425 protein-coding genes, 5 tRNA genes, 2 other RNA genes, 1 pseudogene, 1 CRISPR repeat array and 3 riboswitches (1 of these 437 cut by a window edge) are annotated in these 461,373 nt (G+C 55.3%); of the genes and pseudogenes, 102 read left to right on the forward strand and 331 right to left on the reverse strand.

Features of this window, described 5'->3' with window-relative positions; genetic code table 11:
• The 3 genes from CLOEV_RS08870 to CLOEV_RS08880 form a co-directional block, all read right to left on the reverse strand.
• Positions 1 to 321: the 5' portion of a (2Fe-2S)-binding protein gene (locus CLOEV_RS08870; RefSeq protein ID WP_008712209.1), read on the reverse strand. Its footprint begins 153 nt before the window's first position; the window shows 321 of its 474 coding nt (coding positions 1–321); its start codon is at positions 319 to 321; its stop codon lies off the left edge, out of view.
• A gap of 73 nt (positions 322 to 394) precedes the next feature.
• The gene (locus tag CLOEV_RS16040) at positions 395 to 1,501 is read right to left on the reverse strand and encodes an aromatic amino acid ammonia-lyase (RefSeq protein WP_051485005.1); all 1,107 of its coding nucleotides are present in this window, start codon (positions 1,499 to 1,501) and stop codon (positions 395 to 397) included.
• A 15-nt stretch (positions 1,502 to 1,516) separates the two neighbouring features.
• Positions 1,517 to 2,803: an aromatic amino acid lyase gene (locus CLOEV_RS08880; protein WP_034443253.1), complete on the reverse strand. Its 1,287-nt coding sequence runs from the start codon at positions 2,801 to 2,803 to the stop codon at positions 1,517 to 1,519.
• A gap of 278 nt (positions 2,804 to 3,081) precedes the next feature.
• On the opposite strand from CLOEV_RS08880, the gene CLOEV_RS08885 reads away from it, so the two are divergent.
• Positions 3,082 to 6,051: an ATP-binding protein gene (locus CLOEV_RS08885; RefSeq protein WP_034443255.1), complete on the forward strand. Its 2,970-nt coding sequence runs from the start codon at positions 3,082 to 3,084 to the stop codon at positions 6,049 to 6,051.
• A gap of 431 nt (positions 6,052 to 6,482) precedes the next feature.
• On the opposite strand, the gene CLOEV_RS08890 is transcribed toward CLOEV_RS08885, so the two are convergent.
• Complete coding sequence (locus CLOEV_RS08890; RefSeq protein ID WP_034443256.1) at positions 6,483 to 7,121, reverse strand: Ig-like domain-containing protein; 639 nt, start codon at positions 7,119 to 7,121, stop codon at positions 6,483 to 6,485.
• Between the two features lie 344 nt (positions 7,122 to 7,465).
• Positions 7,466 to 8,263 carry a DsbA family protein gene (locus CLOEV_RS08895; RefSeq protein ID WP_034443257.1) on the reverse strand — a complete coding sequence of 266 codons (798 nt, stop codon included), beginning with the start codon at positions 8,261 to 8,263 and terminating at the stop codon, positions 7,466 to 7,468.
• Between the two features lie 293 nt (positions 8,264 to 8,556).
• Here CLOEV_RS08895 and CLOEV_RS16045 point away from each other — a divergent pair, with 293 nt between their 5' ends.
• Positions 8,557 to 9,168 carry a LexA family transcriptional regulator gene (locus CLOEV_RS16045; protein WP_169732215.1) on the forward strand — a complete coding sequence of 204 codons (612 nt, stop codon included), beginning with the start codon at positions 8,557 to 8,559 and terminating at the stop codon, positions 9,166 to 9,168.
• Between the two features lie 823 nt (positions 9,169 to 9,991).
• Here the strand turns inward: CLOEV_RS16045 and guaB are convergent.
• From guaB to CLOEV_RS08960, 12 genes are all read right to left on the reverse strand, one after another.
• On the reverse strand, positions 9,992 to 11,473 hold the full coding sequence (guaB, locus tag CLOEV_RS08905; RefSeq protein WP_008712215.1) for an IMP dehydrogenase: 1,482 nt from the start codon (positions 11,471 to 11,473) through the stop codon (positions 9,992 to 9,994).
• Positions 11,470 to 12,681: a 2-C-methyl-D-erythritol 2,4-cyclodiphosphate synthase gene (gene ispF, locus CLOEV_RS08910; RefSeq protein ID WP_051485007.1), complete on the reverse strand. Its 1,212-nt coding sequence runs from the start codon at positions 12,679 to 12,681 to the stop codon at positions 11,470 to 11,472. The genes guaB and ispF overlap by 4 nt, the downstream gene beginning before the upstream one ends.
• A gap of 3 nt (positions 12,682 to 12,684) precedes the next feature.
• Positions 12,685 to 13,836 (reverse strand): PIN/TRAM domain-containing protein, encoded by a 1,152-nt coding sequence (locus tag CLOEV_RS08915; protein WP_008712220.1) that lies wholly within the window; start codon positions 13,834 to 13,836, stop codon positions 12,685 to 12,687.
• A gap of 89 nt (positions 13,837 to 13,925) precedes the next feature.
• Positions 13,926 to 14,525 (reverse strand): recombination mediator RecR, encoded by a 600-nt coding sequence (gene recR, locus CLOEV_RS08920; RefSeq protein ID WP_008712222.1) that lies wholly within the window; start codon positions 14,523 to 14,525, stop codon positions 13,926 to 13,928.
• A gap of 10 nt (positions 14,526 to 14,535) precedes the next feature.
• Positions 14,536 to 14,847: a YbaB/EbfC family nucleoid-associated protein gene (locus CLOEV_RS08925; protein ID WP_034443259.1), complete on the reverse strand. Its 312-nt coding sequence runs from the start codon at positions 14,845 to 14,847 to the stop codon at positions 14,536 to 14,538.
• 65 nt (positions 14,848 to 14,912) lie between these two features.
• On the reverse strand, positions 14,913 to 16,664 hold the full coding sequence (locus CLOEV_RS08930) for a WecB/TagA/CpsF family glycosyltransferase (RefSeq protein ID WP_034443261.1): 1,752 nt from the start codon (positions 16,662 to 16,664) through the stop codon (positions 14,913 to 14,915).
• A gap of 120 nt (positions 16,665 to 16,784) precedes the next feature.
• Positions 16,785 to 18,065, reverse strand: a complete 1,281-nt coding sequence (gene serS, locus CLOEV_RS08935) for a serine--tRNA ligase (RefSeq protein ID WP_034443263.1) — start codon at positions 18,063 to 18,065, stop codon at positions 16,785 to 16,787.
• On the reverse strand, positions 18,065 to 18,550 hold the full coding sequence (gene ribH, locus CLOEV_RS08940) for a 6,7-dimethyl-8-ribityllumazine synthase (RefSeq protein WP_008712229.1): 486 nt from the start codon (positions 18,548 to 18,550) through the stop codon (positions 18,065 to 18,067). Before ribH ends, serS begins: the two co-directional genes overlap by 1 nt.
• Before the next feature lie 84 nt (positions 18,551 to 18,634).
• A complete protein-coding gene (locus CLOEV_RS08945; protein WP_034443265.1) occupies positions 18,635 to 19,879 on the reverse strand; it encodes a bifunctional 3,4-dihydroxy-2-butanone-4-phosphate synthase/GTP cyclohydrolase II in 1,245 nt (414 codons plus the stop codon).
• 19 nt (positions 19,880 to 19,898) lie between these two features.
• Positions 19,899 to 20,564 carry a riboflavin synthase gene (locus CLOEV_RS08950; protein WP_034443267.1) on the reverse strand — a complete coding sequence of 222 codons (666 nt, stop codon included), beginning with the start codon at positions 20,562 to 20,564 and terminating at the stop codon, positions 19,899 to 19,901.
• On the reverse strand, positions 20,546 to 21,640 hold the full coding sequence (gene ribD / locus CLOEV_RS08955) for a bifunctional diaminohydroxyphosphoribosylaminopyrimidine deaminase/5-amino-6-(5-phosphoribosylamino)uracil reductase RibD (protein ID WP_051485008.1): 1,095 nt from the start codon (positions 21,638 to 21,640) through the stop codon (positions 20,546 to 20,548). The genes CLOEV_RS08950 and ribD overlap by 19 nt, the downstream gene beginning before the upstream one ends.
• Positions 21,615 to 23,132 (reverse strand): excinuclease ABC subunit UvrC, encoded by a 1,518-nt coding sequence (locus CLOEV_RS08960; RefSeq protein WP_008712236.1) that lies wholly within the window; start codon positions 23,130 to 23,132, stop codon positions 21,615 to 21,617. The genes ribD and CLOEV_RS08960 overlap by 26 nt, the downstream gene beginning before the upstream one ends.
• A 90-nt stretch (positions 23,133 to 23,222) precedes the next feature.
• On the opposite strand from CLOEV_RS08960, the gene cysS reads away from it, so the two are divergent.
• Positions 23,223 to 24,629, forward strand: a complete 1,407-nt coding sequence (gene cysS, locus CLOEV_RS08965) for a cysteine--tRNA ligase (RefSeq protein WP_034443269.1) — start codon at positions 23,223 to 23,225, stop codon at positions 24,627 to 24,629.
• Positions 24,630 to 25,011: 382 nt separating this feature from the next.
• Here the strand turns inward: cysS and CLOEV_RS16050 are convergent, their stop codons facing one another.
• The 5 genes from CLOEV_RS16050 to CLOEV_RS08990 form a co-directional block, all read right to left on the reverse strand.
• On the reverse strand, positions 25,012 to 30,828 hold the full coding sequence (locus CLOEV_RS16050) for an EAL domain-containing protein (protein ID WP_051485009.1): 5,817 nt from the start codon (positions 30,826 to 30,828) through the stop codon (positions 25,012 to 25,014).
• A 245-nt stretch (positions 30,829 to 31,073) separates the two neighbouring features.
• Positions 31,074 to 32,018: a M14 family metallopeptidase gene (locus CLOEV_RS08975; protein ID WP_034443270.1), complete on the reverse strand. Its 945-nt coding sequence runs from the start codon at positions 32,016 to 32,018 to the stop codon at positions 31,074 to 31,076.
• 31 nt (positions 32,019 to 32,049) lie between these two features.
• On the reverse strand, positions 32,050 to 33,429 hold the full coding sequence (locus CLOEV_RS08980) for a sodium:solute symporter family protein (RefSeq protein WP_034443272.1): 1,380 nt from the start codon (positions 33,427 to 33,429) through the stop codon (positions 32,050 to 32,052).
• Between the two features lie 27 nt (positions 33,430 to 33,456).
• Positions 33,457 to 33,957 (reverse strand): hypothetical protein, encoded by a 501-nt coding sequence (locus CLOEV_RS08985; protein WP_156938391.1) that lies wholly within the window; start codon positions 33,955 to 33,957, stop codon positions 33,457 to 33,459.
• A 59-nt stretch (positions 33,958 to 34,016) separates the two neighbouring features.
• The gene (locus CLOEV_RS08990) at positions 34,017 to 34,565 is read right to left on the reverse strand and encodes a helix-turn-helix domain-containing protein (protein ID WP_169732216.1); all 549 of its coding nucleotides are present in this window, start codon (positions 34,563 to 34,565) and stop codon (positions 34,017 to 34,019) included.
• A 412-nt stretch (positions 34,566 to 34,977) separates the two neighbouring features.
• Between CLOEV_RS08990 and CLOEV_RS08995 the strand changes: the two genes are divergently transcribed.
• The 15 genes from CLOEV_RS08995 (at position 34,978) to CLOEV_RS16435 (ending at position 53,104) form a co-directional block, all read left to right on the forward strand.
• Positions 34,978 to 35,568: a recombinase family protein gene (locus tag CLOEV_RS08995; RefSeq protein ID WP_034443278.1), complete on the forward strand. Its 591-nt coding sequence runs from the start codon at positions 34,978 to 34,980 to the stop codon at positions 35,566 to 35,568.
• A gap of 303 nt (positions 35,569 to 35,871) precedes the next feature.
• Positions 35,872 to 38,430 carry a Helicase associated domain protein gene (locus tag CLOEV_RS09000; protein ID WP_034443280.1) on the forward strand — a complete coding sequence of 853 codons (2,559 nt, stop codon included), beginning with the start codon at positions 35,872 to 35,874 and terminating at the stop codon, positions 38,428 to 38,430.
• 61 nt (positions 38,431 to 38,491) lie between these two features.
• On the forward strand, positions 38,492 to 39,688 hold the full coding sequence (locus CLOEV_RS09005) for a DegT/DnrJ/EryC1/StrS family aminotransferase (protein WP_034443282.1): 1,197 nt from the start codon (positions 38,492 to 38,494) through the stop codon (positions 39,686 to 39,688).
• On the forward strand, positions 39,685 to 40,383 hold the full coding sequence (locus CLOEV_RS09010) for a sugar transferase (RefSeq protein ID WP_245591121.1): 699 nt from the start codon (positions 39,685 to 39,687) through the stop codon (positions 40,381 to 40,383). The genes CLOEV_RS09005 and CLOEV_RS09010 overlap by 4 nt, the downstream gene beginning before the upstream one ends.
• A gap of 11 nt (positions 40,384 to 40,394) precedes the next feature.
• Positions 40,395 to 41,375: a glycosyltransferase family 2 protein gene (locus CLOEV_RS09015; protein WP_034443283.1), complete on the forward strand. Its 981-nt coding sequence runs from the start codon at positions 40,395 to 40,397 to the stop codon at positions 41,373 to 41,375.
• Positions 41,376 to 41,390: 15 nt separating this feature from the next.
• Positions 41,391 to 42,713 (forward strand): nucleotide sugar dehydrogenase, encoded by a 1,323-nt coding sequence (locus CLOEV_RS09020; protein WP_034443286.1) that lies wholly within the window; start codon positions 41,391 to 41,393, stop codon positions 42,711 to 42,713.
• Positions 42,714 to 42,785: 72 nt separating this feature from the next.
• Positions 42,786 to 43,808, forward strand: a complete 1,023-nt coding sequence (locus CLOEV_RS09025; RefSeq protein ID WP_034445664.1) for a GHMP family kinase ATP-binding protein — start codon at positions 42,786 to 42,788, stop codon at positions 43,806 to 43,808.
• Between the two features lie 3 nt (positions 43,809 to 43,811).
• Positions 43,812 to 45,059 (forward strand): D-glycero-beta-D-manno-heptose 1,7-bisphosphate 7-phosphatase, encoded by a 1,248-nt coding sequence (gmhB, locus tag CLOEV_RS09030; protein ID WP_034443288.1) that lies wholly within the window; start codon positions 43,812 to 43,814, stop codon positions 45,057 to 45,059.
• Position 45,060: 1 nt separating this feature from the next.
• Entirely contained in the window at positions 45,061 to 45,705 is a 645-nt protein-coding gene (locus CLOEV_RS09035) for a D-sedoheptulose-7-phosphate isomerase (protein ID WP_034443290.1), read from the forward strand.
• A gap of 26 nt (positions 45,706 to 45,731) precedes the next feature.
• Complete coding sequence (locus CLOEV_RS09040; RefSeq protein WP_034443292.1) at positions 45,732 to 46,700, forward strand: GDP-mannose 4,6-dehydratase; 969 nt, start codon at positions 45,732 to 45,734, stop codon at positions 46,698 to 46,700.
• On the forward strand, positions 46,697 to 47,842 hold the full coding sequence (locus CLOEV_RS09045) for a glycosyltransferase family 4 protein (RefSeq protein WP_034443294.1): 1,146 nt from the start codon (positions 46,697 to 46,699) through the stop codon (positions 47,840 to 47,842). The genes CLOEV_RS09040 and CLOEV_RS09045 overlap by 4 nt, the downstream gene beginning before the upstream one ends.
• Before the next feature lie 3 nt (positions 47,843 to 47,845).
• On the forward strand, positions 47,846 to 48,985 hold the full coding sequence (locus CLOEV_RS09050; RefSeq protein WP_034443296.1) for a glycosyltransferase family protein: 1,140 nt from the start codon (positions 47,846 to 47,848) through the stop codon (positions 48,983 to 48,985).
• Complete coding sequence (locus tag CLOEV_RS09055; protein ID WP_034443298.1) at positions 48,978 to 50,489, forward strand: hypothetical protein; 1,512 nt, start codon at positions 48,978 to 48,980, stop codon at positions 50,487 to 50,489. The genes CLOEV_RS09050 and CLOEV_RS09055 overlap by 8 nt, the downstream gene beginning before the upstream one ends.
• A 3-nt stretch (positions 50,490 to 50,492) precedes the next feature.
• Positions 50,493 to 51,551 (forward strand): hypothetical protein, encoded by a 1,059-nt coding sequence (locus CLOEV_RS09060; protein WP_034443300.1) that lies wholly within the window; start codon positions 50,493 to 50,495, stop codon positions 51,549 to 51,551.
• Between the two features lie 5 nt (positions 51,552 to 51,556).
• The gene (locus CLOEV_RS16435) at positions 51,557 to 53,104 is read left to right on the forward strand and encodes a polysaccharide biosynthesis C-terminal domain-containing protein (protein ID WP_169732217.1); all 1,548 of its coding nucleotides are present in this window, start codon (positions 51,557 to 51,559) and stop codon (positions 53,102 to 53,104) included.
• A gap of 735 nt (positions 53,105 to 53,839) precedes the next feature.
• Here CLOEV_RS16435 and CLOEV_RS17540 read toward each other — a convergent pair.
• From CLOEV_RS17540 to CLOEV_RS09080, 4 genes are all read right to left on the reverse strand, one after another.
• A complete protein-coding gene (locus CLOEV_RS17540) occupies positions 53,840 to 54,313 on the reverse strand; it encodes a fructose-bisphosphatase class II (RefSeq protein ID WP_034443303.1) in 474 nt (157 codons plus the stop codon).
• A 14-nt stretch (positions 54,314 to 54,327) separates the two neighbouring features.
• Positions 54,328 to 55,047, reverse strand: a complete 720-nt coding sequence (gene fic, locus CLOEV_RS09075; protein ID WP_051485011.1) for a protein adenylyltransferase Fic — start codon at positions 55,045 to 55,047, stop codon at positions 54,328 to 54,330.
• Positions 55,048 to 55,249: 202 nt separating this feature from the next.
• Positions 55,250 to 55,573 carry a fructose-bisphosphatase class II gene (locus CLOEV_RS17545; protein ID WP_425393604.1) on the reverse strand — a complete coding sequence of 108 codons (324 nt, stop codon included), beginning with the start codon at positions 55,571 to 55,573 and terminating at the stop codon, positions 55,250 to 55,252.
• 56 nt (positions 55,574 to 55,629) lie between these two features.
• Entirely contained in the window at positions 55,630 to 56,757 is a 1,128-nt protein-coding gene (locus CLOEV_RS09080) for an ISAs1 family transposase (RefSeq protein ID WP_034442124.1), read from the reverse strand.
• Between the two features lie 210 nt (positions 56,758 to 56,967).
• Between CLOEV_RS09080 and CLOEV_RS16445 the strand changes: the two genes are divergently transcribed.
• The gene (locus CLOEV_RS16445; RefSeq protein WP_218915518.1) at positions 56,968 to 57,225 is read left to right on the forward strand and encodes a helix-turn-helix domain-containing protein; all 258 of its coding nucleotides are present in this window, start codon (positions 56,968 to 56,970) and stop codon (positions 57,223 to 57,225) included.
• A 12-nt stretch (positions 57,226 to 57,237) separates the two neighbouring features.
• Positions 57,238 to 57,597: a HipA N-terminal domain-containing protein gene (locus tag CLOEV_RS09090; RefSeq protein WP_034443309.1), complete on the forward strand. Its 360-nt coding sequence runs from the start codon at positions 57,238 to 57,240 to the stop codon at positions 57,595 to 57,597.
• A 297-nt stretch (positions 57,598 to 57,894) separates the two neighbouring features.
• Here CLOEV_RS09090 and CLOEV_RS09095 read toward each other — a convergent pair whose 3' ends face one another.
• The 11 genes from CLOEV_RS09095 to tmk all read right to left on the reverse strand — a co-directional run bounded on the left by CLOEV_RS09095 (position 57,895) and on the right by tmk (position 67,122).
• Positions 57,895 to 58,128, reverse strand: coding sequence for a hypothetical protein (locus tag CLOEV_RS09095; RefSeq protein WP_008712289.1), 234 nt, complete (start codon positions 58,126 to 58,128; stop codon positions 57,895 to 57,897).
• Positions 58,112 to 58,618 (reverse strand): DUF3990 domain-containing protein, encoded by a 507-nt coding sequence (locus tag CLOEV_RS09100; protein ID WP_034443311.1) that lies wholly within the window; start codon positions 58,616 to 58,618, stop codon positions 58,112 to 58,114. The genes CLOEV_RS09095 and CLOEV_RS09100 overlap by 17 nt, the downstream gene beginning before the upstream one ends.
• Positions 58,615 to 58,833 (reverse strand): DUF3791 domain-containing protein, encoded by a 219-nt coding sequence (locus CLOEV_RS09105; protein WP_034445668.1) that lies wholly within the window; start codon positions 58,831 to 58,833, stop codon positions 58,615 to 58,617. Before CLOEV_RS09105 ends, CLOEV_RS09100 begins: the two co-directional genes overlap by 4 nt.
• Positions 58,834 to 59,237: 404 nt before the next feature.
• Positions 59,238 to 60,146 (reverse strand): DUF4143 domain-containing protein, encoded by a 909-nt coding sequence (locus CLOEV_RS09110; RefSeq protein WP_034443312.1) that lies wholly within the window; start codon positions 60,144 to 60,146, stop codon positions 59,238 to 59,240.
• A gap of 444 nt (positions 60,147 to 60,590) precedes the next feature.
• Positions 60,591 to 61,601: a class II fructose-bisphosphatase gene (gene glpX / locus CLOEV_RS09115; protein WP_034443314.1), complete on the reverse strand. Its 1,011-nt coding sequence runs from the start codon at positions 61,599 to 61,601 to the stop codon at positions 60,591 to 60,593.
• Between the two features lie 20 nt (positions 61,602 to 61,621).
• Positions 61,622 to 62,938, reverse strand: coding sequence for an adenylosuccinate lyase (purB, locus tag CLOEV_RS09120; RefSeq protein ID WP_008712299.1), 1,317 nt, complete (start codon positions 62,936 to 62,938; stop codon positions 61,622 to 61,624).
• Positions 62,939 to 63,027: 89 nt separating this feature from the next.
• Positions 63,028 to 63,597: a DUF4416 family protein gene (locus CLOEV_RS09125; RefSeq protein WP_051485012.1), complete on the reverse strand. Its 570-nt coding sequence runs from the start codon at positions 63,595 to 63,597 to the stop codon at positions 63,028 to 63,030.
• Complete coding sequence (gene ftsY, locus CLOEV_RS09130; protein WP_008712301.1) at positions 63,578 to 64,507, reverse strand: signal recognition particle-docking protein FtsY; 930 nt, start codon at positions 64,505 to 64,507, stop codon at positions 63,578 to 63,580. Before ftsY ends, CLOEV_RS09125 begins: the two co-directional genes overlap by 20 nt.
• A 2-nt stretch (positions 64,508 to 64,509) precedes the next feature.
• Positions 64,510 to 65,802 carry a PSP1 domain-containing protein gene (locus tag CLOEV_RS09135; protein ID WP_034443317.1) on the reverse strand — a complete coding sequence of 431 codons (1,293 nt, stop codon included), beginning with the start codon at positions 65,800 to 65,802 and terminating at the stop codon, positions 64,510 to 64,512.
• Positions 65,774 to 66,517: a hypothetical protein gene (locus CLOEV_RS16060; protein ID WP_051485013.1), complete on the reverse strand. Its 744-nt coding sequence runs from the start codon at positions 66,515 to 66,517 to the stop codon at positions 65,774 to 65,776. The genes CLOEV_RS09135 and CLOEV_RS16060 overlap by 29 nt, the downstream gene beginning before the upstream one ends.
• Entirely contained in the window at positions 66,514 to 67,122 is a 609-nt protein-coding gene (tmk, locus tag CLOEV_RS09145; protein ID WP_034443319.1) for a dTMP kinase, read from the reverse strand. The genes CLOEV_RS16060 and tmk overlap by 4 nt, the downstream gene beginning before the upstream one ends.
• Positions 67,123 to 67,218: 96 nt before the next feature.
• Here tmk and CLOEV_RS09150 point away from each other — a divergent pair, with 96 nt between their 5' ends.
• From CLOEV_RS09150 to CLOEV_RS09160, 4 genes are read left to right on the forward strand one after another with little or no spacing between them, the layout of a single operon-like run.
• On the forward strand, positions 67,219 to 68,103 hold the full coding sequence (locus CLOEV_RS09150; RefSeq protein ID WP_034443321.1) for an MBL fold metallo-hydrolase: 885 nt from the start codon (positions 67,219 to 67,221) through the stop codon (positions 68,101 to 68,103).
• Positions 68,104 to 68,149: 46 nt separating this feature from the next.
• Positions 68,150 to 68,284, forward strand: coding sequence for a hypothetical protein (locus CLOEV_RS17405; RefSeq protein WP_270553928.1), 135 nt, complete (start codon positions 68,150 to 68,152; stop codon positions 68,282 to 68,284).
• 42 nt (positions 68,285 to 68,326) lie between these two features.
• On the forward strand, positions 68,327 to 69,052 hold the full coding sequence (locus CLOEV_RS09155) for a BRO-N domain-containing protein (RefSeq protein WP_245591122.1): 726 nt from the start codon (positions 68,327 to 68,329) through the stop codon (positions 69,050 to 69,052).
• A 32-nt stretch (positions 69,053 to 69,084) separates the two neighbouring features.
• The gene (locus tag CLOEV_RS09160; RefSeq protein ID WP_034441843.1) at positions 69,085 to 70,326 is read left to right on the forward strand and encodes an IS256 family transposase; all 1,242 of its coding nucleotides are present in this window, start codon (positions 69,085 to 69,087) and stop codon (positions 70,324 to 70,326) included.
• 313 nt (positions 70,327 to 70,639) lie between these two features.
• On the opposite strand, the gene rpoN is transcribed toward CLOEV_RS09160, so the two are convergent.
• The 5 genes from rpoN to CLOEV_RS09185 form a co-directional block, all read right to left on the reverse strand.
• Positions 70,640 to 71,983: an RNA polymerase factor sigma-54 gene (gene rpoN / locus CLOEV_RS09165; protein WP_034443323.1), complete on the reverse strand. Its 1,344-nt coding sequence runs from the start codon at positions 71,981 to 71,983 to the stop codon at positions 70,640 to 70,642.
• 197 nt (positions 71,984 to 72,180) lie between these two features.
• Positions 72,181 to 73,626, reverse strand: coding sequence for a sodium/proline symporter (locus tag CLOEV_RS09170; protein ID WP_034443325.1), 1,446 nt, complete (start codon positions 73,624 to 73,626; stop codon positions 72,181 to 72,183).
• 219 nt (positions 73,627 to 73,845) lie between these two features.
• The gene (locus tag CLOEV_RS09175) at positions 73,846 to 74,607 is read right to left on the reverse strand and encodes an acetoacetate decarboxylase family protein (protein ID WP_034443327.1); all 762 of its coding nucleotides are present in this window, start codon (positions 74,605 to 74,607) and stop codon (positions 73,846 to 73,848) included.
• A gap of 163 nt (positions 74,608 to 74,770) precedes the next feature.
• Entirely contained in the window at positions 74,771 to 76,234 is a 1,464-nt protein-coding gene (locus CLOEV_RS09180; protein WP_034443329.1) for a sigma-54 interaction domain-containing protein, read from the reverse strand.
• Between the two features lie 186 nt (positions 76,235 to 76,420).
• Positions 76,421 to 76,517, reverse strand: a tRNA-Sec gene (locus CLOEV_RS09185).
• A gap of 127 nt (positions 76,518 to 76,644) precedes the next feature.
• On the opposite strand from CLOEV_RS09185, the gene CLOEV_RS09190 reads away from it, so the two are divergent.
• Positions 76,645 to 78,159, forward strand: a complete 1,515-nt coding sequence (locus CLOEV_RS09190; RefSeq protein WP_034443331.1) for an L-serine ammonia-lyase, iron-sulfur-dependent, subunit alpha — start codon at positions 76,645 to 76,647, stop codon at positions 78,157 to 78,159.
• A gap of 48 nt (positions 78,160 to 78,207) precedes the next feature.
• Here the strand turns inward: CLOEV_RS09190 and CLOEV_RS09195 are convergent, their stop codons facing one another.
• The 34 genes from CLOEV_RS09195 to CLOEV_RS09360 form a co-directional block, all read right to left on the reverse strand.
• Positions 78,208 to 79,512 (reverse strand): thymidine phosphorylase, encoded by a 1,305-nt coding sequence (locus tag CLOEV_RS09195; protein WP_034443333.1) that lies wholly within the window; start codon positions 79,510 to 79,512, stop codon positions 78,208 to 78,210.
• Positions 79,512 to 80,336: a purine-nucleoside phosphorylase gene (locus CLOEV_RS09200; protein WP_008712316.1), complete on the reverse strand. Its 825-nt coding sequence runs from the start codon at positions 80,334 to 80,336 to the stop codon at positions 79,512 to 79,514. Before CLOEV_RS09200 ends, CLOEV_RS09195 begins: the two co-directional genes overlap by 1 nt.
• Before the next feature lie 75 nt (positions 80,337 to 80,411).
• Positions 80,412 to 81,314 (reverse strand): tyrosine-type recombinase/integrase, encoded by a 903-nt coding sequence (locus tag CLOEV_RS09205; protein WP_008712317.1) that lies wholly within the window; start codon positions 81,312 to 81,314, stop codon positions 80,412 to 80,414.
• Positions 81,311 to 81,862 (reverse strand): NUDIX hydrolase, encoded by a 552-nt coding sequence (locus tag CLOEV_RS09210; RefSeq protein WP_008712319.1) that lies wholly within the window; start codon positions 81,860 to 81,862, stop codon positions 81,311 to 81,313. The genes CLOEV_RS09205 and CLOEV_RS09210 overlap by 4 nt, the downstream gene beginning before the upstream one ends.
• Before the next feature lie 12 nt (positions 81,863 to 81,874).
• Positions 81,875 to 82,810 (reverse strand): methionyl-tRNA formyltransferase, encoded by a 936-nt coding sequence (fmt, locus tag CLOEV_RS09215; RefSeq protein WP_051485014.1) that lies wholly within the window; start codon positions 82,808 to 82,810, stop codon positions 81,875 to 81,877.
• Positions 82,810 to 83,301, reverse strand: a complete 492-nt coding sequence (gene def / locus CLOEV_RS09220; RefSeq protein WP_008712322.1) for a peptide deformylase — start codon at positions 83,299 to 83,301, stop codon at positions 82,810 to 82,812. Before def ends, fmt begins: the two co-directional genes overlap by 1 nt.
• Positions 83,302 to 83,405: 104 nt before the next feature.
• Positions 83,406 to 84,986, reverse strand: coding sequence for a S1 RNA-binding domain-containing protein (locus CLOEV_RS09225; RefSeq protein WP_008712324.1), 1,581 nt, complete (start codon positions 84,984 to 84,986; stop codon positions 83,406 to 83,408).
• A 17-nt stretch (positions 84,987 to 85,003) separates the two neighbouring features.
• Positions 85,004 to 85,837 (reverse strand): 4-hydroxy-3-methylbut-2-enyl diphosphate reductase, encoded by an 834-nt coding sequence (gene ispH / locus CLOEV_RS09230; RefSeq protein ID WP_034443335.1) that lies wholly within the window; start codon positions 85,835 to 85,837, stop codon positions 85,004 to 85,006.
• Complete coding sequence (miaA, locus tag CLOEV_RS09235) at positions 85,834 to 86,781, reverse strand: tRNA (adenosine(37)-N6)-dimethylallyltransferase MiaA (RefSeq protein ID WP_034443337.1); 948 nt, start codon at positions 86,779 to 86,781, stop codon at positions 85,834 to 85,836. Before miaA ends, ispH begins: the two co-directional genes overlap by 4 nt.
• The gene (gene mutL / locus CLOEV_RS09240) at positions 86,781 to 88,523 is read right to left on the reverse strand and encodes a DNA mismatch repair endonuclease MutL (protein ID WP_034443340.1); all 1,743 of its coding nucleotides are present in this window, start codon (positions 88,521 to 88,523) and stop codon (positions 86,781 to 86,783) included. The genes miaA and mutL overlap by 1 nt, the downstream gene beginning before the upstream one ends.
• Positions 88,520 to 91,099, reverse strand: coding sequence for a DNA mismatch repair protein MutS (mutS, locus tag CLOEV_RS09245; RefSeq protein WP_051485015.1), 2,580 nt, complete (start codon positions 91,097 to 91,099; stop codon positions 88,520 to 88,522). Before mutS ends, mutL begins: the two co-directional genes overlap by 4 nt.
• 96 nt (positions 91,100 to 91,195) lie before the next feature.
• Positions 91,196 to 91,606 (reverse strand): Holliday junction resolvase RuvX, encoded by a 411-nt coding sequence (gene ruvX, locus CLOEV_RS09250; protein ID WP_008712330.1) that lies wholly within the window; start codon positions 91,604 to 91,606, stop codon positions 91,196 to 91,198.
• Positions 91,606 to 94,257, reverse strand: a complete 2,652-nt coding sequence (gene alaS / locus CLOEV_RS09255) for an alanine--tRNA ligase (RefSeq protein WP_008712331.1) — start codon at positions 94,255 to 94,257, stop codon at positions 91,606 to 91,608. Before alaS ends, ruvX begins: the two co-directional genes overlap by 1 nt.
• 78 nt (positions 94,258 to 94,335) lie before the next feature.
• Complete coding sequence (locus CLOEV_RS09260) at positions 94,336 to 95,622, reverse strand: amidohydrolase (protein ID WP_034443342.1); 1,287 nt, start codon at positions 95,620 to 95,622, stop codon at positions 94,336 to 94,338.
• Between the two features lies 1 nt (position 95,623).
• Positions 95,624 to 96,871, reverse strand: coding sequence for an adenosylhomocysteinase (locus CLOEV_RS09265; RefSeq protein WP_034443344.1), 1,248 nt, complete (start codon positions 96,869 to 96,871; stop codon positions 95,624 to 95,626).
• On the reverse strand, positions 96,861 to 97,892 hold the full coding sequence (mtnA, locus tag CLOEV_RS09270; protein ID WP_034443346.1) for an S-methyl-5-thioribose-1-phosphate isomerase: 1,032 nt from the start codon (positions 97,890 to 97,892) through the stop codon (positions 96,861 to 96,863). Before mtnA ends, CLOEV_RS09265 begins: the two co-directional genes overlap by 11 nt.
• 1 nt (position 97,893) lies before the next feature.
• Positions 97,894 to 99,129, reverse strand: a complete 1,236-nt coding sequence (gene xseA / locus CLOEV_RS09275; protein ID WP_034443348.1) for an exodeoxyribonuclease VII large subunit — start codon at positions 99,127 to 99,129, stop codon at positions 97,894 to 97,896.
• On the reverse strand, positions 99,116 to 99,649 hold the full coding sequence (gene nusB, locus CLOEV_RS09280) for a transcription antitermination factor NusB (protein WP_034443350.1): 534 nt from the start codon (positions 99,647 to 99,649) through the stop codon (positions 99,116 to 99,118). Before nusB ends, xseA begins: the two co-directional genes overlap by 14 nt.
• Positions 99,650 to 99,659: 10 nt before the next feature.
• Positions 99,660 to 100,133, reverse strand: coding sequence for a hypothetical protein (locus tag CLOEV_RS09285; RefSeq protein ID WP_008712350.1), 474 nt, complete (start codon positions 100,131 to 100,133; stop codon positions 99,660 to 99,662).
• A 73-nt stretch (positions 100,134 to 100,206) separates the two neighbouring features.
• Positions 100,207 to 100,674 carry an Asp23/Gls24 family envelope stress response protein gene (locus CLOEV_RS09290; RefSeq protein WP_008712351.1) on the reverse strand — a complete coding sequence of 156 codons (468 nt, stop codon included), beginning with the start codon at positions 100,672 to 100,674 and terminating at the stop codon, positions 100,207 to 100,209.
• Between the two features lie 105 nt (positions 100,675 to 100,779).
• A complete protein-coding gene (locus CLOEV_RS09295) occupies positions 100,780 to 101,217 on the reverse strand; it encodes a CD1247 N-terminal domain-containing protein (protein ID WP_008712352.1) in 438 nt (145 codons plus the stop codon).
• Positions 101,218 to 101,268: 51 nt separating this feature from the next.
• On the reverse strand, positions 101,269 to 101,841 hold the full coding sequence (efp, locus tag CLOEV_RS09300) for an elongation factor P (RefSeq protein ID WP_008712353.1): 573 nt from the start codon (positions 101,839 to 101,841) through the stop codon (positions 101,269 to 101,271).
• Between the two features lie 177 nt (positions 101,842 to 102,018).
• A complete protein-coding gene (locus CLOEV_RS09305) occupies positions 102,019 to 102,954 on the reverse strand; it encodes a prepilin-type N-terminal cleavage/methylation domain-containing protein (RefSeq protein WP_156938392.1) in 936 nt (311 codons plus the stop codon).
• Complete coding sequence (locus tag CLOEV_RS09310) at positions 102,914 to 103,180, reverse strand: hypothetical protein (protein ID WP_034443353.1); 267 nt, start codon at positions 103,178 to 103,180, stop codon at positions 102,914 to 102,916. Before CLOEV_RS09310 ends, CLOEV_RS09305 begins: the two co-directional genes overlap by 41 nt.
• Positions 103,181 to 103,225: 45 nt before the next feature.
• On the reverse strand, positions 103,226 to 104,299 hold the full coding sequence (locus CLOEV_RS09315) for a type IV pilus twitching motility protein PilT (RefSeq protein WP_008712356.1): 1,074 nt from the start codon (positions 104,297 to 104,299) through the stop codon (positions 103,226 to 103,228).
• Between the two features lie 14 nt (positions 104,300 to 104,313).
• Positions 104,314 to 106,032, reverse strand: a complete 1,719-nt coding sequence (locus tag CLOEV_RS09320) for a GspE/PulE family protein (protein ID WP_008712361.1) — start codon at positions 106,030 to 106,032, stop codon at positions 104,314 to 104,316.
• Between the two features lie 12 nt (positions 106,033 to 106,044).
• Complete coding sequence (locus CLOEV_RS09325) at positions 106,045 to 107,895, reverse strand: type II secretion system protein GspD (protein WP_051485016.1); 1,851 nt, start codon at positions 107,893 to 107,895, stop codon at positions 106,045 to 106,047.
• Positions 107,862 to 108,437 (reverse strand): hypothetical protein, encoded by a 576-nt coding sequence (locus tag CLOEV_RS09330; protein ID WP_034443355.1) that lies wholly within the window; start codon positions 108,435 to 108,437, stop codon positions 107,862 to 107,864. Before CLOEV_RS09330 ends, CLOEV_RS09325 begins: the two co-directional genes overlap by 34 nt.
• Positions 108,434 to 108,964: a hypothetical protein gene (locus CLOEV_RS09335; RefSeq protein WP_008712365.1), complete on the reverse strand. Its 531-nt coding sequence runs from the start codon at positions 108,962 to 108,964 to the stop codon at positions 108,434 to 108,436. The genes CLOEV_RS09330 and CLOEV_RS09335 overlap by 4 nt, the downstream gene beginning before the upstream one ends.
• Positions 108,961 to 109,590 (reverse strand): PilN domain-containing protein, encoded by a 630-nt coding sequence (locus CLOEV_RS09340; protein ID WP_008712366.1) that lies wholly within the window; start codon positions 109,588 to 109,590, stop codon positions 108,961 to 108,963. The genes CLOEV_RS09335 and CLOEV_RS09340 overlap by 4 nt, the downstream gene beginning before the upstream one ends.
• 4 nt (positions 109,591 to 109,594) lie before the next feature.
• Positions 109,595 to 110,545: a type IV pilus biogenesis protein PilM gene (pilM, locus tag CLOEV_RS09345; RefSeq protein ID WP_034443358.1), complete on the reverse strand. Its 951-nt coding sequence runs from the start codon at positions 110,543 to 110,545 to the stop codon at positions 109,595 to 109,597.
• A 487-nt stretch (positions 110,546 to 111,032) separates the two neighbouring features.
• Positions 111,033 to 111,512: a hypothetical protein gene (locus CLOEV_RS09350; RefSeq protein ID WP_008712368.1), complete on the reverse strand. Its 480-nt coding sequence runs from the start codon at positions 111,510 to 111,512 to the stop codon at positions 111,033 to 111,035.
• Between the two features lie 27 nt (positions 111,513 to 111,539).
• Positions 111,540 to 112,124, reverse strand: coding sequence for a hypothetical protein (locus tag CLOEV_RS09355; RefSeq protein ID WP_008712370.1), 585 nt, complete (start codon positions 112,122 to 112,124; stop codon positions 111,540 to 111,542).
• A gap of 538 nt (positions 112,125 to 112,662) precedes the next feature.
• Positions 112,663 to 114,168: a transposase gene (locus CLOEV_RS09360; protein WP_156938393.1), complete on the reverse strand. Its 1,506-nt coding sequence runs from the start codon at positions 114,166 to 114,168 to the stop codon at positions 112,663 to 112,665.
• Positions 114,169 to 114,364: 196 nt separating this feature from the next.
• On the opposite strand from CLOEV_RS09360, the gene CLOEV_RS09365 reads away from it, so the two are divergent.
• Positions 114,365 to 115,915: an IS1634 family transposase gene (locus CLOEV_RS09365; RefSeq protein WP_218915519.1), complete on the forward strand. Its 1,551-nt coding sequence runs from the start codon at positions 114,365 to 114,367 to the stop codon at positions 115,913 to 115,915.
• 1,061 nt (positions 115,916 to 116,976) lie between these two features.
• A CRISPR array of direct repeats spans positions 116,977 to 126,241; the repeat unit is 32 nt; unit sequence ATTTTAATCCACACGAGCGTGAAGCTCGTGAC.
• Between the two features lie 167 nt (positions 126,242 to 126,408).
• On the opposite strand, the gene cas2 is transcribed toward CLOEV_RS09365, so the two are convergent.
• From cas2 to CLOEV_RS09580, 42 genes are all read right to left on the reverse strand, one after another.
• Positions 126,409 to 126,699, reverse strand: coding sequence for a CRISPR-associated endonuclease Cas2 (gene cas2, locus CLOEV_RS09375; protein WP_008712382.1), 291 nt, complete (start codon positions 126,697 to 126,699; stop codon positions 126,409 to 126,411).
• Positions 126,700 to 126,718: 19 nt separating this feature from the next.
• Positions 126,719 to 127,750 carry a type I-C CRISPR-associated endonuclease Cas1c gene (gene cas1c / locus CLOEV_RS09380; RefSeq protein ID WP_008712384.1) on the reverse strand — a complete coding sequence of 344 codons (1,032 nt, stop codon included), beginning with the start codon at positions 127,748 to 127,750 and terminating at the stop codon, positions 126,719 to 126,721.
• A complete protein-coding gene (cas4, locus tag CLOEV_RS09385) occupies positions 127,747 to 128,421 on the reverse strand; it encodes a CRISPR-associated protein Cas4 (RefSeq protein WP_034443363.1) in 675 nt (224 codons plus the stop codon). The genes cas1c and cas4 overlap by 4 nt, the downstream gene beginning before the upstream one ends.
• Before the next feature lie 16 nt (positions 128,422 to 128,437).
• Positions 128,438 to 130,732 (reverse strand): CRISPR-associated endonuclease Cas3'', encoded by a 2,295-nt coding sequence (locus CLOEV_RS09390; RefSeq protein WP_034443364.1) that lies wholly within the window; start codon positions 130,730 to 130,732, stop codon positions 128,438 to 128,440.
• Positions 130,708 to 131,556, reverse strand: coding sequence for a type I CRISPR-associated protein Cas7 (locus tag CLOEV_RS09395; RefSeq protein WP_008712395.1), 849 nt, complete (start codon positions 131,554 to 131,556; stop codon positions 130,708 to 130,710). Before CLOEV_RS09395 ends, CLOEV_RS09390 begins: the two co-directional genes overlap by 25 nt.
• On the reverse strand, positions 131,549 to 133,753 hold the full coding sequence (locus tag CLOEV_RS09400) for a hypothetical protein (protein WP_034443366.1): 2,205 nt from the start codon (positions 133,751 to 133,753) through the stop codon (positions 131,549 to 131,551). The genes CLOEV_RS09395 and CLOEV_RS09400 overlap by 8 nt, the downstream gene beginning before the upstream one ends.
• Positions 133,743 to 134,417, reverse strand: a complete 675-nt coding sequence (gene cas5 / locus CLOEV_RS09405) for a CRISPR-associated protein Cas5 (RefSeq protein ID WP_084482289.1) — start codon at positions 134,415 to 134,417, stop codon at positions 133,743 to 133,745. Before cas5 ends, CLOEV_RS09400 begins: the two co-directional genes overlap by 11 nt.
• Before the next feature lie 399 nt (positions 134,418 to 134,816).
• Entirely contained in the window at positions 134,817 to 135,860 is a 1,044-nt protein-coding gene (locus tag CLOEV_RS09410; protein WP_245591123.1) for an L-threonylcarbamoyladenylate synthase, read from the reverse strand.
• Entirely contained in the window at positions 135,853 to 136,977 is a 1,125-nt protein-coding gene (gene tgt, locus CLOEV_RS09415; protein ID WP_034443368.1) for a tRNA guanosine(34) transglycosylase Tgt, read from the reverse strand. Before tgt ends, CLOEV_RS09410 begins: the two co-directional genes overlap by 8 nt.
• 1 nt (position 136,978) lies before the next feature.
• On the reverse strand, positions 136,979 to 137,788 hold the full coding sequence (locus CLOEV_RS09420; protein ID WP_084482291.1) for a TatD family hydrolase: 810 nt from the start codon (positions 137,786 to 137,788) through the stop codon (positions 136,979 to 136,981).
• 252 nt (positions 137,789 to 138,040) lie between these two features.
• Entirely contained in the window at positions 138,041 to 139,999 is a 1,959-nt protein-coding gene (metG, locus tag CLOEV_RS09425; protein ID WP_034443373.1) for a methionine--tRNA ligase, read from the reverse strand.
• Positions 140,000 to 140,002: 3 nt separating this feature from the next.
• Positions 140,003 to 140,830, reverse strand: a complete 828-nt coding sequence (gene rsmI / locus CLOEV_RS09430; protein WP_008712411.1) for a 16S rRNA (cytidine(1402)-2'-O)-methyltransferase — start codon at positions 140,828 to 140,830, stop codon at positions 140,003 to 140,005.
• Complete coding sequence (locus CLOEV_RS09435; RefSeq protein WP_034443375.1) at positions 140,830 to 141,552, reverse strand: tRNA1(Val) (adenine(37)-N6)-methyltransferase; 723 nt, start codon at positions 141,550 to 141,552, stop codon at positions 140,830 to 140,832. Before CLOEV_RS09435 ends, rsmI begins: the two co-directional genes overlap by 1 nt.
• Positions 141,552 to 144,971, reverse strand: coding sequence for a chromosome segregation protein SMC (gene smc, locus CLOEV_RS09440; protein WP_034443377.1), 3,420 nt, complete (start codon positions 144,969 to 144,971; stop codon positions 141,552 to 141,554). The genes CLOEV_RS09435 and smc overlap by 1 nt, the downstream gene beginning before the upstream one ends.
• Positions 144,946 to 146,448, reverse strand: a complete 1,503-nt coding sequence (locus CLOEV_RS09445; RefSeq protein ID WP_034443379.1) for an Rne/Rng family ribonuclease — start codon at positions 146,446 to 146,448, stop codon at positions 144,946 to 144,948. The genes smc and CLOEV_RS09445 overlap by 26 nt, the downstream gene beginning before the upstream one ends.
• A gap of 15 nt (positions 146,449 to 146,463) precedes the next feature.
• Entirely contained in the window at positions 146,464 to 147,069 is a 606-nt protein-coding gene (locus tag CLOEV_RS09450) for a TIGR03936 family radical SAM-associated protein (RefSeq protein WP_034443381.1), read from the reverse strand.
• Positions 147,056 to 148,843 (reverse strand): TIGR03960 family B12-binding radical SAM protein, encoded by a 1,788-nt coding sequence (locus CLOEV_RS09455; protein ID WP_034443383.1) that lies wholly within the window; start codon positions 148,841 to 148,843, stop codon positions 147,056 to 147,058. The genes CLOEV_RS09450 and CLOEV_RS09455 overlap by 14 nt, the downstream gene beginning before the upstream one ends.
• A 68-nt stretch (positions 148,844 to 148,911) precedes the next feature.
• Positions 148,912 to 150,033, reverse strand: a complete 1,122-nt coding sequence (rodA, locus tag CLOEV_RS09460; protein ID WP_034443385.1) for a rod shape-determining protein RodA — start codon at positions 150,031 to 150,033, stop codon at positions 148,912 to 148,914.
• A 30-nt stretch (positions 150,034 to 150,063) separates the two neighbouring features.
• The gene (minE, locus tag CLOEV_RS09465) at positions 150,064 to 150,366 is read right to left on the reverse strand and encodes a cell division topological specificity factor MinE (protein ID WP_008712422.1); all 303 of its coding nucleotides are present in this window, start codon (positions 150,364 to 150,366) and stop codon (positions 150,064 to 150,066) included.
• A gap of 9 nt (positions 150,367 to 150,375) precedes the next feature.
• On the reverse strand, positions 150,376 to 151,176 hold the full coding sequence (gene minD / locus CLOEV_RS09470; RefSeq protein ID WP_008712423.1) for a septum site-determining protein MinD: 801 nt from the start codon (positions 151,174 to 151,176) through the stop codon (positions 150,376 to 150,378).
• Positions 151,177 to 151,195: 19 nt separating this feature from the next.
• Positions 151,196 to 151,879, reverse strand: a complete 684-nt coding sequence (locus CLOEV_RS09475; protein ID WP_034443387.1) for a septum site-determining protein MinC — start codon at positions 151,877 to 151,879, stop codon at positions 151,196 to 151,198.
• Positions 151,880 to 151,942: 63 nt separating this feature from the next.
• Complete coding sequence (gene mrdA / locus CLOEV_RS09480; protein ID WP_008712425.1) at positions 151,943 to 153,739, reverse strand: penicillin-binding protein 2; 1,797 nt, start codon at positions 153,737 to 153,739, stop codon at positions 151,943 to 151,945.
• Positions 153,732 to 154,199 carry a hypothetical protein gene (locus tag CLOEV_RS09485; RefSeq protein ID WP_008712426.1) on the reverse strand — a complete coding sequence of 156 codons (468 nt, stop codon included), beginning with the start codon at positions 154,197 to 154,199 and terminating at the stop codon, positions 153,732 to 153,734. Before CLOEV_RS09485 ends, mrdA begins: the two co-directional genes overlap by 8 nt.
• Positions 154,196 to 154,981, reverse strand: a complete 786-nt coding sequence (locus CLOEV_RS09490; protein ID WP_008712427.1) for a rod shape-determining protein MreC — start codon at positions 154,979 to 154,981, stop codon at positions 154,196 to 154,198. Before CLOEV_RS09490 ends, CLOEV_RS09485 begins: the two co-directional genes overlap by 4 nt.
• 15 nt (positions 154,982 to 154,996) lie before the next feature.
• Positions 154,997 to 156,052 (reverse strand): rod shape-determining protein, encoded by a 1,056-nt coding sequence (mreB, locus tag CLOEV_RS09495; RefSeq protein WP_008712428.1) that lies wholly within the window; start codon positions 156,050 to 156,052, stop codon positions 154,997 to 154,999.
• 41 nt (positions 156,053 to 156,093) lie between these two features.
• Complete coding sequence (locus CLOEV_RS09500) at positions 156,094 to 156,792, reverse strand: JAB domain-containing protein (RefSeq protein ID WP_008712430.1); 699 nt, start codon at positions 156,790 to 156,792, stop codon at positions 156,094 to 156,096.
• An 8-nt stretch (positions 156,793 to 156,800) separates the two neighbouring features.
• On the reverse strand, positions 156,801 to 157,430 hold the full coding sequence (locus tag CLOEV_RS09505) for an MBL fold metallo-hydrolase (RefSeq protein WP_008712432.1): 630 nt from the start codon (positions 157,428 to 157,430) through the stop codon (positions 156,801 to 156,803).
• Positions 157,431 to 157,435: 5 nt separating this feature from the next.
• Positions 157,436 to 157,879, reverse strand: a complete 444-nt coding sequence (dtd, locus tag CLOEV_RS09510; RefSeq protein WP_034443389.1) for a D-aminoacyl-tRNA deacylase — start codon at positions 157,877 to 157,879, stop codon at positions 157,436 to 157,438.
• Between the two features lie 6 nt (positions 157,880 to 157,885).
• On the reverse strand, positions 157,886 to 160,240 hold the full coding sequence (locus CLOEV_RS09515; protein ID WP_008712451.1) for a RelA/SpoT family protein: 2,355 nt from the start codon (positions 160,238 to 160,240) through the stop codon (positions 157,886 to 157,888).
• A 23-nt stretch (positions 160,241 to 160,263) separates the two neighbouring features.
• Complete coding sequence (locus tag CLOEV_RS09520; RefSeq protein WP_083829719.1) at positions 160,264 to 161,817, reverse strand: single-stranded-DNA-specific exonuclease RecJ; 1,554 nt, start codon at positions 161,815 to 161,817, stop codon at positions 160,264 to 160,266.
• 114 nt (positions 161,818 to 161,931) lie between these two features.
• A complete protein-coding gene (locus CLOEV_RS09525; RefSeq protein WP_008712455.1) occupies positions 161,932 to 162,288 on the reverse strand; it encodes a LapA family protein in 357 nt (118 codons plus the stop codon).
• Positions 162,289 to 162,426: 138 nt separating this feature from the next.
• The gene (gene secF, locus CLOEV_RS09530) at positions 162,427 to 163,308 is read right to left on the reverse strand and encodes a protein translocase subunit SecF (protein WP_008712457.1); all 882 of its coding nucleotides are present in this window, start codon (positions 163,306 to 163,308) and stop codon (positions 162,427 to 162,429) included.
• Positions 163,309 to 163,326: 18 nt separating this feature from the next.
• Entirely contained in the window at positions 163,327 to 164,709 is a 1,383-nt protein-coding gene (secD, locus tag CLOEV_RS09535) for a protein translocase subunit SecD (protein ID WP_008712459.1), read from the reverse strand.
• 88 nt (positions 164,710 to 164,797) lie between these two features.
• Positions 164,798 to 165,256 (reverse strand): preprotein translocase subunit YajC, encoded by a 459-nt coding sequence (gene yajC / locus CLOEV_RS16450; RefSeq protein WP_083829721.1) that lies wholly within the window; start codon positions 165,254 to 165,256, stop codon positions 164,798 to 164,800.
• A gap of 133 nt (positions 165,257 to 165,389) precedes the next feature.
• Positions 165,390 to 166,022, reverse strand: a complete 633-nt coding sequence (locus CLOEV_RS09545; protein ID WP_008712461.1) for a redox-sensing transcriptional repressor Rex — start codon at positions 166,020 to 166,022, stop codon at positions 165,390 to 165,392.
• Positions 166,023 to 166,038: 16 nt separating this feature from the next.
• Entirely contained in the window at positions 166,039 to 167,316 is a 1,278-nt protein-coding gene (gene eno / locus CLOEV_RS09550) for a phosphopyruvate hydratase (RefSeq protein ID WP_034443391.1), read from the reverse strand.
• A gap of 42 nt (positions 167,317 to 167,358) precedes the next feature.
• Positions 167,359 to 167,631 carry a S4 domain-containing protein gene (locus tag CLOEV_RS09555; protein WP_008712463.1) on the reverse strand — a complete coding sequence of 91 codons (273 nt, stop codon included), beginning with the start codon at positions 167,629 to 167,631 and terminating at the stop codon, positions 167,359 to 167,361.
• Positions 167,632 to 167,751: 120 nt separating this feature from the next.
• Positions 167,752 to 169,113 (reverse strand): RNA polymerase sigma factor RpoD, encoded by a 1,362-nt coding sequence (gene rpoD, locus CLOEV_RS09560; RefSeq protein ID WP_008712464.1) that lies wholly within the window; start codon positions 169,111 to 169,113, stop codon positions 167,752 to 167,754.
• Complete coding sequence (dnaG, locus tag CLOEV_RS09565) at positions 169,110 to 170,852, reverse strand: DNA primase (protein ID WP_034443393.1); 1,743 nt, start codon at positions 170,850 to 170,852, stop codon at positions 169,110 to 169,112. The genes rpoD and dnaG overlap by 4 nt, the downstream gene beginning before the upstream one ends.
• A 134-nt stretch (positions 170,853 to 170,986) precedes the next feature.
• Complete coding sequence (locus CLOEV_RS09570; protein WP_008712466.1) at positions 170,987 to 172,945, reverse strand: sodium-translocating pyrophosphatase; 1,959 nt, start codon at positions 172,943 to 172,945, stop codon at positions 170,987 to 170,989.
• Positions 172,946 to 173,078: 133 nt separating this feature from the next.
• The gene (locus CLOEV_RS09575; protein ID WP_034443395.1) at positions 173,079 to 173,720 is read right to left on the reverse strand and encodes a molybdopterin-guanine dinucleotide biosynthesis protein MobB; all 642 of its coding nucleotides are present in this window, start codon (positions 173,718 to 173,720) and stop codon (positions 173,079 to 173,081) included.
• Positions 173,713 to 174,837, reverse strand: a complete 1,125-nt coding sequence (locus CLOEV_RS09580; protein ID WP_034443397.1) for an AI-2E family transporter — start codon at positions 174,835 to 174,837, stop codon at positions 173,713 to 173,715. Before CLOEV_RS09580 ends, CLOEV_RS09575 begins: the two co-directional genes overlap by 8 nt.
• 255 nt (positions 174,838 to 175,092) lie before the next feature.
• Between CLOEV_RS09580 and CLOEV_RS17550 the strand changes: the two are divergent.
• The 3 genes and pseudogenes from CLOEV_RS17550 to CLOEV_RS09590 all read left to right on the forward strand — a co-directional run.
• Positions 175,093 to 175,221, forward strand: a pseudogene (locus CLOEV_RS17550) (helix-turn-helix domain-containing protein); the annotation flags it as partial.
• 231 nt (positions 175,222 to 175,452) lie between these two features.
• Positions 175,453 to 176,403: an IS30 family transposase gene (locus CLOEV_RS09585; protein WP_245591124.1), complete on the forward strand. Its 951-nt coding sequence runs from the start codon at positions 175,453 to 175,455 to the stop codon at positions 176,401 to 176,403.
• A gap of 366 nt (positions 176,404 to 176,769) precedes the next feature.
• Positions 176,770 to 176,967: a YwbE family protein gene (locus tag CLOEV_RS09590; protein ID WP_034443403.1), complete on the forward strand. Its 198-nt coding sequence runs from the start codon at positions 176,770 to 176,772 to the stop codon at positions 176,965 to 176,967.
• A gap of 451 nt (positions 176,968 to 177,418) precedes the next feature.
• Here CLOEV_RS09590 and CLOEV_RS09595 read toward each other — a convergent pair whose 3' ends face one another.
• The 5 genes from CLOEV_RS09595 to guaA form a co-directional block, all read right to left on the reverse strand.
• Complete coding sequence (locus CLOEV_RS09595) at positions 177,419 to 178,789, reverse strand: CsgG/HfaB family protein (RefSeq protein ID WP_034443405.1); 1,371 nt, start codon at positions 178,787 to 178,789, stop codon at positions 177,419 to 177,421.
• Between the two features lie 28 nt (positions 178,790 to 178,817).
• On the reverse strand, positions 178,818 to 179,726 hold the full coding sequence (locus tag CLOEV_RS09600) for a CsgG/HfaB family protein (RefSeq protein WP_034443407.1): 909 nt from the start codon (positions 179,724 to 179,726) through the stop codon (positions 178,818 to 178,820).
• 14 nt (positions 179,727 to 179,740) lie between these two features.
• Positions 179,741 to 180,538, reverse strand: a complete 798-nt coding sequence (locus CLOEV_RS09605; RefSeq protein WP_034443409.1) for a hypothetical protein — start codon at positions 180,536 to 180,538, stop codon at positions 179,741 to 179,743.
• Between the two features lie 293 nt (positions 180,539 to 180,831).
• The gene (mutM, locus tag CLOEV_RS09610) at positions 180,832 to 181,653 is read right to left on the reverse strand and encodes a bifunctional DNA-formamidopyrimidine glycosylase/DNA-(apurinic or apyrimidinic site) lyase (RefSeq protein WP_034443411.1); all 822 of its coding nucleotides are present in this window, start codon (positions 181,651 to 181,653) and stop codon (positions 180,832 to 180,834) included.
• A gap of 177 nt (positions 181,654 to 181,830) precedes the next feature.
• Positions 181,831 to 183,369 carry a glutamine-hydrolyzing GMP synthase gene (gene guaA, locus CLOEV_RS09615; protein WP_034443413.1) on the reverse strand — a complete coding sequence of 513 codons (1,539 nt, stop codon included), beginning with the start codon at positions 183,367 to 183,369 and terminating at the stop codon, positions 181,831 to 181,833.
• Positions 183,370 to 183,622: 253 nt separating this feature from the next.
• Here guaA and CLOEV_RS09620 point away from each other — a divergent pair, with 253 nt between their 5' ends.
• A complete protein-coding gene (locus tag CLOEV_RS09620) occupies positions 183,623 to 183,844 on the forward strand; it encodes an Ada metal-binding domain-containing protein (protein ID WP_008712479.1) in 222 nt (73 codons plus the stop codon).
• 41 nt (positions 183,845 to 183,885) lie between these two features.
• On the opposite strand, the gene ssrA is transcribed toward CLOEV_RS09620, so the two are convergent.
• Together ssrA and smpB are read right to left on the reverse strand one after the other, a co-directional pair.
• Positions 183,886 to 184,239, reverse strand: a transfer-messenger RNA (tmRNA) gene (gene ssrA, locus CLOEV_RS16455).
• A gap of 27 nt (positions 184,240 to 184,266) precedes the next feature.
• Positions 184,267 to 184,761, reverse strand: coding sequence for an SsrA-binding protein SmpB (smpB, locus tag CLOEV_RS09625; protein ID WP_034443416.1), 495 nt, complete (start codon positions 184,759 to 184,761; stop codon positions 184,267 to 184,269).
• Between the two features lie 127 nt (positions 184,762 to 184,888).
• Here smpB and CLOEV_RS09630 point away from each other — a divergent pair, with 127 nt between their 5' ends.
• Complete coding sequence (locus CLOEV_RS09630) at positions 184,889 to 185,731, forward strand: nucleotidyltransferase domain-containing protein (protein WP_034443418.1); 843 nt, start codon at positions 184,889 to 184,891, stop codon at positions 185,729 to 185,731.
• A gap of 49 nt (positions 185,732 to 185,780) precedes the next feature.
• On the opposite strand, the gene pflA is transcribed toward CLOEV_RS09630, so the two are convergent.
• A complete protein-coding gene (gene pflA / locus CLOEV_RS09635; RefSeq protein WP_034443419.1) occupies positions 185,781 to 186,488 on the reverse strand; it encodes a pyruvate formate-lyase-activating protein in 708 nt (235 codons plus the stop codon).
• Between the two features lies 1 nt (position 186,489).
• Positions 186,490 to 188,721, reverse strand: a complete 2,232-nt coding sequence (gene pflB, locus CLOEV_RS09640) for a formate C-acetyltransferase (RefSeq protein ID WP_034445701.1) — start codon at positions 188,719 to 188,721, stop codon at positions 186,490 to 186,492.
• A gap of 84 nt (positions 188,722 to 188,805) precedes the next feature.
• Positions 188,806 to 188,888, reverse strand: a riboswitch (ZMP/ZTP riboswitch).
• Positions 188,889 to 189,109: 221 nt separating this feature from the next.
• Between pflB and CLOEV_RS16460 the strand changes: the two genes are divergently transcribed.
• Together CLOEV_RS16460 and CLOEV_RS09645 are read left to right on the forward strand one after the other, a co-directional pair.
• Complete coding sequence (locus tag CLOEV_RS16460) at positions 189,110 to 189,235, forward strand: hypothetical protein (protein ID WP_008712487.1); 126 nt, start codon at positions 189,110 to 189,112, stop codon at positions 189,233 to 189,235.
• Between the two features lie 27 nt (positions 189,236 to 189,262).
• The gene (locus CLOEV_RS09645) at positions 189,263 to 190,453 is read left to right on the forward strand and encodes an FAD-dependent oxidoreductase (RefSeq protein WP_256181522.1); all 1,191 of its coding nucleotides are present in this window, start codon (positions 189,263 to 189,265) and stop codon (positions 190,451 to 190,453) included.
• A gap of 63 nt (positions 190,454 to 190,516) precedes the next feature.
• Here the strand turns inward: CLOEV_RS09645 and CLOEV_RS09650 are convergent, their stop codons facing one another.
• The 6 genes from CLOEV_RS09650 to CLOEV_RS16835 all read right to left on the reverse strand — a co-directional run bounded on the left by CLOEV_RS09650 (position 190,517) and on the right by CLOEV_RS16835 (position 196,041).
• Complete coding sequence (locus tag CLOEV_RS09650; RefSeq protein WP_008712489.1) at positions 190,517 to 191,425, reverse strand: SPFH domain-containing protein; 909 nt, start codon at positions 191,423 to 191,425, stop codon at positions 190,517 to 190,519.
• Position 191,426: 1 nt separating this feature from the next.
• Entirely contained in the window at positions 191,427 to 191,903 is a 477-nt protein-coding gene (locus CLOEV_RS09655; protein ID WP_008712490.1) for an NfeD family protein, read from the reverse strand.
• Between the two features lie 160 nt (positions 191,904 to 192,063).
• Positions 192,064 to 192,969, reverse strand: coding sequence for a ribokinase (locus CLOEV_RS09660; RefSeq protein ID WP_034443421.1), 906 nt, complete (start codon positions 192,967 to 192,969; stop codon positions 192,064 to 192,066).
• 293 nt (positions 192,970 to 193,262) lie between these two features.
• Entirely contained in the window at positions 193,263 to 193,931 is a 669-nt protein-coding gene (locus CLOEV_RS09665) for a P-II family nitrogen regulator (RefSeq protein WP_008712493.1), read from the reverse strand.
• A 30-nt stretch (positions 193,932 to 193,961) separates the two neighbouring features.
• On the reverse strand, positions 193,962 to 195,443 hold the full coding sequence (locus tag CLOEV_RS09670) for a DUF1538 domain-containing protein (RefSeq protein ID WP_245591125.1): 1,482 nt from the start codon (positions 195,441 to 195,443) through the stop codon (positions 193,962 to 193,964).
• 427 nt (positions 195,444 to 195,870) lie between these two features.
• Complete coding sequence (locus CLOEV_RS16835) at positions 195,871 to 196,041, reverse strand: hypothetical protein (protein WP_156938395.1); 171 nt, start codon at positions 196,039 to 196,041, stop codon at positions 195,871 to 195,873.
• Between the two features lie 242 nt (positions 196,042 to 196,283).
• Here CLOEV_RS16835 and CLOEV_RS09675 point away from each other — a divergent pair, with 242 nt between their 5' ends.
• Both CLOEV_RS09675 and CLOEV_RS09680 read left to right on the forward strand, forming a co-directional pair.
• Positions 196,284 to 196,565 carry a type II toxin-antitoxin system RelB/DinJ family antitoxin gene (locus CLOEV_RS09675; RefSeq protein ID WP_034443422.1) on the forward strand — a complete coding sequence of 94 codons (282 nt, stop codon included), beginning with the start codon at positions 196,284 to 196,286 and terminating at the stop codon, positions 196,563 to 196,565.
• The gene (locus tag CLOEV_RS09680) at positions 196,558 to 196,746 is read left to right on the forward strand and encodes a Txe/YoeB family addiction module toxin (RefSeq protein WP_245591126.1); all 189 of its coding nucleotides are present in this window, start codon (positions 196,558 to 196,560) and stop codon (positions 196,744 to 196,746) included. The genes CLOEV_RS09675 and CLOEV_RS09680 overlap by 8 nt, the downstream gene beginning before the upstream one ends.
• Before the next feature lie 478 nt (positions 196,747 to 197,224).
• Here the strand turns inward: CLOEV_RS09680 and CLOEV_RS09685 are convergent.
• Positions 197,225 to 197,301: transfer RNA gene (locus tag CLOEV_RS09685), tRNA-Arg, on the reverse strand.
• 48 nt (positions 197,302 to 197,349) lie between these two features.
• Here CLOEV_RS09685 and tadA point away from each other — a divergent pair.
• On the forward strand, positions 197,350 to 197,829 hold the full coding sequence (gene tadA / locus CLOEV_RS09690) for a tRNA adenosine(34) deaminase TadA (RefSeq protein WP_034443424.1): 480 nt from the start codon (positions 197,350 to 197,352) through the stop codon (positions 197,827 to 197,829).
• Here the strand turns inward: tadA and CLOEV_RS09695 are convergent.
• Complete coding sequence (locus CLOEV_RS09695) at positions 197,824 to 199,038, reverse strand: EAL domain-containing protein (RefSeq protein WP_034443426.1); 1,215 nt, start codon at positions 199,036 to 199,038, stop codon at positions 197,824 to 197,826. The two genes, tadA and CLOEV_RS09695, sit on opposite strands and share 6 nt — an antisense overlap.
• Before the next feature lie 167 nt (positions 199,039 to 199,205).
• On the opposite strand from CLOEV_RS09695, the gene CLOEV_RS09700 reads away from it, so the two are divergent.
• The 4 genes from CLOEV_RS09700 to CLOEV_RS09710 all read left to right on the forward strand — a co-directional run bounded on the left by CLOEV_RS09700 (position 199,206) and on the right by CLOEV_RS09710 (position 200,445).
• Positions 199,206 to 199,526: a helix-turn-helix domain-containing protein gene (locus tag CLOEV_RS09700; protein ID WP_367882911.1), complete on the forward strand. Its 321-nt coding sequence runs from the start codon at positions 199,206 to 199,208 to the stop codon at positions 199,524 to 199,526.
• Positions 199,527 to 199,681: 155 nt separating this feature from the next.
• Positions 199,682 to 199,773: transfer RNA gene (locus CLOEV_RS09705), tRNA-Ser, on the forward strand.
• 39 nt (positions 199,774 to 199,812) lie between these two features.
• Positions 199,813 to 199,912, forward strand: an RNA gene (ffs, locus tag CLOEV_RS16465) — signal recognition particle sRNA small type.
• Between the two features lie 65 nt (positions 199,913 to 199,977).
• Positions 199,978 to 200,445: a hypothetical protein gene (locus CLOEV_RS09710; RefSeq protein ID WP_008712501.1), complete on the forward strand. Its 468-nt coding sequence runs from the start codon at positions 199,978 to 199,980 to the stop codon at positions 200,443 to 200,445.
• Here the strand turns inward: CLOEV_RS09710 and CLOEV_RS09715 are convergent.
• From CLOEV_RS09715 to CLOEV_RS09865, 31 genes are all read right to left on the reverse strand, one after another.
• On the reverse strand, positions 200,434 to 202,203 hold the full coding sequence (locus CLOEV_RS09715) for a sensor histidine kinase (RefSeq protein WP_034443428.1): 1,770 nt from the start codon (positions 202,201 to 202,203) through the stop codon (positions 200,434 to 200,436). The two genes, CLOEV_RS09710 and CLOEV_RS09715, sit on opposite strands and share 12 nt — an antisense overlap.
• Complete coding sequence (locus CLOEV_RS09720; protein ID WP_008712503.1) at positions 202,200 to 202,901, reverse strand: response regulator transcription factor; 702 nt, start codon at positions 202,899 to 202,901, stop codon at positions 202,200 to 202,202. Before CLOEV_RS09720 ends, CLOEV_RS09715 begins: the two co-directional genes overlap by 4 nt.
• A 4-nt stretch (positions 202,902 to 202,905) precedes the next feature.
• A complete protein-coding gene (gene phoU, locus CLOEV_RS09725; RefSeq protein ID WP_034443430.1) occupies positions 202,906 to 203,595 on the reverse strand; it encodes a phosphate signaling complex protein PhoU in 690 nt (229 codons plus the stop codon).
• Between the two features lie 28 nt (positions 203,596 to 203,623).
• Positions 203,624 to 204,430, reverse strand: a complete 807-nt coding sequence (pstB, locus tag CLOEV_RS09730; protein ID WP_008712505.1) for a phosphate ABC transporter ATP-binding protein PstB — start codon at positions 204,428 to 204,430, stop codon at positions 203,624 to 203,626.
• Positions 204,431 to 205,294: a phosphate ABC transporter permease PstA gene (gene pstA, locus CLOEV_RS09735; RefSeq protein WP_156938396.1), complete on the reverse strand. Its 864-nt coding sequence runs from the start codon at positions 205,292 to 205,294 to the stop codon at positions 204,431 to 204,433.
• Complete coding sequence (gene pstC, locus CLOEV_RS09740) at positions 205,291 to 206,205, reverse strand: phosphate ABC transporter permease subunit PstC (RefSeq protein WP_008712508.1); 915 nt, start codon at positions 206,203 to 206,205, stop codon at positions 205,291 to 205,293. Before pstC ends, pstA begins: the two co-directional genes overlap by 4 nt.
• 34 nt (positions 206,206 to 206,239) lie before the next feature.
• Positions 206,240 to 207,070, reverse strand: coding sequence for a PstS family phosphate ABC transporter substrate-binding protein (locus CLOEV_RS09745; protein WP_034443431.1), 831 nt, complete (start codon positions 207,068 to 207,070; stop codon positions 206,240 to 206,242).
• A gap of 112 nt (positions 207,071 to 207,182) precedes the next feature.
• Entirely contained in the window at positions 207,183 to 207,971 is a 789-nt protein-coding gene (yqeB, locus tag CLOEV_RS09750; RefSeq protein WP_008712511.1) for a selenium-dependent molybdenum cofactor biosynthesis protein YqeB, read from the reverse strand.
• Between the two features lie 5 nt (positions 207,972 to 207,976).
• Positions 207,977 to 210,331, reverse strand: coding sequence for an endonuclease MutS2 (locus tag CLOEV_RS09755; protein ID WP_034443433.1), 2,355 nt, complete (start codon positions 210,329 to 210,331; stop codon positions 207,977 to 207,979).
• A gap of 164 nt (positions 210,332 to 210,495) precedes the next feature.
• The gene (locus CLOEV_RS09760) at positions 210,496 to 211,098 is read right to left on the reverse strand and encodes a CvpA family protein (RefSeq protein ID WP_034443435.1); all 603 of its coding nucleotides are present in this window, start codon (positions 211,096 to 211,098) and stop codon (positions 210,496 to 210,498) included.
• Positions 211,095 to 211,373, reverse strand: a complete 279-nt coding sequence (locus tag CLOEV_RS09765) for a hypothetical protein (RefSeq protein WP_008712516.1) — start codon at positions 211,371 to 211,373, stop codon at positions 211,095 to 211,097. The genes CLOEV_RS09760 and CLOEV_RS09765 overlap by 4 nt, the downstream gene beginning before the upstream one ends.
• Before the next feature lie 21 nt (positions 211,374 to 211,394).
• Complete coding sequence (locus CLOEV_RS09770) at positions 211,395 to 211,682, reverse strand: hypothetical protein (RefSeq protein WP_008712518.1); 288 nt, start codon at positions 211,680 to 211,682, stop codon at positions 211,395 to 211,397.
• 84 nt (positions 211,683 to 211,766) lie between these two features.
• Positions 211,767 to 214,196 carry a phenylalanine--tRNA ligase subunit beta gene (gene pheT, locus CLOEV_RS09775; RefSeq protein ID WP_034443438.1) on the reverse strand — a complete coding sequence of 810 codons (2,430 nt, stop codon included), beginning with the start codon at positions 214,194 to 214,196 and terminating at the stop codon, positions 211,767 to 211,769.
• Between the two features lie 12 nt (positions 214,197 to 214,208).
• Positions 214,209 to 215,294 (reverse strand): phenylalanine--tRNA ligase subunit alpha, encoded by a 1,086-nt coding sequence (locus CLOEV_RS09780; protein ID WP_008712522.1) that lies wholly within the window; start codon positions 215,292 to 215,294, stop codon positions 214,209 to 214,211.
• Positions 215,295 to 215,318: 24 nt separating this feature from the next.
• Complete coding sequence (locus CLOEV_RS09785) at positions 215,319 to 216,035, reverse strand: potassium channel family protein (RefSeq protein ID WP_008712525.1); 717 nt, start codon at positions 216,033 to 216,035, stop codon at positions 215,319 to 215,321.
• A gap of 13 nt (positions 216,036 to 216,048) precedes the next feature.
• A complete protein-coding gene (locus CLOEV_RS09790; RefSeq protein WP_008712527.1) occupies positions 216,049 to 217,386 on the reverse strand; it encodes a TrkH family potassium uptake protein in 1,338 nt (445 codons plus the stop codon).
• Positions 217,387 to 217,419: 33 nt separating this feature from the next.
• A complete protein-coding gene (gene rplT, locus CLOEV_RS09795) occupies positions 217,420 to 217,770 on the reverse strand; it encodes a 50S ribosomal protein L20 (RefSeq protein ID WP_008712528.1) in 351 nt (116 codons plus the stop codon).
• Between the two features lie 45 nt (positions 217,771 to 217,815).
• Entirely contained in the window at positions 217,816 to 218,013 is a 198-nt protein-coding gene (gene rpmI / locus CLOEV_RS09800) for a 50S ribosomal protein L35 (protein WP_008712529.1), read from the reverse strand.
• 115 nt (positions 218,014 to 218,128) lie between these two features.
• Positions 218,129 to 218,773, reverse strand: a complete 645-nt coding sequence (infC, locus tag CLOEV_RS09805) for a translation initiation factor IF-3 (RefSeq protein ID WP_051485019.1) — start codon at positions 218,771 to 218,773, stop codon at positions 218,129 to 218,131.
• Positions 218,774 to 219,190: 417 nt separating this feature from the next.
• Positions 219,191 to 220,732 carry an acyl-CoA carboxylase subunit beta gene (locus CLOEV_RS09810; RefSeq protein ID WP_034443440.1) on the reverse strand — a complete coding sequence of 514 codons (1,542 nt, stop codon included), beginning with the start codon at positions 220,730 to 220,732 and terminating at the stop codon, positions 219,191 to 219,193.
• A gap of 90 nt (positions 220,733 to 220,822) precedes the next feature.
• Positions 220,823 to 221,815, reverse strand: a complete 993-nt coding sequence (locus CLOEV_RS09815; protein ID WP_008712547.1) for an amidohydrolase family protein — start codon at positions 221,813 to 221,815, stop codon at positions 220,823 to 220,825.
• 53 nt (positions 221,816 to 221,868) lie between these two features.
• Positions 221,869 to 222,654 (reverse strand): enoyl-CoA hydratase-related protein, encoded by a 786-nt coding sequence (locus tag CLOEV_RS09820; RefSeq protein ID WP_034443442.1) that lies wholly within the window; start codon positions 222,652 to 222,654, stop codon positions 221,869 to 221,871.
• 68 nt (positions 222,655 to 222,722) lie between these two features.
• The gene (locus CLOEV_RS09825) at positions 222,723 to 223,907 is read right to left on the reverse strand and encodes a thiolase family protein (RefSeq protein WP_034443444.1); all 1,185 of its coding nucleotides are present in this window, start codon (positions 223,905 to 223,907) and stop codon (positions 222,723 to 222,725) included.
• A gap of 28 nt (positions 223,908 to 223,935) precedes the next feature.
• Positions 223,936 to 225,144, reverse strand: coding sequence for a CaiB/BaiF CoA transferase family protein (locus CLOEV_RS09830; protein WP_008712559.1), 1,209 nt, complete (start codon positions 225,142 to 225,144; stop codon positions 223,936 to 223,938).
• 25 nt (positions 225,145 to 225,169) lie between these two features.
• On the reverse strand, positions 225,170 to 225,622 hold the full coding sequence (locus CLOEV_RS09835; RefSeq protein ID WP_008712561.1) for a cobalamin B12-binding domain-containing protein: 453 nt from the start codon (positions 225,620 to 225,622) through the stop codon (positions 225,170 to 225,172).
• 19 nt (positions 225,623 to 225,641) lie between these two features.
• Complete coding sequence (locus CLOEV_RS09840) at positions 225,642 to 227,240, reverse strand: acyl-CoA mutase large subunit family protein (protein WP_245591127.1); 1,599 nt, start codon at positions 227,238 to 227,240, stop codon at positions 225,642 to 225,644.
• 35 nt (positions 227,241 to 227,275) lie between these two features.
• Positions 227,276 to 228,850, reverse strand: a complete 1,575-nt coding sequence (locus tag CLOEV_RS09845) for an acyl CoA:acetate/3-ketoacid CoA transferase (protein ID WP_034443448.1) — start codon at positions 228,848 to 228,850, stop codon at positions 227,276 to 227,278.
• 72 nt (positions 228,851 to 228,922) lie between these two features.
• Entirely contained in the window at positions 228,923 to 229,882 is a 960-nt protein-coding gene (locus CLOEV_RS09850; RefSeq protein WP_008712567.1) for a 2-keto-3-deoxygluconate permease, read from the reverse strand.
• A gap of 164 nt (positions 229,883 to 230,046) precedes the next feature.
• Positions 230,047 to 231,150: an oxidoreductase gene (locus CLOEV_RS09855; RefSeq protein WP_008712574.1), complete on the reverse strand. Its 1,104-nt coding sequence runs from the start codon at positions 231,148 to 231,150 to the stop codon at positions 230,047 to 230,049.
• Between the two features lie 94 nt (positions 231,151 to 231,244).
• A complete protein-coding gene (locus tag CLOEV_RS09860) occupies positions 231,245 to 232,957 on the reverse strand; it encodes a (2,3-dihydroxybenzoyl)adenylate synthase (protein WP_008712576.1) in 1,713 nt (570 codons plus the stop codon).
• A gap of 224 nt (positions 232,958 to 233,181) precedes the next feature.
• Positions 233,182 to 233,601, reverse strand: a complete 420-nt coding sequence (locus tag CLOEV_RS09865; protein WP_008712578.1) for a MarR family winged helix-turn-helix transcriptional regulator — start codon at positions 233,599 to 233,601, stop codon at positions 233,182 to 233,184.
• A gap of 181 nt (positions 233,602 to 233,782) precedes the next feature.
• Here CLOEV_RS09865 and CLOEV_RS09870 point away from each other — a divergent pair, with 181 nt between their 5' ends.
• Positions 233,783 to 234,916 carry an AAA family ATPase gene (locus CLOEV_RS09870; RefSeq protein WP_034443450.1) on the forward strand — a complete coding sequence of 378 codons (1,134 nt, stop codon included), beginning with the start codon at positions 233,783 to 233,785 and terminating at the stop codon, positions 234,914 to 234,916.
• A gap of 23 nt (positions 234,917 to 234,939) precedes the next feature.
• Here the strand turns inward: CLOEV_RS09870 and CLOEV_RS09875 are convergent, their stop codons facing one another.
• On the reverse strand, positions 234,940 to 235,731 hold the full coding sequence (locus tag CLOEV_RS09875) for a nitrilase-related carbon-nitrogen hydrolase (protein WP_034443452.1): 792 nt from the start codon (positions 235,729 to 235,731) through the stop codon (positions 234,940 to 234,942).
• Between the two features lie 97 nt (positions 235,732 to 235,828).
• Entirely contained in the window at positions 235,829 to 236,917 is a 1,089-nt protein-coding gene (buk, locus tag CLOEV_RS09880) for a butyrate kinase (protein ID WP_084482303.1), read from the reverse strand.
• A 583-nt stretch (positions 236,918 to 237,500) separates the two neighbouring features.
• Here buk and CLOEV_RS09885 point away from each other — a divergent pair.
• The 4 genes from CLOEV_RS09885 to CLOEV_RS16840 are packed head-to-tail and all read left to right on the forward strand — an operon-like array spanning position 237,501 to position 256,796.
• Positions 237,501 to 238,889 (forward strand): TolC family protein, encoded by a 1,389-nt coding sequence (locus tag CLOEV_RS09885; protein WP_084482304.1) that lies wholly within the window; start codon positions 237,501 to 237,503, stop codon positions 238,887 to 238,889.
• Positions 238,876 to 241,071 carry a type I secretion system permease/ATPase gene (locus CLOEV_RS09890; RefSeq protein WP_034443456.1) on the forward strand — a complete coding sequence of 732 codons (2,196 nt, stop codon included), beginning with the start codon at positions 238,876 to 238,878 and terminating at the stop codon, positions 241,069 to 241,071. The genes CLOEV_RS09885 and CLOEV_RS09890 overlap by 14 nt, the downstream gene beginning before the upstream one ends.
• A gap of 1 nt (position 241,072) precedes the next feature.
• Positions 241,073 to 242,491: an HlyD family type I secretion periplasmic adaptor subunit gene (locus tag CLOEV_RS09895; RefSeq protein WP_034443458.1), complete on the forward strand. Its 1,419-nt coding sequence runs from the start codon at positions 241,073 to 241,075 to the stop codon at positions 242,489 to 242,491.
• A gap of 16 nt (positions 242,492 to 242,507) precedes the next feature.
• Positions 242,508 to 256,796 carry a VCBS domain-containing protein gene (locus tag CLOEV_RS16840; protein WP_034443460.1) on the forward strand — a complete coding sequence of 4,763 codons (14,289 nt, stop codon included), beginning with the start codon at positions 242,508 to 242,510 and terminating at the stop codon, positions 256,794 to 256,796.
• A gap of 106 nt (positions 256,797 to 256,902) precedes the next feature.
• Here the strand turns inward: CLOEV_RS16840 and thrS are convergent, their stop codons facing one another.
• The 8 genes from thrS to CLOEV_RS09940 form a co-directional block, all read right to left on the reverse strand.
• On the reverse strand, positions 256,903 to 258,792 hold the full coding sequence (thrS, locus tag CLOEV_RS09905; RefSeq protein ID WP_008712594.1) for a threonine--tRNA ligase: 1,890 nt from the start codon (positions 258,790 to 258,792) through the stop codon (positions 256,903 to 256,905).
• A gap of 524 nt (positions 258,793 to 259,316) precedes the next feature.
• Positions 259,317 to 260,495, reverse strand: a complete 1,179-nt coding sequence (locus CLOEV_RS09910; RefSeq protein WP_034443462.1) for an amidohydrolase — start codon at positions 260,493 to 260,495, stop codon at positions 259,317 to 259,319.
• Entirely contained in the window at positions 260,492 to 261,499 is a 1,008-nt protein-coding gene (locus CLOEV_RS09915; protein ID WP_034443464.1) for an ABC transporter ATP-binding protein, read from the reverse strand. Before CLOEV_RS09915 ends, CLOEV_RS09910 begins: the two co-directional genes overlap by 4 nt.
• 18 nt (positions 261,500 to 261,517) lie before the next feature.
• Positions 261,518 to 262,498 (reverse strand): ABC transporter ATP-binding protein, encoded by a 981-nt coding sequence (locus tag CLOEV_RS09920; protein ID WP_084482306.1) that lies wholly within the window; start codon positions 262,496 to 262,498, stop codon positions 261,518 to 261,520.
• 12 nt (positions 262,499 to 262,510) lie between these two features.
• On the reverse strand, positions 262,511 to 263,332 hold the full coding sequence (locus CLOEV_RS09925; protein WP_008712598.1) for an ABC transporter permease: 822 nt from the start codon (positions 263,330 to 263,332) through the stop codon (positions 262,511 to 262,513).
• Between the two features lie 12 nt (positions 263,333 to 263,344).
• A complete protein-coding gene (locus CLOEV_RS09930; protein WP_008712599.1) occupies positions 263,345 to 264,292 on the reverse strand; it encodes an ABC transporter permease in 948 nt (315 codons plus the stop codon).
• 38 nt (positions 264,293 to 264,330) lie between these two features.
• Positions 264,331 to 265,413, reverse strand: coding sequence for a C45 family autoproteolytic acyltransferase/hydrolase (locus CLOEV_RS09935; RefSeq protein WP_034443468.1), 1,083 nt, complete (start codon positions 265,411 to 265,413; stop codon positions 264,331 to 264,333).
• Positions 265,410 to 266,972: an ABC transporter substrate-binding protein gene (locus tag CLOEV_RS09940; protein ID WP_156938397.1), complete on the reverse strand. Its 1,563-nt coding sequence runs from the start codon at positions 266,970 to 266,972 to the stop codon at positions 265,410 to 265,412. The genes CLOEV_RS09935 and CLOEV_RS09940 overlap by 4 nt, the downstream gene beginning before the upstream one ends.
• A gap of 203 nt (positions 266,973 to 267,175) precedes the next feature.
• On the opposite strand from CLOEV_RS09940, the gene CLOEV_RS09945 reads away from it, so the two are divergent.
• Positions 267,176 to 268,150, forward strand: a complete 975-nt coding sequence (locus CLOEV_RS09945; RefSeq protein ID WP_034443470.1) for a LysR family transcriptional regulator — start codon at positions 267,176 to 267,178, stop codon at positions 268,148 to 268,150.
• Positions 268,151 to 268,294: 144 nt separating this feature from the next.
• Here the strand turns inward: CLOEV_RS09945 and dut are convergent, their stop codons facing one another.
• The 3 genes from dut to rpsO all read right to left on the reverse strand — a co-directional run bounded on the left by dut (position 268,295) and on the right by rpsO (position 271,454).
• Positions 268,295 to 268,732: a dUTP diphosphatase gene (dut, locus tag CLOEV_RS09950; protein ID WP_008712607.1), complete on the reverse strand. Its 438-nt coding sequence runs from the start codon at positions 268,730 to 268,732 to the stop codon at positions 268,295 to 268,297.
• Positions 268,733 to 268,739: 7 nt separating this feature from the next.
• The gene (locus CLOEV_RS09955; RefSeq protein WP_008712609.1) at positions 268,740 to 271,064 is read right to left on the reverse strand and encodes a polyribonucleotide nucleotidyltransferase; all 2,325 of its coding nucleotides are present in this window, start codon (positions 271,062 to 271,064) and stop codon (positions 268,740 to 268,742) included.
• Between the two features lie 123 nt (positions 271,065 to 271,187).
• Complete coding sequence (gene rpsO / locus CLOEV_RS09960; protein WP_008712610.1) at positions 271,188 to 271,454, reverse strand: 30S ribosomal protein S15; 267 nt, start codon at positions 271,452 to 271,454, stop codon at positions 271,188 to 271,190.
• A 273-nt stretch (positions 271,455 to 271,727) separates the two neighbouring features.
• Here rpsO and glpK point away from each other — a divergent pair, with 273 nt between their 5' ends.
• Positions 271,728 to 273,224: a glycerol kinase GlpK gene (gene glpK / locus CLOEV_RS09965; protein ID WP_034443471.1), complete on the forward strand. Its 1,497-nt coding sequence runs from the start codon at positions 271,728 to 271,730 to the stop codon at positions 273,222 to 273,224.
• Between the two features lie 453 nt (positions 273,225 to 273,677).
• Entirely contained in the window at positions 273,678 to 274,223 is a 546-nt protein-coding gene (gene pgsA, locus CLOEV_RS09970) for a CDP-diacylglycerol--glycerol-3-phosphate 3-phosphatidyltransferase (RefSeq protein ID WP_008712612.1), read from the forward strand.
• 139 nt (positions 274,224 to 274,362) lie between these two features.
• On the opposite strand, the gene plsY is transcribed toward pgsA, so the two are convergent.
• The gene (plsY, locus tag CLOEV_RS09975) at positions 274,363 to 274,956 is read right to left on the reverse strand and encodes a glycerol-3-phosphate 1-O-acyltransferase PlsY (RefSeq protein WP_008712613.1); all 594 of its coding nucleotides are present in this window, start codon (positions 274,954 to 274,956) and stop codon (positions 274,363 to 274,365) included.
• A 636-nt stretch (positions 274,957 to 275,592) separates the two neighbouring features.
• Here plsY and nhaC point away from each other — a divergent pair.
• The 4 genes from nhaC (at position 275,593) to CLOEV_RS10000 (ending at position 282,571) form a co-directional block, all read left to right on the forward strand.
• Positions 275,593 to 277,128, forward strand: coding sequence for a Na+/H+ antiporter NhaC (gene nhaC / locus CLOEV_RS09980; protein ID WP_008712614.1), 1,536 nt, complete (start codon positions 275,593 to 275,595; stop codon positions 277,126 to 277,128).
• A 300-nt stretch (positions 277,129 to 277,428) separates the two neighbouring features.
• Positions 277,429 to 278,787: an META domain-containing protein gene (locus tag CLOEV_RS16065; protein ID WP_169732218.1), complete on the forward strand. Its 1,359-nt coding sequence runs from the start codon at positions 277,429 to 277,431 to the stop codon at positions 278,785 to 278,787.
• A 192-nt stretch (positions 278,788 to 278,979) separates the two neighbouring features.
• Positions 278,980 to 281,100 (forward strand): DNA topoisomerase 3, encoded by a 2,121-nt coding sequence (locus CLOEV_RS09995; protein ID WP_034443475.1) that lies wholly within the window; start codon positions 278,980 to 278,982, stop codon positions 281,098 to 281,100.
• Positions 281,101 to 281,362: 262 nt separating this feature from the next.
• Positions 281,363 to 282,571, forward strand: a complete 1,209-nt coding sequence (locus tag CLOEV_RS10000) for a tyrosine-type recombinase/integrase (protein ID WP_034443478.1) — start codon at positions 281,363 to 281,365, stop codon at positions 282,569 to 282,571.
• Between the two features lie 19 nt (positions 282,572 to 282,590).
• Here the strand turns inward: CLOEV_RS10000 and CLOEV_RS10005 are convergent, their stop codons facing one another.
• The 52 genes from CLOEV_RS10005 to CLOEV_RS16535 all read right to left on the reverse strand — a co-directional run bounded on the left by CLOEV_RS10005 (position 282,591) and on the right by CLOEV_RS16535 (position 319,267).
• Entirely contained in the window at positions 282,591 to 282,998 is a 408-nt protein-coding gene (locus CLOEV_RS10005; RefSeq protein ID WP_034443480.1) for a type II toxin-antitoxin system HicB family antitoxin, read from the reverse strand.
• Positions 282,999 to 283,042: 44 nt separating this feature from the next.
• Positions 283,043 to 283,249 (reverse strand): type II toxin-antitoxin system HicA family toxin, encoded by a 207-nt coding sequence (locus tag CLOEV_RS10010; protein ID WP_008710032.1) that lies wholly within the window; start codon positions 283,247 to 283,249, stop codon positions 283,043 to 283,045.
• 97 nt (positions 283,250 to 283,346) lie between these two features.
• Positions 283,347 to 283,826, reverse strand: coding sequence for a hypothetical protein (locus CLOEV_RS17055; RefSeq protein WP_169732219.1), 480 nt, complete (start codon positions 283,824 to 283,826; stop codon positions 283,347 to 283,349).
• Positions 283,732 to 284,517 (reverse strand): hypothetical protein, encoded by a 786-nt coding sequence (locus CLOEV_RS16850; protein WP_156938399.1) that lies wholly within the window; start codon positions 284,515 to 284,517, stop codon positions 283,732 to 283,734. The genes CLOEV_RS17055 and CLOEV_RS16850 overlap by 95 nt, the downstream gene beginning before the upstream one ends.
• 64 nt (positions 284,518 to 284,581) lie before the next feature.
• The gene (locus CLOEV_RS10020) at positions 284,582 to 285,034 is read right to left on the reverse strand and encodes a hypothetical protein (RefSeq protein ID WP_034443483.1); all 453 of its coding nucleotides are present in this window, start codon (positions 285,032 to 285,034) and stop codon (positions 284,582 to 284,584) included.
• Between the two features lie 231 nt (positions 285,035 to 285,265).
• Positions 285,266 to 285,826 carry a 3TM-type holin gene (locus CLOEV_RS10025; RefSeq protein WP_034443485.1) on the reverse strand — a complete coding sequence of 187 codons (561 nt, stop codon included), beginning with the start codon at positions 285,824 to 285,826 and terminating at the stop codon, positions 285,266 to 285,268.
• Positions 285,823 to 286,164: a hypothetical protein gene (locus CLOEV_RS10030; protein WP_034443486.1), complete on the reverse strand. Its 342-nt coding sequence runs from the start codon at positions 286,162 to 286,164 to the stop codon at positions 285,823 to 285,825. Before CLOEV_RS10030 ends, CLOEV_RS10025 begins: the two co-directional genes overlap by 4 nt.
• Positions 286,165 to 286,169: 5 nt before the next feature.
• The gene (locus tag CLOEV_RS16070) at positions 286,170 to 287,342 is read right to left on the reverse strand and encodes an N-acetylmuramoyl-L-alanine amidase (protein WP_051485021.1); all 1,173 of its coding nucleotides are present in this window, start codon (positions 287,340 to 287,342) and stop codon (positions 286,170 to 286,172) included.
• A 58-nt stretch (positions 287,343 to 287,400) separates the two neighbouring features.
• Complete coding sequence (locus tag CLOEV_RS17060) at positions 287,401 to 287,907, reverse strand: hypothetical protein (RefSeq protein WP_034443489.1); 507 nt, start codon at positions 287,905 to 287,907, stop codon at positions 287,401 to 287,403.
• Between the two features lie 56 nt (positions 287,908 to 287,963).
• The gene (locus CLOEV_RS10045; protein ID WP_034443491.1) at positions 287,964 to 288,383 is read right to left on the reverse strand and encodes a hypothetical protein; all 420 of its coding nucleotides are present in this window, start codon (positions 288,381 to 288,383) and stop codon (positions 287,964 to 287,966) included.
• A gap of 15 nt (positions 288,384 to 288,398) precedes the next feature.
• A complete protein-coding gene (locus CLOEV_RS17120; protein ID WP_051484837.1) occupies positions 288,399 to 288,863 on the reverse strand; it encodes a hypothetical protein in 465 nt (154 codons plus the stop codon).
• A gap of 110 nt (positions 288,864 to 288,973) precedes the next feature.
• Positions 288,974 to 289,309: a hypothetical protein gene (locus CLOEV_RS10055; protein ID WP_051484836.1), complete on the reverse strand. Its 336-nt coding sequence runs from the start codon at positions 289,307 to 289,309 to the stop codon at positions 288,974 to 288,976.
• A 511-nt stretch (positions 289,310 to 289,820) separates the two neighbouring features.
• Entirely contained in the window at positions 289,821 to 290,273 is a 453-nt protein-coding gene (locus tag CLOEV_RS10060; RefSeq protein ID WP_034443494.1) for a hypothetical protein, read from the reverse strand.
• Between the two features lie 4 nt (positions 290,274 to 290,277).
• A complete protein-coding gene (locus tag CLOEV_RS10065; RefSeq protein ID WP_156938400.1) occupies positions 290,278 to 291,066 on the reverse strand; it encodes a hypothetical protein in 789 nt (262 codons plus the stop codon).
• Between the two features lie 12 nt (positions 291,067 to 291,078).
• Positions 291,079 to 294,690 carry a TipJ family phage tail tip protein gene (locus CLOEV_RS10070; protein WP_034443498.1) on the reverse strand — a complete coding sequence of 1,204 codons (3,612 nt, stop codon included), beginning with the start codon at positions 294,688 to 294,690 and terminating at the stop codon, positions 291,079 to 291,081.
• Positions 294,684 to 295,067 carry a hypothetical protein gene (locus CLOEV_RS10075; RefSeq protein ID WP_034443500.1) on the reverse strand — a complete coding sequence of 128 codons (384 nt, stop codon included), beginning with the start codon at positions 295,065 to 295,067 and terminating at the stop codon, positions 294,684 to 294,686. Before CLOEV_RS10075 ends, CLOEV_RS10070 begins: the two co-directional genes overlap by 7 nt.
• Positions 295,064 to 295,600 carry a DUF1833 family protein gene (locus tag CLOEV_RS10080; protein WP_034443502.1) on the reverse strand — a complete coding sequence of 179 codons (537 nt, stop codon included), beginning with the start codon at positions 295,598 to 295,600 and terminating at the stop codon, positions 295,064 to 295,066. Before CLOEV_RS10080 ends, CLOEV_RS10075 begins: the two co-directional genes overlap by 4 nt.
• Positions 295,597 to 295,935, reverse strand: coding sequence for a phage tail protein (locus CLOEV_RS10085; RefSeq protein WP_034443504.1), 339 nt, complete (start codon positions 295,933 to 295,935; stop codon positions 295,597 to 295,599). The genes CLOEV_RS10080 and CLOEV_RS10085 overlap by 4 nt, the downstream gene beginning before the upstream one ends.
• Positions 295,936 to 298,650, reverse strand: a complete 2,715-nt coding sequence (locus tag CLOEV_RS16080) for a tape measure protein (RefSeq protein WP_169732220.1) — start codon at positions 298,648 to 298,650, stop codon at positions 295,936 to 295,938.
• Positions 298,651 to 298,675: 25 nt separating this feature from the next.
• Positions 298,676 to 298,957 carry a hypothetical protein gene (locus tag CLOEV_RS10095; RefSeq protein WP_034443505.1) on the reverse strand — a complete coding sequence of 94 codons (282 nt, stop codon included), beginning with the start codon at positions 298,955 to 298,957 and terminating at the stop codon, positions 298,676 to 298,678.
• Between the two features lie 23 nt (positions 298,958 to 298,980).
• Positions 298,981 to 299,346, reverse strand: coding sequence for a hypothetical protein (locus CLOEV_RS10100; protein ID WP_034443507.1), 366 nt, complete (start codon positions 299,344 to 299,346; stop codon positions 298,981 to 298,983).
• Between the two features lie 2 nt (positions 299,347 to 299,348).
• On the reverse strand, positions 299,349 to 299,774 hold the full coding sequence (locus CLOEV_RS10105) for a hypothetical protein (RefSeq protein ID WP_034443509.1): 426 nt from the start codon (positions 299,772 to 299,774) through the stop codon (positions 299,349 to 299,351).
• A gap of 14 nt (positions 299,775 to 299,788) precedes the next feature.
• The gene (locus tag CLOEV_RS10110) at positions 299,789 to 300,151 is read right to left on the reverse strand and encodes a DUF3168 domain-containing protein (RefSeq protein WP_034443512.1); all 363 of its coding nucleotides are present in this window, start codon (positions 300,149 to 300,151) and stop codon (positions 299,789 to 299,791) included.
• Complete coding sequence (locus tag CLOEV_RS10115) at positions 300,148 to 300,564, reverse strand: HK97-gp10 family putative phage morphogenesis protein (protein ID WP_034443514.1); 417 nt, start codon at positions 300,562 to 300,564, stop codon at positions 300,148 to 300,150. The genes CLOEV_RS10110 and CLOEV_RS10115 overlap by 4 nt, the downstream gene beginning before the upstream one ends.
• Positions 300,565 to 300,568: 4 nt before the next feature.
• Positions 300,569 to 300,886 (reverse strand): head-tail adaptor protein, encoded by a 318-nt coding sequence (locus CLOEV_RS10120; protein WP_034443516.1) that lies wholly within the window; start codon positions 300,884 to 300,886, stop codon positions 300,569 to 300,571.
• Positions 300,883 to 301,215, reverse strand: a complete 333-nt coding sequence (locus tag CLOEV_RS10125; RefSeq protein WP_034443518.1) for a head-tail connector protein — start codon at positions 301,213 to 301,215, stop codon at positions 300,883 to 300,885. Before CLOEV_RS10125 ends, CLOEV_RS10120 begins: the two co-directional genes overlap by 4 nt.
• Positions 301,215 to 301,490: a X2-like carbohydrate binding domain-containing protein gene (locus tag CLOEV_RS16530; RefSeq protein ID WP_084482310.1), complete on the reverse strand. Its 276-nt coding sequence runs from the start codon at positions 301,488 to 301,490 to the stop codon at positions 301,215 to 301,217. The genes CLOEV_RS10125 and CLOEV_RS16530 overlap by 1 nt, the downstream gene beginning before the upstream one ends.
• On the reverse strand, positions 301,469 to 302,716 hold the full coding sequence (locus tag CLOEV_RS10130) for a phage major capsid protein (RefSeq protein WP_034443520.1): 1,248 nt from the start codon (positions 302,714 to 302,716) through the stop codon (positions 301,469 to 301,471). Before CLOEV_RS10130 ends, CLOEV_RS16530 begins: the two co-directional genes overlap by 22 nt.
• A 5-nt stretch (positions 302,717 to 302,721) precedes the next feature.
• A complete protein-coding gene (locus CLOEV_RS10135) occupies positions 302,722 to 303,414 on the reverse strand; it encodes a head maturation protease, ClpP-related (protein ID WP_034443522.1) in 693 nt (230 codons plus the stop codon).
• On the reverse strand, positions 303,411 to 304,577 hold the full coding sequence (locus CLOEV_RS10140; RefSeq protein ID WP_245591159.1) for a phage portal protein: 1,167 nt from the start codon (positions 304,575 to 304,577) through the stop codon (positions 303,411 to 303,413). Before CLOEV_RS10140 ends, CLOEV_RS10135 begins: the two co-directional genes overlap by 4 nt.
• A 19-nt stretch (positions 304,578 to 304,596) precedes the next feature.
• The gene (locus CLOEV_RS10145; RefSeq protein WP_034443526.1) at positions 304,597 to 306,261 is read right to left on the reverse strand and encodes a terminase large subunit; all 1,665 of its coding nucleotides are present in this window, start codon (positions 306,259 to 306,261) and stop codon (positions 304,597 to 304,599) included.
• Entirely contained in the window at positions 306,258 to 306,629 is a 372-nt protein-coding gene (locus CLOEV_RS10150; RefSeq protein ID WP_034443528.1) for a hypothetical protein, read from the reverse strand. The genes CLOEV_RS10145 and CLOEV_RS10150 overlap by 4 nt, the downstream gene beginning before the upstream one ends.
• On the reverse strand, positions 306,601 to 307,017 hold the full coding sequence (locus CLOEV_RS10155) for an HNH endonuclease (RefSeq protein WP_084482314.1): 417 nt from the start codon (positions 307,015 to 307,017) through the stop codon (positions 306,601 to 306,603). Before CLOEV_RS10155 ends, CLOEV_RS10150 begins: the two co-directional genes overlap by 29 nt.
• A 118-nt stretch (positions 307,018 to 307,135) precedes the next feature.
• On the reverse strand, positions 307,136 to 307,651 hold the full coding sequence (locus CLOEV_RS10160; protein WP_034443530.1) for a hypothetical protein: 516 nt from the start codon (positions 307,649 to 307,651) through the stop codon (positions 307,136 to 307,138).
• A 274-nt stretch (positions 307,652 to 307,925) separates the two neighbouring features.
• Positions 307,926 to 308,372, reverse strand: coding sequence for a hypothetical protein (locus CLOEV_RS10165; RefSeq protein WP_034443532.1), 447 nt, complete (start codon positions 308,370 to 308,372; stop codon positions 307,926 to 307,928).
• Positions 308,373 to 308,522: 150 nt separating this feature from the next.
• Complete coding sequence (locus CLOEV_RS16865; protein WP_156938401.1) at positions 308,523 to 308,813, reverse strand: hypothetical protein; 291 nt, start codon at positions 308,811 to 308,813, stop codon at positions 308,523 to 308,525.
• A gap of 198 nt (positions 308,814 to 309,011) precedes the next feature.
• Complete coding sequence (locus tag CLOEV_RS16085; protein ID WP_051485023.1) at positions 309,012 to 311,015, reverse strand: AAA family ATPase; 2,004 nt, start codon at positions 311,013 to 311,015, stop codon at positions 309,012 to 309,014.
• Positions 310,979 to 311,287, reverse strand: coding sequence for a VRR-NUC domain-containing protein (locus tag CLOEV_RS10175; protein WP_051485024.1), 309 nt, complete (start codon positions 311,285 to 311,287; stop codon positions 310,979 to 310,981). The genes CLOEV_RS16085 and CLOEV_RS10175 overlap by 37 nt, the downstream gene beginning before the upstream one ends.
• 46 nt (positions 311,288 to 311,333) lie before the next feature.
• On the reverse strand, positions 311,334 to 312,947 hold the full coding sequence (locus CLOEV_RS10180; RefSeq protein WP_034443533.1) for a DEAD/DEAH box helicase: 1,614 nt from the start codon (positions 312,945 to 312,947) through the stop codon (positions 311,334 to 311,336).
• Positions 312,947 to 313,966 carry a PD-(D/E)XK nuclease family protein gene (locus tag CLOEV_RS10185; protein ID WP_156938402.1) on the reverse strand — a complete coding sequence of 340 codons (1,020 nt, stop codon included), beginning with the start codon at positions 313,964 to 313,966 and terminating at the stop codon, positions 312,947 to 312,949. Before CLOEV_RS10185 ends, CLOEV_RS10180 begins: the two co-directional genes overlap by 1 nt.
• A 3-nt stretch (positions 313,967 to 313,969) precedes the next feature.
• Positions 313,970 to 314,551 (reverse strand): DUF669 domain-containing protein, encoded by a 582-nt coding sequence (locus CLOEV_RS10190; protein WP_051485027.1) that lies wholly within the window; start codon positions 314,549 to 314,551, stop codon positions 313,970 to 313,972.
• A 1-nt stretch (position 314,552) separates the two neighbouring features.
• Entirely contained in the window at positions 314,553 to 314,957 is a 405-nt protein-coding gene (locus CLOEV_RS10195) for a DUF7173 family protein (RefSeq protein WP_051485028.1), read from the reverse strand.
• Positions 314,950 to 315,633, reverse strand: a complete 684-nt coding sequence (locus CLOEV_RS10200; protein WP_034443535.1) for an ATP-binding protein — start codon at positions 315,631 to 315,633, stop codon at positions 314,950 to 314,952. The genes CLOEV_RS10195 and CLOEV_RS10200 overlap by 8 nt, the downstream gene beginning before the upstream one ends.
• Position 315,634: 1 nt before the next feature.
• Positions 315,635 to 316,285: a YopX family protein gene (locus CLOEV_RS16090; RefSeq protein WP_051485029.1), complete on the reverse strand. Its 651-nt coding sequence runs from the start codon at positions 316,283 to 316,285 to the stop codon at positions 315,635 to 315,637.
• An 85-nt stretch (positions 316,286 to 316,370) separates the two neighbouring features.
• A complete protein-coding gene (locus CLOEV_RS16870) occupies positions 316,371 to 316,508 on the reverse strand; it encodes a hypothetical protein (protein ID WP_156938403.1) in 138 nt (45 codons plus the stop codon).
• Positions 316,496 to 316,690 (reverse strand): hypothetical protein, encoded by a 195-nt coding sequence (locus tag CLOEV_RS10210; protein WP_034443536.1) that lies wholly within the window; start codon positions 316,688 to 316,690, stop codon positions 316,496 to 316,498. The genes CLOEV_RS16870 and CLOEV_RS10210 overlap by 13 nt, the downstream gene beginning before the upstream one ends.
• Positions 316,687 to 316,974 carry a helix-turn-helix transcriptional regulator gene (locus CLOEV_RS10215; protein WP_218915521.1) on the reverse strand — a complete coding sequence of 96 codons (288 nt, stop codon included), beginning with the start codon at positions 316,972 to 316,974 and terminating at the stop codon, positions 316,687 to 316,689. Before CLOEV_RS10215 ends, CLOEV_RS10210 begins: the two co-directional genes overlap by 4 nt.
• A complete protein-coding gene (locus CLOEV_RS10220) occupies positions 316,971 to 317,408 on the reverse strand; it encodes a hypothetical protein (protein WP_034443538.1) in 438 nt (145 codons plus the stop codon). Before CLOEV_RS10220 ends, CLOEV_RS10215 begins: the two co-directional genes overlap by 4 nt.
• 227 nt (positions 317,409 to 317,635) lie before the next feature.
• Positions 317,636 to 317,860: a hypothetical protein gene (locus CLOEV_RS10225; RefSeq protein WP_034443540.1), complete on the reverse strand. Its 225-nt coding sequence runs from the start codon at positions 317,858 to 317,860 to the stop codon at positions 317,636 to 317,638.
• Between the two features lie 122 nt (positions 317,861 to 317,982).
• On the reverse strand, positions 317,983 to 318,324 hold the full coding sequence (locus CLOEV_RS10230) for a hypothetical protein (protein WP_034443542.1): 342 nt from the start codon (positions 318,322 to 318,324) through the stop codon (positions 317,983 to 317,985).
• Positions 318,321 to 318,992 carry a hypothetical protein gene (locus CLOEV_RS10235; RefSeq protein WP_034443544.1) on the reverse strand — a complete coding sequence of 224 codons (672 nt, stop codon included), beginning with the start codon at positions 318,990 to 318,992 and terminating at the stop codon, positions 318,321 to 318,323. Before CLOEV_RS10235 ends, CLOEV_RS10230 begins: the two co-directional genes overlap by 4 nt.
• A 56-nt stretch (positions 318,993 to 319,048) precedes the next feature.
• The gene (locus tag CLOEV_RS16535) at positions 319,049 to 319,267 is read right to left on the reverse strand and encodes a helix-turn-helix domain-containing protein (RefSeq protein WP_084482318.1); all 219 of its coding nucleotides are present in this window, start codon (positions 319,265 to 319,267) and stop codon (positions 319,049 to 319,051) included.
• Positions 319,268 to 319,418: 151 nt separating this feature from the next.
• On the opposite strand from CLOEV_RS16535, the gene CLOEV_RS10240 reads away from it, so the two are divergent.
• From CLOEV_RS10240 to CLOEV_RS10250, 3 genes are all read left to right on the forward strand, one after another.
• Positions 319,419 to 319,775 carry a helix-turn-helix domain-containing protein gene (locus CLOEV_RS10240; protein ID WP_034443546.1) on the forward strand — a complete coding sequence of 119 codons (357 nt, stop codon included), beginning with the start codon at positions 319,419 to 319,421 and terminating at the stop codon, positions 319,773 to 319,775.
• A gap of 226 nt (positions 319,776 to 320,001) precedes the next feature.
• Entirely contained in the window at positions 320,002 to 320,340 is a 339-nt protein-coding gene (locus CLOEV_RS10245) for a hypothetical protein (protein WP_034443548.1), read from the forward strand.
• An 87-nt stretch (positions 320,341 to 320,427) separates the two neighbouring features.
• Entirely contained in the window at positions 320,428 to 321,000 is a 573-nt protein-coding gene (locus tag CLOEV_RS10250; protein ID WP_034443551.1) for a Synerg-CTERM sorting domain-containing protein, read from the forward strand.
• Between the two features lie 315 nt (positions 321,001 to 321,315).
• On the opposite strand, the gene CLOEV_RS10255 is transcribed toward CLOEV_RS10250, so the two are convergent.
• The 15 genes from CLOEV_RS10255 to CLOEV_RS10325 all read right to left on the reverse strand — a co-directional run bounded on the left by CLOEV_RS10255 (position 321,316) and on the right by CLOEV_RS10325 (position 333,518).
• Positions 321,316 to 321,393, reverse strand: a tRNA-Pro gene (locus CLOEV_RS10255).
• Between the two features lie 122 nt (positions 321,394 to 321,515).
• Positions 321,516 to 321,803, reverse strand: a complete 288-nt coding sequence (locus CLOEV_RS10260; protein ID WP_008712618.1) for an HU family DNA-binding protein — start codon at positions 321,801 to 321,803, stop codon at positions 321,516 to 321,518.
• A 127-nt stretch (positions 321,804 to 321,930) separates the two neighbouring features.
• Positions 321,931 to 323,241, reverse strand: coding sequence for a ribosome biogenesis GTPase Der (gene der / locus CLOEV_RS10265; RefSeq protein WP_034443552.1), 1,311 nt, complete (start codon positions 323,239 to 323,241; stop codon positions 321,931 to 321,933).
• A gap of 18 nt (positions 323,242 to 323,259) precedes the next feature.
• Positions 323,260 to 324,618, reverse strand: a complete 1,359-nt coding sequence (locus CLOEV_RS10270) for a PFL family protein (protein ID WP_008712620.1) — start codon at positions 324,616 to 324,618, stop codon at positions 323,260 to 323,262.
• A 6-nt stretch (positions 324,619 to 324,624) separates the two neighbouring features.
• Complete coding sequence (locus tag CLOEV_RS10275; RefSeq protein WP_008712621.1) at positions 324,625 to 324,894, reverse strand: ACT domain-containing protein; 270 nt, start codon at positions 324,892 to 324,894, stop codon at positions 324,625 to 324,627.
• Between the two features lie 33 nt (positions 324,895 to 324,927).
• Positions 324,928 to 326,724, reverse strand: a complete 1,797-nt coding sequence (locus CLOEV_RS10280; protein WP_034443554.1) for a primosomal protein N' family DNA-binding protein — start codon at positions 326,722 to 326,724, stop codon at positions 324,928 to 324,930.
• Complete coding sequence (gene coaBC, locus CLOEV_RS10285) at positions 326,724 to 327,935, reverse strand: bifunctional phosphopantothenoylcysteine decarboxylase/phosphopantothenate--cysteine ligase CoaBC (RefSeq protein WP_008712623.1); 1,212 nt, start codon at positions 327,933 to 327,935, stop codon at positions 326,724 to 326,726. The genes CLOEV_RS10280 and coaBC overlap by 1 nt, the downstream gene beginning before the upstream one ends.
• Positions 327,919 to 328,143 carry a DNA-directed RNA polymerase subunit omega gene (locus CLOEV_RS10290; RefSeq protein ID WP_008712625.1) on the reverse strand — a complete coding sequence of 75 codons (225 nt, stop codon included), beginning with the start codon at positions 328,141 to 328,143 and terminating at the stop codon, positions 327,919 to 327,921. Before CLOEV_RS10290 ends, coaBC begins: the two co-directional genes overlap by 17 nt.
• Positions 328,140 to 328,709: a guanylate kinase gene (gene gmk, locus CLOEV_RS10295; protein WP_008712627.1), complete on the reverse strand. Its 570-nt coding sequence runs from the start codon at positions 328,707 to 328,709 to the stop codon at positions 328,140 to 328,142. The genes CLOEV_RS10290 and gmk overlap by 4 nt, the downstream gene beginning before the upstream one ends.
• The gene (locus tag CLOEV_RS10300) at positions 328,706 to 328,960 is read right to left on the reverse strand and encodes a DUF370 domain-containing protein (protein WP_034443555.1); all 255 of its coding nucleotides are present in this window, start codon (positions 328,958 to 328,960) and stop codon (positions 328,706 to 328,708) included. Before CLOEV_RS10300 ends, gmk begins: the two co-directional genes overlap by 4 nt.
• Position 328,961: 1 nt before the next feature.
• Positions 328,962 to 329,849, reverse strand: coding sequence for a YicC/YloC family endoribonuclease (locus tag CLOEV_RS10305; RefSeq protein WP_008712631.1), 888 nt, complete (start codon positions 329,847 to 329,849; stop codon positions 328,962 to 328,964).
• A 118-nt stretch (positions 329,850 to 329,967) separates the two neighbouring features.
• The gene (hflX, locus tag CLOEV_RS10310; protein WP_051485030.1) at positions 329,968 to 331,125 is read right to left on the reverse strand and encodes a GTPase HflX; all 1,158 of its coding nucleotides are present in this window, start codon (positions 331,123 to 331,125) and stop codon (positions 329,968 to 329,970) included.
• On the reverse strand, positions 331,122 to 331,796 hold the full coding sequence (gene cmk / locus CLOEV_RS10315) for a (d)CMP kinase (RefSeq protein WP_034443557.1): 675 nt from the start codon (positions 331,794 to 331,796) through the stop codon (positions 331,122 to 331,124). The genes hflX and cmk overlap by 4 nt, the downstream gene beginning before the upstream one ends.
• A gap of 26 nt (positions 331,797 to 331,822) precedes the next feature.
• On the reverse strand, positions 331,823 to 332,740 hold the full coding sequence (locus tag CLOEV_RS10320; protein ID WP_084482320.1) for a dihydroorotate dehydrogenase: 918 nt from the start codon (positions 332,738 to 332,740) through the stop codon (positions 331,823 to 331,825).
• Positions 332,730 to 333,518: an iron-sulfur cluster-binding protein gene (locus CLOEV_RS10325; RefSeq protein ID WP_034443561.1), complete on the reverse strand. Its 789-nt coding sequence runs from the start codon at positions 333,516 to 333,518 to the stop codon at positions 332,730 to 332,732. Before CLOEV_RS10325 ends, CLOEV_RS10320 begins: the two co-directional genes overlap by 11 nt.
• 107 nt (positions 333,519 to 333,625) lie before the next feature.
• Here CLOEV_RS10325 and ade point away from each other — a divergent pair, with 107 nt between their 5' ends.
• From ade to CLOEV_RS10340, 3 genes are all read left to right on the forward strand, one after another.
• The gene (ade, locus tag CLOEV_RS10330) at positions 333,626 to 335,353 is read left to right on the forward strand and encodes an adenine deaminase (RefSeq protein ID WP_034443564.1); all 1,728 of its coding nucleotides are present in this window, start codon (positions 333,626 to 333,628) and stop codon (positions 335,351 to 335,353) included.
• 161 nt (positions 335,354 to 335,514) lie between these two features.
• Positions 335,515 to 335,865, forward strand: a complete 351-nt coding sequence (locus tag CLOEV_RS10335) for a ferritin family protein (protein ID WP_008712647.1) — start codon at positions 335,515 to 335,517, stop codon at positions 335,863 to 335,865.
• Between the two features lie 51 nt (positions 335,866 to 335,916).
• Positions 335,917 to 336,717: a family 1 encapsulin nanocompartment shell protein gene (locus CLOEV_RS10340; RefSeq protein WP_034443566.1), complete on the forward strand. Its 801-nt coding sequence runs from the start codon at positions 335,917 to 335,919 to the stop codon at positions 336,715 to 336,717.
• Positions 336,718 to 336,748: 31 nt separating this feature from the next.
• Here the strand turns inward: CLOEV_RS10340 and CLOEV_RS10345 are convergent, their stop codons facing one another.
• Both CLOEV_RS10345 and CLOEV_RS10350 read right to left on the reverse strand, forming a co-directional pair.
• Positions 336,749 to 337,381: a trimeric intracellular cation channel family protein gene (locus CLOEV_RS10345; protein ID WP_008712652.1), complete on the reverse strand. Its 633-nt coding sequence runs from the start codon at positions 337,379 to 337,381 to the stop codon at positions 336,749 to 336,751.
• A 16-nt stretch (positions 337,382 to 337,397) separates the two neighbouring features.
• Complete coding sequence (locus CLOEV_RS10350) at positions 337,398 to 337,865, reverse strand: low molecular weight protein-tyrosine-phosphatase (protein ID WP_034445755.1); 468 nt, start codon at positions 337,863 to 337,865, stop codon at positions 337,398 to 337,400.
• Positions 337,866 to 338,103: 238 nt separating this feature from the next.
• Here CLOEV_RS10350 and CLOEV_RS10355 point away from each other — a divergent pair, with 238 nt between their 5' ends.
• Together CLOEV_RS10355 and CLOEV_RS10360 are read left to right on the forward strand one after the other, a co-directional pair.
• On the forward strand, positions 338,104 to 338,529 hold the full coding sequence (locus CLOEV_RS10355; protein WP_034443568.1) for a hypothetical protein: 426 nt from the start codon (positions 338,104 to 338,106) through the stop codon (positions 338,527 to 338,529).
• The gene (locus tag CLOEV_RS10360; protein ID WP_008712658.1) at positions 338,517 to 339,212 is read left to right on the forward strand and encodes a metallopeptidase domain-containing protein; all 696 of its coding nucleotides are present in this window, start codon (positions 338,517 to 338,519) and stop codon (positions 339,210 to 339,212) included. The genes CLOEV_RS10355 and CLOEV_RS10360 overlap by 13 nt, the downstream gene beginning before the upstream one ends.
• Here CLOEV_RS10360 and CLOEV_RS10365 read toward each other — a convergent pair.
• The 11 genes from CLOEV_RS10365 to CLOEV_RS10415 form a co-directional block, all read right to left on the reverse strand.
• Positions 339,199 to 340,206, reverse strand: a complete 1,008-nt coding sequence (locus CLOEV_RS10365) for a C69 family dipeptidase (protein ID WP_169732221.1) — start codon at positions 340,204 to 340,206, stop codon at positions 339,199 to 339,201. The two genes, CLOEV_RS10360 and CLOEV_RS10365, sit on opposite strands and share 14 nt — an antisense overlap.
• A complete protein-coding gene (locus CLOEV_RS16875; protein WP_034443570.1) occupies positions 340,152 to 340,559 on the reverse strand; it encodes a C69 family dipeptidase in 408 nt (135 codons plus the stop codon). The genes CLOEV_RS10365 and CLOEV_RS16875 overlap by 55 nt, the downstream gene beginning before the upstream one ends.
• A 295-nt stretch (positions 340,560 to 340,854) precedes the next feature.
• Positions 340,855 to 342,324 (reverse strand): Na+/H+ antiporter NhaC family protein, encoded by a 1,470-nt coding sequence (locus tag CLOEV_RS10375; RefSeq protein WP_008712661.1) that lies wholly within the window; start codon positions 342,322 to 342,324, stop codon positions 340,855 to 340,857.
• A 308-nt stretch (positions 342,325 to 342,632) separates the two neighbouring features.
• Positions 342,633 to 343,385 (reverse strand): SDR family NAD(P)-dependent oxidoreductase, encoded by a 753-nt coding sequence (locus CLOEV_RS10380; protein ID WP_034443571.1) that lies wholly within the window; start codon positions 343,383 to 343,385, stop codon positions 342,633 to 342,635.
• A gap of 28 nt (positions 343,386 to 343,413) precedes the next feature.
• Positions 343,414 to 344,529, reverse strand: a complete 1,116-nt coding sequence (locus CLOEV_RS10385) for an ATP-NAD kinase family protein (RefSeq protein WP_008712666.1) — start codon at positions 344,527 to 344,529, stop codon at positions 343,414 to 343,416.
• A 3-nt stretch (positions 344,530 to 344,532) separates the two neighbouring features.
• The gene (gene gcvPB, locus CLOEV_RS10390) at positions 344,533 to 346,098 is read right to left on the reverse strand and encodes an aminomethyl-transferring glycine dehydrogenase subunit GcvPB (protein ID WP_008712667.1); all 1,566 of its coding nucleotides are present in this window, start codon (positions 346,096 to 346,098) and stop codon (positions 344,533 to 344,535) included.
• 14 nt (positions 346,099 to 346,112) lie between these two features.
• Positions 346,113 to 347,498: an aminomethyl-transferring glycine dehydrogenase subunit GcvPA gene (gene gcvPA / locus CLOEV_RS10395; RefSeq protein WP_008712669.1), complete on the reverse strand. Its 1,386-nt coding sequence runs from the start codon at positions 347,496 to 347,498 to the stop codon at positions 346,113 to 346,115.
• A 14-nt stretch (positions 347,499 to 347,512) separates the two neighbouring features.
• The gene (locus CLOEV_RS10400) at positions 347,513 to 348,295 is read right to left on the reverse strand and encodes an SDR family NAD(P)-dependent oxidoreductase (protein ID WP_008712670.1); all 783 of its coding nucleotides are present in this window, start codon (positions 348,293 to 348,295) and stop codon (positions 347,513 to 347,515) included.
• Between the two features lie 326 nt (positions 348,296 to 348,621).
• Positions 348,622 to 349,365: a Synerg-CTERM sorting domain-containing protein gene (locus CLOEV_RS10405; RefSeq protein WP_034443572.1), complete on the reverse strand. Its 744-nt coding sequence runs from the start codon at positions 349,363 to 349,365 to the stop codon at positions 348,622 to 348,624.
• A gap of 192 nt (positions 349,366 to 349,557) precedes the next feature.
• Entirely contained in the window at positions 349,558 to 350,292 is a 735-nt protein-coding gene (locus CLOEV_RS10410) for a hypothetical protein (RefSeq protein WP_156938405.1), read from the reverse strand.
• Positions 350,264 to 350,770 carry a hypothetical protein gene (locus CLOEV_RS10415; RefSeq protein ID WP_034443575.1) on the reverse strand — a complete coding sequence of 169 codons (507 nt, stop codon included), beginning with the start codon at positions 350,768 to 350,770 and terminating at the stop codon, positions 350,264 to 350,266. Before CLOEV_RS10415 ends, CLOEV_RS10410 begins: the two co-directional genes overlap by 29 nt.
• Positions 350,771 to 351,398: 628 nt before the next feature.
• Between CLOEV_RS10415 and CLOEV_RS10420 the strand changes: the two genes are divergently transcribed.
• On the forward strand, positions 351,399 to 352,049 hold the full coding sequence (locus CLOEV_RS10420; protein WP_034443576.1) for a GntR family transcriptional regulator: 651 nt from the start codon (positions 351,399 to 351,401) through the stop codon (positions 352,047 to 352,049).
• A 49-nt stretch (positions 352,050 to 352,098) separates the two neighbouring features.
• Here CLOEV_RS10420 and CLOEV_RS10425 read toward each other — a convergent pair whose 3' ends face one another.
• The 4 genes from CLOEV_RS10425 to CLOEV_RS10440 form a co-directional block, all read right to left on the reverse strand.
• Positions 352,099 to 353,472 (reverse strand): MATE family efflux transporter, encoded by a 1,374-nt coding sequence (locus CLOEV_RS10425; protein WP_034443577.1) that lies wholly within the window; start codon positions 353,470 to 353,472, stop codon positions 352,099 to 352,101.
• A 125-nt stretch (positions 353,473 to 353,597) separates the two neighbouring features.
• Complete coding sequence (locus tag CLOEV_RS10430) at positions 353,598 to 353,912, reverse strand: hypothetical protein (protein ID WP_147564253.1); 315 nt, start codon at positions 353,910 to 353,912, stop codon at positions 353,598 to 353,600.
• The gene (locus CLOEV_RS10435; protein ID WP_034443580.1) at positions 353,818 to 354,456 is read right to left on the reverse strand and encodes a CarD family transcriptional regulator; all 639 of its coding nucleotides are present in this window, start codon (positions 354,454 to 354,456) and stop codon (positions 353,818 to 353,820) included. Before CLOEV_RS10435 ends, CLOEV_RS10430 begins: the two co-directional genes overlap by 95 nt.
• Before the next feature lie 333 nt (positions 354,457 to 354,789).
• Positions 354,790 to 355,017, reverse strand: coding sequence for a hypothetical protein (locus CLOEV_RS10440; protein WP_034443582.1), 228 nt, complete (start codon positions 355,015 to 355,017; stop codon positions 354,790 to 354,792).
• 127 nt (positions 355,018 to 355,144) lie between these two features.
• On the opposite strand from CLOEV_RS10440, the gene CLOEV_RS16095 reads away from it, so the two are divergent.
• Together CLOEV_RS16095 and CLOEV_RS10450 are read left to right on the forward strand one after the other, a co-directional pair.
• A complete protein-coding gene (locus CLOEV_RS16095) occupies positions 355,145 to 355,624 on the forward strand; it encodes a Fur family transcriptional regulator (protein ID WP_051485031.1) in 480 nt (159 codons plus the stop codon).
• Between the two features lie 24 nt (positions 355,625 to 355,648).
• Positions 355,649 to 356,215, forward strand: coding sequence for a 6-pyruvoyl trahydropterin synthase family protein (locus CLOEV_RS10450; RefSeq protein ID WP_008712692.1), 567 nt, complete (start codon positions 355,649 to 355,651; stop codon positions 356,213 to 356,215).
• A gap of 151 nt (positions 356,216 to 356,366) precedes the next feature.
• Here the strand turns inward: CLOEV_RS10450 and CLOEV_RS10455 are convergent, their stop codons facing one another.
• Together CLOEV_RS10455 and CLOEV_RS10460 are read right to left on the reverse strand one after the other, a co-directional pair.
• Positions 356,367 to 356,783, reverse strand: coding sequence for a hypothetical protein (locus CLOEV_RS10455; protein WP_034443584.1), 417 nt, complete (start codon positions 356,781 to 356,783; stop codon positions 356,367 to 356,369).
• 267 nt (positions 356,784 to 357,050) lie between these two features.
• Positions 357,051 to 358,316: an argininosuccinate synthase gene (locus CLOEV_RS10460; RefSeq protein WP_034443586.1), complete on the reverse strand. Its 1,266-nt coding sequence runs from the start codon at positions 358,314 to 358,316 to the stop codon at positions 357,051 to 357,053.
• Positions 358,317 to 358,773: 457 nt separating this feature from the next.
• Here CLOEV_RS10460 and CLOEV_RS16100 point away from each other — a divergent pair, with 457 nt between their 5' ends.
• Both CLOEV_RS16100 and CLOEV_RS10465 read left to right on the forward strand, forming a co-directional pair.
• Positions 358,774 to 359,100 (forward strand): helix-turn-helix domain-containing protein, encoded by a 327-nt coding sequence (locus tag CLOEV_RS16100; protein ID WP_051485032.1) that lies wholly within the window; start codon positions 358,774 to 358,776, stop codon positions 359,098 to 359,100.
• A gap of 83 nt (positions 359,101 to 359,183) precedes the next feature.
• Positions 359,184 to 360,080, forward strand: a complete 897-nt coding sequence (locus CLOEV_RS10465) for an ISNCY family transposase (RefSeq protein WP_051485033.1) — start codon at positions 359,184 to 359,186, stop codon at positions 360,078 to 360,080.
• 69 nt (positions 360,081 to 360,149) lie between these two features.
• On the opposite strand, the gene surE is transcribed toward CLOEV_RS10465, so the two are convergent.
• From surE to thiT, 4 genes are all read right to left on the reverse strand, one after another.
• On the reverse strand, positions 360,150 to 360,953 hold the full coding sequence (surE, locus tag CLOEV_RS10470) for a 5'/3'-nucleotidase SurE (protein WP_008712698.1): 804 nt from the start codon (positions 360,951 to 360,953) through the stop codon (positions 360,150 to 360,152).
• A 14-nt stretch (positions 360,954 to 360,967) separates the two neighbouring features.
• The gene (locus tag CLOEV_RS10475; protein ID WP_008712700.1) at positions 360,968 to 361,585 is read right to left on the reverse strand and encodes a site-2 protease family protein; all 618 of its coding nucleotides are present in this window, start codon (positions 361,583 to 361,585) and stop codon (positions 360,968 to 360,970) included.
• A 123-nt stretch (positions 361,586 to 361,708) separates the two neighbouring features.
• Complete coding sequence (locus CLOEV_RS10480; protein WP_008712701.1) at positions 361,709 to 362,437, reverse strand: thiamine diphosphokinase; 729 nt, start codon at positions 362,435 to 362,437, stop codon at positions 361,709 to 361,711.
• A 16-nt stretch (positions 362,438 to 362,453) separates the two neighbouring features.
• On the reverse strand, positions 362,454 to 362,954 hold the full coding sequence (gene thiT / locus CLOEV_RS10485) for an energy-coupled thiamine transporter ThiT (protein WP_034443588.1): 501 nt from the start codon (positions 362,952 to 362,954) through the stop codon (positions 362,454 to 362,456).
• Between the two features lie 50 nt (positions 362,955 to 363,004).
• Positions 363,005 to 363,108: riboswitch (TPP riboswitch) on the reverse strand.
• Positions 363,109 to 363,171: 63 nt separating this feature from the next.
• Positions 363,172 to 363,274, forward strand: a riboswitch (TPP riboswitch).
• Between the two features lie 55 nt (positions 363,275 to 363,329).
• On the opposite strand from thiT, the gene thiD reads away from it, so the two are divergent.
• From thiD to ltrA, 5 genes are all read left to right on the forward strand, one after another.
• On the forward strand, positions 363,330 to 364,160 hold the full coding sequence (gene thiD, locus CLOEV_RS10490; protein WP_034443590.1) for a bifunctional hydroxymethylpyrimidine kinase/phosphomethylpyrimidine kinase: 831 nt from the start codon (positions 363,330 to 363,332) through the stop codon (positions 364,158 to 364,160).
• Positions 364,153 to 364,887, forward strand: a complete 735-nt coding sequence (gene thiM / locus CLOEV_RS10495; protein ID WP_051485034.1) for a hydroxyethylthiazole kinase — start codon at positions 364,153 to 364,155, stop codon at positions 364,885 to 364,887. Before thiD ends, thiM begins: the two co-directional genes overlap by 8 nt.
• A complete protein-coding gene (gene thiE / locus CLOEV_RS10500; RefSeq protein ID WP_034443592.1) occupies positions 364,887 to 365,537 on the forward strand; it encodes a thiamine phosphate synthase in 651 nt (216 codons plus the stop codon). Before thiM ends, thiE begins: the two co-directional genes overlap by 1 nt.
• 50 nt (positions 365,538 to 365,587) lie before the next feature.
• Positions 365,588 to 366,112: an energy coupling factor transporter S component ThiW gene (gene thiW, locus CLOEV_RS10505; protein ID WP_008712711.1), complete on the forward strand. Its 525-nt coding sequence runs from the start codon at positions 365,588 to 365,590 to the stop codon at positions 366,110 to 366,112.
• 903 nt (positions 366,113 to 367,015) lie between these two features.
• Positions 367,016 to 368,314: a group II intron reverse transcriptase/maturase gene (gene ltrA, locus CLOEV_RS10510; RefSeq protein WP_218915522.1), complete on the forward strand. Its 1,299-nt coding sequence runs from the start codon at positions 367,016 to 367,018 to the stop codon at positions 368,312 to 368,314.
• Positions 368,315 to 368,641: 327 nt separating this feature from the next.
• On the opposite strand, the gene pepT is transcribed toward ltrA, so the two are convergent.
• The 4 genes from pepT to hpf form a co-directional block, all read right to left on the reverse strand.
• Positions 368,642 to 369,871 carry a peptidase T gene (gene pepT, locus CLOEV_RS10515; RefSeq protein WP_034443594.1) on the reverse strand — a complete coding sequence of 410 codons (1,230 nt, stop codon included), beginning with the start codon at positions 369,869 to 369,871 and terminating at the stop codon, positions 368,642 to 368,644.
• Complete coding sequence (locus CLOEV_RS10520) at positions 369,868 to 370,455, reverse strand: dephospho-CoA kinase (protein WP_051485036.1); 588 nt, start codon at positions 370,453 to 370,455, stop codon at positions 369,868 to 369,870. The genes pepT and CLOEV_RS10520 overlap by 4 nt, the downstream gene beginning before the upstream one ends.
• A complete protein-coding gene (locus CLOEV_RS10525) occupies positions 370,415 to 372,379 on the reverse strand; it encodes an ATP-dependent helicase (protein WP_008712717.1) in 1,965 nt (654 codons plus the stop codon). The genes CLOEV_RS10520 and CLOEV_RS10525 overlap by 41 nt, the downstream gene beginning before the upstream one ends.
• A gap of 122 nt (positions 372,380 to 372,501) precedes the next feature.
• Entirely contained in the window at positions 372,502 to 373,047 is a 546-nt protein-coding gene (gene hpf / locus CLOEV_RS10530; RefSeq protein ID WP_008712719.1) for a ribosome hibernation-promoting factor, HPF/YfiA family, read from the reverse strand.
• A 267-nt stretch (positions 373,048 to 373,314) separates the two neighbouring features.
• Between hpf and CLOEV_RS10535 the strand changes: the two genes are divergently transcribed.
• The 3 genes from CLOEV_RS10535 (at position 373,315) to metA (ending at position 377,003) form a co-directional block, all read left to right on the forward strand.
• Positions 373,315 to 374,478 carry a pyridoxal phosphate-dependent aminotransferase gene (locus CLOEV_RS10535; RefSeq protein WP_034443596.1) on the forward strand — a complete coding sequence of 388 codons (1,164 nt, stop codon included), beginning with the start codon at positions 373,315 to 373,317 and terminating at the stop codon, positions 374,476 to 374,478.
• A gap of 283 nt (positions 374,479 to 374,761) precedes the next feature.
• Positions 374,762 to 376,066, forward strand: a complete 1,305-nt coding sequence (locus tag CLOEV_RS10540; protein ID WP_034443598.1) for an O-acetylhomoserine aminocarboxypropyltransferase/cysteine synthase family protein — start codon at positions 374,762 to 374,764, stop codon at positions 376,064 to 376,066.
• Entirely contained in the window at positions 376,056 to 377,003 is a 948-nt protein-coding gene (gene metA / locus CLOEV_RS10545) for a homoserine O-acetyltransferase MetA (protein ID WP_034443600.1), read from the forward strand. Before CLOEV_RS10540 ends, metA begins: the two co-directional genes overlap by 11 nt.
• Before the next feature lie 107 nt (positions 377,004 to 377,110).
• Here the strand turns inward: metA and radA are convergent, their stop codons facing one another.
• From radA to CLOEV_RS10575, 6 genes are read right to left on the reverse strand one after another with little or no spacing between them, the layout of a single operon-like run.
• The gene (gene radA, locus CLOEV_RS10550) at positions 377,111 to 378,463 is read right to left on the reverse strand and encodes a DNA repair protein RadA (protein WP_034443602.1); all 1,353 of its coding nucleotides are present in this window, start codon (positions 378,461 to 378,463) and stop codon (positions 377,111 to 377,113) included.
• Between the two features lie 7 nt (positions 378,464 to 378,470).
• A complete protein-coding gene (locus CLOEV_RS10555; protein WP_034443604.1) occupies positions 378,471 to 379,220 on the reverse strand; it encodes a PHP domain-containing protein in 750 nt (249 codons plus the stop codon).
• Between the two features lie 4 nt (positions 379,221 to 379,224).
• Positions 379,225 to 379,560, reverse strand: coding sequence for a hypothetical protein (locus CLOEV_RS10560; protein ID WP_008712732.1), 336 nt, complete (start codon positions 379,558 to 379,560; stop codon positions 379,225 to 379,227).
• Positions 379,557 to 380,873: a [Fe-Fe] hydrogenase large subunit C-terminal domain-containing protein gene (locus CLOEV_RS10565; RefSeq protein ID WP_008712735.1), complete on the reverse strand. Its 1,317-nt coding sequence runs from the start codon at positions 380,871 to 380,873 to the stop codon at positions 379,557 to 379,559. The genes CLOEV_RS10560 and CLOEV_RS10565 overlap by 4 nt, the downstream gene beginning before the upstream one ends.
• Positions 380,874 to 380,893: 20 nt before the next feature.
• Positions 380,894 to 381,325, reverse strand: coding sequence for an ATP-binding protein (locus CLOEV_RS10570; protein ID WP_008712737.1), 432 nt, complete (start codon positions 381,323 to 381,325; stop codon positions 380,894 to 380,896).
• 3 nt (positions 381,326 to 381,328) lie between these two features.
• A complete protein-coding gene (locus CLOEV_RS10575; RefSeq protein ID WP_008712739.1) occupies positions 381,329 to 381,691 on the reverse strand; it encodes a DRTGG domain-containing protein in 363 nt (120 codons plus the stop codon).
• A 161-nt stretch (positions 381,692 to 381,852) separates the two neighbouring features.
• Here CLOEV_RS10575 and CLOEV_RS10580 point away from each other — a divergent pair, with 161 nt between their 5' ends.
• Positions 381,853 to 383,238, forward strand: coding sequence for a sodium:solute symporter family protein (locus tag CLOEV_RS10580; RefSeq protein ID WP_169732222.1), 1,386 nt, complete (start codon positions 381,853 to 381,855; stop codon positions 383,236 to 383,238).
• An 8-nt stretch (positions 383,239 to 383,246) separates the two neighbouring features.
• Here CLOEV_RS10580 and CLOEV_RS10585 read toward each other — a convergent pair whose 3' ends face one another.
• Positions 383,247 to 383,588: a winged helix-turn-helix transcriptional regulator gene (locus CLOEV_RS10585; RefSeq protein WP_034443606.1), complete on the reverse strand. Its 342-nt coding sequence runs from the start codon at positions 383,586 to 383,588 to the stop codon at positions 383,247 to 383,249.
• Positions 383,589 to 383,708: 120 nt separating this feature from the next.
• On the opposite strand from CLOEV_RS10585, the gene CLOEV_RS10590 reads away from it, so the two are divergent.
• Positions 383,709 to 384,272, forward strand: coding sequence for a flavodoxin family protein (locus CLOEV_RS10590; RefSeq protein WP_008712745.1), 564 nt, complete (start codon positions 383,709 to 383,711; stop codon positions 384,270 to 384,272).
• 93 nt (positions 384,273 to 384,365) lie between these two features.
• Here the strand turns inward: CLOEV_RS10590 and CLOEV_RS10595 are convergent, their stop codons facing one another.
• Both CLOEV_RS10595 and CLOEV_RS10600 read right to left on the reverse strand, forming a co-directional pair.
• Positions 384,366 to 384,863: an adenosine-specific kinase gene (locus CLOEV_RS10595; RefSeq protein WP_034443607.1), complete on the reverse strand. Its 498-nt coding sequence runs from the start codon at positions 384,861 to 384,863 to the stop codon at positions 384,366 to 384,368.
• Positions 384,864 to 384,975: 112 nt separating this feature from the next.
• Complete coding sequence (locus CLOEV_RS10600; RefSeq protein ID WP_008712748.1) at positions 384,976 to 385,404, reverse strand: OmpH/Skp family outer membrane protein; 429 nt, start codon at positions 385,402 to 385,404, stop codon at positions 384,976 to 384,978.
• Positions 385,405 to 385,670: 266 nt separating this feature from the next.
• Here CLOEV_RS10600 and CLOEV_RS10605 point away from each other — a divergent pair, with 266 nt between their 5' ends.
• Positions 385,671 to 385,892: a putative Se/S carrier protein gene (locus tag CLOEV_RS10605; RefSeq protein WP_034445773.1), complete on the forward strand. Its 222-nt coding sequence runs from the start codon at positions 385,671 to 385,673 to the stop codon at positions 385,890 to 385,892.
• 9 nt (positions 385,893 to 385,901) lie between these two features.
• Here CLOEV_RS10605 and CLOEV_RS10610 read toward each other — a convergent pair whose 3' ends face one another.
• Both CLOEV_RS10610 and CLOEV_RS10615 read right to left on the reverse strand, forming a co-directional pair.
• On the reverse strand, positions 385,902 to 386,180 hold the full coding sequence (locus tag CLOEV_RS10610; protein WP_008712752.1) for a hypothetical protein: 279 nt from the start codon (positions 386,178 to 386,180) through the stop codon (positions 385,902 to 385,904).
• Between the two features lie 3 nt (positions 386,181 to 386,183).
• Positions 386,184 to 387,680 (reverse strand): chloride channel protein, encoded by a 1,497-nt coding sequence (locus CLOEV_RS10615; RefSeq protein ID WP_051485038.1) that lies wholly within the window; start codon positions 387,678 to 387,680, stop codon positions 386,184 to 386,186.
• Positions 387,681 to 387,739: 59 nt separating this feature from the next.
• Here CLOEV_RS10615 and CLOEV_RS10620 point away from each other — a divergent pair, with 59 nt between their 5' ends.
• Positions 387,740 to 388,345, forward strand: a complete 606-nt coding sequence (locus CLOEV_RS10620) for a hypothetical protein (RefSeq protein WP_034443609.1) — start codon at positions 387,740 to 387,742, stop codon at positions 388,343 to 388,345.
• Positions 388,346 to 388,384: 39 nt separating this feature from the next.
• Here CLOEV_RS10620 and CLOEV_RS10625 read toward each other — a convergent pair whose 3' ends face one another.
• From CLOEV_RS10625 to CLOEV_RS10670, 10 genes are all read right to left on the reverse strand, one after another.
• Positions 388,385 to 388,810: a GNAT family N-acetyltransferase gene (locus CLOEV_RS10625; protein ID WP_008712757.1), complete on the reverse strand. Its 426-nt coding sequence runs from the start codon at positions 388,808 to 388,810 to the stop codon at positions 388,385 to 388,387.
• Positions 388,794 to 389,045: a hypothetical protein gene (locus CLOEV_RS10630; protein WP_008712758.1), complete on the reverse strand. Its 252-nt coding sequence runs from the start codon at positions 389,043 to 389,045 to the stop codon at positions 388,794 to 388,796. Before CLOEV_RS10630 ends, CLOEV_RS10625 begins: the two co-directional genes overlap by 17 nt.
• Before the next feature lie 84 nt (positions 389,046 to 389,129).
• Positions 389,130 to 390,332 carry a DUF3084 domain-containing protein gene (locus CLOEV_RS10635; protein ID WP_008712760.1) on the reverse strand — a complete coding sequence of 401 codons (1,203 nt, stop codon included), beginning with the start codon at positions 390,330 to 390,332 and terminating at the stop codon, positions 389,130 to 389,132.
• Positions 390,333 to 390,482: 150 nt separating this feature from the next.
• A complete protein-coding gene (locus CLOEV_RS10640) occupies positions 390,483 to 391,700 on the reverse strand; it encodes an ABC transporter permease (RefSeq protein ID WP_008712762.1) in 1,218 nt (405 codons plus the stop codon).
• Entirely contained in the window at positions 391,697 to 392,398 is a 702-nt protein-coding gene (locus tag CLOEV_RS10645; RefSeq protein ID WP_008712764.1) for an ABC transporter ATP-binding protein, read from the reverse strand. Before CLOEV_RS10645 ends, CLOEV_RS10640 begins: the two co-directional genes overlap by 4 nt.
• 1 nt (position 392,399) lies before the next feature.
• The gene (locus CLOEV_RS10650; RefSeq protein ID WP_008712765.1) at positions 392,400 to 393,611 is read right to left on the reverse strand and encodes an efflux RND transporter periplasmic adaptor subunit; all 1,212 of its coding nucleotides are present in this window, start codon (positions 393,609 to 393,611) and stop codon (positions 392,400 to 392,402) included.
• The gene (locus CLOEV_RS10655; RefSeq protein ID WP_034443611.1) at positions 393,601 to 394,869 is read right to left on the reverse strand and encodes a TolC family protein; all 1,269 of its coding nucleotides are present in this window, start codon (positions 394,867 to 394,869) and stop codon (positions 393,601 to 393,603) included. The genes CLOEV_RS10650 and CLOEV_RS10655 overlap by 11 nt, the downstream gene beginning before the upstream one ends.
• Before the next feature lie 18 nt (positions 394,870 to 394,887).
• Entirely contained in the window at positions 394,888 to 396,270 is a 1,383-nt protein-coding gene (locus CLOEV_RS10660) for a sensor histidine kinase (RefSeq protein WP_008712767.1), read from the reverse strand.
• A gap of 6 nt (positions 396,271 to 396,276) precedes the next feature.
• Positions 396,277 to 396,957, reverse strand: a complete 681-nt coding sequence (locus CLOEV_RS10665; RefSeq protein ID WP_008712768.1) for a response regulator transcription factor — start codon at positions 396,955 to 396,957, stop codon at positions 396,277 to 396,279.
• A 171-nt stretch (positions 396,958 to 397,128) separates the two neighbouring features.
• Complete coding sequence (locus CLOEV_RS10670; protein WP_034443614.1) at positions 397,129 to 397,758, reverse strand: hypothetical protein; 630 nt, start codon at positions 397,756 to 397,758, stop codon at positions 397,129 to 397,131.
• A 318-nt stretch (positions 397,759 to 398,076) separates the two neighbouring features.
• On the opposite strand from CLOEV_RS10670, the gene CLOEV_RS10675 reads away from it, so the two are divergent.
• Positions 398,077 to 398,150, forward strand: a tRNA-Cys gene (locus CLOEV_RS10675).
• Between the two features lie 261 nt (positions 398,151 to 398,411).
• Positions 398,412 to 399,149, forward strand: a complete 738-nt coding sequence (locus CLOEV_RS10680; protein ID WP_008712770.1) for a hypothetical protein — start codon at positions 398,412 to 398,414, stop codon at positions 399,147 to 399,149.
• A 14-nt stretch (positions 399,150 to 399,163) separates the two neighbouring features.
• On the opposite strand, the gene CLOEV_RS10685 is transcribed toward CLOEV_RS10680, so the two are convergent.
• The 3 genes from CLOEV_RS10685 to CLOEV_RS10695 are packed head-to-tail and all read right to left on the reverse strand — an operon-like array spanning position 399,164 to position 400,107.
• Positions 399,164 to 399,400, reverse strand: coding sequence for a hypothetical protein (locus CLOEV_RS10685; RefSeq protein ID WP_034443616.1), 237 nt, complete (start codon positions 399,398 to 399,400; stop codon positions 399,164 to 399,166).
• Complete coding sequence (locus CLOEV_RS10690; protein ID WP_034443617.1) at positions 399,384 to 399,701, reverse strand: phage holin family protein; 318 nt, start codon at positions 399,699 to 399,701, stop codon at positions 399,384 to 399,386. The genes CLOEV_RS10685 and CLOEV_RS10690 overlap by 17 nt, the downstream gene beginning before the upstream one ends.
• Before the next feature lie 52 nt (positions 399,702 to 399,753).
• Positions 399,754 to 400,107, reverse strand: coding sequence for a hypothetical protein (locus tag CLOEV_RS10695; protein WP_034443619.1), 354 nt, complete (start codon positions 400,105 to 400,107; stop codon positions 399,754 to 399,756).
• 320 nt (positions 400,108 to 400,427) lie between these two features.
• On the opposite strand from CLOEV_RS10695, the gene CLOEV_RS10700 reads away from it, so the two are divergent.
• Positions 400,428 to 400,901 carry an L-2-amino-thiazoline-4-carboxylic acid hydrolase gene (locus CLOEV_RS10700; RefSeq protein ID WP_034443620.1) on the forward strand — a complete coding sequence of 158 codons (474 nt, stop codon included), beginning with the start codon at positions 400,428 to 400,430 and terminating at the stop codon, positions 400,899 to 400,901.
• Positions 400,902 to 400,989: 88 nt separating this feature from the next.
• On the opposite strand, the gene CLOEV_RS10705 is transcribed toward CLOEV_RS10700, so the two are convergent.
• The gene (locus CLOEV_RS10705) at positions 400,990 to 402,519 is read right to left on the reverse strand and encodes a Do family serine endopeptidase (protein ID WP_034443622.1); all 1,530 of its coding nucleotides are present in this window, start codon (positions 402,517 to 402,519) and stop codon (positions 400,990 to 400,992) included.
• Between the two features lie 171 nt (positions 402,520 to 402,690).
• Between CLOEV_RS10705 and CLOEV_RS16105 the strand changes: the two genes are divergently transcribed.
• On the forward strand, positions 402,691 to 405,357 hold the full coding sequence (locus tag CLOEV_RS16105) for a bifunctional diguanylate cyclase/phosphodiesterase (RefSeq protein WP_051485039.1): 2,667 nt from the start codon (positions 402,691 to 402,693) through the stop codon (positions 405,355 to 405,357).
• Here the strand turns inward: CLOEV_RS16105 and CLOEV_RS10715 are convergent.
• Genes CLOEV_RS10715 through rpmH form a run of 6 tightly spaced genes read right to left on the reverse strand, consistent with a single transcriptional unit; the run spans position 405,326 to position 408,462 of the window.
• Positions 405,326 to 406,090 (reverse strand): prolipoprotein diacylglyceryl transferase, encoded by a 765-nt coding sequence (locus CLOEV_RS10715; RefSeq protein ID WP_034443625.1) that lies wholly within the window; start codon positions 406,088 to 406,090, stop codon positions 405,326 to 405,328. The genes CLOEV_RS16105 and CLOEV_RS10715 overlap by 32 nt on opposite strands.
• Positions 406,091 to 406,102: 12 nt before the next feature.
• Complete coding sequence (gene jag, locus CLOEV_RS10720; RefSeq protein ID WP_051485040.1) at positions 406,103 to 406,804, reverse strand: RNA-binding cell elongation regulator Jag/EloR; 702 nt, start codon at positions 406,802 to 406,804, stop codon at positions 406,103 to 406,105.
• 3 nt (positions 406,805 to 406,807) lie between these two features.
• Positions 406,808 to 407,623 (reverse strand): YidC/Oxa1 family membrane protein insertase, encoded by an 816-nt coding sequence (locus CLOEV_RS10725; protein WP_008712785.1) that lies wholly within the window; start codon positions 407,621 to 407,623, stop codon positions 406,808 to 406,810.
• A 9-nt stretch (positions 407,624 to 407,632) separates the two neighbouring features.
• Positions 407,633 to 407,926, reverse strand: coding sequence for a membrane protein insertion efficiency factor YidD (gene yidD / locus CLOEV_RS10730; RefSeq protein ID WP_392439068.1), 294 nt, complete (start codon positions 407,924 to 407,926; stop codon positions 407,633 to 407,635).
• 2 nt (positions 407,927 to 407,928) lie between these two features.
• Positions 407,929 to 408,321, reverse strand: a complete 393-nt coding sequence (locus CLOEV_RS10735; protein WP_034443633.1) for a ribonuclease P protein component — start codon at positions 408,319 to 408,321, stop codon at positions 407,929 to 407,931.
• Positions 408,322 to 408,327: 6 nt separating this feature from the next.
• Complete coding sequence (gene rpmH / locus CLOEV_RS16540; protein WP_083829738.1) at positions 408,328 to 408,462, reverse strand: 50S ribosomal protein L34; 135 nt, start codon at positions 408,460 to 408,462, stop codon at positions 408,328 to 408,330.
• Between the two features lie 211 nt (positions 408,463 to 408,673).
• Between rpmH and rpsT the strand changes: the two genes are divergently transcribed.
• Complete coding sequence (gene rpsT, locus CLOEV_RS10740; RefSeq protein ID WP_008712790.1) at positions 408,674 to 408,940, forward strand: 30S ribosomal protein S20; 267 nt, start codon at positions 408,674 to 408,676, stop codon at positions 408,938 to 408,940.
• Between the two features lie 108 nt (positions 408,941 to 409,048).
• On the opposite strand, the gene CLOEV_RS10745 is transcribed toward rpsT, so the two are convergent.
• The 3 genes from CLOEV_RS10745 to CLOEV_RS10755 form a co-directional block, all read right to left on the reverse strand.
• On the reverse strand, positions 409,049 to 409,993 hold the full coding sequence (locus CLOEV_RS10745; protein ID WP_034443636.1) for a DNA polymerase III subunit delta: 945 nt from the start codon (positions 409,991 to 409,993) through the stop codon (positions 409,049 to 409,051).
• Entirely contained in the window at positions 409,993 to 412,491 is a 2,499-nt protein-coding gene (gene leuS, locus CLOEV_RS10750; RefSeq protein ID WP_008712795.1) for a leucine--tRNA ligase, read from the reverse strand. Before leuS ends, CLOEV_RS10745 begins: the two co-directional genes overlap by 1 nt.
• A 313-nt stretch (positions 412,492 to 412,804) precedes the next feature.
• On the reverse strand, positions 412,805 to 413,971 hold the full coding sequence (locus CLOEV_RS10755; protein WP_008712799.1) for a CdaR family transcriptional regulator: 1,167 nt from the start codon (positions 413,969 to 413,971) through the stop codon (positions 412,805 to 412,807).
• 198 nt (positions 413,972 to 414,169) lie between these two features.
• On the opposite strand from CLOEV_RS10755, the gene CLOEV_RS10760 reads away from it, so the two are divergent.
• The 6 genes from CLOEV_RS10760 to CLOEV_RS10795 all read left to right on the forward strand — a co-directional run bounded on the left by CLOEV_RS10760 (position 414,170) and on the right by CLOEV_RS10795 (position 420,493).
• Entirely contained in the window at positions 414,170 to 415,459 is a 1,290-nt protein-coding gene (locus CLOEV_RS10760) for a glycine/sarcosine/betaine reductase component B subunit (protein ID WP_034443640.1), read from the forward strand.
• Positions 415,460 to 415,472: 13 nt separating this feature from the next.
• Entirely contained in the window at positions 415,473 to 416,786 is a 1,314-nt protein-coding gene (locus tag CLOEV_RS10765; protein WP_083829739.1) for a glycine/betaine/sarcosine/D-proline family reductase selenoprotein B, read from the forward strand.
• Between the two features lie 192 nt (positions 416,787 to 416,978).
• Entirely contained in the window at positions 416,979 to 417,377 is a 399-nt protein-coding gene (locus tag CLOEV_RS16110) for a GrdX family protein (RefSeq protein WP_008712804.1), read from the forward strand.
• Positions 417,378 to 417,477: 100 nt separating this feature from the next.
• Entirely contained in the window at positions 417,478 to 417,807 is a 330-nt protein-coding gene (locus tag CLOEV_RS10780) for a thioredoxin family protein (RefSeq protein ID WP_008712805.1), read from the forward strand.
• A 61-nt stretch (positions 417,808 to 417,868) separates the two neighbouring features.
• Positions 417,869 to 418,345, forward strand: a complete 477-nt coding sequence (gene grdA, locus CLOEV_RS10790) for a glycine/sarcosine/betaine reductase complex selenoprotein A (RefSeq protein WP_084482340.1) — start codon at positions 417,869 to 417,871, stop codon at positions 418,343 to 418,345.
• Between the two features lie 132 nt (positions 418,346 to 418,477).
• The gene (locus tag CLOEV_RS10795) at positions 418,478 to 420,493 is read left to right on the forward strand and encodes a hypothetical protein (protein WP_034443648.1); all 2,016 of its coding nucleotides are present in this window, start codon (positions 418,478 to 418,480) and stop codon (positions 420,491 to 420,493) included.
• Positions 420,494 to 420,524: 31 nt separating this feature from the next.
• On the opposite strand, the gene CLOEV_RS10800 is transcribed toward CLOEV_RS10795, so the two are convergent.
• From CLOEV_RS10800 to CLOEV_RS10825, 6 genes are read right to left on the reverse strand one after another with little or no spacing between them, the layout of a single operon-like run.
• On the reverse strand, positions 420,525 to 421,253 hold the full coding sequence (locus tag CLOEV_RS10800; RefSeq protein ID WP_034443652.1) for a cysteine peptidase family C39 domain-containing protein: 729 nt from the start codon (positions 421,251 to 421,253) through the stop codon (positions 420,525 to 420,527).
• 10 nt (positions 421,254 to 421,263) lie between these two features.
• Positions 421,264 to 421,875, reverse strand: a complete 612-nt coding sequence (locus tag CLOEV_RS10805) for a hypothetical protein (RefSeq protein ID WP_008712810.1) — start codon at positions 421,873 to 421,875, stop codon at positions 421,264 to 421,266.
• A gap of 12 nt (positions 421,876 to 421,887) precedes the next feature.
• Positions 421,888 to 422,325 carry a hypothetical protein gene (locus tag CLOEV_RS10810; RefSeq protein WP_156938406.1) on the reverse strand — a complete coding sequence of 146 codons (438 nt, stop codon included), beginning with the start codon at positions 422,323 to 422,325 and terminating at the stop codon, positions 421,888 to 421,890.
• 31 nt (positions 422,326 to 422,356) lie between these two features.
• Positions 422,357 to 422,782: an acyl-CoA thioesterase gene (locus tag CLOEV_RS10815; protein ID WP_034443657.1), complete on the reverse strand. Its 426-nt coding sequence runs from the start codon at positions 422,780 to 422,782 to the stop codon at positions 422,357 to 422,359.
• Between the two features lie 19 nt (positions 422,783 to 422,801).
• A complete protein-coding gene (locus tag CLOEV_RS10820) occupies positions 422,802 to 424,715 on the reverse strand; it encodes a GTP-binding protein (protein WP_034443659.1) in 1,914 nt (637 codons plus the stop codon).
• Entirely contained in the window at positions 424,706 to 425,527 is an 822-nt protein-coding gene (locus CLOEV_RS10825; RefSeq protein ID WP_008712814.1) for a nitroreductase family protein, read from the reverse strand. Before CLOEV_RS10825 ends, CLOEV_RS10820 begins: the two co-directional genes overlap by 10 nt.
• A 170-nt stretch (positions 425,528 to 425,697) precedes the next feature.
• On the opposite strand from CLOEV_RS10825, the gene CLOEV_RS10830 reads away from it, so the two are divergent.
• Positions 425,698 to 427,242, forward strand: coding sequence for a serpin family protein (locus tag CLOEV_RS10830; protein ID WP_051485041.1), 1,545 nt, complete (start codon positions 425,698 to 425,700; stop codon positions 427,240 to 427,242).
• 102 nt (positions 427,243 to 427,344) lie between these two features.
• Here CLOEV_RS10830 and CLOEV_RS10835 read toward each other — a convergent pair whose 3' ends face one another.
• The 5 genes from CLOEV_RS10835 to CLOEV_RS10850 form a co-directional block, all read right to left on the reverse strand.
• Positions 427,345 to 428,796: a sodium/proline symporter gene (locus tag CLOEV_RS10835; protein WP_034443661.1), complete on the reverse strand. Its 1,452-nt coding sequence runs from the start codon at positions 428,794 to 428,796 to the stop codon at positions 427,345 to 427,347.
• Positions 428,793 to 428,936 carry a hypothetical protein gene (locus tag CLOEV_RS16880; RefSeq protein ID WP_156938407.1) on the reverse strand — a complete coding sequence of 48 codons (144 nt, stop codon included), beginning with the start codon at positions 428,934 to 428,936 and terminating at the stop codon, positions 428,793 to 428,795. Before CLOEV_RS16880 ends, CLOEV_RS10835 begins: the two co-directional genes overlap by 4 nt.
• Positions 428,937 to 429,084: 148 nt before the next feature.
• On the reverse strand, positions 429,085 to 430,140 hold the full coding sequence (locus tag CLOEV_RS10840) for a TRAP transporter substrate-binding protein (RefSeq protein WP_034443663.1): 1,056 nt from the start codon (positions 430,138 to 430,140) through the stop codon (positions 429,085 to 429,087).
• 41 nt (positions 430,141 to 430,181) lie between these two features.
• Positions 430,182 to 431,498: a TRAP transporter large permease gene (locus CLOEV_RS10845; RefSeq protein WP_034443665.1), complete on the reverse strand. Its 1,317-nt coding sequence runs from the start codon at positions 431,496 to 431,498 to the stop codon at positions 430,182 to 430,184.
• Complete coding sequence (locus tag CLOEV_RS10850; RefSeq protein ID WP_034443667.1) at positions 431,488 to 431,979, reverse strand: TRAP transporter small permease subunit; 492 nt, start codon at positions 431,977 to 431,979, stop codon at positions 431,488 to 431,490. Before CLOEV_RS10850 ends, CLOEV_RS10845 begins: the two co-directional genes overlap by 11 nt.
• 387 nt (positions 431,980 to 432,366) lie before the next feature.
• On the opposite strand from CLOEV_RS10850, the gene CLOEV_RS10855 reads away from it, so the two are divergent.
• Complete coding sequence (locus tag CLOEV_RS10855; RefSeq protein WP_034443669.1) at positions 432,367 to 432,924, forward strand: helix-turn-helix domain-containing protein; 558 nt, start codon at positions 432,367 to 432,369, stop codon at positions 432,922 to 432,924.
• Positions 432,925 to 433,015: 91 nt separating this feature from the next.
• On the opposite strand, the gene CLOEV_RS10860 is transcribed toward CLOEV_RS10855, so the two are convergent.
• From CLOEV_RS10860 to CLOEV_RS10900, 8 genes are all read right to left on the reverse strand, one after another.
• Entirely contained in the window at positions 433,016 to 434,449 is a 1,434-nt protein-coding gene (locus tag CLOEV_RS10860; RefSeq protein ID WP_084482350.1) for a DNA recombination protein RmuC, read from the reverse strand.
• A 264-nt stretch (positions 434,450 to 434,713) separates the two neighbouring features.
• Positions 434,714 to 435,364, reverse strand: coding sequence for a response regulator transcription factor (locus tag CLOEV_RS10865; protein ID WP_034443672.1), 651 nt, complete (start codon positions 435,362 to 435,364; stop codon positions 434,714 to 434,716).
• The gene (locus CLOEV_RS10870; protein WP_034443675.1) at positions 435,361 to 436,473 is read right to left on the reverse strand and encodes a sensor histidine kinase; all 1,113 of its coding nucleotides are present in this window, start codon (positions 436,471 to 436,473) and stop codon (positions 435,361 to 435,363) included. Before CLOEV_RS10870 ends, CLOEV_RS10865 begins: the two co-directional genes overlap by 4 nt.
• A gap of 201 nt (positions 436,474 to 436,674) precedes the next feature.
• Positions 436,675 to 437,430 (reverse strand): 4Fe-4S double cluster binding domain-containing protein, encoded by a 756-nt coding sequence (locus CLOEV_RS10875; RefSeq protein WP_051485042.1) that lies wholly within the window; start codon positions 437,428 to 437,430, stop codon positions 436,675 to 436,677.
• Positions 437,431 to 437,481: 51 nt separating this feature from the next.
• Positions 437,482 to 438,459: a hypothetical protein gene (locus CLOEV_RS10880; RefSeq protein ID WP_034443677.1), complete on the reverse strand. Its 978-nt coding sequence runs from the start codon at positions 438,457 to 438,459 to the stop codon at positions 437,482 to 437,484.
• Positions 438,460 to 438,463: 4 nt separating this feature from the next.
• On the reverse strand, positions 438,464 to 439,987 hold the full coding sequence (locus CLOEV_RS10885) for a BCCT family transporter (RefSeq protein ID WP_008712821.1): 1,524 nt from the start codon (positions 439,985 to 439,987) through the stop codon (positions 438,464 to 438,466).
• Positions 439,988 to 440,079: 92 nt separating this feature from the next.
• On the reverse strand, positions 440,080 to 441,390 hold the full coding sequence (locus tag CLOEV_RS10895; RefSeq protein WP_084482352.1) for a glycine/betaine/sarcosine/D-proline family reductase selenoprotein B: 1,311 nt from the start codon (positions 441,388 to 441,390) through the stop codon (positions 440,080 to 440,082).
• Positions 441,391 to 441,403: 13 nt separating this feature from the next.
• On the reverse strand, positions 441,404 to 442,711 hold the full coding sequence (locus CLOEV_RS10900) for a glycine/sarcosine/betaine reductase component B subunit (RefSeq protein WP_034443687.1): 1,308 nt from the start codon (positions 442,709 to 442,711) through the stop codon (positions 441,404 to 441,406).
• Positions 442,712 to 442,951: 240 nt separating this feature from the next.
• Here CLOEV_RS10900 and pgm point away from each other — a divergent pair, with 240 nt between their 5' ends.
• Positions 442,952 to 444,559: a phosphoglucomutase (alpha-D-glucose-1,6-bisphosphate-dependent) gene (pgm, locus tag CLOEV_RS10905; protein ID WP_034443690.1), complete on the forward strand. Its 1,608-nt coding sequence runs from the start codon at positions 442,952 to 442,954 to the stop codon at positions 444,557 to 444,559.
• Between the two features lie 222 nt (positions 444,560 to 444,781).
• On the opposite strand, the gene CLOEV_RS10910 is transcribed toward pgm, so the two are convergent.
• Complete coding sequence (locus CLOEV_RS10910; RefSeq protein WP_034443692.1) at positions 444,782 to 445,327, reverse strand: GrpB family protein; 546 nt, start codon at positions 445,325 to 445,327, stop codon at positions 444,782 to 444,784.
• A 347-nt stretch (positions 445,328 to 445,674) separates the two neighbouring features.
• On the opposite strand from CLOEV_RS10910, the gene adhE reads away from it, so the two are divergent.
• From adhE to CLOEV_RS10965, 11 genes are all read left to right on the forward strand, one after another.
• Positions 445,675 to 448,290 (forward strand): bifunctional acetaldehyde-CoA/alcohol dehydrogenase, encoded by a 2,616-nt coding sequence (gene adhE / locus CLOEV_RS10915; RefSeq protein ID WP_034443695.1) that lies wholly within the window; start codon positions 445,675 to 445,677, stop codon positions 448,288 to 448,290.
• A gap of 15 nt (positions 448,291 to 448,305) precedes the next feature.
• Positions 448,306 to 449,055: a phosphotransferase gene (locus CLOEV_RS10920; protein ID WP_034443698.1), complete on the forward strand. Its 750-nt coding sequence runs from the start codon at positions 448,306 to 448,308 to the stop codon at positions 449,053 to 449,055.
• Positions 449,056 to 449,074: 19 nt separating this feature from the next.
• Positions 449,075 to 449,320, forward strand: a complete 246-nt coding sequence (locus tag CLOEV_RS10925) for a (2Fe-2S) ferredoxin domain-containing protein (RefSeq protein ID WP_008712835.1) — start codon at positions 449,075 to 449,077, stop codon at positions 449,318 to 449,320.
• Between the two features lie 200 nt (positions 449,321 to 449,520).
• Entirely contained in the window at positions 449,521 to 450,702 is a 1,182-nt protein-coding gene (locus tag CLOEV_RS10930; RefSeq protein WP_008712837.1) for a coenzyme F420-0:L-glutamate ligase, read from the forward strand.
• Positions 450,695 to 451,429, forward strand: a complete 735-nt coding sequence (locus tag CLOEV_RS10935; RefSeq protein ID WP_034443701.1) for an acyl-[acyl-carrier-protein] thioesterase — start codon at positions 450,695 to 450,697, stop codon at positions 451,427 to 451,429. Before CLOEV_RS10930 ends, CLOEV_RS10935 begins: the two co-directional genes overlap by 8 nt.
• Positions 451,430 to 451,461: 32 nt before the next feature.
• On the forward strand, positions 451,462 to 452,043 hold the full coding sequence (locus CLOEV_RS10940; RefSeq protein ID WP_008712841.1) for a LacI family DNA-binding transcriptional regulator: 582 nt from the start codon (positions 451,462 to 451,464) through the stop codon (positions 452,041 to 452,043).
• An 11-nt stretch (positions 452,044 to 452,054) separates the two neighbouring features.
• Positions 452,055 to 453,734, forward strand: coding sequence for an ABC transporter substrate-binding protein (locus CLOEV_RS10945; RefSeq protein WP_051485043.1), 1,680 nt, complete (start codon positions 452,055 to 452,057; stop codon positions 453,732 to 453,734).
• A complete protein-coding gene (locus CLOEV_RS10950) occupies positions 453,731 to 454,705 on the forward strand; it encodes an ABC transporter permease (RefSeq protein WP_034443704.1) in 975 nt (324 codons plus the stop codon). The genes CLOEV_RS10945 and CLOEV_RS10950 overlap by 4 nt, the downstream gene beginning before the upstream one ends.
• Positions 454,702 to 455,877, forward strand: coding sequence for an ABC transporter permease (locus CLOEV_RS10955; RefSeq protein WP_034443706.1), 1,176 nt, complete (start codon positions 454,702 to 454,704; stop codon positions 455,875 to 455,877). The genes CLOEV_RS10950 and CLOEV_RS10955 overlap by 4 nt, the downstream gene beginning before the upstream one ends.
• Positions 455,874 to 456,638, forward strand: coding sequence for an ABC transporter ATP-binding protein (locus CLOEV_RS10960; RefSeq protein WP_034443709.1), 765 nt, complete (start codon positions 455,874 to 455,876; stop codon positions 456,636 to 456,638). The genes CLOEV_RS10955 and CLOEV_RS10960 overlap by 4 nt, the downstream gene beginning before the upstream one ends.
• 1 nt (position 456,639) lies before the next feature.
• On the forward strand, positions 456,640 to 457,452 hold the full coding sequence (locus CLOEV_RS10965; protein ID WP_034443714.1) for an ABC transporter ATP-binding protein: 813 nt from the start codon (positions 456,640 to 456,642) through the stop codon (positions 457,450 to 457,452).
• A 118-nt stretch (positions 457,453 to 457,570) separates the two neighbouring features.
• Here the strand turns inward: CLOEV_RS10965 and CLOEV_RS10970 are convergent, their stop codons facing one another.
• The 3 genes from CLOEV_RS10970 to CLOEV_RS10980 form a co-directional block, all read right to left on the reverse strand.
• The gene (locus CLOEV_RS10970; RefSeq protein WP_008712854.1) at positions 457,571 to 459,229 is read right to left on the reverse strand and encodes a phosphoenolpyruvate carboxykinase (ATP); all 1,659 of its coding nucleotides are present in this window, start codon (positions 459,227 to 459,229) and stop codon (positions 457,571 to 457,573) included.
• 231 nt (positions 459,230 to 459,460) lie between these two features.
• Positions 459,461 to 460,747, reverse strand: a complete 1,287-nt coding sequence (locus tag CLOEV_RS10975; RefSeq protein WP_034443716.1) for an OmpP1/FadL family transporter — start codon at positions 460,745 to 460,747, stop codon at positions 459,461 to 459,463.
• A 26-nt stretch (positions 460,748 to 460,773) separates the two neighbouring features.
• Positions 460,774 to 461,232, reverse strand: coding sequence for an RrF2 family transcriptional regulator (locus tag CLOEV_RS10980; protein WP_169732223.1), 459 nt, complete (start codon positions 461,230 to 461,232; stop codon positions 460,774 to 460,776).
• Positions 461,233 to 461,373 lie beyond the last annotated feature (141 nt).

Genomic DNA, 461,373 nt, shown 5'->3' on the forward strand with positions numbered 1-461,373 from the left:
CATTATCATGCCGGGAGTGCAGAAGCCGCACTGTACCGCGTCGCAGTCGATGAAGGCCTGCTGGAGCGCGTCAAGTTCGCCGTTTTCCTCAAGCCCCTCGATCGTCGTCACCGAATGGCCGTCGGACTGAACGGCTGGGACGACGCAGGAACATACGGCCTCGTCGTCAAGCAGCACCGTGCAGGCGCCGCATTCTCCCGCGCCGCAGCCCTCCTTCACACCGGTAAGCCGGAAACTGTTCCGCAGCATGTCGATGAGCCGCGTATCGGCCTCGACCTCCGCCGTCCTTGTCTTTCCATTAAGCGTCAATGAAATCCTCATTTTCTCTCCTTGTAATGACCAACACAACGGGAGCCGCCGCGCGCGGCGGCCCCGCTTCCGCGCGACGCGCCGATCAGAGCGTCAAAAACTTCCCCGCCAGCTCCACGGCGTAGTAAAATTTACGGGCGGCGGTAAAGCTGAATTCCACGTGGTCCTCCTGCCCGCCCTTTGTCGGTATCGAATCGGCGCTGACCTGCATCGCGCAGGTCTTTATCTTGTTCAGCAGGTGGCGGCCCTCGTTCTTCGCGATCTTGCCGGATATCTTTTCAAAGACGCCGTTCGCGAGCTCGACGATGACGGTGTTCATCATATCCGCCGCGTAGCCGACCTGCGTATTGCTGCAGTTGCAGCCCATCACCGCCTCATAGCCGCCCTCGGGCAGCTCGAAGAGCAGGGGGTTGTCGCAGGAGATGTTGTTCTCCCTGTTAAGTATTCCTTTTGTGAATTCGACGACCCCGCTGCAGCCGGCGAAAAATTCCGGCAGTTCTGCGCCGCCGGCCAGACGCGCCTCGACACGCGGCAGCAGCTCCTCAAAACGCAGGAAGGCCAGCACGGCGATCGCCTGCGTCATCGTGGAGCCGTTCATCTGCGCAAGCACCTCTTTGCATTCGAGCGTGAAGCTCTCGGCTAGTCCGGCTTTGCGCAGCGCCTCGCGCGACGGCATCAGTCCGCCTTCGTAATAGGCCTTCGCCTCGTCGAGCCCGGCCACCGTCATCACGTTCTGCGCGAGCGGGCCGAGGTCGGAAAGCCCCGTCGAACCCTCGCTGTGGACGGCCGGCGCCACCTTCGCGTTATAGATGGCAAGTATCCTCTCTATAAGCTCGGGGCGCACGCCGCTGTATCCTCTCGCGAGCACGTTGGCGCGCAGCAGCAGCGAGGTCAGCGTCACCTCGGGCGGCAGATAGTCGCCCATGCCGGCCGCGTGCGGATAGGGCAGCGTCTTGTTCCATTCGATATGCTTCTCCGGCGGCACGACGACATCCTTGAGGTTGCCGAGCCCCGTGTTCACTCCGTAGACGACGGGAGCGTCCTTTTCCATCCAGCGGTCGATCTGCGAACGCGTGGCGCGGCAGCGCGCGGCCGCCTCGTCGGAAAGGGCGACGCGCGCCTCTTTGTCCGCCATTATCGTGCGGATCGTTTCAAGGGTAAGGCTGTTTCCGTCTATGTAATAAATGCTCATCCTCGTCGTTCCTCCCTACCTAAGTCCGCCGACTGCTTCTTCGGCGGCGTTCAGCACTTCTCCGCTGGTTATAAGGCGATCGGCCTCGTTCATATCGGGCGAAACGAAACGGTTTTCCGTCATCATCGCGATGCTCCCGCGGACCTTGTCTTTTACAGCCGACGTTCCCCTGCCGAAGGAAAATGCGGGGACCTTTTCTTTTACGATATCCATGCCCTGGCAGGCCATCAGCAGTTCTATCGCCATCACCTTCGCGAAGAGCGGCAGCGCCCGCAGCATCTTCGTGCCGGCGTAGTAGGCCGCGCACTCGCCCGGCTCCTTCACTACGGCGCTCGGCAGCGCGAGCAGCTTCAGTTCGGCGACGAGCGCGGCCTGATTGGACTGCACCACGGGAAAGCCGTGATTGAGCCCGGTCGCTCCGTGTGTGAGATTCATCGGCAGTCCGTATGAGAGGCGGCTGTCGTTGAGGCGGAAAGTACGGCGCTCGCAGATATGCGCCATGTCGGAGACTGCCGTCTCCAGGCCGTCGAGCGCGTATTCGACGCCGTAGCGGCTGCCGCCGTCAAAGACGGTCTTCTCCACCGACTCCTCGGCGAAATAGCAGACGTCGCGCGCTCCGCCGTGAGTCTGCGGCGTGGCGCGGACGCAGATCGCGTCCTGCACACGCGGATGAGTGTCGTAGCCGAAGGCGTAGCGCCCCTCGTCCGTCGTCATCCGGCTGCCGGAAACGAGGGCGCGCACGTTCGCCGCGCAGTCTATCTGTCCCCGGAAGGGACGGGCGATCGAGGAAAGGCGGTCGTCGAAAGCGCCCAACTCGCCGCGGATCGCCTCAAGGTTGAGAGCGGTCACGACGTCCGCGACCTTCATATATTCATGCGCCTTTTTCACACAATACCAGGCGATGCCGTTCGCGACACAGCCGCTGGCGGAGACGAAGGGCCAATCCTCGCGCCGGGCGCCGGCGGACAAAAGCGCGTCAAAGAGCTCAGCGAGCAACACTGCTTCGGAGTTTGTCTCGTAATGCAGTTCCGGAGCGTTTTTGCCGTCGAGCATTTTTTCCAGCACGCCGGCCAGTTCATTTTTTTCGTAAAGCAGGGATTCGAGATAGAGAAGAGAGGCCGCGCACACAGCCGCCTCGCGCGGCAGCGCCGAACAGGAAAGGTCAAGCTGTTTTTTCGCGTCGTCAAATGAGATATCTTCCGCCGACGCACGCGCCGGGCGGGATTTCACCGCGGCCGCCGCCTCCCTTACGGATCGCGGCGTAAAGCCGGAAGCGGAGATCGTTTCAAGATGTTGGAGCATATCAGTGTCCCCCTTTTTATTATCATGCGCCTTTTTAGTTCCACCGGATTCCCGCTGTGTGGTTATTCATGTAAAACTCCAACGGCGCAATTAAATTCTTATATTTAATTAACTGAATTATACATAGATTCTTTACTATTATTTTACATACGACCCGTCAATCAAACGTCAAAGTTTTTCCGCAAAAATAGTCTGCAAAGCGCTTCTCTTTTTTACGTTCCTCAATTATCCTGATGATATAATCTGGAGATATGACGACAACGGAAGAGGGCGAAGGAATGAAATTAAAGATATCGCTGCTTGGGAACAGCCTGATAGAGTACGAAGGAGAAAAGGTAACATTCAAACTCCATAAGGCGGAGGCTCTTCTGTACTATATCGCGCTGAACGGCGGAGCCTCCCGCGACGAACTGAAAGCACTCTTCTGGTATGACAAAAACGAGGCCCAGGCTTCGGCAAACCTCAGAAACGCCCTTTACCTCATAAACAGCATGATGCCCGGCGTCCTCACCGCCGACCGTCGAACGGTGACGCTCGCCCCCTTCGACAGCGATATGAAACATTTAAGCTCCGCCGCCGACCCGAACGCCGCGATCCCCGCCGCCATCTACCAAACGCCGCTCAAGGGACTATCCTCCCTGAACTACCCCGCCTTCAACGAATGGCTTGATTCCGCAAGGGAGAAGATCCGGGGCGACGTCATCGACCTGATCAAACAACGCGTCGAGGCGGCATACGACAGGCAGGACAACGAGGCGCTCGGCGAATCCCTAGCCGCCGCCATCAGGCTGGACCCGTTTGACGAAGACTCGGTGCTCGAACTGATGGAGCTCTACTCAAACACCGGACAGAACAGCCGCGCGGTCGAACTCTTTCAAAACTATTCATCTATGCTCAACACTAAGCTTTCCATCGCCCCCTCGGAGAGAGCCAAGAAATACTACGCGAAGATATTCAGACACAATGACCTTAAAAAAGGACAGCCTAAGTTCTGGTGCCGCGAGCGGGAGATGGCGGCACTCTCCGAAAAACTGGCGGAAGAGGCCCGCTGCCTCTTTTTTATCCACGGCGAGGCCGGAATAGGGAAGACATCGCTCATAAACGAACTTCTGGCGGCAATGCCGGAGGGAAGCGCGTCCGTGCTCTCCGCAAAGGCGACGATGATCGGCGGGAGCTACGCCTATTCCTCCTGGAACAACATCCTGCGGGAGTTGGGAGCCCTCCTTGAGAGGACGGGCAACGCTCCCGACAAAAAGACCGCTTCGATACTGGCCTCTATATCTCCCGGCTTTACAAAAAACGAGGGGCTCTCCTTCAACGCGGACCTCTCGAGCGTTACGGAGATAAACCCGGTGGCGCTCGCCTCGATGATCGCCGAGCTGATCGCCGTCCTCGCAAAGCGCCGCCGCGTCGTGATGGTCTTCGAGGACATCCACTGGTTCGACTCGCGTTCCATCGAGCTGCTCTGCGCCTTCCTCTCCTGCGCCCCGCAGGCGGACATAATCATATCAGGACGCCCCGAAGCGGCGCGGATGACGATGGCGATGCTCAGACAGGCAAAGTGCGGCCGCGCGATCACCGAAGTCGAACTGAACCCCTTCCGCGACGATGAAATAATATATATCTGCCGCAGCCTGCTCCCCGAAAGCACGATAAAAGAGCGGGGCCTTTCATACTTCGTGCGCGAAAGCGAAGGCGTGCCGCTCATGCTCTTTGAAATATTGCGCGCGCTCAAAGAAAACCCCGATTCCGACTGCGCGAACGGTCTCGGCGCGCTCATAATCGAACGCATGGGCGAATTGAGCGAACGCGAGCGCGACGTCTCGAACGCGATCGCTGTCTGCTCGGGCGGCCCCGCCGAGATAATTTCCGAAATAACGGAGATCCCCATCGGCGACACGCTGGCCTCCGCGGAGCGGCTCATCGCCATGGGGCTTGTCCGCGAACGCGAGGAGGCGGGCAACGCCTTCTGGGAATTTACGCATCTAAAACTGCGCGAATGCGTTTACGACGCCATTCCCGCGGCGCGGCGCAAGGAGCTCCACCGCCGCGCCGCCGCCGCGCTCGACAAAAGATACCTGCCCCAGCATTGGGACCCCGCGCTCAGCGCGATGCTGAGCCACCATTACGCGAAAGCGGGAGAGAGGGTGCTTGAACTCAAGCAGTATCTGCGGGAACTCATCTTCGACATCACGCTGAACCACGACCTTTTCCCCACGCTCTCGGACCGCCTCTTCCTCTCCTGCTCGATGCCGTTCAGCAGCCGCGAGGAGACCGATAAAAAAGTGGAACACGCGGTCTCGATCCTTGACGAACTGCGCGGCTCGCCGGCGCTGTCAAAACGCGAATACGCGCAGCTGGAGGCATCGTGCTTCGAGCTGGCGGGCGGCTACCGTATAAGCTGGGGGGAATACACGGGCGCAAAGCTCTATACGGACGAAGCGATACACATCTCAAAGATGCACGGCTTCACAGAGACGCACATTCACTGTTTGAAACATTACGCCTATATGTACCTGCAGACGGAAGAGCCGGAAAAATTGATAAGCGTCGCCCGCGAGCTGCTGCGCCTGGCAAAGGCGGCTCCCGCGCCGCATTATTTCGCCACGGCGGTGCGTTTTATCGGGATGGGCTATATGATGAAACAGGATTACGCGCGCGCTGAAAAAATATTCCTCTACGCGGTCAGGCTGTTTGAACGGATGACTCTGACGGGCCGAAGATATACCTTGGGCATGCTCGTCGCCAAATGCTATCTGGGAGAAATATACGAACGGACTGGCGATCTGGAGAGAGCGGCGGAACAGCTCTCCGAGTGCACCGGCAAATGCGAAGAGATGAACCTCTACTGGGGAAGAAGCTACTTTCACACCGGCGCGGCAAACGTCGCGCTGGACGCGGGCGACATGAAAGGACTATTTTCGCATATCGACCGCGCCGCCGCGCTCTTTGAAAGCTGCCGCGGCGGTCGCTGCGGATCGATACTGTACAGCACGAAAGCCATCGCCGACGCGGAACGCGGCGACCTGGAGGGCGCGCGCAAGGCGCTTGAAAACTCGGAACTCCTGCTGCGCCTGATCGCCAAACACGACTGGGTCGCCGCCCACCATCTGGCAAAGGCATGGCTCGCGCGGCTGAGCGGAGAAGATTTCCGCGCCGACGCGGAACGGGCGGCGAGTGAATATGAGGAAAACGGATTCCCTCTGCGCGCGGCCTGGATAAGGGAAAAGTTCGGGATCGAAAGATAAGAACGGCCTGGACAATATAAAACGATAAAAAAGAACTCCCGGCTCTGTACACTTAGCCGGGAGTTTTCTTCAGACAACAAGGCTTCGATCCATACGGCGGACGCAACGAGCAACTAGCCTGACTCCTTGGGCGTCTTATCAAGCATCTTCAAATAAGAGCGGAAACCCACACTAACATTCACTCCGTAGTGCGAAATACGCTCCATCTCTTCGCGCGCCCCGCCGCCGCAACGAGCGCGCAAAATAGAAATACCGTAAACGCAACCGGACGCCTCCGCATCTTTTAAGACCTTTCAAGCCATATTTTTGAGATTTTTCCATACAGCAATATTATAGGCGATAAAATTATCAATGAAGATCAAACGAAGCAGCTGCCCTCACTAGAGAGCGGCTGCGTTAGCAAATTCAAATTATCAACGTTCTATAGCTTTTTACCGCTTTTTCTTTTCAGAATACCAAAACAACCCAAACGCCAGCAGAGCCGCAGCGGGGATACCGGAATTACATCCGCCACCGCCGCTGCCCTCACCTCCAGGATCGGTAGGGTCGGTCGGATCGGTCGGATCGGTAGGCGGCTTGCCAGTGTCGGTTACCGTTACTGTACACGAATCGCGCTTGGTTGAATCGGCGCGAGCATAGACGCTTATGACGGCCGTCCCTGCAGAAACGCCGGTTATAGTTTTATCCCATATATTATTACCGCTGACAGCCGCGACCTTAGGGTTGCTTGATGTCCACACGACGACCCTGTCAGGCGCCGTATTAGGGCTTACAGTCGCCTTCAACGTTATACTGCTTCCGACTTTTATTGCGGAAGTGGGCTTGCCGGACATGACAACGCTCGTTATTTGACTCTCCATACATTGCTGATACTTTAAGTAAGCAAAATACGTCCTCTGTTGTGCCTGCTGACAACTGATAACCGTACCGGTCCGGCAAATTGTCAATTCCGCCTGTTTAGCCGCAAGATACGCATTGTAAAAGCTATCGCACTTCCCCGCTTCCGCCGTGTTAATAAATCCGACAACAGCTGCCGTTATGCCAATTACCAGTACGCAAAATTTTTTCATTTCCTTTACCTCCACAATTCTATTTCGCCGCAATGCATGAAACGCTATCTTAGCCCTTACTATCAGCGTCGGTTATCATTCCCATCGCATCATGCAGAGAAGGCTATACCATTTATAGTACGCATGACTGCCATTCATATGTCCGCATCTTATACATACGCTTGAAGAACTGTTTGGGTCCTGCACGTATGCAGGGCATTTGCATTACAGAATGTTACACGCGCCCCATGCACGTTTTATGGGTTCCGAAAAAGCAAAAGCGTTTGAATAGACCGCAGCACCTGTAAGAACAGAAAACAGAACAGCTATTATCCACTCTTTTCGTCATCATACGACCTCCTAGGTTAGTTTGTGGTTTCAGTCTGCGAAAGCGCCATTTCCACAGCCTCGCACAGGAGCTCGTAGCGAATCTTGCCCGGTATCATCAAATTACCGATGATTATGCATGGCCTGAATTGTATTCCCAATACATCCGCTTCTTTTACATTCCTCTCCACCAGCTCTTTTACACGATTTGAGCGAATTGCAGCAAGCGTTGCATTCATGTTGAACCCATATTTCCTCAATACTTCCACGAAATATTTATCTCCGTCCTTAACAATGCGCTGCGGATTTTGAAAAAAATCGTCATGTACTTTCCACGCTTTCTCCGGTGATATTGAAAAAGCCCCCACAAAATATTGAGCGGCCAGATCGGTATTAGGTATCTGATCAAGCGGAAGCGTCTTATAAACGTAGCCAATATCATATTCCGTTGAAAGTTTTTCGAGATCAGGCGCTAGTTCCCGGCAGTAACGACAGAAAAAATCAGAATATACGACAATTTTAACAGTGGAGTTCCTGTTTCCTTTAATTGGGCTGCCAGCGAATGATATTTTTTCGAGGCGGTCGTTGTTTCTCACATCCACACGCCAGGTTTCCCGCAATCCGTTCTCATATATTTGATTTTCACCGCGCTGTGATATTTGATAGAGTTTTTCACAATCCACGCTCAACACGTCAATTATCACTTCCGGGTTCTTTTGAATATAGTTTTTGATTTCTTCGTCTATCACCCTTCCTCCGACACGACAAACAAAAACTCCCATGCACAGCAACAACGACGCACCCACAACACATAAACAAATTACTTTTTTATTCATGTGCGCCTCCTTTCAGTATTATTAAATTTTCCAAGACGGCAAACAAGTTCATAAAGTGGAAATATTTTCGATACAGAACAAAAAAACGTTACACATTAGTACGCCCTCATACAAGGCGTAGCCCCTATCTCATAAAATTTAACAACTTAATGTGTTTCTTCATTTAAATAAAAAATAATAGATAATATGCGCTTTTGTTGAGAGTGATTATAAACCGTTTATTGTACGTTTGTCAACTTAATATTGATATTTATCTGCTTGATAATAGAGCTGTTATGTTTAAGAATGGACGAATGTACAACTCTATAGGAAAAAGAATACGCAGAAAAAGAATAGAAGCCGAGCTCACTCAAGAAAAGCTCGCTGAATTGACGAGAGTATCCAAATGGACCGTCATTAACTGGGAGTCCGACAAACGCGTTCCGCTTGCGACCTCGCTCAGGGATATTGCTTTCGTGCTCAAAACTCCAGCGGCATATTTTCTTTACGGAGATGAAAATGACATTGGAGATAGCGTTATTCACGGCGAAGCTAACAACAAGGATATTGGCTTTGACAAGCTACTTTCAATACCCGTCTATAAAGTAAATGATATTTCTGCGCGGCCGCTCACAAAATTCGCCGTTATCGCAGAGGACAACTCGATGGAAGGAGTGGGAATCCCATTGGGTTCCAAAGTTATAGTAGACCCTTGCGAACCAGTGAAAAACATGGACATAGCGCTTATTAAATATCAGGATATGACAGCTTTTAGAAAAGTTGGTTTCATGAAAAATGGAAGCATTCAAATTCTATCAGCGGACAAAATTAGATTTTTCATACCCAAAGAAGAAAACACACCTGATTCTTTTTTTATTTACGGTAAAGCCTGTTGGATACTTTCCAAACCACGGCACGGCGCGTAGCGCAACACGCTCTAAATCTTTGCATAATCATAACGGCACACTTTATAAAACATTTGGACACATTTTAAACACCAGCGTTTAGCGCCCTTATTTCATCTAATATATAAACGGCATGATGTCACACATATCAACAAGGCAACCGCCGCCTGCCAAATCAGAATCAAGCATAGCGGACGGCAGTAAGCTCTATTAAATTTTTATCTTTTTCCATGCACTCTACGGCCTAGTCGTCAGCCATTGCTGAACACGTTCGTTCACGGGCAGATATGCCGGAACCCTTCCATGTGCGTGCCATAGCCGACGATCACACGCCAGCGGCCGACACAGTGCATGTTTCCGCCATCACTGTGGCTCCCCGCCTTGAGGTTTTTCAGCTCGAAGTCACGGAATTGTGAGGGATCGTTAAAGCTCAGGTCATGTTTCTTCGGAAGGTCGATGCACGACCGAGCATTTCAATCGTCGGCGGAAATGGAACTGTGAGGTCCGCGAAGGCCGCAGAATAACACGCTATCAGCAGCGCGAGAACAACGGCACATATTCGGCTTTTTTTCATGGCTAAACTGAGTCTTTCAGATATACATAATACGGGAAGCGTATTAGAACAAAACAGTGATCCCGACTTTTATGATTACACGGAGCTCACGGTATACTCGTTGGCAAAGGGCGAAAAAATGGCGGATTGGAGTTGGCGTTCAGCCATCCCTGCTATCATAGCTCTGTGGCTTCGTATTTTGCCATGACGCGGGGCACGCGGCTTAACGCACGAAGCGGGCCCCGCCAGATACAGGAAGGGGGCCCGCTTCGCTTATATTTATGCCGTCAACTATTCCGCCCAGTAGTTCGGCGCTTCCTTCGTGATGACGACGTCGTGCGGGTGGCTCTCCTTCATCGAGGCGGCCGTTACCTGGACGAAATGCGAATCCTCGTGGAGCCTTTCGAGCGTCGGCGCGCCAACGTAGCCCATGCCGGCGCGGATGCCGCCGACCATCTGGTAGATGACTCCCGAGATGGGCCCCTTATGAGGGACCATCCCCTCAATGCCTTCGGGAACGAGCTTGTCCTCCGTCGTGCCCTCCTGGAAGTAGCGGTCTTTGCTGCAGCCGCCCTTCATCGCGCCAAGGGAGCCCATGCCGCGATAGCTCTTGAAGGAACGCCCCTTATAGATGACAGCCTCCCCCGGGCTCTCCTCGGTGCCGGCAAACAGCGACCCGATCATTACCACGTCGCCGCCCGCCGCGAGCGCCTTGACGATGTCGCCGGAGTAGCGGATGCCTCCGTCGGCGACTACAGTCTTGCCGAGTCTGTGTGCCGCTTCGGCAACGTTCATCACCGCCGCGACCTGCGGTACGCCGATGCCGGCGACGATCCTCGTCGTGCAGATCGAGCCGGGGCCGATGCCCACTTTTACGCCGTCCGCTCCCGCTTCGATGAGGGCCTCCGCCGCCTCCGCGGTGGCGATGTTGCCGCCGATGAGCGGAAGGTCGGGATAGAGGCCGCGCAGATCCCTGACCATGTCGATGACCATCTTTGAATGGCCGTGCGCCGTGTCGACGATTATCACGTCGACTCCGGCCCTCACGAGCGCCGCCGCCCTGTCCTTGGCGTCGCTGCCGACGCCGATCGCCGCGCCTGCGCGCAGCCGTCCGTGCGAATCTTTCGTGGCGTTCGGGAAGGCCTTCGCCTTGAGGATGTCTTTTATTGTGATGAGTCCCTTAAGTTTGTTCTCTTTGTCAACGATGGGGAGTTTTTCCACCTTTGAACCCATGAGGATGTTCTTCGCGTCGTCAAGCGTCGTTCCCATCGGAGCCGTGATCAGGTGTTCCTTCGTCATGACGTTGGATATGGGCTGGTCGAGGTTCGTTACAAAGCGGAGGTCGCGGTTGGTGATGATGCCGACGAGGCGGATCTGGTCGTCAACGACCGGCACACCCGATATGTGATAATGCTCCATGAGGGCGACCGCCTCACGCACGGAATCCGAGGGGTGGCGGTAGAAGGGGTCCACAATGACGCCGGATTCGGAACGTTTTACCTTGTCGACCTCGATCGCCTGCTTCTCTATCGGAAGGTTCCGGTGCATGATGCCGATGCCGCCCTCGCGCGCGAGCGCTATCGCGAGACGAGCCTCGGTGACGGTGTCCATCGCGGCGCTGCATATCGGGATGTTGAGGTCGATCTGAGGCGTCAGCTTCGTTGAGACGTCGACATTGGCCGGCACCACCTCGCTGTACCCCGGAACGAGCAGCACGTCGTCAAATGTAAAGCCCTGATATTCAACAAACTTGTTTTTCATCTTATCACTCATCTTTTTAAAAGGCCTCCATTGTTTATTTTATCTATTCTGACCGCGGTTTTCAGAGGCAAGAGCCGGGAGATGGTCGCCACTCCGTGGCAGATCATGCACTCGCCTCTTCCTGCGCTGCCGCAGTGTTCTGCAGATTTTATTTTCATGTTGAAAAGCCGCCGCTCCCCGCTGCCGCCGAGTTCCCCGTTCATCTTTTCGATAAAGCGCGGAACGAGGTGCCCCATACGCGGCCGCTGGGCGTTGAGCGTCACGTCGACCCAGTCGACGCGCCACCCTTTGGAGGAGAGCAGTTCAAGCACGCGGCGCAGCAGAGCCACGCTGTCCGCATCGCGCCACATCTCTTCGGACGCGGGGAAAAGTGTTCCGATGTCCGGCTCTCCCGCCGCCCCAAGGAGCGCGTCCATGACCGTATGCGTTACAAGGTCGGCGTCGGAGTGGCCGAGCAGGCCGAACTTTTCCCCCTCGAGCAGGATGCCGGCGATTATAAGCGGACGCCCTTCAACAAGTTGGTGGATATCATACCCGTGTCCGGTCCTTTTTTCAATAGCTCTTTCGGTCAAAGCGCAGGCCATCTCCCAATCAAACGGTGTCGTCACCTTAAAATTCCCCTCTTCGCCGGTCACGCTGACGAGTGGTTCGCCGGCCGCGAGCCATACCGACGCCTCGTCAGTCCCGTCAAGGCCGCCGGCTTCGATGGCAGAAATGAGCCTCGCGCGCTCAAATGCCTGCGGCGTTTGAGTGCGAAAATAGAGGCTGCGGTCGGCGCAGGCGATCTTTTCATCTTCGATCTTTTTCAACGAATCGACAGAGGGCAGCAGCGGCACCGCGCCGCTGACGCCCCCGGCGGCGGCCATCAAGCGGCGGCAGAGTTCCGCGCTTATAAAAGGGCGGGCCCCATCGTGAACAAGCACGTGCGACCCGCGGCATTTCATGAGCCCTCTGACTACGGATTCGGAGCGCGTGGCCCCTCCGCATGTCACAGTGAGCTCTATATCTTCCGTTTCCCTGCGTATCCCCCGCTCATATTCGCGGGGGACCACAAGAACGATATCATCTATCTCTCCGTTGCGGCGCAGCCCTTCGGCGATCTCCCACGACCATTTCCAGAGCGGCCTGCCGGCCAGCTCACGGAACTGTTTGGGCTCGCCTCCGAGCCTTTGCCCGGAGCCGCCGGCCGCTATCAGAAATGACCAGCGAGGAGCGTCCATCGGCTACGGATGTATGCGGCCGAAGACCATTCTGCCGGCCGAGGTCTGAAGCATGGAGGTCACGGTGACTTTGACGCGTTCGCCGACATGGCGGTAACCGTCTTCAACGACGAGCATAGTGCCGTCGTCGAGATAACCGATGCCCTGATGATTCTCCTTGCCAAGGCGTATGATGTCTATTTCGACCTTCTCGCCCGGCAGCAGCATCGGTTTGAGCGAGTTCGCGAGGTCGTTGACGTTGAGCACGTCGACGCCCTCTATCTGAGCCACCTGGTTAAGGTTGTAGTCGGTGGTGATGACCTTGCCGCTAAGCTGGCGGGCAAGCACGACGAGCGCCTCGTCGACTTTGTCGCGCCCAAGCTCGCGCAGAGACATCTCAGGGATCTCGATCGTCAGCCCCTTGATCTTCTGCAGCTCGGTGACGACGGAGAGCCCGCGGCGTCCGCGCGTGCGGCGCAGCGAATCGGTCGAATCGGCGACCCCCTGTAGCTCGGCGAGAATGAAGCGCGGCAGCACGATCGTCCCTTCGAGGAAGCCCGTCTGCGCGACGTCGAGGATACGCCCGTCGATTATCGCGCTCGTGTCGAGCACCTTGGGGTACGAGACCACGACCTGCGTTCCGACGATATCTTCAATAACAGCCCCGTCGGCGCCCTTTTTCTTTGAGCGTGTAAGCTTGGACTTGAGGTCGATATTGGTCAGCATGTTCCAGAAATCGTCGCCGCGTTTGGCGAAAAAGCGCAGCCCCCAGTATCCGAGAGCCACGTTAAGCAGCACGGCGATATAGACGCCGACACCTCCGGGGATCTTCGCGAGCGGTATCGCGATCAGGTTTGCAAGAAGCAGCCCCAGTATGAGCCCTACCATACTTACTATCAGATCCGGCACGCTTACATTCTGTATTTTGGATTCGAAAAACTGTCCGAATTTTATTAATGCCCACCAAAACAAAGGTGCAAGAATAAAGCCGCAAGCTGCTGACAGCAGTACGATAAAAACGCTGGTCCCTATCGGGTGGATAAGGGACATCGAGGGCCACCAGTTTTCCTTGAGTATCAGCAGCGAAAACTGATAGCCGGCCGCGCCGCAGATGAATACCATTACCGCGGTGACCAGTCTTTTCATCACTTTTGAAAGTTCCATATCATGACGCATTTCTTTTTCCTCCTCTCTAAAAATTTCCTATGAACCTTATTACATTGCGCGAAAATCATCCGATTCTGCTGATGCAGACTTTTGCGAAATCAGCTCATCTCCTTTCTTGACTCCATCGCCATATGCAGCGTCACACGGTCGGCAAAGCCGATGCTGCCCCCGACTGGGAGGCCGTAGGAGAGGCGCGAGATCTTCACGGGCAGTTCCGCGAGCGCCTCCTGTATCGCGTAGGCGGTGAGATCGCCCTCTATGCGCGGAGAGGTGGCGAGTATTATCTCCTCGATGCCGCCCTCTTCAACGCGCTTTCGCAGGCGTTCGATGCTCTCTTCCGGTATCTCTTCGTCGTCAAGCGGCGAAAGCCTGCCGCCGAGGACGTGATAGATGCCGTTGAATATCCCCGCCTGTTCCATCGCCACGCAGTCCTCTTCGCTTTCAACTATACACAGCAACTTCCCGTTCCGCAGCGGATCGGTGCAGATGGGACAGGGGTCGATATCAGTTATCGCGCCGCATATACTGCAGCGGCGGATGTTCTCCGTCAGAGCGATGATCGCCCGGCCAAATTCCTCTATCTGCCCCGGCTCCTGCCTGAGCAGATAAAAAACCATCCGCCGGGCCGTCTTTTCACCGACGCCCGGAAGTTTGCTCCACTGTTTTATCAGCTTATGGACCGGCCCCGGCAGAGACAACGAAGCGCCTCTACATAAGCCCCGGTAAGCCGCCCATGCCGCCGGTGACGGAGTTCATCTTATCGTTTGAGAGCTCCTTGGACTTGGAGATCGCCTCTTTTACGGCGGAGAGCACAAGGTCTTCGAGCATCTCCACATCGTCAGGATTTACTACCTCTTTATCGATCGTTACGGAGAGGATGTCGCCATGTCCGTTGGCCGTCGCCTTAACGGCGCCGCCGCCCGCCGCGCCCTCGAGGACCGTGTTCTGCAGTTCCTCCTGCGCGAGCGCCATCTGCGCCTGCATCCTCTGAGCCTGTTTGATTATCTTATCCATCTTCATCGCGGATCAATCCTTTCAATTTCTATTATAAAATAGCATATTTTATCGCTAAAATCATGGACAAATTACTTATCGACCTTTATATCGTCATTTTTATAGCTGTCGATATGCAAATATGTCAGCGCTAGATACCAGACGAACAGCGGCAGCTTTGTAAGCCTCCGCCAGCGCCACGGCTCCTGTATCACGCGGTAAAGCCATTCCATCCCGACCTTCTGCCACATCTTCGGCGCGCGCGTGAGTCTTCCGGAGATGACGTCCATACTGCCGCCGATCCCCATGCCGATCACCGCGCCGGTCCTGCCGAGATACTCCTCAAGCCAATATTCCTGCTTCGGCACGCCCAGGCCGACGAAGAGGATATCCGTCTCCGCGCCGCGTATCGCGGCACAGATGTCGCCGGTCTCCTCCGTTTTGAAGAAGCCGTCGCAGGTCCCGACCACCGTGAGGCCGGGGAACTTTTCCTCGAGCCTGTCCGCAGCCGCCTCCGCAACGCCGGGAGCTCCGCCCAGCATCCAAACGCGCCAGCCCTCATAGGCGGCGCGGCGGCAGAGATGTTCGGTGAATTCTACACCCGGTATGCGCTCCTGTATAGGGGTGCCGATAAGTTTAAGCGCCCCGATAAGCCCAGCGCCGTCCGGCAGGACAAGCCCCGCGCCGCGCACGATGCGGCGGTAGTCCTCGTCGGTGCGGCTTCGCAGCGCCGCGAGCGCGTCGGGAGTCACTATTATGTGAGGCGTCCGTTCCGTCTTTATCCAGTGCTGCACCTTCGTGAGGGCATAGTTAAGCGAGATGTTGTCGACGGTGACGCCCCATAATACAGGTTTCCGGCACTCGCCGTTCATCTTCGCCCGCTTGTATTTAAACGTGTAAACCATCCAAATCACTCCGAATACGCCGCCGACGGCGGCGAGAAGATATAGGAAGTCCGGCATTCCGATCTGGATCGCGGAGACGAGACAGCCAAGAACGGCGCAGACCGTGACGACAAGGTAAATCGCGACCGGATGCGTGTGGCCGCGTGTGATGAGCTTCCGGTAAAGTATGAGGTTGCCCGTCGTCCGCGGGGAAAAGGCGGCGCTGATGACGCCCATCGAGGTCTCGGTTATCGGCAGCGCGAAGAAACCGAGCGGCAGCAGAGCGAGAGTGTAGAAGGTTATCCCCTTGCTCACGCCGAGGATGGAGAGCCCCGCGAAGAGCGTGCCCCATAGCCCGGTAAGCGGCTCGGTGAGCCGGCGGTAGGCGTAGATGTGGCGGCTCCAGAAGACGAGCAGCAGCACGAGGCCGATCATGCAGATCTGCGAGGCGTCGTGCAGGCTCTGCGACGACGAGAGGATGACGACGGATATCATCGTCCAACTGACGGTGAGCAGCAGTCCGCAGAGTCCCGGTATCTCGTCGATCTCCTGGAAGAAGATGGGGAATATGCCCACCCAAAGAGTGCTGATGGCGACCGAGGCGAAGTACGAGAGATAATAGTATTCACCGTTGGTAAATTCAATAAAGGCGATGCGCGGCCCGAAAAGAGAGAATACGAGGCCGATCAGAAAATAAAGGAAACGCAGATTTTTCCCCTTCGTCGCCCGCTGGCAGAAGCCGATACAGGCCGAGGCGACGCCCGCGGCGACCGTGATGCGCAGCGGCCCGTCCGGCATCCAGATGCCGCAGAGGGCCCACGCCCCCACGAGCGTGATGTCTTTCAGATAATAATATTGGTCGCTTTCAAGGTATTTTTTAAAAAACTTCTGTATCGATATACAGATCAAAGCAACCATCGCGACCATGATCACAGTCGTTCCATATGAACTGTTAAACATAATAAAGCCCGGCTCCCGTCAAATAAAAATAAAGCCAACATCCCCATATATCGTATCATAAAAAAGAGAAGCCGCAAGATAGATTTTATCATGCGGCTTCCGATCGCCTGTTATTTTATCCTACGCTACGCGGGAGACCTTTTCCAGCCCTCCGACGTATGGGCGCAGCGCCTCGGGAACGGTGATCGAACCGTCGGCGTTCTGGTAATTCTCCATGAGCGCGATCAGCGTGCGCCCGATCGCGAGGCCGGAACCGTTCAGTGTGTGGATGAAGCGCGCCTTGCCGCCGTCGGCCGGCTTGTACTTCATACCCATGCGGCGTGCCTGGAAATCCTCGCAATTGCTGCAGGAGCTGATCTCGCGGTAGGTATCCTGCGACGGGAGCCAGACCTCGATGTCATAGGTCTTGGCGGCCCCGAAGCCCATATCGCCGGTACAGAGGACGATCACGCGATATGGGATGCCGAGAAGCTGGAGTACCTTCTCCGCGCAGCCCGTCATATGCTCGAGTTCGTCGTAGCTCTTCTCCGGCGTTGAGAGCTTCACCATCTCGACTTTGTCGAACTGGTGCTGGCGCAGCATGCCGCGCATGTCGCGCCCGTAGCTGCCGGCCTCGCGGCGGAAGCAGGGCGTAAAGGCGCAGAAATACTTCGGCAGTTCCGATTCTTTGAGCGTCTCGCCCGAATGGAGGTTCGTCAGCGGCACTTCGGCGGTGGGGATCAGCCAGAGGTCGTCGTTGACACAGCGGTAAAGGTCGTCGGCGAACTTCGGAAGCTGCCCGGTGCCGGTCATCGTCTTCGAGTTGACGAGCGCCGGCGGCGCGACTTCGGTAAAACCGTGCTGCGTGGTGTGCAGGTCGAGCATGAAATTCATCAGTCCGCGCTCGAGGCGCGCGCCCGCTCCTTTGAGCACGGTGAAACGGCTTTCGGCAAGCTTCACGCCGCGGTCGAAATCCATGATGCCGAGCGCCTCGCCAAGCTCCCAGTGCGGTTTCGGCGCGAAGTCGAATTCGCGCGGGGTCCCCCAGCGGCGCATCTCGATATTGTCGTTCTCGTCCTTGCCCTTCGGCACGCTCGCGTGCGGACGGTTCGGGATGCGAAGGGCCAGCTCGTCAAGTTCGGCCTGTATCGCGTCCGCCCTGTCGTCGAAAGCCTTTATCTCTTCGCCGAGCTCGCGGATCTCGTTCTGCAGCGCCTCGGTATCCTCGCCGGCCTTTTTCCTGACGCCTACCTCTTTGGAGCCGGCGTTGCGGCGTTCCTTAAGCTTTTCGACATCGAGGAGGACCTTGCGGCGTTCCTCGTCCAACTCCTTATAACGGTCCAACGGAAAGGCGTTGCTGCGCGAAGCCAGCATCTCCGCCAGTTCGTCATAGTGTTCGCGGACCCATTTTGTGTCAAGCATTAATCCTGCGCCTCCCCGAGACCCCGTATCTCGTTCATCAGCTTAGCCGTCTCCAGCGCGGCGAGCGCCGCCTCCGCTCCCTTGTTGCCGGCCTTGCTGCCGGAGCGCATCAGCGCCTGTTCAAGGTTGTCGCAGGTGAGGATGCCGAAAGCCACCGGCACGCGGTGCTCAAGGCCGACATGGGCGAGTCCCTTCGCCGCTTCGCCCGCCACGTATTCATGGTGCGTGGTGTCGCCGCGGATAACGGCGCCGAGCGTGATTATCGCGTCATATTTTCCGAGCAGCGCGATCTCCTTGGCGACCACCGGCTGTTCCCAGGCGCCGGGCGTCCAGTAAAGGTCGATGTCCTGATAGCTTACTCCGTGACGCGTGAGGGCGTCCTTCGCTCCCTCGATGAGCTTCGAGGTGATGAGCTCGTTGAAACGCGAACCGATTATCGCAAACCGCAGGCCGCTTCCGATCATATCTCCCTGAATGGTGCGCATTAAAAATTCCTCCCGTAACGTAAAATATTTTTATAAAAAACTTCCGCCTTGATCTGTCGACCTGACGGCGGGTATGTCCGGCGGTTATTTATGGAAACCGCAGTCTTGACAGCCGTATTCCCTCTCGTTGTTGAGCATGTGCCCCATCTTGCAGATCTTCGTATTCATGTAGCGCTCGTTGTAGGGATTCGGCGCGACCTCTATCGGCACGCGCTCCGAGATCTCGAGGCCATAGCCCGCGAGCCCCGTTATCTTGACGGGATTGTTCGTCATCAGGCGCAGCTTCTTGAGGCCGAGGTCGGCCAGGATCTGCGCGCCCACGCCGTAGTCGCGCTGGTCCGGGGCGAAGCCGAGGGCGATGTTCGCCTCGACGGTGTCAAGCCCCTTATCCTGAAGGTCATAGGCCTTGAGCTTCGCGAGCAGGCCGATGCCGCGCCCCTCCTGGCGCAGATAGAGCAGCACGCCGCGCCCCTCCTTTTCGATCATCGACATCGCGGTGTGCAGCTGCTGGCCGCAGTCGCAGCGCAGCGAACCGAGCAGGTCCCCCGTGAAGCATTCCGAATGGACGCGGGTGAGGACCGGTTCGTCGCCCGAGAGATCCCCTTTGACGAGCGCGAGATGGACGGCTCCGGGGTTGTCCCCGTAGGGGCTCGTGTAAACGTGGCAGATGAAGTCTCCCCACTGCGTCGGCATGTGGACCGCGACCTCTTTTTTGACGAACTTCTCGCGGATGACGCGGTAGCGGATGAGATTCTCCACCGAGATTATCTTCAGTCCCTCTTTATTCGCGAAATCCAGAAGCTGCGGCAGGCGCGCCATGCTTCCGTCGCCGTTCATTATTTCGCAGATGACCCCCGCGGGATGAAGCCCGGCGAGGCGGGTGAGGTCAACGGCAGCCTCCGTGTGTCCGGCGCGCTGCAGGACGCCTCCGGGGCGCGCGATGAGAGGAAATATGTGTCCTGGTCTGTGAAAATCCTCTGCAACAGCTTCGGGCTGGGCGAGCGCGCGCGCCGTGAAGGCGCGTTCCTCCGCCGAGATGCCGGTGGTGGTCCCGCGCATGTGGTCGACGGAGACGGTAAAGGCCGTGCCGTGCGCGTCCGTGTTATGTTCGACCATCGGCGCGAGGTCGAGCCGCTGCGCCTGCTGGCACGAGAGCGGCACGCAGACTAGTCCGCGCGCCTTGGTTATCATGTAGTTTATATCTTCCGTGCGGCAGTGGTCCGCCGCCATCACAAGGTCGCCCTCGTTTTCCCGGTTTTCGTCGTCTACGACGACCACCATCTTTCCTGCCTGAATATCGGCTATCGCCTCTTCGATTGTGTTGAACATCTTTTCCCCTCCAACTTTATCAGTTCCAGCCATACTCAGTAAGTTTATCCCAAGTGAGCGGATTTTTCATCTTTCCGCTGCCATTTTTTTCGCCGAATGCGGCTTCCATGAACTTTTTTATATACTTGCCGATCATATCGGTCTCAATGTTGACGGCATCCCCGGCCTTCAGCTCCCTCAGCGTCGTCTCCGCGAGGGTGGTCGGTATCACGCCGACGGAGAAAAAATCCATCTCGGCGTCGATCACGGTGAGGCTCACGCCGTCTATCGTGACCGAGCCCTTCTCCACGATCCCCGCGAGCAGCTCTTCCGGCGCGGTGAAGTATATTTTTTCCGTCTTGTCGAGCGACTCTATCCGGGAGACGTTCGCCATGCCGTCGACGTGTCCCGCGACAAGATGGCCGTCAAGGCGGGAATCCAGCCGCATCGCGCGCTCAAGGTTGACGGGAGAACCGACCTTCAGGCCGCCCAGCTTCGTGCGCGCCTGCGTCTCCGGCATCATCTGCACCTTGAACGAGTTGGCGTCGAAAAAGGTAACGGTATTGCAGGCTCCCGAGAGTGCCACGGAATCGCCCAGGCGCAGCTCCGAGGCTATCGCCGGGGCCTGGATCGTCAGTTCCACCACGTCGCCCGCCGGCATTACGGCGGCAACGGTGCCTATCGTCTCTATAAGTCCGGTGAACATTCAAAAACACCCCTTATCAGCAGATCTTCTCCGCATTTTGTATATTCCGCGTCTCTCAGGCACGGGACCGCCGCCATATTTGAAAATGCCAGCCCGTCCGCAAACGAGGGACCGCGCCCGATGATCTTCGGCGCGACAAAGAGCGCAAGCTCGTCACAGAGCCCCTCTCCTATGAAAGCCGACGTCACGCCCGCTCCCGCCTCTACCATCAAATAGTTCACGTCCATCGCGCAGAGCCTTTTCAGCACAGCGCCGAGAAAGGAGGCTCCCGACGCGACGGTCTCTATCCTCGCTCCCGCCTCCGCAAGCGCGGAAGCTTTGGCCGCGGGGGCGGCCTCCGTCGTGAAGATCACGACGCCGCCGGCCAGTATCTTGGCGCGGGGAGGCGTCCGCAGGCTGCGGTCGAGTATCACGCGCAGCGGCATCTCTCCCGGCGCGTCGCGCACCGTGAGCAGAGGGTCGTCGGCGATGACCGTACCCACTCCCGTAAGCACGGCGTCGCTTTCGGCCCTCATCGCATGCACGCGCGCGCGGGACTCGACGCCGGTGATCCATTTGCTCTCGCCGCCCGCGAGCGCGGTTTTGCCGTCAAGCGAGGCGGCGCACTTGACCGTCACCCACGGACGGCCCATGGACATGCGCCTGATAAAGCCGCGGTTCATCCACCGGCACTCGTCCTCAAGCAGGCCGCACTTCACCTCAACGCCGGCAGCCCGGAGTTTCTCAAGGCCGCGCCCAGCGACCCGGGGGTTGGGGTCGGCCATCCCCGCGACGACACGGCGCGGCCGGTGAGCCGCGAGCATATCGGCGCAGGGTGGCGTCCTGCCGTAATGCGAACAGGGTTCCAGAGTCACATAGACGTCCGCCTCCGCGATATCGCCGCCCGCGTCGCGCACCGCCTCGACCTCCGCGTGCGGCCCGCCGCATATCTTATGCCAGCCGCGCCCGATTATCACGCCGTCGCGCACGACGACACAGCCGACGCGCGGGTTGGGGCTGCACCGGCGCCCGTTGCGCGCCAACTCCAGCGCGCAGTTCATGTAATATTCGTCAATCTTGCCCTTCGGCAGCTCCATCGGCGACACTCTCCTTCGAGATACTGTTTATATCATCAGAGCTCTCTTCATTCAGCTTGGCCAATATCCTCTTCGCAAGCGCCGGCCCGATCCCCGGCGCGGCGGCGAGCTCCCCGGCGGGCAGATCCTTTATCGCCTTAACGCTCCCGAACCTCGTGATGAGCATCGCGGCCTTGGCCTTGCCGATGCCGGGGACCTCCTCTATCTTGCTCCGCTTGAAGCTCTGGGCGCGCCGCGTCCGGTGCGAAGTTATCGCGAAACGGTGCGACTCGTCGCGCACATGCTGAAGAAGGCGAAGCACCGGATCGGTATGATCGAGGCGTATCGGCTCCTTGCGGTTCGGAAGGTAGACCTCCTCAAATTCCTTCGCCAGCGAAACTATCGGAATGTTGTGAATGCCGAGATCGTCAAGGGCCTGCATCGCGAAGTCCAGCTGTATCGGGCCGCCGTCGATCAGGATCAACTGCGGCAGCGGCTCCTGCCCCTCAAGACAGCGGCCGTAGCGCCGCGTCAGCGTCTCCTTCATCGAGCGGAAGTCGTCGATCCCCTCCACCGTCCTGATGTTGAACTTCCTGTACAGGGAGGGATTCGGATAGCCCTGTTCAAAGACCACGGCGACGCCGACTGTATACTCCCCCGCGCTGTGCGAGATGTCAAAGCCGTCGATGCGCCACGGCAGGATGGGAAGATCGAAGGCCCGCTGCATGGCGTTCAGCACCTCGAAGAAATTATCCTGCCCCGAAGGGATGTCGGGGGTCGTATGCTGCTGGCGGCTGACGCGCCAGATCGCGCGTATCGTATCGCGCAGATGCGCCGCCTCCTCAAAGCGCGTCTCACGCGCGGCCCTGTCCATCCGCCGGCGCAGCCGCTCGATGAGTTCCGCCCCCTGCCCCTGCAAAAGCAGCGCGACGTCCGCGACACGGTCGCGGTACTCGTGCTCCGTACAGAGTTCGCAGCAGGGCGCGAGGCAGCGTCCGAGCGAATACTTCATGCAGGGCCTGCCGCCCGTCGGCTTCGCGAGTTCGCTCTTGCAGGAGCGCAGCGGCAGATAACGCTCCACAAGCCGCAGGAGCGCGCGCACCTCCTGCACACGCACATAGGGGCCGATGTAGACGGCCCCGTCGTCGAGCTTGATGCGCGTCACGACGATACGCGGGTACTTTTCGGCGGTGATCTTTATATAGGCGTAGCGTTCGTTCATCTTGAGATCCACATTGAAAAAGGGCTGGTAAAGCTTTATAAGCCTGTTCTCCAGGATCAGCGCCTCTATCTCGCTCTCCGTGCGCATCGTAGAGATATCGCGTATCGTCGCTACGAGCTTGCGCAGGCGCGGCGAGGCGAAATTGCTGTGGCGAAAATAGGAGGAGACCCTTTTTTTGAGGGATTTCGCCTTCCCGATATATATTATGTCCCCATGCTCGTCGCGCATGAGGTAGACTCCCGGCTTATCAGGGAAGCCCTTTACAAATTTTATCAATTCTTCCTTATTCAAAAAATTAATCCTTTCTGTGATTGCAGTCCGCCACCACATGGTATAGGATATCACAATAACGTGTAAGAAGTAACGCGGAGGTGCTTATTGATGGCATTGGCAGTATATAACGACTTGACGAGAACAAAGGAAAAATTTATCCCCCTTGAAGAGGGAAAGGTCCGCTTTTACGTCTGCGGCCCCACGGTCTACAATTTCTTCCATATAGGAAACGCGAGGCCCTTCGTGCTCTTCGACGTTTTCAGGCGTTATCTTGAAAGCCTCGGCTACGAGGTGAAATACGTCCAGAACTTCACCGATATCGACGACAAGATGATAAAACGCGCGAACGAGGACGGCATCACCGTCGCCGAACTCGCGGAGCGCTTCATCGCCGAATACTACAAGGACGCCGACGCCCTCGGCATCCGCCGCGCGACCGTCAACCCGCGCGCCACGCACGAGATCGCGGCGATAATCGAAATAATAGAGGCGCTCATCGAGAAGGGACACGCCTACGAGGTCGACGGCGACGTATATTTCAGCGTCGCCAGCTTCAGCGAATACGGCAAGCTCTCCAAGCAGAGCGTAGACGAACTGCTCTCGGGCGCGCGCATCGACGTCGACGAACGCAAACAGCAGCCTCTGGATTTCGCGCTCTGGAAGTCCGCAAAGCCCGGAGAACCCGCGTGGGACAGCCCCTGGGGTCCAGGACGCCCCGGCTGGCACATAGAATGCAGCGCGATGTCGACCAAGTACCTCGGCAAGACGATCGACATCCACGGCGGCGGCAGCGACCTGATTTTCCCGCACCACGAAAACGAGATCGCCCAGTCCGAATGCGCGAACAACGCGCAGTTTGTCAAATACTGGCTCCACAACGCCTATCTGCTCATCGACAAGGAAAAGATGTCAAAGTCGCTCGGCAACTTCCTTACCGTGCGCGACGTCAGCCAAAAGGTGAACCCGCTCGTCCTGCGCTTCTTCCTCGCGAGCGTCCACTACCGCTCGCCGCTCAACTTCTCACCGGAGGGGCTCGAACAGGCGAAGGCGGCGCTCGAACGGCTCAACAACTGCTACGCCGACATGCTCTTCGCGCTGGAAAACAGGGCCGCTGGCGAAGCGGACGAGGCTCTGCGCGCCGCCGTAAAGGGCTCCGAGGAGGGCTTCACGGCGGCGATGGACGACGACTTCAACACCGCGGGGGCGGTGGGCTGCATCTTCGAGATGGTGCGGGCGGTAAACGTCCACCTGACCGAACATCAGGAGATAGACAAAGAGGCGCTTACGGAGGCGAAAGCCTTCTTTGAGAAAACCGACAATATCCTGGGCTACCTCTACGAAGAAAAAGAGGCCGGAGACGAAGAATCCGAAATAGACGCGCTCGTCGCCGAACGTACCGAGGCGAGAAAGGCGAAGAACTTCAAGCGCTCCGACGAGATCCGCGACCTGCTCGCGGCAAAGGGCGTCGTAATAGAAGACACCCCGCAGGGTCCGCGCTGGAAGAGGACGCTGTAGGCAAAAAATAAAAAACGCCGGGCCGCGGAGGTGAAATTATCTCCGCGTGTCCGGCGTTTTTTTCGTCAAGCTCGGTAAATTGCGGTTTATCTTGTCATGCCGGCACTGGTACTCCGTCGCCCCGGGCTTGACCCGGGGCCTAGTGACTCTATGTTTTTGTTCCACCGGCGCATGTAAAACCCACGACTCTAGGCTCCGGCTCGGAGGCCGGAGCGACGGAAGGGCAAAACGACAAATCGCTGTTTATCTTTTACCCACAATCGCGTAAATCCCAGTTTCTCATTCTCCCGCGATCGAGTAAATCGCCATCCATCCCCTCTGCCGGCCTATTGACGCGTTTACCGCGTACGGCGAGAGCGGAAGCGAATGATCTTCATATTTTTCAACGATCCGGCTCCTGTCCGCTTCCGCTCTTGTCCTCTATGTTGTTCACCACTCCGACCATGCGGCAGACGCGGCCCTCTTCGTTCGCCATGCTCACGTAGTGCGCGCGGTTCCAATGCCAGCCGCTTCCCTTGTCGTCGGCGGCGTAATCGAAGATCCCGCGCACAGGCGCCCTTGCCGCCTCGGCGTAGAGGGCGCGCATCGGCTCGACGCAGTCCTGCCGGATGATCTTCCTTTCCGCCAGCCCCGCCAGGTAACGCTCCCTGCGGACCGTCGTAAAACCGCTGTCATGCCGTCTAAGCTTGTAGATCATCGTATCGGTATCGTAATCATAATCGAATACCATTGCGTCCATAAAATCTATCAGCAGGCGGTTTTTCTCATTCTCGGCGCGCAGGACCGCTTCCATCTCTTTGCGCCGCGTGACGTTCTCGATCGTTGCGTATATTATGCAGCGGTCGACGGCGTGCGCGATCACCCTCATTCGTATCCCGAACCAGAGGATGCCGCTCTGTTTTGCACGCCGCTCCCAGCGCGTTTCGCAGTATGCCTCCCTGTCCGTCTTTGCGGCGTCGTCTATCGCCCCGGCCATCAGAGCGCGGTCCTCCGGACGCATGAATTTCATAACGTCCAGCCGCGCCAGCCTGAATTCGTCGCCGGTAAGGCCCGTCTCCTCAAAGAACCTGTCGTTCGCGCGCAGTATCTCCCCGCAGCCCTCCTTGTATTCTACGATACAGGCGGCTCCCACGAAGCTGTTGAAGATGACCGTGGCCTGCGATTCCGCGTCCCAGAATTCGCTGTTGTTGAAGAAGCTCGCGACGCGCGCCTCCGCGTTAAGCGGAGTGGTACCTCCCGCACTCAGGCATTCTTCAAATTCCGCCACGGGCATCGGCTTCGCGTAAAGGTAGCCCTGCGCGAGAGAACAGCCGATCGTCTTGAGGAAGTCGGCCTGGCGCGGCGTTTCCACACCCTCCGCGATGACCGGCACGTTGAGCCAGTGCGCCATTCGCACCATGGCGTTGAGGATCATGCCGCTGCGTCCGTCGCCGGCGGACGCCGAGAGAAATTTCATATCCAGCTTTATCATGTCCACCACGACGTCTTTGAGCATGTTGAGCGAGGAATAGCCGCTGCCGAAGTCGTCCATCTCGACGAAGAAGCCGTCTTCGCGAAGCCGCTTCACGACGCCGATAAGCTGCCCGGGGTTCTGCGTATAGGCCGTCTCCGTTATTTCCAGCCGCAACATCTCTGTCGAAAGCCGGTATTTTTCAACGAGGCCGTTAAGGATTTTTCTCAATTTTGGATTGTAGATATCGATCCGCGAGATGTTGACTGAGATCGGCACCACGGGACGCCCCTCGTCGAGCCATCTTCTCATCAGAGCGCATACCTGTTCCCATATATATTCGTCAAGCTGCATGATGAAGCCGTTTTGCTCAAAAACTTCTATAAATTTAGCGGGGGACAATATCTCGCCCTTGTGGAACCAGCGTGCGAGCGCCTCGGCGCCGACTATTTTCCCGTTGGCCTGGTCGTACTGGGGCTGCAGATAGACACGGAATTCCCCGCCGGAAAGCGCCTGCTTCATCGCCGAAGCCAGCTCCTGTTTTTCAAAGACCTCCGCCCTCATCGATTCGTCATAATAGGCGAAGTCGGCGTCGTATCTGCCCTTGGTGGAGCGCAGCGCCATCAGTGCCCGGTCCCCCATGATGCCGACGTCTAGCCCGCTGTCGTCGATGTTGTATATGCCGCAGCGCACGACAAAGCTGAAATCCGGCTGTATGGCGCGCAGCTTTTTCGCGACGTCGTCGATGCTCCGCCTGACGTCCAGTCCCTTTACCGGCACGCAGGCAATAAAATGGTCTCCCTGCAGGTGTCCGTAAACGCGCAGCGACGCGGAATGTGAACGGCCCACGGCGCCTATCGCCGCGAGCAGTTCGTCGCCCGCCCTGATACCGTAGAGGTCGTTGTAGACTTTGAAATGATCAAGGTCCATTCTGATCATGCAAAAATCTATCTCGGGGTTATCCGCGATCATCCGGCGCACCGCGCGGCGGAAACCGGAGTAGTTGTATATCCCCGTGACGGCGTCGGTCTCCGACGCGTAGACGTCGGTCACGTCCCTGCGCATACAGGCGATGACGCTGCGGCTGGAGTCAAGATACGTGTAGCTCCATCTTTTGCGTTCCATGTGCCCGTCTTCCGCCCGCAGCGAAATATAACATTTGTAGGCGCCGCGTTTTTCCAGCTCTTCCGTTATCCTCTCCAGACTCAGAAAGTCGAGCGCCTGCTCCTGCGCGCCAGCGGGCACGCATTTCATGAGCCTGTTCATGATCACGTCGGAATAGTCCGACAGGCCCAGCGGAGGCAAAAAGGCGGCCCCTTCCCTTCTTTTGACGACGGAAAAAGTCTCATTCTTCACGTCGATGAGCGCGGCGAATTCATATTCGATGTCAATAAATTTATCGACGAGCATCCTCGTCGTTTTTTCCGCTTCGATGTTTTTCGCGCAGGTGTAGCCCTCCACGTCTCCGGTCTCCGGGTTTTTCACCATGACGATATTCGTCCGTATCCATGAGGGGCGGCCGGGCTCGATCATAAACTTATGCTCAAACGACAGAGAGGTCTCTCCGCGCTCGTGCGCGCGAAGCAGCGCGGCGCGGTTAAATATGGCGCGGAATTCCTTACGCTGGTCCGGGTCGGTATTGCGGGCGTAAGCGTTTTCAAAGAAGCCGTCGACGGTCCCCGACTCCTGGAGGCTGCGGATGGATTCGCTGGCGGCGTGCCCGTCTCCGCATGTGTTCCGCGTAAGGTTGAAGCTGAAGGAGCCGATGGCGTCCTTATCCGAGCCGTCGCGCATCTCCATGATGCGCCGGTAGCGGTCCGTGAGCGCCTGCCTTTGCCGGCGCAGCTCCTCCTCCGCCACCTTCTGCGCCGTGATATCGACGATGACGACGTAGAACCAACGCCACCCGTCGCCGTCCACAACGAGGTGGCCGACGTCGTGGACCCATTTGAGTTCCCCGTTTCCCGTCTCTATCCTGTATTCGCATTTGTCGAAATCAGAGCCTTCTATCTGCTCGTTTATCTCCGCAAGGACCCTTTCGCGGTCCTCATGCCAGACCATCGGCGAGAACCTGTTGTCAAATTTGCGGATAAATTCATCACGCGTGTAGCCGAGCATCTTGAGCATGTTTTCGCTGACGAAGGTAAATTGCTCGTCCTCCTCCGCCGAATAGCTGAAAATGCCTCCGGGCGTGGACTGTATGATAGAGTCGAGCTCCAACGCCTTTTGCCGCAGCGTCAGTTCCGTAAGCTTCTGTTCCGTTACGTCCATTACGACGCCGTTCATGACGGTGTGGCCGTTTTCGCGTTTTTCAAATTCGCCGCTGACCCTTATGTACCTCGTATCCCCTCCGCTGGTTATGATCCGCATGATGAAGGAGGTCTCGCTTCCGCCCGACGTGATCACGCCGCTCACAGCCTCATGCGCCAATTCACGGTCGCGCGGATGTATGAAGCGCCGGCATTTATTGTCCAGAAGCTCCGCCATGCTTTCGCGCGTGTAGCCGTGGATCGCGTAATAACGGTCATTGCCGTAAAGCAGCGTGAAGTCGTCGTCAACATCGATGGAGAAGACGCCGCCGTAGGTCATCGTGCGGTATAACGACAGCTCCTGCGAGACGATGCGCGGCTCTCTGACGCCGATCACGTAATAGGGTCCGCCGCCTTCATCGCGCAGCAGCCTGAAGCTGGCCCTGACCGGCACGTATTCGCCGCCCGCGTCTTTGGACATCAGGTAATATTCGCCGCCGTCGCGGCCGGCGTAGATATCGGCGAACATCCGCCGGAATTCGTCTTTATAGTCGTCGCGGATATGCCCTTCGGCAAGCAGAGACTCCGGCACGTCTTTGAAAACGCGTCCCGAATAACCTATCTCATCCGCGCCGAAACCGGAAAACTTCATTTCCCTCGTGCGCAGGTCTACCTCCCAGAGCATCGCCGGACTTTGCCCAAGGGCCGTGCGCGCGCGCAGCTCGGCAAAGCGCAGCTGCTCTTCCCGCTCCTTTATTTCAGTAATGTCGGTAATGACGCAGATGACGCGGCGGCCTCCCTCGCTTCCGGGCAGTCCGGAGCCGCGCGCGTGGCGCCACTCCACGCCACCGTCCGGAGAGGCGGTGCGGTACGTATGGTCGAGCTGCCCGTCCGTTTCGGCAGCCGTCCTGATCGCGGATATAAGCCCGGGAGCGTCCTCGGGAAGAGCCACGGAGAAGATGCCGCGCCCCGCGTCGCCTATCTGCTCTTTGGTACGCTTAAAGGTCTTAAAGGCGCTCGGGCTTGTGTAGGCTACTTTTACCTCGCCGCCGGCGTCGACGTCGCAGACGATCACCGCGCCCTCAAGATTTTCGAGGAGCGCGCGCAGATGGACGGCGCTTGACGGCTCGTTGTCGAGAGGAGAGAGGCCCTCCGCGTCCTTGTCGTCGCTTTCGGCGAAGGCGTAACGGTTCTTACCCTCGGATTTGGCTCTGTAAAGGGCGGCGTCGGCTTCGGCGTAAAGCTTGTCCAGCGTTGCGCCGCCGCCTTTGTAAAGGCTGACGCCGACGCTGCCGGAAAGTTCGAGCGTGCCGCTTCCCGTATGACAGTCATACTGCAGCGCGTCGATCAGGTCGCGGGCTTTTTTAGCGATCACACGCTTTCCGACCGCGTTTTTCATAAGGACCATGAATTCGTCGCCGCCGATGCGCCCGACGATATCCGTATCGCGGAAGGTCTTTTTTATGGCGGCGGCGATATCAGTTATCACATCGTCGCCCGTCTGATGTCCGAAGATGTCGTTCACGCTCTTGAAATTGTCTATATCTATCATCATCAGCGCGTGGACGCCGGCGCGCCCATCCGTCTGAAGGTAACGGCCGATGTGCTTAAGCGTCGCGTCGTGGTTGAAGAGCCCCGTCATGGAATCTTCTTCCGCGGCGCGGGCAAGTTTGTCCTCTTCGCGCTTTTTCTCGTCGATGTCGTGCAGACTGACGAAGGCCATAAGATGCCCGGTCGCGGGATCGGCGATGAAACGCACGTCGTTGCGCATCCAGCGCGGCGCGGCGTCCGGCATCGCGCGCAGATATTCTATCTCCAGCTTCCGTCTGCCGCTGTCGTAAACGGCGCGAAGCGATTCTTTCGTCATCGTTCTGAAAAAGTCCCGCGCCGTTTCGCCCTCCACGACCGATTTTACGGCGTAGTCTTTAAACTCGTCTATCGAGGCGAAGGCCTTCCCGTGCGGCGCGGCGCGGCCGCTGATGTGCGTTTCTTCCAGACGCCATTCGGTGACGTCCAGTATGGTCGAGGCATAAGCTCCCTCATGGAGCTCCGCGATATAGCCGAACTCTCGTTCATAACTCATGCGCGCCTCGTACTCGATCGTCACGTCGCGCCCGACGGCGTAAATGCCGGCGACCGCTCCGCTCTCATCGCGGAAGGCGTATTTCGACGTTGAGGAATAGCGCGGAGTACCGTCCTCTTTGGGAGGCAGCGGCTCGATAAAATTCAAAAGCGGCTCTCCGCTCTCAAGAATTTTTCTGTCGTCGCCCCGGTAACGCTCCGCAAGGGCGCGGTCTTTGAAAATGTCAAAATCCGTGAGCCCCGCGATCCCGTCGGGCGAAGACAGCCCGACCAATCCGGCGAAAGCCGCCGAACAGTTTATATACGCCAGATCAGTATTTTTTACAAACATGAAGTCTTGCGTGTTCGCCAGAAAATCGCGCCACGCGGAAGAAAGCAGCTTATCCGACACATCGCGGTCAGATATGTTATTAGACAAAAATATCCTCCCAATCATAATAAAACTGTATATGAATAATTTATCCTATATATACTACACGTTTATTTGGGGTTTTGCAATTATGTGCAGAATAGTTTAAGGCATTGGCGGCCAACGCCGGCGCAAAACGACCTTTAACAAAAAAACATCCAAGAACGTACTTAACTTTCCGTACTTGGATGTTTTAGGCAACTTTTTCTCCTTAGGAGTTTTTACAATAAGAACCTCAAAAAATCTGTTCTGCTTTATGCTTTTGAAACACCGATTCCCGCGACAAGACCATGCTCCTTCATCGCTGGGTTTCCGGTTAGGAAGAGAACCTTTCCTTCTACTGGAGAGGCTACAGTCTCCAGCGTCTTGCCGAAGTAATCTTCGAGAACGCCGATAGTGTCTCCCATTTTCACATAATCGCCGACTTTGACGTTCATGTAGAAGATACCCTTCTGTCCCGTATATACCCACGACATATTGTCAAATATCTCTGGCGGCGTAACCGGCGTAACTTCACCCTTCAGTGTCCCGAACCTCCGCAATACGTTTCTTAATCCGAAGAGGTGCTTCTGCACCGAAGGTTCATCCAGCACTCCCATCGCACCGACTTCAACTATCGCCGAGGGGATCCGCAGCTTTTCCGAGACATTCGCATAGGTGGTACCGTCGTCAGGCCACAGGCCGCCCTTCTCGGTGACGACTACATTGGGCAATCCGTAATAATGGACGATATCATACGAAAGATCGTCAATCTCCAGGACACCGCTTTTATGGTATATCGAGAATGGGTCTAAGTCCTCCACCATATCACCGCCGTGAAGATCCATGTGGTAATCGGCGCCGGCAATCAGCTCCATCGTCCTATAGGTAAGGACTTCGCTGTACGTACCGTCAATCCTGCCAGGAAAGACCCGGTTGGGGTTCACCTTGTCATAGGGCGTGACAAACATGCTTCTTTCTTCAAAAGCCGCAGTGCTCGTTATCGTTATTATTTTGACGCTGCCGTTGACATCCTCCGGCGACAGCTCTTTGAAGAGCCTGATCGCAGAGACTATGCCCGGATACTCACAGCCATGTACGCCGGCCGTAATGACGGCCGCCGGCCCTGGATTGTTTCCCGTAACGGTAGCAACGGGGAAAAACAACTCTTTTCCGCACGGCGTATCAAAATGTATAATCTCAGTCTTTTTTTCTCCCATTATTGGTACCCTCTTTCGACAAATTATTTATCTATTTAAAGTTGCTTAGCTGCTGCTCTGTCGGCGCGGGCGTTACATAGCTGACGACGATTAGCAGCGCCGTCGAAACCAGGATCGTCATAAACGACGTGTCGATACCAAAAGGCATACCCATCGCCTCCCAAGTGACAGTCGTCACGCCCGCGGAGAGTACGCAGAGCAGTCCGGCCATCGGCGTCGCCCGTTTCCAGTAGAAGGCCGCGATCAGAGCCGGCGCCAGTCCGCCCTCCATCGTGTAGGCATAGATGACCATAGCCAGTATCGATGGGAAGTACTGTATCTGTATCAGCGCGAGAATGCCCAAGCAGAGCACCACGAGGCGCGTATAAAGGAGTATGCGTTTCTCTTCCGCCTTGGGGTTGACATAGCGGAGATAGATATCGTTGATGATGTTGGAGGAGGCTGAGAGCAGCATCGAGTCTCCCGTTGAGACGATCACCGCCACGGCGGCACAGAGCATTATCACGCCGATCGCCGGAGGCAGAGTGTGGGCGGCCAAGGCAATGATCACCGTGCCGCCGTCCTCCAGGTTGGGAAGCACCACCGCGCCGAGCGTCGCCGTAAAGGCGAGTATCGCCACGAGGAATATCAGCGCGGGGACGCTGGCCGAGACGGCGATGCGGCACGTCTTCTCATCCCTGCAGGAAAAGATGCGCTGCCATATCGGCTGCATGACGAAGACAAGGCAGAATGTCGGGAAGAGCACCTTCATGGCGTCCCGGAATGAACCGCCGAGGAGGCTGAACCTTTCGGCAGGCAGTGCGGCCGCCGCTGCGGACATTCCGCCGGCGGCTTCGATCACAAACGGCGCGCCGATCAGAAGCGCGAAGATGATCGTCAGTCCCTGAATAAGGTCCGTATAGGCGACGGAGAGCATCCCGGCAAACATCGTATAACCGATTATAAAGGCCGCCGTGATGATCATCCCAGTCCCACTCTCGACTCCGGCAACAAGTTTAAGGACATACGCGCCCGCGCGGATCTGATAACCGACGATCGCCGTCTCCGCCGCGATTATGATCAGCGCGGCGACCAGGCGCGTCGGCTCATTGAAACGCACGCCGAGTATTTCAGGCGTGGTCAGCCCTTCAAAACGGCGAATGCGCCCGGCGATAAAGGCCAGCGCCACGATGGCGAGGATGCCGCCAATATCCATCCACATGGCGGAGAGGCCAACCTTATAGGCCAGTCCGGCCGCGCCGATAAGCGAACCAGCACCCATAAAGGTAGCGACGATTGTTCCAGTGCTGACATACCACGGAAGCGCCCTGTCCGCGACCAGAAAACTCTTGGAATCCTTAACCCGCCTGGCGAGCCAGGCTCCGACGGCAAGAAGCGCAAAAAGATAAATAAGGATAGCTACCAAATACATAACAAGACAACCTCCACTTGGTAATCGTTACTTAGCGATCTTGGTACACATTACGCAGACATCGTCCGCCGCAAGATTTTTCGAGAATTCAAGGCGGACCTTTTCGTAAGGGGCAAGCAGCGCGAAATCAAGAGGCATCAACAGCTCCGTGCACAGTTTGATCCGCTCCTCCTTGGAACAGCCCAGCTCTTCGAAGGCTTCAATATGGGGACAGCGGCGTATCACCTTTACCGATTCCTCCGGCGAAAGCATGGTTATCTCCTGATCAAAGGCGAGCATCCCCGCCTTCGAGGTCTGGTTCAGGATCGCCGTCTCCGCGTCGCAAACATTTCCCAGATTCGGCGCCTTATATTCTCCGAGCCGGCGCGAAGCCTCCGCCATCACGGCATCCGCGTCTATTTCGGGATGCATCTCCTGAAGAGTCTTCCAAGTAAAATAGAAGAGCAAAGCCCTGTCTTTGATCGCTCCGGCGACCGCGTTCGCCAGATATTCCGGTGAGACCGGGGCATCCAGCGCGATTTTTTCCATAAATTCGTTGATCCTGTCTGCACACATAAGACTGATCGCGTCCTTTCTCAGATTTTTTCTTACATTACAGGGGGAGTGTTACAGGTCAAAATGCGTGCCTCCGTCTCTGACATATTCTGCCAGTGATGCTGAAAAAGGCCATCATAATAGAGAAAATCTCCTTTTTTCATATCAAAGGCTTCATCGTCGTAAAAGAAACGCACCTTGCCGTCCAGTACATAAAAAAATTCGTCTCCCGGATGGGACTTCGAGGCTCCGGTATCCATTCCGGCCGGAATCGTAATAACTATCGGCTGCATTTTTGCCGCTCTACTCAGCGTTAAATATCTTACTGTGACATTATCATCCCCCCTTCTGCACCACCTTACGACAAACCCTTCTCCATCCAGCACCGGGCTCAGCTTTTGCGCCGATTCAGTCAACGTAATAGCCGAAAGAGGAATTCGAAATGCATTAGCCAGCTTTCGCAGACTCTCGATGCTCGTACTGGATTTTTCATTTTCCAGTTTGGAAAGCTGCGCCACTGATAGCCCACATCTTTCGGAGAGCTCTTTAAGAGTCCAGCCATTCTCTTTTCTGTAATTTTTTACTGTTTCTCCAAAGCGCATAAAATCGCCCCCTAATTTTCTTACCACGAAAATTTTCATAGCAAGAAATAAAATTAATATAGCATTTTACCTCCTTATGTCAAGGCCAAAAATTTCAAATATTCCTTAGAAATACCACGTTTAATATCATATATTCACACCATTTATCCCTCATCGGCACATGCGCTTAAACAGCCGCGTTTTTCCTATATTTTTTAAGTTAGAAATAATACCAAAGCGGCCATAAAAACTTTTACCAATCTAACTTTGATTCAATCAACAGAAAAATCCCCCTTTTAAAAACATTCGATCGTTGGTAGAAGCATACTTCAGAAAAGCAAACACAAAGTAATGCTGGCATGATAGTGTGTGAAAGACTTTTCGTTCCTAGGAGACAAAAATAACGCGGAGCTATTTATGGGAGGAATGACAGATGGGTAAACAATATGCCTATATACGGGTGTCCTCAAAAGAACAAAACGAGGAGAGGCAGCGAAGCGCGATGCGGGAATACGGCGTTCCCGCGGAAAACATCATCCTGGACAAGCAGTCCGGCAAAGATTTCGAGCGGCAGGGCTACAAAAAGCTGCTGAAAAAATTAAGACCGGGCGATACGCTGATAATCAAAAGCATCGACAGGCTCGGGCGGAATTATCATGAAATTTTAGAACAATGGCGGATATTGACGAAAGAGAAGCGGGCGGCCATCGTCGTCCTGGACATGCCGCTTCTGGACACGCGGCAAAACCGCGACCTCACCGGCGTTTTGATCGCGGACATCGTGCTGCAGCTGCTTAGCTACGTCGCGGAAACCGAGCGCAAATTCATACGGCAGCGGCAGGCAGAGGGCATCGCCGCCGCGCGGGCGCGGGGCGGCAATTTGGGACGCAGGCCGAAAGAGCGTCCGCAGGAATTTGAAGCGGTCAAAGCAGCATGGAAAAACGGCGAGATATCCGCCAGATGCGCCGCGCGGTATCTTAAAATCAACCATATGACATTCAAACGATGGGCATCAGTCGGGTAAAAGATGAAAAGCGGCGAAAAAGGCGTACCTTTTTCGCCGCGTGGTCATTGACTTTTTTGTGATTCGTTGTATCAATATAGAAGGTGGTAAAGAGTACGGAATAGGTTTTTAGAGGATAATGCTGTTTATTTCATTCCGGCGAAAAAGGTACACCTTTCTCGCCGGAATGAAAAATTATTGATCGATCCGGCAGGCACGCATCATAAACGAAAACTGCCGTACGCCTGAGTGCAGAAAGCAAAAAACGGTATCCGCGAAGAGCTGGAGAAACAGAGCGCAGCGGCATGAGGAGGGAAAGCCAGGATGATAGACTTATTTGAACATAACAGAATAGCCTACGAATCCGCCCTTTCCATGTTGACGGAAAGCGGCAGAGCCGCGGTCGTCCATCCCACCGGCACGGGAAAATCCTTTATCGGTTTCAAACTGGCGGAGGACAACCCCGACGCCTCCGTATGCTGGCTTTCGCCCAGCGAGTACATCTTTAAGACACAGATAGAAAACCTAAAAGCCACTGGCGTCCCAGAACAAAAAAATGTCCGCTTTTTTACCTACGCCAAACTCATGATGATGGACGCCGCCGGGCTAGAAGAGATCCGTCCGGATTATATCGTACTCGACGAGTTCCACCGCTGCGGCGCACAGATGTGGGGCGGCGGCGTGCAGAAGCTGCTCGCGATGTATCCGCAAGCGGCGGTGCTCGGCCTCTCGGCGACAAATATACGCTATCTGGACAATCAGCGCGATATGGCAGACGAACTTTTCGACGGCAATATCGCCTCGGAGATGACGCTTGGAGAGGCGGTAGTTCGCGGGATACTTGCCCCGCCTACCTACGTCATCTCGATCTACTCCTGTCAAAATGACCTGGAACGCTATCAGTCCCGTATAAGCGGCGCAAAAAACAAGGCCGTCCGTGACGCGGCGCAGAAACGCCTCGACGCGCTGCGCCGTTCGCTGGAAAACGCGGAAGGGCTTGACGCCGTCTTTCGGAAGCACATAACCGACAGGCGGGGCAAGTACATCCTCTTCTGCTCAAATGTCGAACACTTGAAAGAGGTGGCCGGACATATAGGCGAGTGGTTTGGCGGCATAGACGGCAGCCCTCACCTCTACCGCGCCTATGCCGACGATCCCGCGGCCTCCCTGGCCTTTGCCGGCTTCAAGGCCGACGACAGCGAACATCTGAAGCTCCTGCTCTGCATCGATATGCTCAACGAGGGCGTCCACATCGACGACATCGCGGGCGTCATCCTCTTCCGCCCCACCGTCTCGCCCATCATATACAAGCAGCAGATCGGCCGGGCCCTCTCCGCCGGTAGCAAAAAAAGTACCGTCATCATCGACGTGGTAAATAATATCGAAAACCTTTACAGCATATCCGCCCTTCAGGATGAGATGCGCTTTGCCGTCGATTATTACCGCGGCACGGGAGATATCTCGAAGGTGGTCAACAGCTCATTCACCGTAATCGACGAGGTACGCGACAGCCGCCGCCTCTTCAACGAACTGGAAGAGAGCCTCTCCGCCTCTTGGAAGACGATGTACGGATGCGCGAAAGCCTATTACAAAAAGCATGGAAATCTCGAAGTCTCCAAACGTTACCAGACGGAGGACGGCTATTCCCTCGGCTCGTGGATCAATACCCAAAGACTCGTCTACGCCGGCAAGATCCCCGGCGTCTTAGGGCAGGAGAGAATAACCCAACTTGAAAGCATCGGCATGCGTTGGCAAAACCGCTACGACCTCTCGTGGGAGAGATATTACCGTGCCCTCTGCGAATATAAATTAAAAAACGGCAACATCGACATCCGCGCCAACTACGTGACCGATAACGGACTGGAACTGGGCAAATGGATCTGCAACCTGCGTCAGGCGAAAAACAGCGGCAGAGGCGGCTACTACCTTACAGACGAACGCATCGCGGCCCTCGGCAGGCTCGGCATGATCTGGGACAAGCTCGACTACCTCTGGGAGCAAAACTACCTTGCCTGCGCCGAGTACTACATGAGGCACCACGACCTTGAAATACCGGCCGGCTACGTCTCGCCCAACGGGCTGCGCATCGGGGCTTGGCTGAGAAGAATGCGCAAAATAAGAAGCGGCAGACTGAACGGCTCCGCGCATCTGACGAAAGAACAGATCGCGCGCCTTGACGCGATACATATGAACTGGATCGACACCCACACGCGGCAATGGGAATACGGCTACCAACAGGCCGTCGCCCACCATAAAGAATTCGGCACACTTGACGTGCCCGCCGGATACGTGAACAAAAACGGCTTCCCGCTCGGCGAGTGGCTGCGAAACCACATCGACGCGAGCGCGAAAACGGGACGCACATCGATAAAAGTCACGCCCGAACGCAGAGCGAAGCTGGACAAACTCGGCTTCAAATGGACAGTTGAAGACTCCTGGCAGAAGCGCATCGCCGCCTGCGAAGAATACCTCAAAGAACACGGCGACCTCGACGTCCCCGCCAACTACGTTACCGACGGCATCTGGCTCGGCAAATGGCTCTACGAATGCCGGCGCGCCTACCGCGGAGAAACAGAGGGCAAGAGGCTGACCAAAGAACAGATACAACAGTTGGAAAAACTGGGCATGGACTGGCGTACCGCCTCCGAACGCGCCTGGGCCGACAAATACCAGGCCGCCTCGCTCCTGCTCAAGACAAATGGCGACACCGGCGCCGGCAGCAACGACAAAACAGAAGAGGCCCTCCGCATCAGCCAGTGGATCGCGCGTCAGAGAACATTGCACCGTCAGGGCAAACTCTCACGCGAACAGATAGAGATGCTCAATACGCTGAATGTGACTAAGGCTATGACGCATAGAAACGCAGAGAGAGGTACGGCCTGAAAATGGACGATAACATAGAAGCAATCAGACCTATGCAAATAGAGACAGCAGGTGAGCTGGCATGAGAAAAATCCCCTTCAGTCCCCCCGACATCACGGAAGCGGAAATCAGCGAAGTCATAGAGACCTTAAAATCCGGCTGGATCACTACCGGACCGAAAACCAAGGCACTGGAACACGCCGCCGCAGAGATATGCCATACCTCCAAGGCCGTCTGCCTCAACTCCAATACTGCCTGTGCCGAGATGACCCTGCGGATTCTGGGCGTCGGCCCCGGAGACGAGGTGATCGTTCCCGCGTACACCTATACGGCGACGGCAAGTGTCATTGCGCATGTCGGCGCGAAGATCGTCATGGTCGACTGCGAACCGGGCAAATTCACCATGGACTGCGACCGGCTGGAAGCCTTCATCACGGAGAAGACCAAAGTCATCATACCTGTGGACCTCTTCGGCATACCAGCCGACTACGACCGTATCTTGGAGATAGCCGAAAAGAAACGCTCTCTTTTCCACCCTTCCGATAACGCCGTACAGCAGGCCATCGGCAGAGCCATTGTTATGGGTGACGCGGCGCATTCTTTCGGCGCTTCCTATAAGGGGAAGCCCATCGGTTACGTCGCCGATTTTACAAATTTCTCCTTCCACGCCGTCAAAAACCTAACCACCGCCGAGGGCGGCGCTGCGACCTGGAGAGATATCGAGGGCATAGATAATGAAGAGCTCTACCACCGCTATATGCTGCTGAGCCTCCACGGACAGAGCAAAGACGCCCTCGCGAAAACAAAACTCGGCACATGGGAATACGACATCGCTGGGCTTTGGTACAAATGCAATATGACCGACATCCACGCCGCGGTCGGGCTTGCTCAGATAAAAAGGTACGACGATATCCTGGCACGCCGCCGGAAGATCATCGAATATCTGGACTCCGCGTTCGCTAACTTGCCTGTCGAAACAGTTAAACACTATACGGATGGTTACCTATCCTCCGGTCATCTTTATATCATGAGGTTAAAAGGTAAGAACAGCCAAGAGAGAGATAACTTTATCTCAAAAATGGCCGAACTGGGAGTGGCGACAAACGTACACTACAAACCGCTGCCGCTCCATAGCGGTTATAAAAAATTGGGATTTAACATCGCGGACTATCCTAACGCGTATGAACAGTTCAGTAACGAAGTCACACTGCCTTTGCACACGCGGCTGACCGATGACGATGTTGACTACGTAATTAAATGCGTAAGGAAATGTCTATGAAGATATTGAAAGAGTGGGAGGAATTGCCTGACTGCATGAGAACGGAAGCCGTTCGTCCCTATTACGAGACGCTAAAAAAGAAAAGAGCGTCCCTGCTGTTGAAGCGCACCTTCGACATCGTGACGGCAAGCCTGATGCTGATCTTCCTCTCTCCGGTGATCCTCGTCATCGCCCTTGCGATAACCCTTGACAGCAAAGGAGGCGTATTCTTCCGTCAGGAGCGCGTCACGCAGTACGGTCGGAAATTCAGGATCTACAAATTCCGCACCATGGTGGCGAATGCCGACAAGCTGGGCGCGCAGGTAACAGTGAAAGACGATAAGCGCGTAACAGCCATAGGCAAAATCCTCAGAAAATACCGCCTAGACGAACTCCCCCAGCTGATAAACATCATCGCCGGAGATATGAGCTTCGTAGGTACGAGACCGGAAGTAGAGAAATACGTCAGGAGTTACAACGATGAAATGTATGCGACGCTGCTGCTGCCGGCAGGAGTCACGTCAGAGACTAGCATCATGTACAAAGACGAAGAAAAGCTGCTGTCTAAGGCGGAGTCTGCCGACGAGGTCTACACAAGCAAAGTCCTGCCGGGGAAGATGGAATATAACCTGAGAAGTTTGAAGAATTTCAGCCTTGGTAAAGAGATATCTACGATGGCAAGGACTATTTTGGCCATTGTCGATGTGCAACTGTGAGGTAATTTATTATGCAGGAAAAGATAATCGTGTCTGTGATAATGCCTCTATACAATGAGGAAAAATATATTGCGAAATGCCTTGATTCTCTTCTTCTACAAGATTATCCGAATGAATTAATGGAATGGATCTTTGTAGATGGGCAGTCAAATGATAGAACTGTGTCAATTTTAGAACGCTATAAAAGTAAGTATCCATATTTAATAAATATATACAATAACCCGAATAAAACAGTCCCTTATGCGATGAATATAGGTATAAAAAAAGCAAATGGGAAATATATTATCCGGCTTGACGCTCATGCAGATTATGCGAGAGATTATATCTCTAAATGTGTTTATTATTTGGATACATTGGATGCTGACAACGTAGGCGGCGTAGTGACAACAAAAGCATGTACACCTTTCGGAAATACAATAGCAAAAATGCTTTCAACCAAATTTGGCGTAGGTAATTCACAATTTCGTATAAATGGGAAGAGCGGCTACGTGGATACAGTTCCATTTGGGGCATTCCGAAGGGAAATTTTTGACAGACTAGGCGGTTATGACGAACGTTTAACCAGAAATCAAGATAATGAAATGAATCATCGCATAAGAAAAAGCGGTGGAAACATATATATGGCAAACGATATACATCTTACCTATTATTGCCGTGACACGGTAAAAGGTATTTGTGACATGGCGTTTAAAAATGGTAAATGGAATGTAATCACAATGCGATTTGTACCTGGTTCCATGGGTATTCGGCATTTTGTACCATTAGCCTTTTTATTGTCATTGATAGCGTTGGGAGTTGGCTCTATCTTTTATCACCAGATGATAATCATATTGCTATTCGAATTGCTATTGTATTTTATATGCAATTCATATTTCTCAGTCAAAGTTGCAGATAGTACAAAAGAATTCTTTCAACTTGAATATTTATATTTCCTGTTTCACATATCTTACGGAACTGGATCATTAGTTGGCTTGTGTACAAGAACAAGATAGGCAGGAGTGGAGAAAATGAGTTTATATGAAAAGTTAAAATTAAAAAAAGAAAAACTATCACTAACAGGCCTGGGCTATGTAGGCCTGCCAATTGCGATTGCTTTTGCAAAAGAAGGAATTTGTGTCGTCGGATTTGATTTGAACAAGAGCAAAATTGCAACGTACAAATCAGGGTTTGACCCCACATATGAAGTTGGCAACGAAGCCATAAAAAATACGACGGTACAGTTTACTTCCGATGCAAAGAAGCTACGCGAGGCAAAATTTCATATAGTAGCAGTCCCGACACCGGTGAATATGGATCATACACCAGACCTGTCACCAGTTATTTGTGCGAGCGAAATACTTGGAAGAAACCTAACAGCAGGCTCAATTGTTGTGTTTGAATCCACAGTCTACCCTGGCGTTACTGAAGATGTCTGCTTACCAATTCTTGAAAAGGAATCCGGACTGAAATGCGGCGTAGACTTTAAAGTAGGCTACTCCCCTGAAAGAATCAACCCAGGAGATAAAATTCACAGGCTTGAAAATATAAAGAAAATTGTCGCGGGTATGGACGAGGAGTCCTTGGAAGAAATCAAAAATGTCTATGATTTGGTTATTAAAGTGGGCACATACCCAGTTTCTACAATTAAGACAGCGGAAGCAATTAAAATTGCGGAGAATAGCCAACGAGACATCAACATCGCCTTCATGAATGAGCTAGCAATGGTATTTGATCGCATGGAAATCGATACTAACGAAGTCATTGATGGAATGAATACGAAATGGAACGCCCTTAGGTTTCGACCAGGTTTAGTTGGTGGTCATTGTATCGGTGTTGATCCATATTATTTCACTTACGAGGCAGAGAGACTAGGTTATCACAGCCAAATTATTCTTGCTGGCAGAAAAGTCAATGATGGCATGGGAGATTTTATAGCAAATGCAGCTATAAAACAGTTAATCCTTGTAGGTAAAGCTCCCAAGAAGGCAAATGTTGTCATCCTTGGATTGACATTTAAGGAGAACTGTCCTGACATTAGGAACAGCAAAGTCGAAGATATTATTAAGTGTCTAAGAGAATACGATATAAATCCAATTGTAGTAGACCCTCTGGCAAATAAAAGAGAAGCAATGCGCGAATATGGCATAACACTAACAGATCTTTCAGAGGTTCACGATGCCGATTGCATAATTGTGGCAGTTGCACATGAGGAGTTTAAAAATATGAATTTACATGAACTGGATAAATTATATAAAGTTGGAAACAATTATGAAAAGGTGCTAATCGATGTAAAAAATATCTTCAATAAGAGCGTTTTTTCTAAAAATGAGTACAGATACTGGAATCTATAACACTAATATAGGCGAATTAATACAGCATAGTTTTCACAAGTGCATGAATATTTTAGAAAGGTGGCGATTATTGTGATAATTACCAAAACACCATTCAGAATATCGTTCTTCGGCGGTGGCACTGATATTGAAAGTTACTTTAAAAAATATGAAGGTGCCGTATTATCAACTACTTTTGATAAGTATTGCTATGTTACTGTTCGCCACCTTCCTAGATTTTTTAGTTATTCTACCGAATTAACATACTCAGACATAGAACGTATTAATTCAATAGACCAAATTCAGCATCCTGCTATACGAAATGCTATGAAGATGCTTGATATGCATGAAATCCGCCTTACATATGAAGCCGACCTTCCGGCTAAATCAGGTCTAGGTACAAGTTCATCATTTGCCGTTGGGATGCTTAATGCATTTTATGCACTAAAAGGAAAATACATAGATAAGAAAGAACTAGCTAATAAGGCTATTTATCTTGAACGTGTTCTATGTAATGAAGCTGGAGGTTGGCAAGATCAGATAGCAGCGGCATTTGGGGGATTGAATAAAATTCAGTTTAGCCCAGATGGATACGAAGTAAGGCCCATTATCATTCCTACAGACAGAAAGGAATTATTGAATAAAAATTTAATGATGTTTTTTACTGGGTTCACACGTTTTTCTAATGCTATACAACAAAAGAATAATTTAACGGCAAAAGACAAAGTAAAGCAATTACAGGAAATGTATTCACTTGTAGATATAGCAGAGAAAATATTAACTGATGAGACTGCAGAGCTTGATGAGTTTGGCTGTTTACTAGACTATACATGGAAGTTAAAAAGGCAAACAGGCTCCGCTATTTCAACAAATTACATCGATAGCCTATACACAAAAGGTATCGCTGCGGGTGCACTTGGAGGTAAACTTCTGGGGGCAGGCGGTGGTGGTTTTATCATTTTTTATGTACAGCCAGAAAAGCAAAATTTTGTAAAAAAAGCAATGAAAGACCTCCTTTATATTCCATTCAAATTTGAAAATAACGGAACACAGGTGATTCATTACACGCCGGAAACATATGAGCCGGCAGAAAATTGTAAGGAGGATTGGAACTAACTAATGAAAACCGTAATCATGGCCGGAGGCAAAGGTACAAGAATTTCTTCCATTGCTTCTGATATACCTAAACCAATGATAGATATTGAAGGCAAGCCTGTTCTTGAACGAGAAATTGAATGTTTAAGAAAACAGGGGTTTGTTGACCTTTTAATTACAATTAACCATTTTGGTCAAATAATTATGGATTACTTCGGTAATGGCAACAAGTTTGGAGTAAAAATTGAATATTTCAATGAAGAAGTCCCTTTGGGAAATGCCGGAGCGCTGTTTAAACTCAAGGATAAATTAACCAAAGACTTTCTTCTTTTAAATGCTGACCATCTTTTTAATGTAGATTTTAGTAGGTTTATATCTTTTCACAATAAGCACCAGGGGTTAGTTACACTGTTCACACATCCAAATAATCACCCTTATGACAGCGGTTTAATAATTGCGGACAAGAATCATAATGTCATTAAATGGCTTACGAAGGAAGAAAAACGACCAATTTGGTATCGAAACAGAATAAATGCAGGACTGCATATTATCTCCCCAAAACTTCTGATGCAAGAAATCAACACGCCAGAAGTTGACCTTGACCGACAACTACTCAAACCATTGGCTGGTTCAGGGCGTATGTTTTGTTATGATAGTCCGGAATATATCAAAGACATGGGGACACCAGAAAGATATGTAGCTGTGTGTCGCGATTATAGAAGTAATATTATTGAAACAAAAAACCTAAAGCAAAAGCAAAAAGCTATTTTTCTAGATCGGGATGGAACAATTAATAAATATGTTGGATTCCTCCGAAATATTGATGATTTTGAGCTTATACACAGCGTTCCAGAGGCAATAAAGAGAATTAACGCATCGGGATATCTTGCCATTGTGGTTACAAATCAACCGGTAATAGCTAGAGGCGAAGTAAATTACAAACAACTTGAAAATATACACAACAAAATGGAAACTTTACTTGGTTTAGAAGGAGCCTATATTGATGCAATCTACTATTGCCCACATCATCCACATCATGGGTTCGAGGGAGAAATCAAAGAGTTAAAATTCTCTTGTGATTGCAGAAAACCAAAACCAGGAATGCTTTTAAAAGCAGCAGAAGATTACAATATAGATTTACACCAATCATGGATGGTTGGTGACAAAGAAAGCGATTTACTTGCCGGTAAAGCAGCTGGATGCAAATGTGTTCAAGTTAATGAGACCTATCTTCTTTTGGATGCCGTGAACAATATATTAGGAGACAAATGACATGAAAAAAACGGTTGAAACTCATTTAAATTTTCTCATTAAACGGTATCCTAAATTAAAATGCTGTAAAAATAGCATAGCTACTGCATTTGAAATAATAAATGAAAGTTATTCTAATGGTGGAAAATTACTTGTAGCTGGAAATGGTGGTAGTGCCGCAGATGCAGAACATATTGTTGGCGAACTCATGAAAGGTTTCAAAAAACTTAGAAAACTAAAAATAGAATATGTAAATGAGCTTATCAAAATAGATGCTGAACATGGAAGCATTCTTGCAAAAAATCTACAAGGAGCCATGCCAGCAATCGCATTGGATGGACATCCCGGGTTGTCAACTGCTTATATGAATGATTGTGAACCACTTCTATGTTTTGCGCAGCAAGTAAATGGCTACGGAAAAACCGAAGATGTTTTTTTCGGTATTAGTACTAGTGGTAATAGTAGCAATATCATTTTTGCTGCAGTTGTCGCGCGTGCAAAAGGTATGAAGGTAATTGGGCTAACCGGAGCAAAAGACAGTGAACTCTCCCGCAGAAGCGATATCTGTATCAAGGTACCAGGCACGGAGACATATATCATTCAGGAATATCATTTACCGGTATATCATTGTTTGTGTTCAATGTTGGAAGAAGAGTTTTTTGAATAAAACAAAAATAAAGGAGATTTGTTAGGATGAAAGTATTAGTGACAGGTGCTGGTGGTATGATTGGCTCTCATTTAGTAGAACAGCTATACAATCGTGGAGATGAAGTAATCGGTTTGTTCCATAAGAATAAAAAAAACATTGAGCAGATACCTTTTCCCATTAATTTTGTTCAGTGTGATATTCGATATGGTCAAGGGATAGATAATCTTATTATGGATAGTCTCCCTAGGCAAATTTACCATCTTGCTGCACAAAGTTATCCAACGGTATCTTGGGTAAATCCATCCGAGACCATAGATGTTAATGTTAATGGTACTATTGCAGTCTATGAAGCCATTAAAAAAGCCCGTAAATACGTTGATAGTAATTATGATCCTATGGTAGTTGTTGCATGTTCCAGTGCTGAATATGGGGAAACATTTAACAAATTAAAAGGCGACTCCATTTACGTAAGAGAAGATGCAAAATTACTTCCGTTACATCCATACGGAGTCAGTAAAGTTGGACAAGACTTACTGTCTTTCCAGTATTACATGAATGACCACATTCGTTGTATTAGAGCAAGAATTTTCAATTCGACAGGGACAAGAAAAGTTAATGACGTAACATCTGATTTCACCAAAAGAGCTGTCGAAGCCGAGCGAACAGGCAATTATATGTTGCGTGCCGGAAATTTAGATACATTTCGTGCAATTATGGATCAAAGGGACCTTATTGTTGCTTTAATGTTACTCGCCGAAAAAGGGAGGGATGGCGATGTATACAATATATCATCGGAGCATATATACCAGATAAAAGATATAGTAACGTACATTGAAGCAGAAATCGGCCACAAATTCAAAATAGAAATGACTCCTAAATTACTCAGACCAACAGATGAGAAAATTATAGTTGGCAATATTGACAAACTAAAAAATGATACAGGATGGGAACAAAAAATTTCAATGAAAGAAACGGTGGCAGATATGTTAAATTACTGGAGGGGAGTTTTATGAAAGTATTAATTATCGACCCATGGTGTTCTGATAACTATGAAGTATACACTATAGGTTTATGCGAAGGCTTATGTGATAAAGTTGATTTAACTATATGTTCAAGTTATTATGAGAGTAGATACACTGAAAAGTACAATATTAAGCCCATTTTTTTTAAAATATCAGACAAGATGTGTAGAGGCATGCTCCGGAGTGCCATTAGGGGTATTGAGTACGCTGTAGCTTACATAAAGATTCTTATCATAGTAAGAAGAGAAAAATACGACGTTGTACATGTTGAATGGGCGCTTTTATATAGAATGGATGAATTTTTCCTAAAGCAAATAAGAAAATATGTTAAGCGTCTAGTATACACTTCTCATAATGTCCTGCCACATATAAATGGAGAGAAATATGTTACAAAATTAAAAAGGCTTCACAATAATTTTGATGTAATTCTAGTTCACGGAGAAGGAATAAAAAAAGAATACCTAAAGTATTTTCCTGAAGATAAAAACAAACTCAAGATTCAATATCACGGCATACATTTAACGCAGAAAAAGGAGTATGTAATATCAAAAGTAGATAAACATATTGTCGATTTTATCTCATCCGCAAAAAAGAAAATTATTTCTTTTGTTGGAAATATTTTCTATAATAAAGGTGCTGATAGAGTGATTAATTATTGGGTTAATAATCTCAATGACACAGAACAAAAGTTAGTTGTAGCTGGTAGCTTAAATGTACCTTATTCAGAATTAGAACAATATATGCAAACCATTTCCAATTCTGGGAATATATTATTTGTGCCTAGATTTTTAAATGATGATGAATACGCATACGTATTAGCAAATTCTTCCGCAGTAGTAATTCCATATAGACACGCAAGCATGAGTGGCATTGTATACTCTGCTGCTGCATTTAGAAAGCCTGTTATTTATACAAATACCGGATCTATTGCCGAATATATAGGAGATGAGTGTGGCATACAGGCAACTAATACAGACGAATCACTGTTTCAAGCTTTAGACAAATCTATTAATATGGATGAAGCTACTTTACAAAAATTAGGAAGTAATCTTAATAAGTGGATTTATAACAATTATAGCTGGAATATTATATCTGCAAAACTAGTCAATGAAGTTTACGCATTAGGTAATTAGCATATGAAAAAAATCATCGTCATAAATGTAGGTTCGATTTATAGCATTCCCCCAATAAAAAGCCTTCTAGAAGGACTCTATAAACAAAATGTGGAAGTGACGTTAGTGACAACAAGAGATGGTATATCAGAAGAAGATAGTCTGTACAAAAAAATACGCATATGTAAAATGGATGAAGACTACAACTCAGACATTTCTCTGATATTAAAATTCATCAGAATGATACAACTGAGAAAAAAAATTTGGAAATACGTAGACAATTTATATGATGAAAATACGTTGCTCTGGATAATATCTGATGCTACAGTGAAAAGCCTCGGCCCTAAGTTATTCAGCTATAATTATGTTTTGCATATGTACGAGCTTATTGGCACTAAATATATGGTACCTAAGTACAAACTTGGTAATATGCATTTAGGAACGTATGGTAAAAATGCAAAAAGAGTGATAGTTCCTGAATATAACAGAGCTCATATAACAAAAGCATGGTGGGACCTTGACAAACTTCCTTTCATTCTTGAGAACAAACCATTTTATCCAGAAATTATAGAAAAGAGAAATTTACCAATTAATCATTCAATTCAAGCAAGAAAACTATTAGAGAAAATAGGTAACAAAAAAATTATCTTATATCAGGGAATATTACACAAGGAAAGGCCGTTAGAACATTTTATATCTGCAGTTGATCGTTTGGGAGATGACTATGCCTTTGTAGTGATGTCAAATGTTGCAAATTTATATGCAAATTGTGGGAGTAAAAATTACTATTTTATTCCTTTTATTTGTGCACCATACCACTTAGAAGTCACTAGCCATGCCTATATAGGAGTTCTTTCGTATATTCCTACCAAAACTAGTAATTCAATATTGAATACAGTATATTGCGCACCTAATAAAACATTTGAGTATGCATGTTTTTCTATCCCAATGATAAGCAATGATGTTCCTGCGTTGAACTACATGTTTGAAAAACAAAAATGTGGTATCTGTATTAAAAATTACAATATTGATTCAATTTGTCAAACCATAAAAACAATATCAAACAATTACTCTGAGTACTCGAAAAATTCAAGATATTTTTATGATAGTGTTGATTATGAAAAAAAAATAACCTTCCTTCTCAATGAGGTTTACAATGGCTAGAAACCCATTATTAAGAAAAAAATATATACTCTGTTGGAAAAATGTCCTAATTTTATTTGCTGTTTTTATTCTCAATTGTATTGCTTGCCAAAATACAACTGTAGGAATAGCGGTTGCTTTAGCAGAAGCCACTATTGTAATTATATTAAGTTTACTTGGAAAAACTGACCGTGCCATACTTGCTAATAATATATTTCTTGGAGTATCAATCGAGGCTTCACTATTTGTATTTGGTGAATATACATATATATATAGTTATGCATATATGCCATTTATACATAGATGGGGCTGTCTTTGCTGCGAGCTGTTTATTTTACTTTGCGTTATTTTTAAGCAAAATGGAAGAACAAAGATAAGCCTAAAAAACGATATTAAAAATTTATGGAGTGGTCAATTTGTCTTTGGCTTCGTATTACTCGTATTTACTGGTATTTTTAGCTCTCTAGTGACAATTATAACTAATGATAACCATGTAAATAATACATCATGGTTTTATGGGGCGTATGCCACAGAAATTTGTTATTGGATAATCCTGATAATCAATTTAGTATTAGTGTATTTTGCTCTACGCCATAACTGTAAATTCTATGTTCAGTTTAAAGAAGTGTTAATTAACTTTTTCATTGTTTTAGTAATAGCATCATGGGCATCTGTTATCTTGGGTTGGCACGGAACTTATTCTTATCATAAGTCGATTTTGCTAATGCCTTTGGTTGCTTTTTTCTCCATTACTACTATTATATGTACAAATTTTAAAGAATACCAAAAAACCCCCATGTTCATTTTTGCAATAATAGGGTTCATTTGTATGTGTATTAAAACATCTCCACTACTTGGCAAATGGATACTCGTTATTGGAGTAACGATTGCAACATATTTTTGGATAAATATTGCCCATAAAAAATTTTTTAAAATGCTGATGGTAATTATTCTGGTATGTATTAGTATTGCAGTCTTTGGAGAGTACTTCACCCGTAGTAATGAATTACTGCTGTATAAGATAGGACAAACTACAGAAAGTTTAAAAATTGGAAGAGGTTCATGGTTAGATAATGTGCCAAATTCTCCAAAGGTACGAATTGAAGAATTCGTCAACGTATTCCTTGAATACCTCGATAAACCTTGGTACGTCTTCTTTGGGAAAGGAATAGGAGGAACAATTACACAGCAAACAAACTGGGTTGATTGGGCATCAAGTAGCGGTGCATTCTCTGTAAATCAAAGACAAAGTGGTATTTATAACGAGTTACATGAATCTATTAATATAATGTTCCTTAAATTTGGCCTTCTTGGCTTAATATTTTTTATTTATAACTTTATGAAAGGACTAAAAGGTATAAAAAAATCCCCTTGGATCTTAATGGGTTTACTATGGTTTTCATTCTACGTTAACGCTTATATTTCAATGTATATAGTAGCATCTGCTTTTCTACTTGGGATGTATGAATGTGATATATCAAGTGGCTTGATCAAAAAAATGAAAAACAGACATAAGGAGTTTTAGAGCATGAATAATCTACCCAATATACTTTACATGGAATTGTTAGAAAACAATTATGGTAATAAAAGATTAGATTATCAAATTATAAAAAACTTAAAGGCTATTTCTAATTTGACTGTTGCCCAACTTGAAAACTGGTTTGATTTACTTCCAAAGGATATTAATGTACATTCATATAAATATAAACGAACCAGTAATAATCGTAAAATTTCGTACTATCAACGCAACCTTGAAAATTTACTTGTTGCTGTTAAGCTAGATAAAATCTATCACTTTGATTATCTATTTTTTGCTTCTTATGATACATATGTTTTTACTTTGGCTTTATTTAAAATTAAGGATTTTAATCGTCGAGTGTTTATATTACATCACAATAATATTGACTTAATCGATAAATCCATAAAATTACAATTATTTTTCACCATATATGCTAAAAAAGTAAACCATATTGTCTTTGAAAATTTTATAGCCAACCATTTAAAAAATAAATACGGTGTTGAAGAAAAAAAAATATTCCATATGCCACATCCTCTAAATATAGTACAAGGAATTTTCTCAAAATATTATGATTGTGTAGGCATAAGCAATAGCAATAAAGAGGAATGGATAAAAGAAATTATCGATTTTGAAATTTATAGTAATATCTTTAAAATAAACAATGTTAAGGTAGTTTTACGTTCAAAAACAATGACGTTTAACGATGGCTTTCTTAAAGTTATTAGTGGCTACTTAAGCGATGAAGAGTATTATTATTATGTTAAATCTACAAAGACAATTTTCTTACCGTTTCCAGAAAGCTTTAAGTATCGCACTAGCGGCTCTATTATAGATGCATTCTCTAATGAAACTTCTGTTATAGGAAGTAAGATATTATTATTTGAAAATGTGGAGAAAGAATATCCTAGTATTTGTAAGGTTATAAATTCGGCCAACGAATTTATAAACTACCTCTTGACCGCAGAGACAAGTTGGAAGAATGAGCAAAAAGAGTTTAAATTGTTTAAATCACGCCATTCTGATAGTGAATTAAAAAAAATATTTGAAAGAATGTTCATCATAAAATGATTAATATGCGTAAAAAAAAGCTATATCTTAATACAGTGTCCTCTTTAGCAAATCAAATCGTTGTTTTGTTTTGTGGTTTCATATTGCCAAGGTTTATCTTACAAACGTTTGGATCAGACATAAACGGATTAGTTTCTTCGATTATGCAATATCTAGGGTTTATTACACTGCTAGATGCTGGCGTAGGTGCCGTTATCCAATCAGCATATTACCAACCTTTAGCAAATGATGACTATAAAACCATAAGTCTACTGTTTAATTATTCAAAAAAATTTTATCGTGTATTAGCAAGTATCTTAATTTGTTATGTTGTATTTTTATGCAACATATTTCCGTATTTAATTAATTATAAATTCAATACATCGTTTATTATTTCATTAATTATTATTATTTCTTTTAGTTTATTCTCACAGTTTTTTTTTGCAGCGCCTCAACAGTTATTATTGAATGCAGACCAAAAGCTTTATATACAAACAAATATTCAGACGATAACATTGATATTAAATACAGTGATTAGTGTCATATTAATTACTACAGGACATTCAATTCAGATAGTAAAACTAGTACCTTCAATCATTTTTTTTTCGACACCATTATTCTTATCTTTCTATATAAAAAGACATTATGAATTAAACTATACATTAAAAGATAGGTGTTTTAAAATTGAACAAAAATGGAACGGTTTCGCACAACATTGCGCAACTGTAGTGATGAATAATACCGATATTATGGTATTGACTATATTGGCACCATTAAGTGATGTTTCAATATATGCGGTTTATAATTTGGTTGTATACGGAATTCGTCAACTTATGAGCTCAATATCTAGCGGATTCAATTCACTTTTAGGTAACATCCTTGCTTGCAACGAAAAAAAACTACTATATAAAATTTTTGGATTATTTGAGTGGTTTATGCATTCAATTGTCGTTTTGTTTTTTTCTATGACTGGAATCCTAATTGTGCCATTTATTGAAAACTATACCTCCGGCATTTCTGACGCCCGCTATTATCAACCAACATTTGCGGCTTTATTAACATTGGCACAAGCAATTTACTGCATTAGAATACCATATAATGCAATAATATGCGCAGCAGGTCACTATAAACAAACACAAAAAAGTGCTATAATTGAAATGATTTTGAACCTTTCTATTTCAGTAATACTTGTACATAAAGTTAGCCTTATTGGGGTAGCAATTGGGACTCTTATTGCAATGATGTACAGAACTGGATATTTCATTTTTTACTTACACAAAAATATTCTAGAAATTAGCTATAAAACTGTGTTCAAGCAAATAATATCAGATTTTATACAATCATTTGCAATTATATTCGCTAATAATTTTTTATTAAAAAACTTATCTTCCGGAAATAGTTATTTGAGGTGGATAATGCACGCTACAATACTTGGAGGTCTATCCGTGATAATTGTATTTATTTACAACATAGTATTTTATAAGAATAACATTAAATCAATAAGCCATGTTTTTATTAAAAATAACAATGTAGGTAAAATGGATGGTGCTAAAGACCAGGACAACCTATCATAAGCTAAATTTTTTCTAAGAATTTTAAAATTAAGGCCACATGCATAGCCAGTACAGTGCCACTTCTAAAGAGGCTTCTGGGATTTTTCGTGCCTGCGTCTACCTGCTTCCACGTAAACAGGCCCGTTGGCTCAAATAGGATAAATTGATCTGATTGGTAATCTTCATAAAGCTGATTCCTTATATACGATGCTACTTTCTTTTAGTTAGGACCTATCTTATCCACATAGTATCCTTGACACTAAAGCCTCAATGATTTCTATCTTTTTCTTCCACAGAAGTTTTTTTAGATTTTGATAATTTCAACTTTTATCTTACTATATATAAATTGCTATCTGAACTTTAATACAAATACTATATAATTTACAATTTTCAGTTAGTGTCAAGAATTTTTCGCACATTCCCAGATGCGGTTCCAAGTGCTCTATCGGCATGCTTCGACGTCTGACACAAGCTCGCCAGTTTCTGCGTTGAGCAGGACATTGAGGGACTCCTTGATGCTTCCTTCGACCACCTACCTTGTCCAAATAGCTTCTGACCTCGTCATCGTTGATCTTGAGAAGTTTGCCTTCCGCTTCTGGATAATATGCGCCGTTTGTGCTAATGTTAATGAAACAGTCCTCCTTTTTCTCTGTATGTCTTAGTTTTCGTATACCTAACATACCAGAGCGGAGGGCTGTTTGCAATCCCGGAGTTTATGTCCCTCGCCGCAGCACTGCACTGCAATGCCCGTGTCGTTCACTTTAAGGTCTCATCAATGGTTCTTCTATGTCCGACCTCTCTGTGGTTGAACTCAATTGTACGAAAAATATTGTACGTTATCAATTCCATCTTATATGTGTTGAGGAGATTCTGCGCATAACTGCTAAATAACCCACAGGTTATGCCAGAGGTTGAGAGGTTCAAGAAACAAAGAAATAGGCAGCATAAATAAGGCTCCATGCCACCTGGAAAGATCTTATGTGTTACAGGAACAAGCAGGCCGACGAGGCCGCTCCCTGCGCCGTATTTGATGCCGCTGATCTCGTCTAATTTCTGGACGTTGTGTACCGCGTTGAAGCAGCGCGGCGTGCCGCTCTTTGCGCGCATGACCAGCGATGAGGTCTCGATGCCCTCACCGGAGCAGCGTACGCCTTTGAGCCAGTCGCAGTCGGTGACGCCGGTCGCCGCGAAGAAGACGTTTTCGCTTTTCACGAGGTCATTAGAGGGCAAGCTTGTCCCAAATTTTAATTTTCTTCGTAGTAATATGAATAATCTATACCTTTCATAAAGGTCTCACGGTCGTTCGTTTTATCTGTAAGCGCGGTTTTAAGCAGCTTATTAATATCCGTGCCGTTAACAACGCTTCGCCTCATAGCCTCAAGATATTTTTTCTTATCAACCTTGCTCCAATCTATGCACGGGATGAGGCGCTTTTTCAAAAGCATATCCAACCATATACGTGCCGACCGGCCGTTGCCCTCCATAAATGGATGCGCCGCGTTCATTTCGATATATTTGCTTATGATCTGATCAATGTTTTCGTCCTGCATCTTCTCAATATTCAGCAGGGTTTGCTCCAGATACCGCGCCACTGCAAATTGGAAGCCTCCCTTTGCTATATCCTTAGAGCAGATCTGTCCGGCAAAATCATATAAGCCGCCAAACAGATATGCATGTATCTGCTTAAGGCCTTTCACAGTACCAACTTCTATATTGCTCATAAATGAACTATTCCACAGGGCATAGGCCTTGATTTTGCTTTTGCCGTCAACCATTTCATCACTGTAGGTAAACCATTCTATAAATCTATTCGCATTTTTTGAAGGAAACTCTTTTGCAAGAGCAATAATCTGCCCATAGTTCATTACGTTGGACATTCGCCATTTCCCGTCAGGGGCAAGCAATTTCATCTGGTTAGAGACACTACCCAGTTCATTTCCCTGTTTCCTTAATTTTGCTTTCAAGTTTTACCGCGTTGATGCAGAGCAGCGTGCCGCTCTTTGCGCGCATGACCTATCCATCCTATTGTAGCTGCGTCAGGTTCATTCTAGTATTGTGGCCGACGCATGGAGATGACGGCTTTCGCCGGCTTATGGTTTCACGTATAGCAACTCTGTCGGAGGGGGCACGGCCGTTGACGAAGCGCACGCGCGGCGGCCGATGAAATCAAGGATAAAACCGAGAGGTTGTTAAAGGACAGGGATTGAGCGTAATTGCATAATAATGCTGCCTGAACGCATTTATACCGCGTTCAGGCAACATATATGTTATGGTACGTAATCCGATGTTTCGTTTACAGGAACGAGCAGGCTGACGACGGAGCGCCGTATTTGATGCCGCGCTGATCTCGTCCAGCTTTTGGACGTTGTGCGCCGCGTTGATGTAGCGCAGCGTGCCGCTCTTCGCGCGCATGACCAGCGATGAGGTCTCGATTCCTTCACCGGAGTAGCGTACACCTTTGAGCCAGTCGCTTACGGTGGCGCCTGTCACGTTTTCGCTTTTTACGAGATATATTTTATACAGCTAAAATACTCAGGGCAAACGCATCAACATTCTGAGATTAACTTGATCATATAATCATTATCCCATCCAGCCTTAAGGCGTTTTCCCCTAAGGCTGGTTTTGCCGGATTTGTCTTGTTTCAGTAAATTAATTGCACAATGCCTGATGATTGCCATATTTGCGGCACTGTTTTTTTGTCTGTTGCGCATCGCGTCTTCATTGAATATCACATCAAGAACCCAATGGAGACTGTTTTCGATACCCCAGTGTGAACGTACTGACCGTCCTATTTCTGCCGCGTCAGCCGGCAGACTGCTTATGTAGTATCTTCGTTCCACAGAACTCTGAGTGCCGGATTCTCTTGTGGATTCCACCATGATTATGCTCTTGAGCCCCTTCCATTTATCAAATTCCGCAATGTCTATTTTCTCATTGTTTTCTATTGCAGCGACGTTCCTTTTTTCTATACGACCGTGGCTTTTTTCAATCGTCGCATATGATGTGTGAGTTACTCCGGCGTAATCTGTTTTCTCTTCGCATTTGAAAAGATGTTCCGCCATTTCCAGCGTGCCGCCCTGATTGCCTTTCAAGGCCAGCAGGTAATTCCCTTTCATAGAGACAATCTTATCTGCTATTGCTTTCTGGCATCCCATGGCGTCTATTGTTATAGTGCAGTTTTTGATATCAAGCATATCCAGAAGGGTCGGAATTGCTGTAATTTCGTTTGACTTAGCTTCCGTTGCTGTTTGGGCTAAAACAATTCCATTATCTGAGGACCACGCACTTACCATATGCAGGCAATCGCGGTGCTCTGTGTTTTTGAAGGACCTTCTGGATGTCTTGCCGTCGATGGCAATGACGCCTTTTAAACGTTCGGACAATGACCTGGCCCAGTTCGCAAAACACTCCGAAAACTGCTTCGGGTCCAAGGCTGACATTACCCTGTTCATTGTGTCGTGGGAAGGGATTCCATTTGGTAAATCAAGAAACGATTCAAAGAAATCCTGTTTGCACTTTGCAAAAAGTTCAATGTCGTTAAAGCCTTCCGCACCGCAGATGACCCCGCACAGCACAATAGTAAGAATGTCGGTCAGGTTGTGCCTGATGTGGTTCTCCGCACGATTGTCAGTGAGAATAGCGAAATGTTGGCTGATGCTTGTTTGCATGTTCATTAAAACACTCCATAAATTATTTATTGTAGTTTAGCATATTAATGATTTATTTGATTAGGGATAATACATTTTCATATGATACGTTTCGGTTTATGGTTGCTGGTGATATCGTTTTTTTGTACAAAGTTTTTGACCTTTATTGATGCGTTTGCCCTGCAAAAATACTAGCTATAATTGACATAAATAACTTTTATAGCTAAAATATTAGCTATGAATATATCATTTTTTCAGCATCATACTCCGCCTGAAATCGCCCTTGCTCTTGCCGCTAATGTGCGTGCGCGCAGGAAGGAGAGGAAGCTCACGCAGAGCGGGCTGGCAAAGTTGTCGGGGGTAAGTTTGGGCTCCATCAAAAGATTTGAAAGCAGCGGGGAGATTTCTCTGAAATCTCTGCTGAATATTGCCGTGGTGCTTGACTGTGAAGAGGATTTTTTTCTCTTTTTACAAAAAAGCATTATGCCTCTATAGAGGATGTCATAAATGAAAAAAGTTAGGGCGTTGTCTGTCGGCTATAACGGCCGTCCTGTCGGGAGGCTTGCGCTGACTCCCGATGGCTTTTCCGCCTTTGAGTATAACAGAGACTGGCTGGCAGCCGGTTTTTCGATCAGCCCTTTCAGCCTACCGTTAAAAGGTGGCGTTTTCGTACAAAAGAGGCGTGAACCATTCGAGGGCGGCTTTGGTATTTTCGCCGACAGTCTGCCGGATGGCTGGGGACATTTGCTCTTAGATCGTATAATGCTGAAAAATTATCTTGATCCATACGGTATAGATATTTTGCAGCGCCTTGCCATAACGTTAAACCTCCTGTTTTGTCTGTATATTGTACATTACCGACTATGAGGAGTTTTACACATTTTTTTACGCACTACCCAAAAGAAAGCACAAATAGAGATGGAAACCAATATAGTTATCATACCAACGCCGCTATATTGCCTTGACCAGTTGCTTAATTCAATGCAAACACAGCTATCGTTACGAAATATACAGTTCAAGCCGCTTTTTACATGTGTGAACTGTCCGCAGGCCCTTTTCTCAATCGATAAGGGCCTGTGGACAAAAGCTGAACCAAACTAAGGTTTTAGGATATGCGGGCGGCTGTAATAAGGCCGCTTCCGCAGAGGATGTGTTTATATACCGTCACATATCCCCATGCGCGGCGACAAAATCTGCATATAGCTGTGCCGGGCTTTCGTACCAATACTTTGTGCTTTCTTTTTCAAGCATCGCATATGTGCCGGAATTATAAAACTCTACAACGGCGCGGTTCAGCGGCATATTTTTATCTTTGTTCAAACGTCTTGCGATCGCCGCGACTTTGTAGGGGATAAATATATGGACGTTCTCCTGTGTTATTTTAGGAATCCTTTTCATCTGATACGACCTCCTTTTCTCCCAGAAAACGCAGTTGTTTCACCGCCCTGTCAGTATGAAAGGATATCTGATCGGCCAGGGCATATGTCCGCAGACGGCGTATCACTGTATCAAAGTCTATAAATCCTCCTTCAAACGCATTGAGGCATGTGTAGACTCTGTCATTAGCCACAGCGCCCTGTACGATGTCGTAAGGGTGCGCGAAGCCGACGTCTTTTCTGTTATGCATGATAAAAGTCAACCAAGCGCGGCTTGGGCCTCTGAATTTCCGTATTTGCATGATCTTGGATTTAAAGATGCTTTCATCCAATTCATAGGAGGATATGTATCCCCGTGGAACACCGTCACGTCTGCATTTGATTTTCGACCATTTCGCCGCTTGCGCAAAACTGGTGGTGGTATAAAAACCACCGCCAAAATCAAGCTGCTGTCTGCTCAATGATAAATCGGGTTCAGGTACTGGAATTAATCCGCCATGGTAGAGTATCATCTTACAGCTCCGCGTTTTTTGAGATATAGTTCTATTTCGTCTATGACATATTCAAGCGACTGTGTATGGAGCACATCATAGCCGTCGATCAGATAGTCCAGCACACCCTCTTTTTCAAACATGTTTGCGGCGTCGGCGCCTTTCATCGCATGTCTGACTTTATACGCTTCAATGCAGGATGAAACAAATTCCGCTTTTTTTTCAAGCCTGTCCACGCCGCCCGCCTCCTCATAATGTGTATTGATTTCATAAAAATTATATCCTATTTTCAATAGATTCTCCCGCTGTTTTACACATATCCGTCATGGCTGTATATTTCGCCGCAAGAGCGGTAAGTGGGTCAGAGTTAGATTTTCTGTCTTTAGACAAATTTGGACAAATGATCGCAGATTCGGCGTCCGGGAAATTGTCAACTACGCAGATTCTCGTTTACTATCCGTCCGTTACAATTCTATTTTATAAAACTGCGAGTACTCGCAAAAATATTCAATAGGAATTGTAAAAGCGATCCATGTTGATGTGTACGTGACTGGAAGCAACGCGCGGTTTCTGTCCAAAGGTGTACTTACAGTAAGCAAGTGGGTGAAAAGGGAAAGGCCTTCACGCATCAGGTCCCTGTTTACAGCTCAAAACAGTCTTCATTGAGCAGAAAATCGTATAACCCAAGGTGTATAATCCCTATCTCGTCAACCCATGGCTTCATCGATGTTTTAGTTATGACAAATTTTTTGAAAAAATCATTTACTGTCAGAAGTGGGCGAAGCTCCTGCCTCGCCTTCATGTCGTCGGATATATTAAGCGCAGACTGAATGTAATATTTCTTAGCCCCTTTATTTACGACAAAGTCGATTTCATATGACTTCTGACGCCGCTTTCCGGCTTCATCCGTTTCCTCGATTCTGACAACGCCAACATCTACAGAGAAGCCTCTTGTGAGAAGCTCATTGTATACAATATTCTCCATAATATGCGTTTCTTCCTGCTGGCGCAGGTTGAGTCTGACGTTCCTTAAACCTATATCCACGCAATAATATTTGGACGGATATTCAAAATATTTTTTGCCCTTGACATCGTATTTCCTTGAACGTTTGAATAAAAACGAATCGGTCAGATATTCCAGGTAAGCTGTGATAGTTTCACTACTTACCTTCACGCCCTTTACACTTTTCAGCGTATTCACAATTTTACTGGCATTCGTCAGCGACCCTACAGACGAACACAGGGCATCGGTTAGCTCGCCGAGCACGTCGATCAATTCTATTTGATATCGTTCGACAATGTCCTTGAAATAGACCTCATCGAACAGATTTGATAGGTATTTGAATTTTTCCTCGCCATTTTTTTGCCTACCCAGCGCAATGGAAATAATATGGTCGTCCGGTACACCAGTGGATTTCAGGTGGTCACAGAAAATTTTGAAAAGCAAAAAACTCTTTCCACACTGCCTGACACCCTTAATGATTTTTATCTGACCGTTTCCCTGCCTGCTTATTAATTGGTTCAGGTATCTATCTCTCTTAATATACATTCACCATTCTCCATCCGAAACTTAGTCGTAAATACGACCTAATATCGAATTACGTTATAACATAACAGGTGGCAGGTTGGACAGCAATTTATCTTTTATCGTTATTGAGGCATCTTCACAGAATATTACGACGAGGCGCCAGCGCCGCTGTTTTTCTATCGGCCATGTTTCCTGACAGCATTGGTAAACTTGCCGATATGTCCGTCTGCTATTTAGCGCCCGGTCTAACGCCGCATGATCTGCCATTGGCGGTGTTGGAGTAGCTGATGGAGTGAATTTTTAGTTGTAGACAATGCTTCCCAGCCATAACAAGACAACGAATAATGCCGCATAGAAGATGCATGGGACAGGCTATCTCGTTCACCATAAGAAAATTATGGAGCCTGAACGCATTATACCGCGTTCAGGCTCCATGTTGTTATGACGTGTAATCCGCTGTTTCGCTTACAGGAACGAGCAGGTCGACGAGGCCGCGCCGTATTTGATGCCGCTGATCTCGTCTAGCTTCTGGACGTTGTGCACCGCGTTGATGTAGCGCAGCGTGCCGCTCTTCGCGCGCATAACGAGCGACGACGTCTCGATGCCGTCGCCTGAGTAGCGCACGCCTTTGAGCCAGTCTCCGTCTGTGACGCCCGTCGCCGCGAAGAAGACGTTTTCGCAGCTTACGAGGTCGTTGAGGTGGAGGACTTTATTGACGTCCATACCCTTTTCTTTGCACTTCTCGCGCTCTTCGTCGTTGCGCGGCCAAAGTTTGCACTGCATGTTGCCGCCGACGCATTTGAAGGCGCAGGCGGTGATGACCGCCTCCGGCGAACCGCCGACTCCCATGAGGAGGTCGATGCCGGCATTGGGCTTGCAGGTCGAGAGGGCGCCAGCGACATCGCCGTCTGGGATGAGGCGGATACGCGCGTGGAGCGAACGTATCTCTTTGATAAGTTCCTCGTGGCGCGGCCTGTCAAGGACGACGACCGTGACGTCTTCCACCGATTTTCTCAGCGCGCGCGCGACGGCTCTGATGTTGTCGGTCGGCGTGGCGTCGATGTTGATCGCGTGTGCCGCGTAGGGGCCGGTGGCGATCTTGTTCATATAGAAGATATGCTGCGGATCGAAGAGCGTATTCCTCTCCGCGAAGGCCACGACGCTGACGGCGTTCGGAAGTCCGAGGGCGGTGAGGCGCGTGCCGTCGATCGGGTCTACCGCTATATCAACCTGAGGTTCTGTTCCGCAGCCCAGCTTTTCGCCGTTGAAAAGCATCGGCGCTTCGTCTTTCTCGCCTTCACCAATAACAACTACTCCGTCCATATTGACGGTATTGAGAATAAACCGCATCGCGTTGACCGCAGCTCCGTCAACGCCGTTCTTATCCCCGCGTCCCATCCAGCGGCCTGCGGCCATAGCGGCGGCTTCTGTCGCCCTTACCATCTCAAGCGCTAGATTTCTGTCTGGTGCAGACATAATAAAACCCCTCCGTATTGTTATTTTGAGGGCACAGCCGCGGCAAGCTCTGGAAAGCGGCTGAAGACCTCGTCTATGTGCTTTAGATAATACCCCAAATCAAACAAAGATTCCAGCTCGGAATGTGTCATTTTCGTGATTCTCGGGTCTGATTTAAGAAGTTCGAGCAATGGGACCTTTTCATTCCAGCAGCGCATGGCGTTGCTCTGCGCGATCGCGTAGGCGTCCTCGCGGCTGACGCCCTCTTTTTCAACCAGGGTTATGAGCACGCGTCCCGAGAAGAGGAGTCCCTTGGTGATGTCGATATCCTCCATCATCTTGTCGGCGTTCACGACAAGGCCGCTCATCACTTTGATCATTATTTTCGTCATGTAGTGGGCAAGGTGGAAGGCGTCGGGCCACATGACGCGCTCCACGGAGGAGTGGCTGATGTCGCGCTCGTGCCAGAGGGCGATGTCCTCAAGCGCCGGCACGGCGAAGCCGCGCAGCAGGCGCGACATGCCGCAGACCCGCTCGCAGAGGATCGGGTTTTTCTTGTGCGGCATCGCGGAAGAGCCTTTCTGCCCCTTTTTGAAGGGTTCGAGGGCCTCCAGCACCTCAGTGCGCTGGAGATGGCGCACCTCGAGCGCGAGCCGCTCAAGCGTGCCGCCAAAGATGGCGAGGTCGGTTATGATGCGCGCGTGTCTGTCTCTCTGGATGACCTGCGTCGAGACGGGGTCTATGCCGAGGCCGAGCAGCTCGCAGACGCGAGCCTCTATCGAGGGAGGGCAGTTCGCGTATGTGCCGACGGCTCCCGACAGCTTCCCCACCATCATCTCTTTTTTTGTTTCTGTCAGGCGCTCGATGTCGCGCCCCAGTTCGGCGTAATGGTTGAGCAGCTTGAGGCCGAAGGTAGTCGGCTCGGCGTGGATGCCGTGGGTGCGCCCGGGACAGGGCGTCAGCTTATATTCGACGGCTTTTTCACCGAGTATCCCGTGAAGTTTTTTAAGCTCTCCGATGACGACGTCCATGCTCTCGCCGAGCAGGAGCGAGGAGGCGGTGTCGATGACGTCGCTGCTCGTCAGCCCAAGGTGAACGAAGCGCCCCGATTCGCCGATCGTCTCGGCGACGCTCGATACGAAGGCGATGACGTCGTGCTGCGTCACCTCTTCTATCTCGCGGATGCGCGCGACGTTGAAACCGGCTTTTTCTTTGATATTCCTGAAGTCCTCGTCCGGGACTACTCCCGCCTCGTTCCAGGCCCGCGTCGCCGCCAGCTCGACGTCAAGCCAGCGGCCGAAGCGGTTTTCGTCGGTCCATATTTTTTTTATCTCTTGTGTTTCGTAGCGCGGTATCATAGAGATTGCCTCCCATTATAAATTGTATGGATCACTTTTATGAAAATTTCGCGGCAAGCGTGTCAGCCGGTTTAAACTCAGTAGAAATCTTAATCTTCGCCGCCGCTGGCAGCCGCCAGCGCACAGCGAACCTCTCTCTTCCAGTCCTCGCGCACAAGTTCCAGCCATTTATCATAGGCGCCGCTCTTGAAGTCAGGGAAGGTATAGAAGAAGTTTTCCCAGCGGCCCTTGCGGCGGCAGAGCGTCACCTCGCAGAAGATGCCGTCGCGCAAGTAGACGCGGTGCGCCTGTCCCTTTGTCGAGGCCAGCAATAATCTGGCTCCGTCTATCGTCCCCGGGTCAAGGTTGACGCGGCGGCTTGCGCCCGTCTCTCTCTCGATGCGGCAGCTCGCGATCTTCCAGTCCGGCAGCGCCGAGGTCGGGTAAAGTCCCGGGTAGGAGAAGAATACTCTGTCCAGTTTGGGCGCGATCTCCTCGTAATAGTTGGTCCAGACGAACGGTATTCTTTCGCTCACGCGTTCCGGCCTGCCCCAGATATTTTCCAGCAGGCCGCAGGTATCTTCATAGACCGCGGTCTCGCCCATGGGTACAAGGAGGGCGAGAATCTTTTTTACGAGCGGGTCGCGCGGGTGCCGTCCGTTATTCACGCTCTCCGGCATCGAGCAGCGTCTCCACAAAGGTGCGCGGGTCAAAGAGCTGAAGGTCGTCTATCCCCTCACCAAGCCCCACGTAACGTATCGGCATTTTAAGTTTATCGGCGATCGCGATGACGATGCCCCCTTTTGACGTATTGTCAAACTTCGTAAGCACCACGCCCGTGATAGGCATCGCTTTGCTGAAGGTCTCGGCCTGCATGAAACCGTTCTGCCCCGTCACGGCGTCGAGCACGATAAGAACTTCGGCTGGGCCCTCCGGTATTTCGCGCTTGATGACGCGCGTCACCTTAGAGAGCTCCTCCATGAGATTTGACTTCGTGTGAAGACGTCCCGCGGTGTCGGCGATGATAACATCGTCGCCCGCGGCCTTGGCGGCCATTATCGAATCAAACACGACGGCCGCGGGGTCGCTGTCCTGCGCCTGAGCGACCACACGCACGCCCGCGCGCTCGCCCCAGGCTTTGAGCTGCTCTATCGCGGCGGCGCGGAATGTGTCGGCGGCGGCCATTATCACACGTCTGCCGTCAGCTTTGAGCTGAGAGGCAAGCTTGCCCGAGGTGGTCGTCTTGCCGCTGCCGTTGACGCCGATCATGATGACGACGGCGGGCTTCTGCGAAAGGTCGAGAGGCTTTCCCATTCCCGGCACAGCCTCCAGACGTGAGATCAGCAACTCGGCAAAGGCTGATTTCAGCTCCTGTTTATTGGTTATCCGGCGATCCACCATCACCTGCTTAAGGTCGTTTATAAGCGCCTCCGTCGTATCGATGCCGACGTCGCCGAGGATCAGACTCTCCTCCAGTTCATCCCAAAAATCATCGGTGACCGGGTCGTCTGAAAAGAGGTTTGATACGCCCTGGGTCCATCTGTTCCCCGTATTTTTCAGCTTCTCGGCAAAGTTTTTGAATATTCCCATTCCTACACCTCCGATTTAGCGGGCGCCGCGTTATCGGAACCCTTTTTGGCCCCGGGCCTCCTGCGGCGCTGAAAATGACGTTTCGGCCGCTCTCCGCCATCCTGCGCCGCCTTATCCTCTTTTGGCGGCCTCGCCTCGGCGGCGTGCTTCACCTTCTGAACGACGTCCTCGCGCGGATCTTCATGCTCGTCGCGGATAGTCTGCGGCTCGTGCTTCACGCGGCGCTTCTTTTTCTTTTTATTTCCGCGCGGTTTTTGCTCAGGATTTGCCTCCCCGCCGTCGGGGCGGCGTTTGGCGGCGTTTTCCTCACGCTTCGGCTCGGCGGCTGCTTTTTCGTGGTGGCCGCCGCACTGCATGCATTTCGGGAAGAAATCCTGTATTTTCAGGACCGGCTCCGCGATCTCCTCCTCCGGCACCACCCATTCGCCGCCGGACGAAACGGTCTCTTTGAACTCTTCAAATTTGTCCCTCGGGACTTTAACCTCGCCCTTGCCGGCGATGAAGCAGCGCAGGCTCTTGCTGGGCAGGTCGATACCGGCGATGATGACGTTGCCGTTCGGCGTCTTTATTTTCGAGCCCGGGTTGGGAAAACCCTCCCATGCCTCGTGGTAGGCTTCGTGCTCGTAACACATGCAGCACATGAGCCTGCCGCATATACCTGATATTTTGGCCGGGTTCAGCGCCAGGTTCTGCTCCTTCACCATCTTTATGCAGATGGGGGCGAACTGGTTGAGCCAGTAGCTGCAGCAGCAGGGCTGCCCGCAGGGACCGACTCCTCTGATGATTTTCGCCTCGTCGCGAACGCCTACCTGCCGCAGTTCGATGCGGGTTTTGAATTCGCGCGCAAGGTCACGCACATAGGCGCGGAAATCGACGCGCTGCTCCGAGGAAAAATAGAAAAAGAGCTTGCGCTTCGCGCGCAGGAACTCAACGTCTATGAGCTTCATTTCGAGGTTGTGAGGCTTCAGAAGTTCCTTCGCCTCTTTCAGTATCCTGTTTTCCTCTTCGCGGTAGCCTTCGGCGGTTTCAGTATCTTCCTTCGCGGCAAAGGCCATAAAGGTAAGGTCCGTCACCACCGGTTCGGAATTTTTGGCCATCCCGTCGCCGTGTTCCGAGGCGTTGCGCAGCAGGCGGTAGGCCGCCTCCTGTTCGGCGTTTATCTCACCCACCGCCACCGCGAGCTCTTCACCGCGCACCGATTCCACGATGAGCGCGGCGCCCTTCTTTATATCTCCGTCATACTCGACAAGCCCAAGATAACGGGGCTTACCATAAATTGCCAAGTATTTGTTCATTGGGAACTTCCTCCTTGAATAGAGCAAAAACTAAATCCTCTATCACCGGCACGGAGAGCCTTCTCTGCTCCATGAGGCGTATCAGCGAATCCAGCTCGGATGCTTTTATATAGTCGTTCTTTTCCGTAAGATCGCGTACCCAGCCCTGCATCTCCAGATAGAGAATCTCGGGGCTCGGTTTCCTGCCCGCATCCATCCACTTCGCCCACTCCCTGATGCTTGCGGGCATCGGATGGGCCTTCAATATTTCCTCGGGCAGATCTATATGTATCGACCAAATGCGGCTCTTGATCGTCGGGATGAGATTGTCTTCCTCCGACATAAACAGTATGTTGCCATGCTCCGGAGGTTCTTCGGTGATCTTCAGCAGGCTGTTGGAAGCCTCGACGGATAGTTTGTCCGCCAGCCAGACGACGGCGAGACGGCGCCGGGAAGAGAGAGGATGAAGCGCGAGCTCCCCCTGAAGCCGGCGGCACTCGTCGATCGACGGCGCCGACGAGACAGTTCCCGCGTTTATCATATCGGGATGCTCTCCGTCCTTCCAAAGGTCGTCATCCCCCAGCACGAGCCGTCCGTACATTTCGGAAAAGGTCTCCTGCATAATATGGGGGATGACCACCCCAACCGACTGCGGCGTCCTTCCTGATGCCGCGGCGTTCGCCAGCTCACGCCAGCCCTGCGAGGACTCTATAAGGGCGACCGTCTCCTGGTTCACAGGGAAACTCCCCTTTCGGCCAACACAGACTTCACCAGTTCAAAAACCTCAGCCGGATCTTTCCCGCCGCACTCGATCACGGCCCAACGGCGCGGCTCCAACTTTGCCAGCTCGCCGTATCCCTCGTCGATCTTCCGCATAAAGGCAAGACCTTCGCGCTCAAAGGAATCGGGTTTTCCCCGTTTGCCGACGCGCGCGAGCGCAGTCTCCGGTGAAATTTTAAAAAAGAGCGTAATGTCCGGCACGGGCAGCGCCGCAAGCGCGGCCATATCCCGCAGCGGCTCAAAGGGCATTCCCCTGCCCCATACCTGATAGGCGAGAGTGGAATCATGGTAACGTTCGCATATGGCATGACGGCCTTCGGCAAGAGCTGGCGCTATCACCCGCGCGGCGTGCTCCGTTCTGTCAAGCATGAAAAGAAAGAGCTCGCTCCAAGGGTGGCGCAGACCGCCATCAAGCACCATGCCGCGCAGCAGGCCCCCGCCCTCCCAACCGCCGGGCTCGCGGGTAAGGACGGCTCCGCCCCCTTTATTCAAAAGCTCGAAGAGCAGCCTCGCCTGCGTCGATTTCCCGCATCCGTCAATGCCCTCGAAGGTAATAAACATCACACCCACCGCCTTTACAATAGATAATCATAACATAATTCATGATAAAATTATCAGAGACTATTCCTAATTTTACGTTAATCGGAGGCGCAGCGGATGTACGAACTTATTCAGGCCGGCGAAAAGAGCTGGTATATAAAAAATCCCGCGAATGTAGGCGTCTACTCTCTCGGCGGCGGTGATATCTGTCTCATCGATTCCGGCAACGATAAAGAGGCGGGGCGCAAAATACTCAAAAAAGTCACGGAAGAGGGGTGGCGGGTCTCCTGCATCATCAACACCCACTCGAACGCCGACCACACCGGCGGCAACCAGTTCATCCAAAGCCGGACGGGCTGCCGCGTCCTCTCCACCGATATAGAAAACACCTTCGCGAGGCACCCGGAGCAGGAGAGTTCTTTCCTCTATGGAGGATACCCCTACGCGGAGCTGCGCAATAAATTCCTGCTGGCGAAACCGACGGAAAGCACAGTAAACATTGAAGACGCGCTGCCCGAGGGGCTGGAGATAATAAAACTCCCCGGCCACTACTTCGATATGATCGGGATAAAGACCGACGACGGCGCCTGTTTCCTCGCCGACTCGCTCTTCAGCGCCGAGATCATCGCGAAATACCACATCGTTTTTATCTACGACGTGGCTAAATTCCTTGAAACGCTCGACATGCTGGAGGGGCTTGAAGCAAAAATATTCATCCCCGCGCACAACGAGCCCCTGACGGACATCAGGGAGCTGATAGAGGTCAACCGCGCTAAGGTACACGAGATCGCGGCGCTCCTCTGCGAAATATGCGCCGCGCCCAAAACGTTCGAGCGGATACTCAAAGAGGTCTTCGCCCGTTACGGCCTGACGATGGACCACAATCAATATGTGCTCGTCGGCAGTACGATAAGGTCATACCTCTCGTGGCTGCACGACGGCGGCAGGCTGAATATAGAATTTATCGACAATGAGATGCTCTGGAGCAAGACGGACGGCTAACGAAAAGACCGGCTGCGCTTAGACAGCGGAGGTAGGAGGTACCTTTATGTCAGATAAAATAGCCCTATTCGAGAATAAAAAGATACGCTCTGTTTGGATGGAGGCGGAGGAAGAGTGGTACTTCTCTGTCGTGGATATCGTGAGTGCGTTAACCGGCAGCATAGACGGCAGAAAATACTAGAACAAGCTAAAACAGCGTCTGAAGGAAGAGGGTAATGAAACGGTGACAAATTGTCACCAGTTGAAATTACAGGCCGCTGACGGCAAGATGCGCTTGACTGATGTCGCATCGGCCGAGAATATACTGCGCCTGATCCAATCCATCCCGTCCCCCAAGGCCGAGCCATTCAAGCTCTGGCTCGCGCGCGTCGGCGCGGAACGCATAGAAGAGACGGCGGACCCTGAGCTGGCCATCGACCGTGCCTTTGAGACATATCTGAAAAAAGGCTATACAAAAGAATGGATTAACCAGCGGCTGCTCTCGATCCGTATCCGCAGCGACCTAACGACCAAATGGGACACCCGCGGCGTCAAGAAGGACATGGAATACGCCATCCTCACCGACGAGATAACGAAAGCATGGACCGGCGTGACGACACGCCAATACAAGAATTTCAAAGGGCTTAAGAAAGAGAACCTCCGCGACAACATGAGCGACCTCGAGCTGGTGCTGAATATGCTCGCCGAGGCAACCACAACCGAGATATCAAAGACCGTGAAGCCGGAAACTTTCGAAAATAACGCCAATGTCGCACGTCAGGGCGGGCAAGTGGCGGGAAATATCAGGAAGGAAATAGAGGCAAAATCCGCCCGCCCGGTCATCACCAAGCAGAACGCAATAGACTTTACCAACGTTATTGAGCTGGTCACGGAAATAGATCAGGAGAAAAAGGGAGCTTATGAAACAAACTCTGTAAATATAGAAATCGCAAAAAAAGGCCTTCTGTGATAAATTAAAATTACTTACAGGAGGCCTTTAAAATGGCAAAAGATAAGAAGATTACTCACAAAGTTCAGATGACAGACGGGAAAAGAGATATCATCAGATACCTACTTCAGGAATACGATATCAAATCTGCAAAGGATATCCAGGATGCGCTGAAAGATCTTCTGGGTGGTACGATTAAAGAGATGATGGAGACTGAGATGGACGAACATCTCGGTTATAAGAAATCTCAGCGTTCAGAAGGCAGCGACTACCGCAACGGATACAAACAAAAGCATGTAAACTCAAGTTTTGGAGAGTTTTCCATAGACGTTCCTCAGGACAGGGAATCCAGCTTCGAGCCTAAGATAGTAAGAAAGCGACAAAAAGATATTTCCGAGATAGACCAGAAAATAATATCTATGTACGCTAAAGGAATGACTACCCGTCAGATATCGGCAACGATACAGGATATTTACGGGTTCGACGTCTCAGAAGGCTTCATATCGGATGTGACTGACAAGATAATGCCGCAGATCGAAGAATGGCAGAACAGGCCACTCTCCGAAGTCTATCCCATTGTTTTTATAGATGCGATTCATTATTCTGTTAGGGAAGATAACGCAGTAAAGAAGCTCGCAGCCTATGTAATACTTGGAATCAACAGCAACGGTATAAAAGAAGTGCTTTCTCTGCAGGTGGGAGAAAATGAAAGCGCCAAATACTGGCTGACAGTCCTGAATTCCCTGAAGAACCGTGGTGTAAGGGATATCTTCATTCTCTGTGCAGACGGCCTTAGCGGAATGCGCGAAGCAGTCGAAAGTGCGTTCCCGCAGACCGAATACCAGCGCTGCCTTATACATCAGGTCAGGAGCACTATGAAATATGTGGTTGAAAAAGACCGCAAAGAATTTGCCGCAGACCTGAAAACAATCTATCAAGCTCCCGACGAGTCCCATGCGCTGGAAGCCAGGGATCGTGTTGCTGAGAAATGGGGATCAAAATATGCAAATGCAGTGAAGGGGTGGGAGCGCAACTGGGATACGATCTCTCCGATATTTAAATTTTCTTGCCAGGTAAGAAAGGTCATTTACACGACAAACGCGATAGAAAGCCTTAATTCCAGCTATCGCAGGCTCAACAGCCAAAGAAGCGTATTCCCCAGCGCAGGCGCCCTTTTAAAAGCCTTATATCTGGCTACTTTTGAGGCGACCAAAAAATGGAGTATGCCAGTTAGGAACTGGCGCAGTATCCTTGGTGAACTAGCTGTAATGTATGAAGGACGGATGCCTGAATAGGCTAAGATTAATAAAAAGCGGTCAGTGTTTGTATTGACACTGGCCACTTAATAGGTTGATAATTTTGTCATACAGGGATCGTTATTAGCCCTAGTTGTATTGGATTTCTCACAGAAGGTCCATATTTACAGAGTTTTTTTCACACGCCCGAAAAAGGGGACAGGTATATAATGGACATCGTCAAGACATACTTTCTAGTCTGTGCTGGAACAATCTATCCTGGGGTTCTTACGTAGTTTTGGTTTCATTGTCCTGGCTTTCTCCTGATAACTACAGATTCTCTACGTATATTTTGCCTCATTACTGCAATCTTTTACATACTATTACTAGGTTTATCGGCTTTTTCAGTGACGACTGATTTATGTCCTTTGTGGCCCCCCAAATATTTCCGTGAGTAACTGCCGGTTATCCCCATCTCATTACGATATTTCGCCACAGTCCGCCTAGATATGCGGATGCCTTTTTCGAGTAAGATTTGGGATATTTTATCGTCACTTAAGATTTCCATACTTCCCAGAATTATAGAAATCTGCTTTTTCACATAATCCCTTCCGGTATTATTTTTACTCGGAACTACATTCGGCCAGGAAGAAAACAATGCGCTCATTTTATATGTCCTTGCTGGGGTCTGAATATATTTATCTTTTACACATCTGCTTATCGTGGAGACATGCGTTTCCAACTCTTCCGCGATCTTCGCCATACTCAACGGCTTTAAAACACTTTGGCCTAAAATATAGTCTTCCTGTGTCTGACATATGATGAGAGATACTTTTTGTAACAGGTCTCGTCTTTTTTCAATAATTTCATTAATAAAATTAATTCTGTGAACCTTCTCGCTGAAGTATTTCTGCAATTGTTCGTTGCCACACTCATCCATGAGCTTTTTATATGTGCCACTTACACAGAGTGGCTGTTCTTGCCCATTATTTACTTCTATTTTCCAGCAGCCACATTCAAAGGAGGCAATAACATCTGGAATCACGTATTGTATATTTTCGGTATCATATCCATTCAACGGATAAGGATTAAGTGTTTTTATTATTTCTATGTAGCGCTGTATTTGGTCTATACTTATACCAACAGCATTGGCAATCTTACGCACTTTACCGCCAGCCAAATCATAGAGATATTCTTTGATTATAGTATGAAGTTTCACATCAGTATTATATGGCCAGGGCAACTGTAGAATTAGGCATTCTTCTAAGGATGCGGCAGCTATACCCTTTGGGGCAAGACTTTTTAGCAGCTTAATGTAGTAAGCTGCATTCGTCACAGAAATATCTAGTATAGTCGCTACCTCAGCCGCATTTTTTGTTAACCGTCCTTTTGAGTCTAAAAGACCTATAATGGATCTTATTATCCTGACCTCTTTACAATTATATTTACCTAGATCCAGCTGAGAAAGCAACAACTCTTCAATAATATTCTCCTGCGGTGCCGGTACATCTAAGATAGGGCTGTCTTCTCCATCATCGATTCTGGACGTTAAGTATTGCGGCTGATCATAAAATTCCAACAAGGGATTCGCATTTCGCTCTTCATTTACAAAATCGATCAAATCAGTTATCGGCATCGATAATATTTTAAGTGACTCTAGCATCGTAGGCGAAAGGAATTGCTTTTGTTCAAGCACAGGACTGTGATTCAAATCCATCCATGGTTCACCACCTTAAAGGCACAATATCGGGTTACCTGACGTTAGTATAAAATAAATATGAACCTATGTCATATGATATCATTTTCAGCAATTGATATATGATGATGCACGCCTTCCATAAATATATAGTAACATCTAATTTTAGGAAGGCGAGCATCAGACAGCACCACAGGTGATATTAGCTATGATTTATACTATACCCGTTTTGGCATTCTTTGAGATGTCATTTTAGTCACAATATAAATGGTAAATGAGGCTGCTATCATCCCGGGTACTATTTCATGAAAAAATTTACTGTACCCCGCCATATACCAAATTGTAGATACCACGCTACCAGTAAGCATACCTGTTACGGCCCCCTTTTGATTACAATAGCGAGGTAAAAAGAGAACAAAAATAATCAGCGGACCAAACGCGGCCCCCACTCCCGACCATGCGTAGTTCACAAGGGCAAAGACTGTGTCTATGCGCATAAGAGCAATAGACAGAGAGAGGATGCCACACACGAGCATAACTATACGGCTTATTTTTACTATTTCGCGAGTGCTATAATCTTTTTTATTTACAATTTTCATAATCTCTACTACAGACTGTACGGCAACCATCAGTTGCGAGGAATAGGTAGACATTATAGCGGCAAAGATTGCGGCAATTACTAAACCAACAACAGCACTAGGCAAAAATTCCGCTACCATCGTGGGAAACACATATTCAGGATCGCTGAGATTTGGCATCAAAATACGGCCGCAGAGGCCAATTAAATTGGAGCCTATCATTGTAGCCATTGTCCATAGAACGCCTATCCATGCGACTGATTTAAGTGTGGCATTATCCTTTGCCGTAATAAACCGCTGCTGGACATGCGGTTGGCCAATAGTTCCTATCCCGTATATTACCCACCCTAGAGCAAGACTCGTACCAGCTTTTCCCATTGTTCCGTGAGCAAAATGTGCAAACATTGGATCTATCGCGATCAGATCCGCCCAAAATTGCTGCCAACCCCCGAGCACAAATATGATTGTGGTAATTGGGGCTACTATCAATATCGACATCATTATTAGTCCTTGGACCAAATCTGTGTATATAACAGATTTATATCCACCGCCAAAACAATACGCGATAACAAATACACCTGAAAATATCAGTGCAAGCGTATAATCCATACTAATCAGAGAGTTAATTGTCTTGCCCGCCGAGGTCAGTTGGGTGGACATATACGGTAAGAAAAACAAAGTTAATATCGCGGCACTAACCAGTCCAACACCGTGCCCTTTCGTGTGCCACGTAGCATTGATTTTTTTATCTATTAGATCCGCAACACTTAGAGCACCATATTCTTTGCTTTGCGCTCTTAAATAGGGTGCGATAAGACAATAATTTAAAAATCCTCCTAAAAGGAAACCAACATACATCCACATGCTGAATAAACCAACAGCATAAGACCACCCACAGGCGCCGATAAATATCCAACCGCTTGAATTAGTGGCTCCAGCGCTGATTGCTGTAGGCCAAGCGCCGAATGTCTTATTCCCCGTAAAGTACGACTCTTCCGATTTTCCTCCATCTCGTCCTTTGAATATCCCCATCGCAAAAACAGCAACAAGGTAAAGCGTTAAAACTATAATACTACCCGCTTTCATATGATATTACCTCCTTCGTTATTATCTTCCGGCGGCCATGGTATGTATTTAAGTCCAAGCCAAAAAAGTACTATATGGAATATTGGCATAATAAAATACAAAAAAGTTATCATAAGTGGCATTTTCATCTCTTAAGTTCATCTCCTTATAAGTAAGCTTCCTGTCGCCAACCACCTGTACCACCAAATATTTTAGGTCGTACAGGTGGTTGAACTATTGCTAAAATTCGTTAATAAGCGTATCTACTACTGTGGCCCAACCATGCTCATCTGATATTCGATGATTTCCTGTGATAAAGCGCCCACCCAATACCTCTTCAGGCGTAAAATCTGCTACAGGACACCTGTCAACGCTATTGAGCGTCACATTACACGGATGCTCAATACACGATTCCTGCACATAATCGGAACTGGAATCTCTTGTCAAAACTCTCTTCAAGGCTATCCCTGGACCTTCCGCTTTACCTATAACCTGCATTTGGATATGGGGATGAAGTTTAAGTGTTTTCAACGGCTGTTCTAAAGCCTTGGTTTTATCCATCTCTAGCCTGATTATTTCAACGCCACCTTTTTCACATACGGCGGTTATTTTTTCATCATTTTCTTCCATCCAGCACCGGCCATATTTCTTAGGATATCCCCAAAGTTCGCGGCCGGCTGCAATCGAATAGTCCTGATCCTCAAATTCAACTAGAAAATGACCACCCACTATGTTTTTGTACTTGACCGGAATAACAATCGCCGCATCCCAATATGCTCCCGTCTCTGCGCCGCTGAAATCACCAACATAAATATGATAGTAATTATCAACATACTCGAAAGGCGTTGGTTCCAAATATTTTTTAAGAATATCAGGATCGGTTCTGCATATCACAGTTAGAGTCCTATTGCCTGGACATTCGTATGGAACTTTAGGATCTGCATAAAGGGGAAACTGCACCGGAATGTTGTTCGCATTTGCTACTTTGATTTTACTGTTCACGTAGATCACCTCGTTTTAAGATAGACATCAACTTAATGTTGTGCCTATCTATTATTAAAAGCAAGAAATGTGCCAAGCATAAAAATGAGGCAATCAGCTAAGAAAATATTATGTCACTCATTCACAAGAGCTAATTATCATCATAAATAGTATTTAAAAAATACTATTTATAGTACATTTTGTTTTTTGTTTCTTGAACAAATTCCCGCAAATGAAACTTGCTGAGTTTATTTTGAAGAGTCTGTTGCGGAATCTCCAACTCTTGAGCAGCTTTTGAAAGGTTACCTTTATACTTCGTAATAGTCTCTTTCAGTAGCGATATTTCAAAATTTGTCACGGCTCTCTTAAGTGAAAAAGAAAATTTAGGTAGCAAGATATCATGCCCACCAGCACAAGGATAAAAATTCTGCGATATTACATCCCCGGAAAATGGAAACATCTCCTTACGGTCAAATGCTATTATTTTTTTTGAGGACATGCATATTGAACGTTCTACGACATTCTTCAATTCTCTTACATTACCAGGCCAGTCATACTCCATGAAGAAATTAATACTCTTCCGATCAAAACCCACTATGGACTTACCATACATATCATTGAATTCTTCTACAAAATGTTTTACTAAAATAGGAATCTCGTCTTTTCGGGCTCTTAAAGGAGGAACTTCCAAATAAACCACGCATATGCGATAAAACAGGTCGTTTCGTATCATCCCCTCTCCAACGAGCCGATCTGGTTTAGTGTTTGTCGCTGTAATTAATCTAAAATTAACTGGTATCTCTTTTAACCCACCAACCCTACGTACTACATGTTCTTGGAGAGGGCGTAGTATCTTTGCCTGTAGGTTCAGCGGCATGGAGTTTATTTCATCAAGAAACAAAACCCCCTTGTTCGCCAGTTCAAAAAGCCCTGGTCTGGTTTCCGCACCAGTAAAGCTCCCCTTTACAGTACCGAACAAACTACTCTCCAAAAGAGATTCTGGAATTGCTGCGCAATTTTGCGCGATAAATGGCGTGTCGTTCGCCTTATACATCGAATATACTGACTGAGCTATCATTTCTTTACCTGTACCAGTTTCGCCATAAATCAATAGATTAGCCTGTGAGTTAGCAGCAAGTATTATCTTTCTTTTCAACTCCTGAGTAGCTGGACCATCTCCAATAATATCACTTAAACAGTAATGGGATTCCCTTACCTTAAACTCATCTTTCAATATTTCGTTAATATGAGGAAACTTCCTATAAAAAAATTCCTTTGATTCAGAACTAAGTTCATCCATAGGCTCTGCCGCTTCACATACGGCAACTATCTCGTTATTGTCAATGATAGGAAATACTGAAATTAAAGAAATCCTTTGTTTTTTATTGATATCTGTCCACATACACACCGTATTCATTTCAGGTTTCCCTGTTGCAAAGACTCGTTCTATTACACTATTACCTATTGTCAGATCGGGAAAAATATCATACATAGACGGATTAAGAAATTCTCTCCCTTGATAAAGTCTATGCTTAGCAAGGTTATTTACATATATGATTTTTCTTTCGAGATTAACAACACACACGGAAGATTCAATATTTGCCAAAACATGCTCTAGGTAATCTTTGTTGAGCTTGTTGCCATTCATGACATACACACTCCCTACTATATAAGAATATCCACTTTTATTATACATAAATACAACAAAATTGATATTTAAGTAAAAGAACTTTTAAGCTACAAGTTCAAACCTTTACTTTTTATACAGAATAACAAAATAAATATTTATCTTATTTTTAAATTTTAGCTAAGAAAAAATGTGTAGGGCAAAAAATGGCGGAGGCGTGTAGGAATCGAACCTACCGAGACGGGCGTTACCCACCTCCACCGGATTTGAAGTCCGGGCCCAGCACCAGCTGAAACGCACCTCCGAAATGACGCGGTAAAGTCTATCAGAAAGTCGGCCTCACCGCAATCATCTTTTGCACAAAAGATATATGGCGGCCGTTTTTTACAGATGTTATACTTTTTAAAATTGATTTTCCGGAGGGGTACGAAATGGCGGTCAGCATTCTCAATAATGTGATCGGGCCGGTAATGCCCGGCTCTTCAAGCTCTCATACCGCGGGACCATATCATATCGCTAAGCTTTTTCGCGGATTTGCCGGGGCTTTGCCCAAAAGGACGGTCTTTACGTTCGCGCCGGGAAGTTCGATCGCCGAATGTTATCGTGACCAGGGGTCGGATCTGGCTCTCGTCATGGGCACCCTCGGACTGCCGCTGACCGACGGGCGCTTCAAGGAGGCGCTCTCACTATTTTCCGCCTTCGGCATCGAGATAGAATTTGCGATAGATAATTTCAAGGGCGCGCGCCACCCCAACAGTATAATGATAGAGGCCGAGACTGAGGGCGGCGGCATTCTCACCGCCGTCGCCGATTCCACGGGCGGAGGGGCTTTCACTCTCCACGCACTGAACGGCTGCCAGGTGGATATCTCCGGCGACGCCTATTATCTATTCGTTGAATCCGAGCTGCCGCCGGACTCCAGCTCTTTTGACGGATATGGAACTGTAACACGGCACGAAAACGGCTTTTTGCTGACCTCCCCCTACGAGATACCACCCGAGGCCGTCGATAAGCTGCGCGCGGCGCCGGGAGTAAGCTCTCTCAGAGCGGCGGAGCCGGTATTCTATCCTATACGGGGGCGGGCGCTTTATAAGGACGGACGCGAAATGATCGAATACGCGCGCGAGCGCGGCATTTCTTTAGGGGAGACCGCGCTCGAGTACGAATCCGCGCTGCTTGATATGCCCAAAGATGAGCTTGACCGGGAGATGGAACGGCGTCTGTCGGTGATGGAACGAGCCGTAGCGCTGGGACTGTCGGACGGTTCGCCGCGAATGTCGCTGCTCGCTCCGACCGCGAAGGAGATAATGGCCGCGGAGGCCGCAGGAAAACTGGCGCTCGGCGGCATCCACACGCGGGCCGCGGCGCGCGCGATGGCGGCGATGCAGGTGAACAGCGGTCAAGGCATCGTCTGCGCCGCTCCCACGGGAGGTTCCGCGGGAGTTTTGCCTGGCGTCGTCGTCACGATGCTCGATGATCTTAAAATCCCGCGCGCCGACGTGGTGCGCGCGATGTGGGCCGCGGGCGCGGCTGGTTGGGTGCTCGGAGAACACGGCACCTTCGCCGCCGAGGTCTGCGGCTGTCAGGTGGAGATCGGCGCGGCGGGAGCGATGGGCGCGGCGGCGGTCGTTGAAATGGCGGGAGGCTCGGCGGCGCAATGCTGCGACGCGGCGGCGGTGATGTTCCAGAACGCGATGGGTCTCGTCTGCGACCTTGTGCAGGCGACCGTTGAGATCCCATGCCACACCAGAAACGCCTCTTTCGCCTCTCAGGCCTTTGTATGCGCCGATCTCGTTTTAGGCGGATATCATAATCCCGTGGGCATAGACTGCACGGTAGAGGCCGTATGCGCCAGCGGACGAATGCTGCCCTGTGAGCTCCGCTGCACCTCGCTGGGCGGCATGGCAGTGACGAGCGAGGCCCTTGCGATGAAAAAGAGAAGGTAGGTCAAAGGATTTTCGCACATCCGGCCGGCGCATACGATAGGCGGCGCGTTAGAATACGTAATCCAGTATCAGTTCGCGCCTTTCGGCGTTTTCGGATACGGCCCAGCAATCCGTGAGATATTTCATCGCCTCGGCAAGCCTGGCGTCGTCATTGTAGAGTACCTCTATAACCGTATCGCCGACTGATACGGCGTCGCCGGTCTTTTTTCTCAGGCGGACGGCGACGGAACGGTCTATTTCGTCGTCGAGCTTCATACGGCCGCCGCCCAGCGCGCGGAGCGCCTCGCCGACGGAGAGCGCGTCAAGTTTCGAGAGGACGCCCCGCCTGGAGCTCTTTATCAAAAAGCTCTTCCCAGCGCGCGGCAGCACTTCCAGCGGGCGGCTGACCACTTCGGCGTCGCCGCCCTGCGCCGCGATTATTTCGGCAAATTTTCGCAGTGCGGAACCGTCGTCAAGGGCGCGTTCGGCAAGCCTCGCTCCCTCGGACATGTCCTTCGCGAGAGAGGCGACGGCGAGCATCAGGCCGCAGAGCGCCACGCACAGCCTCCTTGTGTCGGCGGGACCGCGGCCGCTCAACACCTCCACGGCCTCAAACACCTCCGCGGCGTTTCCCACCCATTCGCCGAGCGGCTGTTCCATGTCGGTTATCGCGGCGACGGCTCCTTTGCCGAGTTTTTTTGAGACCTTAACGAGGTTTTCGGCCAGGAAGGCCGCCTCTTCCCTGTTTTTCATGAAAGCGCCGCTGCCGCATTTTACGTCGAACACATAACCAAAAGCCCCGCCCGCGAGTTTCTTGCTGACGATGCTCGCGGTGATAAGCTCCGTCGAGGGGACGGTACCGGTCACGTCGCGCAGCTTGTAGAACCTGCCCTCCGCGGGAGCCAGCTGTTTTGAGTGGCCCGAGATGGCGCAGCCGATGCGGCTCACCTGTTCGAGAAATTCTTCCGGCTCAAGGTGCATCCTCATGCCCGGAATAGATTCAAGCTTATCGACGGTGCCGCCGGTGAAGCCGAGCCCCGGCCCCGAGAGCTTGGAGACTACGGCGCCGCAAGCCGCGGCGAGCGGCAGGAGCACCAGTGTCGTCTTGTCTCCGACGCCTCCGGTGCTGTGTTTGTCCACTATATGAAGGTCGGAGGGGAAGGAATAGGTCTCACCAGACTTCGCGAGAGACTCGGTGAAATACATGGTCTCGTTTTCATCCAGCCCGTTGAGGTAGGCCGCCATCAGCCAGGCGGAGAGCTGATAGTCGGGAGCTTCGCCCACCATGAGCCTGGCGATGAGTTCGCTGAACTCTTCCCTGCCGTGCCGCCCTTTATCGCGTTTTTTCTCTATGAACTCTATCATGTTGAACATCAGAGGCGAACCTCCTCTATGAAGGCCTCGATCAGACGCGCCACCGTCTCGCCGGCTTTGGACATCGTCTCAAGCACCTCCTGATGGGTCAGCTTTTCAGAGGTGATGCCGGCGCCGTAATTCGCCGCGCAGGAGACGCCCAGCACGCGGATCCCCATGTGGTTCGCGGCGATCACCTCCGGCACGGTGGACATGCCGACGATGTCGGCGCCCAGCATCCGCGCCATGCGCACCTCGGCGGGTGTTTCAAAGGAGGGGCCGCTGAAGGCGATATATACCCCGCGGCGCAGCTCAATCCCCTCTTTAGAGGCGGCCTGTTCCAGAACGCGCAGAAATTCCCGGTCATAGGCCTCCGTCATGTCAGGAAAGCGCACTCCCCAGTCGTCGTTGTTCACGCCTATGAGCGGATTCGTACCCATGAAGTTGATATGATCCTCGATGGCGACGATGGAGCCCGGCCTGATATCGGTGTTCACCGCGCCGGAGGCGTTCGTCACGACAAGGGCCTCTATTCCAAGCTGGCCAAGGACGCGCACGGGAAAGGTGACCTCCGGCATCGTGTACCCCTCGTAATAGTGGGCGCGTCCCTGCATCGCCGCGACCGGCGTCCCGCGCAGACTGCCGAGCAGAAGCTTCCCCTCGTGTCCGGGAGCTGTGGAGCGCGGCCAGTACGGTATCTCCTCGTAGGGAATGATCTCAGGACGTTCCAGCTGTTCGGCGACGCGCCCAAGTCCCGATCCCAGCACGATAGCCGCCTTCGGCCTCAGCGCGCTTCTCTTTTCAATATATCGGAGCGCCTCATCCACCTTGTCCCAGTGATACATCTATATCTCCTCCTCATCGCGGGTGAATATATTTCAAGCCTCTAATGTTTCAACTGCGCATCTGATCCGGGGCGCTCAGGCCCGGGGGTGAAAACGATCGTAGTAATCCCGCAGCTCCATGTCCATATGCGTGTATTTTTCCGTCGTCATGATAGAGCTGTGTCCCAGTATCTCCTGCAGCGTCCTTTGATCCATACCGTTGCGCAGCAGGTGCGTAGCGAAGGTATGGCGCAGCACGTGCGGATGAAGGCGGGCGACGGGAATGTCAGCCATCAGGCCGCGCTTGCGCATGATGACCCACAGCGTCTCCCGATGCAGCTGTTTTCCGTTCCGCGAGAGGAAGAGCCACTCTGTCCCATGTTTATCGAGTTTGGGACGATATTCAGCGATATATTCACCTATGTGGCGGCGGACGGCACCTATGTAGGGTATCGTCCGCTCTTTGCCGCCCTTGCCGCGGACGTACACTATCCCGTTGGCGGCGTCAAGGTCGCGCAGCCGTACGCTGCAAAGCTCCGAGGCCCTCATGCCGGCTCCGTAGGCAAGCTCGATAAAGGCCCGGTCGCGCTTGCCGATCGGCGTGCCGTCCTCGCAGGCGTTGATTATCCGCTGCACCTCTCCCTCGGTCATCACCTGCGGCAGCGTCTTCGTCCTCGCCGGCAGCGGCGCGAGGCGCGGCAGATTGTCGGTCACTCCGTCATACTGCAAAAAGCGCGCGAAAGAGCGGAGCATCGCTCCCAGACGCTGGACCGATGATTTTTTGCGCCCCTCTCCCTGCTGTGCCAGCAGGAAGCGTGAGATGGCGTCGGCCTGCATATCAAGCGGGTCGTGCCCGTTCGCCTCGCAGTGCGCGAGCCATATCTGCATGTCCGAGTTGTAGGCGCGCTGTGTGTTTTCTCCGCATCCGCGCTCGAGCCGGAGGTAGTCGGTGAAACGTTCTATCGTCTTTCCAAGCTCGCCTCCGACGGGGCGGATCATTTCCGCCTTCCTCTGGCCGCATACCAATAGTAGGCCATCAGCGTCTTGCCGTCGTTTATCTTCTTTTCGGCGATCATCTTTCCCAGCTCTTCTGGGGCGAAGGGAAATACCTTTATGTACTCGTCGTCGTCCGCGGGAAGTTTTGATGATATAAGATCCGTCGCGTAGTAGACAAATATCTTCTCTGTGCAAAAACCGGGGGAACTGTAAAATTCCGCGATCTCCTCGATATGCCCCGGCCTGAAACCGACCTCTTCCTGAAGCTCGCGTATCGCGGTCTCGCGCGGGTCCTCGCCGGCTTCGACGAGCCCGGCGGGGATCTCGTATATATCCTCGTCTATCGCGTGCCTGTACTGCCGGACAAGGACTATTTCCCCGCGCTCGTTGACGGGAAGGACCGCCACGGCGGATTTGTGCAGCACCACCTCGCGAACCTTCTCCGAGCCCGAGGGAAACTTAACGGTGTCCACCCGAAGATCGACGATGCGTCCTTTATACTTGCATTCGGAACGCACGATGTTGCGCAATTGATTTTTAGAATCGCTCAAGACAAGCACCTCTTATCCAATCTCTTCGCCCTTTTCAATACGGGCTCCGCGCGCCCAGTCCGCCGCGCGCTGCGGCTTTTTACCCTCCGGCTGTACCTCTACGAGCTTCAGCGCCCCCTCGCGGCAGGCGATGACTGGCATTCCCTCGACGATCTCACATCGGCCGGCTTCGCGGGCGACAGAGGGCAGCGGTTCCGCGGCAAGCACGCGCAGGCGTTTTCCCCGTACCGCGCAGTATACTCCGGGCGAGCTTCCGATCCCTCTGATCTTGTTGACGATCTCCCGGGCGCCGTCGGCGCGCCAGTCGATCTTTCCCTCAGATTTGTCTATCTTGGGCGCCGCGGTCGCATTTTCCTCTTTTTGCGGAGTAAAATGCCAGTCTTCCGGCGCGGCTTCGCAAAGGTAATGAAGCAATGTCCCCGCGCCGAGCAGGGCGGCCTTCTCCATCAGCGTCGCGGTATTGTCTTCCGGCAATATCTCCAGCTCGGGCTGCGCGAGTATCGGCCCGGAATCCATGCCCGCGTCAAGTCGGAATATGGAGACCGCGGTCTTCGTCCTGCCATCCATCAGCGCCCGCTGTATGGGGGCCGATCCTCTGTATTCCGGCAGCCTGGAAGGATGGATGTTCAGACACCCCAGAGGAGCCATCGAAAGCACCGGCTCCTTTATGATATGGCCGAAATCTATCACCAGCATCACATCGGGGGTGTTGTCCCCCAGCCAGGCGAGCCGTTCACGGTCGGCAGCGAGTTTTTCCGTGGTATGGACGGGCAGCCCGAGCGTCCCGGCAAGCTCCCATACGGGTGTATTCTGGAACTTGAGCCCGCGTCCGGCGGTTTTCGGCGCGTTTGTCAACACCCACGCGGGGCGCACACGCTCGGATATTATTTCAAGACACCGGGAGGCAAAGCGCCCGGAGCCCATGAACCCGACTGTAAGGCGGCCCATTATTTTTCCGCCGCCCGTTTGGCGATTTTTTTCTTGAGGAACTGGCGTTTGAGCGGGGAAACTCGGTCGATAAGCAGACGCCCGTTCAGATGGTCTATCTCATGGGAGAAGACGCAGGCGGTGAATCCGTCGAGCGAGAGCCGCCGCGGAGCGCCGGTTTCGTCCTGATAGACGACCGTAAGTTTCTCCGGCGACGTGACCTTCTCGTAGATGCCGGGAAAGCTGAGGCAGCCCTCCTCGTTCGTCACTGAGCCCTCCGCTTCGATAACTTCGGGATTCACAAGGACAAACTTTTCTCCATGATAATCTATGACGACGAGCTTTTTCGTGACCCCGACCTGCGGCGCGGCAAGGCCTATCCCGTCGCTGGCGTACATAGTCTCGAACATGTCGTCGATGAGAGACTTCAGCTCCCCGTCAAAATCTTCCACCCGCTCCGTCTCTTCGCGAAGCACCGGATCGGGATAAACGCATATAGCTCTAAGGGCCATAATTGACCTCCTGTCATGTATCTTCATATTTGCCCTATTGTAACGTAAAAAGAGGCCCCGCTCAAGATGAACGGGGCCTCCGTATATTTTGATCCGGCTTTAGCCTATTCGGCCTCTTCCTTCTCGCGCTGCTTGAGAAGGTCTCCGATCGAGAAGTTCATCTCTTCCTGCGGGAGCTGGCTGTTGGAGCTTTCCTGCCTTCTCCGGTCTCCGCCCTCGGGGCGGCGGCGGCGCGGACGGTCTTCGCCGCGCTTTGAAGGAGCTCCGCCGGAGGCGGGCTGATCGTGAGATTCATCACGCGGCGCGCGTCTTACGGGCTCTTCGTTCGCGGGACGCAGGCTGAGGCGGATACGGCGCTCGACGGGGTTCACTTCGAGAACGCGGGCGGTAACTTCCTGTCCCTCTGAAAGCACTTCTTTGGGATTCTCCACTCTCTGTGTCGAGAGCTGGGAGATGTGGATGAGCCCTTCGATGCCCTCTTCAAGTTCGACGAAGGCTCCGAAGTCAGCGATGCGGACGACCTTTACGGGGACTTCGGCATCCTTCTGGTACTTCTCGGCGGCATCCTTCCAGGGGTCGTTGAGCTGCTTGTAGCCGAGGCTGATGCGCTTGCGTTCCGTATCGGTCTCGATGATCGAAACTTCGACCTTCTGTCCCTTTTTGAGGACTTCTTTCGGGTGCTTGATGCGCGTCCAGCTGAGGTCTCCGATATGGATAAGTCCTTCTACGCCGGGCTCTATTTCTACGAATGCGCCGAATTCTGTCAGGTTGGTGACGGTGCCCTCGGTGACTTTTCCGGGCGTCCAGCGCTCGGCCGCCGTCGTCCAGGGATCGTCAAGCGTCTGGCGGATCGAGAGGGAGATCCTGTTGTTCTCCTTGTCGATGCCGATGACCTTTACCTTGACATGATCACCCTTGGCGACTATCTCTTTGGCCTTCGCGTTGCGCTGCCATGAAAGTTCGCTGATGTGGACAAGTCCTTCCATCGCACCAAGGTTGACGAAAACACCGAAGGAAGTGATGCTGCTGACATCGCCCTCAAGGACGTCGCCTTCATGTACCTGATCATAGAAGGCCTGGCGGATGCCTGTGAGTTCCTCTTCGATGAGGCTGCGGCGTGAGAATACGAGGCGGCGCTTTCTGCGGTCCTTTTCGATGAGCTTCACGGGGAACTCCTGGTCAAGGAGCTTTCCGGGGTTCACTCCATGCCCTTCCTGCGTGAGATGAGAGATGGGGATGAATCCTTCGATGCCGCAGCAGCTTACGATGAGGCCGCCCTTCACCTTGCGGATTCCCTTTACCGTTATCGTCTCGTTGTTCTCCGCCTCTGCTTCGAGCCTGTTCCAACGCTCGTCAAATTCGCAGCGCCAGCGTGAGAGACCGAGCTGGGCGTCTTCGCCCTGTCCGATATTCGTGATCTGCACTCTGACCTTGGCGCCGTTCTCGGGCTCGGGAGTCTCTTCTACGAGAACTCTGTGAGTCCATTCTTTGCGCGGAAGAAAGCCTTCGCATTTGTAGCCTACATCTACGAGCCAGCCGTCCTCACGTGAATCGACGACGGTTCCCTCCACGACCTTGCCGCGGTGGAAGTCGCCCATCACATCGTACTGCTGCATCATTTCTTCCATTGTTTCTTCTTTTTCCTGTGTTTCCATTACGTCTTCTGTACGAAGCTCGTCAACCATTCCCAACATCCTCCTGCTTACATCATCTTTAATTTTTGGATCAGTTCTTTTATCAGCCAGTCGGGGGTGCTGCCTCCCGCGGCTATTCCAATCGTATCCTTATTTTCCAACCAACCCCCTTCCAGTTCTCCCGCGTGTTCTATCCACAAGGTCGGCACTCCTGAACCGGAGGCGATCTCTGCGAGCTTTCGCGTATTAGCGCTGTTTCTGCCGCCCAGCACTATGATGCCATCCGCCTCTTCCGCGAGCCGGCAGACGGACTGTTGGCGCGCGAGAGTCGCGCGGCATATCGTATTATATACCTTTATTTCAGGAGATACAGAGGCAAATCCGCCCACCAGCGCCGCAAATGTCTCCACGCGCTGCGTGGTCTGGCTCAATATGCCGCAGCGCCTGCCGTACAATTCGCGAGGGATCTCTCCCGCCGATGCCAGCACGCGGACCTCTCCGGAAACATAGCCCATAATACCCTTGACCTCCGGATGGGAGGCGTCTCCTAATATTATCACGATATAGCCATCTTGGGAAAGGGTTTGTGCTCTTTCCTGAGCCGTTTTTACAAAAGGACATGTCCCGTCGACCATTTTCGCGCTTCTTTCGCGCAGCAATTCAAATATCTCCGGCGTTACTCCGTGCGCCCGCACAAAAGATACCGCGCCCTCCGGCACCTCTTCCGGCGAATCGACGACGACGAGCCCCTGTTTCTCGAGACGCGCTATCTCCTGCGGATTATGTATCGGGCTGCCCAGCGCGAAGACCCGGCGACCTTTCTTCAGCTCTTCCTCAAGTGTCGTTATCGCGCGTTTTACGCCGAAGCAGAGCCCCGTCGGGTCGGCGGTTATGATCCTCACGCGCCGCCCTCCAGGTGCGCGAGGCAGCGCGGGACGACGTCTTTTAGGGCGTCCTCCTTCGATACCTCGTCAAAATCGTACCATACAGCGGGCTCAAAATGCTTGAACCAAGTCATCTGCCGGCGAGAGAAGGCCTTAGTCGAGCGGATGTCGCCCTCGATCGCCTCAAGAAAGGTGCATTCGCCGCCGATGTACCGCACCAATTCGCGATAGCCAAAGCCCTGCAGGGCGGGAAGCGACGGAGAATAGCCGTTGTCAAGCAGCCATTTGACCTCCTCCGGATATCCGCTGGCGAACTGCTCCTTGACGCGGCGCTCTATATTCCGGTAAAGATTGGCGCGCAGCCGCGTCAGGCCGATATACAATATTTCATAGGGAGACTCTATCTTGCCCTGCCGCCCGTACCACCAGCTCGCATTTTTGCCGGTGATGCGGAATATTTCGAGGGCGCGCATGGTGCGGACGGGGTCGTTCCGATGTATCCTGGCCCCCGCTTCGGGATCTATCTCAAGCAGCTCCTGATGCAGCGCGGGAAGCCCGCGTCCCGTTATCTCCTCTTCAAGCTGGGACCTGATATTTTCATCTTTAGGCAGGTCCTCCGAGAGCATTCCGGCAAGCGCGCGGTAGTAGAATGGCGTGCCTCCGATCAGCAGCGGCGCGCGTCCGCGGGCCATGATCCGGCTCACGGCGTCCTCAGTATCCTCCGCGAAGTCGGCGGCGGAATATATCTGATCGGGGTCGACGACGTCGATCAGATGGTGGATCACCTCGCGCCGGATCTCACGCGAGACCTTGTCCGTGCCGACGTCGAGATAACGGTAGACCTGGCGCGAGTCGACAGAGATGACCTCGGCATTCAGCCTGGCGGCAAGCGCGAGGCTGAACTCCGTCTTGCCGACCGCGGTCGGTCCGATTATCGCAACAACGGGAATTTTCTTAACCATTATCTTTCAAACCAGTCGCGTAGTTTTTTATTTTCGATGAGGAATACCGTCGGCCTTCCGTGCGGGCAGGTATACGGTGTGTCGCAGCGTTCGAGGCGGCGCAGCAGTTCAAGGGCCTCCTCGGGCTCAAAACGGCGTCCCAGCTTTACCGCGTCGCGGCAGGCGAGGCGCGCCATGCGCCACCACACCTCGCGGTCGCGTTTGGCGGGGTCGTTTTCGACCTCCAGGCCGCGCAGAGCCGAGCGGAGCATGTCGATCGGCGAGAGATGCCCTTTGCCCTTGATCGCGGGCACCGCCGTCACCTTGCCGCCCTCCGTGCGGAATCCGAGCGCGGCAAGCTCTTTTTCGTAGAGCGCCGCCTCGGCGGCCGCCGCCTGCGGTATCTCCATCGGCAGAGTCAGCCACTGCGTCGCGATATTATCTTTGAAATTTTCGCAGATATCCTCAAAAAGGATGCGTTCATGCGCCGCGTGCGGGTCCATCACGGCGAGCGCCCCCGGAAAGTCGAAAATCAGGAAACCCTCGGCGCTCTGGCCGACATAATTTTTATCGAAGAAAAACTCTTCTTCGTCCGGCGGCGTTTCCTCCGCCGGCGTGAAGATGTTTTCCGCCTGCGCCTCCGCGCCCAGCGGGCTGGCGGCGCGCCACGGTCCCTTCTTCTGGAAGCTCCATCCGTCCGGGCTGTATGACGCCTGCGCGGAAGAGGGCTCCGTTCCGAAGGCGGCCCGCGGCGGCGTCAGAAAAGCCTCGGCCCCGCCGGGCGGCATCGGCGGCGCGGCGATCGAATGCCGCTGCGCGAAGATCGCCTTTGCGTTGTCATAAACGATCTTGAAGGCGTCGCCGCTCCGGCGGAAGCGCACTTCCTCCTTCGTCGGATGGATATTGACGTCGACATCCTGCGGAGGGAGGTCGAGAAGTACGAGCCATTCGCCGTAAGCCGCGGCGTCAGCGGTGGAAAGAGCGGCGCGTATCGCGGCGTCCTGCACCCGCCGCCCGTTGACGAAGAGCATGATCACGACGCGGCGCGAATCCGGGATCGGATTCCACCAGAGGCGGGCGAAGAGAGGACCGCTCCGCGACTCGGAATGATATATCTTCGTCTGTAGGCCCCAGCGGCGCAGCAGCGTCTCCTCCACACTACCGGCCCCCGTATATTCAAGGATCTTTTTATTCTCCTCGTAAAGGCGGAAGGTCACCTCGGGATGTATCAGCGCGTAGTCGTTGACGATCTGGACGATCCTGCGCAGCTCCGCCGACGAGGTCTTAAGAAATTTACGGCGCGCGGGCAGGTTGAAAAACAGGTCGTCTATCTGTATCCGCGTCCCCGGCTTCGCCGGCGTCTCCGTGTGCAGGGTTATCACGCCCGCCTCGCAGCGGATGAGGCCGCCGGTGCCGGCTCCGTCCGTCTTGCTGCGTATCTCCATCCGCGAGACGGCGGCGACGCTCGCGAGCGCCTCCCCGCGATACCCCAGGGTCGATATCCTCTCAAGGTCTTCGATGTCCGTTATCTTGCTCGTCGCGTAGCGCTCAAGCGCGAGCGGCAGCTCCGCGCAGGGGATGCCGCAGCCGTCGTCCTCGATGACGAAAGAGCTCTTGCCGCCCTGTTCCGTCTGTATCGAAATCGTGCGGGCTCCCGCGTCGAGCGAATTTTCTATCAGTTCCTTCGCGACGGACGAGGGACGTTCTATCACCTCTCCGGCGGCGATCCTCGTTGAAATGTCGGGGGCGAGCTTCTTTATCATTTGAATCCAAGTACCTTTCTGCTCTCTTCGCGCAGGCGGCAGACCAGCTCGAGCGCCGCCAGCGGCGTCATATTGTTCGGGTCGCAGACGGAAAGCTCCTCGAGGATCGCCTCCTGACGCACGTCAAAAAGCGTGAGCTGGTTCTGCTGCGAATTCTTTATCTCCTCGTTTTTCTCCGCGCCCTTTTCCTCAAATTTAGCAAGCAGCTCCTCGGAGCGCCGCAGCACTGCGGCGGGGACCCCGGCAAGACGCGCCACCTCTATCCCGTAGGAGCGGTCGGATGGCGCTTCGACGATCTTATGGAGGAATACCACGCCGTGCTCGCCCTCTTCAACTCCCATGCTGAGGTTGACTATCCCCGGGAGAAGGTCCGCGAGCTGGGTAAGTTCGTGATAATGGGTCGCGAAAAATACGCGCGGCTGGGCGTGCTCCTGCCCCTGTAAAAATTCGACTACCGACCAGGCGATGCTTAGGCCGTCATAAGTCGAAGTCCCGCGCCCCACCTCGTCGAGGATTATCAGGCTGCGGTCCGTGGCGTGGCGCAATATATTGGCCGTCTCCACCATCTCCACCATGAAGGTGCTCTGCCCGCGCGCCAATTCGTCACGCGCGCCGATGCGCGTGAATACGCGGTCGATCAGCCCGATGCGCGCGCTCTCGGCGGGGATGAAGGAACCCATATGGGCCATCACCGCGATCAGCGCCGCCATGCGCAGATAGGTAGATTTACCGGCCATATTCGGCCCCGTAATGAGGGCGATCCGGCGTCCGTTTTCGGCGCTGAAGTTGAAGTCGTTCGGCGTGAACGGGTTCTTGCCGAGAGTCACCTCGACGACGGGGTGCCTGGCGCCGCGAACGACGAAATCCTTGCTCATGTCCATCCGCGGGCGGCAGTATCCCTGCTCGGCGGCGACGGCGGCAAGCGACAGCAGCGTGTCAAGCTCGGCGAGGAAATTCGCCGTGCGCTGTATCGATGAGGCCTGCGCCAGCACCTCGTCCACCAGGGCTGCGTATATCCGCTCTTCTATCGCCAGCATTTCGCCCTCGGCGCTGAACATTTCACGCTCAAAGGCCTTCAGCTCGTCGGTGATGAAACGCTCGGCGTTCACAAGCGTCTGCTTGCGTATGTAATTCAGGGGAGCCCTGTCGGCGCTGCCTTTCGGTATTTCTATGTAATATCCGAAGACCTTGTTGACGCCGGCCTTCAGGTTTTTTATGCCGCTTTTGGCGCGCTCGGCCTCCTCAAAGGCGGCGAGCCACGACGAGGAATCCTCCGCCTTGCTGCGCCACGAATCAAGCTCCGCGTCGTAGCCGCTTTTGATGACGCCGCCGTCGCGCAAGAAGCGCGGTACCGAGTCGGCTACCGCCGCGTGGAGCAGCGCCGCGAGCTCCGAGGTGTCACAGGCGGGAATGAGGGCGGCGAGAGCCCCCTCCCCGGCGGCGATCGCCCTTATCTCAGGCACGATGTCGAGAGTCTCCTTAATGACCAGCATATCCGAGGGCGAACCCATTTTAAGGGTGATGCGGGAAAGCGATTTTCCCATATCGCGGCAGCCCGCGAGCAGCTCGCTCAGGCGCGACCTGAGCCTCGGATCGCCCGTCAGCCGTTCGACTATATCCTGGCGCGCCCCGATCGCTTCAATGTCCTGCAACGGCGAGGTGATCCACTCCTTAAGCATCCTCTTGCCCATCGGCGTGCGGCAGCGGTTGAGCACCCAGAACAGCGAGGTCGCGCTCTGATCGATAAGTTCAAGATTTGCCTGAGTGTTCTGGTCAAGAATGAGGTTTTCGCGCGGGAGTATCGGCGTGACGGCGGTTATGTGCGACGCCTTGGAAAATTGAGTCTCCTCAAGGTATTTGACGGCGGTGGCCGCCGCCCCCGCCGCCGCGTCGCGATCGTCGAGCCCCATCGCGGACAACGACGATATATTCCACTTGCGGCAGAGCCAAGCTGAGGCCTGCGCGGGAGCGAAATCCCCCCTGTCGCGCTCCACCGCGTTGCAGGAGGCGAGAGAGGGACAATTTTTGCGGAACTGGTCGATCTGTCCGCGCCGCAGAAGCACTTCGTTGGGGGCAAAGGCCGAAAGGATCGAAACTCCGCCCTCAAAGGAGAAGGTACCGGCGCGCAGGGCGCCGCTCGCGGAATCCAGCAGCGCCAGAGAGAGGTTCCTGCCATCGAAGAGACAGGCCGCGATCTTTCCGTCGCCGTCGGAGTTCTCCGGCAGCCACGTCCCCGGCGTGACGATGCGGGTGACGCTGCGCTCGACGAGAGTCCGTCCGTCCGGTTCGGTGATCTGCTCGCAGATCGCCACGCGGAAGCCGGCGGAGACAAGCCTGCCAAGGTAGGAATCGACTGAATGGAAGGGGACGCCCGCCATCGGTATCTGGTTTTCCGAATCCTTGGAACGTGAGGTAAGGGTGATGTCGAGCACGGCGGAGGCCGTCTTCGCGTCTTCAAAGAACATCTCGTAAAAATCTCCCATGCGGAAAAAGAGAAGGCAGTCCGGGTACTTGTCCTTCCAGTGCACATACTGCTCAAGCATGGGGGTCATCTTGATTCCAACGGGCAATTCCAAAATTTCCTTGATTCCTTCCTTCTAAAGATAACTAAAGATAAAATTTCAAACCGCCGGACGCCACAGGCGCGCCGGCGGCGCGGGTGGCGTATACGATCAGCGGCCCCGGTCCAGGTAGCTTTGAAGAAGCAGGGTGGCCGCTATCTTATCCACCTTTTTCTTTCTTCCCGCGCGCGATACGTCCGCCTCCAGCAGCGCCTGCTGAGCGATGGTCGTCGTAAAGCGCTCGTCCCAGAACTCGATCTCAAGGTCTGGAAAATATTCCTGTACCGACTTCGCCGTCTCGCGCATACGAACGGCCTCCGGCCCCTCGCTGCCGTCGGTGCGGCGCGGCATGCCGATCAAAAGTTTGGGCTTCTCGTACTCGCCTGCTATCTTTGCTAGATCGGAAAGCCAGCAGCCCTTAGCGTCAAGCACGGCGACCCCCTGCGCAAAAAAGCCCAAGGGGTCGCTGACGGCGACACCGATCCTGACAGATCCTATATCAAGAGCGATTATCCTCTGCATTACTTTCCTTTTGCCATTAGCCCCTCAAAGAGTTTCGGCGCGGCGGCGAACGCCTTGTCGAGATCCTTTGAGCTAGGCGCTCCGCCCTGCGCCAGCGTCGGGCTTCCGCCGCCCTTGCCGCCCATCTCGGCGGCCACCGCTTTCAGCAGCGAACCGGCGTTCGCCCCGAGTTTCACGATATCGGGCGAAGCCATCGCGGTAAAGGCGACGTGCTTTTCTTCGCCGACGCCGGCGAGCAGCATCAGCGCGTTCGGATACTTCTGGCGTATCCGGTCGCCGATCTGCCGCAGCAGATCGGGCGTGATATTCTCAAACTTCTCGACGATAAGGTCGACGCCGCCGGCGTTGGCCTTCGGCCTCACGCTGTTCTCTATATCGGACATCGCGGCTTTCACCTGAAGCTCACGGTTTTTACGCTCAAGCACCTTCTTTTCGTCGACCATCGACTCGACCTTGGACATCAGGGATTCAATATCCCCGCCGACCATAGTCACGAGCGAAGTGACCGCGAGGCCGAACGACTGGAAAAGGGGCAGCGAAGACGATCCCGCGACCGCCGTTATACGGCGGATGCCGGAGCCGATGCCCTCCTCGCGGAGGATCTTCACAAGGCCGATCTCTCCCGTGTTTTTAACGTGAGTCCCGCCGCAAAGTTCTGTTGAAAAGTCCTCTATATCCAGCACGCGGACCTCGTCCCCGTATTTTTCGTCAAAAAGCGCGCGGGCGCCCGTCTTCTTCGCCTCTTCTATCGCCATCACGGTGGTAACGACGGGCTTGTTTTTCAGCACCTCGGCGTAGACGATGCCCTCCACCTCGCGCAGTTCGTCGAGCGTCACCGGCGCAAAGTGGTTGAAGTCGAAGCGCAGGAAGGTCGGCGTCACGATAGAACCGGCTTGCCGCACATGCTTGCCGAGCACGCGCGCGAGCGCCTCGTGCATAAGGTGAGTCGCCGTGTGGTGACGCTGTATCTCGGCGCGGCGTTCCGCGTTTATTTCAGCGGTCACACCGTCGCCCGTTTTTACGACGCCGGAGAGGACCTTGCCGCGGTGGACGATGAGGTCCGCCACCGGATAGACGGTGTCAGCCACCTCAAACGTCATGCCGGAGGCCGTTATCGTTCCGGTGTCTCCCACCTGGCCGCCCTTTTCGGCGTAAAACGGGGTATCGCTGAGGACGATGTCGGCCTCTGCGCCGGCCGCGGCGCTCTCGGCAAGTTCTCCGTCGATGATTATCGCTTTGACTTGAGCTTCGCACTTCACCTCTGTATATCCGCAGAAGGGGCTCGGGGCGATCTTATCCGCGAGCTCCGTATAGACGTTCTTTGAGATGACGCTGCTCGTCTGTTTGCTTGAGGCGCGGGCGCGCTCGCGCTGCTCCTCCATCGCCGCCTCGAAGCCGTCCTTATCCACTGAGATGCCTCGCTCTTCGCAGATCTCCTCCGTGAGTTCGAGCGGGAAACCGAACGTGTCGTAAAGAACGAACGCAACGTCACCGGGCAGCTTATTTTCTTTGCCGGCTTCAAGTTTTGCTATTTCCGAATCCAGAAGGTCGCTGCCCTGCGCCAAGGTGCGCGAGAAGCGCTCCTCTTCAAGGCTCAGCACCTGCTCTATCGTCGCGGCCTGTTCCTTCAGCTCCTGATATTCGTCGCCTATAGATTCGCGCACGACGGGCAGCAGCTTAGTAAGGAACGGCTCTTCGATGCCTAGCAGCCGCCCGTAGCGCACGCACCGCCTGATGAGCCGGCGCAGCACGTAGCCCGTGCCGTCGTTCGCGGGAAGGATGCCGTCGGCGATCATGAACGCCGAGGCGCGGATGTGGTCGGAGATGACCTTGACCGCCATATCTCTCTTCGGGTCCTCTCCGTACTTGACGTTGACGAGTTCGCAGGCTTTGTCCATGATCGGACGGAAAAGGTCCGTCTCAAAATCGTTGGGGACGCGCTGAACGACCGACGCCAGCCTTTCGAGGCCCATGCCGGTGTCTATATTTTTATGGGGCAGCGGCGTGAGGTTGCCGGCCTCGTCGCGGTTATACTGCATAAAGACAAGGTTCCATATCTCAAGATAGCGGTCGCAGTCGCAGCCGACCGTGCAGGTCGGTTTGCCGCAGGAAAACTTCTCGCCCTGGTCATAGATTATCTCCGAGCAGGGGCCGCAGGGGCCGACCGGGCCGGCGGCCCAGAAGTTGTCATCCGCGCCGAGGCGGAAGATGCGCTCCTTCGGCAGCCCGACCTTTTCGTGCCAGATATCGAAAGCCTCGTCGTCGTCAAGATAGACCGTCGCGTAGAGGCGGTTCGGGTCGAGGCCGACGCGCTCGGTGAGAAATTCCCAGGCCCAGGGGATGATCTCGGGCTTGAAGTAATCGCCGAAACTGAAGTTGCCCAGCATCTCGAAGAACGTATGATGGCGCGCCGTGCGTCCGACGTTCTCGATGTCGTTCGTGCGCACGCACTTCTGCGAGGTCGTCGCGCGCGTCACCTCAGGCGTCTTCAAGCCGAGGAAATACGGCTTGAAAGGCACCATGCCCGCTATCGTAAAAAGGAGGGTCGGGTCGTCAGGCACCAGCGAAAAGCTGTGATACCTTTTGCATCCCTTTTCCTCAAAAAATTTCAAAAACAGTTCGCGTAACTCTTTGCCGCTGCGGCGTTCCATAAAGATTGCCCCCAATAGTTTTTAATCTAATTGATTATTATAATCCATATCCGCCCTCTGCGAATATTATTCAGATCATTATTCGGCGCTGGTGAGATATTGCCTCGCCGCGCGGGCGTCGTTCATGACCTTTTCGGCGTCCATCTTTGTGAAGGCGCCCATGTGATAGAGCGTCTCGCCGGCGACGACCGTCGTCCTCACGTCCGCCGAGGAGCCGGCGTATACGAGGCAACCAGGCAGATTTTCAAGGTCCCAGCCGACATAGTGCGGCTGGTCGAGGTCGATCAGCATGAAGTCCGCCGTGTATCCCTCCTTAATGAGTCCCGTCTTTTCAAATCCGAGAGCACGCGCCCCGTTCACCGTCGCCATGCGCAGGGCATCCTCCGCGGAGAGCAACGTCGGGTCCATGTTCGCGCCCTTCTGGGCAAGCGCCGCGAAGCGGAGTTCGTCCCACATGTCGAGGCGGTTGTTGCTCGAAGCGCCGTCGGAACCGATGGAGACCGTCACTCCGGCCCTCTGCATCGCCGCCACGGGAGCCGTGCCGCTGCCGAGTTTCCAGTTGCTCTTCGGATTGTGCGCCGCCGTTATATTGGGGCGCGCGTAGAAGGGCAGTTTATCCTTTTCTATCCAGACACAGTGCGCGAGGAGCAGCCGCTTGACTCCGGTCAGGCCGGTCTTATCAAGGAACTCCTCCGGCGTCATGCTCTTTGAAGATTCAGAGAGGGTCCAGTCGCTTGTCGTCTCAAGCCAGTGGAGCTGGACGGCGAGATCGTTTTCCTTCGCCGCGTCGGCGACATCCCTCATAAGCTCAAAGGGTACCGTGTAGGGAGCGTGCGGCCCCAGCTGCACGTTGACAAGTCCCTGCGCGCCGTTGTAGTCCCGCGCGAGCTTCAGGTTTTCCGCGAGCTTCTCCGCGCCGTCCGCGCCTCCGACGATGCCGCGGCATAGCCCGGCTCTCATGCCGGCCGCCAGCGCCGCCTCGGCGACGCGGTCCATGAAGAAATACATATCGGCGAAGCAGGTCGTCCCCGTCGAGAGCATCTCCATGATCGCGAGCTGAGTCCCAGCGTAGACGAGGTCTCCGTTAAGCCTGTTCTCCACGGGCCAGATCCTTTGTTGAAGCCATTCCATGAGTGGGAGCTCCTCGCCGAGACCGCGCAGCAGCGTCATCGCCGCGTGTCCGTGCGCGTTGACGAAGCCGGGAATAAGCGCCGTCCTGCCGCGCCCCTCATAGGCCGCTCCGTAGCGGAAGGTGCCGGCCGGTTCGACGGCCGCGATCCGCGAGCCCTCGGTGCGCACGTCGCAGCGGCGCGCGCCCTTCGACTCTCCGTCCCATACGATCACATCACGATAGAGATTCTGCATTTTATTCCCTCCAGCTCGCCATATATTCTTCCTGTTCCGGCGTGAGTTTTTCAATCGTTATTCCGAGAGATTCAATCTTGAGCTCGGCGATGCGGCGGTCAAGCTCCTCCGGTACGTTGTAGAGCCCCGGCGCGAGCCTGTTGTTCGCGATGTAAAGCGACGACAGCAGCTGCATCGCGAAGCTGAGATCCATTATTTCAACGGGATGTCCGTCGCCGGCGGCAAGATTGACGAGGCGTCCCTCGCCGAGCAGATGGAGCCTGCGGCCGTCCGCCGTCACAAAGGTCTCTATATTGTCGCGCGACTGCCGCGTTTCAACGGCGATGGCGCGAAGGTCGGGAACGTACACCTCGACGTCAAAGTGTCCGGCGTTCGCCAGCAGGACGCCGTCCTTCATATTTTCAAAATGCTCCCGGCGGATCACTTTAGTGTTTCCCGTAACGGTGATGAAGACATCGCCCACTTTGCTCGCGGCGTTCATATCCATCACCTCAAAACCGTCCATCAGCGCTTCGAGCGCGCGGTGCGGGTCGACCTCGACAACGATGACGCGCGCGCCGAGCCCGGCCGCCCGCTTTGAAGCGCCCTTGCCGCACCAACCGTAGCCGGATATGACGACGTTCTTGCCGGCAACGATAAGATTGGTAGTGCGCAGGATCGCGTCCCACACCGACTGTCCCGTGCCGTAGCGGTTATCGAAAAGGTGCTTGCTCTGCGCGTCGTTGACGGCCAGCATCGGGAAGGGCAGCACGCCCTCGTCGGCCATCGCCTTGAGGCGTTTGATGCCGGTGGTCGTCTCCTCGCAGCCGCCGAGGATATTTTTGATGAGGTCGCGACGCTCTTCGATTATCATCGTCACCACGTCGCCGCCGTCGTCGATGATCACCTGCGGGTCCCATTTAAGCATTTCGCGGAGGTTCTCGCCGTATTCCTCGGCCGTCATCCCGCGGCGGCTGAAGACGTGGACCTCCTCTTCAACGAGAGCCGCGCATATCGGGTCCTGCGTCGAAAGCGGGTTGCTGCCGGCGGTGACGACCGTAGCGCCGAGCTGGCGGAGCACCTTCAGCAGGCAGGCCGTCTTCGCCTCGAGGTGAAGGCAGGTTCCCACCACCACGCCGGCGAGCGGCTGCGCGGGAGCCTCTTTTTCGGCGATGAGCCGAAGCACGGGCATGTATTCCCAGGCCCACTCCATGCGCCGGCGTCCCTCCGGAGCAAGACTTATATCCGCGATCTTGAATTCATTTCTCATTTCTATTATTTCCTCCCCGGAAAAATTTTTCTATATTTTCAGCATACGGCGCGCGGATAATGCCGCGCTCCGTAATGATTCCCGCGATAAGTTCATTCGGCGTGACGTCAAAGGCCGGATTCCATACCTTGATCTCCTCCGGGATCACACAAACACCGCCGATGGCGCGGACCTCGTTCCCGCAGCGCTCCTCGATCGGGATATCGGCTCCGCAGGCGCACTCCGCGTCAAAGGTCGAGAGCGGCGCGGCGATGTAGAAGGGCACTCCGTGCCGCTTCGCCGCGATCGCGAGGCCGTAGGTGCCGATCTTGTTCGCGGCGTCGCCGTTCATCGCCACGCGGTCCGCGCCGGTGACTACGGCGTCGATCTTCACGCGCGACATCAGGAAAGCGGCCATCGAATCGGTGATCACCGTAACGTCAAAACCGTCCTGCTGAAGTTCATAGGCGGTAAGCAGGCCGCCCTGAAGGCGCGGGCGCGTCTCGTCGGCGTATATCCTGATCCGTTTTCCCGCCTCGGCGGCGGCGCGGAAGACTCCGAGCGCCGTTCCATATCCCGCCGTCGCCAGCGCCCCTGCGTTGCAGTGCGTTATCGCCGCGCCGCGGTCGGGCAGTATGGACGCTCCGAAGCGTCCGATGCTTTTATTTATCTCGATATCCTCGTTATGGATCGTCAGCGCCTCATTCTCCATAATAAGGTATAGTTCGCCGTTATCTTTATTCCTGTTTTCAAGCCAAAGTTCTCTCATGCGTTTGATGGCCCAGAAGAGGTTCACCGCCGTGGGGCGCGTCGCGGCGAGGCGTTCGGCCGCCTCCGCGAAATCTTCGTTCTTAAGCGCGAGGACCAGGCCGTAGGCCGCGGCCACTCCAATGGCGGGAGCCCCGCGGACGGTCATGTTTTCTATCGCGAGGGCGGTATCCTCCGCGCTCTCACAGACCGCATATTCCGTCCTGCTCGGGAGCAGCCGCTGGTCGAGCAGCCGCAGCTTCCCATCCTTCCACTCTATCGTCGCGGGCAGCATATCATTCAGCCCCCCTCGAAAAGGTCTTATTTGAAACCTCTTTCACCACCGCTTCGGCGCTGCCGTCGTTTAAGATGATCCTCACGGCGTCGCCGGCCTTCAAGGAGGCCGCGGAGCGTATCACCGTGCCGGAGAGGTCGGTGCAGATGCTGTAGCCCTTCGCCAGCAGCGAAAGCGGCGAAAGGTTCGCGAGCCGCGCGGCAAAGGCGGCGAGGCCGGAGCACTCGTCCCTGAGCCTGCGGGAGATCGCGTCCCTGATCGAATCCGCGGCTCGCGCGGCGAAATCGGCGGCCGGCTGCAGATGACCTCTGACGATGTCTCTGTCCAGACGCTCTTTCGTGGCGGCGACATTTTTATCCATAAAGCCGATGCGCGTCTCAAGCCTTCCGCGCATATTGCGCGCGGCGCTCAGCAGCGCGGTGTCGAGCGCTTTCCCGTCAGGAAAAAGCCGCTCCGCCGCCCCAGACGGCGTGGGCGCCGCCGCGTCGGCCGCCATGTCTGCAAGAGTGCTGTCTATCTGGTGTCCCAATCCGGTTATCACCGGCACGGGAGAAAGCCGGATCGCGCGGACCACAGATTCGTTGTCGAAGATGTCGAGGTCGTCGCGGTTCCCGCCGCCGCGCGCGAGCATAACGCAGGAAAGCCCGCGGATACGCCGCGCCAGCTCAAAGGCGCGGACGATCTCCTCGGGAGCGCCGAGCCCCTGCATAAGGCTCGGGATCACGATCAGCTCCGCGCAGGGGAATCTCAGAGAGTGAAGCTTTAAAATATCCTGAAGCGCGGCTCCGGTCGGCGAGGTGATCACGGCGACCCTTTCCGGATAACGCGGCAGCGGCCTCTTGAGGCGGGGATCAAATATGCCCTCCTGCTCAAGGCGCAGCCGCAGCGCCTCTTTGGCGCGCGCCTTCGCGCCGGCCCCCAGCGGCAGCAACGTCGTCGCGTAGATCTGATAGGAGCCGCGGGCGCCGTAGACGTCTATCTTGCCGCGCACGAGCACCTCGTCGCCATCCTTCGGCCAGACGAGCACCGAGTTGGCGTATGAGCGGAATAATACGCAGGCGACGCGTGAATTTGCGCCTAGCAGCGTAAAGTAGGCGTGCCCGCTGGTGTGGAGTTTAAAGCCGAGCAGCTCGCCGCGTACGGAAAGATTCTGCAGCGACGGTTCGCGAAAGAGCGCCTCCCTCACGGAGGCCGTCATCTCGTCTACCGTCACGATAACGTTTTTACTGCTGTTCATTGTCGCTGCGCACTATGCGGCCAAGCACTCCGTTTACGAAGCGTCCGGACTCTTCCGTGCCAAAGGCCTTGGCGATCTCCACCGCCTCGGATATCGCCACGTTCACCGGGACATTCTGTGCCAGCACACCTTCGTAAAGGGCCAGCGATATGACGGCCTTGTCGATCGCGACAAGCCTTTCCGGACGCCATTTGCTCTCCATGTTGACGCGGATGATCTCTTCCAGCTTCGCGGAATTGCTCCGCACGCCGCGGAAGAGCTCCGTAGCGTAGGCCAGCACCTCGTCCCGCTCCGCCTCGGAGAGCGCGAGGTCAAAGGAAGATACGGAGGGGAACTTCTCTTTGTCCGGAGAGTCCGCCCCCTCTTCCGCAAGCTCCGCGCTGAAAAGCTCAAGGGCCTCGTCGGCGGAGAGCGTCTCAAGCGCCTCCTGCGGCGGGGTATCCGGCCTCATGTCAAGCATATACACCAATTGCAGCGCGACCTCTCGCGCCCTGTGGCGCAGCCGCGCCCTACGGGACATCACCAAAAAATCATCTCCTGAAATGTTCTTTCAACGCCGCTATCTGCCTCTGCCCATCGTCCGTGATAAGGACCCAGGCGACTCCATATCCGACCACGGCTGAGAAGATAGACCAAAGTATCCCCCTGATGCCCATGTGGAAAAGCGCCGTGATGCCGGCAGCCGCGGCGGCCCAAAAGAGCGGCAGCATCCATACCGGCGTCGTCTTCCTATTATCCTGCGGGGCGATATTCACCCAATTCAGCTGCACCGCGATGCCGGACTTGTTGAATATGCCCTCAAAGCGCCTCTCAAGGGCGCTCTTCGTCTCAAGATTCGTGTCCTCGGGCGCCGCTATATAGGCGTTGAGGAGATTCTTTTCGCCGATAAACGATATCTCCTGCACGTAAAGCTCCTGTGGGAGACGCTTCGATATGATCAATTTTATCGCGTCGCCGTCCACCCATATCTTGCCAAGTTTTGTCGTTGTCCATAGAAACAGCATGCTCTGCACCGCCTCTCAAAAAAGAAGGCCGGTCATAGCAAACCGGCCTTCTTGGTAGTTAAACGCTGTTAAATCAGGCCCCTTCAACGTTGAGCGGATCGATCCCGTCAGCCTCTTCGCCGTCGGTGGTCTTCTTTTCCGCGAAGGTGATACCCTGAACGTAGATATTTACGCCCTTGATCGAGTATCCCGTGTAGCGCTCCACCTGCTCCTTGATAGCCTCCTGGACGTCCCAGCAGACGTCGGGAATCCGCAGGCCGTACTTTACGGAGATATAGGCGTCGACTACGATCTCGGGGGAATCGCCGTCGGAGATCGAGATGCGGACTCCGTTCACCGTCTTGCGTCCGAGCCTGAGGTTTGCCATCAATCCTGGGCTGGCCGGGGATACCCCTTCGACGCTGTTCAGCGCCTTGGTCGCAAGCTGCGCGATGACGTCTTCGGAGATGCGTACCTTCCCCTCAAGATTCGTCTGGCCGAGACCGGGTTCAGTCTCCTGCTTTTCTTCAACATTGAAATCTTCGTTCATTGATTCAACCATGCCGCAATTCCTCCCTCAATACAAGATCCCCAATATCTTCAACTCTAAAAAACGATGAACGTCCCTGATCCGTACACGGGGGTACGAAACAGGAGACCAGCGCGCCTAATCTTCCGGAAGTTTGAATGGCTTGCCGCAGTGCGGGCAGACAAGGTCTTCCTCTTCGTCATACATCGCCGGTTCAAAGTAGAAATCGTTATTGCAGTTCGGGCATGTTACCGACTCATATTCCTCTTCGTCGAAATCCTCGTAGTCTTCCTCGTCGTCATCATCATAGTGATGGTGATGGCAGCACTCGTCATCATCCTCATCCTCGCAAAGCGCGTCGATCTCATCTTCGAGATCCGAGACATCCTCGTCAAGCTGTTCGAGGTAGGCATTGAGCTCCTCATGTACCTCTTCGTGATCCTCAATTGCAACAGCCAGGGAATCCAGTGCATCGACCAATGCGGTGTAAAACTTTGCTTTGTCAGGCGAATCAGCCGTTAAATTCTGTCCGTCGATAAGCCCCTTCAAATATGCTATTTTCTCACGTGCGCTCATTTGAATCCCTCCTGTTGGATTATGCGAATGCGGAAGAAACCTGTGCCCGGTTTACTTCTTCGCTCGCTCTAAATACTCTCCCGTCCTTGTGTCTACGACTATTTCCTCGCCGTTTTCCACAAAGAACGGAACAGTAACTACAAGGCCAGTTTCCGTCGTCGCGGGCTTGCCGCCGCCGGAGGCCGTATCGCCCTTAAATCCGGGCGGCGTGTCGGTGATCTTCATCGTCACCTGGTTCGGGAGTTCGATCCCCATTACGCGCCCTTCGTACATATCAAAGCTGACTTCAAGGTCGTCTATAAGAAACTTCACCATATCGCCGAGAATATCGGGAGACAGCGTCACCTGATCATACGATTCCATATCCATGAAGACGAAGTCTTCTCCGTCCTTGTACTGATACTGCGCGGGCCTTTCGTCAAAGACGATCCTCTCAAAACGTTCGCCGGACTTGAAGGACTGGTCGACGCTCGAACCGGTCTCAAGGTTACGGAGCTTTCCGCGGACTATCGCCCCGCCCCTTCCCATTTTATGATGCGAACATTCGAGAAGAACCCACATCCCGCCCTCCCATTTGATCTTCAAACCGGGACGGAAATCACTAGTATCGACTATCTGTGCCATAAAAATGCCTCCCTGTACTCGTATGAGCATGCCTCATGCCCACATATATCATTTCCTGACTATGCCATAGAATCATAACATAAAATGTGTTGACTTATCAAATATTATAAACAAATAATATCATCCGGAAGAGCCAACTTACGCATTTCCCGCCCTCATCAGCCGCGCGGGGCAAGATCAGGGGCCGCGGACATTCGGCAGCGGCCAGCTGAACTTCGCGCAGTAAAGGATATGCCGCGAACGGCCGCGCCACTGCGCGAGTATCTCTTCACGGCAATTTTCCTCTCCGACGATACGCCCCGGCGCGAGAGTCTCGTCGCCGCCGCGCGCCACCAGATAGACCGTAAGCAGGTTTTTTCCGTCGTCGAGATAAAAACGGATGTCACAGATACCGTTCTCCCGCGGCTGGTCGCCCGTCGTGCGAAAATCTTTCGTATAGAGCTTATCATCCCACGCCCAGCATTCCATCGCGCGGAATAGCAGCAGCCGCTCGCCCTTGGAAACGACGGCCTCCTCCGCCCCATAATTTTTGAGTTCGAGTTCAGAGCCGGAGGCCTTTGTTACGAGAAGCAGCGATCTCCGCGGGCGGCAGTTCTCAAAGAGGACCCAATTCTTCACGGATTTGGACTTGTCGTAGAGGTCAAGGTCAAAGTGATCGCGGTTCGGAGCCGTGTCAAAACTTATCCTCGCGGCGACTTTTCCCACACCGCCCTCCTGCCGCGTGCGGCAAAGCTCAGGATAGGCGTAAGCGAGACGCAAACAGCCGTTGGAGCGGCCGTTTTTATCCGACGTCACCGAGACGGGGCCGTCCCAACTGAACGGAGCCCCCAGCTGTGAACCGAACCCCTTTTTGTATTCGCCGGCGTCTCCGGGGATACCCAGCGCGCAATAGAAAATGGGGCCGCGCAATATGCCGCAGGCCGTCCAGATACGCGATTCCGCCACCCTGCGGTCGACGAAGGCGCGGCAGACATAAAGAGCGCCCTTGAAGGGCGAAAAGAAGAGAGAGAGGATGACAGAGATAACCATGAGCGCAACAAGGCACTCTGCCAGCGTGAAAGCCGCACGGCGGTCAGCGCCCGTGTTCAGGCCAGACGACAGCGACCGATCCATTATTTCCGACGGGGATACTGTAGAGCCGCACGGAGACGCCTCCGGGGATCACGCGGCGCTCTGTTTCAAACGAGGACAGTTCATCCGCGCCGCCCGCAACTAAAAGGGCTATCACCTCACCGGCCCTCCTCTCCGCCTCCAGCCGCCGCTTTCCGCTCTCGGCCAGCTTCACGGCCGAGCTCAGCATGGAAGAGGCGGCGATCAAAACGACCAGCGCGGTGAACATGGCAACGACCGCCTCCGCAAGTAAGGAGCCGCTACGTTTTCCCATCTATATCATATAGCGGTTGAAACTCTCTACATCGTAGGCGTGGGCCAAAGCCTCTCTTTTACCGACCATGCCCTTCTGACAGAGGCTGGCGAGATCCTGGTCCATCGTGTGCATTCCGAGCGCCGAACCGGTCTGAATGACGTTTTTTATCTGCGAGCTCTTTCCCTCGCGGATATAATTGCGCACGGCGTTTGTCGCGACAAGGTATTCGGTGGCGACCGCCCGACCCGGTATCCCCTCAAGAGGGATCAGCTGCTGTGAAAGGACCCCGAGCAGCATCGAGGCCAGCTGGATGCGTATCTGCTGCTGCTGATAGGGGGGGAATACGTCGATTATACGGTCGATGCTCTGCGCCGCGTCGCGCGTGTGCAGAGTCGCGAGCACGAGATGCCCCGTCTCGGCGGCTGTGATCGCCGCCGAGATCGTCTCAAGATCCCGCATTTCGCCGATCATTATCACGTCCGGGTCCTGGCGCATCGCGCGGCGCAGCGCCTCGGCGAAGGTCTTCGTGTCGCGTCCGAGTTCGCGCTGGTGTATGAGCGCGACCTCGGAGGTATAGAGGTATTCTATCGGATCTTCGACGGTCACGATGTGCACCGAACGCGTGAGGTTTATCTCCTGGATGATCGCCGCGAGCGTTGTCGACTTGCCGGAGCCGGTCGGTCCGGTGACAAGAAAGAGGCCGTTATTCTTCTTCGTCATCACCTTAAGGTCGTCCGGCAGCCCCAGCTGCTTCATCGTGCGGATATTTGAGGTGATGGCGCGCAGCGCGAGCGCGGGACAGCCCTTTTCATATGAGAAATTGGCGCGGAAACGCTGCTCCTTCACCCCCATGTCGAGGCCGAAGCTGAAATCATATTCCCGCTCTTTGTTGAAACGTTCGATCTGGCTCTCAGTCAGCAGCTCGCTGACCGCCTGGCGCATATCATCTTCGGCCAGAGGCTGGGCCTCCGGGATGCGCACAAGGTTTCCGTCTATCCGCAGCATCGGCACGTCCCCGACGCTCAAGTGAACGTCGCTCGCACAGCTGTTTATTCCTCTTATCAGAGTATCTTTCAGGACAAATCCCGTCATTTTGGCAGGCTCCTCTAATCAATTATCGTTGTAAACAGCATCTCGTCGATGCTCGTAACGCCCTCTTCGACCTTGCGGCGCGCGTCCTCGCGCAGCGTTATCATCCCGAAACGGCGCGCGTAGTCGCGCAGCTCCTGTTCCGAGGCGCCGTCGTTTATCATCGCACGCAGCGTATTGTCAATCATCATTACCTCGGCGATCACGGTGCGTCCCTTATAGCCCGTGAAGCGGCACTCTGGGCAGCCCTTAGGCCCGTAGACCGCGGTACCCTCCGGGATGCCGGTCTCCGCCTCCATCGCCGCGTTGACGAACAGCCTCTCTCTGCAGTGCGGACAGAGGCTCCTTACAAGTCGCTGGGCAAGCACGGCGCGCAGCGAGGAGGCGAGCAGGAAGCGCGGCACCCCCATATCGACGAGCCTGTTGATGGCGGTCGGCGCGTCGTTCGTGTGCAGAGTGCTGAGGACCAGGTGTCCCGTGAGGGCGACGCGCACCGCAAGGTGGGCTGTCTCCGTGTCGCGGATCTCTCCGACCATTATTATGTCGGGGTCCTGGCGCAGGATAGAACGGAGGGCGCTCCCAAAGGTGAGGCCGATCCTCTCGTTTATCTGTATCTGTGTGAGGCCGGCGATCGTAAATTCGACGGGGTCCTCCAATGTGATGATATTCTTTGAGGGGTCGTTCAGTATTTCAAGCAGCGAATAGAGCGTCGTCGACTTGCCGGACCCCGTGGGGCCGGTCACCAGCACGATGCCGTTTGAAGCCCGTATCGCCTCGCGCAGCATCTCCTGCTGAACGTCGCTGAAGCCGAGCCTCTCCATCCCGATACGGTCGTTGCTCTGGTCGAGTAGCCGCAGCACCACCTTCTCCCCCAAAATGGAGGGAAGCGTCGAGACGCGCAGGTCTATCCGCGAGCCCGCGACCTTGATCAGGATACGCCCGTCCTGCGGACGCCGTTTTTCCGCGATATCCATCCCCGAGAGGATCTTGATGCGGGCGATGAGCGGCAGGTGAAGGTTGCTCGGGATCTCTATGTTGCTGAACAGCGTGCCGTCGATGCGAAAGCGGACGCGCGTCATCGATTCAGTCGGTTCGATATGGATATCGGAGGCCTTCTCGCGCACAGCCTGCTCAAGAATGCTGTTCACCAGCCGCACGACGGGAGCGGCGTCGGCGGCGATGTTCGTCACGTCCTGCGCCGTAGTCTGTGAAACGGTGACTATGTTCGGCGCCGACTGCACGGCCTGCTCCTGCTTCATGACGTCGGCCATCGCGTCGTGGACGCTCGTCTGCACACGATAATAATTGACCAGGGCTTTATGGATGTCAGTCGAGGTCGCCACCCGTATTTCGATCTCCCTGTTCGTAAGCAGATAAAGCTCGTCGACGGCGTAAGTATCCATCGGGTCGGCCATCGCGATAACTATCTTATCGTCTCCGACCAGCTCCAGCGGCAGGATATTGAGGCGCGCCGCCACATTCTCAGGGACGAGCGCGAGGGCCTCCTGCTGCGGGCGCATCTTCACCATAGACACCTGCTGCAGGTCAAGCTGCTGGGCGAGCGCCTCCGCGAGATGATTTTCCGTCAGATAGCCCTCTTTTATCAATATCTCTCCCAGGCGTAGATGCGATACCTTCTGCTCCGCCAGCGCGGCTTTAAGGTTCTCCTGCGATATCACTCCCGCGTTGAGCAGGAGCTCTCCCAGGCGGATGATCTTTATCTGCTGATGGGCCATGGCCGCACGCCCCTACTGGTACAGGCTGACGCTCGGCATGTCGACCACTTCGGCCGCGCCGGTCGGGATGTCAAGTATATAGGGGATGGCGATGAAGGCCATTTGTGACTTTGAATGCTTCGTCGTGCGCGATTTGAACAGCTCGCCAAGAAGCGGTATGTAGCCAAGGATCGGCACGCGCGTGATGTTGTTCGTCTTGTTCTCCTGATAGAGGCCTCCGATGACGAATATCTCGCCGTTGCGCACCCGCACCTGAGTATCGACTTCGCGCTTCGTCGTCTCAGGAGCCTCGGAGTCGCCGGATTTACGGAAGGATACGATCTCGCCCGTCGATATCTTCATCTTGATCGTCAAAAAACCGTCGCGCCCCATCACCGGCGTGAAATCAAGCGTCGGCCCTGTCTCCTGGTTCGAGAACTCGGGGTTGCCGTTGTCGTCGACTCCTGACTGGTAGAGGTAATTATGCGTCAGCTTGATGGTGGCCTTTTGTCCGTCCAGCGCCACCACCGACGGCGAGGCAAGCACCTTGCCCTTGTTGTCTGACTCCATCGCGCGCAGTCCCGCGTCGAGCATCTTCATCGCGGGGTCCACCACGTTCGCGGGGAATGTCGAATCGGACGTTCCGCCGACGATCGGCAGCGCCCCTTGTGTCGTAGTGCCGGTTGGGTTGACGTTAGGCGTCACGCTGCCGTTGCCGTAAGTATAGCGGCTGCCGAGGCCGGTGGCGCCGTAAGTGAATATCCAGCCCTTATAGACGGCGGCGATCATCGATTCTATCTCCTGCTGCGCGCCGTCGTTTATCTCGATGAGGCGCGCTTCGATCATCACCTGTTTGCCCGGATGGTCGATGCGGTTCATCAGCGTCTCTATCTGTCTATGCTGTTCGGGCGTCGCCGTGACGTAGAGCGAACGCAGCCTTTCGTCGACGACGGGCGGCTTCGGCAGCGGTACAAGCCCCATGATTATCGCCGGCAGCTTAGCGGCCTCGGCGTAGGCCACCTTATACTGGCGCGTCTGGTTCTGCCCCAGCGTCTTGCCGATATTGTCCGTCGTGCCGACGACGAGCGTCTTGCCGATCAGCGAATAGGCCAGGTCGTTCATGCGCAGCATGTAGGCAAATACCTCGCCGAAACGCGTATTTTTGAAAGAAAAGGTCATCGGCGTCTCGGGTACCGAGGCGTCGAGCACGAGGTTCAGATCCTTGAGCTTCGCGAGCATGCGGAAGACTTCGCGCAGCGAGACCTCACGCAGTTCGAGCGTCACCGGGGTCGAGATGGAAAGCGGGTCTCCGGCCGGCACCGGACGCGCCTTTGGGATAAGCGGCGGCGGTGTGAGATCAGAGGGACTTTCAAGCAAGATCCGCAGGCGGCTGGAACCCGGCATGCCGGAGATATCCTTCAGCACAAGCGGTTTCGGGCCGATAATATTCATCGTGACGCCCTTCCGGTCGTTCGAGGTAACGCGGACCTGCTCGATCAGCGGGAAATCATAGCGCTGCGTCCACTCCTCGCTCTTCTTGAGGTTGAGCTTGAAGACGTCCCACTCAAACTCATCCCACCAATCCTTGCGGTCCGTATCGCGCGGAAAACGCGTGTCTCCGAAGACGAGCGTCGCGGCGTTGTCAGAGCTCACAGCCTCCGGCAGCGGCAGCCGCGTGCCGCGCAGCTCGATCATCATCTGCGTAGCTCCCATCTGATGCAGCCGCATTCCCTCAATGATCGGCTTCTGATCGTCGAGCTTGCGCGCCTCGGCGGCGACCGCCTCGCCGCGGTGCGGCGCGGCCAGCACACAGAGTGCGGCGCAAAGTAAAATCATAAAGACCCTGTAATTTATAAATCCGTGCGGTGATTTTTGTTTGCCCATCTCCAGCTCACTCCTTTTGAATCTATGGAAAGTATCTTTCCCTTTCCGCCGCCAAAGGTCATCCCCGGCTTGAATATCAGTCCCGGCTCCTCGCCGTCTATGTCGAGCGTACAGACCGTGCTGGCGCCGAGAACCACAAGTCCTTTTATCGCAACGACCGGCACAAAATCCGGCACTTTTGTATCAGAGGCAAGAGAGGGCGGAGGTGTTACCGCCGCGACCGGAGAGCGCCCGATGGCGTCGGAAAGCGCGACAAGCTCCGGGCTCTGGTCGCGCAGCTTCCTAAAAGCCTCGTATTTAGCGTTGAGCGCCTTCGCCGATTCGGCAGCCTGAGCGCCGCCCGTCGTCTGTCCTCCGACGCTCCCGTCATCGACGACGATGGAGTTCATCGCGATGAAATTGCGCATTGTAAAGACGGCGGCGGCCAGAAAGACCGCTAAAAGCAGCGCGAAGATATATTCTTTTTTCCTCTCCTCCGGCGATTTGACCGCCTCGCCGCGACGCATCCGCTGGAAAAGGTCTTTCAGCGATATGGACCTCATTTCGCCGCCTCCTTCAGCACGCCGCCGACCTTGGCGACGACGGTGAAGCTGTATTTGACATTATTGTCCTTCAGCCCCTCAAGCGAGAGGTCGGATATCCTTATCATATAGGCCCCCTGCCGGAACGAGGCCAACAGGCGCAGCAATTCGTTATAGTTGGCTTCTCCCGCGACCTTGAAGGAGATGGCATCCTCTTTTTCATCGGCTTTCGCTACGTCGGCGTCGCCGAAGCCCTGGGCCGACAGCAGGCCGAGCAGCACGGAATAGAACTTGTTCTGCGACTCTATCGCGCCCGGCAGCCCCTTTTCATCGATCTTTACCGAAGATTTATACTGGATGACGGCGTTGGAGCGCGCCGCCACCGTAGCCTTCAGTATCTGCGCCTCTTTTGAAGAGTCCGAGAACCCCGCGATACCGCCGTTGACCATCCTCATAACAAAGAGCTGCGCGGCGATCAGCAGCAGCACGACGGCGACCGCCACGAGTATCTGTTCCCGTTTCAGCTCGGCTATTTCAATGCTCTTCATCTGCTTCCGCCCTCCTCCGTCTCGTCAGGAGCACCCGCCGCCTCCCTGGCAGCGACGTCGCCGTCAAGCAGTATCTTCTGCAGCGGATTGAGCTTTACCTCTATGGAAAAGGCCCGGAGATTCACGCCGTTTCGCTGGGCGGAGGTGATCACCGGCAGTGAAACGGAGCCGACGCTCGAGGCCTTGAGCAGTCCGTCGCCAAACTCCAGCACCTCTTCGTCGGCGAAGGCCACTCCCTTCAGTGAGGCGTTCTCGCGCGTCATCGTCAGAGACTCGACGACGACGCCGTCAACGAGCCTCTCTCCCAGCTCGTAGAGAAATTCCACCGAAGGCGCGTCGTCAAGAATAAAATTCAGCTTCTCCTCGATCGCGCCGCTCTCCTTTGTCAGGCGGGCCAGCTCCGTCTCCATCATCTTGAGATTTTCGTTGTTGGCGCTTACTGACGCGGCAAGCTCCGCCCGCGCGGCGCGGAGGGAAAACAGGCGGTAACCGCCCATCGCCAAGAGCAGCAGGGATGAAATGAAAAAGAGCGCCGCCAGCGAAAAGAGTATATAGTGGCGGGAGCTTTTCTCGATCTCTGTCTGTTGTTCCTGTTTATTGGTACGAAGGTCAAGCTTTACGACCATGGCGTCACCTCAGCGCAAGCCCAAGCGCGACGTTCCAGCCGCCCTTGCTGTCAAAATCTATGCCGTGGACCTTCATCGGGTCGATGAGCATTACCGATTCCAGCGATGTCGACTCCTTGAGCAGGCCGCAGAGGTGCGGCGAGGCGCCGGGACCGAAGAGATAGACCGAATCGGCGCGAAAGGCGCGATTCTGCGACATCGCGAACTGCAGTGAAGAGCGGATCTCGCGGGCAAAGGAGATGCCGTGCCCACGATACTCCTCGCTCTCAAAACCGCCTGATATGATATCCGCGCCAAAGCCGAAAGAAATATTGCGGTAAAAAATACCGCAGCCATTCCACGAAAGAATCAGCACCGAGCGCTGATTCCCGGCGTAGACATAGGCGCAGCCGGCATCGATGGGGCGGGGCGGATTGGCGGCGCGTTCGAGCGCGATCTGCGACGGCTCGATCGAGGCGATCTTTATGCCGTGGGCCGAGGCGGCGCGGGAGATATTGTCAAGCAGCGACCTGCGGGCCGCGGCGACGAGAAAGCGCTTCTCGGAAAGATCCTCGCGCACGGGATATTCGATCTCCGCGATGTCATACCCACCCTCCTTCTCGGGAAAGGGAAAATAATTCTCAAACTCGTAACGAAAGGCCATACGGGCCTCCGCAAGAGTCATCCCCGGCAGATTGACGATGCGCAGCAGCGACTCCGTCACGGGCAGGGCAAAATTGACCGCGACATTGAAGCCGCGGACCGTTTGCGCGATATGATCAAATACCGGATCGAGATACGCTCCCGAATCGGAGAACGGGTCGTCCGAAGCGCCGCTTACCGGCGGGACGCTCCCGGACACGGAATCAACGACATTATAAAAGCCGTCTCCCCCCTCCAGCGAGAGATAACGAAAACCTTCCGCATCCAACACAAGACCGGCGGAAATTGTCTTTTTCTTTGAAAAAAAGCCCATGGGACTCCCCCAGCAAGCGCCAACAGCGCTCAAGAATCGATAACGACAATAAAGATGCCGCCAGACACGGCAGCCTCCTTCAGCATTATATAATAAAATTTCTTAAAATACATACTTTTTAAGTTGAATTAAAAAATACTTTTTCAAAATGTCGCCTGCAGACGACGCCGTTGGAGAGAGAAAACATCAGACGGCGATACGCGGCAAACGCATCAACCGATCGCTCGCAGATAAATCGGCGTAAATCGCAGTTCATCTTCCCCCAGCAGTCGCGTAAATCGCAGTTTATCTTTCCCCTCTCCCAAAGGAAATCAACAATAGCAGTTTTGCATAATAACAAAAAAATCGGCGCGAAGAAGTGCCGTAGGCTAAATAAGCCGGTCTCTGAGTACCGGAGCCGTATTCTCCATACGGCGAGGACACTCAGGGGCCGGCTTATGACGCATACGGTGCTTATTCGCGCCGATTTTTATAAACGCCGATTTACCTAAAACTGACTGTTGGGATCGTAATCCTTCGTCTTTATCAGCATATAGACGCTGGTGCCGCCGGCATAATCCGGCGCGGCCTTGGCGTCGCTCGTCGGCTCGGCGTAGAGGCGGTCCTCCTCTTTCAACACCGCAAGCTCCTTCGCTACCCGGTTCCCATCCTTAGGGATCAGCGCCGTCTCCGCTCCGTCATACCTGACAAAAAGCGCGCCGTCGTCGTTCACCACGGAAAGCCCCCTCGTATCGATCGCCGTCTTGGAAGCCTCTTGCCTCTGTATGTCGGCAATCGCCTGCGGCCAGGAATCAGTCTCCGAATAATAGGCGAAGGCCGACGCCCTTACGTTGCTCATATCTGCGGCGATCTTATGCGCCTCCGCTGATGCCTTCATGTTATCGCCTGAGTAATAGACGAAGCCTCCGAAAATTAAGATCGCAAGACCGACAACGATCAGCCCGGCATGTTTTTTTTCGCTGTTCATATGGTTCGCCCTCCAATCACTGCGACATCAATGTCTGGCGGGAGCCGCTTTGATCAGCAGATAGACTGGCGCCGCGCCGCCCTCGTTATAATAGCCGCCCTCGACGGAGGCCGTCTTGTAAAGCCCCTCCGCCTTGTTCATCGCCGTCAGTTCGCGCAGCACGCCGCTCTCCGTGGCGTCGCCCTGGTAGGCGACAAAAAGTCCCTCCGGCGTATGGATCACCTCATATTTTGTGAAATCCTTTTTAGAGGGACGCTCGCTCTCGCCGCCCAAACCGATATCGTTGGTAAAATCGTTTGTGAATTTGATCCGTGAACCGACGGGAAACAGCTCCCAGTTCGCGGGATTCGAGAATACCATCAGCGTCGAGGCCTTGATCTGATTCATATTCTTGACGATATCATGCGCCGAGGCGCGGCGGTTCTGCTGCTCCGCCGCCATATACCAGACGCCGACGAGCGCGAAAGCCGCGATAAAAAATATCACCATCGCCGTACGGTTCCAGATCGGCTTCACGACAGGCTCTTTGCCTGCGCTATCCGCATTGGGGGAAGCGCTCTCTTTTGCCGCGCCCTCCGTTGACTCTTCTTTTTTAATATCTTCTTCCGACATCTTTATCCGCTCCTTTTGACGCGGCGCGAAAGCCGCCGCAATATCTTCTGCAAAAGATTCTAGCGGAACGCTGATTTTTTTCGTTTGTAGGAATACTTCTATCGCGGTAGGTGGAAAGACGGAAAAGATAGCCCCTTCACGCGTCCGGTTTTACAGTCCTCTTCAAACGCGCCGGTAAGTGAAAGCCGGAAGACGACGCACACCAGCCCCATAGGTCCGGCAAAAACGCGCCGAACATACCTTCTTCGGGGCATGATTTAGAGTTCTTTCGGAAACCTTAGAAAACTATTGGAGATGAGAGAGATGCCGGCGTCGTTCGATGATGTTTTCGCGAGATATATGGCATACTTTTAATCCACACGAGCGTGAGCTCGTGACTTTTTTCCCGAGCAGGGCCGCCACGATGCCGCCATTTTAATCCGCACGAGCGTGAAGCTCGCGACCATGCGCGTGTGCGGGTTATCTATGGCACAGGTATTTTAAGCCCAAACTTTTCCATCTTCTAGGTACTAGAGGAAGTTAACAGGAGCTTCTTGGTTTAGACCTTTAATCCCAGAAGCTCCAGAACCTTTGCGGTCTTCTTGGTGATAATGGTCGTTTTCCACTCCTTGCCCTGAAGCTGCTTACGGATTCCGGAGAGATAAAAGATACAGTCGCGAATCGAAAACTTTTGCAGCATCTCCGCATCCTTCATTCTTGAATAAAGCCTGTAAATTATCATCAGAGAAATATGGTTGATAAAAGCCCATGCCTCAAACGAAACATCCTTCTGCATATAGCTTACATCGGCCTCAAGCGTATTCTTCAATACGTCAAACGATTCTTCAATCGCAGCCCGCTTCTTATAAAACTCATAGACATTCCTGCCGTCCGCTTCAATATTAGTGCGTATCAGCAATACCCCCATCTTTCCAGCCCTTTCAAAAAGCCCCTCTTCGGTATAACCATCCACATGCGACGCGATCCTGCTCATGTAATCGCGCTGCTCCCGAAGCTCAAGATCCTTGTCGAGATAAGTAAACACCTTGCCCGCCGCATTACCGTCCGCGTCCTTTATTATCTCCTCGAAGAACCAGACAGGGCGGTCGTTAAACAGAAAAGTCCCCTTATAATCCCTGGCGCCTATCCTATCCTTATTGAAATACCTGCTGTTCCTGCGAAGAGGCACTATATACTTCAGACCGCACGAATCCATCATCTTGAAATTATAATCAGAACCAAAACCCTTATCTGCGATCACCACCATATCCTTCACACCAGATTCAGCCACTGCCTCGCGAAAAGAGCTGACATCGCAGATATTTCCGGCAAACGTCCGATAATAGACGGGAGCCGCCTCAGGCTTAAGAGAAAAGGCATACATAAGATTGACCTGAGGGGAATAATCAGGCGTATGGCAATACCCCTGCTTAGCGTTCAGCATATTGTCAGAATGGGAAGGAATGCGAGTGCCGTCGAAAAGGATATACTCCGTGCCGGAAACAAAACCCTTCATAAAATCGACCATCGCGGGACGTCTGTCGCCAAGCGCCGCAAGAAAACCGGACATAGCTTTTGAAGAAAGATCCAGCCCCGGCAGTTCCACAGAAAGAAAAGAGCGCACATAACCTTCATGGAGGCGCTTGAACGGCTCCATAGAAACGATCCTCAGCAGCGCTAAAACGTAGATATACCTCCAGCACTCAGGAAAACGCTTCTGAAGTTCAGTGCGGATATCGCCGGACATATCAAGCAGCAGCTTAGACGCGCCGTACTCCACGTCGGGTTTAGGCTCTGCGCTCACTAAACAGCTATTTTTAGGAATCAAGCCGTTCTCAGTGATACGTCCAAGATAAGCGCCGGAGATTTTCTTGGCGCGTTTCTTTTCTTTATCGTAAACAGTAGTGCGTTCGTAAAGATAAAACCTACCGTTTTGTTCCTTGATCTCTTTTCCCGGACCTTTGTAAGCTGCGACCCAATCAGGCATAGACATGTCAAGACCTCCAAGATGTACATAGTACCCAGTAAGTACTATGATTATAATACAAAAAGAGATATTCTGCAATAGCAAACAGTAAAGAAATACGTTGCTATTGCAGAATATCTTTTATATGTGTGAAAAAGCGGGTCTTTGACACTTTTCATCTAAAAAACACTTAAAAAAGTCGGTAATAGGCTTATTTTTTTGTCAAATCTTCTTATGTGGATATTACGTATTGTGTCGTATTGTGTTATAATAAGCGCATATGGAGGCGATTTATATGAGGCTTATGAAGTCTGTTTCTCCGAACGCTGTTTCTCTCTATGTTATCAAATCAATTAACGTCAACGGAAGACGTTCTACTAAGATCGTCGAAAAACTTGGTACTTATGCTCAGCTCAAGGAAAAGCTCGGCGGCGAGGATCCAGAGGAATGGGCCATACGCTATATTGAAGAGCTGAACAAAAAGGAAAAAGAGGGCGCAGAGCCGGATGTTATCGTGAAGTATTCTCCTGCCAGGCTTATAGAGAAAGGGGAACGCCGTTCTTTCAACGGCGGATATCTCTTTTTACAGTGGATATATTATGCCCTGGGGTTGGATAGGATCTGCCAAAAGGTGGCAGACAAGCATGCGTTCTGTTTTAATTTGAATTCTATTTTATCGCGTCTGGTCTACAGCCGCATTATTTTCCCTGCCTCCAAGCTGGCTACGCTGCGTTTGTCAGAAGCTTTCCTTGAGGCCCCGGATTTTGCGCTGCATCATCTTTACAGGGCGCTTTCTGTCCTGGCCGCGGAGTGCGATTATATCCAGTCTGCGCTGTATAAGGCAAGCGGGAGGGTGTTTGGCCGCAGTACGGGGGTGGTGTATTACGACTGTACCAATTATTATTTTGAGATCGAGCAGGAGGATGAGGAAAGGCGCTACGGCTGCAGCAAGGAGCACAGGCCTAATCCTATTGTGCAGATGGGGCTTTTTATGGATTACGAAGGTATTCCGCTTGCTTTCTGCATCAACCCGGGCAATACGAACGAGCAGGTTACTTTGCAGCCGCTTGAGCAGAAGCTGATGGATGATTTCAAGCTTTCTAAATTTGTGGTCTGCACGGACGCTGGGCTTGCTTCAGACGCCAACAGGAAGTTCAACGACGGCGTGGACAAAGCTTTTATTACGACTCAGTCTATAAAGAAACTAAAGAAGTATCTGCGGGAGTGGGCTCTGGATACGTCCGGCTGGAGGATGAAGGGCTCTGATAAAAATAAGACTTATGACTTGTCTGTCGTTGAGAAGGAGGCGGAAAATGACGAGAAAGCGGCGGAGTCGTACGGGGATAAAATATTCTATAAAGAACGCGGAATGAAGGAAAACAAGCTGGAACAAAATCTTATCGTCACTTATTCTCTAAAGTACAGGGAGTATCAACGAAAAGTACGCGGGCGGCAGATAGAGCGCGCCGAGAAAACGATCAAATCCGACCCGGGAAAGCTTGATAAGATCAACGCCAACGATTACAGACGTTTCATAAAGCGCGAGATGGTGGATGAGAAGGGTAATGAAACGCAGGCAAAAGAACGTTTCTCCATAGACAGCGCGCAGATAGAGAAAGAGGCGGCTTATGACGGTTTCTACGCCGTGTGCACCAACCTTGGCGACGACGCGGAGACAGTGGCGGGCATATCGCACGGACGTTGGGAGATCGAAGAGTGCTTCCGTATAATGAAGAGCGAATTTAAAGCGCGGCCGGTGTTTCTTCGCCGCGAGGAACGGATAAAAGCGCACTTCCTTACTTGTTTTATTTCACTGCTCATATACAGGCTGCTTGAAAAAAGCTGAACTATAAATATACCAGCACGGAAATAATCCAAGAACTGCGCGACATGAACTTTCGCGAGGAAAAAGGCAATGGGTTTGTCCCTTCTTACACAAGGACAGATCTAACAGACGCCCTGCATGAAGAGTTTGGCTTCAGAACGGACTATCAGATTGTAAGCCAAAAGAAAATCAAAGAAATCTTCAAACAGACGAAATCCTGTTAGACATTACTCACTTTTCGGCAAAAAGTAAAGAGCTCTTTAATTCAGTTATACCATGGGTTAAGAGCTCTTTTTATTGTTGAAAAGTGTCAAAGACGGGATTTTAATACAAAAAGAGATATTCTGCAATAGCAAACAGTAAAGAAATACGTTGCTATTGCAGAATATCTTTTATATGTGTGAAAAAGTTACGCTCGGATGGTCCCTAGACTATGGAAAAGTTTGAGATTAATCCACACGAGCGTGAAGCTCGTGACCGACTTCCCCCTACAGCCGGACGCCGTCAGCGGGATTTTAATCCACACGAGCGTGAAGCTCGTGACCCTCCGCTTCGCACTCCTTCGTGTCAAAAGTCCAATTTTAATCCACACGAGCGTGAAGCTCGTGACGGCCTGTGTAGTCGATGTGTATTACGCTTGCCGGATTTTAATCCACACGTGTGGATTAAAATGAAATGCAACATGCAAAGCGGCTCCGGCATTTTGTCACGAGCTTCACGCTCGTGTGGATTAAAATTTTTATATACTGTACAATCGCACGATTGATAACATCGTCACGAGCTTCACGCTCGTGTGGATTAAAATATTTGCAAGGTTTGTATACGTGGTGTAACGACCTTGTCACGAGCTTCACGCTCGTGTGGATTAAAATTACGGTTTGGGCCCCGGGAGGCAACGGCGTGGATAAGTCACGAGCTTCACGCTCGTGTGGATTAAAATCGTGGGAGTTCTGCAACTCACAGCCGCATGAGTTGTCACGAGCTTCACGCTCGTGTGGATTAAAATAGAGAAGGAACCGAAGAACAAGTTGGAGAGATCGCGTCACGAGCTTCACGCTCGTTCGGATGGAAAGCAAGCTAGAATTTTAATCCACACGAGCGTGAAGCTCGTGACTATTCCGCGACGCCGGCATCAGCGCGACACACATCATTTTAATCCACACGAGCGTGAAGCTCGTGACCTTCCTCCTTCACATCAATTTTTAAGCGCTGATAATTTTAATCCACACGAGCGTGAAGCTCGTGACTGTAACAAATGTTTGGCGTGCGGTAAGTCTTGGATTTTAATCCACACGAGCGTGAAGCTCGTGACTCAAGGCGCTGAACCGCTTCGGTGATTCCGAGCTATTTTAATCCACACGAGCGTGAAGCTCGTGACTTTATCCGGATTTCGACGAGGATGAAAAGCTGTCGATTTTAATCCACACGAGCGTGAAGCTCGTGACGATTCCGGTGCGCCGCTGCGACGCGATCAGCAAATTTTAATCCACACGAGCGTGAAGCTCGTGACAAATTTTACCTTTATGGAGCGGATCAGTTGCCGCATTTTAATCCACACGAGCGTGAAGCTCGTGACTCTTCCTGATCTTTTGACTTGTCGGGATCTTCGATTTTAATCCACACGAGCGTGAAGCTCGTGACTTGAACAGGCCGGTGCGGCGGCAAACACGGCAAAATTTTAATCCACACGAGCGTGAAGCTCGTGACTGCAGGAGCGGATCGTTATCTCGTGTGTAACGATAATTTTAATCCACACGAGCGTGAAGCTCGTGACGCGGGCGCGTTGGTGACATCATTATGCGTATTACGATTTTAATCCACACGAGCGTGAAGCTCGTGACGAGACGCGCGGTGTTGTCTCAATCTAAGGAGGCGTTATTTTAATCCACACGAGCGTGAAGCTCGTGACCCTCACGACGGGCGGGAAACGTCGGGCTCGCGCCCATTTTAATCCACACGAGCGTGAAGCTCGTGACTTTCGACGATTATCGGCTATGGCCGTTTTTGATGATTTTAATCCACACGAGCGTGAAGCTCGTGACGCGAGAGCGTCAGGCCGAGACGGGCCGAAAGGTGAATTTTAATCCACACGAGCGTGAAGCTCGTGACTAAGAGTAATATCGCATTAAAAGCAACACTTGCAATTTTAATCCACACGAGCGTGAAGCTCGTGACGCAAACCTAAGCCCAAAGAGCCGGCAGATGATCGATTTTAATCCACACGAGCGTGAAGCTCGTGACAAGTTTATCGCCACGACCGAAACGGATATCACAGTATTTTAATCCACACGAGCGTGAAGCTCGTGACACAGAGAGCTCCGCCGTCATTGCCTTTGCCAGCTTATTTTAATCCACACGAGCGTGAAGCTCGTGACCAGTCCGCTCAGTTCAACTTTATGCTGCGGCTCATTTTAATCCACACGAGCGTGAAGCTCGTGACCAAATTCGTCCCAGTCCTGGAAGACGACGGAAAATATTTTAATCCACACGAGCGTGAAGCTCGTGACGCGGTGCTGCTGGAGAGGTCAAGCCCACCGTAGCAATTTTAATCCACACGAGCGTGAAGCTCGTGACGCCCTTGAAGAATGTTTTCCGTTCGCTAATATCATTTTAATCCACACGAGCGTGAAGCTCGTGACTACGCCGCTACAAATAATGCTACAATGGTTATAGATTTTAATCCACACGAGCGTGAAGCTCGTGACGGTTCTTTTGGCGGCGTGGCCGACTCGCCCGATGCATTTTAATCCACACGAGCGTGAAGCTCGTGACGTACCCTTCAAGGCTGTCGTCGTAGGTCGGCCTATTTTAATCCACACGAGCGTGAAGCTCGTGACATCGCGCGCTCTACGTAGCCGTCTGCAAAGACAACATTTTAATCCACACGAGCGTGAAGCTCGTGACTTTTATTTTCTGTGGAGATGAAAACCTTAATCTATTTTAATCCACACGAGCGTGAAGCTCGTGACCTCCGCACAACGGCGAACCGCGCGCCGTTAGACGGAATTTTAATCCACACGAGCGTGAAGCTCGTGACTCATTCTTTTGCACAAAGAGGCCGGTGGTCACGCAATTTTAATCCACACGAGCGTGAAGCTCGTGACATCTCATTCATCTCACCAGTATTATCATTGTTCGGATTTTAATCCACACGAGCGTGAAGCTCGTGACCTTTTGAGTCAGACAGTTACAGCGGCAATGATTTATTTTAATCCACACGAGCGTGAAGCTCGTGACGCGTTGACCGCTTTCATACGGTTTTCGGCCTGATCATTTTAATCCACACGAGCGTGAAGCTCGTGACGAGGGTGTCGGCTTTTGTTACTGCGCCGGGGTGATTTTAATCCACACGAGCGTGAAGCTCGTGACGCCGCGAAGGGCGTTTCGACGCTTACTGCTTCGCCGATTTTAATCCACACGAGCGTGAAGCTCGTGACGTGCGCGGCTGGGCGGCGCGGCGGTCTTTCGTTAAATTTTAATCCACACGAGCGTGAAGCTCGTGACCCGATCACCGTAGCAGGTATTCAGAGCATACGCATTTTAATCCACACGAGCGTGAAGCTCGTGACGTTTTCGTACTTGCGGAGAGCGTGGGAATTAAGCATATTTTAATCCACACGAGCGTGAAGCTCGTGACGGTGATACCAACGGAAAACGGCCAATTTTGCTATTATTTTAATCCACACGAGCGTGAAGCTCGTGACTTAAATAAAATCCCAACAGACTGTGATTGAAGAATAATTTTAATCCACACGAGCGTGAAGCTCGTGACCTTTCGCCTCTGTTGGCGCGCCGTTCATCAGCGCATTTTAATCCACACGAGCGTGAAGCTCGTGACCGCGCTTACTCAATATAGTGTTACAATGTTTATAAATTTTAATCCACACGAGCGTGAAGCTCGTGACGTAGTACAAAAAAAGGATCGCGTAGAAAGCAAATAATTTTAATCCACACGAGCGTGAAGCTCGTGACCGGCAACATCGGCAAAGCGATCAACATCGGCAAAGCGATGATGGCGCTAATATTTTAATCCACACGAGCGTGAAGCTCGTGACGGATGGCTAAGTTATTGACAGAGCTAAGCCTCTTCATTTTAATCCACACGAGCGTGAAGCTCGTGACTTTTACGATTTCATTTTTAAATGAAAAAATCGGACTATTTTAATCCACACGAGCGTGAAGCTCGTGACCTTGCAAGCCGCCCGATGAGGCGGGGCGGCCCTTATTTTAATCCACACGAGCGTGAAGCTCGTGACCTGTTCTTGCAATTAATTCAGCTCTATATAGGGCAATTTTAATCCACACGAGCGTGAAGCTCGTGACCGTCGCCGATTAGGAATCGATGCAGAGTGTCCACATTTTAATCCACACGAGCGTGAAGCTCGTGACCAGGCTCAGAACAACCTTGCCCAGGCCAACAGCATTTTAATCCACACGAGCGTGAAGCTCGTGACGCGTGCTGAGAACAGATTCGTCCCAGTCCTGGAAATTTTAATCCACACGAGCGTGAAGCTCGTGACTGAAGTCCACGGTCCCAACTGAGAACGGCGTGCCTATTTTAATCCACACGAGCGTGAAGCTCGTGACCTAAAAGCGTTCCGTATGGCCTGCCTTAAAAAGATTTTAATCCACACGAGCGTGAAGCTCGTGACGAAGCTGTAATACAAGCAATCGCGCCGGAACTAAAATTTTAATCCACACGAGCGTGAAGCTCGTGACCGGTGGATAATACTTCTTAACCTTAACAGCAATTGATTTTAATCCACACGAGCGTGAAGCTCGTGACGCGTAGAAGAGGCACTCCGTAGGAATCGAAAGCAGATTTTAATCCACACGAGCGTGAAGCTCGTGACCGGTCCAACGGCGAATAGCACAACCTCGGCGCAAATTTTAATCCACACGAGCGTGAAGCTCGTGACCCGCTCTCTTTATATCTTGTTTCCATATAGTTGTATTTTAATCCACACGAGCGTGAAGCTCGTGACGGTGAACCAATAGGCAAGCGCCGGTGATTTGTTGATTTTAATCCACACGAGCGTGAAGCTCGTGACTCTACCACGGTAAAAAAACTCGTTGTCGGGTTTGAATTTTAATCCACACGAGCGTGAAGCTCGTGACTCGCGCTCGACGACGACGAAACGGAATTTGAATCATTTTAATCCACACGAGCGTGAAGCTCGTGACGCGCAGCCCCTCCGCCTTGAACTTCATCCGGGCCATTTTAATCCACACGAGCGTGAAGCTCGTGACGCCTGTTCCTGCCAACCTTCGCCGAAATCATCGCGATTTTAATCCACACGAGCGTGAAGCTCGTGACAATGAAGAAATCATGAATATCAAAGATTCACGGATTTTAATCCACACGAGCGTGAAGCTCGTGACCTCCTCTGATTGCTCTTATGATTTGCTCTATACAATTTTAATCCACACGAGCGTGAAGCTCGTGACCTAGTGGAGGCGTTTGGGCCACATGGTTCCGGTAAATTTTAATCCACACGAGCGTGAAGCTCGTGACACGACCTTGTGCCGTGGAAATGGCTTGGCGGCAATATTTTAATCCACACGAGCGTGAAGCTCGTGACCGCTATAACCCCGGCAACCCCTGCATCGTGGCGCCATTTTAATCCACACGAGCGTGAAGCTCGTGACTGAAGGCGATCATATTTGCTATGACTACGCTGACGGAATTTTAATCCACACGAGCGTGAAGCTCGTGACGCAGGTCGGCGTCTACGGTATCTATCAGACCGGCATTTTAATCCACACGAGCGTGAAGCTCGTGACTTGAAAAAATGTGTCTTTTGAATTGCCGGCAACGTTATTTTAATCCACACGAGCGTGAAGCTCGTGACCCATTTCGGTGCGTATCTACCGCCGCTTCAAACATTTTAATCCACACGAGCGTGAAGCTCGTGACCATACTTTTTGAGCATCTTCTGCGCGGTCGTCGCTATTTTAATCCACACGAGCGTGAAGCTCGTGACATGGTCGGTTCCAAATTGGATTAAACAGGCTAGAATTTTAATCCACACGAGCGTGAAGCTCGTGACCAAAGCTGAAATGCGCAAACTACAGCAAAGATTAATTTTAATCCACACGAGCGTGAAGCTCGTGACTCGCCACACATGGGAAGAAGCGCAGCGCGATCTCATTTTAATCCACACGAGCGTGAAGCTCGTGACTCCGTGCGCCTCCGTTTGGGATGGCGAATATCCTATTTTAATCCACACGAGCGTGAAGCTCGTGACCTTCGGATACTGAGCGCACAGGTCTGCATCGCAATTTTAATCCACACGAGCGTGAAGCTCGTGACGTTTTTTTCTGATATGGCGCGCTCCACCGCGTGAATTTTAATCCACACGAGCGTGAAGCTCGTGACCAGGCATAGGCGAGGGAGGCGGGAAAAACAAAATATTTTAATCCACACGAGCGTGAAGCTCGTGACGCGGTCGATTCGCCTGTGAGCCGATGATGTGCTGATTTTAATCCACACGAGCGTGAAGCTCGTGACCTCGAGTGCCACAACAAAGAACATTTTCAAAAAAATTTTAATCCACACGAGCGTGAAGCTCGTGACGCATACCGAGAGAGTCGGCAGAAGTTACTGCCATATTTTAATCCACACGAGCGTGAAGCTCGTGACGTCTGCATCGCAGACCATGGCGACTAGAACGGAATTTTAATCCACACGAGCGTGAAGCTCGTGACGAGTGCGCCTACGTAAGCCGCCGACTGCACGGTTATTTTAATCCACACGAGCGTGAAGCTCGTGACCATGCATGTCCACGTGCTGTTGCCACGTGCTGTTATTTTAATCCACACGAGCGTGAAGCTCGTGACTCATCTTGCGCCTTCTCGACCTTCGCTGAAAAATAATTTTAATCCACACGAGCGTGAAGCTCGTGACGGGCATTTGCTGAGCAAACTTATTGCCGGGCATTATTTTAATCCACACGAGCGTGAAGCTCGTGACTGATAGATTTTTTTAGCGTTCCATCATCAACTGATTTTAATCCACACGAGCGTGAAGCTCGTGACTTAATCACCTCTTTAATTATAATGCGGTCCTTTATATTTTAATCCACACGAGCGTGAAGCTCGTGACGAGGCAAATATTAACCTAATCGCCGCCGCACCTATTTTAATCCACACGAGCGTGAAGCTCGTGACGATCTCCACCGTTTGAAATCTCTTTGATGTGGTGATTTTAATCCACACGAGCGTGAAGCTCGTGACCTTTTTCCGAGCGTGTCTTAAAAATCGAAGACAATTTTAATCCACACGAGCGTGAAGCTCGTGACTGTGCGCTTGTACCCGCCCTCCACGGAGCGGAAATTTTAATCCACACGAGCGTGAAGCTCGTGACGACAAAGGTATTCGAGGTTAGCCCAGTTCAACGTATTTTAATCCACACGAGCGTGAAGCTCGTGACGCTGCGCGATCTACGCAAAGAACACCGTTATTTGATTTTAATCCACACGAGCGTGAAGCTCGTGACCTTCGCCGGCGAGATATATCACGCCGCCGGGACGATTTTAATCCACACGAGCGTGAAGCTCGTGACGTCGCCCATTTGCTCAGCCATCGCTCCGTAAGCCTATTTTAATCCACACGAGCGTGAAGCTCGTGACCAATGTGCCTGTAAAGGTCATTAGCATCTGCTTCAATTTTAATCCACACGAGCGTGAAGCTCGTGACGCGGCAATAATCGCCTCTGCACGGACAATACTTGATTTTAATCCACACGAGCGTGAAGCTCGTGACGTCAAAGATTCCATGAATCGGGTGGTGTGGGAAATTTTAATCCACACGAGCGTGAAGCTCGTGACTCTGCATCGCAGACCATGGCGATTAGAACGGATATTTTAATCCACACGAGCGTGAAGCTCGTGACTATGTGTGCAAATCATTGTGCCATCCGCCCATTTATTTTAATCCACACGAGCGTGAAGCTCGTGACGTCATATACGTCTTCCATGTACTCAGAACAGGTATTTTAATCCACACGAGCGTGAAGCTCGTGACTTAAGGCTTATATCGATAAAACAAATGAAAGATTATTTTAATCCACACGAGCGTGAAGCTCGTGACTCATGCGCATGTGCGGGCTATCTATAGCACAAGTATTTTAATCCACACGAGCGTGAAGCTCGTGACCCTGCGGCGTGCTAGTTTCCGCGTCAAGTGCCGTATTTTAATCCACACGAGCGTGAAGCTCGTGACCCTCTTTTCCTCATTTCTTCCTCGATCCTGTGATTATTTTAATCCACACGAGCGTGAAGCTCGTGACGCGCACGCCGTTGAGCTTATAGTATTGCGCAAGCATTTTAATCCACACGAGCGTGAAGCTCGTGACGGGTCGTTATTCCTCCGATAATCGGTGATGCAAACATTTTAATCCACACGAGCGTGAAGCTCGTGACGGAAGGTGGCGAGGAAGTCGGCCAGGGTGTCGCGATTTTAATCCACACGAGCGTGAAGCTCGTGACCCTATTTGCGCAAACGCTTTGCGCAGGATGTTCAATTTTAATCCACACGAGCGTGAAGCTCGTGACCCGCCGCCCATGCGGCAAACGCGGGAATAACAAATTTTAATCCACACGAGCGTGAAGCTCGTGACCTTTGCCACTCCATCAGTTGAAAGCAGATTGTCAGATTTTAATCCACACGAGCGTGAAGCTCGTGACCAAGCCAAGAGGGCCCAGAGCCATGAGATAAAGCATTTTAATCCACACGAGCGTGAAGCTCGTGACCTGTGCCATGCTCAGCGGCACGTCGTCAAACATTGATTTTAATCCACACGAGCGTGAAGCTCGTGACTTATCTGCGATTTTCCCGCCCCGGTACCTTCAAATTTTAATCCACACGAGCGTGAAGCTCGTGACAGGGCTATTCCAACGTCGGCAGTTGGTATGGCTCGATTTTAATCCACACGAGCGTGAAGCTCGTGACGTTTACAGCTTTCAAGCCCCGCTCGAAGTAGGGATTTTAATCCACACGAGCGTGAAGCTCGTGACCTCTCGAAAGGGGGAGAAAAAGCAATGGACGATAAATTTTAATCCACACGAGCGTGAAGCTCGTGACTGACATGCCGGGTCTTAGATATCTTGCCGCCAATAATTTTAATCCACACGAGCGTGAAGCTCGTGACTTGCCACAACAGAGAGCATTTTGCACAAAAGCTATTTTAATCCACACGAGCGTGAAGCTCGTGACCAAATAAAATGCAGATAAAAGTTACCGCCGACGTATTTTAATCCACACGAGCGTGAAGCTCGTGACTTGTCGGCGGAGAAGAAGACAGCAAAAGATCCACATTTTAATCCACACGAGCGTGAAGCTCGTGACACATAGATCCCGCGAACAGCTATGAACGCGTGACCATTTTAATCCACACGAGCGTGAAGCTCGTGACGTCCGCCATCTGGTCAGACATCGCTCCATATGCCTATTTTAATCCACACGAGCGTGAAGCTCGTGACGTAGTATCTCGCCTCGGCGTGCGCAGCGACGGGCAATTTTAATCCACACGAGCGTGAAGCTCGTGACCAGAATAGCCCTGTGTTCCCCATACATTGCTTCCATTTTAATCCACACGAGCGTGAAGCTCGTGACTTTGTTTCCCGCCACACAACGCACGCCGAGCAAGATTTTAATCCACACGAGCGTGAAGCTCGTGACCTGAGGTTTATGGTGCGCGCAAGCTGCGCTTTCTATTTTAATCCACACGAGCGTGAAGCTCGTGACGGCCCCGGGGTCCGTGCCGCCATGGCCGGCGTCGAATTTTAATCCACACGAGCGTGAAGCTCGTGACCGGCAGAGCTGAACAGCGCTCCGTTTGATGAAAGCATTTTAATCCACACGAGCGTGAAGCTCGTGACGCGTCACCAAGGTTCTCAGAACCACGGATCGCTATTTTAATCCACACGAGCGTGAAGCTCGTGACTCGAGCGAGCGGTATATTTCTATATGGTCGAGGTCATTTTAATCCACACGAGCGTGAAGCTCGTGACACGACATGGGTTTTGATGCAGTAGGCTTTGAACTATTTTAATCCACACGAGCGTGAAGCTCGTGACCGGACTGACCGCTACGCCGTACCGTTTGGGTCATGATTTTAATCCACACGAGCGTGAAGCTCGTGACCTCAAAGGGTGCTATAGAAGCGGCTGATAAGGCATTTTAATCCACACGAGCGTGAAGCTCGTGACGAAAGGGGAAAGGACATGACATCAAAGGAAAAAGAATTTTAATCCACACGAGCGTGAAGCTCGTGACCTGTTTTATGGGTGCTGGCGATGCTCTGTGTGAAGCTATTTTAATCCACACGAGCGTGAAGCTCGTGACCGTTCATAAGTTTTATACGCTAGTATCAATATATTTTTCGATACAAAACGCAAACGTAGTAGATTTACACTAAATAATAGGTGTGTTTTCCAACAAATAAGGTGTGCGCTGCTGCAAAACCAACGGCGCGGACCTTGCTGTAGTTTTATGTCCGCTTCCGGTCCGCGCTACAGAATCAAGATACCTTCCGGGTCAAAAGTATCCTTTGCGCCCACATGTTCAACTCTGCTTTTCCAATGATTTCCCAACTGGTAGTATCGCAGACTGTCACTTTTTGTGTCTATTATCTTCTCTAGTTCATGGCAGAGCTCCAATCTCTGGGCCTGATCGACCAAACATTCAAAAACTGAATTCTGCACCCTTTGTCCGTAGTTTTCGCATATTTTAGCAACTTTGCGCAGCCGTTTCCTGCCTTCTGGCGTCGTTGTATTTACATCATAAGTTATCAAAAGAAGCATGGCAATACCTCGTTATGAATTATTTCCAATAAAATGGCGGATAGCCGTCAATATCTCCCCTGAGGTAGCTGGACATAAGCATCGCTTGGACATGCGGCAAAAGTCCCAGAGGAATTTTTTCGCTGATGAATGGATGTATTATTTCATCCCGTTTTCTTTCCTGATAGTTTTTTATGATCTCTTTCCTGGTCTTATCGTCCATTATCACTCCCCCGGTTTCAGTTTTTAGGAATCCCTCTTTTCTCACCTGTTTTCTGTTTATCAAGGTCAGTACAAGCCTATCCGAGATCATCGAACGAAATTCTTCTATTAAATCGAGAGCAAGGCTTGGACGCCCCGGCCTGTCCGCATGCAGGAAGCCAACGGCGGGGTCAAGTCCAACTCCTTCAAGTGCCGAAGCCACATCATGCGCAAGCAGAGTATATACGAAAGAAAGCATCGCGTTCACGTTATCCATAGGCGGCCTGCGGTTTCTGCCGTGAAAGAAAAAATTGTCTTTCTGAGCTACGATCAGCTCGTCAAAAACAGAAAAATAGACTCTAGCCGCATCGCCCTCGATCCCGCGCACGGTGTCCAAGGGTTTGAAAGATTCCAGGCTTCTCAATGCGATGGAGAGATAACTTGCCGCCTCTTTCAGCCTGCCTGCGCCATCTTTTCCAGGATATTCGCGAGCCGCCCTTATTAAAATTTTTCTGCCGTTTGCGATTTTTGCGATCACCATCCAGCGAGCAAGTTCCGCGCGGGAATTGGCATCATCCGCCGTACGATATTGTTTGCGCCGCAGCAGAACATTGCCGGATATTGGCCCATTTACGCGCGCAAGAAACCTGCCGTTCTCTGTAAAAAAAGACATCCCGACGCCATACTCCCCGCACATTCCCATCAATGCCGGCGTGCACAGAACATTGCCAAAGCATAAAATATTGGACTGGTTGTGGATGGGGAAACGCTGTTTCAGCTCCTTATCCACATAAACGGCGATCGTTTCCCCCTCTTTAGCAAGGTACGCTCCCTGAGTCAGGATATACAGGCTGTTTTGCAGTTTTTTCATGGCAGCTCCTCACCTTCGTCATCGCTAAAAAAACCCGCCAGATATCTTTTGACGCTCTTTTTCTCTATCTCTTTCGGCATACATATATCGAATAAAGAGCAGCCTTTGCATTTCTTTTCAAATTTGGGTACGGGGGTCCTCCCAGCATTGATAAATTTTCTGACCGTTGAAATAGTTTCCACCGTTTTGGTTCTGAGAACAAAATCAAATTCCACATCCTGACGCCTGCGGCTCTCTCCCCAGAAAATGGCGCCGCATTCAATCGTGGTGTGCAGCATCTCCTCTAAACATAGAGCCTGAGCGCACAGTTGTATATGATATGGCAGCGCCTCATGCGTCGTTCCGCGTTTGTATTCGACCGGGAAAGGAGTCCAATTTCCTTCCGCTCCCGGAAGAGCGATGCCGCCCTCCTCTGTCCGATGAAACTCGAGCACATCAGTGATCCCGGTGAGTCCCAGTTCAAACGAATGTATATGCAAAGCGTTTCTCACTCTGATGTCGCCTCTGCTTTCAAATATGCCTGCGTGGGCCCTCTCGTGCATTATTTTGCCGTCCATCGTAGCGGCGTTTTCGTCCCAATGTTGTTCTATGCCGATAAGCGCCGCCCGGCGCGGACAAAAGACATAGTGCTGGAGCAGTGAAATCGGCAGCAGTTCATCTTCAGTGTACAATGACAGTCACCTCTTCCTACAGGAAGCCATAGCCACAGTTGTTGAGCTCCTCATTATCCAATACTCCGGCCATGTATCCGATAAAGCCATCGTACTTATAGGGCCAGAAATATATATCGGGATGACCGCGGACAGGCTCTGCTTTAAATTTTTTCGCGGTGTGGACATATATTTGTACGCTGTTGTCCTGAAGCTCGCGCCACGTAACCTTATCATGGGATTCTAAGCGTTCTTTTATGTGAGTGTCTACTATAACCGTAACCGTTTGAGAATCGACCACCTTGAATTTTTTCTCCACCGATGCGTAGGCACAGGCCGCTTCATCTTCTGTGATGCTGGAATCTTCCCTCATTCCGCACTCGTTGAGTTCGCGCCGCAGCGCTCTCGTGCATAGGTCAGAAATATTCGTTCCTTCGTTTATCAAATCAGGGTTTTCTGCGAATAGATCGAGCAGGACCTTTGAGGCAATCTCAAACGAGGGGTGTCTTTTAAGCAACCCGCTAAAATCAAGTTCGATACTCCACACGACAGAGTCATTGTAACAATCTTCTTCGTTGCGCCTGATCCTCCCCGCAAGTTGGAGCAGATTCACAAGTCCTGCCGCCTCCCGCACGCCGTTGCGGAACGAGAAGTCCACGCCGGCTTCCACGCAGGATGTGGCTATCAGTGTCCAGTTATCATCTTCTTTATCACAAAGACGTTCTTTTATTTTTTTCACAAGCAGCTCCCGGTCCTTCGGAGCGATAGCCGTTGAGATATGCTCAACGCGTTCTCTTCCGCATCTATCCGCCAAAGTCCTGGCAACGACCGCGGCGGACTGCACCGTATTCAAGACTACGAGACGCGGCCCTTTCAGCGTAAGCAGCCACTCGCAGAGCCTGACTTCGTCCATTTTTTCTGATTTGCGCTTTATCGGTACGCGCCGTGTCTCCAGCGCATTGAGCCACTCGCTGAATTCCTTCGGCAGCAATGACGGGATATTATTATCTGTGCCCTTTATTTTAAATTCATCAAGCTCCCAGAATTTTTTAAGCGAGCCGGACGCGAGTATGAAATGGCAGCGCCACTCCATCGCGTACTTATTGATCCACCACCAGGCAAGCGGCCATAGGTTTGTTGGAAGCGCGGTGTGCGCCTCGTCGATAAAAATGGCGCTGTTTGGCAGCGCGTGAAGTTTGCGCAGTCCCGCGGGAGACGCCGCCGCCATCGTCTCAAAGAACTGAACTGCTGTGGTAACGATTACCGGAGCGCGCCAAAGTGCGGAAAGCTGCCTGCTGTTTTCGTTTTCATATTCGGCCTTATGGTAGATGGCTGCGACGACGCGCTCCATATCACTGTCGCTTTCGCCGGGAAGGCGCAGGGCATTCCTGTAGACGTCCACAGATTGTTTGAGAATATTAGTAAAAGGAAGGACGATGAATATCCGGCGCAGCTCCTTGGCCTGCGCCGCGTTCAGCATTGCCGCCATTACTGCCGTAGTCTTGCCGGTGCCGACGGGGCTGTCGCAATAATACATCCAATCCTTTGTGGGACCGCAGCGGCATTTTTGGTACATTCCGCTCCTGGCGATGTTGCGCTTTGAGAGCTTTACTGATTTATCGCCGCTGGCAAGGCCGGCGACATAACGGTCAAGCGCGGCGAGTCTTTTTTCTGCTTGCAGCAGCGGTATCTTTTCTTCATGAAAGTTGCGGTAGTGGATGGCAGTATCCGTATGGTCCGCGTCGGCAAGGCACGAGAGCAATAGCCTTGTCGCAACGCGCAAATCAAACCGTCCGTCGGTGCGGATATTCTCTATCTCGGCAAGCTCCGATCCGAAAGATTCACAGTGCCTGGCAAGATATTCCTCCAGATTCTCGCTGTTCTGCCGGACGGCCTCATCATTGTCGCGAAAGCGCAGGTCGCCGCTGGGCGAATTTTTCCTTATTTTTTCACCGGCCATGTCGGGCAGGCCGATATGATGAGAATAAATCAGCAAAGCGCTCAAAAGAGCCTTGTGGCGCATCATATAGGCAACGCCAGCGTCACAATGATTGATCGGCAGATGCCTGGCTTTTTTATCCCCGCGCAGCACACTTTGATTTTTGTCGTTCAGCTTGCCAAGGTCATGGAACAAAGCGGCGTGAAGAAGGCAGTACTTAAAAAAATCGTATCCACGCTGATAGCCGTCGCCGACAACGATAGAAGAAAGCTCGTTTTTACAGAAGCGCGCCACATTGCCGGCATGTTCGAAATAGCCCTGAGCGGGAATGTCCAGCTCAGGGCGCGCGCTGTGGGCGAGATATTTTTCTACTGGGCCATCAGGTCCGCACATGAGACCCTGTCCTTGAGTTCGTCAGGCAATGATTCAGCAAGCTGATAATCCTTAAGGCTGTCCGAAGATTTGTTGATGTCCCCCAGGCGCTTAGGCGTCAGAGCGTCGATCAGGTCAAAGTCGGAGCAGGAGCCAAGCGGGTTTTTATGTTCGCAGAACCACGCCTGACGGATCTCAACGAACGGGCGTATCGCCGAACGGTTATGCGTATAGGCGTAGGGGATAAGGGCTTTCATCAGTTCGATATCCATCTTCGTGCAGCCCGATTTATGTGCGTAATTCGGATTGATGAAAAATGGCATCACATAAAGGCCATGTGTAACGATCTTGTAGGCCATCGGCGCCATTCCCTGATTTTTCCCCTCCTGTACGCCGGCTTTGTTCGTATTTGTCTGAGCCTCGGTGTATACGGGGGAAATGGACACGCCCATACCAAACTGAACGACGCCGGTCTTTATACTGGCCTTGTCCATGGCGTCTTCAAGGAAGGTGTTGCCGAAAATCCTTCCGTCCCAATAACGGCCGATGAATGAGCCGTCTTTTATCTCTTTGGTTATCTGCTTACGATCACGTCCGCGTGATTCAAGTATCATGAAGCTTTCGCCGTTAAGATGCAGCTTCTCGCTGAGATGCTGCCAGACCGGCCCGTCTTTGTCTTCTACCAGATCGCGCAGCTTCCTCTTAAAAGATACCGGCGAAATTTCTCCGCGTCCGTCATATCTGACACGAGGAGCCCCATCCGAGTCAGGATCGCCGTTTGGATTTGAATTGATCACTTCAAGAACGAGCAGCCCGGTACCTCTATTAAGAAAATCGTTAGCCATTTTGCTTTCCTCCCTCATTATTTTCGTTTTCTCCTGTGGCCTTGCCGGAAACGCCGGCCATGTATCCCAGATAAAGTTCAGATTTTTCTATCGGACCCAGAGTCTCCGGCAGCGGCGATTCGTTTAGCTCGGATGAAATCACGGAAAGCTGCTTCAGCATCCACCTGCTGAGCCCCATGTCTTCTCCCATATCTGTCTTGGCCCATGTGAAATAAGGCTTGATTCTTGCCCCCAGGATTCCAACCGTCTGTCGGGTTCTGGTTTCGGCGGCGGAGAGCATTGAATTTCCCACAAGCTGAACCGGCGCGTTTACAATGTTCTTTTTTCTGTCCTCTTCCGAAGTTCGTACATACTTGCAGTAGTGATACTGCAGACTGTCCGCGAGAGCAAGAAGCGTTCCTAGTTTGAAAACTGGACTGTTCATATAATCCTCCTTTTTACAGCCAAGCTTGTACAAAAGCAGGGCAAGTATGGCTGGATTTACAATTCTGTCTTCCTCTTTATCTCCTATGACCTGCTTCCCCCTGCGGCTGCATTCTCCGCAGAGCGCAAGCAGCGGAGCGGTATTGGAAATAAAGATCGCAAGAAGATTCATGGCGAAAGCGCGGTCATTTTTCAAGAGCAGCTCCAGACCGTCCATGGATTTTATCTTTTTGGAGGGACTGCTTCCGCCGCCATCCATCCGCCAGATTTTATTTGCGAAAGTATAGAGCTCTTTGGGAAAAATGGTGCGCCTTTCTATTTCGATGATTTCCCCCTTAGTGTCGCCCCAGCGCTTGACCCGCCTGAGATTATCAGGCAGATTTCGACAACCTTCGCTCCATTCCTGGGCACATTGATAAAGGTGATCAGCCGTAAAATTCGTATAATACGATACCTTCGTGCGTGCTTTGTCCATCTTCTTTAATGCGAAAATCTTTATTTCGATCGTTGAAAGCCGCCTCGATATTCCGGAAAGCGCCGCGATGACCTGACCCGCAAGGGCCGCGAAGTCCGCCTTGTCCTTCGCTGTCGGCCCGTCTGTAAAAAGTCCGGCTGCGGGGATATCGCCGAGGTCAAATATCTCTTCCATATCATCATCGTCGTCATTTCCAATATCACTGGTCAGCATGACCGGATATGCGAAGAGCAATTCTTTTTCTCCCATGACGTTCCACGTTTTGCCTTTGAACTGATCCTGCGCAAGCGTCTCCAGCGCCAGCTTGGCGCTTCGGCGGCTGATGTCGCCAACGGGGAAAGATTCATAATCCGCGACGCCGTAGCGAAACTGACATGGGGCTTCCTTAACCATTGAACGGAGGATCACGTCGCCGAGAGGGCCGACGCGAACGCCTGGCATCTTGGCGTTGCAGCCGCTGAGCGGGTTGCCATAGGCATCCTCACCGTCAGCCTCATCGTCTCTGTTTTGCGTTTCGTTGAGTCGAAGCAGCGCGCTATTGATCCATTTTACCGTCTGCCCATGCGCCACAGATTTGTAATTGTCGTCATAATCTCTGATGTCAAGGAACAACGTCGCGCCGGCAGCCGACTGTACGATGAAGCCGCAATAGCGCTCCCAGGCCTCATGCGAATCAATGAGCGAAGAAAAATATGCAAAACAGCCGTTAAAAAATTGCTCCGGTGATATTTTCTCCAGCCGCTCACAGAGAGCCAAGTAATTTGGATTGCCGTTGTCAAGCGCGGCCGCTTTTATTTTTTCTCCTAAATTGGCAGCAGTGCTCTTGATGCACTTCTCGATCTTATTAAGAGCCTTCGCGCGATAGGCGGCAGCCTCCGTGGTATCCTCTTGGAACGCGCTTCGCAGATAATCGGTAAATTTGTCCCGATCAAAACTCTTTTTCAAGGAACTGCTGACGAATCTGCCTCGTTTTTTGTCATCAAGTCCCTTCGCCGCTTCAGCCGCCGCCTGATCATAGGCCGCCAAGTAGCCCTGTTCAAAATCTATTTTCGATATATGCAGACAAGACGGAAAGTTGAAACCCGGGAATGAGAAGCCGTTGGATTCCTCGTACTTGCGCAGCTCCGCCGCGTGCTCCGCCGGTATCAGGCTGACGCCGTCAACAAACGGTTCTGCCGCCGAAACGCACACCTTAAAGACATCTCCTTTAGGGAGCGGTTTTAGATTCTTATCCCATTCCTGCGCGAATATTTTTTGCAGAGAGGAGGCATTTGCCGCTGGAATAACTTCATTCAGCATTACAGATCGCCTCCTTCTGGGGGTAGAACATTACCCCTTCGCGTACTTCTACATTTTGCGCAAAGGCAAATCGCGGTTTTGAATCATAGCCGTCAGGGAAAACACTCATCAGCAAACTGGGAATTACAAAGTTGATTTCTTTACACGGAGATGTAATCTCGCGCAGCGGTCCAAAATAGGAGGGGGTGAATTCTTTCCAGCCCAGGCATGGCGTGTGAAAAAACTGGCCGCGTTTGAGACGGCGCTCGAAAATCGCCTTATACGCATGCCCCGGAGAGGTCGTATTCGTATCCCAGCGGCGCGCACCCTCCGTCATCCTTTCCCGGTTCTGCCGCAGCGGCAAAATTGACGCGTGGAGCTTGTAACAGACGTCGACCAGGATCGAGGCCAGAAGCTGATAGTTATTATCCCCGCTGATGCTGCTCGAATGCCGCAGCGGGCCGCCGTAATTAGTGATGTAATTTTCAAATCTAATCGGTGAACATATTTCCACTTTCTGCGGTATAATTGTCACAGCAGGGCCCCAATTTACAGCAGAAAAAATGCCGCAAACAGCCGAAGCCGTAGGTACGGGATAAGACCCGGGGCTATCGCCCGTAGAGGGATCGGAAAAAAGAGCATGGCGGCCCGCGATCTCACAAGAAACCGTATATTGTTTTAGCATTATGTTCCTCCCTTCTTTTGTTTGAAATCTTTCGCAGAGTAAAAAGAAAGCGGAAGAGCCAGGTAAAATGTTAGTGAGTGAACAATCGCTTTCTTCTCTACGAAAACAGTATATATTACAAAACACATAATGTCAACTAATACTATTTATAAATTCCAAATAAAAATCATAGGACCATATATATAATTATATCCAAATACAAATCATAGGACTGTTTATTTTATGTATACGTTATGGGCCCTGAGAAGTCTCCCTCCCAAGGCCCATTCCAGTGACGATACTATCTCACTATATTCCATATAAAAAACATAGATTTCAATCCACGCGAACCTGGATTCGCGACATAAAAGCACTCGGCGCATGCGCGGAGTGTTTTTCTTAACTTAATACTTTTGCGGCCTACTCCCCCGCCGCCCTTATCAGGCGGTCTTTTAGGGCGCGCCCGATGCCTTTTTCCGCGGGGAGCTCGGCGTAGATGATCCGCGCGCCGCTTCTTTCGAGGGTGCGCAGGGCGCGGAAGAGCTCTTTTGCGTATTCGGCGTCATCTCTGAAGATTATTTTAACACACGGCGAACCGGCGGGGTTTCCGGTGCCGAGCCAGGCCCAGTTGTCAGCGTCGGCCGGCGTTTCCTGCGGCGCGGAGAGCTTCAGCGGTATCGCGGGCGCGTAGTGGCGGTATCTCGTACCCGGCGAACGCCTGATCATCTTCTGATCCTGCGGCAGCAGCACCTCCATATTGAGAGCTTCCTCCACCGCCTCTTTCGGCAAACCGCCCGGGCGCAGCAGCACCGGATGATCGCCCGTCATGTCGATGACCGTCGACTCAAGGCCGAGGCGCGTGTCGCCGCCGTCGATGACGAGCGGGATGACGCGGCCGATCTCCTGCCGTACAGTTTCGGCGTCGGTCGGGCTTGGACGGCCGCTGATGTTGGCGCTCGGGGCGGCGACCGGCAGGCCGGATTTTTCTATCAGAGCGAGCGCCGCGGCGGTATCCGGCATACGCACCGCCGCCGTCGAAAGTCCGCCGCGCGTGCGCGCGGGGATGATCTCTTTCGCCGGCAGCACTATCGAGAGCGGCCCCGGCCAAAATCTTTCCATAAGAAAACGGGCGCGCCAGTTTATCTCTACGAGCGCCTCCGTCATCTCGATCGATGCGACGTGAAGGATCAGCGGGTTGTCCGAGGGACGCCCTTTAGTTTCGTAAATCTTTTTCACCGCCTCCGCGTCGAGCGCGTTCGCGCCGAGGCCGTAGACGGTCTCAGTCGGAAAGGCGACGAGGCCGCCGGCCTTTATTATCTCCGCGCCCCTGTCGGTCAGCTCACGCTGTTCCGGCGTGAGAGAGGCGATCCTTTCCGCCACCCGCGCGCCGACAGTTCCGCGCGCTGACGGCAGTCCGAATCTGCCGCTCTCCGCCATTCCGCCGCGGTCATAAGGCTCACTCATTGAGATAGGCGCCCTCCATGAAGTTTTCCATAAAACCGCGGCGGAAGGCCGGGAAACGCCCTTCGATGATCGCCTGCCTCGCGTCGCGCACGAGGTTCACGAGGAAATGAAGGTTGTGCCAGCTGCAGAGCCGCGCGGCGAGGATCTCGCCCGCCGTATAGAGGTGACGCAGATAGGCGCGCGTGAAGCTGCGGCAAACGTAGCAGTCGCACTGAGGATCAGGGGCGGTAAAGTCCCGCGCGAAGGCGAGATTTTTGATATTCATCTTGCCGAAGCTCGTCAGCAGCTGTCCGTTGCGTCCGTTGCGCGTCGGCAGCACGCAGTCGAACATGTCTATCCCGCGCGCGATGCCCTCGACAAGGTTGGTAGGAAAACCTACGCCCATCAGATAACGCGGCTTGTCCTGCGGCATGTGCGGCGAAAGGGCGTCAAGTATGCGGTACATCTCGGCGTGGCTCTCGCCCACCGATAGGCCGCCGATGCCGTAGCCGGGAAAACCGATCTCCTCCAGGCGCTCGATACACTCGATGCGCTGCGATTCGTACAGAGCTCCTTGTACGATGCCGAAAAGAGCCTGCCCGGGGCGGCTGTGGTATTCGCGGCAGCGCTTCGCCCAGCGCAGCGTGCGCTCCATCGCCTCGCGCGAATACTCGGGCGTCGTCGGCAGCGAGACACATTCGTCAAAGGCCATCGCGATATCGCTGCCAAGCTTCTGCTGTATCTCTATCGAATCCTCGGGACTCATGAAATGTTTGCTGCCGTCGATATGCGAGCGAAACTCGACGCCGTCCTCTTTTATCTTATTTATATTCGCGAGCGAAAAGACCTGAAAACCGCCGCTGTCGGTGAGGATCGGGTGATGCCAGCCCATGAAACGGTGCAGTCCGCCCGCCTCCGCGACGATATCCTCGCCGGGGCGCATGTGCAGATGATAGGTGTTGCCGAGGATTATCTGCGCGCCCATGCCTTCAAGTTCAGGCGGCGTCATCGCCTTGACGGTGGCCTGCGTGCCCACCGGCATGAAGACCGGCGTCTTTATCACACCGTGCGGCGTCGTGAACTCCCCGGCGCGCGCGCCGGTTTCGGGACACTGAGCTATCAATTTATATTCAAACATTTTACATGCTCCATCCGAATAATCTTTCGCCGTTCTCCCTGACCGCCTGCGCAAACTCCTCAAGAGGGAGCCCTTTGAGCATCGAGAGGTATTCATAGACCGAACGCACATGCCACGGCTCGTTCTGCCTGCCGCGGAAGCCCTGCGGCGCGAGGTACGGAGAGTCAGTCTCACAGAGGATGCGGTCCAGCGGCACCGTCATCGCGATCTCACGCAGCGCCTGGTTCCTGGGATATGTCACGGGGCCGGCGAAGGAGATGTAAAAACCGAGGTCGAGCGCCGCCCGCGCGTCCTCCGCATTGCCGGAAAAGCAGTGGACGACGCCGCCGACAGCTTCGGCCCCCCCGGCGCGCAGCATCGCGGCGACCTCGCCGTTGGCGTCCCCCTCACTCCGGTTCCGCGCGTCGCGCACGTGAATAACGATCGGTTTGCCGATCCGTTTCGCAAGCTCTATCTGCGCGGAAAAGACGCGGCGCTGCGTTTCGCGCGGCGAATGATCGTAAAAATAATCGAGGCCGATCTCGCCGATGGCGCAGACTCTTTCATTCTTCGCAATTTCTTCCAGCTCGGCGAGATAATCCGGCGATACCTTTTCCGCTTCGTGCGGATGCACCCCAGCGAGCGCGAATATCTCCGGCTGATCCGTCTGTGCGGAGGCCAGCGCCGCCGCCTCGCGGCTCGTCGCAACATCGGCGGAGGCGAAGAGCATACGTTTTACCTCATTCCCGGCGGCGCGTGCAAAAACATCCGCCAGTCCGTCGGGATAATATTCTCTATTCAAATGACAATGAGCGTCGACCAGAAACATCATAGATTCCTCTCAAAACAAAAATAAACCGCATCCCGCCTATTATACTACAATAAAATCGGGCGCCGTATCCCCAATCAGTTTCCGTATAAATCGCAGTTTATCTTTCCCCGCAATCGCGTAAATCGGCGTTTAGACGTGCCGGATGCTAAATAACTTTGGGGTCTGCGCCCGGAGCCGTATATCAATACGGCGAGGACCGCAGACCCCGAAGTTATGACGCAGACGGCGCGTATAAACGCCGATTTACCAGATTTAGCTGATGCGGCTGCCTACCGGTATAGACTCGTCCATCACGGTCAGCAGCGTGAGAACCTCCTGCCGCGTCTCGGGGCTCTCGGCGGCGAGCAGCATACCGTTGCTCTGTACGCCGCGGAACTTCGCGGGCTTGAGGTTGCAGAGGACGATGATCTTTTTGCCCTCCAGCTCTTCGGGCTTGTAGAACTCCCTGATGCTGGAAACTATGACGCGCTTCTCATATCCGAGATCGAGGTTCAGTATGTAGAGTTTGTCGGCCTTCGGCACGACTTCGATCTTTTCTACGAGCGCGACTCTGAGGTCCAGCTTCGCGAAGTCGTCGTATTCTATCTGCGGTTTCGGCTCCGTGTATTTGAAGAAGGCGGCCGGGTCGAGTTTTGCGCGCTTCTCAAGGTCGCGCTCCTCCTTTTCCTTTTTCCACTTCTCCATGTCGATGCGCGGGAAGAGGATGCCGCTGCGGTTTACCTTGACCGGCCCCTCGATGCCGCCCCATTTCCAGTTTGCGCGGCCTCCGTCGAGCGGGCAACCGGAGAGGCCAAGCTGCGACCAGATCTTAGCCGCCGTGTCGGGCATGAAGGGGGCGACGAGCACCGCCGCGAGGCGCAGCGATTCCCAGAGCGTGCGCAGCACCGCGTCGAGACGCTCGACGTCGCCCTCGCGTCCGAGCTTCCAGGGCTCGGTCTCGTCGATGTATTTGTTCGCGCGGCCGATGAAGGCCCAAAGGCACTTGAGCGCGTCGTCAAAGGCGAAGCGGTCCATCAGTTCGCCCATTTCGGCGAAGGTCTTATCCGCAAGCGCTTCGATCTCCCTGTCGAGCTCCGTCGGCGTGTAGGAAACAGGCAGGTCGCAGCCGCGGAACTTGTCTATCATCTGCAGCGAGCGCGAGAGGAGGTTGCCGAGGTCGTTCGCAAGGTCAGAGTTGATGCGCTGCGCCATCGCGAGCTCGGAGAAGTCTCCGTCGTGCCCGAACGGCACCTCGCGGAGCAGGAAGTAGCGGAAGGCGTCGATGCCGTAGAGGCCGACCATCTCAAAGGGGTCTACGACATTGCCGAGGGACTTCGACATCTTCTCTCCCTCGACGGTCCACCAGCCGTGCGCGAAGACGCGGACGGGAGGATTGACTCCGAGCGCCATCAGCATCGCGGGCCAGATCACGCAGTGGAAGCGGATGATGTCTTTGCCTACGAGATGGCGCACCACCGGCCAATAATTCTCCCACTTGCCGCCTTTTTCGGGAAAATCGAGAGCGGAAAGATAGTTGATGAGCGCGTCAAACCAGACGTAGATGACATGAGCCTCGTCTCCGGGAAGGGGTATGCCCCATTTGAGCGTCGTGCGCGAGATCGACTGGTCGCGGAGGCCGCTCTTGATGAAGCTGACGACTTCGTTGTAGCGTTTCTTCGGCATGATCGCGTCTGGGTGTTCCTCGTAGAATTTGAGCAGCGGCTCGGCGTACTTCGAGAGGCGGAAGAAGTATGTCTCTTCCGTCATCTTCGTCAGCGGCCTGTGGCAATCGGGGCAGGTCTGCCCCTCTCCCATCTGCGCCTCGGGGACGTAGGTCTCGCAGGGCACGCAGTACCAGCCCTCATATTCCCCTTTGTAGATGTCTCCGGAGGCCATCAGGCGGCGGAATACCTCCTGCACGACCCTCTCATGGCGTGGCTCGGTGGTCCTGATAAAGTCGTCGTTCTTGATGTTGAGCGCGACCCACAGTTTCTGGAAGTTCTGCACGACCTCGTCGCAGAGCTCCTGCGGCGTCATGCCGCGCTTTTCAGCGACGGTCTGTATCTTCTGGCCGTGTTCGTCGGTGCCGGTGAGGAAATAGCTGTCCTCCCCGCCTGATTTATGCCAGCGGTTGAGGACGTCCGCGGCGATGGTCGTATAGGCGTGGCCTATATGCGGAACATCGTTGACATAGTAGATCGGCGTGGTGATGTAAAAATTCTTTTCTGACATGATTTATGCCTCCCTGGAGCAATTTTCTATAATGAATTTTTTTATGACGTTCTTCTGTATACCATACTTTATCGCGAGCGAGTTGGCAAGATTTTTCGTAGACTCCCCGGCGCGCGCCAGCTCTAACGCCTCGTCCCTCCAGGCGTCGTCGTCTCCTTTTTCCTCCGCCGCGCCCTCGACGACGCAGACGAACTCCCCGCGGATTTTTCCCTCCGGCATTGTATCACAAAATGAGAGCAGCGTGCCGCGGATGGTCTCCTGATGCACCTTGCTTATCTCACGCACAAGCGCCGCGCGCCGGTCGCCGAGGAGGCCGCCCATCAGTTCAAGCTCTTTGAGCAGCCGATGCGGCGACATGTAAAAAACAAGCGTCTCACGCACGTTTTTCATCTCTTCCAGGCGCTTTCTTTTTTCTTCCTGCCTGCCTTTCAGAAAACCGACGAAGAGAAAAGACTCCATCCCGATCCCCGAAAGCAGCAGCGCCGGCAGCAGCGCGTTTGCGCCAGGCAGCACGTCTATGGGGAAGCCGCGTTCCATCGCCGCGCGGACGATTATCCCGCCGGGGTCCGAGAGGCCGGGCGTGCCGGCGTCGGAGACGAGGGCGACGCGCTCGCCGGCCGCCAGCCGCGCCATCAGCGGTTCGACGCGCGCCGTTTCATTATGCTCGTGGCAGGAGACAAGCGGCTTTTTGATCTCAAAGTGGTTGAGAAGCTGCAAGGTGTGACGGGTGTCCTCGCAGGCGATGACGTCGGCTTCGCGCAGTTCGCGCAGTCCGCGCAGCGTCATGTCCTCAAGGTTCCCTACGGGCGTCGGTACGATTATGAGCGGCATCAGCGGCCCTCCCCTATGGAATATGCCTCTTTAAGCTCCGGCGTTTCGCGTCCCGCGGCGTCCGTTATGAATAAAGGCGGTTCTATTATAAGTCCGTGGCGGCCGGAACGCATCGCCTCGATAAGCACGACGGAGGCCCGCTCCCCTGGCTTCGGGTGGACGCAGCGCATCTGCTTCGGCGGCGTCTTGTAGCGGTCCAGCAGCGCAAAAAGTTCGCCGGCGCGGTCGCCGCGCATGACGATATCAAGCCGTCCGCGATTTTTCAGAAGATAGTGGGCGGCGGCGATGATATCCTCCAGCCGGCAGCAGGCGCCGTGCATCGCGGCGGAGACCGCCTCCTTAGGGCTTGGACGGCTGCGCTCCGCCTCATCGTACGGGGGGTTCACCACGATCCGGTCGAAGTCCTGCGGGGGGGCGATTTTTTTATACTCCCTGATATCGGCGGCGCGAAACTCCACGTCGAGCCCGTTCAGTTCGGCGTTTTTTTCGGCGAGCGCGATGAGGTGCGGCTGAATGTCGACGCCCGTCACGGAGAATCCCCGCTTTGCGAGGATGAGCGACACCGCGCCGTGCGCGCAGCCGATCTCCAATATTTTTTCACCGCGTTTAGGGCGCGAGAAGTGCGCGAGAAGGACGGTATCGACATTCACGCGCAGCCCTTCGCCCTCTTCGGGCTGGATGATCTTCAGCGCCCCGCGGAGCAGGTCGTGGCAATTTTCCATCAGCTCCAGTCCTCAAGCCTCACGCCGACCACCTGCGAAAGCCCCGGCTCCTGCAGCGTGACGCCGTAAAGGACGTCGGCGCGCTCCATCGTCGCGCGCCTGTGCGTCATCGCGAGTATCTGGCGGCTCTTGGCGTATTCCTTCGTCAGCTCGCTGAAGCGGCGGAGGTTGGATTCGTCAAGGGCGGCGTCCACCTCGTCGAGCACCGCGATCGGCGATCCCGCGACCTCCATCGTCGCGAACAGCAGCGAGATGGAGATGAGGGCGCGTTCGCCGCCGGAGTACTGGTTAAGCACCTGAGTGTGCTTGCCCGGCAGCCGCGCGTCGATCTCGACGCCGGTGTTCCAGATCGTCTCCCCCTCGGTCATCACAAGATGCGCCTCGCCGCCTCCGAAGAGAGTCTTGAAGAGATGGCAGAAGCGTTCGTCGACCTTCAGGAGGGCGGCGGAGAACTGCTTGTGCGCCATCATATCGGCGTCTGTTATGAGCCGCTCGATCTCGGCGGCGCTCGCGCGCACGTCGTCGAGCTGTTCTCCGAGGAATGAGAGGCGGTCTTTAAGGTTCTGGTCTTCGGAGAGGACGCCCATGTTGACGTCGCCGAAGGCCTTTATCTTCCGGTCGCCGTCGCGTATCTTCCGGCGCAGCTCGTCGATGCCGACATCTTCCGGGAGTTCCGCGGGGCCGGGATAGGGGAACTGCTCTTCCCATGTATTGACGAGTTCGCCGAGGTCGCGCTCCGTCTCTCCCTTTCTGGCCTGCGCCAGCGTGAATTTTTCCGATTCGCCCCGCATCCGGTTCTCCGCCTTGGCCTGGCGGCTCTTTATGTATTCCTTGATCTTTTCAAGTTTAGTGTAGTGACCGCCGTGTTCCTCTATATCAGCAAGAAGCTCTTTGCGGCGCGTATGTATCTCAAGGCAGCTGCCGCCGACGCGCGCGAGGTTGGAGCGTTCGCGTACGCAGCTCTGGTCAAGCTCCGCCGTCTCTTCCTCGAGCTTGCGCAGCTTTCCCTCCTGCGCCCGCACGTCGTTGCTCACGCGGTTCATCAGCGCAAAGCCGGCAGAGAGGTTGGAGGCGGCCACAGTGGCGCGGGCGCGGCATTTTTCGCGCTCTTCGATGAGATGGCGGTCGTCCTCCACGTCGGAGGCGCTGTCGCGCTTTTCCTCAAGCTCGTCTATGGCGGCTAGCAGCGCGGACCAGTTTTTGCCCTCTGCCTTTATAGAATCTAGTATCCGCCCGCGTTCTCCCGCGGCGCGGCGCTGTTCTTTGACGATGGACTCCTTCTGATCCTCTATGACGGCGATCTTGCCGTTCACCTCACGGATCTTGCGGGTGTATTCTTCCTTTTGTTCGGAGGCCGCCAGCTCTTTTCCCTCGGCCTCTTTGTATTTTTTCGCGAGGGCCTCCGCGGCGCTCTGGGCCTTGGCCGCCTCTTCCTCAAGACGCGTCACCTGCGCCTTCATCTCGAGCACGCGGCCGCTCTTCTGGCTGCGGCCGCCGCTTACGGTGCCGCCCGGCTGGAAGACGTCGCCCTCCATCGTCACTACGGGCCCCTTGAAGCCGGAGCGCACGAGCTCTTTCCCGATGTCGTACGAGTCGACGATGAGGAGGTCTCCCATGATATGCTGGATGGCCGGCAGCCAATGGTCTTCGATCCGAATGAGCTCTATCGCCCAGCCGACGATGCCGCGCGACGGCAGCCGGACGGCCTTGTTGGGATAGCGGGGGCGCGCCCTTTCAAGGGGCAGGAATGTCGCCGTGCCGGCGGAGTTTTGTTTGAGCCTGTTGATGCAGCGCCCCGCCTCCTCCATATCCTCAACGAGGAGCTGGAACTGGCGTCCGCCTAGGTAGGCCTCGAGCGCCGCGGCCAGATTTGCCGGAGCGGACAGGACGTCGATGACGGCGTGCGGGTCCGCGTCAAGCCGCTTCAGCTTGGCGGCGGAGAGCAGATGGCGCACCGGCGCCGGATAGAGCCCCGCCTGTAATGATTCCGCGGCGTCGTTGAGCTTGGAGCGCAGGTTCACCGACTCGCGCTTTGCGCGCTGGAGTTCGGAAGCGAGGCTCTGGCAGAGGGCGTAAAGCTCGCCGTGTTCTTTGACGAGCTTCTCCTGCTCCGCATTCAGCCTGTCGCGTTCGCTCTCAAGGTGCTTTATCTGAAAATCGAGGTCTTTGCGTTCGTCCGGGACGCTCGCCTTTTTATTGCGCAGTTCCAGCAGCTCTTTACCCAAATAAGAGAGCTTCGCGCGGCACTTTTGGAGCTCGCCGTCAAGACGTCCCTTTTCTTTATTCCACGCCTCGCGTTCAAGGCGCGTCTTTTCAAGCCTCTCATTGTATTCGTTCCACTTTTTTTCTATCGCCTTCTGAGCCTTCTCGGCCTTCTCGACCTCTTCGCGCGCCAATTTGTTGTCTTCGAGGGATTTTTTCTGTTCTTCCAGCAGCTTTTCATAGCGCGCTTTCGCCTCTGTCTGTTCCGCCCTGGCTTCCTGCAGCCGCGCCTTCGAGCCGCGCAGGTTCGCCGCCGAGGCGTAACCGGATTTTATGAGGCTGTCGAAGCGGTTGCGGCACTGCTCCAACTCCCAGCTCTGCTGGCGGTGGGCCTGAGCGGCGTGCGTAAGTTTAAGCTCGATCGCCCCGTTCGCGCTCTTCCAGTAACGCGACCAGAAGATCGCGCCCTCGCGCAGTGAGGCGGCCGCCTCAAGTTCAGCCTCGATGCCGGCTATCGTCCGCTCGCATTCAGCGCGCCGCAGCCAATAAAGAAGCCGGCGGTCGCCCTCGATGCTGTCCATGATCGCGCGCATCTGCGCGGCGCGCGCCACGTCCGGAGCGATCTCCTCGCGGCGCGAGGAGAGTTCGCCCATCAGGTGGCGCAGCTGGTCGTATTCCTCTTTGACCGTCGCGAGGCGGTCCTGAGCCTCCATACGTTTTTTTCTGTATATGTCGATGCCGAAGAGCACCTCGAGGTGCATGCGGCGCTCGGAGGGGCTCTGCTTGAGCACCTCCTGCACTTCGCCCTGCCCGATGAAGGCAAAACGCGCGCCTTCAAGCTTCCAGCTCCGCTTTATTTCGTCCAGTTCCGTGAGCGTTTTGCGCGTATTATCGACAAAGAGGCTCGTGGCTCCGTCGGGGGCCGTGACGCGGCGCTTGACGGAGCAGACGCGCTCATCTTCGCGCAGGTGAAGGGTGACCTCGGCCTCGCGCGCCGTCTCTTTGCTGACCGACCCTTGAAAGAGCAGGTCGCTTTGGCGGCTGATGCGCAGGCGGTTCGCGCTGCTGTCCCCCAGCGACCAGCGCAGCGCGTCAAGCAGGTTGCTCTTGCCGCTGCCGTTAGGCCCGACGATCGCCGTGAACCCCGAAGATAGGATCAGGTCGTGCGAACCGCCAAAACTTTTGAACCCTTTAAGCTGAAGGCGACCGATGTACAATGGCCCAGCCCTCCCGTTTCTGAAGCACGTTTATCCGGTGCTCAACCTGCGACAGCGACCCCTGGCATTCAAGACGGTATTTGCCCCAGGAGAGGTCGGGGCAGCCGCGGATAAAGATCTTGCGCTCAAACTCCTCTTCCCAGGCGGAGAGGAAGGTATCGCAGATATATTCGGCCACCGTTGTGTAACACTCCACCAGCAGCGCCTCCGCCTTCGACGAGAGCGTGATCTTCCTGATGAAGCGCTTTATCTGTATCGCCACGCCCTCCTCTTTTGTGACGGTTCCCAGGCCGCCGCAGAAAGGGCAGCCGCGCGTCAGCGCCGCCCTGATATCCGTGCGCGCGCGTTTGCGCGTTATCTCCACGAGGCCGAGCCCCGTGACGCCGTAGACGCGCGCCTTGCAGCGGTCGTTCTTGAAAAGCTCCTGCAGCTGATGCACGAGGGCGTGATTGTCCTCCTCGTTCTCCATATCTATGAAATCGACGACGACGATGCCGCCGAGCGCGCGCAGCCGGAGCTGTCGGGCTATCTCGACCGCGGCCTCCAGGTTGGTCTTGAGCACCGTATCGTTCAGGTTCTTAGAACCGACAAATTTACCGGTGTTGACGTCGATCACCGTCAGCGCCTCGGTCTGGTCTATGACGAGGTAAGCCCCCGAGGGGAGCCAGACCTTGCGGTCTTGAAGCTCCGATATCTGGTTTTCCAGCCCATAGACCTCGAAGAGAGGCATCTTGCCTTTGAAGAGATTCACGTCGATCTCCTTCTCGGGGAAGAACTTTCTGACGATAGCCTCTACGCCCTCTTTTTCCTCTTCGCTGTCGATGACGATCTCGTCTATCTCATCGGTCAATTCGTCACGCAGCACTCGCTCGAGCGATCCGATGTCGCGGTGGATGAGGCAGGGGGCGCTGTTCTGTTTGGCGTTGCGCCGTATCGTCTCCCACTGCGAGAGGAGTCCTTCGACGTCCTCGCGCAGCCCGTCTGCGTCGCAGCCCTCCGCGACGGTCCTGATGATGATCCCGAAATTCTGCGGGCGTATATCCTTCGCTATGGAGCGCAGCCGCGCGCGTTCGTCATCGTCCTCGATACGTTTGGAGACTCCCGTCTCGTGGCCGCCGGGGATGAGCACCATGTAACGCCCCGCGAGCGAGACACGCGGAGAGACGCGCGCCCCCTTGCCCTTGCGGGCGTTCTTGACGACCTGCACGAGCATGTCCATGCCCGGCCGGACCTCCATGCCTTTGACGTCGTCAAGGTAAAGGAAGCCGTTGCGCCCGTCTCCAAGGTTCAGAAAAGCGGAATTCATTCCCGGCAGGACGCTGTCGACGCGCGCCTTATATATCTCGCCCGTCCGCTGATGTTCCAGCATCCTTTCGACAAAAATTTCGTAAAGCTTCCCCTTCTCGTCGATTATGGCGATCCTGATCTCTTCGGGGTCAACGAGATTTGCTATTATCTTCTTTGACCAGCCTGACATATCTCAAACCTCCAATTAAATGAGCGGCAGGACGGACCGGGTCTCCGCATCCCAGCGGCCCACGACGGCGCGCTCTATGCGCAGGTCCCGCCAACCCGAAACGACTTCCGCCGCGGCGAGCGCCTTAACGAGCAGCCCCGCGCCGCAGTGTTCCAGATCGCCTACCGTCAGCGACACGGTATCGCCGTCAATGGAGCAGGCAAAGAGCGCGTTAAGGCGCGCGGCTTCGCCGGAGAGCACCTGTGCCGCCCGTTCGCCAAAGGACGCGCCTTCGCCGGATATCCGGTAGACCGCCGCGTCTGTCAGCTTTGCGAGCCCTACTCCGTCCTCAACTTCCGCACATTTCAATATTTTTAAACCCTCCGGGAGCATCGCGCTCCAGCGGAGAGAAGATCCTGAATCCCATTCCGCAAACCAAAAATCCGCCGGCTCCGCGAGGCCGTCAACGCCGATCGCCAGCGGCGAGGCGAGGCTGATCCGCGGATGCGGCGAAAAGCCCTGCGTAAACTCCTGCGTCAGCCCGGCACGCCGCGCCGCGCGGGAGAAAACCACCGGCAGGTCCATGTGGTTTACAAAGGTAAAGAGCCCGCGTTTTTCAAAGATGATCCTAATTCTCGACATGCGGACACCCCTTCGCCTTCGTGCGGCCCTGCCAGCCGCAGCCGTTGCAGCCATTGCGGCAATCCGCGGTGGTCGCCGCCGCGAGCGCCTTGGCGCGCTCGCTCATCAGAAATTCTTTCGTCACGCCGCAGTCGATATGGTCCCACGGCAGTTTATCATCCAATCCGCGCGCCGCCGTATAGGAGGCCGCCTCTATCTTCAGGTCGGCAAAGACCTCCATCCAGCGGTCAAAATTGAAATATTCCGTCCAGCCGTCAAAACGGGCTCCGCGCCGCCACGCCTCCTCGACGGCGTCGGCGAGGCGCGAATCTCCGCGCGCGAAGACCCCCTCGAGGAAAGTCTGCTCCGGCTCATGGTATGACAATGAGATCTTTCTGTTCCTCAGCGAATTTTTGAGCCGGCGTCCGCGTTCGCGGAGCTCTTCGATCGTGGCCTGCGCCTCCCACTGAAAGGGCGTGTGGGCCTTCGGCACGAAGCCAGCAACCGAGGCGTTGACGTCGCCGCGCCGTTTATGGCGCTTGGCGATCGCCGCCGCGCGGCCGCAGATATCGAGAATGCCCGCGAGGTCCTCGTCCGTCTCCGTCGGCAGCCCCATCATAAAGTATAATTTTACCCTATCCCAGCCGTGGGAGAATGTCTCATCGAGCGCCGCATCTATCGCCTCGTCGGTAACTCCCTTATTTATGACGTCGCGGAGGCGCTGCGTTCCCGCTTCGGGAGCGAAGGTGAGACCGCCCTTTCTCATCGACTCGAGCCCCGCCGCCAGATTCACGGAAAAAGCGTCGACGCGCAGGCTTGGCAGAGACAGTTTTATCTGGTTGTCCGCAAGCATCGCGGCAAATTGTTCCATCGCTTCGGGGAGGCCGCTCCAGTCACAGGTGGCAAGAGAGAGGAGGCCGACCTCCTCCCAGCCCGTCGTTTTCAGCAGCCCCTTGACCTGTTCGCAGACGGAGGCCGCGCTGCGCTCGCGCAGCGGGCGGTCGATGATCCCGGCCTGGCAGAAACGGCAGCCGCGCGTGCAGCCTTTGAATACCTGCACCGCGACACGGTCGTGAACGATGCCGGTATTCGGCACGATCATCGAGGTGTGGTAGAAGGCGTTGTCCAGATCCTCGGCGATCCGGCGCCTGATCTTTTTGGTCCCGTCATGCAGCGCCGGAACGTAGACCCCCTCTATACCGGCGAGGGCCGCCAGCTTCTCGGCGCGCCTGGCGCCTTTGAGCTCATGGAGGAGTTTCAGCACCTCCGGAATGAGTACCTCTCCGTCTCCGACCATAAAAGCGTCTATGAAAGGAGCTACCGGCTCCGGAGCAAGCGCGCCGATGCCGCCGGCTACGACGAGAGGGTGCTCTTCGCCGCGTTCGGCTGAGCGGAACGGTATCCCCGCGAGATCGAGTATCGTTAAGATGTTTGTATATGACAATTCGTACTGCAGCGTAAATCCTACGACATCGAAATCGGCGAGCGGCCGCTTGCTTTCAAGCGCCCATATCGGCGTGCCGGAATCCCGCATCGCCGCTTCCATATCCGGCCACGGCGTATAAACGCGCTCCGCGTCCGCGTAGGGCAGCGACTTCGTCAGCGGATAGAGTATCTGGAAGCCAAGGTAGCTCATTCCGACATCATAGAGGTCCGGGAAGGCGTAACATATACGCACAAGCCCGTCGCCCTCTTTGACGGGACCGCTTCCCCATTCTCCGCCGATATAGCGGGAAGGGCGTTTTACAGAGGAGAGCAGCTTGCGAAGCTGTTCCTCTTCGATTGCTCCTTGCATAAAATTTCCTCCTAAAATCTTTTATGTGAGCCGCCTGCCGCATACGGCCGGCGGAATATATTTCTGCTTTAAAACCGTTCCTGCCGCGCGACGATATTCGCGCTCTGAACGAGCGCCAGTCCCAGCGCTATTACGAGCAGAGAACTGCCGCCGTAGCTGAAGAGCGGCAGCGGAAGCCCCGTTACCGGAGCGAGCCCCATGCTCATCGCCACGCTCTCCATTATCTGAAACCACAGCCATGCCGCGATCGCCGCGCACATCAATTTCGCCTGCAGGTCCCTTGTGTACTGCGAAACGTTCAGAATGCGCCATAACAGTATCGCGAAGAGCAGAAGGACCACGGCGCAGCCGATAAAGCCAAACTCCTCGGAAAATACGCTGAAAATGAAGTCGGTGTGCGGCTCCGGCAGGAAATGGAGCTTTCCCTGCGTGCCATGCATGAAGCCCTTGCCGTAAAGTCCGCCGGAACCGACCGCAATGCGCGATTGTATAACATTATACCCCGCGCCCTGCGGATCTATCATCGGATCGAGGAAAACCAGCAGCCGCATTCGCTGGTATGGCTTCAGTATCATCCACCCCAGCGGCAGCATCGCCGCCCCGGCCCCGACGATCGAACCCAGTATTTTCACCGGCGCGCCGGCCGCGACGAAGACGGCAAAGAGCATGACCGCATAGACCAGAGAACTCCCCAGGTCGGGCTGGAGCATTATCGGCACGATGGCGGCTCCGGCGACGAGAATAGCCGCGCCGATGCCGCGCCCGCTGCTGGGAGGCAGCGCCGAGCACAGCCTGGCCAGCGCGAGCGCGAATACGACCTTGCCGAGCTCGGAGGGCTGGAAACGAAAGAACCCAAAGTTGAACCATCGCTGCGAGCCCTTTGCGGTGTGCCCCACGACGAGGAGCAGCACAAAAACGACCACGATGGCGATAAAGAGCGGCCACGCGTATTTAAGAAAATTGCGATAATCGGCCTTGAGCACCGCCAGATAGACCGCGGCTCCCATCGCGCCCCAGACGAGCTGCCGGATGACAAAGCCCGAAACCGAGGCGTCCCCCTTCGCAAAAGAAGCGCTCGCGCTGTAGATCGCGGCGAGGCCGAAGCAAAAGAGGACGAGCGTCACCGCGATCATTATCCAGTCCGTGTATGAACGGATGTCGCTCCAGCTCGTGGAAAATTTTTCAGCCATTTATTGCCGTCCCCGGCGCGGTGAATAAAATCATCGCTTTTCCGTTTCGCCCGTCTTTTTTCTTCCCCTGACGGGCCGCTGCATGTTCTTCAGCGGAATGCTGGCGAGCAGCGCCACAGAACGGTCCTCTCTGTTGAGGTCGAGTTCTATTCCCTCTTCGTCTATATCAAGATACTTTTTTATCGTCTTTATCAGGTCCGAACGCAGCGCCGTCAATATCTCCGGCGAGATGTCGTTCCTGTCATGGATCAGTACGAGCTGCAGGCGCTCCTTCGCCACCGAGCCGCTCTTCTGCGAGCCAAAAAGGCTGCTGATACAGTCAAATATACCCATACCGTTCACCTAACCTTTGGAAAAAAGTCTGCGCAGCGAGGCAAATATGCCGCCCTCTTCCTTTGAAAGGTCAAGGAAGGGGATCTTTTCGCCGCAGATCCTCTTGGAGATGTTTTTATAGGCCGCTCCGGCCTTCGTCCCCCCAGAAAAAATGAGCGGCTCGCCGCGGTTGGCGGAGATGACGATCGATTCGTCGTCCGGGATCATTCCCACGAGATCGACCGCGAGGATGTCGAGTACGTCCTGGACCCCGAGCATCTCGCCGCGCTTCACCATATCGGGGCGGATCCTGTTTACGATCAACTGGATGGGCGCCTTATCCATCGATTCAAGCAGGCCGATGATGCGGTCCGCGTCGCGCACCGCCGATACCTCGGGGGTGGTCACGACGAGCGCCTCCGTCGCTCCCGCCGCCGCGTTCCTGAAACCGGATTCTATGCCGGCGGGGCTGTCGATGAGTATAAAGTCGAAATCCGGGCTCAGGTCGCCGCAAAGTTTCTCCATCTGCTCTGCCGATACGGCGTCCTTCGTCTTTGACTGCGCCGTCGGTATCATATAGAGGTTCTCAAGGCGCTTGTCGCGGATAAGCGCCTGATTGAGGCGGCAGTTCCCCTCGATAACATCTATGAGAGTATATACGATGCGGTTCTCAAGGCCCATTATGACGTCTAAGTTTCTCAGCCCCACGTCTCCGTCGATGGCGACGACCTTGTATCCCTCCGAAGCGAGAGCCGCCGCCAGGTTTGCCGTGGTCGTCGTCTTGCCGACGCCGCCCTTACCGGAAGTAATTACGATTATTCTGCACCCCAAAACTGCATCCTCCTTTACATTACAGTACCGGCCATGGAGAGACCAGCACCTCGTTGTCTGATATCCTAACAGTGACGGCCTTGCCCCAAAAGGGGGAATTCCTGTCTATTATGCCGACCTTCGTACCGATGCGCACCTGCCCGGCCTCCAGAGAACGCGTGATCACCGTCATCTCGTCGCTGCCGCCGCAGCCCGCGTGGACGAGGCCGTTGAGACGCCCGATCACCGTGACGTTGCCTTTGGCCGCGACCTCGGCCCCCTGGTTGACGTTGCCGATTATTACCACATCGCCGGCGTGGCCGATGTTCTGCCCGCCGCGAAGCGTGCCGAAATAGACGAACCCGGGATAGATCCCCTCGTCCGCGCCGGCGCGCGTCTCTTTTTTATCGGGCCTTTCAGTCATGTGTTCTCCGGCGGAGGTCCTGAACCCCATTCTGTCAAGGGCCTCCTTGGACTGCGGATCGGAGACTATCCAGAGAGAGACCGTGCTTCCGCTCGGCTCGATAAAATTCTTCCAAATTTTCGACAGCAGCGCCGGAGAAAAACGGCGCGTCTGCAGGTCTATCTCAATTTCGCTCCCGGCGAGCAAATGCCCGCCCGTCGAGAGAAGCGAATTGAAGCCGTCAAACATCTGGCGTTCGCTCATATCGGCGGGGACGACGCATCTTAAAAATCCCGCCTGTCTGCCTTTTAACTGAATCATCTTCCAGCACCCCTAATAAACAAACTAAGCTTGATTACGGAAATCACAGGCTTCCCATCTCACTTATGTCCCCGTCGGCGCGGCCGGCTTATTTATCTCATTCGCCGGTTTGGGTTCGGTATACTTTACGCCGTTAATGAGAAAATTCAGCATCTTTCCGACTATCGGTCCGGCGACCGACGCCCCGCCCTTTCCGGCCTCCGCGATCGCGACGACCGCGTATTTCGGATTATCCGCGGGAGCGTAGCCGACAAACCAGGCGTGGTCGTCGCCGTGTGAGTTCTGCGCCGTGCCGGTCTTTCCCGCGACCTTGACCCCATAAGAGCTGGCCCTCTTTCCCGTTCCGCTCTTTGTGACCTCCTGCACGCCCTGCTGTATCAATTTTAACACTTCGGGCGAGATGCCGAGAGCCGCGCTTTCGGTCGGAGCGGCGGTGTTCAGCCGCGGCTTTAAAAGTTTACCACCATTTGCGAGCGCCGCGTAGGCTCTTAATACCTGCAGCGGCGTCATCAGCACATAGCCCTGTCCTATCGAGTAGTTGACCGTGTCGCCGCCGTACCAGCTCTCTTTTATCCTCTTTTTTTTCCATTCCGGCCCCGCGAGCGTCCCCGAGGCCTCGCCCGTAAGGTCTATCCCCGTCTTTTCGCCGACGCCGAACTTGGCGGCCGTCTTTATGAGCCTGTCGATCCCCATCTGGCTCGAAAGCTGGTAGAAATAGACGTCGCAGGAATCTCTGAGAGCGTTGATTATATTTTCGCGCCCGTGACCGCTGTGTTTCCAACAGCGAAACCGGTGGTTTCCAAGTTCGAAATATCCCGGACAGCTGACGGTCGTATTCCTGTTGGCCACATTGCTTTCAAGTATCGCCGAACCTGTGACGATCTTAAAGGTCGAAGCGGGGGGATAGGCCCCTGAAATCGCCCTGTTCATCATCGGCCTTTCGTCATGGTCGTTAAGCGCGGCCCACTCTTTAGTGGTGATGCCCCACGTGAGCGGGTTGGGATCATAGGAGGGGGCGGAATAGAGGCAGCGTATGCCGCCGTCGTTTATGTCCATCGCGATGATGGTCCCGCGATATTTTCCGATCAGCTCCGCCGCGTAGCGCTGTGCCGCGAGGTCTATCGTCAGCGTCATATCGTCGCCCTTGGTCGATTTTACATAGCTGATATTGCGCAGCTTCCGGCCGCGCGAATCGACCTCGATGACCTCTTCGCCGGCTGAACCGCGCAGTATCTCCTCATATTCGCCCTCGATGCCGTTTTTGCCGATCATGTCGCCGCCGCGGTAGACCTCGGCGTCGCCGGCCTCGAGTTCCTCCTTCGTGATCTCCGCGACATAGCCCACGACATGCGCGGCATACTGCGCCGCCGGATAGGTACGCCGCCAGACCGGCGTCAGAAAGAGTACCTTCTTGAAGTCCCTGTCCATTATCATCTCCGCGACCTGCGCAAAGGTGAGGTTCGTGGCGACGGTTATCGCGCGGTAGGGAGCGGAATATTGTTTAGCGACGGTCTCTCTGAATTTATCTTCGGTCATCGGGATGCCGTTGCGCACCAGGAGCGCCGTCACAGACTTAATATTTTCCTCTTTCTGAAGGTCTATCGGGTAGCCGTTGATGTTGAAGGTACGGACGTTCACCGCGAGCGGCGCTCCGTTTATATCGACGATGCTGCCGCGGGGCGGAAGGATGCGCAGGATGCGCAGCCTGTTCTGGGAGGCGAGTTTGACATAGGTGTCGCCCTGGACCACCTGGAAGAAAAAGAGCCCGGCGACAAGCAGCATGAAAGATACAAATACCGCCGCCTGCAGGAAGCGCATGCGGCGCATGATATCGAACTTGGAATACTGCGAACTAACCATTCCGCCCCGACACCTTCCAGAAGAGCCACGAGAAGAAGATGATCACCGGCACGGCCATCAGCTGCTGGACGACGAACTGCCGCATCGCCGTCTGGCTCGGGATAGTCCAGAAGAAAAAGTGTACGCCCGCGTAAAACAGCTCGCAGCCGACGGACATCATCGTAAAGGTTACGGGCGTGCGCCCCTGGACCGGCGTCTTCTGCCAGAGGAAACAGGCGAGACCGATGAAGCCTCCGCCGATCGCCGCGGTCAGTCCCGGAAGGTTGGTCCAGCGCAGGTCCCAGATAAGGCCGCCGATAAACGCGCCCCAGACCAGCCCGGTCTGGCGTTCCTTCGTGGTGTTGGGCAGCAGCGCCATGAAGAGCGCCGTCAGCAGGAATGTATCGGGCACCATGCATATGCCCATCAACAGCAGCTGCGCGAAATCCTGCAAAAGCCAGACGGCAAGGAGCAGCGTCACTTCGGCGCCCTCCGGCCCGTAAAGACCTCCACATTATAAAGCTGCGTCAAATGCGCTCCGGCGCTGAGCTTCATCTCCGTATATCCCTCTTTGTTTTCGTCTATGTCGATTATCGTCCCGACCGGCAGCCCGGGAGGGATGAGGTCGCTCATCAGCGAGGTGGATATCGTCATGCCCCGCTTAAGTTTGCGCTCCTCCGGTATATAAAGCAGCTTTAGATGGCCGAAGTCGTCGCCGTTGACTACGCCGAGGTCGCGCGTCTGATCCACCGCCGCCGCAAGCAGGAACGAAGAGGAGGTGATGAGTTCCACCCAGGCGTAACTGTCGCCGACTCTGGTCACCCTGCCGACGAGGAAGCCCTCAGAGGTGACGGCCGCCTTTTCCACGACGCCGTCGCGCGCGCCCTTGTCGATACGGAACTCCTGCCACCAATCCTGCGGGTAGCGCAGGGTGACAAGGGCCCGCACATAAGACTCCCTCGCCGCCGGCTCCTTTATCGCCGCGCGCTGCAGCGCCTCGGAGAGCGCCTGGTTTTTAAGTTCAAGGCGCTCGACGCGTTCGTTGAGGCTCGCGCGTTCCATCACCCAGTTGCCGCTGAGCTGCACCAGGTTGCGTATATAGAGCACAGGCTTCTCAGGATATGTGAGAGCGGCGTTCACATATTCGACAGCCGCGTACTTCGCGGAGGGCACCGCCGTCATGAAAAGCAGGAGCCCCACCCCGGCGAGAACGGATGCGACTCCGCCGAGCCATGGACGGCTTTCCCTGCCAAGAAGCTGCATTTATTGATTCCGCCCTTAAGCGCCCTGCTTCTCGACGGTGATCGAGAGCCTGTTCTTGTCCTGCGGCATCTCGAGGATCTTGCCGAGGCCAAGGGCCACAGAAAAGACGGGCTGTTCCGCGATGTGTATCGGAACGTTAAGCGCGTCCGCGAAGCGGATGTTGAGGCCGCGAAGGTTGGCCGTGCCGCCGGAGAGGACGATGCCCTGATCGACGATGTCGCGGACAAGCTCGGGCGGCGTGCGTTCGAGGGTCGAACGTATCGTCTCCTCTATCTGCATCACGATCGGCTCTATCGATTCACGGACCTCTTCCGAACAGATGCTTACCACCTTCGGCAGGCCATCAACGAGATCGCGCCCCTTGACGTCCATTTTAAGTTCCTGATCGAGCGGGATCACGGAGCCGATCGCGATCTTTATCTCCTCCGCCGTGCTTTCACCGATAGCAAGCGTGTAGTTCTGGCGCAGCATCGAGATGATCGCCTCGTCAAGGGCGTCGCCGGCCACTCTGACCGACTGGTTGATGACTATTCCGCCGAGGGAAAGCACCGCGACCTCGCAGGTGCCGCCGCCCATGTTGACGACCATATTGCCCTGCGCCTCGTCGATAGCCAGGCCGATGCCCACCGCCGCGGCGAGCGGCTCTTCCACCACGAAGGCCTCTTTGGCCCCCGCGGCGAGCGTCACTTCGACCACGGCCCGCTTTTCGACCTCCGTAACGCTCGCCGGCACGCAGACGGCGACGCGGGGATGGGAAAACATCCCGCCGGAGGCCGTCGCCTGCGACATGTAATGGCGTATCATGTGCTGCGTCATTTCAAAATCGGCGATCACTCCGTGCGAGAGGGGCCTTACCGTCGTTATCCCCTGCGGCGTGCGCCCCACCATCTTTTTCGCGGCGGCGCCAAAAGCTATTATCTCCTTCTGCCCCTTGCGGCCAAGGTTGCGCACCGCGATGACCGAGGGTTCGTTGATGACGACGCCCTTTGATTTAACGTATATGACCGTATTTACCGTCCCAATATCTATTCCTATCTCGTGGTTGAAGAGGTTGGGTCTGAAACTGAACAAAACTAGCCCCCGCTTTCAATTGACTTTTCTAAATTATACCTTCAAATTTTACCAGGCGCCGCTTCGAGACCGTACTCCGCCAGGCGCTCCCCCTTAACGGGAAAGAGTTCCCCGTCGGCGGCGATATAGTGTCCCTTGAGCTGCATCCCCAGAAACCGCAGTCCCTGTTCTATATGCTCCGTAAGCTTGACATCATCACGGCTCGGCAGCCGGCAGCCGTCCGGGTGGTTGTGCAGGACAACGACCTTAGCCGCCGAGATCCTCACGGCCTGACGAAAAAACACCGGCAGGTCAAGGTAGGCCCCGGAAATACCGCCGAAAGAAAGCTCGGATTCTCCAAGCACGCGATCCTTCGCGCTGAGAAAGAACGCGAAAATGCATTCCCGTTCCATATACTTCGTTTCAAAGGCCTTTGCGAGCAGCGCCCCGCGCCAGTCCGAACTCTCCGCTCCCTTCATGAGCACCATACGCTTCCCCAGTTCGAGCGCGGCGGCGAGAGAGGCTGCTTTGGCCTCTTTCAGCCCCTTCTCCTGCATCATCTCCGCGGTGGTGGCACGAGCCAGCCCCGCAAGTCCGCCCATCCGCCGCAGCAGGCCCTGCGACAGAGCCGCCACATCCTCTCCCTTTCTGCCGGTCCTCAGCAGGATCGCAAGGAGTTCGGCAAGGGAAAGCGAGTCAGGGCCGTGTTTGATAAGTTTTTCCCGTGGCCGTTCGCTGTGCGGAAGCTGCGAGAAATCCATAGCAAAGCCTATCTGGGCCAGTAGGGGTTATACTGCTTCTCCGCCGCGATCGTCGTCTCCGGGCCATGCCCGGGGAAAACTCTCATCTTGTCAGGCAGCCCGTCCAGTTTTTTAAGCGACTCGATCAGCACATCCTCATTCCCGCCGGGAAGGTCGCTTCTGCCGATCGAGCGGGCAAACAACGTGTCCCCCGATATCAATATCTGCTCTTCACCGTCGGCGACTATGATGCAGATCCCGCCCAGCGTGTGGCCGGGAGTGTGGATCACATCGAGCGTCATCTTGCCGACTTTCAGCCTGTCGCCCTCTTTAAGCAGCTTCTCGGCCGAGGGCATTTCCACGGCCTCGCCTATGTAGGTCGAAAGGTTTTTGCTCGCGCTCGTCAGGCATTCGGCATCTTCGCTGTGGATCGCGACGCCGTTTTCCGAGATATTGCGCAGGTCGGCGATGCCGCCGATGTGGTCGCTGTGTCCGTGGGTAAGGATGATCCAGTACAGCCTTATATCGTGGCTGCGGATAAAGTCCTCCACCTCTTTCGCGGGACCGCCCGGATCGACCACGAATCCGTTGCCGGAATCATCCCATATCAGATAACAATTCGTCCATAACGTTCCCAGAGGAAATCTTTTAATGTTCATACAATTCACTCCTTGGTATCTATCATCAGGGTAACCGGCCCGTCGTTCTGTATGTCCACCGCCATATATGCCTGAAACTGGCCGTGCGCGACCGGAATCCCCTCTTTTTTCACAGCTTCGATAAACTTAATGTACATTTCATTGGCGAACCCCGGTTCCGCGGCTTTAGCCCAAGAGGGGCGGCGTCCCTTTTTACACTCTCCGCAGAGGGTAAACTGGGAGATCACCAATATCTCTCCCCCAACGTCGGAGACCGAAAGATTCATTTTACCATCTTCATCGTCAAAAATACGAAGATTTACGATTTTTTCGGCAAGCCAATCAATATCCCGCTGGTCGTCTTCGGGGACCACGCCGAGGAGCACCGTGATGCCGCGGCCGATCCCGCCGACTACGCGCCCCTCTACGGAGACTTTGGAAGATGATACCCGCTGCAAAAGCGCCTTCATTGCTCTTTACCCCCTGGTGATTTCCAGTATTCCCGAAATATTGTTGAGCTTCGCGATTATCCTGTACAAATGCTCGAGGTCCCTAACCTGCAGGTCCGCGACGACGCGCGTACGAGTGTTGTTGACTACGCTGGCCTTGACATTGGATATCAGCCCGTCCATCAACGCTATCGTTTGGACTATGTCGGCAAGCAGCGACTGCTTCTCCACCCCTTCGACCTTTATTCGCGCCGTATAACGCGTATCCTTAGGCCTTCCCCACGCCACAGACACCTGCTTCGCGCGATCGGCTCTCTCAATGTTCGCGCAGTCCCTCCGGTGTACGGAGATGCCGCGGCTCTGCGTGACGACGCCGACGATAGGGTCTCCCGGGATCGGACGGCAGCACTGCGCGAGAGTGACAAGCACTCCCGGCGCGCCCTCCACGACTATCTCGGAATCGGCCTCTTTCCGCTGCTGCGGCGCGGCGGCTTCCGGGATCGCCTCCGCCTGTACCTTAGAGCTGTCGGGCGTGATACGCCCAAGGACGCTGGCCGGCGAATGGCTGCCGGAGCCGACGGCGATCACCAGTTCGTCGAGGCTCGAATAGCCGAGCTCGCGCGCAATGTGCGCAAGCTGCGAATTAACGGCCTCAAGCGGATTTTCCACTCCGGGACTGCGGCGCGCCGCTTCTTTTTCAAGCAGTTCGCGGCCGCGTTTGGACTTCTCGTCGCGCTCCTGCCGTTCCAACTGGCGGAACCATGATTTTATCTTGCTGCGCGTACGGTTTGATTTCGCGATCTTCAGCCAGTCACGCGAGGGTTTGCCCTGCGGCGAGGTGAGGATGCGCACGATATCCCCGTTGTGAAGCTCCTGATCCATCGGCGCGATGCGCCCGTTGATCATCGTGCCCACACATTTGTGGCCGACCTGCGTGTGCACGGCGTAGGCGAAGTCTATCGAGGTCGAGCCGTTGGGCACACGCACGACCTTTCCCTTGGGGGTGAAGACAAAGACGTCGTTTGAGAGGACGTCCGTCTTGAGGTTGTCCAGGAACAGAGTCCCGTCCGACGCGCTCTCCGTGCCCCCCTCGCCGGCGCTCCCGGCCTCCCCCTCGTTATGTTCCGGAGCGGCGTCCAGCGCCTTGCGTATCCAGGTGAGCCCCTTGTCGAGGTTGTCTACCTTGTGGCCGCCCTCTTTATAGTTCCAGTGGGCGGCGATGCCGTATTCGGCGAGGAGGTGCATCTCTTTCGTGCGTATCTGCACCTCGAGAGGTTCCCCTTCCGGGCCGACCACGGTCGTATGAAGCGATTGGTACATGTTGCTCTTGGGGTTTGCTATGTAGTCGTCAAAAAGCCCCGGGATCGGCTTCCATATCGTATGGACCAGCCCCAGCACCTGGTAGCATTCGCCGATCGTCTTCACGATGACACGCAGCGCCAGCAGGTCGTAGAGCTGTTCCAGCGAAAGGTTTTTTCGCCGCATCTTTTCATATATGCTGTAGAAATGCTTCGGCCGCCCCTTTATCGAGGCGTTTATGTTGTCGTCTTTCAGCCGTTGTTCGAGGGTGTCCATCGCCTCTTTGATGATCCCCTCGCGCTCGGGAAGCTTCTTTCGCACGCGGCGTTTGATGTCATAGTACATCTCGGGGTCAAGGATGCGGAAAGACAGGTCTTCCAGCTCCCGCTTCACCTGATATATGCCGAGCCTGTGAGCGAGCGGCGCGTATATTTCAAGGGTCTCCCGCGCGATAGAGAGCTGCTTCTCCCTCTTATGCGAGGATATCGTGCGCATATTGTGGAGGCGGTCGGCGAGCTTTATAAGCACCACGCGGATATCCTTCGCCATAACGACGAACATCTTCCGGAGGTTCTCTGACTGGTATTCTTCGACGGACTTGAACTGAAGCTTTCCGAGCTTCGTCACGCCGTCCACCAGAATGACCACATCCTCGCCAAACTTCTCCGAGAGCTGCTGCGGCGTTGTCGCGGTATCCTCCAGCACGTCGTGCAGCAGGGAGGCGACGATGGTCTCCCTGTCTATCTCCATGCTTGAAAGTATCGCGGCGACGCTCACGGTGTGTATTATATACGGCTCTCCCGTGTGGCGGCGCTGCTTTCCGTGCGCTACGGAGGAAAAGACAAAGGCTTCGCCGATCATCTTCATATCATCTTTAGGCAGATACAGGGAGGCCTTCGCCCATAGATCCTGCCAGGCAAGGCGCAGCGAGGCGACCCGCTGGTCCTCGGAGACGCGCCCCCAATAGCTCTCCATCAGCGCGCGGCTCTCCCGCTCCCCGAAGGAGAAACCGCCCATGCTTGCGATCTCCGACATGTGCGCGGATCTCACATTTGCCGCCGTACCTTTATTTTCTGTGTTCATACACTCTATCACCGCCGCGCGAATTATTGCTCCTGCATTACCATCTTTTCAAGTATGAACTGAAGAGAGGTAACATTCCTCCACGTATCGAGGCGTGGCTTGTAGACCCAGCCGTCGATCCCCCCGCGGTCGTCAAACATATCGGCGGCGCTAAAGGCGAGCAGGGAGGCCGAGCCCAGTTCGATCTTAACATGCTTTCCAGTTTTGCCTAATGGTACCACACTCATCTGTCCGCCGTAAGGGGAATAGAGCATCGGGGCGGGGTTTTCCATGCCGAACGGGCCTAAGGCGACCGCCTCGGACCAGGTGCTCATGTCGAGATTGACCGGGTTCCAATAGAGGAGGTCCTCCTTTTCGCCCACAACCTCGACGGCGGAGAGCATCTCCTCCATCATGCCGCGCAGCTTCTCCCAGTTTTCCGTTTTCACGCTGAAACCGGCCGCGAGGCGATGGCCGCCCCATGTGTTGAGAAGCGGGGCCAGCTGCTTCAGGACTCCGACCGCGTCCCCGCCGGCGGGCATGCGCAGGGTGCCGCGCATAATATCGCCGACGGCGGCAACAAGAGCCACCGGGGAGCTGCGCTCGCTGCAGATACGGCTTGCGACGCTGCTCAAAACGCCTACGGACCAGTCGCTGTTAGTGAGCACATATTTGTATTTGCCCTCCGCGGCGCTCTCGACCTGTTCAAGTATCTTCGACGAGAGCTCGCGGCGCTTGCGGTTCAGCGCGATAAGTCTGCCTACGTTGCTCGCGAGGTTTTTGCTGGGAAAGAGAATGTCGACCGCGAGATCGGCGAGATAGAGACGCCCCGCCGCGTTGAGGCAGGGAATTATCTTCATCGCAAGATCTTCCGTGTCTATCGAGGAGGCGGCGATGCCGAGCTGCTCCATCAAGATGTTGAGCCCGGGCCGCGTATGGGTGCGGATCGATTTCAGCCCCTCGCGCACGAGGGCGCGGTTCAGCGACGAAGCCAAGGATACGCAGTCGGCGATCGTGGCCAGCGCCACCACGTCGAGCATCCTCAGCAGCTGACGCTCCGTCAGCAGTTCGTTCTGCCATATCCAGCACCAAATGACGCCGGTGGCGCACAATTTTTTCGCCGCGGCGTCGCCCGATATTTGCGGGTTTATCATCGTGTCGCAGCCGGCCGGGGTGCCCTCGACGAGGTGATGGTCGAAGACGATCACCGGGATGCCGCTCTTTTTGAGCGTCTCGACAGCCTCGACGTCCTGCGATCCGCAGTCGACGACGATCACCAAGTCGCAGCCGCGCTTCGCGATCGTGGCCGCGACGTCATTATGCAGTCCGTAGCCCTGATTGAAACGGTGCGGGATGAAATAACGGACATGGGCCCCGCGCACAAGCGCGAGTTCCATCGCGATCGCAGTCGCGGAGATGCCGTCGACGTCATAGTCGCCGTAGACTACGACGTTGGAGGCGTCGGTCAGCCCACGCACCAGTTCGGCCGCTTTATTATTTTCTGCTCCCAGGTCAAGCTTCTCCAACAGGCGCGGTAAATGTGGGGAAAGCCAATTTTCCACCTCACGAGGCATCACATCCGCGGTAAGCCCGCGCATTTCCAACAGTGACGCCTGTAAAGGTGAACAATTAAATTTCGCCGCTATTTCCGCTGAGACCGTTGACTGGGTAAAAATGTTCAGTGAGTCTTTGGTACAGCGTACGACCAAAGGTTACTCCGCCGTTTCCGGCTCGGGAGCACCGCTTTCCTGCGGGCGGCTCTCCGACGCGGCCTGTGTTTTGGCGACGAAGGAGTCGAGGATCGTCTTCTTTTCCTGTTCTAAAGCGGCGATCTTTTCATCCTTCTGCTTAAGTTCCTTCTTGTACTTTGAACGCACTTCAAAGACAGAGAAGAGGGAGAAGAACCACATGATGGCCGCTCCCGAAGAAAACAGGACTACCTCCCAGACTCCCTGCGGCAGCGTCCATTCAAAGATAAGGAAACGGATGGTAACGTCGCCGATATTCTGAAAGGCGAACAGCGCAGAGAGGAACATGGTCAGTACGATCGCAAGTATATAGCTTTTCAAACAAATCCCTCCAGTCGGCAAGGGACACCGTCCCTCACCCATCTTCATATACCCTTATATCATACAACATAACATAAAAAAAATCTCTCCCCTTACCGGGGAGAGAGATTTTTTTAGGTATTTGACGTATGCGGTATCTTAATATTTCGGCGAGCGCAGGTACCACTCGACGAGCATCGAGCTCGCGATATAGATGGAGCTGTAGGTCCCCACGCCGATGCCGATGAGGAAGGCGAAGGCAAAGTTGCTGATGACCTCGCCGCCGAAGATGTACATGGAGACGACCGGCAGCAGCGTCGTGACCGAGGTATTGATGGTGCGCGAGAGCGTCTGGTTGATCGAAGTGTTGACAAGATCGACGATGCCCTTGCTGCGGACCTGTCCCCAGTTCTCACGAATGCGGTCGAGCACGACGATCGAGTCGTTCAGCGAATAACCGGCGACGGTAAGGATGGCCGCGATAAAGGTGACTGAGACCTCCTTGCCGGTGAGGCTGTATACTCCGAGCATCAGAATGACGTCGTGCATCAGCGAAATGACCGCCGCCGCGCCAAAACGGAAACGGAAACGGAATGCCATGTAGACGAGGATGCCGGCAAGCGCGAGCAGCAGCGCGTAGGTAGCCTGCGCGCGAAGTTCTCCGCCGACGACGGGGCCGATCTTATCCACGCGGAGCACCTTGTAGCCTCCGATATCGGACTTGAGCACGTCAAGCACATCTTTGCGAACCTGGTCGTCCTGCGCCTGGAAGCGAAGGAGCACGTCCGAGTTGTCAAAGGCCTGTATCGTTGCGCCGCCCTGGCCTATCTTGCTGAGCGCGGAGCGCACATCCGCGATATCCACCGCTTTTTCAAATTTGACCTGCAGAACGAGGCCTCCGGTAAAATCGACCCCGAGGTTAAGCCCCTTCGCCAGCAGGAGGCCGAACGACGCGAGGATACATACAAGGCTGATGCCTATCAGCATCTTCCTGTACTTCATAAACGGGAAATTTAGTTTTGAAGCGTCAAATGTAGCCATTTCTTATTGCCTCCTTCTCTAAAGGGTATGGCTCTTGCGCGCTGACAGGACTATGCCCAGCAGCGTCCGCGTGACCACCGTATTGCAGAAGACAGAGGCGACTACGCCTATGCTCAGCGTGACGGCAAAGCCGCGTATCGGGCCGCTTCCGAAGTAGAAGAGTATCGCGGCGGCGATGAGCGTCGTAATGTTCGAGTCGAGAATGACGATAAGCGCCTTGCGGAAGCCCGTATCGAGAGCCGCCATCATCGTCTTGCCAGAACGGAATTCCTCTTTCATTCTCTCATATATGAGAATGTTGCCGTCTACCGCCATGCCTATCGTAAGGATCATACCTCCGATACCGGGGAGCGTAAGCGTCGACTTGAGCATAATGAGCGCGGCGACGACGAGAAGCATCGCCACGGCAAGCGCGACATCAGCGGCGATCCCCAGCAGTCCGTAGTAGACCACCATAAAAATGACGACTAGCGCGGCGCCGATAAGTCCTGATTTTATGCCGTCATGTATGGAGTCGGCGCCGAGGGACGGCCCCACCGAGCGGTTCTCAAGGACTTCGACAGAAACAGGGAGCGCGCCGGCGCGAAGCATGATCGCGAGCCGGTTGGCCTCGGCGGTCGAGAAGGAGCCTGTGATCTGCGCCTCTCCGCCGGAGATGCGCTGCTGAACGACCGGAGCGGAAATAACGGTGCCGTCAAGCACGATGGCGATCTGTTTGCCTATGTTGGCGGCCGTCGCCTCGTCAAAGAGCTTGGCGCCGCCGGGGTTGAATTTGAGGGAGACGGCGGCTTTTCCGAACTGGTCAAAATTCGTCTCCGCCTTTGTGAGATCCCCGCCGCCGACATACTGCTTGCCAAGAAGGTAGGCGCTGCCGCTTTCACTTCTGGCGACAGCCATGTCGGAATTCGACTTAACCGCCTCTTCCATCTGCTTGATGTAAAGGTCGACCTCGTCCTTTGCCGCAGACCAGCGTTCCTCGGCGGTCTTAAACTGTTCGTCGCTGTCGTAGTTCGAGCGCACGGGTTTTGCCGGCACGCGCGGCGATTCGCCAAGCACCTGGCGGAACTGAAGAACGGCTGTGCGTCCGATCAGGTCAAGAGCCGCCTCTGGGTCTTCGATCCCGGGCAGGTCTATGGCGATACGGTCGTCGCCTTCGCGCTGGATCACCGGTTCGGCGATGCCGTACTGGTCTACGCGGGAGCGGAGGACCACGAGAAGTCTTTCCAGACTGTCAGGGGTGAGCGGATTTTCCGGCGTTCCCTTCGCCTGAAGTATGATATGGACGCCGCCTCTAAGGTCAAGGCCAAGGCGTACCTTCCCTTTTATCGGGAACGCCACCGCCGCGGCGATTATGACAACTGCAACGACCAGAATAAGCCGCCATTTGTCTCTTTTTAGCATCTTACATGCGCCTCCTCACAAAGAAAACGGAGTGGACCCGTAAGTTGTCCTCTCCGTAAAAAAAACAGAGTAACGTTATAGGCTATGGCTAAGCCTCTTTATTGGATTCCTCATCTTTATTTTCAGAGGCGGCAACGCTGTCTTCGATCACGGCGGCTTCGGGGTTTTCTTCGACCGCCGCGGCCTCCAGCAGGGGAGCCTCTTCCGCCGGCTTGGCCTCTTCAGCCGCCGGCTTAGTTTCTTCAACCAACGCCTCAGATTTCTTGGATTTCTTTTTCTTCGGCTGTGAGCCCGTCATGTTGCCGTCGCTCTTTTTCATTGAGACGGAGCTCTTGAGGATACGCGCCTTAACGCCTTCGTCAAGTTCGACTATATAGCTGTCGTCCAGGGTCTCGCGAACTACGCCAAAGAACCCTCCGGCAGTTATAACCGTATCTCCCTTACTGATGCTGGCAAGCATATCTTCATGCGCCTTTTGTTTCTTCTTCTGCGGCCTGATAATCATGAAATAGAATATCGCCGCAAACATTGCGAGAGGTAGCAACATACCTGTCAAACCGCCCTGCTGGCCCAAAGAAATTCCTCCTTACAAAACTTGTTTTTAATTTGTTTCTTTCGCCACAACGGGTATTTTATCATGATATCGCCCGTTGTGCATATATCCTTTTTCTCTTTTGACGCTAATGCTGTTTTTCCTGCTCCTTGAGGAAAAAGAGAAGCTTCTCAAGTTCAACGAAGATATCCACGCGGTAGAACAATATCCTTTCGGGAACGACCACCGTCGCCGGCGTAAAGGCAAGTATCCCCTTCAGCGTCGGCGAGGCGACGGCCTTATCCACGCACGCCTGCGCTGCTGCCGCCGGCACCGCCAGCAGCAGCACCTCGATGTTGCGCTCCTCCATCACCCTGGCGATATCGTCCGAATGGAAGCACTCTACTCCCATCACTTTGCGTCCCACCTTTTCCGGGTCGATATCGAAGAGCGCCTCCACGCTGAACTTATAACTTTGAAAGGCCGTATGTCCCATAAGGGCCGTTCCCAGATTGCCAACGCCGGCAAGCGCCACATGCCATACGCGGGGCGAAGCCAGAATGTTTTCGATATGAGCGCACAGGCGGTTCACGTGATAACCGACGCCGCGCTTTCCTATCTCGCCGAAATAGGAAAGGTCTTTACGTACTTGACTGGCCTTTATCCCAAGCATCTCTCCCATCTGAAGGGAAGAGACGACCTTGCGCCCCTCCTCTTTCATCAGCATCAGGAGGCGGTAGTATTGTATGAGCCTCTCTACCGTTGGTTCCGCTACTTTCATTATATCGTATCCTCCTCTATCCTTTGGGAGCGGGCTTCCCCGCAAACTCCGAACGGCCCGCGAGAGCTTCCTCTATGCGTATGAGCCGGTTATATTTACGTACCCTCTCCATCCCGTGCGGAGCTCCGGCCTTTATCTGCCCGGCTCCGGTCGCCACCGCGAGGTCGGCGATGAAGGAGTCCGAGGTCTCTCCGGAACGATGCGAGATTATCCTGTTGTATCCGGCCCGCAGCGCCATCTCACAGACGTCGAGCGTCTCCGTCAGCGTGCCGATCTGGTTCGGCTTTATCAGTACCGCGTTGGCCGCTTTCTTTTCGATGCCTATCTTCAGGCGGTCTTTATGCGTTACAAAGAGATCGTCGCCTATCAGCTCTATCTTTTTACCGAGCCGCTCCGTCAGCGAGACCCATCCCTGCCAGTCGTCCTCGGCAAGCCCGTCTTCGATCGAAATTACGGGATATTTCGCGCAGAGGTTTTCATACATATCGATCAGCTCGCCGGCGGTAAAGCGGCAGTTCGATCCGGGGAACTGATAGGCTCCCTCCGACGCGAACTGGTTCGCCGCCACGTCGAGGCCGATCGAAATGTCACGGCCCGGCTGGTAGCCGGCTTTGCTTATCGCGAGCATCAGCGTATCCATCACCTCGTCCGGGCCGCGGAAGTCACATGAGAACCCGCCCTCGTCGCCGGTGCCGGTCGGCTTTCCCGCGCGCACCAGGATATCCTTCAGCGAATGATAGGTCTCAGCCCCCATGCGCAGAGACTCCGTAAAGGTGGGCGCTCCGTGCGGGATGATGAGAAACTCCTGTATGTTCAGATTATTATCAGCGTGCATGCCTCCGTTGATGACGTTCATCATCGGCACCGGCATCAGATCAGCATTCAAGCCGCCCAGATAACGCCAGAGCGGGATCACGAGGTCATTCGCCGCCGCGCGCGCCGCCGCCAGCGAAACGCCGAGCGTCGCGTTGGCGCCGAGGCGGACCTTGTGGAGCGTACCGTCAAGTTCGATCATCGTATTGTCGACCAACGCCTGCTCCGCCGGATCTAGCCCGGTCAGCACCGGCGCGATGACCTCATTTATATTTTTTACCGCGTCAAGGACGCCGCGGCCCCGGTATCTGCCGCTGTCCCTGTCACGCATTTCAAACGCCTCATAGGTGCCGGTGGACGCTCCGCAGGGAACGCTCGCACCTCCCATAGTACCCGAGTCGAGCCTGACCTCTACCTCAACGGTCGGAAAGCCTCTGGAGTCCAATATCTCTCTGGCATGAATACTTTTTATACGCGACAACCTGATTTCCCCTTTCCTGTTTCGGGCTGATCGTTCCACCGCCTACCACGGTTTCTCACCGGCGGCGGCCTCTTTTTCATCAATGACCGTATAAGCGGGAGCGTTCCGTTTAAGGGCGGTCTCATCCGCCGTCAGCACCTTCACGGTCAGGACGCGCCGGGGATAGGCTATTTCCACAACGTCGCCCTCGCGGACCTCGGCGGCAGGCTTGCACTGTCTCTTGTTAACGCGCACGGCGCCGATCTCCGCCATCTCCTGCGCCACCGTCCGGCGCTTTATCAGGCGCGACAGCTTCAGATATTTATCCAGTCTCAAAAGCTTCACCCCACTTATATTTTAAAAGTATAATGCTTCTATAGCATTTGTGCAATAAGTAGCAAAGTGCAAAAACGGCAAGACACCCGTCATTTATATGCCGGGTGTCTTTTTCAACATTTATTCCAGAAAATCCTTGAGCTTCTTGCTGCGGCTCGGATGCCTCAATTTCCTCAGCGCCTTGGCCTCGATCTGCCTGATGCGTTCGCGGGTAACGCCGAAACGCCGGCCGACCTCCTCAAGGGTGTGCGCATGTCCGTCCTCGAGGCCGAAACGAAGCCTCAGCACCTCGCGCTCGCGGTCGGTAAGGTCGTCGAGCATTTCGTCAAGCTGCTCGCGGAGGATCTGGCTCGCGGCGGCCTCTTCGGGGCTTGGTAGGTCCTTGTCCTCAAGAAAATCTCCAAGCTGACTGTCCTCTTCTTCGCCGATCGGGGTCTCAAGCGAGACGGGCTCCTGCGCGATGCGCTGTATCTCTTCGACGCGGTCCGAAGGTATCTCCATCCCGGCCGCGATCTCTTCCGCCGTCGGTTCACGTCCCAGCCGCTGAACGAGCTGGCGCGAGACGCGGATCAGCTTGTTGATGGTCTCGACCATATGCACCGGTATGCGTATCGTCCGCGCCTGGTCCGCGATCGCGCGCGTGATCGCCTGGCGTATCCACCAGGTGGCGTACGTGCTGAATTTATATCCTTTATGATAGTCAAACTTCTCCACCGCGCGGATAAGGCCGAGGTTTCCCTCCTGTATCAGGTCCAGGAAGAGCATGCCGCGGCCGATGTATTTCTTCGCGATGCTGACTACGAGGCGGAGGTTCGCCTCTACCAAAGCGTCCTTGCTCGCCACGTCCCCGGCCTCAACGCCCTTGGCGAGCATGACCTCGTCCTCAGACGTGAGGAGCGGTATCTTGCCTATCTCTCTGAGGTACATGCGCACGGGGTCTGAGAGCGGAAGGTCCTCAAGATCTCCCATGTCCTCGTTGTTGACCGTCGTCGGCACCAGGGCCTCCCCCTCGGAGGGGTCGACCTTGGTCTTCGGCTCGTCGAGGACGTCAACGCCAAGTTCCATCAGGTTCATGTAAAGGTTATCAAGGATATCGGCGGTGAGGAAATCCTTAGGCATCCTCTTTTCAATATCCTCATAGGTGACAAAGCCCTTTTCACGCCCCTCGTGAAGCAGGTCGCGCACGTTATCTATATAGGCGCTGTAATCAGCCCCCTCCGTGTCGTCGCCCAACGGCGATACGGCGCTGTCTTCCTCGGGTTCATCGATCGGCTCTATGACGGCCAGCAGGTCCGGCTCCTCCGCCGGCGGCTCTTCGAGGTTTATTTCGTCGATATCCGCCTCGTCCACCGACGAAATGTCGTCCGACACCGCCTCATCAAGCGCGGACGGCCCCATATCCATGGGCGACGCGCCATCTTCCGTAATAGGGGACGTCTCTTCCGGCACAATCTCTTCTTTTTTGCTTTTTGTCTTTTTCATGCCTTTATGTTCCCTCCTTTTAATAGTCTCGTATATTTTAAATATTCACCGTATTCGCTCTCCGAGATATTCCCCTCTTTTATCTTTTTTACGAGAGAGGCGAGGCGTTTTTCCAAATATTTGCGTTTCAGCGTATCCATCAGTTTTTCGGCGGCCTCCCCGCTGATCCCCTCCCTGGAAAGAAGGCTGTTTCCGCGGGCGATTATCTGCATCCCGCCCATATCGTTCATCTGCTGCCAGCGCCTCTCCAGCGCCTCCGGTTCGTCGCCGCTCAGCAGCGCGAATACGATGTTCTGTATCCCGGGATCATCTATAAAGCACATAAGTTCTTCGGCCCTATACGTCTGGCGCATATCTTTTCTGCTCCACAACAGGCTGCAGAGCATATATTCCAGGTCGTCGGCGTATGCCGGCTCTGGAGGGACAAAGTCCTGTTCCTCATCCTCCCGCCTGTTACGCGCCCGCGCCTCGGGCTTTTGGCGTTTGCGTTCCTCAAGCAGTCCCTGTACCTCGTGCGGGAAGATGCCAAGAATATTCCCCAGTTCGTCAAGATAGGGCATAACGTCAAATATCGAAAGCGACGCCAGCCCGTCGAGAAGGTCCGCCCGCGCCTCCGGCGCGCGTGCCGGATCTTTCAGCGCCTCGCTCCTCAGCCGGGCGTGGAAGAGCGGCAGGGGCAGCGCCGCGTCTATAGATTTTTCAAACATCTCCGGACCGCCTGGCTGCAGCAATATCTCGTCCGGGTCCTTGCCGCCCTGCCAGATGACGCGCTTCGCCGCGACCCCTTCCGCGTGGAGGGTATACATGGCGCGCAAAGCTGCCTCCTGTCCCGCGGAATCCGAATCATAACAGATATAGCATAATCCTGTCATGCGTTTTATCAGTGAGGCCTGCTCCTGGGTAAGCGCCGTTCCCAGTGAGGCCACCGTATTTGTATATCCAAAGAGATGCGCGCGTATCGCGTCAAGATATCCCTCGACAAGCAGCGCGTGTCCCTTAGCGTTCATCGAAGCCTTCGCCTTATCAAGCAGGTAGAGATTGTGCCTCTTGTTGAAGATCCTGCTCTCGGGGCTGTTGAGATATTTCGCTCCCTCTCCGTCTAATATCCTTCCTCCAAAGCCGATCAGGCGTCCGGTGATATTGTATATGGGGAATATCACCCTTCCGCGAAAGCGGTCGTAACATCCGCCGTCACGCCCCTCTCCCGCAAGGCCGCTCTCTAATATCTGCGCGGCGGTAAAACCCTTTTTCTGGAGCCTGCGCGAGAGCAGGTCCCATGAGTTTGGAGCCCATCCGATCTCAAAACGGCGGCATACCTCGGGCGGAAGAGAGCGGCGCTCGAGATATTTTCTTGCCGGCTCGCCGCCGGCGGCCGTCAGTGATTCTAAAAAAAAGTCCAACGCGGTGAGGTTTATATCCCTGTTCACACGCTGTTCCGCAAAGTTCTGCTGCCCCCGGGACAGCGTAACGCCGGCTCTTTCGGCAAGCCTTTCGAGAGCTTCGCGGAATTCAAGATGTTCGGCCTCCATAATAAAAGAGAAGATATCCCCGCCCTTTCCGCAGCCAAAGCAGTGGTAAGTCTGGCGCTCCGGCGAGACGCTGAAGGATGGCGTCTTCTCGTTATGAAACGGGCAGCAGCCCCAAAATGTACGGCCATTTCTTTTGAGCTTCACATACTCGGATATTATCTCAACGACGTCGAGTTTTGATTTTATTTCACGAACATCGTCAGATGCCATAGACTGCCTCCCCTTCGCAAAGAGCCGAACTCAATAATACCTGACGGCGGCGGTATCTCATTAAGAAGATTAGAGGGAGAGTAGCGGCTCTCCCTCTAATTTATATTATCACAAATTTTGCTCTGTTTATTGCACTATAGCGCGAAGAGCGGAGCAAGGACGGTGGCGACGACCGACATGAGCTTGATGAGGATGTTGAGGCTCGGTCCCGCAGTGTCTTTAAACGGATCGCCAACAGTATCTCCTACCACCGCCGCAGCGTGCGGCGCCGTTCCCTTGCCTCCGAAGTGGCCGGATTCTATGTATTTCTTCGCGTTGTCCCACGCGCCGCCGGAGTTGGACATGAATATCGCCATCATGACGCCAGTCACGATGGAACCGCCGAGCATTCCTCCAAGCGCCGCCGCTCCGAGCAGATAGCCAACGAGGACTGGCGCGAGGACCGCCATGACTCCGGGAATGACCATCTCTCTGAGCGCCGCCGCCGTGGAAATGTCTACGCAGCGTTCGTATTCAGGTCTGCCCGTACCTTCCATTATTCCGGGGATCTCACGGAACTGACGGCGTACTTCTTCGATCATTTTTTCCGCCGCGCGGCTTACCGCCTGGATGGAGAGGGCGCTGAAGATGAAGGGCAGGAGTCCGCCGATGAAGAGCCCCACCATTACGAAGGGATCTTTGAGGTCGATGGACTGGAGGTTGGTGGCTTCAGCGAAGGCGACGAAGAGGGCCAGCGCCGTAAGGGCCGCCGAGCCGATGGCGAGTCCTTTGCCCACGGCCGCCGTGGTGTTGCCTACGGCGTCGAGGTGGTCGGTGATTTCACGCACTTCTTCAGGGAGCTCAGCCATTTCCGCGATGCCTCCCGCGTTGTCAGCTATCGGGCCGTAGGCGTCAACGGAGAGCGCCATACCGGTGATGGCAAGCATTCCTACCGCCGCGCAGGCGATGCCGTAGAGTCCGCCGAAGAATACTCCCGCGATTATGGCGCAACAGACGAGGATCACGGGGATGGCTGTCGATTTCATGCCTACTCCAAGACCGGCCAGGATGTTGGTGGCCGCACCGGTCTCCGAGGCCGAGGCGATCTCTTTAACGCTCGGGTAGTCGCTGGAGGTGTAGTATTCCGTCGCCGCGCCGATGAGGAGGCCGGAGACGACTCCTGAAACTACGGCGTAGAAGAGTGTGAGGTCGCTGAAGAGCCAGTTGGTTATGAAGAAAGTACCGACGAGCATGAATAGGCCGGTGGAGCCGAGACCGTAGCGAAGTGCTTTGGCCGGGTCCCCTCCCTCTTTGACGCGTACGAAGAATGTGCCGAGGATCGAGGCGATTATGCCTATGCCCGCCAGCATGAGCGGGTAGATGATCCCTGCCTGATCAAGGCTGATGGCGCCGATGACCATGGCCGCGATGATGGAGTTGACGTATGATTCAAAGAGGTCGGCCCCCATTCCGGCGATGTCGCCCACGTTGTCTCCCACGTTGTCCGCGATGACGGCGGGGTTGCGCGGGTCGTCTTCGGGAATACCGGCTTCCACTTTACCGACAAGGTCCGCTCCCACGTCAGCGGCTTTGGTGTAGATGCCTCCGCCGACTCGCGCGAAGAGCGCTATCGAGCTCGCCCCAAATCCAAAGGCCGTTATGGTGTCCGGGCTCTGGAAGAGGATGTACATCGCCACTACTCCGATGAGACCTACTCCCACGACCGTCATGCCCATAACGCTGCCGCCCATGAAGGCGACTGTGAGGGCGTCGTTCATGCCGTGCATCGCCGCAAAGGCTGTCTTGCCGTTCGACTTGGTGGCAACTTTCATGCCGACGTAGCCGGTGAGGGCGCTGCAGGCCGCGCCCGCTACGAAGCAGACGGCGCTCGGAACGTTTATTTTCCACGCCAGCAGGGCTGCTACAATAATGACGAAGGGTACCAGGGCTTTATATTCCCTGTAGAGGAAGGCCATCGCGCCTCCCTGAATGATTCCGGACAGTTCGTTTACTCGCGCGTTTTCTACTTTGAACGCGTTGATTTTGCCCGACGCATATACCGCAAAGAGCAATGCGATTACTCCTATTCCTCCTACAATGGCTAAAATATTCATTGTTGAAGTGACCCCCTTGAAGGTTTTATATTATCGACTGTGTGTCGAACCAGTGAATTATTATATCTTCAAGAAGCACATTAAGCAACATCGCCAAAGAACTTAATTTGGGCGCGCACACAATAATTTACGCCTACTTGTTCGCTTCTCCGTCAAGGTATATGCGGACCGGCGCCTGCGGATCCTTTCCGCCCTTCAGTGAGGCAAGCATGCCGAGCACGGCTCCCCTAACAAAGTCGGCGATAAAATCTTTCATCGGCAGAGGGCGGTCTCCGATATAGACCTTAGAGCTGCGATAATAGCTCCCGCGGACGGTAGCAGCCAGCCTCCCCGCGATAATCGCTTCGTCCCCTTCGCCGAAACGCAGCTTCCCGTCGCCGGCGGCGCCTCTGTCATACACCATAAATACGCCGCGCACGCCGGCCGGCCTCGGCTCGCCGCTCTCCACCCATATCTTGGGAAGGTCCAGGTATTTGCCGCCTTCCAGTATCACGATCTCCGCGTCGGGAAAGTACCGCGATACTATATACTCCGGCGTAAAGGGCTTCGTCTCCGCCTCTTCGAAACACAGGCCGTCCGTCCCCCACAGCGCCGAGGCGACTCCCATCCTCTCCACGGCGGAGGTGTCAGTATCGTCATCATCGAGCACTTCGTCGGAAGTTCTCTTTATATACCCGGTCCGCACCCCCAGGCGCGCGAGTTCCGAAAGCAGCTTACGGCACAGCGTCGTTTTGCCGCTGTTCTTAAAACCCGAAACGGCGAAGATCCTAATCATCCTCAGCCCCCGCGAAACAATCCTCATCCGGGGTCTTGATTATGCTGTGGTATATGTCCAGCAGGAAGAGCGCCAGCGAAAGGATCAGCGGTCCGACGAATACGCCGAGGAACCCCCAGGCGTAAAGGCCGCCGAAGAGCCCGACGAAGATGAGGAGCATGTGTATTTTGCTGCCCTCGGAGATGAATATCGGCTTGATAAAATTATCTATCGAGCTGACGACCAGCAGTCCCCACAGCAAAAGGATGACACAGCCGGAGAGGTCGCCGCGCAGAAAGAGCGCGGCGGAACCGGGCACCCATATCGCGGGGGTGCCGACAAACGGTATCATCGCCGTCATGAACATGCAGAAGCCGAAAAAGACCGGGTGCGCGAGGCCGACATACCACCAGCCAAGGCCGCCCAAGGTGCCCTGGACCGCGGCCGTCATGATTATGCCGCAGACGACGGCCTTCAGCATAACCGCCGTGCGCATCACAAAGCCGACGCGCTCCTCCTCCGGCAGAGGGAGGAGGTCCGTCGCATAATCTATCATCCGGCGTCCGTCGCGCACGAGGAAGAACGAGGTGATGGCGACGATCAGTATTATCAGCGCGAGCTTGAGTATGCTCTCGAATATCTGGCTTGAGATCATCGTCAGAAAGGCCGTCACATAACGCGCGCTGTCCTTTATCAGCGCGTCTACGATAGGCAGATCCGTAATAAGATCCAGCTCGTTGACAAATCCGCCAAAAATCGGCAGCGACTTGACGGCCGCGATGATATCGGCGTAAGAGCCCGAGATGAGACCGCTCTCCATGAGCTGCCTGCTGATGCGGATCGCCTCACGTGTGACGAAGATAGAAAGCATCAGCAGCGGCAGCGCGATAAAGACCAAGATCACGCCGGTGCTGATAGCGGCCGCGATATTGCGGTATCTCTCACGAAACAGGCGTTTGTGCAGAAAGGTGAAGATCGGATAGGCGAAATATGAAAAGAGGATCGACCACATCAACGGCATCGCGAGCGGCTTTATGATGTACCAGGACACCATGGCGAAAAAGGCGAGAAGGACGACAAGCGGGATAACACTGGTACGTATCTTCTTCGCGGCAAGTACATATCTGTTTGTGGTCAACGGACAGGCCTCCTAAATCATTATATCTGCGCCATTCAGTATAAGTCTTTTTATGCTTCATATCTACCGGGAAAAAACATTAAATGACCGAAAAGCGTTAATTGCAAACGTAACTCCGACGGCACCCCACTGGTCATCACGCAATAACTTCTCCGAAACACACCATTTCACATATAACGAAATAACTTCTGCCGGTTTAGAGCTATCGTATTAAGGACACGGTTTCACACGGGCTTTTGGAATGGAGCGTTTTAAATGAACAGGGGCTTTAAACATCCTACTCTGAACGATCGTAACGAAATAGCAGCAAAACTCAAAGAGGGATGCTCTTTCAGAGCTATCGCGGAAGCAATAGGCAAGCATCCGTCGTCTGTCTCTGAAGAAATAAGGAGGCATCTTGTCAAAAAGCAGTCCGGCGGTGCAGGACATCCTTTTAACGACTGCAATAATCGTTTTAACTGCAATGTGTCCCTGCTCTGCCGCGGAAACCGGCCGTGTTTTAAAAAACATTGCAGGGACTGTACGTATTGCCGGTCGATATGTCCGGGATATGTAAAGCAGGAATGTGTGCTGCTCCTGTCTCCGCCTTATGTATGCGGAGCCTGTCCAAAACGGATGCAATGCACTCTGGAAAAAGCGGATTACGAGCCATTGTCTGCGGAGAAGAAGGCTGCCTCCGTGCTGTCGGAGTCAAGACGGGGCATAACGGCTTCCGACGAAGAGCTAAAGCGGCTGAACGATATCATCTCCCCGCGCATAAAAAAGGGACAGTCGGTCTATCATATCTGGAGCTCTGAAAAGGATTCGCTGATGTGCTCGGAGAAGACTATATACAACTATATAGACCAGAAGCGGTTTGACGCGATAAATCTGGAACTTCCGCGTAAGGTCCGCAGACGTCTGTCGCGTCTGTCGAAGCAGAACTTCAAGGTCGATACGAAGTGCAGAGAGGGACGGGGGGACAGCGATTTCATTGCGTTTATCACGGCGCACCCTGACACCCCTATAGTTGAGATCGACTCCGTGGACGGCAGGGTCGGAGGGAAGGTCATGCTCACAGTCCATTTCCTGGATGCGCAGCTGATGCTGATCTTTCTGCGCGATGCCAATACTGCGAAGTCTGTCTCCGACATATTCAATGCTTTATACCATAACCTTGGGCGCGAACTCTATATCGAGCTTTTCCCCGTCATCCTTACTGACAACGGCAGTGAATTTACTGATCCGGCGGCGTTGGAGCTTGGCGGCGGAGAGGACAGTCCGTGCCATGTCTTTTACTGTGATCCGGCGTCGCCGAATCAAAAGGGATCTATAGAAAACAACCATGAGCAGATACGCAAAGTACTTCCGAAGGGAACGAGCTTCGATGATCTTGACCAGGCCGATATGCAGCTGCTGTCTAACAACATCAACTCATTATTGAGAAGAAAGCTGAACGGCCGATCTTCATACGAGGTGTTCAGCTTTCTTCATGGAGAGGAGACTCTCCGCTTGCGGGGCGTTTCGCCTGTTTCGCCGGAGGACGTTCTTCTAACGCCGGCGTTACTTCGTAACAGGCAACGGTAATAGTATAGCTTGAAATTGCCGATGTGAAACCGTGACATTAAGAGAGCGAACATAACCTGTCGCGATAACTTTTACACAAAAATCGTGTTTACGGCATGTCAATGTTGGTGTGTCCTAAAAATCATTCAAAAAAGCCTATAAACAGCGTCGGCAGCCAAAGAAGATTACAAAACGCGCCTCATTGACTGCCAACGATATTCTTATAGTTATCCTTTAACCGTTGTATCGTGCGAAAGCTGACGCTGCGCTCGCGTTTACTTCTGCAAACTCGGAGTTAGTTTTACAGTTGAGCCATACGTCAAGCGCCCCGGCTGCGTTATAATAATTGTCCGGCGCCGCTGTAGCGGGGCCGAAGGAGGAGTACTCGTGGACGGAAGGACGAGATCGGACATAAAGATAGGCGCGCATGTGAGCATAGTGCTGAAGGCCGACCAGCGCACCGGAAAACTTACGGAGGGTGTTGTGGCGCGGCTTCTGACGAAGAGCCCGACGCACCCGCACGGCATAAAGGTGATGCTCGGAGACGGGCAGGTAGGGCGCGTGAAGGAGATACTGGCCGACTGAAAAAGCCGCGGCCGAGCGATTGAGCAAGAAACGACGCCGGTTCGCCCGGAATCAAAGGGGGATCCTCCCTCTTTGAAGTCTCCCGTATTTCCCTGCCTGTGTTTATGCAAATCGCAGAATGCTCTTGCATCATCCGGCCACGGAAATGCAAAACGGGCACGAGCTTTCATCCGTCATTGATGAAAACACCTGCCCGTTTTGTCGCGGCATCGCCGCCTCTGATTGCATATCTTCGCCGCCCCCTCTGCGGAGGCAAAGTTATGATATATTTTCCGCTCAAGTTAAAAAGGAGCGGAAAATATTTGACGCAGGGGAGCGGATAAAAAGCTGGGCTCAAAAATTTAATTATCGCAAGTTTTTACCCTCTCATTTTTTAAGGGACGCATAGCCGTTATGCTATTGTCGGAATATCAAGGTGCCGCGTCGCCCGTCCAAGCCTCTGCTGCGAGGTCTATTTGCTTAATGCCGCCTTTTTGTTTAGTGCCGGCTGATAGTTCGGGTTCATTTTAAGAGCTCTGTTGAACCACTGCAGCGCAAGCGAGTTGTCTTTCATTTTCATTGCGCAGAGGCCGGCCCAGTAGGCGCTTACGAAATTTTGCGGATAGCCTTTCACAGCGCGTTCGAAGCTCTTGACAGCCTCTTTGGGATTGCCGCTCTGAAGTTGTTTTACACCGGCTGAATGGGCTATCTGAATGAGATTACGTTCTTTTTGTGAGATGGGATATGTTTTCATCACTTCGACCTGATCGGAGGTGTTCGGGTCGATACCGCTTACGGGTACCAATTGAGCAGAACCGGATGGAGACGCCTGCGTTTGGCCTGCGGCCGGGGACGCCGCAGCGGGAGAAGCGTCCGCGGCTGGGGATGCGCCGCCGCCGTAAAGAACGTTCAGAGCGTCCTGACTGTATTGCGGAGCGCGTTCTTTCCTGTATGCGAGGTTCTTATGTTCGCCTCTGTCTACCGGCTCTATGAGATCGCCCTTAAAAATATTTTCAATAGGCCCTGTGTTTTTTACAACAAGGCATTTGCTGAAAGCGGGCTGTGCGTCTTTTACTTTGAGGAGCGCGTAATTATTCTTCTCGGTGGCCAGCACCTTGCCGTCCAGTCCTGTGATGGCGTTGCCTTCCGCGTAGACGACGAGAAGGTCGTCTTTTTTAGCGCCGAGCGACGACCCCATATCAATGAGCACCTCGTCGCCGTTTAGCGCGATTACATGGTTCACTTCGCCGCCAAGTCTTTTGCGAAGCTCGCGGATGACTTTTACGACGGCATCATGCGCCGCGGCTGCTTTTATCCCGCCGAAATCGGCCTCTGCGTATGTGATCCCGCCTATGCTTATGCCGCCGGCCGAACGGTCCGCTATGCCGGTCTCCCGTACGCCGAATGCGACGCTGCCCGTCGTGGTGTTAATTATCCTCGTATCAAGCGTGCATTTTCCTGTATGTGTGGCGCTTCCGATAAAGGAGATGACGACGCCTCCCACCGCCTCGGTATATTCTGTTACTGAGCCGAGGATGATATAATCGACACCAATCAATTTGCCTATTTTGGCAGCTGTGCCCACGTCGACGAGCCCTGACTGGTCCAGCTTTTGTTCGCGCGCGATCGCGTCGAGGCGCGAGCGTTCGTAGACCTCGAACGTCTTTGTGTTGGCCATCTCGGTAGTAAACATGTCCGTCAGGGCTTGCGCCACAAGGTTGCTGCCCTCCGGCGCTTTGTTCTGGAATTCCATGACGGCAATTCTCATTGCCGCGGAAGACGGGGCGGCGGTTGATACGAGAAACAGAAATAATGAAATGAAAAGCGCGATACTTTTTCTCATTTGTTTTTTTCCCTTCTTGCTGCTTAGTTTATAGTTTGACGCTTGACGGGTCGCTTACTTTTTCCAATAAGTCTCCCCGTTTCAAGTCTTTGCTGCCCTTTATGATTTTAGCGGTTGAATAATTTGGATTGACATCCTCAACTACAATTACCGATTTAAAGTTTTTTTCGATTCCGAGCACTGAGCCGTCCAGTCCTTTTATCACTCCGCTCTCGCTGTAGACAGCGTAATGCTGGCCGCGGCGCGCGCCGAGCGACGAGCCGGCGTCGATCGTAACGGAATTTCCGGATACGCTGAGCACATGCAGCCCTGACGCGCTTCCGCCGCCGGACGTCGCGCCGCCTCCTATACGGGCCCTGATGTCGTCGGCTGCTTTTGAAACGGCCTTTTGTGTCGCAGCCGCCATGACTCCGCCATGTTTTATCGTGCCGAAGCCGCCGAAGACTGATATCAGCGCGCCGGAGCTGTTAGTCGCCGCGCCCTCCTGCCTGCTGGTAAAGGTGACGCGGCCGGTCGTATTGCTGACTATCCGCACGTCAAGCGTCACGTAGCCCGTATTGGAAACAAACCCGCCGCCGACTCCAGGCAGTATGGCGGCGCCTCCCGGTGTTTGATAATGGAATTGCGTTATCGCGCCCGTTATCATGTACTCGGCGCCGGTAAGCTTGCCAACTTTCGGAGCCGTCGACGAATCGACCAGCCCGGACTGTCCGAGTTTCTGTTCTGCGCCGATCTCTCCAAGGCGCTCCCGTTCGACGATGTCAAAGGCCCCCGTGTTCATCAATTCCGTCGTCATCATATCCGTAATTGCAGACGCTATCTGAGACCCTACGCCCGCTTTGTCTATAAACGGCTGAATTGAAATGACCGGCTTTGCCCAGCACGGTATGGCAAAAATCAGAAGAGCGAAGATTGCGCAAAGAAGTTTTTTCTGCATTTAAAGCATGCCCCCTAAAATGACATCTGAGCCATGGCCCCGTTTACAACGCCGAGCCGAAGGTTGGGAAAACGGTTAATCAGATACTGGGCCGCTTCTGTGACGCTTACGCTGCCGCTGATTTCAAAAGAGGCGTTTCCAGCTCCGTAGCCGGACATTTTCACATCCGCGACGCCCGGCATCCCTTTTAAAGCAACAAGTATCTCGTTGGCGCCGTTAAAGGAGCCTACGTTTGAGATAGAGAGGGCGCATATCTGTGAAGACGCTGCGGCCTGCCCCGCGCCATTCCCGGCGATGAGTTGGACGGCGGCTTGTTGGGCGGCCGCAATCAGTGCTTTGTGTGCGGCTTCATCTTCTGAATACCCAACTTCTTTGCCGGTGACGGAAGATGCTGCCACATATTGAGCGTTTGCGTCATAGGCGTTTAAAGAAACGACAGCGGTACCTGTGTACATATTGAATTCGTTTAATCTTGGTTTATGCACAGTAGCCTGTCCAACCACTACCTGGCCGACGTGATAATTTTTTGTGAATGATTTAATGAGATTTTTGTTCCCGCCGATTATCTTCCTGGTGTCCACACTCCTTTTAATTTTTTCCATCTGAGCTTCATTTACGATCTTAAAGCCGTTCTGCAGAAGTATGCCGCGGATCGTGTTTTCGGCCGCGCCTCCGGAGGTGAAGAAGGTTTGCCCAATATCACCGATGAAGACAGCGATATTCTTATTACGCGAAATTACAGCCTCAGAAGACGCCGTAAAGAAAAGAACAAAAACAGAACAAAGCGCCAAGATCCATCGTAATCTTTTCAAAATAAAACTCCTCCTTAATTTGTGTTAAATTAAAAAACCTTTAATTTAACTCGACGGCCTTTATTGAATATATAAAAGAAGATAAATGATTATCAACGATAAAGATTCGCTTATACACTGTCAGTATATGGTTTAGAGCCATTCTTTCGATTATTGGAACTATTGTAAATACATTTAATCTTGGTATCGTTGCCGATGAGAATAGAATATTACTAGATGCCTGGAAGGTCAATAACTATTTTAGAAAATGATATTTGACCGAAGAACTCCATACGCCCTCATCACACTTTCCGCTATCGCTGGCACTTCGGGCAATAGACGCTGCCGCGGCCGCCTACTACGACGCGGAGGAGGCGTTCGCCGCATACGCGGCAGGGCTCGCCGGCGCGGCCGTATACGTTCAGATAGCGAGAGCGGTACCCGCGCCCCTTTCCGGCGAGATACTCCTCGGCGCTCATTCTGTTTTCCGCAATGCCGGTCAGAAGCGCCTCCCGTATCGCCGCGGCAAGCCGCTCACACTCATCGACAGAGAGGCCGCAGGCCGGTCGTTCTGGACGTATATTCGCGGCAAAGAGGCTCTCGTCGGCATAGATATTCCCGATACCGGCAATAAACCCCTGGTCGAGCAGGCAGCTTTTAACGGCCGACTTCCGCTTCGCCAAGGCCGAACTTAAGTAAGCGGCGCTGAAGTCCTCGTCAAAAGGCTCCGGGCCGAGCCGGCTGACGCCGCTGAAAAGATCCTCCTCGCCGCCGCGGATCAGCCAGAAGCGCCCAAAACGGCGCATATCCGTAAAGCGCAGCTCCCGCCCGTTCTCTAAATGAAAGATGAGATGGGTATGCTTCTCTAAAGGAAAATCCGGCGGCGTCAGCAGCAGCGAACCCGTCATGCGGAGATGCAGAACGATTCTGCCGCCGCCCTCCAGGCAAAGCGAGAGAAACTTTCCCCGGCGCTCCAGCTCCATGATCCGCTCGCCCTTCAGCTCACGGACAAACTCTTCCGCCGATGGCCGCGCGACGACCTTCGGATCGTTCACCGTAATACCGGCTATCCTCAGCCCCCTGATCTGCGGCGCGAGGACCTGTTTTACCGTTTCGACCTCCGGCAGCTCCGGCATTTCACACACCCCTTCCGCGTAAGCAAAAACATATCCGACAGTCAGTCTGTCCCGACAACGATATTCACCTGAATGCGGACCTCTCGGCTTATAATAACACCAATTTCGCAGAGACCCCGCTGCCGGTTCCAAGCAACGAGGTCTCTGGGTCTGTTTTATATTTTTACCGCAGTATCTCTATTCCCACTCAATAGTTGCCGGCGGCTTGGAGGTCACGTCTAGCACCACGCGGTTTACCTGCGGCACCTCGTTGCAGATGCGGCGCGAGACGGTGTCTAGCAGTTCGTAGGGCAGATGCACCCATTCCGCCGTCATCGCGTCGAGCGAGGATACGGCGCGCAGCGCTATCGTTTCGCCGTATGTGCGCACGTCGCCGACGACGCCGACGCTGCGCACGGGCAGCAGCGCGCAGAAAGCCTGCCATATTGAATCATAAAGTCCGGCTTTGCGAATTTCCTCTATAAATATCGCGTCCGCCTCGCGCAGGATGTCGAGGCGCTCCTTCCTGAGCTCGCCGAGGCAGCGTACCGCCAGTCCGGGGCCTGGGAAGGGATGGCGTCCGAGGAAATGCGGCGCGATGCCGAGCACCTTGCCGACACGGCGGACCTCATCTTTGAAGAGGTCGCGCAGCGGTTCGAGCAGTCCCATCTTCATATCATCGGGAAGACCGCCGACGTTGTGGTGGGTCTTGATCACACCGCCGCCGCCGTGGCCGCTCTCGACCACGTCGGGGTAGATCGTTCCCTGCAGCAGCCAGTCGGAGCCGCCAAGACGGCGCGCCTCCTCCTCGAATACACGGATAAAAAGCTCGCCGATGATCTTGCGCTTGCGCTCCGGCTCCGTCACACCGGCAAGAGCCGTGAGGAAGCGTTCGCTCGCGTCTGCAAAATGCACGTTGAGGTTCAGCGATTTGTAAGTTTCCATCACCTGTCTGCCCTCGTCTTTGCGCAGCATTCCGTGGTCGACGAAGATGCAGTGAAGCTGTCCACCGACAGCCCGCTGGGTGATCACCGCCGAGACTGTCGAGTCCACGCCGCCGGAGAGGCCGCAGATGACTTTGCCGCCGCCGACCTTCGCGCGTATCTTCTCTATTTCATGATCTATCCATTCATTGCCGAGGGTCCAGTCTGCCGTGCAGCCGCAGATGTCAAAAAGAAAAGCGGAAAGTATCTCCTGTCCCTTCGGCGTATGCGCAACCTCAGGGTGGAACTGCAGCGCCGTCACGCGCCCGTCCGCCGACTCAAAGCCGGCCATCGCGCCGCTCTCGCTGCGCGCCGTGACCTTGAAGCCCACGGGGAGCCTCTTTACCTCGTCCCAGTGGCTCATCCAGACCGCAAGTTTTTTATCGCCGCCGCAGCGCGTAAAAAGACGTCCCTCTTCTACGTTGACCGCCGCGCGGCCATATTCCGCGGAGCTGCCGCGCTCCACCGCGCCGCCGAACTGGTGCGCCAGCAGCTGCATACCGTAGCATATCCCCAGCACGGGGGCATCGGCGGACAACAGCTCCATCGGGACCGCCGGCGCGTCAGGATCAAGCACGCTGCGCGGTCCGCCGGAAATTATAATTCCCGCCGGATTGGACTCGCGGAGCTTCTCTATCGGAGAATCCCAGAAAAGTATCTCGCTGTAGACGCCAAGCTCGCGCACGCGTCTTGCGATCAGTTGTGTATATTGTGAACCGCAGTCAATAATAAGGATCTTATTCTCTTTTTTCATAACAGGGGCGCCGCCCCGTCACCTCCGGCCGTCATTAAAGTGCACGTTTAAGTATGACATAAAGTTTCACGAATTGCTAGGCATTAGGAGGACTATTTCACAGATCGGCGAAAAAATGCGCGGATGTTTTTAAGACCGTGGGCAGAGATAAAAGGGCTTGTTCGCGTCATGTTATGGTATAGTTGGGCTATCGGCATAATATGAAAAAGAAAAAAATCCCGCACCATAAGTTCATGAGAGGGAGGCAGAAGAAATGAAAAAGCTAGCCGCCGCAGTCGCCATTCTGCTGATATTCGCCGCCGCGGCCCTCTGCGCCGCCGCGGGGAACTTTATCGCCTCGCGCGACAGAGAACCCTTCCACACGCTCAACTGCCGTTGGGCGAAAAAGATATCTCCCGAAAACGCCGTCTATTACAACACCAGGGACGAGGCCGTAAAGGACGGACATCGGCCATGTAAGGTATGCAGGCCATAGCGAAAAAAAGGCAGCCCGGTAAAGGGCTGCCTGAAAATTTCTGGTGGAGACGCGGGGAATCGAACCCCGGTCCAACAGAGGCCGATCTGGAGGGCGCTACGTGCGTAGTCTACGCTTTAAAATTCGGGGCGGAGGCTCCCATAGACAGGATTCTCTTTCCCTAGCCTTTCCTGGATCTCGGACGTCAGCCGAAAAGCTCTGCCGCAATCCCAGCCGTCTTTGTGACGCTCTTTCCGGACCCAACGGCGGAAGCCCGGAAGAGCGCGCTGCTTAACTAAGCAGCGAGTGCGTAATTGTCTTCGACAATTATTGTTTTGGAGCCGGATTAACGAGGATTCCCCATCCTCGGCACGCTCCCTCCGACCATCCGTCTGCTGTCGAAACCTGTCGTCCCCAGTTGGTGGTACGGGTGATGCCTGATCTTAGTAGTCTTCGCCGCGGCCTTTGCGGCGTACCGCTCTCTCTATTTCGCGGACGGCGTCGCGTTCGGCGGCGCTGTCGCGTTTGTCATGGAGCTGCTTGCCCTTGGCTACGGCAAGCTCGATCTTGGCCCGTTTGCCCTCTTTGAGGTATATCTTGAGCGGCACGAGTGTGAAACCCTTCTCGCGAGTCTTCTCAAGCAGCCTGCGGATCTCCGTCTTGTGGACGAGCAGCTTGCGCGGGCGCAGCGGGTCTTTGTTGTAGATCGTGCCCTTTTCGTAGGGCGAGATATGGACGTTGTAGAGCCACAGCTCTCCGCCCTCCACCGAGGCAAAGCCGTCTTTAAGGTTGGCCCTTCCCTCCCTGATGGATTTTATCTCCGTCCCGGATAAAACGATGCCGACCTCAAAAGAATCTATGATGAAATACTCATGCCTTGCCTTTCGATTCTGGGCGACTGTTTTATCCTCAGGCACTTTTCTCACCTCGACAGGCATTATACCTGTTTGAACAAATTTAGTCAAATCGCAATTTTACGCAATTCCTCCGCTGCTGACTTGCGCGGGGAATTATGATATTGTAATGACATAGGGCAAAAGATACCCTTAGGGGGACTTATTTGATATGACGGATACGGCAAACATGATAATAGACAAGGTTGCGGAGACATTCGCCGGCGTGCGGGGGATAGATGCCGTCGTGCTCGGCGGTTCGCGCGCCACCGGCACCGCGGGCCGTGATTCGGATATCGACATCGGCATATATTATGACGCCGGCACGTTCGACCTCGATGATTTCCGCGGACGCGCCGCGCTCATCGACGACGAACACCGGAGAGACGCGGTGACTTCGCCAGGCGAATGGGGGCTGTGGATAAACGGCGGCGGCTGGCTTCGCGTCGGGGGAATGCCGGTCGACTTTCTTTTCCGCGACACCGCGAAGGTGAGTTCTGTCATCGGCCAATGTCTCGCGGGCGAGATCACGATAGATTATCAGTGCGGTCATCCCTTCGGCTTCGTCAATTCGATTTACGCGGGAGAGGCGGCTGCCTGCCGCGAATTATCCTGCGCCAACGAACGGCTGCGCGAAGAAAAGGCGCGTCTCGTTCCCTTTCCCGAGAAATACCGCCGCGCCGCGATGGATAAGTTCTTATGGGAATGCTGGTTTTCTGCCATGTGCGGCCGAAAATCCGCCGGCAAAGGCGACGTCGTCTACGCCGCCGGTTCGCTCTTTCGCTGCGCGGTCTCGCTGATGCAGGTGCTTTTTGCCTTCAACCGCATGTTCATGATCAACGAGAAGGGCGCGCTGGCGCGGCTTGTGAATGAAAAAAACGTTTACCTGCCGGACGGCTTCGCCGACGATATTATTACGTCGTTTTCCGCACAGGACGGCGAAAGCATCGCCGGGAGCTTCGACAAGATCGAGAGACAATACCGCCGGATAGCCGAAAAGGCGGCCCTGGAATAGACGGACGGGCGGCTCCGCAAACAGGGAAACCGCCCCTTTCGCAACAAGCTCAGCGTATGTCCGCGATCTTTTGCAGCTCCGCGAGCCGTTCCGCCGAGCATTCGGGATAGTCCTTCAGCGGAAAATCTATCCCCAGACGTTCGTACTTTACGGCGCAGAGCCTTTTGAAGGGCAGCAGCTCGATCCTTTCCAGGTTGGCGAAGCGGCGCGCCGCCTCTCTGAGGCGCGGTATGTCGGCCTCGCCGTCGTTTATTCCCGGCACGATCACCTGCCGTATCCACAGCGGTATCCTCATCGCCTCCGTCAGAGCGAGAAATTCAAGCACCGGCGCGAGCGAGCCTCCGCAGTATTTAAAGTAGCCCTCTTCCGTTGTAAATTTAAGGTCGCAGATCACGAGGTCCGTATATCTCAACACCGCCTCCGCGCCGCGCGTTCCGCAGGCGCCCGAGCTGTCGAGCGCCGTGTGATAGCCTCGCTCCTTGAGCTCATGGAAGAGCGCCGCCGCGAACTCGGGCTGCATGAGCGGTTCGCCGCCCGAGAGCGTGACGCCGCCCTTTTCGGCAATATAGGGGCGCAGCCGCTCGATCCTAGCCGTCAGCCAGGAGACGGAACGTTCCTCGCCGCCCGCCGCCTCCCAGCTCTCAGGATTGTGGCAATAGGCGCAGCGCAGCGGGCAGCCCTGCGCGAAGATCACGCAGCGCAGGCCGGGACCGTCGACCGCTCCCAGGCTTTGAAAAGCGCAGATGCGCCCCTTCACGCTACATCACGCCGTGGAAGGTCCGCGAGACGACTTCCCTCTGCTGCGCGCGTGAGAGTTTGTGGAAGTTCACGGCGTAGCCCGAAACGCGGATCGTAAGGTTGGGATACTTCTCGGGGCATTCCATCGCCTCCCGCAGCGTCTCGCGATTCAGCACGTTGACGTTGAGGTGGTGCGCCCCCTGCGCGAAATAGCCGTCGAGCAGGGAGACCAGGTTGCCCAGCCGCTCATCACGCGAATGGCCGAGTGCCTCGGGAATGATCGAGAAGGTGTTTGAGATGCCGTCGCGGCAGGCGGCGTATGAGAGCTTGGCCACCGAGTTCAGCGAAGCGAGCGCGCCGTTCTTCTCGCGGTTGTGCATCGGGTTCGCGCCGGGAGCGAAGGGCTCCCCCGCCTTGCGCCCATCGGGCGTCGAGCCGGTCTTTTTGCCGTAGACGACGTTCGAGGTGATTGTCAGTATCGAAAGAGTGTGCTCCGCGCCGCGGTAGGCGGGATGTTTTTTCAGCTCATTAAAAAAGAGCTCTATCTGTTCGCGCGCGATATCGTCCACGCGGTCGTCGTCGTTGCCGAAGGCCGGATAATCGCCCTCGGTGACAAAGTCGGTGATCAGCCCCGCCGCACTGCGCACCGCGCGCACCTTTGCGTATTTTATCGCCGAGAGCGAATCGGCGAGCACGGAGAGCCCAGCCGCGCCGAAGGCCATGTAACGGTGAACGTCGGTATCGTGCAGAGCCATCTGCGTCTTCTCATAGGCGTACTTGTCGTGCATATAGTGGATCATGTTCATTGCCGAGACATAGGTCTTAGCCAGCCACGGGCGGTAGATATCCATCAGCGCCAGCACCCTGTCGTATTCCAGCATTTCGCCGCCGTAAGGCACGTGCGCCGGCCCCACCTGCTCGCCGCTCTTCTCGTCGCGTCCCCCGTTGAGGCTCATCAGCATCAGCTTCACGAGGTTCGCGCGTGCGCCGAAGAACTGCATCTCCTTGCCGACGCGCATCGCCGAGACACAGCAGGCGATCGCGTAATCGTCGCCGTAGAGCGGACGCATAAGGTCGTCGTTTTCGTACTGGATCGCGTCCGTATCGCAGGATAGCTTCGCCGCGAAGCGCTTGAAGCCCTCCGGCAGCCTCTTCGACCAGAGCACCGTAAGGTTCGGCTCCGCGGAGGGGCCTAGGTTATAGAGCGTGTTTAACATGCGGTAAGAGCTCTTCGTAACGAGCGTGCGTGCGTCCTCGCCCATGCCTCCGAGCGCCTCCGTGATCCACATCGGATCGCCCGCGAAAAGCTCATTATACTCCGGCGTGCGCAGGTGGCGCGCCATGCGCAGTTTCATCACGAAGTCGTCGATTATCTCCTGCGCGCCGCTCTCGTCAAGCAGCCCGCGCGCGATATCACGTTCAAAATAGATATCGAGGAAGGTCGAGACGCGGCCGATGGACATCGCCGCGCCGTTCTGCTCCTTGATCGCGCCGAGATAGGCGAAATAGAGCCACTGCACCGCCTCGCGCGCGTCCGCCGCCGGGCGTGAGATGTCGTATCCGTAGAGCGCCGCCATCTCCTTGAGCTTGCCGAGAAAGTTTATCTGCTGATATATCTCCTCCAGCAGGCGGATATTATCCTGCAGCATCACATCCGAGGCCGCGGCGCGCGACTTGTCCTTTTTCTTTTCTTCAATAAGGCGGTCCACTCCATAGAGCGCGGCGCGGCGATAATCGCCGATGATGCGCCCGCGCCCGTAGGAGTCCGGCAGCCCCGTGATGATGCCGCAGTGGCGCGCCGTCTTGATCTCGTCGGAATAGACGCGGAATACGCCGTCGTTATGAGTCGTGCGGTATTGAAATTCTGTCTCCACCTTGTCGGAGAGGGAATAGCCGTAGGACTCGCAGGCCTTGCGCGTCATCGCGATGCCGCCGAAGGGGTTCACGCCGCGCCGCAGCGGCCTGTCCGTCTGTAGGCCGACGATGATCTCACGTTCTTTATCCAGATAGCCGGCGCGGTAATTCGTCAGCGAAGTCACCGTCTGCGTATCGATATCGAGCACGCCGCCGAACTGCCGCTCGAGGTTGAAAAGATGTTCCAGTTTCTTCATCAGCGCCCCCGTGCGCTCCGTCGGGCCGCAGAGAAAATCTCCGCCGCCCTCGTAAGGCCGGTAATTGCTCTGGATAAACCCCCTCACATCGACGCCTTCACACCATTCGCCCTCTTTGAAGCCCTGCCATTCTTCCCTCATATAGCTTTCCTCCCGTTCATAATAAAAACATCCCTCTCCCGCGCCCTTTTTCATACAAAACATGAAAAAGGGCAGCTTCGAAAGGAATGCTGCCCAGACGGTCGGCTCTATATGACCGCGACCCCACTGTGGTGCTCCACAATTATCCGTCAGGGATCGCGACCGGATGACATAACATGGACATTATATCTTAAATCTATATTTTTGTTAACCTTTTTTCGACGGAACGATCAAGAACTCTTTATCCATTTACGTATTTTCACGCAACTTTTCCCACTTTTTTCCCGTTGCCTGAAGCGCGGCACACTTTAAACTGAACGAAGAGGGGCGATAGCCTCTTTTAACTTGCGCCGCGCGTCGCGGTCGCGGAAGCGGAGGCGGTAATATTATGAAGGTAGTGATCATCGGAGGGGTGGCGGGAGGGGCCACCGCCGCCGCGCGTATCGGCACGCTGTCGAAAGATACGCGGGTGGTGATGTTTGAGAAGGGGCCCCATATTTCACTGGGCACCTGAGGACTGCCCTATTTCATCGGTGATGAGATAACGGACGCATCCTCGCTCACCCCCTACACACCAGAGGAATTCAAAGAAAGGTATGGCGCCGAGGTACGCGTGGAGAGCCGCGTCACGGCGATCGAAAGGGACAGAAAGCTCGTAACGGTCGAGTCCCGCGGGAAACGATATACTGAGAGCTACGACAAGCTGTTGATAGCCACCGGCGCGGAGCCTTACCGCGCGCCCTTCCCGGGGGCGGCTCTGCCGGGAGTATTCACGCTGAGAAGTCTCGGCGACGCCGAGGCGATAAAGAGCTGGATAAAAGAACGCAATGTCAAAAAAGCGGCTGTCATCGGCGGCGGCTATATCGGAATAGAGTGCGCCGAGAACCTCAAAAAGAGAGGGATCGACACCTTCATCGTCGAGATGGGCGGCAGGCTGATGACTCCCTTTGACCCGGAGGTGGCGGCGCGCATCCAGCGCCACATCGAGGAAAACGGCGTCGGCGTACAGGTCGGCTGTCAGGTCAGGAATATCGACGATGCCGGCGGCCTCGCGGTACAGACGTGCCCCGAAAGACGCGCCGCCGACATGGTGATACTCGCGGCGGGAGTGCGCCCCGACACCGGGCTGGCGCAGGCCGCGGGACTTGAGATGAATAAAAAGGGCTCAATTGTAACGGACGCCGGCATGCGCACCTCCGACCCTGACATTTACGCCGTCGGCGACGCGGTCCAGGTGACAAATTTTGTGACCGGAGAACCCGATTTCGTGCCGCTCGCGGGCCCGGCAGGCAGGCAGGGGCGCATTGCGGCGGAAAATATCCTCGGAGCCGGCAGCCGTTACGACGGCGCGCAGGGAAGCGGCATCCTCAGGGTATTCGGACTGACGGCGGCCTGCACCGGCATAAACGAGGAAAGGGCGCGCCGCCGCAAGATAGACTGCGGCAGCGTGGATCTCGAATATCCCTCGCACGCGGGTTATTATCCCGGCGCGGAAGAGATATTTATGAAAGCAGTATTCGAAAAAGGCACGGGAAAGATACTCGGAGCGCAGTTCACCGGCAGGGACGGCGTCGATAAGCGCTGCGACGTAATGGCGGCCGCCATACGCATGGGCGCGACCGCCAGCGACCTGACGCGTTTCGAGCTCTGTTACGCTCCGCCCTTCGGCACGCCGAAGGATATAGTGAACGTCGCCGGCGACCTGATAGAAAAAAAGCTCGGCGCAGAGTGACCGCGTTTGAAAGGGCCCGCTGCCGTTTGGCCGCGGGCCCCCGATATCTTATCTTCTATACAGCTATTCCGCCGATTTGGGTTCTTCCCTCATCAGTTCTTTTAACGAGGCGGCAAGGCCGGCCAGCCCCTGGATCTCGGAGGGTATTATTATCTTCGTCGCCCTGCCGTCCGCGGCCTTGCCAAACGCCTCGAGGCTCTTGAGCGCGACGATCTCTTTCGTCGGCGCAGCCTCGTTGAGCATCTTGATGCTGTCCGCGAGCGCGCTCTGCACCGCCCTGATGGCTTCGGCTTCGCCGGCGGCCTCGCGGATCTTCTGCTCTTTCACGGCGTCGGCGCGCAGTATCGCCGATTCCTTCTCGCCCTCGGCGATAAGGATCTTGCTCCGCTTCTCGCCCTCCGCCAGCAGTATCGATTCACGCTTCTCGCGTTCGGCCTTCATCTGGCGTTCCATCGCCGCCATTATCTCCTGCGGCGGGACGATGTTTTTGACCTCTACGCGGTTCACTTTGATGCCCCATTTGTCGGTGGCCTTGTCGAGCGTCTCGGTGATGCTGGAATTGATATGGTCGCGCGACGTCAGCGTGTGATCCAGCTCCATCGAGCCGATGATGTTCCTCAGCGTCGTCGCGGTGAGGTTCTCTATCGCGGCAAGCGGGTGCTCTACGCCGTAAGTCAGCATTTTGGCGTCCGTCACCTGAAAAAAGACGACGGTGTCTATCTGCATCGTGACGTTGTCTTTCGTGATCACAGACTGCGGCATGAAGTCGACGACCTGCTCCTTGACGGAGACCTTGTTCGCGATCCTGTCGATGAAGGGCAGCTTGACGTGCAGCCCCGCGCCCCAGGTGCTGAGATAGGTGCCGAGGCGCTCCAGGACATAGACGCTCCCCTGCGGCACGATGCGCACGTTGGCGGCGACTATCATCACCAATATGAGTACTATAATCGTAAGCAGCATTGTTGACAGCATTTTACTTGTCCTCCCTTGTATCGGATGTTTTTTCAACCATTAGTTTTACCCCGCGAAGCTCCCTCACGACGACGATGATCCCCTTATCAAGGTTCGTCCCGTCCAGCGTGCGCGCCTCCCATTCAAGTCCGTTCGCCAAAACGCGTCCCTTTTCAAGAATATTGTCTATCGGCGATATTACGACCCCTTTCTGCCCGATCACCAGGTCGGCGTTGGTCGGCGTCTTCTCGACGCGCAGAATATTCTTGAGGAACGGGCGCGTGAAGACCATCGCCGCGACGCTCGCGGCAATGAAGGTCACGATCTGGTAATTGAAGGCGGCGTCAAAGGCGGCGGGCAGCATGGCGGCCAGCGCGCCGATCGAAAACCATATCGAGACGAGCCCGACCGTGACCGCCTCAAGAACGCCAGCCGCAATCGCGACGATGAGCCAGAAAACCACAGGGTTAGTTGTTATTAAATTCGCCAGCGCTTCCATTTTATCCCTCTTTTCCAAAGGCGCGGTTCATCCTGAGACCGCCCCCGCTTCGATATTCTATCCGTATGTAGCATAGCATAGTCGGAACATTGTTGGAAACAGTTTGATCAAACACATCAGGTCTCTCCCTGATTCAAATATCCAGAGGCACGCCGGCGGCCTATGGCGCGTACACCGCGGCCTCAGCCAGCGTGGGGATCGAGGGAGAGGCCCCCTGCCTGGCAACGCTGATCGCCGCCGCCCTGGCGGCCAAGTCCATCGCCTCCGGAACGGAAAGCCCGCGCATCCTTCCGCCGATAAAAAAGCCGGTAAAGGTATCGCCGGCGGCGGTCGTATCGACGGCCTCCGCCGGATAGGCCCGCTGACGCAGAGGCCTGCCGCCGCCTCTTATATAAAAGGAGCCTTTTTCGCCCATAGTCAGGACGATCTCCGCCGAGGGGAACCTGCCGCCTAGCGCCTCGATAAGCTCCGTCTCCGCGGCGGCATTCCCGTCGTCAAGTCCCAGAAGCTGCGCGGACTCCACACGGTTAAGCATGAAGCAGTCCACACATTCAAGAGGAAGTTCCAAAACAGAGGCCTCCATCGGCGAAGGGTTCAGGACGATCTTCAGCCCGATCTCACGCGCCCTGCGTATTATGTAAGGGAGTTCGTTTATCTCATTTTGCAGGACGAGGCAGTCCCCCCGCTGAAAGCCAGACAGGACTTCGTCAGCCAGATCCCGCGTAACGGCCCGGTTCGCTCCGCCGTAGAGGATGATGCAGTTGTCGCCATTCAGGTCATTCTGGATGATCGCGTTCCCAGTCCGTTCCCGCTTCAGCACATGGACATATCTTGTATCAACGCCGGCCTCTTCCAGCTCTCTCAACAAAAAAAGACCGTCTTCTCCGATACAGCCGGCGTGGTATGTTTCCACCCCCGCCCTTGATAAGGCGACCGCCTGGTTCAGTCCCTTCCCGCCGCTGAATATATGAAGGGAGTCGGCGGATATGGTCTCCCCCTTTTTTACGAAATGTTTTACCCGATAGGTATAGTCAATGTTGATAGAACCAAAGCACAACGCCTTCATCACTCTCACGCTCCCTGCGATAAGGAAAACCTTGTTTCTATTATACAGATCTTATTTACTCTATCACAGGCGTGCTCAAGAAGATACAGCACAGGCGCATCAAACTTTTTCATGAGGACATTGGACAGCCCGCGGCGCCGGGCGGCAGCGTTTTCCGCTTTCATACGGCATTGGGAGGCCGCAGCGAACACTTGCGGGAGGGAAACCGCGGCATTTTGCCGCTGAGGATCCGGCGGCCGTTTTATTGTTTATGCGCGGACAGACACTGTCCGGCGTCTCTTCCTGATATCTAACTAAAGCTTGGAGAACCCCGCGACCCTTTCTACCGGGACCGTAAAGGCTATGGCTCTGGCATCGGTGGAGGGCCCCGCCTTGTCGATGATCGCTTCGATAATGGCGTCCTTGCTCTCTTTACTGGTTACAAGATAGATCATCTCTTTTTCCTCCGCGATGGTGAGGCCGAAAAATTTGGAGGCGAAACGGGCTCCGGTACCCTTCGCGTGAATGACCGTCCCGCCGCGGGCCCCGGCATCTCTCGCCGCGTCCATAACCATGTCGACGTAGCCCCTTTCGGCTATCGCTACGATCAGCGAATACTGCATCTCTTCCACCCTCTTTTTAAAATCGTCATCCAGCAACTCTTCCGGTAAACATTGAGCGTTCGAGACCCCGGCGACACAGTCCACGGGGAGCATAAGGGCGACGCCGGCGTTCGGCGCGTCGATCCGCATCTCCGAAACCAGCCCGGCAAGAAGCCCGTTGGCGGCGTCTGCGCCGCACAGGCAGCAGATGATCTGCATCTCTTTTTTCTCCAGCCCCCACAGGTAGAGCGCTTTTTTTTGCGCCGTTCCCTCGCAAAGATAGCTGAATACCAGCTTGGCCCCATGCTTATGAAAAAAATCTATATAACCGTCGCTCTGCTTCCGCTGAACGACCGCGATCACAAAATTAACGCCGTTCATGACAGTATTCCTCCGAAACGATATTTTTCATCACAACTCAGGCTCCTCTTTCTTCATCGCCGACATGCCGCGCATATAGAGCAGCCCCAGAAGCTGGATGGTGATGAGCGGCGTCATCGCCACCATCGCCACCACGCCAAAGGCATCCTGCGTGATGTTGCCGCCGACAGCGCTGCAAAGCCCCATCGCCAGCGGGAGCAGGAATGTCGCCGTCATAGCGCCGGAAGCGACGCCCCCGGAGTCAAAGGCGATGGCCGTGAATATCGGAGGCACGATGAAGCTCAGTATCAGCGCTATCGTATACCCCGGCACAATGAGCCACATCAGAGGCAGCCCCGTCAAAATACGCATCATTGCCAGCCCGACAGAGATGGAGACGCCGATCGACAGACTGACGCTCATCGCCTTTTTAGGGATGGCCCCCGCCGTGATCTCGACCACCTGCTTGTTGAGCACGTGGACGGCGGGCTCCGCCATAACGATAAAATACCCGATGACCATACCGATCGGGACGATCACCCAGTTGTTCTCCAGCCCGCCGATAAGCTGCCCGATGTAATTGCCGACCGGCAGAAAACCGACATTCACTCCGGTGAGGAAGAGGACCAACCCAAGATAAGTATACAGGATACCGACCGTAATTTGGATGATCTCCGTCCCGTAAAGCTTCAGCTTAAAGATCTGAAAGGCGAGGAAGAAGAGGATTATCGGCAGCACGGAAAGCGCTATTTCATGGAAAAAACGGGGAAACTCCACGGCGAAGAGATACCACAGCTCCTGAGAATCCTTGATATCAGGCACAGTCACGGGGGTATATTCGCTGCCTCCGCCGGGATAGAGGATGCCCAGGATCAAAACGGCAAGGATCGGGCCGACTGAGCCGATCGCCACGAGGCCAAAGCTGTCGTTCTGCGCGCTGCTGTCGCTTCTGGAGGCTGCGACGCCGACTCCGAGCGCCATTATGAATGGAACCGTCATCGGGCCGGTGGTGACCCCGCCGGAGTCAAAGGCGACGCCGATATAGTCCACCGGGATAAAGAACGCCAGCGTGATGAGCAGCACGTAAGATACAAGCAAAACCGTCCGCAGCCGTATCCCCAGGAAAATACGCAGCATCGCCAGCATCAGGAACACTCCCACGCCGACGGCCACCGCCCCGATGATCGCCGCGTTGGGGATGTTGGGCACCTGTCCGGCCAACACCTGAAGATCTGGTTCGGAGACTGTGATGAAGGTTCCGACGAGAAAGCTGATCAGGAGAATGAACCACAAACTCCTGGTCCGTGTGACGGCCGAGCCTATGTGCTCGCCGATCGGGGTCATCGCGATGTCGGCTCCCAGCGTGAACAGCCCCATGCCGACGGTAAGCAGGATCGAGCCAAAGACGAAAGCAAGCAGCGCGCCCGCAGGCACCGGAACGAGCGCGAAACAAACGACGAACACTATCGCCGTGATCGGCAGGACCGATTTCAAAGCCTCTTCCATCTTTGCGAAGAGAATCGTGTTATTCAATCCAAATCTTTTCAGCATCCATCAGAACAGAGCCATAAACGTCGTCCGGATAAATTGGTCATCGGCTCGCTCTCCTTTCGTCGGGATAGGAAGGCTGCTCCAGAACCCGGCTGGGCCGCCACGGGAAATCACAGCGGATCGGCTGATCGCGAAACATCCTGTGTTGAGTATAACATACTGCTGAACATACGCCATACAGATGACAATAGACTAAATTTACATTATTTTGCCATTATTATCCATCGTTCCGCCAATACTTAATATTACCGATGCGTGAAACACTTACGATAGGATAAGATTAAAATGTATGTATTGCTATTTAAGATGTTTTTAGTGGTGGTATTCGGTCAGGACGCTGTCGATCTATAAACCAGACCAGGCCGGACGACAATAGTAAAGACGCCGTGAGCCCGAGGGCCGCGGCCTTTTATTTTCTGTTGTCAAGAAAAATTATCGCCGCGGCTATCAGCGAGGCGAGCCCTGATACCGAGAGCACCAGCCAGGCGATGATCCCCGGCCTCCACCCATGCAGCCAGGCGTATAACATAGAGACGGCAAATATAACGAGCACAAGATAATGTAAAAATTTCGTATTCAACCGACATCGCCCCCTCAGCTCTCACGCTAAAATCTGTCGCTGTGCAGTTTTGCTTTTCAATAAGATGTAGTATAAATCAAAAAAACAGAAATCCCGCGAAAACCAACATATAATTTTATGAAGGTTTGGTTCTATCGCTTATAATTGCCGCTGGGATAAAATCTTTATGTAAACAAAACATCTTGACTTGTACTAACATCGTCATTACAATATAAATATAATAATACAAGGAGGAATGACAAATGCCGCAGACAACGATAACCTTCCGCACAGATGCGCAGACCAAAGAAAACTTTGACGACTTCTGCTCCGAAGTCGGCATGAATGCCTCCGTGGCCTTCAACATGTTCATGAAAGCCACGCTCAACGCCGGAGAACTGCCCTTCCGCGTCTCCCGCGCGAAACCGCGCATTGATGACGCCAGCTTCTTCGGCGGCGCAAACCTGGCTCGACTGAATCACAGCAAAGCGCAGGCCGAAGCGGGACGCCTTTCGGAACACGAAACGATAACCGCCGATGATTAAAGCCTGGACCGATGACGCCTGGGAAGACTACTTATACTGGCAGACACAGGACAAAAAGACTCTGCGCCGTATCAACCTGCTGCTCTCCGACATAGACAGCAACGGCAACAAAGGCCTTGGTAAGCCGGAGCCGCTGAAAGACAACTTCAGCGGCTATTGGAGCCGCCGCATCGATGATTAACACCGTCTCATCTACGCCATACGGGAAGGCCGGATAATCATCATCGCCTGCCGCTACCACTATGGGTAAAAACCAGGCGTCCAGGTAAGCGCCATTATTGCCCTGCACCACCCTCTGCCGGAGCATCGAACTGTGGGGCTGGAACTGATATAAGAATAATGATCCCTAACAATTTCCATACATATTCCATTATAATTGCCGCTGGGATAAGATCAAAAGCGGCGTGCCGAGGAAGAAAAGTGGGAAGCGTAGAGATCGACCGAAGCACTTTCCAGTTTTTGAGTATATGCTGAGTACGGGTAAAAAAATTCCCGAGGTATAAAACCTCGGGAATCGTTGGTAAAAGTGGCGTGCCTGTGGGGATTCGAACCCCAGACCTTCGCCTCCGGATGAGCAGGGAACCAAAACGCCGCTTTCGCGTTTTGTGTGAGTCGCTTAGTTCTATCGCTTATAATTGCCACTGGGATAAAATTAAAAGTGGCGTGCCTGTGGGGATTCGAACCCCAGACCTTCGCCTCCGGAGGGCGGCACTCTATCCAGCTGAGCTACAGGCACGCATGAAGCGCTAGTAAGTATATCACAAGAAACGGAGAGCCGCCATAGATGAACGATACTATTTATATGAAAGAGGCAATAGAGGAGGCGCGGCGCGCGCTTGAATGCGGAGAGATCCCCGTGGGCGCGGTAGTCGTCCGCGGCGAGGAGATAATCGGCCGCGGGCATAATGTCCGCAGCCGCGACAAGTCGCCGTTCGGACACGCGGAGATCGCCGCGATGACGGAGGCGGCGAAAAAGATAAATTCGTGGCGTTTCGACGGCTGTTCCATTTATGTGACGCTTGAGCCCTGCGTCATGTGCTCGGGCGCGCTGGTACAGTGCCGTATGGGAAGGATAGTCTTCGGCGCGAGAGACCCAAAGGCCGGAGGCTGCCGCTCCCTTTATGAGATCCCCCGCGACCCGCGAATGTATCACAGATGCGGGCTCACAGGAGGCGTGTTGAGCGAAGAGTGCGCGGAGATGCTGCGGATATTTTTCAGAGAAAGAAGAAAGGCCGGTATAATAAAAAAGACCGCGCCGTTATAGGCCGCGAAAATATTTATCGATGAATTCTTCACAGGGCAGCGGCCTGTCTATCAGGTATCCCTGTATCTCGGCGCATCCCAGGCCCTTCAAAACAGACGCCTGCTCTTCTCTTTCGACGCCCTCCGCGATACAGCCGATACCGAGCCTGTCGCATATCCCCACCGTACTTTCCACGATCAGCCGGCTGATCTCATTTTCAGCGACCTCGGCGACAATGGATTTGTCTATCTTAACAACATCGAAACGGAATGCCGACAACATGTATAGATTTGAATACTTGCTGCCAAAATCGTCCAGCGTCAGCTTGTATCCCGCACCGCGCAGCGCCTTGCAGGCCGCGGTAAAATCGTCGCGGGAGACATTGCCGACATTCTCGGTGAGCTCGATCTCCATATACCTTCGCAGCTCCTCAAATCCTCTGTCTATTTTACACACCTCGCCGGTGATATCGGGGGAGAGCAGCGTCTTTTTTGAAAAATTGACAGAAAGGGGCAGCGGCTTTTTACCCAGCGCTGTTAATTTACGCAGCAGCGCGTAGCTCCGATCGAGGACGTAAAGGTCAAGTTTCCTTATCAGGCCGGCCTCTTCCAGTTTGGGAATGAAGTCGTCCGGCATGACAAGCCCCTCCCGCGGATCGTCATAGCGCGTAAGCACCTCGGCTCCGGTGATCATGCCGTTAATTAAATTCACCTTCGGCTGCAGGTATAATTTTACGCGCCCGTTTTCAATGCCGCGCCTGAGCCAGTCTTCAAGGCGGGCGCGGTACTCGGCGCAGAAAGGCTCGCTCTCATCAGCTATCCGAAGTCTGCGGATAAGGCACATCGCCCTTTCAGGCTCGCCGCCGCTCCCGCGAAGCGTCTTATACGATATCTCCGTCAGACGGGGCTCGCCCTCCAGGAGGGGCGAAAAAGTGCGGATCATGCGGCCGCCCTCTCTCCCACTGAAGATGCCGTCGATGAACTGTTCAAGCGTTTCGTCACGTTCCCGGCTGGCAAAACCACATCTGCGAAACAGTCCCGCCGCGTCAGTGCGGGAGAATCTTTCGCCGCGGCCGTGTTCTTCGGCGTTCCACGAAGAGATGGTCTCCCCGCGCAGGTCGGCCAAGTAAAGGGCCGAAGAGGTCAGGTCAAGAAGAGCCGATATCGTTTCGCATAATTCTCTCTGTTCTGCGCCGCCAGGAACATCCGGTTTTCTTACCGTTACTCTCATAAAAATATAGCCCCTTCCATGATGATCGCGATGACGGTGCTTTTTCTTAATCCGCGTCATATATGCCTAAACATTATACAATATATAAGATGCTAATAGCATCCTAAATTAACGATTATAGCGTTAACAATCCCTCCGCACTCACCCTAAAATTTACATCAGGTGAGGTGAAAGAATTGGACAACGAATTTATCAGAAAACGAATCACCGAGCTAAGGATAAAGAAGGGCGTCTCGGAATATAAGATGAGCCTTGATCTGGGACACAGCAGAAGCTACATGCAAAGCATCGTAAGCGGACGCAGCTTGCCCTCCATGGCGGAGTTCCTGTATATCTGCAAATATCTTGGAGTCACCCCAAGCGATTTTTTTGACGAAGAGATAGACAACCCGGCTCTGATCAAAAAAGCGCTGGAGGGGATTTCGAGGCTTTCTGAAAGAGACCTGTCGCTTTTACTCTCTCTTATAGAAAGACTTTGCACAAAGTAAAATGAAAAATGCCGCGCGGCATCACGGACCGCCCGATGTTTTCGTTAAAAAGCCCGATGAGTCCGCCCTGTTTTGCCGGTCATCTCTTTTGACATAGCGAGTGCAATAGGATATAATGTCCTCCGTCGATATAAAGACATGGTAACGACGTACGCGGAGAGGTGTCTGAGCGGTCGAAGGAGCTCGCCTGGAAAGTGAGTGAAGGGGTCAAACTCTTCCATGGGTTCAAATCCCATCCTCTCCGCCATTATTATGTCTAAACTGAGTCGATGTGCCTTTTACGGGCACTCCAGTCCCATGCGGCGCGAGCCCGTGAACCTCGTCAGGTCCGGAAGGAAGCAGCGATAAGCGGAATCTTGCGGGTGCCATGGGAGCGCTGGAGTTCCCGTAAAGGGCACGTTTTTTATTATCCGGCTGATGTTCATATCCTTATTATCTGGATGGTGAGGTCATGAGAGATGCTCCCGAGGGTTTTCTTCCCCTCAAAGTCACACCCGCGGAGGGTGACAGGCTGATTCTTTCACCGGCGTATGTTTTTCCCGCGAACATTATGGAACGCGGGCTCTTCGCCGGAGTCCGCCTCTCGTCTAAAACGATCATCGTGGACGCCTCAAACGGCAGGACGGCGATCACCGACGCCTGCGTAACGCTCTGCGCGGATATCGATCTTCCCTGCGTCCCCAAAGAGCTGCCCGTCAAGATAAGCGCGCACGGCGCGCAGTCGATCGCCGAGATGATGGCGACGCCGGAGGAGGCGCGCGGTTGGCGGCGGAGTTTTAATTCAGCGAAGGTCCTCTTTCGTACCGATGAATTCAGGTTCGCCTGGCACGCATATATAATCCGCGGCCCCCTGCTTATCGACGCCTTTACGGGCGGAAGCAGCGAGGCCGCGGATCTTATCGATATTTTACTTGGGTAGCCTGATAACGAAAGCCGCCCCGCCAAGCTGCGATTCTCCAATTTCGAGGGTGCCGCCGTGGCGTTCGATTATCCGCCGCGATATGGAGAGGCCGAGGCCGTAGCCGCCGCTCTTTTTTTTGCCGCGCGCCCGGTGGCCGTCGCCGCGGCGGAATCTTTCAAATACAAGTTCTCTCTCGTTTTCAGCGATTCCCGGACCGTTGTCATCGACCGTGAGGCGCCACTTTCCTTCGTCTTCTTCGATCGAAACTTTTATGATCCCCGCGGAGCCGTCGCCGGTCTGGATATATTTCTGCGCGTTTTCCATGATGTTCAGCAGCGCCCGGCGCAGATCTCCGTGGATTCCCATAACGTGCGCGCCGTAAGCGGGGGCCGTTATCGCGATCTCTGTCGCTTTGGCCTGCGGCAGCGCCGCGATCTCGTCTTTGACCTCCTCCGCGATCCCCGCCAGGTCGACGTCCGTGATATTTTTTTGCATCGGGTCGGCGTCAAGGCGCACAAGCAGCAGAAGGTCGTCGACAAGCCCGCTGATCCGCTCCTGCTGGCGCAGCAGGCTGTCGATGGTCTCAACATCCTCGGAGCGTTCCGGGACCTTCATCTGCGGAGAGCTCTTGAGAAGCTCCAGCCCCGTGCGGATTATCGCGAGCGGCGTCTGGAATTCATGCCCGGCGTCGATGAAGAAGTCACGGCGCACCTCTTCAAGCCTCGCCTTTTCCGTGAGGTCCTGAAGGGCGATAAGCCTTCCGCGCGCAAGCTCCAGGGTCGTCGCCTCTACCTGCATCGCCATCGCGCCGCCGTGCATTATCGACAGCGTCCGGCTCGTATCGGGTTCGTCAAGCATGAGGTATAGCTCATGGGAGGGCAGTATCAGCTCCACGGAGGAGCCGCGGGCAGGCAGCTCGGCACGCCCGCAGATCGCCGCGGCCTCTTTGTTTATGTAACGTATCTTTTTTTCGTCATCGATAAGAATGACGCCTATCGGCAGCGCGCCGACCAGCTGCGCAAGCTCCTCTTTACGCTCCTGCGCCTCGCGTATCGTCTTTTGCAGCGCGTCCTGCATGGAGTTGAGGGTGTTTGAAAGCGCCTGTATCTCGCCGTCGTTGGTTATCGGAAAGCGCGCCTTCTCTCCTCTGGCTATTTGGGAGGCGGCAAGGCTCAAGGAGTTGAGCGGCGTAAGGATCAGGCGCAGCACAAGGTATGTCCCGAGCCAGACCAGCAGAAGGATCAGCGTGAAGTATTTGATAAAGGGGATGGTGACGTTTTTTATGAGGCCGGAGAGCTTCGCCACCGGGTACGAGAGGCGCACCACGTAAGCGTCGCCGGGGCTGCCGGGGACGATGACCCTCTTCGCCATATATATCTGCCATTCCCGCTGCGTCTTGCTGTAGCGCAGTTCAGATCCCTCGCCGCCCTCAAAGGCCTCCATCACCTCGCCGCGCGTATAATGGTTCTCCATCCGCGCGGCGTCGGCCTTGGTATCCATGACGACCTCGCCCATCAGGCTGACGACTGTGACGCGCCCGTCCGGATAGAGGGCGGTCCAGACGCCGGAGATGTTCTTTATTCCGTTGATCCCCTTTTCCTCTCCCGAAACGGCGATGAAGTCGAGATAGCGCGAGAGCATCGCGCGGGTATATTCGATGCTGTCGCTGCGCTCGGCCCTGTAAATTATCATCCAAGCCGCGAGGCCGATGACAAAGACCGCCGAGGTCATGAGAATGGCGATCTTTTTTTTCAGCGTCAATTTGCTGAGATTCATTCCTGCCCCTCCTCCCATACGAGCCGGTAGCCGCGACCGCGGAGCGTCTGCGCCGAGAGCGCCGGCTTTTTACCGTCGTCGAGCTTCCTGCGCAGCCTTGAAAGGTGAACGTCCACCGTGCGCGTGTCGCAGTTGGACATTCCCCATATACGCCGCAGCAGCTCGTCACGCGACACGGTGTGCCCCATGCGGCGCGCGAGCACCTCCAGTATCGAATACTCGGTCGGGCTGAGGTCTATCAGAGAGCCGCGCAGCCAGGCCTCTTTCTCCGCCGCGTCCAGCCTGAAATCGCCGTTTTCGATCACCTTGCGGGTATCCGCCTGCGCGCGCGTGCGCCGCAGCAGCACGCGAACGCGCGCCAGCAGCTCGTCAAGGGGAAAGGGCTTGCGCATGTAGTCGTCCGCGCCAAGGTCGAGCCCCTGCACGACGTCTTCGGCCGAGCCGCGCGCCGTCAGCATGAGGATCGGGATGTGTTTCGTCTCCGCGTCGGATTTCACGCGGCGGCATATCTCCCAGCCGTCCATCAGAGGAAGCATGAGGTCCAGTATCACAAGATCCGGCAGCTCTTCGTATATCAGAGTGAGCGCCGAATCTCCGTCATAGGCGCAAACTGTCTTATATCCCTGCTGCCTGAGGGCGCGGCAGATAAATTCCGCGAGGCTCTCTTCGTCGTCAACGACCAGTATCTTCTGTTCCATCGCCCTATGCCATCTTCTTGCGGCGGTAACTGCTGGCCTTCACGGGGCGTCCCGTATACATGTAGGCGACACGTTCGGCGACGTTGGTAGCGTGGTCTCCCGCGCGTTCGAGAGTCTTGGAGACGTTCATCAGGTTGAAAGACTGTTCGATGCGCTCCGGCTTTTCCATGATCAGCAAAAGCAGTTCGCGCATGATCTGCTTTTCGAGGTCGTCCACCTCGTCGTCCATCGGGAATACCTTGAGCGCCGCCTCTCCGTCGTGGTTGTCTACCGCCGTCATCGAGAGCCGCAGCATCTCTTTAATGATCTCCACCATGCGCGGGATGTCGATGAGCGGCTTGAGCTGCGGCATTCTGGAGAGCGAGAGCGTCACCTTCGCGATGTTCTCGCCGTAGTCTCCGATGCGCTCAAGGTCTACCGCGATATGCATGATGCTGACGACGACGCGCAGATCCTCGCCGAGAGGCTGGTAGCGGGCCGCGAACTCCATACAGGCCGCGTCGAGTTTTTCTTCAAGCTCGTCAATGACGTCGCCGTCGGCGATGACCTTCTGCGCCAACTCCGCGTCCTGGTTCTTCAGCGCCCAGACCGCCTTTTCAAGCGATTCAGAGGCCAGTCCGCTCATGCGGTATATCATGTTCTTGAGGAGCGAAAGGTCCTCCTCTATTCTTTTTCTCGTATTTATCGTATTCATCGCTGCACTCCCCCTGTTTCTTTCTCTATTAGCCGAAACGGCCGGAAATATAGTCTTCCGTGCGCTTGTCGTGCGGTGAGGTGAACATTTTCGCCGTCCTGTCGTACTCTATCAGGTCCCCCAGAAGGAAGAAGGCCGTGTAATCCGAGATTCGCGCCGCCTGCTGCATGTTGTGCGTGACGATGACGACGGTGTAATCCTTCTTGAGTTCGCTGACGAGCTCTTCAACGCGCGCCGTCGACATCGGGTCCAACGCGCTCGTCGGCTCGTCCATCAACAGGATGTCGGGCTGCGTCGCAATGGCGCGCGCGATACAGAGGCGCTGCTGCTGGCCGCCCGAGAGTCCAGTTCCGGAACTTTTCAGCTTGTCCTTCACCTCATCCCAGAGGGCGGCCCCCTGGAGGCTCTTCTCAACGGTCTCGTCGAGGCGTCCCTTGTCCTTTATGCCGTTGAGGCGCGGCCCGTATGCGATATTGTCATATATGGACATCGGGAAGGGGTTAGGCTTCTGAAAGACCATCCCGACCTTACGCCGCAGCGCAATGACGTCCATTTCGTTTGATAAAATATTTTCCCCGTCGATCTCAATTATACCCTCTACGCGCGCCGACGGGATAAAATCATTCATGCGGTTGAGGCACCTGAGATAGCTGCTTTTACCGCAGCCGGAGGGGCCGATGAAGGCCGTAACTTTGTTTTCCCCCATGTCGAAGGTGATATTCTTCAGCACCTGCCTGTCGCCGTAATAGAGGTCGACGCCGCGCGTGCGTATCTTTACCGACATCTCGTCCGTGTTCTCCCCGCGCCCTTCCTTATTCGCCAATGTATACCCCATCTACCTTCCGTTCCTTTCCGAGAGACGCGCGCGCGCGACAACCCCGATCGCGCTCGTCCCCATTACAAGTCCGATGAGCACCAATATCGCTCCGTATTCTATCGGCGCGGCCGCCTCCGGGTCTGTCGCCGAGGTGGCGAGCACGTATATGTGATACGGCAGCGCCATCACTTGGCTGAAGAGGCTCTTCGCAATGTCAGGCGCGAAGTAGGCGGCGCCGGTGAACATTATCGGGGCCGTCTCCCCCGCGACGCGGCCCACCGCAAGAATGGCCCCCGTGATTATCGTCGAGGCCGCCGAGGGCAGCACGACCTTCATTATCGTCTGGTATTTCGTCGCTCCCAGCGCGTATGAGGCGTCCCTGTAATCCTGCGGCACCGCGAGGAAGGCCTGTTCGGCGACCGTGACCACGAGCGGCAGCGAGAGGCAGGCCAGCGTCAGCCCCGCTGAAAGCAGGCAGGAGCCAAATTGCATGAATACCACGAAGAGCGAGAGGCCGAAGAGGCCGAAGATGACCGAGGGCACTCCGGCCAGCGAGCGGATCGATATCCTCATAAGGCTGACGATCCAGGTATCTTTGGCGTATTCCGCAAAGTAAAGCCCCGTCATGATCCCCACCGGAAGCGCCACCCCCATCGATACCAGCACGAGCTGCATGGTGCCCACCAGCGGCGTCAGTATCCCTCCGGCGAGCATGCCGTCCTTCGGCGGCTCCGAAAGGAACTCCCAGGAAAGCGTCGCCGCGCCGTTCTTTATCAGGAAGGCGGCGACCGCGCCGATCACCGCTACGAGCAGCAGCGCGAAGAGGCAGAAGACGAGCGTCATCAGCCGGTCGTATATCTTGCGTATAAAAGTACGGTTCATCTCTTTGTACCTCTTTTTTCAATATAGAGAGAAGCCAGGTTTATCATCAAGGTCATCACAAGAAGGATGAGGCCCGCAAAAAAGAGCGCGTAGTAGTGTGTGCTGCCCACGGGGGTCTCTCCCATTTCGGCGGCGATCGTCGAGGTAAGCGGCCTCACCGGCTCTGTGAAGAGGGTGGGGATTATCGCCGCGCCGCCGGCGGCCATCAGCACGACCATCGTCTCGCCGAGCGCGCGCATCACCCCGAGCAGTACGGAGGCGGTTATGCCCGGCAGCGCGCCGGGAAAGACGACCTTTTGTATCGTCTCCATCCTCGTGGCTCCCAGAGCGTAGGAGGCGTCCCGCAGTTCAAGGGGGACGGCGGCGAGCGCCTCATCCGAGAGCGAGGCGACCACCGGTATTATCAAAAAACCCAGAAGTATCGAGGCGTTCAGCAGGTTAAGGCCGCTCGCGATGTTCAGCGAATCCTGCATCCAGGGCGCGATCAGCATCATGCCGATGAAGCCGAGGACTATAGAGGGGAGAAATCCGAGCATCTCAAGCAGGACCTTGAAGAAATTTCTCATCCTGCGCGGAGCGATCTCCGCGGTAAAAACCGCGAGCGCGAGCGCCGCGGGTATGGCAATCAAGCTTGATAGAAGGGTGGCGGCGAAGGTCCCTGCGACAAGCGCCGCCATTCCAAGTGCGGGAGGTTCCTCTGTCGGATACCAGTCTCTGGAAAAGAATAGCTCTTTAAGTGAAGCCGTCCGGAGGACCGGCAGCCCATTCGCCACCAGAAAGCCGAGGATGAAAACCAGGATTATGATTCCCGTCACCGCCACACAGAAGACCGTGCGTGACATTATCCTGTCTCCTCTGCCTCCGAAGGCCTGTTCCTTTGCCGGCCGTTCGGCCTTTGTAAGTGCGCTCATGGGCTGTATGTCCTCCTCCTGTTGGCGATAACGGTTATTTCTTAAGTTCGCGGAGCGATACGAAACCCGTGCTGTTTACGATCTTCTGTCCGGCGTCGCTCTGCATGTACATAATGAAGTCAAGAACTTCGCCCTTGGGCCAGCCGTTCGTGAACATGTAGAGGTAGCGCGAGAGGGGGTATTTGCCGCTGCGTGCCGTAGCTGCCGTCGCGGCGATCCCGTCGACATGGAGCCCCTTGACGGTCTTGTTGACGTAGCCCATTCCCTCATAGCCGATCGCGTTCTTGTTCTTGCTTACCGAAGAGAGCATCGCGCCGCTCGAAGAGGCGACCTGGGCCTTTGGCGTTACGCGGGTCTTCTCGCCCTTATCCATGATCATCTCCTGCCAGGTCCCGTAGGTGCCCGAGCTGGTATCGCGCCCGACGACGACGATGGGTGCGTCCGCGCCGCCGACCTCTTTCCAGTTGGCGACCTTGCCTGAATATATATCTTTAAGCTGGGCGCGGGTGAGCTCTTTGACAGGGTTGTCTTTGTGTACTATCGGGACGATGCAGTCGAGGGCGACCGCGAAGGGCACGGGATAGATGTTCTTATCCATGCAGGTCTTGATTTCGGAATCTTTGATAAAGCGAGAGGCGTTCGCGATCTGGGCGCTGCCGTCGGCGAGCGATTTGAAGCCGTTGCCGGTGCCGGTGCCGGAGACTGAGAACTTGACTCCCGCGTTTTCCTTCATGAACTGCTCCACCGCCGCCTGGCCGAAGGGAAGGACCGTCGTCGAACCGTCCATCACGATCGGGGCCGCCATCGCCATCGTCGCGGCGGAAAGAACCACAAGTGCAATCAACGCTGTTACTAATTTTCTCATCTTTATTCCTCCTAAGTTGTTGTAACCATGAGTATAGACTTAGGATGTTAACGATGTGTTCAGCAAATGTAACAGGAACGTAACGGGAGAGCCGGCGGCTTTTTCGGCGCCGTCAGAGGGACGAGCGGCTTATCGCCTCCATAACGCCGCCCGCGATCGAGAGGGATTTATCCGATATTGTAAAACAGTAATCTACCACGCCGCGGGGGTCTACGTCGCCGATCTTCATATCGTGATGGCATTCCACGGACGGATGTATGAGGCCACGGATAACTCCGGAGATGTTCGCCGCCACCGGATGTCCCGCGATCGCGCCGACAGCCTCCCCCGCTTCGACGAGGTCGCCGATGTTCTTATATGGGACCAGCCGTCCGGCCGCCGGCGCGCGAAGCAGGCGCTCGATGCCGTAGCCCATGATCACGCCTGGTTTTCTTGTGTCTGGAATAGCCAAGCCCTTCGTGATGACACGCCCGAGGCTGTGGCCGCGCATCGTTTCTATAACGTAAAGAGCGTCCTCGGGCGCGCTGAAACCAGGTCCGAGGGCTATCGTCACCGGGGCCATATCCCTCGTCGTTCCCGTGTTGCGCTTCGCCATGATCGCGTCGATCAATATGCGCGGGCGCACTTCAGCGAGCGACTTACAGTCCGGGTCTATCAGGACGCAGACCGCGCCGGGATCAAATTCCGCGGGAGAGGAGATCAGGCGGCACTCCATATCCTCAACGGTCCAGCGTCCCGCGTAGACGGCCTCGCACGCGGAGACGGCGCGGCGCACGGCGAGCGGGCGTCCAGTTTCGAGAACGAGCACGGGAAAGCCGGCCTGGCGGAGCCTGTATATCGTCCCGGTCGCGAGATCGCCGCCGCCTCTTATAATAATGGGTCTGTTTTTATCTGTTTTCATGAACGCTACCTTCTGAATTTTACGATCGTAACACCATAGCCGCCCTCGCCGGGGCCGCCGAGGTTATGTTCCGCGATATAGGGGACGCGCTTGCAAAGCTCCTGCACCTCGCGGCGCAGTATTCCCTCTCCGCGCCCGTGTATCACGGTGACTGTGTCGTAGCCGGCGCAATAGGCCTGGTCGAGATACTGCTCCACCATCGGCAACGCCTCGTCTATCGTCATGCCGCGCACCATTATCGACGAGGGCACGCCGACGGGGCGCGAGACCTTTATCTGCACCGGCGGCGTTTTGTCAGGAGCCTTTCTCGTGATCACCTTGAGCTTTGTGAGCGGGACTTCTATCTCCGCGATGCCGGCCTGTACACGGGCCTTCTTGCCCTTTACTTCGATCACCGTGGCGCTCTTGTTTGTGCCAAGCACCTGCACGGTATCCCCCGCCTTCAGTTCATGGCTCGTCGCCGCGACTGATTCGACGCTCTCCTTCTGCTCCTCGCGTTTTATCGCGGATTTTTCTATTTTCTGGAAGTGGCTGCGCTTCTTTTCAAGCTCGCGGCGCGCCTCCGACTCTGCCTGCGCATTCTCCATATTCTTTATCAGGGCGCGCGCGGAATCCTCCGCGTTGCGAACTATCGAAAGCGCCTTCTTGTCGGCGTTTGCGATCAGCGCGTCGCGCTTCTCCTCAATGGCCTTTATCTTTGCCTCATAATCTTTTTCGAGCGCGGCCAATTTTTTCCGCGAGGACTCGACGGCGGACGCCTCGCGTTCGAGAGCGGCGCGCTTTTCATGGAGTTCCCCTATGAGGTCCTCCATCGATATCTCACGCCCGTTGATCGCCCTTTCGGCCCGCTCGATGATCGAGCGGCGCATACCGAGCTTACCGGCGATGAGCAGCGCGTTGCTGCGTCCCGGTATGCCGATCAGTATCCTGTAGGTCGGAGAGAGCGTCGCGCCGTCAAACTCAACGCTCGCCGTCTCGATGTCCTGCGTCGTCAGGGCGAAACGTTTGATCGGATTATGATGCGTCGTCGCCAGCACAAGCGCCCCCTGCTCACGCAGCCAGTCGAGCAGCGCGATGCCCAGCGCCGCCCCCTCCTCGGGATCGGTGCCGGCGCCAAGTTCGTCGAGCATCACGAGGGAGCGCGGCGTGACCTTATTAAGGATCTCCGTCACATGAGTGATATGGGCGCTGAAGGTCGACAAGCTCTGCTCGATGCTCTGCTCGTCGCCGATATCGGTAAAAAGCTCGCCGATGTCGCCCAGTATCGAGCCCTCGCCGGCAGGTATCGGAAAGCCGAGCCAGCCCAGGTAGACGCAGACGCCGGCCGTCTTGAGCGCGACCGTCTTGCCTCCCGTATTGGGACCGGTTATGACGAGGATGCGGAAATCCCCGCCGCACTTTATCTCGATCGGCACCGACTTGTCGCCCAAGAGAGGGTGGCGGGCGCGAACAAAGGAAAACTGCGCGCGCGGCGAAAGGCCGGGCACGCGCCATTTGTATACGCGCGTCATCTCCGAGAGCGCGTAGAAGAGGTCTATCGTCCCGAGGACATTTTCCGTGTCGACGATCCCATTTTTGCGGTTTATCAGCTTCGCGGTAAACTCGCGGAAGATACGCGTCTCTTCCAGCATCTCCTCGCCGTAGAGCTTGCTGTATTCATTGTTGAGCGACATCAGCGACCTCGGCTCCATATAGACGCTGCTGCCGGAACCGGAGCGGTCGATCACCGAGCCGGGAAATTGCGACAGCGCGTCCTGGCGGACGAGGAAAGCATAGCGCCCGTTGCGCAGAGTGAGCACGCGTTCCTGAAGCATACCGGTGACCGACGGGTCGTTGAGCAGCGCGTGACCGCGCCTGCGCACCGTCTCTTTGAGGCCGCGCATCTGCTGGCGCAGCAGGGAAAGTTTCTCCGAGGCGTAATCATAGAGATGCCCGTCGTCGTCGATCACGGCGAGCATCCGCGCCTCCTCCGAAAAATCGCGCATGTCGCGCAGCAATATCCCAAAGTTCGGATATTCCTCGCGCGCGTCGGAGAGGGCCTCCTTCATCCGGCCGGAGAGGGTCAGCAGAAGCCGTATTTTGACCAGCTCCTCGCCGGAGAGCAGCCCGTTCTCCTCCGCCGCCTCAAGCATGAAGGCGACGGATACTATCTCGTTTATCCACGGCAGTTCGCCCTTATAACCGCGATATCTTTCGACATCCATATAGAGCGCCTGACGCCGCTTAAGCTCAGCCATATCAAAGGCCGGAGCGATATTCCGCGCGACGAGCGCCCCGATCTCGCTGCGGCAGCGCCGCGAGATCAATTCCGTTATCTTAGAAATTTCGAGACTGCCATAAGCAGCTTTTTCTATGTACATTTCGTTCCCGCTTTTTATTTTTCTAAATAAAATCTGTCAAATCAGCAGGCTGGACGTGCCAGTTGCTAAATAACCTGGCGTCAGCATACCGCAGACGCACTAAGGTGCGTCGAGGACAGGCTGGGGCCAGGTTATGACGCAAATGGCGCGTACAGCCTGCTGATTTAAGTGCGGCCGGGAGTGGGATCATACCCCTCCGGCGCTCCCCCTCCGGTCCGGTATGGGCGCAATATCTGTTCAAGCGTGCCATCCGGCAGCGTCGTCCCCTCCGGCAACAGGCTGAGGTCGATGAACATCGCGCGGAACTTGGGCCAGCTCCTCCCGGCGTAGCGCAGGATGTCGCTCTGCGACATCCACGTGGGACTGACGACCGGCGCGAGCAGCAGCCCGCCCGTTATCACCACGTAGACCACGATCACGCTCTTGATAACGCCGGAAACAAGCCCCAGCAGTTTGTCCACGCCTCCGAGACGCGCGGCCCCGATGAGGCTTTTCGTGATTATCCGCAGCGTCGCCGCGGCCAGCGTCACCGACAGCCAGATCAGCACCGCGGCCAAGACCTGAGCGATATACTCGTTGAGCCCCGTCGCCGCCGCGATGAGGCGGCCGATCCCTCCGGAGTAGTGAAAGGAGAGGTAAAACGAGGCGAGAAAGCCCGCAAGCGTTATTATCTCCCCCACAAAACCGCGGAAGGAGCCGCGGATGATAAAGTAGCAGCCGAGGATTATAAAAAATATATCCCAGTAGTTCCAGCCGCTGAGGCTCACGCGGGATCACTGTCCCGTCCGCCGAATTCAGCCGAGATCTCGTCGATCCGGCGGCTCAGCTCCTCCATCTGATGAGAGAGCGCCATCAGGGCGAGGAAGAGCCGTTCATCCTGGCTCAGGTTCTGCGGGAAAGCCTCCACCAGCGCCCCTGCGTTTTCAACAATACGAAAGAAACGCGCCGCATCCAGCTTTGTGGTCAGCGTGTATCTTTGACGGCCTATCCAGAAGGAATATTTTCCGTCACCTAAAGATTTTATTTCGCGCGTTTCGTCCATTGTTCAGAGGTTCCCGCCGTTTTACTGCCGGTCTTCGCCCGCGGCTGCCTGTTCCTGAGCCGTCAGCTTGCACATGCGTCCGAGAAGCCCGTCAAGGCGGCTGCCGAGCTCTTCTTTTTCTGCCCGGCTGGAGGCCGCCAGCTTTTCCGCGTCCTCCTGGAGCTGCATGATCTCAAGATCACGGTCTTCTATTATGCCTTTGAGCTCGGATATCTCGCGGCCCAGAGCCTCGTTTTCCGATTTCATGCCGTCAAGCATTTTCTCAAGACGGTCAAGCGCCTCGTTGACTCTTTCAAACTGTTCCATCATTCTCAAAGCACCTCCAAAATTCTTTCGTCCGTGTGGCCTCCCCGCCGAGGGAAGGTCCGTCTCTCGCTCCAGTCTAGCAGACTATCATGCCCCGCGGACATCTCCGCCGAACTTTTTGCCTATTTTTTTGACTACCTGCTTGGAAACATTCTCTATCTGTTCGGAGGTGAGAGTCCCCTTGTCCGAACCGACCCAGATCCTGAAGGAGACGGATTTTTTACCATCCCCTACCTGCGCTCCGCGATATTCGTCGATAAACTTCACATCCTTGACCAGATCGGCCTTTCTCGCTATGGCCTCAATCTCGGCCCAGCCGACATTCTCGTCGAAGACGATCGAAAGGTCGAAGTCGGCGAGCGGATACTCAGGCAGATGGACAAACTCGTTCTGGCGCGAGGGCAGCGGCGTGAGTTTTTCAACGTCGAGCTCAAAGATCACCGTCAGACTGCGCTTTATGCCGGATGCCTTCGCGCTCTTGGGAGATACCAGCGCAAGCGCGCCGATCACCTCTCCGCCTGCCGTGACGTTGACCCAGAGCTTATCGTCTGCCCACGCAGGCTTCTCCTGCTGGGAGAAGCCGAGCCTCTCCATCTGCGCGGCGCGGTGCATATACTCAAGCACGCCCTTGGCCTCGCGGAAGAGCTGCCTTGCGTCGGCGCCTACGAAGGCTCCGCCCAGGCGGCGCGCCATCTCCGGAAGCAGTTCGTCCGTGCCGCTGATACTTTTATAATTCCTGTCAAAGAACACCTGCGTCATCTCAAAAATACGGAAATCCGTGAAATAGCGGATATTTGTCGCCACGGCCTTCAGCAGTCCGGGTACGAGGGTCGAACGCAGGCGGCTCTCGTCGGGCGCCGGCGGCGTCGAGAGCTCGAGCATCTCTTTCGTATCCGCCCCCGCGGCGCCGACATATTCGTCGCCGATCCAGGGATAGGTAAAGATCTCCTGCATGCCGCAGCGGAAGGCCAGGTATTCGCGTATGGCGCGCTCCATGTCAGGCACACGCTGGTTGACGGCTTTATCAAGCAGCACGGTCGGCGCCGAGAATTCAAAATTCTCATATCCCATAAGGCGCGCGACCTCTTCAAGGATGTCATCCGGCAGCGAAATGTCGCCTGTGGAACGCCATGAAGGCGCTTCGACAAGAAGCCTGTCGCCATCCGTTTCCGTTTTGAAGCCGAGCGGCGAAAGGATATCCACCACCTCGCCCGCGGTAAGCTCTTTGCCTAGGCGCTTACGCAGGAAGTCAAGGCTCACTTCGACCTTCGCATTTTCAAGCGGGCGCGGGTAGACGTCCGTGTGGGCGGTTATCCGCATCTCAGGGAAATATTTTCCAAAGGCCTCCGCCGCGATCGCCACGGCGGCGTCCACACGCTGCGGATCGATACTCTTCTCATAGCGCGCGGAAGCCTCCGTGCGCACGTCGAAACGCTGCGATGTACGGCGTATGCCGAGCGCGTCGAAGCTGGCGACCTCGAGGATGAGTTCCGTCGTATCGTCAAGGATCGAGTCGAGCTTGCCTCCCATGACTCCGGCGAGCCCGACGGGCGACTTCTCGTCGGCGATGACGAGATCCTCGGTCGTGAGGTCGAGCGTCTCGCCGTCAAGCAGCTGCAGCTTCTCGCCCTCGTAGGCGCGGCGCACGTAAATGCCGCCCGCGATATGTTTTTTGTCAAATCCGTGGGTCGGCTGCCCCGTGGCGAGCATCACGTAGTTCGTGATGTCTACGGGCAGATTGATAGGACGCATCCCGACGCGCCAGATCAGGCTTTTGAGCTCAAAGGGCGAGGGAACGCTGCTGATATTCTTAATGACGAGCCCGACATAACGGGAGCACCGCTCCGCGTCCTTTATCTCCACCTTCAGCTCCTCGGTCATCCCGGGGAAACTGGCTGCTTCGATCGGCTTCAGCGGGCATTTGTAGATAGCGGCGAGTTCGCGCGCCATTCCATAGTGTCCCCAGAGGTCCGGGCGGTTCGTCATCGACTTGTTATCTATCTCAAGGATTATATCGTCAAGCCCGAGAGCTTCGGCCAGCGGAGCGCCGGGCTTCGCGTCAAATTCGCTGATGTCCATTATCTCGGCCTGCCGCGTCGTCGGAAACAGCTCCGCGAGGCCTATCTCGCCGGAGGCGCAGATCATGCCGAAACTCATCACGCCGCGCAGCTTCGCGGGCTTTATCTCAACGGGCTCTCCCTCTCCGTGCCACCTTACCCACGCCCCCGGTTTCGCCACGACTACCAACTGCGCGGGAGCGAGGTTCACGCCGCCGCAGACGATCGTCGAAGGCGCCGGATCTCCCACGTCCACCGTGCAGACGCGAAGCTTGTCGGCGTCGGGATGCGGTTCGACCGTCAGTATCCTCCCGACCACGAGCCCAGCGAGATTGTCCGCGAGGCTGACCGCGTCCTCGACCTCGACCGTCGACATCGTAAGGTCATACGAAAGTCTGGCCATCGTAAGGTCGGCAGGAAGGTCGGCGTATTTCTTTATCCAGTTTAACGATAATTTCATAATATCACCCTCCTACTTGAACTGTTTCAGGAAGCGCAGGTCGGCGCTGTGGAAGAGGCGCACGTCGTCCACCCCGTAGCGCATCATCACAAGGCGGTCAAGACCGATGTTGATATAGAACCCCGACCAGACCGCGGGGTCCAGCCCCGCCGCTCTGAGGACGTTCGGATGCGGCGTGCCGCCGGGCATGACCTCTATCCAGCCCACATGCTTGCATACCTTGCAGCCCGTACCGCCGCATACCTGGCATTTCATGTCTATCTCAAATCCCGGCTCCACGAAGGGGAAGAAGCCGACGCGCATACGGACGCCGACCTCATGGCCGAAGACCTTTTCGAGTATCGTTTTGATGAGGACCATACCGGAGGCGAAAGAAAAATCCTTATCGACTATCAGGGCCTCGTACTGGAAAAAGGCGCGCTCGTGGCGGGCGTCGGTAGTCTCGTTGCGGTAGACGCGCCCCGGATATACGAAACGCGCGGGTGCTCCGTGCTCGCGCAGGTAGCGGACGCTGGCGCCCGTAAGATGCGGGCGAAGGCAGAGGCGCTTCGCCCCGCGCTCTTCGTCGTGCCCCTTCAGCCAGTAGGTATCCATGCTCTCGCGGGCTGGATGCTCCGGCGCAAAGTTCAGATTGTCAAAGGCAAATTTTTCGCTGGTTATCTCAGGCTCGGAGAATACCTCAAAGCCAAGCGAACGGAAGGCGTCGTTAAGGTCGTAGCACATTTGCGTAACGGGGTGCAGGCCTCCCTGAAAGGGCTCTATGCCGGGGACGGTGATGTCCGCCGCGCCCTCGAACGCGGAGAGCGTGTCGAGCAGCTCCGCGCTGCGGCTCTCGACGGCGTCGCTGATGATCTGCTTGACGTCGTTGGCCGCCTGCCCCAGCACCTTGCGAAGCTCCGGAGCGGCCTGTCCCACGCTCTTCAATATCTCAGTCAGCTCGCCCTTGCGCCCGATAAGATTGGCGCGGACAAGCTGAAGCTGATCCGGCAAAGAACTTTGCGCTATCTTTTCCAATCCCGCCTCTTTTATCTTTTCAAGGCGTTCCAAAAGGCCGTTGTCTTCACCCTGCGGCCCCTTCGTTCCATCATTTTCCCGCATAAATCCTGCCTCCTGCAAACGGCGCTATTGCGGCGCGCCGGGTAAATTTATGTCCTTCATATCGATGAGGCCGGACACGCCGTTCTTTTCGACGAGCTTGTCCATATCCTCGACATGGCCCAACACCCACATCCTGTCCCCCTTCTCAAAGGGACGCATGGGCATCGGCGTATGTTGTATTCCCTCATACTCCATAAGTATAACAATAACTTTGTATTTTTGCGAAAATTTAAGTTCCGCCATGCTCTTGCCGATCATATCCGGCAGAGGCTGTATCTTTCCGAGGATGAAATTGCCGCCGTCGATGCGCGTAAAGGCGGAATACCACGGATAGACGAGCATCTCGCCGATACGTGAGCCCATGTCCCACTCCGGCGAGATCACCTTATGCGCGCCGACGCGCTCCAGCACCTTCGCGTGCAGCTTGTTCGAGGCGCGCGCGATGACGATCGGCACCCCCATATCGACCAGCAGGGAGGTGCAGAGGATGCTGTGCTCCACCGCCTCGCCGATCGTGACGACCGCGACATCCACCTGGGTGGCTCCGATCTTGCGCAGCGAATTTTCATCGGTGACGTCCATCTGCGCGGCGACGGCGATTTTATCGGAAAGTTCCATGACCGGCCCGGACATGCTGTCGATGCCGATGACGTTCTGTCCGAGGCTCGAGAGCTTTTCGCAGAGCGCGGTGCCGAAACGGCCCAGGCCGATTATCAGAAAACTCTTCTTTTTTCTCTCCATGACGAGCACTCCTTTAACCTATCGGAATATGCGTATTGGGATAATGTATCCCCGAATCTCCGTCAGCGGTAACAAGCGTGGAAATAAATGAATAGAGCCCAACCCTTCCCCAAAACATCAGCAGCGTGATCACGAGCTTTCCCGCCGTGGAAAGCTCCGTGGTGACTCCTACCGTCAGGCCGACCGTGCCGAGCGCCGAAGCGACCTCAAAAATTATCGCGGAGAAAGGCATCTCCTCTATCAGCGTAAGCAGCACGGAGCCTGCCAGTATCGTGAAAAGATATATTGCGATGACGGAGAGCGCCCGGCGCTCGGTCCGCTCGGATATCCCGCGGTTCAGGAAGGTCGGGTCGCTGCGCATGTGCAGCTCGCTCCAGACGGATACCGCCAGCACCCCGAAGGTCGTCGTCTTCACGCCGCCGCCTGTGGAGGCGGGGGAAGCGCCGATTATCATCAGCACGATCATCAGCGCCTGCCCGAGGCCGGAGAGCGAACCGCTGGGCACCGTCTCAAAACCGGCCGTCCTCGTCGTGACGCTGGCAAAGAGGGCGTTCCAGACCTTCGCCCACACGGGAAAATCCTTGAAAGCGACATTCCAGTCCGAGAGCAGAAAGAGCACCGTACCGCCGACGATAAGGCCGCCTGTTATCATGAGCACAAGCTTTGCGTAGACCGAGACGCGGTGCGGCTGCCGGCGCTTAAACTTGAAATAGTTGGCATACTCGGCGAAGACGGGAAAACCAAGCCCGCCGAGAACTATCAGCGCCATTATCGTTCCCGGTATTATCAGCGTCATCCTGTAGCCGTGCAGGCCGCCCAGACAGGGAGAGAATCCGGCGTTGCAAAAGGCGCTGACCGAATGAAACACGGCGAGATAGACCGCCCGCAGGAGCGCCTCCCCATTTAACACAAATCCCGCGAACAGCAGGATACTGCCGATCCCTTCGAGAAAGAGCGTGTATCTTATCACCGTGAAAAAAAGAGTGATCGCGCCCTGCACTCCGTCGACGCCAAGCCCTCCGAGAAAAAAAATGCGGCTCCTTATCCCGATCCTGCGCCCCACGGCGATGGACAGCAGCATCATACCTGTCATGATCCCCAGGCCGCCTATCTGGATCAGCGCCATCATGATCACCTGCGACAGCAGTCCGAAATCCGTTGCGATGTCGACGACGCCAAGCCCCGTGACACAGACCGCCGACGTAGCCATAAAAAGCGCGTCGACAGGAGACAGGGGCTTCGCGTAGACAAAATTATTGGAGAGCCATAAGAGAAAGGCTCCCGCCAGTATGACCAGCAGGAACCCTGTAACAATGACTCTTTCTACCTTATAAGAGGTATGAAAACGCAACGTATTTCACACTCGAATCAAAAATCGGTATTTTTACAGAGCGGCGCGCGCCTTTTCTACAAGCTGTGAGAAGGCCGGCGCGTCGTTGACGGCGAGATCGGCGAGCATCTTGCGGTTGATCGTGATATTCGCCCTCTTGAGGCCGTTGATCAACGCGCTGTAGGCAATGCCGTTCACGCGGGCGGCGGCGTTGATACGGACGATCCACAGCTTGCGGAAGTCACGCTTCTTGAGCTTGCGGCCTGCGAAGGCGCTAGTAAGCGCGTGCAGGTACGCTTCGCGGGCGCGGCGATATACATTCTTCTTGCGTCCCCAAAAACCCTTCGTGATGCTGTATAATTTTTTCTGCTTATTGCGGCTGGCGCTGGATCCCTTTACTCGCATTTTATGTCACTCCTTGAAATTTATCTGGTTAACCGTGGCTCCGCGCTACGCGTAGGGGAGCATCTTCTTTACGTGCGCCTCTATCCCTGTCGGGAGAATACCCTTCTTCCTCAGGGCACGGAGACGCTTCGAATTTTTTGAAGAAAGAAGGTGTCCGCGGCCGCTCTTTTTGAAGCTTACCTTGCCTGAGCCAGTTATCTTAAAGCGCTTTTTCGTTGCGGAATGTGTTTTCATCTTAGGCATGTTGCTTTTCCTCCTCTAATTTGCAAACTAGGCGATCCGCGCAAAACGCCGCAACGGCGTTTTGGTCTCCCGCCTATAATTTATTTACCCAGGACGGGTAACTGAATCCCCTTATTTATATCTGGTCGGCGTCGGGCAAAACGTCCTTCTTGGCCTTCTGCGCCTTCACCGCGGCCGCCGCGCCATCTGACGGCAGCTTCTGACGCTCTGCCTGCGGAGCCGGTTTCTTAACGGGGATCTCGGCTGCCGGCGCTATCATTATCCTCATATAAGCGCCCTCCATCCTCGGCTCCATCTCTATCTTGCCAAACTCCGAGACGGCGTCGACGACCTTCTTCAATACTTCCCTTCCCCTGTCAAGGAAAGCCATTTCGCGTCCGCGAAAGAATACTGAGACCTTGACACGATGCCCTGCCTGAAGGAAAGTCTGAATAGCCTTCACCTTGAATTCATAGTCATGCAGGTCTATCTTCGGACGCATCTTTATTTCTTTGACGACCTGGTTCTTCTGCTTCTTGCGCGCGTCCTTATCGCGTTTCTGCTGCTGGAAGCGGTACTTCCCGTAATTCATGATACGGCATACGGGCGGCGTCGCCTGCGGCGCGACCTCTACGAGATCGAGTTCCGCGGCCTCCGCCATCTTGAGAGCCTCCTGAATGCTTATCACTCCGCGCTTGGCGTTTTGCTCGTCAATAAGGAGAATTTCCGGCGACCGGATCTCGGAATTTACGCGGGGTTCGTCTTCCCTTGTGTTTGCTATGGCATTACACCTCCTGAAAAATTATTCGACCGAATTAAAAAGGTCCGGGCGCACAAGAATGCGCCCGGACCCTAGAAATATCTTCTCGGGGGCGGCCTGACAACTGATTTCGTCGGCAGGCGAGAGGGGCATCCTCTGCTTAAAACCCATTGATACTTATCAACTGGAAGATACTACCACAACGCGCCGCGATATGCAAGCGCAGGAAAACACCTTGATCTCCAAGTTTTCGACTGGAAACTATTGCCGTAAACAATATAGACTGCGCGCCGGATTTACAAATCCGGCGCACAGGATGTGTGGGGTGGTGAATCGTGGTCAGGCTTTGATTATGAAGGCTTCGCTTCAGCCGCCGCGTAACGTACGGGGTGTCCGGCCGCGGCATGTCTCTTCATTGCCGCGTTCCGGCATACCCTCTTAAAGAGGAATGTTCCCATGCTTGCGCGCGGGACGCTCTTTTTTTCTGCCCCAAAACATGCGCAGCGTCTGAATGATCTTTATTCTTGATTCGGCCGGTTCGATCACGTCCTCGAATTTTCCGAGCTCGGCGGAGCGGTAGGGGTTCAGGAATTCCGTCTCGTACTTTTCCTTGTACATCTCCCTGGCCGCGGCGGGATCGGCGGCCTGCGCGATCTCATTTTTATAGAGCACCTCGACGGCGGCGTCGGCTCCGACCACGGCGCGTTCGCAGCTCGGCCAGGCGATGACGAAATCCGCCTTCATGTCGATGCTGCACATCGCGGGCGTAGCTCCGCCGTAGGACTTTCTGATCGGCATGATGATCTTGGGGACGGTCGCCTCCGCCCACGCATAGAGCAGTTTTGCCCCATGCCTGATGATGCCGTCATGTTCCTGGTTGACGCCGGGCAGATATCCTGGGACGTCCACGATCGACAAAAGCGGGATATTGAAGGCGTCGCAGGTGCGAATGAAGCGCGCCGCTTTGCAGGAGGCGTTGATGTCGAGACAGCCGGCCATACAGCTGGCCTGATTGGCAACGACGCCTACCGGCATACCGCCCATGCGGATAAACCCGACTATGATATTGCGGGCATACGCCGGAGAAATTTCAAAGAAGAAACTGTCGTCGGCGATTTTTGTAATGACGCTTTTCATATCATAGGCTTTACGTTTGCTGTCGGGAATAATATCGTTGAGTTCCTCTATCCTGCGGTTAACGTCGTCGTTAGTGGCATAGATCGGAGGAAGAAGCTGGCAGTTGGCGGGGAAAAAGCTCAGCAGACTTTTGATCTGTTCGATACAGTCATAGTCGTCCCTCGCCACCAGATGTGAAAGTCCCGATTTGGTGCTGTGCGTCGTAGCTCCGCCCAGCGTTTCAAAATCCACGACCTCGCCCGTCACCTCTTTGATAACGGCGGGCCCGGTGATAAAGGCTTTGCTGGTCTTATCGACCATGACGATAAAGTCGTTGAGGGCTGGAGAGTATGAGGCGCCGCCGGCGCAGCTTCCCATGAGAGCTGAAATCTGCGGAATGACTCCCGAGGAGTTCACGTTGTTGTAGAAGATGGTTCCGTAGACTGACGCGCCCGGCCCCTCCTGAAGACGGCCTCCGCCGGAATCGTTGAGCCCGACGATGGGTACGCCGACTTCCAGCGCCAGCTCCTGCATTCTGGCGAGCTTCAATCCATGCATCTCACCCATCGATCCTCCCAGAACGGTGGCGTCCTGAGCGTAGGCGAAAGCTTTTCTGCCGTTGATAAGCCCGTGCCCCGTGATGATCCCGTCCGCCGGCGCGTCGATTTTGTCCATGCCGAAGCGCGTCGCTCTGGGTCTTACGAACATGTTGTATTCCACGAAGGTGCCGGGATCGAACAGTAAATTGATTCTCTCGCGTGCCGTCAGTTTGCCCTTGGCATGCTGCTTGTTGATTTTTTCCTGCCCGCCCTGAAGCATGATGTGCGCTTTTTTATCGAGCATGGCTTGAAGTTTCTGATTCATATGACCGGCCCCCTAAAGATAGATTTTTTCTAAAAAATGACCGCCGCGCGAAGAGGGCGCCCCTTCGCGCGGAAAAAAGTTGGAGATTTATCAGACTAATCCCTTCCAGGGGCTCAAGTCAAGTCCGCACTTCTCAAATCTTTCGCCAAGGAAGTTCAGCGCGTTCTTATACATGATCTTTTCCATGACGCCGGGCCTGAGATCCAGCTCTTCCCACTGCTTGAGGATCTCGCTGAGCTTGAAGACTCCCCACTCGGAACCGAAGATGAACTTGTCCTGGAGGCGTCTGTTCATGTCATAGGTCATGCACTGCGGGAAGTATTTGGGCCACATGCCGGAGGTTTCGCGCATCACGTTCGTCTTGTGCATCGCGACATGGTTGATGACTTCCGGCCACGGCTCGCCGACGTGCAGGGCGATTATCTTCAGGCGCGGGAAATCCGCCGCTACTTCATCGACGTCGAGAGGCTGGCAGTAGGTCATGCTGTAGAGGCCGTCGCCGCCGGGGGCGCCGCTGCCCATTCCCGTGTAGCCGATGTGGAACTGGACCGGCGCTTCAAGCTGCTGGCAGAGGTCCCACAGCGGATAGAAGCGTCTGTCGTTGACGCGGAATTTCTGCGTGCACTGCTGGAACTTCAAACCGATCAGCTTCAGTTCGGTAATGGCTCTTTCAGCTTCCAGAAGGGCGTTCTGCCCCTGCCAGGGGTCGACCGAGCCCCACGCGCCGAAAAACGCGTCGGGGAACTCCTTCCACAAGCCGTAAACAAAGTCGTTGCTGGTGGGCGGTTCGCCCATGCCGCTGGTGGCGTCCCAGCCGACAGGCTGCATTTTTACGCCGTGAGTAAGGGCGTCGTTCGCCATTACTTCGTGTCCGGTTTCGTCGAACTCCGCCTTCAGATCATCCAGCGTGCCCTTTCCAGATTTTCCGACCCAATTGGGCTGCGTGTATTTTCTGGAGGCCAGCATGGCCTTCATTGCGGGCGGATATCCTCCCTTGACAAAGGGATGCGCGTGGACGTCGATAATATGAAAACCTCTTTCTTCAAGAGTTTTAGGTGTTCTGTCTCCTTGAGCCGTTGCCATGATTCATACACTCCTTTCAAAACTAATGTCCGAGCCTTGAAAGCCCAAACAAATTAACGGTATTGGGCGATGTCGGGATCTCTCTTTTCACTGAACGCCTTGCCGCATTCTTTCGCCTCGTCCGTGTTGAAATACATGTTAAGCGCGACGCCGGCCATGGACTGAATGCCGCCGATGGAGGCGCTGTCGGCGTTGAAGGACATTTTCAGCGCGGCCAGAGAGGTCGGGCTGGATTTGACGATGTCATCCACCCATTTGTCCGTCTCCGCCATCAGCTCCTCAGGCGGGACTACGGCATTGACCAGTCCCATCCGCAGGCACTCTTCCGCGGTATATTTCCTGCACAGATACCAGAATTCTCTCGCCTTTTTCTCGCCGACTATGCGGGCGAGATAGGCGCTGCCGTATCCGGCGTCAAAGCTTCCGACCTTGGGGCCGACCTGGCCGAACTTGGCCGTGGCGGAGGCGATGGTAAGATCGCACACCACCTGGATGACGTGGCCGCCGCCGATCGCATAGCCGTTGACCGCCGCCACCACCGGCTTGGGGATGGCGCGGATGGTATGCAGAAGCTGGGCGAAGAGGCTGGGCATCGGCAGCTTTTCAATGGGCTGGGCGTCGGCGTCCGTCTCACAGGGGGTGCCGCCGATCGTAAAGGCGCGGGTCCCGGCCGCCGTGAGGATGACCGCTCCGACCTCTTTGTCTGTCCACGCGCTCTGAAGCGCCGTGATCATTTCATTCAAGGTACGATTGGTGAACATATTCATCTTGTCGGGTCTGTTGATGGTTATCTTTGCCCGGTTGTTATACTTTTCGTACAGTATATCCTGAAATTCCATATTTACCGCAACCTCCTTCTTTAAACTGTCCGACGCCGTCCGTCAGGCATCTGATCGCCGGAGAGTGGTTAGACTCGGATTACGAAGGCTTCGCTTTCGCCGACGCCGCCGCAGATCGTGCAGAGGCCATATCCGCCGCCGCGGCGCTGCAGCTCGTAGGCCATCGTCATTACCAGGCGTCCGCCGGTGGCTCCCGTCGGGTGGCCGATCGCGATCGCGCCGCCGTTGATGTTCGTCTTCGCGCGTATCGCTTCGACTCTCGCGGGGTCCTGATCTCCCATAAGCAGCGTCGAGGCGATGGGCATCACGGCGAAGGCCTCGTTGATCTCTATCACGTCCATCTGCTCCACCGTCATGCCTGCCTTGGCGAGCGCCTTCTGCGCGGCAAAGGCCGGTATCGTCGCGATGTATTTGGGATGGCCGGAGGCCTGGGCGTGCGCGACTATCGTCGCCAGCGGCTTGATGCCGCGGCGGGCCGCTTCGCTTTCAGCCATGAGCACGAGCGCGCTGGCACCGGTGTTGAGTCCTGGCGCGTTGCCCGCCGTTACCGTCGGGCTCTGGTTGACGGTCTTGAGTTTGGCAAGCCCCTCGAGCGTGGTGTCTGGGCGCGGCGACTGGTCCTCGGAGATCACGACGTCGCCTTTCTTGGTGTGGATGACGTAAGGCTTGATCTCATCCTTGAATTTACCGGCTTTGAAGGCGTCCTGATAGAGCATCTGGCTGCGGTATGCCCATTCGTCCTGCATTTCGCGGCTGATGCCGTACTGCAGCGCGACCTCGCCGGCCTGTTTGGCGCGCGGTTCGCCGGTATAGGGGCAGGAGACGACCATGATGTCTTTAAGCGTGATGTCGCCGAGGCGTTTGCCCCAGCGCAGGTCTTCCACGAAGTAGGGGACGTTGCTCATATTTTCCGAGCCGCCGCCGACGGTGATCTTCGCGTCGCCGAGTTCGATCGCGCGCTTCGCCATCGCGATGGCGACCATCGAGGAGCAGCAGGCGCGGTCTACGGTGGTAGAGTTTGCTTCGGGCGGCATCCCCGCGGCGAGGGATATCTGTCTCGCTATCGAGCGGTTCGCGGTGGGCATGTTGATGCCGATATATGTTTCCTCTACCTCCGCCGGATCGACGGCGGCGCGCTCCATCGCCTCTTTGACGACGAACGAACCCAGCGATACCGTGTTTTCACCCTTCATCAGGCCGCCGAATTTATCGAACGGCGTACGTACGGCGGATACTATTACTACCTTTTCCATATCTTTCATCCTTCTCTCTTAATCTCTTTTATATGATCTTCTTGTCATGCAGTTCGGCGAGGCGTTCATCTGAGTAGCCAAGCTTTTTCAGCACGTCGTCCGTATCGGCGCCAAGGTTCGGCAGCGGGCTGTAAGCGGCTTCGTGCTCCTCCATTTTTATCGGGCAGCCGACGACGGTAAGCTCGCCGACGACTGGGTCGGGGATCTTGACGAGCATCTCGCGCTTTTTGGTGTGCTCGTCGTTGGCGACGTCCTGCGAATTCTGTACCGGTCCGCAGGGAAGCCCCTGGGCCATAAATATCTCGCAGGCTTCCGCCTTCGTCTTGTCGGCAAGCCATTCGTTGATGATCGGGCGGATAAGCGTCTCCATGTGGGCGCCGCGTCCCGGTCCGGACTGGATGTCGGGGTTATCGAGCAGTTCTGTATGGCCGATGGCCGTAAGGAACTTTTTCCACATCGACTCCGTGGGGACGATGATCGCCACGTAGCCGTCCTTGCACTTGAAGGGGCCCCAGGGAGCGATGAGTTTGTCCGGGCCTCTGGTGACGACGTTGCCGGTGAAGGCGTAGACGTTGTGCGAACGTTCGGCGAGGGCGATCATGCAGTCGTACATCGAAACGTCGAAGTATTCGCCTTTGCCGGTGCGCAGCTTATTGATATAGCCGAGCATGGCCGCGTAGGCCGCGTAGACGCCCGTGCCGGAGTCTCCGAGCGCGAAGCCGAGCCATGTCGGCGGCCCCTGCGCGTCGCTGCCGCAGGTGTACATAAGTCCCGCCATCGCCTGCGCGATAATGTCGTAGGCCAGACGCTTCGCATAGGGCCCCTCATGCTTCTTGGAACGCCCAAAGCCGCTGATGGCCACATAGATCACGCCGGGATTGACCTCTTTGACCTTCTCATAGGTAAAGCCGAGTTTGTCCATCAGCCCGGGCTTCACATTTTCGATAATTATTTCCGTATCCTTGATGAGGTCCCAAAGGACGGCCTGTCCTTCCGGAGACTGCATGTCGATCGTCACGCTCTTTTTGCCGCGGTTGAAGCGCGCGAAATACCCGCTCTGCGCCTCGCCCTTGTCGTTTTTGAGCATCGGCGCCATTTCGCGCGCGGTGTCTCCGCTTCCCGGACGCTCCACCTTGATCACGTCCGCGCCCTGGTCGGCGAGCATCATCGTACAGGTCGGTCCCGCGACCTGCTGCTCTATACCAAGAACCTTTACTCCTTCAAGTATCCCTGCCATGTGATTGCCTCCTTATTCCTTTTCTCTATATATTTGAAGCTTTGTTAGCCATATCGGTGAGCGCCTGCTCCGCCATATCCTCGGCCTTCGCGAGCGCCACCTGCTCAAAGGTGAATTCGGTCACTTCGTCGAGCGGGGTGCCCGGTCCAAAAACGCCGCTGACGCCCTTTTCCATGAGACCGGGAATGTCCTGCTGCGGAATGATGCCGCCGAGGATAAAGACCGTGTTCTCCATTCCCTCTTTTTCCTTTACCTTGTCGACCACTTTCGGCATCAGCGTATTGTGAGCGCCGGAAAGGAGGCTCACGCCCACGGCGTCGACCTTCTCTTTCGCCGCTATTTCGGCGATCTCGTCCGGCGTGGCCTGAAGGCCGGTGTATATGACCTCGGCGCCGGCTTCCTCAAAGGCGCGCGCGACGACCTTCGCTCCGCGGTCATGGCCGTCAAGGCCGGGTTTTGCAATGAGAACTTTCACCATAACGAACCCTCCGTTTCCTTTAATAAATCTTCATCGGCGTATATTTGCCGTAAACTTTTTTGAGCACTTCGCAGATCTCGCCCAGCGTCGCGTAGGCGCTTACCGCTTCGATCATGTATTCGCCCAGGTTTTCGTCGTTCCGGGCCGCCTTTTCCACGGCGGCGAGGGCGCGCTTCACCCTCTCGTTGTCGCGCTCCGCCTTCAGCTTGTTGATCTTCGCCGCCTGCTTGATAGCGACGTCCTCGGGGACCGTAAACTGGGCGGGCTCTATGGGCTTGCCGTCCTTAAACTCGTTGACGCCGACGACGATGCGTTCCTTGTTGTCCACGCTCTTCTGGTACTTGTAGGCGTTGTCCGCCAGCATCCTCTGCTGGAATCCTTCTTCGATGCACTTCAGGGCCCCGCCCTTTTTCTCTATCGTCTCAAGTAAGGCGAGGACCTCTTCCTCAATGGCGTTCGTGAGAGCCTCGACCGCGTAGGAGCCGCCGAGGGGATCGACCGTCTCCGTCAGGCCCGACTCATAGCCCACGATCTGCTGCGTGCGCAGCGAGACCGTCACGGCTTCCTGCGTGGGCAGCGAGATCGCCTCGTCATAGGAGGAGGCGTGGAAGGTCTGGATACCGCCCGCCGCCGCCGCCATCGTCTGAATGGCGACGCGGACTATGTTGTTGATGGGCTGTTCCGCCGTCAGGGCGGAGCCGCTTGTGAAGGCGAATATCTTCAGGCGCTGCGGCTCCTCCGCCGTCACGTGATAGCGTTCCTTCATGATCCGCGCGTAAAGGCGGCGCGCGGCGCGGTATTTCGCGACCTCCTCCAGGAAGTCCAGCTGCGCGCCGAGGAAGAAGTAGCTGTTCGCCGTGGCCGCGACGATGTCCACTCCGCGCTTCACGGCGGCGTCATAGTATTCGATCATATCCGCCAGCGTGAACGCCAGCTCCATCGCCGCCGTGGCTCCGGCGTCCCGGATGTGGTAGCCGGAGACCGCGATGGGCGTCCAGTGGGGAAGGTGTTTGCCGCAGTATTCCAGCACGTCGACGGAGAGCTTGACGCCGGCCGCTGGCGGAAAGATATACGTGCCGCGGCACATGTATTCTTTGAGGATGTCGTTTTGCAGGAAGAAGCCGATCGTATTTGGGTCGATATTGTTTTTCTTCGCGAAGGCCACGTAAAAGGCGAGCATGATTATCGAGTTGGCGTTCGCCGTCGTGCGGATCTGGCGTACCTGTTCAAAGGGGATTCCTTTGAACAGAGCCTCGATGTCAGCCAGGGAGTCGATGGCGACCCCGACCTTCCCAACCTCGCCCTCAGACATAGGGTCGTCGGAATCGTAACCCATCTGGGTAGGCAGGTCCAGCGCGACGGAGAAACCTGTGCCCCCCTGCTCAATGATGTAACGGAAACGCTTGTTGGCCTCCTCCGCGGAGGCAAAACCGGCGTACTGTCCCATCGTCCACAGGCGGCCGTCACGGTACATCTCCTCGCGGATGCCGCGTGTGAACGGGAAGTGCCCCGGTTCGCCAAGCTGTGTCTTGGGGTCTTTTCCTTTTATATCGTCTTCCGTGTAGACCCTTTTCAGCTCGTAGCCTGATAAAGTGGTGTGTTTCTTCTCCTCCGCCATGTTAAGTTCCCCTTTCGTCCTTTTATGATCCGGCCTCATCGGTCGATGAAGCTTATCTTCATTTTTTTGTCGGTGAATATCCGTTCGTCCATCGTCTTCAATTCGGGAGATATCAGCGGGACGAACTCCATTTTCGGCAGGATGTCTTTTTCGATGTCCATGCCGGGCGCGATCTCGGTCAGAGTCAGGCCGCCGGCTTCAAGCCGGAATACGGCGCGTTCCGTTATGTAGAGCACCTCTTGTCCGTTTTCCCGCGCATATCTTGATGAAAAAGTCACCTGCCCGACTTTTTTCTTGAATTTCACGTATTCAGCGTCTTTTTCTATTGATAAGAGGCCGCCGCCGGTCTTGTAATCCATGTGTCCGGCGGTAAAGGTCCCCATGAAACAGACTTTCCTCGTATTCTGGGTAATATTGATGAATCCTCCCGGCCCGGTGCAGCGGCTGCCGAATTTTGAAACGTTGACGTTGCCCTCTTCGTCCACCTCGCCAAGCCCCAGGAAGGCCGCGTCCAGCGCGCCTCCGTCGTAGATGTCAAAGCTGTCGGTGATCGAGAGGATGGCGTCCGGGTTTACCGAGGCTCCCAGCCCCACTCCGCTGACGGGGACTCCGCCGTAGACGCCGGTCTCGATCGAGAAGGTCACCTGATGGCTGATCCCCTCTTCGTTGGCGACGCTCGCGACGCTGTCGGGCATACCGATGCCAAGATTGACGAGGCTGCCGCCGGTTATTTCCAAAGCCGCCCGCCTGCCGCAAATTTTTCGCGGCGAGAGCGCCATCGGGCTGATCATCTCCAGCCGCTGTCTCACGTCGCCGATCAGCTCGGGGCGGAAAACGGAGCCGTCGTAACATTGCAGATGGTTTTCCGGCTTCGCCTGCACAACGTAATCGACCAGCGCGCCGGGGATCGACACCTGCCGCGGGTCGAGCGCGCCGCGTTTGAATACGTTCTTTACCTGCACGACCACGATGCCGCCGCTGTTGTGAACCGCCGCGGCCATCGCCGCCTGCTCGCTGTGTATCGCCTCCTCCTCGAGGGAGACGTTGCCGTACTCGTCGGCATAACTTCCGCGAATGATGCAGATGTCCAGCGGGAACGTCTTATAATGGAGGTATTCCGCGCCGTCGAACTCTACCAGAGAAACGACTTCGCGCCCCGACTCCCTGGCCTTGTCGTTGACCCGGCAGCCCTCCAGCCGCGGGTCGCAGAAGGTATGCAGTCCGATGCGCGTCAGCACGCCCGGTTTTTTCCCGGCGATGGCCTTCAGCAGATGTCCGTAGACTCCCAGCGGCACGGTGTAGCCCGCGATCTGGTTTGCGCTGACCGCCCGCCCTATCGAGGGCGACATCCCCACATGCGAGGCGTAGATCGAGGCGATGATGCCGGGCTCCTTAATGATGCTCAGGCCGTAGCCGTTTTCCGTGAGGTCGCCGGGAGAGATGCCGGAAACTACGTGCAGTCCCTTCGGCCTGCCGTGGGTGAAAAAAGATTTCGCCAGCTCGCGCAGTATCTCGTCGGGGGCGGAAAAACCTCCGAATCCCCCGATACCGATCACGTCGTTATCTCTAATTAGTGATATTGCAGCAGCAGACGAAATAATTTTGCCCATCTTCTCTCACCTCACGTTTTTTTTTGGGTTTTCCCGCCGCACAAGGCGGCGGGAAAATTAAAACAGTCCGATTTAATTCGTTTTGTCCGTGACAACGCCGCTGCCGAATTTGCCGACCACAAACTTTGTGATGTAGGGGAAGACAAAGATGCAGAAGACCAGCGTCACCGCCATCTGCGCCGTCGCCGACTCCACATAGGGCTGATACTGGGGCAGACGTTCGCCGATGATCCTCGGCGCGACGACCGACAGCCCTCCCAGGCAGGTGGCCGCGACCGCGGCGTATCCGGGGCGTCTCAGGATAAGTTTGTCCGCAGTTATCATTATCGGCAGGAACACGCAGACGATGAGCCCGATCAGCACGATGTTGGCAGCCCCGGCCTGAGAGAGCGCTCTAAGGTTTATGCTCGCGCCCAGACAGCAGCCCAGGAAAAAGAGGACCACCGGCGTCGCCGTCGAAAAGAGCTTGCGTATCTTCTCGTCGGAATTGGCAAGGACCATGCCGAGAACGAACGGAACGAGCGAAGCGACGGCGCTCATGTAGTCAAAGCCGGTGCCGTCGGCTATGCCAAGGATCACCAGAGGGGTGGCGGGAACGGCGATCAGGTTGAGAACGCCCATCGCCGCTTTATCGACGTTGTCTCCATAAGACTGCATCAGCCCCGCGTAGACTCCGGGGTTGCAGCTGGCGAGAGAGATCGTGATCGCCAGCGCGGAGGCTCCGCAGATACCGCCGATGCCGAAGAATTTCAGCGTCAGCCAGGCTCCGGTAAAGGCCACGGCCAGGCGGACGACCACCAGCAGGCCGCCGCGCGCGCATACCGCGCCGAGGTCGCTGTATTTGGTTTGGCTGCCGGCGACAAAGAGCAGCATACCGATGGTCGCCATCGCTCCCGCGCCGCTGAAAGCCGCGGTAGTGGGGCCGCCTATTTTGAGCACAGCCGGAATAAATGTGTTTATCAGCGCGGTGATGATCATCGGTACGACCATGATGCCGCCGGGTACTTTATTGACCTTGCCTAGAATATCCATAGCCTGCCTCCCATCTCTCTTGATACCGCCTCTTGTTCGCGCGGCCCGGCGAGCAGCGGGGCTTGTTTTTCAAGGAAAGCGTTTTTCCCCCGGCCCCCTCATCGGTCCCGCAACAAAGGGTATCTCTGAATTCCACTCGGATCACCGCTCCCGGCTTTCCGTCGTCAGTTTTGCTGGGCGGCTTTGCGCTCCGCGATCTTGTCGGCGATGACACAGTTGACCGCTTCGTGCCTCTGGTCGCGCTCAAGACAGCCGTTGCAGTAGACGCACTTCACTATCTCTTTCTCGCGCCCCTCGACCTGCTTTTTGATCCAGTCGGGATCGGCGAGCGCCGGGCGGCAGACGCCGATGAGGTCGGCTTTGCCTGATTCGAATATCTCTTCGCCGTGCTGAAGGTCCTTCACTTTGCCGGAGACTACCACGGGGATATCAGATTTGATCTCGCGCAGCGCGTTCTTGATGCCCTCGGAGAGGTAGACATGGAGGCCCCAGGGGTATTCGGCGGTCGGCATGCAGCGGTTTCCGCTGTAGCCGGTGTACCAAGCGCCGTCTTCCGTCTTGCCGCCGGCGGAAACGCTGATGAAGTCCATTCCCGCGCCAGCGAATATCTTGGCTATTTCCGTCGTCTGTTTAAGCGTATTGCCGCCTTTGACGAACTCTTCGCCGGAGATGCGGCAGCCCACGCAGTAATCGTCGCCGACCTCTTTGCGGATATCTTCCATGATCTCCGTCACGATGCGGCAGCGGCCTTCGGTGTTGCGTCCGTATTTGTCCGTGCGCTTGTTGAGCAGCGAAATGAATGAGGAAAGGGTGTATCCGTGCGCCACATGCAGCTCCACGCCGTCAAATCCGGCTTCCCTCGCTCTGATGGTGCTCTCGACGAACTGGCGCTTGCAAAGGTCGATATCTTCGTAGGTGAGGTCTTCCACGGCCTGCTTCCATCCCGTGCGCACAGACTGCTTCACGTAGTGGATGAGCTGCACCGTCATTTTGCAGCCTTCGGCGTGGACGGCGTCGGTCATCTCTTTGAGGCCGGGGATGAACTTGTCGTCGCAGATGCGGAGGAGGTTGGGGCTCTTTCTGTCGAGCACGCCGCAGGCTTCGACGTCGATAAGGCCGAAGCCGCCCTTGGCGCGCGCCACGTGGCGTTCGATGAGAGCGTCGGTTACAAATCCGACCTCGTCGGCAAGACAGGTGACGGCGGGAAGCCACACCAAACGGTTTTTAAGTTCGAGATTTCTGAATTTTACAGGCTCTAATATTTTCATGGAATTATACCTCCAAAATTATTTTATTAGGGGTGTGAAGGGCTAAAGAGCCCTTCACGCGTTTTATGGGTGGCCGAACAGGGAAGTGTTCGTATTACGCCTTATTTTTTTCCTCTTCCGCCATGATCGCGTAAATTTCCTGGCGGAGCTCCTCTTTCTTGACCTTGCCGATGTTCGTATGCGGCAGATCGTCGCGGATCTCAAGGCGTTCGGGAAGCTTGAACTTCGCGAGCTTGCCGGTGAGGAACTCGACTATCTCTTTAAGCGTGATGGTCTCTCCCGGGTTCCTCATGGAGACGAACAGGCAGGCCTTCTCGCCCAGCACGTGATCCGGCATCGGCACGAGCGCCGCGTCATGGATCTTCTCATGCTTCAGGACCAGGTTCTCCACCTCTTCGCAGCTGAACTTCTCGCCGCCGCGGTTGATGGCGTCCTTGATGCGTCCCATAATGACGAAACCCTTGCCGCTCTTGTGCATAGCGGCGAGGTCTCCCGAACGGTAGAAGCCGTCGGCCGTAAAGGCCTTTTTATTGTGGTCGGGGGCGTCATAGTAACCGCGTATCGTGTAGGGGCCGCGGAAGATTATCTCTCCCGGGCGCTCCGTTTCGCCGCGGAAGACGGCGCTGCCGTCGTGTACGCTCTCCGCGATCAGCTCGCCGTTGTCCTTGTCGATGATCTTCCACTCGTCCGCGGGCGATACCGGCAGGCCGATCGTGTTATAAGTGACCTCGTCGTCGTCAAAGAGGCTAGTCTGCGTAATAGTACCCTCGGACATGCCGAACTGCGAGATGAGGCGGCAGCCCAGTTCCGGATATACGCGCGCGGCGACGACAGGCTCGATCTTGGAGCCGCCGTTGACGACGATCTTCCATGAGGAGAGGTCATACTTCGCCCTGTCTTCAAAATTCAGCATGTTGATTATCATTGCCGGAACCATCGGGATGTGGGAGATCTTTTCTTTCTCGATCAGTTTGCAGATATCCTCGGTGCGCGGAGAGGTGCTCATGACGACCTTGCCGCCGAAGGAGAAAGCTCCCTGTATTCCCGGGGCGGCCAGTACCATGTTGTGAGCTACGGGTGCCACCGCAAGCTGCACTGTGTACATGTTATAGCCAAGCTCACGGCTCGATTCTTCCGCCACATAGCGGTAGGCGTTGTATTCGCGCGGGATGAGCTTCGGGATTCCGGTCGTGCCGCCGGAGAGCAGGAGGATGCAGACGTCGTGCGGGTCCGGCAGATATTTTCTGAGAAGGTCGGGATCATCCTCACCCTCGGCCGGAGCGGCCAGCAGATCATTGACATAGAGGTATCCCGCGGGGATCTCCTGGCCGAGGCCGGCGATCATCTTATATTTCATTTCGGGCAGCTCAGCCGCCACCTGATCTACTAATTCCACATAGTTATATTTATTTGCAAAACCGGGTATAATATAGCCGACCGCTTTCGCCTTTGCCGCGATCTGTGATATCTCCGTATATCTGTGCTGTGCCAGGCACATAACGGGAATGACGCCGATCTTCTGCAGTGCGAGGTAGATAAAAACAAACTCGGGTATGTTTGTCAGCTGGATGATTATGCGATCTTCGTGCTTAAGCCCCATCTTCAGGAAGTGCAGGGCAAGGCGGTCCGAACCTTTCTTGAGTTCTCCGTAGGTAAAACGCTGTTCGCCTCCTACAAGAGCCTCGCGGTTCCAGAAACGTTCCGCAATATTATCAAAAACCTGTGAAAAATTCTCTTTCTTCCAATAGCCTTTCTCTTCGTAAGACTTTGCAAGTTCGGGTTGATAAGCGGTCCAATGTTCTAGCATGGTTCCCCTCCGTTCGAATAAGTACATAATGAGACGTCCTGGTTTAGTGCGATTGTGTGTGGTCTTTGCGCTCTGTGAAAAATTTCATTTGCTGAGATAACAGAAAAGAAACCGCACCGCATCCCCCCTCCTTTTATTTATTTTTAAGCATACAACATTTATGGAAATATCACTAATTAGTGGTATTTCTTGAAACAAAATCAGTAAAAGCCGTTAAGCTTTTTTTATCGCAGTTTCTTCAGTATAGAGACGACCTGTTCTTTCTCCGCGGTCGTCAGTTTTGAAAAAGCCTCGGCAAGGTTGGACATATGTTTTGCAAAGGTAGCGTCCATCAGTTCCTTGCCCCTCTGAGTTATCCCAATGAGATAAGAGCGCCTGTCGTGTGGATTATCGCGGCGGTAAACCAGTTCCATTTGCTCAAGGTTCCTTACCACCACCGTGATGTTGCCGCTGCTTGAGAGTACTTTGTCGATTATCTGCTGTATCGTCTGCTCTCCTCTATTATAGAGAAGCTCTAGTACCGTAAACTGCGGCAGAGTCAGCCCCTTCTCGCGGAACAACTCATTCGATCTCCTATGCGCGTTGCGATAGGTCCTTCCAAGAGCGATGATGAGTTTGCCGTTTAACCTGTCCTTGGCGTTCATCCCAAACCCCTCATCTCTATTTAATTTTCAGTGGATTGACTTATCTTTTGTTAGCAGTAGAATAACACTAGTTAGTGATATTGTCAACATAATTTTCAGATTACTTGGACTAAATTAAATATAATTTACAGGTTTTCAAGTTTATTTTTTAAAGATCTTATTCGCGAAGGAATGAACGCAGATGCTAAAGAAAATAGTTTTCTTTTACGGGCCTAAATATAACTTCAGACGCCGCCTGCCAAGGAACAAGCCGCTGACCACGATCAGCGAGCTGGCGATATACAGCGATAAGAAGATGAGGGAACATACCTTTAAGATACAGGGCAAACGCGGCGGCGACGCCGCGGAAAAACAGGAAGAACGCCTCTCCGTCCCCTGCCTTGTGGCTTATTCGGAGCAGTACGCCTCCATCAGCGAGAGCGCGCTGCATTCTTTTTTGAGCTTCATAGACCAGTTCGAGGTGGAGTCGCTATACCTGCAGAACCCGCCGGCACACCTTGCGGCGCAGTTCAGAAATATGCACAGCCGCGTGAAGGTCATAAAGCACGAATACAAAACTTTGAACTTTGAGAGCCTCAAAAGGATAGACCGCGAATATCAGCTGGCAATCATCGGCCAGGAAGAGGTAAAACGGAGGCTCCTCACCGCGCTATACCCGCTGGCGGCAAAAAAGCTCTCAAAACCGCTCGTTCTGCTCTTTTACGGCCCCACGGGAGTCGGCAAGTCGGAGACCGCGAAATATATAAGCGGGGTGGTCGGACAAAAACTTTTCCGCCGGCAGTTCTCGATGTTTCACAGCAACGAGTTCGCCCCCTACCTCTTCGGCGGCCGCCACACGGGCGACTCTCTCGCGAAGGACCTGATGGAGCGGGAATCCTCCGTCATCCTCTTCGACGAGTTCGACAAGCCGAACCCGCTCTTCCACAGCGCCTTTTATCAGCTGTTCGACGAAGGGATATACGAGGACAGGAACTACCGCGCCGAAGTGAAGAACGCCGTCATCATCTGCACCTCGAACTACGCCTCAGCGGAGGAGGCGAGAGAACGGCTCGGAGCTCCGCTCTTTGCGCGCTTTGACGCCGTGATCGAATTTCGCCCGCTTTCGGATGAGGCCCTTGGCGTCATCCTGGCAAAGAGCTGCCGTGAGGAGGCGGAGCTGCTTACGGCGGAGGAAAGGGAGATAATATCCGAGGAGGAGCTTTGCGCATCCCTCCGGCCGCATGTCGCCGCCGGCGGCGACGGGGTGCGCGGCGTCAAGAGGCTGGTGCGCGAAAAGATATCAGAGGCGCTTCTGGACAGGGCGCTCCGCGGCTGACCGGCGCCCCCGGCAGACTGCGTTTACTTAAAGACGGAATCTATCAGCCTTACGTCGTCAAATACGGGAAATTCGCGGCGCGTCTGGCGCACGGTCTCTGAAAATACTTCCCCTTTGACCGTGCCCTCTTCAGGAATGGCCTCCGTGACCATCTCTCCCCAGGGGTCGATGATGCCGCTCTCCCCCACCATCGACAGATGCCTGTAAGGACCGATCAGGTTGCATGACAGAAGGTAAGCGGAATTCTCCATCGCGCGCACCCTGTTGAGCATCTTGAAGGCCGTGGCGCGCGGGTAAGGCCAGGCGGCCGGCACGATAAACATCTCGGCTCCCATGCCGAACGTCATCATGCGGAACAGCTCGGGGAACCTTATATCATAGCAGACGGCGAGGCCGAGTTTGCCGAACTCTGTATCCGCCACCGCCGGCTTCGTTCCGTGCGTGAAAAAATCAGCCTCGCGCCCGTAACATGAGAACAGATGTATCTTGCGGTATTCCGCGACGTCGGTGCCCTTTCTGTCGAAGAGGATGCTGGTGTTGAACATCTTATCCCCCTCTTTATGGACGAAGCTGCCGCAGTGGATGAAGGCCCCGAGCTCCCTTGCCTTGTCAGAAAGGCGGCTCATCAGCGGCCCCTCCTTATCCTCCGCGAAGTTCCGGATCGTCCGGTAGCTGAGTATCCCGATATGCCACAACTCGGGAAGCACGATCATATCGGAGCCGCGGCAGCCGTCGATCAGCCCGAATACGCGTTCGATAAGCTCCTCATGGGGCTCCCCCTCTTTTATTTCCAGCTGGATAAGCGATGCTTTCATCTGTGTCCCCTGTTCAAATTATATTTTCCGCTTATCCTATAATGTTTTTTCGTTCGGCGCAACATATTTTTGAGACACAGGCAGCCCGCTTCAAAATTTAACGCTGTTGTTGATCATACCGGAAGACCCGCGCCCTCTCGTCGCCCTTGAGTATTCTGTAGGCTCCGTGCGCAAGCGACTCCATCTCATTTTCTCCGGGATAGAGCATCACCGGCGCGATAAAGCCTACCCGGCGTTTGATCTCCTCCGTAAGCATCTTCGAATGCGCGAGGCCGCCGGTGAGGATGACCGCGTCGGCCCTGCCGCAGACCGAGGCCGCAAGGTTCGCGATAAACTTCGCGATCTGCAGCGCCATCGCCTCGTAGACCAGCCTCGCCTTTTCGTCGCCTTCCTCTATCATCCTTTCGACGCGGCGCGCGTCGCTCGTGCCGAGGTATCCGAAGAGCCCGCTGTCGCCGCGCATGACGCGCAGCTTGTCGCGCATATCGGTCTTATTTTTCATCACCAGATATTTTATCAGTTGGATCACCTGTTGGCCGCCGGCGCGCTCCGGAGAGAATGGCCCCTCGTCGTCGCCGACGACGTCGGCGACGCGTCCCTTCTTATGCAGCGACATCGAGATGCCGCCGCCGAGATGCGCGACGATGAAGGTGCAGTCGCCGTAGGCTTTGCCCATGTCGGCGGCGGCGCGGTGAGCCGTGGCGCGCATATTGAGACAGTGAGTGACGGAAACGCGCGGCATATCGGGGATGCCGCTGATACGCGCGATCGGCTCCAGCTCGTCGGTCGAAATGCCGTCATATATATAGGCGTGAGGGATACCGTATTTTTGCCGCAGCTCAAAGGCGATGCAGGCGGCGACGTTCGAGGCGTGCTCCTCCGCGCAAACGTTGAGCAGATAGTCTACCATCACGTCGTTGATCTCATATCCTCCGGCGTGTATCGGCGGCAGGATGCCGCCGCGCGCGACGATGGCGTCGAAACGCCCGTACTCCTCCGCAGACTCTTTCATAAAATCGTCGGCCAATTCCTGACGCATCGGCAGTTGGTCCGACATGTAGGGGTATTTTTCAAGAAATTCTTTTGTATGTTCAAATTCCTTCTGGGTAACTTTTTTATCGTCAAAGTATACCGCCATCTTTGTAGATGTCGAACCCGTATTGAGCACCATGATCTTATATGCCACCGCGTTTCGCCTCCTGAAACATCATTTTCAGACTAATCTTATCTATTACATTTTATCACCTTTTTAACGAATACCACCATATAAATTAAGTCATATATCATTTTCTACCGATCATAGATACGCTTATAACATATCATTGATAATTAAAAGAATTTTTTCAAGACATCGCCAATAAAACCATTAGCCTCAAATTATAAACAAAGTATCATTCAGTGTCCCAGCGCATGGCGCATGGCCGCGGGCCGCCGCGCAAAGCCGGTAAAATAGCTGCATTTTATATGTAAAATAGTACGGCGTCTTTCTTTTACCGTTAGTTTTTACGTTATTTAAGTTATTTGCGCCCGATTTCCACATTAACCTCGCGCAGGAGCCTTATCTTTCTCGCGGTTTTTCCATAATTTGATTATTTCTATTGACAACAAGGTCCTTTTTATTTATTATACTTTCGAGCTGCAGTCAATGCAGAACGCCCACATAGCGGAGTTTCCGCCGTGTGGGCATTTATTTTGACGGCAGAACGCCCACTTCGCGGAGTCACCGCGATATGGGCGTTTTTTATTTTTAGGAAACGGGTGAAGAGAAAATGAGAAAAATTCTTATGTTTGCGTTGATGTGCTTGTTCATTCCGGCCGCCTCGGCGGCGGACGACGGCGGGGCGGTCACGATGGGGCAGACGATACGGCGCGCGCTGGAAAGCTATCCCGAGGTACAGGGGAAACTGCACGCCTTCGGAGCGTCGCGCCACGACCTCGAAGGTTCTTACTCAGGCTACCGGCCGAAACTTGACGTTTACGCCGGCGTGGGCCGCTACAACCTCGACGGAGACGGATACAGGTATACGCTCAACAATATGTACAATCACGACTATGACGGATTCTCCGCCGTCGCGACACAACCTGTATACGACGGCAACCTCACGAACAGCTCCGTGAAACGCTACAAATACGCTAAGAACATGCGCTACTTCGACCTGCTCTCCACAATGGAACAGGTCAGCTACACCGCCTTTCGTTCGCATCAGGACGTCGTCCGCTACCGTGAACTCACGGCGCTTGCGAAAGAGAACCTCGCCCGGCACGAAGAGGTGCTGGAAAAGGTCAGGAAACGCACGCAGGCCGGCGTGGACAGTTCGGTGAACTACGACACGGCGTACGGACGCGTCGCTCTCGCGAAGGTCAACCTCATAACGGAGGAGAGCAACCTCCACGACGCAGAGACACAGTATATGCGCATCGTCGGCGTCGCGCCGTCCGCGGAGCTCGAGGACCACATGATCGAGATAGCCCTGCCGGCGCTGCCGCAGGAGAGTCGCAAAGCGGCGCTCGCGGGAAACTATCAGCTCATCTCTTACGCTGAAAACGCGGAATCCATGCGTCACGTCGTCGGAGAGCAGGCCTCGCGTATGCGTCCGAAGGTAGACGTGCGCGCGGGGACCTACCTCAACCATGATGAGGACGGCACGGAAGGGCGCAAGGATAAAGCCTTCATCGAGCTGGTGCTCCACTGGAACCTCTACAACGGCGGGCTCGACAAAGAGAATATCAAAAAGGCTGTCGAACAGTACAAGGAATCCGAGGAGCTTTACAACAAACTCGAACGTGACGTCGTGCAGTCTGTGCTGATCGCCTATAACGACATCAAAAACATCGAAGCGCAGATGCCGAACCTCGAGGCGCACATGAAGGCGGCGGACGTGACGCGCGCCGCCTACACCAAACAGTTCGAGGCGGGACGCCGCAGCCTCTTCGACCTGCTCGACTCGGAAAATGAATACTTCCAGGCGAAGATGAGCTACGCGAACGCCCAATATAACCTCAAAAACATGAAGGCGGAATACCTCGCGGCCACGGGAACGCTGCTGAGCCACTTTTCGATAGAGGTCCCCGCCATACCCTCGCTCTCCGAGGCGAAGATAGACATGGACAAGGTCGTAGCGGAGCTGGCCAAGAGACAGAACGATGAGGCAAGATAACGTTTCGGAACACTCATCCCAGGAGAACCTCAGGGAAATCGCCGCGCCGGCAGGGGCCGCAAGCCTCTCCGGCGGGCCGCTCGCGGCCTCCCTCACGCTGATCGCGGCGCTCCACGGACGCCGCGTATCCCGCGACTCCCTGCTTTCCGGGCTGCCGATGGAAAACGGGATACTCTCCCCGGCACTTTTTTCGCGCGCCGCCAAACGGGCGGGACTCGCAAGCAAGATAATAAAGAGCCCGCTGGAGCGTATAAACGGCCTGCTCTGTCCCGCGGTCCTGATACTTTCCGGCAGCCGCGCCTGCGTTCTCACCGCGCTCGACGCCGCGGCGGAAAAGGCCTCGGTCATCTTCCCGGGCGAGATGGACGAAGGCACGGCGGAGCTCTCCTTCGAGACGCTGCGCGATATCTATACCGGATACGTGATATACCTAAAACCGCAGTTCAAGTTTGACGACCGGGCGGCGGCTCCCAAAGAACGCCGCGGGCACTGGTTCTGGGAAACTCTCGGAGCCGAAAGGAAGATATACAGGGACGTCGTCATCGCCTCCCTGCTCAGCAACATCTTCGCCTTCGCCATGCCGCTTTTTGTGATGAACGTCTACAACAGGGTAGTGCCGAACAACGCCGTCGAGACCCTCTGGGTGATGGCGATCGGCGTCTTTATTATGATAACGGCCGACTTCGCGCTGCATATGGCGCGCGGTTATCTAACAGACCTCGCCGCCTCGCGCACGAACACGCGCCTCTCCGCGGACATGATGGAACAGGTGCTCGGCATGCGCAGCGAGGCGCGTCCCGCCTCCGTCGGCTCGATGGTCAACAGCATCCAGGGCTTCGACAGCGTGCGCAGTTTCATTTCCTCGGCGACGGTATTCGCTTATGTCGACCTGCCATTCTCCATCTTTTTTATCATCGTCATCGCGGTCATCGCCTGGCCGCTAGCGGTGCCTATCCTCATCGGGGGGATACTCGTGCTCGCCGAGGCGGTCATGGTGCAGAGGCAGATGCGCGAGCTTTCAGAGACGACCAACCGCGCGAGCTCGCTGAAAAACGCGACGATGGTCGAAAGCCTCGTCGCGATAGAATCCGTCAAAACGCAGAATCTTGAAAGCACCGTACAGAACCGCTGGGAAAAGACCGTCGCCCATCTCGAGGCGGCAAACGTCAAAATGCGCCTGCTCTCATCGGCGGTCGTCAGCTGGACCCAGTGGGTCAACGTCACGATCTCGATCGCGACGATGGTGATCGGCGTCTACCTCATCCGCGCCAACGCGATAAGCATGGGCTCGCTGATCGCCGCCTACATGCTCTCCTCGCGCGCGATGATGCCCATCAGCCGCGTCGCGGGGCTCCTCATGCAGTACTATTCCACCTCACGTTCACTCTCCGCGCTCGACGATATCATGAACAAAGAGACTGAACATGGGGACAGCGCGACATTTCTCAGCCGTCCGGACATCGCCGGCGGGATAGAATTCAAAGACCTCTGCTTCTCATACCCGGAACAGGAGCGCCGGGCGCTCTCCGCGCTGAATTTCACAGTCAGGCCGGGAGAGAAGGTCGCCGTCGTCGGCCCCATCGGCTCCGGCAAGAGCACCGTCTTCAAGCTTATCCTCAAGCTCTTCCGCCCGACAGAGGGGGCGATCTTCATAGACGGCACCGACAGCCGCCAGATTGACCCCGCGGAGCTGCGCCGCGCCGTCGGCGTCGTGCCGCAGGAGGTGATGCTCTTCTACGGGACGCTGCGCGACAACCTCGTAATGGGCAATCCATACATCACCGACCAGGCGCTGCTTCAGGCGGTGCAGATCAGCGGCGTCGACGTCATCGTGCGGAACCACCCGAAGGGCTTCGACATGCAGGTCGGCGAGCGCGGCGCCAACCTCTCCAGCGGACAGCGGCAGGCGGTGGCTATCGCCCGCGCCGTCCTGAAAAATCCCTCGCTGCTGCTGCTCGACGAGCCGACCTCGGCGATGGACTCCGCGAGCGAAGAACGTGTGCGCCACAACCTCAAAATATTCGCGAAAGACAGGACGCTGCTCCTCGTCACCCACCGCACCGCGCTGCTCGACCTCGCCGAGAGGATCATCGTCCTCGACGGCGGCAGGATCGCGGCGGACGGCCCCAAAGACAAAATACTCGCGGCCCTCAAAGAGGGCTCGATCGGGAGGGCGTACTGACATGATAGAGCCCATGAATAAAGATAGCTTTGAAAAGACGGGAAAAGTCATCGCAAGGCTGGAAAATTTCGGCGGCGGCGTCACTCGCCGCGTCTTTGACCTATTAATTAAAGAAAACACGCGGCGCGCCGGAGATTGGGCCGGCGACGCCGCCTGGGCCGAAACGGAGGAGAGGCCGCTCAAGGCCAAGGCCGTCATCTATATCGTGCTCGCCGCCTTCCTCACGCTGCTGCTCTGGATGGCCGCCGCGCGGGTGGACGAAGTTGTCACCGGCAGCGGCAAGGCCATCCCCACCTCCGGGACCCAGATGGTCCAGGCGATCGACGGCGGCATGGTCGATGAGATACTCGTCAAAGAATCCCAGGCCGTCAGCAAAGACGCCGTTCTTGTGAAGATAAACCAGACACGTTTCTCCTCCTCGCTCGGCGAACGCAGCGCCCAATTGACGGCGCTATCCGCGAAGGCCGCGCGCCTCGAGGCGCAGACACAGGGCAAGCCCTTCGCCGTCCCCGCGGAGGCCGCGGACTCGATGCAGAACATCATCGAACACGAACGCCGGCTCTACCAGACGAGCCTCGAAGAGATGCGCTCCGCCGTCAAAGTGGCGCGCGACCAGGCATTCCAGCGCCGCCAGGAGCTTGTCGAGGCCAACGCGCGCCTCTCCCAGCTTACGGGAGCCTGCGAACTGGCGGAAAACGAACTTAAAGCGACGAAACAGCTTCTGTCGTCGGGAGCCGTCTCCGAACTCGAAGTGATCCGCCTCGAAAAAGAATCGGCGCGCGCAAAGGCAGACCGCGACCAGGCGAGGGCCCAGATAACACGCACCAGAGGCGCGATACAGGAGGCCGAAGGACAGATAAAGGAGACCGAACTGCGCTACCTGAACAGTTGGCGCAACGAGCTCACCGCGACGCTGCGCGAGCTCGAAAGCCTCGAAGAGGGAAACAAAGCGCTCATCGACCGCGTCTCACAGGCAGAGATAAGGGCCCCTATCAGCGGCACGATAAAGCGGCTCTTCGTAAATTCCAAGGGCTCCGTCATCATGCCAGGCGGCGCGGTGGCCGAGATCGTCTCTGACCGGGACGCGCTCGTCGTAGAGGCGCGCCTCGCGCCGAACGACAGGGCCTTCGTCCGCCCGGGCCTGCCGGTCGTCGTGAAAGTCACCGCCTATGAATACGCGGTCTACGGCGGCCTTGAGGGGACCGTGGAACACATCGGCCCGGATACGATCACCGACGAAAAAGGCAGCACCTACTACACCGTCCGCATCAGGACGAAAGAGACGGACTTCGGCCCCGACCGCCCCATACTTCCGGGAATGGTGGCGCAGGTCGACATTATGACGGGAAAACGCACCATACTAGCCTACCTTTTACGGCCGCTCTTCCGCGCCAAAGAAAAGGCATTCAGAGAACATTAGACAGGGGGAGACCGACATGGCAAAACAGATCGTGACAAAGGCGGAGGGAGAAGCATACCGGATAGAGGCCGACGGAAGCAAAATAAAGCTTCGCGTCGGAGACCTCATAGACGACGGCGCGCGGATAATCACCGAAACGGGAGCATCCGTGCGCTTCGAGGACGAAAAAGGCGTCCCGCTGGAAATCGGTGAAAACACCGGGACGATACTCTTCAGCGACGCCGGGCCCGAGCTGAGCGGCACGCTCCTGGCGGCCGCCCCGCAGGATGCGCCCGCCAAAGAAACAGACGCCCCGACGCCCGATGACGCCGGAGCGCAAAATCCCCTGCCCTCCGACAGCGAGGGAGAGGACGACAGCGAAGCGCACTCCTTCGTCGAACTGCCGCGCATAAAATATGGCAGCGACATAAATCTGCAGTACGCGCGCGACGTGAACGTCACCGACCAGATAGAAGGCCGCGCCTCGCTGAATCCCAGAATAAAATATTCATACAACCTCTCGATCGACCAGGAGATACAATCCTATAAAGACACCCGCTTCCCCTTCGACGGAGGCGCCAAGCCTTTCGAACCTGAACGTCCCACAGCCGGCGACCCGCCCGCGCCCGAGACCGACGGCACGAAAGCCGTCACCGCCGAAGATACGGGGATAACAGTCGATCCGCTGGAAAATTTCGTCACCCCCGCCGGAGTGGAACTCACCGTTACGGGGGCCGCGGCACAGCACGGCACAGTGGAAATACTGCCGGACGGCACCCTCAAATACACACCCGCCCCGGACTGGTTCGGCACGGACGTCGTTAACTGCACCTCGACGGACCAATCCGGCAGAACATACAATTCCACCGTCGAAGTGACGGTGACCCCCGTCATCGACACGAGAGACGACGACGCCGGCACAGTCAGGGAAAATTCCGCCATCGACACCGACGTGACGGCAAACGACCTCTTCGCCGACCATGAAGGAGCGAAAGTCGTGAGCGTGACCGACGGCAAATACGGGACGGTGACGATAAACGAAGACGGCACGGTAAAATACACGCCCGCCATCGACTTTTTAGCCGCAGGCGAAACCATCACCGACCAATACACCTACACAGTCCAGACAGCGGCCGGAAACCTTGAAAGCGCGACCGTCACGGTAACCATCACCGGCACAAACGACGCCCCCGTCGTCACCGCGATCACCGGTACGGCGACGGAGGACACAACACTCACAGCCTCCGGCGACATCATCGCCGACCACGTGACCGACGCCGACAAAACTGATACGCACGCCATCGTCAAAGTAGACGGTGACACTTCAAAAGTCGGAACCTCCGTATCCGGCATATACGGCAGTATCACGGTCAACGCCGACGGCACATACACATACACTTTGAACAACGGCACGAACGGCGACGGCGGGAACAACGTTCAGAAACTCGCCGAGGGCGAACACTACGACGAGGTCTTCTCCGTCACCGTCAGCGACGGACACGGAGGCGAAACGACGCAGAACATCACCATCACCGTACACGGCACAAACGACGCGCCGACGGCGGCGCACAACGCCGGCTCCGTCGTCGAAGATACCCGAGTCAGCGTAACGGACACAGACGGCGTAAACACGGACGGCAACATCCTCGCCAACGACGACGACATCGACAACGGAGCTTCACTCTCAGTCTCACAGGTCGGGGGAAGCGCGGCGAACGTCGGAACCTCCGTTGACGGCACATACGGCAAAGTGACGATAAACGCCGACGGTACCTACAAATACGACCTAAACAACACAGACCCGAACGTACAGGCGCTCCGCGTCGGACAGACTGTCACGGACACATTCGACGTCGTCGTCACCGACGAACACGGCGCGGCGGTGACGGAGACGCTGACGATAACCATTACCGGCACAAACGACGCTCCGAAGATATCCGTTGGGACAGGCGACAGCGACAGCGCCGCGCTCGCTGAGACGAACTCCTCCCTCACGGAGTCCGGCACTCTCACGCTCACCGACATCGACGTAAAAGACGCCGTCTCCACCGTCAAAGTCGACTCCATCGTAAAGGGCGGCACATACGCCGGCACTCTGCCGACAGACGGCGTACTCAAAGATATGCTTTCGATATCGAACGGCGCTCTCACGGACAGCGAGACAGGCGGCAAGATAAACTGGAACTTCAACTCGGGAAGCGAACACTTTGACTTCCTCGCGGCGGGAGAAACTCTGACCCTCACATACACCGTGAAGTCGACCGACGATTCCGGCACGGCGAACGACAACGACACACACGAGATAACGGTAACCATCACCGGCACGAACGACGTCCCCGTCGTCACCGCGATCACCGGTACGGCGACGGAGGACACAACACTCACAGCCTCCGGCGACATCATCGCCGACCACGTGACCGACGCCGACAAAACTGATACGCACGCCATCGTCAAAGTAGACGGTGACACTTCAAAAGTCGGAACCTCCGTATCCGGCACATACGGCAGTATCACGGTCAACGCCGACGGCACATACACATACACTTTGAACAACGGCACGAACGGCGACGGCGGAAGCAGCGTTCAGAAACTTGCCGAGGGCGAACACTACGACGAGGTCTTCTCCGTCACCGTCAGCGACGGACACGGCGGCGAAACGACGCAGAACATCACCATCACCGTACACGGCACAAACGACGCACCGACGGCAAAGGACAACGCCGGCTCCGTCGTCGAGGATGACAGGACGTCGACGACGGAAGGCCACACGACCTCCGACGGCAATATCCTCGCCAACGACGACGACATAGACAACGGCCACACCCTAACAATAGCGGAAGTCGAAGGCAGCGCGGCCAACGTCGGCAAAGCGACGAACGGCGAATACGGAACCGTCACGATAAGCGAAAACGGAACGTATAAATACGACCTTGCGAACGACGACCCCCGCGTCCAGGCCCTCGCCGAGGGAGAAACGCTCACGGATACGTTCCGCATAACCACAACCGACGAACACGGAGCGACAGTAAACGAAACGCTGACAATAACGATAACGGGTACGAACGACGCGCCTGAAATCTCCGTGATAACAGGTTCGGTAACGGAAGACGTCACGCTCACATCGTCCGGCAACATCATCACGGAACACGTGACGGACCTTGACGCGACGGATACGCACACGATAATCAAAGTCGACGGAGCCGAAAGCAAGGTAGGACAGGAAATAACGGGAACCTACGGCACAATCGTAATAAACACGGACGGCAGCTACACATACACGCTGAACAACGACGCCGACAGCGTGCAGTCGCTCGGAGAGGGAGAGAGCCACGACGAAATATTCAGCGTCACGGTAAGCGACGGCCACGGCGGAGAGGCGACGCAGAATATAACGATAACGGTCAATGGCACAAACGACGCGCCGACGGCGGCGCACAACGCCGGCTCCGTCGTCGAAGATACCCGAGTCAGCGTAACGGACACAGACGGCGTAAACACGGACGGCAACATCCTCGCCAACGACGACGACATAGACAACGGCCACACCCTAACAATAGCGGAAGTCGAAGGCAGCGCGGCGAACGTCGGAACCTCCGTTGACGGCACATACGGCAAAGTGACTATAAACGCCGACGGTACATATACCTATGAACTTAATAACGGCGCCGATAACGTACAGGCGCTCCGCGTCGGCCAGACTGTCACGGACACATTCGACGTCGTCGTCACCGACGAACACGGCGCGGCGGCGACGGAGACGCTGACGATAACCATTACCGGCACAAACGACGCTCCGAAGATTTCTTTGACTGGAACGGATCATGACAGCGCCGCGCTCACGGAGACTAACGCCTCTCTCACGGAGTCCGGCACGCTCACACTCACCGACATCGACGTAAAAGACACCGTCTCCACCGTCAAAGTCGACTCCATCGTAAAGGGCGGCACATACGCCGGCACTCTGCCGACAGACGGCGTACTCAAAGATATGCTTTCGATATCGAACGGCGCTCTCACGGACAGCGAGACAGGCGGCAAGATAAACTGGAACTTCAACTCGGGAAGCGAACACTTTGACTTCCTCGCGGCGGGAGAAACTCTGACCCTCACATACACCGTGAAGTCGACCGACGATTCCGGCACGGCGAACGACAACGACACACACGAGATAACGGTAACCATCACCGGCACGAACGACGTCCCCGTCGTCACCGCGATCACCGGTACGGCGACGGAGGACACAACACTCACAGCCTCCGGCGACACCATCGCCGACCACGTGACCGACGCCGACAAAACTGATACGCACGCCATCGTCAAAGTAGACGGTGACACTTCAAAAGTCGGAACCTCCGTATCCGGCACATACGGCAGTATCACGGTCAACGCCGACGGCACATACACATACACTTTGAACAACGGCACGAACGGCGACGGCGGAAGCAGCGTTCAGAAACTTGCCGAGGGCGAACACTACGACGAGGTCTTCTCCGTCACCGTCAGCGACGGACACGGCGGCGAAACGATGCAGAACATCACCATCACCGTACACGGCACAAACGACGCGCCGACGGCAAAGGACAACGCCGGCTCCGTCGTCGAGGACGAGAGGACGTCGACAACGGAAAGCCACACGACCTCCGACGGCAATATCCTCGCCAACGACAACGACATAGACAACGGAGCTTCACTCTCAGTCTCACAGGTCGGGGGAAGCGCGGCGAACGTCGGAACCTCCGTTGACGGCACATACGGCAAAGTGACGATAAACGCCGACGGTACATATACCTATGAACTTAACAACGACGCCGATAACGTGCAGGCGCTCCGCGTCGGACAGACTGTCACGGACACATTCGACGTCGTCGTCACCGACGAACACGACGCGGCGGTGACAGAGACGCTGACGATAACCATTACCGGCACAAATGACGCTCCGAAAATTTCTTTGACTGGAACGGATCGTGACAACGCCTCGCTCACGGAGACTAACGCCTCCCTCACGGAGTCCGGCACTCTCACGCTCACCGACATCGACGTAAAAGACGCCGTATCCACCGTCAAAGTCGACTCCATCGTAAAGGGCGGCACATACGGCGGCGCTCTGCCGACAGACAGCGTACTCAAAGATATGCTCACGATATCGAACGGCGCTCTTACGGACAGCGAGACAGGCGGCAAGATAAACTGGAACTTCAACTCGGGAAGCGAACACTTCGACTTCCTCGCGGCGGGAGAGACTCTGACACTCACATACACCGTGAAGTCGACCGACAATTCCGGCACGGCGAACGACAACGACACACACGGGATAACGATAACCATCACCGGCACGAACGACGCCCCCGTCGTCACCGCGATCACCGGTACGGCGACGGAGGACACAACACTCACAGCCTCCGGCGACATCATCGCCGACCACGTGACCGACGCCGACAAAACTGATACGCACGCCATCGTCAAAGTAGACGGTGAGAGTTCAAAAGTCGGAACCTCCGTCGACGGCACATACGGCAGTATTACGGTCAACGCCGACGGCACATACACATACACTTTGAACAACGGCACGAACGGCGACGGCGGGAACAACGTTCAGAAACTCGCCAAGGGCGAACACTACGACGAGGTCTTCTCCGTCACCGTCAGCGACGGACACGGCGGCGAAACGATGCAGAACATCACCATCACCGTACACGGCACAAACGACGCGCCGACGGCAAAGGACAACGCCGGCTCCGTCGTCGAGGACGAGAGGACGTCGACAACGGAAAGCCACACGACCTCCGACGGCAATATCCTCGCCAACGACAACGACATAGACAACGGAGCTTCACTCTCAGTCTCACAGGTCGGGGGAAGCGCGGCGAACGTCGGAACCTCCGTTGACGGCACATACGGCAAAGTGACGATAAACGCCGACGGTACCTACAAATACGACCTAAACAACACAGACCCGAACGTACAGGCGCTCCGCGTCGGCCAGACTGTCACTGACACATTCGACGTCGTCATCACCGACGAACACGGCGCGGCGGCGACAGAGACGCTGACGATAACCATTACCGGCACAAACGACGCTCCGAAAATTTCTTTGACGGGAACGGATCATGACAGCGCCGCGCTCACGGAGACGAACGCCTCCCTCACTGAGTCCGGCACGCTCACACTGAGCGACATCGACGTAAAAGACGCCGTCTCCACCGTCAAAGTCGACTCCATCGTAAAGGGCGGCACATACGGCGGCACTCTGCCAACAGACGGCGTACTCAAAGATATGCTTTCGATATCGGACGGCTCTCTTACGGACAGCGAGACGGGCGGCAAGATAAACTGGAACTTCAACTCGGGAAGCGCACACTTCGACTTCCTCGCGGCGGGAGAGACTCTGACACTCACATACACCGTGAAGTCGACCGACAATTCCGGCACAGCGAACGACAACGACATACACGAGATAACCATCACCATCACCGGCACGAACGACGCGCCCGTGATTACCGGGACTTCCTCCGGCGCGGTAACGGAAACAGACGCTGATCACCTGACAGACAACGGCACGCTCACTCTCACCGACGCCGACTTCACCGACACCGTCACCGTCAGCGTGGACAAGGTCGAAGGCTACACGGCATTGGCCGGCAAGGGCGCGCCCACACTCGAAGAAGTCAAAAACATGCTCACCGTCGCCAAGGCCGGCGAGATTACATACGGGTCCAGTGCCGAGGTCGTCGCCTCCGGCGAAACCGGCGCGGCGGACAATCTGCTGTGGAAATTCGACACGGGGGACGCGACCTTCGACTACCTCAAAAAGGGCGAGACCGTCACGCTGAAATACACGCTGACCGCGGAAGATTCCAGCGGCGCGAAGGCGACGCAAGTCGTCACCGTCACCGTCACCGGCACAAACGACACGCCGGTGCTCACTGTGAATCCCGGGGACGGCGACTCGGCCTCAGCCCCCGGCCTGACAGAATCGGCGGCGGCGCTGACCGCCACGGGTAATATCAGCGTATCCGACGAGGATATAAAGGATACTATCTCAGAGAATATCATCGATTCCGTAAAAACAGAGGGAAGCACCGCCGGATTAACGCTCAGCGAAGCACAGCTCAGGGCGCTGCTGACGCTCAATACGACGGGGCTCACGGATGCGAACGACAGCGGCAAGCTGGAATGGAAATTCGACAATACGGGCAATACCCACGCCTTCGACTATCTCAAAGAGGGCGAAACGCTGACAATAACCTACGACGTGAAGGTAAAGGACTCATCAGGGCAGGGAGCGGCCTCCGGCGCGAACGAAGCGGATACGTCAAATATCGTACCGATAACCATTACTATCACCGGCACCAACAGCGCGCCGGCGCTGGCTGACGATACGAATTCCGTGACGGAGGACAACGGCCTGCTTAATGGGACGATACCGCCTGTTGAAACCGCCTCCGCGAGCGTCATCACCGCCGCCGACACCGACGCCGATTACAACGGCAAGGATGCCTGGCTGATCACCTCCGCGAAAGAGACGTCGGCAGCCGGAAGTACGGCTGTCGCTGCCGGCGGAACAGCCGCCGACGTCGCCGGCAAATACGGCACGCTGCACATAAAGGCGGACGGGAGCTACACCTACACGCTTAGCAACAGTTCCGATCAGATACAGCAGCTCGGCCACGACGGCAGCCTCGCGGATGAGTTCTCCGTCACCGTGACAGACGGCAGCCTTACGGCGACGCAGACGCTGACGATAAACATCGGCGGCACAAACGACAAGCCGACGATTGGCGTAGCCGCCGGGACCGGCGACAGCGCCGCGGCGGATGTGATCGAGGGGAACATCGACCCCTCTGTTGACAAAGCGGAGGCGACCGGCACGCTCACCTTCTCCGATATTGACCTCGGCGATACTGTCACGGTGACGAAACTGGCTTTGAGCGACGCTGACTTTACCATAAGCGGCCCGCAGGACGGCCTTATCTCGACGCGAGCGGAGCTTTACGATATGCTCACGCTGACCGACACGACCTTCACCACCGCCGGCGGAACTAATTCGCACCAGCTCACATGGACCTTTGAGAGCGGAGACGAACGATTCAATTATCTCAAAGCGGACGAAACGCTGACGCTCACTTACAAGGTACAGGCGAAGGACGATTCCGGAATAACCGCGAACGACACAAGCAAAACGCAGAACATCGTCATCACGATAAAGGGCAGCGATTCGGCGACTGGCAGCAACCCGTCGCCCGACACGGGAACTGTGGCGGAGGACAAGACTCTCACCGTGAGCGGGCATCACGGCACGTCCGGGGCGAACCAGAACCTGCTCTACAACGACGACTCCGACGGCGCTATCGCCTCCTTCAAAGTGAAAGGAGACGATACGCAATATGGCGTCGGCAAAGATGTCGATGTAAAGATCGGCGACAACACGATCGGCACGATAAACATAAAGGCCAACGGCGACTACACATTCACGCCGGTGAAGAATTACAGCGGCCCCGTTCCGCAGATAACCTACACGACGAGCGACGGAAAAACCTCGACGCTGGACATCACCGTCACCCCCGTCGCCGACAAGCCGACATGGGAGACCCCGGCCCCGTCGACGGACGGCACGGAGGACGCGAAGATCGCGATGAACCTAAAGCTGCCGACGATCACGGACGCCAAGGACCTCAACGGCGCCGGCACCGGCGACCATCCAGAGCGGCTCGGGTACATCACGCTGGAAAATATCGGCAAAGCCACTGTTTATTATAATGGAGATAATGGAGATACCGCACTCACCGCCATAGGCGGCAAGATAACGATAGCCATCGTCAACGACGAGGGCGCTCTGGACACGAACCTGCACTACACCGGCCTCGACATCAGCGGTACCAACATCGTGAAACTCACGCAGGCGCAATTCGAGGCGCTCACGATACAGCAGGAGGCAGATAGCGGGAAAAACATCACCGGCCTCAAGCTCAGCGTCACAAGCTACGAGACAAACGACAGCGGTGTACCGATCTCAGGCCTCGACGGAGCAACGGGCACAAAGACATTCAACGTCAACGTCCTCGCCGTGACGGACGCGACGCCTGACGTAAAACTCGGGGGCTCCAACAGCACGCCAACCGAAAGTGATTTGACAACCGCAATAACCGACGGCCACATCACCATAACCGATACTCAGGGCACAGCAACGGGAACCATCTCCGCGAAAACAGAGGGCGGCAGCGGCGCGATCGTCATTGAGGAAGACTGCACGATGAAAATAGACGCGGACTATCTCAAAGCGTCGGTGTCCTCAACCGATACCGACGGCAGCGAAAAGTATGTCGTTACCGTATCTGGGCTTGCGGCGGGAAGCGTGGTCAACGGCGTCACCGCGGGAGCGGACGGTACGGTGACGCTCACGGCGGAAACATCCGTCAAAAGCGGCTCTATCGACATTTTCACGAGCGGCCTCACGATCACGCCGCCGGAAAACTTCAGCGGCAAGATGGACGGAGTCACGATCAAGGTCGAGACCTACGATACCGACGGCGATTCCAGCGGCACTATAGCCCACAACACCGCCGAGATGACACTGCCTGTGCTGGTGGTCACGCCGGTCGTCGACGGCGTCGACACCCTTGCGGTGAAGCAGGCGGTCGGCAACGAGGACGAACCGATAGCTCTGCATATAAAACCGAGCTGCAGCGACGGCTCGGAGACCTTCAACGTAAAGATAGAAAAGATACCGGATGACGCGAAGATAACTTACGACGGTACCGAATACACGGCGGCAGGCGGCAGCGTCACGATAAACGGCTTTGACAGCACGAAACCCCTCACCGTCACGCCGCCGCTCGACAGCAACGCCGACTTCAAGCTGACGGTCACGGCGCAGACGGTAGAGAGCGACGGCTCACAGTCAGCGTGGTCCACCGAGGTGGATCTCGCCGTCACCGTACACAGCGTCGCCGACCCCGTCTATGTCCTGAATACGGCACTCAAACCGCTCACTTACACTGAAACGCAGGCCGAGGCTAACGGAATCAAGCTGGGAAAGCTGATCGTGAAGACCGATGATAACGCCGACGGCTCCGAACAGGTAACGCTCACGGTGACCAACCTCGCTCCCGAGTTTACCCTTGCCGGAAGCGCGGTGGAATTCAAGGGCGGCGAAGGCACGAAACGCACATGGCTCGTGACTATGGATAAAGGCGGCAGCCTTGAAAATACCGACGCCTATATAAAGACGCCGGCGAATTTCAGCGGAAAAATAGAATTCAGCGCGCAGGCGACGAACACCGACTCTACGCAGGACGGCACGCCTGACTCCAGCACCAGGACCTCCGCGAAGACAGACGTCGCCATCACAGTCACGCCGACGCCCGAGGCGACGGTCAACCTCTCCGGCGCGGCGAATGAGGACGAGCTCCAGCAGCTCTCCTTCGCCATCAAACACCAGAACGGCGACACGGACGAAACGCTGAACGCGATCTACATCAAAGCTTCGGAGGTCGACGCGGGACACGGCAAGAATTTCAGCGTTCTCTACAGCGAAGACGACGGGAAGACGACGATGACGCTGCAAGAGGCGCTAGACGCAGGCAAGATCACGAAAGACGGCGGTTTCTATAAGATAACATCCGCCGACGGCAAAGACGTCGATACGATCTTCGTCAAAGGAAACGCGGAATATTCGGGCACGGGAAATGCACTCACCGTCAAATACGCCGTGACCGACGAGGCATACACCGGCGAGGGCACGCACACGACCTCCACCCCCGTGACGACGGTATCGGGCGATACAAACTACGGCATTACCTTCAAACCGGTGACAGACCCGACGACTATGAAGGCCGTCGATACCGGTGACATAACTGTCGACGGCAGCGCGATCACGCTGAGCGGCACGACGGTGACGGTGGGCGCAGGCAGCGCGAACAGCTTCTCCGTCAATGTGACGGTCAACGCGCCGGCGGACGTCGACGGCAGCGAACATTTCATCAAGCTGATCGTCGACGGCGTGCCCGACGGCGTCTCCGTAAACGGCGCGACCTACCTCGGAGACAGCCGCGCCGACGTGGGAACGGGACGCTGGCTGCTGACGGTCGACGCCGGCAAGTTCTTTGACAGCTCGCACGGCAGCTTCACGACGAAGCTCGACTTCACCGTCGACCGCGGCAACCCCAATATATGGGGCCTTCACGGGGAGGATGCCGTCAAGGTAACAGTGACGGCGGTCTCACAGGACGAGAAGGGAAGCATGAAGGGCGACGAGGAGGAAAGCTCCACCGGCGCCGAGTTCGGCATCAAAATCGATTTTGACGGAACAGACCCAGCTCATGCCGACATTCCCGCCCCCGGGATAAACATAACCAAAGGGGCAGGCACGGAGGAAGATTCGGGAGAATGCACCCTCGGGAACTTCATCAAAGCGGAATATCAGATCGACACTGACAAGTCACAGGGGCAAACCGAATACCGCTTCTCCTTCGAGATAAACGGCCTGCCCGAGGATACCGTAGTCAGCGGCGACGCGGTGGGCGGCAGCGTGACGATAAAGGAGGGCGGCGGCGTGACGGTCAGCGGCTTCGGCAACCAGGCGGCGATGCAGTCCGTCCTTGACAATATCAAGGTGACGCTGCCGCCAAACTATAATAACAACAGCGACAGCAACACCGCAGACGGGATGAATCTCGACGTCACATGGAAGACAGACGGCTGGGATCTGAACGGCGGCGACGCGCCGGCCCCCGCGACAGGCACGATCAACGTGACCCCGAACGTGACGCCCATAACCGACCCGATGGAGATAAAGATTGAACCGGCGTCGGGTACGATAAACGAAAATCAGCCCGGCGAGGCGGGAACATTCAGCTTCACCGTCAGCGTCGGCGCGGGCAATGACGGCGGTTACGGAAATGTCCTCAACGAAGGCAAGCTCTTCCTGAAGCTCGACGGCGCGGGGGAAAGCGGCGCCATAACATACGGCGACAAAACATATCCGCTGACCGATGTTGCCGACGGAGAGTACAGCGGAATAACGGCGGGAAAATACTACGTCATCGACGGCGTCAGCACCGGCAACGAGCTGACGCTGGCCTATCGGCCCGCCGATTATTATTCCGGGAATATAAAGGTCACCGCAACGATCGTATCGCAGGAAACGGGAGCCGCAAACGTAATCGCCGCCTCCGGAAACTCGGAGCTGACGGTTAATCCGGTAAACTCCGCATACGACTTTACCGTCGCCACTACCGCGGCCAACGAAAACGGTACGGCGAACCTGACGATCTCGCCGTCGGGAGGCCATGACGCCGACGGCTCGGAGAAGATACACTCGGTCGTCCTCTCCGGCGTCGACGCGGCGCACAGCGACGACTTCATCGTCAAATACACCGTCGACGGAGCGGAAAAAACGGCGGCGAAGGTCGCGGCCGGTACGGACGCAGAGGGAAATCAGCTCTATGAGTGGGTGCTCTCCACCGACAGCGCGGGAAACCTGCCGATCGGTATCAAGATAACCGGCCTCAACCATTACAGCGGCACGCAGAACCTCACGATGACGGTCGTCACCGGTGAAACGGCGCTGGGAACAGGCAAAGAAAACAGCTACGGCTTCTCGCTCACCTTCCATCCGACGGCGGACGGCTTCTCCGATTTCACGCCGACGCTGACCTTCGGCAAGGCCGGGGAATACATCGACCTAAACCTCAACGCGATGGTCAACGATACCTCGGACACGGGCAGCGAAACGGCGACGGTGACGCTTAAAGGCCTCGGCGACGGCGCGTCGTTCTTCATAGAAGACGGAGGCAAGTACAACTCTGTCACAACCGCCTATGATGCCGCAAATAAGACATACACCCTCTCCGGCATCGCTCTGGACGAGATAAACGATATAAAGATCCTCAGCCCCAACGTGGGCAAGACAAACGTCACGGTGGACGCCTGGACGGTGGAGCCAGACGCGCAGAGCGGCTATGGGCAATCGAAGCCTATCTCGGAGGATACTGGGCATTTCGGCAATAAGTTCGATATCACCGTCTCGGCGTCCGCGCCGACAAGCGGTGAGGACAGACTGATCTACGGCGGCGCGGCGGGAACATACGACGGCGGGGCCGGCACGGATACGCTCTATCTGGCGAACTTCCGGGAGACGGCAAACAGCGCGAAGAATGATATCGACTTCGAAGCGGCCGCAACCATCAAAAATATCGAAATAATAGATATGAGCGACGGCGCGCACTCTCTGACCAAAGTCACGGCGGAGGCGGTGAAGAATATGACCGACGCCAACAACAAACTGCTGATAAAGGGCGGCGATGACGATACGATCGCGCTCTCCGACGGCTGGGTGAAGGGCGAGGATACACTTGAGGGCTGGCGCACCTATACGAACGGCGGAGCGACGATAAACGTCGACGGCGGCGTGAACGTCATGATAAACGGGATCGCCTCGATGAGCCTGATGATGGCGATGGCCTTCGCGCCGCTCGCGGCGGCCGCCGAACCGGCGATCATGCCCGACAGCCTCGCCGGCTATGACTTCTCCTCCGACTTCGGCGCGGCGGCAGCCTCGGGTTCGCCCGCCTTTTCGCTCACGGCGGAGGGGATGATCGACTTCTCATCGCTCACGCATTCCTCCTTCGGCACGCTCGATATGGAGAACGCCTCGGCGCAGTCGCTTTACCACGTGGACCCATACGGCGTCTACGGCGTCACGGACGGTTCGCATGAGCTGACGGTGACCGGCACGGAGCTTGACAGCGTCTCGCTCGCGGATTCCGCGGAGGCGGCCTGGGGCGCGCCGGAGCTCTCCGCCGACGGCTCGCATTACTCCTACACGGCAACGGGCGATTTCGACCACGACGCGGCGACGCCGGACGAGACGGTGACGCTCAACGTCTCGCGCGCCATCTACGACGACACGCTCGCCTACGACGCGCACGCGATGAACGACGGCGGCCTCGGCGACGACACGCTGACATTCGGCCATGAGGATTCCACTGTGGATTTCAGCGGCGGCGCGGCCTCGCATATCGCGAATATCGAGCGTTTCGACCTTGGAGAGGGCGATCATTCGCTGGAGAATATCACGGCGAAGGACGTTTTCAATATGACGGACGCGCGCGGCACGCTGACGATAAACGGCGACAACGCCGACCATGTGACACTCTCCGACGTGCTGGACGACGCCACGGACGGCATGTGGGAGTCCAGCCCCTTCCAGAGCGTGGAGAGCGGCGTAAGCTACAGCGTCTACACCGGCAGTTTTGAGGGGCATATGGTGACGCTGAAGATAGAGGACGAAATAATCCAGCAGTTGACGACGCACACGAAAGGCTGATAAACAAAAAACCGTAAATGCGTGAGATCCATAAAAATACGTACAAGCAGGCCGAAGAATTTTTCTCCGGCCTGCTCTCTTTTATCGCGTATCGAGTTGATTATCCCTACAGCGGGTTGAATTCCGTCTTCGTCTGGGCGAGGAATTCCTCGAAGGTCATTGAGCCGAGATCGCCCTTCGAGCGCTCGCGGACGGCGAGCGTGCCGTTTTCGGCCTCTTTCGCGCCGATGACGAGCATGTAGGGGACCTTCTGTATCTGCGCGTCGCGTATTTTTTTGCCGAGTTTCTCGTCGCGCGCGTCGATCTCCACCCGTATGCCGCACTCTTTGAGGCGTTCCGCCATCTTTTCGGCGTAGGGCAGGTAGTCGGCGGCGACGGGCAGCAGCTTCGCCTGCACCGGAGCGAGCCAGTAGGGGAAAGCGCCGGCGTAGTTTTCAATGAGGATGCCCATGAAGCGCTCGAGGCTGCCGAGGACGGTCCGATGCAGCATTACGGGGCGGTGTTCCGCGCCGTCTCTGCCGATATAGGTCATGTCAAACTTCTCGGGCATCTGGAAGTCGAGCTGTATCGTGCCGCACTGCCATGTACGTCCTATGCAGTCTTCGAGGTGGAAGTCGATCTTAGGGCCGTAGAAGGCGCCGTCGCCCGGGTTGAGCTTGTAGGGCGTGCCCGTCTCTTCAAGCGCCTCTTTGAGGCACTGTTCGGCGAGGTCCCAAAGCTTCGGGTCGCCCATCGAATCCTCGGGGCGCGTCGAGAGCTCGACATAGTATTTGAAGCCGAATACGTCCTGATAGAAGTAACGGTCAAGCTCCATGATCGCCTTGATCTCGTCTTTTATCTGCTCGGGCGTGCAGTAGATGTGCGCGTCGTCCTGCGTGAAGGCGCGCACGCGCATGAGGCCGTGCAGCGCGCCGGAGCGCTCGTGGCGGTGGACGAAGCCTAGTTCGGCCATGCGCAGCGGCAGTTCGCGGTAGCTGTGGATGTCGTTTTTATAGACAAGGATGCCGCCGGGGCAGTTCATCGGTTTGACGGCGAACGGAGCCTCGTCTATCTCCGTGAAGTACATATTTTCTTTATAGTGGTCCCAGTGTCCAGACTGGAGCCAGAGCGAACGGTCGAGGATCATCGGCGTCTTGATCTCCACGTAGCCGCGCTTGGTATGCTCCTTGCGCCAGAAGGCCTGAAGTGTGTTCATGATGACCATGCCCTTCGGGTGGAAGAAGGGGAAGCCGGGGCCTTCGTTGTGGAGGCTGAAGAGGTCGAGTTCCCTGCCGAGCTTGCGGTGGTCGCGCGCCTTGGCCTCTTCGAGACGGCGCAGATAGGCTTTAAGCTCGTCCTCCGAGCCGAAGGCGGTGCCGTAGATGCGCGTGAGCATCTCGTTCTTCTCGTCGCCGTGCCAGTAGGCTCCGGCCAGCGAGAGCAGTTTGAAGAATTTGCAGCAGCCGGTGTGCGGCACGTGCGGGCCGCGGCAGAAGTCGGCAAAGTCGCCCTCGGTATAAACGGAAAGCGTTTCGCCCTCTATGCCTTCGATCAGTTCTACTTTGAGGTCCTCGCCCATCGCGGAGAACTTCCTGACCGCCTCTTCTTTGGAAAGTTCACTGCGCACGAGCGGGATCTTTTCCTGCGATATTTTGCGCATCTCGGACTCTATCTTCGGCAGGTCGTCTTCGGAGATAGGCTTCGGGAAGCGGATATCATAGTAGAAGCCGTCTTTTATCGCGGGGCCGATGCCGAACTTGGCTTCGGGATAGAGGCGCAGCACGGCGTGCGCGAGCAGGTGCGCCGTCGAATGGCGCAGCAGGTGCAGCCCCTCTTCGCTGTCGGGAAAGAGCGGCGTGAAGATGGTGTCCTCCGTGAATACTTTGTCGCAGTCCGCAGGCTCTCCGTCAACAGCCGCGCCGACCGCCTTCTTTAAATGCCATACGTCGAGCAGCTGGCGTATCGTCGCGCTCTCCGCCTCGTAGCTTTTGCCTTCCGGTGTTGAAAAACGTGCCATAAAAATTTCTCCCTTCGTAATCAATCAAAAAGCCGCCGCCTGAAACTAATCAGGAGGCGGCTGAAATTCCGCGGTTCCACTCCATTTCGGCTTACGAAAAGCCCTCGTGCGCGCTGTACAGGGCGCGGCCCTGACGCCTTATCCTTTGGCGGCTTCGGCGTCCGCTCCGGGGTGGTCTTCAAAACTCTCGTGCGGGAAACCTTTCAGCTCCGCTTTCGCGGGGTCCCTCTCTGACGCACGTGGCTGTCCCTACTCTCCCCATCATCGCTCTGCGGTATAGAAAACCAACATCTGCGTTTATACCGCGATAAAAGGGTTTTGTCAAGCCAAATCGCGAACGGCCCGGGGCTTTCACATTACTGGGACAGCGGCGGCGTCAGCTGTGTGACAGTGATAACGCCGCTGTTATCGGTATCGTTTTTCCCGACCTCTATCGTCCCTTTGCTGGGGGAGCCGCCGGCGTTGTCCTTGTCCGCGGCATAGAGCCGTTTGCCGTTCTGTGTGACGCTGAGCCAGTCCGCGTCCTATATCTCCTTTGCCGCTTCCTTGAATTCTTCGAGGGCCTTTTTACGAAATTCCTGATCGGTGAATAGGTCGCTGGCCGTCATCGCCATTCCCTTCGCGGCGAGGAGGACGACTTCGTCCCCTCGTTCCGAAACGGCGGCTTCTCTGAATTCATCGGTGTGGGGGCCCTTGCCCTGATTTATCCGGAGATATTCGTGGATGGTCGGGACCCGGCGCGATACGTTGCCGATATCGGAGGAGCCCCTTCTTTCGTTGGGCGCGGGAAGGTTCATTTTTTCGCCGAGGCAGGTCATGTTTTCCGCGAATTTGAGCCCCATCGTCCTGTTGGGGATCGTGTCCTCGCATATTTGGCCGACCCGGGTCTTAACCTCCGCGCCAAGAAGCCCGGCGGAACATTCAGCCGCCTTCTTGATATCGGCGATCATTGCCAGCAGCTCTTTCGTATGTTCGGCTCTGAGCATAAAGGAACCGCAGGCATAGGGTGTGATGACGTTCGCCGCCTTGCCGCCCTCCCTGATGATACCGTTTACGCGCGGCGTCCAGTTGGTATTCCACCGCTGGCGCAGCACGTCTATCTGGTTAAAAAGCAGGATCAGGGCGCTGAGCGCGTTTACGCCAGAGGCCGGGTCGGAAGAATGCGCGGATTTTCCGAAATATTCAACGACCATGTCGGTGCAGGCGATGTTGCCCCGGCTGATGATGTTTTTGTTTGAGGGGTGCACCTCGAGGACGAAGTCCACGTCGTCAAAGGCCCCGTTTTTTAAAAGCGTGATCTTGCCGTCGCCCTTCTCTTCCGCGGGGCAGCCGATGACGCGTATCTCGCCGCCTTCGCCTTCAATGAATCCCGCCAGGCCGAGCGCGGCCCCCGCCGCCCCGGAGGCGATGATGTTATGGCCGCAGGCGTGGCCGATCCCCTCAAGCGCGTCGTATTCGGCGATAAAGGCCACGACGGGCCCCGCCGCCGCGCCTTTTTTGACGGCGCGGAAGGCCGTATCCATTCCGCAAAATTTTGTCTCAGTCTTAAAGCCATGTTTTTCCATGAAGGAGACGAGCGCGGCGGCGGCCGCGTATTCCTCTCCCGACAGCTCGGGATTGTCGTGGATACAGTGGCTGAGCCCGATCAGTTCGTCTTTGTATGAGTCTATTTTTTCGCAAATTTTATTTTTCACGTCGTTCATCTGCGGTCCTCCAAGCGTTTGGAAAAATCCGGCGAATCGTAATGGCAGGCCACAAGGTGGCCGTCTTTGGGGTCCCCCGTGCCGCGAAGCGGCGGCGGCGTCTTGCAGAGTTCCGTCGCGTACCGGCACCGCGTGCGGAAACGGCAGCCCTCGGGGGGATTGGCTGGGCTGGGGATATCTCCCTCCAGGATGATGCGTTCTCTTTTGTTCGCCTTGCCGACGACGGGAATGGCCGAGAGCAGGGCCTGAGTGTAGGGATGCGCCGCGGAGTTGAAGAGCTGCTCTTTGCCGGCGACCTCCATCACTTTGCCGAGGTACATTACGACCACTCTGCTGCAGATATGTTCCACGACGCTGAGGTCATGGCTGATGAAAAGGTATGTGAGCTTATACTTTTCCTGAAGTTCTTCGAGGAGGTTGAGTATCTGAGAGCGCACGGAGACGTCAAGCGCCGATACGGGCTCGTCGCAGATGATGAAATCAGGGTTCGTGGCCAGCGCGCGCGCGATGACTATGCGCTGGCGCTGCCCGCCGGAGAATTCGTGAGGGAAACGGTTCAGGTGTTCCTCGCTGAGGCCGACGATCTTGATCATCTCACGCACGCGCTCGCGGCGTTTCTCTTTGCCGCCGTAACGGCTGATGATAAGCGGCTCCTCCAATATCCGTCCCACGCGCATCTTAGGGTGCAGCGAGCCGAAGGGGTCCTGGAATACTATCTGCATTCTGCGGCGCATCACGCGCAGCTCGTCTTTTTTCTTTTTCAGAAAATCTTCTCCGCCGTATTCGATCTTCCCCGACGTCGGTTCAATGAGCCGCAAAATCGTGCGCGCCAGCGTCGACTTGCCGCAGCCGGATTCTCCTACCAGCCCGAGAGTTTCGCCGCGCCGGACCGAAAAGCTTACGTCGTCGACCGCCTTGATATAGCCGCGCGTATTCAGAAAGAGGCCGCGCCGGAGCGGGAACCACTGAGAGAGGTTTTCCACATTCAGCAGGATATCGTTCATCTTCGTCCACCGCCCATGTTATCCATTTTTATTCGGGCCGCGGTCATAAAGCCAGCATTTGACTTTATGCCCCGGCGAGATCTCGGCCAGCTCCGGCAGACACTCCACGCACCGCTGCGTGGCATGGCCGCAGCGGGGGTTAAAAACACAGCCTTGGGGAAAATTCTTCGGGCTCGGCACCGTTCCGGGAATGACGTGCAGTTTTTCGCCGCGTCCCGGATGCGGCAGCGAGTCGAGCAGCCCTTTCGTGTAGGGATGGAGCGGCCTGGAAAAGAGCTCTTCCGAAGAGGCCTCTTCCACGATCTGCCCGCAGTATACGATCACGGCCCTGGAACAGACCTCGCTGACGACGCCGAGGTCGTGCGTTATCAGCATTATCGAGGTGCCGAATTCGCGCCCGAGCTTCTTCATCAGCGTGAGTATCTGCGCCTGTATCGTCACGTCAAGCGCCGTGGTAGGCTCGTCGGCGATGAGGAGCATCGGATTGCAGGAGAGCGCCATCGCGATCATGACCCTTTGTCTCATGCCTCCGGAGAGCTGGTGCGGGTATTCGTCGATACGCTGTTCGGGCAGAGCGATATTTACCATCCGCAGCATTTCGATCGATTTTTCCCTGGCCTCTTTTTTGTTCATCCCCTGATGGAAGCGGAATACTTCCATCAGTTGTTCTCCGACCGTAAAGACCGGGTTGAGCGAGGTCATCGGCTCCTGAAAGATCATCGATATCTTGTTTCCCCTGACGGCCCGCATCTCCGCTTCGCTCAGATCCAGCAGATTGGTCCCGTCAAGCAGCACTCTCCCGGAGATGATCCCGGGGGGCGACTTGATAAGCCGCATTACGGCAAGGGCCGTCATCGACTTTCCGCAGCCGGACTCGCCGACGATGCCGACGATCTCTCCTTTGCCGATGGCGAGGCTGAAATCACGCACTATCGAGACCGTCTCGCCAAAGGATGAGAATGAAACGTTAAGGTTTTTGATCTCAAATATGTTTTCCATGATCGTCTCCCCTTAGTTGAGGCGCGGGTCCAGCGCGTCTCTAAGTCCGTCGCCAAGTATGTTGAGCGAAAGGACCGACCACAAAATAGCGAGGCCGGGAAGAAAGATCAGATAGGGCGAAGTGCTCACATGCTGGCGCGCTTCCGAAAGGATCGTGCCCCAGCTCGGTATTTCCGGCGAGAGGCCGACTCCAAGGAAGGTCAGGCTCGCCTCGCTGAGCACTGTCAGCGCCATCGCGAGCGTCAGGCGCACGATGAGGGGCGATATGCAGAGAGGGAAAATGTAGAGGAACATGATGCGCATATCGGTGGCTCCCATCGCCCTGGCGGCTTCGATGTGCTCGAACTGTTTTGCGGATATGACAGTCGTCCTCACCGTCCTCACTACGCGCGGGATCTGGGAGACCGAAAGCGCGAGGACGAGGTTGGGAATGCCCGAGCCGAGCACGGTCAGTATCACCAGCGCGAGGATCACGGTGGGAAAAGCCATCAGCCCGTCCATAAACCGCATGATTATCGTGTCGGCGAGGCTGTAATAACCGGCCAGCAGCCCCAGTACGGAGCCGATGACCCCTATCACCACGAGCACGGAGAGGGAGATCGTGAGCGAGATGCGGGCGCCGTAGACGATGCGTGAAAACACGTCGCGGCCAAACTCGTCCGTCCCGCAGAGATGCTGCGCCGAAGGCGGCTCAAGGGACTGGGTCATGGAGATCTTCGCCGGATCCTGCGTGGCGACGACGGGGGCGAAGATCGCCGTAAATACTATCATCAGGAACATGATCCCCCCGAATATCACCGCTTTGTATCTGTACCATGTTTTTGCGTAATTCATCTGGCAGCCCCCCTACTTATATTCCACACGCGGATCAAAGAACTTGTAGAGCAGGTCCACGATAAGGTTGACAAAAACATATACGAACGCGACGAAGAGGATGTGCCCCTGGATAGTCGGATAGTCGCGGCGCGCGATCGAATCAAAGGCGAGGCGTCCGATGCCGGGGATGTTGAAGACCGACTCGATGACCACGGAACCGCCCATGAGGATGGCGAATGAAATGCCCGCCTGCGTCACTATCTGGTTCGCCGCGTTCTTCAGCGCGTGATAGGCGATGACACGGTACTCCGAAAGCCCCTTCGCCTTCGCGGTACGGATATAGTCGTTATTCAGCACGTCGAGCATACTGGAGCGCGTCACCCTCGCGATGCTGGCCGAACGCTGGAGTCCCATCGCCGCCGCCGGCAGCGTCAAATACTTCAGGCTCTCCAGCAGCCCGCCTTCGCGTATCATCGAGTAGCCGACGGAGGGAAGCCATTCCAGCTTCACGGCAAAGATTATGATGAGGTTCAGCGCGAGCCAGAAACCCGGCATCGATATCCCCGTCATCGAGAGGATCATGCAGAACCTGTCGATAGGGCCGTTTCTGTGTGTGGCCGCCGTAATGCCGAGCGGCACGCCGATAAGCAGGCAGATCGTCATCGCGTAGAGCACAAGGAGGACCGTCGGCTCAAGATGGGCGGAAATCACCTGCGTCACAGGCTTGCGGTAATAGATGGAATCTCCGAGGTCTCCCCGCAGCACCTTGGAGGTCCAGCGGACAAACTGTACAGGCAAGGGCTGGTCTATTCCCAATTTTGCCTCCATACGGGTTATCTCGTCCGGCGTCGCCTCTTCGCCGAGCATCACCAGCGCCGGGTTGCCGGGGACCATTCTTATGAGGACGAACACCAGAACGGCGACTATGATAAGCGTAGGCAGCGACGAGAGCAGCCGGCGGATCGTATAATTAATCATTCACTTTCACCCCCGCGCCAGACGGTACGGCGCACATACTATTTAATATCCGCGAGGCGTATTTGTGAATACTCATTCTCGCACGGATTACAGCAGCAGAGATCCATAGTCAGGCTGTCAAGATCATATATCAGAGAAGCTACCGTCTGCCACATCTTATATGGGTCAGTCGAGCCCGTCCCCGAGTGCGGGTGCGAGCAGACGGACTCGGGATAGCCCTGATGATCGCGGAGGCATTCCTTGATATAGTCGAGGGTGATATCTCCCCTTTTCGCCTCCAGCAGCGCCCAGAGCCTCTCTCCCCTGAATTTTTTGCCGTGTGAGGTGTCGAATTCAGGATTGGAGACGATATGGTTGGCGTGAGCGACGATGCCGTTTTTCGGGTAGATCAGACCGGGATGCTTGGGGATCGCCTCTATATCGACGGCCAGGTTTTCCGCGGAGGCTATGCAGTAGTTATTGGCGACGGAACGGTGCACCGAGCTGATATATTCCGCCATTTCGGCATAGCTCTTCGAGCGCAGGACCCTCATCCTCATGAAGTTGCCGGGGATGCCGAGGTCGTGTTCGTCAAATGATGAGTGGAGGCTGTTTGAAGCCAGCCCGATACCGTGTGAGTTCATCCCGTTGCGCAGAAGCTGCCCCGCTTCCGTGAGCCCGATGATCTTCGTACCGTCCTCCAGCTTCATCCCCAGCACTACCGAATGGCGCACCACCATCGCGTGCTGATCCCAGTTCTGCCCGACATAGACTTTTTTATCCTTCGACGCCTCGCGCAGCACCGCGAACGATGTGCATTCCCCCGGGGCGCTTGCGCCCGCGGGGTAGTGCAGTATTTCGTAACGCGTGTTCAGCACCATGATGTCTTCAAAATCATACCCCGACCCCGCCGCCACACCGCGCAGCATCTCCGTTTCCTGCGGCAGGGCTCCCGAAACGAGAGGTATATATTCGCAGGCGTCCTTTCTGGCCTCTTCCCAGGAGAGGTTCCTTAAGGTCATAAAGTGCTTCTTGTAAGAGTCGAGGCAGAGGCCGATCTCTTGCCGCGTCCGCCTCCCGTATTCCTCACCGCGCCCAAAACTGTCCGGCGCGGTGAGAAAAATTGTTTTGAACTTCATCATTTCTGATCCAGCCACGTATTCCAGTAGTACTTCGTCGTCGTCGTGAACATGCCATGCACATTGCTGCGGGCAACGATCGCGACCCTGCGTTCGCCGTAGGTGATAAAGGGAAGCTCTTCGTAGAAGACCTTTGTCAGATCTTTCCACGCCTTATAGCGGACCTTGAAATCGCCCTCGTTCTGAAGAATGGCCGCATACTTCGACTTCTTCGGCGAAGCGTAGGCTCCGCACCATGTGTCGTCCATGATCGAGATCAGCGTGGGGTCCAGCTTGGCGGTGAGACCGGCGCTGAAAATATCATACTTGTCATGCTGTGTGCGGTACTGCTGGAGCGTCGGGTTGTCATATACCTGAAGGTCGATCTTGATGCCGGCCGGTTTGACCATCTGCTGTATCAGCAGCGCGGTCTTGTAGAAATAATCGTTGGCTTTCGTGGTGATGAATACGAGAGGCTTTCCGTCGTAGGACGAGGCCTTCAGATATTCCGCCGCCTTTTTGAGGTCGGGCTTGTTGTATTTTCCAAGGCTCTCGCTCGTCCACCAGCGGCTGCTCTTCGGCATGAGCCCAGGGTTGAGGTAATAGAGCGATTTATCTCCCTGCGCGGCCAGCATCAGCTCATTCATGTCAAGGCAGGCCAGGATCGCGTTTCTCAGGTTGACGTCAGTGGCGCGCCCCTTCTTGCAGTTGAACATCGCGCATGGCATGATACCGAGGTCCACCGTCTCGACCTTAAGTTTCGGATCTTTCTTTAAAACCTCAAGCATGTTTGAGGGGACGCCGAGGCCGATATGATATTCTCCGGTCTGTACCCCGGTGATCCTCGCCGTCTTGTCGGAGACGGGGTAGAAGAGGATTTCGTCGGTATAGCCGTGTTTTGTCCCGGCGAGGCCGGAGGCCTTCGTCTCAAAGGGAACGTATCCGGCAAACTTCTTGAGCGTGATGAAGCGGCCCGACTGATGATCTTTGAACTGGTAAGGGCCGGTGCCGATGAGGTCCTTATTTTCAACCTGGGCTGAGGCGTATTTCTCGCAGATATTCTTCGGCATGATATAAAGCCCTCTGTCCCACGAAGACATGAAGGTCAGGGCGAGAGGCGTCGGTTTGCTGAAGGTAAATACAAGCTTATCGCCGGCGACGCGCATCTCTTTCAGATTGGCCGCGACCTGCGTCTTGGCGGCGTTGACGTTGGCGAGCCAGCGGACCGCCGAGGCTTCCACGTCTTTGATCGTAACTTCCTTATTATTCTGGAACTTCACGCCTTTTCTGACGGCGAGTTCGACGGTCTGCCCCTTGTCTTTAACGGTATAGGTGCAGACGCAGGGATAAATGGCTCCCTTGGCGTCGGCGGCAACCGCCGTTTCAAAGATATGAGCCGCCGGTATCTGCCCGGGCTCGCTGCTCTCAAATATAGGATCAAGCGACGGCGGGTCTGAATTGATCGTAGTCTTCAGCTTGCCTCCGTATACGGGGGCGTCCCCCGCCGATGCCGCCGAGACCGCCATAAACATGGCGAGCACCAGCAGCGATACAAAAAAAACAGCACTCTTACCTTTCATCATAACTCCTCCTCAGTTTTTATATATTACCTGGCGGAACATTAAATTGATGCCGTTTTCATACAATTTCATATTAAAAATTTATTCTATTTAACCGGCTTTGCCTCTTATGTTTGTTTTATTATAGGTATGTGCTAATATATGTCTAATATTTATTTGTTATCGCCTCTATAACTTTTAGTTTCGCAGTCTTTGGAGGATAGGCTTTGGACATAAACAGGTATATCTACATAAGCGCCGTCGCCGCGCTGCAAAATCTCACAAAGGCGGCGGAGGAACTTCATATATCCCAGCCCGCGCTGACGAAAGCCATCCGCAGGACAGAGGAAGAGACCGGCGTGCAGCTCTTTGAACGCAGGTCAAATTCCCTGCGCCTCACCTACGCCGGCGAGCGCTTCCTCAACGGGGCAAAAAATCTCATCGAGGCGAAAAATATGCTTGACAGGGAGATGCTCCAGATCGCCTCGGGACAGCGGGGCAAAATATCCCTGGGCATCCATCCCGAAATAGCCGCCTCATGGCTCCCCAAGATGCTGCCGGAGTTCGCCGTGAGATATCCCGACATCGAAATAGAGATAATCGAGGCCACCAGTGAACACTTCGCCGCCAAGATCCTCGACGGCACGATGGATTTCTGTATATATACGCTGCCGGTATATTCGGACGAGCTTGACTATGAAATACTCGGAGAGACGCCGATACTGCTCGTATCTTCGGAAACACACCCCTTCGCTAAGGATATCGCTCTCGCGGAAAACAGCCCCAATAAGCCCTTCCTGCTGGACCCGCAAAGAATGAACGGCGAGCGTTTCCTGACGATCACGAAGGGCCGCGGCATGCAATATGTGGGCAAGCAGATATTCGAGAAACACGGCATAAAGGTCAACGTGGTACTGCGCCTGGAAAGCAGCAACGCCGTCAGCCAGCTTGCGGCATCAGGCTTCGGAATGTGCTTCGCCACCTTCAAAACCTGCGAGGAATTAAAGATGAAGGCTGACCTCAATCCCGTCTTCTACACGCTCGACAACCCCGTATATACGAGAAAGACGATGATCGCCTATAAAAAGGGCTGCCGCCTCTCCCTTCCGGCAAGGACCATGATCGAAATGGTCAAGCGGGCCGGGAGACAAAGGCCCCAAAGGATCATCAACGTCGACCGCGGCGAAAAAAGCGCAATATAGCACCGTCACGGCCCCCAAACAAAGCCAGCGTCTGCGGAAGAAAAGCCCTCCATGAAAATATCCCCCGGCTGTCACTGCATCCGGGGGATAAAATTATTGAAGGTATCTCTTACTTCTTAAGTTATTACGCGCGGGAGCGCGGTATTATTTCTTTCCCGTGCTGCCGAAGCCTCCGGCGGCTCGCTCCGTCTCTCCGAGTTCCGGCGCGGCTTCAAGCTCCGCGCGCGTCACGGCGGCGAAGACTATCTGCGCGATGCGGTCGCCCGGCTCGATCGTAAAGTCTTCTTTGCCGAAGTTCGCAAGGATGACGCGTATCTCGCCGCGGTAATCCGAATCGATCGTGCCGGGGGTGTTGAGCACCGTCACACCGTGCTTGAGAGCGAGGCCGCTGCGCGGGCGCACCTGCGCCTCGCAGCCCTCCGGCATCTCAAGGTAGAGCCCCGTCCCCACACAGCCGCGTTCGCCGGCTTTTATCACTGCGGCTTCATTGGCGCGGATGTCCATCCCGGACGAGCCGGGAGTCGCGTAGGCGGGAAGGGAGACTCCATCGGCCGCCTTGACTTTTACGGATATCTTTTCCATTTTTATTTTAGTTCTTGCGGTCTCTCTCGAAACGGCGCGCCGGGCGGCCCTGTCCGTCGCCGTCGCCGCGCGGACGGTCATGTCTGCGGTCTCCGCGGTCACGATCTCCCCTGTCGCGGTCTCCGCGGTCGCGTCCGCCGCCGTCACGGCGTTCTCCGCCGCCCTTCGGGAACTGCGAGTATCTCTCTTCGCGCTCCTTTTCCACCGGCACCTGCTCCGCAAATTCAGGATCTAGGGCAAGCTCGTCGAGCTTATCGAGGATGCGCTTGCGGCTGAGGTTGACGCGGTGCATGTCGTCTATCTCCTTCACCGTCACGAGCACCCTGTCGCCGATCTCAAAGGCGTCCTCCAGCGTCGGCACACGATAGTTGCTGATCTCGCTGACGTGGAGCAGCCCCTCTTTGCCGGGCAGGACTTCGATGAAGACGCCGAAGGAGAGCATCCTCGTCACGGTGCCGACGAAGGTCTCGCCCGCCTCAACTTCACGGACGATGTCTTTTATGATCTTAACGGCCATCTGGGCCGCGTCGTCGTTGACCGCCGCGACGCTGACTCTGCCGCTGTCCTCGACGTCGACCTTGGCGCCGGTCTGCTGGACTATGCCGCGGATCGTCTTTCCGCCGGAGCCGATGACGTCGCGGATCTTTTCAGGATCGATATTGAAGGTGACGATCTTCGGAGCCGTCGGCGAGAGTTCGGGGCGCGGGGCCGCGATCGCGGCGTCCATTATGTCCAATATCTGGAAACGTCCCTTCTTTGCCTGCGAGAGGGCCTCCGTGAGTATGCCGCGGGTGATGCCGCCAGCTTTGTTGTCCATCTGCAGCGCCGTTACGCCGTCGCGCGTGCCGGCGACTTTGAAGTCCATATCGCCGTAGTGGTCTTCAAGGCCCTGAATGTCGGTGAGGATGCAAACCTGCCCGGCGTCGGCGATGAGTCCCATCGCGATGCCGGCGACGGCCTTTTTAACGGGAACGCCGGCCGCCATCATCGAAAGGCTGCCGCTGCATACGGAGGCCATCGAGCTGGAACCGTTCGATTCCAGGATATCGGAGACCTGGCGCACGACGTACGGGAATGATTCGTCATCGGGGAATACGGCGCGCAGCGAACGCTCCGCGAGCGCTCCGTGGCCTATCTCACGGCGTCCGGGACCGCGCATCGGGCGCACTTCGCCCACAGAGTACGGCGGGAAGTTGTAATGAAGGATGAATCTCTTTGACGGTTCGTCGAGCTTGAGGCCGTCCATCATCTGATCGTCCAGCCCTATCATTCCAAGGGTGGTTACTCCGAGCGACTGGGTCTCGCCGCGCGTGAAGAGCGCCGAACCGTGCGTCATCGGCAGGATGTCGATCTCGCAGGTGATCGGGCGAAGTTCGTCCATCGCGCGTCCGTCCGCGCGCTTCCTGTCTACCACGAGCAGCTTGCGGACCGCTTTCTTGACCATCTCGTCCATCAGCGAGGCGATATACTTAGCCGAGTCGGGATAGCTTTCGGCAAACCGGTCCTCGGCCTTCTGCTGGGCCGCGGCGATCGCGGCGCCGCGCGCCTGCTTCTGGTTGATCTGTACAGCCTCGTATATTTCGTCGGTGAGGTTTTCCTTCACCCAATCGTCTATTTCCTCAATTACCGCGGGCGCGGGAAGCTGTGCTTTCGGCTTGCCGATCTCGGCGACGACGCCGTCGATGAAGTCCACGATCTTGCGGACCGCTTCGTTGGCGAGCTCCATGGCGTCGACGAGCAGGTCTTCCGAGACCTCTTTCGCGCCGGCCTCGACCATCGTGATGCCGCCCCTGTGTCCGGCTACCACGAGATCCAACGTGCTGTTCGCGATGTCGGCCTCGTCCGGGTTCACGACGAGTTCTCCGTTGACGCAGCCGATGCGCACCGCCCCTATCGGGCCGTCCCAGGGGATGTCGGAGATCGCGAGCGCGAGCGAAGCGCCGTTGATGCCGAGGATGTTCGCGGGATTTTTCTGGTCTACTGACATGACGGTCGCTACGACGTGCACGTCGTTCCTCATCCATTCGGGGAAGAGGGAGCGGATCGAGCGGTCGATCATGCGTCCGCTGAGGATCGCCGTCTCGGAGGGGCGTCCCTCGCGCTTTATGAATCCGCCCGGAACTTTACCGGCGGAATAGTAACGTTCTTCGTAATCTACGAGCAGAGGGAAAAAGTCGAGTCCCTCGCGCGCCTTCTCGGCAAGCACGGTCGTCACGAGCAGCGCCGTGTCTCCATGTTTCGCGAGCAGCGCGGCGTTTGCCTGCTTCGCGAGGCGTCCCACTTCAAAGGACATCTTTTTCCCATATAAATCAAGTTCAAAAGTCTGTTTCATTTTCTTCCTCCTACCTTTTTTCCCTTTTATCTTCAACAATAGAAGGATAACACAAAAAAACAAAAAATGGCGAAAGGATATACCTTTCGCCATGCGAATCTTTGTAATTTTGCGTGATTTTGATTAGTGGCGCAGTCCGAGGCGCTGGATGAGCGTCTGATAACGCATAAAGTCCTTCTTCTTGAGGTACTGCAGAAGCTTGCGGCGCTTTCCGACCATAATGAGAAGGCCGCGGCGGCTGTGGAAGTCCTTCTTGTGCTCTTTCATGTGGGCCGTCAGCTCGCGGATACGCGCCGTGAGGACCGCCACCTGCACCTCTGTGGAACCGGTGTCCGCGTCGTGGGTCTTATACTCTTCGATTATCGACTGTTTTTTCTCTTTCTCGATCATTTCGATCACTCCATTCTGAGCCTGCTGCGCTCGATTTCCCTTAACTCAGGCAGGTATAAAGACGCCTGTCCGTGTAAAGGGCTCATGTATATTATCAGAAAGAGGCCGAAAATGGCAAGCTTTTTATTTGAGATCGCCATGTCCCGGCATATTGGCAATAGATTATTGCTCTTCGGCAAAAAATTCCATTGACTCGCCCCGCCTGTATTTATAGAATTTTATTAATCATTAACAAAATGAATCCCAATGTAAACGGAAAGGGGCAATACGGCTATGGCGAAGTACATCATGGCATTGGACGCGGGAACCACCAGCAACCGCTGCATCCTCTTCAACGAAAAGGGCGAGATCTGCAGCGTTGCGCAGAAGGAGTTCACCCAATACTATCCGCAGGCAAGCTGGGTAGAGCATGACGCGAATGAGATTTGGGCCACGCAGCTTGGCGTCGCCATCGAGGCGATGGCCAAGATCGGCGCGAGATCGACGGATATCGCCGCGATCGGCATCACGAACCAGCGCGAAACGACCGTGGTATGGGACAAGAACACCGGAGAGCCTGTCTGCCACGCCATCGTCTGGCAGTGCCGCAGGACTTCGGAGTATTGCGACAACCTTAAGGAAAAAGGGCTGGGCGACGTATTCAGGGAGAAGACGGGCCTCGTCATCGACGCCTACTTCTCCGGCACGAAGCTCCGCTGGATACTGGAGAACGTTCCCGGCGCGCGCGAACGCGCGGAAAAGGGAGAGCTGCTCTTCGGGACGATAGACACCTGGCTCATCTGGAAGCTCTCCGGCGGCAAGATCCACGTGACGGACTACTCAAACGCTTCGCGCACGCTGCTTTATAATATAAGGGAACTTAAATGGGACGACGAGATCCTCGCCGAACTCAATATCCCCAAGTGCATGCTCCCCGAGGTGAGGCCGTCGAGCGCCGTCTACGGCGAAACGGACGAGGCCCTCTTCGGAGCGCCGGTGAAGATCGCCGGCGCCGCGGGCGACCAGCAGGCGGCGCTTTTCGGCCAGGCCTGCTTCACGCCGGGCGAGGCGAAGAATACCTACGGCACCGGCTGCTTCATGCTGATGAACATCGGCGACGAGATAAAATATTCTAAGAACGGGCTCGTCACGACGATCGCCTGGGGCCTTGAGGAGGGCAAAGTCTCCTACGCCCTCGAAGGCTCGATCTTCGTCGCCGGCGCGGCGATCCAATGGCTCCGCGACGAGCTTAAGATCGTCGATACGTCGCCGGACTCCGAATACTACGCGGCAAAGGTCGCCGACACAAACGGCGTCTATGTCGTTCCCGCCTTCGTCGGGCTCGGCGCGCCGTATTGGGATCAGTACGCGCGCGGCACGATCGTCGGGCTGACGAGGGGCGCGAACAAATCGCATCTCATCCGCGCGACGCTTGAGTCGCTCGCCTACCAGACCTACGACGTCCTCAAGGCGATGGAGGAGGACAGCGGCATCAGCCTCGCGGCTCTCAAAGTCGACGGCGGCGCCTGCAAGAACAATTTCCTCATGCAGTTCCAGTCAGACGTGATACAGGCTCCCGTGCGCCGCCCGATGTGCGTCGAGACGACGGCGATGGGCGCGGCTTACCTCGCCGGGCTCGCGGTGGGATACTGGAAGACGAAGGACGACGTCCTAAGCAACTGGGCCATCGACAACGAATTCAAGCCGGAGATGTGCCCCGAGAAGGCGGACAAACTTATCAGCGGCTGGAAAAAGGCGGTCAAGTGCTCCTTCGGCTGGGCCAAGGACTGACCGGCACAGACAACCGGTTCCAGCAACGGCGGTACAAAAACAAAAGTTTCATATCACGCCGCGCCGCGGCGAATATTACATCGTCAACAAAAAATACGCCGGCTGTTTCAACGCCGCGATATTCCAGCTCCCGACAAGAATGGGAAAGGGCATCCTCGTCGCCCCGACCGTGGACGGCGCTAAGAGGAACGACGGGACAGCTCCCCGTCCATATCGGGGATATCATGATAAAGGGAGTCTGCGGAACGGAGGCAGACGTCGTAGCGACAAAAGAACTATACTAAAATGCAAAAATTTCAATATATCAACGGAGGCGAGCGGCATAAATTCTCCGCCTCCGGCTATTTTTATGTGTCAAAAAGGATTTTTTATGTTATAAATATTGGTAATGTACCATTTTGAATTGCGTAAAATTAAGCGCCACAACAATGTTTTACGGAGGAGATCATCACCATGCCATCACCATGGAACCTGCCCAATATGCTGAGCCTGTCGAGGGTATTTCTCGTGCCGGTCATACTGGTCTTTCTGACGCTGCGGACACAGTTCGGGTTCATCGAGGGAGTAAATATCGGAGACCTCATCGCGGGGCTGGTATTCATAATCGCTTCGATAACCGACGCCGCCGACGGGCATATCGCGCGCAAGAGAAATCTTGTGACAAATATGGGAAAATTTATCGACCCTCTGGCCGACAAGATACTTGTCATCGCCGTATTGACGGCGCTTGTCGAGCTTCACCGTTTCCCTGCCTGGATGGTAGTCGTTATCGTCTCGCGCGAGTTCATCGTATCCGGCCTGCGAATGGTCGCCGCCTCCGAGGGAGTGGTGATCGCCGCTTCGAAGGGCGGGAAATTGAAGACAGTCACCCAGATCATAGGCATCGTTATGCTCATCTTCAACATCCCCTACGCGATGGCGGTAATGTGGGTCGCCGTCATCCTCACGGTATGGTCCGGCGTCGACTATGTCGTAAAGGGAGCGGATCTGCTCAATTAAGCTTGCCGGAGAAAAATGACGGGGCCGCCGGGACTAAAAACGAACCGGCGGCCTCTCTTTGTGTCAGGATCGAAGAGTAATTTCGCGCGGTGAACCGTCCGTGCTTTCACGCGCGAAAGACGGGAGCGGCTGCGCCGGCCTACAACTTTACTTTGGATTCCGTACCGTTTCTCAGCCGCACGATGTTCGCCCGGTGGCGCCACACCGACAGGAAAGCGAGAAAAAACGAAGCCGCCGTGTAGGGACGCGGCATTCCAAAACAGGCGGTGAGCCCCGCGGCGGCGAGCAGTCCGACCATCGAGGCCACGGAGACATATTTCGTGATCTTCATGACCGCGTACCAGATAATGCCGCCGATTATGGCCGGCCATGGCATGAAAAAGTTATAAAACCCGATCACCCCGAAGGTGGTCGCGACCCCCTTGCCGCCCCTGAAACCCAGCCAGACCGGGAAATTATGTCCCAGCACCGCGCAGAGCCCCGTAAGCGCCAGCACCGCGGGGTCCGGAACGAAACATGAGGCGGCAAGGACCGCAAAGCCGCCCTTGAGCATATCAAAAACGGCTACGGCCACGGCCCACCTTTTCCCCATCAGTCTGCCTACATTGGTCGCTCCGATATTGCCGGAGCCGAAACCGCGAATGTCGGCCCCTTTTATATATTTGGCGACAAGAAAGCCGGACGGGCACGACCCGGCAAGATATCCGATAAGGGCCCATATAGCAGTTGTCATATGATCATCTCCACATGAAATTTTATGATGATAACAGTCCCATTGTCACAATAAATTTTACGATAGAGAGAAATGCAAGTCAAATGAGGCGGAACAAGCCCAAAGGAGCATGGGAGGCTGACGGCGGAGTGCGGCCGGCGCGAAAAACCCGATCACACAAAGATCCTTATAATTGTATTTTACTGTATTTTAAATTAATATTCGCAAAACAAAATATATCATAAATATTCGCTGATAAACATATTTTTCCCGCCGGGACCAAAAACACGGACACAACTTATATCCGCCGCGTATCCACGGATATTTTTGACAGGCTTTCCCGACCCGCACTTAAAGCAAGTTTATTGAATAGATTTATTTCAATAATAAATTTATTTTTTAGATATATTGATATAAATATTCAAAATAACGTAAATAAATAAACACGAACATCGCTATAATAATGAAAAGTTAAGAATGCCTACGGGGCAGAATGGTATCAAAGCTATCGGCAGTGAAACTTTATATTCTTAAAAAATTTAACACGCTCATTTTTTGATAATACCGCAAAAGGGAGGAGGCGTTACTGTATCGTCCGAAGTACGGCAAGAGCCGTGGGCAATCCAATCTTAGACACCATGAAGGGAGATTCGGAATATGAGTACAGTCAGTCATGAACCACGAAGACCATCTTTGATTTTATCAATAGGCGTTTTTCTCGCAATTGCGGCGTTAATAGCGGCGGCAGTCCTTGTATGGGAGACGGACATACATATCGTCCTCATCATGGGAGCGCTTCTCGCCGGGATCATCGGCGTGTTTTATCTGGGCTATGATTATCTCACGATCGAGAAGGGCGTTATTGACGGCATCATGGTGGGCATGCAGGCATGCCTTATTCTTTACACTGTCGGGCCGCTCATCGGTACGTGGATCTGCAGCGGCGTCGTTCCGAGCATGATCTATTATGGACTTTCAATACTGTCTCCATCCATATTCCTCTTCGCGACGCTCTTCATCTGCTCCATCGTCTCGCTGGCGACCGGCACCTCGTGGGGCACCTCCGGAACGGTCGGCATCGCGCTCCTCGGTATTGCGATGGGACTCGGCATTCCGGCTCCGGTCACGGCGGGCATCATAATATCGGGAGCATATTTCGGCGACAAGATGTCGCCCCTCTCTGATACGACCAACCTCGCTCCCGGCGTCGCCGGAACCGACCTCTTCCAGCATATCCGCGCGATGTGCTGGACCACCGGCCCCACATACGTCATAGTCGTCGTCATCACGCTGGTGATCGGCAGCCGCTATGCGGGCGGAACGCTCGATTACGCGAAGATCGAAGCGATACAAAGCATAATCGCGGCGGAATTCTGGGTCAGCCCGATAACGCTCATCGCTCCGATCGCGGTCATCGCCCTCTCCGCGATGCGCAAACCGGCTCTCCCCGCCCTATGGGTAGGTATCTTCATTTCAGTTGTATTCGCGCTCGTTGAGGGCGTGAACTTCGGAGACATATTAAACATCATGCAGAACGGATATGTCCCCGTACTCTCGGCCGAGATCGCGGGTGCCGCGGAAGACGCGGCCGCTCTCGCAAAAGTGCTCTCCGAGAACAGCATCAGCATCGATCCTAAGGTCGCCGTCGAAGCGGCGAACGACATCGTGTCGCTTATGGAGCGCGGCGGCCTCCAGTCGATGAACTGGACGATCTCCCTCATCCTCTGCGCCTTCACCTTCGGCTCGACAATGGACGCCTGCGGCTTCCTCAAGGTCATGCTCGAGGCGATCATGAAGCCGATCAAATCGGTCGGCGGGATGATCACGGCGGTCATCATGTCATGCTTTGTCTGCGACATATTCCTCGGAGACCAATACCTGTCGATCGCGATGCCGGGAACAATGTTCAAATCGGCGTTCGACAAATCAGGGCTGCATCCGAGGATGCTTTCCCGCTCGCTTGAGGACGCCGGTACGCTGCTCTCCGTCCTCATACCCTGGAACACCTGCGGCGCATACCATACGGGAGTGCTTGGCGTCCCGACATTCCAATATCTGCCTTACGCCTTCCTGAACTACCTGAACCCGATAGTGGCGATAGTCATGACGTACATGGGTATAGGCATATTCTGGCGCGGCAAGAACGGCGAGCCTGTGAGGGGCGGAAAGACGCGCCCGGCTGACCTGGTCTAAAGGCGGCCCCTGCCCGCATTAAGAGACAACAAGGACATCAACACACCACAAAGCGGCGCCCTCTTCGTAGGAGATCCTCCTCTCCTGACATTCCTCGAAGAGGGCGCCGCCCTTTTTGCCGTATGCCTCACTACGCCGCTCCGCATCACCTGCAAATAAAAACGAAACAATAAAAATCTCATCAGTTTGCCCTTGTATATTTTGCGCGGTAAAAACTATAATATGCCCTGCTGCCCGCATTCAGCGGACAAATTGGGGATATGCCCCATGGCTATAAACATAAAACAGGAGGTCATTTTCATGCGGATAAAGACATTGCTGGCTTCGGCGGCTCTGGTAATACTGCTGGCGGTTCCGGCGTTTGCCGCGCCGCTGCTGATACAGGCGGACAGATACGAGGGCAATATATCAAAGAAAGGTTCCGCCGCCGGACGTACAGTCCTTGTGCTCAAATACGACGCCGTCACCGAAGCCCCGGTAAGCTATCTTGAGACGTCCACATCGGACTGGACAAATTGGACGAGGAGCAACGGGACCTTCGTCGTAAAGGATGACCGCTCCACCGGCGCGTCGCGATTCACGCTGATGCCCCGCGCCGCCGGCAAGGACCAAAAATTCATCAGAACATATATGGGCGCGAGCCTGCGGACCATGAACGCGGGAGAGTCCGGCGTACTGCCGCCGACGGGCGCGCAGCTGCTGAAAAACGGCAGAGAGATAATGCGCTTCCCCTCAAGCTACAGCGGGACCATCCCGGCGGCCTCCGGCCCGGGGATACTTCTGGAAGTCACGTTCCGGGCGGACCGCACCTTCCGCATAGCCGAAACCTATATCGACGAACCGGATGGAAGTAATAAGTTCTATGAAAGCGGACGCTGGTCCGTCGGTTTGAACGGCAAGACCCCTCTGCTCACGCTGGAGGCAAGGAGCGGACGGCGTTACTTCGCAATCGGCGATAAAAGTATCACGATGGTCGACGGCAGCGGGCGCCCAGCCGAGAGCAAACTGAACTACACGCTGAGAGAGGCTAAGGGCGGCGACCTTTTCAACAAACCCTTCCTTATGGAGGGCGAATACAGCCAGACATATGAAACGGGAATCTTCCGCGACGCCGCCACCGGCAGGAGGTATCTCGTGGCAAAGGGCGGCGGCAATGCCGGGCTGGAACGCGCCTATTCGGAAAAGGACAAGGGGCCGGGCGAATATCTGCCCGCACTGGTCACCGGCAGCATCGTCATCCGCAGCGGAGAGGACGACCAGCCCGAAGAGATGCTGCTGGTAAACCGGCTCGTCGCTCTTGGAATACAGGAGACCGCTCTGGTCAAGGGCGACTGGAAGATAGTCAGCGCCGGCGATGTGCCGGCGCCCGAAAACCCCGAGGGAGAAATTCCCTTCCTGAAGTTCGACACGGACGGACGCTTCTACGGATATGCGGGATGCAACCGCATCGCCGGCTCATACATCCTTTCTGGAATGAAGCTGACGCTGGACGGCCTCCTCAGCACGAAGATGGCCTGCCGCGACATGAGGCTTGAGGACGCGCTCCTGCAGGCGCTGCCGCATGTGCGCTCGTACGCGGTGGATAAGGGCGTACTGATCCTGAAAGGCCCGGACGGGAAGGTCCTGGTCAAGCTCACAGACGAGGGGACTGCCCGGTAAAAAAGTATTCAGCAAACAGTGCCGCGGTATAAACGGCGGAAACAGCATGCGGCCGGGCCGCCCGTAAATACGGGTCCGGCCGCTTTCGTTTACCAAAGCGCCGGCGTAAATAAAAACAGCGGCAAAAACTTAACGGCGATGACATTCGCACCATTTCTAATATAAAATAAGACAAAAGAACGGAGGAACGACATGAGACTCTTCATCGCAGAAAAAGCATCCCTGGCAAAGGCCATCGTCGAGGCCCACCCGGGAAGAATAAAATCACGCGACCGCTTATCCGTAACGATGGATAACGGCGACGTCGTCTGCTGGTCTGCCGGACATATTTTGACGATGCAGACGCCGGATATGATCGACGCCGAATATAAAAGATGGCGCGTCGCGCCGCTGCCGATAATCCCGCGGGAATGGCCGAAGTTTCCCGATCAGGAGAGAAAAGATCTGCTGGCAAATATCGGCAGGCTGCTCAAAGAGGCCGATACCGTCGTCCACGCCGGCGACGCCGACAGGGAGGGGCAACTGCTCATAGACGAGATACTTCACTATTTCAAGTTCAAGGGTGAGGTAAGGCGTCTGCTCATAACCGATTTGAACGCCTCCGCGATACAAAAGGCGATGGGTGAGATGCGCTCCAACCTGGATTACAAAAACCTTTCAAGCTCGGCGGAGGCGCGCCATCGCGCCGACTGGATATTCGGCTTTAACCTTACAAGGCTGTTCACCTGCACCACGGAAAGAGACAGGGGCGAAATAATCTCGGTCGGCAGGGTCCAGACGCCCACGCTTGCGCTCGTGGTAAACCGCGACCTGCTGATAGAAAACTTCATCTCCAAGCCCTTTTACGACGTCAAGGCGCGCAGCGTCATCAAGAACGGAGAGTTTATCGCCTCATGGAAGCCGAAGGAAGACCAGGAGGGGCTTGACGAAGAGGGCCGCATAATAGACAGGGACGCCATCTCCAGACTTGAGAAAAAGCTCGCCGGCAAAGTCGGCCGCGTCTCTGATTTTGAAAAAAAGAGATCACCGGCACAACCTCCGCTGCCGCATTCCCTGCCGACGCTGCAAAGCGAGGCGGCGAAGAAATTCGACATCTCCCCCGCCGATACGCTGAAGACCGCACAGCGTCTTTATGAGTTGAAATACACCACCTATCCGCGCTCCGACTGCTCATATCTCCCGGAATCGCTCTACGGGAAAAGAGAACGTGTCATTGAGGTCATAAAAAAGGCCAATCCGGAATACGAGGCATATAACTTCGACACGGAGCTCAAATCGGCGGCGTGGAACACCGAGAAGATCGAGGAGCACTTTGCGATCATTCCCACCGGTGAGATGCCGCAGGATTTAAGCGAAGAGGAGCGGACCGTCTTTGACCTCATAGCAAGACGATATGCCGCCCAGTTCCTCCCCGCGCAGGAGTTCGCGGTCGTCTCGCTCGAATACGACATCGAGGGAGAATTTTTCAAAGCCTCAAGCCGCCAGTGCGTAAAAGAGGGCTGGCATCTACTGTACGGCAAAGACAAGGATATGGACGACGACGAAAAGGAACCGGAGACAAAGATCCCCGACGCCGTGACCGGAGAGCCGGTGGGCGTCAGAGAGCTGATCATCTCGGAAAGAAAGACTGCGCCGCCAAAACATTTTACGGAATCGACGCTGCTTGACGCCATGAACCACATCCACCTCTACGTCGAAGCTCCGGAGGTAAAAAAGATCCTCAAAGAGACCTCCGGCATCGGGACGGCCGCCACCCAGGCGAAGATCATCGAGACGCTCCAGCAGCGGCAGTTCATCGTCAAAGACAAAAAGGCGCTCATCTCGACGCCGAAAGGGCGTAAGCTCATCGAGGAGATCGACGACATGCTGCGCAAACCAGATATGACGGCGCTCTGGGAGGCGGCCCTGCGCGACATCCAGGAGGGCCGGAAGGACCCGGATTCATTCATAAGCGAGATCGCGGATACCGTAAGAAAAATGACCGAGCAGCGTAAAAAGACCGCCAGGGAATATATCCCCGCCAGACCGCAGGGAGAAGAACCGCAGGGAACTCAATGTCCCGGATGCAAGGGGAACCGCATGCTGCCGCGCGTCGGCAGGAACAAGAAGAACAAATTCTGGGCCTGCAGCGATTGTGGGCTGATCCTTTCCAACGAACGGGGCAAACCCCAGAAGACGGCATCATGCCCCCTCTGCGGCCACCTGTGCGTGCGCATAAAGGGAAAACGCGGCTGCTTCTGGCTCTGCCGAAACCAGGAATGCAAAAAGACCTTTGAGGACAACAGGGGGAAACTGGCGGCCCCGAAACCTTAACTACTTAACTTAAATAAAAAGGGGCCGATTCTGATGAACCGGTCCCTTGAGATATCTGGTCGGGATGAGAGGATTCGAACCTCCGACCACCTGCACCCCATGTTTATTTTAATGACGCACAGTAACTTTTTAGTTTTTCTTTTATCTCACAAAATAGCTATATAACTTGATTTTTCGATTTTTTTAGCTTACAATGCGTTATATAGTTGCAAGGCGCGTCAAAAGCGCGAGGTTAAATACAGGTTAAAGCGGAGGGATAGTAATGCCGACGGTGAAATTAACTCAAACATACATCAATAATCTTCCTATACCTGAAAAAGGATATTGGATACTAGATGTAACTATGCCGGGATTACGTCTTTATGTTGGCAAACAGAGTAAAACCTATTATCTAAAATATAAAAATGCTAAAGGTAAGAGCGATTCTTTCAAAATTGGCGATGAGCGGCTATTTACGCCCATACAAGCGCGGGAGGCCGCCAAGAAATTTCTCTCTGAAATGGCCGTGGCGGGGACAGACATTAAACGGGAACGCAAAAAGGAAAACAAACCAACCGTAAAAGAATTGTGCGACGCATATATAGCCGCAGGTGGGTCTAAATTTACTGACGTAATGGCAAGAAGTCTAACAGAGTTTTTAGATCGCGCAGCGGAAGAGATTACGCCAATAGAGATAGAAACATGGCGCACAAATGAAAAGAAACGAACCGGCAATAAGGATGCTAGTCTAAATAAAAAGGTCTGTAGCCTAAAATCTATCTTAAATTTTTCGGCAGACCGAGGATTGATCGCAGCGAACCCGTTGGCAAAAGTGAAGAAGCTCAAAGAGGTAGATTCAAAAAAGAAGATTCGTTACCTATCTGCCGACGAACGACCGCGCTTCATGGCGGCGCTGGACAAATATGACAAAGAACAGCGAGAGATGCGCCGCCGCACCCGGCTTCACGCCAAGGGTAAAGACCTTCCCTCTATGGAGGGGTGGGCTTTTGCAAACTATTTCAAGCCGCTCATTATTGTGGCGCTCAATACCGGCATCCGCCGCCATGCGCTTTTGTCGCTTCGTTGGGAGGATATTGACCTTGTGCATGGTAATATCACGCTTCGCGCTGAGACTGCGAAGAGCAAAAAGGAAGATATCATACCGATAAACACGACGGCGAAGGCGACGCTTGAAGCATGGAAAAAACAACGCCTCGATGAGAGTAACCCTCTTGTCTTTCCGTCGCCCCAAGGTGGCGGCGTTATGCACGATTGTAACAGCTCGTTTGAATGGTTGTTGAAAGAAGCCGAGATAAAAAATTTCACATGGCACGACATGCGCCATGATTTTGCCAGCCGCCTTGTGATGGCCGGCGTCGATCTCAACACCGTGCGTGAGCTCATGACGCATTCAGATATAAAGATGACACTCAGGTACGCGCACCTCGCCCCCGAAAAGAAAAAAGAGGCTGTGGAAAAAATAGCAAAATAGGGCCGCAAATGCGGCCCTATTATTGAACGTGCAACTCTTGTCTTATTGCCTGTTGGAGTAAAGCGGAATAGTTGAGCTTCTGCTCCTCCGCAAGTTCCGCAAGATAGGCCGGAATCGTAAGGGTCTTTTTTACCGCTTTCTGGCTCCATGCCCGGCGAACTGGGGGCATGAAGGCAACCACGAGCTGAGTAACGGAATCATCGCTCTGATTTAACGGTATATCGCTGGGAGCAGGGATATTCTCCTTGCCTTTTTCCAGAAAATAGAGACAGTCCTCCAGCGTATATTTCGCATGGTCAATGGCCTCCTCCAGCGTATCCGCCGAGGTGAAGCAATTATCCAAATCAGGAAATCTTACATCCCACATTCCCTCCTCATCCTTAGAAAAGATGGCGGGAAAAATATAGCGGTCAGGATATTTTTTCATGTTATCAACTCCTTTGTTTATCTTTTTGTCCAAAGGGGCCGGGGCTATTTAAGCCCCAGCGCCTTCTTTATTGCCTGATCCACTCCGATGGAGATTTTATAGGGGATTGGAAAACCTCTTTGTCCTTCTTTGGAGGCCCAGTAATGGCTTCCTTTTCCCCGGCTCTCTGTTACCGTCCAGCCAAGTTCTCTTGCTATCTTTACGAACTCGCTTTGCGTGTATCTTTTATTGGCTGGATATTCTTTTTTCACTGTTGAGCCGCCTCCCTTCGATGAATTAATTATAGCACAAATACGATACGTGTCAATACGTATTAATTAGATGAAGGCACAAAAAAAGATAAATGTGCTAATCTTTGTATATTGCCCCTGTTGGCAGCAGCTTTGTAAAGTCGTTCGCGTATTCTTCGAGATTCTCTTTTTCCTGCTGCCAAAAGCCGCTTGCCCAGGCAAAAAAGCCTAGGATGGCCAGAGAGGTAAACGGTACAACTCCCTCTATTTCCCCCGGAACGGAAAAGAGCGCGCATAACCTCGCGATCTGCTCATCGTTCCACTGTAGGTGTGCTCCGCCGCCATAACGGAGCCACTGTTCGAGCTCACGGCTGCAATATATTATCGGCGGCAGCGCGTTGTCGCGCGCAAAGAGGATCACCGCCTTGCGCTGTTCCGGCTTCAGGAGCGCGAAGCTGCGGCGGCAGCCGTTTTCGTATTCTTCCTCGGCAACTTCAAAAATTCTATTCGCCGAAGCCCCGAGGCTCCTTGATGAGCAAGGGAAACGGGCGAGGAAGTCGGCGTCTTTTAGCTCGATCTTCGCCGTTTTGGGCTTCATTATTGTATTGTCGTACTTCGTAGTATCTTTCATATTCATCCACCTCGCTGCAATGTCGAATTTCTATAGGTTTTCCCTGGAAATCATATGGTTCGTTGCGGAGCGTAAAAAATGTCCAGGCAATAAATTTATCTGGCATCGTAATCATATAGAACGGATCAAGTTTTTCATATCCGTTCGTGCCTTTTATCATAATGCTAGATACCCCTAATGATACACGGTATCCTTCACTGGAGATGCCGCCGCGCTTCCATGTCTGGGTTTTAAAATCAAAAAGCGTTTCCCATACGCGCCTGGCAGCATCGAATCCGTGCAGAGGGAAAAACATCCGCTGACGTTCCAAAAAGATAGGATCGCGATCATCCATCCCCCCAATATTGCAATATGGGAGATCATTTCTATCCAAAAACAAAAAGCACCCGTCCGCCGGCGCATCGTATTGTTTTATTATGCGATTGTAGCGAGCAAATATATTTCGATAAAACATTATCTTCCAGGGGCCACGCTTCATTCCAGCCATTTCTCTCCAGATATATCCCGTGCCGCGCTTTTCTACCTCAACTTCCCGGTACAGTCCCCTCTTGCGGTCGTACTCCACAGCTGGTATGATTTTACTCACTCCTTTTGTAGGATGCCGCCCCTGAAACTCCCGTGCGTGGGAAGGGGCGGCTTTTCGTTTTTTGTTACTCATTCTTAAATGCCATATAAAAAACATAGATTTCAATCCACATGGGCAGGCCCATGGCTTTTTTATATTAGGCGGCCTCGTTTATCAGCCGTTTAATATCAGATTCGTCAGCCCTGATGTTCAGGAGCAGGAAGGGGAGGTCTGTATTTTCCGTCGTATGCGCCGCGAACAGAGAGGCAAACTCTTCTTTTTCCGCGAGGGCCAGGGCCTTGTCGCGGCTGACTTCGTGCATGTCGTTTTCGGCGATAACGCGGAAGGTGTCGTTCAGCATGTTTTCAAGGACAGTTTTGAGGGTGGGTTTCTGGATATCGACCCGCAAGGCAACCTGCCCCTTGCCGAGATTTTCCAGCGTAGAATCCAAGCGAAGCAACGTGCCGCGTTCGTTGCGATATTCGGCGGCGGCATCATACTGCTCCGCATCTATTATGTAGGCTACAGCAAGCCCGCTCTTCGCCGTATAGAACTCCTCCGCCATTGCCGCTACTTCCTTACCGTTCTGATAGATTCTTTCGTTTTTCATTGTGTTTTTCTCCTTTTTATATGAGCGGTGCATCGCTCTTATTTAATAATGATATTATAGTGCTTATATAGCACTATGTCAAGCGATTTCGACATAATATTAGTGCCAATTTAGCACCAATAATATGCCAAAGAGATTTTTAACAAAAAAAATAGGGGCGAGCTCCCGAAGGAACCCGCCCCGTGCTGAGCATATATAGCGATTAGTTGCCCGGTGGACTCACCAACTTTCTTATTTTATGCCTCTTTTCTTTATTTCTTCTTCGATCCGGCGATCAATGTTGGACAGATCGACATCTTTTAGAGATGGTGATTTTAACGTTATTGTTTCTGCCGTTTTATTGTGCGCGCCAACCGGCGTTGCATCGCCCTTGGCGGCGGCCGCCTCGACCAACATTTTGCTCGGACTTTTTAGCTGCCCGTTGGGATAATAAAATTCGTTGTTGTCCATGTATTTTTTACCGAGCAGGGCCGCCACGATGCCGCCGACTAAGGCGATAACGGAATCCGGCAGAGGCACCTCCGGAACTGTCGCGCCGAAAGCCCGCGCCCATGGGAGCAGAATATAGTTGTTGGCGAGCGAGAATACAAACACCCAGATGATCGCGGGGATGGCCCCGGCTACGAAGATGCTCTTGTTGGATAGCATCGCCTGCAGCACGCCCATGCGGGCCATCGTGTCTTGCGCGTCGAGCTTCGCCATCTCGAGCTTGAGTTCTTGTTGCTTGTTCGGGTCAGGGATGATTTTGTCTATTACCCCGGAGATGCCGGGGATGAGTTCGAGTACGTTCATTTGTCTTCCTCCCTCACATCGATTTTAAGCCGCTGATACACCAGCCTCTTAAAGGTGTCCTGGAGCCACTGCAGGCCGATGAATATCGCGCCGCCGACAACGCCCATGCAAAAGGCGTATGGGTAGCCCATTCCGCGCATGAGCAGGCCGAGGATGGAGCCCTGCACCACCGCAAGCAAAGCGCCGATAAGCAGCTTCGATGCCATAAAGGGTTCTACGCGCCAGTGGAGTGCGAAGTATTTGGCGGTAGTGGCGATGAGAGCCGCCCCGCCGCAAAGCAACACGGTGTAGAAGATATCCCGCAGCACCCCTTTGATTTCATTCCCGATCTCCTGCATCGGTATCAGCCCCTTTCGATGTATTCCTTTATGCCCGCGGCGATCGCGGCCGCCGCTTTCTCCTGCCACGCGGCGGAGGTAAGTTTTTCGCGGTCGGCGGCGTTGCTGATGAAGCCCAGCTCCACGAGCACGGCGGGCTTTTTAGTTTCGCGCAGCACATGGTAGTTGGCCGCTTTGATTCCCCGCCCCGCCATGCCGGAGGCGGCGAGCAGTTTTTTGTAGATGGCACTCGCCGCGGCAACCGATCTATCGCTCTGGCTTGTGTGCGTGTACACCTCTACGCCGTTAGCCTTTTCGCTCGTTGCGCTGTTGCAATGGATAGATACCAGGATATCCGCCTTGCTGCGGTTGGCGTAGTCGGTGCGCTCCGGCAGCGCCACGTAATTATCGGCGGTGCGCGTATATACCACGGTGTGGCCGGCCAGTTTGCCGCCGATCAACTTAGCCACGGAAAGCGCAATATCCTTCTCCGGCACCCCTCCGGCGCAGGCTCCGGGGTCTTTGCCGCCATGGCCGGCGTCGATACAGATTGTTTTCGGCTTGCCGGCAGCGTTCGCGGATAGGGCGGCAGCGTTCTCGATTTCCGGCGCTTTCGGCCTGTTTTTCGCACCATCGTTCGCGGCGTAGATGCCGAGCACATCGATCGCGATCGCGGCGTTGGCGTCGGAGAGATATCCCTTTTCGATCGCATACAGCAGCGCGGTTTTGAGTTTCAGCTCCGCCGCCTCCGCGCCGAAGATCTCCGGCGCGAGCCTTACGGCGGTCTCGGCGAGGCGGCGGAAATACTCTTTGTCGGTAGCCCATTTGTAGGGGCCGGTGAGCAGGCCATCAAACACGCCCCAGAAGTTATCGCGGCGCTCATCGCAGAGCGGGTACATCTTGGCGATCTTGGCTTCGTAATCGGCGAGGAAATCGGCGATTGAATCGTATTTACGAAACGCGCTCTCGGCGTTGTACTTGTCGCCGTCGGCGCTCTGCTCCCACGATACCTTGTTGTAGATCGCACCCTGCCAGCCAGAGCCCTTTTTTATTCCCGCGCAGTTGTTCGCCGCCCAGCATAGTTCCGAGCTCCACGGCTTACCGGCCTCGCGCGTTTCATGGTGGCATTGGCAAAGCGCGGCGAAAGCGTTCAGCTGCGGGCGCTGCTGCGCAAGCGCGAAAAATGTTTTGTTGTCCATATCATTGCTCCCTTCTGAATATAAAAAAAAGAGCCTCTCGGCTCTCCGTGCTCCTTGCTTACTTCCAGAGGCCTATGGCTGTTATGTTTATTGTAAAATCGGTTATCACCGCGTTGCCTCCTATTTTCAGAGAATTTGCTGCATTTATGTCACTTGATTTTGCACCTGTGTTAAATATGGTGGGCGTTCCGTAAGATAAAATATAACCTATCTGTACATTATAGTTATCTGCGCTTGTAGCAAATGCACAAACAGTAATTGTTTTAGTACCATCTGCTACAAAGTTGGCAGGAAAAACATAATCACTGTAACCCCAAAATATATCGTCTGGCGCGATGTTTTGATTGCTTTTTTTAACTGTACTTGTGCATATCATTGTGCCATCAGCGAATTTTGTGTACCTCCCATTGGCATTCTCGCCGCTCTCGATCACCGCGCTTCCCATAGCCCCCACGATCGGCAGCTGTGAGATGTCCACTAGCCCATCGATCAGCGCGGGAGATTCGTACTGCTTTACGAGTACGCCGTTTATCCGCTTATAACGCACCACTTTCTTAGCACACATGGCGCGTTACCCCATTGTTTACGTGCTTACTGGGATTGCCCCCCCCCCGTAAGCATTTACGAGTTGTTAGCATTGTCTAAAACCTCCCATGTGATAGCGTCAAGCTCGGCCTGTGTCGCGGCGGCCGTGATCTCGGTGTCTAGCAGTTGCTGTCTGCCGATCACGGCGGCGGAGAGCGCGCCGTAGCTTGCCACGTTGGCGAGTATCTTTCCCACGAGCACGGCGGTTTCGATACCCCGCGTAGTGGCGATTGCCGCGACAAACTGCGCCGCCTCGGTTTCTGTGTTGCCGGCGGCGTAATCCTTCGCGCCATGCTCCTGCTTGCTCCAACTCTCGATCTCCGCTCCGGTGTAGTTCGCCTTCACCTCGGCGAGTACGGCGTCGCCTGCCGCCCATATCTGGCGGCGCTTCGCCTCTTTTGCGCGCGCAAATTTCATCTCGGGCGTGTCTAGTTTTGTCCAGTTAATGTTTCCCATATTTACCAGTCCTTTCTATTTCCAGCGGCCTATGGCAACAAATTTTGCCCTTCCGTTCAGCAGCGGCGTGTTGCCACCCAAAGTTTGGCAGCACATCTGGCAATAAGTAGTTCTTTCGCCGTTACTGACAGGGGCAAATAGGAACGACGTTGCCAAAGTAGTATCTGTATCTCCCATATAGATTGCAACAGAAGGCAAGACAATAGGCACTGCTGCAAATGCTGCTGGATATGTAAATGTTTGCATAACACCAGGGTCACTTCCAAAAGGAATATATACAGACCAGCAGTGCATCGTACCATCCGCAAATTTGACATATTCTCCGTTGGCGTTAGAACCGCGCTCTATTATGGCGCTTCCTATCGTCCCGACAACCGGCAACAAAGAGATATCTATTTTATCCCCATCTAACATCGGCAGCTCGGCCACAGTCTCAAGTCCATCCGCCGTGCGCCTCTGCACAAGATATTTCTCAGGCATAGTGCGCACACTCCAAAATGTTAACTATGGGACATATGTTACCTAGGAGCGCCCCCCCCCCCTGGCTACATTACAAGTTGTTATCATTGTTACGTCCTCCTGTCATTCTCCTATACAACTTCTGGCTCAATAGCCTGGTCTTCGGCACCTAATTCATCTATCGCTATTACCTGCCCGGATGCATCGACATATACGGGTTTGGGAAACCGCTGCTCTTCCGTCGCATTGCTAGGTATCGGGAATAGCAGTGTCAGTTCAATAGTGTCTCCGCTGCGCGCAACGTCCGACACTATAAACTCCGTGGCAAAAGCATCGCAAGGCAATGTCGCCCCGTCTTGCAGAGGTTCAAGGTCAAAAGTTTGGCCGTTTATGATTATTGTCGAGCCGCTGACAGATACAGATAAGGTATCCTCCCGCACCTGTGGACTAAGGTTGATTTTGAACATTTTTATCTCTCCTTTACACGCTTTTTACTCAGCCACACATCATTAGTCAGGTGGTGGCCTGTGATTTGGGTATTTATGCTTTTTGTCTTATTACACGAGTATTAGCCTATTGTTTCCGAGCCCGCTCTGTGTCGCGCTTGACACGTGCATATTGGGTGCGCTGGCGTCGGGGGCGATCATAGAGAGCGGCTCGAACGCCAATGGGCGATACATATAAGTATGCGGACAATAAGATGATATGCACGCAAGTTGTTAGCCGGGTAGCGATGACGGTTGCTCAAAGGGATGGTGTGCGTGTAAGTTGGGCATACCCTGTGTAAGTCGTAGATATGGAAGATTTATGTAGAATAGACCAGGTGTCAGGTTGGTCATCAAATATATTCGTGGCGAATTTGTATCGGAATATAATGACATATGCTTACGGTGGATGTTTTGCAATTAGCGGTGAGTGGAGTTTCACAGGCGCAACATATGTAGTTCAGATAGCCATAGGCAGATGGAAGGCGTGAGGCTATTTCCAGCGGCCTATAGACCTCCATTGAATAAGGAATGTACCAGACCTCGCCGCGATATCAAGAACTCTAACTATTAGCTGATTTGATGATTTTGCTAAACAAGAACACCATGCAGATTGTGTAGGAAATTGAACAGACGCAATATTCACCACGTTATCATTCACATATTGCGCCGGATATGGTATCCACACAGAACCTTCATATATGTTGCCGTAAACCGTAAGTGTCAGCTCAACGCCAAGTACACCGTAGCATTCCATTGTTCCATTGGCGTATTTTATCCAGCTCCCGTTGGCGTTTGCGCCCTCTTCAATAATCGCGCCATCGGCGCACGCACCGACGATGCGCATACACTCAGCCGGAAGCTTCAGCTCGGCATCGAGCACCGGAACCTTCACCTTGCCTCCCAGCGCGCCGAGCACGTTTTTGGCTATCGTGTATATCTGCATATCTCTACACCTCCTCCAGCCGGTCGATGATGTCGCCGTCCTTCGTGGCGGCCAGTATCTGCGCGTCGGTCTCGCCGTTTATAAACAAATGTGTCCGCTGGGTGGCCCCCGCTGGCAGCCATCCGAGGTCTATCTTGCCGTCCGCCCCCGCCTTCGGCACCTGTCCCGCCGCCGGAAGCAGAGAGGCGATAGGCACCTGCGCCGCGCTGCTGGCCGCCTGTGCAGCGCTTGCCGCCGCGTTCGTGGCGTTGGTCTGGGCGGCGTTTTTTGCGGTCTCGGCGGCATTTTTTGCCGCGACAGCATCGGTCTTTGCCGTCTCGGCTGCGTTTTTAGCGTCTATCGCCGCCATCTTGGCGCTGGTCGCCGTGCCGGAGGCGGATACCGCCGTCTGGCGCGCCGTCTGCGCGTCGGTGTTGGCGGCCTCCGCCGTGGCGGCCGCCGTCTCCGCTCTAGTGGTGTAGCCGAGCGCGTCGGCGAGCACGGTTTTACATTTTTGCACGAGCGAGGCTACCAGCGCCGAGAGGTATGGCGTCGTGTGCTCGCCCGCCAGGTTCCAGAGGGCGTATTTCGCGCCTGTCGCGCTGGTGCCGCCGTAGTTGGCGGTCAGCGTCAGGTGCGAGTCGTCCGTTACACTCAACACCTCATAGTGAGGCGAGATCGCCGCGCCGCTGGCATCCACCAGCGAAAAGCTATCCCCCGGCGTGATCGCTCCGTTGCCCCACGTGGTGCCCGTGCCGACCACGTCCGGGCTGCCGTTAGTTACGGTTACAGTTCCTGTTTTGTACCATGGCATGGTTTATCACCCCTATTCTGAGATTGCCATATAATTCAAACTACCACTTGCTAACTGTTGCGACTGGACAGTAACACCATTAGTTACCAAAAGTTTCAGCCAACAGCGATTATAATCACTCTCTGTTTTGGGGCTTTCCCAACCCTCATTTGTCGCTGGCTCATCATACGCACTAATGTAATATGTTGCATATGCACTGATATTTGAATTAGCTGGTATGCCAATTGTAAATGTGTTGGAGCTTACTTGGTACAAAGATGTCGGATCGGAATTTATCAGACTCCGCCCATTAACACAACTTCCACCACCAACCAAATACGTATTACCGTTTATATTTAGATATACGTTATAGGACACGGTACCATATCGATATCTTTCCATGTGTCCGGTGTTAGATTGAGATAGGTATTGGCAGACTTGTCCATAAAATCCGATCTGTACCGATATGCTCTGCATGGCAACACTATTGCTAATACTTGAGGTACTAAGATTTCCGCTCGATGCGGTACCGCTGTAATTTGCACCAGTACCTCCAAGAGTGATACTACCAGCGGCAATAATCAAAGTCGCAACGGGTTTAAATGTTGCGATACCAGTTGTCGGATTCCAAGTTATATCTGAGGCCAATAAGTTTAGTGTTTGATTGCCATCTGTACGGGCAGCAGAATAAGATTGCAACGCGCAAGGCGACACGATAATATTCGGTTTAGACGGCCAGTATCCTGGCAAGCTTACTGTCGTGTTGTTTGGTATATTTTGCCCATAGTGTATTTTTCGCAATGACTTCATTGGACGATAAGATCCGTTTAAATATTTATAGGTCGTGATATCGCCCAGCTCCATGCGGATGTAATCGCCGGAAGTGAGATTGTTCGGATCTTTCAGCTGCAATACGGCGGCCTCGGAATCGATCAGCACCGCCCCACTCCCCATCTGAAAAATGGAGCCGTTGCCCATGATCAGGCTGCCGCCCGCGCCGATCTGTATTTGCGCCGCCGCGCTGATCATATTCCCGACTATCCAGCCGCCGCCCGCCCCTTTGGCCGCATTCACAAACAGGTTCCCGTTCATCACGAGCTTGGGCGTGCCGCTGGTGGCATCGATGGCAAATATTTGTATTGGCTCGCCGCCTGCTACCGGGTTCGCGAAATAAAAAGCGTTGGCCAAAAATACCATCTCGGAGGTCTCGCCGTCGGAACCGAGTTTAACCCCGGCAATTCTGCCGTTGGTATCTACCACCACCGAATAGGTCGCCTCAACCTTGCCGTCTACCGTTGCGATGGCGTTGGCGGCGGTTTGAATCGCGCTAGTATTTTCGCCGACTTTCGCGGCAAGCTGCGTGCGCGCTGTAGCCTCCGCCTGGTCTGCTGTTGCGCGGGCGGTCTGCTCCGCCACTATCGCGCTAGTATTTTCGCCGACTTTCGCGGCAAGCTGCGTGCGCGCTGTAGCCTCCGCCTCAAGCCCCTCCACAACCTTTGTTTCGAGGTCTTGTGTCGCCTTGGCCGCCGTATTTCGGTTTTCGTCCTCGTTGGCGCTGTTGATGATGCTGGCCGCTGAGATTGCCTCTACTTCTTCGACCAATGCCTCCAACTGCGGAATAAATTTACTTGGCCTGATAGATTGGTCCGGGATGTCCGCGGCTCGGAGCTCCTCGGCTGTTACGGAGATCACGGCACTGTATTCGCTCTTGTTTCCGGCCACGTCAACAGCTCGGAGCCTGTACCACGCTGTCTGCAGCACGTAGAGGTTGCTGTCCACGTACTCCTGCGCGAAGCGCGGGGCGATGCCGATCTTCGTCATTTCAGCCGCGTCGGATTCCAGGGAGCGATATATCTCGATGTGGTCGAGGTCACCGTCACCGGGGTCGGCCCACGTGAGAGATGCCATGCGGAAACCGCCCGTGCCTTTGAGGTTAGTCGGCGGCGCCGGCGGCGTGAGATCTCCGCGCAGTATTTTGCTCGTCGTTTGTCCGTCGCTACGCACACCGAGGCGCGATACCACGTATATTTTTACGTAGAGCGTGTCGCCGATGTTGCCCGTGCAGGGCAGATAGTATTCCTCAGAGCCGCGCGGTAACGTGCCGGCGGGTTTCCAGCTTACCTCGGAGCTGTATCTGTACCAGAGTTCGAGCGAGGCATAGGATGCCGGCGGCGTCCAGGAGATTTTCGCGATCAGGTTGTAGCTGCCGTCCTGGAGCGTTACGAGCTGCTCGGTGATTGCCATCTCCGTCACGTCGTCGGGCTTATAGTTCGTTGTCAGGCTGGTGTCGATGTGGTGCGTGATGTCCAGCACGGAATCATCATACACGTCAGCGATGTACTCGGAGCAGGTCACGGTCATTACGTCCTGCCCGCTGTTTTTCACAGATACCACCCGGAACGGTTTTTTGTTCCAGCCGGTGAAGCTCTCAAAGGTCACTTGCAGCACTTCTCCGGGCTGGATATCGCAGTCTTTCAGCCCCACGCCAAACGAGCAAAAATTTCGCACCATGAGCGAGGTCTTGAGCAGGTAGTAGCCCATATGGCCCACCTGCCCGGAGCGCGTCACCGGCAGCATAGAGATCGATTTTTCCACCACGCCGCGATCGGCGATGTCGGTCGAATCCTGAAATACGTCGGTCACGCGCTCGTAGCTGTTATCCGGATCTATCCAGTCGATGGTGATCCTGTTGCATACATCTTCATCGGCCGCCTGCCAGAAGGTGAAGCTGCCCTCCACGATGTTGTTGGGCGTGATCTCACGGCTGTAGATGGAGACCGGCGCGTCGATGCAAATTTGCAGCTTGTCGGTCTCCACCATATAGCCGCGGCAAGACGCAAGAAAATCGGCGAGCACGTCGCGGATCGGGCGCTGCGTGTCGAGTGTGAAGTCCAGCATGAAGCGCGCGCCATAGGATACCGTGCCGTCACAATATGCGGCCGCCGCTACAGCGCAGGCGTAATCTATTTTGTCCCAATCCGGGTGCTGGTATACGCCGTTTGTCACCGTGCCATAGCCCAGGCCGTAGCGCGGATGGCAGAGGATATCCAGGATAATCCACACCGGGTTGCGGCTCCACGCAAAGCCGGCGGGCGTCCACACCTTCACACCGTCTACAATGCTTGTCACCGTCGGCGTGCCGTTGAGTTTTTCCTGCGCCTTTAACGTCAGGCAGATCATCGCCACGTCGTCGGGATATGGGCGCGCTCCGGATGGATCGCGGCTGTCGTGAGTCGCGGCCGCGGTGTTGAGGTATGTGGTGAGAGAGCAATCTTCGAGCGCCGCGGGGTCCTGGTCGTTGCAGAGCACAGAGTTTATTGCCGTTACCGGCCCCTCGCCGACCAGTATATAGAGATCCTGCACTTCCTTCTTGTCGTCCGCGAATGCCTGATAGATGATATTACCCGCGACACGGCATTTACCGTAAATTACGGGTATTGGCACGAGCTGGCTCATGGTGTTGCTGATCGGGCCGAAGCTGTATGTGGGCGAGTTCGAAAAATCTCCCATGTCGCGTGGCATGAAGAGCGAGCCGAGCGACGCGCCGAGCATGATCGCGCCAAACGCCGTTGTAACGATCCCCCAGCCGATCAGCGCGCCGGAAAATGCCCAGCCCAAAAGTGCGCCGACTGCGATTGTTACCATAGCGGCACCTCCAATATCCTATAGATTCCAATAGTTTTTTTCTGGTATGGCGCGCTCCAACGCGTGAGGCGGCTCGTGCCGCCGCGCGGAATGTGCAAAAAAAGCGCCACGTCGACGAATGTGCCCAGGTGGAAGACGGGCGAAAAGTCAAAAAGAACGACCGCCCCCGGTTCGGGAGCGGCTATCTTATATGCTATCTTTTTAAGCTCATGCTCTATATCGCGCGTCCGCGCTTCGTAGTTCTCCGGCGTGTAGTCCCACGCAAGCGGGATCACGCGCCCGTATGTCTCCTGTGCGGCGATCGCCAGCCGCAGGCAGTCGGTCCGCCCGGGGCCGAAGCCCCACGGCAGACCGATAAGATTATTTAAGTCCGTCATCTTCGTGTGGATAACTCACGCGGATTTTTCGCGCTCGGAATGTAGGGGAACATTGACGTCCAGCAAATTCGTCTCGGCACTTTATCCATTCCGTCGAATCCCTGTGAAATTATCGCGTCTACCTGCGTCTGCCCGATTGTGATACTGCGGATTTTGCCGCTGAATTTCAGCGTCGCGCCGCTTTCGCTGGCCAGCGTGTTTTTTAGGGCGCTGTATACTTCGCAGCGCACGCCGTTTAGCTTATAGTATTGCGCGAGCCCCGTAATGTCGTTGCTCACATTGTCCAGCGAGAGGTGGCACTGGTCGGTAGTTTGGTCTTTGCTGCGCTCTACCTCTTCGATCTCCATGCCGCAGGCAAAATATGTCTGCGGCTGACCGTTTTCGTCGAACCATGTTACATTCTCCGGTGCGTCGGTGAGATAGAGGTATTCTGTGTTGTGTGTGGCCGGGTTAAGCGGCGGGATGTCAAGCACCCGCACAAGATATATTGGCTCTAAGGTTTCGGCTTGCGCCGCTGTCTTGTAGTCGCTCATAGTATCTCCCTCAAAGTAAGTTCAATCTTTCCGTGTCTCATGCCGGCGCGGTCCGATTTCAACGTATCGTCCTTAAAGCGCACGGTTATGGACGATGCCGCGCCCGGCGGCGTCCAAAGAAATGATTCTACCGGGCCTTTTCGCGCGTTCCAAAATGCCTCTATCTCGGCGAGCGTCTCGGCGCGGCCGGTGAAGGTCAGTGCCCACTCGCGCGGCGCGGCCCCGCGGTCGCTGCGCTGCTCTTTGCCGCTTTCAAAGGTGGTGATGTTCACGCGCCGACGAAATTGCGGCTGCCATGTGAAATCCGGTATCCACGTAAACACAGGTGTTGGCATTTACATCGCTCCTTTCACCGCGGTACGCAGGGCCCCGCCGCGCTGGAGGCCGTTCACGATGAGGCTTTCAATCGTGCCCTTGTTGCCTTGCAGCATTTTCACAAAGCTTTGCGCATCTACCGCCTGAATCGTTATGCTGTAGTTATCACCAGCAGCGCCGCTGGACGCCCCGCCCTGCGAAGCGTTCTTAGGCACAACAACTTCTCCGCGCTGAAGTATCGCCGGCACTTCGTCCGAGCGAAGCCCCGCGATGCCGCCGCCGTGCATTCGCGGCGCGTTGGCAAATACGGAGGGACTTACCAGCGTCGGTGTGCCGCCGGCGCCTACAGTGCCGCCGCTGTGGAATTTCAGCCCCAGCATCCCAAAAAATCCGCCGCCGGAGCCGAAGAATCCGCCGGCCACGCCGCCGCCAAAAAGCGCCCGCATTATCATTGCTTTGGCGATCACCGCGCCGAGGTCCTGCAGGAGATCCAACATCGCTTCGCCGAGCGATTCGGTGCTGCGGATGGCGCTCTCAAACGCGTTGCCGATGCTCGCGGGCACGGCGTCGAGCCCCTCGCGCGCGCTGTCCCACGCCGCCGTTGCCTGCTGCGCGGCCGTTGGAAATTTATTCATGCTGTTTTCGTAGGCCTTGAGTGCGTCGTCGGCCAGCTTGATTACGATCGGCATATCCGCAAATTGTGTTTTCAGCTGCTCAATGGCGGCTTTATACTGCGTGCCGCTGATTTTACCGCTCTCAAACCGGTTTTTCAGCAAATCAAGCGATTTTGTAAATTCGCTACTGCCCGCGCTTTGCAAATCGCTGAAAGCCTTCTGCAACTCCGGCGGCCATTGCAAAAAGTTTTCGATGCTGCCGCCCGTCGCCTTGAATTGATCAGAGAGGTCAGCAAAGCGTTCTTTGAGTTTGCCGATATAGTCCGTGTCGCTCATGAGTCCTTGCGCATTTTGCCAACCATAGTTGCTGTATTCTTCCTCGCGCAGCCGCTTGGATTGCTCTTCGAGTGATTTCATGCGTTCGATCTGCTGCTTGTTTCGCTCTAACACATTTGCGGCCGAGAACGGATTTCGCTGTTCCGCGTCTTCCGTGATTTGCAGCTGGAGGTCACGGATTTTTTTCCAGTCCTCCGATAGAGGTTTTGATTTTGCAAGCCATTTATCAAGGATCGGCAAAAACGATTCCCCATCAGCATTGAGGTATTTTATTTGATCTGAGATACCTTGCACGAGCGTTTCAGCCGCTGTTTTGCCCTTCGCGCCCTTTTTTGCTTTGCCGCCAGAAAATCCGCTATCGCTGCCGAGCGAACCAGCGAACAGGCTTTTCCAATCTGTGTTGCCGGAGAGATCGAGCGCGGTTTTTGCAAGCTGATTTTTAGCTCTTACAATCGCTTCCGTTATGCTCTTTGGGCGTCCCTTGCCGTTCTTGTAATCTTCCATCGCGGCTTGCTGATCGGCCTTTTCCTGCGCGGAGAGGGTTTTCTTTGCCGCCGGCGCCGGCTTTTCTGTCCCAGCGTCACCAAGTGCCGATGTTCTTAGCTGCGCCGTCTGGGCAATGGCTTCTGTGAGCTTCTCGAGCTTTTTTATCACAAAACCCACAATATCTACTATTTTTTCACATACGCCCTTGATAGTTTCCCATGCGGCGGTAAAAGCCTCAACGACCGCATCCCAGAGGTCTGTGAAAAAGCCGCCCATGCTGTCCCAGTTTTCGTATATAACCGCGGCCACCACGCCGCAAGCGGCGCCGATGGCAAGCAGCGGCCACGTTGCCGCGATCGTCGCCGCCGCCCAAGCTACAAACGCGGGCACTACCAAGCCGGCAACGGTAGCCGCTATCACAACAAGGGCTTCGCGCACACTGTCGGGCACAAGCTGTTCAAAGGCTTCGCGCACGCCACTCGTTTTTATTATCTGCGCAAACGCCGTAAGCCACGATGTCACGCTGTACAGCCGTTCTTTCAAGTCGAAAGCCCGCGTTATTTCCTCTCCCACACCGCGCATGATGCTCGATATCGCATCCTTCATGTTGCTTAACTGCTGCGGTATCTCTTTCGCTACAGCATCCATCATGCCGCCGAAACGCTTCTGCATACCGCCAAAAATCCCCTCAAGCGCGACTTGCGCGGAGATGGCGCCTTTTTTGGTCTTGTCCATCACATCAGCTACGCTGGTGCCCATGCTTTCAGCGAGCATCTTCCACGCCGGCACGCCGGTTTCAGATATTTGGCGCATTTCTTCGGCTGATAGTTTGCCCTTCGCGGCAATCTGTCCGAAGGCGAGAGTCAGGCGGTCCACGCCCTCTTGGCTCAGACCAACGGCCATCGCGGCATCGCCGACCGTCTGCAGGATGGGTATCACAGCCTGCGCCTCGAATCCGTATGCCTGCAAACGCTTCGAGGCGTCTACAAGCCCCGAAAATTCAAATGGGGTTGTCGCGGCAAAACGTTCAAGGTCATTCAAGTGCGCCTGTGCTTCTTTTGCGCTGCCGGTCAGCACGGTCATGCTGCGCTTCACCATTTCAAAATCAGCCGCCATCTTTAGCGAGGCCGCACCGAGCGTGCCCATGCCGAGCGCCACCCATTTCAATTTTGATGCCAGGCTTGATGATAGCTTCATGGCGTCTTTGCCGAGCGCGACGTCAAAATTTTTCTTAATAGATTTTGAAAAAGCCGTAACCCGTGAAGTGAGGCTGCCCAGCTGGCGGGCCGCCTCCGTCACGTCGGCGGTAACTTTTATCTGCATTTTATTTGAGCTTGCCATGTGTACCGCCCCTTATCTTTGCGAGTTGCTGCGTTTTATACTCTGTTTCCTCGATAATGCGCACACCATCCCACACGCCGCAAAGCTCATCAAGCGTGTGATGCTGCTTGCTGTTCTGCCAGATCGCGGCGTAGGCCGCGGCGATCGCCGCCTCCCGCCTGCGAAGATATGCGTTATAGTTATACGCAATTATTTTGTCTGTGAGTTGGCCGTGTGTAATGTGCCATAAATCTTCATGGCTCAAGCCAAGAGGGCCCAGAGCCATGAGATATAGCGACCGCCTATCCTCTAGACGGTCGCTGCCGCGTTTTTTTCTGCTTCTTCCTCTTCGGCCTTAACAGCCTCGGGAAAAATCGTAACCATTGAGCCTGATAGCTCCTCGATCGCCGCCGCGATCACCTTCATATATTCGCCGCCCGCCTGCTCCAGGATGTCGCCGGCATCTTCCAATGTGATGTTGCGCCGGCGGCTTTTTAGGCCCGCCCACAAAAGGGCGCGCGTGAAGCGAAAGCTCGAGAGCCGTTTCTCCGGTTGCTTCGAGAGCGAGACCATTATCTCGGGGATGCTTTCGCCCGTTTGGTCTTCAAGCGCGCAAAGAGCGTTCTGCCCATATTCGAGAATATACTTCCGGCTGTTGATTTCTACCTCACGCATGGTTACGCCCCCGCCTGCGCCGTATGATCCAGATCGCCGCCAGCAACCCACGAAACCGCCACTTCTACACGCGAATCGTTGGATGAGCTGATTTTCCAGCCGGTGATATATACCGGGGCTTTTATCTGCGATTTTCCGGAGCCGGTGCCCTCGAGGCGCACGAACAAATATACAAGCGCCTGTGATTTTTGCGCCGTTTCCAGCATGTCCAGAGTTTCGCTCTCCGGGTCCAAAATAACGGTAAAAGATCCCTTGGCGTCTCCCTGTCCCGGTATATACTGTTTGTTTGAGTCATATATCCCAGTGACGTCGACCTCGGAGCAGCTGAGATCTATGTCCCATGCGGCCAGTGCTTCAACGGTCGTCGGCGATCCTACTTCTGTCGCCGAAACCATCACCAGCGCGTTTTTTGCAAGCTGTCTTGCCATTATTTTTCATCCTCCTATCGATATTCGTAATACCTTATGTCTATTACACCGTGCCACCAGTCGGGTTCCGCGCTGTCCCGCATAATTTCCATGCCATCATCGAGCGCCCAGGCCGGCAGCGCCTTTTTTATGAGCGCGCCGATCTGCAATATCTCTTTGCGCCCGGCGTAGCGGCTCCAAATATGAAGCGTAGTTGTGATCTCCGCTCCGGTGTTGTTCAGCAGATCGTCACTTACCTCTTGCGTATCGCCAACCTGTATATAGGGCGATGCCGCGTTGTCCGGTGGCATGTCGTAGATGCCTGTTATCACGGCAGCCAGTGCAGCGTTATTTTTTAACGCCGCGTAGAGCTCGGTGTGCTTCGTGAGCATACTCATCGTGATGCTGCCGCCTCCAAAGCTGCAAGCACCAATGCAAGCACGCGTTTTTTATTGGCGCGAAGAGCCGGCTTGAGAAATGGCTGCGCAATGGCGTGTCTGTTGCCATATTCCACCGCCATTGCGTAATAGAGCTGCTTCTGCCCCTTAAAACTGGCTTTACGGTCAGTGTTGGGATAATCGCAATAAACATAGCCGTTCACCCCACCCTTATCGTCATTTTTAAAGGTTTTGGGCGTGATCGAGTCGCGGAGTGCTCCTGTCTCTACAGGGCAACGGCGTTTCGCGTCGGCCGCGATCATGTCGGTTCCCTCACGCAGCGCGTCGTAAACGGCATCGCGGATTTTACCGGAGGAAAGTTTTTTGAGCTTATCGATCAACTCTTTTTCGCCTATTACCTTTACAGATAACATAGCCTCAAGCCTCCTGGATGCAGTCGAGTTCCACCTGTGCAGCCCGATAATCCGGGCGCACCGCCTTCACGGTAAGCGATTTGCCGCGCCATGCTATCACGTCGCCTTTTTGCGGCTCGGTTTTCGGCAGCCGCATTATCACGAGGTGCGTTCTTACTTCGATATCGCGGCCGCCGAGAAGTCCGTCTTTCGATTTTTTGGCAGTGACGGCAGCCCAGCCGGAGAAAATTGTCGTGTCCCGCGTTGTGCTGCCGCCCATGCCGTCGTCTTCAAAAACCGCCCGCGTGATCGTTATCTGCTCGCTTAGGCTTCCGGGATTCACAGGTAATCACCGCACGTTTCGATGTGTGTTAGAATCGCGTCTACTGTGTAGCTGATCTTATTGATGGTCTTGTTGCCCACAGTTTCAACAACCCGATTTTCATACCAGTGCGCAACGAGCAGCTTTACGGCGTGCTTATAGAGTTCATCACTGGCGATATCTTCATACGTCGGTTCTCCGCTCTCGTCTTTCGTGACATGCCGGGTCTTAGATATCTTGCCGCCAATAAAGGACTGCGCCGCGGATATCTGGGCCGTTAAAAGCGCGTCCTCCGCGTCGTTGTCAACGCGGAGGAACGCCTTAACTTCTGCCAGCGTCAGCGCTGGCATTAGCTGCCTACCGTCACCTTTACGGTCGCCGTCAATCCGTCGGCCGTCTCGACCGTAAAGGTTTTTTCTCCGTTGGCCAGCGTTGCAAGATAATCGTCAGTTATCGTCAGCGTGCCGTCCAATACGGTGTAATTGTCCGAATTTACTGCCGTTCCCCCAATCTTGAGCGCAGATACAGAAGCCGATGCGCTCACCGTCAGCGCCACGTCAGCGGGGGCTGATTTGCTGAACGTGGCCGTCGCCGGGCTGACGGTTAGGAAGATTTTTTTAGGTATGCAAACGCCTTTGTGGTGCGGACCTTGCCGTCCAGGATGGCGTAGCCCATGTACGTGGTTGTTCGTTTGGTCATGTGCTCGTCCTGCATCAGGCTTATATCTTCCTGTACGTTCATCAAGTACCCCTGCCCGACATTGGCCAGCAGCATCGCGTTGGCGGGAATAGCATCCTCTTCGTATACCACGTGGCCAAAGAGTCTTCCGACGCCACCAGACATCACGTCAGCAATAAAATACGGACGTCCGTTGCTGTCCTTGATGTTCGCCAGCGTATTCCAGATAAAATCGTTCTTCGCGTAGATTGCCGCGCCGGTGGAATAGCCGCTCCGGATCTTCGACATCAGAGAGGTCATTTTTATATATGTGACCTCATCCGTTGTCGGCGTCCAGGTGATCACCTGCGGCGTGCTGGCCTCCGCGTCAAGCGCCGTGATGATGCCCTGCGGCTGGCTCTTCCAGTTGTCACTTGCGCCGGCCGCGCCCTTGCCCAAAACCACCGCGGCCGCAAGCGCGTTGGCCATCTTTTCGGCCACCAGGCTCGCGACATAAGCCAAGAAGGAATCAATGCTCATCTTCTGTAGCTTCCAGGATATCTTCAGCGCCTTGGCGAGTTCATACCCGTCGAGGTCGAGCGCCGCGATGGTGAAGCTGCCCTCCGTCACCTCGGTATCTTCGTCGTAGAACGCCGCATTGTCGCCGCTCACAGTTTCATAGGGATAGCTCAGCTTACCTTTTACAAATGTTTTTGGCACGGCATTCAGGATCGGGTGCAGCTCGCCCATTTCTTTCCAGATGGCATCTACCAACGTTTTAGGGATCACAACTGTGTGCGTCGCCGCCGTCTGTGTCGCGTTCTGGATATCTGGCGCAAGACTGCGATTCACCTTGTCAAAGATTTCGGCCTCTTCCGCCGGCAGACGGAAGCCCATCAACGTGTGTGCGAACGCCTCGCGATATATGGCATCTTCATCCAGCACATCCTGCGTTTTTGCCGCCGGCGTTAAGCTCTGTGGCGCGTTGTCGCGCGGGATTGTTATGTCGATCATCTTGCGCTCTTTTAGTGCGGCAAGGTTCGCGAGTTCACGCTGCTCGGCGTCAAAGCTCGCGTCCAGGTTCTCTATCTCCGTGCGCTTTGCGGCCGCAGCCTCAACATCGCCGGAGTGTACCGCGTCGGTCGCGGCGGTCATCAATTCGTTTCGCTTGTTTCTGTATTCTTCTACAGTCATTGGTATCATCCCTCTTTCTTGAGATCCAGCAGCTTCAAACGTTCACGCTCGAGCGCGAGAGCTGCTATTTTTTTTATCGCCTCCGGAGCCGATTTCGGAAGCTCCTTTATCGCTATCGCCGCAGGCTCGGCTATCGCCTCGGCAACCTCTACGCAGAAATAGCGGGCAGCCTCTTCCGCGGTAAACCAGGTTTCTTTGTACATGAGATCCTTAATCGCATCGATACTCGCATCCGGGAGCAGCGCGCCCTCATATACGCTCAACATGCTCTCTTCGGCTTTCTCGAGTATCTCCGCGCACAACTTCATTTCGTTAGCATTGCCGCTGGCGCTCATCGTGGTTCTGTGTATCATCAAAAACGTATTGCGCGGCATAATTACACGGTCGCAGCAGAGCGCGATCGCGGAGGCGGACGACGCGGCGAGCCCGTCGATATAGCAAGTCTTTTTACCATTGTGCTGCCTGAGCATGTTCACGATGGCCATGGCTGCGATGACGTTGCCCCCGCCGGAATTGATGTGTAGGTTCAAATTCTTGTCAGAGACGCCGGCAAGAAAATTACGTATCTTTTCCGGGTACTGATCGGCGGCATCCCACGCGCCCCACCACGAGGAGACGATTTCGCCATAAAAATAAAGCGCAGCCTCGCCGTTTGCGAGATTGCGCACTTGGAGCAGTTTGTTTAGGTTGTCCTTCATTTTCCTTCACCTCCGCCCGTCTCCGCCGTCGGTGCGGTGTCAAGCCGTCGGACAGCCTGATCTCCGCCATCGATCGGGGCCATGTTCAGCACGCGGCGCCATTCGTTCGGCGTCAACGCCCCGCGATCCACCATCTGCAGCAGGTTCAGCTTCGTGGTCATGCTCGCGTATTGCAGGCTCATACTCTCAAAAATGATTCGATTGCCGTAGCCGCGTTCCCGCGGGCTGAAAATTTTGCGTGTAAACTCGTTGCTCATTTGCAGGGCGACCGGCTCTATCACGCTTTCGTAATAGGCGTTCCATTCATCTTCGTTATACGTCGAATCAATGATTTTCTGATTCGTGTTGTAATAACTGTGGATGCGCGTAATCGCCCTGTCCCACTGCACCGCGTTTGGCACGTAATCGTGAGGCGTGATCTGGATGGCTTCCGCTTTGCTGTCAATGCCGATCGCGCCGACGCTGCCCTCCGACGAAAGATAGGTTTTTACAAAGTTCTCGGTCTCCTTCTTGATGTCTTCGGGGCGAAGCACTGAGCTCCATTTCAGCAGCCACTTGTTTACGGCGGAATTTTTCACGGCATCAACGAGACTTTTATCTATCGTCGCCGCGACGTCCATCACGTCGCGCAGCGCCTCGATGTTGCCCTCGCCAAAAATATCGTTGCCGTTGAAATCCTCCCTCAAGTGGACGATGTCGGAGTACGGGAACGTGCCCATCTTTCCGCTTTTCAGGCCGAAGCGCAGGTAGAGCGTCATGTTTGCGTCGTAGAGCGCCTCGACGGATAGCGCCTCGATGGGGTATATCTGATTCGCATACCCCGCGCCATCGCGGATGATGAGCGCAAAAGCGTTGTTGTTTAGCGCGAGCTGCACGGCAAGTTTCTGTTGCAGCATCTGCCCGGTGATCAGCGGGTTCGGTTCTTCGAGGATCAACTTCACGTAGCGATCCGGATTAACTTTCAGCCCTTCCGGCCCCTCGCGGATCTGCTTCGCGCCCAGCTTGCCGATCGATCGCGCAAACGGACGGATGCAGCTCCGGATTATATCGGATTTGTACATCTGCCCATTCCAACCATAAAAGCCATTGCCGCGTTCAACGATCAGCTCGTGCTTTGTGGTCGTGGGACTACGCGTAACATAATTCATCAAACGTCGAAACATGTTCAAGGCCACCGCCTCCCTAAATCAGATTCATGTAGTCTTCGCGATGGCGCTCGAAAACCACATACGCATCCAGCAGCGAGGCCAGCCCGTCAATGCGGCGCCGGCTGCTTGTGCCCTTCACAGGCTGGATGTTGTTGTTTTTGTCAATATCGATCGAGGTGTTGGAGATACACCATTTCAAGATCGGGTTGTTGTTATAGTTTACGATCTTTTTTTCAAGATCCGCGCCGAGTGACTTCATCGGCGAGCTGAGCGTTTTTTTGCCCTGGATCACCGGCTCTGGCACTTCGGCGCCAAACTCCGCCCTCATATCTGCAACAAAGTATTCCGCGCTCCATGCGTCGTAGCCAAAATACGGCATGTAGATGTCGCATTCCTCGCGCAGTTCAATAAACCACTCCACAACATGCTTGTAGTGGACACGGTTCCCAGGCGTCGTGCGGAGTAACCCCTGTTCTTTCCACGCCCCGTAGGGGATTTGGTCCTCCTGCTCCCGTTTTTCGAGCAGATCTTCAGGGAGCCAATACATCTGCTTAACATAGATGTGCGGATCTTCCGGCACCATAAAAAGCAACGTTCCGCAGGTCAGGTCGGTCGTGCTGGAAAGGTCGGCGCCGCCTATGCCATAGCGCGGTCGCAGCGCGGCCAAGTCGTAGATCTCGGTATTGTTCAGCTGTTCAAAGGTCAGCCATGCTTCGGAGGTCGTCTCCCGAATGTTAAAATCTTTCGTTACGAGGTTCTTGACCAGCAGTGGGTTCTTTCTTGCTTTGTCTACCTTCTGCGCCAGATTTGCAGTGCGCTTTATTGTGCCAAGTCCGGGATTTGCCTTTATCCAGCAGCGCTCATCCATCCACTCGGAACGCCTGTCCAACTCGTAGATGATCGGCAAAACACCTTCGTCATGGTAGCCTTTCGGGTCGTCGTAGCCATCGAGGATCAGCTTGCACTCTTCGTATTTGATATCAAAGATTCCCTCGCGCAGCGTCCCCGCGGTGGATACGATCACCGATAGCGGCTGCTCGCGGGCGCTCATGCCGTCGATCAAAACATCATAGAGATTTTTGTCGGCGATCGCGTGCAGCTCGTCGATCAGTGCGCAATGAAGGTTGAGTCCGTCCAGGGAGTTCGACTCTGAACTTAGCGGCTTAAATACTCCATCGTTGAAATCACAATCGATCTCGCCGACCAGACAGCGGCAGCGGGCCGACAGCTGCGGCGATTTCTTCACCATCCGTTTAGCCTCGCCCCAGATGATTTTCGCCTGTTCGCGCATGGTCGCGGCGCTGACTACTTCCGGCCCTTTTTCACCGTCGGCCAGCAGCATGTAAAGCGCTATTGCTGAACCAAGCGTTGACTTGCCGTTTTTACGAGCTACGATCAACACCATTTCACGGTACTTCCGCGTACCGTCGATTTTATGTACGAAGCCAAAAAGCGCGGAGATAAGCGCGCGCTGCCAAAGTTCGAGCTTAAAGGCTCCGCCTCCGGCCGCACCCTTCGAGTGCCGGCAATACCGCTCGATAAAATCCACGGCGTGCTGAGCTCGCCGTTCGTCGTATTCGTACTCGCTGTCCTTGTCTTTTAGGCAGTCAATTAGGTGTCTGTAGATTTGCTTGATCTTTTCACAAGCAACGATCTTGCCCGTCAAAACTTGCGTGCCGTATTCGACTATCGGGGTCATTGCTCCCGCTCCTGGAGAAAGTTCTGAAAATCGTCGCCTCCCGGTTTTTCGTCCGGCTCCGCTTTCAGCGCATCGTTCAGCATCTTCATTACATTCTGGTAATTTTTATTCACGGCATTGTACTGTCTGGCGATCGGGCGTTCTCTTTCGTAGGGGTCCAGTTTTTCAGATTGCGAGAACATCTCGACAAAGCCGTTTTCGTTCAAGTCGGCCTCCATGTCTTCAAGGGTGATCCGCATATACGCCGCGCGCTTGATCAACCCGTCCAGGACGGCGCGGCGCTTCATCGGCAGAGCCTTGAATATTTTCAGCAACCGACGGATCTCTTTTGTAATCCGCTCATCTTTGGATATCTCCCGCGTACTCATGCCATCGTCTCCTTTCAGGGTGGGGTCTATGCGCAACTCCCGCGTATTTTTCAAAACTACCCTTGTCCGGTCGCCCAAAAAAGTCAGTGTTTTCGTTCAGGGGGGGCACCACAGACACCAGCTGCCCCGAGGCGTCGAATCTCACGTCGTCGCGCGTCAGTTTTTGTGCAAAATGCTCTCTGTTGTGGCAATCAAGACAGAGGTACTCGAGATTCGCCCAATTGAGTGTGATCTCTGGATTGCCCTCGTTGCTGTCCGTGATGTGCGCCTTGTGGTGGACGATATAGCCAGGCTTGCCGCAGCGCTCACACAATCCATGCACCGATTTGATGTAGCCGTCCCGGCAGCGCTGCCACGCTGCCGAATCATAAAAATCACGCCGTGCCATACTATCACCACTCCCAACAACAAACGTCCGCAAGGTTTCCCCTGCGGACGCGCGAACTTGATGCTGATATCTTATCCCTAGTTTTCGATAAAATCTATGCCATTATTTCAGACGTTTTTTAGGACATAATTTCGGACACTTTCTCGGACAACTCTCCACGCCGATATATTTCCCACGATATTTCTCTCAACGCCTTCTTGCGTTTGCGGTAGAATTGCTTCTCTGTAATATGGTGTTTATATGCAAACACCTCAACAGATGGATACTGAAAACTGCGGCCTATATAATTCATATCTCGAATCAGCCGTGCCGTGCTTGGCATCTCCGCTTCGAAAAGCATGAACACTTTTTGCATAGCCTCAAGTCCGCCGGCAACCGTAATCACGCTCTTTATATTTTCTGCGGCCTCAACAATAATCTGCTGCTGCGGCGTGCCCTTGCCGCCATCAACCGGACCGACGTCTTCCGCCGGCGCATACCTCGCCAATGCCATTGCCGCCAGCTCTTCTGTGTCCGAGAACTCCTCATCTCCAAAAAAGCAAGCCAGCCCCGTAGGACAATAATCAGCAAACAAACAAAGGACGTCCTCTATTTGCGATACTTTTTTAGGGACTATGCTTACTTTCTTAGGCAATGTTATTCAGCTCCTATCTTGTTGTTCCTTAGGCCGTTTTCTATTTCTTGCTCTTATCGCTCGGCTTGTTTCTTCTAAACTTTCCAACGTTTGCCGCCGCACTTAATAAAATCGTCGGTCGGTGCATATTCGTGGATAACCATTACCGAAGGCACATCTCCGTCAGCGTAGTCATAGCAAATATGATCGCCTTCACCAATGGGGACAACATTGTCTCAGTTAAAACAGTCATGAATTGGCATATTATCCTTATGCCTATTTGCTTTTCTTGTTTTCATTTCGATTCCTCCTCCGGCAGGTCGATAGGCCGCCAATACGTTACGCTATACCCCGTCCCGTCCGGCGCAACGAAGACTTTTACCCCTGCGTCATAATTCAGCACCATAAACCGAGGGACAAGCCCGCCGTAAAGCATAATACGGGCAACTACCAGTTCCCCATCGGCGGGCTCTTCAGCTTCATATTTCCGCCAACGATAAATTTCGCGGAGCGCGGTGAGCCTATCCTTTAGTGCGTTGATATCATCGATCTGAGCATTAATTTTTTTGCTATCGCATTCCCCAATTATTTGCGCCATATCTTTTAGTTGGCGTATTTCCTCGTCCTGCCGCACCACCGCGCGCGCAAGCAGCAACAGCGCAGGGTACTCCTTTTCTATGCGAGAAAATTTCTCCGCCGTACGGATCGTTACTCTAGCCACTGTTACTATGTTGTCGTTCATCGTTTCTGTCTCCTTTCATATCTCGCGTTCCAAATTTTTATAGCGTGGGCTCTGTCGTGGCGCTTCGTGGAGCGGCCGCACTTCGAGCAATATATCTGTGTGCCTCCGATCGTTTCAATTACGGAGATCAATTCATTGCCGCATTGGCAGTTATTTATTTCTTCCATGAGTTAACCCGCAATGTCCTTCACGATTTTTTTCATCATCCCATTGCCACATCGCACAGCATCCAGCCTGACAAGTAGGATCGTGAGAGACGACTCTATCGCCATTTTTATCTGTTTCTAATTGAATTAATGAAAATATTCCCTGTTTAAAGTTTAAGTCTTCATCCCGTATCGAATCTTTTATTCGTATATTTTTTGTATCACACATTTTTGCGATTGTTATGGCCGCTAAAAATATTGGACATATTTTTTCAAAAGCATCATCGCTATTCATTTTGTTAGTCTCCTTTTTTTTGAACTCTCAAACCGTCGCCCTTTTGCGTCGCACCGTCGCTACTCTAAAGAGTAGCGCGACGGTAGCGACGCTTGTTAAAAATGGGTCAATCGTCGTTTTTACCGTCGTGACCGTCGTTATTTTTTTGCGACGCTATCAAAAAGTTGTTGGTATCACAGTATATTTTAATGTTTATTGTTATTGCGACGGTTGCGACGCAATATTTTGTAACTTCTTTTTAATATATACCTTTTCAAGTTCATAATCCTCTGACATTTGGAATATATCGTTTGTTTTTATTAAGTCCCCCTTTTCTGTCAAATCTTTTATTGCTTTGTTAAAATCTTGCCTTTGAGATTTTCCTTTGTGGTTTTTATAGAAGGTTTTCCGCCACTCTTCTAATTGGACGCCTGCAAATTCGCCATGCTCATCTAGAAGTCCAACTTTTTCGGCCGCCTCGCGATATGCCTGTAAGGCTCGTTGGGAGTTTTTTGACAATGCTTTTATCTCTTTTTCGCCCCCGTGTTCGTCCGGCTCGAGCACGATTGTTGATACCGGCTCGCCGTCCTCGTCGAACCAGCCTGGCAGGTGGGCTGGGATGCGCTCCAAATATACTGAGTCCGCAAGCTCGCTGTCCTTTTGCTTCACCTGTTCCAGCTTGATGTTGTCGCCGGAGCTCGTCACGAGTATCTGATTGTCCAGCGCGCCGCGCCATGCCGAGCTTCCGCGCGCCCGGCCTTTCGCCTCCTGGTTGACGCCGGTATGATGTACGAGGATCACCGTGCAATCGAAGGTCTGCGATAGCTTGCTGCAGGCGTCAAGCATCGTCTTCGTGTCCGTCGCCTTGTTTTCGTCGCCGATTAAAAAGCGGTGCAGGGTGTCCACGACTATCACCGCGACATTCTCCGCCTCGAGCGCGCGGATCTCGGATATCGTCTTCGCAAGCCCCTCCGGGGTGTTGAGGTCGCAGGCGCCGCCGGAGACCCAAGCGTTGAGATGCTCGACTTTGTGATACTGTTTCCAGCCGGCGATACGGGCCTTGAGCCCATAATGACCTTCTCCCGCCAGATAGATCACGCCGCCCGGCCGCACCCGCAGCCCCGCCCACGTTTCCACGCCCGCCGCCATGCGCAGCACCCAATCGAGCACGACGAAGGTTTTGCCCGTCCCGGAGTCTCCGTAGACCATCGCCAGCCCGCCCGCCTGTATCCACTTTTTTATCAGCCAGCGGATGGGCGCGGGTTTGGCGCAGAAGTCGTCCGCCTGCGTCAGCCACGCGCTCTTTCCCGTGAGCAGCGCCTTGAGGTCGCCGCCGGCGGTCACGTAATCGTTCACGTCGCCGATCTCCGGCGGCAGTATCACGCGCGCGCCGATAATCGTTGCCGCTTCGTTTGCCGCGGCTTGCCCCGTTCCGCTTTCGTCGTTGTCGCCGACGATGACGATCTCCTGCACGGGGCCGAGCTTTTCGCGCAGCCATTTGGCAACGGGCGGCAGGTTGCCGGCGTTTAGCGCGATGATCACGGTATTGCCGGTGGCCTCATGGATGGAGGCGGCGGTGGCGTAACCTTCGGCGATGTAGAGCGGTCCTTCCTGCGGCGGCAGGGGGCCGAGGGGATAATATCCGCCCTTGACCTCGCCGCCGCCGTGGAATTGTTTCTGGCCGTCCGCGGCGATGTACTGCGCAGAGGCAATCCGTCCGTCCAGAATTATCGGGATCATGAGACGTCCGTCGCCTGTCTGGTAGATGCCGTATACGCCGACCTGTTTGCGCTGCAAATATGGATGCTCCGGCGCGGCCGACATGACAGTCTTCAAGATGTTCATTACGGCGCTTGCTATCTGCTCGCGGTATTTCCGCCGTTCTTCGTCGCGGATGGCCGCGGCTTCCGCCATCCGTCTTTCACACACCGCTATCTCTTCCGCCGTGAGTTCTCGGCCTACGTCGGCAAGCCATTTGCTTTCGACGCTGCCGCGCCAGCTGCCGAACATGCCTGCGGGTATGTTGTCGCCGAAGCCGATATACCAGCCGGCCTTTTCGGTGTTTTTGTCGCCTTCGACCGCGAAACGGTGTATTTTGCCGTCGAGGATGATTCTGACAGTTCGTTTGGGCGCAATCGGAGAGTTTGTGATAGCGTCTTGCAGTTGTATTTCGGGGGCTTCCGGCTTTATCTCGCGGTCCCACCCGGTGGGTAGTGTCGCCATCGTTTTATCTCCTCCCGCCGCGCGGTAGCGGCCTGTAATGCTTCGTCTTTGCCTTTGCAGACGACGGCCTTATAGCCGTTTGCCGTTAAATACTCTATCCAGTCTTTTTGTTCGTCTGACACTTTGCCGCCCTTTTGGCGCTTCATCTCGATCCAGAATCCCCATTCGGGGACGAAGAGGTCGGGCACCCCCTTGCATACGCCTTCGGCCTTAAGCCGCGCCGCCGTCTTGATGTCGCGCCAGCCGCCGTTGGGTATGGCGATGATACGCACGCCGGGGAAAGTTTTCCGAAAGGCGGAGATGAAGGCACACTGTTCCTCATGCTCCGAGGGCAGGCCAGTGGCGCTTAAGCACCCTGTAATATCGTCCGTCTTTTTTAATTGTGATACTGTCCGGTGCCTTTGCACGGTTTAACACCTCCGCGATGTCGTCAAGATAGTTTTCGTTTACGCCGTTTACACTGGAGATATCAGCGCCGCAGCCGTCGATGATCGCGCGCAGCGTCATCTCGGCGCGATAACGAGCGTAGCCGTCGTGCAGGATGGTGATGTACTCTGTCACCTTGTCGCCTGTCAGCTCGGCGTTTTCGTAGTCCACACAGAGCATATTAATCTGCTTGGCTTTGCTTTGGCGCACATACCACCACCAGCCGCGGACGCGCATCTCTTCCGGTTCAAGTCCCATAATGTCGTCGTCGTGGAGCCTGACGGCCTCCTTCGGAGCTGGCGGGAACACATACCCGCAGCATGGGCAGACTTTGACCGAGGCGTGAACGAGCTCCGCGCATTCGTCGCAGACCTTTACCGGCGCGTCGCCGGTGCCTGCGCCCTTGTGCTTCGGCGGCTTGACCTCAGTGATCGGGCCGTGACGCTTGACGTTGCCGGCGAAGTCGAGTACAAGGCAATCTGTTTTGTCCGGTGCAATGCGCATTCCGCGGCCAACTGTCTGAATATACAAACCGGGGCTCATTGTCGGGCGGCACATCGCTATAAGATCAATGCCGGGATAATCAAAGCCCGTAGTAAGCACCGAGACGTTGCTTATTGCCTTAACACGCCCCGCTTTAAAGTCTGTTAAGATACGATCTCGCTCTGCCGTCGGCGTAGAGCCGGTGACAACCTCGGCAATCACACCGTGAGAGCGGAGCACGCCACAAATCGCCTCGGCGTGAGCTACTCCGGTGCAGAAAAAGAGCCATGCCCTGCGGTCGCCGGCTCGGCGGATCGTCTCTTCAACGATGCGCTCGTTGTCGTCCGCGTTGTTTACGGCGGCCTGTAATTCGCTTTCGATAAACTCGCCGCCGCGCTTGCCGACGCCCTCGACGGAAATCAACGCCTCGGGCAGTTTTGAGCGAAGCGGCGCAAGAAAGCCACGCGCTACAAGCTCTTCGATCTTCACCGGCTCGATGAGCCCGTCAAAAAGCGCGCCGTGCTCTGAAATGAGGCCGTGCCCCAGGCGGTAGGGCGTTGCGGTAAGCCCGACGACGCGCATGTTTGGATTGATGGCCGTCAGCGCCGCGATAAGGGTACGGTATCCGCCTTCGGCCTTCGCTGAAATAAGATGCGCTTCATCGACGATGCAGATATCGATAAATCCCAGCATCTCGGCCTTGTCGCGCACGCTCTGTATTCCTGCTACGGTGATAGGCAGTCCAATGTCGCGGCTGCCCATTCCCGCCGAGTAGATGCCAAGCGGAGCCTCCGGCCACGCAAGCATGATTTTTTCTGCGTCCTGCTGCAGCAGCTCTTTGACATGCGAGAGGATGAGGATGCGCGACTGTGGCCACCCCAACATGATGTTTTTGCAAAGCTCGGCAATCACATGGCTTTTGCCGCTGCCCGTCGGCATAACAATGCATGGATTGCCGGGGTTATATCTCAGCCACGCAAAGAGCATCGTTATTGCTCGCTGTTGATAATCGCGTAGAGCCACTAGAAGGGCACCCTTTCATCAGTTGAACCCTGATGGTCTATTACAAAAAGTTCGTCCGTTGTGAGGGCTCCAGCGTTGAGATAGGGGTTGCCGTTGAGGTACGTCACGCCCTTTATCTCATATTTGCCACACATGCCGTTCTCGTTGCCGCCGAGCCATTTCCAAGGCACAAGATCGAAGTGCGCGACGTGCGCCTCACAACCGATGCGCTGCTCTTCAACCGATAGTTCGTAATTCTGCATGGCCGCACAGGTAAATTTCCCGTCCTTAGTTGCTGTGACATGCGCGCAGGTACGGCAGTTGACTTCCGTTGATAGGTGCGAGACGTGGCAAAAATCATGACCGGGGCAATAGCGGCACTGATACCACGTCGGGTCTGCTGACAGTGGCTCCGGGAGGCGCTCTGAGAGGGCAAGCATATGCCCGCGCGCGATCAGCGCCTCAGCCCTCTCTTTATCCAGGTAGACGCGCTCCGTGTACATCTCGTCGTTGTCCTTGCAGACGGCCACGTATAGCGCGCGGTCAATCTTTGTGCCGAGCATGTAGCCCTGCATCTGCCACCAGTGTTGTCGTTTGGCAGTAAGCACGCCTTTGGATTTAAGCTCGTTAAAGGATTTGAGCGAATGTGTTTTGAACTCGGCGATATGGCGTGTTTTTTCCGCTCCGGGGACGCCGCTTTCAATGATTCCGTCGATGGAGCCGGAAACATGACAGCCAAAGTCAACGCGGCTTTGCCCGTCCTCATCGAGACAGGTGCTATGAATGTCTATGCCTATAGCGCGAAGATCTTTCACTATTGTTTCCTCCTCCCTCTGTCCACGACGGAAAAGGCGAAGCATACGCCCGGGAAATTGTTCGATTACCGCCCAACGAAACGAGAGCCATATCCATCGATCACAAGGGCTGCCTAAAACAGAGAGCCCCAAGTGGGGGCGCGGGGGCTCTCTGTGCTGTACGTGATAGGCGTCAATCTGGCTCTGGATATCAATCTGGTTGAGCGGCTCCGGTATGGCCGCCATTATCTACCACTTAAAGTCGCCGGTAACTTGCGGCGCGGACTGTGGCGCCTGCGGCTGTGCCGGAGGCTGGGCAAAAGCCTGGCTGAATCCGCCTCCATGCGACGGCATTACAGCGTCGCCTACAGGTGCGGCGCTGGGCATTGGAGGCATACCCATAGGCGCGCTCGTCGGCATAGCGTCGCCGACCGGTTTGAAGTTTTTCACGTCATTGCTGGCCGGATATTTTTCAGTCGCCTCACGGACGGTCACACTCGCCTTGACCACCGCGCCAAGTAACTGATCTGTATCCCGTAAGGGTTCCTGTACATGACCCGCAATTACAAGCGCCTTTAGCTGCTGCTTGCCTATGTTTTCAGCAATAGCCGAGTTATTTTGAATGTTAAAATTGGCAAAAATTTTTCGTCCCTGATAAGATGGGCCTATTATGTCGAATGCAACTTTGACATACTTTCCCGACCCGTCTTTCGTGGGTGATAGTTCTGTTTTTGTCACCTGTAATATATATTCTCCGGCAGGTATGGGGGAAAAGTCCTCCGGCTTTACTTCTGCAAAATCCTGTGTAAAAGTGCTGTCTAAAAGTGCCATTCTATTTCTCCTCCTGTTTTTTGATTTCTACGGCAAAGCTGACCTTGCCGGGTGTCTTTGTGATTGCTTCAGAAAGCAATGCCTTGGCCCTGTCGCTGGTGCTTTCCCAACCCTTTTTATTTATCTCCGGCTTCCAGCGGAAGGCGGTTGACATCACCATTTCGTCTATTTCGTTCTGCGCCGCAATCTCACGCAGCCGTACTGCGTCGATCTTGACGTTCATGGAGCGTTTGACGCAGACCTTAAATTCCCCGACTTCGTTTGTCCGCGAGCCTTCCCACTGTTCGGGAACACCGATTGCCGCGGCAAGCTGCTCTTCTATCGCCACACGGGCGGTTTTTGCTGCGTCTTCTTTGGCTTTTGCCTGGTGGAGAGCTCGCACAAGCTCATATACGACGTTAGACATTTGCTTCGCCTCCAATCTTTGCCATGATGGCGCCGAGGTCGGCGGGTTCCCACATGCTCAACTGTCCGCTGCGGTCCTTTGCCGTCCAGATACCATCCGAGGCACACATAAGCATTCGTTGTACTTCCCCCTTATCGTTTTGCCCGATCCTTAGCGCGAGCACCTCGTCAAAGAAATACGGCAGCATCTGCCCAAGTTTCTGGCCGGGCATTGCTGGCGAGTGAAGCAGCTGTCCCATTTCGTTTTGCTGTCTCTCGATCTTCGCGGAGAAATATACGTGCCGCCCCGGCAGATCACGGAATGCGCGGATGAGGGCCGTCATGATGTCCTGCATTGCGCCGTATGCCTGCCGCGGGTCTTTGGCGACCGCTTTTTCCGAGCCAAGCACCACCTCTGCGATCTCAGAGATGGAATCTAAGGCAATAGACTCAAACTGATTGGATTCCTCCGATTCATAGAGCCATCTGTGAGCTTCTCGGAGTTCAGGCATATTTTTAATTTCGATAAAGGGCAGGTTTTCCTTACGAAGCGAGAGAAGCCCGCCCTCCGCTGAAAGGATAAGCGGCTTCGGCAACGTCTTTATGAGGGTCGTCTTTCCGGCTCCGGCCTGTCCGTAGACGAGGACCTTTAGTCCATTGGTGGTGATGGTGTTAGTGCTTTGAATATTTATTGCCATTTTATATTACCTCCATATTAGTTTTTGAAATTAGAGTTAATGCGTCTTCAAATCCCTGTTTGTAACAGGCTTCATTATCTGCTGGCTGAATTGAAGCAACTCGTTTCGATATATGTTCTTTTAAACTATTCATGATTTCTAGAATCATGTGTTCATCGTCAGAGGTGTACATCATATTTGCACCATCTAAGAAACAGGCGTTGTCATGAATGTTTCCGATAACTTCTAAAAGCCGCAGATCTATGAGGTGGCTTATCAAATGACCATTTACACAAGCTCCCCGATAATCGAAGCTAACTATCCCAATTTGCCCAGTTTCAATGTTTCGTACAATGTCATGTTCATATATGGGAGTGTCATAACAATCGGCTTTACCTATAAATTGTCCGACCGTCCCGGAAATTACGACTGTGTAAATGGGGAATGAGTATCCATTTTCATAAACCATATCGAACGGAGAGATGGACAAGACTAGCTTTTTGTCTTTTTTGAAGTCTAAATATACTTTACTCAGCTCACCATATATCCACCCCTTCCTTTCGCTTTTACCGCGAAAAATGATTTTTCTTGCGTCAATAACGATCGAGGTATGTCTTTCTTTGACGTAGTGATGAATAGGGATCTTTTTTTGTTCACAAACAGCTTTTGACATTTTCAGTTCCTCCTTTATAATTGGAGGCGGTAGTATCCGCTCCCGCCAATTTTTGGCTCGCGCCCTTCCGTTTGTAGCGGAAGGGTTATTTTTGTACCTCTTTAACGATCATCGCCAGTACGCCTATCAATCCAAAGATGCCAAGCCAGAACACGGCATAGGCGGCTTCAAGGTTCGGGGCGACATGGTGATAAAAGAACGCGCTCTCTGCTATCTGCTCCATCGCTTGGCCTCATATTCGGTTGCCTGATGGACTAGGCAGAACGCCAAACTCTTTACGTAGCGAGCTTTGTCTACGAGGTTGTCGGCGCGGCCGTTCTTGATGTCTTCGCGGATTTCTTTGATTTGAGCCTCCATCTTGTCAAGGCCGGTTTCAAGTTCTTTCTTGCGTTCTTCGGCTGTCATTTCTTTCTCTCCTTTCTGTTGGGGTGCTCCGAGATCCACTTGTCGAGCTCGTAGATGTCGTAGCGGGTTAGTTTTTCTTTCCCGTCAAGCTGCAGAAACTCGGGGCCGGTTCCCTTCTCCCGCCAGTCGCGAAGCGTGCGAGGCGATGCTCCTAAGTATTTTGCCGCGCTCTTTTCGCATAGGAGCCTGGGCGGACGATCCGCCGCGTCGTCAAGCTTTTCAATTGTCTCGGTTAGTGTTGCCTTGAGTTCTTCAACTATTGTTTCAACCTCAAGCTCTGTCATCTTTCTTCTCCTTCCTTGATGCGAAGTCCATGCCATTTACGGGTGGCATCGGACTTATAAGAAACAAACATTTTCATCTGGCGAAGCGCGCCGCCGACAACGTTCTTTGCTGGCGGTGTCAGGCCATTGCATAAGCACCAGTCAGTAAAGGAGTCATAGAGCTCGCGGCAGGTGCAGGTCGCTATCTCGTCCACTTCGCACCACTCGGAAATAAATTTCTGTAGGTTGCCTTGCAGATCTTCGTCCCTAAATGGGTTACACCTTGCAATCGTTGGCGGTTCGTAGAAGGGCAGTCCCGCAAGCTCGCAGAAGCGTTTCATGATCTCTCTGCGCATGGCGCTGGACATAGCGCCTCGAAAGGCTACTGCCGCGTCCAGCATCAGCCGCGCTTCTTTAATATCCTCCTCGCGCATGTTGTTCAGTATTTCTTCCATCTCTTTATCTCCAATCGCCTCAATGTGATATCCTTCTCCCTTAGAAGGGAGGTGAGTTTTGTGGATCAGAAAACCGTGTGTCCATACTGTTCGGCTATAGATTCATATCAATGCCGTAATATCGGCGTCCCGAATCAGCTTTACCCCAAAAACGAGCCGATAATCCTTGAAGAAATATTTTGTACCGTATGTAAGAAAACAATCGCTATCATAAAGAACCCTTGCGATTAATTCTCTGCGCCTCCGTTATGCCGACGGAGGCGTTCAACTTCTTTTACTCCTTCACGTAATGGCTCAATGTTCTCAATCCAGTGTTCTTTTATCTTTTCTATTGCCTCATCCGCTGAATATGCCGTAATGGGTATTCTGGCCTCGACGAAAGCACATTGAACTTTTGATAAAGAATGACTTGCAATATGGCTTTTAATTTCAATCAATGATTTGTCCTGCATTTTTCTCCTCCTCATATACTTATCCACTCGCCTGTTTTTTCTTTGCATTTCCATACTAAGCAAGGTTAGCCATCGTGAAGAATTGGGCGCGGATAACAGCAAAAAGATTGTTTCTCAAGAACTTAATCACTAGAAACTGCTTTTTTCTTAGCTGTTATAACACGTGTAATCATTTTCTCTTCAAACTCTTTGCGTTCAGCGTCGGTAGCGTCGAGCCCAGTTTGAAGGGGAATTATTTTTTTGTTCCACGCCTGTCTTAAAACATCTGCTGCTTCATCTGCTGATAGGCTGTAATCCAATTCAGCCTCTATCGCAACACAGGGTTTCTGGCATTCTCCGTCTTCGATAATGATTCTTAGTTCCATGTTCTCTCTCTCCTCTCGTTTGAAGTATGCTGATTTCAGTTTTTCTATTTCTAATTCTGAAATAAAGATGTCGCCGTTTTCTGCTTGCATGATTTTCACGATTGCACCTCTTTTGGGGTTCGCTCGCAGGGAACTGGGTCATTTAACAATTCCTCTGACTTTATTTCGAGCTTATTCAAATAAGGCAAAACTTCTAAAAAGATGTCGCCTGGTGTTAAGTTCTCAAGACAAGATGCATAAGAATCCAACGCTTGTTTTAAATTAAGAAAAATTCTTTTTAGGTAGCCTATTTCTGTTAGGAGGTTAAAACTAGCTTCTCCACTAAGACCATATCTGGTTTCCAAGGTGCGAAATTCTTTGAGGAATACCTTAGCCAACCCGTCTGCTTGTTTTGCTCCGTAGATTTTCTGCGTTTCCTCAATTTTGTTTTGTATTAACGTCGCCAACGGCTCAATTTTTGGCATGGACTCATATAACGCCTTGATGTTAGGGGTATCATTCTGAGAAAATTTTTCTTCTGCTTCTTTTTTTGCGTGCTCGACAGCGTACTCTAAATTTTTCGCGGCCTCTTCAAGAGCGCGTGCATACCTCCAAAGGTCGTTTTCTTGTTTATATGCAACAGCATCGACCACGATAGATAGCATGACGGCGCGCAGCCAAGCGACAGAGTTGGAGCTGTCTGTCTGCGGAATACCTTCAATGCAAACAGGGCCGCCATCTGGGCAACGAGTATCTCTGTCAATTCCTTCTCTTGTTATTTTTATCATTTCTTCTTTTTCCTCCTCAGTGGTGAAATGTTAGGTCTCAACTTGCATTCTTGTGTTTACGCAAGTTTTTTTGAAAAAAATATATTTCTAATCTTTTCGTCAGAAAGTGAAAGTGCATTTGCTATACTCCATATTTCAGATAAGGTGAATTGGGTTTTACCTTTTAAGCGCCTGCTCATTGTACTTGGATTTATCCCAGATTTTCTTGCTAAAGCCGCATAAGTCATATTTTGCCGACCTATTTCTGCACGAAGCTCAGGAAAATTTAATCTCATTTTTACTTCACCCCCTCTCTTTGACAAGTATATTGCTGTTCTTGCGTTATGTCAACAAAAACGCAAGAATTTTTTGTAATTTTTTTATATCTTGCATATATGCAAGGATGTTGTTACAATTATAAAACTAAAAAACAGAGAAGGTGTATACATGGAAATTAGCGAATTAATAAAAACCAGAATGGAAGAGTTGAATTTAAAACAAAAAGAAGTTGCAGAAGCTGTTGGTGTTAGCGAAGGAACTGTGTCTCGTTGGAAAAGTGGAGAAATTAATAGCCTTCGCCAAAGCCGTATTGTGTCTCTTGCAAATATACTGCAAATAGATCCTATAGACCTAGTAAGAGCCTGCCCACAAAATGCGCGCCCTAAAATTAAAGATAACGAGTCAGATGAAATTGCGCTATCTATTTCTTGCAATCCAGAATTAAAGCATCTTTTTAAACTCACAGAAAATCTTAAAAAAGAAGATCTTTTAGTTCTAATAAGTGTTGTTGAGCGATTCAAATAACTCACCACCTATGTTAAAATTGACACGTTAATTCAATAATGCAATTATAGACCTTTGTATCCTATATGTCAATATATTTTTAAAAGGTATTTATATATTTAACAATTTTTGTAAATGATTATTCACTCTTGTTTTTCAAGAGATTTATAATTGAATAAACTTTAGTAATTAATTTAATTTTAATGATTGTATGTTTATCAACAAAAAAAGAAAGGAGCAATAACGCATGAGAGAGAATATCAAATTTCGGTTAACCTATAGCTCAACATTCAGAGGTGGTGAAGAAGAGACTGTTTTTCGTTTCAACAAAGACGGATGGCTAATCGATGATCTATTCGGACATGAGGTTCAATGTCAACCCAACGGATCTCCGCAGCTTTACAGCGAAACGGGTAATTTTAAGCACGATGTTATTTCTTACCCCAGCGGGTTGCCATCTAAACTTGAAACATTGTGGGTCCAAATTTCAAACGGCAAGTTAGTTTCAGATGATGAAATACAAAAGAAATTCGACGAGTTAGGCACATGGATTTCAACCTGTGAGACAAGCCAACCTGAATGGTAGTTAAATAGGGGGCTATCATAAGCAAATCCGTCGTAACGGCTACACCTCCGCACAGTCGGAGTAAACATATATAAGGGGGTTTTTTCTATGAAGAAATTTGCTCTAAGTGTTTTGCTGTTGCTGGTGGTTTCGTCGTGTGCTTTCGCGGCGAATTGGACCGTGGGCGGGACGTGGAATTACACGCTCGAGGGGACAGGAACATTCAACAACGCTCCTGCGACGATGCAGGAGACCGGAACGGTGGTAATGAGCAGCGCCATGTCCGGTGAGACGGAGATGCTCAGCGGTTATGCTATCGCCTATAATGGCACTATTTCAATCCCTTCACAAAATTACAGCTATGATTACAGCAATTCTTTCAGCGAATCATTTTCACCTTTAGCCTATACCCCTGGAGATACATTCACGCTGTCATATACTGGATGGCTTGACGGAGTAACAACACAAATGACCTTGAAACTTAAACAAACGGGAGAGAACACCATTACCGGCACGGCAACACAGTATATTCCGCAAACCGGTGAAACGAACTATGCAAATATCTCGGCCCATCGCAACACCAGCGATGATGGCGGCAGCGGCGGCGGCTGTAACGCCGGTATGTCATCGATAATACTTCTGCTCGGCGCGATCCCCCTCCTATACTTCCGCAAGAAGTAAAAAACAAAAAAAAGAGTTCCCGCGTCTGTGCCCTTAATAAGAGCTGCGACGCGGGAACTTTTTGTTGGGAGTAAGGCAAGGTTAAAATCGAGGTTAAAATAGAAAACCCGACCATGAGAACAAAGGGATTCTTGATGCCAAGCGCATTCTCCCATTCGAGGATTTGCCTATAACACCTCACAGGCTGGCTTTTCTAGGTTATATCATGTGGTAGCTGCTATGCTTAGATTTATTTCAAATACAAGGATTGGTTAAATAGAGGTTAAAGCAATAAAAAAACGGCTCAACTCAAATGAGCTGAACCGTTGAAATTACTGGTCGGGATGAGAGGATTCGAACCTCCGACCACCTGCACCCCATGCAGGTACGCTAGCCAGGCTGCGCTACATCCCGTACAACGGGAGATATAATACAGCGTTATCCAGCTTTGGTCAAGGGGCAAAATAAAATTCCCTAAGCGTTCAGCAAAGGGAATTTATATCTTAAGCTGATATAATCAGATTAAAAAGATAAACTTACTTCTTCTCGTTTACAGCCTCTTTAAGAGCTTTGCCTGCGCGGAAAACGGGAACGTTCTTTGCCGGGATCTCGATGACCTTCTTGGGATCCTGAGGATTACGTCCCTGACGTGCCGCTCTCTTCTGGACCTCAAATGTACCGAATCCTACGATCTGTACCTTTTCTTCCTTCTGAAGCGCCGTGTAAATATCGTTGAAGATCGCTTCTACCACTTCGGCAGCCTTCTTCTTCGTAATACCCTCTACTTCTTTGGCCACTGTGTTGATGAGGTCTGTCTTTGTCACTTCTGTGCCACCTCCAGTCAAGATTGACACTGCTTTTAACGCAGTATGTATGAATTTATACCGATAAAATAGCTCCCCGTCAAGTACCTAAAGCCTAAATATTACGTCTGGAACGTATTTTTAAGTACTACGCCTTATTTCTCATGAATATTTTTATCGGGACTCCGGAAAAATCCGCCATTTCACGCAGCAGGTTCTCAAGATGGCGCTTAAAAGATTTTGAGCAGAGCTCCGAATCGTTCACGAAAAATATGAAGGCCGGAGGCGCGCCGTCCGCCTGCGTGCAGTAGTAGATTTTGAGGCTGTGTCCCTTTCCGTCTCCCGGCATCCTTTCGAATACGAGCACCTCTTTTACGAGTTTGTTGAGCTCTGAGGTGGATATCCTGCGGCGCCGGTTTTCCTCGACTCTGAGGATCAGCTCCGGCAGTTTGCCGAGGCTGCGGCCCGAGAGCGCCGAGATGAAGACGCGCGGCGCGTGGGCGGCGAATGGCACCTCTTCGATCAGCTTTTTCGTCATCACGTCGCCGACCTTTTCCTCCCGCGGCGCGAGGTCCCATTTGTTGACTACGAGGATGAGCCCCTTGCCTCTTTCAAGGACCTGTCCGATAAGCCGTTTGTCCTGTTCCGTCACCGGGTCCTGCGCGTCAAGCAGCACGAGCGCCACATGACAGCGGTCGATCGCCTGATAGGTACGCACGTTCGAATAGTATTCAAGGTCCGTGTTCACACGGCTCTTGCGTCTCAGCCCCGCGGTGTCGAGAAAGCGGAATTTCCGTCCGTTGATCTCCACTACGGAATCGACGACGTCGCGCGTCGTTCCCGCGATGTCGCTGACCATCGAACGCTCCTCCCCCGCAAAGGCATTCAGCAGGCTGGATTTGCCGACATTGGGACGCCCGACGAGGGTGACTCGTATCTCGTCGTCATCGGTGTCAAATTCCTCAGATTCAAGTTTCGAGACGACAAAATCAAGCATCTCGTCAAAGCCTACATTATGCTCCGCGCTGGAGGCTACTACCTCGTCGAAACCGAGGCCATAGGCCTCGCCCAGCATCGCGTCCTCCTGTTTCTCGTTGTCGAGCTTGTTCATCACGACAACGACGGGCTTGCCGCTCCGGCGCAGTTTGTGCGCGATCTCCTCGTCGGTCGGCGTGACGCCCGCGCGTCCGTCTACGACGAATATGATCGCGCTGCTTTCGTCCAGCGCGAGATCCACCTGCTTCTCGATGAGGTTCATGAAGGGGTGTTCCGTCTCGGACATAATGCCGCCGGTATCGACGATATAGAACTTTTTTCCGCTCCATTCGGTCTCGCCGTAAAGCCTGTCTCTCGTAACGCCGGGTTGGTCGTCGACTATCGCCGCGCGTTTACCAAGTATCCTGTTGAATATTGAAGACTTGCCGACATTCGGTCTGCCGACGATCGCAACAATTGCCATGTTTTTCGTCCTTTTTAGTTAGTTTTTGAAGCTGTGTATCGGCGCCGGTATCCTTCCGCCACGGTTGATGAATGCCGAGCAGTCAAACTTGTTCACCTGCATTATCGGGGCGTAACCAAGCAGACCTCCGAAGGTCACCGTTTCGCCGGCGGATTTTCCGTATACCGGTATCACACGCACCGCCGTGGTCTTATTATTTATCATGCCGATCGCCATTTCATCGGCAATGATGCCGGATATCGTCTCAGGTGAAGTATCGCCGGGTATGGCGATCATGTCAAGCCCCACGGAGCAAACGCAGGTCATCGCCTCCAGCTTGTCGAGCGTCAGCGCGCCCGCCTCGACGGATTCGATCATGCCGTGGTCCTCGCTGACCGGTATAAAGGCCCCGCTGAGGCCGCCAACGTAGGATGAAGCCATCACGCCGCCCTTTTTCACATTGTCGTTAAGTATCGCGAGAGCGGCCGTAGTCCCGGGAGCTCCCGCGTATTCGAGCCCCATCTCCTGGAATATCTCGGCGACGCTGTCGCCGATGGCCGGCGTCGGCGCAAGCGAAAGGTCTATGATGCCGAAGGGGACGCCGAGCCGTTCTGATGCTTCGCGCGCCACAAGCTGGCCGACGCGCGTTATTTTAAAGGCTGTTTTTTTCACGGTCTCGCATAGTGTCTCAAAGTCCGCGCCGCGCACCTCTTCAAGAGCGCGCTTCACGACTCCCGGGCCGCTTACGCCGACATTGATCGCGCAGTCTCGCTCTCCCACGCCGTGAAACGCTCCGGCCATGAAGGGGTTGTCCTCGACGGCGTTGCAAAAGACGACAAACTTCGCACAGCCGAGAGAATCGGCCTCGCGTGAAAGGTAGGCGGTCTCTTTTATGACCTGCCCCATCTGCTTCACGGCATCCATATTGATGCCGGAACGGCTGGTGCCAAGATTTATCGAGGAGCAGACGCGTTCCGTGACGGCGAGCGCCTCCGGCACCGAATTTATGAGCCTTTGGTCGGCGGCCGCGGTGCCTTTCTGCACCATCGCGGAGAATCCTCCGATGAAGTTGACGCCGACCTCTTTCGCGGCGCGGTCCAGAGTGCGCGCGATCTCAACGTAGCTGTCAGTCTCGCAGGCGGAGGCGGCGATCGCCACCGGTGTGACCGAGATCCGCTTGTTGACGACGGGGACGCCGAACTCCATCGCGATCTCATCGCCGGTCTTCACGAGGCGCTCGGCGGAGCGGGTGATTTTGTCATATATTTTCGTACAGAATTTTTCCGGGCTGGGGTCTGCGCAGTCGAGGATGTTGATGCCCATGGTGATGGTACGGACGTCAAGGTTCTCGTCCTGTATCATCTCGTTTGTCTTGCGCGCTTCGGATTTGCTTATCATCTTCGGTTATATCCTGTGCATGCTCTCAAATATCTCTTCGCGCTGGAACTTTATCATCAGCCCTATCTCTTCGCCAAGCTCCTTCAGGCCGCCGGCAAGTTCGCCGGGAGTACAGGCGCAGGCGGTGATGTCGATGATCATGAGCATGTCGAAGTATCCCTTGACTATCGTCTGCGATATTTCAAGCACATTGGCGTTCTTATCCGCGAGGTATGTGCAAACCTTTGCAATTATCCCCACCTGGTCTTTTCCCAATACCGTTACGATCGCTTTCATTCTGTCTCATACCTCCAGATCATTTCTATAAGTTTAGTCAAGGTATAATAATACCGTAGGAAAACCGTTTCTGGTACCCCTGATGTCAAAAAAAGGCTTTAATATATTTTTTAATTGCCCGAATCGTTTGGTACGTACCCATATTTCTTCATTGTTTTCTTCAGAAAGCCAGTATTCCATCTCCGCCCCCTCAAGCTGAGAAACGATCTTCTCCGCCATGCCGGCGGGCGTCGATATCTTTATCATCGGCATAAAGGGCGGCAGCTCCCATTCGCGGCGCTCTTTCAGTTCGCGCTGCCAGAATACGCGCCAGCCGCGCCGCAGTGCGTCCTGCCACTCCCGCCCCGGCCTGCGGCTTTGGACGACGATCTTTCTCTCCTGCGACCCTCCGCCCCGCCACATCGATTCCCACAGCATCGCGTAGGCGCGCGCCTTCGCGTCATATTCCTGCGAACGCGCCTCGGCGTCGGCGTCTATCCAGCCGACGACCGCCGGCGACAGTTCGTCACAGAGCGAGAGTATGCGGCGGGTGCCGATGACGAGAGCGCCGTCAGGATATTTTTCCGCCAGCGCTTCCGGCTTCGGCATCTTGTCTTCCATGTTCTGGATAAGAAGGACGTTTTTGTAGCGGTGCTTCAGAGCGCCCTCCACCCTTTCATAAAGCGCCTCGAGCCCTGGGCGCACGCCGGTAAGCAGGAGGCCGCCGCAGTTTGGGCACCTTTCCGGTATCGGCTCGCGCTGTCCGCAGGCGGTACAGCGGAGCGAACGGCGGCTCTCCTCCCAGCGCATCGAGGAGCCGCAGCGTTTACAGCGCAAAGTCTTGCCGCACTCTTCACAGAGGAGCTCCCCCGCGTAGCCTTTTCGGTCAAGCAGCCACAGGGCCCACTTTCCCGCGCGCCTCGCCGCGGCGGTCTCTCTGATAAGCGGCTCGCTTATCGGCAGGGTATCTTTCAACGCCTCGAATTCGGATGCGAGCGCATCTTTAAGGCTGACGAATACTACCCGCCCGTCGTTTTTCTCTTCGCCGCACATGGGTTCGGCGCGCAGGAACCCCTTCGAGGAGGGCATCGTACCGCCAAGGACGAAGCGTGCCCCCGCGAAGGTCGCGCGCATACCGAGCAGGCTTCTGAGGTGAAGGAGCGGGTGGCTCTGCGTGCGCCAGCCGCCCTGGTTTTCTTCGTCCATCGCTATCGCGGAGAGTCCCGCAAGCGGCACGAAGGCGGCCCCCGGAGAGCCTACGATAAAACGGAGCTCCCCCAGCCGCGCGCTCTTCCACATCTTCCATTGCGCGGGCGCCGAAACGGGCCAAAGCCCTCCCTCTTCCCGCAGCCCCTTCGGCAGCGAGTCCCAGAAGGACCTCGCGAGCTTGACCTCGGGGAAGAGCATGAGAGACGCGCCCTCTCCCGCGATTATTTCCCGGTAATATTCATAGCGGCGAAAGAGATCGGCGCAGTAAATGTCGTCGGCGGAAAATTTTGCTTCCGTCCTCTCCGCCTTTGGCAAGGCGGGAAGCCTCTCATCCGTGAAAAATTTTGTTGGAAGGATGGTCTTCATCGCGAGTCCGGCGCCGATGAACCATGTTTCGCCAAACCACTTTATGAGCCGCCACAGCTCCGCCGGAAGTACGGGGACGTCGTCGATCACGCCAGCTACGGGTTTCAGTCTTTTGGGGTCGATCCCCTCTTCCGCGTCGCCGGCGAGCGTCATCGCGACGCGCCGGTCCCGACCGAGAGGAACGGAGATACGAAGCCCCTCGGGCAGCGCCTCGTCATGGCTATAGGTGAGGGGCGTCCACCAGGGGGCCGGGATCGCGGCCTGCACAAGGGCCATTACAGTTTTGCGGTACGCGCGGCGACTGCGTCAAGCAGACGGTCGGCCGCCTCCTCCTTTGTGCCGGAGAAGCGCGCCGGCTCAGCGCCGCGTTCCAGTATCGTTATCACATTAGTGTCCACGGCGAAGCCCGCTCCCTGCGCGAGCACGTCGTTTGAGACGATAATGTCGAGATTTTTCTCGGCCATCTTCTTCTGCGCGTTCTGAAGCACGTTCTGCGTCTCCGCGGCAAAGCCGACAAGTATCTGTCCGGGCCGTTTCTTTTGGCCGAGGGCGGCGGCTATATCCCGATTCTGCGTAAGCTCAAGGGTGAGCCCCTGGGCCCCGCCGCGTTTTATCTTCTGGCCGGCGCGGCTCGCGGCCCTGTAGTCGCCGACGGCGGCGGCCTTCACGATGACGTCGGCTTCATCCGAGACCTCCATACAGGCCTCATACATGTCGTCCGCGCTGACGGTCTCCACGACCTTTATGCCGGCGGGCCTCGTAAGAGAGGTCGGGCCGGTTATCAGGGTGACTTCCGCGCCGCGCTGCCAGGCGGCGCGCGCGATCGCGTAGCCCATCTTGCCGCTGCTGGGGTTGCTTATGTAGCGCACAGGGTCGATGTACTCGTGCGTCGGTCCGGCCGTCACCGCCAGGCGGAGGCCGGAAAGGTCCTTCTGGGCGCAGAGCATCATCTTCACATAATCGTTTATCGCTTCGCCCGCGGGAAGGCGTCCTTTGCCCTCGTAGCCGCAGGCCAGCATTCCGCTGTCCGGGTCGACGACGACTGCCCCGCGCTCCGTCAGGGTCCGCATGTGGCCCCGCGTCGCCTCATTGGCAAGCATCTTGCAGTTCATCGCGGGAAAGAGCAGCAGCGGTTTATCATTGGCCAGCAGCGACGCGCCGAGCAGCGTCGAGCTGTCGCCCTCCGCCGCCATCCGCAGCACGCTGCCCGTGCAGGGCGCGATCACGAAGAGATCCGCCCAGTCTGTGAGCGATATATGGGGAATCCGCCACCCATGCTCGGGCGACATGAAGTCGCGCTCGCGCCACACGCGGCGCTTGCTGAGCGTAGAAAGCACCATCGGACTTACAAAGGCCTCCGCCGACTCCGTAAGGATCGTCTCCACCTCACAGCCCATCTTCACCCAGCCATGCAGCAGGTCGGGCGCCTTGTAGGCGGCGATGCCGCCGCTTATTCCGAAAAGTATCTTTTTATGCCGCAGGCACATCTTCTGTCTTCGGGAGAGGATCGATTATCTTGTAGGAGATCCTGCCCTCCGTCACATCGCTGACGGCCTTCGAGATATACTTCTCATCGCCGCCGAGGTCCTTGCGTTCGCTGAGCTGGCGCGCGCGCGCCGAGATGACGAGGGTGAGGATATACTTATTGGGGATATCCCTTTCGCGGTAAATTTTCTCAAGATCCATGTAAATCATTTGATTTCCTCCCTATGCTTTTTCACAATTTTTATAAATTCGGACACTGCGTCTTCCACAATGTCGTTCACTATCACATAGTCATATTCCCCTGCGTGCGAGAGCTCCTCTTTCGCGTTCTTCATGCGCAGCTCCTGTTCCTCGCAGCCTTCGCTGCCGCGTTTTTTAAGACGGCGCGCGAGCTCGCCGAAAGAGGGCGGCTTAACGAATACCGTCACCGCCTCCGGCATCTTTTCTTTTACGATGGCGGCTCCCTGGACGTCTATCTCAAGCACGATGTCCCTGCCCGTTGAGAGGGCCTCTTCGACGATGTCCCTGCGGGTGCCGTACAGGTGTCCGTGGACGTTCGCATATTCCAGAAAATCACCCGCCGCTATCCGGCGGCGGAACTCTTCTTCCGAGAGGAAATAGTAGGTCTCCCCCTCGACGTCGAGCCCCGGGCGGGGCTCTCTCGTCGTGCACGAGACGGAGTAGCCTATGCCGGGGAGCTTTTTCAGCGCCCGCTGCAGCACAGTCCCCTTCCCTACGCCGGCCGGTCCTGAAAAAATATAAAGAGTCCCTCTCATGACCGCTCCCCTTCGCCCTCAAACCGCGCCGTGATCGTCTCCGGCTGTATCGCCGAGAGGATCACGTGTTTGCTGTCCATTATCAGTATCGCCCGCGTCTTGCGTCCCTGCGTCACATCGACAAGCAGCCCCGCTTCGCGCGCCTCGTCCTTAAGGCGGCGGATAGGAGCCGAATCGGGGCTGATTATAGAGACCACACGCTCCGCGACGACCATATTGCCGAATCCTACATGTACAAGTTTGTAAGACATATTATTCAAGATTCTGTATCTGCTCGCGGATGCGCTCAAGGCAGGCTTTGGCGTCCACCGCCAGCCAGCGGATCTCCGCGTCCGCCACCTTTGAATCGAGAGTGTTTACCTCGCGGTTCATCTCCTGGATGATAAAGTCAAGTTTGCGTCCCGTACTGTCGCCGTCCTCGCCGGCGGCGCGGAATTTCGCGGTATGGCTTTTGAGACGCGCAAGCTCCTCGGATACATCCCACTTGTCGGTCAGCAGGACGATCTCCTGCATATAGCGCGCCTCTTCGAGCCTCTCCCCCATCTTTTCAAGCGCCTCGGAAACGCGCGCGCGCATGGCGGCAAAGGCGGCGTCGCGCGTCGGCAGCCAGCGTTCCTCTATCTGCGCCGCCAGCCGTTCAAGTTCCGCCAAATGGACGAGCACCTCATCGCGCAGGTGGGCGCCCTCGGTCTCGCGCATCCTCTGCCACGAGGCCGCAGCGTTCGTCAGGAGTTCTTCAAAGACGGCCTCGACAGTCTGCGACTCTTCTTCGTCGTCAAAGCGCGGAAGGTCCAGCACTCCGGGAAAAGAGGCGACCTGTTCTATATCCAGGTTGAGCGGCAGCGCGAGGCTGCGGCGCAGCTCGAGCAATTCATTGCAGTAAGAGAGCAGCACCTCGCGGTTCACGCGCCCCGTCTTAAAGGCCTGCGCCCAGAGCACCTCCATCCGCAGCTGCACCTTCCCGCGGCGGAAAAGTTTTCTAAGTTTCTGATGGAACCACGGCTCCCAACTCGCGAACTCGCGCGGCAGGCGCACCGATATCTCCTGATAGCGGTGGTTCACGCTCGATATCTCCATGCTGAGCGTTCCCCATGCTGTCTGCACCTGGGAGCGGCTGAAGCCGGTCATGCTTACGTACATGCAAATCACCCTTTAAAAAAGTCTTGCGCGGTATCGCGCGCAGGCCGACGCCCGCGCCGGATAGGTGAAAAATGCCGGCCGTCGCCTCAGGGTTCGGGCTGCGGACGCGTCTATCCCTTTATAATATATCTTTTATGCCGGTTAAGGCAACTTCACTTTCAAAAATTTTTTTTATCTCTCCGAGCAGCTCGTCAAAACCGCGTCCGTCGAGCGCGCAGGTACAGACGACACGCTCGCCGCGCGCGCGCAGCTCCACGGCGATAAAATCCGCCGCCTCGCCGCTTTTGTCTATTTTATTGAGCACGACTATACGGGGAAGGTGGTCGGCCTTAAGGTCGTTCAGCGTATCGAGAACGATCCCCAGCGTCTCGATCGGTTCTTTGTCGGCGGAGTCGAGCACCAACAGCAGCAGATCGGCGTTCGCCGCCTCCTCAAGCGTCGCGCGGAAGGCGGCCACCAGCGCGGGCGGAAGCTTGCGTATGAAGCCGACCGTGTCGGAGAGCAGAAAATGCCCCTCGCCGCCGCGATAGCCGATCTTCCGCACCACCGTGTCGAGCGTGGAAAATAACTGGTCTTTGGAGACGATCCCCGCGTCTTTGGAGAGCGCCTGCAAAAGGGTGGATTTTCCGCTGTTCGTGTAACCGACAAGGGCCGCTACCGGCACGCCGTCGCGGCGGCGGCGGTCACGCCGCTCCTCCCTGCGCTTGCGTACGTCGTCAAGCCTCTGCTCGATGCTCTTCATGCGCCGGTCGAGCTTCCGGCGATGGCGCTCAAACTCGGTCTCGCCGGGGCCGCGCGTCCCGATGCCGCCGCCGGTGCGGGACATCTGATGTCCCAACCCCTTGAGGCTCGGGATCTCATACCGGTACTGCGCAAGCTCCACCTGCAATTTAGCCTCGGCGGTATGGGCGCGGCTCTCGAATATCTTCATTATCACAAAGGCGCGGTCCCACACCTGCAGGCCGGTGACCTTCTGCAGATTGCTCTTCTGTGTCGGCGAGAGGAAATCGTCCACGACGAGGTGCGTCACTTCGTTGGGAAGCGCGTACTCCTTTATCTCGAGAGCCTTGCCGGCGCCGATGAAGTGGGCCGGATCGGGGATCTTCCTTTTCTGCACGACGCGGGCGGCAACAGGCACGCCGATATTTTCGAGCAGCATCACCAGTTCGTCGAGAGACTGCTCGGTATCGTCGGCGCTGCCGCAGTCGACGGCGGCGATGACCGCCTTCGGCGGCTTCAGCGAAAGGTCGATCGAAGTCCGTTTCTGTCTGCTCAACGAATATCCTGCCCCATAAACCGCAGCGCCAGCGAAGATATCGCCTCCGTCACCTGCGCCGCGTCCATATCCGAACTGTCAAGGACTATACAGCCCGGCGCCGGCCGCAGCGGCGCTATTTCCCGCGTCATGTCATAATTGTCGCGTTCGGCGACCTGCCTCAATATCTCGTCATAATCCGCGGCCTCGCCCCTCTCCAGGCGCTCCTTGTACCGGCGGCGGGCGCGTTCCTCGGCGGAGGCGGTGAGGAATATTTTCAGCTCCGCGTCGGGAAAGACCACCGTCCCCATATCGCGGCCGTCGGCGACAAGGCCGTTCTTCGCCTGCGCGCGCTGCAGCTCGATGAGCGCGTCGCGAACCTCCGCGCGCGCGGCGTAGGCCGAAACGATCCCGTCGATCTCCGGCGTGCGTATCGCGGCCGTGACATCCGTACCGTCGGCCGTGATGCCTCCCGGGGAAAACTCAAGGCGGAAGGAGGCCAGCGCCTTTGATATGCCGCCGCCGTCCTCCGGCGGGATACCCTCTTTGCTGAGCTTCCAGGCTATCGCCCGATAAAGCGCGCCCGTATCGAGATAGGGCAGGCCGATCCGCTCCGCCGCCGCGCGCGCCACCGTACTCTTCCCCGCCCCCGCGGGGCCGTCTATTGCAACAACGATCTTTTTTTCTTCCATGATTCCCTCTTAATCCAAGTTAATAACTATCTTTTTCTCGCAAAGCCGACAAGCTCGGATATCCGCTCCGCCTTATAGCGGGCGACGAGCTCCGGCAATCCCGCGCAGATCGTCTCACCCGCGCCGATATTGTTGAAGAAGGCGCTGCCGACCTCGACCGCCGAAGCTCCGGCAAGGATCATTCCCATGCAGTCGGCTGCCGTGGTCACGCCGCCGCAGCCGATCACAGGTATCGAGACGGCTCCCGCCGTCTGCCAGACCATACGCAGAGCGAGCGGGAATATCGCGGGGCCCGACAATCCGGCGACGACGCGGTCAAAAGCCGGCTTGCCCGACGCCATGTCGATGGACATGCCGAGCCAGGTGTTGGCGCAGACGATAGCGTCCGCCCCCTCGGCCTCGACCGCCTGCGCGACCGCCGCCGGGTCGGCCGCCTGCGGGGTCATCTTCACCCACAGAGGCCCGCGCCATATCTTCCGCGCGGCGCGCACCGCCTCGGCGGCGGAGCCGCACGCCACGCCCCAGGCCATGCCCTCGCCGTCAACATTCGGGCAGGAGATATTCAGCTCGGCAGCCGCGATGCCCTCCATATCCTCCAGCACCCTCAGCGTTTCCTGCGTTTGATGCGGGCGCTCCATGACCACGTTCGCAATGACGGGGCGCGGGGAACTCTTCACAAGCTCCGCGTAACGTTCCGAAAACTCCCGTACGCCGCAGTTTTGCAGCCCGATGCTGTTGAGCACGCCGGAGGGAGTCTCCCAGACGCGGACGCCGCGGTTGCCTCGCCGCGGCTCAAGGCTGATCGCCTTCGTGCAGAGCGCGCCGATCCCGTTGAGCTTCGGCTCGCGCCAGAATTCCGGCGCATAGGGCCAGACGCCTGACGCGGGGATAACGGGGCTCTCCAGCGACAGCGCGCCGATCTTTGCCGATATGCTAGTTGTCATGGATATTCACCTCATCCGCCCGGAAGATCGTCTGGTCGACGCAGACCCGTTTAAGTCCGTTCGCCGTTTCGATCGCACAGCCCATGCAGCCTCCGTAGCCGCAGGCCATGCGCTTGTCAAGAAGATAATAAAGCCGCTGCGGGGTATCCTCATAATGGCGGCGCATCGCCTCCAGAAACCCCACGGGACCGCAGCACCAGGCCTGCATTCCATCCGCGAGCGGGCGGGGCAGCGCCTTGAACATCGAGTCCCCTTCGCCGAATGAACCGTCGTCCGCAAATATCTTCGCGTCGGGATGTATCGAAAGAATCTCTTCGGCATAGCCCTCGTAACCGCGTCCCGGCATTCCGATATAAAGCGAGCAGCGCTCTCTTCGCTCGCGCTTCTTCATCATCAGCGCAGCCGCGCCGACGCCGCCGCCCGCAAGGATCAGCTCGTCGCCGGTGTCGGGGCAGGGCTTTCCGAGAAAGCCGCGCACGCGCAGTTTCGCGCCGGCCGGCACCAGGCTCAGCATCTCCGTGCCGCGCCCGACAAGCACATAACAGACGGAGAACTCTCCGCGCTCCGCGTCGGCGTCCGCCACCGCGAAGGGACGGCCGAGCAGCGGGTCCGTCCCCATATCCGGGAAGATCATTACGCTGTGCCCGGCTCTCACGCTCCTCGCAAGCCCTGGCGCCTCAAACGTCATCCAGAAGAGCCTGCCGGCAAGTTTTTTATTTTTAACGACGGGAAGGAGATAATCGTTTACCTCCTGCGCGTTACAGTCACAGTTCGTCATCCGCATTCCCCGCTTTCGCAATCTGCAATTTCCCTGATACAATATAGACGTGCATTCCAAAGTATATTTTACCATTTAAGAGCTCATATATAGGGGGCTGTTGAGAGATGATTTTTAAACCATTACTAAAAAGCGCGCTTGGTGAAGAGCCCTGCGACCTGCTCTTCAAAAACGCGAGATTCGCGAATCTCTGCACGATGGAATATGAGACGGGCGACATCGCCGTCAAAGACGGGGTCATAGTAGGCATCGGCGCGGGCTACGAGGCAAAAGAGACGGTCGACTGTACGGGACGGCTGCTGCTGCCCGGCTTCATCGAAGGGCATATGCACGTCGAGAGCACCTTCATGACGCCGCGCGTCCTTGCGGGAGCCGTCTCACCGCACGGCACGACGACGGTGATGCCGGACCCGCACGAGATAGCGAACACCTGCGGCGTGGAGGGGATACGCTTCATGCACCGCGAAAGCGCGGGACTCCCGATAGATTTCTATTACGGAGCGCCCTCCTGCGTTCCGGCCTCCGCGCAGGAGACGCCCTTTGAAGACATCGAAGCCGGCGAGATAGAAAAACTTTTCGCCGAAGGCGCCTGTACACATCTCGGCGAAATGATGAACTTCCCCGGCGTCTGCTTCGGAGACGACAAAGTGTGGGCCAAGCTCGCCGCGGCAAAGGACAAGGTCATCACCGGCCACGCTCCGCGCGTGAGGGGCAGAGAACTCTCCGCCTATCTGCTCGGCGGGATAACCTCCGACCATGAATGCGACGGGGAGGACGAGGCGCTGGAAAAGCTGCGCCGCGGCATGTACCTGATGATCCGCCAGGGGGCGACGGCAAGGAACCTTAAAGAGCTCGCCCCGATCCTCGCAAAACGCCCGGGACTCGCCGTGCGCTGTCTCACTGTCAGCGACGACATAAACCCGATGTTCATCAAAGAACGCGGCCACTTGGACGGCTGCCTGCGCGAGCTGATAGAATACGGCGTCGAGCCGCTCGCGGCGCTGCGCACGATAACTCTGACACCGGCGGAATACTTCCGCCTCTACGACCGGGGCGCGCTCGCGCCCGCAAAGATAGCCGACATCGTAATGGTGGACGGCCTGGAAAAATGCACCGTACTCCAGGTATGGAAGAGAGGAAAACTGGTCGCAGAAAACGGCGCGGTGATCGAAAAAACAACTCCCGCCGTAACCTCGGCGCTTCCCGGATACAGCGGCGAAGTGCGCACGCCGGCGGCGGACGAGCTGCGCGTGAAGATAGACGACCCGGGCGCCGAGATAAACGTCATCGGCGTCATTCCCGGACAGGTCGTCACCAAGACGCTGAAGATGAAGCCGACCGACATCGGAGGATTTGCCTGCGCCGACGCCGGACGCGAACTTGCAAAAATGGCGGTAGTCGAAAAAAACCGCGGCACAGGGCGCTTCTCAATCGGATTCCTTCACGGCTTCGGCCTTGTGAGAGGGGCTATCGCATCCTCCATCGCCCACGACGCGCACAACTTCACCTGCGCCGGCATGGACGACATTTCGATGGCCGCCGCGCTGCGCGAACTATCGCGTATCAGAGGCGGGATAGTGATCGCCGAAGGGGAAAAAATACTGGCAGAGATCGAACTTCCCGTCGGAGGCCTCATGAGCCTGCTCGACGCCGGCGAGGGGCTGAAAAAACTCGAGGCGCTTGCCGCGGCGCGCGACGCGCTGGGCTGCACGAACCCACACGCCTTCATGCACCTGAGCTTCATGTCGCTCTCCGTCATCCCCGAACTCAAGCTCACGGACAAAGGATACTTTGATATCACGGGCGGCGGGGAAATCCCGCTCTTCGTGCGTTAATTACGGTTGTTAATTGCTAATTTCAATGATATAATTTAAAATAGTTTCAAATAAAGATAACTGGCCGGTCTCAAACTATATCTGTTAAAATAGTAGTGCCAACCGGTTATAACCACTAAAACGCCTGAACAAGGCACAAAAAGAGGGAGAGGAGCTTAAACATGGAAGCATACACAGAACCTTACGGCCTGCTCAACAAACAGACAGTCGATATAGCGCAGGCGCTCAAAAGCCTTCAGGAAGAACTTGAAGCCATCGATTACTACAACCAGCGCGTGAACACCTGCACGAACGAGGATCTTAAGCGCATCATGGCGCACAACCGCGACGAGGAGATCGAACACTCGGCGATGCTTGTCGGATGGCTCAAAGTCTACATGAACGGTTGGGACAAAGAGATCGGGGAATATGTGGCAAACGCGCAGGCGGGAACGATGGGCATCGACCTTGAAGACGGCCCCGGCGCCGACGCCGGAGCGCGCGGTCAGGATCTTAAAATAGGGAAATTATAATATCAGCGGACAGCATCATAGATGATATAGAAGACAGAAGGGAGTTTAACAATGGACATTCTTAAAAGATCACTCGCGCCGATAGCGGCGGCGGCATGGACAGAGATAGACAAACAGGCGGCGGACGTACTGCGCGGCGTGCTTAGCGGGCGCAAGGTAGCCGATGTGTCGGATCCGAAGGGCTGGCAGTGCGATTCGATCTCGGAGGGAACGCTTACCCTCGCGGAGGAATCGCCGGTCGAGGGCGTAAACTATGGCGTACGCGACGTACTGCCCCTCGTAGAGATCCGCGTCCCCTTTACCCTGCCGATGTGGGACCTCGACGATATCTCACGCGGCTGCAAGACGACGGACTATACGCCGCTCCAGGAAGCGGCGCGCCAGGCGGCCCTCTTTGAGGACACCGCGGTATTCAAGGGGCTTGAAGAGGCCGGCATCCTCGGGATAGAGCTCGAAGCGGACAACGATCCCATCGAAGCGGCCCTTGATGACGACTCGCTCATCAAAGCGATCTACGACGCGACGCAGGTGCTCGCCACGCGCAACGTCGGCGGCCCCTACCTCTTCGTATGTTCAAAAAAGGTATGGGAGAAGATCGTCACCTCGAACACCGCGTACCCGCTCAAAAAGAGCCTTGAAAAGATCGTTGACAAGATCGTCCTCTCAAAACAGTACGAGACGAACTTCGTCACCTCGCTCCGCGGCGGCGACAGCGAACTCGTGGTCGGACAGGACCTCTCCATCGGCTACCAGTCGCACACCGCGACAGAGGTCAACTTCTACATCACCGAGACCTTCACCTTCCGCGTAACGACGCCGGAGGCCTTCGTCGAACTCAAGATAGCGGAATAAGAGACTGTTCAAAACTTATCGAAGGGAGGCCTCAGCGGCCTCCCTTTCTTATTTCCGCGATCTTAACCAGCGGCAGATTGATATTGAAATAGACCGATACCAGCCGCACCGCGAGGATAATGAAAAGCGCCGCGTAGGCCGCGGGGCCAAGCCCTATCATCCCCCTCGCGAACCAGAGGAAAGAACAGCCAACGATCGCCGCCAGGGCGTAAATATCATGGCGGAAGATGACCGGCACCCTCTGCGCGAGCAGATCCCGCAGAATGCCGCCGCCGATGCCGGTTATCACCGCGGCGAAGAGAAACTGCATAAAATTATAATGCAGGTAGATCGCCTTGATCCCCGCGTCCACCGCGAAAAAAGAGAGCCCCATCGCGTCGAGCACGATCAACAGCCATTGAACCCGGAAAAGCTGCGGCACCGCGACCACGGCGGCGACGGAGAGCATCACGATGAGGACGGTCTGGTAATTTGAGAAAAAGACGGGGATGCCCCTGTCCATCACGACGTCGCGCAGCACGCCGCCGCCGCAGGCCGCGGTAAATGCGAGTATCGTTATCCCGAACAGATCCATGCGCCGCTGCACCGCGGTATGCGCGCCGAGCAGGGCAAAGCTCACGACGCCGATTATTTCCAGCACACTAAGATTGGCTATCGGCGACATTTACCGTCCCGCGCCTTCAGACGGCCCCATCGGACTTCAGCCTGGCCATCAGGGCCTCGCAGCCCTTTCTTATATCGTCATAGGCGCGCGTGAAGTTGCCCGTATACCACGGGTCGGCGACATCCTCCCCCGCCTCGTCGGTGAAATCCATCAGCTTCCACACCTTATCCTCAGGGTCGCCGCCGCATATCCGCAGGATATTGCGGATATTCTGCCCATCCATCCCGATAATATAATCGAACTTTCCATAATCGGCGCGCGTCAGCTGTACCGCGCGGCGGCGCTCAAAGGGCACCCCCTCCTCGCGGAGCCTGGCCCGCGCGGCTTCGTGCATGTCGCTGCCAACCTCCTCCGCGCTCGCAGCGGACGACATGACAAGAAATTTATCAGCAAGCCCTCTTCGCGCGGCGATATCCTTCATCACAAACTCCGCCATCGGGCTGCGGCAGATATTCCCGTGACAGACGAACATTATTTTTAACACCCTGAAGCAGGCCCCCTCAGCTAACCTCTCATTTACGCCTCCCGGCATTTCACAAAGCCTATCATATAACGCCGCAGCCTCCGCGGGCAAGAGCCAATGCCGCTCCTCCGTCCCCGAGTACGCCGCGGATTGATTCCGAAATACAGGTAAGCGCGGGCATGGGCGGTTTGTTGTACTTTTGTTGCACTCTCCATGTTATTATCATTTTTATAATTTCATATATGGGAGAAATCATGTGATGTCTCATTGTGAGAAACGTGTTTTTAAAGCGATGATAGGATTTGGCGTCCTGTTAACGCTCTTCATCCTGCTCTCTTCAGCGGCGGCGTCCTTTGCCGCTCCGCTAAACCCAAACAAGGTCATTACGCTGAGACAGCCGGACGGAAGTTCTTTTTATCCCGAGAACGAGGGGAAACACCCTGATGAAAAGATAAAAATAGACGGCTCCGAAGAGCATATGAAAAACGAGGCCATATTCGTGCCCCGCGTCCTCGAGGCGACCGGCAGGAAATACGGCATAGACTTCTCCGACTACGCCAAAGACGGGAAGATAACGCAGAATGAGCTCGCCGTCTATCTGATCCTCGCGGGATATGAGGGAGACGACGGGCCTCAGCCGATCGGTCCACGCCCTACAATATGGGAATGGGTATGTTCTCGCTGATGTCCAACGGCTGCGGCGGCGCTAAAAAGGAAGAAACAGCCGGAACGCGCCCCGTCAATCTTGACGCGTGGAGCAGATATTATCTCGGTTGGGAGATGCCCAACGCGGCGAAGGCCGATTCGCAGGCGAAGAGCCTTGATATTTACTGCCAGAATCACACGAAGGCCAGCGGCCCGATAAAGGTAAACGGCCCCGCGTCGCTTCCCTATCAGTATTACCTCATGGAGGTGCGCGACGCCACGGATACGGGCGCCTGGGACGCGGGCCTGCAGACCTTTATGGGAACCGCCGGCACAAATGGCGTATTGATGCTGCATGTCGACGAGACGATCGGCGCGGGCAGTCTGGAAGAGGACAACGATTTCAACCAGCACGGCGTCTCCGAGGAATCAAAAGATAAGGTACTCCATCCCCACCAGGGCGCGATGCCCGTTTATCCCTACGCCGATTCCCGGCTCAAGGGCGACGATCTCGGCAAGCAGGAGTCGCTGTGGTACGCGGGCAACAATCTCGCCAAGGCAAAGGGAATATCCCATTCGTCAGCAGTGGGATTTCTCAAGAGCTTTTTCTTCTCAAATCACGATGCCGCTAAAGGCGACACGGAGACAGGAACAGACTCAGCACTGTCAACGATGACCGTCGCCGGCATAGACGCCGGCTGCCGTCACTCTAGTCTATCTTGAATATCCCGTCAGGGCTGTTCTTTATATGCTCCAGCAGCGCGGAGCGTATCTCACGGGCCCTCTCGGCCGCCTTTTCACGCGTGTCCAGCACATAGGCGGTGATATAGCACCTGGCCAGCGCCGGATCTTTCTTATAGAGCGCGAGCATTTTCGCTTCCACCTCCCGCTGTTCTTCCGAGAGCTTCAGTTCGTAGGCGCGCCAATAGTCCTGAACGGCTTTGCCGTACTTCGCGCGGTCATATCTGCAGTAATAGGCGACATTCTGAAACTGCCAATAGGAGCTGTCCGGCACATATTTATCGCTCACCGTCTTATCATATTTACAGGTATCGGCAATGAGGCCGTAAAGCGGCAGATTGACAGAATGCTCCGACTGCGCCATCGCTATCCACATACGCGCGCCGATCTCAGGCGGAAGCTCCGGCAGCAGCTCGACGATATGCGTGTGCATCTGCGTGTTGAAGCCTATTGGCCGCAGCGTCTTCGTCCTGTCGGCGTCGCTTCCGCCAGCCGAAGACGCCGCCCCGTCGTAAAAAAGCGTCTCTTTAATGTCATAGCCCTCTGGATTAAGCGTAGTCACCCTGGGAGCCAGCGAGAGATCGTAGGAGGTTCCCTGATAGCGGTCACGCTGAAATTGCATCACAGCCTCCGCCGATATTTTCCTGTCCGGAGTTACAAACATAGGGTAGGTCTTGTCGCTGTCGCCATAGCCCAGCATGGCGATCTTTTTTGACGGCGCAAAGAGATTATAGCCGCGCCACCTGCGCCCCGTATTGTATTTAGTGTTATTCTCACCATAAGAGGCGGCGAGATTCACGTCCCCCGCGTGGACTCCCTCTTCGGCTCCGCCGTAAACGGCGAATCCGTGTTTGACGGCAAATTCTTTCAGATCAGCCGTGCCGCGAAAATTCGCCCTGTCGGAAAGGTCGGCGTAATCCGTCACCATGTCGTTCGCCACGATGATGAACTTATCGTCGGGAACCTTCGAGGCCAACCAGCGATGACGGCCAGGCCATACTCGTTCGTGCCAAAGGCGATGTGCACATCCTGCCAGTCAGGGGCCGGGGTCATCCTGGGCACGCCGGTGTGCTTATAACTGTCATGGCTCATAGTGTAAAAGTAATCGCTTTTGGTGCTCCTGAGTTTTTCGCCCTTCGCATATTTACCGGCAGGGTAGACTGCCAGCCTCTTTCCGGCGGAAGAAAAATGATCTTCCGTGCGGGCGAAAAGATAAGCGCCGGAGGCGGAAGCCCCCTTGCCGACGGCTATAGAGGAACAGGCCTCCGCCGCGGGAAAGAGAACAAACAAGCCGAGCGTCGCCAGCAGCAACAATTTTTTCATCTTCATAAAAACATCCTCCCTATTAAAAACATTACTATTCGCCCACGCTTCCGGAAGCTTGCGCTTCGTGTGACCATACCGGATACTACCGCTGGTACGAATTATACTATGGCAGGCACAACAAAAGTACAACAAACTTTGTCTTATATACCTTAGTAAATACATGAGCGGCGTAATTATATAAAAATGCCGCTTTTAACATAGGAGTCGTTCTCTGCCTTGATCCGCCGGCCTTAAAATAAAAAATGCCCCGGCGAAGTCATCCGCCGGGGGCTGCGTTTCCGTCAGTGGGAACGCTGAACTACTTCTTTTCGTATTTAGCCGCTTCGCTCTTAAGGTAGACCTGCGGCTCCGCGGGGAGCTTGAAGAGCGGGATGAAACGGTCCCAGCCGGTGAAGGTGAGGACGAGCATCGAGCCTACCGCTATCCAGGCGAGGTAGTTGTGCATGATGATATCGCCGACGGAGAGGGCTTCGGCGAGCGGATAGACGGAGACGCTGATGCCGATGAAGAATCCCATATAGCAGTGCCACGGCACGAGCTGCGAACCGAGAACGCCCATCGCGTCCGAGAGCGTCGCGTTCCTTAGAGCCAGCGTGTACATGTCTTCCTTTGAACCGACGACGTTCTCTTCCGTTATGTTCTTGATGATCGGGCCGATAGTGACGATCTGGGCCATCTCGTCGGAAAGCGCCGCGTTGCCGATCAGGCAAAGAATGCCGTTGGCGAAGATAAGGTGGCGCACTTTGCTAACCAGGCGGGTGATGAGCAGCGCTATCGGGTCAAAGGCGTTCATGAGCCTCATTACGCCTCCAAAGGCGCCGACCCAGAGCATCATCGCGATCGACCAGCCGCCGGCGTCCGAGAAACCGGTGTAGACGAGATCGAGGAATTCGGTGACGCTTGTCACCGTTCCGGCCGCGAAGCCGAATACGAGCGAGGAAATTATCCCGGAGCCCAGGCAGATCAGCGTGCTGTAGCCCTTGACAGCCGTGGCGAGAACGATAATAAGAGGGATGACCATGTAGTAAGGCACGCCCTGCTTAACGAGCTCAAGCAGCGTGACGGCCGAGGGGCGCTCTTCGGCGAGCGCGGCCCATACCTCCTTGGGGATCTGCGCGATGGCGTCGGCGGCCTGTCCGCTGGTGCTGGGCAGTCCGAGGGCTACGCCGATAAAGTAAAAGACGACGGCCGAAGTTACGAGGCAGAGCAGCGACCAGACTCCCTGATGGCGGACTCTCCTGATTATCTCGACCTGCTGGATGCCGGAGCTGACGATCGTCGTATCGGAGATAAGACCTATGTTGTCTCCGAAGCAGGAACCGCCCGCGATGGCGCCTACGGTAAGCGCGATATTTCCGCCGACGATGTGGTTAAGCCAAAGGAAGATCGGCGCGCAGGCCGCGAACGTTCCCCAAGAGGTCCCCGTCGCGATGGACAGGACGGAGGTGACCAAAAGGGCGACGACGGCGAGCACCTTCGCGTTGAGACCGGCGGCGAGAGACATATTGATGACGGCGGCGGCGACGCCGGTGGCCATAAAGCATTCTGCGACGGCGTAAGCAGCCTGAAGAATAAGGAAAACTATCAAAAAGTGTTTCAGATTATCAAGGGCCGCGTCAAGACAGTCCTGGAACTTATAGCGGTCTACGATCATCGCGATGATGACAGAGTACATGAACGAAAGCGGCGCGGCCAGAAGGATATCCATGCCCGAGAGCATGAGACCCGCTATAACACATATAGGCGTAAGTTTCAACAAAGCTTTCATTACCGATAAATGCCTCCTTTTCAACTATGCCTGTTTCAACAGACAAAATCGGAACCTGAGAGAACCCTCGATACGGCCCTTTGAAAACCGCACGCACCGGCCCTCCCATCCTCGGAACGCGTGGGAACGCTTTGTATTATCTCCGCTGGCATACCTCCTTTTGAATTGCAGGCAGAGTACAAATAACAAAAAAGCCCTCGCCTTTAATTGGTATAGTGTAGAAATTTATAACAAATTACTTATCCGATAAATGATGGCATTTTAGCATGGTGAAATATATTAATACTAAAATGCCATCATGTTATGACTTAATACAGCCCTGCCGTTTCGCCGCCGTCTATTCGGATGTCGGCTCCGGTGATGTATTTCGCGTCGTCGGAGGCGAGGAAGGCGTAAAGCTTGCCGACCTCTTCCGGTTCGGCGTGGCGCTTCATCGGGATGCCCTCGTTTACTTTGGCGAGCATCTCTTCAGTGTACTCGGCTTTCTGCATGGGAGTGAGGACATAGCCGGGGCATACGCAGTTCACTCGAACGATCGGAGCGAGTTCGAGAGCCATGCTCTTGGTCAGCAGGATGACTCCGGCCTTGGACGCGTTGTAATCAGTGTACCAGCGGTGCCCCTCCGTGCCGTTGGTAGAGGCGGTCATCAGGATGACGCCGCTCTTCTGCTCCATCATGCGGCGCGCGGCTTCGCGCGCGCAGAGGAACATGCCGTTGAGGTTGATATCGATGACTTTTTTCCACTGCTCATAAGAGATGTCCACGAAGTCGGCCCTGATGCTGATGCCGGCGTTCGAGATAAGGACGTCGATACCGCCGAGCTCCGCGTCCATTTTTTTGAAGGCGCTCTGCACATCTTCCTCTTTGCTGACGTCGCCGACATAAAATCCGGCAAAAGCCGGATTTTCGGCCATCGTCTGCTCGGCCGCCCTCTGATTATAGTCTACGACAAATACCTTGGCTCCCTGCCGCGCGAATACCTGGGCGGTGGCCAGGCCGATGCCGCTTGCCGCTCCCGTGATCATAACTCTTTTTTCCGTAAGTTCTTCATAACGTGCCATAATGTCACTCTCCCGTCACTTAAAATTTCTATGAGACTTTAGCCATCATTTTCCGCGCGTGTCCCGTGATAACGGGAAGATAGCCCCTCAGCTCCTCGTCGAGCGAGCTGTCGCCGGTATCGGCGATCAGGCTCTTGCCAAAGAGCTGCGCCATCTTCGCCGGGGTCGCGATGACCATGATGTTTTCTCTGGGGATCATGCGGATCACTTCGGGGCTAAGCTGCTGGTTTCCGCGGCCGAAGATATGCCCCTGTCCGCCGATCACGGTGATGATGAGCGACCGGCGGCTGCTCTCCACGGAGGAGAGCAGTTCTTTGATCCCGGCTTCCGTCAGGTCTTTGCCGGCCAGTTTGCCGTTCATTACGGCGTCCACGCCGAGCAGGGTACCGTCGAGTCCGAGCCGGTCCGTAAGCTGTTTGGTGGTGGAACCCGAACCGATGAGGTAGAGCGTATCGGGCTTCATGGAGAGTGCGGCGAAGGCGGCCAGGTTCGCCGCTTCCTCCGCGGACCCGCCGCTGCCGCCCGATTTGCGGTCCTGCATGAACTCACGGTCGTCCGGTATCCTCATGTAGCCATAGAGTCGGGCGCGCACGACATTGTCGCGGAAGGCCTCTTCGTCTATATCTACGACCTCCGCCGCCGCGAAGCGCTTAACCCTGCCGAGCAGCAGTTTATTGACGAGCATCCCGGCGTCCCTGGGCCTCTTCGCATATACGCCGGAATGTATCTTGACTCCTGCCGGTATGCCTATGACCGGGATACTCTCGCCGATCACGGAGCATATGTCGCGCGCCGTGCCGTCGCCTCCCGCGAATACGACAAGGCCGACACCCAGCGCCAGCATCATTTCCGCTGCGCGCTTTGTGTCGGCCGGAGTCGTCCTTTCGGATGGGTCAAACAAAAGCTCCGTCTCTATACCGCAGGATCTCAGCAGGTCGGCTCCCATGGCGCCGGAGGGGCTGTAGAAACGGCAGCCTCCCGCGCTCGCGGCAAATTCTTTTACGGCTTCCCCTGCCCGCACGCCGGCCATCGGCACGGCGCCGAGCTCAAGGGCCCGGCGAAGAGTGTCCTCTCCGTCGGTTCCCTTAAGGGCCACCCTGCCCCCCATTCCTGCTACGGGATTGATGAGGAAGCCTATTTTCATGGCCTATTTGGGCTCAAAGTAGCCCTTGTACTTTTTGTTGTAAGCGCGCCAGGTGATCGCGTACTTCGCGGGATCGTCGAAGTAATCGTGGTCGATGTGGTGCACCGTGCTGTTCACAGGAGCGTGCTCGACCGCCTCGGGCTCCTCGTAGCACATGCGGGATATTTCGGCGAGGACCGCGCAGTAATCGTCGATATCCTGCTTTGAATATGACTCGCTGGGCTCGATCGTGAAGGGTTCGGGGATGACCCAGGGCTCGTGGCTCGACCAGTAGTGCGTGCCGAAGTCCGCGATGCAGCGCTGTACGTCGGCGGTGCCGAAACCGGTGTCTTCCTTCATCTTCTGCCAGCTGTAGCGGGCCTGTTCGATACGGGAAGGATGGTTCGGGAAGCTGATCGAGGCGCCCTTTATCGCGAGGATCTTTTTCATGCAGTAGTTGTTGTTGAGGATGGCGACGCGTGAGACCTCGCGCAGGCCGTCGGCTCCGAGCGCCATGATCCATGAGTAGGCCTTGACGACTACGGGGGCGACGCCCCAGAAGGACTTGATCTTGCCGCATGATTTCGGAAGGTCGAAATCCAGGTAATAGCCCTTTTCCGGCGAATACTCAACAAGCGGGACGGGCATGTAGGGACGCAGCTCTTTCTTCGCCGCGACAAGTCCCGTGGCGGGGCCGCCGCATCCGTGCGGAGCGCCGAAGGTCTTGTGAAGGTTGAAGAAGGACATGTCGAAGTTCGCCTCGGCGGTACGCGTAATGCCGAGCAGGCCGTTGGCGTTGGCCTGGTCATAGCAGCAGAGGATTCCCTTCTCGTGAGCGAGGCGGGTGAATTCCTTGATGCGGACGTTGAAGATCCCCGTATCCTCCGGGTTTGTAAAGAATATTGCCGCCGTGCGGTCGGAGATCGCCGCCTTGAAGGCCTCGATATCGGGATACCCCTCTTCGTCGGGCTGGATTATCGTTACCTTGTAGCCCTTAGCCATCGGAACGGCGCAGTCGGCGGGATGTGAGAAGAGTGTCGTGATTATCTCGTCGCGCTTTTCTTCCTCGCCCTTGTCGCGCCAGTAGGCGCGGACGATCGAGGCGAGCGCGAGAACACCGTGTGAGCCGCCGCCGGGCTGCATCGAGAATACGTCAAGCCCAGATATCTCCTTAAAAAGTTCGCCGGTCTTATGGAAAAGCTCAAGGATGCCCTGAGCCGTTTCGTCGGGCTGCAGCGGGTGCATGTCGGCGACCTTGGGGAGCCCCGCGAGGCGGTCGTTGACTTTGGGGTTGTACTTCATCGTGCAGGTCCCCTGGCCGATGTCGATGTTGCCGTCGACGCCGATATTTTCCTGCGAGAGGTGGTTGTAATGACGCACCAGCTGAAGCTGCGCGATCTCGGGAAGATTGGCCTTCTCCTCGCGCACCATGCCTTTGGGGAGGGTGGCGAGGGCCTCTTCCGCGCTCGTACAGCCACAGCAGGGTCCGGGGACAAGGACCGCGCGCGCGCCGGGTTCGCTTATCTCATAGATGATCGGCTCATTCCACTTAGCCTGATGAAATTTCTTTAATCTTTCCAGATTGTTCATTGAAACGGCCTCCTTTACGCCAGAATCTCGCCCAGTGCCGAAGCAAGAGCCTTAATGTCATCCGCCGATGTCTGCTCCGTTACCGCCAGCAGCATGCAGCCCTCAAGCTCGGGGAAATTCCTGCCAAGGTCGTAACCGCCGAGGATGCCCTTTTCAAGCAGCTTCTTGTTGATCTCGGAGACCTTTTTGCCGCTCGCGGAGAAGTCGGCGACGACCTCCTGGAAGGGAGTGCCGGAGAGCCTGTCAAATGAGAGCCCTTTGACACCGGACAGCACCTTCTTCAGGCAGACCTGGCGCTGAAGCACGGCCTCGCCAAGCTCTTTCATGCCCTGCGGCCCCATCGCCGCGAGATATACGCCCGCCGCGATGCCCCAAAGGGCGGAATGCGTGCCGACGAATTCCTTGGCGCTGTCTCGGTTCGCGAACGAGGTGCGCTCCCAGAGGACGTCGCCGAAGCCCCATTCCTTCTCGCTCGTCGGCGCGATGCCGAAGAGACGGGAGGGATACTCGTCGACAAAGCGCGGATCGTCGGCTGTCGCGATAAATCCGGCGACGCCGCCGCCGTAGTTCATATGGAGGCCAAGCCCCTGAATGTCGCCGCAGGCGATGTCAGCGCCATAGTGCGAGGGAGGCGTAAGCACGCCGAGCGTCGAAGGCTCGACGTAGGCGACCATCAGAGCGCCCTTGGCGTGAGCCATGTCGGCGATCTCCTGCGCCTTTTCTTCTACGACGCCGAAAAAGTTTGGATTCATGACAAGCACCGCCGCGACATCCTCCGTCAGCTTCTCTTTCAGGCTGTCAAGGCAGATACGTCCGGTCTTTGCGCCGTAATCCACGTAGGTTATCTTCACATCGGGCTGGAGATAGGTCTGCACCGCCCTCAAAGTGTCGGGATTGATATTGCGGGGGATGAGCACCTCTTTGCGGCGCGCGATGCGCGTTGCCATACGCAGCGCCGTTCCGACGGCCTGACTGCCGTCATAGTTAGGAACGTTGCAGACATCCATATCGAGCAGTTCGGCCATCATCGACTGATACTCGAACATCGCCTGAAAGCGCCCGTGATCTTCGTAAGGCTCGCCGGCGTAGGCGGTGAGGAACTCGGAACGGTTGATGACTTCGTCTACGACTGCGGGGACGTAGCGGTTATAGCAGCCGGCTCCAAGGAAGCAGGCCAGCTCCTGCGCCGTCTTATTTTTACCGAGCATCGCGCCGACGTGGCGGAAAAGTCCCGCCTCATCGTTGAAGGGTTCGGGAAGTTCCATCGCCTGCTTCATGCGCATCTCTTCGGGGATGTCGGCGATCAGTTCTTCGATCGAATCCACTCCGATGAATTTGAGCATCTCGGCCTGTACGGCCGCTTCCGAATTGGGGATATAGGGGTACATCTTCTTTGACATCTGGATCTCTCCTCCTATGCTATGCCGCCGCCGTCCACGACAAGCGACGAGCCTGTCACCCACGGCGCCATGTCGCTGCAGAGGAAAAATACGCACATCGCGACATCCTTCGGTGCGCCAAGGCGGGCCATCGGACGCTGCGCGCATTCTTCCTTATACTTTTCGTCATATACGCCGCCCAGCTGCTCACACTCGCTTTTGAGCATCGGCGTGTCGATATCGCCGGGGCAGACACAGTTTATGTTTATATTGTCGGGGCCGTGGTCGATCGCCATCGCGCGCGTCATGTTCCAGACGCCGCCCTTCGCTGCGCAGTAGGAGACGGCGTGGTCGCCGCCCTTGAGCGCCCAGCCCGAGCCGATGTTCACGATCTTGCCGCCGCCGGCCTTCTTCATATGAGGCACAACATGCTTGCACATCAGATAAACGCTCTTGAGCGTAACGTTGATCGCGAGATCCCAGTCGCTTTCGGGAAGCGTCTCGACCGTGTGACGGCGGGCGACACCGGCGCAGTTGACGAGGATGTCGATCTTAGAATACTTCTCCGCGACATTGTCCGCCAGGGCTTTGCAGTCGGCCTCTTTTGTGACGTTGCACTTGATAAATTCAGCCTTCCCCCCAGCTTCTTTGATCTCTTGTTCGACTTTACGAGCAAGCTCTTCATTGATGTCAGCGATGACGACCGACACCCCGGCGTTCGCAAAGAAGCGGGCGATGCCCGCGCCGATGCCGGAGGCGGCTCCGGTGATAATGGCGGTCTTGCCGTTCATCCCGCAAAGTTTGTTCAGATCCAGCATGTTTGTCTCTCCTTTATTTAAGTATTTATGATGTGAAACGTCATTGCAAGTATCCACTGTATACACTATTTCTTAGATACTTTATATATTATCCGGGCCGGATTGTCAATACTCTTTCGGAACAAAATGAGAGGAATATTTTTTCTCTTCCAAGCGGTCAGTCAGACGGTTTTCCGTTTTCACGCCGCCCGAAAAATATTGATACCATAGAGAATTGAAGAGGCCTCCCGATCGACGGGAGGCCTTCTGACTGAGCGGCCTTATTTACCGCGCGCGGCCGCGCGTTTGCGGTTATTTCGTTATCGCGCCTTGCCGTGATCTTCGCGTTACCTCTTTCTTCTTGCCGCGGCCGGCAGTACCGCTATCGCAAGCAGCGCCAGCGCGCCGAAGCCGGCGCTGCAGCCGCCGGAGCCGCCTATCGTCTTCGTCACACTGTTGCTGTCCATGTTGGTCTCGCCGATCACTTCGCCGATCACGAGCTTCAGGTCGCCGGTGTAGTTCTTGGCCAGATCGCCCGCCAGCTCAACGCCGACCGTCTCGCCGGGCAGCACGCCGGGCAGCCTTTGGACGTCAACGACGTTTCCGTCCTTGTCAACGAGCGAGACTAGCACGTTCAGAGCGGCTTCCGTTCCCTTGTGCGTTATCTCGGTCGCGGCCTTGACGCCGTCCTGGTCCAGCGTGTAGGTGAAATCGTTGTCGGTGTCGCAGAGGTCTACTTCGCCTATGCCGAAGAACCATGGATCGTCCGCCGATGTGTCGCCGGCAACCTCGGCGTCAAGCTCGCCCGCCGCTATCAGCGCGGAGGCCTGCTTCGGCTCCTTGGGCGCCGCGATGCAGACGTCATACCAGCCCTCGTTGTTGTCGCACGCCTCGCCGATCCCGTGGTACGGCAGCTCGTCTATGCTCTTGTCCGGGTTCACCGTTACGAATACGCGGTAGTGCCCGTCCGGCACCGCCGTTACGTCCCAGGAGACCGCGGCTAGCTTGTTGTTGTAATCCGTGAGGTTATCCGTGTTCCAGACGGGGATCTGGTCGATCGTCGTCTCCGCTATCTGCGTTCTGCTGCCCACGAGCTTGCCCAGTTCCTTCTTCGTAGAAGTTGCCGGCCGCCATGTCCAGCGCGCCGATCTGCCTGAACTTCCACCAGTTGTCCCAGAAACCGTATAGAAGCTGCTGCTTGGAGAAGCTCGTCGTTTTGTACGAATAGGCGGCCGCAGCCAGCATGTGGCTGCCGTACCCGTATCCGTTCGGCTCCGTGTAGGTCAGGACGATGTCGGCCCTTCCGTCGCAGTCGATATCGGCAAGCACGCCTTTGCAAAGGTGAATTTCCGTGATGCCCTGTTTGAATGCGAGATCAAAGCGTCCGTGTGGTCCATCTCGGTGAGCTTGGCGCCCTCGTATGTGTAGAGGCGCCAGTGCAGGCCCCACTTGCCGCTGTTGTAGGAGTCCTTGTCCCTCGCGTAGCCCGCTACGAGAAGCTGCTCGCGCCCTTCGCCCTTAACGTCCCCAAAGGAGACGCCGATGCGCTTTTTCGTGTTGGCGGTATCGTGATAGGCGAGCTCCGTCTTGATCTCGGCGGCCTGCGCAAAGTGGTTGTCGGAGACCTTATAGAGCCTCAGGCGGTAGTAGCCATCGGTGTTTTCGTCGCTGAGGAATGCCAGCTCCTGTATGCCGTCGCCGTCCACGTCTCCCGCCGCGCACTCGACGACGAGCTTGTCAAGCTCCCTCGCCGCCGCGAATTCAAAATGCGAGTAGAACTCCATGCCGGAGGCCGATTTCAGCGTGCCGGAGGCGTCGGCCTGCACCTGCATGTCGGGGAGGCGCGAGATGTGAAGGTAAAGCTTGTCCGAGACCTTCGAGACGCTTGCCGCGACGATGTCCCTCGTGTCGCTGGTCGTCCAGCGGCCGGAGTAGAGGCCGATCGCGCGCGGGGAGTTAGCGTGGTCCGCCAGCTTATAGTTAAGCTTCCTACTGCCCGCCGTGCTCATGTCGTTCACAGCGAGCTTGTCCGCCTTGTAGGCGAAAAGGCGGATATTGCCTTCGACGGGGACCGGCCTGGAGCATGTACGAAGTTTCGTCGCCGCGCAGGCGCAGCGTGCCGTACGTTGAGTAGAAGCCATTCGCGTCGTCAAGTCCGCCGTCGAGGCAGAGCTTGTTGTACTCGCCGTTGTAATATGAAACCTTCTTGTCTCCCGTCACAGAGGCGTCGGGGCTGATTGCGGAGACATACGCAGCGTGCTTTTCTCCATATCTTCCGTCTGTGCCGGTGTTTGTCGCGCGCACCATGATTAGGTCGTCGCCCTTGAGCAGCGTCTTGCCGCTCGCAAACGGATCCGTCTCGCCCGGGCGTTTGCCGCCCGTCTCTATAGCGGCCGCTATCTGCGGCCCGACGTAGACGCCAGCCGCCAAGAGCAGCAGCGCCGCCGCGGCCAGAAGCCGCACGCGTTTTCCGGTAAATCTGCCGAAATACTTCATCCTTATCTCCTCCTTAATCTCGACCGGCCCGCACCTTTACGGCCGGATATCCTCCGCTCCATGATGCCCTCGCAGAGAACGGTAAACAATGTGACTCAATCGCTTTGTCTTCCACTATATCAAACGAGGTACAACAAAGGTACAACAAATCAGGGGGCGAAAAGGGGGCGGGGAAAGATAAATAGCGATTTATATTTTTAAGCCTCCCTCGCCGAGGGAGGTGGGCCGGCGCGCGGTTTTTGCGCCGGGTCGGAAGGAGTGTTGTACTGTTTGGCGCGGTTTTCCGCGCTAAACAGTGCCCGCGGCGCAAGCCGCGGAAAAGGCGGAAGAAGATAAGATCAAGATCAAAACACAAAACCCAAGGTCAAGCCTCCTCCAGTCTCGGCGGAAAAACACCACCGAGCCAGCCCCCTCCGGCGAGGGGGCCTTTAAAAGCATAAACCGAAATCGCTGAATATCGACAATTTGCGTTTTGTGAGTGCCCGCTAAATCGCTGTTTACCGTCCTGCCGTAAAAAATAACCTGCCGTCAATTCACCGTCACCGCGGGTTTTCTTATTTTCCGCTTGCAAATCGGCCGCGTACTATGTATATTTTTATCTGAAGGCAAATTGGGGAGCTGATTGAATATGGTTATGACTACATCATCCGTGCAGACCGCGGCCGGGTTCGTGTATGATCAGTTGAGAAGGAAGATTTTTGAAAAAACGCTGGTCAGCGGACAGCGTCTGCCGGAGGTGGCGATCGCCAAGGAGCTGCAGGTGAGCCGCACTCCCGTGCGCGAAGCCTTGAGACGCCTTGAGAACGAGGGGCTGGTCCAGATAATCCCGGGCTGGGGCGCCTGTCTCGCCTCTCCGACCAGGCAGGAGATAATAGATACATACGAAGTGCGCGAGGAGCTTGAGGTCATGGCGATACGCAAGGCGGCGAAGCAGATCACGCCGCTGCAGATATGCCGACTGCAGGAACAGATCGACGCGGAACACGAGACCTTTGTAAAGCGCAATCTTGAATCCTACCTCACGGTCAATGACAATTTCCATATAATCATCGCCGAATCCTCCGGCAACAATACATTGGTCGGCTATATCAAAAACATTCTCTCGCGGACATTCGTACAGATGATCTTCTTCGAGTCTTTTTTCGATTTCAACACGAACCCGAGCCTCGAAGAGCATATCATCATTCTCGACGCGCTGAAGAGGCACGATGAAGAGGAATGCATACGCCTGATCAGGGAGCATCTGAGACTCTCGATGGAGGGGCTCAAGACAAGATAAGGCACGGGCGCGCCGCAATGGCGCGCCTTACTCTTCTGCGCCGCCGGCCTTACGCGCTCCGCGGCACGCCGAGCCTCCTGGAACAGATCCGCCTGAGCAGCAGCGCGCTCACCAGCGTCGATATTATCTCGGAGATCACAAACGCCCACCAGACATCTTTAAGCGGGAACATCACGGAGAATGCCCACAGCAGCGGCAGCAGGACGACGACGACCCGCAGCAGCGTCACGGCGAGGCTGTAAACGCCGTTGCCGAGCGCCTGATAGACGCCCTGAGCGATCAGCATGTAGGCCGTGAAAATGTAACTGACGCTGATAATGCGCATCGCGCGGCCCCCCATCGACAGCAGCTCCGGCGAGGCGTCGAAGAGCCGCAGTATCGGCAGCGCGAAAAGCTGCACCGCAAACATCCCCGCGAGCATGATCGCCGCGGCGTAGAGCATGCCATATTTTATCGTCTCCCTTATGCGCGGTTCATTCCGCGCTCCATAGTTGAAGGCCGCGATGGCGATCACGGCGTTGTTGAGGCCAAAAGCCGGCATGAAGACGAAATTTTGTACCTTTATGTAGATTCCGAAGGCGGCGACCGCCGTGGAGGAGAGGCCGATGAGGATTAGATTCACGCCAAAGGCCATCAGAGAATTCAGCGACTGCATGACGATCGCGGGCGCGCCTATCGCGTATATCTTCCTTATCATGGAGAGGCTCGGCCGGAAGCCGCGCAGGTCAAAGGAGATCTCTTTATTCATCCGCAGGTTGAAGTAGACGGCGAGCGCGAGCGCCGTTATCTGCCCGATGACCGTCGCCGCCGCGGCCCCCTTCACGCCGAAGGCCGGCGCGCCGCAGAGGCCGAAGATCAGGATCGGGTCAAGCACGATGTTGAGCAGTGCCCCGACAAGCTGCGACGCCATTGAGAGCGCCGTGCGTCCGGTGGACTGTAAAAGGCGCTGAAAGGTTATCTGCCCGACGCCGCCGAAAGACCAGATCATACATACTGAGAGATAATCTACGCCATAACGGTAAATCTCCGCGTCATCGGTCTGCGAAGCGTAATAGCTCCCGGCGCAGAAGAGGCCGAAGAGCAAAAACAGCACGTATGTGAGTACGGCGAGAAATATCCCGTTCACCGCCGCCGCGTTTACTCCGCGCCGGTCGCCCTCGCCGAGCAGCCTCGAAAGTATCGCGCCCACGCCGACGCCCGTCCCCACCGTTATCGAGACGACTAGCAGCTGCACGGGAAAAGCCAGCGACAGCGCCGTGATCGCGTTCTCGCCGATGCGCGAAATAAAGAGGCTGTCCACAACGTTATAGAGCGCCTCCATCACCATCGAAAGCATCAGCGGCAGCGACATCGTGAAGAGCAGCCTCCTCACGGGAACCGCCGCCATCTTGTTTCTTTCCTGAACCTCATCTCTGTTTTTCATAACACTTATCACCTCTGAAAAAATAGCGCCGCGCCGACGGCAAAAAAAACGAGCCGCGCCGACGCTTCCAACCGGAATTACGTGACAGGCACAACTCGTTGTATCTTTTGATCCTTTATTCTGTTTTAAACATTATCCTTGAGATAACCCTCGATGAACGACTCGACCTCTTCTTCCTTTATCTCCAGCGCCGCCGCCAGCTCCGCGTGGAGCAGGCGCTTCGCCCTTTTGCCGTACTCGCTCTCAAGGGTCCCCGTGATCTTTCCCGAATCTTCCTCCCTGCGGAGCCAGCAGGATTTCACCACCTTCAGCCATTGCAGCGGTTCCTTTTTGCCGACGGCCCTCTTATAGAGGTCTATCCTGGCTTTGCCGCTCGGCGCGCTGAACGTTGTGACATAGGGTATCCGCTCTATAAGTTCCAATGCCTCTTCTTTCGTCATCGCGGCCCTCCTTCCTTTTAGTTATATAGTCGACGATATATGGGATCACGCCCTCCCTGCGCAGGCCGAGGACGAAGGCAAACTCCTCCGTGACGGCCCGCTCGGCGAGCGCCAGCATCTTTTCATCGCAGGCGCGGAACTTTTTGTTGCTCTCGCGCATCTCTATCTTATGAAGGTGCAGTATCTTGACGAGCCATAGCACCTCTGCGATATTGCCTCCCTTGAGTATTTCGCCGAAGGCGGCCGTGCGGCTCTCGTCGTTATCTATCCACTGCCCCTCGATATCCTCAGTCTCGTCGATGATCGCCCGGATATCACCGGCGGAGAGCAGCGGCCTGATACGTTTTTCGAGCCCCTCTATCGAGAGCGGAAGATAGAACTTCGCTCCGGCGTCATAAACGGAATTCATGACATAATAAAGTTTCTCGTCGAGCCCGCTGAACTTCTCGCGGCGGATGTCGCTTATCCGGCAGATGCCGTTGCCGGCGTACATAACGTAGTCGCCCACGCGGTATTCTTTTTTGCAAAATCTGCTGAGATCCATTTCCAGCCCCTCCCGACAGCTCTATGCGAACTTCTTCCTCTGATATAAAGTAACTATTTATATATAAAAACAATCTATACGTAAGCGCCATAGGTTAAAATAAAACGCGCCGCTCTCAGCAACCGGACTTACGCCACCACAGAGCCGCACGTTGTGCAATAAATTATAACAATTCGCGGGAGATTTTTCAAAGTATGTATTTTTACTTTTAAGTATACTATATTTAATACAAAAAAAACGGCTCAGACGATTCGTTGTTTCTTTCAATCGTCAGAGCCGCTCTTATTTATCCATAGCGTCTATGCGGATGCCGGGTTGTGATGTGCGCGAATATCAGTCCTGAAAGATGAACCTTCCGCCGTATCCATAATAGTCGAGCCAGTATATGCCTTTGAAGAAGGCCACGAGGAACGCCTTTTCGTGCATGCTCGTCCCGACGCCGGCGGTATAGCCGTCAAATGACTCCGTTTCGATTTTGTTGGAGCCGGCCGACTTAAAGGCCGCCTCAGCCTCATTCATGTTGCCGATCGGCACAAGGTCGTCGCTTACGTGGAGGTACAACAAACTCTTCCATGCGGCAGAAAATAGTTTTTTAAAAGAGACATAACTCCCCCTTGACATTATAACAAATAACTATTATAGTTATCTAAACATTAAATTTACTATTGATCAACTAGGGTGAATGACAATGGAGCAGCAAAAATTTGAGGAATTTCAGGCGATTTGCCGGCGGAACGGTTGGAAATGCACGTCACAGCGGCTCGCCGTTTATGAGTTTGTACATGAAAACTATACTCATCCCGGCGTTGACGATGTATGGCGGCATGTCAGACAAAGCTTGCCGGCCGTGACAAGGGAGAGCGTTTACCGGATACTGAACGAACTCGCTGGGCGGGGGGTCATCCAAAAGCTGAACCATCTCGACAGCGCGCGTTATGACTGTCAGACCGGGCCGCAGGGACATTTTATATGTGAGATCTGCGGCGAGATAACAGATTTCGCCTTCCCTGAAGGGGCGCTCGCCCCCGCAGATCCTCCTTGCGGCGAAGTGCGCCATATCGAACTCAGGCTCAGCGGCGTCTGCGGAAAATGCAGACAGGCCATGACCGAAGGGAAGCCGGGGAAGGAAAAACAAGTGCGCATACGGGCGCGAAAAACCCGTAAATAACATAGATAAAAGGGAGAAATTACCATGAAAAGTATTACAAAACTTGACCTGCAGTATGCACACCGTTTTTACGGATTCAAGGGCGAAGCGCAGTACCTTCACGGACATACGGGCATTCTGACTATCGAGGTGGAAGATTCCGTCAACCCCGGCGTGAATATGGTTTTTCCCTGCAATGAGATCCAGAAAACCGCCTGGGACGTTCTGAAAAATTTTGACCACGCCTTGATCCTGCGGGAAGACGATCCCCTGCTGCCCGCCGTCCTGGACGTTTACGAGAAGCAGGGCATCAGGAACGGCGCGCCGAGCAATACCATGAAGGGGCCGGCCTTCAAGACAGAACTGGCGACCGCTTATCCGGAGTGCCGCCTCGTCGTCACGAAGGAGACTATGACGGTCGAAGGAATGATCAAGATCGTTTACGACCTGCTGAAGGATAAGCTGAACATCGTCAAGCTGACCTTCACCAGCGGCGTCAACGCCGCCTCGGAAGAATACGTGCCGAAGCGCAGCATGGACCGCTGCCCGCTCTGCGGCATCGCAATGGATGAAAACGGCGTATGCCCCAAGTGCGGGTACAGGAAGGCTTAGCATCCTCCCGTGGCCGTTTCCGTTAAACAAATTTGAAATAAAGGGGCAGGCCTCATTCGGGCCTGCCCTTTTGCCGCCGTTATACAGGCCGCGGAGCGGCCCTCGTATATCTCATCTCACTATTATGACCTTGATCGTGTGCCGCGCAGCTTCAGCCGCGTTTTCTGAGCCGCGCGCAGATAAGCGGCAGCGCAAGCAGGAGCACGCCGGCCCCCGCGCCGATACCGCTGCAGCCGGATGATGAATCAGCCTTCGTCTTGGGAACGGAGAGGACGAGGACGTAATATTCGTTAGAAACACACAGAAGATGTTTCTCTTTCGGGAGCGCCACCTTTATCACGTCACCTTCCAGAGTGTAGGCGCAGTCGGCGGCCACCAGTTCCAGCGGCATTTCGTCCTCGTCGCTGAAATAGAGGTTCAGAGTCGCTCCGGCCCTTTTAAACGCGCCGAGGCGGTTTATTTGCTCTTCCGTCAGAGGGACGGCAAGCTTTATATCAATCGAGACCACATCAAACTCGCGGTCGTCGTCTCCGAAGAGGATAAAGTCCAGCAGCGAACATACCTCCACCTCTCCCAGCGGGGCGCAGAGTTTATCGTTGAACTTTCTGTACCATTCGGCCTCCTCCGCGGTGTACCCTTCAATGAGAGCGTCGGTACTGCCGCCGCCAGCACAAGAAATTTTTTCAACATGCCAAGGCCCCCTCTTTTTCAGTCATGCAGTGGGTTATTCATATGGATCTCATCTTAACAGGCAAGGTACAACAAAGGTACAACAAAAAGGGCCGGAAACGGCAAATCCGTCCGGCCCTTTTATATTTTTTCGATTTTACACGGTTTATTTTGTCGCGTCTTTGCCCTTCTGCATGACGAGGCTGTCTATCGGGTTGATGTTCTTTTCTTTATGAGTCTGACGCCAGGTCTTGATCGGCATGCCCCATATCTTGATGAATCCGACGGAGGCGGACTGGTCAAAGATATCTCCCGCCGAATAGGTGGCAAGCGCCTTGCTGTAGACTGAACTCTCGGATTTCATGCCGTTGATGATGCAGTTGCCTTTGTAAAAGACCATCCTCACGGTGCCGTTGACGGACTTCTGCGTCGAATCCATGAAGGCCTGCACCGCCTCCATCAGCGGCGAGAACCAGTACCCCTCATAGGTCATCTCGGCGAATTTCACCTCAAGCTCCCTCTTAGTTTTAAGCGTATCTTTCGCGAGGGTCAGAGTCTCAAGCTTTTTGTGGGCCGCGATGATCGCGAGAGCTCCGGGGCATTCATAAACTTCGCGGCTCTTAAAGCCGACGAGGCGGTCTTCTATCATATCGATCCGGCCATATCCGGCGGCGCCCGCCGTTTTGTTCATGAAATCGATCAGTTCAATGGAGCCCATCTTCTGTCCGTTGACGGCTACGGGGATGCCTCCCTCAAATGTCACTTCGACGGTGACCTCTTCGTCGGGGGCTTCGGTCGGCTCGGCTGTCAGCTTATAGGCGTCCTTGGGCGGCTCGTTCCACGGATCTTCGAGGATGCCGCATTCGATCGAACGCCCCCAAAGGTTGTCGTCGATGCTGTAGGGGCTCTTTCTCGTCGTCGGTACGGGAACGTTGTGCGCGGCGGCGTAATCCATCTCCTCTTCGCGCGTAAAGCCCCAGTCGCGGACCGGCGCGAGGACTTCGATCTCCGGATTCAGCGCGTTGCAGGCTACCTCGATGCGCACCTGGTCCTGTCCTTTGCCGGTGCAGCCGTGGGCGACGGCGACCGCGCCCTCTTTCTCTGCGCACCATATGAGCGCCTGGGCGATCATCGGGCGCGAGAGGGCCGAATTGAGCGGATAGATCCCCTGGTATACGGCGTTGGCCTTAAGCGACGGCCATACGAAGGTGTCGATGAAGGCCTCGCGGAGATCCACCAGGTAAGCTTTGGAAGCGCCAGCCGCGTAGGCTTTCGCTTTTATCTCCTCAAGATTGTCGGCCTGCTGGCCGACGTGCATCGTCAGCGTGACAACCTCATAGCCCTGATCGTGGAGCCAGGGGATCGCCACCGATGTGTCAAGCCCGCCGCTGTAAGCCAATACTACTTTTCCCTTTTTCTCTGGTGCCATCATTTGAAACTCCTCCTAAATTTTGTCGATATTAAAAAAAGCTCGTCCCTCTTCCTTTCGGAAGAGGGACGAGCAAATTTACCCGCGGTACCACCCTCGTTGACATATCTGTCCACTTCGTCGTGTTGTGCTCTGGGGTGCGGAATTGTGATCCTTTTTGCGAAAAGCGCTTTCAGCCGGTGGCGCTTTATCTCTGTCGCCGAGTGATCGAATTCATATCCCCGTCATCGCATATTATATGCGGTAAGGAATCGATTCGTCGTATACGTCTGTCTCGCTCAGCGGCATGCAGTTTCACAATAGCGCCCCTCCTTTCACGGTGGTCTCAAAAACTTGTGTGGTATTCTATCACGTGAACTTTATTTGTCAACCGGTTGACCTCAAAATGTTATTGCTCAGAGATAAAGTCACTCCATAACAGATCTGAGAAAATGTCACTATGAGCCAGGAGCTAGTGACAATGACGAAGAAGGAAGTAAGGCGCGTTGAGGTGTTGAGTATCGCATTATCAGGAGGATTGACTAACAAAGATGCGTCGGAGCTGCTCGGTGTTTGCGTCAGGCAGTTTATCAGAATCAAGAAGAAGTTTTTACAGGAAGGAGCACAAGGGTTGGTTCACGGTAATCGTGGTAGGAATCCCGTCCATGCGATTACCGATGAGGTCAGAGGGGAGGTAGTGAGTCTTTTAAGGAAAGGTATTATGACTTTAATATCTCTCATTTTACCGAACATCTTAATGAAAGGGAATGTATCAGTATCAGCCGGTCGTCGGTGTCTCGTATTCTGAAGTTGGAGGGAATAAGGAGTAAGAAGTTGGTAAAGTAAAAGACGTATTAAAATCGTCCGAGGCAAAGGAAGGAATCGTCCGGCATGTTATGGCAGACAGACGCGAGCAGCCATAAGTGGTTTGGCAAAGATGGAGATAGTGCAACCCTGCATGCTTTTATGGACGATGCCGCAGGTATTGTTACCGGTGCATTCTTCATAGAGAGTGAATGTTTTGTCGGATATGCGGAGGCTATAAAGATGGGTATAAGGGATTATGGACTGCCCCTTTATATTTACAGCGACAGGCACACGATATTCAAGTCTCCTAAGGAGCTGACCCTCGAAGACGAATTGAAAGGCGTATCAATTCACCTGTCGAATTTTGGCCATGCACTGAATGATTTAGGCATAAAGCAGATATTTGCCAATACGCCCCAGGCTAAAGGACGTATAGAACGGCTGTGGAATACTTTTCAGGACAGGCTTGCGGCGGAACTCAGGCTCAATGGAATCAGGAACATTGAAGAGGCTAATAGCTTCCTCCCACTCTTTCTGGATGATTACAACGCCAGATTTTCCGTTGAACCAAAAGTAGAAAACTCTGTGTATCTCAAATTCGACAAGAGAATTGATCTGGATCTGGTCTTTGTTCTGCGCTGTGAAAGAAAGATAGGCGGCGGAAACACTATATCTTACAACAGTCGGATATATATTCCGGTTGACGGCAGTATATACATGACTCCAGGAAGCACCGTTGAAGTTAGACAGACCGTTAAAGGAGAGATATACATCATGCGTAACGACAGGGCTATATTGATGAAACAGGTGGAGATGCCGAAAAAAGCGACCCATAGTGATTCAAAGAAAAAAGCAGGTGTTGTGTCACCACACAAACCTGCTTCAGACCACCCCTGGCGGGGCAGATCTACAAATGTGACTACCAAGGATGATACCATAATTCAAAGGAATAGTGACATTTTCTTTGACCATTTGGGGTGACTTTTCTCTGGCTATTGACACCGGTTGACCTCAAAAATTCAAAATAAACTTTTGGTTTTTGCAAGTTCACTATTTCGTCTTCATGCTCTTGTGTATCTCTGCCTCCATCGGCGTCTTTTTGGCGGCATAATATGTATCGAACGATGTCATTTCAAGGTGCACGGGGGTAATGGAGACATAGTTGTGCGCGACGGCCCAGACGTCCGTGTCCTCGTGCATTTCGTCATGAATGCTGCCGCCGACCCAGTAAGCCTCGCCGCCGAAGGGCGTCTTTACTACCGTTATCTTATCGTGGTAGCGGCGTTTTCCCTTGCGCGTCACCCGCACGCCGGCAATATCTCCCGGCTTCTCGTTGGGTACGTTGACGTTGTACATGACGTCGTCGGCCATCGGATGTCCGGCTATCCAGCGCGCCGTCTGCAGCGCCGCCTCCGCCGCGGTCGCAAAGTATTTTTCCGGCGATTTCGAACCGCAGACGAGCGAGACGGCCATCGACGGATAGCCGAATATGAGCCCCTCCATCGCCGCGCAGGCCGTACCGGAATAGGTGAGGTCGTCGCCGAGGTTGGGACCGCAGTTTATTCCGGAGAGGACGAGGTCCGGCACAAAATGGAGCACGTCGATGCCCATTATCACGCAGTCTGTCGGAGTACCGTCACAGGAATAGGCGGTGAATCCGTTTGCCAGCATTTTATTCTCGATCTTTTTGATGTGCAGCGGCCTGTCCATCGTCATCGAATGCCCGGAGGCGCTGCGCTCACGGTCCGGGGCCACTGCGAGCACCTCATATCCGGCGTCGTGAAAGGAGTTCGCAAGCGTCTGGATGCCCTCGGCGAAGATCCCGTCGTCGTTTGTTATCAGTATTTTTTTCATATCCCGTATACCGCCTATATCAGTAAGATGTGGAAGAGCAGTGCCATGATCGGGCGCATGATATAGGGGAACACCCCCATCACCAGCAGTCCGACGATCACGAACATACCGTAGCGCTCGAGCCAGTAGTAGTATTTCATCCATTGGTACGGCAGCAGCACGTAGAGGATGCGCGAACCGTCGAGCGGCGGTATCGGAATGAGGTTGAAGGCCGCCAGCCCGAGGTTGATATATATCATCAGCAAAATGAACTGCTGCGCGGCCCAACTGCCGAAGAGTTCCGGCGCGAAGCGCGCCAGCTGCGCGCAGACAAAAGCCGTCAGCATGTTACCTGCGACTCCCGCAAGGCTGACGATTATAATGTCACGCTTGGGGTGCTTAAAGTAACGCGTGTCTATCGGCACAGGCTTGGCCCAGCCGAAGCGGAAGAGCAGCAGGCAAAGCGCGCCGAGCGGATCAAGGTGGTCGAGGGGGTTCAGCGAGAGGCGTCCCGCGCGCTCCGCCGTGGTGTCCCCGAGCATCTTCGCGGCAAGGCCGTGGCAATATTCATGAAATGTAATGGCCCAGAGAACGGCGGGCAGGCTCAGAAGCAGCTCCGATATTCCCGAGGCGGAAAATAGATTTCCCAGCATTTAAACACATCCTTATTCTTCTCTCAAAATCACAAGAGATATTTTAACACGACAACGCCGCCTTACCTATCCGTGTAAAGTCAGGATCGACTTTTTTTATCAAAGGGATTGATATCTTCTTTGTCATGACGCGATCCGCCGTTCATCCCACAGCCAGTAGAAGCCGAGGCGGCCGCTTTCGCAGCTTACGCGCGCGGCGAGGCCGTCGCCAAGGCGGTTGCTTATCGCGTAGGGGAAACCGCGGCTGAGCGCGACCCCGTCGAGCGGCCAGCGGACGCCGGCGATGGATACGCCGGCGCATTCCTCCGAAAAAGACAGCAGCGAGACGGCCTTCGGCCTTTCGGCAAATGTAAAGGACGCATTCGCGGGGCCGTCCAGCAAGACAAGCCCCTCCCTCTCGTCGGCTATGCAAAATGGAACGTGCGGAGAAGAAAAGTTCAGAAACGTAAGGACAAGACTCCATAAATGGTCAAATCTGCCGCCCCAGGCCCCCGTTAAAAATATTTTTTTTGCGCGGCCCTTATTTTTTTCGCGGAATAGCTCGAGCGCGAGCTGAAAGTCGGTAAGGTCCTTGTCGCTCTGGTAGCGTTCGACCGGGACGCCATTGTCCGCCGCCCAGCGCCAGCTTTCGGCGGAGGCGCTGTCGCAGTCGCCGACGAGCCTCCGGGGAATGATCCCGGCGGCGCGGCAGGCCTCGACCCCGCGGTCGACAGCCCAAACTTCGCCGCGGGAGCCAAACTCCGAGAGCCATGACGGCGAGGGAGCCCTGCCGCCGAGCACCAGCAGCGCCGTGTCCATAGCCGTCTTATTTTCCAGTTCTATCGTCAGCCGCGGCAGTCCGGTCGTCTCCAATAGGCATCGCCCGCCTTTATTTAAATTTTTCCAATCTCGGCATTATCATGTATACCAGCGCCATTAAAATGGCCGTCTCCGGCAGGAGGCTACTTCCGTTGTAAAGGATCGAATAGAGCCAGGCATTCGTCCCTGCCGGCGCGTAAGAGGCGAAAAAGACGACGCCTGAGAGCACCGCCGCCGCAAAGTTCGCAAAGCAGGCGCAGAGCACGCCAAGCCACTTTTTCCCGGGAAAGAAACCCGCGAGGCCGACGAGCCCGCTCGCCACTGGGTAATCAAGCAGCGCCTGCAGCGGGTGCACCACATAACCGCCGAGCATGAGGCGCAGCAGCCCGGTGACAGCGCCGACGAATATTCCGTACCGCCAGCCGCTGCGGAACGAAAAGACCAACAACGGCAGCAGCGTAAGGCTGACGGAGCCGCCCTGCGGCATCGAAAAAAGCTTGAAATAGGAAAGCACCACGGCAAGCGCTATTGACAGGGCTCCCTCCACTAAAATCTTCAACGGTATTTTCATTCTGATTCCTCCAGATATAATTATTACACCGGAGATGAAAGAAAGGTGCTGCTAAGTTTTCTTCATCTTCCCTACGGCGGCATTACCCGCGTCAGGTTCAAAGGGTCATGACTTGCGTCGATTTCTCAGTCTTTCGACTCCCCCGATGTTAAGAATGTTTTAGCAACTCGCCCCATCTTTGTCAAGTTGACAGTACCGTCCGTTGGTATGATAATGTTCAAAACTCCGGGGGAGCTCATGAAGCTGAGAGGAAGTTTTTAACTTCGACCCCATACCTGATCCGGCTAATACCGGCGTAGGGAGCGAGGCCACGAAATGAAAAACCGCCCCGCTCTTTGTTAGAGCGGGGTTTTTACTTTGAAAAGGGGAATTGCTATGAAACATGGGATATACCGGGGGATAGCGATGTCGGTCGCCGGAAGCGATTCAGGCGGAGGAGCCGGTATCCAGGCGGATTTAAAAACCTTCGCGGCATTAAAGGTCTTCGGCACCACGGCGATAACGGCGCTGACCGTGCAGAACTCGCTCGGCGTGACCGGCATCCACAACGCGCCGCCTGAGATAATCAAGGCGCAGATGCTGGCCGTCGGCAAGGATTTTCCGCTCGACGCGGTCAAGACGGGGATGCTCGGCAACCGCGAGACGATCTCCGCCGTCGCCGAAGGGCTTTCCGAGCTGGGGATAAAGAAGGTCGTCGTCGATCCCGTGATGGTGGCGCAGAGCGGGGACTCCCTGCTCGCCGCCGACGCCGTGGACGCGGTGAAGAATATCATCGTGCCGATGGCGATGATCGTCACGCCCAATCTGCCCGAGGCGGAGAAACTGACGGGGATGAAGATCGACGACGTCGACGGCATGGCCGCGGCGGCGCGCGAGATAAAAAAGCTCGGCTGCGGCGCGGTGCTCGTCAAGGGCGGCCACCTGCCGGGCGAGCCGGAGATGATAACGGACGTGCTGCTGGCGGACGGAGAGATATCGCTGCTGCGGGACAGGCGGATCAATACTACGGCCAACCACGGCACCGGCTGCACGCTGAGCTCGGCGATCGCCGCGGAGCTCGCCGCCGGCTGTTCGCTCGCGGAGGCGGTCGCGCGCGCACGGAAATACCTGCGCGCCGGGCTGCTCTACGGAGTGACGGCGGGACACGGCGCGGGCTGCCTCGGACATGCCGTCACGATGCAGTGGACAGAGGTCGTCAATGGCTAGACCCCTGATCTACCAGATAACGAACGGCGTCTCCGCGCAGCTTCAGGCCGACTGCGTGGCGCTGCTCGGCGGCTCCTCGGTCATGTCGTGCCGGCTCGCGGAGGCGGCGGAGATCGCCGCGGCGAGCGACGCGCTGCTGATAAATATCGGCACGCCGCCCGACAACGCCGAAGAGCTTTATCGGACGGCGGCGGCCGCGGCGGCCGCGAACAACATCCCCGTCGTGCTGGATCTCGTCGGCTATGGATTTTCAAAATGCCGCACGGAGATCGCCGACGCGCTGCTAGCGGAATTCCGCTTCTCCGTGATAAAGGGCAACGGGGCGGAGATCGGCGCTCTCTGCGGCGCGGGGACCGCCCCGCGCGGCGTCTCCTGCGACAGTGAGATCGCGGAGGCGGAGCGTCTGACGGAAGATTGCGCGAAAAAATTCGGCTGCGTCGTTTATTCTACAGGAGAGACGGACCACCTCTCCAACGGTGAAAAAAGCTTCGCCATTATCGGAGGCTCGCCGCTGCTGAGAGGCACGAGCGGGATCGGCTGCGCGCTTGGCAGCGCGACGGCGCTTTTCTGCACCCGGGACGAGCCGCTTGAGGCCGCGCGCCGCGCGCTGAAGCTCTTTCGCCGCGCGGCGGCCGAGGCGGGCGAAGCGGCGGGGCCATATTCGTTCAGGATAAAATTCATGGACATGCTCGCGAAATTCGGCTCCCTTGAAAATGAGGTGAAATAATGACGGCGGACAGAAAGAAACTCGCGGAGCGGCTGCGCCTCTACCTGATCTGCGGCGAGGGCGACAGCCCCGAAGCGGTGATAAAAAAGACGGCGGCGGCTATCGAGGGCGGCGTGACGGCGGTCCAACTGCGCGTCAAAAGCTGGACTGGGCGCGAATGTTATGATACGGCGCTGGCGCTGAAAAAGATCTGCAGCGCGCACGGCGCGCTCCTGCTGATAAACGACCGCCTCGACATCGCGCTCGCCGCGGGCGCGGACGGCGTGCATCTCGGGCAGAAGGATCTGCCCATAGGCGCGGCGCGGCGGCTCGCGGGGACAGACTTCATCATCGGCGGCACGGCACGCACACCGGAGCTCGCGCGCGAAGCGCAGCGGCTCGGCGCGGACTACGTCGGCTGCGGCGCGGCTTTTGAGACCGCGACGAAGGGCGACGCCGTCGTCATCGGCCCAGACGGCATCAAAAAGGTACTGTCGGCGATCGACATCCCCTCTGTGGCGATCGGCGGCATCGAGCTCGGCAACGTAAAATACCTCGCGGGATGCGGCGCAAGCGGCATCTCGCTCTCCGGCGCGATAATGAGGGCGGACGACCCGAAAGAGGCGGCCGCGGCGCTGATAAAAGAGGCCGGCAGAGTCCTCAGAGGCTGACGTCCGGCGGACGGCTTTGTAAAAAATTATTGAATATGGAGGCAGCAAAAATGCAGAACGAAGAAAGAAAAAAGATGTTTAAAAAGGCGGTCCTCGCCGGGGCCTTCGCCGCGGCGGGCGTAGTGCTCTCGGTGGTCTCGATACCGATGGGGCCGACAAAGTGTTTCCCCTTCCAGCACACGATAAACGTGCTCGCGGGAATACTGCTAGGCCCCTGGTGGGCGGTCGGCGCGGCCTTCACGACCAGCGTCATCAGGAACATGATGGGGACGGGCAGCCTCTTCGCCTTCCCCGGCAGCATGTTCGGCGCGCTCTTCGTCGGACTCGCGGCCAGAGCCCTGCCTGAAAGATACAAGCTGTGCGCCGCCTGCGCGGAACCGGTCGGAACAGGCATCGTCGGAGCCTGGGTCGGAGCGAAGATACTAGGCCCCATCCTCGGCAAGGGCATCGGCTTCCTCTTCTTCTCAAGCTCCTTCCTCATGAGCTCCGTGCCGGGCGCGGTGATCGGAGCGCTGCTCGTCTATTGCCTGCAAAAGCGGATGGCGCTGACAAGGACCTTCGGCGCGATGATCTGAGGAATCCAGGATATCATCTACGATAGCCACACAAAAACGGTAAATCGGCGTTTATAAGCACGATTTGCGTCATAAAACGGAGGCTCCGAATCCTCGCCGTATACAAATACGGCTCCGGTATCGGAGCCCCCATTTTATTTAGCAACTCGCACTTCTGGTGAACAAATTAAGCGATTCACACAAAACGCAAAACCGGCGTTTTGGTTCACTGCTTATAAACGCCGATTTACGCGATTGCGGGGGAAGATAAACTGCGATTTATCAAAGATCTTTGGCTCCCTCTCCGATAAGCAGGGAGCCAAAACGATGTTTTTCGTTTTGTGCGAGTCGCTTAGCTCCGGCGAAGCCGGTGGAGGAGGGGTGCGCCCGACATGCACATAAACTAGGCGGTGTAAGTCCGCTACAGGCATTGCAGTGTGAACTGTTAGCCAAAGGCAAGGGTGTCCATCGTGAGGTGGAATCTGAAGGAAGCCGGAGGCAAACCCTCGGTCCGACGAACAGGAACCGCATGTGAGGCATTATGGGACGGACGAGTCTACCCCCAAGACAAAGTCCTACACTGCACGAATCCCATGGTGTAAATGCGGCGGATATATGAGGAGAAAGTTTATGTGCTTACTCGGGGAGATCTTGCGGGGGCTTAACCTGAGTGCAATCCACCCAGAGATGGATGGATGAACCGCAAGAAGTCAGCAGAGGCCATAGTACTGGTGAGAGAAAAAAACAATCAGGAAGGGCCGAACGGTAACAAACTTCTCAGACGAAAGAAGGTCGGGCAATGCGAAGAAAGCAGAAAACTGCGCAAGCAGGCTGTTCATGCGAGGACAAGCTGGAAGCGGAAAGCACCATGAAAGCGCCGAGTATTGCCCACACAGAAACGCAGGAGAAGAAAGAGCGCAAACGTTGCTCGAATGTATCCTCACCAGAGCGAACATGGCAGAGGCGTACAAACGGGTAGTCAAAAACGGAGGTGCGTCAGGCATAGATGGAATGACAGTCCAAGCGATGTATGGACACCTGAAGGAGCACTATCCCGAACTTATCCAAAGCCTCTATGATGGAAGCTACAGGCCCCAGGCAGTAAAGAGAGTCGAAATCCCCAAAGCGGACGGAGGAAAGCGCAAGCTGGGAATCCCCACGGTCATAGACCGTATGATACAGCAAGCCATCTCCCAAGTGCTGACGCCAATATTCGAGAAGCAATTCTCCGACGGCAGCTATGGATTCCGCAAAGGAAGAAGCGCCCATCAGGCAATAGAACAGGCTAGGATATATTACGAACAGGGATACAAAGTATCAGTGGATATCGACCTGGCCAAATACTTTGACACGGTCAACCACAACCTGCTCATAAAGACGCTTCGGGAAGAGATAAAAGACGAGCGTGTAATAAGGCTCATCAGGAAATACCTCAAAAGCGGAGTAATGGAAAACGGGCTCATCAGCTCGACCACAGAAGGAACTCCGCAGGGAGGCAACCTATCACCACTCCTCTCCAACATCTACCTTACAAAATTTGACAAACTGCTGGAAAGCAGAGGACACAAATTTGTAAGATATGCCGACGACTGCAACATATATGTCAAAAGCGCAAGAGCCGCCCAAAGAGTAATGGGAAACTGCGTCAATTATCTTGAAGGAACGCTGAAACTCAAAGTGAACCAAAAGAAAAGTTGTATCGGAAGCCCGACAAAACTCAAATTTCTTGGTTTCTCCCTCTACCCTAGCAAAGGAGAAACGAAGATAAGGGTCCACGAACAAAGCCTGAAACGGTTCAAAGACAAAATCCGAAAACTTACCGCCAGGAATCAGGGACGCTCGATAGAGACCATCATGCTAAACCTCAGGAAATACACGACGGGATGGCTGGGCTACTATGCGATAGCCGAAATGAAAAGCGCGATGTTACAGCTGACTGGATGGATAAGACGCAGGATACGGCAAATCTACTGGAAACAGTGGAAAAGGATATGGCCGAAATACAAGAACCTCAGGCAGCTGGGGATCCATCACAGGGACGCGTGGCGATGGGCAAACAGCAGGCTCGGATGCTGGCATATAGCCAGAACGTGGATACTGACCACCTCACTGACCAACAAATACCTCGCCTCGCAGGGATATGACGATATCCTGCTGCGATATGAGGCAATGCGCGCTCGTTACCGAACCGCCGTATACCGAACGGTACGTACGGTGGTGTGAGAGGACGGCCTCTCAAATAATGGGAGGCCTCCTACTCGATTTGACCTTGGTGTTGATTCTTTGACCTTATCCTCTCCCGCGGCTTGCGCCGCTGGCACTGTTTAGCGCGGAAAACCGCGCCAAACAGTGCAACACTCCTTCCGACCCGGCGCAAAAATCGTGCGCCGGCCCACCTCCCTCGGCGAGGGAGGCTTTAAAATATAAACCCCAGTTTATCTTTCCTCGCAATCGCGTAAATCGGCGTTTAGACGTGCCGGATGCTAAATAACTTGCCCTCTGAGTACCGGAGCCGTATTGGTCATACGGCGAGGACACTCAGAGGGCAAGTTATGACGCAGACGGCGCGTATAAACGCCGATTTACGGCAACCAGCATCTCAACGACCCTCTCCATGTCTTCGACGCATGCGAACTCCAGCCGCCCGTGATGGTTGTGGCTCGCCGTTCCGAGATTGGGGCAGGGCAGCCCCATGAAGGAGAGGTTCGCGCCGTCCGTGCCGCCGCGTATCGGGACGATGAAGGGCTCGCCGCCCGCCGCTCTGACGGCCTCCTTCGCGATCTCGACCATGAAGGGATGTCTTTCGATCACCTCGGCCATGTTGCGGTAGCCCGGCGTCAGTTTGAGCTCCGCGCGCCCTTCGCCATATTTTTCATTGATGCGGCGCGCGGCCTCACGCATCGCCTCTTCGCGCTCCGCGAGTTTCCGCGCGTCGTGGTCCCGCAGGATATATTTCTGAAATGCGCTCTCCACGGAGCCGCCGCTTTCGTCGAGGAGGAAGAAGCCCTCGCGCCCCTCCGTGTTTTCGGGGCGCTCCGCCGCGGGCAGCATCGCGAAAAATTCCATCGCCAGCAGCTGCGCGTTTATCATGACGTTCTTCGCGGTCCCCGGGTGGACGCTGCGCCCCGTGAACGTTACCCGCGCCGACGAGGCGTTGAAGTTTTCGCAGGATATTTCACCGAACCCGCCGCCGTCGACGGTGTAGGCAAAGTCCGCGCCGAATTTTTTCAGATCGAAATGTTCGGTGCCGCGCCCGATCTCCTCGTCTGGGGTAAAGGCGATCGCGATCCTGCCATGTTTTATCGAATCATCGGCGAGCAGCCGCTCCGCCATCGTCATGATCTCGGCGATGCCGGCCTTGTCGTCCGCCCCGAGCAGCGTCGTGCCGTCTGTGACGATGAGGCTTTTGCCGACATAATTCCGCAGTACCGGGAAGTCGGCCTCCCGCATAACGATATTTTTCTCTTCGTTAAGGACGATGTCGCCGCCGCGATAGGCGACGACTCTCGGCCTGATATTCTCGCAGGGGGAGGCGGACGAGACGTCCATGTGGGCGATAAAGCCGAGGACTGGGACGTCGTCCGCGATATTCGCGGGAATGGAGGCGTAAAGATAGCAGTGCTCGTCAAGGCAGACGTCCGTGAGCCCCATCTCCTCCATCTCATTTTTAAGAAGGCGCGCCATCTCCCAGATTCCGGGCGCGCTCGGTGAATTTTCGCTTTTTTCGTCGGAGGCGCTTGCCACGCCCGCATAGGCGAGCAGCCGTTCACATGTTTTCATTTTACTCCTCCTTCCACAAGCTTCAGCCAGAGGCCGCGCGCCTTTTGCCGCCACTCTTCCTCTGTGCCGTCGTTTACCAGCACAAAATCGGCTCTTGCCATCTTCTCCCCGCTCGGCAAAAGCCTGTTCTCGCGGCGCGAGACCTCTTCGGCGTTCCAGCGGCGCTTCGCGTTGCGTTCCACGCGCTTTTCAAAGGGCGCAGCGGCGTAGACCACGCAATCGAGCCATCTTTCGTGGCCGCCCTCATAGAGCAGCGGTATCTCCGCCACGACCCAGCCGTCGGCGCCGGCCGCCATTTCCTTGATCGTTTCCATCGTTTTTTTGTGTATCAGCCGCGAGGCGAAACGGTATTCCTCTTCGTCGGCGAATATCTTCGCGGCGATCTTCGCCCACAGCTCTTTATGCGGCGCGTCGAAGAAGCCCGCGCCCCAGCGTTTTTCCGCCTCGCGGCGTATGCCGGGATCGTCCCAGAGAGCGCGCGCGACGCTGTCCGCGTCTATGATATGCGCGCCCATGGCGGCCCACTCTTTGCAGAGCGTGCTCTTACCAGCGCCAACGTCGCCCGTGAGCCCTACTGTCGGCATGATAACCGCCTCCCTGCGCGTCGTCTGTAAATTCTTTGACATCCTTCGGTATCTCGCCGAGAAAGCGCGACATCGGGTTGCGCTGAATGCCGCCGAAGAGCAGGCGGCTCGAGGCGCAGCTGATGTAAAGCTGTTCCCGCGCGCGCGTCATTCCCACATAGCAGAGACGCCGTTCCTCGGCGATGTCGCCTTCGCCGGTGACGGAGCGGGCGCTCGGGAATATTCCCTCTTCAAGCCCGATGAGGAAGACTACGGGAAATTCGAGCCCTTTCGCCGCGTGCAGCGTCAGCATATTGACGGAGTCTTCCAACCCCTCCGGGGAATCCTGGTCGGTGATCAGCGGTATCTCTGTCAGCGCCTGCGTGATATCGCTCTCCGGCGGGACGATGGAGAGTATTTCCATCACGTTCTCCACGCGCTCCTCCCAATCGTCGGGATATTCCTCCCGCAGGTATTTTTCATACCCGTTTGAATCGATGATCGTGCGCACGGCCTCGCCGATATTTTCCTCGTTAGCGAGGATCGCGAGCATATCCGAGGCGAGCGCCTTCACGCCGCTCCCCTGTTTGCCTTTGAGTCCGCCGCCGTTCGCGAGGAGGGCTTTCCACAGCTCTTCGGCATTGCCGGCTTTCAGCTCCGCCATCGCCTCGCCGAGCAGCTCGACGCTTTTTTTGCCGAGGCCGCGCGTCGGGATGTTGGCGACGCGCGCGAGCGAGATGGCGTCGCGCGGGTTGACGGCGAGGCGCAGCATCGAGAGGGCGTCCTTCACCTCGGCGCGCTCATAGAAAGCGACGCCGCGGATGACGCGGTACGGTATCGAACGTTCCAGCAGCGCCTGTTCCATACCGCGGCTAAGGACGTTCATTCGGTAGAGGATCGCCATTTCACCGTAGGCGTAGCCGTCGTCATGAAGCGATTCGATCTTTTTCGCGATCCATTCCGCCTCGTCGGAGTCTTTAAAGCTCCGCCGCACGTTTATCAGCCGCCCGCGCTCAGCGGCGGTCCAGAGGTCCTTCGGGTGGCGGTCGTCATTGTTCTTGATCACGCCGTTCGCGCCTTCGAGGATGTTCCCCGTCGAGCGGTAGTTCTGATCCAGGATCGTCATCTTAGATCCCTTGAAATCGCGCTCAAAGTTGAGGATCATCGCCATCTCCGCGCCGCGCCAGCCGTAGATGGACTGGTCGGGGTCGCCGACGACCATGATCTTGCGCCCGTCGTCGACAAGACAGCGCAGCATAAGATACTGCGGATGGTTAACATCCTGATACTCGTCTACCAGCACCCAGTCAAGGCGCGAGCGTTCATGCTCGAGCACCTCTTTATTGGTGGCGAGGATATGCAGCGGCAGCACCATCAGGTCGTCAAAGTCAAGCGCCCCCTGCGTTCTGAGCTGCTCCTGGTATCTGTCGTAAAGCGAGCGCCAGCGGTCGGATATCTTCGGCTCGCGCGAAACGGGATTCGCCTTCGTCTTCGCCTGCGATATCATGTCGAGCGCCGCCGACATCTCCAGTTTCTTCGGATCGATGTTGAGCTCCGCCATCGCCCGTTTGACGACCGCCTTTGTGTCGCCGCGGTCGAATATCACGAAGGGATAGGGATGGCCGAGCTTTTGCAGCGCCTCGGAGTAACGGTGCAGGAAGCGCAGCCCGTAGGCGTGAAAGGTAGATATCTCAAGCCCCTGCAGGTTGCCGTCCAGTATCGCCTCGGCGCGGCTCTTCATCTCACGCGCCGCCTTATTGGTAAAGGTAAGCGCGAGAATGCGCCAGGGGCGGACATGCCGCTCCTCTATAAGGTAGGCGATCTTCGTCGTAAGCACCTTCGTCTTGCCGCTGCCCGCGCCCGCGAGCACGACCTGAGGCCCGTCGCAATAGGTAACGGCCTCGCGCTGGCGCGGGTTGAGCGATTCTATCATTTCACAAACCATGAGCCACACGTCCTTAATAAAATATAAACTAAATTAACGCCTCAGCGGGCTGAGGTCAAGAGCAGGCGATAAAAAAATCCCCTCTTGCGAGGGGATTCCCAATCTGTAACAGTTTATGGCCTTTATTTGGGTTCAAGCAGCCCGTAGCCGCCCTCTTCCCTGCGGTAAACGACATTGATCGCGCCGGTCTCGTCGTTCTTGAAGAGGAAGAACGAGTGACCGAGCAGATCCATCTGCATCGTAGCCTCGATCGGCGTCATGACGTCCACCGAGAATTTCTTTCTTTTTACGATCTCGCGCACAGGCTCGTCTCTCTCGATCGCCGGAGCGGGGATAAGCTCTGGGTCTATGTCAAAGGAAATATCCTGTACCTTCATGCGGGCCTTATCTGTGAGGTAGCTCTTATGTTTTTTCACTTGACGTTCAATGTTCTTGAGCGCCTTGTCAAAGGCTTTGCGAAGGTCAGGGGCGTAATCCTCTCCGCGCATCACGACTCCATTCACATTTGAGGTGATCTCAACCACATTCATCCCTCTCTTGTAGTTGAGCGCGACCTGAGTGTCCAGGATACGGTCAAAGAACTTTTCGATCTTGAAAAGCTTCTTCTCCATATAATCCTTAATGTCTCCGGGGAGTTCAACATTGCGCGTGACAAAACGTACCTCCATAGCAACTCCTCCATTCGTATGGTGCTTTATATTACTGTTACTGATGTTATTCTAGCATGATATCCAAATAGGCTCAAATGTGCAAATTATGTAAATATTAATCGCAGTTATAATTTCAGAAGGCTTATATTTAGCCATAAGGCCACTTCAAGATAAGTAAAAGGCAATAGTGACATAAGAGATGATTTAGTATTATAATATCCGGACTTTACGTGTTTCTTGTTTCCAAACGGCAACATTGTCATTTAAAGGATGGAGGTCATAAAAGTGAAGTTTTCCAAGAAAATATTGAATATCAAACCTTCCGCAACTCTCAGCATCTCCGGCAGAGCCAAGACGATGAAGGCCGAGGGCAAACCGGTCCTATCTTTCAGCGCGGGCGAGCCCGACTACGACTCACCGAAGTCGGCATGCGAGGCGGCCGTCGCCGCCATCGAACGCGGCGAGTCGCACTACACGCTCAACCCGGGCATCGCGGAGCTGCGCCAAGAGGTCTGCAATTATTACAAGAGGCGCTTCGGTCTGGATTACACACCCGCCGAGGTCATCATCGCCCCCGGGGCGAAACCCCTTCTGTACGAGGCGCTGCAGGCTCTAGTAGACGAGGGAGACGAAGTGATACTCTTCGCTCCGGCGTGGGTCAGCTATGTCGAACAGATACACATGGCCGGCGGCGTTGAAAAGGTCGTCGATACGATAGGGACAGACCTCCTTCCCACAAGAGAGAACCTCCTCGCGGCGATCGGGCCGAAGACGGTGGGGCTGATCCTCAACTCCCCCTCCAACCCGACGGGGGCCATCTATCCCGAAGAGACGATGAAGATGATCGCCGAGGTCGCGAAAGAAAAGGACCTCTGGATCATCTTCGACGAGATATACGAGCGATTCGCCTACGCGCCGGCAAAACATGTCAATATCCTCAACGCCGCTCCCGGGATCAGGGACCGCGTGCTGATAATAAACGGCGTCAGCAAAGCCTACGCGATGACAGGCTGGCGCATCGGCTACGCGCTCGGCCCCAAAGAGATCATCGCGAAGATGAACACGCTCCAGACGCACCTCACCTCCAACGCCTGCTCGATCGCGCAGTGGGCGGCCTGCGGGGCCGTCAAGGAGGCCGACGCCGACGTCGACGCGATGCGCGACGAGTTCGCGAAGCGCCGCCGCGTCATTGTGGACCTCATCCGCGATATGCCCTACGTCAAGGTCAAGGAGCCGGACGGCGCTTTCTACGTCTTTGTGGACATCCGCGAATGCCCGATCCCCGACGACATGGAGTTCTGTGAAAAGCTGCTCAACGAGAAGTTTGTCGCGGCGGTCCCCGGCACGGCCTTCTTCGCCCCCGGCTTCCTGCGCCTATCTTATGCCTGCTCAATGGAACAGATAAAAGAGGGTATGGCGAGGATGAAGGAATTCCTCGAAAGCCTATAGGGCAGGACTATGTCCTCAGCTTTATTGACAGGTATTTCCCTAAAGTTTATAATGCACCATACTATTTCCGGAGGAGGAAGCGTAATGTCAACGACGACAGCAAAGGCCACAGATAAAATGATAATGTGCGTTATGATGCGTGCGCCTGCCTTTGCAGTCCGGCTGGGCCTTCCGCGCCTGTAACCGCGGGAAACGGCCTCAGAAACAAGACTTACAAAGGCAGTCCTCAAACAGACGGGGGCTGCCTTTTTTGTTGTCTATAAAATTCAAGGAGGAATTAATTTTGCAGAATCAGAAAAAACTTGACACACTTTGCGTACAGGCCGGCTATACTCCCGGGAACGGAGAACCTCGCGTGCTTCCGATCTGCCAGAGCACGACCTACAAATTCACCTCCGCGGACGAGCTGGGCGAATTATTCGACCTCAAGACCGAAGGACATATGTACTCACGCATATCAAACCCCACTGTGGCCGCCGTCGAAGCAAAGATAGCCGCTCTCGAGGGCGGCTCCGGAGCCCTGTGCACCTCCTCCGGACAGGCGGCGACGCTTCTTTCCGTGCTCAACATCGCCTCGGCGGGACATAACATCATAAGCGCCTCCGCGGTCTACGGCGGAACGATAAATTTATTTGCCGTGACGCTCCGGAAACTTGGCATCGAGGTCCGCTTCGTCAGCCAGAATATGACGGACGAGGAAATATCCTCCCTCTTTGACGAAAATACCCGCCTCGTCTTCGGTGAAACGATCGCGAATCCGGCGCTTGAGGTCTTTGACATCGAACGCTTCGCGAAACTGGCCCACGCGCACAGGGTCCCGCTCATCGTGGACAACACCTTCGCGACGCCGCTGCTCTGCCGCCCGTTTGAATTCGGCGCGGACGTCGTGACGCACTCCACGTCAAAATATATGGATGGGCACGCCACCGTCGTGGGCGGCGTCATAGTTGACGGCGGGAAGTTTGACTGGGCCGCGGCCGGCAGGTATCCCGAACTCTGCGCACCGGACGAGTCATACCACGGCGTAGTCTACACGGAGAGTTTCGGCGCGGCGGCCTATATCACAAAGGCGCGCGTCCAGCTGATGCGCGACCTTGGCGTCACCCCGCAGCCGATGGCCGCCTTCATCCTCAACCTCGGCCTCGAGACGCTGGCCCTCCGCATCGCGAAACACAGCGCAAACGCGCTCATCATAGCGAAGCGCCTTGAAAGCGAACCGCACGTCGCGTGGGTCAATTATCCGGGGCTCGCTTCGTCAGACCAGCACGAACGCGCGAAAAAATATCTGCCCAACGGACAGAGCGGCGTCATCTCTTTCGGAGTGAAGGGCGGACGCGCCGCCGCGATGAAATTCCTCGACTCGCTGAAACTCGCCGCCATCGTCGTCCACGTCGCCGACGCGCGCACCTCCGCGCTTCACCCGGCGAGCACCACGCACCGCCAGCTCGACGACGGGCAGCTCGCCGCGTGCGGCATCGGCCCGGAGCTCGTGCGCTTTTCCGTCGGCATAGAAAACCCGGAGGACATTTGGGACGACCTGGTGCAGGCGCTGAAAAAGACAGAGGGAGCGACCGGCAATGCCGATTAAAATACCAGACGGCCTGCCGGCGGCCCAGACACTGAACGGCGAGAACATATTCGTCATGCATGAGATCCGTGCCGCAAAACAGGACATACGTCCGCTGCAGGTGGCGCTTTTGAACCTCATGCCGACAAAGATCGCTACAGAGACACAGTTCGCCCGCCTTCTCGGCAATACGCCGCTTCAGGTGGAGCTGACGCTCCTCCAGACTGCGACCTACGAGGCAAAAAACACCAGCCGCGAACATCTGCTTTCGTTCTATGAAACATTTGAGGATGTGAAGAATAGAAAGTTCGACGGCCTCGTGATAACTGGCGCACCGGTGGAACTGCTTGAATTTTCCGAAGTGGAATACTGGGACGAGCTTTGCGCGATAATGGAATGGAGCAAAAGCCACGTCTACAGCACGATGCATATATGCTGGGGCGCTCAGGCGGCGCTTTGCTACCATTACGGCGTGAAAAAATACCCGCTTGAAAAAAAGCTCTTCGGAGTTTTTGAACACAGCGTCGATTACAAAAATTCCATGCTTTTCCGCGGTTTTGACGACATCTTCATGGCTCCCCACTCGCGCCACACGACGGTCAGGCGAAGCGAGATAGAGGCCGTCCCCGAGCTACAGATACTTGCCTCCTCAAAGGAAGCCGGCGTCTACACGATAAAGACTGAAAAGGGGAAACAGTTCTTCGTCATGGGACACACGGAATACGACGCGGATACTCTTGAAAGGGAATACCTGCGCGACAAAAACGCCGGCCTGCCGATAGAAGTCCCTAAAAATTACTATCCCAACGATGACGACAGCCTTCCGCCGCGCGTCTCATGGAGAAGCAGCGCAAACCTGCTCTTCATTAACTGGCTCAACTATTTCGTCTACCAGAACACACCATTTGAACTGGAGGCGATCGGCACCACTAGAGAAGACGAGTGGCTGAAGGGCTAAGCCCGGCCCGACTCCGGCGCGTCCGCCTCTTTTTCCAGCGCGCGGTAAAAATTTAAGGTGTCGTTTTCGGATGGACAAAACAACCTGAAGGTATTATTCAGAGATGTTCACCGTTTTAAAAACAGGTCGACGATCTCGCGCAGCGAGGATATTTTCAGTACATCTATCGGATAGCTCTCTTTCGGCGTGCGGCGGCTTATCACGGCCCGTTTGAAACCGAGCCGGGCCGCCTCTTTCACGCGCATCAGCGTGCGTCCGGCGGGGCGGACCTCTCCCGCGAGGCCGACCTCGCCGATGAAGCAGACGTCGGAGGGGAGCTCGATATCGGTGACGGCGGAGGCGAGCGAGGCGCATATCCCCAAATCGGCAGCCGGGTCCTTCAGCTGCAGGCCGCCGGCGACGTTCAGATAGATGTCGCTCGTGCGCGAAAGGATGCCGCAGCGGCGTTCCAGCACCGCGAGGAGAAGCTGCAGGCGGCTTATGTCGATGCCGCGCGCGGTGCGCTTCGGATAGGGAAAGGGCGTCGCGCAGCCGAGCGCCTGTATCTCGGCGGCAAGGGCGCGCGATCCTTCGAGCACCATCGCGATCGACACTCCCGAACTGCCGAGGTCCGTGCCGTTCCAGTAGAGGCGGCTCGGGTCGTTCACCGCCGCCAGTCCCCGCTCGGACATTTCGAAGATCCCCAGCTCCTCCGTGCTGCCGTAGCGGTTCTTTTCCGCGCGCAGCAGGCGATTGGGGGAGTTCTGTTCTCCGGAGAAGAGCAGCACCACGTCGACAAGGTGTTCCAGCAGCTTCGGCCCCGCGATCTGCCCCTGTTTTGTTATGTGTCCAACCAACACGGTCGGTATATCGCAGCGTTTCGCCGTTTCAACGGCCATCGCCGCGACCCCCTTGACCTGGTTCGGCGAGCCGGCCCAGCCGCTCTCGCTGTCGGCGCGGAAGGCCTGTACGCTGTCGATGACCATAAATTTATAGCCGTGGTTTTCCGCCGCCGCGAGCGAGGAGGGAAGGTCGCTTTCGCAGAGCAGGTCCAGCCCCTGCGTCATGAGCCCGAGCCGCCGTCCGCGCAGCGCGAGCTGGCCCGAGGATTCCTCTCCCGAGATGTACAGCACGCGGCCGCCGCGTTTCGCCATTTCAGCGCAGACCTGCAGCAGAAGGGTGGACTTCCCCACCCCCGGCTCGCCGCCGAGCAGCGTGACGCCGCCCTGCACCCAGCCGCCGCCAAGTACGCGGTCAAGCTCCTCGATGCCGGATGGTATGCGCTCCTGTTCTTCGACTTCGAGGCCGGAGATCGGCACGGCGGGCCTCGCCGCCGTCACAAGGCCGGCTTTCGAGGTCTGTATCGGCGTATCGTCCTCCATCGTGCCCCATGAGCCGCATTTGGGGCAGCGCCCGATCATCGTCGTACTGCGGTACCCGCATTCGGAGCACTTGTAACTGTTTATCTCTTTTTTTGCCATTTTTATATCAGCCCCACGGCCACGAGATGCGCCGTCCGTCCTCTCCGCGTATAGCTTTTTTTATCTCATCGAAGGTAGGCTCTTCGAGCATCATTTTTGTACAGTTGGCGCGCGACATCGTCTCAAGTGTGTGCGAATCGGAGGACCTTATAAAGGTGCGTCCGGGATACCGCTCGCGCCACTTTTGCGCCTCCTCGTGATCGAGGCGGCTGGAGAGCTCGAAGGCCTCCGCCGGATAATCGTCGGGCATCGGTCCCAGCGCCGCCGGATATGAGAAGGCTGGACGGTCAACATGGGCAAGGATGGGGATGCCCCCCACCTCCTTCGTTTTGCTGACGATCTGGTCGACTTCATAGCCCGCGCCCTGGATGAGCAGTGTCTCCTCTTCCTTCACTATTTCGTTGTTCGCGTCAACCACGATCTGATAGCCAAAATGCTCGACGTCGTTCGGGATCGGGCGAATGCGCCGCCAGAGCCACTCTTTGTAGCCTGCCGCCGTTTCGTAATCGGGAAAGACGCAGAGTATGTGGATGTCTTCCGCGCTTTGGGTCTCGATGCAGGGAAGCACGACGGGCACGCCGGCGGCGGCCTCATGGATGCCGGGAAAGTTCTCGCAGGTGTTGTGGTCGGCGATGCCGATGACATCCAGTCCGGCCTCGCGCGCCCGTTCGACTATCTCCGGAGCCCCCATTTCGAGCTCTCCGCAGGGGGAGAGCAGCGTATGTATATGAAGGTCCACCCAAAAGGGTTTCAGCAAGGCGTTATCCCTTTACCCCCAACGCGCTCAGCTTCGCGCAGATCTCGTAAAGGCTCTCCTGAACGGAGAGTATCGCTATGTTTTCTGTTTTGCAGCGTTCGATGAGATCTTCCGGCGCGCGGCGGCCCGCAGCGATGATTATCAGCGGCAGGTCCTTAAGCACCGCGACGGCGGCGACATTCAGATGCGCCTGTATCGTCACCCAGACGGCTCCCTCACGGGCTACGCCCATTATAAAGCTCAGCAGGTCTCCCGCTATCGCCTCCGTGACATCACGTCCGCCATCCCCCCGGCACTGGAGTTCTCCTCCCAGCGCGGCGCAGATATCGTCTATCGTCAATTCGCTCCACCCTTTCTCTTCAATGTCTGAGGCTGTGATTCGGAAAGGACCACGATCTTGTTCGCCAGCGAGGCGATGCCCTCGCGAAGTTTGAAGATGCAATCCGTGACTGAGCCATGACCGCGCACGATCTCCTCCGCCATCGCCTGGCAGGAGGGCCGCCCGCAGGAGCCGCAGTCGATATGCGGCAGCCCCGAATATATCTCTTTCATCTGCTGGAGTTTGACCATCGCGTCAGCCACGTTGTCGGAGAGCGGCAGGCGCGGGCGCGGCAGGTATTCTTTGGTGATCGACCAGAAATCCATCGCGTAAAGTTCCTCTACGCGGCGCAGGTCCTTCGGCGTTATCTCCCAGTCTGTGCTCATATTATTCAGCCTGAGGTTGGCGAGGAAACGCGAATCGGCCGTGCCGATACCGCCGACGCAGCCGGTGTCGCAGACGCGGCATTCGATGAAGTCCACCGAACGCAGCCGGCCGAGTTCAAGCTCCTGCAGCACGTCTATCGTGTTCCGCATACCGGAGACGGCAAGCATCGTAAGTTTTTTTTCGGAGAACGACTGTATATGGCGGGCCTCCCCGCCGCGGCGCGCCCACTGTACCCAACGGTTGTTGCGCGTTTTCAGCGTTTGGACGGAAGCCGGCGTAACATTGCTCGCCATAATGCTGCGCGCCACCCTGCGCACCGTGACGGCGTGGTTTATCGGAGAACGCTCGCGTCCCTGCGGCTCTCTGATCATCGTGATCTTTGATGAGCAGGGGGCCAGCAGGGTCACCGGCACGCTGCTGTTCGTCCTCATGCGCCAGAGGTCCGCCCCCAGCTCAAGCGGAGAACATACGTGGACTACTCTCGAAAGCAGTTCCGGGAAACGTGACTGTATGAGCCTCAGCACCGAGGGACAGTAACATGATATCAGAGGAAGAGACGACGCGGGAGTACGCGCGATCATTTGGGCGCTCGCGTAGGCGCAGAGGTCGAATGCCTCTTCAACCTCATCAATAAGGACGTTGAAATCAAGAGAAGAGAGCACCTCTTCAAGCTGAGACGGATTCATATAATGGCTGAACTGCGAGAAAAAGACCGGGTCGGGGACCAGCGAGACCCTCGACGATTCCTTTATGCGATTCCAGTCATCCTCTTCAATGCCGAGCGCCTGCCGGTGGCAGGAACGCAGGCATTCGCCGCAATCGATGCACAGCTCTCCGATGATGCTGATCTCACCGTCAACGATTCGGATAGCTTCGGCGGGGCACACCCTGATGCAGTTTACGCATCCCTGACATGCCTCCCTGGAGATTTTGACGCTGTGGAGCATTGGCGCTCACCCCTTTGCCTTTAATTTTTATTAAAAAAGACCGTGCTCCTAAGTGTGGTCCCTTTGCCTACCTCTGATTCTATGTCAAAGGTATCGCTGTTGCGCTTTATATTCGGCAGGCCCATGCCTGCCCCGAAACCCATCTCGCGTGCCTGTTCCGTCGCGGTGCTGTAGCCTTCGGTCATCGCCTTATTTATATCGGCGATCCCGGGGCCTTCGTCCCTTATCACCAGATCCACGTGGTCTTCCGATATCAGCGCCTGCAGCATGCCGCCGCCCGCGTGGATCACAAGGTTTATCTCAGCCTCGTAGGTGATTATCGCGACGCGCCGGCATATATCGGAAGCTATACCTAACATTTTGAGGGTGTTTTTTATATTATTAGAGGCTGCGCCGGCAACCATAAAATCATTCCCCTCAATTCTGTATTCAAGACAGACAGGGGCTCCCATGCCTTACATCTCCTGAATCTGTATGCTCGGTTTCATACCCTTCGCAAAGAGGATGCCGCAAGATTCAAACATGCTGTATCTTGTAAGGAGAATAGGGATCCCGTTGTCTTTTGCAAGCTGGACCGTCTCTTCCAGCGGGACCTTTCCGCGCACGAATATGATGGCGGGAATGTCGAGCATCTGCGCGGTGCGCACGATCTGCACGTTCGTCAGCCCGGTCAAAAGAAGCGAGCCGGGCGTGCAGAAGGCGAGCACATCGCTCATAAGGTCACAGGCGTAGGCGTTATTTACCACAATATTGTTCAGATCGTCCGATGTTGAAATATTCTTAGCATCAAGAAATGACGCCAGTTCATGTAAAGTCATCTTCACTGCCCCCTGAGAACTTTATTTGTATGTTTTGATGTGTTGCAAACTCCTTGTGTAAAGAATAACAAAGAGAGGGGAGAAAAACAAGTGCGCATAGCCGTTACTATTGGCAATAAATGTTGTAATATATGGACGAAATCGAAGAGGAAGTGATTTTTGTGTTCTTATTTTATATTTCGGCCTTCGCTCTGCTGGCGCTCTTTGTCGGGTCCGGCGTTGTGATCGGCAGCAGAGGCGGCGGTAAAAAGGATTACAGCCTCGGCGGACGCAAAGCCGGAGCGGCCGGCGTGACGGGCATTCTGCTCGGAGCGCTCGTCGGCGGCGCCTCTACGGTCGGGACAGTACAGATGGCCTACAGCTACGGCATGACGGCCTGGTGGTTCACCCTCGGCGGCGGCATCGGCTGCCTGCTTCTCGGCCTGCGCTTCGCGGTGCCGCTGCGCAGCTCGGAGGTCACGACGATCGCCGATTACCTTGAAAGAAACTACGGCGGTTCGGGCTGCGGCACGGCGATCGCCTTCACCGCCACCGTCTCCTCCTCGATAGGCACTTTCATCTCAATCTGCGCCCAGTTCCTCTCCTGCATCGCGCTGATACGCGGGGTGCTCCCGCTGCCCGCGTGGGCGGCGTCCATAGCCGCCGCGGTCTCAATATGGGGCTTCATCGCCGCCGGCGGGATGAAGAGCTTTTCAACCCTTGGCACCGCGAAAATATTCCTCCTTTATATCGTCCTCGTGCTCTGCGCCGGGGCCGCGTGCTGGCACGGCGGATTTGTCCCCACGGCAAAGGCGCTCGGCTTTCACCCGTGGTTCAACCTATTCGGGCGCGGCATCCTTCCGGAACTTGGATATCTTGCCTCGATGATCGTCGGCGTCTTCACGACACAGATCTACATACAGGCGCTCGCCGCGGCAAAGGACGCCGCCGCCGCCCGCGCGGGAGCATTCGCCTCCGCGGTGCTGATGCCGCCGATGGGCCTTCTGGGGACCTGGGTGGGGCTGTCGGTACGCGCAAGCGGCGTTGAGATCGCTCCCGACAAGGTGCTCTCGTGGTTCATCATGGACTCGTTTCCTCCGCTTTTCGGCGGCCTGATCTGGGGCGGCGTACTCATCACCGTCGTCGGCTGCGCGGCGGGGCTGATCCTCGGTATCGCCACGAATATCACGAAAAATTTTATCCCTAAAAAGTTAACGGAGAAGTACGCCTCAAAAAACAGCATGATACAGCAGGGGCTCGTGATATTGATGATAATAGTAGCGGCGCTTTCAGGCATAGGCGGCTCCGGCTCGATGATCCTTGAATGGAGCTTCATGAGCATGGGGCTGCGCGGCGCGGGAACCTTCTTCCCATTTGTGCTCGCGGTACTCAGGCCGGGGCTGCTTTCACCGCCGTGGGCTCTCGCCTCCAGCGTGGGCGGCCTAGCGGCGATGCTGCTGTGGGCGGTGATGGGACTGCCGCAGGACCCTCTCTTCGCGGGATTGGCGGCCTCGGCGCTGTGCGTGACGGCGGGAGCCATACTCGGCAAGAGGCGCTTATCTCTTTAAAAGATTTTTCAGCTGTGTTCTCTGCCCCATGCACACATGGCGTCCATGATCGGAAGCAGGGAGAGCCCCTTTTCGGTTAGAGAATACTCCACTCTCGGCGGTATCTGCGGATACTCGCGGCGCTCCACAGTGCCGGCGGCGGCAAGCTCTTTCAGGGCCATGCTCAGCGCCTTATAAGATACGCCGCCCATCTCGCGGTGCAGTTCGTTGAAACGTATATTATTGCCGCTCTGCGCGATCAGGTAGATGATTATCATCTTATGCTTCCCGCCAAGGATGGAGAGCGTATGGCCAAAATACGTATCCTTCAGCATCTCTCCCTGCGCGACACAGTTTCTGTTTACAGCCATAAGCACTCACCTTTTGTATAGTAACTGAAAAAATATTGCGTTCTTGTCTTTGCCGCTATAATTATATAGACTTTTATCAAAAGAGACAAAACAAAAAATAAATTTTAGGAGGAACAGACAATGGGAGAGAAAAAAGTGCTGACGATGCTGCTGGGAAGCCCGAGAAAAGAGGGCAACTCCGAAACGCTGGCCGACGCCCTCGCGGCGGGCGCGGCGGAAAAGGGTTATGAGGTGAGAAAGGTCCGCCTCGCGGGAATGACGCTCAAAGGATGCCTGGACTGCCGCCGCTGCTGGAGCACGGGAAGCCCCTGCATTCAGCGTGACGACATGGATAAGGTCTATGAGGATATAGAGGCCGCTGACGTAGTCGCCTTTGTCTCACCGCTTTATTACTTTTCCTGGTCGTCGCAGATCAAGCCGGCATTTGACCGTCTGCTGCCCTTCGGAGCAAAAGCGGCCCCCCGAGAATTGGGGAAGAAAAAGGCCGTGCTACTCGCGGCCGCGGGAGACGACGAAGCCGGGGTTTTCGACGGCCTGCGGGCGACATACCGCCTGACGGCCGACTATCTGGGCTGGGAAAACGCCGGTGAGGTCTGCGCCCACGGGATATACACGCGCGGCGAAATGGCGGAAAAGGGAACGGCCTGGCTCGAAGCGGCAAAGGAGCTCGGCGGAAACTTGTAGGCGCATCTTTACAGGAACGCCGGTCCCACGGCAATGACGGCGGGGCCGGCGTCCTTCTTTATCCGCGGCGGCGCGCGCCGCGCGAGGCGCCCTTTACCTCTTGTATCCGATGATATCCCTCAGCAGCATCTTGCGCCAGGCCTGTCCCTTTTCATCCTCGACGCCCTTCGTCGTAAAACCGTCGATCACGCCGATCACGCCGCGTCCCTGCCCGCTCTCGGCGATCAGCAGCTGCAGCGGATTCGCCGTCGCGGCGAAGATGCGGCAGACCTCCTGCGTATCTTTGATCCTGTTCAGCACGTTGATGGGATAACCCTTGCGCATCACGATTATAAATACGTGCCCGGCGTTTATCTTCTTCGCGTTCTCCACCGCGGCCGCCTCCATCTCGGCGTTGTTGCCGTCGTGGCGGATGAGGCAGTCCCCCGAGGCCTCGCAGAAGGCGATGCCGAACTCCAAACAGGGGGCGGACGTCACCATCGCCTCGTAGAGGTCTTCCACCGTCTTTATAAAATGGCTCTGCCCGACGACGACGTTCGCCTCCTCGGGAATTTCGACCTGCACGATGCCTATATTCAAATTCTCAGCCATAAAAAACACCTCCGGAGTTTTTTTTATTCACACCTGACCTTAGTATAGCATTTTCCCATAAAAAAGCGGCAGTCCCATCGCTGAGACCGCCGCCTGCCGAAAACTTATTTTCTTACTTCTTTTTAAGCTCCGCGACCACCGCGTCCGTAATATCGATGCCGCCGTAGAAGACCGCTTCCTTGTCAACGACGACCGTAAGCTTCTTCTGGTTCGCCACGGTCCTGATGGCGAGGTTGATCTCCTTAAAGAGCGGTTCCATAAGCTTCTGTTCCTCTTTGGCAAGCTCCTGGCGCTTTGACTGGTAGATCTGAGCCTTTTTCTTATCGTCCGATTCCTTGTCTATCGCCGTCTGGGCTTCCTTCTGCTTGCTCGCGGTGATGTCCTTGAGCTGCTTCTGGACCTGCTCAAACTTAGGATGCTGGAACATGATCTTCTGAGTGCTTATCGTACCGATCACATCGGCCGCAAATGCAGAGCCCGCCATGAACAGGGCGGCCGCCACAGCCAAAATTGATACTGAAACTGTCTTTCTTGAAAACATTGAATTTCCTCCTCTTGTTCGCAGGGGTATTTTTCAAATAACCTCTGACTGCCTGACCTGAGTATTTTACATTGTTTTCTTCATAAAGTCCACGTATATTATGTAAAAGGCCGGCACGCGCGGGCAAGTCCCGCATTTTTCCGGTAGAGCATTCGTTTTGTGGCGTTGCACAATATAAAGGGATATGTTATTTATCTTAGAGAGGAAGTATGGTAAAAATATATGGATATATCAGCCAGATGAGACATCGGGAGGAAATCATAAAGATGGAATGCCTTGCAACATTCGATACGACACATATGGCGCTCTTCTTTGAGAAAGCCTGCCGCGCGGAGGGGCTGAGCGTAAAGATCGTCCCCGTGCCGCGCCAGATATCGGCAAGCTGCGGCCTCGCCTGCAGCTACCCCTGCGGGGAGCTTGACCATGTTAAAAATATCGCCGTCGAAAGGGCGATCGAGGTGGCCGAGTATCACGAGCTCGCCTCATAATCAGCTCCTCTACTCCCCGTCCTCCGGCGGTTTTTCGCCTTTGAAATATTTGTGCCAGAAGAGCCAGCCGAGAAAACGCCAGAGAAGGTAACCGCCGCAGACTACGGCGATCGAGATCCAGAAGAGCGTTCCGAAATCCATTCCGGCTCCGCGCAGCGCCGCCATCCCTCCCCTGCGGACCTGGGCGCTGCCGGGGCCGAAAAATTTCCAGGCCCAGACCATCATCATTACGACCGCAACGGCCGTCAATATCCTGTTTATCATCCTGCGCGTCGAATCTCCGTCCATAGCCTATCTCCTCTCTATGAGCTTCGCCTTTATCCTCTCCAGATAGAAGCGCGCGATACGGTGCAGCGAGATACTGTCAAAACGCCGCACCAGCTGCTCGCCGTCCTCCGTCTTTTTGATGACGAAGGTGCGCGATTTCGGAGAGAGCAGCACCTGTGTAGGATAGAGGCTCCGGTGCCCGACGACAAGATAGGAGACCGCACAGGCTATGCCCGCAAAAGCCGCAATATGCGCGCCGAAGAGCTCCATCGCCAGGATCGTGCCCGATATCGGGGTATTGGTCGACGCGGCGAGCACGGCGCTCACGCCGAGCGCGCTGCAGAAGGAGGGGTCCAGCCCGAATACCGTTGCAAAGAGCAGGCCGGACGAGGCTCCCACAAATAGCGTCGGCGTTATTTCGCCGCCGCAGCCGCCGGCGGACAGAGTGATGCCCATCGCGGCGATCTTGATGAGAAATCCCAGAGGCAGGTTCCTCTCTCCCATGATCATCGACTGGATGACGTCGCTCCCGAGGCCGAGAAAATCGCCGCCGAAGAGAATGCCGGTGGCAAGAAGCAGCACGGCTCCGCCGACGGGACGCTTCCACCCTGTTATCTGATAATAGACAAACATCTTGTTCACAAAATGGATGCCCTCTACATTCATTATCGCCACGAGGCCGAAGAATATCCCCGCGGCCAGCACCGTCACGAGCACTCCCGGACCGATCTGCGGTATCTCCACCAAGTATGACGGCAGGTGTCCGGCGCCGATGCTGGCGGCGGTAAAATAGCCGACGATGCCGCTGATGAGCGCCGGCAGGAGCACGTCATAGAATATCTGCCCGACAAAGAGCACCTCGACGGCAAAGATCGCGCCCGCCACCGGCGTGCCGAAGACGGCGCAGAAACCGGCCGCGATGCCGCAGATGATTATCTTCTTCATATCGGATTCGTCGAGGTTGAATATCCGGCCAAGCAGATAAGAAACGCCCGAACCGATCTGCGCGCAGGGGCCCTCTATGCCGACGGAGCCGCCGGAAGAGATCGTCGCGATGGTGGCGATGATCTTCACGGGAACGGCCTTTACGTCGATGAGCGTGCGATGGCGGTTATGTATCGCGTCGATCACAGCCTCCGTGCCGTGCCCCGCGGACTGCGGCGCGAGCATCCGCACAAGGTAATAGCTGAGGATGAGGCCGGGGAAGAGCAGCAGGTAGTGCAGAGCGCCGAGCGAAGCGGCGAAATCCATCGAACGGCGCAGCGCGAGCAGAAAGCCGCCCGCGACCAGCCCGACGGCGATCCCCGTCACGATCGAGATAAAACACCACTTGACGACGGTGCACATGAGCCAGACTTCGTCGCGCACGATATTTCCGCTGTCCGGCTTTTCTATATCTATTCGGATAGAACCGTCGTCGCGCGCCGCCCGTTGTTCGCCTTGGCGAGCTTTTGAGTTTTCCGCAGGGGACGGTCCGGCTGACGCCCTTGACGCGTCCGATTTATTATTTAAATCTTCCATAATTATCACCGCCCCGTATTCTAGCATAAAGTTCCGGCAACTACTGGTATAATAGCCCCATGAGTGTAAAAATTTCAAGTATCGCGGAACGGACGGCCAAATACATATTTTCAGCGGCGGTGATCGCCTCTTTCGTCTTCTTCGGGTGGCGCGTGATGACCAAAGGCGCTTACGTGGAACACGAAAAGGCCCAGTGCGAGGCGTTCGCGGTGAGCTCGGCCCTGACGGCGGCGGCGGCGGTTTCGGAAGACGGGACGCTCGCGCGGCTGGTAAAAGAGCTCGGCAAAGCTGATTTCGTCGCGGACCACATGAAGATGCCGGGCAACAACACCATCTCCGTTACGATAATAGCGGAGGGCGGAGATTTCATGATAAGGTCAAACGCCGCCTCCGGCTGGAACTCCCGCAGCCCGCAAAGCGCGGAGTTTAACCTGAAATTGAATTCCGACCGCCATATCTCTTACGAAAACGAGGCGGACGCAAAAAGAGCGGAGCGCGTCCGTTCCGCCATCGCCGGCGCCTCCGGCTCGGACACGGCGGCGGAACACACCTTCACCTTCCCCCACGAAAAACCATGCCCCGCGCCTTTTACGGCTATAACGGCAAAGGCAGAGGGAATTTCAAAGGAAGCAATCTACGTATTGATTTTCAAACGCGACAAATAACCGGCGGCAGGAGTATCGCCGTTTTATTATCCGTAGTCCCTACGAATACTCCATCGGCCGCCGCTGCAGTATCAGCAGGCCTTCGCGCGGCTCAAAGCCGAGGCGGCCCATGAAGGCCGTCAACTCGCTGGTGTAGGTGACGAGCACGGGGACGTTCCGCAGCGCGGGGTGGCCTAGCGCGTATTCAAGCAGCCGCGAGCCGATGCCTTTCCCCTGATAATCGGGGTGTACAAGGATGTCCCAGAACGAACCGCGAAAGACGAAGTCCGTGAGCACGCGGCAAAAGGCGATGAGTTTGCCGTTATGGCGGATCGAGAAACACATGCTCGTTCCCTCCAGCATCTTCGCGATCTGCTCGAGGGAACGACTCCGTCCCCAGCGGGTGAAGCGGTAAAGGTCCTGCAGGTCGGCGGGAGATACTGCCAGCTTGCTGTCGTAGAAATAGTATTCAGGATCTGATTTCATCGGGCATACCTTCCCGTATAAAGGCGTATCTTCTATCGGGATTTGCCGCGAACGCCATGCCGCCGATGATCTTGCGAAGGTCCCCGCGTCTGGTATCTTTCGTGACCGTCAATTCAAGCAATTGCCCGGCTCCGCATTTACTGCAGGTCCACATGGCGCGCGCCGTACCGCTGGCATCGGGCGAACCGGCAAGCACTTTGAGCTCCCCGCATTTTTGACAGGCTAAAATAAGCATTTGAAATTACTTCTTTCTAGGAGATATTCCGCCGCGGCGGCCTCTCCTGCGTATTTTCCGTGCGCCGCGGCCGGCGGCCCCAGATCACTTTAAGATGAATTTTACCCTTAGTGGGCCTTCGCTGTAAATATCCCTCGCCGTAAGTATCTCAAGCTTTATTTTGCTCCTGACCTGCGATATTTTGTCCAGCGCCGTGATAAACTCCCCCGTGTCGATGGAACCGACGTTGCCGGAGATCGGATCGCGCAGCACGCCGTCGTTGGCGGCCTTCTGGTTGAGCGATCTCAGCGCCTGGAATACGGTCTCTTCTATTTCATGGCGGGGCGTGTCCGGTTCAAAGACGTGCGTATAGAGCAGCTGGTCCTCTTTGTATATCAGGCGTGAACGGTACGCCTCTATCTGCGCCCGCACAGCCTCCCCCTCGACTGCGTTGCCGAGCGCCGTCAGGCGCAGCAGCCAGCGTCCCGGGTTATGTGTCAGCCGGTCTCTGACTTTGGCTATAGACTCCGCCGTCACCTCCGGCAGCTTCGCGGATTCCGGGTCCTTTCCGCCAAAGCGGTAGGCGAGCAGCGCGCGGGCCTCGCTGCGCAGTCTGTCGACATGCTGGTCCACCTGCTGCGCCGTTATGATGGAATCCGTCAGCACTCCCTGGGCGAGTATCTCGCCGGTAAAGGCGGCGATGCGCCCCTCGCGCAGGCGCTGTATCCCTGATTTCAGCGATTCGGATTCGGCCTTCAGTGCTTTGACCGAGGATTCGAGTTTTTTGCTTTCGGAGAGCAGCCGGTCGTTTTCTTTTTGGAGCACCGCCTGTTCGGCTTCCGTTTTATTGCGCATCTCCGTCATCGCGGCAAGCTTCGCGCGCGCTTCGTTAAGGCTCTTCATGCCGAGTTCCAGTTTTTCCTCGACCTTCTGAAGCTCCTCCTCTTTTTCAGAAAGGTCTCCCCTGCTCTGGAACAGATCTATCTCCATGCGCCCCATCGATTCCTCGTTTTTCTTAAGTTCTTCTCTCGTGGATATCAGCTGCCGCTGGATGACCTGCATGCTGAAAAGCGCGGTCCGTACCTGTTCGGAGGCGGTACTGAGGACGAATATCGTCGCGATGGCGATGCCGACGCCGGTCAGCACCGATATTATACGTGAGGTATATTTAGGGCGGAGCTTTAAGAAGGTGATGCGCTTTTTGCCGAGTTTCATGCCTATTACGTCTCCGGCCCATGAGACTAAAGCGCTGACGATTATCAGCGCGCCGAGCAGTATCCAGTTTATGTCATGAAAAATCTCAAACAATGAGTTACCTCGCTCTTAAAAGATTTTAAGTATACTAAATACCATATACGGTCCTATTATACCAGATGCTTTTTATGAAAATCGGCGGCAGGCAAGATAACAAGAGAGAGAAAGAGGCAGTTTCACCCCGCCCCTTTCTCTCCCAGCCGTCTATTCGTATTTGAGCGCGTCTATCGGGTTCAGCAGCGAGGCTTTGTAGGCCGGGTAGTAGCCGAATCCCACGCCGACCATCGCCGAGAAGAAGAAGGCGAGCACGATCGACATCACCGTGAAGACCGGCGGCGCGGAGGTGAAGGACGACAGCGCGTAACCCGCCGCCACGCCAAGCATAATGCCTATCGTTCCTCCGATCATGGAGAGGACGACCGCCTCGATGAGGAACTGCATCCTGATGTCCTTTTCCGTGGCGCCCACCGCCATCCTGATGCCTATTTCCCTGGTGCGCTCCGTCACCGATACGAGCATGATGTTCATGATCCCGATGCCGCCGACGACGAGCGAGATGAACGCGATCGAGCCGAGGAGCATCGACATTATGGTCGTCGTCTTGCGGCGCGCCTCAAGCATCTGCGATACGTTGCGCACCGCGAAGTCGTCGGCGTCGCCTGGCTTTATCCGGTGGCGTTCGCGCAGGAGCGCCTCGGTCTCGTTCTGTATATAGGAAAGGGCCTCCATAGAGACGCCCTTTATGTATATGTTTCCGATGCGCCCCGCCGTCTTCCAGCGCACGAGCCTCCTCTGCGCCGCGGTCAGCGGCACGAGGACGAAGTCATCCTGGTCGCTGCCCATCGCGGAGAGCCCCTTCGTCTCGAAGACTCCGACCACCGTGAAGGGGATCTTGTTTATCCTTATCGCCTTTCCCACTGGGTTTTCCCCGGAAAACAGCTTGTCCACGACCGTCTTGCCGACGACGGCCACCTTGGCGCCCTGGCGCACGTCGCTCGCGTTTATGTCGCGCCCCGATTCGACGTTCCATTCCTGCACGTATGAGTATTCCTTGGTGCTGCCGACGACGCTCGAACTCCAGTTCGTGTTTTCGTAGATGAGCGTGGCGGACATGTTTATCATCGGCGCCACGGCGTCCACGCCGGAGACCTCTTTTTCGATCGCCTGGGCGTCGTCGTAGGTTAGGTAGCGCGTGACGCCCGTCGTCGAACGCCCGGGCCGGTCGGGGAAGACCATGATGAAGTTGCTGCCGAAGGAGGATATCTGCTCGTCGATGCTCTTGTTGGCCCCAGCGCCCACCGCGAAGGCCGCGATGACGGCGGCGACGCCGATGATGATGCCGAGCGCCGTCAGCATGGAGCGCGTTTTGTTGCGGCGCAGCGCCGTCAGCGATGCGGAGAAGACTTCTGATACGGCGATCATGCGACCTCCCTCCTTTTTTCGTTTATTTCGTCTTTCATGATGACGCCGTCGCGAAAGTGAAGTATCCTCTTCGCGTACAGGGCGACGTCGTATTCATGCGTAACTAATATTATCGTCATCCCGTCGTCGTTGAGGCGGCGAAAGAGCGCCATGATCTCGTCGCTCGTCTTTGAATCGAGGTTGCCCGTCGGTTCGTCCGCCATCAGGATCGGCGCGCGGTTGACGATGCCGCGCGCGATCGCCACGCGCTGCTGCTGCCCGCCGGAGAGCTGCGATGGTTCGTGATAGAGACGGTCATGCAGCCCCATCTCTATCAGCGCCTCTTTAGCCTTTTCATGACGCTCCGCGCGCGGCACTCCCGCATACAGCAGGGGCAGCTCGACGTTTTCCAGCGCCGTCGTCTTGGCCAGCAGGTTGAATCCCTGAAAGACGAAGCCGATCATCCTGTTTCTGATGTGAGCCAGTTCGTCGCTCCCCATCCCCTCGACGTTGACGCCGTCCAGGAAATATTCCCCGCCGGTCGGGCGGTCAAGACAGCCGAGGATGTTCATCGTCGTAGATTTTCCCGAGCCGGAGGGGCCCATCATCGCGACGAACTCGCCCTTTTCGACGCTGAGGTCCACGCCGTGAAGTATTTCTACCTCTTCCGCGCCCAGCGTAAAGCTCTTTTTTATATTCCTGAGCTCGACGAGCGCCATCTTATTTTTCCTCTTTGGGAACGATGATGCCCGTTATTACGCGCTCGCCCTCTTCGACGCCGGAGATTATTTCGGTGTTCTGCCCGTCGGTGATACCCTTTTCGACCTCTATCTTGACCGGCTTTTTCTTTTTATCGAGCGTATAGAGGGCGGGCTTCGTCACTTCGGCGACGTTCTGCTTGTGGCCGCCGCCCGGGCCCGGAGGTCCCATTTCGCCTGAGGACTGCCCGTTTGACGGTTTGAAGCGGAAGGCGCTGTTGGGAACGACGAGAACGTCGTCGCGGTTCTCAAGGATGAGCGAAACGTTGGCCGTCATACCGGGCAGCAGCTTGCCGTCCGGGTTCTGCACCTTCACGATGACCGTATAGGTGACGACGTTGTCGGTCGTCTCCGGAGACAGGCGCACCTGCGTCACCTTGCCCTCGAAGTTCAGCGTCGGATAGGTATCGACGTTGAAGGTCGCCGGCTGTCCCTCGTGGACGCCGCCGATATCGGCCTCGTCGACGTTCACCTCGACCTGCATCTGGGTGAGGTCGCGCGCGATCTCCGCGATCGAAGGCGTCTGGTAGCTCGCGGCGACCGTCTGTCCCTCTTCCACGTTCTTCGCGACGACTACGCCGTCCACCGGCGAATATATCCTCGTGTAATTAAGGTTGATACGTGATTTTTCGAGGGTCGCGCGGTACTGCGCCACCTTCGCCTCCGCCGCCGCGAGGTTCGCCTTCGCCTTGAGCCAGGTGCTCGTGTCCGCGTCGACGTCGGCCTTCGCGATCAGGTCGCGTTTGGCGAGCTCGCGGGTACGGGCGAGATCCTTGGCCGCCACGTCGAGCGCGGCCTGCGCGTTGAGCACGTCGGCCTGCGCCGAGGCCACCGTCGCCTGCGCCTGCGCCACCTCCGCCGACTGTGTCGCGGAGTCCATTATGGCTATCAGCTGCCCCTGTTTGACGCGGCTGTTGTAATCAAAATAAAGTTCCTTGATCGTGCCGGAGATCTGAGTACCGACGTCCACCGTCTCCACGGGGTTCAGCGTGCCGGTCGCCTGGATCGTCGAGCGCAGGTCCGAACGCACGACCGGGACAGTCTTATATTGTATTTCGCCCTCGCGCGTGTTCAAGAAATAAAATCCTCCGGCGGCGGCCACCGCCGCGGCGGCTATCAGCGCGGCGAATTTGAGTTTCCCGCCGTTTTTCATTATCTTAATCTTATTCTCCATATTTCAGACCTCCCATAGCCTTCTCAAGGTCGAGCTGTGCCGTTTTGCAGTTATAGAGGGCAAGGACCCTGTTAGCGGACGCCGTGGCGTAGCTGTCGACGGCGTCGGAAATTTCCAGGTTGTCGCCGACGCCGGCCGCGTAGCGCCCCTCCGCGAGATCGAGCGTCGCCTTCGCGCTGCGTTCCGCTTCCAGCGAAGAGACAAGCGATTCCTTTGCCTCGCGCAGCGCCTCCCAGGCCTTGCGCACCTCCAGCGTGACGCCGTTGGTCAGGCTCTTCATCTCGGCCTCGGCGGTGCGCAGCTCCGCGCTCGCCTGTTCCACCTTGCTCTTCGTGAGTCCGCCGTCAGAGATCGGCACCGAGAGAGAAAGTTTGGCGCTCCATTCGCTGCCGTCGAAGGGCGACGAACCATAGATGTCATATCCGGCAGAGGCGGAGAGCGAGGGAGAAAGTCCCTTCATCTGCACCGTAAGGTTCGTGGAGGCGTATTCGACGCGCCGCTGCTTCGCGATAAGCTCCGGACGCTGCTCCATCGCCCTTTTTACGGCTTCGTCCAGCGGCATATTCCATTCTTCATATTCCAGAATGTCGTCCACCTCGCTGATCTCGAGCATCGGCTGCCCGATGGCGTTCGCAAGATCCGCCCGATACTGCTCCATCGAGGCCTGGCTTTTGACTACCGCCAGCTTTGAGGCCGCAAGGTCTGCCTCGGCTTTCGTCACTTCGATCTTCGGCTTCGTGCCGACTTCGTAGTAGGACTGCGCCCATTTAAGGCGTTTTTCAAAATTATCATAACGCGTCCTGGCGACCGCATTCTCACGCATTGCGCGGTTAAGCCCGTAATAGGCGTTATAGACGTTCTGGATCACGCTCTCGCGCGTGCTCCGGTAATCGGCGTCCGCAGCCTCGGTCGAAAGCTGCGCGCCCTCCACCTTAGCCTCGCGCCGGCCCCAGTCGCTGATCGACTGCTCAACCTTCACGTTGCCGGAATAGGAACCGCTGTTGTTGTCTCCGGACAGACCGCTGCCGCCCCGCGAATACGAGCTTCCCGCCGAAAGCTGCGGCCGCCCCGCGGAGGCCGCCTGCCCGATCGTGGCGCGCTGTGCCGCGATCTTCTCCTCCGCTGCCATGAGGTCGGGGTTGTTCTTCATCGCCGAGGCCAGACATTCCTCGATCGTAAGCGGCGCCCCCCATGAGGCCGCGGCGCAGAACATCAGCGCCGCGCAGGCCAGAGGCCATCTTAATGCGGCTATTCTCATAAGATACACTCTCCTTCTTTACTCAGTATCTTTTCGTGGTATCCTGACGGTGAAGCGGCTGCCCTCGCCTGGATCGCTCGCGACGGTTATCGTACCGTCGTGCGCCTCGACGATAGCCTTAACTATCGCGAGCCCGATGCCGATGCCGCCGCTCGTCCTCGCCCGCGACACATCGGTCCTATAGAAGCGTTCAAATATATACGGCAGGTCCGCCGCGCCGATGCCGATGCCGCTGTCGGCCACCTCTATCCTCATCTCGGCGGCGTCGCTGGACATCGACACCGTGACCGCGCCGCCGGCGTCCGTGTAACGCAGCGCGTTTGAAAGAAGGTTTTCTATCACCTGGCGGATCTTCGCCCCGTCCATGACCATCATCACATCGGGCTGGATCTCCCGCTTCAGTTCGACGCCCTTGTTCTTATACAGCGGGTCGAATACCAGCGCCGCCCTCTCTATTACCGACGAGGCGTCAATATTTTCAAGAGCCAGAGAATGCCCCGCCCCCTCGATGTAAGTAAGCTTCTCCACCTCGCAGATAAGCTGCGAAAGGCGATCGACTTCGCTGACCGTTAGGCGGATACGTTCCGGCGTAGGCTCCCACACGCCGTCCTCGATCGCTTCGAGGTGGGATTTAATTATAGTCACAGGATTGCGCAGTTCATGAGCGATATCGCTTAAGAGCCGCTTACGCAGCTCCTCCTGCGCCTCCAAGCTCTCGCCGAGCCGGTCCACGCTGTCGATCAACGCCTGTAGCTCCGTAATATCCGACTCCATCCGGTCTTCCATGCGATACTTGCCGTGGCTTATCTGCTGCGCGCGCTTTGCCGCGTTCAAAACCGGACGGCTGATGCGGTAGGCCATAAAGACCGCGATCATCGCGGCGACGACAAGCATCAGGGCGACCGCGTAATACATTATCTTGTTGAATTTGCGCAGAAAACCGCCTTCCGGACTGTTGTTGAAGGGCAGGCAGGTGAAGCGGACCTCGCCGACCCGGACGCCGTCAATGATTATCTCACGGCTGCTGACCAGCAGGTCTCCTTTGAAGGCCATCGGCTCGGGATTTTTATTATGATGCCCCTCCCGCTTCATCATGCGGCTGTACTTACGCACCTCGACGCCCTTTTCGTCAAACAGCTGCACCACCACCATCGGCCAGCGCAGAAAATCCGATCCCCGCGGAAAGAGGCTGCATCCCTGCCACGATCCGTTTTCAATGTACATTTTGGCAAAAAACTCCGCGACTTCCAGTTCATTCTCACGCAGACGCTCGGTGGCGAAGCCGCGGAACTGCCGGTCTAACAGCTCAGAGATGGCGGTCGGGATGACGAGCATACACACGATGACGATCACCATATACTGAAAAATCAGCTTCGTCTTCAGGGACCGCTTGATATTCATCGCGCCTCACTCCGAGATCTTGTAGCCAAAGCCGTGCACCGTGCGTATGTAGCCGTTCTCATGCTCGGGGTCGTAAAGCTTCTTGCGTATATTCTTTATGTAACTGTCGATAGAACGCTCAAAACCGTCATACTCATAGCCGAGCGCATAGGTTATAAGATCGTCGCGGCTCCACGTCTTCTCAGGACGCGCAGCCATCTTTGAAAGGATCATAAATTCGTTGCGGGTAAGCGATACCTCTTCGCCGTTCTTCTTGACGGTAAAGTTTTGCGGGTCTATCACGAGCGAACCGCCCACCGTAATGACATCCGAGCCGCCGCCCTCCGCCGCGCCGTTCTTGCGCAGGTTGGCCCGGACGCGCGCCATCAGGATCTTGGGCGAAAATGGCTTTACTATATAGTCGTCCGCGCCGGCGTCAAGCCCGGCGACGATGTCGTCCTCTCCGCTCTTTGCCGTCACCATGAGGATCGGAGCGTTTGAGCTGCGGCGTATCTCACGGCAAACGTCGGCGCCGGCCATACCCGGAAGCATCAGATCCAGCAGCACCAGGTCAAAAGTGTCGGAGCGGAACTTGGCAAGCCCCTCCAGGCCGTCCCGCGCGATCTCCGCGCCGTAGCCCTCCCGCTCTATATAGGCCTTTTCGACCTCTGCTATCGCTGATTCATCCTCAATAATAAGTATCTTCATGGCCGCACCGTCGCTCTCCTCGTAAACTTTCTTCGTTAATTATATGCCAGAAATATCTCCTATGTCTCTTTTACGGCCGGGACGGATCAAAAAAACCGCCCCGACCTTCCTGTTGGTTTCTATAATAAACGCAAGGGCTCTATGCCGAGCCGCCAGCGATATTTTTACAGCCTAGTTGATTACGCAATTATGCTGCGGGCAAGTTCCCGGCCTGCGGCAGTCGGGGCAATCCCGGTGTGAGCCGCAGAAATCGTGACGTCCCTCCGCCCGTCCGCGCCGGTGTTCTCCATCCTGCATAAACCTCGCCGGGTCCTTGAGGACCTCCTCAAAACGCGCCTTCGCCTGTTCGCGGCGCGTCTTTGAGGCCTCTTTGTAAAGCTCGAGCGCCTTTGCCTTATTAGGGTAATCCTTGCTCATCTCCTGGCGGAGCTCGCGCCAGGCGCCGTCGTTATCTCCGCGGCCTCTTCCGCCTTCGTCACGCCAGCGGCAGCGGCTGTCCTTATCGTGGTTGGCGAGGCAGTCATTGAAACGCTCCGCCATAAAACTCTCTCGAATATCAAGCTCCTTCTCAAAGAGCTTCCGCGCCTTTGCCTTATCAGGCTTATCCTTGCTAAGTTCGGCTCTGATCTCGCCTTGCAGCTTTTTCAACGCGTCAAATTGTACGCGCTCCTCCTGCGACAGTTCCCGGCCTCCGTGACGGCGCCCCTCGTGACGCGGAGCGTCTCCGCAAGGCTGATAAGCGGCAGCCGTTCCCGCAATTGCCATAACCATCAATAACGCTCCGATGATTTTAACTTTCATTCGTTTATTCCTCCCAGAAAAATTTTACCTCGGCGGCCGCCATATTCTAAAACCGGCCGCCTCCCTATCCGCTGAGGATATGATATCAAGAGGCTATGAAGATTTTATGAACTAAATGTGGGGATTTTGTGAAGGCCGAAACGCCGCCCCCAAACCGACCGGAAAGCCTCCCCCGGCCGCAGCCATACCGGCACAAAAACCAGCCGGCGGAGGCGCTCCGCGGCGCCGCCCCAAAAACAATTCATAAAGAAAATGGGATGAAATTTCTCTCCCTTCCTTGACACCACAGTCAAGGATTGTTATACTCTCTTTCGTTACGGCGGCATAGCCAAGTGGTAAGGCAGAGGACTGCAAATCCTTTATCCCCAGTTCGAGTCTGGGTGCCGCCTCCAAATTTTTTTATTTCCCTTAGAAACTATTTGCGAATACTGGTGTTTCCCGCCGTTATAAACTTTTGTTATGGCAGGCGATTTATAATACTATGCCGCGCCTTTTGTCCGATGCGGCTCAATAATCGAAAATTATCACAATTGGCACGGATAGAATAAACAAGACTGCGCTTGAATTAACCGCCCCTTTTCAATTATAATTTCATAGTTTCCTGTTTCCTTTTCCGAAAAAACTCTTTCTGATTATGAAAAGGAGGGATGTATATGAATCTATTTGATGAGAGCAACTCTCGGAAAATATTCATAAGACGCCATAATACCGACGGTGCCGCGATAATTGCCGAATGTGAACTTTGCAGGCTCGGCCCGGAGGACATCGAAGAGACGGCCGCTCTTCATGATGAAGTGGCCAACGGACTTTCCCGCGATATCTTCGCGGCGAGCCCATACGAGGAGATCGAGCGTTTTCTCGGCAGCGAAGGGCTGGCGGTCGGCATACGCCATAAAGGAAAGCTCGTCACTGCGCGCACCGTAAAGATGGAACGCAACTGGGTTGAGAAGGAGGTAAAATCCTTTAATGTCGAACTTGACGGCGACGAATTCCCCGCCGTCACCGGTTTCTGTGTCGTGGACTGGGAGTTCCGCGGCAACAACGTACAATATCTGACACAGTACCTCGTTGAGGACATCGTCGCGAGGGAACACACTTCTCTGCTGACGACCGTATCGCCGAAGAATATCTTCAGTCTTGAGAATATACTGACCTGCAATTTCAGGATAATCGGCATCAAAGAGGTCTATGGAGGCTATCTGCGTTTTATCCTAAAAAAGGACTTCCGCTCGTCGCTGCTGCCGATATGGACGCACGGCCACCTGCAGATCCCCATCAGAGACAAGGCCGCGCAGATGAAGGCCATCGCCGAGGGATACGCGGGATACAAACTGGTCCGCAAACACAAGAGCGGCTTTCACATCCTCTATGCGAGGGCGGCGGAGGCGTAGACGGCGTAGACCGTCTATTCGGCCCTGCCGCTCTTTAGCTTGCCGTACAACGAAAATAATTCTGTGATCGGGAAGATGAGCGTAAGAAGCCTTCTTCCCGAAAACGCCGTAAGCGCTCCTGCCGCCGCCGCGGCGGCTGCGCTTTCTATCGGGTAACTTCTTATTATATTTGCCGGGCTCATCTTATCCATAGCCGCGGCGAAATTCTTTTTCGCCTCGGCTAGGTTTGCCGGCTTAGTCCGCGTCTTCATTTTTTGACTCCGCGCGCTCCGCGCCGCCGTTATTCCGCGGCGACGATTTTGATATAAGAGTCATCCCCACCGCGCCGAGCAGCAACGCGACGATGAAGGCGGCCGCGGGGGCTCCGAGCAGGCGGGCGAGCGTGAGGTACAGCGCGTAGCCGGCCGCCAGCAGGCCGGCGGTAAGCAGCACTCCGCCAAAAAAGAGCATGATGGCGCCGCGCGCGACGATCTGTGCCTGTTCGCGAAGCTCGCGTCCCTCCGCCTCCATAAGGTCAAAAAAACTCAGCACAAGCTCGGTCAGCCGGCTCATTCAGTTGTCCCTCCGTCCAAAGCTGACAGGAGGTCTCTGTTTTCCCGCGTCATCAGGAACGGTGAAAATGTCCGCCGTGACAGACCTTGTTCTCCAGCAGCCTGGCGATCAGAAGGCCGGCGCCAAATGCCGCCGCCACCGATATAAACGGATGCTCGCATATTTTCGTTCCGGCCGCGCGCATCGCCTGATCGCGCTCTTCCTTGTATTTCTCGACAAAGGGGGTCAGGTCTTTGTAAAGGCGCTCCGCGCCGTTTTTTATATTTTCGAGCAGAGCTTCTTTTCCCTCGCTGATCTCTTCCCCCGCCATTTTTGCCTGCTCCTGAAGTTTCGCCTCCAGCTCCAGTATCTTTGCCTCCATCGCCTCGATCTTTGCCTGGCTAGCATCCATAATTTGATCGCTCATAAGAAATGACCTCCTTCAAATAGTTATATATTTTGGCGTTCCGCCGCAAGTTTATTCTAACATCGGCGCAGGCGGATAATTATATAGAATTACCTGAAAAAAAACGCTAAAATCAATGGTTAACGTATTATCTCGCCGCGCCCCCGCGTCGGCCGTTTGCCTATACAAATATATAGCCATCCCGGCAAGATGGCAAACGGCAGCCTGAATTTTTTAAACGCGAGAAACCGGCGTCAATTCAAAACGGCGCATATGGGTGTTTTTCGGGGTAGAATAATCATATCGTTTTCTTGTATGTCCATCACAGGGAGGTTGTCATTTTGGGAGAAAAATTTAAAGAGATCCCGCTTCTGCAGCAGAGAGAGATCGAGGCAAAGGTGATCGGCCCGCTCATACGCGCCTTTTCCCTTGAGTTCGGGGAGGAGCGTGCTTACGAGGTCGTCAGGCGTGCGCTGAAAGATATCTCACGCGAGGCCGGAAAAGAGCTGAGTGAAAAATGCGGCGGCGGCCTGGAATCTTTTAAGAAAAACTGCATCGCGCGCTGGAACGCCGGCGGAGCGCTGGAATCCACTCTGAAAGAGGACAGCGCCGATTGCTGCCGCTTCGACGTCACCCGCTGCGCCTTTGCCGAGCTTTACCGGGAACTCGGCTATGGGGATATAGGGAGCGTCATCTCATGTGAGCGTGACGCGGCCTTCCTTGAGGGCTTCGACGAAGGGCTGGAACTCGTTCGCAGCAAGACGCTGATGGAGGGCGGAGACCGCTGCGATTTCTGTTATAGAAAGAAGAAATGACCGCTTAAAGACGCCCGTCCCGCCGGTCAGGATGATCTCCGGCGGGACGGGATTTTTTTATTTTACAAGTTTTTCAGCCTGATGAGCTTTATTTGCCGACGGAGATGAAAAGCGTCTGCCCGCCGCGCGAGACGAGGAGGCCCAGCGCGCCCTTCTTTGCGCTCATCATCCGCTCCCAATCGGCGATGGAGTTTATCTTCTGGCGGTTGATCTCCAGAATCACATCTCCGGGGCGAAGGCCGAGGCGCTGCCCCTGCGAGCCCTGGGCGATCTTTGTCACGACCACCCCGCCGGTCTCCGAGAGGTCATGCTGTCTGCTGAATTCCGGGCTGTTGACGACCACCGTGACGCCCATCTGCGTCGATTCCTGCGGGGCGCTCTGCTGGCCGCCGCGCGGGTTGGAGCTCTGTCTTCTCGCGCCCTTGATGCTGTCCATATCGCCGAGCGTTACTTCGACGGTCATCTTTTTGCCGTCGCGATATATCTCAAAGGGTACCTTTTCGCCGGCAAGTTTGTTGCGCACGGCAAAGACCACGTCCTCGCTGTTCTTTATCTTGCTGTCGCCCACCGCCGTTATCACATCTCCGCGCCGCAGTCCGAACTTCTCCGCCGGTGAGCCCTTCTGGACGTCTGCGATGATCGAGCCCTCTTTGACGGGGATCTTATAAGCCTCTACGAGTGAAGCCGTAAGCGGCTGCACAGTCACTCCGAGCCATCCGCGCCGCACCTCTCCGTGTTTGATGAGGTCGTCCATTATCTGCTTCGCCATATTTACTGGGACCGCGAAGCCTATGCCCTGGGCATAGGGAACGATCGCGGTGTTGATCCCGATGACGTTTCCATTGAGATCGATGAGCGGGCCGCCGCTGTTGCCGGGGTTGATCGCCGCGTCGGTCTGCAGGAATCCCTGAAAGTTGATGCCGGGGGCCTGCAGAGTCCTGTTTTTCGCGGAGATGATGCCCGCGGTGACAGTGTTCTCAAAACCATGCGGGTTTCCGATCGCCACTACCTGCTCGCCGACTTCCGTCGCGCCGGAGTCGCCAAGCGGCAGTACCGGAAGGTCCTTGGCCTTTATCTGAATGACGGCAAGGTCGAACGTCGGGTCCTGCCCCACTTTTTTGGCGTCGAAGGTCCTGCCGTCGAGCAGAGTTACCTTTATCTTGTCGGCATCCTCAACGACGTGGTTGTTCGTGAGGATGTAGCCCTCTTTGCTGACGATGAAGCCGGACCCCTTGCCGCGGCGCGGCACCTTTCGCGGCTGACTCTGACGCTGCTGGGGGCCGAAGAACTCTTCGCCGAAGAACTCCTCAAAAAAAGGATTTCCCTGGAAGGGGTTGACCACCGGCTGCTCTGTCACCATCGTCTCAACGTCGATGTTGACGACCGCCGGCGAACTCCTCTTGACGATAGCCACGTATGGGTTCTTTTGATCAAACACCGTCGGGGCGGAAGCCGACGCCGCCCCTCCGGGATTTGCGGCCACGCCGACGCCGGCCTCGGTTACTGTGTATCTTGTTGCTATATAGGACCCAGCGGCCCCGCCGGCGAATAAAACCAGCGCGGCCAGCGCGGCTGTTCCGAACTTTTTCAAACCGCTGTTCAGATTGAATTTCTCCATTGAAACACCTCCAAAATTTTTCTCACTTTCTACTTACTGCATGGCTCATAATAATACCATATGGTCAATGAAAGTCAATAATGCTTTTTGTGGAATATTTGTGGAGATGTCAATGCCATTCGTGCTATAATTAATCAAAGGCGCACGATCTTGAGGAGGACTCGCGGGAACTTGAAGAATAGGATAAATCTACATTTTTTCCTGACACGCACCTTTGTCCTTCTTATAGTAATGCTCTTTTTGTTTGCCTGTATGAGCGTTATGCTGCTGCTGCGCGTCCGGGAGCTATACGGCAGACAGGACAGCGTCCAGACAAATTCTGTAGTTTCGCTTGCCGCGGACATCGTCAATGAAAGAATAAATACCCGCATCCAGATGCTCTCCTCTGTCGCGAGGACGCGCGCCAACGAATCGACAAGGGATCCGCGCAAGGTACTGGACGGGCTCAAGGATTATATCGCCTTTTACCAGACGTCAAAAGATGAGATGGATTACAAGCGCATCTCCATCGCCGACGCGGATGGCACGGTGATAAATCCCGATGGAAAAGGTTACAACGTCTATGTTTACGACTCCTTCCAGCGGGCACTGCGCGGTTTTTCCTCAACGTCATCCGTGATGCTCGACCCCGCCGCGAAAGACAGGATACAGGGAACCGAATTTATCGCGATCTGCGTCCCCATCTATATGGGGGCCGAAGTCATCGGCACGCTCAACGCCGTGATGGGGCTCAGGGACGCTGCCGCCTTCCTGAAAAATATAAACATCCAATATAACGGCGCCTTCCTCTTTCTTGTAGACGGGGAAAATTCCGTCATCTCAAATTCAGGCCTCTTCAGCGACCCGCAGATGTTCCTCAGCAGTTCGACTAACGTATTCAACTTCATGGGAGGCATCCTCTCCGAGCGGGAGAGCGACGAACTCGCCGCGCGGATGTCTTCCGCCGCCGACGGCTCCGACGTCTGCAATTACAGTTCAAAAGACACAGGGCGTTTTATCTCCTACGTAACGCTGCCCAATACCAACAACTGGAAGCTCATCGCCATCTCGTCAAACAACAGTATCAGAGGCGAACAGCGCAAGCTGCTGATGACGGTCGCCGCCGCATTCACGGCGCTGACGCTGCTGCTGATCACCATCATCCTCTCCGTCTATTTTTACGCCTGGCGCTCGTCCCGCCTCCAGCGCATCTCCAACGCGATGCTGGACTCATCGGGACTTCACCTGCTGACCCTCCATCCTTCAGGGCGGGCTGAAGGTTTCGACGGCGGCTTCGCGGAGCTGCTGGGGCTGCCGGCAAAGACACGAGACTTCAACTTCGGCGACATCACGATTGCCGGACAGAAAATATTCCCGCACGCGCCCTTCAAGGGAGGGGAATCGCTGCGCCTCTGCTGCGCCGTTTCAGGCGGGCACTGCGTATACCTACTGATTCAGCTTGTCGAAGCCGATCCCAAGGGAATAGGGCAGGCGCTGGCGCTCGACATCACCAAGGATGAAAAAATGCAGCAGCGCATACGCGACCTCGCTTACGTCAACAAGCTCACGGGACTGCCCAACAGTGAAGTCTTCTCACAGAAAATACGCGCGGTGATGGCGGAGCATCCGCCGGAAGATTACCAGGCCGTATGCTGCTTTGTCGAGATCAACAACGCGAACAGGATACTGGAAATATTCGGCAGCCCCGTTTACAACAAAACGATCGCTGAGGCCGCCAGCCGCCTGAAAACGGCGGTGAAGGACTTCAAGGCCGAGCTTTACAGCCTGAAATACGATAACTTCGTCGTCTATCATGATTACAAAGATACAGAAGAGCTTGCGGAGCTCCGCGAGGCGATCAAAGCGGCTTTCTTCGCTCCGTTCCGCGTCGGCAACAGTACTTTTGACGTCAGCTGCAACATCGGCGTCATCACCTATAAGGAATATACCGCCAACCACAGCGTCACGCCAGACGATATATTTCGCTATGGCGAGATAGCGACGCGCCTCGCGAAGGAAAACAACGGCGTCTGTCATCTCGATGAGAAGAGATACCGCTCCATACTGCGCAGCCTCGACATTGAAACGGCGCTCAGCCTCTCCCTGAAAAACTGTGAGATGGAGCTCTATTACCAGCCGATATACGACGCCATGGAGGATAGGATCACCTCGGTGGAGGCGCTCTCACGCTGGCGCAGCGCCAGCCACGGGGATATACCGCCGGGCGTATTCATCCCGATGGCGGAAAAAAGCGGCTTCATCAACGCACTCGGCGATTGGGTCGCTGACGAATCGATCGCCTTCGCAAAAAGGCTTAAGAATGCGGGATGCGGCGTTTCCGTGGAATTCAACGTCTCTCCCGTACAGCTCGCGCAGGCCGACTTCATCCCGAAACTGCTTGCAAAGGTCAGAGATTCCGGGCTGCCGCCTCATTCACTGGGTATCGAAATAACGGAATCGAACTGTCTGGAAAATGCCGTGGAACTGCGGGAGATGCTGTGCCCCGTCAAAGAGGCGGGAATAGCGATATATATCGACGACTTCGGCACGGGATACTCCACCATCTCTTACCTGAAAGACCTCAGCGCCGACTATATAAAGGTAGACAAGAGCTTCGTCGATGATATAGAGAATTCCGCCATACAGAGGGAGATCGTCAGGGCGATCATCGCGGTCGCGCGCGCCACCGGGCAGAAGGTCATCGTCGAAGGGGTCGAAAGCGAAGACGAGCTTGCCGTTTTGCTCAGCATCGGCTGCACAAAAATACAGGGTTACCTGATCGCGAAGCCAATGGACGGCGAATCGCTGCTGCGGTTCCTGAAAAACTTCAGCGGCGGCGAAGCGCGAAAAGACGTATAACGGAGAAAGCCAGCCAGAGAAGGCCGGCGAAAGAGGCGAGCAGCCATATCCACCTGGAGCCGGGAAGCTCCCTGAAATGGTCAAAAATGAGCCGGTAGAGACCGTACAGCGCCATGAAAAGAGGGAATACCACCGCGGCGCTGCCGCCGCCCCTGACTCTTCTCACAAACCTCTCGACCAGCAGCAGCAGGATCAACATCGTCAGGGCGGCGAGAGATTCCATCAACTGCGAGGGATACCGGTAAAGGCCCGCCGGATCAAAATGCAGATGCACGGCCCACCATGGCGCCGGGGCGTAATGCTTTCCAACGCCGGCGCAGCAGCCTTCCATAAAACAGCCGATACGGCCGACGCCGAGCATCGCGGCGGCGGGAATGGCGGCGGCCTCCGCGAAATCTTCGATGCCGATCCGGCATTTTTTCAGCCGCCAGATCCCAACAAGTCCTCCGGCGAGCATACCTCCCCCCGAGGAGAGCCCGCGCAGCGTCATTTTAAGAGAGAGGCCGCCGCTGAGGTAGAGCGGCAGCCTCTCAGCGACGCTGGCCGCGTATGAACCGAGGACGCCGGCGCAATAGACCCATAGCAGCACGGAAGTGACATCGTCGTCGTCCATGTCCCAGAGCTTTTCGGCGCGGCGCCGCGTCCAGAATACGAAGATGAGCAAAGCGGAAGCCCACAGCAAATAATAGCTGCGGGCCTCCACAAATGAAATTTTAAATATTACGGGATACATGATCCCCCTTCGTTAGTTGAACTTTCCGCGATTGGAGTGTCTCCGTCCACGGTCGCCGCCGCGGCCTCGCGCGGCCGCTCCCACGGGGCAGACGAGGACCCTGCGCAGCGGCTCTTCGCCGATCGAACGGGTCTCCACATCCTTATTGTCGCGCAGAGCGATATGGATGAGGCGGCGTTCCCAGCTCGACATCGGCTCAAGGCTCACCGGCGATCCCTTGTGCTTCGCCTCGCGCGCGATCGACTCGGCAAGGCGGCGCAGCGTCTGCTCCCTGCGGGCGCGGTAGCCCCCGCAGTCGAACCGGACGCGTCTCGTCGACATATCATCGTGGCAGACAAGGTTCGTGATGTACTCAAGGGCCTTCAGCGTCTCGCCGTAGCGGCCGATCACCACTCCGGCGTCCTCGCCGACCAGGTTGATCATGCCGTCGTCGGTAAGCTCCGGTATCAGGTCAAGTTCCATCTTGTCGAGTATCTCGTTGACGAAATGGCAGGACTTGATATAAGAGACGGGCGCGAACGGGCGTATCTCTATCTTATAGGTCGAGCCCAGCAGTCCGAAAAGTTTTTTATCCTCGGAGAGGACCGTCGCGTCCACATCCTCAGTCCGGATATCCCACATCTGAGCGCCCTTGGCTTTCGCTTCATCGATCGATGAGCAGTCCACCACTGCGCTCTCTATTTCAGGCATCGGTATCAGATCTGTCTCTTTCATGATTTAATCCTCATCGTCTTCGTCATCGTCGTCCGCGGGATTAACCGGCTTGTTCTTGTGGAGAGTCGGCTTTACCGCAAGCTCTTGGGTCGTCTTCTTCATCACGAAATACTGCTGCGCTACGCCTATCAGCGAGGAGAGGCCCCAGTAGAGCATTACGCCGCCTGGCATCGAGAGGCAGATGAACGCCATAAAAAACGGCATGATGGTATTCATCATCGCCATCTGGGGATTGTTGCCGCCCGAGAGCTTCTGCTGCGCCCAGGTGAGCACGGAGATGCTGATGAGCAGGATCAGGTTTCCAAGATAAAAGTTGACGTGCGCAAGTCCGGCGGGATTCGTAACGACGGCGGAAAGGACGGCCATTATGCTGTATTCGCCGTTGGCGGCCGCCGCGATGCCGAAAGCCTTGGCAAGCCCCGCGGTCGTCGAAGAGCCGAGAAGGACGCCGAAAAAGGCCGTATCCGCGAAATCATAGGTGCGCAGTACGTTGAAGAGCAGGATGAGTATGGGAAGCTGCACTACGAGGGGCAGGCATCCCGCCGCCGGGTTTACTTTGTATTCCTTGTAGAGACGCATAGTCTCCTGATTCATTTTTTCCCTGTCGTTAGCGTATTTTTCCTGGATCACCTTCAGCATCGGCTGAATCTTCTGCATATGCTGCATAGAGAGCATCTGCTTCTGATTGAGCGGGTAAAGAGCGATCCTCACCGCTATTGTGAGCAGTATGATCGCCAGTCCGTAAGAATGCGTGATCCCATAAAAGAACTCGAGTATCGAGAGAAGGAGCTCGCTCGCTCCATTCCATATCGCGCCCAAAACCTTCACCTAACCTTTCGAAGTTTGCTCCGTCTTTGAGCAGAGCCTTCCTATCCATTTCCGCACCGCAATCTCAGCGGTCTCCGGCACAGGGTCGAAGCCCCCCTTATGCCACGGGCCGCATTTTACCAACCGGGCCGACGCCAGCCACAATCCAGTGACCGGGCCATAACGCCGCAGCGCCTCCGCCGCGTACTCGGAACAAGTAGGATAAAACCTGCATTTTCCCCCGCCAAGGATCGGAGAGATGATCGCCTGATAGGCTCTGATGCAGAATATCATACAAAAAGAGACCAAGCGCACGATCAATTTCTCCCGGAATCGATATTCCAATCCGCGCCGGGCCACTCCTGTACCAGCAAGCCCCGGCGTTTCAGGGAAAGAGCCATGTCCGCATAAATTTCATCGGCCTTCGCCCCGAGGGCGTTTTCACGCAGGGAGGCCACTATCCACGTACCCTCTCTGACCCACGGCAGAAGCCTCCTGACGGCCTCGCGCATAACGCGGCGTCCGCGCGTGCGCCGCGCCGCGCCGGCGATCTTCTTGCCGACCGTCACACCGGCAAGCGCGGGCCCCTTTGCCTTAGTTAGAAACAACAACCGCACCAGTGCGCCAGTTTCACGACGTCCGGTGCGGAATACAAGATCAAATTGCCACCCGCTCTTTAGCCTTTTTGCAGATGAAAAACCAAAATCCACAGCTAATTAGACGGCGAGACGTGCTCTACCTTTACGGCGCCGATTTCTAAGAATGCGGCGTCCGCTGGGGGATGCGGAGCGTTCAAGAAAGCCCATTGAGCGCTTGCGTCTTATATTGTGCGGCTGAAAAGTTCGTTTCACAGACTACACCTCCTGCGTTTTGTCATCGTTATCAAACTATCAAAAATTCTTTGCAGAATAATTGGCCCATAAACAACCTGATAAATATAACATAGACTTGCCCGCGCGGCAAGAAAAGAATAATCTTTTTGGCGATTTTTTTTTGAACTATTGCGCAACGCCCCCCTTTTGTGCTAAGATGTTCGCTGTCTTTGTGAAGGAGGTGACGGCATTGCCAAATAAGAAATCAGCAAAAAAACGAGTCCTGGTCACTGAGAGAAACCGCATCTACAACCGTTTCTGGAAAACCCGCTGCAAGAACGCGGTTAAGAAACTCCTCGAGGCGGTAGCGAGCAAGGATCTTGATCTTGCGACAAAGAGGCTGAACGAGGCTCAGGGCGTACTGGATAAGGCGGTAGTTAAGGGCGTCGTCCACCGTAATACAGCGGCCCGCCGCAAGTCGAGCATGTCTGCAAAAGTCAAGGCTCTCTCAGCCTAAGACACGGGTCTGTATATTCATTATTTAGAAAACAACGGCGGAGCTCCCTGCGGAGATCCGCCGTTTTTCGTTCGTCCTAAACTGCAAACTTGAATTTAATCGTCCACTCTACCGGCTCCGCGCAGCGGGAGATGAGCTCAACAGAGTTATCACCGCCGTCTCCAACCCCTGCCAGCCGGAGCCCAGCCCGCTTCTCTCCTCGATGTTCATCCTTATCAGAGAGGCGATAAAGTCGGTGACCGCCGCGTGGCCGTACCTCTGATCGGCCTGCTTCGCCATGCGCCAGGCGTAATCCTTCGCGCCGAGCGCCTGGGCGAAAGCCGGTCCGTCCTTGCCAAGCCCCGAGTACCAGGCCAGTCTCATACGATTGTGTATCGGCGTCAGCGTCGGTATCAGATCCCCCGTACGCGCTATCGCCCGCAGGCTCTTCAGCACTCCGGCACAGTCGCCGGTACAGAGGCCGTCAAGCAGGCGCAAAAGGTTCCGGCTCCCGTCGTCGAGACAGAGCTGCTCCACATCATCCGCGCCGACGGGGGTTTTCTTTTTCAGAAGGCCGAGGCTCTTCAGCTGAGCACGGATCTCCTCCGGGTCCTCAAGCAGTTCGACGATCATCGAAGCTCCCTGCGGCGCCAGGTTCACGCCGAGCTCCTTCGCTAGGCCGGCCACCCACATCTGGCGTTCGCGCGGCCAGCGGGGAAACTCCGCCGCCCGGAGCAGCCTGCATTTCGCGAGGATATCTTTGGGGATAAACTTCGACGGCTGCGACTTTACCTCGCTTTCATAAACGAGTACGAGCACAACGGACGAGGCGGGGTCGATCATAAAGGAGAGTTTTTCGGGGAAGGGGCCCATAAGCGGAGCCCCCTCGACGACGATAAAACGGTTTTCGTCAAAAAGGCCGCCGGTCATATTATCGGAGAGAAGGGAGTGCCACTCCCCGCCCTCCTGCCTCCCGGCGGCCGCATATCCTTTTTTTTCAAGTTCAGCCGCGGTCTCCTCGAGAAGGCGCCTTTGAGCTGTCCCCGAGGCGGCGATCAGGAGGAGGGCCGGCATCAGCCCTTCACCACTATATTTACGAGTTTTCCGGGGACGGATATCGTCTTGACGATCTCCTTGCCCTCGAGACGCTTCTTGGTCGCCTCGCGGGACATCACCTCGGTGAGCAGCTCCTCCTTTGAGAGGCCGGCCGGCACGGTGAACTGTTCGCGCACCTTGCCGTTTATCTGCAGAACGACGGCGGCGCTGTCCGCGACAAGCGCTGACCCGTCTACCTCGAACCACCTGCGGACGGAGAGGAAGTCTTCATTGCCCATCTGGTGCCAGAGCTCTTCCGTAATATGAGGCGCAAAGGGAGAGAGACAGCACAGCAGCGTCTCCACGCCCTCGCGCTTGATGCTCCAGCCCTTGGCATCCTCCGGCGCGAAGGAGATCAGCGCGTTCGTCAGCTCCATCAGGCGGGCGACGGCGGTGTTGAACTGACGCTCGTCGCGGATGTCCTTCGTCACGCGGTCCAGAGCGCTGTGGATGACGCGCTTCATATCGCGCTCCGCCTGCAGCGTGAGAGAATCCATCGCCACGCGCTCCGCGGAGGCCTTTTTAAGTTCTTCGAGGTTCTGCTCGACAAGGCGCCAGACGCGTCCGAGGAAACGGTTCGCCCCTTCGACTCCGCGCTCGGACCAGTCGAGGTCTTTCTCCGGCGGGGCCGCGAAAAGAATGAAGAGGCGCGCGGTATCCGCGCCATACTTTTTTATTATCTCGTCTGGGTCGACGACGTTGCCGATCGACTTTGACATCTTGGCGCCGTCCTTGATGACCATGCCCTGCGTCAGGAGCCTCTTGAACGGTTCGCGCATATCGGCGGGAAGCAGGCCGAGGTCGGAGAGCACCTTCGTGAAGAAACGCGCGTAGATCAGGTGCAGGCAGGCGTGTTCGATGCCGCCGATGTACTGATCCACAGTCATCCAGTAGGCAGCGTCGTCCTTGTCAAAGGGCTTATCTTTGCACCACGGGGACGTATAGCGGTCAAAATACCATGAGGAACAGAAGAAGGTGTCTATCGTGTCCGTCTCGCGGCGCGCGGGGCCGCCGCAGACCGGGCAGGTCGTATTATACCAGTCGGGACGCAGCGCGAGCGGGTTGCCGCCGTTCGCCGGCATCTCGATGTCAAGCGGCAGCTTGACGGGGAGCTGTTCCTCGGGGACGGGAACGACGCCGCAGTGATCACAGTAGACCATCGGTATCGGCGTGCCCCAATAGCGCTGACGCGAGATCAGCCAGTCGCGGAGGCGGAACTGCACCTCTTTTTTGCCCTTATTGTGCTCCACGAACCACTCGGCGGCCCTCTCGATCGCCTCTTCCGTCGGGAGGCCGTCAAGGAAGCCGGAGTTGCATGAAACGCCGTCCGCCGCTACCGCCGCGGGCATCGTCGCGCCGTCGGGAGCAGGTTCGTCAACAGGGCGGACGACTGTAATGACGGGGATATTATATTTGCGCGCAAAATCAAAGTCGCGCTGGTCGTGCGCGGGAACGCCCATGATCGCCCCCGTGCCGTAATCGGTAAGGATATAGTCGGCTATCCAGATCGGCGCCTTCTCGCCTGTGACGGGATTTATCGCGAAGAACCCCGTATCGAGCCCCTCCTTGTCCGTACCGACGGCGGTGCGTTCGATCGTGCTGCGCGAGGCCATCCGCTTGGCGAAGGCGCGCATCTCATCGGCCTTCTCTCCGCCGGCCATCTTCGCAAATTCCTCGACGTAGGGGTGCTCCGCGGCCATCGCCACGAAGGTGACGCCGAAGATAGTATCGATACGCGTCGTGAAAGCTTCAAGCTTGAGGTCCGTATCGGCGATATCCATCTCAAAGTGTACGCCCTCCGAGCGGCCGATCCAGTTGCGCTGCATCGTGACGACGCGCTCCGGCCAGCCCTTCAGGTCGTCAAGGCAGTCGACCAGCTCCTGCGCGTAGTCCGTGATACGGATGAACCACTGGTCAAGGTCGCGCTTCGTGACGGGCGTGCCGCAGCGCCAGCAGACGCCGTCGTCAACGACCTGCTCGTTGGCGAGGACCGTCTGACACTTCTCACACCAGTTGACGGGCGCGTGCTTGCGGTAGACAAGGCCCTTCTTATAGAACTGAAGGAACAGCCACTGGTTCCATCTATAATAGTCCACATTGCAGGTCTCGACGCGGCGGCGCCAGTCGTAGCTGTAGCCGGAGCGTTTAAGCTGCTGCGTCATATGCTCGATGTTGCTCCATGTCCAGTCAGAGGGAGCGGTCTTATTCTTGATCGCCGCGTTTTCCGCCGGCATGCCGAAGGCGTCGAAGCCCATCGGGTAAAGGACGTTGAGCCCTTGCATACGCAGGAATCTGGCAAGCAGGTCGCCTATCGAATAATTGCGCAGGTGGCCCATGTGGAGCGCGCCGCTCGGGTAGGGGAACATTTCAAGGCAGTAAAACTTCTCTTTGCTGGGGTCGGCCTCTACCTCAAATATCTTCGAGTCGGCCCACGCTTTCTGCCATTTTGGCTCAATGGCGGAAAAATCATACGGCATCTATATCTCTCCTTCTTAGATGAAGAATTTTCATTTATACATCAAGGTATTATATACACTGGATTATGAGAGGTCAAACGCAGGTAAATCGGCGTTTATACGCACGACTAACTTCATAACCGAGGGCCTGCCAATGCTCGCCGCACACTAGTGCGCCTCCGCTTGGCAGGCCCTCGGTTATTTCGTTATTCGCACGTCTAAACGCCGATTTACGCGATTGCGGGAAAATATAAACTACGATTTTACAATTCATCCACAAAAACGGCCTGCGTTCGGAGACGCGGCTCTTCACCGGGGCAGCGCGAGGGAACGGTTATTGCTTCTTCTCCCCTCCGCTGATGTTCTTCAGCACAAAGGCCGCCCATAGTTCAAAGGCGTCCTTGAAGTTCCAGGGGTCTTTGCCGGTGAGGGCGCGGATCTTTTTAAGGCGGTACTGCAGGCTGTTTCTGTGCATCGCGAGGCGTTCGGCCACTTCTCCGCTCGCGAAGGGCGATTCGCACCAGCCGAGAAAGGTGTCGCGCATCTCTTCGTAGTCGTTGCGCCCTTCCAGCCCGGCGAGCGTCCGGTCGGCGAACTCTTCGCGCTTGCCGGCGGGGAGCAGGTCGAGCAGCGCCTCGCTCGTGAGGTTGCGGGCCGATATCACTCCCGAAAGTTTGAGCTGTCCCGCGAGGCGCATCGCGTCACGCGCCGAGCGCAGCGAGATAGCGAGGCCGTTCAGGTCGTTCGCGGGAAAGCCGACGGCGATGTCGGCCGTGATGCCCTTGTTTTCGAGGCTCTCAATGAAACCGCGGGCGACTCCCTCTATATTCTGGGTTATATCGTCGTTCGTACCGGGACGGTTCGGCGTTACGAAGATGGTCACGCGCCTGTTTCTCTGCGGGCAGATGACGTTGCGCGGATGTGAAAAGGCGGAGCGCAGCTCGCGCACCATCACCTGATAGGCGTTCTCGCTGGAATCGTCTTTCCAGCTTTTCATCTCGACGACGACGGAAGCCTTGCAGCGTGTAAGCGTGACGCCGAGCTCTTTGCCCTGCAGTGTGATGAGCTCGCCCATCCCCTGCGAAGCGTCGTAGGAGGCGACATTCTCGACGAGGTCGCGCAGGGCGCGTTCGCGCATGAGGTTTGATTCAAGGAAGGCCTGTTCGCGCAGCATTATCTCCGCCTGCTTCTGCACGAGCAGCCCGAAGCGCTCGACCTCCTCCGGCATGCCGGTTATCGAGACGGAACCGATGACCTTGTCGAAGAATTGTATCGGCAGGGTATAGCCGGGATAGACGCCCGGCATTTTTTTCGCCTCCTCGCTGTATGTGACGCAGGGCTTGTTTTCCTGCATCACCTTTATGGACGGTTCGTGGTAGGTGCCGACCCTTTTCTTGACATTACATCCAATAATGATGCCATTTTCGTCGGTAACAAGAACGCCGCGGCCGATAACCTCGCTCGTACTTTCGGCGATATTCTGGGCCATCTTCTTAAACATCGGAAAACCACTCCCGGACTTTTTTATTCAAGAGCATAGTTCTATTTTTATTATATATCATTTTTATGTTCTTAGGAATGATGTATTTTACCTTGCATATGGATAGAATGTGAATAGGGAGACAAAGGGGCTGAAGCGCCGAAATCTTCCAAAAAGAATTAAATGTTTGTTTTATCAATAAATAAGGAGGAATGCAAAATGCGTTTGGAGTTGCATAAGGTCCATATCAAGGGACTTGATTTTGCAGAGAAAACCCACGTAAAGAACGGCGTGCTCTATGTCAACAAAGAAGAAGCCGAAGCCCTCATCGCCGAGGACAGAAACTTCTCAAAGGTGAGCATAGACTTTGCCCGTCCCGGCGAGAAGACCCGCATCATTCCGGTCAAAGACGCGGTCGAACCCCGCGTGAAGATCGGAAAGGGCAACTATTTCCCCGGATTCATGGCTCCCATGGAGAAGGCCGGAAACGGCGAGACGCTCGTCCTTGACGGCGCTGCGGTCATAACCTGCGGTCCGATCGTCGCCTTCCAGGAGGGCTTCATCGACATGAGCGGCCCCGCAGCCCCCTATTCACCTTTCTCAGAGACGTACAACATCGTCCTCTCGGTCGAACCCACAGAAAACCTTGAGAAGCACCTCTACGAGACTTCTCTCCGCGAAGCCGGACTGAAGCTCGGCGTCTATCTTGCCCGCTGCGCGGAAGAGAACGGCGCGAAGGCCGACGAAGTCGCGGTATTCGAAAAGGGCGACACCTTTGAAGAGAGCCAGAAGTACCCTGATCTCCCGAAGGTCATCTACGTCTGCATGAATATCACCCAGGGACTGCTGCACGACACCTATCTCTACGCGGCTGACCTCCGCCCCTCGCTCCCGACTCTCATTCACCCGAACGAAGTCCTCGACGGCGCGATGGTCTCCGGAAACTGCGTCTCTGCCTGCGACAAAAACACCACCTGGCACCACTGCCACAACCCCATCGTACAGGCCCTCTATGCCCGCCACGGCAAAGAGATAAACTTCCTCGGCATGGTCCCCACACAGGAGAGCACCGTGCTCGCCGGCAAGATCCGCGCCTCGCAGATGAACCTCTCGATCGCGCAGCAGCTCGGCGCGGACGGCGTGATCGTATCGGAGGAAGGCTACGGCAACCCCGACACCGACCTTTGCCTCAACGCGAAGAACTTTGAGAACGCGGGCATCAAAGCGGTCCTCGTCTCCGACGAATCGGCCGGAACGGACGGCGCGAGCCAGAGCCTTGCCGACGCCACGCCGGAGCTGACGGGCTTTATTTCCACGGGCAACGTCAACGAAATGATCGAAGTTCCCGCGATGGACAAGGTCATCGGCTACCCCGAGTCGATCGCTGTCCTCTCGGGCGGCGCGGAAGAGAGCCTGCGCCCCGACGGTTCAATGTATGTGGAGCTTCAGTCCATCATCGCCTCCACAGCTGAAATCGGCTACAACAAGCTCGGCTGCGAGTGGGTATAGGGAGGTAATCACAATGACCTTAAGAGTTGTTCATTATATCAACCAGTTCTACGCCGGGATCGGCGGAGAAGAGAAGGCCGACCACCAGCCCGAGGTACGCGAGGGCATAGTCGGCCCCGGAATGGGCCTTAACGCGGCCTTCAACGGCGAAGCCGAGATAGTCGCCACCGTCATCTGCGGCGACGGCTACTACGGAGAACACACTGACGAGGCGCGCGCCAAGTGCCTTGAGCTGATAAAGGCTCAAAAGCCCGACCTCTTCATCGCCGGCCCCGCCTTCAACGCCGGACGCTACGGCTTCGCCTGCGGCGACATCGCGGCCACGGTCGCGGCTGAACTCGGCGTCCCCACAGTAACTTCGATGTACCCCGAGAACCCCGGAGTGGAGCTTTACTCCAAGAAGACCTACATCGTCCCCTGCGCGGATTCGGCGCGCGGCATGGGCAAGGCCCTTCCTGTAATGGCGGCGCTCGGCCTCAAGCTCGCGAAGGGCGAGAAGATGGGCCCCGCGAAAGAAGAGGGCTACATCCACCGCGGCATGCGCAAATCCTTCTTCCACGAGAAGAGCGGAGCCGAGCGCGCGGTAGAGATGCTCCTGAAGAAACTCCGCGGCGAAGAGTTCCAGACGGAATATGAGATGCCGACCTTCAAGAAGATCCCGCCGGCAGCTCCCATAAAGGATCTGAAGCACGCGACGATCGCGCTCGTCACTTCGGGCGGAATCGTCCCCAAGGGCAACCCCGACCGCATCCGCGTCTCCTCGGCGGAGAGCTTCGGCGAGTATGACATCTCCGAACTCTTCGACATGACGCCCGACAACTACGAGTCGATCCACGGCGGCTACGACCGTCAGTGGGCCAATGTCGACCCCGATGTCGTCGTTCCGATCGACGTTATGCGCGAACTTGAGAAAGAGGGCGTTTTCGGCAAGCTTCACAATAAGTTCTACACCACGACCGGAACCGGCACGGCCGTCGCCTTCGGAGAAAAGTTTGGCCAGGAGATCGGCGCGAAGCTGAAAGAAGCTGGAGTTGACGCCGTGATCCTCACCTCCACCTGAGGAACTTGTACTCGGTGCGGCGCATCGATGACAAGAGAAATTGAAAACGCGGCCGGAATCCCCGTCGTTCAGATAGCGACGATCGTTCCCATCATGCTCACAGTCGGAACAAACAGAATAGTCCCCGGCGTGGCGATCCCCCATCCCGTCGGAAATCCCGAACTGGGCCCCGAAGTCGACAAGGCCGCGCGCAGAGAGCTGCTCATGCGCGCCTTCAAAGCGATGACGACCCCGATCGAAGAACAGACGATCTTCGAAAAGAACTAGAAAAAAGCGGCACAGGGGGCGGCATCAAGCGCCGCCCCCCTTTTAGAAATATTTACCCGAACAAAAAAACTTACTAAATCCGTGTTTCCCTTATTATTTTTATAAAAATGCACAAAAACAGCCTTTGCTTTTTGCTGTAGAATATCATATTATACAAAACGGCGCGGGCTGAGGAGATTGGGTGACAGGCAGATGGCGACAAAAGAGTTACGTATCGTTACGAACAACGGCTGGATAGAAAAAGGCCCGGCTGTGCCCCATGAGATAATCCCGGTTGACGGTACGCCGCTGGAGGTCCTCGACAAAGCGGAAGAGCTGCTTCAGCAGGGGTGGAAACTGGTTTCGGCTCCGCTTCCTCCGAACGTCCCGATAATGCGCGGCCCGTACAGGTCGCTCGTGATCGAGAAGAACGACCGTCAATATGACAAGGACGGCCTGATCGCGATCGATAAGGCGAGAGAGCGGTACAGGATGGAGCGGGAGAACCACAATCTGCCGGAGCCGGGAGAGGATTTCGGCGTGATAGACCGTCAGATGCTCCAGCGTATGTTGCGCGACACTATGTTAATAGAAGCTGAAAAAGAAAATTAATTACCATTTTTAAGGTCGACTTTCTGACCGGCAGATGATAAGATAAGAAATAGAAATTAAAAGTTGTGACTTTTAAAATATAAACAGGAGGCAGAATACAATGATTGCACTTACAAAAGAAAACTGTGACGCCGAAGTACGCGAAGAGAAGTCAATTCCCGTAGTGGTGGACTTCTGGGGTCCCCAGTGCGTCCCATGCATGGGCCTTATGCCCCACTATCACGAGATGGAAGAGGATGAGAAGTTTAAGGGCAAGGTAAAGTTCACCTCCGTCGACTGCTCGACAAACAAGAGAGTGGCGATGGGCTTCCGCGTAATGGGCCTTCCCACTTTCCTTTTCTGGAAGGACGGAGTCGAGGTAAAGCGTCTTTCAAAAGAAGAGTGCACCCCAGAGTCGATCAGAGCGGAGATCGAAAACCTTATTAAGTAAGGCGAGAGTTGGGCACATTCGCCCAATTTAGCATAAAACACAAATAGGAGGTATCTTGTCCATGGGCAAATTAAGTGGTAAGAAACTTCTCCTGCTTGGTGAAAGAGACGGCGTACCTGGGCCCGCGATGGAAGCGTGCCTTAAGGATTCTGGAGCCGAGATAGTATTCTCAGCGACAGAATGCTTTGTCTGAACCGCGGCAGGAGCAATGGACTTGCAGAATCAGCAGCGTATTAAAGACGCCGCTGAGAAATTCGGAGCCGAGAACTGTGTAGTAGTATTAGGTTCTTCAGACGCGGAAGGCGCAGAGATCTACGCCGAAACCGTCACGAACGGCGACCCGACCTTCGCAGGCCCGCTTGCTGGAGTCCCGTTGGGACTTCCCGTATATCACATCTTTGATGAAACGATCCGCGCGGAGTGCGATCCCGCGCAGTGGGAAGAGCAGATTTCCATGATGGAGATGGTCCTCGATCCCGAAGCGCTCGCCGCCGCCGTCAAAGGCATGCGTGATGAGTACAGCAAAGCACAGCTGTAATTAAGCCAAGACAACAAAAAGACATGGGGTCCTTTCCTTCGGGGGAGGGCCCCGTCTTTTTTACCGCGCTTGAAAATAAATGCTAAAATAGGCTCATTACGGCTTGTGTTTTCCAAGGAAGGAGACCGCCTGATGTTTTTCCATGTCATCGTGCTAACGATACTACTGACCGCAATATTCTCGGCTCTTGGCAGGGTGCTCATTGAGCGCTGCGGACTGCGCGGCGAGGAGCCGTTATTTTATCTGATGCTCTCGCCCGCGATCGGCGCCGCCTTCTGGCTGGGAACCACGCTTTTCCTGGGAATAACGTTTTCATACGGCAAGCCTCTCTTACTCCTTTGTTCAGCCGCCCTCATAATTTACCTTTGCCGTTTTCACCGCGATATCGGCATAAAGGGCGCCCTTACGAAAGGCGAATGTTCCGTCCTGCTGCTCATACTCGCGGCGGCGCTTGTTACGACATATCCGCTCATTCCTCTGGATTCAGGCGGCGGCGTCTATTTTTCCGCGCCCATATACGACCATGTGAAGGCCGGCATCGTCGATTCGATCGCGCGAAACGGACTCCCGCCGCTGAGCCCCTTTCTCGCCGACGACGGGACGCCGGTCTTGTTGACGTACTATTACGGATGGCACGCATTAGCCGCACAGCTCGGCATCCTCTTTGGGATATCCGGATTTACCGCCGACGCGGCGCTCACGGCCTTCACCACCTTAACGGCCATCCTGCTGATGGGCGCCTTCGCCTACAAGCTCTCCGGCGCGAAGAGATCCGTGCTGTGGACGCTGTTTTTGTTTCTGATCCTCTTCCCCATAGACATGGCGAACAAAGACAATACGTTCCCCTGGCTTCTGCCTCTCATCGCGACGGAAAATTATCCGGGCTTCTGGGGACTTATCGACAACTGTATATGGGTCCCTCAGCATATCTTCTCCGCCTCGCTGGTCGTCATTGTCGTTTATCTCGCCGCGCTGATCATTCAGCAGGGCCGGATGCGGCCCCGGTTGGTCATGTTAGCCTCCGTGCTGGCGGCGGCCTCATTTTACACCTCCGTCTACGCAGGTATCTTCGCCTTCGCGCTTTTTTTCATATCGCTGCTCGTCTGCCTGCCCTTCTCCGCCGCGCTGAGGGAGTCCCTTCTGAAGGCGGCCCCCTCCGTCGCCGCGGCCGCGGCGATCACGCTGATCATGAGCGTCTCCTACCTGCTCTATCTTTTTAACAACAGTCCGGCGGAAACTCCCCTGCTCTTCGGCGTATACCCCGCTTACGAATCCGGCGGGCTGCGGCAGTTTGTCTATGGGACGCTCCACCTTTTCCTCGTCACGCTGCCGGTACGTCTGGGCGTCATTTACGTCGGCGGCATGGCCGTAGCTTTAGGCGCGCTGTCATTCAAAAAATCGGACCGTCTGGCGGCGTTCTTCCTGAAACTCCTCTGCCTCGCGCCGCTGCTCTCCGCGGCCTTTATTCATTCGTCATTCTATACCAACGATTACGGCTGGCGGACGACTACCGCGTCGGAGCTGATCCTGTACATTTTTACCGCCGTCCTTCTTGAGCGTTCATGGGAAAATATCTCCGCGCGCGTAAAATTACCGGCGCGGGCCGCCGCCGTTTTCGTCCTCGGCGTCACCGCCGCGTCGTTTGTCGTATTTATGCCGGAGACGGTCTCGCTGATCCTTTCACGACAGCGCACCGCCCCGGAGATACACCGCGTCTGCAAAGGAGCCATCGCCGCCTGGGACGAGGTCAAAGCCCATACGCGCCCCGACGATCTGGCGCTCACGAATCCGGACGGTTTTTTCGAGGTCCTGACCGTAAAGACCGACGATAATTACAGCACAAACTTTTTCCAGTTGCTCTACGCCGACCGCGGCACGCCGCTGTCAGATCTGATATTCGCGAAGTGCTATTCGGAATTTTACAACGACGACAAGCTGAAAAAACGCTACGGGGAGCTGCGGCGCATTTTCAGCGGCGAGGTCAGGGGCGGCGATGCGGACTACCTGGCGGACGAACTTCGGACCGCCGCGATCGTAGTGACCCCTCTGGACGGCCTGTGGCACGACCCGGGAGCGCTCGGAGCAAGGTTTGAAATAATTTCGGAGAAGGACGACTACAGGATATATCTGAAAAAGAAACAGCTTTAGCCAGCCGCCGATACTAATGACCGGAACGTCGTTATTGATCCCCGTATTCAGGCGGGCAGGCGACAATATACTGCTGCACACGCTGGTCGACAGGCAGGGCGCCGATGTCGCGCCATGTGTGAAAGAACTCCTCGGCGGAGACGACCGAATAGCCATCCTGGCAGTGGTCGCAGACGTCGTCGCTGTCCATAAGGATCAGGACGTCGTCGGCGGTCGTTGGCGTGCCCATGGTGTCGTAACCGATTATTACGCGCCAGTGCCCGCCGAAGCGCATATTCTCCACCATTACCGGCAGCCCGGAACGCAGCTTGCCGACGATAAAATCACGGAACTCGGCTGCGTTTTTAAAGATATTTTCCCCGCCGCGGCATTCGCGCAGGCTTGAGCACACCTTCCAGCCTATCTCTTCAAAAAAACGGCAGATACCAGCCGTACAGGTGCCGCCCTCGCCCCTTTCGTTGGGGACGCCGCTGGTGCCCATTCGCCGCATCAGCTCCGGTTCGTCATAGCAAGTGACGCCAAAGTACCAAAGGACCGTCAGCGCCGCCGCGGGGCCGCAGCTGTAGCATGTGGTCTGCTGGTAGGTCGGATAGTTGGTGAGCATCGTCAGCCCTTTGTCGTTGCTCTTCATTGAATAAAAATCGGGAGCTTTAAAATAGGGCGAATCCTTAACGTCCGAAATACCGGCATATCCCGCTGCGCTCTCCGGATGAGGGATTATCCAGTCGGGACGCGGGACGCGTCTTACACGGCTGCGCATAGCCAAAGCCTCAGTCTGCGATCGAGCTCAGCCGGCCGAGCTGTTCCCGTTTCTGAAACAGCGCCAGCGCGACGCTCAGGATGTGAGTGTTGTCCACCCACAGGAACGAGGCGCTCGTAAGCAGCCGGTCGGTGGCTTCGGCGGGAGTAAATACGAGATTGCCGTTCACGATGCCCCATTTAAGGCGCTTCCATTCGTAAAACTCCGACTGAGAGCCTTTGAAGAGCCCTTTCTGCGTTACTGTGACGCCCTCGTCGCCCACCTCAAAGTCGCCGAACCGGTACGCTCTCCCCTTACGCAGTCCTTCAAGCATCTCCGCCATCAGGCGTTTCCCCACGGAGCGCCAGAAGCGCTGTGTGAGGTGCTCATAGAAATCGTTTTGTTTGGTCTTGATCGTAAATTCGCGGGTCTCTGTACCGAAGGTAGCCAGGTACCTCACCTTGGGAAGGGGGCCGCCCCGCCTCTGGTCCACGCCCCAGCGAAGCCGCGTTATCGTCTTGAGGGGGAACAGTTCGCCGCAGTACAAAAAACCGGCCGGGGTGATGTCAAGGGTTTTCTTGAAAGGCCAGACGCCAAAGCTGCAATGAAAATCTATTTCTTGATGCCATGATTTTTTATCCACGACAGACCGCTCCTATAATCTTTCTTTTATGTCCACATATCCGACGCCGGAAATCGTCACAAAAAACCTGACCTCCGGACTCTTCTTTGATTTTACTATAAAAGTGGCCGCTGGGGTCATGGTAAACCAACGTCCGGAAAAAATTAATTCGCCGACGCCCTCATAGGCCAGCGCCGCGTCCCCGAAAGTAAAGACCTCATGCTGCAAACTTTTCATTCCGCCAAACCAGATCAGCGTCATCTCATAATTACGATCCTTACCTTGAGTGAGCATAACGCGAAATTCCACGCTCTCACGCGCCGCCAGCGCCATCCGGTGTTTTATCCAGAGAGAAAAATCCTGCGCCTCGTTACGGACCATGCGCCGTTCTCTTGCGATGGAATCCGAAAATGCCATAACGGAGATGCCGGCGGCGCTCCCGATGATCGTCAGCACCGCAAGCAGTTCCACCAACATAAAGCCTATTTTTACACGAGGCTTGTCAGGCGTCATCTCCAATTATAGAAAGGACCCACAAATAGAAGGGATGCTCTTTCTTGAACAGCTTGCCGCTGCGGTCGGTGCAGCCATGCCTTGTCCACCCCTCTGTGAGCAGTTTGCTGTCGGCGGCGCGTACGACCCGGTATTCAAATTTTATGCTGTGGACCTTAAGGTCGGAAACACGCCCCCAAAGCTCTATCTCGTCATCGTAGCAGGCGGGATGTTTATAGCGGCAGTATGCCTCCACCACGGGAAGCATGAGTCCGTTTTCCTCCCATTCGGTATAGGGCCTGCCCCAGCCGCGGCAGAGCTCGGTGCGTGTCACCTCGAACCAGTCCAGGTAATTGGCATTGTAAACTATCTTCATCTGATCCGTCTCACTGTAGCGCACCCTAATCTTCGCGGCAAGGGTGTATCTCTCTGCCATCTGTCATTCTCCTCTCTATTTATGCGCCAAGCGCGCCGCGCTTATACAAAATATATTTGGCGCGGTCCAGGGGGGACACCCCGCGATAGGGCACCTCAACCCCCTCGCCCGGCGGGCAGGGGGCATAACCGGCGCTTACGGTTGAAAGAGCGCCGCGTCCGCCGGTGAGCGAGGCTATGCGCAGCGGGAAGTCCATGCTGGCGGCCAGCGGCAGGAGCCCCTCCATCATAAAAACGCCCCTGCGCACCACGGGGCTGTCAAAAGTACCGCGCATCGCGATTATTTCACCGATCAGTTTGCCGCTCAGCTCCTCAGGAAAAGTGAGGCGGAATTTCTGAATCGGCTCTAAAAGTTCCGTGCCGCCGGCGACAAGTCCGTCCATTATCCCCATCGGCGTCGCCAACATAAAGTCGAGAGGATGTGTGTGCACCGTATGATGTTCGCCGCCGACGAGCCTTATCCTTATATCCGTGACCTCCCAGCCCTTCGGCCCCTGCCGCAGCGCCTCGGGAATAGTCTGTCTCACCTGCGCCTGGTACCGCGTATATATTTTATCGTTGGGGACGACGCTCTCAAAGACGACGCCGGAACCGACCGGCAGCGGCTCTATCTCAAAATCCATCACCGCCCAGCAGGGCTTGGGCATGGTGTATTCAACATAGCCGTGCGCGCGTTTGCACGGGCGCTCCTTATAGATCACCATCGGTTCGCCGATCGCCGCCTCAAGGCCAAAGCGGTCTTTGAGCAGCGTTTGAAGTATCTCTATCTGGATCAGCCCCGCAACGCGCACGAGCATCTCACGGGATTCCCTCTCCCAGATCACGTCGAGCAGCGGGTCCTCGGCCGCCAGCTCGGCAAGCGCGGCCGACAGCGCGGGATACTGCTGTTGGTCGGCGAGCGTTACCCTGACCCGCAGTGCCGGCGCCGCGATCTCCGCAAATGGGGGCACGTACGAGGCGTCGCCGATAATGTCGCCGCTGACGGTTCCCGTCATGCCGTAGACCGCGCCCACCTCTCCGGCGCTGAGACAGCCTCTGTCCCTTTCCTTTGAGCCGAGCACCTCGCGTATCTGCGTCACCTTCTCGTCGCGGTCCGCGGTGGCGTTGCGCACGATATCCCGGTTTTTCAGCGTCCCCGAGAAGAGGCGGATATGAGCCACCCTCCCCAGCGAGGGATTATGCTCCACTTTAAAGACGACTCCTGAGAGCGGTCCCTCCGGAGCAGGCCTCTTCGCCAGCCACGCGAGGAGATCAAGCAGGGGCTCGACCCCCTCGCCCTTCAGGGCGGCTCCGCTGAGGACGGGGACGAGCTTTCTTGAATAGAAAGAATCCCGCAGGAGTACGCCAAGCTCTTCGCAACTGAAGGCTTCGCCTCCTCCCTCAAAAAATTTTTCCAGCGCCTCGTCGTCATATTCGGCGAGCGTTTCGGCAAGCGCTTCTTTGTCTCCCAGTTCCAGCGGACGCGGGGCGGTCCCGGTCAGCTCCCCTATCTCCGCCGTTACCGAACCGGCGTCGGCCCCGACGCGGTCCGTCTTGTTTATGAAGAAAAGCGCCGGTATCCCCATCTTGTCTATAGAATGCCAGATCAACTCGGTCTGCGACTGAACGCCCTCGACCGCGGAGACGACGATCACGGCGAGATCCATCGCGCGGACGGCGCGCTGCACCTCGGAGGAAAAGTCGCTGTGCCCCGGGGTGTCGATGATATATATCTTTCTTTCCCTCCACTCAAGCAGAGCGGAGGCGGCGCGGACCGAGATGCCGCGCCGGCGTTCAAAATCCATAAAATCGGTATGGGCGCTGCCGTCATCCACACGCCCCAGCGAACGGACGGCGCCGGCCCGGAAGAGCATCTGCTCCGTCAGCGTCGTCTTTCCGCCGTCGACATGGGCCAGGATGCCGATCGTCAGCGGGCGTGTTTCGCCTACAGCCAATGTATCTTTGCTTCCCGGCGCGGTGGATACTGGCGCAGAGGCAGGATCTGGGGCCAGCCCATCATCTGGGCGCCGCATATATGTTCGTCCTCGCCGATCCCGAGGTATTCCCGCAGCGGCGCGAAATTCCTGATCGCCGTCGTCAGATAGCCGCCCCAGCAGCAGCCGATCCCCAGCCCATGAGCCGCCAATTCAAGGTAGGTAAGGGCGATCGCTCCGTCCTCGGGCCAACGGTGATCCTTCGGCACCACCGCCACCGCGACATGCGGAGCGCCCCGCAGCAGCGCGTCTTCACCGCTTTTGGCCTTTGCGATCATCGCGGCTCCCAGCAGCGATCCGGGAGCGGTGGGGTTTTTGAATATCTCCTCGCGGAACCAGCAGAGGATGAGATTAGTTATCTCCTTAGTCTTCGCCGGGTCTTCCGAAACCACCCAGCGCACCGGCTGATAATTTACAGCCGTCGGCGCCTGCCGCACCGTCTCAAATATCCGCTCAAAGCTCCCGCGCGGTATACGCTCATCTTTGAACTTACGGATACTGCGGCGCGTCTTGAGCAGGTTTTCCGCCTCCTCGGCGGAGGGCATCGCAATATCTGCGCTCTTCACCAGCTTTTGGGGGTCCATGAAAGAGAGCGTATCAGCACATGCCGGACAGAAGAGGACGCACTGTGCGCACTGGATACAACGGTCGCCCTGTCTGGCTGCGATCTCAGGATACCCTTCGCCGCCAAACTTTATTATCCCCGCGGGACAGATGCGCAGGCATGTTCCGCACTTTGTACACCTTTCACGATCAACTTTAAGTTCATTCATCGGCTTTCACACTCCTGATTATCAGCGTCTCTATAACAGACTAGATAATTTTATCACTACGGGGCAATTTTTTATCCTCCGATCACGCAAAAGCATGGAGCGCTTGCCTTCGTTTTAAGCTATAATCTGTGCTTGAAGCAGAGATGCAGCCGACTACAGGAGGTAATTTAATGAAACGGATAATCATAACGCTGGCGCTCATTACGGTACTTTTCACGCCGGGCGCGGCGATGGCGAATATATCTGATCTGATCCCGCCCTTTCACTGGACGTATCATTCTTTGAGCAATCTCTCAGCCAAAGGGCTGATAGGCGAACAGGTGACCCCGGGCAAGAGCGCCTTCACCCCGGAACAGGTGGTTGCTCTTGTGGTGATGGCGCTCAAACACGCGGAAAGCGACACCATGAAGCTCGGCGACGCGGAGCTCTCCAGCATGCGCCAGCTGGCTAACGCCTACCGTCCTTATTTCAAGGAGGCGGGCTATGACTATAACACCATCCGCAACGATATCGAGATGGTGGCGATACGCGCCGGGCTTATGGCGGTCGAGACGAACGGAGGCTTCAGGCCGACGCCGAAGACTCTCTCCGCCAAGGCGGCCTACGCCGTCAACAAATTCACCTTTGACCTCTACCGGCAGGTGGCGGCGGAACGCGGGCACCGCAATCTATTCATATCGCCGTACAGCGTCACCTCCGCGCTCGCGATGACCTACGCCGGCGCGCGCGGCGTCACGGAGCAGCAGATGGAAAAAGTGCTGTCCCTGTCGCCAGACATCCATAAGAACATTGGCGCGCTCACCAACGAAATAAACTCCGTTCCGCAGGATATCGCGCAGGTCGGCGCGGCCAACGCCGTTTGGCCCGCGAAACAGGAGAAGATCCTGCCGGAATACGCGCAGACCGTCAGAGACTATTACAACGCGGGGCTGACGCCGCTCAACTACAAGGCCAACCCGGAATCGGCGCGCCAAACGATAAACAAGTGGGTGGAAAAACAGACGCAGCAGAGAATAAAAGATATCATAGCCCCCGGCTTGCTCCGCAAGGACACGCGGATGGTGCTGACGAACGCCATCTTTTTCAAATCCTCCTGGCTCGAGGAGTTCCAGGCGGTCAATACCACGCCGCGGCCCTTCTGGGTAAGCCCGGAAAGATCCGTTAACGTGCTGACCATGAACCGCACCGGCGACAATATCGGCTACGCCAATATCAGCGACGCGGAGATAGTGGAGCTGCCTTATAAGGGAGGACGTTTCTCGATGCTCGTCCTGCTCCCTGATAAAAAGTCCGACATCGAAACCCTGGAAAACAGCCTGAGCGCGGAGCAGCTGGGCAAATGGACGGCCGCGATGACACCCCGGAAGGTGAAGATATATCTGCCGAAATTCAAGCAGGAGAACGACTATGACCTCGCGCAGACTCTCGCGGAAATGGGCATGCCATCGGCGTTCAGCCCCGGCTCGGCGGATTTCTCCGGGATCACGGGCATGGACGACATCTATATAAGCAACATCATCCATAAGACCTTCATCGAAGTGGCGGAAGAGGGCACGGAGGCCGCCGCGGCGACGGCCGTCATCATGATGCGCACCTCAATGCCGGCCCCCGACGACGGCATGGTCGTCTTCCGCGCCGAACGCCCCTTCATCTACCTGATCAAAGACAACGCGACCGGCGCGATACTCTTCATCGGCAGATACGCAAGGCCGTAGGATAAAAATTTCCTTAAAGCATAAAACAGCGGCGTCCGCTGCCGCGGACAAGAAATTAGGCAGGAGGGCCGCCGCTATTTTTCTCTTATCAATTAACAGCCGTCAGCGCTTCGCGAGCGCGATCTGCGCCTCGCCGTCCGCCGGCGCGTCCTGCATGAGGCTCACCGCCACGGTGATAAAGGTCGAAGATAGCGCCGCGGGGAGCATCTCATACATGATATCCTTCAGTAACGGCGTATTGTACCAGAGCACCGTCACGACACCGCCCGTGATGATACCACCCAGCGCGCCAAGCGCCGTGACCCTTTTCCAGTACAAACCGAGAATCAGCGGCGGTGCGAAGGAGGCCCCCATTACCGCCCAGGCGTAGAGAACGAACCAAAATACCATGCGCGTATTTGAAAGGGCAATACATGCTCCGCAGATGCCAACGGAGACGATCACGATACGCCCGACAACGGTCGCCCACCTGTCGGAGAGTTTTTTGTTGAAGACACCCTCTATCATGTCCAGGTGCACAGTCTGGGAAACGACCATTATCAGGGAATCGAGCGTGGAGAGGATTGCCGAGAATACCGCGGCCAGCACGACGCCGGCGACCATCGGATGCAGCCTGTCTTTTATGAGTACGGGAAAGGCAAACTCCGGGTCGTGTATCGTCGGCATGATGACCCGGCAGATAAGGCCAATCAGAGTAGCCCCGCTGACGACGGCGACCATCCAGAATACGCCGATGACGGCAGAGATGATAAGCGTCCTGTCGTCGCGCGCCGTAATGAAGCGCTGCAGTACCTGAGGCTGCCCCATAAGGCCGATCCCGCCGGCGGCGAGACCGAAGGCGAAGGCAAAACCGGCGTATCCGTCGATGCCCGCCGTCGCGTTCAGCAACATGGGATCGAGCGCGAATGCTCGCTCCCAAAAGACGTGCCAGCCACCGAGATAAAAGATGAAGATAAAGGGCGAGACGAGCAGCACCAACAGCATGATCAAGCCCTGCACCACATCGGTCCAAACGACGGCTCTGTAGCCGCCAAGAAAAGCATAGGAGGTACCGAGAAAGGCGGAGACCCAAATCGCATGTTCATAATCCCAGCCGACAAGGGCCTCGAAGGCCTTACCGGCGCTTGTGAGCTGCGCAGAGGTGTAGATGACGAAAAAAAGAGTGATGATCAGCGAGGAGACGCCGCGCAACAGCTTGGTGTGTTCTTTGAAGCGCACGCCAAAAAAATGAGGTATCGACATCGCGCCAGTACGTTTGGTGTAGCGGCGCAGCGCCGGCGCCAGACAAATGTAGTTGAAGAAATAACCGAAGGTGTAGCCCACGCAGATCCACATCATCGAAACGCCGAAGGCGTAGGCAAACCCCACCGCGCCGGTAAATATCCAGCCGCTCGAATCTGTCGCGCCCGCGCTGAGCGCCGTCGGTATCGCGCCGAAATCGCGGTCCCCAAGATAGAATCCCTCGGCGGATCTGGAAAAATAGCGTGTCGCGATAAAGCCTATCATTATAAATATCACAAGATAAATGGCGGATACCGTGAGCATAGTATTCATTCGCCGCTTACCTCTCTTTCGCGCGCCCTCTCCGCCTTCATTGCGTAATAATAGTAGATCATGATCGCCGCTAGGGCCGTCAGCGGAAAAATTATGAACATGAAGGTTATCAAAAATGGTATTTCCGGTAAAATATTCACCAGTCAGGCCGCCTTCCTGATTCCATCAATTATAAATACCCCGTTTAATTTAAAGTAGACTAACACAGGACAATTTTTTACGCAAACCCATCAGAGGCAAAAATGGCCGGAGCTTATTAAAGATCCGGCCATTTCGCATATTGCGGCGTTATTTCTTCTTAGGCGTGTAGCCGATAAACTTAGCCTCCTGTTTGTAGCCGAGTTCCCACAGTGTTTCGCGGTATATTCTGAGATACTCTTTTCCTTCGGGGGTCTTGCTGCATTCGTTGACAATAAGCTTAAGACCTGTCTCACGCGCTTTTTTCTCATCCTCGGTGCTCCATCTGATGATCTTGATCTTCGGATTTTCCTTCCATTTCTCGCGCGCCTTCACCTCGGCGACGTATACCATCGCCGACTGATAACGGGCGCGGTCACGGGCGACGATGATGATATCCTTAAGGTGCTGCGGGAGCTTCTCCCATTTGCCGGGGTTGACGACGAGCGGGAAGTATTCGCAGGTCCCGTTCTGGAAGGCGGGATCGACAACATACTTGGCAACTTCGTGGAAGCCCATGCGCATGTTCTCATCCCAGAAGGTCCATTCCGCGGCGTCGATGTTCTTCGTCTGGAAAGCGGTGTAAATCTCAGGAGCGGAAAGCGAGACGGTCGTCGCGCCAAGCGCGCGGTAGTAAAGCGCGCCGAAACCGGAGGTACGGATCTTCTTGCCCTTGATGTCGGAGATCTTGTTGATGGGAACGACGGACATCAGCTGCTCATAGATCGGGCTCTCCATGATATGTCCAAGGTACTTGATGCGGTGCTTGGCGTAGAGCTTCGAGAAAAAGGGTTCGAGCTTTTCATCGAGGTAAGCGCCCTCCGCATAGGTGTTGAGCGGACAGCCGGGACGTGTCTGGAGATTAAAGAGCGGATCTTTGCCCGTCCAGTAGGCTCCGTATACCATCGCCATATCGACGACACCGTTCGCCACGTTGTCAAAGGTCTCGAATACCGGGAAGAGGACTCCCGCTGCGTAGGGCTCGATTACCAGTTCTCCCTTAGAGAGCGTCTTGACCGTCTTGCAGAAATCCTCTGCGATCTTCTGCTGCTCTGTACCGGGCATTGCGTGGGTTACTACGCGCCATCTGGTCGCTGCGTCTGCGCTCTGCACGGAAAAGACCGCGAGAAAAAGCGCAACAAGTACCATAACCTTAAAACTCTTCATAATTACAGTTTCCCCCTTAAGTTTTTTTACTGCTCTATAACTTAGCGTCCCATCGCAAGTCTGGGCAGCCAAAGCACAAGATTCGGAAATAGGAAGATCAATACTACAGATACAACCTGCAGGGCGAGGAAGGGCAAAGCGGCCCGGTATATCTCCATGATGTCTACATCCTTTGGAGCACATCCTTTGAGGTAGAAGAGGCTGAAGCCGAATGGAGGAGAGAGATAGCCGCACTGCAGCAGCACGTTGAATACAAGTCCAACCCAGAGCGGGTCATAACCGAGCTGCGATAGGATCGGCGCAAGAATAGGAACCGCGAGGAAGATGATCGCGCCGGGCTCAAGGAACATTCCAAGGAAGAAGATGAAGGCCGCGGAGACAAAGAAGACCATCGTCGCTCCGCCGGGCATGTTCATCGCCATATCGGCTATTATTGAGTTTCCACCAAGGCCTGAAAATACCGAGCCAAAGGCCGAGGCGCCGATCATCGTCCAGCCGACCATCGCTGTGATCGAGAGCGTCTCATAGCAGGAGCTCCAGACGATATCCCAGGTAAGGCGTCTGTTTAACAGGCCGATGAGGATAGCGCCCGCCGCGCCGAAGGCCGCCGCCTCCGTAGGCGTAGCGACGCCGTTAAGTATGGAACCGAGAACGATCGCAATGAGCAGCGCGGGGAGCGCTACGCCCCGCAGTGAGCGAAATTTTTCACCCCAGCTCGCGCGCTCTTTCAGAGGAAGCGCTGGCGCAAAATCTTTGTTAAAAAGAGCCCCAATTAGGACATAGCCAATATACAGTACCGCCAGCAGGCCTCCAGCGCAGAGCCCTCCGGCGAAAAGACCGCCAATGGAGACTCCCGTCACGCATCCGTAGAGAACCATGTTGGTGCTGGGGGGGATAAGCTGTCCGAGCGTACCGCCGCCGAGGACGCAGCCAAGCGCAAGCTTTTTATTGTATCCATGCTTGAGCATCTGCGGCAAGCCGATAAGACCAAGGCCTATAACGCCTGCGGCGACGACGCCGGAGACCGCGCCGAGGATTGCTCCGACGATGACCGTCGCGATCGCCAGGCCGCCGCGCAGCCCGCCGGACCACTTGAAAATAGTGTCATAGAGGTCGGCGACGACATTCGTCTTTTGTAATATATAGGCCATATATATAAAGAGCGGCACCGCAACGATCACGAAGTTATTCATTGCCCCCCAGGTTGCGGAGACCAGCAGGTTGAGAGCTCCCCATCCCCAGAGAAAATAGGCGAAAACTATAGAAACCGCCGCCAGCGAAAAGGCTATCGGCACTCCGACTGCTAGCAGTACGAAGAGCAGGACAAACATCAGCAGCGGATAAAGATCACTTGACATCCGAGTGTTCCTCCTCTAAGGCATCTTCTCTCTCTTTATCCGTGCCCCTGCCGGTGATGATCCCGACCATATCACGGATAGACTGGTAGGATAAAAGCAGGCACGAAATAGGTATGATCCACCGGTACCACCACACATGTGGATTGAATGGGGTCTGGTGTGTGGAACGCTCAAGCATCATCGTAGAACGCCAGGCGGTGGGGATACTTACAACCAAAAGCGTCAGGACGACAAAAAGGACGACCACCTCCGAAAATACGGCTAATCTCTTGCGCCATTTGGTACTGAGATAGGGAGCAAGCGCCTCGACGGCGACATGCGCCTTTTTCATATGGCAATAGGCTGCCCCCAACATGAAAAATGTCCCGTAAAGAAATATTGTTACCTCAAAACTCCAAATAGGAGTGTCGTTAAGCAAAAAGCTCTTCAGCGTACTGTAGACGATCTCGACGATCAGCGGAAGAATTAAAAGAGAGATCATATGCGCAAACCTTCTCAATTTTAATTACCCCTTTCCCAAAGATTATGGTACTTTTCCCTGCACAAATAAAAACCGGCTGCCTCCTTTATCTTTTTATATATAAAATATTTGATGACACAATAGTTTCATCTCAACAAAAGAGTATGAACATAAAGGCTCAGCGAAGCGCTGTCCAGTATCACTGATTCTCACTCAAATATTTATTTTTACCTGTATTTTTTCTGACCCGCGTGAAAGTATAAGGCTCACCTTAGATTTTGTCAAATATTTGTTAAAAGTAAAATTTTTATTTTAAAGAATTATTTCTCACATCTATTGAAACCTGTCTGATTTAGGTATATCATTATTATAGAATTACGAATTTCCACCAAACAGGAGGGATAGCGTTTGCTAGGAAGCCGCATTAAAAAACTTCGTAAAAAGCGCGGAGCCACACTGAAAGAGGTCGCGGATGCAACCGGCCTGTCGCAGGGCTACCTGAGCCAGATAGAGACGGACAAGGTTGAGCCTTCCATCTCCGTGCTCCGAAAGCTTGCCTCTTATTACAAAGTGCTCATGCTCTATTTCTTTGACACCGATCCGGTGGATAACATTGTCGTCAGAAAAGATGAGCGCAGGATCATAGGAGGCCCCGGAGATCCTCTTATGTACGAACTGCTCCAGCACAATGTGAAAAATAAAAAGATGGAGTGCGCGATAATGAGGCTTGCTCCCCATTATCAGGATCCTGAGGGCGTATACACCTCATACCCAGGAGAAGAATCTTTCCTCGTCCTCAGCGGCACTGTGGAATTCGAGCAGGAGGGCAGCGTTTACAGTCTGAACGAGGGCGACAACATATACTATGAGTGTTCAAAACCGTTTCGCCTCTTCAACCCCGGCGATACAGAGGCCGTGATTGTCGGCGTATGTACTCCCCCGCACCATCAAATAGAAGAGGAATAAAAAAGACAGGCGATAAAAAATCCGGAAGAGAATCTCTTCCGGATTTTTTTATCGCTTTGTGGCAGGGATTATTTTGCAGGATAAACAGGCCTCATTCATCCTCCAAATTGTCGGCTTCGGTCTGGATAACCTCCTCTTCACCGGAGACAGGGAGCTGCTGGACGTTTTTCAGGGCGCGGTTTATCGCTCTTGTACGCGTGCCGGCTTTGTCAAGTTCTTTTCCGGCCTGGTCTATCTTCTGCCGCGTCTTCTCCAGCACTTCGCCGAATTTTTCAAACTCGGTCTTTACTTTACCGAGGAGCACCCAGACTTCGCTTGATCGTTTTTCGATCGCGAGGGTACGGAACCCCATCTGGAGGCTGTTGAGCAAGGCGCAGATGGTGGTCGGCCCGGCCGGTACGACGCGGAAGTCGCGCGAGAGTTGTTCGCATAGGCCGTCGATGCGCAGCACCTCGGCGTAGAGCCCTTCTATCGGCAGATAGAGGATGCCGAAGTCTGTCGTGAAGGGAGGTTCGATATATTTGACGTGTATCGTCTTTGCCTCTTCGAGTACGCGAAGCCGCAGCGCCTTCTGCTGTTCCGTGATCTGCTGGCTGTCGCCGCTCTCCGAGGCGGAGATGAGGCGCTGGTAGTCTTCTATCGGGAACTTTGAGTCTATCGGCAGCCACACTTTGCCGCTTTCGTCGTCGGCGCCCGGGAGGATGACGGCGAACTCCACGCGCTCCGTACAATTCGGGCGCGTCGCGACGTTTTCCGCGTACTGTTCCCTGGTCAGCATCTGTTCAAGCAGGACGCGCAGCTGCATCTCTCCCCAGCTGCCGCGCACCTTGACGTTCGACAGCACTTTTTTAAGATCGCCGACATCGGATGTGAGGGCGCGCATCTCCCCCAGCCCCTTGTGCACCTGCTCCAGGCGCTCGGAAACTGTGGTGAAGGCCTCGCCGAGCCGTTTTTCGAGCGTCGAATGGAGCTGTTCGTCGACGGTGGCGCGCATTTTTTCCAATTTTTCTTCGTTGCTCTTGTGCAGCTCGCGCAGCCGTTCCTCAACGACTCCGCGCACCGCCTCCAGCTTTTCTTCGTTGAGGCGGCTGATGTTCGTCAGCTGGTTGGAAAAGGCCGCGAGGCTCTCCGCCTGCTGGCCGCTGATCTCTTTGATGCGCGTCGCCTGAGTCTCGCCGAGCTTCGTCAGCTGCGCGGAAAATGTCTGAAAGCTCTCGCGCTGGAGATCGCCGATCTCCTTGATGCGCTTCGCCTGCGCGTCGCCGAATGTGCTGATCCCGCGAGCCTGCTCAGCCCGCGCTTCTGTCGCCGCCTCGCGCTGTTCTTTGCGCATCGAGCCAAGGTTGTCGTTGAGCCGGCCCTCCGTCTCGTCAAGCCTTATCTCAATCTTCTGCAGCCGCGTAAGCAGCTCCCTCGTCGCCTGCTCCATCGCACCCGCGCTTTCGCGAAAGCGGGAGAGCGACATAACGATATATATGCCCGCAAGCAGGGCGAGGGCCCCAATTCCAATCAATACCGGCATCATTAACACGCACCTTCCATTCATCTGCCGCTATTATAAACTATTTCGACGAAGGCCTCCGTTTGCGTAAGCAAACGTTTTAAACTTCCTTCGAGGGCGGCTAGTGCCGAGCGCGCCGCCCCTGTCCGCTTAAGAGCGGACATTTCAAAATTCCTCAGGGGCAAGCCTTCGGATGCGTTTGCCGAGCGCGTCAATCGGCGACGACGGCCTCCGTTTGCGCAAGCAAACATTTTAAACTTCCTTGGAGGGCGGCTAGTGCCGAATGCGTCAATCGGCCAGCGTCAGGAACCCCTCGCGTATCGCGTATTTCGTGAGCTCGGCCATGCTTTCGCAGCCAAGCTTGTCCATGATGCGGCGGCGGTGGGTATCTACGGTGTTTTTGCTTATGAAGAGCGCGTCTGCGACCTGTTTGCTGTTGCGTCCCTTGACGAGGAGCTGCAGCACCTCTATCTCGCGTTCGGAGAGCGGGCTCGCGCAAACGACGTCTTCGTTGCGGAGCAGCCGCAGGTAATCGCCGACAAGCACGGTACATACCTTCGGCGAGAGGTATATCTCTTTCCTGCTCACGGAGCGGATCGCGTCAAGCATCAACTCCGGCGAGCTCTCTTTCAGGACATAACCGCGCGCGCCGGCCTTCAATGCTTCGGCGATGAAACGCCGGTCATTATGCATAGAAATGACAATGACGGCGATATCGGGGAATTCAGAGCATATCTTCTCCGTCGCCTGTATGCCGTTCATATTGGGCATGGTGACGTCCATCAGGACGACCTCCGGCTTTAACTGCCGGACAGCGTTTACAGCCTCAAGCCCGTCGGAGGCGGAGCCTACGATCTCAATATCTTTTTCCCTGCTCAGCAGGCTCCTGAGCCCCTCGCGGAACAGCTCGTGGTCGTCGGCAATGAACAGTCTTATCATCGGGTTTCATCCTCCTCCCGCAGATCGCTTATCTTGATTTTTAACGGCGCGAGCAAAGAGACCGTGGTTCCGTCCTTGTTGGAAACTATCCGCATGTCGCCCCCGATGTGCAGAAGCCGTTCCCTGATGCTGAATAGGCCGAGTCCGGCGGTATTGCCCCTGCCTGGGATGAAGTTTTTCCGCATACCGACGCCGTCGTCGTCGATCACGACCTGTATCTTGTTCGGTCCTCTGTTCACGTTGATGTGGACATGTTTGGCCTTCGCGTGTTTGATGACGTTGACCAGCAGCTCGCGCGACATCCTGTAAAGAATGACGCAGACGGCGTCATCCGCAGGGTGGTCTTTCTGCTGCCCCCGCGTCGAAACGCTCCACATTATACCGCGCGGCGTCAGCAGCTTATCAGCGAGCGCCTCCAGAGCAGGCGTGATGCCCACTTCAAGCAGGATCGGCGGGCTCAGCTCGAATATCAACTGACGGCTCTCCGCGATCATCCGCTCCGTAGCGTTTATGGCCCCATCCAGGATAGATTCGGCGGCATTCGGATTGTAGTAGTTTTCTTTAAGCTTGCGCAGGTCAAGCAGCAGCGAAAGCAGCGAGTGGCCTATGCTGTCATGCAGGTCGGTCGCGATCTCGCGTCTCGTAGTCTCTTCGCTGATCGTGAGTTTGGTCGCAAGCTCGCGCAGCATCGATTGGTATTTGATCAGTTTTTTCTGTTTGTCCTTAAGTTCCGCCTCTGATTTTTTGAGCTCCGTCCGGTCAAGAAAGATCGTCGCCGCAAGGTCTTCGGCCAAGGGAAATGCTATCGCTTCAAGGTATTTATCGGTGTAAACGCTCTCGCTCTCACAATGAACGGCGTGCTTCTCTTTCACGCAGCGCTCTATTATCTCGGACCAGCAGGGCTCGACGTCCGGCCATACTTCAAGAAAACTTTTCCCGATCACATCCTCGCGTCTTACTTTATTCACCGTCTCGTAGGCGCTGTTCACATTGATATATATGATGGAGGAGGCTCCTCGCGTGCCGATATCGGGCTCGATCTTATAGAGAGCGATGGGATTGAATGTCTGTTCAAAGAAGAACTTTTCAAAAAAATTATTTTCTATCATGACGATCGACCATCCATCTGGAATTTATTTGCTTAATTATACTCTATACCGTTGATATAAAGGCCGAACTGCGCGTAGGCGCAAATTCGATCGGCGGCGCAAACAAAAACCTCCGCGATATCCCGGAAGCGGCATCTGCGGAGGCTCGAATCTCTATCTCTTGCTTTTGAACGCCGCGGCTAAAGGCGGTAAAAAACCACGTTATCTTCCCCAGGGGCAGGCGGCGAGGCAGAGGCCGCACGTCCCAAGGCCGAATACCTTTTCCATGTCGTCCCAGTAATGAAAGCAGCTATCCGCGTCAAACCGTTCGGAGAGTTCTTCGGAGGAGCTGAAAGCGCGCCCGCGCAAGGCGCCTACCGGGCACGCATCCCGGCACTTGGTGCAGCTTCCGCACCGGTTGGGGATCTCGGCGTCCGGCGCGAAGGGAGCGTCGGTGAGTATCGTTCCGAGCCTCATACGCGGCCCCACCTGCGGGTTGATGACGCTGCAGCTCTTTCCGACCCAGCCAAGCCCCGCTTTGGCGGCGGCGATCCTGTGGCTGAATACCCCGATAACACCCAGCTCCGTCTTGGGAAGCTCCGCGGGATCTCCGGCCTCTGCGACGATCCGGTGTAGCCCCTTTGTCCGCGCAGCAGGGCGGTAGTCCGAAGCTGGAACGGGGTAAGACCTGAATCCGGCACGCTGCAGCCTGTTGGCGGCCATGACGCTGATGCGGTCGATCTCGCGGTTTATCGTACTGTAGACGGTGATGTAGTTTCGCGTCGGGGCCTCAAGCTGTTCCTGCACGACCTCTTTGGGAAAGAATATCGCAAAAGAAACCGCCGTCGGGAAAGAAGAAAAATATTCACCGTAAACCTTTTTTATGTAACTGCTCTCGCCGCTCAGGCCGGCGACGGCACAGAGGTCGGCTCCCTCAGCCTTGACGAACGCGATGATCTCTTCTTTGACTATGCTCACGCGAATCACCCTCCAGGTAAAATAATTTTCGTGTCAAACGATATAGATATTTTACACGTCAGGCCTGACGATGTGCAGACTTCGATCGCAGAACCAATCGTAGACCGTATACTCCGGCTTAGGCTGCAGGCGCAGGCGTTCTATGCTCGTACCGACGATAAAGAGCGGATTGGCCGGTTCGATGAGGTTTTTGCCGTCATAGGAAAGGCGCTCGTAAACGGCGTCAAGCTCCCTCTCGTTGTCCGTCACGATGACGAGCATCGTCCAGTTTTCCTGTTGCTGGGAATCGATGTCGGCATAGCCGGGGATGTAGACCCGCCGCTGGCCGAGCAGAAATAGGTGCAGCTTGCCGATCGCGTCGTATATTTCGTCGTAATGCACGCCGTCTGCGCGCAGGAAGAAAAGGCGGTCAGCGTCTTTCATGTAGTAAATGTCGTCTGGTAGATGCGCCTCTTTGCGATACAGCGCAAAATCATAGCGGCTCCTCAAAATGAGGTTGAAGCGCACACTGTCGGCCTCCACGCCATTTATCGCCATCCATTTCAGCATTCCGGATTTACCGGGAGGCGTGATCCCCCTGGCGCCTACACCCCATTTCGGGAAAGCGCCGCAGAAGGAACGGACGAGCGGGGATTCCGGCCACATATACTTGACGCGGCCGTCCTCAATTTTCCAGAGCTCTTCCCTCGCCAGTTTGGGCACAGAGGGCAGCGTCTCGTTGACCGAATATTCTTTTATTCCAAATTGACCGATAAAGGCCCTCTCCATCAGAAGGTAAAGACGGTTGTTCCAGAGGGCCTTTTCGGCGTCAAATTTACCGATCGGAAGGGCGGAAAGATAATGCAGCTTCGCGCACTCCTGACGTCTTTTTTCTCCCTCTTCCGTAAGGATATAGCCACCGCCGTCCTTAACCAGCAATCCATTTCCGGATAGCTCCGAGAGAGAAGATACATTCTCTCCGACAAGGACAAAGGTCTCCTCATCCCAGCAGGGGAATTTATCTTCAAAAAGAAGCAGTGCGCGGTCCATAATATTATCTCTCCCCTTTTTCCTCTTTCGTAAGCGCCTTCCAGAAGGACGCGCAGGCGCAGATCATTATCAGCGAGAATGGCATCGCCGCCGCCAGAGAAACTGTCTGCAGGTTCTGCAGGCCTCCGGTAAGAAGGAGCACTACCGCGAGCGCCGCCATCAGCACGCCCCAGACCAACATTTTGCTCTTGGGCGGATTGAGGTCGCCGTGCGTCGAAAGCATCGCCAGCACGAAGGTGCCGGAGTTGGCGGAGGTGACGAAGAATGTTACGATCAGCACAAGCATCACGACCGACATTATCTGGCCGAGAGGGTAATGGCTGTACATCTCAAATATCCCGACCGAAACATCTTTTAGAACCTCGACGGATACGTTTATCTTCTGAACCAGCTCAAGATGCAGCGCCGACGTGCCGAAGATCGCAAACCAGGTGAAGCTGCCCAGAGCCGGCACGATGAGCACGCCGCTGACAAATTCCCTTACCGTGCGCCCGCGTGATATTCTGGCCACGAACGAGCCGACAAAGGGCGCCCATGATATCCACCAGGCCCAGTAGTAGAGCGTCCAGCCGCTGAGGAATGATTCATAATCCCCGCCGTAAGGCGCCAGCGTGAAACTCTCCTTCACCAGGCCGCTGAGGTAATCGCCGACCCCGGTCATCAGTGAATTGACGATGGGGAGCGTCGGGCCCACCAAAAATAGCGCCAACATCAGCAGCAGGCAGACCCACAGGTTGAAATCCGCCACCACCTTGATGCCCTTTTCTATGCCAAGCGCCGCCGATCCGGTGTACAGGACTGCGAGTATCGCGATTATCGCTATTTGGATAAACATGCTCTTCGGAATGCCGAAAATCGCGTTAAGGCCGCTGTTGAGCTGCAGGGTGCCAAGCCCCAGCGACGTGGTGATGCCGGCAAGCGTCGCGAAGATGGCCAGGATGTCGACCGTCTTGCCAAATGCGCCGCGGACCTTCTCCTCACCTACCAGAGGGATGAAGATCGAGCTGATGAGCCCGGGAGAATTGTGGCGGAACTGGTAGTAGGCAAGCGGCATGGCGATGACGGCATATCCGGCCCAGGGGTGGAGCCCCCAGTGGAAGAAGGATATCTGTATCGCGTCGCGCGCCGCTTGTACCGAGCCGGCCTCCGCTCCAAATGGCAGCGATCCAAAATGAAAAAGCGGCTCGGCTGCTCCGTAGAATACCAGGCCGACTCCCATTCCGGCAGAGAATAGCATGGCGAACCATGACATATTGCTGTATTCGGGACGCGAGTCGTCCGGGCCGAGGCGTACATTGCCGAAACGGCTCAGCGCCACGGCGATGCAGAATATTACAAATAGATTCATAGTCAGCATGTAGCCCCATCCGTAATAACTTGTGAGGCCGCCGTTCAGAATCTTTGCGAAAGCACCGAAGCTCTGCGGGGAGACGAGCCCCCAGAACACCAGCGCAAAGGTTATGGCGATAGAGATTATATAAACCATATTTTTTTTAGAGGCAGTGCCGTTATCTGTTTTTTCTGACATTGCTAGATTGCTCCTTTGCAGCCAGGTAGTCAAAACTATGAGACGAACTACAACTGCGGGGCGTTGTAACGCCCCGCTCTAAACGCAAATAGCTAAATGCTTACTTTGAATACCTTGGGTTCATTGATATCTTCCGCGAGCGCGTCAAGCGCGACGCCGACTCTGTGGTAACGGAGCGCCCACTCTTCTTCTTTCGAGAGCGTGGGATCGCCGAGAGGATAGGGAACGGATGTCGTGGGAACTATTCTGTTTGAGCCGACCGTCTTCGCGACGTCGATGAGGTTCGCCATGACGACGACGGGGAATCCTGCGCGTTCAATTTCTTTGGCCATCGTTGCACCGCAACGAGTACAGGTTCCTCAGGTGGCGGTGAGGATCACGGCGTCAACTCCGGCCTGTTTCAGCTCGGCGGCGATCTCCTTGCCGAACTTTGCCGCGTAGTTCTGCGTCGTCCCCGTGCCTACGGTCACATAGTAGTAGTCGTAAAGCTTCGCGAATTTGCCCTCTTTCTCGTAGGCGCGCATAGCGTCGAGGGGAATGCCGCGGTCAGGAACCGCACACATGGCTTCGGGGTCAAATCCGGCGTGGATCGTCTTAAACTCTCCGGCGGGAAGGCGGTCCATACCGGCGATGTTGTATTTGCCCCACTTCTGGGCGGAGGCGCTCTGTATCCTGTCTGGGTTATCCGAGGGAACGACGCCGCTCGAAGATACCAGCGCTATCGTGCACTGCGACAGATCCTTCACCGCCGCTGCCGGCGGTATCCTGTCGGTCTTCGGGATCACGAGCTCTGTCTGGAATGGTTTGCCGTTGAGTTTCTTGACAAGCATGTCGATGACGCGGTCGGCGGCCATCACTTCGCCTGGCGCGGGGATCTCGCTGCGGATGCCGCGTGGGAAATAGCCTTCATCCGCGGCGGGGAGAAGCTTCTCGCCCTTCGCGATCTTCTCGGCATACTTCGCCATCAGCGTGAGGTCGTCCTTCATAAATGTCGCCTTGCGTCCGCCCTTGAAGATGATGCAGGAACTTTTGTACTCCTCAACTCCGGGGTTTTCCTCGTTCATCGATGTGATGACGGGCACGCCGTAACGCTCGGCGACGGCCTTGCAGAGAAGTCCGCAGCCTACTCCGTAACGTCCGGCCATAAAGGCTGGACCGGCGAAGAAAATATCGAACTGCTTCGTGTCGAGCCAGGCGAATATTTCCGCGAGCGCTTCGTCCGTGTGGTTGGTGATATAGTTGTCGCCGCAGACAAAGGTATTTGTGACTTCCACATCCGGCATCATCTGATTGAGCATCAGCGAGCAGCCGATAAGTCCGTCATGGAAGATCGGCTTACTGTCAGCCGCGTCTTCGCCGCCCACCTGGCCGAAGAATTGGTTTATATAATGTATGGCTTTCATCTGTTTCGCCCCCTTAGAAATCGGCGCAGCTTCTGCGCGAATAGCCGCTGATGTGGTTTGCGCAGAACATGCCGTTGTTTTCCATTACACAGCTGCCGTCTGGATTGATGCATCCTTCCCAGCCGCCGGAATTGCCGTCGCGGGCAAGAGCTTCAAGTTCGCCGATGACCTCCATCGCCGGCATTTCGTAGAACTGCGACACGTTGCCGGTGGTCACCAAAGCGTCGGTGGCGGGGTTCATCGAAACGAGCGGCTGAGAAGCGCCGTCTCTCCCGGTCGCCTCGTCCGACAGCCCTATCGTCTTGATGCCAAGCCTCTCAAGCTCGACGAGCATCGCCGTGTAGTCGACGTCGGGGTTGCCGTACCCCTCTTCGGCGACGACGGCGCCCTTCGCGCCGACCGCCGCCGCGATCTGGCCCGCGATCTGTACGCAGCGCGCCTTCTCTTCCATCTTCGGGTTGAGGGTCGAAAGGATCACGCCCAGGAAGTTGATCGTCTTTCCATGCTGGGCATAGAGGCGCTTTATCATCGGGTTGGTCGAAAATTCATAGGTGGATATTTTTGAGGAGCTGGGCATGAAGCTGCCGGAGACGAGGCATCCGTCAAGGAACTCGTTGGGATGCATGAAGGTCGGCAGCATCCTGTTGCCGTCCCATCCGTAGACGAGGGTGTTGTAGCCAAGAGCCTCCATCTGCGTCTGCGGCTGAAGGACATAGACTACGCCGGGAAGGGCCGCCGTCTTTTCGTCGCGTTCGTTGAGAGCCGGCAGGTCATAGACGTCGATCTCCTCGGGCTCCATATCGCGGACGCATTCGGCGATATGTTCAGCGAGGCGCAGGCCGGCCCAGCGGATCGCGTGGTTCTTCTTCTGCTGTTCCCTCTGCTCGTCAAGTTCGCTGGTGTCGGCGACGAGAACGAGGTTCGGCATATCTCCCCATATCGTGTAGTGCTGATAAGGGCCGCCCATGTCGATCAGTCCGTCCTGAAAACCGCCCCAATGCTTTCCTACGGAAAGGAGCGTCACTCCGTCAAGGACGTGGGTCCTCCCCATGCCGGCCTGACCCAGCGGGCTCGTCACGCCGGGATATGCGCCCTCGCCGCCGTTGACCTTGCATCTGAATTCCACCGAGTCTTTCACCGGGCAAAGTCTCACCATATCGCCGGGATGTACGACCTTAAGGTCGGCCTCGGTGATATATTTGTCTTCGCACACGACCTTGAGCGCCTCTTCCTTATTAACTGTGAGGACGCCGCCGCAATAGGCCGTCTTATCGCCAAAGACGATGTCTTTGACTTTGAACTTGCCAATTTCCAGTCTCATGTTTTTCCTCCTCCTATATTTAATAAATCTTATTGCGCGCTGTTCTTTATGTGAAAAGATACACGAAAACACTATTCAGCCTCAATGAGGGAAAACACTAAAAGTTTGTCATGTTTTACACTACACGGGGTGTCACGACGAATTGCATCCGTCAATATATAAGAACCGTCTCTTCGCCGATGCTATATAATAATGGGCGAAAAGACGGCTTCTTAATACTTGATAAGGAGGCAACAGACAATGGCGGAACGTCCCGAAATAAATATCCCAAGGCTGATGGCTGCCTATTATACTGAACATCCCGACATGGCGGACAAAGGACAGAGAGTCTCCTTCGGCACCTCCGGGCACCGCGGCTCGTCGCTTAAGGACAGCTTCAACGACGACCACATCGCAGCTGTCGCGCAGGCGATCTGCGAATACCGGCAAGCGCGGCGGATAACGGGGCCGCTCTTCATGGGAATGGACACCCACGCGCTCTCGGAGGCGGCGCTGCGCACGGCGGCGGAGGTCTTCGCGGCAAACGGCGTCGAACTGCGCCTGCAGGAAAACTTTACCTACACGCCGACACCCGTCGTCTCTCACGCGATACTCGGCTGGAACAGGAGGCCGGGAGCGCCGACGGCGGACGGCGTCGTCATAACGCCGTCCCACAATCCGCCGCAGGACGGCGGTTTCAAATACAACCCGCCCAGCGGCGGCCCCGCCGGGACCGATATCACGAAGCTGATCGAGACGCGCGCCAACGAATTGATCGAAGAAAAGCTTGCGGGCGTCAAGCGCGTCGGTTTCAAAGAGGCCGTCTCGCGCGCCAATGTGCGCTTCATCGACTACGTGGCGCAATATACGGCGGAATTGGGAGAGATCATCGACATGGAGGCGATCGCAGCCTCCGGCCTCAAAATCGGCGCGGACCCTCTCGGCGGTTCCGGCGTCTTTTTCTGGGAGCCGATCGCGGAGCGGTACGGCCTTGACATCGAAGTCGTCAACAAAAGCGTCGACCCGACCTTCTCATTCATGCCGCTAGACCATGACGGCAAGGTCCGCATGGACTGCTCCTCTCCGTGGGCGATGGCGAAGCTCGTCGCGCTCAAGGACAAATATGACATCGCCTTCGGCAACGACCCGGACTACGACCGCCACGGCATCGTAACTAAGGACGGACTGATGCAGCCCAACGCCTATCTGGCCGTCGCCATCGACTACCTGTTTACTCACCGTCCCATGTGGCGCGAAGAGTCGATGGCCGGGAAGACCCTCGTCTCAAGCTCGATGATCGACAGAGTCGCGGCGGGCGTCGGACGCAAGGTCTACGAAGTCCCCGTCGGCTTCAAATGGTTCGTCGACGGACTGCTCTCCGGCGCGCTCGCCTTCGGCGGCGAGGAAAGCGCGGGAGCCTCATTCCTGCGCAAAGACGGTTCCGCCTGGAGCACCGACAAGGACGGCTTCATCATGAGCCTGCTCGCGGCGGAGATCACGGCGGTCACCGGCAGGTCACCCAGCGAGCATTACGCTGGAATGACGGAGCGCTTCGGCACGCCCTATTATTCGCGTAAAGACGCCCCCGCCTCGCGCGAAGAGAAGGAGAAGCTCAAAAAGCTCTCCCCCGCCGACGTCGCGGCCGAGACATTGGCGGGAGAAAAAATCACGGCAAAGCTCACCGCCGCCCCTGGCAACGGCGCGCCGATCGACGGCCTCAAGGTAGCAACGGAAAACGGCTGGTTCGCCGCCCGCCCCTCCGGCACGGAAGATATCTACAAAATATACGCCGAGAGCTTCAAGAGTGAGGAGCACCTGAAAAAAATCAACGAAGAAGCCAGGGCGATCGTAGCCAAAGCCATCGGATAAACAAAAAAAAGACACGCTCGCAAAGCCGCTCTGCGCTAGGCAGATCCGCATCCTCCGGCTAATTTGATATTGAATATTGAATCAGCCGGAGGTTTGTATGGTGTATATAAAACGGCATTTGCAGGGGCTGACCGCTAAACAGCCCCGCCCTATGAGGGCTCCGTCCCGCCCGTAGAAAGGGGCCGGACGATCCCGCTCTCTATGATATGATCTGACCGCCGCTCAGGCATACCTCCGCCAGTACCATCTCAGCGCCTCGGCTTCCGCACGTTTGATAAAATCATCCTTGCCGTCGCAGTAAGCGCCGATATCGTGCGGAAACTTCTTCGCCAGCGCCAGTTTCAGCTCTTCGTAGGCGGCGCACACACCGGCATTTTCCCGCAGATAATCGCGAAAGGCGAGATGGCGCGTTATTTCGTGGACGCTGTCGTACTGGTAGGCGTGTATCTGATGTGTGCGGCGTGCGCCTCCCTTGCGAAAGTACCTCCGCCCGGGCAGCCCGAATTCTCCCATCGCCTCGTAGCCGGCCCCGGCGAAGACCTTCTCACGTCCATCAAGCCGGGATATATCGGCGACGACGGCCAGAATGTCGATGACAGGCTTCGCCGCAAGGCCGGCGACCGAGGTGCTTCCAATGTGGAAGAGATTTATCAGATCGTCTCCGAGTATCCCGCGCACCATCGCCGCCTCTTTTTCAAAAGCCTCAGTCCACCCCGGGTCATGTTCAACGACCGTCACTTCGATATGGCCGGCATTTGTCGGATTCATCGGACCCTCTCCTCTCGTATTCCTGTCAGCCGCGGACAGGTATTTTCCGCTTAACCGTTATATTACCATACCCCAATGAACTGAGAATCATTAAATGCGTTTAAGAATACAGGCCTATTGCCGCCCGTGCCGGACAAAATCATTGTTTGGCAAAGTTGCCGCATACTTATAGTCCTTGCAATATAGATAACGGTATATCGATATATGTATACCGATATACATATTCTCATATCTTCATAAAACGCTTACTCTCCATTATCATTCTACTTAATGAATTGAGAATTTTTTCACATTCATAACAAACGAAGAACTTTCTATTTGGGTAAAACCGGACAGGAGTGTTGAGAATGGCAAAAGAGACAACGAAGAAAGAGCGGATCGTCGATAGTGTCGAGTCGCTTAACGCGAGAATGGCCGAGGTACGCGAAGCGCAGCGCAAGTTCGCTCTCTACACGCAGGAGCAGGTGGACAGGATATTCCTCGCCGCGGCTACGGCCGCCAACAAGGCTCGCATCCCCCTCGCGAAAGCCGCCGTCGAGGAGACCGGAATGGGCGTCATGGAGGACAAGGTGATAAAGAACCACTTCGCCTCCGAATATATTTACAACTATTATAAGGACGTCAAGACCTGCGGCGTCATCGAAGAGGACAAGGCATTCGGCACGCAGAAGGTCGCGGAGCCCGTGGGCGTCATCGCCGCGGTCATCCCCACGACGAACCCCACCTCGACGGCGATATTCAAGTCGCTGCTCGCGCTTAAGACGCGCAACGGCATCGTCATCAGTCCCCACCCGAAGGCGAAAAACTCGACGATAATGGCCGCCCGCATCGTGCTGGAGGCGGCGGTCGCCGCCGGCGCGCCGGAGAACATCATCGCCTGGATAGACATCCCCTCGCTCGATATGACGAACACCGTCATGAGGGAGGCCGACCTCATCCTCGCCACCGGCGGCCCCGGCATGGTCAAGGCCGCCTATTCAAGCGGCAAGCCGGCCCTCGGCGTCGGCGCCGGCAACACTCCGGCGCTCATCGACGAAAGCGCCGACATTCAGCTCGCGGTAAGCTCAATCATCCACTCGAAGACCTTCGACAACGGCATGATCTGCGCTTCGGAGCAGTCGGTCATCGTGCTTGACCCTATTTATGACAAAGTAAGGGCGGAGTTCGCGGCCAGAGGCTGCTATCTGCTGAACAAGCGGGAGACGGAGCAGGTGCGCAAGACGATCATCGTCAACGGCGCGCTCAACGCGGCGATCGTAGGGCAGAGCGCCTTCAAAATAGCCTCGCTCGCCGGCGTCAGCGTACCTGAGAAGACGAAGATACTGATCGGCGAGGTCGAAAGCGTCGACATCAGCGAGGAGTTCGCGCATGAAAAGCTCTCGCCCGTTCTCGCGATGTACCGCGCGAAGGATTTCAGCGACGCGGTGGCGAAGGCGGAGCGCCTTATCGCCGACGGCGGCTTCGGACACACCTCTTCCGTTTACCTCAACGCCGTGACAGAACGGGAAAAGCTTGATTACTTCAAGTCCCGTATGAAGACGGGACGCGTCCTTGTCAATACGCCCTCGTCGCACGGCGGCATCGGGGACGTCTACAACTTCAAGACCACCCCCTCGCTGACGCTCGGCTGCGGCTCCTGGGGCGGCAACTCCGTCTCGGAAAATGTCGGCGTCAAGCACCTCATCAACATCAAGACCGTGGCCGAAAGGAGAGAGAATATGCTCTGGTTCCGCGCCCCTCAGAAGTTATACATTAAAAAGGGCTGCCTGCCCGTAGCGCTGCGCGAGCTGAAGGAGGTCCTTGGCAAGAAGAGGGTCTTCGTAGTAACGGACAGCTTCCTCTACAATAACGGATACACAAGGGCGATCACCGACCGCCTCGACGAAATGGGCATCACCCACACCACCTTCTTCAACGTAGCCCCGGACCCGACTCTGGCCTGCGCGCGCGAAGGCGCGGCGGCGATGCACGCCTTTGCCCCCGACTGCATCATCGCGCTCGGCGGCGGCTCTGCGATGGACGCCGGCAAGATCATGTGGGTCCTCTACGAGCATCCCGAGGCCGATTTCATGGATATGGCGATGCGCTTCGCCGATATCAGGAAGCGCGTCTACACATTCCCCAAGATGGGCGAAAAAGCCTACTTCATCGCCGTGCCTACCTCGGCGGGCACCGGCTCCGAGGTGACGCCCTTCGCGGTCATCACCGACGAAAAGAGCGGCGTCAAGTATCCGCTCGCGGACTACGAGCTGATGCCGAACATGGCGATCGTCGACGCAGACATGATGATGAACGCCCCCAAGGGGCTGACGGCGGCCTCCGGCATCGACGCCGTGACCCACGCACTCGAGGCCTACGCGGCGATGCTCGCGACGGAATATACCGACGCGCTCGCGCTGCGCGCGCTCAAGTCTATATTCGAATACCTGCCGCGCGCCTACGACGACGGCCCCAACGACCCCGTGGCGCGTGAGAAGATGGGCAACGCCGCGACGATGGCGGGCATGGCTTTCGCAAACGCCTTCCTCGGCGTCTGCCACTCGATGGCCCACAAGCTGGGCGCCTTCCATCACCTGCCGCACGGCGTGGCCAACGCCCTTATGATAGAATATGTGCTGCGCTTCAACGCCGAGGAGGTCCCCTCAAAGATGGGCACCTTCCCGCAGTACGCCTACCCGCACACCCTCGCGCGCTACGCCGAGGTCGCCGATTATCTCGGCATCAAGGGCAAGAACGACGGCGAGAAGCTGGAGAACCTCATCGCCGCCGTAAACGCGCTCAAAGAGCGCGTCGGCATCAAGAAAACGATCAGGGAATACGGCGTAGACGAGAAGGCATTCCTCGCCACACTCGACGAGATGACGGAGCAGGCCTTCGACGACCAGTGCACCGGCGCAAATCCGCGTTACCCGCTGCTCTCCGAGATAAAAGAAATGTACCTCAAGGCCTACTACGGAAAATAGGAGGAGGATACGAAGATGAAACTTGAAAAAATCATTGCAGTACGCACCTCAAAGACCGTCTTTCGCGACGGGGACAAATGTATAAAGCTTTTTGACGGAGATCACTCGAAGGCGAAGATACTCTCCGAAGCCGCGACGCACGCCAAAGTCGAGGAGAGCGGGCTGCCCGTGCCCAAGGTGCTCGAGGTGACGAAGGCGGAGGGCAAATGGGCGATCGTCTCGGAGTTCATCGCCGGCAAGACGCTGGACCGCCTTATGGACGAGTCGCCGGAGAAAAATGGCGAATATATGGAGCGCTTCGTCGAGGCGCAGCTTAAGATCAACGCGACAAAGGCGCGCGGACTCGAAAAGCTCAAAGACCGTCTCGCCGAGAGCCTCTTCGCGGCGGAACTTTCCTCCTCTACCCTCTACGAACTCCACATGCGCCTCGAATCGCTGCCGGCCGGCGACAAAATATGCCACGGCGATTTCGCGCCGAGCAACCTTATCGTCGCCGACGACGGCAAAGATTATATTGTAGATTGGTCGCACGCGGCGCAAGGCGCGCCCGCGGCCGACGCGGCGAGGACCTATCTGCTCTTCTGGCTCGCCGGGGAGATCGACGGCGCCGACAGCTACCTCAGCCTCTATTGTGAAAAGAGCGGCATCGCCAAAACGGAGATACAGAAGTGGATACCGCTGCGCGCCGCCGAGAGGCTCGCGCGGTGCAAGGCGGAAGAGCGCGAATTTCTGCTCTACTGGGTCAACGTCGTCGACTACGAATAATAAAAGGCAGGTAATAGAGATGATAAAGATCAAAGTCTGTATTGGAAGCGCATGTCACGTAAAGGGCTCACGCCAGGTCGTAGAGGGGCTCCAGTTTCAGATCGCCGAACACTCGCTTAAAGACCGGATCAATCTCGGCGGCGTATTCTGCATGGGCCGTTGCCAGGAGGGCGTCTGCGTCACCGTAGACGATAAGTTCTTCTCCGTCAGCCCGCAGGAGGTCGCCTCGTTCTTTGAAAAAGAGGTACTGCCTCTGACGAAATAAACGATATTTTCCACGCATCGCACGTCGCCCCGCCGAAAGAGACAGCCGGCGGGGCGACGTGCGCCGTTCGGACGGACGAAAAACGGCGGACCTTTATTGACGCGTCTGCCCGGCCCCCGCGTGATATTCGTTTCACAAATCCCCCTCCGAGATGTTACAATAAACGCTGTTAAAATCCTTTTGCAGAGGGGTACGATCTAATGCGTTATGTTGGAACCGTTTCAAGGGGGATACGCCTCCCGGTCGTCACCAGGGGTGCCGATATTGTAAAGATCATATCCGACAGCATAATCAATGCGGCGGAATCGGAGAGAGATAGATTCGTAATGAGGGACCGCGACATCGTCGGCGTGACGGAATCGCTCGTGGCGCGCTCGCAGGGGAACTATGTGACGCTGGACGACATTTCAAACGATGTCGCGGCGAAGTTCCCCGAGGGAGACGTGGCGGTGATCTGCCCGATACTTTCACGCAACCGCTTCCACCAGCTGCTGCGCGGCATGGTAAAGGGGATAAGGGGCCATGTCCACGTCGTCCTCACCTATCCGTCTGACGAGGTCGGCAATCAGCTGATCGAGCCGATGAACTATTACCTCAACAGCGCGAAGCTTTCGGGCGAGTGCTTTGACGAAGAGGAATATTACAGGGTCTTCGGCGAATACAAACATCCTTTCACCGGCGTCGACTACGTACAGCTCTACAAGGGCATCGACCCCGGCCGCGTCAGCGTGCATTTCTCAAACAATCCGCTCTCGGCGCTCAAATTCGCTAAACAGGTGATCGTCGCGAGCATCCACGCGCGCCGGATACACAGGGACATCCTCGAAAAGGGCGGCGCGGGGAAGGTCGTCACGATGGACCAGATATGCAGCGGGCCGGCGCGTCCCGGAGCGGGATATAACAAGGACTACGGGCTGCTCGGCTCGAATTACACGAACGACGAGTCGGTAAAGCTCTTTCCGCGCGACTGCGGCGAATTCGTCGGCAAGCTCCAGACGGAGCTCAAAAGACGGACGGGGAAAGATATCGAGGTGCTCGTCTACGGCGACGGCGCTTTCAAAGACCCCGTCTGCGGCATCTGGGAGCTGGCGGACCCCGTGGTCTCCCCCGGCTTCACCGACGGGCTCAACGGAATGCCTAAAGAGATAAAGTTCAAGTACGTGGCCGACAACGCCGGCGAAAAGGACCCAGCGCAGGCGGTCGAAGAGGCGATACGCGCAAAGAACGACCTTGATAAATTCGGACACTCGACGCTCGGCACGACGCCGCGCCGCCTGACGGACCTTGTGGGCTCGCTGTGCGACCTCACCTCCGGCTCTGGCGACAAGGGTACGCCCGTGGTCTATATCCAGGGCTACTTCGACAACTACCTCGATGACTGAGCTTGAGAACGTTCTTCCCTTCAGCGGCATAGACCCGCGCGGACGCGTAAAATTCTCCGTCCTGCTGGAGATGTTCCAGCAGATGGCAGACGAGGACGCCTCAAAGTACGGCCTCTCGGTGCGCCAGACCCTGGAGCACGATATCACCTGGGTGCTGCGCAAGTACCGCATCGATCTTGAGAGGTATCCGACCAAGGAGAGCGGGAACATCACGATAAGGACATACGCCGAACCGTTCAGAAACCTCTTCTCGCTGAGAAGCTTCAAACTCTGGGATTCGCACGGCGGATTCCTCGGCTCCGCCTACACGTGGTGGGTGTTGATAGACTTCATCAAACAGCGCCCGATACGCCTTGACAAATGCGAGCTGATGAAGGCTTTCATGGACAGGCTCACCGACGATCTGCCGGACGACGTGAAGGTGCCGGAGGTGACGGCCCCTGGGATCGAGGAAAGGTGGAAGGTCCGCTGGCAGGATCTTGACGTCAACGACCACACCAACCACGCCGTATACTTCAACTGGGCGCTCGACACGGTGCCGGACGAAGTTCCCGAAAAGATGGAGCCGGTCTTCGTCGAGGGGGAATTCCTGCGCCCCGTTCCGCGCACCAGGGTGCGCTGCCTCACGCAGGAGCTTCCCCGCGAAGAGGGGCGCTGCTTCCTCCATTCGCTGCGCCATCTGGAAGACGACACTGAATACGCGAAACTCTCGTCAAGGTGGAAGTAGACTATTCAATCGGCTGCACGTGAGGTGTTCCTATGAAAGTGACCATGCAGGATGTCGCGAATCACGCGGGAGTGGACAAGGCTACGGTGAGCCGTGTCCTTCGCGGCGACCACCGGATATCGGAAAAGACCAAGATAAAAGTTATGGAGAGCGTGCGCGCTCTCGACTATAAACTGGACCGCAACGCGAGAAACCTCTCCACCAATACCAGCGGCCTTATCGGGGTCGTGCTTCGCGACCTCAACAGGCCGTGGCTCGGCGCCTTTCTCGCCGGCATCGACCGCGCCTTCGCCAACTCGGAGTATGAGATACTGCTGAAATCGACCGAGGGCAACGCGATGCGCGCCAGACGCGAGTTAAGTACCCTTGACGGGCGGCACGTGGAAGGCTTGATCTGGGGCGACGCGGAAAATTTTCCGCGGGAGCCGCGCGTGCCGGCGGTCTGCCTCGGCTTCACCGCACCAGGAGCCTATTCCGTTACGATGGAGGACGCGGCGGACGAGCCCTCTTTTGAAACCGGCGTGCTCGTCGGACGGATGATGCTTAAGATAGTCGCCGGCAAGCCAGTGCCCGGCAGGGAGATACGCGTCATGCGCTCACGGGAAGGAGACTGACGAATACGACGTTGAAGAATACAAAAAACTGCCGCGATATTTTATTGCTGTTATTGATCATTTTTGCCTTTCCCGCGTTCTCATACGCTTCGGAGAAGATAGAGACAGACAAGATACACGGGCCGAAGATAGAGGAGCTCGCGATGCTGATAATATCCAACCCCGACGCCCAGATCATGGCCGCCGAGGCGGGAGACCTCGACATCGTGGGCGATATCGCGCGCCCCTCGGACATCGACCGTCTGAGCACGAATAAAAACTTGCAGATGTCCCTCGCGCGCGGCATGCACGCTTTTTTCCTGCTGCTCAACAACGGGGCCGCCCCGTGGAACGACAGGGACGTGCGGCGCGCCGCCGCGATGGCGATCGACCGGAGCAGCATCGTCCGCATGATCTTTTCCGGTTACTGCGAACCGATAAATTCATGGCTGCCTCCGGTGTCGCCGTGGGCGCTCGCAAACAGCGCGGAGGATATCTACGACCCCGGCGCGGCGAAGGCGCTGCTGAAGAAAAAGGGCTACACATGGGACCTCGCGGGGACGCTGGTCGCGCCCGACGGCAGGAAACTCCCGACGATGAAGCTGCTGACGCCGCTCGCCCGCGTCGCGCCGACGACGGCGGAGCTTGCGGAGCTGATCGCCGATTCGCTGAAGGCGGTGGGCTTCCCCGCCGAGGTGGACCCGATAGATTTTTCCACGATGATCGCGAGGCTCGACCGCAAGGATTATTCTCTGGCCGTGCTGGCCTGGAGCATGGGACGCAATCCCGATTCGCTCTATTCTTTTTATCACAGCGATATGGACGTCGAGGGCGGCTATAACATGACGGGAATAAGGGACGCGCGACTGGACAAAGCTCTCGCCGAACTGCGCTACGCACCGGACAGGAACGCCGCCGAAAGGGCCTCTCGCAAGGCGCAGCTCCTGCTGCTCGACCTGATGCCCTCGGTGCCGATATACAGCCGCATCTCGGTGGCGGCTATCTCCAACAAGTGGAAGAATATTTTCACCACGGACAAGATGACGGCGGACAATATATGGACGCTACTCACCGCGGAACCGAAGGACGGCAGAATGCGGCCGCTGACGATGCTGCTGCCGGAAGAGCCGCGCAACCTCAACCCTTTTACCGCCTCTTCGGCCTATTCCTGGCAGGTGCTCGGCATGATATATGAATCGATGCTGTCCACCGATCCATACACACTCGAAAACATGCCGTGGCTAGCCGCCTCGTGGGAGGTCAACACTACGGGAACGGGCGGGGCGCGTCACACGGAGCTGACCTTCAAAATCAGGCGCGGCCTTCGCTGGAACGACGGCAGTCCGCTGACGGCGCGCGACGTCAAGGCAAGCATCGACTTTATCCATAAGAACAAGATACCGCGCTTTTTCGACTCGGTGAAGAATATCAGGCGCGTGGAAACTCCCGACGACTACACGCTGCGCGTGGTGATGGACGGCGTCAGCTACTGGTACCTCGACAATGTCGCGGGGATCCCCGCGATCCCGAAAAAGGTCGTGGACAACATCAAGGACTGGCAGAGCTGGGACCCGCTCAACGCCAAAAACACGGGCGGCCCGCGCGGCCTCGTGGGGAGCGGTCCCTTCATGCTTAAAAGCTACAAGCCCGGAGAGTATGTGATGATGGTGAGAAATCCTTATTTCCGCCTTTTAGGGAGCGGCGCAAAATGAGCAAAAGCTGGTTTTTAAAACGCCTCCTTTCATCTTTTATCGTACTCGCGGCGGTACTGGTGCTGAATTTCCTGCTCTTCCGCATGATGCCCGGCGACGCGGTGAGCACGATCATCGATCCTTCCTTCTCTCCCGAGGCCAAAGAGAACCTGCGCGCCCTTTACGGCCTGGACCGGCCGCTCTGGGAGCAGTTCGTCATCTATATCAGGCAGATGCTCACCTTCAGCTTCGGCCTCTCCTTCCTAAGCAGGAAACCGGTCTGGGACGAACTTGTCTCGCGCCTGCCCGTAACGCTGACCCTGACGGTGAGCTCGATGGCGATCTCCTCCGCGCTCGGCGTATGGCTGGGCATCAAAGCGGCGCTGAACCGCGGGCGGCTGGCGGAAAAGATCGTGCTGCGCGCGAGCGCCGTCACCTCTTCTTTCCCGGGCTTCTTCGTCCAGCTCGTGCTGCTGATGCTCTTTGCGCGCGCGCTGCCGCTCTTCCCGCTGCGCGGCACGCTCTCCGTGCCGCCGCCTACGGGCGCGCTCGATATCTTTTTGGACTACGGCTGGCACATGGCGCTGCCGGTCCTCTCGCTTTCGCTGATGGGCTTCGGCGGCTGGGCGCTCTATGTGCGCAACCTGATGGTGCGCGCGCTGAACGAGGACTTCGCGCTGATGGCGCGCGCGCGCGGCCTTTCGCGCGGACGCGTCGTCTGGCACGCCTTCCGCACGATCCTGCCGCCGATCCTGACGATCCTCCTGATGTCAGTCCCCGGGCTCGTCTCGGGCGCGGTGATCACGGAGTCGGTCTTCTCGCTCCACGGAATCGGCACATTCCTGCTCGAAGCGATCTCGGGGCACGACTATCCAAGCGCGGGAGCCTCCTTCTACCTGCTCGCGCTCATCACCGTACTCTGCAACCTGCTGGCCGACGTCGCCTACGGCCTCGTAGACCCGCGCGTGCGCATCGGGGGCAAGGTACAATGAGAGACATCCTCACGCGCAAAAGCGTGATCGCCTTCGTCATAATTTCCCTCGCCGGCCTTTTCGCGCCCCTTATGACGGCCCAGTCTCCCTACGCGATATCGGGCGCGCCGTTTGCCCGCCCCGTCTGGTGGCGCAGCGCCACGCTGCCGGCGACACGCGATTTCGAGATCAAAGACAACCGCCTTGAGATCGAGTGGAACAAAAGGCCGCCGGCGATATTCTCGCTGACCGGCCAGATCGCCGCGGAGCCCGGAGCCAACGTGCGCGTGATCTGGCACACGCCGGAAAGAGACTATCTTCTCGACGACCTCAGCGGCTCAAGTTTATATTGGATAAATCAGGACGGACGCGACATGATCTTCAAACAGGCGCTCGGGCTGCCGCTCATCAGCAGGAGCGTCGACTACCTGTTCCCGCTGCATGGAAGATACGCCCTCACCGTGGAGGGGGCGAAGAGCGCGGAGCTGAAGCTATCGCTGCCAGGCGAGCGCCAGGGGCTAATGGGCACCGACCAGCGCGGACGCGACGTCTTCACAAGACTCATCTACGGTATCCGCACCTCGCTGATCATCGGCATCAGCGCGACGATCATCGCCAGCCTGCTGGGGATGGCCTTCGGCCTTACGGCCGGCTACATCGGAGGCTGGTGCGATACGCTCATCATGCGCCTCGTCGACATCCTGCTTTCGATACCGACGCTGCCGATACTGATGGTGCTCGCCGGTATCTGGGGCAAGGGGCTCTGGCAGCTCGTATTGATACTTTCGATATTTTCGTGGATGGGTACGGCGCGCTCCATCCGCGCGCTCGTCCTCACAGTGCGCGAAAGCCCCTGGGTCGAGTCGCTGCGCGCGCTCGGCGCGAAGCGCGGATATATACTCTGGCGGCATCTCGTGCCGGAGACCGCGCCGATACTGCTCGCGAACATCGCGCTCGGCGTGCCCGGAGCGATACTCGCGGAGGCGGGGCTCGCCTTCCTCGGTCTCTCCGACCCGCGGCTCATCTCCTGGGGGCGCATGCTCCACGAGGCCCATTCCTTCGGAGCCTTCACCGAAGGGGCCTGGTGGCTGCTGCTGCCGCCAGGCTTAGGCATCGTCGCGGTCTGCCTCATATTTATGGATATGGGCAAATTCCTTGAAGAAAAAATAGACCCGAGGCTCGGCGGAAAATGATACTAGAAATAAAAGACCTCTGCGTCACATACAACAAATCGACCAGCCCCAACGACGCGGTGCGCGGCGTCTCCCTCTCGCTCGCCGACAACTCCTTCAGCGGCCTCATCGGCGAATCGGGCAGCGGCAAAAGCACGATAATAATGACGCTGCTCGGCCTGCTGCCCGGCGACAGCGCCGCGAGCGGCGAAGTCCTCTACAAGGGGCGGGAAATACTCAACCTTCCCGAGAATGAAATGGCCTCCCTGCGGCAGCGCGAGATCGCCCTCATCCCGCAGGGGGCGCTCAGCTCCTTCACGCCGGTGATGACGATCGGCCGCCATATGCGTGAGGTGCTAGAACTGCACCTTGGCCTGCGCGGCGGGACCGCCGAACGAAGGATAACGGAACTCCTTGAGGAAACGGAGCTCCCCGCCGCCGTCGCCGCGCGTTATCCGCACGAACTCTCCGGCGGACAGAAACAGCGCGCCGCGATCGCGATCGCGCTCTCCTGCGAACCGAAGCTCGTCCTCGCCGACGAACCGACGACGGCGCTCGACGTCATCACCCAGGCGGCGATCCTCAAATTACTGGAGCGGCTGCGCCGTGAAAAAAATCTGACGATACTGCTGGTCACCCATGACCTGCCGATGGCGGCCTCCGTCTGCCAGGAACTGTTCGTAATGAAAGACGGAGAGCTGATCGAAAGCGGCACGCCGCGCCGACTGATCGACTCGCCGCGCGAGCCGCACACCAGGGCGCTCATCGCCGCGATGCTGTAATATGGTGAAGAAGATGGAAAACATACTGGAAATAAAAAACCTTACAATAGAATTCCGCACGCGCGGCGCCAAAGGCCACCGCGCTCTCGACGGACTGGACCTCGCCCTGGAATACGGAGAGACCCTCTCGATCGTCGGCGAATCGGGCAGCGGCAAAAGCACGCTGCTGCGCGCGGCGATGGCGCTCATCCCGCCGACCGCCGGCGGCGTCTCGCTCTTCGGCAAAGACACGGCGCGCGTCTCCGCCCCGGAGCTCAACGGCCTGCGCCGCCGCTGCGGCTACGTGCCGCAGGACCCCTACGGCGCGATACCGCCGGGGCTGTCAGTTATCGACGCCGTGACGGAGCCAGAGATCATCGCCGGGGTCAGGAGGGCAAAAGAGGAGCGCCGCGAACGCGCGAAAGACCTGCTGGCGGAAGTAGGCCTCACAGGCGAGAGGATACTCTCCTCGCGCGCCGTAGGACTCTCGGGCGGGCAGCGCCAGCGCGTCGAACTGGCGCGCGCCCTGATGCTCGACCCCGAACTGCTGCTCTGCGACGAGCCGACCTCGATGCAGGACGCCTCGACACGCGGGGAGATAATCGAGGTGCTGCGCCGCCGCACCGAAAAAGGAATGTCGATGCTCTTCGTCACCCACGACCTGCTCCTCGCAGCCCACGCGGCGCGAAAGATCATCGTCCTCAAAGACGGCAGGCTCTGCGAAAGCGGCAACTCAAAAGAGGTGCTCGCCGCGCCGAAGCATCCATACACCAAGGCGCTGCTAGACGCGCTGCCACGAGTAAATCGGCGCTTAGACGATGGAAGGGAAAGATAAACCGCGATTTACGCCTTAAAAGCCTCCCTCGCCGAGGGAGCCGCAGGCCGTGCGATACAAATAAAAAGGCTGCCCTTGGATCTATACCGCTCCTTGGACAGCCTTATATTTCAAAAAACTATTTTATCGCCGCGATGACCCTCTCAACCGCCTGCAGGGCGTCCGGCGGCAGGGCGTCCATGCCTCCCTTTTCCGTTTCGCGCGACTTGATGAACAGGAGGCGGTCGTTCATCCTGTTGGTGAACTGCTGCTTGTACGTCCAGTTGTTGAAGTCGGGCTCAAAACCGGGGATGGCCATATATTCTATGCCGGGGATGCCGCCGAAGGACTTCCAATCCGCTTTATTCTCGACGATAGCTTCGAGAATTGAAAGCGTCGTGTTCTTTTCGACCTTCTTGTCCATAAAAGAGCCCGTGTTGAGGATATAGCAGTCCACGCCGTCCTCGAAGAGAGTGCGGAAGCGGATGTAATCCATCGCCAACGGGTAGGTGCGGAAGGGGTTCGCGTAGCTCTCGATCACCAGCGCGTCGGGATCGACCCCGGGGGCGAGGCGTTCCGCGGAGGTACGTTTCGTGGCAAGCGTCGAGCCCATAACCGAGGCCAGCGACGGCCCCGTGAGCCTCACCACCGGCGGCAGCGTCGGGTCCTTCATAAGCCAGCAGATCGCGTTGAGCGGTTCGTCGATCCTGTCGATGCGGTTCGGCGTCCAGAAACGTGACTTTACGGCGCGGCCGTTGCCGTTGCGGATGTCTTCGCTGACCACCATCAGCTTCCCGTTTTCGTCGCGCGTCACGCCGCAGTTCTGCAGAGAGAGAAGATATTTGTTGTCGGGACAGCCGATCGGATAGTCCTGCATTTTGTCGAAATATGCCGGCTCGAGCGCTATCGCGTACTTCTCCTTGACGTTGATGATGACGGCGTCGTCGTGAAGCACGGTGACATTGTACTTATCTTTGTGTTTCGCGTGCGTTATGGTGGACTTGCCGGAACCGGAGAGGCCGAATACGGCGAGAACATACTTCCTGCCGCTGCCGTCCTTCAGCTCATAGCGTTTCAGTCCGCCGTGGCAGGAGGCATAGCCGTTGCGCGCGGCGGCGCCCCAGGCAAGCGTCAGCGTTCCCTTCTTGAACTCTCCGAAATAACGCATCCCAAGGATCGCGGCGCAGTTCTGTTCAGGAGAGAAGAAGGCGAGACCAAGCGGATAGTCGGGATGAGTCCAGTAAGGGTCGGCGTAAACGAAGAGGTCGCCGTCGTTCGGCAGCTCGCGGGAATTCTTGTAGCGCTCCGCGTACTCGTCGTTAAGATACTGGAAATTAAGCATCCAGCTGTAAAGGTTGTTCTCAAATCCCTCCGGCATCATAATGTTGGCCTTGACCATGAAGTCCTCCTCAAGGCCGATGATCGCCTGGGCCGAATAGAACCGGCGGAAGCGGGCGTTATGGATGGCTTCGCGCAGCAGCGTCGCGAGGTCGGGCACGGATACTCCCGGATGCCCCACTATCCTGCGCGCCGCGGCGCAGCGCCCGAATATCGCGCCGTCGTTGAAAAGCAGCACGTTCGCATCCTCGGGAAGGCCAAGCTCCGTCGGCCGGTGGACCGGCATGCCTGTCAGTTCCACAGTTCCGGGACTGTCCTTCGCAAGCCCGTAGGCCTCCCTGAGATCTTTGACCGGGGAGACATTGTTGCCGTAAAAGGCCGTCTCGATAGTCGTCCTGATGGGTGTGGCGTTGAGCCGCTTGAAACTCTCCATATCCACAAAATGCCCCTGCGTAGCCATGGTTTTTCCTCCCGTATTAAAGAAAATTGTAACTAATTAGTTATATTTCTGTGACCTATGCGTAGCATACATCAATAATTAAAATTGACAAGAGTTTTGATACAAAGTAGACAATTTCAGAATATTAAAAAAGCGGCCGCTCATATATAAAAAAAGGGGATAAATCAGGGGACAAAAAAAGAGCCCCGCGCGGAGGCTCCCTTGTCTTACAAACAAAATGTGTCCAATAAATTACTTGAGTTTGACGGTGTAACCGAGTGAAACGACCTGCGTCAGGCCATCGTGGATGTAGGCGGAAGAGAAATCGGCTCCGCTTATATGAGACTGAACATCCCTGTTGCCTGCCCATATCGCTGTGTATGCGAATGAAAGCTCGCCATTAGCGTTCGGACGGTATTTGAACCCGATGCTGCCGCGGTGGCGGTCGCCAGTCGGTACAGTGAAGTCCATCGTGTCATCAGGGACGGGGCTCTCGTCAAAGACATAGCCTCCGAGAATGCTCCACTTCTCGCTGAGCTTGTGCTCAATACCTATACCGATACGCCAAGCTGCCTTCCAATCCTTACGGGACTCGGATTTATTTGTTTTACCAAGTATGGCGTCGTCAAAATAGAGGTTGAGTGCATTGTAAGTCGACCAATTGGTCCAAGTGGCGTTTATTTCCATACGCGTCCTGTCATTGAATTTATGACCTAACCCAAAAGAGAGCGAATCCGGAAGCGTGACCGTGCCGTGCGCCTGGGTATCAAGGCGGTAGGGGCCTGTAAGCAGGCTCCCCTCAAATTTCGCGTCGGCGTCCATCGTATGCTTTACTCTCGCGCGATATACGACGGCGGCGGAAGTCTTCGGCGTAAAGTCATACATCACGGAAGCCACCCAACCAATATTGGTGCTGTTTCCCTCAACATCGGAATCGATATCCCCCAGAGAGAACGGGCTGGCCACCCCTGTTATCGCCGGCACAGTCTTCCTCATTCTCAGCTTAATATAGTTGACGTCAAGTCCGACTGCCGCGGAGAGCTTGTCGTTGATCTTAAAGGCATACGTCGGCTGGAATGTGATACCCTGTATCCCAGAATAGATAGTGTCGTAACGTCCCGGCCAGAGGTCGTCATATTCGATCTGATTCCCAAAACGCGGGAAGATCGCGACGCCCCACCACGCGTTCTTTCCTGCTTTCGTCGCGTAATACATATAAGGGACAAAAGCTGGGCTGTATTCGTTATCCAACTCATTCCCGTTATTCCGGTTCAAGATGGAATTTTTAAACGATACCGACGTCGCGGCGTTAACCCAGCTGGTACCGACGCTGAGATACGTACCGTTCAGTTTCGTGATCTGCGCGGGGTTGTACGCTAACACCGATGGATCATTCTCGCCGAACATGTAGTTATCTCCCATCGCGGTACCGGCAGCGCTCCACTCATATACACCAAAGCCCTCGGCAAAAGCGGAGGTAGGGACAGAGAGCGCAAGCAGCATCAGCATTAATGCCGCAACCAATATTCTCTTCTTCAAATGAACACAATCCTTCCGTAAGAAAATTAATTAATATGCCCGAAATTGGGATGCTTCTGCCCCAGGCTCGGGGTGACGACCGAGATTTCAATGCTTACATCCGTGCCCTTAGTGTAATACGAGGTAAAATCAGCCAGGGTGCGCGACTCGAGGTACCGGAAAAAAGCGCGCGACAACTCGTCCATCATATCGCCGATAAAACATTTTTTACCGCGGCAGCCATCAAGGCGGCAGCCCCGCGATTCAAAGGGCCCGCCGAGCAGTTCAAAAATGGGATAAAGCGGCGTTTCGGATGGTACGCAGTTGAGCCTGTAGCCTCCGCCTGGTCCGCGGACGGACTTTATCAGGCCGCCTTTATTAAGACGCTGTAAAACCTTTGAGAGATGGGGCTCGGAAGTGCCTATCGCCGCCGCCACCTGCTGAGTGGTGAGGCACCTGTCAGGTTCATTGGCAAGTTCCCCAAGAGCGTGAAGACCTAAAAGCAACGGTTCGGGCAAATCTACTATCGGATTCAGAATGTTTTCCTCCTTCCATAGCATAATATTGGAATAATGGATATTTTATTCCACTTTTATCAGACGGTCAAGTAGCGAATTTTTTAGTTTGACGCGGATTCCTTAACCATT

This window comes from Cloacibacillus evryensis DSM 19522 (assembly GCF_000585335.1).
Lineage (GTDB): Bacteria > Synergistota > Synergistia > Synergistales > Synergistaceae > Cloacibacillus > Cloacibacillus evryensis.

Bases quoted from the DNA above. Each gene is read 5' to 3' on its own strand.
- CLOEV_RS16040 (WP_051485005.1), bottom strand. From the start codon at position 1,501: ATGAGCATTTATTACATAGACGGAAACAGCCTTACCCTTGAAACGATC.
- CLOEV_RS08880 (WP_034443253.1), bottom strand. From the start codon at position 2,803: ATGCTCCAACATCTTGAAACGATCTCCGCTTCCGGCTTTACGCCGCGA.
- CLOEV_RS08885 (WP_034443255.1), top strand. From the start codon at position 3,082: ATGAAATTAAAGATATCGCTGCTTGGGAACAGCCTGATAGAGTACGAA.
- CLOEV_RS08890 (WP_034443256.1), bottom strand. From the start codon at position 7,121: ATGAAAAAATTTTGCGTACTGGTAATTGGCATAACGGCAGCTGTTGTC.
- CLOEV_RS08895 (WP_034443257.1), bottom strand. From the start codon at position 8,263: ATGAATAAAAAAGTAATTTGTTTATGTGTTGTGGGTGCGTCGTTGTTG.
- CLOEV_RS16045 (WP_169732215.1), top strand. From the start codon at position 8,557: ATGTACAACTCTATAGGAAAAAGAATACGCAGAAAAAGAATAGAAGCC.
- guaB (WP_008712215.1), bottom strand. From the start codon at position 11,473: ATGAGTGATAAGATGAAAAACAAGTTTGTTGAATATCAGGGCTTTACA.
- ispF (WP_051485007.1), bottom strand. From the start codon at position 12,681: ATGGACGCTCCTCGCTGGTCATTTCTGATAGCGGCCGGCGGCTCCGGG.
- CLOEV_RS08915 (WP_008712220.1), bottom strand. From the start codon at position 13,836: ATGCGTCATGATATGGAACTTTCAAAAGTGATGAAAAGACTGGTCACC.
- CLOEV_RS08925 (WP_034443259.1), bottom strand. From the start codon at position 14,847: ATGAAGATGGATAAGATAATCAAACAGGCTCAGAGGATGCAGGCGCAG.
- CLOEV_RS08930 (WP_034443261.1), bottom strand. From the start codon at position 16,664: ATGTTTAACAGTTCATATGGAACGACTGTGATCATGGTCGCGATGGTT.
- serS (WP_034443263.1), bottom strand. From the start codon at position 18,065: ATGCTTGACACAAAATGGGTCCGCGAACACTATGACGAACTGGCGGAG.
- ribH (WP_008712229.1), bottom strand. From the start codon at position 18,550: ATGCGCACCATTCAGGGAGATATGATCGGAAGCGGCCTGCGGTTTGCG.
- CLOEV_RS08945 (WP_034443265.1), bottom strand. From the start codon at position 19,879: ATGTTCAACACAATCGAAGAGGCGATAGCCGATATTCAGGCAGGAAAG.
- CLOEV_RS08950 (WP_034443267.1), bottom strand. From the start codon at position 20,564: ATGTTCACCGGACTTATAGAGACGATAGGCACCGTTGCCGCCGTAATG.
- ribD (WP_051485008.1), bottom strand. From the start codon at position 21,640: ATGGAGCTGCCGAAGGGCAAGATTGACGAATATTACATGAACTGCGCG.
- cysS (WP_034443269.1), top strand. From the start codon at position 23,223: ATGGCATTGGCAGTATATAACGACTTGACGAGAACAAAGGAAAAATTT.
- CLOEV_RS08975 (WP_034443270.1), bottom strand. From the start codon at position 32,018: ATGGGAGAAAAAAAGACTGAGATTATACATTTTGATACGCCGTGCGGA.
- CLOEV_RS08980 (WP_034443272.1), bottom strand. From the start codon at position 33,429: ATGTATTTGGTAGCTATCCTTATTTATCTTTTTGCGCTTCTTGCCGTC.
- CLOEV_RS08985 (WP_156938391.1), bottom strand. From the start codon at position 33,957: ATGGAAAAAATCGCGCTGGATGCCCCGGTCTCACCGGAATATCTGGCG.
- CLOEV_RS08990 (WP_169732216.1), bottom strand. From the start codon at position 34,565: ATGCGCTTTGGAGAAACAGTAAAAAATTACAGAAAAGAGAATGGCTGG.
- CLOEV_RS08995 (WP_034443278.1), top strand. From the start codon at position 34,978: ATGGGTAAACAATATGCCTATATACGGGTGTCCTCAAAAGAACAAAAC.
- CLOEV_RS09000 (WP_034443280.1), top strand. From the start codon at position 35,872: ATGATAGACTTATTTGAACATAACAGAATAGCCTACGAATCCGCCCTT.
- CLOEV_RS09005 (WP_034443282.1), top strand. From the start codon at position 38,492: ATGAGAAAAATCCCCTTCAGTCCCCCCGACATCACGGAAGCGGAAATC.
- CLOEV_RS09010 (WP_245591121.1), top strand. From the start codon at position 39,685: ATGAAGATATTGAAAGAGTGGGAGGAATTGCCTGACTGCATGAGAACG.
- CLOEV_RS09015 (WP_034443283.1), top strand. From the start codon at position 40,395: ATGCAGGAAAAGATAATCGTGTCTGTGATAATGCCTCTATACAATGAG.
- CLOEV_RS09020 (WP_034443286.1), top strand. From the start codon at position 41,391: ATGAGTTTATATGAAAAGTTAAAATTAAAAAAAGAAAAACTATCACTA.
- gmhB (WP_034443288.1), top strand. From the start codon at position 43,812: ATGAAAACCGTAATCATGGCCGGAGGCAAAGGTACAAGAATTTCTTCC.
- CLOEV_RS09035 (WP_034443290.1), top strand. From the start codon at position 45,061: ATGAAAAAAACGGTTGAAACTCATTTAAATTTTCTCATTAAACGGTAT.
- CLOEV_RS09040 (WP_034443292.1), top strand. From the start codon at position 45,732: ATGAAAGTATTAGTGACAGGTGCTGGTGGTATGATTGGCTCTCATTTA.
- CLOEV_RS09045 (WP_034443294.1), top strand. From the start codon at position 46,697: ATGAAAGTATTAATTATCGACCCATGGTGTTCTGATAACTATGAAGTA.
- CLOEV_RS09050 (WP_034443296.1), top strand. From the start codon at position 47,846: ATGAAAAAAATCATCGTCATAAATGTAGGTTCGATTTATAGCATTCCC.
- CLOEV_RS09055 (WP_034443298.1), top strand. From the start codon at position 48,978: ATGGCTAGAAACCCATTATTAAGAAAAAAATATATACTCTGTTGGAAA.
- CLOEV_RS09060 (WP_034443300.1), top strand. From the start codon at position 50,493: ATGAATAATCTACCCAATATACTTTACATGGAATTGTTAGAAAACAAT.
- CLOEV_RS16435 (WP_169732217.1), top strand. From the start codon at position 51,557: ATGCGTAAAAAAAAGCTATATCTTAATACAGTGTCCTCTTTAGCAAAT.
- CLOEV_RS09080 (WP_034442124.1), bottom strand. From the start codon at position 56,757: ATGAACATGCAAACAAGCATCAGCCAACATTTCGCTATTCTCACTGAC.
- CLOEV_RS16445 (WP_218915518.1), top strand. From the start codon at position 56,968: ATGAATATATCATTTTTTCAGCATCATACTCCGCCTGAAATCGCCCTT.
- CLOEV_RS09090 (WP_034443309.1), top strand. From the start codon at position 57,238: ATGAAAAAAGTTAGGGCGTTGTCTGTCGGCTATAACGGCCGTCCTGTC.
- CLOEV_RS09095 (WP_008712289.1), bottom strand. From the start codon at position 58,128: ATGAAAAGGATTCCTAAAATAACACAGGAGAACGTCCATATATTTATC.
- CLOEV_RS09100 (WP_034443311.1), bottom strand. From the start codon at position 58,618: ATGATACTCTACCATGGCGGATTAATTCCAGTACCTGAACCCGATTTA.
- CLOEV_RS09110 (WP_034443312.1), bottom strand. From the start codon at position 60,146: ATGTATATTAAGAGAGATAGATACCTGAACCAATTAATAAGCAGGCAG.
- glpX (WP_034443314.1), bottom strand. From the start codon at position 61,601: ATGTCTGCACCAGACAGAAATCTAGCGCTTGAGATGGTAAGGGCGACA.
- purB (WP_008712299.1), bottom strand. From the start codon at position 62,938: ATGATACCGCGCTACGAAACACAAGAGATAAAAAAAATATGGACCGAC.
- CLOEV_RS09125 (WP_051485012.1), bottom strand. From the start codon at position 63,597: ATGCCGGAGAGCGTGAATAACGGACGGCACCCGCGCGACCCGCTCGTA.
- ftsY (WP_008712301.1), bottom strand. From the start codon at position 64,507: ATGGGAATATTCAAAAACTTTGCCGAGAAGCTGAAAAATACGGGGAAC.
- CLOEV_RS09135 (WP_034443317.1), bottom strand. From the start codon at position 65,802: ATGAACAAATACTTGGCAATTTATGGTAAGCCCCGTTATCTTGGGCTT.
- tmk (WP_034443319.1), bottom strand. From the start codon at position 67,122: ATGTTTATTACCTTCGAGGGCATTGACGGATGCGGGAAATCGACGCAG.
- CLOEV_RS09150 (WP_034443321.1), top strand. From the start codon at position 67,219: ATGTACGAACTTATTCAGGCCGGCGAAAAGAGCTGGTATATAAAAAAT.
- CLOEV_RS17405 (WP_270553928.1), top strand. From the start codon at position 68,150: ATGTCAGATAAAATAGCCCTATTCGAGAATAAAAAGATACGCTCTGTT.
- CLOEV_RS09160 (WP_034441843.1), top strand. From the start codon at position 69,085: ATGGCAAAAGATAAGAAGATTACTCACAAAGTTCAGATGACAGACGGG.
- rpoN (WP_034443323.1), bottom strand. From the start codon at position 71,983: ATGGATTTGAATCACAGTCCTGTGCTTGAACAAAAGCAATTCCTTTCG.
- CLOEV_RS09170 (WP_034443325.1), bottom strand. From the start codon at position 73,626: ATGAAAGCGGGTAGTATTATAGTTTTAACGCTTTACCTTGTTGCTGTT.
- CLOEV_RS09180 (WP_034443329.1), bottom strand. From the start codon at position 76,234: ATGAATGGCAACAAGCTCAACAAAGATTACCTAGAGCATGTTTTGGCA.
- CLOEV_RS09190 (WP_034443331.1), top strand. From the start codon at position 76,645: ATGGCGGTCAGCATTCTCAATAATGTGATCGGGCCGGTAATGCCCGGC.
- CLOEV_RS09195 (WP_034443333.1), bottom strand. From the start codon at position 79,512: ATGTTCAACATGATAGAGTTCATAGAGAAAAAACGCGATAAAGGGCGG.
- CLOEV_RS09200 (WP_008712316.1), bottom strand. From the start codon at position 80,336: ATGTATCACTGGGACAAGGTGGATGAGGCGCTCCGATATATTGAAAAG.
- CLOEV_RS09205 (WP_008712317.1), bottom strand. From the start codon at position 81,314: ATGATCCGCCCCGTCGGAGGCGAGCTTGGAAAGACGATAGAACGTTTC.
- fmt (WP_051485014.1), bottom strand. From the start codon at position 82,810: ATGGGCCGCCTTACAGTCGGGTTCATGGGCTCCGGGCGCTTTGCCTCC.
- def (WP_008712322.1), bottom strand. From the start codon at position 83,301: ATGGCCCTTAGAGCTATATGCGTTTATCCCGATCCGGTGCTTCGCGAA.
- CLOEV_RS09225 (WP_008712324.1), bottom strand. From the start codon at position 84,986: ATGGTTGACGAGCTTCGTACAGAAGACGTAATGGAAACACAGGAAAAA.
- miaA (WP_034443337.1), bottom strand. From the start codon at position 86,781: ATGGTTAAGAAAATTCCCGTTGTTGCGATAATCGGACCGACCGCGGTC.
- mutL (WP_034443340.1), bottom strand. From the start codon at position 88,523: ATGATAAAGAAGCTCGCCCCCGACATTTCAACGAGGATCGCCGCCGGA.
- ruvX (WP_008712330.1), bottom strand. From the start codon at position 91,606: ATGCAGAGGATAATCGCTCTTGATATAGGATCTGTCAGGATCGGTGTC.
- alaS (WP_008712331.1), bottom strand. From the start codon at position 94,257: ATGGAACGCCGCAGCGGCAAAGAGTTACGCGAACTGTTTTTGAAATTT.
- CLOEV_RS09260 (WP_034443342.1), bottom strand. From the start codon at position 95,622: ATGCAGAATCTCTATCGTGATGTGATCGTATGGGACGGAGAGTCGAAG.
- CLOEV_RS09265 (WP_034443344.1), bottom strand. From the start codon at position 96,871: ATGAGAAATGAATTCAAGATCGCGGATATAAGTCTTGCTCCGGAGGGA.
- mtnA (WP_034443346.1), bottom strand. From the start codon at position 97,892: ATGCTGCCCGCGACGATAGAGTGGAAGGATGGGAAGCTGCGGCTGCTC.
- xseA (WP_034443348.1), bottom strand. From the start codon at position 99,129: ATGAACAGCAGTAAAAACGTTATCGTGACGGTAGACGAGATGACGGCC.
- nusB (WP_034443350.1), bottom strand. From the start codon at position 99,649: ATGTCCCGTAGGGCGCGGCTGCGCCACAGGGCGCGAGAGGTCGCGCTG.
- CLOEV_RS09285 (WP_008712350.1), bottom strand. From the start codon at position 100,133: ATGCTGTTTCTATGGACAACGACAAAACTTGGCAAGATATGGGTGGAC.
- CLOEV_RS09290 (WP_008712351.1), bottom strand. From the start codon at position 100,674: ATGGTTGAATCAATGAACGAAGATTTCAATGTTGAAGAAAAGCAGGAG.
- CLOEV_RS09295 (WP_008712352.1), bottom strand. From the start codon at position 101,217: ATGAGCGCACGTGAGAAAATAGCATATTTGAAGGGGCTTATCGACGGA.
- efp (WP_008712353.1), bottom strand. From the start codon at position 101,841: ATGGCACAGATAGTCGATACTAGTGATTTCCGTCCCGGTTTGAAGATC.
- CLOEV_RS09305 (WP_156938392.1), bottom strand. From the start codon at position 102,954: ATGGATCGGTCGCTGTCGTCTGGCCTGAACACGGGCGCTGACCGCCGT.
- CLOEV_RS09310 (WP_034443353.1), bottom strand. From the start codon at position 103,180: ATGTTCACCGCGCTGGTCGTTTTGATCGCCGCCTCTTCCATGCTGAGC.
- CLOEV_RS09315 (WP_008712356.1), bottom strand. From the start codon at position 104,299: ATGACGGGATTTGTCCTGAAAGATACTCTGATAAGAGGAATAAACAGC.
- CLOEV_RS09320 (WP_008712361.1), bottom strand. From the start codon at position 106,032: ATGGCCCATCAGCAGATAAAGATCATCCGCCTGGGAGAGCTCCTGCTC.
- CLOEV_RS09325 (WP_051485016.1), bottom strand. From the start codon at position 107,895: ATGGGCAAACAAAAATCACCGCACGGATTTATAAATTACAGGGTCTTT.
- CLOEV_RS09330 (WP_034443355.1), bottom strand. From the start codon at position 108,437: ATGAGGTCCATATCGCTGAAAGACCTTTTCCAGCGGATGCGTCGCGGC.
- CLOEV_RS09335 (WP_008712365.1), bottom strand. From the start codon at position 108,964: ATGAAGAGCATTGAAATAGCCGAGCTGAAACGGGAACAGATACTCGTG.
- CLOEV_RS09340 (WP_008712366.1), bottom strand. From the start codon at position 109,590: ATGGTCGTAAAGCTTGACCTTCGTACCAATAAACAGGAACAACAGACA.
- pilM (WP_034443358.1), bottom strand. From the start codon at position 110,545: ATGGGCTTTTTTTCAAAGAAAAAGACAATTTCCGCCGGTCTTGTGTTG.
- CLOEV_RS09350 (WP_008712368.1), bottom strand. From the start codon at position 111,512: ATGAACAGCGAAAAAAAACATGCCGGGCTGATCGTTGTCGGTCTTGCG.
- CLOEV_RS09355 (WP_008712370.1), bottom strand. From the start codon at position 112,124: ATGTCGGAAGAAGATATTAAAAAAGAAGAGTCAACGGAGGGCGCGGCA.
- CLOEV_RS09365 (WP_218915519.1), top strand. From the start codon at position 114,365: ATGAGGCTTATGAAGTCTGTTTCTCCGAACGCTGTTTCTCTCTATGTT.
- cas2 (WP_008712382.1), bottom strand. From the start codon at position 126,699: ATGCTTCTTTTGATAACTTATGATGTAAATACAACGACGCCAGAAGGC.
- cas1c (WP_008712384.1), bottom strand. From the start codon at position 127,750: ATGAAAAAACTGCAAAACAGCCTGTATATCCTGACTCAGGGAGCGTAC.
- CLOEV_RS09390 (WP_034443364.1), bottom strand. From the start codon at position 130,732: ATGTGCGGACCTGATGGCCCAGTAGAAAAATATCTCGCCCACAGCGCG.
- CLOEV_RS09395 (WP_008712395.1), bottom strand. From the start codon at position 131,556: ATGGCTAACGATTTTCTTAATAGAGGTACCGGGCTGCTCGTTCTTGAA.
- CLOEV_RS09400 (WP_034443366.1), bottom strand. From the start codon at position 133,753: ATGCTGAATGAAGTTATTCCAGCGGCAAATGCCTCCTCTCTGCAAAAA.
- cas5 (WP_084482289.1), bottom strand. From the start codon at position 134,417: ATGCTAAAACAATATACGGTTTCTTGTGAGATCGCGGGCCGCCATGCT.
- CLOEV_RS09410 (WP_245591123.1), bottom strand. From the start codon at position 135,860: ATGAGTGAGCCTTATGACCGCGGCGGAATGGCGGAGAGCGGCAGATTC.
- tgt (WP_034443368.1), bottom strand. From the start codon at position 136,977: ATGTTTGAATATAAATTGATAGCTCAGTGTCCCGAAACCGGCGCGCGC.
- CLOEV_RS09420 (WP_084482291.1), bottom strand. From the start codon at position 137,788: ATGATGTTTCTGGTCGACGCTCATTGTCATTTGAATAGAGAATATTAT.
- metG (WP_034443373.1), bottom strand. From the start codon at position 139,999: ATGTCAGAAAAGAATTTTTACATCACCACGCCGATCTACTATGTCAAC.
- rsmI (WP_008712411.1), bottom strand. From the start codon at position 140,830: ATGCCGCTCATAATCGTACCGACGCCCGTAGGGAACCTTGAGGACATG.
- CLOEV_RS09435 (WP_034443375.1), bottom strand. From the start codon at position 141,552: ATGGAAAATTGCCACGACCTGCTCCGCGGGGCGCTGAAGATCATCCAG.
- CLOEV_RS09445 (WP_034443379.1), bottom strand. From the start codon at position 146,448: ATGTCAGGCTGGTCAAAGAAGATAATAGCAAATCTCGTTGACCCCGAA.
- CLOEV_RS09450 (WP_034443381.1), bottom strand. From the start codon at position 147,069: ATGTCGAGAATTAGGATCATCTTTGAAAAACGCGGGCTCTTTACCTTT.
- CLOEV_RS09455 (WP_034443383.1), bottom strand. From the start codon at position 148,843: ATGCAAGGAGCAATCGAAGAGGAACAGCTTCGCAAGCTGCTCTCCTCT.
- rodA (WP_034443385.1), bottom strand. From the start codon at position 150,033: ATGGCTGAAAAATTTTCCACGAGCTGGAGCGACATCCGTTCATACACG.
- minE (WP_008712422.1), bottom strand. From the start codon at position 150,366: ATGGGTATATTTGACTGTATCAGCAGCCTTTTTGGCTCGCAGAAGAGC.
- CLOEV_RS09475 (WP_034443387.1), bottom strand. From the start codon at position 151,879: ATGATTCAGTTAAAAGGCAGACAGGCGGGATTTTTAAGATGCGTCGTC.
- mrdA (WP_008712425.1), bottom strand. From the start codon at position 153,739: ATGGTTAGTTCGCAGTATTCCAAGTTCGATATCATGCGCCGCATGCGC.
- CLOEV_RS09490 (WP_008712427.1), bottom strand. From the start codon at position 154,981: ATGCAGCTTCTTGGCAGGGAAAGCCGTCCATGGCTCGGCGGAGTCGCA.
- CLOEV_RS09500 (WP_008712430.1), bottom strand. From the start codon at position 156,792: ATGGATTTCTCGCAGCTTCCGCACAGCGAACGGCCACGGGAAAAACTT.
- CLOEV_RS09505 (WP_008712432.1), bottom strand. From the start codon at position 157,430: ATGAACATTAAAAGATTTCCTCTGGGAACGTTATGGACGAATTGTTAT.
- dtd (WP_034443389.1), bottom strand. From the start codon at position 157,879: ATGAAGGCGCTTTTGCAGCGGGTATCATCTTCCAAAGTCTCCGTAGAG.
- CLOEV_RS09515 (WP_008712451.1), bottom strand. From the start codon at position 160,240: ATGAACACAGAAAATAAAGGTACGGCGGCAAATGTGAGATCCGCGCAC.
- CLOEV_RS09520 (WP_083829719.1), bottom strand. From the start codon at position 161,817: ATGCGCGGGCTTACCGCGGATGTGATGCCTCGTGAGGTGGAAAATTGG.
- secF (WP_008712457.1), bottom strand. From the start codon at position 163,308: ATGGCTACATTTGACGCTTCAAAACTAAATTTCCCGTTTATGAAGTAC.
- secD (WP_008712459.1), bottom strand. From the start codon at position 164,709: ATGCTAAAAAGAGACAAATGGCGGCTTATTCTGGTCGTTGCAGTTGTC.
- yajC (WP_083829721.1), bottom strand. From the start codon at position 165,256: ATGTTGCTACCTCTCGCAATGTTTGCGGCGATATTCTATTTCATGATT.
- CLOEV_RS09545 (WP_008712461.1), bottom strand. From the start codon at position 166,022: ATGAAAGTAGCGGAACCAACGGTAGAGAGGCTCATACAATACTACCGC.
- rpoD (WP_008712464.1), bottom strand. From the start codon at position 169,113: ATGAAAAAGACAAAAAGCAAAAAAGAAGAGATTGTGCCGGAAGAGACG.
- dnaG (WP_034443393.1), bottom strand. From the start codon at position 170,852: ATGGCATCTGACGATGTTCGTGAAATAAAATCAAAACTCGACGTCGTT.
- CLOEV_RS09570 (WP_008712466.1), bottom strand. From the start codon at position 172,945: ATGAATATTTTAGCCATTGTAGGAGGAATAGGAGTAATCGCATTGCTC.
- CLOEV_RS09575 (WP_034443395.1), bottom strand. From the start codon at position 173,720: ATGATTAGGATCTTCGCCGTTTCGGGTTTTAAGAACAGCGGCAAAACG.
- CLOEV_RS09585 (WP_245591124.1), top strand. From the start codon at position 175,453: ATGCAATGCACTCTGGAAAAAGCGGATTACGAGCCATTGTCTGCGGAG.
- CLOEV_RS09595 (WP_034443405.1), bottom strand. From the start codon at position 178,789: ATGAGAAAAAGTATCGCGCTTTTCATTTCATTATTTCTGTTTCTCGTA.
- CLOEV_RS09600 (WP_034443407.1), bottom strand. From the start codon at position 179,726: ATGCAGAAAAAACTTCTTTGCGCAATCTTCGCTCTTCTGATTTTTGCC.
- mutM (WP_034443411.1), bottom strand. From the start codon at position 181,653: ATGCCGGAGCTGCCGGAGGTCGAAACGGTAAAACAGGTCCTCGCGCCG.
- guaA (WP_034443413.1), bottom strand. From the start codon at position 183,369: ATGAAAAAAGAGAATAAGATCCTTATTATTGACTGCGGTTCACAATAT.
- CLOEV_RS09620 (WP_008712479.1), top strand. From the start codon at position 183,623: ATGAAAAAGCTAGCCGCCGCAGTCGCCATTCTGCTGATATTCGCCGCC.
- smpB (WP_034443416.1), bottom strand. From the start codon at position 184,761: ATGCCTGTCGAGGTGAGAAAAGTGCCTGAGGATAAAACAGTCGCCCAG.
- CLOEV_RS09630 (WP_034443418.1), top strand. From the start codon at position 184,889: ATGACGGATACGGCAAACATGATAATAGACAAGGTTGCGGAGACATTC.
- pflB (WP_034445701.1), bottom strand. From the start codon at position 188,721: ATGAGGGAAGAATGGCAGGGCTTCAAAGAGGGCGAATGGTGTGAAGGC.
- CLOEV_RS16460 (WP_008712487.1), top strand. From the start codon at position 189,110: ATGAAGGTAGTGATCATCGGAGGGGTGGCGGGAGGGGCCACCGCCGCC.
- CLOEV_RS09650 (WP_008712489.1), bottom strand. From the start codon at position 191,425: ATGCTGTCAACAATGCTGCTTACGATTATAGTACTCATATTGGTGATG.
- CLOEV_RS09655 (WP_008712490.1), bottom strand. From the start codon at position 191,903: ATGGAAGCGCTGGCGAATTTAATAACAACTAACCCTGTGGTTTTCTGG.
- CLOEV_RS09660 (WP_034443421.1), bottom strand. From the start codon at position 192,969: ATGAAGGCGTTGTGCTTTGGTTCTATCAACATTGACTATACCTATCGG.
- CLOEV_RS09665 (WP_008712493.1), bottom strand. From the start codon at position 193,931: ATGAACGGCGTTAATTTTGTGATCGCGGTCGTTCAGCGGAAGCAGAGC.
- CLOEV_RS09675 (WP_034443422.1), top strand. From the start codon at position 196,284: ATGCCGCAGACAACGATAACCTTCCGCACAGATGCGCAGACCAAAGAA.
- CLOEV_RS09680 (WP_245591126.1), top strand. From the start codon at position 196,558: ATGATTAAAGCCTGGACCGATGACGCCTGGGAAGACTACTTATACTGG.
- tadA (WP_034443424.1), top strand. From the start codon at position 197,350: ATGAACGATACTATTTATATGAAAGAGGCAATAGAGGAGGCGCGGCGC.
- CLOEV_RS09695 (WP_034443426.1), bottom strand. From the start codon at position 199,038: ATGAGAGTAACGGTAAGAAAACCGGATGTTCCTGGCGGCGCAGAACAG.
- CLOEV_RS09710 (WP_008712501.1), top strand. From the start codon at position 199,978: ATGAGAGATGCTCCCGAGGGTTTTCTTCCCCTCAAAGTCACACCCGCG.
- CLOEV_RS09715 (WP_034443428.1), bottom strand. From the start codon at position 202,203: ATGAATCTCAGCAAATTGACGCTGAAAAAAAAGATCGCCATTCTCATG.
- CLOEV_RS09720 (WP_008712503.1), bottom strand. From the start codon at position 202,901: ATGGAACAGAAGATACTGGTCGTTGACGACGAAGAGAGCCTCGCGGAA.
- phoU (WP_034443430.1), bottom strand. From the start codon at position 203,595: ATGAATACGATAAATACGAGAAAAAGAATAGAGGAGGACCTTTCGCTC.
- pstB (WP_008712505.1), bottom strand. From the start codon at position 204,430: ATGGGGTATACATTGGCGAATAAGGAAGGGCGCGGGGAGAACACGGAC.
- pstA (WP_156938396.1), bottom strand. From the start codon at position 205,294: ATGAACCGTACTTTTATACGCAAGATATACGACCGGCTGATGACGCTC.
- pstC (WP_008712508.1), bottom strand. From the start codon at position 206,205: ATGAGCGCACTTACAAAGGCCGAACGGCCGGCAAAGGAACAGGCCTTC.
- CLOEV_RS09745 (WP_034443431.1), bottom strand. From the start codon at position 207,070: ATGAGAAAATTAGTAACAGCGTTGATTGCACTTGTGGTTCTTTCCGCC.
- yqeB (WP_008712511.1), bottom strand. From the start codon at position 207,971: ATGAAAACAGATAAAAACAGACCCATTATTATAAGAGGCGGCGGCGAT.
- CLOEV_RS09755 (WP_034443433.1), bottom strand. From the start codon at position 210,331: ATGTACATAGAAAAAGCTGCTTATGGCAGTCTCGAAATTTCTAAGATA.
- CLOEV_RS09765 (WP_008712516.1), bottom strand. From the start codon at position 211,373: ATGGACGAAACGCGCGAAATAAAATCTTTAGGTGACGGAAAATATTCC.
- CLOEV_RS09770 (WP_008712518.1), bottom strand. From the start codon at position 211,682: ATGATGGAACAGTTTGAAAGAGTCAACGAGGCGCTTGACCGTCTTGAG.
- pheT (WP_034443438.1), bottom strand. From the start codon at position 214,196: ATGAAATTATCGTTAAACTGGATAAAGAAATACGCCGACCTTCCTGCC.
- CLOEV_RS09780 (WP_008712522.1), bottom strand. From the start codon at position 215,294: ATGCGGGAAAATGATGGAACGAAGGGGCCGCAGGGTGAAGACAACGGC.
- CLOEV_RS09785 (WP_008712525.1), bottom strand. From the start codon at position 216,035: ATGGAGAGAAAAAAGAAGAGTTTTCTGATAATCGGCCTGGGCCGTTTC.
- rplT (WP_008712528.1), bottom strand. From the start codon at position 217,770: ATGCGAGTAAAGGGATCCAGCGCCAGCCGCAATAAGCAGAAAAAATTA.
- rpmI (WP_008712529.1), bottom strand. From the start codon at position 218,013: ATGCCTAAGATGAAAACACATTCCGCAACGAAAAAGCGCTTTAAGATA.
- CLOEV_RS09810 (WP_034443440.1), bottom strand. From the start codon at position 220,732: ATGAATCAGAAACTTCAAGCCATGCTCGATAAAAAAGCGCACATCATG.
- CLOEV_RS09815 (WP_008712547.1), bottom strand. From the start codon at position 221,815: ATGGCAACGGCTCAAGGAGACAGAACACCTAAAACTCTTGAAGAAAGA.
- CLOEV_RS09820 (WP_034443442.1), bottom strand. From the start codon at position 222,654: ATGGAATTTCAGGATATACTGTACGAAAAGTATAACAACCGGGCAAAG.
- CLOEV_RS09825 (WP_034443444.1), bottom strand. From the start codon at position 223,907: ATGGAAAAGGTAGTAATAGTATCCGCCGTACGTACGCCGTTCGATAAA.
- CLOEV_RS09830 (WP_008712559.1), bottom strand. From the start codon at position 225,144: ATGGCAGGGATACTTGAAGGAGTAAAGGTTCTTGGTATAGAGCAGCAG.
- CLOEV_RS09835 (WP_008712561.1), bottom strand. From the start codon at position 225,622: ATGGTGAAAGTTCTCATTGCAAAACCCGGCCTTGACGGCCATGACCGC.
- CLOEV_RS09840 (WP_245591127.1), bottom strand. From the start codon at position 227,240: ATGGCGGAGGAGAAGAAACACACCACTTTATCAGGCTACGAGCTGAAA.
- CLOEV_RS09845 (WP_034443448.1), bottom strand. From the start codon at position 228,850: ATGGGCAAAATTATTTCGTCTGCTGCTGCAATATCACTAATTAGAGAT.
- CLOEV_RS09850 (WP_008712567.1), bottom strand. From the start codon at position 229,882: ATGGATATTCTAGGCAAGGTCAATAAAGTACCCGGCGGCATCATGGTC.
- CLOEV_RS09855 (WP_008712574.1), bottom strand. From the start codon at position 231,150: ATGAAAATATTAGAGCCTGTAAAATTCAGAAATCTCGAACTTAAAAAC.
- CLOEV_RS09860 (WP_008712576.1), bottom strand. From the start codon at position 232,957: ATGCTAGAACATTGGACCGCTTATCAACCCGAACTTGCAAAGTCTTAC.
- CLOEV_RS09865 (WP_008712578.1), bottom strand. From the start codon at position 233,601: ATGAACGCCAAGGACAGGTTAAACGGCAAACTCATCATCGCTCTTGGA.
- CLOEV_RS09870 (WP_034443450.1), top strand. From the start codon at position 233,783: ATGCTAAAGAAAATAGTTTTCTTTTACGGGCCTAAATATAACTTCAGA.
- CLOEV_RS09875 (WP_034443452.1), bottom strand. From the start codon at position 235,731: ATGAAAGCATCGCTTATCCAGCTGGAAATAAAAGAGGGGGAGCCCCAT.
- CLOEV_RS09885 (WP_084482304.1), top strand. From the start codon at position 237,501: ATGAGAAAAATTCTTATGTTTGCGTTGATGTGCTTGTTCATTCCGGCC.
- CLOEV_RS09890 (WP_034443456.1), top strand. From the start codon at position 238,876: ATGAGGCAAGATAACGTTTCGGAACACTCATCCCAGGAGAACCTCAGG.
- CLOEV_RS09895 (WP_034443458.1), top strand. From the start codon at position 241,073: ATGATAGAGCCCATGAATAAAGATAGCTTTGAAAAGACGGGAAAAGTC.
- CLOEV_RS16840 (WP_034443460.1), top strand. From the start codon at position 242,508: ATGGCAAAACAGATCGTGACAAAGGCGGAGGGAGAAGCATACCGGATA.
- thrS (WP_008712594.1), bottom strand. From the start codon at position 258,792: ATGGCACGTTTTTCAACACCGGAAGGCAAAAGCTACGAGGCGGAGAGC.
- CLOEV_RS09910 (WP_034443462.1), bottom strand. From the start codon at position 260,495: ATGAACGACGTGAAAAATAAAATTTGCGAAAAAATAGACTCATACAAA.
- CLOEV_RS09915 (WP_034443464.1), bottom strand. From the start codon at position 261,499: ATGAACGATATCCTGCTGAATGTGGAAAACCTCTCTCAGTGGTTCCCG.
- CLOEV_RS09920 (WP_084482306.1), bottom strand. From the start codon at position 262,498: ATGGAAAACATATTTGAGATCAAAAACCTTAACGTTTCATTCTCATCC.
- CLOEV_RS09925 (WP_008712598.1), bottom strand. From the start codon at position 263,332: ATGAATTACGCAAAAACATGGTACAGATACAAAGCGGTGATATTCGGG.
- CLOEV_RS09930 (WP_008712599.1), bottom strand. From the start codon at position 264,292: ATGATTAATTATACGATCCGCCGGCTGCTCTCGTCGCTGCCTACGCTT.
- CLOEV_RS09935 (WP_034443468.1), bottom strand. From the start codon at position 265,413: ATGATGAAGTTCAAAACAATTTTTCTCACCGCGCCGGACAGTTTTGGG.
- CLOEV_RS09940 (WP_156938397.1), bottom strand. From the start codon at position 266,972: ATGATGAAAGGTAAGAGTGCTGTTTTTTTTGTATCGCTGCTGGTGCTC.
- dut (WP_008712607.1), bottom strand. From the start codon at position 268,732: ATGGAAAAGATATCCGTAAAAGTCAAGGCGGCCGATGGAGTCTCCCTT.
- CLOEV_RS09955 (WP_008712609.1), bottom strand. From the start codon at position 271,064: ATGAAACAGACTTTTGAACTTGATTTATATGGGAAAAAGATGTCCTTT.
- rpsO (WP_008712610.1), bottom strand. From the start codon at position 271,454: ATGATCGAGAAAGAGAAAAAACAGTCGATAATCGAAGAGTATAAGACC.
- glpK (WP_034443471.1), top strand. From the start codon at position 271,728: ATGGCGAAGTACATCATGGCATTGGACGCGGGAACCACCAGCAACCGC.
- pgsA (WP_008712612.1), top strand. From the start codon at position 273,678: ATGCCATCACCATGGAACCTGCCCAATATGCTGAGCCTGTCGAGGGTA.
- plsY (WP_008712613.1), bottom strand. From the start codon at position 274,956: ATGACAACTGCTATATGGGCCCTTATCGGATATCTTGCCGGGTCGTGC.
- nhaC (WP_008712614.1), top strand. From the start codon at position 275,593: ATGAGTACAGTCAGTCATGAACCACGAAGACCATCTTTGATTTTATCA.
- CLOEV_RS16065 (WP_169732218.1), top strand. From the start codon at position 277,429: ATGCGGATAAAGACATTGCTGGCTTCGGCGGCTCTGGTAATACTGCTG.
- CLOEV_RS09995 (WP_034443475.1), top strand. From the start codon at position 278,980: ATGAGACTCTTCATCGCAGAAAAAGCATCCCTGGCAAAGGCCATCGTC.
- CLOEV_RS10000 (WP_034443478.1), top strand. From the start codon at position 281,363: ATGCCGACGGTGAAATTAACTCAAACATACATCAATAATCTTCCTATA.
- CLOEV_RS10005 (WP_034443480.1), bottom strand. From the start codon at position 282,998: ATGAAAAAATATCCTGACCGCTATATTTTTCCCGCCATCTTTTCTAAG.
- CLOEV_RS17055 (WP_169732219.1), bottom strand. From the start codon at position 283,826: ATGAAGCCCAAAACGGCGAAGATCGAGCTAAAAGACGCCGACTTCCTC.
- CLOEV_RS16850 (WP_156938399.1), bottom strand. From the start codon at position 284,517: ATGAGTAACAAAAAACGAAAAGCCGCCCCTTCCCACGCACGGGAGTTT.
- CLOEV_RS10020 (WP_034443483.1), bottom strand. From the start codon at position 285,034: ATGAAAAACGAAAGAATCTATCAGAACGGTAAGGAAGTAGCGGCAATG.
- CLOEV_RS10025 (WP_034443485.1), bottom strand. From the start codon at position 285,826: ATGAACGTACTCGAACTCATCCCCGGCATCTCCGGGGTAATAGACAAA.
- CLOEV_RS10030 (WP_034443486.1), bottom strand. From the start codon at position 286,164: ATGCAGGAGATCGGGAATGAAATCAAAGGGGTGCTGCGGGATATCTTC.
- CLOEV_RS16070 (WP_051485021.1), bottom strand. From the start codon at position 287,342: ATGGACAACAAAACATTTTTCGCGCTTGCGCAGCAGCGCCCGCAGCTG.
- CLOEV_RS17060 (WP_034443489.1), bottom strand. From the start codon at position 287,907: ATGTGTGCTAAGAAAGTGGTGCGTTATAAGCGGATAAACGGCGTACTC.
- CLOEV_RS10045 (WP_034443491.1), bottom strand. From the start codon at position 288,383: ATGGGAAACATTAACTGGACAAAACTAGACACGCCCGAGATGAAATTT.
- CLOEV_RS17120 (WP_051484837.1), bottom strand. From the start codon at position 288,863: ATGCCTGAGAAATATCTTGTGCAGAGGCGCACGGCGGATGGACTTGAG.
- CLOEV_RS10055 (WP_051484836.1), bottom strand. From the start codon at position 289,309: ATGTTCAAAATCAACCTTAGTCCACAGGTGCGGGAGGATACCTTATCT.
- CLOEV_RS10060 (WP_034443494.1), bottom strand. From the start codon at position 290,273: ATGCAGATATACACGATAGCCAAAAACGTGCTCGGCGCGCTGGGAGGC.
- CLOEV_RS10065 (WP_156938400.1), bottom strand. From the start codon at position 291,066: ATGCCATGGTACAAAACAGGAACTGTAACCGTAACTAACGGCAGCCCG.
- CLOEV_RS10070 (WP_034443498.1), bottom strand. From the start codon at position 294,690: ATGGTAACAATCGCAGTCGGCGCACTTTTGGGCTGGGCATTTTCCGGC.
- CLOEV_RS10075 (WP_034443500.1), bottom strand. From the start codon at position 295,067: ATGACGGACTTAAATAATCTTATCGGTCTGCCGTGGGGCTTCGGCCCC.
- CLOEV_RS10080 (WP_034443502.1), bottom strand. From the start codon at position 295,600: ATGAGCGACTACAAGACAGCGGCGCAAGCCGAAACCTTAGAGCCAATA.
- CLOEV_RS10085 (WP_034443504.1), bottom strand. From the start codon at position 295,935: ATGCCAACACCTGTGTTTACGTGGATACCGGATTTCACATGGCAGCCG.
- CLOEV_RS10095 (WP_034443505.1), bottom strand. From the start codon at position 298,957: ATGGCTCTGGGCCCTCTTGGCTTGAGCCATGAAGATTTATGGCACATT.
- CLOEV_RS10100 (WP_034443507.1), bottom strand. From the start codon at position 299,346: ATGCGTGAGGTAGAAATCAACAGCCGGAAGTATATTCTCGAATATGGG.
- CLOEV_RS10105 (WP_034443509.1), bottom strand. From the start codon at position 299,774: ATGGCAAGACAGCTTGCAAAAAACGCGCTGGTGATGGTTTCGGCGACA.
- CLOEV_RS10110 (WP_034443512.1), bottom strand. From the start codon at position 300,151: ATGAGTATGCTCACGAAGCACACCGAGCTCTACGCGGCGTTAAAAAAT.
- CLOEV_RS10115 (WP_034443514.1), bottom strand. From the start codon at position 300,564: ATGTTATCTGTAAAGGTAATAGGCGAAAAAGAGTTGATCGATAAGCTC.
- CLOEV_RS10125 (WP_034443518.1), bottom strand. From the start codon at position 301,215: ATGCCAGCGCTGACGCTGGCAGAAGTTAAGGCGTTCCTCCGCGTTGAC.
- CLOEV_RS10130 (WP_034443520.1), bottom strand. From the start codon at position 302,716: ATGACTGTAGAAGAATACAGAAACAAGCGAAACGAATTGATGACCGCC.
- CLOEV_RS10135 (WP_034443522.1), bottom strand. From the start codon at position 303,414: ATGAAGGACAACCTAAACAAACTGCTCCAAGTGCGCAATCTCGCAAAC.
- CLOEV_RS10140 (WP_245591159.1), bottom strand. From the start codon at position 304,577: ATGTTTCGACGTTTGATGAATTATGTTACGCGTAGTCCCACGACCACA.
- CLOEV_RS10145 (WP_034443526.1), bottom strand. From the start codon at position 306,261: ATGACCCCGATAGTCGAATACGGCACGCAAGTTTTGACGGGCAAGATC.
- CLOEV_RS10150 (WP_034443528.1), bottom strand. From the start codon at position 306,629: ATGAGTACGCGGGAGATATCCAAAGATGAGCGGATTACAAAAGAGATC.
- CLOEV_RS10155 (WP_084482314.1), bottom strand. From the start codon at position 307,017: ATGGCACGGCGTGATTTTTATGATTCGGCAGCGTGGCAGCGCTGCCGG.
- CLOEV_RS10165 (WP_034443532.1), bottom strand. From the start codon at position 308,372: ATGAACGACAACATAGTAACAGTGGCTAGAGTAACGATCCGTACGGCG.
- CLOEV_RS16865 (WP_156938401.1), bottom strand. From the start codon at position 308,813: ATGAATAGCGATGATGCTTTTGAAAAAATATGTCCAATATTTTTAGCG.
- CLOEV_RS16085 (WP_051485023.1), bottom strand. From the start codon at position 311,015: ATGGCGACACTACCCACCGGGTGGGACCGCGAGATAAAGCCGGAAGCC.
- CLOEV_RS10185 (WP_156938402.1), bottom strand. From the start codon at position 313,966: ATGGCGGCCATACCGGAGCCGCTCAACCAGATTGATATCCAGAGCCAG.
- CLOEV_RS10190 (WP_051485027.1), bottom strand. From the start codon at position 314,551: ATGGCACTTTTAGACAGCACTTTTACACAGGATTTTGCAGAAGTAAAG.
- CLOEV_RS10195 (WP_051485028.1), bottom strand. From the start codon at position 314,957: ATGTCTAACGTCGTATATGAGCTTGTGCGAGCTCTCCACCAGGCAAAA.
- CLOEV_RS10200 (WP_034443535.1), bottom strand. From the start codon at position 315,633: ATGGCAATAAATATTCAAAGCACTAACACCATCACCACCAATGGACTA.
- CLOEV_RS16090 (WP_051485029.1), bottom strand. From the start codon at position 316,285: ATGTCAAAAGCTGTTTGTGAACAAAAAAAGATCCCTATTCATCACTAC.
- CLOEV_RS16870 (WP_156938403.1), bottom strand. From the start codon at position 316,508: ATGGAGCAGATAGCAGAGAGCGCGTTCTTTTATCACCATGTCGCCCCG.
- CLOEV_RS10210 (WP_034443536.1), bottom strand. From the start codon at position 316,690: ATGACAGCCGAAGAACGCAAGAAAGAACTTGAAACCGGCCTTGACAAG.
- CLOEV_RS10215 (WP_218915521.1), bottom strand. From the start codon at position 316,974: ATGACAGAGCTTGAGGTTGAAACAATAGTTGAAGAACTCAAGGCAACA.
- CLOEV_RS10220 (WP_034443538.1), bottom strand. From the start codon at position 317,408: ATGGAAGAAATACTGAACAACATGCGCGAGGAGGATATTAAAGAAGCG.
- CLOEV_RS10225 (WP_034443540.1), bottom strand. From the start codon at position 317,860: ATGCAGGACAAATCATTGATTGAAATTAAAAGCCATATTGCAAGTCAT.
- CLOEV_RS10235 (WP_034443544.1), bottom strand. From the start codon at position 318,992: ATGATAAAAATAACAAGAGAAGGAATTGACAGAGATACTCGTTGCCCA.
- CLOEV_RS16535 (WP_084482318.1), bottom strand. From the start codon at position 319,267: ATGAGATTAAATTTTCCTGAGCTTCGTGCAGAAATAGGTCGGCAAAAT.
- CLOEV_RS10240 (WP_034443546.1), top strand. From the start codon at position 319,419: ATGGAAATTAGCGAATTAATAAAAACCAGAATGGAAGAGTTGAATTTA.
- CLOEV_RS10245 (WP_034443548.1), top strand. From the start codon at position 320,002: ATGAGAGAGAATATCAAATTTCGGTTAACCTATAGCTCAACATTCAGA.
- CLOEV_RS10250 (WP_034443551.1), top strand. From the start codon at position 320,428: ATGAAGAAATTTGCTCTAAGTGTTTTGCTGTTGCTGGTGGTTTCGTCG.
- der (WP_034443552.1), bottom strand. From the start codon at position 323,241: ATGGCAATTGTTGCGATCGTCGGCAGACCGAATGTCGGCAAGTCTTCA.
- CLOEV_RS10270 (WP_008712620.1), bottom strand. From the start codon at position 324,618: ATGATAAGCAAATCCGAAGCGCGCAAGACAAACGAGATGATACAGGAC.
- CLOEV_RS10275 (WP_008712621.1), bottom strand. From the start codon at position 324,894: ATGAAAGCGATCGTAACGGTATTGGGAAAAGACCAGGTGGGGATAATT.
- CLOEV_RS10280 (WP_034443554.1), bottom strand. From the start codon at position 326,724: ATGGCCCTTGTGCAGGCCGCGATCCCGGCCCCCTGGTGGACGCCCCTC.
- coaBC (WP_008712623.1), bottom strand. From the start codon at position 327,935: ATGTGCCTGCGGCATAAAAAGATACTTTTCGGAATAAGCGGCGGCATC.
- CLOEV_RS10290 (WP_008712625.1), bottom strand. From the start codon at position 328,143: ATGATTTACATGGATCTTGAGAAAATTTACCGCGAAAGGGATATCCCC.
- gmk (WP_008712627.1), bottom strand. From the start codon at position 328,709: ATGAGAGGGACTCTTTATATTTTTTCAGGACCGGCCGGCGTAGGGAAG.
- CLOEV_RS10300 (WP_034443555.1), bottom strand. From the start codon at position 328,960: ATGTCTTACAAACTTGTACATGTAGGATTCGGCAATATGGTCGTCGCG.
- CLOEV_RS10305 (WP_008712631.1), bottom strand. From the start codon at position 329,849: ATGTACGTAAGCATGACCGGCTTCAGCCGCTCCCAGGTGCAGACAGCA.
- cmk (WP_034443557.1), bottom strand. From the start codon at position 331,796: ATGGAAGAAAAAAAGATCGTTGTTGCAATAGACGGCCCCGCGGGGGCG.
- CLOEV_RS10320 (WP_084482320.1), bottom strand. From the start codon at position 332,740: ATGACAACTAGCATATCGGCAAAGATCGGCGCGCTGTCGCTGGAGAGC.
- CLOEV_RS10325 (WP_034443561.1), bottom strand. From the start codon at position 333,518: ATGACGAACTGTGACTGTAACGCGCAGGAGGTAAACGATTATCTCCTT.
- ade (WP_034443564.1), top strand. From the start codon at position 333,626: ATGATTTTTAAACCATTACTAAAAAGCGCGCTTGGTGAAGAGCCCTGC.
- CLOEV_RS10335 (WP_008712647.1), top strand. From the start codon at position 335,515: ATGGAAGCATACACAGAACCTTACGGCCTGCTCAACAAACAGACAGTC.
- CLOEV_RS10340 (WP_034443566.1), top strand. From the start codon at position 335,917: ATGGACATTCTTAAAAGATCACTCGCGCCGATAGCGGCGGCGGCATGG.
- CLOEV_RS10345 (WP_008712652.1), bottom strand. From the start codon at position 337,381: ATGTCGCCGATAGCCAATCTTAGTGTGCTGGAAATAATCGGCGTCGTG.
- CLOEV_RS10355 (WP_034443568.1), top strand. From the start codon at position 338,104: ATGTCTCATTGTGAGAAACGTGTTTTTAAAGCGATGATAGGATTTGGC.
- CLOEV_RS10360 (WP_008712658.1), top strand. From the start codon at position 338,517: ATGTTCTCGCTGATGTCCAACGGCTGCGGCGGCGCTAAAAAGGAAGAA.
- CLOEV_RS16875 (WP_034443570.1), bottom strand. From the start codon at position 340,559: ATGAAGATGAAAAAATTGTTGCTGCTGGCGACGCTCGGCTTGTTTGTT.
- CLOEV_RS10375 (WP_008712661.1), bottom strand. From the start codon at position 342,324: ATGAAAGCTTTGTTGAAACTTACGCCTATATGTGTTATAGCGGGTCTC.
- CLOEV_RS10380 (WP_034443571.1), bottom strand. From the start codon at position 343,385: ATGGCACGTTATGAAGAACTTACGGAAAAAAGAGTTATGATCACGGGA.
- CLOEV_RS10385 (WP_008712666.1), bottom strand. From the start codon at position 344,529: ATGAAAATAGGCTTCCTCATCAATCCCGTAGCAGGAATGGGGGGCAGG.
- gcvPB (WP_008712667.1), bottom strand. From the start codon at position 346,098: ATGAACAATCTGGAAAGATTAAAGAAATTTCATCAGGCTAAGTGGAAT.
- gcvPA (WP_008712669.1), bottom strand. From the start codon at position 347,498: ATGTCAAAGAAGATGTACCCCTATATCCCCAATTCGGAAGCGGCCGTA.
- CLOEV_RS10400 (WP_008712670.1), bottom strand. From the start codon at position 348,295: ATGCTGGATCTGAACAAACTTTGCGGGATGAACGGCAAGACCGCCATT.
- CLOEV_RS10415 (WP_034443575.1), bottom strand. From the start codon at position 350,770: ATGAAGTATTTCGGCAGATTTACCGGAAAACGCGTGCGGCTTCTGGCC.
- CLOEV_RS10420 (WP_034443576.1), top strand. From the start codon at position 351,399: ATGGTTATGACTACATCATCCGTGCAGACCGCGGCCGGGTTCGTGTAT.
- CLOEV_RS10425 (WP_034443577.1), bottom strand. From the start codon at position 353,472: ATGAAAAACAGAGATGAGGTTCAGGAAAGAAACAAGATGGCGGCGGTT.
- CLOEV_RS10430 (WP_147564253.1), bottom strand. From the start codon at position 353,912: ATGACGAAAGAAGAGGCATTGGAACTTATAGAGCGGATACCCTATGTC.
- CLOEV_RS10435 (WP_034443580.1), bottom strand. From the start codon at position 354,456: ATGGATCTCAGCAGATTTTGCAAAAAAGAATACCGCGTGGGCGACTAC.
- CLOEV_RS16095 (WP_051485031.1), top strand. From the start codon at position 355,145: ATGGAGCAGCAAAAATTTGAGGAATTTCAGGCGATTTGCCGGCGGAAC.
- CLOEV_RS10450 (WP_008712692.1), top strand. From the start codon at position 355,649: ATGAAAAGTATTACAAAACTTGACCTGCAGTATGCACACCGTTTTTAC.
- CLOEV_RS10460 (WP_034443586.1), bottom strand. From the start codon at position 358,316: ATGATGGCACCAGAGAAAAAGGGAAAAGTAGTATTGGCTTACAGCGGC.
- CLOEV_RS16100 (WP_051485032.1), top strand. From the start codon at position 358,774: ATGACGAAGAAGGAAGTAAGGCGCGTTGAGGTGTTGAGTATCGCATTA.
- CLOEV_RS10465 (WP_051485033.1), top strand. From the start codon at position 359,184: ATGTTATGGCAGACAGACGCGAGCAGCCATAAGTGGTTTGGCAAAGAT.
- surE (WP_008712698.1), bottom strand. From the start codon at position 360,953: ATGAAAAAAATACTGATAACAAACGACGACGGGATCTTCGCCGAGGGC.
- CLOEV_RS10475 (WP_008712700.1), bottom strand. From the start codon at position 361,585: ATGCTGGGAAATCTATTTTCCGCCTCGGGAATATCGGAGCTGCTTCTG.
- thiT (WP_034443588.1), bottom strand. From the start codon at position 362,954: ATGAAAATACCGTTGAAGATTTTAGTGGAGGGAGCCCTGTCAATAGCG.
- thiD (WP_034443590.1), top strand. From the start codon at position 363,330: ATGAAACATGGGATATACCGGGGGATAGCGATGTCGGTCGCCGGAAGC.
- thiM (WP_051485034.1), top strand. From the start codon at position 364,153: ATGGCTAGACCCCTGATCTACCAGATAACGAACGGCGTCTCCGCGCAG.
- thiE (WP_034443592.1), top strand. From the start codon at position 364,887: ATGACGGCGGACAGAAAGAAACTCGCGGAGCGGCTGCGCCTCTACCTG.
- thiW (WP_008712711.1), top strand. From the start codon at position 365,588: ATGCAGAACGAAGAAAGAAAAAAGATGTTTAAAAAGGCGGTCCTCGCC.
- pepT (WP_034443594.1), bottom strand. From the start codon at position 369,871: ATGAAAACATGTGAACGGCTGCTCGCCTATGCGGGCGTGGCAAGCGCC.
- CLOEV_RS10520 (WP_051485036.1), bottom strand. From the start codon at position 370,455: ATGCCGACAGTAGGGCTCACGGGCGACGTTGGCGCTGGTAAGAGCACG.
- CLOEV_RS10525 (WP_008712717.1), bottom strand. From the start codon at position 372,379: ATGGTTTGTGAAATGATAGAATCGCTCAACCCGCGCCAGCGCGAGGCC.
- hpf (WP_008712719.1), bottom strand. From the start codon at position 373,047: ATGGAGGTACGTTTTGTCACGCGCAATGTTGAACTCCCCGGAGACATT.
- metA (WP_034443600.1), top strand. From the start codon at position 376,056: ATGCCGATTAAAATACCAGACGGCCTGCCGGCGGCCCAGACACTGAAC.
- radA (WP_034443602.1), bottom strand. From the start codon at position 378,463: ATGGCAAAAAAAGAGATAAACAGTTACAAGTGCTCCGAATGCGGGTAC.
- CLOEV_RS10565 (WP_008712735.1), bottom strand. From the start codon at position 380,873: ATGCTCCACAGCGTCAAAATCTCCAGGGAGGCATGTCAGGGATGCGTA.
- CLOEV_RS10570 (WP_008712737.1), bottom strand. From the start codon at position 381,325: ATGGGAGCCCCTGTCTGTCTTGAATACAGAATTGAGGGGAATGATTTT.
- CLOEV_RS10575 (WP_008712739.1), bottom strand. From the start codon at position 381,691: ATGACTTTACATGAACTGGCGTCATTTCTTGATGCTAAGAATATTTCA.
- CLOEV_RS10585 (WP_034443606.1), bottom strand. From the start codon at position 383,588: ATGGCTGTAAACAGAAACTGTGTCGCGCAGGGAGAGATGCTGAAGGAT.
- CLOEV_RS10590 (WP_008712745.1), top strand. From the start codon at position 383,709: ATGGGAGAGAAAAAAGTGCTGACGATGCTGCTGGGAAGCCCGAGAAAA.
- CLOEV_RS10595 (WP_034443607.1), bottom strand. From the start codon at position 384,863: ATGGCTGAGAATTTGAATATAGGCATCGTGCAGGTCGAAATTCCCGAG.
- CLOEV_RS10600 (WP_008712748.1), bottom strand. From the start codon at position 385,404: ATGTTTTCAAGAAAGACAGTTTCAGTATCAATTTTGGCTGTGGCGGCC.
- CLOEV_RS10605 (WP_034445773.1), top strand. From the start codon at position 385,671: ATGGAATGCCTTGCAACATTCGATACGACACATATGGCGCTCTTCTTT.
- CLOEV_RS10610 (WP_008712752.1), bottom strand. From the start codon at position 386,180: ATGGACGGAGATTCGACGCGCAGGATGATAAACAGGATATTGACGGCC.
- CLOEV_RS10615 (WP_051485038.1), bottom strand. From the start codon at position 387,680: ATGGAAGATTTAAATAATAAATCGGACGCGTCAAGGGCGTCAGCCGGA.
- CLOEV_RS10620 (WP_034443609.1), top strand. From the start codon at position 387,740: ATGAGTGTAAAAATTTCAAGTATCGCGGAACGGACGGCCAAATACATA.
- CLOEV_RS10625 (WP_008712757.1), bottom strand. From the start codon at position 388,810: ATGAAATCAGATCCTGAATACTATTTCTACGACAGCAAGCTGGCAGTA.
- CLOEV_RS10630 (WP_008712758.1), bottom strand. From the start codon at position 389,045: ATGCTTATTTTAGCCTGTCAAAAATGCGGGGAGCTCAAAGTGCTTGCC.
- CLOEV_RS10640 (WP_008712762.1), bottom strand. From the start codon at position 391,700: ATGATCGCCGTATCAGAAGTCTTCTCCGCATCGCTGACGGCGCTGCGC.
- CLOEV_RS10645 (WP_008712764.1), bottom strand. From the start codon at position 392,398: ATGGCGCTCGTCGAGCTCAGGAATATAAAAAAGAGCTTTACGCTGGGC.
- CLOEV_RS10650 (WP_008712765.1), bottom strand. From the start codon at position 393,611: ATGGAGAATAAGATTAAGATAATGAAAAACGGCGGGAAACTCAAATTC.
- CLOEV_RS10655 (WP_034443611.1), bottom strand. From the start codon at position 394,869: ATGAGAATAGCCGCATTAAGATGGCCTCTGGCCTGCGCGGCGCTGATG.
- CLOEV_RS10660 (WP_008712767.1), bottom strand. From the start codon at position 396,270: ATGAATATCAAGCGGTCCCTGAAGACGAAGCTGATTTTTCAGTATATG.
- CLOEV_RS10665 (WP_008712768.1), bottom strand. From the start codon at position 396,957: ATGAAGATACTTATTATTGAGGATGAATCAGCGATAGCAGAGGTCGAA.
- CLOEV_RS10670 (WP_034443614.1), bottom strand. From the start codon at position 397,758: ATGAAAGTTAAAATCATCGGAGCGTTATTGATGGTTATGGCAATTGCG.
- CLOEV_RS10680 (WP_008712770.1), top strand. From the start codon at position 398,412: ATGAATCTATTTGATGAGAGCAACTCTCGGAAAATATTCATAAGACGC.
- CLOEV_RS10685 (WP_034443616.1), bottom strand. From the start codon at position 399,400: ATGAAGACGCGGACTAAGCCGGCAAACCTAGCCGAGGCGAAAAAGAAT.
- CLOEV_RS10690 (WP_034443617.1), bottom strand. From the start codon at position 399,701: ATGAGCCGGCTGACCGAGCTTGTGCTGAGTTTTTTTGACCTTATGGAG.
- CLOEV_RS10695 (WP_034443619.1), bottom strand. From the start codon at position 400,107: ATGAGCGATCAAATTATGGATGCTAGCCAGGCAAAGATCGAGGCGATG.
- CLOEV_RS10705 (WP_034443622.1), bottom strand. From the start codon at position 402,519: ATGGAGAAATTCAATCTGAACAGCGGTTTGAAAAAGTTCGGAACAGCC.
- CLOEV_RS10715 (WP_034443625.1), bottom strand. From the start codon at position 406,090: ATGTATCCCGTAATATTTAAAATTTCATTTGTGGAGGCCCGCAGCTAT.
- jag (WP_051485040.1), bottom strand. From the start codon at position 406,804: ATGAAAGAGACAGATCTGATACCGATGCCTGAAATAGAGAGCGCAGTG.
- CLOEV_RS10745 (WP_034443636.1), bottom strand. From the start codon at position 409,993: ATGCCGGCCCTCCTCCTGATCGCCGCCTCGGGGACAGCTCAAAGGCGC.
- leuS (WP_008712795.1), bottom strand. From the start codon at position 412,491: ATGCCGTATGATTTTTCCGCCATTGAGCCAAAATGGCAGAAAGCGTGG.
- CLOEV_RS10755 (WP_008712799.1), bottom strand. From the start codon at position 413,971: ATGTTTAAGAAGATGGCCCAGAATATCGCCGAAAGTACGAGCGAGGTT.
- CLOEV_RS10760 (WP_034443640.1), top strand. From the start codon at position 414,170: ATGCGTTTGGAGTTGCATAAGGTCCATATCAAGGGACTTGATTTTGCA.
- CLOEV_RS16110 (WP_008712804.1), top strand. From the start codon at position 416,979: ATGGCGACAAAAGAGTTACGTATCGTTACGAACAACGGCTGGATAGAA.
- CLOEV_RS10780 (WP_008712805.1), top strand. From the start codon at position 417,478: ATGATTGCACTTACAAAAGAAAACTGTGACGCCGAAGTACGCGAAGAG.
- CLOEV_RS10795 (WP_034443648.1), top strand. From the start codon at position 418,478: ATGTTTTTCCATGTCATCGTGCTAACGATACTACTGACCGCAATATTC.
- CLOEV_RS10800 (WP_034443652.1), bottom strand. From the start codon at position 421,253: ATGCGCAGCCGTGTAAGACGCGTCCCGCGTCCCGACTGGATAATCCCT.
- CLOEV_RS10815 (WP_034443657.1), bottom strand. From the start codon at position 422,782: ATGGCAGAGAGATACACCCTTGCCGCGAAGATTAGGGTGCGCTACAGT.
- CLOEV_RS10825 (WP_008712814.1), bottom strand. From the start codon at position 425,527: ATGAATGAACTTAAAGTTGATCGTGAAAGGTGTACAAAGTGCGGAACA.
- CLOEV_RS10830 (WP_051485041.1), top strand. From the start codon at position 425,698: ATGAAACGGATAATCATAACGCTGGCGCTCATTACGGTACTTTTCACG.
- CLOEV_RS10835 (WP_034443661.1), bottom strand. From the start codon at position 428,796: ATGAATACTATGCTCACGGTATCCGCCATTTATCTTGTGATATTTATA.
- CLOEV_RS10840 (WP_034443663.1), bottom strand. From the start codon at position 430,140: ATGAAGAGTTTTAAGGTTATGGTACTTGTTGCGCTTTTTCTCGCGGTC.
- CLOEV_RS10845 (WP_034443665.1), bottom strand. From the start codon at position 431,498: ATGTCAAGTGATCTTTATCCGCTGCTGATGTTTGTCCTGCTCTTCGTA.
- CLOEV_RS10850 (WP_034443667.1), bottom strand. From the start codon at position 431,979: ATGATCTCTCTTTTAATTCTTCCGCTGATCGTCGAGATCGTCTACAGT.
- CLOEV_RS10860 (WP_084482350.1), bottom strand. From the start codon at position 434,449: ATGATGCCGGTATTGATTGGAATTGGGGCCCTCGCCCTGCTTGCGGGC.
- CLOEV_RS10865 (WP_034443672.1), bottom strand. From the start codon at position 435,364: ATGATAAGACTGTTCATTGCCGACGACCACGAGCTGTTCCGCGAGGGG.
- CLOEV_RS10870 (WP_034443675.1), bottom strand. From the start codon at position 436,473: ATGATAGAAAATAATTTTTTTGAAAAGTTCTTCTTTGAACAGACATTC.
- CLOEV_RS10880 (WP_034443677.1), bottom strand. From the start codon at position 438,459: ATGGACCGCGCACTGCTTCTTTTTGAAGATAAATTCCCCTGCTGGGAT.
- CLOEV_RS10885 (WP_008712821.1), bottom strand. From the start codon at position 439,987: ATGTCAGAAAAAACAGATAACGGCACTGCCTCTAAAAAAAATATGGTT.
- CLOEV_RS10900 (WP_034443687.1), bottom strand. From the start codon at position 442,711: ATGAGACTGGAAATTGGCAAGTTCAAAGTCAAAGACATCGTCTTTGGC.
- pgm (WP_034443690.1), top strand. From the start codon at position 442,952: ATGGCGGAACGTCCCGAAATAAATATCCCAAGGCTGATGGCTGCCTAT.
- CLOEV_RS10910 (WP_034443692.1), bottom strand. From the start codon at position 445,327: ATGAATCCGACAAATGCCGGCCATATCGAAGTGACGGTCGTTGAACAT.
- adhE (WP_034443695.1), top strand. From the start codon at position 445,675: ATGGCAAAAGAGACAACGAAGAAAGAGCGGATCGTCGATAGTGTCGAG.
- CLOEV_RS10920 (WP_034443698.1), top strand. From the start codon at position 448,306: ATGAAACTTGAAAAAATCATTGCAGTACGCACCTCAAAGACCGTCTTT.
- CLOEV_RS10925 (WP_008712835.1), top strand. From the start codon at position 449,075: ATGATAAAGATCAAAGTCTGTATTGGAAGCGCATGTCACGTAAAGGGC.
- CLOEV_RS10930 (WP_008712837.1), top strand. From the start codon at position 449,521: ATGCGTTATGTTGGAACCGTTTCAAGGGGGATACGCCTCCCGGTCGTC.
- CLOEV_RS10935 (WP_034443701.1), top strand. From the start codon at position 450,695: ATGACTGAGCTTGAGAACGTTCTTCCCTTCAGCGGCATAGACCCGCGC.
- CLOEV_RS10940 (WP_008712841.1), top strand. From the start codon at position 451,462: ATGAAAGTGACCATGCAGGATGTCGCGAATCACGCGGGAGTGGACAAG.
- CLOEV_RS10950 (WP_034443704.1), top strand. From the start codon at position 453,731: ATGAGCAAAAGCTGGTTTTTAAAACGCCTCCTTTCATCTTTTATCGTA.
- CLOEV_RS10955 (WP_034443706.1), top strand. From the start codon at position 454,702: ATGAGAGACATCCTCACGCGCAAAAGCGTGATCGCCTTCGTCATAATT.
- CLOEV_RS10960 (WP_034443709.1), top strand. From the start codon at position 455,874: ATGATACTAGAAATAAAAGACCTCTGCGTCACATACAACAAATCGACC.
- CLOEV_RS10965 (WP_034443714.1), top strand. From the start codon at position 456,640: ATGGTGAAGAAGATGGAAAACATACTGGAAATAAAAAACCTTACAATA.
- CLOEV_RS10970 (WP_008712854.1), bottom strand. From the start codon at position 459,229: ATGGCTACGCAGGGGCATTTTGTGGATATGGAGAGTTTCAAGCGGCTC.